Source organism: Bradyrhizobium betae, assembly GCF_008932115.1.
Taxonomy (GTDB): domain Bacteria; phylum Pseudomonadota; class Alphaproteobacteria; order Rhizobiales; family Xanthobacteraceae; genus Bradyrhizobium; species Bradyrhizobium betae.
The window spans coordinates 4,457,385-4,905,317 of sequence record NZ_CP044543.1; the positions used below are offsets into that span (position 1 = coordinate 4,457,385).

A 447,933-nucleotide genomic window follows, 5' to 3' on the forward strand; every position below is an offset into this window, starting at 1 on the left:
AGCCGCGGGTGTAAGCGCGAATGCTTCTTTCTTCGCCTCTCCCCGCAAGCGGGGCGAGGCCGGAATTCGCGCGAAGCGCGGATTCCGGGTGAGGGGGAGTCTCCGCGAGTCCAAACTCTCACCGCCTCCGCGGAGACTCCCCCTCACCCCGCAAGCGGGGCGAGGGAGAAGCCCCCCAACAACGCGAAAAGCGCGACGGCCGTTCGGCCATCGCGCTTTCAGCGTACATCGGGGCTTAGCGAAAAAGCTTACGCCGCGTCGGCGTCGGTCTCCGCGGCCACCGGCTCGGGCTTGCGGTGGCGCTCCAGCGGGAACGCTTCGCTCTCATACAGCGAACGGATGCCGTTCTGGTCGAAGCGCGCTTCCTCGACCTGCAGATAGGCGCCGTTCAGCGAATCCGTCGGCAACTGCTCCATCGCGAACTGCACGGCTTCGGCCGCGGTGCCGAACCGACGATAGGTGAAGCCTGCACGCTTCTTCTTGCGGATCGCAGCGGGGAAGAGTTCGGCGGAAGTGTTGAAGTTGAACGGACGCAATGGACGCATGGTCAAAGACCTCGTGATCTCTCTGGGGCTTTAAGCGCGTGGGGTTTGGGGCGGCAGGATGGGCTCGCCGCACATGTCATTTTCGCCCTCTAATATAGGCCGTTTTGACAGAAATGCGACCCCTGCGATGGGAGATGATGAATCCACGCATGGCAGGTCCGCAGGCGCTGTAAATCCAATTAATTCAATGGGTTGGATGGTTTACAGCTTTCCGAGGAGCAGCAGCACGACCAGCACCACCAGCACGACGCCGCCGATCCCCATGCCGGAATGGCCCATGCCGTAGCCATAGCCGCCGATCCGGCCGGACAGGCCGCCGACGAGATAGATGATCACCAGGATGATCAGGATGGTCCCAAGCGTCATGGCATCCTCCCTGGCGGTCGCCGGACTGCGCTCATCGGCCGCACCGCCAAGGTAGAAAAGCACATCGGGCCGCCGGGTTCCATGTCGGAACCCGGCGGCCCGCAATATTATTTCGGCTCGAGCTTCAGCGCCGCCGAGTTGATGCAGTAGCGCAGGCCGGTCGGCCCCGGACCGTCGGGGAAGACGTGGCCGAGATGGCCGCTGCACTTGGCGCAGAGCACCTCGGTGCGGATCATGCCGTGGCTCGCATCGTGCTCCTCGTCGACATGGCTCTCGACGGCGGGCTGGGTGAAGCTCGGCCAGCCGCAGCCGGAATCGAACTTGGCGTCGGACTCGAACAGCTCATTGCCGCAGCCGGCGCAGACATAGGTGCCGGCGCGGTGGTCGTGCTCGTATTCGCCGGAGAAGGGACGCTCGGTCGCCTTCTCGCGCAGCACCGCGTACTGCATCGGCGACAATTCGCTGCGCCACTGCTCTTCGCTCTTGATGACCTTGTCGTCGGTGGTCTTCGTCTTGGTGTCGGGCATGGGTCTCCCGTTGGCTTGGTGATGTCAGTTGGTGGCCTTGCTGGCACTGACCAGCGTCGGTTTCTCGATGTAGTTATCCGCGAACAGCTTTTTGAGGTTCTCGACCTTCGGGATGTCGTTATAGGCGATGTAGGGCTGGTTCGGGTGCAGGGTCAGATAGTCCTGGTGGTAGGCCTCCGCCGGATAGAACGCCTCCAGCGCGCCGACCTTGGTCACGATCGGCTTGCCGAACACCTTGGCGCCGTTGAGCTGGGCGATATAGGCCTCGGCCACCTTCTTCTGCTCGTCCGAGGTGGTGAAGATCGCCGAGCGATATTGCGTGCCTGAGTCCGGGCCCTGGCGGTTGAGCTGGGTCGGGTCGTGCGCCACCGAGAAGTAGATCTGGAGGATCTTTCCATAGGAGATCTTCTTCGGGTCGTACTTGATCTCGACCGCCTCGGCATGGCCGGTCCGTCCGCTCGAGACGGTCTGGTAGTCGGCGGTCGCCTTGGTGCCGCCGGCATAGCCGGAGACGGCGTTGACGACGCCCGCGGTGTGCTGGAACACGCCCTGCACGCCCCAGAAGCAGCCGCCGGCGATCACGGCGGTCTGGATCCCGGTTGCGGGGGCTGCATCCATGGCGGGCGCGGGGATCACGACCGCGTCCTCCGCGGCCCGGGACGGCATGGCGAAGGCCAGCGTCACGGCAGCGGTGGCGGCGAGCAGGGTCAAGAGGGCAGGTCGGCGCATGGCGGATCCTCGTTCGATGGTTGACAGTGTAGGGCGGCCGGGGCCGGGCGAACAGCCTGCCCGGCCGCGTTTTCGCGTCATCCGAGATACGGGCGCGGGCCGCGATCGTTACGCCGGGACGGACACGAGTCCGTGAAAATGAGCCGCGGACGAGGCGGCTTGGCGAGATGAGGAACTCCGCGCTAGATGAACGCCCTTGATGAACCCATGCGATCGACGATCGACCTATGTGGTGACTGGAGCTGACCTGACAACATGCTGCGCGTCATTCCCCTGAGCCTGGTCGTTCTGATGTCAGCCGCCGCGCTCGCCGCGGCCGAGGCGCAGCCCGCCGACGATCTCGCCACCTGCCGCGACCGCCAGGCCGACCTTCAGGTGCGCGCGCCGGCCTGCGAGAACCTGCTCAATGCCGACCGTGTCACCGGCAAGGACAAGTCCATCGCGCTCTCGGTGCGCGGCAACATGCTGATCAACAAGCGCGACCTTGTCCACGCGATCGAAACCCTGTCCATGGCCGTCGACCTCGATCCCGACAATGTCGTGGCGCTCAACCTGCGGGGCCTTGCCTATGAGCGCTCGGGCAAGGACGACCTCGCGATGGCCGACTACAACCTCGCACTCCAGAAGCGCCCGACCTACGGCGTTCCCTACAACAATCGCGGCGTGATCCAGGTGCGCCAGGGGGCGCTGCAAAGCGCGCTCGAGGATTTCAGCCTGTCGATCAAATTGACGCCGAAATTCATCCTCGGCTGGACCAACCGGGCCCGCCTGCGCACGCTGCTGAAGGACTATGACGGCGCGCTCGCCGATTTCGCCGAGGCCGAGAAGATCGATCCGGCCGCGCCGCAGATCGCCGCCAACCGCTGCATCACCTACGGCCTGATGGGCAAGTTCGATCAGGCTCTTGCCGACTGCAACGGCCTGATCGAGAAACAGCCGAGGAATGTCTACGCGATCAACAATCGCGCCGACGTCTACGTCATGAAGGGCGACTTCGACGCCGCGCTGAAGGGCTACAACGCGGCCATCCAGATCAACCCGAACAACATTCGTGCCCATTCCGCCCGCGGCCAGATCTACGAGCGCAAGAAAGATCTCGCCCAGGCGCGCGCCGATTATCGCGCGGCGGCCTATTCGCTGACGAAATTCGACGAGCCCGACGTCGCGCGCGCCCGCGCCATCGCGCAGGAGCGGCTCGCCGCGCTGACGCCGCAAACGCCGGGCGGCGCGCCCACCGGGCGCCGCGTCGCGCTGGTGATCGGCAACGGTGCCTACAAGAACGTCCACGCCTTGCCCAATCCGCCGCGCGACTCGAAATTGATCGCAGGCGCGCTGCGCGACGTCGGTTTCCAGACGGTGATCTCGGCGAGCGACCTGACCCGCGACAAGTTCTTCGAGGCGCTGCAGACGTTCGCCGCCGAAGCGGAAAAGGCCGACTGGGCCGTGGTCTATTACGCCGGCCACGGCTTCGAGATCGGCGGGGTGAATTACCTCGTCCCGGTGGATGCCAAGCTGGCCGCCGACAGGGACGCCGAGACCCAGGCGGTGGCGCTTGAGCAGGTCATCGCCGCGGTAGGTGCCGCGCGAAAAGTGCGCCTGGTGATTCTGGATGCCTGCCGCGACAACCCGTTCGCGCCGACCATGCAGCGCACCCTGTCGCTGAAGCTGGTCGACAAGGGCTTTTCCAACATCGAGCCCGGTGCCGGCTTCATGGTGGTCTATGCCGCAAAGCACGGCGAGACCGCGATAGACGGCAACAACGGCGCCGACAGCCCGTTCTCCACCGCGCTCGCCCGCGAGATCAAGGAGCCGAAGGTCGAGATCAGGAAACTGTTCGACATCATCCGCGACGACGTCTGGTCGGCGACGAAGCACGAGCAACAGCCGTTTACGTACGGCTCGCCGCCGGGACGCGAGGATTTTTATTTCGTCGCGGGGAAGTGAGGGCTGTGTGGGGCGCAATGGCGTCCCCTCATCATCGGTGTCGTCCCCGCGAAGGCGGGGACCCATAACTACAGGGAAAAGTGCAAGGCAAAACTCCCACTCCGAGTCTTCGCCAAATTTCCGCCTGTGGGTATGGATCCCGGATCTGCGCTTCGCTTGTCCGGGACGACAGCGGAGGTTGAAGCCGCAGCCTCGCCAAGCCGTCGACGCTACACCACGATGCTCAGCCGCTTCGCCGCCCGCGTGATGCCTGTGTACAGCCACCTTGCGCGGCTCTCCCCGAACGCAAAGCTCTCGTCGAACAGCACGACGTCGTCCCATTGCGAGCCCTGCGACTTGTGCACGGTCAGCACGTAGCCATAGTCGAACTCGTCATAGGGCTTGCGCTGCTCCCAGGCGATCGCCTCGACGCCGCCCTCGAAGCAGTCGGCGCGCACCGAGACCTTCGTCACCTTGTGGCCGAAATCCTCGTCGGGCGACAGCCGCATGCTGAGGATGCGCGATTTCGAACGCGAGGTGTTGCGCGATTTCACGCGCCACAGGCCGCCGTTGAACAGGCCCTTCTTGCGGTTGTTGCGCAGGCACACCAGCTTGTCGCCGGCGACCGGAAAGACGTCCTCGATGTTCTGGCGCTGGCGCACCCGCATGTTGTAGGCGCGCCGCGTGTTGTTGCGGCCGACCAGGACCTGGTCGGCGGCCATGACGCGATCAGGATCGAGCTCCTTGCGCGACACCACCTCGCTCTCGCCGTAACGGCCGATGTCGAGCTCGCGGCCTTCGCGGACGTCCATCGACATCCGCACGATCGGGTCGTCCTGCGCCTGGCGGTGCACCTCGGTCAGCATCGCGTCGGGCTCGGTGTTGGTGAAGAAGCCGCCACCCTGGATCGGCGGCAGCTGCGCGGGATCTCCGAGCACCAGCAGCGGGCAGTCGAACGACATCAGGTCGCGGCCCAATTCAGCGTCGACCATCGAGCATTCGTCGATCACGATCAGTTTTGCTTTTGACGCCGGCGCATCGTCCCAGAGTTCAAAACTCGGCTGCTCCTCGCCGGATTCACGGGCGCGGTAGATCAGCGAGTGGATGGTGGAGGCCTCGTCGCAGCCCTTGTTGCGCATCACCAGGGCCGCCTTGCCGGTGAAGGCGGCAAACTTCACCTCGCCGTCGACGCCGTCGGCGATGTGTCGCGCCAACGTGGTCTTGCCGGTGCCGGCAAAGCCGAACAGCCGGAACACCGGCGGGGTGCCGCCCCGACCGGGTTTTGCCTTGAGCCAGTCGCCGACGGCTTTGAGCGCGGCATCCTGATGCGGAGTGAATGTGGCCATGTCTGCTTTGAGGGAGGGCGAAACGAGGCGATTCGCCACCCCTCAAACTAACCATTCGCCCCGCCGGTTCAAGCCGCGCGGATCGTCCCTATTGCCAGCCGGGAACGCCGCGCATGTCGGGCAGGTGGTGGGCGATGCCCTTGTGGCAGTCGATACAGGTCTTTTCCTTGGTGAACAGGAAGCGCTGGTGCGCCACCGAGGCCCGCGGCGACTGCTTGGTGATGTCCATGGAATCGGCGCTGTGGCAGTTGCGGCATTCCAGCGAATCATTGGCCTTGAACCGCGCCCATTCATGCGCGGCGAGCTCGAGGCGCTTGTCCTGGAATTTCTCGCGGGTGTCGATCGTGCCGAACAGCTTGCCCCAGACCTCCTTGGAGGCCTGCATCTTGCGCGCGATCTTGTCGGTCCAGTTGTGCGGCACGTGGCAGTCCGGGCAGGTCGCGCGCACGCCGGAGCGGTTGGTGAAGTGGATGGTCGACTTCAGCTCGGCAAAGACGTTGTCCTTCATCTCGTGGCAGCCGGTGCAGAACTTCTCGGTGTTGGTCAGCTCCAGCGCGGTGTTGAAGCCGCCCCAGAAGATCACGCCGGCGGCAAAGCCCGCCAGCACCAGCACGCCGAGCCCGAACACCGAGCTCGGCCGGATCAGCACCTGCCACAGCTCGCGTGCGAAATCCCAGCAGCGCAGGATGAAGCCGCGCTTGATGTTGGGTTCGTCGGCGGTCGTCATCGGCGGCCACCGGGGCTCGAGCGCGACAGCAGCGTGTCGATGTCGGTGAAGTCGTTGCTGACGGGCGGGTTGGCGGTGTTCTGCGGCACGTGGCATTCCGTGCAGAAGAAGCGGCGCGGCGAGATCGAGGCCAGGAACTGGCCGTCGCGGTCCATGAAATGCGTGATCGACACCATCGGCGCCTGCGATTCAGCGGTGCGGGCGCGCGCGTGGCACGACAGGCATTTGTTGCCGTTGAGGTCGATCTGGTACCCGTCGATCGTGTGCGGGATCACCGGCGGCTGCTCCGGATAGTTGCGCACCTCCCGCTCGGAGGTGTTGCGGTTCGGCAGCATCGGCGGCGCCGGACCCTCGTCATTGAGCGGGGTCGGTCCGCGCAGGCCCGATGTCACCGTCTGCGCGGTCAGCGAACTCGCGCCCGCGGCGATCGCGACCGCGAGCAGAGCGATTCCAAATCGTTTCATCATGACAGGTTCACCCGCTCGATGCGCACGGCGCATTTCTTGTAATCGGTCTGCAGCGAGATCGGATCGGTGGCGTCCAGCGTCACCTTGTTGATCAGCTTGGATTCGTCGAACCAGGGCACGAAGACGAGGCCACGCGGCGGCCGGTCGCGGCCACGCGTCTCGACGCGGGCGCGGATGAAGCCGCGGCGGGACACCACTTTCACCTCGTCGCCGCGCCGGATCTTGGCTTCCTGCGCGTCGTCCGGATGCATGAAGACCACCGCCTCCGGGAACGCCTTGTAGAGCTCGGGCACGCGGCGCGTCATGGTGCCGGAATGCCAGTGCTCCAGCACGCGGCCGGTCGAGAGCCAGAACGGATATTCCCCGTCGGGCGATTCCGCCGGCGGCTCGTAGGGCAGGGCGAAGATGCGCGCCTTGCCGTCCGGATAGCCGTAGAACTGCACGCCCGCGCCCTGCTTGACGTAGGGATCGCTGCCTTCGCGGAAACGCCATCTGGTTTCCTGGCCGTTGACGACGGGCCAGCGCAGGCCGCGCTCCTTGTGATAGGTGTCGAACGGCGCGAGGTCGTGGCCATGGCCGCGGCCGAAGCTGGCGTATTCCTCGAACAGGCCCTTGTGGACGTAGAAGCCGAACGCCTTGGACTCGTCGTTGAGATAGCCCTGCTCGATGTCGGTAACCGGGAACTTGTCGACCTGGCCGTTCTTGTAGAGCACGTCGAACAGCGTCTTGCCGCGAACCTCCGGCTTCTTGGCGATCAGCTCTTCCGGCCAGACTTCCTCGATCTTGAAGCGCTTGGAGAATTCCATCAACTGCCACAGGTCCGACTTCGCCTCGCCGGGCGCTGCGACGAGCTGGTGCCAGAACTGCGTGCGCCGCTCGGCATTGCCATAGGCACCTTCCTTCTCGACCCACATCGCGGTCGGCAGGATCAGATCGGCGGCCAGCGCCGTCACCGAGGGATAGGCGTCGGAGACCACGATGAAATTGTCGGGGTTGCGGAAGCCCGGATAGGTCTCCTCGTTGGCGTTCGGACCGGCCTGGAGGTTGTTGTTGACCTGCACCCAATAGGCGTTGATCAGGCCGTCCTTCAGCATCCGGCTTTGCAGCACGGCGTGCGCGCCGGGCTTGTCGGGAATGGTGCCTTCGGGCAGCAGCCAGAGGTGCTCGGCCTTGGTGCGGTGCTCCTTGTTGGTGACGACCATGTCGGCGGGGAGGCGGTGCGAGAAGGTGCCGACCTCGCGCGCGGTGCCGCAGGCCGAGGGCTGACCGGTCAGCGAGAACGGGCTGTTGCCGGGCTCGGAGATCTTTCCGGTCAGAAGGTGGATGTTGTAGACGAGGTTGTTGCACCAGACGCCGCGGGTGTGCTGGTTGAATCCCATGGTCCAGAACGAGACCACTTTTGTCTTCGGATTTGCATAGAGCTCGGCCAGCGCCTCGAGGCGATTGAGCGGCACGCCGGACATCTCGGCGGCCTTCTCCAGCGTATAATCGGACACGAACTTGACGTACTCGTCGTAGCTCATGTCGGTGGAGTCGTTGGCCTTCGCCGCCCCCGTCGCCTTCTTCTGCAGCGGATGCTCGGGCCGCAGCCCATAGCCGATATCGGTTTGCCCGCGCCGGAAGATGGTGTGCGCGGCGACGAAGTCCTTGTGGACCCGTCCGGTCTTGATGATGTGGTTGGCGATGGCGTTGAGGATGTAGAGGTCGGTCTGCGGCTTGAAGATCATGCCGATGTCGGCGAGGTCGAACGAGCGGTGCTCGAAGGTCGAGAGCACGGCGACGCGGACATGCGGCGCGGACAGCCGGCGGTCGGCCACACGCGTCCACAGAATCGGATGCATCTCCGCCATGTTGGAGCCCCACAGCACGAAGGCGTCGGTGGCCTCGATGTCGTCATAGCAGCCGGGCGGCTCGTCGATGCCGAAGGTGCGCATCATGCCGGCGACGGCGGAGGCCATGCAGTGGCGCGCATTGGGGTCGATGTTGTTGGTGCGGAAGCCGGCCTTGAACAGCTTCGAGGCCGCATAGCCCTCCCAGACCGTCCACTGGCCGGAGCCGAACATGGCGACGCCGTTCGGCCCGCGCTTCTTGATCGCCTCCTTCCACTTCACCTCCATGATGTCGAAGGCTTCGGTCCAGCTGACCGGCGTGAACTCGCCGTTCTTGTCGTACTTGCCGTTCGTCTTGCGCAGCATCGGCTGCGTCAGGCGGTCGTGGCCGTACATGATCTTGGAGAGGAAGTAGCCCTTGACGCAGTTGAGGCCGCGATTGACCTCGGCCTTGGTGTCGCCGTGGGTGGCGACGACGCGATTGTCCTTGGTCGCGACCATCACCGAGCAGCCGGTGCCGCAGAAGCGGCAGGCGGCCTTGTCCCATTTCAGTTCGGCGACCTCGCGTTCGGCGGTGAGATTGGCGGCGAGCGCCGGCACAGGCATGCCGGCGGCGGCAGCCGCGATCGCGGCGGCCTCGAGCTTCAGCATCTGGCGGCGGTCGAGCTTTGGCGTTGTCATGATGGCTCTTCCTGGCTCAGGCGGTTTCGATGGCGTGGAAAACCAGCGCCGCGGAATAGACGTCGGGCAGCGACTGGATGGTGTTGAGCAGGGTGCCGAGGCTGCCGGAATCAGGCGCCTCGGTCACGACGATGAGTTTTCCCCGCGGATCGCGTCCGTGAATCTCGCACCCGGCAAGGGCGTTGATCGCGGCTTCCAGTTCGGCGAGGCGTTCGGGGCGAGCCTGCACGATGATGCTGGCGATCTCGCAGCCCGGCGGCGGGACGACGCGGTCGGCGCCGAGCATCCGGCCGGTGATCAATGCGCGGCGGTTGAGTGTGGCTTCAGCCATGATGCCTGTCTTTCGCTGTTCGAATGATCAATGCGGGGAGGGCGGAGGGCCGGGAGGTCCGGCAAACATCTGGTAGACCCAGACGCCGAGACCGTATGAGCCGACCGTTCCGACCGCGAGGACGGGCATCACGACCGCGGTCAGGAACAGAAAAGCGAAAATCTCCATGCGCTTACGGCGCACGCGCGTAGACGCGTCGTCAGGGGCCGACATATTCGGTCTCTTTGAATGGTATGGGAATCGGGACGGCATCCGGGCCGTTGCCTTGCCGAACTCTAGATTCGTTCGAGCTAACAAGGCGTTGATTTGGATCAATCGGCCGGGTCGCCGGAATGTCGCAGCGCGGCTATGGGGCCGTGCCGGACTGCCACGTATGCGCGAGGAATCGATCTTCCGCGCGACGGAATAGTGATTCCGTAGACAGCGCCGCCTCACGCATTAAGATGTGATTAACAACAATAAGCGGCAAGAAAACTGGGAGAGGCGTCATGAAGTTCGGCATCTTCTATGAGCTGCAATTGCCACGGCCCTGGGGTGCCGGCGACGAGCTCGCCCTTTACCAGAACGCGCTCTCGCAGATGGAGCTCGCCGACAGGCTCAATTACGACCACGCCTGGGTCGTCGAGCATCACTTCCTCGAGGAATATTCGCACTCGCCTTCGCCGGAATCCTTCCTGGCCGCCGCGAGCCAGCGCACCAAGAACATCCGGCTCGGCCACGGCATCCTGCAGCTCACCACCAACCATCCGGCGCGCGTCGCCGAGCGCGTCGCGGTGCTCGACCTGCTCTCCAACGGCCGCTGCGAATTCGGCATGGGCGAGAGCGCCTCGATCACCGAGCTGACGCCATTCGGCCGCGACATGGAGACCAAGAAGGAAGTGTTCGAGGAGGCCGTGGCCGCGATCTTCCCGATGTTCAAGGATGCGGGCTCCGAGCACCACGGCAAGTATTTCGACATCCCCTTGCGCAACGTGGTGCCCAAGCCCGTGCAGAAGCCGCATCCGCCGCTGTGGATGGCGTGCTCGCAGCTGCCGACCATCGAGCGTGCCGGCCGCCACGGCTTTGGCGCGCTCGGTTTCCAGTTCGTCAGCGCCGATGCCGCGCATGCCTGGGTGCACGCCTATTACAACGCCATGACCAAGCGGCTCCAAAAACTCGCCGACTACGAGATCAACCCGAACATGGCGCTGGTCTCGTTCTTCATGTGCGCCAAGACCGACGAGGAAGCACGCGCGCGCGCCGACGGCGCCACCTTCTTCCAGTTCGCGCTGCGCTTCTACGGCGCCTCGCAGAACCGCCAGCGTCCGGCGCCCTACACCGTCAACATGTGGGACGAGTACAACAAGTGGAAGCGCGACAATCCCGAGGCGCAGGAGGCCGCCCTGCGCGGCGGCCTGATCGGCTCGCCCGAGACGATTCGCAAGAAGCTCAAGCGCTTCCAGTCGTCGCACATCGACCAGGTCATCCTGCTCAATCAGGCCGGCAAGAACAGCCACGAGCACATCTGCGAATCGCTCGAGCTGTTCGGTCGCGAGGTAATGCCGGAGTTCCAGAACGATCCGGCGCAGGCGGCCTGGAAGCAGGGCGTGATGAGCGGCGAGATCAAGCTGGAGGAGATCGACACTCAGGCGTTCTCCGACCGCTACGGCAAGCTCGCGATCAACGTTCCTCCGGCCAAGGCGGCGGCGGGGTAGGGGGACCACTCATCGTGGCAAAGCACCGGATCTATACGATGAGCTTCGCAAGCGTGTACCCGCTCTACGTTGCGAAGGCCGAGAAGAAGGGACGGACGAAAGCAGAGGTCGATCAGGTCATTTCCTGGCTGACGGGCTACGGTCAGAAGGAGCTGGAAGCTCAACTGAAGAAGCAGACGGACCTCGAAACCTTCTTCGCGAAGGCTCCTCGCATCAATCCTCTGCGAGCCCTGATCAAAGGCGTCGTTTGTGGCGTCCGGGTCGAGGACATCGAAGAACCGACGATGCGGGAAATCCGCTACCTGGACAAGCTGATCGACGAGCTCGCCAAGGGCAAGGCGATGGACAAGATTTTGCGGAAAGCGGAGTCGTGAGCCGAAGCCCCCCGCGCCCTGAACTAAGGGGCGGTCCGCGGGCACGCGCTCGTCCTTCGGGATCGGCGCCCATTGACCCGAAGCGGACATGATCAAACGATCGATCATGTTCGAGATAAATAATTAAACCCGCCTAAGTAGAGCCCCCGTATATGTTCGGAGACTGCTAACTTGGTCGGAAGAGATGTCGGGCATCAAGTCTCGCGACTCCTCAGTGAGAAGACCTCCACTCATCGATAAAATCGAGTTATGGCTGTCGAAAAGCCGCGTCGTGGACGGCCTTTGGATTGGGTGTTTTCTATCGGATGATCCCGAGCGAGCCCTGGAACGCGTGGAAGACGCGCTGCGGCTGATCGAACGGTCCGCTCCCCTTCACTACCGGCGTGTCAAGACCAGCCTTTCTCGAATCTGGGTGCAGTTGGTTCCGCACGGAGCAGGCTGCTATGAGCATTCATTGAACGCCTGCCTGCTGGACGTGCGTGTCGTCGAATCTAAAGCCACGACGGTCGAATGGATCGCGTCCGCCATCGTGCACGAGGCGACCCATGCAAGGCTTGAGAACCGGGGTATCCGCTATTATGAATCTGTCCGCCCCCGGATCGAACGAATTTGCGCACGACGAGAGTTCGATTTTGCTCGACGTCTGTCAGGCGTAGACGCCTTGAAAGAGGAGATTGCGTGGAGGCTCGATCGGTGCCGTGACGGAAGCCCAAACTATACAGACCAGAATATCCGGCAGAGTCAGGACCAGGGCAGTGTGGAGGCACTTCGTCATCTGGGAACACCCGATTGGGCCATAGCTCTGATGTTCAGGGTGAGGGATCTTCGCGCCGGAATCCGTCGTTTAACACGACTCATAACCGGTGTTTTGGTGCGATGATCGTGGCTCTGACGGTCACTCCAGTTGCCGTACTGCTCGGCGCGGCCGTCTAACCCGAAGGATGCTTCTCTACAGCTGCGGCGATCCGCTCCAGGGCGGCGTTCCTGATCCGTATTTCGACCAGCTCCCGTTCGAAAATCTCGATCATTCTTCGCCCCGACAATCGTCCGCGCGCATGCGCCCTTGTCCGGCAACAGAGCCAGATCACCGCCGCAAGAACGGCAGCGGCAGCGAGCCATGACAGCGCCCGCCGCTGACCGAAGTCCGCGATGTAGCGGCGGAAATCGCCCTTGGACAGGTACGCTGTGGCACGATTGCTGTAGGCATCCTCATCGTTCGGATCGAGCGCGATCATCTGATCGTAATCGGCGATGGCTCGGTCGAAGTCGCCCTTGGCTTGATAAGCATAGCCGCGGTTGAAGTAGGCGTCCCTGTATTTCGGATAGAGCGCGATCGCCTGACTGCAGTCGGCGATGAGTCGATCGATATCCCCCTTCGCCCTGTAGGCGAGGGCGCGGTTGTAGTAGGTGAGCGCATATTGCGGATCGAGTGCGATCACATCGTCGTAGTCGGCGATGGCGCGGTCAAGATCGCCTTTGGCGAAGTAGGCGTTGCCCCGCGCGGTGAGTGTGACGACGTTGTTCGCATCGAGTTGGAGACCGTCAGTATAGTCAGCGATGGCGCGGTCATTGTCACCTTTGGCCTGATAGGCAAAGCCGCGCTCGCCGTATCCGACCCGCTTGCCATAATCCGACAGGCCGCCGTCGAATGCCTGGTTGGTGTCCGCTATCGCCCTGCCGTAGTCGTGCCGTTGGTTGTGGATATGTGCCCGGTTGAGGAGCGAACTGACGGCTTCGGGGTCGATCCGGATCGCCTCGGTGTAGTCCTTGAAGGCGCGGTCGACGCGATCGGCGTAGCTTGTCCGCGACCAGGAATAGCCGCGCGCATGATACAAGCTGGACAGGTCTTGATCCCTGTAATCTCCGCTTTCAATCGCGCGCGTACAGGCGGCGATGGTCGCAGCAGCGGGGTCTTTCGATCCGTTCAGGCACGCTTGTCGATCGTCGGCTATCGTCGCCCCGCTCGCGGCGGCGGTTGCTGCGAATGCCAAGGCCGCCAGCCAGACCTGCGCGGAAATCCCCGAGCGCATACCCTGTTCTCCGCGATGCGCCAGTTCGCTAACCCGGAGACGGCTTTTCCAGAGCGGCCGCGATCCTCTCCAGCAATGCATTCGTGCGCCTGTTTTCGGCGATCTGCTGTTCGTAGAGATCGACCCAGCTCGTGCCGGATGATGAGCGCCGGCTCGCACGCGCGTACCACAGCCAGATGCCGACCAGCACCAGGAACGGCAACCAGGACACGATCAGGCTGAAAATCCAGGGCGGCGAACTACCGCTTGGCGCGTTGATGAACATAAGCCCAACGAAGAGGGCAGCTACGAGAGCGATCCACATGGCGACAAACAGAAGCCGAACGCGAGGCTTGGTCTTTCCAGTCACGGCAGTTCCCTGGGTTGATCTCAGGAGGCATATGCTATCATTGGTTGATTGAGCTTCCTATGGCCTCACGCATGCGGTCGTCGCAACGTGGTTAGCCGTTTCTTTGCGGCGAGTATCCGGCTCGTGACGGCACGCCTGCTGCCGCCTGTCCCTATCGCGAGGGACAGACGCCGCCACCGGAATTCGCTAGTCTGGCCCGAAGGAAACAAGAATCCAGGGGAGCCACGCTTGAGCACCGCGCCGCGTATCGACATAGACCCGGCTGCATTCTGTGCCGATTCCTATCCGACGCTTGCACGAATGCGCAAAGAGACGCCGATCGCCTTCGTGCCGCCGCTCGGCTCGACGTTGCTGGTGAGCCGCGACGACATCTCGATCTCCGAGAAGCAGGTCGACATGTTCTCCTCGCACCAGCCGGCAGGCCTGATGAACCGGCTCATGGGCCACAATATGATGCGCAAGGACGGCGAGGCGCATCAGGTCGAACGGCGCGCGATGTTTCCGCTGGTGTCGCCGAAGACGGTCAGGGCGCGCTGGACCGCGCTGTTCCAGCGCGTGGGATGGGTAGAGCGCCAGCGAAACCCATCGTCCATCGCCGAAGACGAAGATGATGGGTTTCGCAAGGGCTCAACCCATCATACGCGTGCTGCCTCCGGTGGGCGGATCAGCAAGGCGAACCCGGAATTAACCTCCGACGGCGGACAATGGTGTCGATTTGGCTCATTTCAATTAGGCTTTGGTGTCGAGAGACCTATGGTTCATCTTCCTTTTGTGTTCCGCTTCGTCTGGACCGTGCGTCTGCTTGCGGCCGTTGTCGTCGGAATAGCCGCGACAGGTGCGGCGCGTGCGCAAGCGCAAGCGATCTCCCCTCCCGTCTGGACAGTGCCGGAAGTCGGCGCGCTGCCTGATGACGATCGTGGCCGCCTCGTGCGGCGCGGGCGCGACCTGATCACCGCGACTTACGCCCATATCGGGCCGGAGGTGCCGGATACAGCCAAACGTTTTGCCGGCAACAATCTCGCCTGCAGCAACTGTCACCTTGAAGCCGGCACGAAGAAATTCGGCCTTCCGCTGTTCGGGCTGGTCGAGCTGTTTCCGCAGTACAGCGCCCGCCTCGGCGCCGAAATGACGATCGAGGACCGGGTGAACTCGTGCATGTCGCGCAGCATGAACGGCCGCGTACTGCCGTCCGACAGTGCGGAAATGAAAGCCATGGTGGCCTATATCAGATTTCTGTCCTCGGGGGTTCCAGCCGGCAAGGTCTTGTCGGGGCTCGGCGCAGGCGCGATGCCTGAACTCGATCGGGCGGCCGATCCGGTTCGCGGCAAAGCGATCTATGCCAATGCTTGTCTCGCCTGTCACAACGCCGACGGCTCCGGAATCCGCCGCAGCCTGCCGACTGTCGATCTCGGCTACATGGTGCCGCCGCTGTGGGGGGCGGACAGTTTCAACAATGGCGCCGGCATGGCCCGGCTGATTTCCGCGGCGAACTTCGTACACTTCAACATGCCCCACGGGACGGACTATTTGAATCCGCAGCTCACGGTCGAGCAGGCCTGGGACGTCGCCGCCTACATGATCTCTCAGCCGCGACCGACAAAAGCGGGCCTCGACAAGGATTTCCCGGACCTTCGGACCAAGCCCGTCGACGCGCCTTACGGCCCGTACGCCGACGGCTTCGATCAGCAGCAACACATGTACGGACCGTTCGGTCCGATCCGGGCGGAGTTAGCCAAAAAGCAGTGAGGCGCTGCGCCGGGTAGCGTGCCCAGGTAAATCCATGGATGTCCGCTCGTGGCACTTCATCGATGGGGTTCACGACGAGCCATCTCATCATGCATCGAGATGGTAGCGCGGTCTGTCCCTGTCCGCCAGCGACAGACTCCCGCACCGGATTTCGCTAGTCTGCCCTGAAGGAAACAACAACCCCAGGGGAGAGCGCCTTGAGCACCGCGCCGCGCATCGACATCGACCCGGCCGCATTCTGGGCCGATCCCTATCCGACGCTTGCAAGAATGCGCAGGGAGGCGCCGATCGCGTTCGTGCCGCAGCTCGGCTCGACGCTGCTGGTGAGCCGCGACGACATCTCGATCTCCGAGAAGCAGATCGACGTGTTCTCCTCGCACCAGCCGGCCGGCCTGATGAACCGGCTGATGGGCCACAACATGATGCGCAAGGACGGCGAGGCGCATCAGGCCGAGCGCCGCGCGATGTTCCCGACGGTGTCCCCGAAGACGGTGAAGGCGCACTGGACCGCGCTGTTCCAGGCGCATGCCGACCGCATCATCGACGCGATCGAGCCCGGCACCCGGATCGACTTCATGCGCGACTTCGCGCTGCCGTTCTCCGGCGAATGCCTGAAGTCGATCACCGGTCTCACCAACATCCGATATCAGGACATGGATGCGTGGTCGCAAGGCATGATCGAGGGCATCGCCAATTACGGCGGCGATCCCGCCGTCGAGGCGCGCTGCCACGCGGCGACGTCAGGCATCGATGCTGCGATCGACGACATCCTGCCGGTGATGCGTGACAAACCCGACCAGAGCATCCTCGGTGTCCTGCTCGCTGCGGGCATGCCGATGGACAGCGTGCGCGCCAACGTCAAACTCGCGATATCAGGCGGCCAGAACGAGCCGCGCAAGGCGATCGCCGGGACGGTGTGGGCGCTGCTGAGCCATCCCGATCAGCTCGCTCTCGTGTGCAGCGGCGAGGTCTCCTGGCTGCAGGCGTTCGAGGAGTACGCCCGCTGGATCTCGCCGATCGGGATGTCGCCGCGGCGGATCGCAAAGCCATGGTCGATCCGCGACGTCTCGTTCGAAACCGACGAGCGCGTGTTCCTGATGTTCGGTTCGGCCAACCGCGACGAGAAGCATTTTGAGCGCGCCGATCAGTTCGACGTGCGGCGCGACACCTCCAAGAGCGTCGCCTTCGGCGCCGGCCCGCATTTCTGCGCAGGGGCCTTCGCCTCGCGCGCGATGATCGCCGACGTCGCGCTGCCGACATTGTTCGCCCGCGCCCCAAACCTGGAGCTCGCTGACGACGAGCCGGTGCGGATCGGCGGCTGGGCGTTCCGCGGCCTGCAGAATTTGCCGGTGCGGTGGCTGCATTAGCACGCAAGGCTCTGCGCTCTGGATGAAGCGTGCCTGCCACAAAGTCGGTGTCATCGCCCGCGCAGGCGGGCGATCCAGTACGCCGCGGCAGTCGTGTGACGCATTGACGTCTCTTGGATACTGGATTCCCCGCCTGCCGCCTTCGCTAAAGCTTCGGCGCTCCCAGACCTCAACCTCGGCGAAGCCTTGGCGTAGCCGGGTCGCGGGGAATGACAGCGAGGGGGTGGAGGGAGCCTCGCCTTACACCAGCTCCAGTTGCCGACCATGCCATCTTGCCCCTGTTTTGTCCGACGCGTCAACCTGAATTTCGGATAAGTCGTAGGTCATTGATTTCGGGCGCCCGGCTACTGTGCATGGGGTTGTTTTCGCGCTTTTTGGGTCCGGGGCTGAATCCGCGCGGCCTTCACATCCGCGTGCAGAAAAATTCCATCTTCATTCGCAGGGGTGCTTGAAAGATTAATCATGCGCTCCGCCATGGGCGCAGTGCCCGCATCGCTATTTTCCCGCGCGTCTCGACACCTCTGCCGGCCCGCACCATCATTCCCGAACAGGAATGATGACGGCCGCACGCGGCCTGGAGTTTGGAATGCTGCGCCGGAACTTTCTGAAATTGTCCGCTGGATCCGCAGTCGCCGCGGCGTTCGCATCGCGCGCGACCGCGCAGGGCGCCGTGAAGGAAATTCGTATCGGCTACCAGAAGACCGGCGTGCTGGTTATCGCGCGCCAGCAGGCGTCCCTGGAAAAACATTTCACGCCGCTGGGCATCGAGGTGAAATGGGTCGAGTTCTCCTCGGGTCCTCCGATGATGGAGGCGATGAACGTCGGCAGCGTCGACTACGGTTCGGTCGGCGATTCCCCGCCGGTGTTCGCACAGGCCGCGGGTGCCGCGATCGTGTATGCCGCCGGCCAGCCCATCACCAACGGCCAGGGCATCCTGGTGCCGAAGGATTCGCCGATCCGCGCCATCGCTGACCTGAAGGGCAAGCGTATCGGCTTCACCAAGGGCTCCAGCGCCCACAACATCGTGGTGCAGACGCTGGAGAAGGCCGGCCTCACCTATGCCGACATCACCCCGGTCTATCTGACGCCGCCTGATGCGGGCCCCGCCTTCGCCAATGGCAGCATCGAGGCCTGGGCGATCTGGGATCCCTATTTCGCGATCGGCGAGACCAAGCAAAGCGGGCGCATCCTGATCAATTCGCGCGAGGTCACCAAGACCAATTCCTTCTACATCGCCAATCGCGATTTCGCCAAGAACCACGGCGCCATCCTGCAGCAGATCGTCGACGTGACGGCGGCGGCCGGCAAGTGGGCCGAACAGCATCGCGGCGAGGTCGCCAAATCGCTGGCCGCGATCACCGGCGTCCCGCTGGACATCCAGACCGTCGCGGCCGAACGCGCCAACTTCGTCGTCGGCCCTGTCACCGACGACATCGTCACGACCCAGCAGGGCGTCGCCGACCGCTTCCACAAGCTCGGCCTGATCCCGAAGCCGGTCGTCATCCGCGACATCGTCTGGCGCAACCCGGCAGCCTGATCGTGCCCACCAGCCTTCCCACGCACAAGGGTTTGAACATGAGGCGTATCATTCAGCGCGTGATCGCAGCCATCGTGCTGTCGATCGGCATCGTCGCCGCCGCGATCGGCACTTCGTACGGCCAGGACAAGCAGGACAAGGTGGTCCGCATCGGCTACCAGAAATACGGCAAGCTGGTGCTGCTCAAGAGCAAGGGCACGCTGGAGCCGAAGCTCGCCGCCGACGGCTACAAGGTGGTGTGGACCGAATTCCCCTCCGGTCCGCCGCTGCTCGAAGCGCTCAATGTCGGCGCGATCGATTTCGGCACCACCGGCGAGGCCCCGCCGATCTTCGCGCAGGCCGCCGGCGCGCCGATCCAGTATGTCGCCTATGAGCCGCCGGCGCCGAAGGGCGAGGCGATCCTGGTGCCGAAGGACAGCCCGCTGAGATCGGTCGCCGAGCTCAAGGGCAAGAAGGTCGCGCTGAACAAGGGCTCCAACGTCCATTATCTCCTGGTCAAGGCGCTGGAGAAGGCGGGCGTCAAATACTCCGAGATCGAGCCGGTGTTCCTCGCGCCCGCCGATGCGCGCGCAGCCTCCGAGCGTGGCGCAGTCGATGCCTGGGTGATCTGGGATCCGTTCCAGGCCGCGGCGGAAGCGGCCACCGGTGCGCGCACGCTCGCGGACGGCACCGGGATCGTCGCCAACTACCAGTTCTATTTCTTCTCGAAGAAATTCCTCGAAGCCAACCCGAAGATCGTCGATGCCGTTCTGTCGGAGCTCAGCGCGGTCGACGATTGGGCCAAGGGCGACATCCATGCCGTCGCCGAGCAACTGGCGCCGGCGATCGGTCTTCCCGTCCCGGTGGTCGAGGTGGCGCTGAAGCGGCAGTCCTACGGCATCAAGCCGATCACCGACGCTGTCATCGCCGACCAGCAGCAGGTTGCGGACGCGTTCTTCGCGCTGAGCCTCATTCCCAAATCCATCAGGATTTCCGACGTGGCTTGGAAACCCGGTTCGTGAGCAAGATTATGAGTAAGCCAAGCAACGCCAACATCCTCTGGTTCCTGCCGACCCACGGCGACGGTCGCTATCTCGGCACCGGCATCGGCGGCCGCGAGGTCAACTTCAACTATCTGCGCCAGGTCGCGCAGGCGGCCGACCAGCTCGGCTATTTCGGTGTGCTGCTGCCGACCGGGCGGTCGTGCGAGGATTCCTGGATCGTCGCCTCCTCGGTCGCGCCGTTCACCGAGGGGCTGCGCTATCTCGTCGCCGTTCGCCCCGGCCTGCAATCGCCGAGCGTCGCCGCGCGCATGACGTCGACGCTCGATCGCATTACGAACGGCCGGCTGCTCGTCAACGTCGTCACCGGCGGCGATCCCGTCGAGAACAAGGGCGACGGCATCTTCCTCAATCACGACGAGCGTTACGAGGTCACCCGCGAGTTCCTCAACGTCTATAGCGACCTCCTCGCCGGCAAGGCCGTCAATGTCGAGGGCAAGCACATCCACGTCGAGGGCGGCAAGCTGCTGTTTCACCCGGTGCAGTCGCCGCGTCCGCCGCTCTATTTCGGCGGCTCGTCGGATGCCGGCATCGACGTCGCGGTCGACACCGTCGACAAATATCTCACCTGGGGCGAGCCGCCGGCTCTGGTGGCCGAGAAGATCGCCAAGGTGAAGGCGGTCGCCAGCGCGCGCGGCCGCAAGCTCTCCTTCGGCATCCGCCTGCATGTGATCGTCCGCGAGACCAATGACGCGGCCTGGCGGGCCGCGAACGAGCTGATCAAGCATGTCAGCGACGACACCATCGCGCTGGCGCAGAAGAACTTTGCCCGCATGGATTCGGTCGGCCAGCAGCGCATGGCGCAGCTTCATGGCGGCAAGCGCGACAAGCTCGAGATCGCGCCGAACCTGTGGGCCGGTGTCGGCCTCGTGCGCGGCGGCGCCGGCACGGCGCTGGTCGGCGACGCCGAAACCGTCGCGGCCCGCATCAAGGAGTATCAGGATCTCGGTATCGATACCTTCATCATGTCGGGCTACCCGCATCTGGAGGAAGCCTATCGCTTTGCCGAGCTGGTGTTCCCGCTGCTCTCGCTGGAGCATTCAAGCAACGTGACCAAGCTGCACTTCAATGGCGGTCCCTTTGGTGAAACGGTCGGCCGCGATTTCCGTCCGCAGCAGCGGGTGTCCGAGTCATGAGCCTGATCGACAGCGTTTCGCTTCCGCGCAGCTTCCGTTTGCCGCGTGTCGACGGCCTGATCCAGTGGATCCTGCCGCTCGCCATCATCGCGATCTGGCAGGTCGCCAGCGTCACCGGATTCGTGCCGACACGGGTGCTGCCGGCGCCGAGCGACGTCGTGCTCGCGGGCTGGAAGCTGCTGCTCTCCGGCGAGCTCGTCCGCAACATCTGGGTCTCGTTCTGGCGCGCCTCGATCGGCTTCCTGATCGGCGGCGGCATCGGCTTCGCCTTCGGTCTGGCGAATGGCCTGTCGCAGCTTTCGGCCAAGCTCACCGATACCACGCTGCAGATGGTGCGCAACGTGCCGCATCTGGCGCTGATCCCGCTGGTCATCCTGTGGTTCGGCATCGACGAAAGCGCCAAGCTGTTCCTGGTCGCGCTCGGCGTCTTCTTCCCGATCTACCTCAACACGCTGCACGGCATCCGCACCGTCGATCCGCAGCTGATCGAGATGGGCCGGATCTACGGCATGACCGACGCCGAGCTGTTCCGCCGCGTGATCTTCCCGGGCGCGCTGCCGTCGATCTTCGTCGGAATCCGCTTCGCGCTCGGCATCATGTGGCTGACCCTGATCGTCGCCGAGACCATCGCGGCGTCCTCGGGCCTCGGCTACATGGCGATGCAGGCGCGCGAGTTCATGCTGATCGACGTCGTCGTGCTCTCGATCCTGATCTACGCCCTGCTCGGCAAGCTCGCCGACAGCGCCTCCCGCGTGCTGGAGCGGGCGACGCTCTCCTGGCACCCCGCCTTCCAGAAACGCTGAGCAGAAATACCGGGAATCACATGCAGACAGCTCTCCGTACCTCCCTCCCTGAGACCGAGCTCGCAAGCCGCGCCAGTTTCGCACCAGCGGCCCGTGTCGTGCGCGAGGAGCGCCAGGAACGACAAGTGCAGACTAGCGGCCTGCCGCTCAGCATCCGCGGCTTGCGCAAATCCTACGGCGACAACGAGGTGCTGCGCGGCATCGACCTGCACATTCCCGCCGGCCAGTTCGTCGCGATCGTGGGCAAGAGCGGTTGCGGCAAGAGCACGCTGCTGCGCCTGATCGCGGGCCTGGAAAAGATCGACGCCGGCAGCATCAGTTTCGGTGATGCGGCGGTCAAACCCGAGGATATCCGCGTGATGTTCCAGGAGCCGCGGCTGCTGCCCTGGGCGCCGGTGCTCTCCAATGTCGAGGTCGGTCTCGGCCGCGATCGCTCGTCCAGCGATGCGGACGCCCGCGCCGAGAAGGCGCTTGCCGAGGTCGGGCTGACCGACAAGCGCGACCAGTGGCCCTCGGTGCTGTCGGGTGGCCAGAAACAGCGCGTCGCGCTTGCCCGCGCGCTGGTGTCCAATCCGCGCGTGCTGGCCTTCGACGAGCCGCTCGGCGCGCTGGACGCGCTGACCCGGATCTCGATGCAGCGCCTGCTGGAGCGGGTCTGGCGCGACCAGGGCTTTACCGCGATCCTGGTGACCCACGACGTCGCCGAGGCGGTGGCGCTGGCGGACCGGGTGCTGGTGATCGACGAGGGCCGGATCGCCCACGATGTTACGGTTAATTTGGCCCGGCCGCGGGAGCGCGGCTCGGCCGAGCTCGCCGGTCTCGAAGGCTCGATCCTGAGCCACCTTTTGTCGGCGGACGATCGTACCTAAATAGAAGGAACCCCGTTTCGGGGACCATGCCATGAATGTAGTGCCTCGCGATCTCATGACCGAAATTCCCGTCTCGTCCGCCGATTTTCGCGGCGCCATGCGCCATCTCACCGGCGGGGTCAGCGTCATCACCGCCGGACGGGGCAAGGACATCACCGGCATGACGGTGACCTCGGTGACCTCGCTTTCGGTCGATCCGCCGACGCTGTTGGTCGGCATCAACCGTGACGCCTCGTCCTTCCCGCTGATCCGGCGTTGCGGCGCCTTCGGCGTCAACATTCTCGCGGCCGACCAGCTCGAAATCGCCGAACGCTTTGCCGGCAAGGGCGGCCTGAAGGGCGCCGATCGCTTTGCAGGCAGCCAGTGGGTGACGTCGGTCTCGGGCGTTCCGCTGCTGGTCGGCGCCTTGTCCGCCGTCGATTGCGAGGTCGAGGAGATCGTCGAGCGCCATTCGCACGGCATCGTCATCGGCCGCGTCAGGGACGTCAAAAATTCCACCCGCCACGCCGCGCTGGCCTATTGGCATGGTCAGTACGTGGCGGTCGACCAGGATGAGGACGCCGCCAGGCTTGCGGACGTCAGCGTTCCCGCGAGCGTACGACGCGGCGTTTGATCGCCGCCGCGCAGGCTGGCCTTTTCGGTCTCATCGCTCTAGAAGCGCCCTGAGCCGTCCCACCGGGATGCGCAATGGAGCGGAACGATGAAGCGCGTCGCGACATGGGCCTTCTACGCCGTCAGCGCGCTGGCGATCGCCTACCTCGCGCTCTACGCCTATGCGATGTTCAGCGGCCAGCCGATCGTGCCGGGCGACCCCATCCACATCTTCCGCAAGCCCGACGCACCGAGTTATTCGTGACGGCTATCTCAAGTCGTCATGGCCGGGCTTGACGGAGTGCGCTGCATTCACCCCCGCAAGATCGCCAGCGCCAGCGCCTGAGCGCGCGGCACGATGCTGTCGATCTCCAGATATTCCTCCGGCGTGTGCGCGAGCCCGCCGACCGGGCCGAGGCCGCAGATCGTCGGCGTGCCGACCGCTGCGGTGAAACCGGAATCGGCGCAGCCGCCGGAGAATTCGCCCTGCAGCGTGGTGAGGCCGACCTGCTTTGCGGCGGCCTGATAGCCCTCGAACAGCGTCTTCGAGGCCTCGCTTTGCACCACTGGCACGAACTCGCCCTTGATCGTCAGCGTCGCGCTGGTGCCCGGCACGTAAGGCGTCGCGATGATCTTTTCGATCGCGGCCATGATCCGAGCGCGATCCGACGGATCGACATAGCGCAGGTCGATCTGCCCTTCCGCGTAAGGCGCCGTGGTGTTGACGGACTGACCGCCCGAGACGAGGCCGACATTGAGCGTGATGCCCTTGTCGAGATCGGTCAGCGCATGGATCTGGACGATCTTGTGCGCGAGCTCGCCGATCGCGCTGACGCCCGCGGCGAAATTGGCGCCGGAATGCGCGGCTTTGCCGGTGATGGCAAAATGCATGAAGATGCCGCCCTTGCGGCCGGTGACGATGTTGCCTGTGGGGCGGCCCGGTTCCGAATTGAACACGGCGCGGGCGGCGCGCCCCTCGCGCTCGATCACCGGGCGGGAGGAGGGCGAGCCGATTTCCTCGTCGGAGGTGATCAGCAGCTTGATCGGATGCGGGCTGCCGCCGAACTTGTGGAAGGCCGTTGCCACGAACACGTTCATGACGAGGCCGGACTTCATGTCGGCGACGCCGGGTCCGTAGGCACGACCGTCCTTGATCGTGAACGGGCGCCGCCCGGCCTCGCCCTTGCCGAACACGGTGTCGCGATGTCCCATCAGCAAGACCGGCTTCTCGTTGCTGCCGGGCTTTGCCACGTCGGCATGGATCGCATCGCCGAAATTGGCATCGCTCTCGCGCCGGAACGGAATGCCGTGCTCGGCAAAATGCCGCTCGAACCGCGCACCGACCGCATCGACGCCCTCCTTGTCATAAGACCCGGAATCGATGTTCACGACGTCGCGCAGCAGGTCGATCATCGCCTGTCGCTGTGACGCCAGCCAGTCCGTGATTTGAGCTTGAGACATGTGGTTCCTCGCGTGGTTTTCACGCGGGGTTATAGGGCGTCGGGCAGTCGCGACCTAGTCGAAGAACGCGGTGCGGCCCTGCGCTCAGTACGTCGTTCACCGTCACCCTGAGGTGGCCGCTTCTTCAGCGGCCCTCGAAGGGCGACGGTCCGGCCGCACCGGTGGCCGTTCATCCTTCGAGGCTCCGCACGCGATGCGTTCGCATCGCATACGTCGCGCCTCAGGATGACGGGTAGGCATGGGCGTAGTCGCCCGCCAAGAAAGATGCCCGGGCTAGGCCCGGGCATCTACATTCTCTAACCGTCGGAGTGCCGCCTACGCCCCCACCATCGGCATCCGCGGATATTCGCCGGGCGTGCCGGCGGGCGTGATCGGGATGCCGCCGTCGGAATATTCGTTGAGCTTGTTGCGCAGCGTGCGGATCGAGATGCCGAGGATGTTGGCGGCGTGGGTGCGGTTGCCGAGGCAGTGCTTCAGCGTCTCCAGGATCAGGTCGCGTTCGACGTCGGCGACGGTGCGCCCCACCAGCGCCCGCGTCACCTGCTCGGCGGCCATCGTGGCATGCGCCACGGCCGGCACGGTCTTGGCGAGGTCCAGGCGGTCGCCGTCCGGCGTCAGGATGGCATCGGGTCCGATCTCGTCGCCCTGCGCCATCAGCACCGCGCGGTGCATGGTGTTCTCGAGCTCGCGGACGTTGCCCTGCCAGCGGTTGCTGGAGAGCACGCGCCGCGCTTCCGCCGAGATCGGGCGCAACGGCACGCCGTTGGCCTCGGCGTATTTCTTCACGAAATGCTGGGCGAGCTCGAGGATGTCGAGGGGACGCTCGCGCAGCGGCGGGATCTTCAAATTCACGACGTTGAGGCGGAACAGCAGATCCTCGCGGAACGTGCCTTCGCGCACGGCGTCCACCAGATTGCGGTTCGAGGTCGCGATGATGCGGATGTCGACCGGGACCGGCTTGGTGCCGCCGACGCGATCGATCACGCGCTCCTGGATGGCGCGGAGCAGTTTCGATTGCAGGCGAACGTCCATCTCCGAGATTTCGTCGAGCAGCAGCGTGCCGCCGGTCGCTTCCTCGAACTTGCCGATGCGGCGGGCGATCGCGCCGGTGAAGGCGCCCTTCTCGTGGCCGAACAGCTCGGATTCGAGCAGATGCTCGGGGATCGCGGCGCAGTTGATCGAGATGAACGGGCGCTTGGCGCGCGCCGAGCGGGTGTGGACGTAGCGGGCCAGCACTTCCTTGCCGGTGCCGGACTCGCCGGTGATCATCACCGAGGCGTCGGAGCCTGCGATCTGCTGGGCGAGCTTCACGACCTTCGCCATCGCCTCGTCGCGATAGACCAGCTCGCGGGAATCGTTGGCGACGGCGGCCAGCACCGCGGCGATCAGCTCCGGATCCGGCGGCAGCGGGATGTATTCCTTGGCGCCGGCGTGGATCGCGGCGACCGCGGCGCGGGCGTCGTTGGTGATGCCGCAGGCGACGATCGGGGCGTGGATGTGCTCGGCCTCGAGCCGCATCACGAGGTCGCGGATGTCGAGGGCAACGTCGACCAGCAGCAGGTCGGCGCCCTTGCCGCCGCGCAGCACCCGCATCGCCTGCTCGAGATCCTCGGCGTGGGTCACGGTGGCGCCGTTCTCCATCGCGATCTTGGTGGCGGTTGTGAGCTGGCCCTTCAATGTGCCAACGATGAGAAGCCGCATGTCAGTCTCCTGTCCGTCTGGTCGCGCTGCCGCGCGTCATTCCTTGCAGTCGCAAGTGCTAGCTGCGTTCGGTCTTGATGATTTCGGTCATGGTCACGCCGAGCTTGTCTTCCACCAGGACGACTTCGCCGCGGGCGACCAGCTTGTTGTTGACGTAGATGTCGATGGCTTCGCCGACGCGCCGGTCGAGCTCGAGCACGGTGCCGGGCCCGAGCTTCAAGAGCTCGCCGACGTCCATCTTGGAGCGGCCGAGCACGGCCGAGACCTGCACGGGAACGTCGAACACGGCCTCGAGGTCGGCGGCGGCGCGCGCCGCATATTCGTCCTCGGTGTAGCCGACATCGGTGCCGGTGGGCGGCAGCGGGCCGTTGAGATCGGGCAGCGGGACCTGTCCGTCGGTGTCGCTCATGGCTTAGTTCCCCCTGCGGGACGCGACATAGCGTCCGACCATTTCGTCGATCTTGGCCGCGATGGCGCCGCGCTCCAGCACGACGCCGCCATCGGCCCATTCGATCCGGCAGTCGCCGGTGGCAATTTCAGGTTCGGCCAGGATCACCAGCCGGCTCTCGAAGCCGCTCTGCTTGGCGAGCCGCTCGATCTTCTCCCGCGCGCTGTCGTAGAGCGCGTCGTTGATGCGGACGACCAGATGCGGCGTCGCGACCAGATGCGAGAAGCAGTCCTTGACCAGCGCCATGACCTCGCCGAGCGGCTCGGCGGCGACCAGATCGGCGCACAGCTTGCGCGCCACGGCCACCGCGACGTCGACCGCCTCGGTCTCCATCTTGGACTCGATATTGCCGATGCCCGAGGCGATGCCCCTGATGCCGATGTTGATTTCTTCCAAGGCGAGCGCAACGCGGCGATCGCTCTCGGCCTTGGCCTCGCGCTGGCCGGCGGCAAAGCCGTCCTGGTAGGCGCGCGCCTCGGCTTCCGCGACCTTCTGGGCGATCTCGGCCGCGGTCGCCGCCTTCTCATGCGGCGAGCGCTCGGGCGCCGCGAAGTCGGTATCGAACAGGAATTTTGCCGGAGCGGCCATCAATACACCAGCTCGTCGTCGGCGCGGTTCTTGGTCAGCATGATCTCGCCCTTGGCGGCGAGATCCTTGGCGAGGTTGACCAGCAGCGCCTGGGCTTCGTCGACGTCGCGCAGGCGGACCGGGCCCAGCGCCGCCATGTCGTCCTGCAGCATCTTGGCCGCGCGCGAGGACATGTTGCCGAAGAAGAAGTTGCGGACGTCCTCGTTGGCGCTCTTGAGCGCGACGCCGAGCTTGTCCTTGTCGACGTTGCGCATCAGGGTCTGGGCCGAACCGGAATCGAGCTTCACCAGGTCGTCGAAGGTGAACATCAGCGCCTTGATGCGCTCGGCTGATTCGCGATTGTCCTCTTCCAGCGAGGTGATGAAGCGGGTTTCGGTCTGGCGGTCGAAATTGTTGAAGATTTCCGCCATCACCTCGTGGGCGTCCCGGCGGCGGGTCTGCGACAAATTGGACATGAATTCGGTGCGCAGCGTCTTCTCCACGCTCTCGATCACCTCCTTCTGCACCGCTTCCATCTTCAGCATGCGGTTGATGACGTCGAGCGCGAGCTCCTCGGGCAGGATGCCGAGCACGCGGGCGGCGTGCTCCGACTTCAGCTTCGACAGCACCACCGCGATGGTCTGCGGGTATTCGTTCTTGAGATAGTTGGCGAGGACCTCTTCCTGCACGTTGGAGAGCTTCTCCCACATGTTGCGGCCGGCCGGGCCGCGGATCTCGTCCATGATGCCGTTGACGCGCTCCGGCGGCAGGTACTGCTGCAGCAGCCGCTCGGTGGCGTCGAAATTGCCCATCAGCGCGCCCGAGGCCGACATGCGCGAGACGAATTCGAGCAGCATGTCCTCGACGGTATCGACCTCGACGGTGCCGAGCGTCGACATTTCCAGCGAGAGCTGGCGGACTTCTTCGTCGTCGAGCAGGCCCCAGATCTTGCCGCCATATTGCTCGCCCAGCGCCAGCATCAGGATTGCGGCGCGCCGCGGTCCGGACAATGGCTCGGTTCCCTTGCCGTTCTTGGCGCGGTCGCCGGCGCGCTGACCCAGCGTGGAGATCACGCTGGTGATGTCGTTGGAGTTGGCGTTCTGCGCGTTGGCGGCCATGTCAGATCACTTCTTGATTCACTTGGCAGGTTACTTGGCGAGTTACTTGGCGGACTATTTGGCTGGTTCGGCCAGCCATTGGCGGATGATGGCGACGGTTTCGTTGGGGTTGCGCTCGGCGAGCTCGCCGACGCGATGAACGGACTGGGCGTGGACCTGGCCCTGGACGGTGGCGACGTCGATCGCGGCTGACGCGCCGTTCGGCAGCAGCTGCTGGCCGCTGCCGGCCGGCGCGGCCTCGTCGCTCGCGGAGGGGCCGGTCAGAACGCCGGAGATGGCGGCGGCGACCTCGTCGGACGCCAGGATGCGCTTGACCAGCGGCCGGATCACCAGGAACAGCACGACCAGGCCGAGCAGCATCATCACGCCGAGCTCGACGAAGTACATGACGTCGTCCTTGGTGAACTGCAGCATGCCGAGGAAGCCGGCGGGCTCGGTGATCGGAGCGGTGGAGGGGGCGTCGGCAAAGCGCAAATTCACGACCTCGACCTGGTCGCCGCGCTTCTGGTCGAAGCCGATCGCCGAGCGTACCAGCGTGGCGATGCGGTCGAGCTGTTCCTTGGTGCGGTCGGTGTAGGCGAGCTCGCCCTTGTCGTTCTTGGTGTAGATGCCGTCGACCAGCACCGCGACCGAGATGCGGTTGACCCGGCCGGCCTCGGTCACCTCGGTCTTGGTGGTGCGGGAGATCTCGTAATTGTTGGTCTCTTCGGTCTTCTTGCTCTGGTCCTTCGCCGCCGCGCCGCCGTTCTGCTGGTTGCCGGGCAGCTCGTTGTTGACGGTGACCTGGCCGTTGCTGTCGGCGGTCTGGCTCTGTTCTTCGCGGGTCTGGCTCGAGCGCAGCACACGGCCCTCGGGATCGAACTTGTCCGAGGTCTGGGTGACCTTGTTGAAGTCGAAATCGGCCGAGAGCTGCACGCGGGCGCGGCCCGTGCCGACCACGGAGGAGACGATGTCCTCGACCTGCTTGCGGATCCGCTTCTCGAAGGCGACGCGGCGCTCTTCTCCGATCGCCTGCTCCGGATCGGTCTGGGCGCCGTCGGCGAGCAGCTGGCCGGCCTCGTCGACGATCGAGACCCGCTGCGGCTTCAGCCCGTTGACGGCGGAGGCGACCAGATGGCGGATGGCGCGGATCTGCTGGGCTTCCAGCGCGCCGCGGACCCGGACCACGATCGAGGCCGACGGCTCCGGCGCCTCGCGCGAGAACAGCGGACGCTCGGGCAGCACCAGATGGACGCGGGCGGCCTGGATCCGGTCGATGGCGCGGATGGTGCGGGCGAGTTCGCCTTCCAGCGCGCGCAAGTGATTGATATTCTGGACGAAAGAGGTGGTGCCGAGGGCGTCCGACTTGTCGAACACTTCATAGCCGACGCCGCCGCCCTTGGGCAGGCCGCCCTCGGCGAGCTTCATCCGCAGCCGCGTGACCTTGTCCTTGGGCACCATGATGATGCTGCCTTCATTGCGCAGCTCGAACTGGATGCCCTGGCGTTCCAGGTCCTTGATGATGCCCGAGGAATCCTCGACGCTGAGGTCGGTGAACAGCGTCGTCATCTGCGGCGTGGTCACCCGCATGATGACGAACGCGAAAAAGCCGATGAGCGCGGCGGTGACCGCGATCATCGCCCCGAACCGGGCGGCGCCGATACCCTTCAGAAAGTCCGCAAGACCTTGCAAGCAACCGCCCCAACAGATTCGGCCGCTTTCACTGGAAGGGGCCGACTGGGCAATTATTGCCTAGGTGATGGTTTCGATATGGTTAACGAAGGTTAAGAGGTCGGACAAAAGTCGCCCGAAAAGCAAACATGAAAAAAATCGGCCTCGCGGGGCGAGGCCGATTTTCGTCAAAAGCCGCAGATTTCCGGATCGCTTACTGGCGATATTGCTGGATGCGGGTGGTGCGAAGACCCGCCAGACCGTGCTGGTCGATGGAAAACTGCCAGGAAAGGAATTCGTCGACCGTCAGGGTGTAACGGCTGCAGGCCTCCTCGAGGGAGAGAAGCCCGCCACGCACAGCGGCGACGACTTCGGCCTTGCGGCGGATCACCCAGCGTTTGGTGCCGGGTGCGGGCAAGTCTGCAATCGTCAGCGGACTGCCGTCCGGCCCGATGACGTATTTTACCCTCGGGCGATGGGGTTCTGTCATGGCGTACTCACAAACTCTCAACCACTGAACTCACGCCGTAACCCTACGCGTGCGGGCTTAAAAATCCGCTAAGCCTAAGGCATCAATACAATTCTCCTTGAAAATGGCTGGAACACAGCCGTCCCGGCCGGCGGAACGGTTGTGTCCAGGCCGGTCGAGGGGGTCTTCCTAAATACTTTACTAAAGAACAGAGGCCTGCGAGGGGGCACGCTAGGCGCTCGACTGTCGTCCCGGCGAACGCCGGGACCCATACCGCGAAATTTATCGATGAGACCCAGGCAGCAGTACCGGGAATGAGTTCCTAACCACGAATTTTCGCCAAATGTCTTCCTGTGGTTATGGATCCCCGCGTTCGCGGGGATGACACTTCATATGCGGCGCTGCGCGAGCCTCAATTGCCGGTGCTGGTGGCGATGATGCTCTTCACCTGGTTCAGCGTGTAGCTGTTGCCGTCGATCGTGAGCAGCGGCGGCGACTGGGTCAGGTCGACCGACGACACCGTGCCCTGCACCTGCGCCGCGACGCCGACCGCATTGCCCGAAGCGTCCTTGCCGGTCGCCGAGATCGTGTACTTGCCATCCGGCCATTGCGAGCCGTCATTGCCCTGGCCGTTCCAGGTGAAGGGAATGTCGGGGCCGGCGCCGGCGGTATATTTGCCGGTAAACACGGTCTGGCCGCTGGCATTGGCCACGGTGATGTCAACGGTCGCATCGCTCGGCACGTTGAGATGCCAGGTCGCCGACGACTTCGTCATGGTCGCGGTCGAGCCGTCGACCAGCGCGGTCTTGCCGACGAAGTCCAGCGCCTGCGTCGCCTGCGTGGTCTTCTGCAGGGTGACGAGCTGGGTCAGCGCATCGTTGGTCTTGAGCTGCTGCTCGACGCCCGCGAATTGCACCAGCTGCTGGGTGAACTGGTTGGTGTCGAGCGGGGAGAGCGGGTTCTGGTTCTGCAGCTGCGTCGTCAGCAGCGTCAGGAAGGTCTGGAAATTGCCCGCGAGCGTTGCGCCGGTGGACGAGCCCAGCGAGCTCGACGAGGACGACGACGATGACGTCGGGGTCGTCCCGGAGACGGGTGTCGGCGCAGTGGCGGCATTCGTGGTGGTCATGGTCGCTTACTCCTCACACTCTGATGTCGACGCCGCTGCTCGATCCGAGCATGCGGCCGTAGCCGCGCCCGACGGGCGCAGCGGCAACATTGTCGTCCTCGCTGATGATCAGTCGGCGGGAATTGCCGCCATTGTCGTTGTTCTGCCCGGAATTCTGGCCCGACGAATTCTGGTCGCGCAGGCTAAAGGACAGCCCGTTGCTGCCGGTCTTGAAGCCGGCGTCGTCGAGCGCGCGCTGCAATTGCGGCGCGTCCTGCCGCAGCATCTGCAGCGTCTCCGGCTTCTCGACCGTGAGATGCGAGGTGACCTGGCCGTTGCGGTCGACATTGATGCGCACGTCGATGCGGCCGAGGTCGATCGGATCGAGGCTGATGTCGAAGCGCGTCTTGCCGGCGCGTGCGGCGGCCGCGATCTCGATCGGCACGCCGCTGATCGGCACGGCCGTCGCGTTGGCCGCGGTCGCGGTCAGCGTCGCGGTCGATGCGGTCGCGGCCGATGTCGTGTTGGTCACCGGCGCCTGGATGGCGGAGGCGGCCTGCGCGCTGGTGTCGGTCGCGGCGACATTGGCCTGCGCGGCCGCATGCGCATGCGTGCCGTTGGTCGCACTGGTCGCATCGGTGGTGCCGGCCTTGGCATCGGCCTTCGTATCAGCCTTGGCGTCGGTCGGGCCGGCCTCGGCCTGCGGTTTTGCGGTTTGCGCCTGCGCGGCGGTGGCGGCCGTCGCATTGGCCGGCGCTTGCGCGGCGTTCGCGTTGCCCGCGCCCTGGCCGATATTGGAAGCGTCGGCCTGTCCTTGCGCGGTGGCGACGGCCTTGAACGAGGTCTTCGGCGTGCCCTGGTCGACTGCGGCGATCAGGCCGCCATTGGTCTTGGCATCGGTCGCGGCGCCGTCGGTGATGGCGGTGGCGGTATCCCCGAGCGGCGCCGTGGTGTTGGCATCGACCTTGGCGCCGGCGGTCTTGGCGCTCTTGTCGCTTGCCGTCGCAGTGTCGGTCTTGCCGGCGATCTGCGCCGTGGTGGAGGCGCTGGCGGCGATGCCGGCGGCCGCGATCGTCAGCGGCGAGGCGGCGGCATCGCTGGCCTGGCTTGCCGCGGCCGCGGCCGCGTTCGGATCGACCGGCACCACGGGCACGGCCACCACGATTGCGTTCGGATCTGTGACCGCGACCTGCGTCGTATCGACTTGCGCAGCGGCTGCGGCATCGGCCGCAGTCAACCCGTCGGTGGTGCTGGTCTTGTCACCCTTGCCGTCGCCCGACTTGTCCGCCGATTTGGCGTCGGAGGACCCGGACTTGTCCTTCTTGGCGGACTTGCCCGCATCCTTGGCAGAATCTTTGGCCGGACCCGCCGCCGTGTCGTTCCTGGCGGGGGGCGAATTGTCTTGAGCGTCGCTCGCTTTGCTCTGCGAGGACGGGTCGCTCGCGGAGCTGTCGCGCGAATTCCGCTCGGACGCGGACGACGAGGAGGAGGAGGAATCAGTCCGGCGCGGCGCGCTGTCCTGCGCGGTGGCGGCCGCGTTGTTGTTGACCGCCTGGGTGTTGCTGTCGACCAGCGAGCCGAAGGAGCTGTTGCTGTCCTTCGTGCTCTGCGACCGGGCAGTCTTTGGCTGCGCGCTGGGAACTGGCACGCTGGCAGCTACATCTGACGTCCGACCGACCACAGGCGACCCCTTGAAAACATCTTCGCCATAAGGGGTAGCAAGGAGTGGGCCAGCCCCGCGATGAGGCGATTTATCATGTAAAATCAATGCCTTGATAAATCGAGCGCGCCGCCGCGACACCCTCGCGAACCCCGGCATTTCTGCCGCCCCGGCAAGAATTGCCCTAAGCTGGCCGCACGCGTGATTGCTTCACCGGAATGCCGCCTATATTAAAGAGGCGCTCTCAGCCGCTTTCGACCGGGCAGACCGTGCCTTTCGGGAACTTGAGTTCCCTTGGGATTGCCGATGTCCGGGCCAGAAGCACATCGCGGATCGCCGAACGCCGCCGTCACACCTTAAAAGCCATGCTCAATAGTCTGGATCTCGAAGGCCGTCCTGAGGATACCAGGGTCGTCGTTGCCATGTCGGGCGGCGTCGATTCCTCGACCACGGCTGCGCTGCTGAAGGCGCAAGGCTATGACGTCGTCGGCATCACGCTGCAGCTCTACGACCATGGCGCGGCGACGCATCGCAAGGGCGCCTGCTGCGCTGGCCAGGACATCCACGACGCCCGCGACGTCGCCGCCAAGCTCGGCATTCCCCATTACGTGCTCGACTACGAGGATCGCTTTCGCGAGTCCGTCATCGACAACTTCGCCGACAGCTACGCGCTCGGCGAGACGCCGGTGCCGTGCATCGAGTGCAACCGCAGCGTCAAGTTCCGCGACCTCCTGAAGACCGCGCGCGAGCTCGGCGCGCAGGCGCTCGCCACCGGCCATTACGTCGCCTCGCGCCGCCAGGGCGACGGTTCGCGCGCGCTGGTCTGCGCCGCCGACAGCGACCGCGACCAGAGCTATTTCCTGTTCGCGACCACGCAGTCACAGCTCGACTTCCTGCGCTTCCCGCTCGGCGACATGACCAAGCCCGAGACGCGCGAGCTGGCGCGCCGCTTCGGGCTCAGCGTTGCCGACAAGCACGACAGCCAGGACATCTGCTTCGTGCCGACCGGGCGCTATACCGACATCATCACCCGCCTGCGTCCGAACGCGATGGACCCCGGCGATATCGTCGATCTCGACGGCCGCGTGCTCGGCCGCCACAACGGCATCGCCAATTTCACCATCGGCCAGCGCCGCGGCCTCGGCATCGCCGCCCATGCGCCGCTGTTCGTGGTGCGGCTGGATGCCGCCAACCGCCGCGTCGTCGTCGGCCCGCGCGATGCGCTGAGGATGCACCGCATCAGCCTGCGCGACGTCAACTGGATCGGTGGCGGCGACATCGACCGCGCCATCGGCGATGGCCTCGAAATGTTCGTGCGCGTGCGCTCGACCCGCGCGCCGCAGCCGGCGTGGCTGCGCGGCGGCAATGGCCATTACGAGGTCGAGCTCGTCGCCGGTGAGGAGGGCGTCTCGCCCGGCCAGGCCTGCGTGTTCTACGACGCGCCCAGCGGCCAGGCCCGCGTGCTCGGCGGCGGCTTCATCCAGAGCGCCGCGGCGAAGATCGCGAGCAACCCAGCGCGGCCGCTCGCCGAAGCCGTGCGCGGCTAAAAAAAATCAGAGCAGGGCAGGGGGCATGGCAGCAGACATCTCGCGGGTCGGGGTCGAGAAGGCCTATGGCCGCTGGGCGCCGGTGTACGATCTCGTGTTCGGCAAGGTGTTCGATGCCGGCCGGCAGTCGACCATCGCCGAGGCCGACCGCATCGGCGGCCGCATTCTCGACGTCGGCGTCGGCACCGGGCTTTCGCTGTCCGATTATTCGCGCACCACCAAGATCTGCGGCGTCGACATTTCCGAGCCCATGCTGCGCAAGGCGCAGGCGCGCGTGCGCGCGATGCGGCTGAGCAATGTCGAAGTGCTCTCGGTGATGGACGCCAAGAACCTCGCCTTCCCGGAAAACGTCTTCGACGCGGTGGTGGCGCAATACGTCATCACCGCCGTGCCCGATCCCGAAGGCACGCTCGACGAGTTCGTGCGCGTGCTCAAGCCCGGCGGCGAACTGATCCTCGTCAACCACATCGGCGCCGAGAGCGGCCCCCGAAAGCTGTTCGAGCTCGCCTTCGCCCCTATCGCCCGCCGCCTCGGCTGGCGCCCGGAATTCCCGTGGCAGCGCCTGGTCGATTGGGCCGCAAAGCACGGCGGCGTCACGCTGACCGAGCGGAGGCCCATGCCGCCGATGGGCCATTTCTCGCTGATCCGCTACCACAAGGCGTGATAGAGCACCGCCCGCGATATCTCGCGAGTGACTCCGTCATTGCGAGCGGAGCGAAGCAATCCAGAATCCCACCGCGGAAAGACTCTGGATTGCTTCGCTGCGCTCGCAATGACGAGGGAACACCGGGGATCAATCCCCCCGATCACATCGCGTTTCCCTGGGAACATCGCCGCCGCCCCGCGCGTTCCCCTCCCATGCGCACCCCATCAAACATCATCCTGGCCAGCCTGCTGATCGCCGCCTCGGGCGCCGCGATCGCGCAGGCCCCGCCGGCTCCTGCGACGCCGCCGCAACAGACCGCGCCGCCATCCCCGCAGCGCGCGGCCGGCTGCGCGCCCTCGGACCGCATGACCACCGCCCCCGACGGCACCGCCACCACGGGCCAGTCCCGGGAACCGCTCGGCGACAAGCTCGCCAAGACCGACGGCGTGCTCTGCCCGCCCAGCGGCGTCGACCCCGACATGCACGCCCCGGCCCCCTCGACCGGCGCCACCACCCCAGTGATCCCGCCCCCGGCAGCCCCGGCGGCGACCCCACCATCCGCCCGAAATAAGCCGGTCCTTCCTTCGCCTCTACCCGCCTGCGGGGAGAGGCCGAAATACGCGCCAAAGCGCGGATTTCGGGTGAGGGGGACTCTCCGCGAGTCTGGTGCTGAAAGAGACACGAGTTCAGGGAGCTAAACGGCGCGATTCCGGCATCGAAATCCCACCGCCAATCGCCCCTACCTTGCTTGACAGCCCGCCGCCCCCTTCCTTATATGCCGCGCGTTCGCGAGATCGGCCGTAACAGCCGTTCGCGACCCTGTGGCGGGGTAGCTCAGCTGGTTAGAGCACGGGAATCATAATCCTGGGGTCGGGGGTTCGAGTCCCTCCCCCGCTACCAAGATTCCATCGTATAATCAATGTCTTGCCCGTTTCGTCAGCGAAGTCTTTGCTGGCTCCACGCCGCCCGTACAAATTCCGTACAAACCTGGGCGCGATTTCAGGCCCGAGAGTCCTTGGTAGGCGATCCTTATCAGGCACATTCGTCGGCAGATGTACCTGATAGAGAACATCGCCGAGTCGTTGCTTCCTGACGCGCGATCGCTCACGTTATGAGTATGAGAGCCAAAGACAACGAGAAGGTGGACGACGCGGTGACCGCGCGGCTGCGCCAGATCGCCGACGCCAATCCGGAGATCCCGGTCGAAATCGGCGGCGGTCTGTCGGCTTGCCTTCTCGATATCGAGGCGCTGGCGATGCCGCCTTGCCCGGTCTTCGACGCCGCTGCACGCGCGGCCGCAAACTCGGCTGGCCTGTCACACGACGAGATCGACGACATGCTCGGACCCGACGAGGCGACGCGAGCCGAGCAGCCCACCGACGCGGACGAGGGCGGCTTTGTTGCCGATCGCGAGCCGGGCGAGAGCGACGACGATTATCGCGCCCGCGTCGCGCACGTCAGGCGCCTTTTCCCGGACGATCCGTAGCCCGCGCGTCCGTACGTGCCGTCGCGCAGTCGAGGGGGTGAGCGATTTTACGCCTGATGCCCTCTGAAATACGGATTTCTACACCTCGATACGGATTTCTACACCTGAGCGCGCCGGATCCCAGGGCGCTGATCGGGTGATGCTCGCGTTATACTATTTTCGCGAAAATGGTATAACTGATGGCGCCGACTGAAGCCGCGCCTTTTGGATACCCAAGTTGCGTTAGCTTCCCGTTCGCCTACGAGAGCCACCAGAAGTTGTCCACGCACAGCGCCCATTCCAGGTGCTCGTCGATCCAGAGGACGACATCCGTCCGGATCACGCCGTACCGACTCTCGGGGCGTCCGATCAGCACGGCATCCGGCCGCGAGAAAGACGGCGCGAAGGACCAGTCGAACAGCGTCCGCTGTCTTATCCGCATATCGATCTCGTCTCGGCGCGGGCGCCATCCCGTCTGCATGCGCTCCAGCAGGCGCTCCATCTCAGGCGTCATTCGTCCTCCTCGGAGCCTTTCTCCAGCAGCGACCTCATCACGTTCCGAACGATCACCTTCCCCGCGAGCGATTGCGCGCGCGCATCGTCACCGAGCACGTACCGCTCGGCCTCGTCGGCCGTCATCAGCTTGCCCGTCCACTCGTCCTTGATCGTGCCTCCGACCTCCGCAACTGCGGCGATGAGATCGCACAGCGCCTCCTTCTGCGCTGGGCTGTCGTCCTGCAGCGCCGCGCTCATCGAGCGGGGGCCGGCCGCGTGGTAGCGTTCCAGCGCCAGCCGCACCGGCTCGCTCGGATAGTGGACCTCTTTGATCGTGCCCCATTTCAGGGCCAGATAGTCGTCGCTCATCGGTCACTCTCCTGGACGGCGCCGCACATCTTGGCGAGAAGCTCGACCGTGGCGAACAGGCCGAGCTTCTCCCAGTCCGGGACTGGGTTCGCCTTGAATTCGATCTCGCCGCCTTCGCCGACGACCTGCCAGGCGCGGACGGTGCCGTCCGGCGCCAGCCGGATGTTCGCGAGGATCAGGTCGTCAGGTCCCGGATCGAATGCGACGATGATCTCGATGCCGGGCTTCGGAGGCAGCTCAGCGGCCAAGCGCGCGACGTACTCATCGTCGGACTCGTCTGGATTTCGCGGGCTCATTGCCATGTCGTCAGTCCTCCTTTCGCCATCCGACGGCCTTAACTAGGCGCCAGACCCGATCTTCGCCGACCTGGACCATGCGCCAGACCAGCATATGCGCGCCCGGGTATCCCGTGCCCAGCAGCAGCGAGGGCGGTGGCCATCCGTCGTAGTCGTGATGGAATAGCGCCCACGACGATGCCGTCGTCACGACGCTCGACGTCGAGCAGCGCCATCCGGCCTTCGAGTGACATCGTCTCGACGTCATCGCCGTCCACGCGCAGGACCAGCTCGACTCTGTGCTCGCTCATCATGCGTCCACTCCGTCGATCGGGACCTCCTCGCCGGCGGGCTCGCCGAGCTTCCAGAGCCTGTTCTGCGATCGGGCCCACCGTCCTTTGCGGTCGAGCCACAGGATCGGCGACGTGGTCGCGTCCTTGCCGTCCAACAGGTACGGGTGACCGGTCGCACGTCCGATCAGCGTCATCTCATATTCGCCGCTCGGGCCGCGCGTGATGGTCGCCACCCATCCAGAGAGCCGCGGCGCGGCCGTCAGCTGCTCCGCCGGCGGCTGCTCGCCGCGCATGTAGGCCGCCATGTCGTTCTGCAGCGCCTTCTCTTCCAGTGACATATCAGTGCCTCCGTGCGCAGTTGTCGCGTGCTTCCAGCGTCGCCGAAACGAGACGCTGCAGCTTGCGCATCGAAAACCTCTCGCTGGCCCAGGCGCGGCCGATGATCTCCAGCTCGTCTGGCGCGAGCGGATGGTCGTGGGCGCGGGCCTCGTCCTCGGCGGCGAGGTCGCGCATCACCAGCGCCGCCAGCTTCGGCAAGTGCGCCAGGGTGGGAGCAGGGATCCTGATCACCCTGAACCGGTCGCGCAGCTGCGACGGCAACTTCTCGACGGAGTTGGCGGTTGCACAGTGCAACACGTGGCTGAGGTCTAGTACCGCATCGATCCCGCTCTCGGGATATTGACGTGAAGTTTCAACCTCAAGGTGAGGCGTAATCGCGCTCCATAGGTTGCCGTTGTGGTGGGACTCGCCGGCCTTGTCGATTTCGTCCGTCATGCAGATGGGGTTGGCGGTTTTCGACATCAGGATCGCGCGCGCCGGCACGCTCGCTTGCGCCGACGACCAACCCTTCGGAGTTCCAGAATACATGCCGTCGAATGAGCTCGCGGCATCGAACCGCGAAATGAACATCTGCGGCGAAATCAGCTCTGCTAAGCGTCTGACGATCCGCGACTTGCCGGTGCCGGGCTGGCTCAGCAACAGGGTCGGCTTCATCCGGGCCGGCTCCCCGCTTCGCAGGTCCTGCGTCAGCATCGCGACCTCGCGGAACGCATGCGGATACTCGGCCTGCAGGCGCTCGCGCACCTCGGCGGCGTCTCGGCACACCACGAGCGGCAGCGGCTCGTCACGCAGATCGCGCCACGCCTGCGGCAGGCCCTTCTCCTCCGCGCGGTCCTTGCGCATCACGATGACCGTGGGCTGCACGGGCGTCGTCGGCTGCTCATCCTGCCCGTCGAAATCCTCGCACGAAAAATCTTCGGGGTAGGCGATCTTCGACGTCTCCCTTTCGGCGATCCGAAAAATCGACACCGGCGCCGTTGAGTCGGTCCATTCGCCGCGCGCCGCCATCCACCAGACGTGCAGGCGGTCCCGCAGCAGCCGCAGACGGTTGGCATCGATGGCAGCGCGGCTGTTCAGCAGCCACGAGAGCTGCGGCAGTACAGCGTTGAACGACTCCGGACGCTCCGGATCGCAGATCAACATCTGCCACCCGATGGCCAGGTCGCCGCACTCGCCCATGCGCTGATCGAACAGCTCTTCGACGAGCCACGCGATCCGGACCCGCTGCTTCTTGCGGTCGAGGTCCCGGGCCGGCGGTGTGATGCCGAGCGAGCCGGCCATGCGCACGGTCGTCTTGCACAGGTGGTCGAATGCTTCGTCCCAGCGGTCCTGCTCGAGCAGTTGCACGCAGACAGGCGCGTCGGCGGGTGCCTTTTCCTTGGCCCATTCGATATCAGCCATCCGGAAAAACTCCGTCAGTCCGCCCTCGATGAACTGCGCGGCCTTCCAAGTCTCCAGCCGGGTCATCGCCTCGGACATGTCGGCGTCAGCGTGCTTGAGGAGTCCTTGGGCGCCGGCGACGATCTCCCATCGCTTCACCGTGCTGGTGGCCGGCTGCAGCGCCAGCAGCTTCCACGCGCAGGCCAGCACGGCGTCGGACTCGAGGGCGTCCGCGATCCGCGTCAGAAATTCGGAGCTGGCGTCGCGCAGCGAACCGTCGCGAAGCAGGTTGAGCTCGAGGTCCGGGCGCGTCGCCCGAGTGCGCGCGATGATGTACCGGGCCGCCTCAGCCCAGGTCGACGAGCAGACGACTCTAGCGAGCCATCCGAGACGGCGCTTGATGCCAGCTTCTGCGGTCATCGGCGTCCTCCTTTGGTTGCTGGGACGGGGCGCTCTCGGCGCGATCCTCGTCGATCAAGCGGACCAGCTCCGCCACATCCGAGGCCGGCGGGGTAGACGAATCCTTGGGATCTGAGTATGCCATCGTGTGCCAAGATGCCATCATTGGACTGTATCGTCGCCAATTGTTCGACGAAAATCAAGGAGATAGCAGATCGATGGTTAAGGATTCGAAAAAGAAGGCCGCGAAAACGGGTCCGAATGCCCGCGAGGAAAGAATCGCGCTGCGGGCGCACGCGGACCTGATCGAGATCCTCGACCGGAGGGCCGAGGAGAAGGGCCAGACCCGCTCCGCCTACATCGAGAGCCTACTGATCGCCTGGGTGAAAGCCGATCCGAGGAACCCGCGCATCGACAACCGTGGAAAACTCGTCCCGGACGCCCCTACGCCGGCAGAGCTACAGAGGGCGAATCCGCAGCGCTACACGGACCGATGGGTACAATTCAACCGCGCGTTCAACGCCCTGTTCGGGACCGACGTGCCCCGTGAGTGGCGGGAGGAATGGCAGGAACACTGGCAAACCGAGAGCGAATGACAATCCGGGTCTAGGATCGTGGTCCTGAATAGGTCAGTGATTTCAAGGACGATTTTTGGGCTGCCACAATTTGATTGCCACCATATCAGCCATCATTGACGTTCCGGAATTCGGACCATGAGGATCCGAGTCGAGGATGGTCCCAGGGAAGAGCAGTCCTTGGAACCAGATGGCGTCGTAGCCAGGACGACAGTCGTTCGACGATCGTTATTTACAGTTGCACACGTGCAGTCTATCCTACACCCAGGGTCGACCGCATGCATCACCAGACCACCAGCACCCGCGAATCCTTGTCCGCGCCCATCGGCGACGGCGAGCTGGCGCGTCTGGGTGGAATTGCGGGCATCCTAAGCCGCTCCGCCGACCCAGAGCGCATCGACTTCATGCGCGTGATCCCGGGTTGGGTGCTCCATGAGCGCTCTGAGCAGCCGGCGTGCGACGTTCCGGACGCGCAGCCGAGGAAGGTCTATGGCATCCTCTCGCGGAAGGCGGATACGGAGTCCCGCGAAGAGCCGGCGAAACTGCCGACCAGGCACAAGGCGCCGATGCCCGGCCTGCGCGGCCCCGGGTCAAAGTCGCTCAAGCGATCGACGTCCGAGTTCTCCGAAGGATTCGGACAGGTGGCCGAGACGCGCCGCTGCGACAGGATCAGGCGCGCCGCCCGGCGGGCGGAACACGAGCTCGAACTCGAGGCCGCGGCGCAGGCCTGCGGCATGACGCTGCGCGAGGCGCGGGCGAAGGAGCTGGCCGGAGCGCAGCGCGCCTGCGAGATCGAGTATGCAGGTGGACCGAAGGCGTCGGAGTACGATCACAAGCTCTGCGAGAACGTCGAGAGGGCGCAGCATTTCGCGAAGATGCGCGCCGACGAGGCGACTCGTGACGATGGTAGCGTGTTCCGCTGGCCGGGCGGCATCGTCGTCGACGGCTGTTGGCGCGCCGCGTTCGAGAAGCGTGGACTCAAGAGCAGCGAGCATCCGCATTTCGAGCGCGTGGCCGCCTCCGCCGGCCGCCCGAACAAGAAGAACCTGCTCGCTGGCGACTCCAAAGGCGGCTGCTGGCGGCACGTCAAGAAGCTTTACGCTCTCGATCGCCTCTATCTCTACACCTGCGTCGTCTGCAAGGACATGTGGCGATTGGATATCGACCGCGACTTCGAATCATTCCAGCACCTCTGCGCCTGGATCGAGTACATCGTCGAGGAGTACGACCTTCCTTGCCGGCCGCACTTCTACAGCGCGATCCCGGACGAACGCCGGCCCGGCATGATCCTCCATCCGCACTTGTGGTTCCTGCTGCCGGAGGGCTGCGCGGTATGGCCGAATTCGCCGCCGCGCCAGCACGCCATGCTGAAGGCCGTCATCGAAGCGCTGGCGAAGGCCTTCGGCGCCGACAAGGGCGGCTGCACGCTGCCGCACATGGGCAAGAACCCGCTGTCGCCGCTCTGCGAAGCGCACGTCATCGAACCAGAGCGCATGCCGACTTTGGGCGAGTGGTTCGAGGCTCTCGACTGCGAGTTCGTCCCGGACTCCTCGCCGGCGTTGGCGCTGACCATCCAGACCGTTCTCGACGGCGCGTCCTGCCTCGGCGAGGAGTCGACTGGATGGTTCAAGGTCACGCAGGCCGTCGGTGGCCAGTACGGCCGTGAGATGTACAAGTCGGGCAAGGTCGACATTTCGAACGTGACCAGGTTCGCCAAGGCGATCCAGAAGGCCATCTCCGGTCCGTTGACGCAGGCGCTGCGTCCGACGGCAGGCAAGCAGGCCGCGACGCTGGCGAAGATGATCGAATCCGTCTCTGCCTACGTCGCCCGCACCTTCGACCCGGCGAAGTTCGACAAGAAGCGCCGCAACAAGGGAGCAGCCGCCCATCTGATACATCCAGGCATGACAAAGGAGGAGCGGGAGCAGGTCGGCGGCCGCTACGCGACGACCGTTCGCATGGACAAGTCCATCGAGGCACTCGCCGAGGCGATCAGGTTGGATCTGCTCTGCGGCAGGTCGCCCACCATCGCGAGCGTCGCCGCCAAGGGCATCCGCTGCCTGAACACGGTGGCGCGCCACTTCGATTCCGCCTATGCCATTGCAAAGTCTCGGATTCCGGAGATCCAGGTCTCCATGTCATTCAGGGGTCTGTTTTGGGGTAGGCCTGCTCTTCCTGCCCTCAAGGCCTTCCCCGGCCCGGCCGCCGCCGTCGTCGCCTCGTCGGCTTCGCCCCTGAATTCGTACCCGCCGGAGGCGGGCGACCCGGCAAATCCGGCCAACCCCCTCATCTTCGAACCTGTCGACTACACCGGGACGGATCCGGCCGACCTCGACGATCCAGACGACTTCATCGCCGATGCGCTTCGCCGGGTCGAGCATGCCCGGATCCATGCCCCAGCATCGGTGAACTCGCTGCGCGGAGCTCGTCGCCGGCAAATCCGGACCAACGCTTCGCCTGTCCCTGTCGGCGCCGCCTTCGCAGCGTTCAGGGCTGCCGGCATTCGGTCCGTCTATCCTACGAAGCGCGCGGCCTGATCGCCGCAGGCCACCGCGTCCCGGGGCGAAAGCCGACAAGCCGGCAACCGCCGGCCACTCTCAGAATCCTTCTCTTCGCTGTCCTCAACCGCCGCCGCAGGCCCTCAGTCATCGGTCACGAAGCATCGTGGGCTCGGACGCGCAGCCTGTGGCGCCGTCGTCAGGGAGCCGGGCCGCATCGCTCTCCTTGGGAGTTGCCGGCCCAGCCCGTAGAATCCCAGGTCAGATGGCCGGTCACCCCGGCGATGACGTGAGAGGCAACGATGACGACCAAGCTGACGAGACCGCCGACCCGGGAGGAGCAGAGTCGAATCGATCACATCGACTCCGTGACGCGGAGCTTTTTTGGCCGGGATCCGGACAGCACCCCAAAAGGCGGATTCCTGTCGAAGAAGCGTGGCCGCGTGCATCCCGCCGTCGTCCGCGCGCAAACGAGGCTGCGGACGGCGCGCTGGCGCATGGAGCGTGAACGTCGCAAGCGGCCGACGGCGACGCAGGTGGGCCTGGCCCTGGTCGAGTCACTGGTGACCGCCGACCTCGAAGCCATGTTGGACCGCGCAAATCCCGACTTCATGCTCGTGCAACGCACGTTACTCGCTCTCGAGGCGCGTGGATTCGATCTCGCGGAAACGAAGGCAATGCTGCGCAAGCTGCGCAACCGCTACGTTGATCCGGCCGACCGTCAGGGCGAAGCGACGGAATCCACCGGCACGCCGATCTGGCCGAAGTCGTGGGGGCCGGCGCCGATCTTCTGAGGTCTGGCCCTGATCGTACGGGAGTTGGCACTTGGAGTTGGTGCCCAAGTTCCGCCGACAATTGGGGGGGAAACTGGCCGCTCAGCCTTTTGGAGCGCTTGCCGCGGCTCGCAACCAATGCGACGATTCAGGCAGTCGCACAACGCACGGGCAGGGTCAGAGTCAGGGTAATGGCGGATCGGAAAGCGGCCACCAGGGGCAGAAAGCCTCCGGCGGGCGAGAGGCGTCAGTTTTTGACGAGCATAAATCGGGAGGTCGTTCGCCGGATCAAGTCCGCGGCCGCGCTGCGTGACATTACCGCTTCACTGCTCACGGGACAGATTTCCAGAGGGTGGCTCGACCGGCACCAGGACGGGAAGAAGGCATGAACGTCTTCGATCTCAGCCGCAATCTGGTGGAGGAGTACGCGCGGTTCTCACGTTCGTTCACCAAGATCAAAGCCGCGGACATCAAGAGCCAGCTCGACGCTCAATATGATTCCGGTCAGTTCTGGCCGGAGCCGATCGTACAGATCAACCCGAAGTTCCGGATCGAGGGCAGCATCCATGCCTTCGTCGAGCAAAAACTGCTGCATCCGGGTTGCGATGTCGTCTTCAAGGATTGGGCGTTGCGGAAGCACCAGGCCGAATCCATCGTGATGGATCACGACGGCAAGAGCTTCGTCGTCACGACGGGCACCGGCTCCGGCAAGTCCCTGTGCTACTTCATTCCGATCATCAACGCCGCCCTCAAGGCCCGCGCGACCGACGAGCGCCCCCGCACGCGGGCGATCGTCGTGTACCCGATGAACGCGCTCGCCAACAGCCAGCTGGGCGAACTCGACAAGTATTTCAAGGATGTCGCTGCCGATCATCGGGTGACCTATGCCCGCTATACCGGTCAGGAGACCGACGCCGAGCGCCAGGCGGTGGCCGACAATCCACCGGACATCATCCTTACCAACTTCATGATGCTGGAGCTCCTGCTCACCCGGCAGGACGAGCTGGACCGGAAGGTCGTCGGCAACTGCGAGGGGCTGGACTATCTCGTCCTCGACGAGATCCACACCTATCGCGGCAGGCAGGGCGCCGACGTCGCGATGCTGGTCCGACGCGCCAAGGATCGCCTCGCCGGCGGCAAGAGGCTGACCTGCATCGGCACGTCCGCGACCATGACGAGCGACGCCGGCGAGCAGGGCAACGAGACCGTCGCGAGAGTGGCCAGCGAACTCTTCGCGACTCCGATCACCAAGGACTGCGTGATCAACGAGACGCTCAAGAGGGTCACGAAGGTCGACGAGACCTGGGAGTCCGTAAAGCCCGCCCTCGCGAAAGCCGTCAACGCCGGCGTTCCAGGCAACGCCTCGAACGCGGTTCTGGCGGCCCATCCGCTTTCGATCTGGGCCGAAACCCGGCTCGGCATCGTGCCGGAAACTCCGGGCGGCCGCTGGGTCCGGGCCCGTCCCCTTTCTCTGAGCGATGCGGCGGTCGAGCTGTCGAAGGACGCCGGCACTTCGCCCCAGGCATGCCGCAGCGCGCTCGAGCAGCTTTTCCTCGTCGCCAGTAAGTCCGAGAAGGCGCGCACGGGCCGGGGATCGGACGATCCGTTCTTCGGCGTCCGCCTTCATCAATTCATCTCGGGCGCCGGCCGCGCCTATGCGACCGTCGAGCCGCCGGGGCAGCGCAAGGTGGTGTTCGACGGACAACGGTACCTGCCGGGCTCCGCAGGCGAGAAGGCGCTGTTCGCGCTCCACTTCTGTCACAACTGCGGTCAGGAGCATCATCCGGTCTGGCTCAAGAGCGAGAACGATTCCAAGACGCTGGAGCAGCGAGACATCGAGGACCGGCCCCCGGCCGGCAACCGGACCGACGCGCAGGGACGCGTCTACGGGTTCTTCATGCCGACTCCGCCGACCGGCATCGATTTCAAGGGCGACCCCGACGATTATCCGGACAACTGGGTGGAGCAGGCGAGGGACGGCACGCCACGCCTCATTGCCCGATATCGCCCATTTCAACTGGAAAGCCTCTCTGTTCGTCCGGACGGAAGCACCGCGAGCGGCGTGCAGGGGTGGTTTCAGCCGGAGCGCTTCCGCTTCTGCGCGGCCTGTGGCGAGACGACGGGCGGGCGGGGGTCCGACACGTACCGCCTCGCCGGCCTGACGGCGGAAGGCCGAAGCTCCGCGACGACGATCATCATCGCTTCGATCCTGAAGTGGATGCACGATCAGAACAACTCGATTGACGAGCTGAAGCGCAAGATACTCGGGTTCACCGACAACCGGCAGGATGGCGCGCTGCAGGCGGGCCACTTCAACGACTTCGTGTTCGTGTCGCTGCTTCGCGCCGCCATGATCTCGGCGCTCCGCAAGGCCGGCGACGACGGCCTCGAAGACGACCTCATGGGGCGTTCGCTGCAGCGCGCCCTCGGGTTCGACCAGAACAATCCCGACACCTACGCGGAGTGGCTGGCCAATCCAAGCAGCGAGGGATCGACGCTCAACGACGCCGAACGCGCGGTTCGCGACGTGCTGGCTCACCGCATCTGGGTCGACCAGGCGAGGACGTGGCGCGTCACGAACCCCAATCTCGAGCGGCTCGGCCTGATGCGCGTCGAGTACAAGGGACTCGACGCGCTCTGCCGCAACGAGGAGAAGTTCAAGGATTCGCACCCGATCCTGCGGAACGCCACGCCGGACCGCCGCAGGCGCGCGTTCACGGTGCTGCTCGATCACATGCGGAAGTCGCTCGCCGTCGCGACCGACAGCCTCGATCAGTCTTCCATCGAAGCCCTGCAGCGCCGCTCCGGACTTCTGAAGGCGCCCTGGACGCTTTCGGACGAGCGGCCCCGGATCGGCGCGGCCTTGATGCTGGGGCGGTCCCAACGTGCGCAGATCCCGGCGGACGAGGAGATCCTGCGCGTCCGCGGCGGACCGACCAGCGCGCTCGGACGATTGCTCTCCGACTTCGCGATCTGGGGCACGCGCCTCACCGCTGCCGACTATAGGACGGTCGTGTTCGACATGCTGCGCGCCGCCGAGAACCAGATCGTCCGCAAACGTCCGATGTTCATGGGCGAGCGCATCGACAATTGGGACATCTACGGCAACGCGGTGGTCTTCAAGCTCGGCGACGGCGTTCCTCCGGACGAGCGAGAGCCCAACCCGTTCTTTCTGGAGTTCTACCAGGCGTTGGCTGCCATGATCGACGGCAGAAACCGCGCCGTGTTCTCCTTCGAGGCGCGCGAACACACCGCGCAAGTCGACAACAAGACGCGCCAGCTCCGCGAGGCGCGCTTCCGATGGCGAGACCCGGACAAGAAGCGCCTGAAGGAAGCGGAATTCCAGGAGAAGTTCCAAGAGGTCGCCGACACCGAAAGCTTCCTCCCTGTGCTCGTCTGTTCGCCGACCATGGAGCTCGGCGTCGACATCGCCGATCTCGACGCCGTCTACTTGCGCAACGTTCCGCCGACCCCGGCGAACTACGCGCAGCGCAGCGGCCGTGCCGGCCGCGGCGGTCAACCCGCGCTCATCGTCACCTACTGCGCCGCCCAGAGTCCCCACGACCAGTATTTCTTCCGGGATCCGGCGGCCGTGGTGAAGGGTCACGTCAGGCCGCCGACGATCGACCTCACCAACCAAGATCTGGTCGAAAGCCACCTGCAGGCGATCTGGCTGACCGAAACGCGGGCCATCCTGAACGCGCAGATCGCGCAGGTCGTGGACCTCGGGACCGAGGACAGGAAACTCGCGGGCGAGATCGCCGCGAAGATCGGCGATGCGGAGGCCGGAGAACGCGCACTCGGCCGCATCACAGGGATCCTGAAGGGCCTTTTCGAAGGCACGAAGCGCAATCCCGCTTGGCTCGGCGATCTGCCGACCTACGCCCAGAGCATCGTCGGTCGCTCACCCGGGCGCTTTGACGAAGCCTTCGGCCGCTGGCGGAATCTGCTCGCATCCGCGGAGAAGCAGTACCGGGAAGCCAACGAGACGTTCACGCGGCACGGTGCCACGCGCGAGGAGCACCGGATGGCGGAGCGGCTGCGCGACCTCGCCGGAGCGCAGATCAAGCTGCTGCGCGACGGCTCGGAGTCGTATCAGTCGGACTACTACACGTACCGATACCTCGCGACGGAAGGGTTCCTGCCCGGTTACAACTTCCCCCGGCTGCCTCTCACGGCCTACGTCACCTCCGGATCGAACCGCCGAAACCAGTCGGTGATCCAGAGACCGCGCTTCCTCGCCATCAGCGAATTCGGCCCGAGAAGTCTCGTCTACCACGAGGGCCGCACGCACCGCGTCGTCCGCGTGCTGCTCAACGCCGGCATGAACACCGGTAGCGGCGACCTGACCACGCAGCGGTTCTTCGTCTGCGGCGCGTGCGGAGCATCCCATCAGGCCCCCAAGCCCGAGTTCTGCCACGTCTGCAACGCGGCTCTGGCCGGCTGCGAGGAAATCCCCCACTGCTACAAGATCGAGAACGTCCAGACCGCGCCGGCCGCCCGCGTCACTGCAAACGACGAGGAGCGCCAGCGGCAAGGATTCGAGATCCGGACCGGATTCCAGTGGCCGCAGCGGCACAACGGCAGGCTGGACGTCAAGAACGCCGTGCTCGAGGACGACGAGGGCGTCATCGCCTCGCTCACCTTCGCGCCGGCTACACCCATCAAGCGCTTCAACGTCGGACTTCGCCGGCGCGATCCGCAGGCGGGCCTCGGCTTCAACATCAACCCGCGGAACGGCTACTGGGAGCGCGCCCCCGACGACGACGACGCGGACGCTCCGGCGGATCCGACCCGCGTCGTCCCGCAGCCGATCGTCCCGTACGTCGAGGACCGCAAGAACGCGCTCCTGCTGCGGTTCGGCGGCGAGACGCGCGACGCGACCGAGATGGCCGACCTCCAGTACGCGATCCTCCGCGGGCTCGAGATGACGTTCCAACTGGAGGAGGGCGAACTGCTCGGTGAGGCGCTTCCCTCGCGGGGGGACCGTCGCGCCATTCTCATCTACGAAGCCGCCGAGGGAGGGGCCGGCGTCCTCGGGCGCATCGTGGAGGACGCGCGCGCGTTCGCTCAGGTCATCGCGGAGGCTATCAGGATCTGTCATTTCGATCAGCGGCGCTTCGCCTGCACGCCGGCGGAAAAGGACCTGCACGACGTGGAGGGCGCCGCCTGCGTCGCCGGCTGCTATCGCTGCCTCCTGTCCTACTACAATCAGATCGATCACGAAGCGATCGACCGGCGAAATCCGGAGTTCAAGAGAACGCTGGCCAGGCTCGCACGCTGCAGGATGAGGATCGAGGATCCGGCAGCGCCGTCGGAGGCCAGGCCCGAGTTCGTGGACCGGTTTCACGCGGCCATCGTCGCGCACGGGATCCAGCCGTTCGACGCCAAGCCGTTGACGGTCGACGGCGCGACCCTGCCTTTCATCTGGCGCTCCGGACGCGTCGTCGCGGTCTACGACGACGAGCTTCCGACGCTTGCCGACGCCTTGCAGGATCTGTCTCTGGCCGTGGTGCCCTTGCCGAGGGGCAGGGAGCCTGCTCGAACTTGCTCCGGAGATCGACGACCGCGCGACCAAGTTCTACTTCGCCAACGGCGTCGGCGACACCCGCGAGAGCGAAACGGCGACTAACAGCGGACATTCGCGGAAGACGACCAGCAGCTACTACACGAAGGACTCCCTCGTCGAATTCCTGCTCGATTCCGCTCTTGATCCCGTGATCGAAAAGACGGTGGCGGAAAACCCGGGCAATCCAGACGCGCTCCTACGGCTGACGGCGATCGACCCGGCGTGCGGATCCGGACACTTCATCCTCGGCGCCGCGCGCCGCATCGCGCAGCGGCTTGCCGACCTGAGAAATCCAGGAGCGGCGTCGATCGCGGAATACCGACACGCGCTCCGCGAGGTCGTTTCTCATTGCATCTACGGCGTGGACCAGAACGAATTGGCCGTGGAGCTCTGCCGCGTGGCGCTTTGGATCGAAGCGGTCGAGCCGGGCATGCCGCTGTCGTTTCTCGACGCCAAGATCCGCCACGGCAACAGCCTCGTCGGGATTTCCGACTTCTCGATGTTGTCCAAGGGCATTCCGGACGACGCATACGCCGCTCTGGATGGCGACGACAAGGACGCCTGCAAATTCTACAGGTCCCTCAACAGGGCGCAACGCGAAGGATCCAAGAAGTCCGGTCGACAGAACCAGTTCTCGTTCGCGGCCGCCCCGCCCGAATTGGCCGACGCGGTGCTGGTCCTCGACAGCATGCCCGAGAACACAGTCGAAGACGTTCGAGCGAAACAGCAGGCTCTCGAAGCCATCAAGGATGGGCCGTTGTGGCAGCGATTGAGTGTCGCTTGCGATCTGTTCGTCGCCGCATTCTTTGCGAAAAAGGACGGTCCCGTATGGTCGAGGCGTTCGACTATCGCGCGAAGGAATACGTCTCCGGACGCCGCCGCTCCGCGGTCTGGCGCGAACTTGTCTTCGGTTCGGAGGAGAAGCGCCTTGCCCCGCAGTGGCGCATCAACGAAGAGGATATTCCATCTCGCACCGGCGACCAATGGAGACGTTTCCGATTGGGCTTCTGTGACGTAGGCGGCGTCACCAACCAGCGCTACCTGATGGCGTCGTTCATTCCGCCCGACGTCATCTGTGGCCACTCCGTTCCGACGATCGCCTTTGATCCCGTGGATGTCCGGTTGATGGCGTTGTGGCTGGGCGTTGCGAACTCCTTTGCCGCCGACTATCTCGCCCGACGAAAGGGAGCCCTGCATCTCACGTTCACGATCATGGACAGTTTGCCGCTGCCGGTCTTGTACGATGAGAACTCTCCGGTTAATCGGGCGATCGCATTGCGCGCGCTTCGGCTTGGCGCCGTCGGCAACGAGATGGACTCGCTTTGGGAGGAGGGCCGTCGCCTGCTCGAGATCGGCGAGACCGAAACGCGGGCGGACGATCCGCAGGCCCGCGCTCGGGCTCCAGGTCGTGATCGAAGATTATGTTCACTCGCGGATCAAACTTCCCGCGCTGATCGGGATGCGCCTGGGCTGCCTTGCGCTGGTGGTGGCAGGACTCGTGGCGACGCTGAAGGTCGCCTTTGGGACTTGAGATGAGCCGGATCGCGCATTTTAGACAGATATCGGCGGACACTTTGACAGGAATGCGGATCAACCACGTTAAAGTCCACCATAGGAGCATCAGTCTTCAATGATTGTCGAAGCCATGCTGCCTGCCGCACGCGAACGGCTTATTCTCCTCGGCGACGAGGCTCCGCTCATCGACGCCGCAAGGCTCTTGCGCGATCTCGATGCAGACCTCGTGGTCGTGCGCAGTTCCGATGGACTTCTGGCCGGCGTCATCACCAAGACGGACGTTGTCCGCCAAATCAGCCAGTGCCAGGGGGCTTCCTGCATGGCGGCGGCTTCGGCCATTATGACCAAGCCGGTCGTGTATTGCCGCCCCACCGACTTGTTGAGCGACATCTGGTCGGTAATGAAAGAGCGGCACCTGAAGAACATCCCGATCCTGGATCCCGCGTCCCGCCCGATCGGCGTGCTCAACGCCCGGGATGCGCTCGAAGCGCTCCTCGAGGAGCTGGAATATCAGGAGGTCCTGTTGCGGGACTACGTGATGTGCGTTGGCTATCACTGACGGCGAGTGATGTTGCCCCGGCCGCAAGGGACGACCGGCTCCGTTTTCGCCGAGAACAGGGAGTTGTGAAATGACCGACACGCTGTATCCACCCTCGTCACGCGAACTTGCCGAAAAGCGTCGACACCTCGCGCCGGAGACCGAAAAAGCGTTCCAGGCCTTCAGCCGCCAAGTGTTTGCCGACGGCGCGCTGCCGGCGAAGACCAAGCAGCTGATTGCAGTTGCAGTGGCCCACGTGACGCAGTGCCCCTACTGCATCAAGGGCCACACTAAAGCCGCGCTCCGCCAGGGCGCCACGCGCCAGGAGCTGATGGAAGCAATTTGGGTCGCAGCCGAGATGCGGGCGGGTGGTGCCTATGCCCATAGCGCCCTCGCATTGACGGCGATGGACGAGGTGGAAAGTCAGACTAAGGCCTGAAGACCGGCGCGCGCCGAAGGGGCCGGTGGCGACTACCACCAGGACTGTCGCGCCCTGCTTCCCATCGGTCCCCCCGCGCGATGCTATGGGTCCTTTTGCGCGACCATGTAGATAGCGCTCAGGTTTGCGCGATAGTGCTCGAATACCCATCGCATGGCCATGACGCGGCGTCGCGCCGCGTTGTCATGCAGAAGATTTTTTGCCAGTCTCAAAGCTCCAAAAACGCCTTCGTCCTCGATCAGCCGAAGCGGCCGTAGCAGGTGCATCGGCGCATGGCCGAGGGCAACAACGCGAAATCCGACGCTCTGCAAGAGGGCTTTCCATTCCTGGCTGCGCAGCGGCCGGGCGCCGACATGGATGACCGAGGAAAGCGCCCGATTGATCTCGCCCTGGCGATCGGGATGCATGTCGTCCGGAACGATAGCGAGCTCGTGAATGCCGTATCGGCCGCCGGGGCGCAGCAGCCGGAACGCCTCGGCCACAATCCGACGCTTGTGCTCCTCGGTCTGCATACTCAACATCGCCTCACCAACAACGAGCGAGGCGCACCCGGCGGGTAGCTGCGTCTGGTCGGCCCGCCCAACGAGGACCGAAATATGAGGAGCGGACGGCAGTTGCCGGGCGGTCCATTGCACCGCCTGGGCGTCACGCTCGATTGCCGTATAGCGCTGTGGTTCGCGTTGCAGAATCATGCGGGCGGTGACGCCGAGACCGGGCGCGAACTCCACGACCTCGTCCGCCGGGCTGATGGCCAGATCGTCGAGCAGCGCCCGCGTCAGTCTAAGGCCTCCTGGACGCAAGACACGCTTGCCGAGCCGGGCAAGCAGCCAATGCCCCGGCATCTTTGCGATTTCGAGGTCGCCGCCAGGTAGGTCCACACCGTGGACGGAATGAATATCAGTCATCTCTCGTCTCCTGTTCCCGGTAACAACGTCATGCCCTTCAACCGGTCGCCCGGTGCAGGGCGTCCGGCATTGGGCGGTCACCGAAATCGATCGCCGATCTCCGGAGGAGCCGGCCCGTCGAGTCCGTGATCAGGCGCGCGCGGCGGCTACGGTAGAAGAACGTGAGGCGAAACTCCCCTTCATCCTGCCCGGTTCCGCGCTCACAGACGCTGGTGATCCTTCCTTCGCGCATCAGGATCGGCACACTGGTTGCCGGCACGTGCAGAAGTTCGCCAATGAGTGCGGCGTCCACGACAAACGTGTTGTCGCTGAACTCTATGACGCGATCGGACGGCGCTTGGGAAAGGGCATCCTGGAGGCTCTCGATCATCGAAAGTTTCTCCTTGTCGAGGCAGGCTAAAAGATATATTGTTAATATATCTTTTAGAACGAGAGTGTCAAGCGATGTCAATATCTGCCCAGTTTGAAGCCCGAGCATTGGCGCGGACGGTCCGTGGTACCAAACTCCGGGCCAGATCCGGGCCGCGGACCGCAAACGTGTCCAACAGCAATCTTCGCCCGAAGCTCTCGACGGCCGAGCTCGCGTTTCGCATCTACGCGGCATTTCGCGCCCATCCGCATATATGCAACGTGCTGACGCACATTTCGCGCGCCAAGTGGAGCGAGGTAGAACGTTCCATCAGCTCTATTATCGATCCGGCGACGACGAGCGATGAGCTTTCTCCGCTCGGCAGAAACATCGTCGACCTGATGGTCGCCGAGCGGGGGATCACTGGAAAGATCCTGAAGCCCCATTTCCACGCGGTCCTGCACAGGTTTCTCGATCCGCCCCAGTCGGAGCGGCTGATCCGCCATGTCGAAGCTCTATTTCGCGACGTCGACTGGAAGGCTCAACATCCCGCGCAACTGCCTGCGCCGAGCATAGCTCCCGAGGAGTCCGATCGTGCCAGAGCTGAATTGCAGTGAACGCGTAATCAACGTTTCGGATATCGATCCGAAATATCGTCATGCCATCCTCTTCCGCCTATTCGAGCACTTGGCTCCGGACGACTCGCTGCAGATCGTGGTCGATCACGATCCGAGGCGGCTGCGCCTGCAACTCGAAGCACGCCATGGCTCACGATGCGGCTGGTCGTATCTGGAGGCGGGACCCGACGTCTGGCGCGTTCGTCTGCGCCTGCTCGGCCGCGAGGCCGAAGATCATGACTGATCCGTCAATCCCGAGCTTGCGATGTTCCAGTCAGCGACTTGCGGCGGCTGGCAAGTCGCAGCGCGAGGCCGACGACGACCCCGCTCCCGGGCGGAGAGGTTGGAAGTCATCTTCTGCGTTTCTGCGACCGGAGCGAGCGAATGCTCCGCATGGAGTATCCCCATGCGTGAGCGCAGCCACTTGAATGAGGACTCAACGAGGAGAAATGGAAATGTTGAGCAATTCCCATCATCATGTAGATCCGGCGAACGACGCGAAACGGACCTATCTCGAGTCGCTCATCCGGGAAGATTTTGAGCGATGCCACCCGGGCGAAACGCTGGATGATGTCAAGCGCCGGGCGCCGTTTTCGAAAGAGGACAAGGGACTTCTGCGCGATTGGATGGCGGTGGCGGCGACGCGGGCTGCCGCAGAGCAAGCAGCATTGCCAGCCAGGCTTGCGGCCTGATACGCGCGTTGGAACGGTTACTGGTCATGCTGCGGGTCGGATACCGAAGTCCTTGGGCCTGAGCATGAGGTCGGCGAGCGTGTATTTGTCAAGCACCGCGTTGAACGCATCGAGTCCCTCGTGGAAGATGCCGCGCAGGCGACAACTGCGTGTGATGATGCATTGATTGCGCGTGGCAAAGCATTCGACCAGTGCGAAGTCCGGCTCGGTGGCGCGGACCACGTCGCCCAAGCCTATCTTGCGCGGCGGCTTTGCGAGCGTCAGTCCGCCGGAGCGTCCCCGCACAGCCTTCAGGAAACCTGCCCGCGTCAGGGTGTTCGTGATCTTCATGAGGTGTGCGCGAGAGATCTTGTAGACTTCGGATACTTCCTCGATGGTGATCAGCCGGTCATCATGGGCCGCCGCGTACATCAGCAGCCTGAGGGCGTAGTCGCTAAAATTCGTCAGTCGCATGCGGATCCCAAATTTGACTAATCGGCGGCGCGGAGAGCGCTAAAGGTATACATGGTCTCGAGTTTTGCAAATTGCAGCGCTTCCATTTCCGGTTCTATCCTGCCCGCGATCCGGCCATCTCTACGAGATCGATCACAGCTTGCGCACGAGGCGGTGCAGCAAGGCGTTGAAGCGCCTCTCGTCCTTTGGCGCGCCTCGGCGGAGGATGGCGCAGGCCTTTCCAGCAATGCGGCAGGCTGCGTCAACCTCGCCGGCGTCGGCAAGCTTCTGCAGCGCATCGAGCAAGAGCAAATTGATCTGCTCGTGCGGTGAGATGAGCGGGGTCAGCGCAGCGTAATCGAGACCGGGACGGACGGAGGCCTGCGTCATCGGCCGACTCCGAGATAGTCCTTCGCCGCCTGGCTCATCATGTCCGGGGCCCATGGTGGATCATAGGTGAGCTGGACATCGGCCCATTGAACGCCGACGACGGACTGCGCTGCTTCGCCGGCACCGCCCCTGAGATAGCCGGTCGCGGGGCAGCCCCTCGTCGTCGTGGTCATGGAGATCCGAGCTACACCGTCCTCCGCGACGGCGATATCGTAAACGAGCCCGAGATCGACGATATTGAAGCCGATCTCCGGATCGATCACCTCGCGAAGCGCCGTGCGCACCCGTTCCACCAGCTCGCCGGCGCCGGTCATTGGGCCGCCTCCGGTTGGGCGCCCTTGCGTATCAGGAGCTTGTACGTGGTCCGATCCGCCTCGAACGCGCCCAGCCATTCGAATCCCCGCTTGCCAAGCTCTGGCAGTAGGAATACCGGCTCGCGGCACAGAAGAGCGCACAACACCTCACCCGGCTGCAACTCTTCGACGGCTGCGAGCGTGCGCACCATCGGCTCCGGTGGATCGAGATCGCGGTTGTCAAGCTGACGCACGGGCTCGGGCCATCCTGAAGCCGCAACGCCGTTCGGTGCCGGCTGAGCGCTTGCAGCTTGAGCTTGCGGTGTGAACAGCACTTCCCAATCGCCGTCACCGATCTCTCGTGCGGCATGGTCGAATCCCTTCTTGCCCAGAACCGTGTAGAGCGGCACCGGCTCGAACGTCGCCAGCAACCTGAGCGCCTGTCCGGCGCCCAGGCCGTTGACGGCCTGCATAATGGCAGAGAAGGGCTCGCCGCCAGAGCGCAGAATCGGCCGTACGTCGAGTTCGCGGGAAGCTTGCGTCATTTGTCATTCCTCCATCTTGCGGGCGTTACAGAATTGGCAGATGCAGCCGCGGCCAGGCGCGATGGCCGCCAGGCAACATCGCCCTCGGCACCGCGGCCAGATTGCGGGTCAGAACGAGTTCGAACGATATTCTCGCCGTGGCGATAAGCATGGCGAACGCCGCGCCCCGGAACACCAGAGGCGCGCCCAAGAACATCGCCAGCGATGCAGCACCGACACCTGTGAAATAGAGCCAGAACCAGGGCATGGCGCGCGGTTCGTCGACGAGGTCCTGCACCCGCGGCGTCGGACGTTTGCCCAACAGCATACCGTAGCATTCGAGCCAGGTCAGAAAGGCCACGATTTTGTAGAGCTTCGCGAGGCCGAGCGCAGTGAGCCAACCGAATGCGAAGAGAAACACCACGCCTCCGATTTGGCGATCGGTCGGCCCGAGTGCCGCCACGGCGACCAACAGCAAAACGGCGAGTCCGAGACTGCCCAGCGCCCAGGCGAATACCCGAGCATTGAGCTCGATCTTAGGCCGCTTGCGGGTACGATAGAGCCGCATGATGTCCTGCCCGTAGAGAGCAAGGCTGACGAGCGCGCCCGCGAGCGCTGCGAGCAGTGGGGGGATCACCCCCTGACCGAAGATCAGGAGACAGACAGGACCGCCGATCAGTATCACCAGGATGGCCATGGTGCCGGTCAGGAACGCGATGCGGCTGCTGCGGTGTTCGGCTTCGGGAGCGAGCATGAACATTGCGAGCAGCCGATAGCTCACGCCCATGGCGGTGAAGGTGAGCCAGCCGCCGAGCCCCAGCGCGGCGTGAAACGGAATACCCTCCGATGTAAGGCGCAGGAAGGCAGCATTGGTTGTCCACCCACCGAGCGTCAGCGAGAAGATCATTCCCAGCATGACGACGCCCACGAGGCTCAAGAGACCCGCCGCGACGAAGCGGGCCGGCAAACCGACCGGGCGCGCCGACCAGAGGGTGCGGCCTAGGTTCCATAGGTTGAGTGCGAAGCCGCCTGCGAGACCGATGGCGCCGAGCGGCAACCAGGGCATCGAGCCCACTGAAAAGCCGGCCATACCAAGAAATCCGAGAAGCAGACTGCCGAGTCCGGTCAGCAGAAGCGCGAGCGCAACAACGGGCAGTTCGGGGTGGGCCAGCGGCTTGGCTACGAGGACCGGGACGAACTGAATGAGCGCTCCTGACATCAGGAGGCTGAGCCAACCGATCGCAACGAGATGAACGAGAACGAGGGTCAGTGGCGCAACTAGCGGCTGGCTCGGAAAGCCGACGCCAGCAGCCATCAGTGCCTCGGCGCAGAGCAGCGCGCAGAGTGCGGCCGTAAAATAGCTCATCGTCCATCTGGACAGCGATGCGCCGAACATGACTTTCCTTCGAAATTGCGCGGGGCGAGGCGATATGGCCTCGCTCCCGTGCGCCCGGCGCCGTTCAGGCCGCCTTGGCGAGCTTTCCGATCTCGACGCGCCAAACGGCGGGACCGCTCTCGACATAGGTCCAGGAGAATTGCTTGGGATATTCGGCTTCCAATTGGTAGTAGAGCGGCTTCGGGTCATGATCGTTCACGAGAGTGAACGATCGGCCCACAGCGAGTTCGTTGACGAGCTGGAAGATCTTCTGGTGACGCTGCGCCGGCGGAAGCTCGCGTACATCGATGATCGAAGCGTTTGCGTTTGCACTGGACATTCCTAATCTTCTCCTTTGGTCGCACGAACGTCTGATTGATCACCGCCGGCGACCTCGGCGACAGATCGAAGCTCAAGCCGCTCATCCGGCTTCGGGCTAAAATGGTCGGCAAACTTGTTGGGAACGCCATTCCAGGCGTCGGCATCAGGTGGCGGTTCGCCCTTCTTGATGACGTTGGGCCAAAGCCCCGCATATTTGCGGTTGAGACCAAGCCAATGTGAGTTGCGCGGAACATCGCTGTCCGGAAAAATCGCTTCGGCCGGGCACTCCGGCACGCAGACGCCGCAGTCGATGCACTCATCGGGGTGAATGACGAGCATGTTCTCGCCGACATAGAAGCAGTCGACGGGGCAGACCTCGACGCAGTCCATATACTTGCACTTGATGCAGTTGTCGGTGACGACATGCGTCATTCGTCCTGCCTCCTGTCGCAGCCCTCACGCCGCACGACGTCGATGAAGCAAGACGTTAGGCGCCTCACGGCTAAAAAGCAATATATAAAATATATCTTTATCGCGCGCTGGTTCTTGGAGTCGAAACGCAGCGAGGCATTCAATGCAAGGTACGCATCTCCGTCTGAAATGTCGCTCCATCGCGTGAGCGAGCGCAAGTATCTCGTCCAGTGAGTGGAAGGTGAAGGTACCCGCGGGTCGGACTTCAAATGGTGACGCGCGCAAGAGTGGCACGGTGAGACCTGCCGCCTAGCTTGATGTGATGCTACATCAGAAAGAATTCGTCGGAGTCGTTCCATCGTAAGGCGATATTTTTTGAAGGTTGACAGTGTCGGAACTCGGTAGCAACCTCCGAAAACGGTCAACGGCGACGTTCACGAATAATCCAAATTGACGCGCGACCCCGTCGGTCGCCCGTACCGCTTTTGGGACTCATGGATCAGCCGCCACTTCCCGTTTCTGACTCGGCAAAGCGCTTGGCAAAGGCCGTCGTAGGGCGCATGCAGACGGTGCTGCCGATCGTAGACCGTGCGGTCTCCGCCTCAAGGGCTACGGCTTCCATGCGACTCATGGACAGTTCAGCCATCTGTTCGAGCCCCGTACAGCCGATGTGCCAATCGGTATCGCACCGCCACCACCTCTTAGCCCGAAGCGCAACCGCCGCGAACGCGTTCTCGTCAGCATTTAGCTTGATGGAAAGCCCGATCCGTTTCCTACTGCATCGACAGCACAGATAAGCCGATCAGGCTCATCGCATGAGCGAGTTTCGAAACTGAAACAAGGAGACTTCCATGAAGCGAACTGCACTTGTAGCCCTGTTTCTCGCGGCCGCACTCGGGCAGGCCAGCGCCCAGGACGCCGCTGCTGGCGAAAAGGTCTTCGCCGTCTGTAAGGCATGCCACCAGGTCGGCGACACCGCCAAGAACGCCGTCGGGCCCGTGCTCAACGGACTGATCGGCCGAAAGGCGGGATCCGTTGAGGGCTACAACTACTCGGAGGCCAACAAGAAATCGGGCATCACCTGGACCGAGGAAGAATTCACCAAGTATATCCAGGACCCGAAGGGCGTCGTGCCCGGCACCAAGATGGCATTTGCCGGGATCAAGGACCCGCAGAAAATCAAGGACCTGATCGCTTACTTGCACACGTTCGACAAGGCACCGGTCAAGCTCACGCAGCAGTGAGCGCGCCTCGTGTGAGAGTGGGCGGTACCAAAGGAAAGGAGACGGAACATGAGCGACAATTGGCTACCTTCGCTGAAGACGGACACCCCTCAAGCCGGTTTCGAATTGGCCGTGAAGCTCTCGCGAATGGCCGTGAAGATCACGCAGCCTTCGGATGACGTCCGCTCCCATCTGCGGGCGGCATACGAGCAGGATTCGGCGCAACTCATCGCGACATCCCACGTAGTGGCGGTCCACTTCCAGACGGTTGCCGCGGCCAACAATTGGTGGCGCTGATCCCTTGAGATACGGCGTACGCCCGCTTGGGGGCCCGCGCCGTACTCCGGTCGCCTGCTCCCTACGCAGTACACCCATTCCAGACACGAACAGGTGCAAGCATGAGAAGTCTCAGTACCGGTCAAATCGTCCTGCTGGTGGTCCTGAGCGCCATATTAGTCCTCACGGGCGTCTGGGCGGTCTCCGTTTGGGGCGCGAGCAGCGGCGTCGAGATGGGCAAGCATGGCTGGATCGCGCTGGGGCTCGGGACCTTCTTCTCGCTCCTCATCGGCTGCGGACTCATGGCGCTGATGTTCTTCAGTAGCCGCTCGGGTCATGATGAGGCCGCCGATCCGTTCCGCCATCGCGAGCGGCGCGGTCCCTAGTATGGGCGTCGCGAAGAGCAACCTCTCTTTTCCGCGGTTGTCGGGCACATCATCCCGCCAGTCTCAGAAACCAGTTTCTCGTTTCCGATCTCGTCAAGGCCCTCGCTGGTAAGGCGGGACAAGCAAAAGAAGCGCGGGAGGACAATCCGATGTGGGACACAGCCGCCGAGATGCTGCGCCGCTGGTCGATCCTCCTGATCGGGCTGGTTCTGATCGTCGGCGGCTTCTGGCTCGGCCAACTGCTCTACTCCGCGGATCGCACCAACCCGCAGAACCAGACGGCATCCGCCGAGCGACCGCCGGCCGACACCAGTCATCAGATGGCGCACAACATGTCGTCCGGTCAGTCGGCTCCAGGAACGAATGCGGAGCCGCAGCGCGCTCCAGCCTCGCCTTCGACGGCCACGCAGACAGCTCAGACCTCCTCGAAGGAGGTTGCAGAGACCGCGGAGCCGAAACAGGTTCAAATGCCCCATAACCCGCGAATGACGCCTGCGTTGGCACCGACGACGAGCGGCCAGGCCGCTCCAGTTTCCAAGTCCCCGACGTCTGCCGCCACCGCGCCGGCACAAGGTGGCGGCGATGCCGGAGCGGGACGACTGGTCTTCCGTAAATGCCAAGCCTGCCACTCGTTGGAGGCCGGCAAGAACATGCTGGGTCCGTCGCTCGCCGGAGTCGTCGGCCGCAAGTCAGGGAGTGAGCCCGGCTACAACTACTCGCCCGCGATGAAGCAGGCCAGCCTCATCTGGGATGCTCAGACGCTCAATCGGTATCTCGACGATCCGGCAAAGGTCGTACCCGGCAACAAAATGCCGTTCCCGGGTTTGAAGACGGATCACGACCGAGCCGATGTCATCGCCTTTCTTGCGGCCTCGGGCGGCAGGGGCTCCAGCCCCGCAGGTACGCCGACCACCCAGGCGCAGCCGGCGCCGGCAACATCTGCGACAGCGGCGCCGCCTCCGAGCCGACCGCAGAGCGCGACCGGCGCCGACATCGGCTACGTCACAGATGCGCGGTATACGCTGCGATCCGGCATCGCCGAAGGACGCATGGTCTACATCGGCGTCGGCGGTGCGATCGAGGGCAAGGTCAATCCCGTGTTGAGCGCTTCCGAAGGTCAGGTGGTCCAACTCACGCTGATCAACGGTGAGGGTGCCGAGCACGATATCGTCTTTCCCGACCAGGACACCAAGTCGCCGCGCGTCACCGGCAAGGGCGCAAGCACGACGATCGCATTCAGAGCCTCGAAGTCCGGCGACTTCACCTACTACTGCAGCGTTCCCGGACATCGCCTGGCGGGCATGGAAGGGCAGTTCACCGTGACGCCGCGACCGTCGCCGCAGACGGTGGTCGAGGCCGACATCTCCCGCGAACCTGGCGATCTGCCGCCCCCGATCGGCAAGCGCGATCCGCAGACCGTTCGCGTCGATCTCTTGAGTGTCGAGGTCGAGGGCAGGCTCGCCGAAGGCACCACGTTCGGCTACTGGACCTTCAACGGCAAGGTGCCGGGCCCGTTCATCCGCGTCCGCGTCGGCGACACCGTCGACATCCACCTGAAGAATTCTGCGGACAGCGCCATGATCCATTCCGTCGACTTCCATGCGGCGACCGGGCCGGGCGGCGGCGCCGCCGCGTTGCAGGTCGATCCGGGCGGCGAGAAGTCGATGACGTGGAAGGCGCTGGTGCCGGGTCTCTTCGTCTATCACTGCGCGACGCCGATGGTCGCCGAGCATATCGCCAACGGCATGTACGGCCTCATTCTCGCCGAGCCGGAAGGCGGGCTTCCGCCCGTCGATCACGAGTTCTACGTGATGCAGGGCGAGATTTATTCCGACATCGCCTTCGGCCAGCACGGCAGCGCCGAATTCAGCGTCGACAAGCTCCTCAACGAGCGGCCCGAATACTTCGTGTTCAACGGCTCGGTCGGAGCGCTCACCAAGCTGCATCCCCTCGAGGCCAAGGTCGGCGATTCTGTAAGGATCTTCTTCGGTGTCGGCGGCCCGAACTACACCTCATCCTTCCACGTCATCGGCGAGATCTTCGACAAGGTCTACAATCTCGGGGGCGCGACCACGGCTCCGCTCGAAGGCATCCAGACGGTATCGGTGCCACCGGGCGGCGCGGTCATCACCGAATTCAAGCTCGACGTGCCCGGCAACTACACGCTCGTCGATCACGCGCTCGCCCGCATGGAGCGGGGTCTGCTTGGGGTACTTCACGTGGAAGGCCCCAAGAACCCGGACATCTACAACGGCGAGGTCATGCCGGGGATGGGGCATTGAGACCGAACCGGGCTGACGCCATTCGTTTCGGGCTTTTCGCTCCGCGCTCCCCCGTCAGGTCCCGAGAAGGATCGTTAGAAGGAGGGAGGAATCCTCGATGCCCTTCAACGAATGGGTCTCGCCGCCCGCCAGGTAGACCCATTCGCCGGCGCTCAATGTGATTGAAGAGTCCGAAAGGCCGAGCGATATGCGCCCTTCCAGGCAATGGAGCATGATGTTGCCGGGCACCTTGTGCGGCGAAATCTCCGCTCCGGCGAGGACGATCAGCCGAACCGCCTCGAAGTGTTCAGATTTGATGATCGCCGCCGTTTTCGCGTCCTTCAACTTGCTTCCAAGCGGTCGCAAATCGACAATCTCTCCTGGTTTCGCGTGCTGCAGCGCCACGATGTACTCCCTCACTTCGTCACCAGATGCGGTGCTCCGAGAACTGATCAGGGACGGCAATCGTTCCGGGCCAACATGGCTCTGGGCGCCAGTTCACGCTCCGACGCCTATTCCGTCTGGCATGCCTATTGTTTGACGAAACCGCGCCAGAGCTTGTGCGTGTAGGGGCCGATGAAACTCCCTGTCTTCATGCAGGCATTCCCGGCGGCGGTGCACTTTGCGTCCGCATCCGGATGCCTGGAGCCATCCTGTTTGCAGTGCGCGATGGCTTCGGAGCACGTCTCGGCGGACGCCGGCGAGGCCGACAAGCAAACGCCGAACGAAAAGGCGATAACCAGCAATGTTCGCATGGGAGGAAATCCTGGATCGACGAGGCAATGACCGACCATACCAGAACGTCGGGTTTGCGAAACGTCCCTACTTCGCCGGAGGCCGCAAGGGGCTGTCCGCCCACTTCCGGGCGGCCGGATCGCGCAGCGGATCGTCTTCGCAGGCAAGGCAGACGTAGCCCGGCCGGCCGGGCGCGACGTCGTCGGGCACGGCTGTCATCGGCTTGCCGCACCTTGGGCACAGCTTCCGCGTCGGCGAGAGCGCAGTCATCGGGTTTCCCTGCCGCGGGCAGCTTAGTTCCCGTGCGCCGCGAGCACAAGCTGATCGCCGAAAGTTGTACGCATGCGCAAGCCGCTTGACGCGAAGCGGGGCCCGCACTGAAATCCGGCTTTCGGTGATGTTGCGGGGTGGCGTCGTGGAAGAGTTCTACAAAGGCTTCGCGCAGCGGGCGCGCGATCTGGCCCAGAACGCGGATCCGTTCACCAGGCGGCGGCTGCTCGACCTGGCCCAGCGATACGATCTCAAGAGCAGACCGGGATCAGGAAGCGCGCGGCCCAATCCGCCGCCGCGGGCGACGCCTCCCAACGTGCTGTTCTCTGGCTCTGGCGAGACCTAAACCCGGCCCTATTCTCGCGCCCGCCGCAAGGTGGCCTGCAGCTTCTCGCGCTGTCTTTCCCAGCGCGCATCCTCGGCCTGAGCGCGCTCATCGAGCGAGGTCCGCTCAGCTTCGATCTCGGCTACCTTCGCCTCGTGCTCCCGCTTCGCCTTCTCGAGATGGGCCTGCGCTTTGGCTACCGCCTTCTCGCGCCTAGCGCGCTCCTTCTCGCGGGCGGTCTCCTCCTTCCGGTGCTCGGCGGCGCGCCGGCGCTGCTCCTTCTCGAAATCCTGCGCTGCTTTGCGGGCCGCCTCGTCGTCGACCTTGGCCGGTCGCTTCGCAGGCTTAGCCTGACGGCGCTTGCGGCGGGTGACGCCTTCATCTTCGGCCAGATCGGTCGGCAGCTCGGCGTGCTCGGCGAAACGCCTGTTCGAGCCAACCGGACGCCGCAGCACGACGCCCGGCTTCGCCATCGTGGCGGCGACGATGTCCGGTTCGTCCGTCTCGCGCGCAGCGCCCTGATGGAAGAGGTTGCTGCTCGCCCCCCAGGCCTCCAGCGCTGCTTTTCATCGACGGGGCCGCGACCGCCTGATCGTAGAAGCCCAGAGAGGTGAGATAGGTTTTCAATTTTCTCGCCATCGCGCCGCTCGCAGGCCCACCTTATGATGCTACTTAGGAGGGGCCGGGCTAGGCTCCGACGCCGCTCACGAGACGACGCCCGAGCTCCGATCGACCCAAGAGCCGTTGAGTAATGATAGGACTCCTGCAATACGGTCGAAATCAAATCTACACTCTCGAAAACACCGTGAATCGCTTGGATGTCGGGTACCTCCTGGCGTTGGATTGTGCCACAAACCGTGGATAGTGATGGCGGTAACGTTCGAGACCTGATGCCACAAGACCCGATGGATTTCGCGGCGATGGCCGAGGCCTTGAGCCGGTCGACCGATTACCGCGTACTGCGGCGCCTGCTGGGGCTGCAGCATGAGCGAGATCGACTGGCGCAAACACGGCTTCGCGGGAGCGCAACTCGGCTATCTGCTGAACGGTGCCGGTTTCTTCCACCAGGCGCACCGGGCCGTCGACGACTGTCACGCTCTGCTGGAGGTGCTGGCATCAGAGCTTTCGACCACCGGTTCGACGGCGCTGGCGCTGTTGCTGGAGACCGCCCGCAAGCCGACGATGCGGGTCTGGGCGGAGCAGACCGCATTCGAACTCAAGGACTCGTTGAAGCGGCGCGGCTATCGTTGGAACGACGGTAGCGACGGGCGCCCCAAGTCCTGGTTCAGAGACGTCGACGAGACCGCGCTCGACGATGAGATCGCGTTCCTCCGGACCGAGATCTACATGCAGGACGTCGAGCCAACCGTGCAGAGGCTGACCGCGTTCACCCGGTTCTCCAGCCGCATCTAACTACCGTTACGGCTGACGGAGAGCTCAGTCCGCAGGCGGCTTCAACGGGCTATCCACCCACTTGCGAGCGGCAGGGTCGTGCAAAGGATCGTCGTCGCAAACGGGACAGACATAGCGCACCTTGCCGGGGCCCGCGTCGCTCTTGACGAGTTTCATGGGCCTTCCGCAGGCCGGACACGCCTTCCGGATAGGGTGCAGCACCGTCATGTCGAATTTTCCTGCCGCCGGCAGCTTAGGCCCGCCTGAGGCGTCGGTACAAGGCACGTTGGAAAGTTTTCAAACTCCCGCGGCAGCGCCGCTTGACTCCCCGAGTGCAGGCCATCCAAATTTGAGGAGTGATGTCGTGGGTGGGGTACGCCATGGAGCAGGAATTCTATTTGGGGCTTGCAAGCCGGGTCCGGACCATTTCCGAAAGGGCCGACCCATTTACCCGCCGACGCCTCCTCGACCTGGCGAAACGGTATGATGCGAAGGGCGAGCAGGCGTCGCGATTCACCTCGCCCGAGCGCCCGCTTCCCCTGCCGCGCACGACGCCCTCCGGGCCCGGAGAGGCCGGATCCGAGACGACTTAGCGGCCGAGACGCTTTTCGACCCGCTTGCGGCTGTTGCCGACCTTCTTGACTGCCTTCTTCACGGCCGAAGCCGAGCGGCCGGTCTTCTTCGCTTCGTAGCGGACTTCGTAGTCCTGTCCCTTGGCGACGCGTGCCCGGTCCTGCTTGCGTCCACGCGCGGTCTTCTTCTTCGCTGCCGCCATCGGCTCCTCCTATTGCGAACTGATGACGATGCAACGCCGCAAGGATTCGCGAGTTCCGGAAACGAATTCTGCCGTCCCGGCTTGAGTCCGCGAGTTGTTGCGTTGGAGTTCGTTGCGTGGCGTTTCAGCGACGTAAACCGGCTGCGATCGGCGTGAAGGCGCCGTTTCCCGGCTTCGTAGAGCCGGCCCTGGCATCATCGATCGAGAAGGTGCCGTCCGGAGCGCGATGGATTCACGAAATCAAGTTCGACGGTTACCGTGTCCAGGTCCATCTGGCGAACGAAGCCGTGAAGGTCTTCACCCGCCGCGGTCACGACTGGACCAACCGCTTCAAGAAGGTCGCCGACGACGCCTGGCACATCAAGGCCGCGTCGGCGATCGTGGACGGCGAAATCGTGGTCCCCGCCGCGGACGGCACGACGGACTTCTCCGTCCTTCAGAACGAATTGAAGGGCAGATCGACCAGCATCGTACTGGTCGCGTTCGATCTCCTGTACCTGAACGGCCGCGACCTCCGGAAGGTGCCGCTCTTCCAGCGCAAGACCCAACTCAAGAAGATCATCGATGGCACCGAGATACAGTTCAGCGAAAGCTTCGAGCTCGAAGGCGCCGACATGTTCGCGCACGCCTGCAAGGTGGGCCTGGAGGGAGTGGTCTCGAAGGTCCGCGATAGCATCTACGCCAGCGGTCGCGGCAATAACTGGGTGAAGAAGACCTGCGCGCAGCGGGAGACCCTGGCGATCGCCGGCTTCGCGCTCGATGAAGGAAAGTGGGACGGCGTCTATCTCGGTCGACGCAAGGGGAACGACCTGGTCTATGCTGGCAAGGTCGACCATGGCTTCGACAAGGCCTCCGCCGCCAACCTCCAGAAGCGGTTGAAGCCCTTGATCCGGAAGACGCAGCCGTACGCGAAGCGGATCGCCCACAAGGGCATCTGGGTCGAGCCGAAGCTGCTCGCCGAGGTCGAATACCGGGCCAAGTCGGCGGAAGGAAAGGTGAGGCACCCGTTTTTCAAGGGGCTGCGCGAAGACCTGTGACGAACATGGCGGAGTGCGCCGGTCGAATCCTTCGATTTGCGGCCTCTGGCGGACCACGTTCGTCGGTTGCTAGGATGTCGAGCGCAACGACCGGAGAGACCGCGCATGAGCTCCGACCGCCAGTATGCCGTGGCATCACTGCTCTTCGACTACGTGAAAAGCCTATCTTTGCGGCATCTGCGCGATCCTCACAGCGTGCACAAGATTGCGCGGGACATCGTGAACGCGGTCGATCGAGCGGGCTCGATCTGGAGCAAGTGGGAGGCAGAACGGGAGGAGGTCGCAAGGGCCGCGGCTCCGTGTTGGATTCCGACGGAAGACTTGCTCGCCACGCTTAACAACTTGCCTGGTCCGTTGCTGACCAAGACAGACGTGGAGCAGCGGCTACGCGCGATCTGGGAGGAGCCCTACACGAGCTATCCCAACGAAGACCTCAAGGAGGGCTGCCTCGCGCTGTATGTCGCCGAGAAGGCGCAGGGTACTGAGATGCGGGCCATCATCGGCATGCTGCAGGAGCATCTCGAACGGGAGGACGAGAGGCTCCGGCGGGAGCAGGAGGAGCGATATCGCAAGCTGAAAGAAGAGGAACGCGCAAAGCTCGAACAGCGTTTCCTCTCCGGAGCCGACTGTGGTTGGACCTCGATCGATGGCTCCGCAGGCCGAATGACAACGTCGCGGCGCGCCTCTGACCCTCGGGCCGGGCCGGGCAAGCGCCGAATTGTCCACCCTGGACGTGCAGGCCGTTTCCGACTTCGTCGTATCCTCAATCGGTCGCCTTCACCACCTCGGGCGGCTGCGACGCGTAGTACGCCGCCGCCTCGTCGATCTCCTGCGGCGTCATGGCGCGGGCGACATTGCGCATCTGCTGGCTGATGTCGTTGGTCCGCTGGCTCGCGGCGAACGCCTGAAGCTGCGCCTTCATGTAGGCCTCGGACTGGCCCTCGAGCCACGGACTTCCGGTCTTGTTGTCGAGGCTGCCGTGGCAGGATCCGCAGGGTGCGATACCCCGCATCGGCGCGCCATAGATCACGATGCGCGGCTTCGGGAGCTGCGGCGTCGGGTGGTACGCCGGCAGCCGCGGCAAGTAGGCATAGTACGCGGTAAGATCGGCGATCTCCTGATCCGTCAGGTTGACCGCGAAGGGCGACATCACCGCGTTCGTGCGGGCGCCCGAACGGAAGTCGACGAGCTCCTTGTAGATGACCGCGGCGTACTGGCCTGCGAGATTGGGCGAGTCCGCCCTGCTGATGCCGGTGGGCCCGTGGCAGATCGCGCAGCGCTGCGCGAGCGTCGCTCCGCGGCCGATCGACTCCTGGCTCGGTCGCGCCAGAATCGTCGGAGTCAAAATCGCCTCCGAGAGGCGGGGCCCGACCTTGGCCGTCGGCACCGAGGCCGATCGTTGCGGCAGACCGGCGGCGCTGCAGATCGCGTCCCAGAGACTTGCGAACTGCAAATCCTTCTGGGCATAGGGCAGGATGATGAAACCGCCGAGCGCCGTCAGCAGGAACAATCCGGCGGCGATGCCCACGCCCGCGGAGAAGTAGGGATTCCTGACGGTGAAGAGCTCGCGTGCGCCCATCACTGCGCTCCGACGTAGACGGCGGGAACGGACGTGTCGGAACGCGCGGCCAGCGACAGGATCGGATAGCCGTAGTTCGTGACCGTGAGCCCGATCATCAGCGCCACCCAGATCGCGAAGCTGTTGAGGGCCATAGGCACCGAACGGACCTGATGGATGGGCACGCTGAAGCGATACGCGCCGGCATCGGTCGCGGGTCGACGCTGGGCCGCCGCCAGGATGTAGAGGAACAGCAACCCCGAGATCAGCAGGATGATCGCGCCGATCGCCGACAGAACGACCGAGAATGCCTGCGGAGCGATCGCGGGGTCGGCGTAGTCGTAGTAGGCCATCCGCCGCGGCATGCCGAGGATCCCGACCCAATGCCACGGGAAGGTTGTCACGATCATGCCGACGAACCAAAGCCATAGCTGGGTTCGAACCAGGCTCAGGCTGGGCAGCGAGCGGCCGGTCAGGTGCGGCCACAGGTCGAAGGCGATGGCGAAGTACATGATCACGATGGCCCCGCCGAAGATCAGGTGGAAGTGGCCGGTGATCCACTGCGTGTTGTGGATGGTGGTATCGAGCTGGTAGCTCATGTTGATGAGCCCGCCGGCGCCGCCGAAACCGAGCAGCACGAAGGAGAACGCCACCGCCAGCATGACGGGATTGTCCCACGGCAACGCCCCGACCCAGCCGAACGGCCCCCTGCCGCCGCGGAGGCGAGCGGCGATCTCGACCGACGCGCAGATCGTGAACACGGTCAGCAGCGTCGGCAGCGCGACGAGGGCGGTGAAGGCGGAGTGGATGAACTTGAATCCGGCGCCGACCTGCGGATCCGCGAAGGTGTGGTGGATGCCGATCGGCATCGCCACGACCAGGAACAGAATGAAGGCGATGCGCCCCATCGTGTCGCTGTAGAGGCGGCCGCCGATCGCGCGCGGCACGATGGTGTAGTAGGCGATGTAGGTCGGCATCAGCCAGAAATAGACGATGGCGTGGAGCGTCCAGGAGAAGAACACGCGGGCAAGTCCCGCGTCGATGGTGGTCCGCCAGCCGAGCGCCACCGGAATGATCTGCAGCAGCAGTTCGAGCGCGGCGCCGACCGCGGTCCAGGCCCAGAGGTAGGATCCGGCGACGTTGGCGAACATCGCGAGCGGCACGGGTTCGTCCGGATGGGTCCGCCGCCAGACGCGGAGGTTGACCGACATCAGCGCGACCCAGATCCAGGAGCCGACCACGACGAGAACGACGCCGATGTAGTAGAAGACATTGCCGATCAGGGGCGGATAGAAGGTGTAGAGCACCGAGGCGCGGCCGAGCGCGACCGGCACCATGGCCATGATCGCGCCCGCGACGATGAGCCAGAATCCCGCCCAGGCCCAGCGCACGCCGACCAGGGGCTGCTTCAGCGCGGACTCCGAGATGGCATAGCCGAAGCCCATCGCCACAAGCGTGGGGAAGACGTAGCCCATCACCGTGCCGTGCGCGGTCAGCGAACGGTAGTACCACTCCGGATTGCTGATCCAGGCCAGAAGCGGGCTGCGGACGAACATCTGCCAGGCGCCGAGAAAGAGAGCCAGCCCGAACACGACGAAGGCCAGCCGGAAATGGGCGAGGATGAGCTTCCTATTCACCAACACAGCTCAATCTCCCGCCGTTCTTCGCGCGCGATGCGAACTCCGCCTTGTCGATCACCTTGACCTTGCCCCACATCCCTTCGTGGCCGAAGCTGCAGAACTCCTGGCAGGGCATCAGGTGGTCGCCGGTCTTCTCGAAGCGCATGAGCTGCTCGGAGACATAGCCCGGCACCAGCATGGTGTTGACGTTCGTACCCTGAATCAGAATCCCGTGGACCACGTCGGCGCTGGTCGCCCGGAGCGTGATCGGGGTCTGCGCCGGCACCAGGAGGCACGCCGGCGTGAAGGAATATTGCTGGCCGATGGCCCGCACGGTCACCGCCCCGTTCGACTCCAATATGCTGCCCAGGTTGGATTCGACGAACTCGCCGGAGAGGTGCAGCCGGGTCGGATCGATCGTCTCCACGCGCGCCTGCGGCATGGTCGCCCGATGGATTCCGGCGAACGCCGCCAGCGCGGCCAGGATGACGATGACGGTCACGGACATCGTCGCCCAACGTTTCTCGACCCGCTCGGCGACTTCGGCGCCGTGATGGCCGTCCTGCGCCGTCATTGCAGGGCTCCGCGCGGCAGGAAGACGAACAGGTAGAAGGCGAACCACATCGCAACGACCAGAGCGGTGGCTAACCCGGCGACCATGAGAGCGCCGCCGGGACCGGCCGCCACGATTCGGTTGACGCGGTCGTCCGCCGTGTTCTCGACCTGCTCCGGAAGCTCCGAGTTGATCATCAGGTATGCCTCAGTTCAGGGGGGCCGAGCGCAGTTCGTTCGCCTCGCGCGCGCTCACGGGCGCTCCGCGATTGCCCCAGGCCGTGCGGATGTAGGTGACGACGGCGGCCACCTCGTTGTCGGAGAGAAGGCCGGCGAACGGAGGCATGCCGTAGGGGCGGGGATTTCCCTCGGTGCTCGGTGGGTAGCCGCCGTTCAACACCATCCGGATCGCGTTGACGGCCGATTCCATCTCGATCGACTGGTTGTTGGCGAGCGGCGGCCAGTGCGGCGGCTTGCCTTCGCCTTGCGCGCCGTGGCAGCTCGCGCAGCGGGCATCGTAGACCGTCTTGCCGAGGCTGATCAGGAGGCTGCTCTCGCTGGTCGGCAGAACGGCGGAATTCGCCTGCGGGCGAGAGGTCGGCTCCGCGATGCTTTTCAGATAGACCGCCATCGCCTGCGTGTCCTCGTCGGTCAGGTATTGCAGGCTGTTGTGGACGACCTCGGCCATCGGTCCGTAGACCACACCCCGCGCCGAGACCCCGGTCTTGAGAAGATCGGTGATGTCCTTGAGGCTCCAGTCGCCGAGGCCGGCCTCGCGGTTGGAGGTCAGCGAGGGCGCGTACCAGTTCTGCATCGGGATCAGCCCGCCCTTGAAGGCGTCGGCCTGGGACGTGCCGCCGAGTGCGTTGATCGGCGAATGGCACATGCCGCAATGACCCAATCCTTCGACCAGATAGGCGCCGCGATTCCATTCGGCCGACTTGTTCGGGTCCGGCTTGTACTCGCCTTCGGAGAAGTAGAGCGTGCGCCAGCCGAGGATCAGCTGCCGATTGCTGTAGGGGAAGCGGAGTTCGTGATCCCGATTGCGTTGGCTGACCGGCGCAATGGACTTCAGATAGGCGAAGATCGCCGCGCTGTCGGCTTGGGTCACCTTGGTGTAGGAGGCGAATGGCATCGCCGGATACATCAGCCCACCGTCGGGAAAGCGGCCGGTATGCATGGCCTTGTAGAAATCCTCGGCGGTCCACTTGCCGATTCCCGTCTCGCGGTCCGGCGTGATGTTGGACGAAAAGAGAGTGCCGAACGGGGTCGGCATGGCACGCCCGCCTGAGAACGTGCGGCCCTCCGGCGCGGTATGGCAGGCGATGCAGTCGCCGGCGCGGGCGAGATACTCGCCGCGCTTGACGATATCGCTCCGGGGGAGCGCCGATTTCTGTTCCTGGGCCTGCACCACACCGCCCACCGCGACCGAAAGCAAGACCAGACCAAGGAATCGTGTGCGTGAGCGCATCGCCGCCTCCTCAATCCGGTTGGCTGCCGCAGGCGAACGGCAGCACGTAGGCGCCCTTGGGCGCAGGCGCGATGGCGATCGGGGCCGGGCGACTTGCGAGGTAGGCCGCGACGGCAGTGACGTCGGCTTCGGTGAGGCGCGCCGCGACCTGCTGCATGCAGTCCGGGGACCTGGCGGTCCTCGTGCCGTACCGCCAAGCGCCGAGCTGCGCGCTGATGTAGTTCGGACGAAGCCCGAGAAGTCCGGGAATGCCTGGCTCCATGCCGGTGAGACCCGGACCGTGGCAGCTACCGCAGGCCGGGATCTGCCGGGCCGGATCGCCGCGAGTGACGAGAGACTGGCCCTGCTGCAGGACCTGCAGGCTGACGTCGCTCGCAGCGGGCGCGGGCAGCGGCGGATGCTGGTCGGCGAAGTAGTCGGCCATGTCCTGCAGGTACGGATCCCCTAGATACTCGAGCAGATAATTCATCGGCGGGTACTTCCGCCGGCCGTTCTTGAAGGCGAGAAGCTGGTTGTAGAGATAGCCGGCTGGTTTGCCAGCCAAGCGCGGGAAATAGACGTCGCTGGTGCCCTCGCCCTGTTTGCCGTGACACGGCGTGCACGCTTCCACACGTGCGGCCATGGTGTCCGGTGGTTGACCGGGATTTTGGGCTGAAGCGGGAAAAGCCTGGATGAAGAACCCCCACGCCAACCCGACGACGATCATTCGCGTTCGCACGCCGCACCCCAATGCTGCGCAATGAGGAGGCTTAACCAGACTAGCTTGGATTTGTTCCTAATTCTGGAACTAACATGTCGAGATACGACGGTGAGGGAGTGATGAACTTCGTCAAAGAGAGGATTCCGCCGCTCTAGGTCTGCCCTAAGTTGGAGAGCGCGAAGGCGACGAGGAGGCCGACGACGAGCAGACCGGTCAGCTTCTGTTGGCCTTCGACGGCTTCGGGCACCATGGTGTTCACCGCCATCGTCAGGAGAGCGCCCGCAGCGACGGCGCTTGCGGCAGCCACGACTTGAGTAGAAGCGCCGCCCACGAAAGCTGCCCCCGCGACATGATCCCCGCGGTGACGTACCGAGGCAATCTGAGGACGAATGCGACGGCTGCGCCGAGGAGCAGCGATGAGGCACCAAGCAGCCCCCAAAGACCGGCGGTCAACCAGATAGGCATCGGAGCCCCTGGCGGGTGATCTCGCGCGCCTGAGGAGCGGGAGCGAGTAGAAACGGCTCGGCCCTGTCGCCCCGTCGATAAGCACCGCGCCGCAATGCCGGGTTACCGATCGCGACGCTCACGCTGCCGGAAGGGATCCGCAACATCGTCGTGGCCGGAGCGGCTACTAAAGAACATCAGTGCCATGAGTCCGCATCCGATGAGGAGCGAGAAGAAGGTGCCAAGCCCGAGAGCGATCCACCCGTGCTTGCCCATCTCGACGCCGCTGCTGGCGCTCCAAACGGAGATTCCCCAGACGCCCGTTAGAATCAACACGGAGCCCAAAACCACCAGCAGAATGATTTGGCCTGCACTGAGGCTTCGCATGGTTGCGTCCTTTATCGTCCCCTGGGCCAGGTTCAACCGCCGAACGGGGAAGGGGGTCCCGCCGCGGTGCCGTGAAAAGCCGTAGGCGTAGGGAACCGTAGGGTCGAACATTTGGGCCGGAACCCGGGTGTGCTGTCGCAGTCTTTGGAAAACCCGCATATGTCGTGTCCCGATAGATTCTTGAACCTTTATCGCGCCGCGGAATCTCGGTTTCTTTGCGACACCGCAAAGTTCTCGACGGCAGCTCCGGTACCCTTCCGATCATCGATCCAGACCAGTCCGGCACCACGCCCATCCAGATTTGCGTGATCGCGACCTTTTCTATTCTGCGCCGGAAGGGAATGAGGAAACGAAACGATCATGATCGGCGGCAGCATTTCCCGATGGACGATGACCTACTTCGCAGCGGCGCTGATCTGGTTGTTGGCCGCGCTCGCGCTGATGGTCACGGGCATCGGACACCCCGCAGCAGATCTGGCTGCTCCCGATACGCTCGTTCTGGTGCATGTGGTCTGCATCGGCTGGCAGAGCCTCGCGATGTGCGGAGCGCTGTTCCAGTTCGTGCCGGTCCTCGTCGCGACGCCGCTGTTCCGTGAAGAATGGGCATTGCCCGCGCTGGGCTTTTTGACGGCGGGGCTGCTCTGCCTGCTCGCCGGTTTCATGGTCCTGGGCGGCCGACTGCCGTCCGCGCCGTGGCTGCTGCCGCTCGGGGCGGTGCTGCTGCTCGTCGGCTTCGGCCTCGTCGCGGTCGATCTCGCTTTGACGGCTTGGCGGCGACCGACAGGGCCGGCGCGGTTCGTCCTGGTCGGCCTGATCTCGCTTTGCACGACCGTTGCGTTCGGCGCGGTTTTCGCGTTCGCGCTGGCAGGATGGGCCGGCCGGTTCGGCGAGGCTGTCCTGGCGCGGGGCATCCCGTTGCACGCCATCGCGGGGCTCGGCGGCTGGCTGACGTTGACGGCCATGGGCGTCAGCTACCGATTGCTTTCCATGTTCATGTTGGCGCCCGATGTCGAGGACCGCAAGAGCCGCCTCACGCTCGCCGCCGGCGCGCTCGCGGTCGCCACGACCGTCGACGGCGGAGCCGCGGCGATCGGCTTCCAACTGGGGCTGAATACCCTGCTCTCGATCGCCGCGCTTTTCGGCCTGGTTTGCGTCGGCCTCTACGGACGGGATCTTGCGGGCATCTTCCGCAGCCGCAAGCGGCGACATCTCGAACTCAACATGCGGATGGCGATGCTATCATTCGCAAGTCTGGCAGGAACCGGAATACTGGGAATAGCGCTCGTTGCGACGCGAACGCTGCCGCTGCATCTCGGCGCCTTCGCCTTCCTGGCGGCCTTCGGCTGGCTGTCGGGGCTGGTCCTGGCCAAGCTCTACAAGATCGTCGCGTTTCTCACGTGGCTCGAGACCTATGGGCCCGTGATGGGACGCGCGCCGACCCCTCGCGTCCAGGACCTGGTCGCGGAAAGCAGGGCGACCAAGTGGTTCGCGATCTACTACGTCTCCGTCTGGACGGGGACGCTCGCTCTGCTCGCGGCGGAGCCGGGCGCGTTCCGGATGGCCGCGGCCGCGATGACGGTCGGAGTGGTCGGGATCGTCCACGAAATCATTCGAATCCGGCGTCTGGACGACGTCGCCTCGACGCTGCGCCTGCCGGCCGGCGCCGTCGCGCCGCACCTGCTGTTCGCCAAAACCTGAGGAGACCGCAATGACCGAGTATCTGGATGTCGATGCCCGTCCGATCCTGCGTGCCGGAGGCGAGCCGTTCTCCGTCATCATGGCCGCGGTCGGTCGTTTGCAGCAGGGGCAGGGTCTCCGCCTCTACGCGCCGTTCAAGCCGGTGCCTTTGTTCGGCGTCATGGCGGACAAGGGCTTCGCTCATTCGGCGAGCGAACTCGAAGGGGGCGAATGGGAGGTGCTGTTCACGCCTGTCGGAGCCAAGCCGGACATCACATCGACTGCCGCCGGCGGCTCGCCCTTCGCGGCCTGGCCCGAGCCTGTCGTGGAGCTCGATAATCGCGACCTCGAGCCGCCCGAGCCCATGGTCCGGATCCTCGCCGCGGCGGAAAAGCTCGATCCCGGCGAAACTCTGACCTCGCTTTTGAGCCGGGAGCCGGTGTTTCTGTTTCCTCAGCTCGAGAAGCGGGGCTTTCGCTGGCTCGGTGGATTTCGCCCCGACGGTGCCACCTACGAACTGACTGTGAGAGCGCCGTCATGAGGGACCGATTGGACGAAGCCGTCCGCGACGCGCTGCGCGTCGTGATCGATCCCGAACTGGGCGAGAACATCGTCGATCTCGGTTTCGTCTATGAGATCGCGGTCACCGATGGGGCGGTCCGCATCACGATGACGGCGACGACGCCGGGCTGTCCCGCGACGTCCTTCCTGAGGGAAGGAGCGCAGGCGGCGGCGTCGACCGTCCCAGGGGTGGTTTCCGTCGACGTGGCGATGACCTTCGAGCCGCCTTGGACTCCCGACATGATGGCACCGGCGGTCCGGGCCTCGCTCGGCTTCGCCGCGGTGAACTGACGCTCGCCATGGCCATCACCATCGAGATCGATCATGCGAAGACGCGGGCCAAGGCCGCGGCGGCAGCCGGCCTGCCCGTCGTGCCCCAAGCCGTCAAAGGTCCGATCCGCAGGCTCAAATGGGCCATTCTGCTGCTGACACTGTCGATCTACTACGTCACCCCGTTCCTTCGCTGGGATCGCGGACCTAACGCGCCCGACCAGGCGGTGCTGCTCGACTTCGCAAACGGGCGCCTCTACGCCTTCTTCGTCGAGATATGGCCTCAGGATCTCTATCTGGTGACGGGCCTCCTGGTGCTGGCCTCGACCATCCTGATCCTCACGAACGCGCTCGCGGGGCGTCTGTGGTGCGGGTTCGCGTGTCCACAGACGGTGTGGACCGATCTGTTCCTGCTCGTCGAGCGTCTGATCGAAGGCGACAGGCGCCAGCGCCTCAAGAACATCGGAACGCCCCTCACGCCGAAGCGAGTCGTCCGGACCGCGGCGAAGCACGCGGCCTGGCTTCTGATCTCGTTGGCGACGGGCGGCACGCTGATTTTCTACTTCACCGACGCGCCGGATCTGCTGCGCGGCTTCGCTGCTGGCAACTTTTCCGTCGACGCCCTGACGTGGATCGCGGTGTTCACGGGTACGACCTACGGCCTTGCGGGTTTCGCGCGCGAGCAGGTCTGTACCTTCATGTGTCCCTGGCCGCGCCTGCAGGGTGCGATCTGGGATCCGGAGGCCTACACCGTCAATTATCGCGACTACCGGGGCGAGCGGCGGACCTCCGCGAAGAAGGCCACCGAGTTGCGGCTGCGGGGCGAGACGGCAGGCGATTGCGTGGACTGCGGCCAGTGCGTCGCGGTCTGTCCGATCGGAATCGACATCCGCGAGGGCCCGAACTTCGCGTGCATCAATTGCGGCCTGTGCGTCGATGCATGCGATGGCGTGATGGCGAAGCTCGGACGCCCGCGAGGCCTGATCGATTACGAAAGCTGGGCGAACATCGAACGGGGGCGCAACAAGGAGGCTCCTCGCAACCGTTTGCTGCGGCCGAAGACCGTCGGCTTGACGGCGGCATGCCTTGCGCTGGCCGGAACGATCGGGGTGGCATTCGCGACGAGGACCACCGCGTCGTTGTCGGTCCAGCACGACCGCGATCCCGTCGCCGTCCGGCTATCGGACGGGTCGTTGCGCAATGCCTACACGGTGAAGCTCCTGAACAAGTCGTCGAGCCCGCATCGTTACACGCTGTCCGTCAGCGGCATCGACGCAAGACTCTCCATCGTGGGCAGCGATGGTCTCGCTCCCATCGAGGTCGCCCCGGACGCCTCGGAGTCGTTGCGCGTCACCTTGACGGCGGCGGATGCCGAGCAAAAGGACGTCGTGTTCACGGCCCGGGACGAGGCCGGGAATACGCTCTCCGCCAAGGACCGGTTCGTCGAGCGGTAACGTTCAGGAAGGCACCCGAGCTGCCGCTTGCTGCTATTTCGACTGGAAGTGGATGGTGAGCAGCAGGGAGGCGTCTTTGATTCCCGTGACCGAGTGCGCTGCCCCTCCATCGAGGTAGAGCCATTCGCCCGCGGAGAGCTCCATTTCCGTGTCGGAAAGACCGAGGCGCACGCAACCTTCGATGCAGAACAGGGTGATCTCCCCGTCCACCCGGTGGGACGCGATTTCGCGCCCCGCCGGGACGATCAGGCGTACTGCCTCGAACGTGTCGGTCTTCACGATCGCGGTCGTGCGTGCGTCGTGAAGCTTGGCTCCAAGCGGCCGAAGGTCGACGACTTCTCCCGAACCCGCATGATGCACGGCCATTCCGCTTCCTTTCCTGCCTTCGTGAACGCACGACTTGTCAGGGAGCTCCGTTTGGCCACGGAGCTCGCTGGAGACGCGCGAAGCTCGTGTGCTCCGCGCCCCGTTAGCGCCACCAATTGTTCGCGGCGGCGACCGTCTGGAAATGGACGGCGACGACATGGGATGTGGCGATCAATTGCTCCGCGTCCTGCTCGTACGCCGTCCGGAGGCGGGTCCGGACTTCGTCCGACGGTTGCGTCATCTTCACCGCCATCCGCGATAGCTTGACCGCAAGTTCGAAGCCGGCCTGAGGGGTGTCTGTCTTCAAGGAGGGTAACCAATTCTCGCTCATGTGCATCCTCACTAGCTCTGCGGGAAAGGGGCGCGACGTTACTGGGTGAGCTTCACCGGCGCCTTGTCGAACGTGTGCAGATAGGCGATCAGGTCCTTGATCTTCTGCTCGTCCTTGATGCCGGCGAAGGCCATCTTTGTGCCCGGAATCTTGGCCTTCGGATCCTTGATGTACTCGCTGAAGGTGGCCTCGTCCCAGGTGATGCCGGATTTCTTGTTGGCGTCGGTGTAGTTGTAGCCCTCGACCGATCCGGCCTTGCGTCCGATCAGCCCGTTCAGCACGGGGCCGACGACGTTTTTGGCGCTGTCGCCGACCTGGTGGCAGGCCTTGCAGACGGCGAAGACCTTTTCGCCCGCGGCGGCGTCCTGGGCGCTGGCCTGGCCGAGGCCCGCGACGAGAAACAGGGCGACGAGTGCTGTCCGGTTCATCTAGTTCTCCTTCGGTGGTTGAGTTGCTTGGTCACGCGGTGATCTCCGAGGGCTTGCCGGAGGCATCGACGAGGTGCACGCGCTCGACATCCACGTGCGGCAGCAGCGAACGGATCCGTTCCTCCGGCATCAGGCTGAACGCGGTCGACAGCGCGTCCGCCGCGGTCGCGCCGCGGGACACGGTGGTCACGCTACGATACCTGGCGGCGCAGCCACCCGTCCGAGGATCGAAGAGGTGGTTGAAGCGGCCTTCCGGGTCGAACCGGAAGCCGTACGCCCCCGACGTCGACAACGCGCGGTCGACCACCGAAAGCACCGTTTCCGTGCGGCCTGCGACTTCCGGATCGGCGACCCCGACGTCCCAGGGGCGCCCGTCAGGACGTGGTCCGATGGCGCGGGCCTCGCCCATGTCGACAAGGCTGTGGGCTATGCCGTGAGCCTGCAGCAGCTCCACGATCTTGTCGGTCACGTAACCCTGCGCGATCCCGTTCAGCGTGACGGCCATGCCGCGCGGCATCGCGATCCGGTCGCGGCCGACCGACAGCCGGCCACAACCCACGCACGCAAGCGCGGCCTGGATCGCCGCGGACGGGGGGCCGGCGGGGTCCGCACCCTCCCGGGCGAAGTGGCTGGCGTAGAGGTCCCATAGCGGCTGCACGGTGACATCGAACGATCTGTCCGTCAGCTTCGAGTAATGCTGCGCGGTCGTGAGCAGATCGACCATCTCGGCTGCCGGATCGACCAGGATGCCGGTCCGGTTCAGCTCGACGAGGGCGGAATCCTTGAGGTAGAGGCTGAACAGCCGCTCGAGCCGGTGCGCCTCCGCGCTTGCCAGCGAGATCAGCCGCTCCGCCTCCCGTCGGTCTCCGTGGTGAATCTCCATCGTGGCGACCGCGCCGAGCACGGTGCCCCGCCATGTGACGGGCGCCGCGTCGGCGCGCGCGGCAAGCTCTGAGGGCAATAGGCCGAGACCGGCCGCTGCGGCACTGATCCGGACGAAGCGTCGGCGCGAGATGCGGCGCATCACCATGTCTCCTTAGTCGTTCGGCCGGCGCGAGCCAGCCTCCTCGTCGGCGGAAGCGGCCCCTTGGCGGTCAACCGAGGCCAGGACGTAGTCCCAGGGCACCTGGCCGAATTCGACGATCCGGCCCCCGTTATCTCCGACGAATTTCTCCGCCGCGGCCCGGTCGGAAAACGGCACGGCCTCGTCGCCGCCCATCCCGCTCTTGACCCGGCTCTCGATCACGAACAGCGCCTTGCGCGCCTCGATCCAATTGTCGGCGCCGGGCTTGTCCCAGTCGGGGGTCTTGCCCATGTCGGACACGTAGATCGCCAGGATGTCCTTGGGCTCGTCGGGCAGCATGGTGAAGGCGATGGTGTCCCGCACCGACGAGAACCACACCGGCTCGATCAGGCTCGCGGCAAAGATATGCCCCTTCGGTCCCGGGTGCTCAAGCACGTTCATGCCGCAGTAATGGCCGACGTCCTCCGCGGTCATCCGATGCGGCGGCGGGACCTTGGCGGCCTGCTTGTCGTTGCAGCCTGCGAGCGCCAGCGGCACGAGCAAGGCGAGCAGGATCGTTCGGCGCCTCATAGCTCCCTCCGCGAGAAGGCGAGCGCCGCCAGCGCCAGCGGCACCGAGGTCCAGCCGAGCAGGGCGGTCAGCAGCACCGGTATCGTCAGGGACGTCGTCTGGGCAAGGCCGGCCATGCCGGCGAAGGTGCTGACATTGGCAAATCCGGTGAGGTTGATCAGGCGGTAGGCGTCGGTCGGGTTCGCCAGCAGCATGGTGTTGAGCACGGCGGCCGAGATGCTGCGGCCCTGGTCGAGCGCGAGCACGCCCAGCAGCGCCATGTCGTAGATCAGCACCAGCAGCAGCCATAGTCCGATACAGATGCCGGCTGCCGTTCCGCGGTCGCGCACGAGCGCGCTGACCAGATATCCGACCGCGACGAAGACGGCGCCAAGCAGCACCGAGGAGGCCACCATGGCGCCGAAGGCCAGCAGACTATCGCCGTCGATCTGGCTGCCCGTCGCCGCCAGCGCGCCGACCGCCGCGCCGTAGCCGAGGCAGGTCGCAAAGGCGAGGACGGCGAGGTGACCCAGGAACTTGCCGAGCAGCACCTGCCATCGCGCCACCGGATAGCTCAGCAGCAACAGCATCGTTCCGCGTTCCATCTCGCCGACGATGGCGTCATGTGAGATCAGAAGCGCGATCAGCGGAACGAGAAAGATCGTCAGGCTCGACAGGCTGACGACGACCACGTCCAGCGTGCGAACGCCGACATTCCCGGTTGGCGCGCTGCCGAGGAAGGTCAGCGACAGGGCAAGCCCGGCGAGCAGGAGCGTTGCGGCAAGCACCCAGCGATTGCGGATGGCCTGGTGGATCTCCTTGGCTGCGATGATCATGACGTTCATGGCGCCTGCTCCGATTGCCGGAGGAAATGAGCATAGAGCTCGTCGAGAGTCGGCGGAACCACGTCGACATCCTCGACCGAATTGCCGGCGGCCGTGGCGCGATGCAGCAGCTCGATCTTCCGCTCCGGCGCGGCGTCGATCTCGACGATGTGGCCGTTGAGGCGGCGGCAAGCCGCGTCTTGCGGCGCCCAGCCCGGCATCTCGCTGGGAGCGAGGCCGGCCACCCTGAGACGGATCCTGGTCGGCAGCCGCGCGAGACGACGCAGCTCGTCGATCGAGCCATCCGCGACCTTGATGCCGCGGTTCATGATGATGACCCGGCCGGCGCGCTCCTCGAGCTCGGTCAGCGCGTGCGACGACAGCAGCACGGTCGCGCCACTGGCTGCGAGCCGCGCGATGATGTCGTAGAAGGTCTGGCGCAGTTCGGGATCGAGACCCGTGGTCGGCTCGTCCAGCAGCAGCACGCGGGGCTGGCCAAGCAGCGCCTGTGCGAGCCCGAGCCGCTGGCGCATGCCTTTCGAGTAGGTGCTGACCCGGCGGCGGCTCGCTGCGCCGAGCCCCACGGCATCGAGCAGCTCGAGCGCCTTGGCAACCGGCTCCCGCTTTAGCCTGGCGTAGAAGGCCTGCGTCTCGCGGCCGGTGAGGGCAGGGTCGAAGGAGACATTTTCGGGGAGGTAGCCGAGCTGGCGCCGGCCCGCGAATTCGCCCGCGGCGGGATTGTCGCCGAGAACCTCGATGGCGCCGCTGGTCGGCCGGATCAGACCCAGCATGAGCTTCATCAGCGTGGTCTTGCCGGCACCGTTGTGGCCGATCAAGGCCACCAGCTCGCCCTGGCCGAGCGTGAACGAGGCGCCGCGCACAGCCTTGACTTGGCCGTACGATTTGGTGACGTCGCTGACGCGTACTATGCTGGTCATCGCGTCTCCTTCGGCGCAACGCCCCGCGGCGGCGACACCAGCGGATGGCTGTCGACCACGCCGCCCGGCAGCAGCGCCGGAAACTGCGCCTGCGCCCAGCGGATCACCTGGACGGCCGGGCTGTTGATCAGGACCTTCGCGGCGGGTGCCGTCCACAGCACACGGTCGATGAGGTCGTTCGGCCGGTATGCCGTATCGGCGATGCCGTCCCCATTCAGGTCGAATGCCGGATTATCGCTCCAGTAATTGCCGCGCCCGCCGGTCGACCAGTCGAGGTGCCGGGTGCCGACATATTTCACCTGGTTGGCGTTGCCGACGAAGGCGTTGCCGGTGATTTCGTTGCCTTCGGAGCCGGCCGTGAAGTGCACGCCGATGGCGCAGCGCTCGAACCAGTTGCTGCGGAACTTGTTGTGATTGGTGTTGTAGATGAAAACGCATTTCTCCGGGCCGCTCTTCAGCGAGCTCTCGCGTTTCGCCTGCGGAAGCATGCCGCGCTCGTCGTCGGGACCGTCTTGCGTGCTCTGCATCGCCGCGTTCAGCGGGCCGCCGGTCACCCGGTTGTCCTCGATCTGGGCGTAGTTCGCGTAGTTGAACAGCATCCCGTAGTCGCGATCGCGATCGGAGGAGTTGCCGCGGATCACGAGGCGGTTCGAATACATGATGGCGTAACCGACATGGTTGCCGATCGAAACGTTGCCGCTGATCTCGCTGTCGTTGGTGTACATGTAATGGACGGCAAATCGAACCTGCTCGAAGCGATTGTCGACGAAGCGATCCTTGCTGCTGGAGATCGAGAAGATGCCGTCGCGGCCATAGCGGAAAATGTTGTTGGCGATGGTGACGTCGGGCGCGTTCCACAGCGAGACGCCGTTGCCGGCCTCGCTGAGCCTTCCGCCGCGCAGTCCCTCGATCTCGTTGCGGACGACCCGGGAGCCCCTGGCGCCATGCACATAGACGCCGAACAGGTTTCCAACCAGCCGGTTGTCCTCGATCGTCGCGCGCTCGGCCGTCTTCTGCAGGAAGATGCCTGAATTCATCGCCTGCAGATCGCGGCCCGATGCCCGGATGGTCACGCCGCGAATGGTGACGTTGGGTGCGCTGACGGTGATGACGTTACCGGAGCCGTCGCCGTCGAGCACGGCCTCGCGGCTCCCGACCAGCTGCAGGGAGCGGTCGATCCGGATCGAACCGTGATATGCGCCGGGCGCAATCGTAACGACGTCGCCGGCGCGCGCGCCATCCAGCACTGCTTGCAGCGGCTGCCCGGGCACGGCCGTCAACGTCTCCGCTTCGGCGAAGCCGGACAATCCGGCGGCGACCAGCGCCGCCGGAAACATGCGTAAGGGAAGACCCACGAGGTCGCTCCGATCAGACCGACGCTAGACCGACTTGGGCTCGACGAACATCCGCCCTTTCATCTCCATGTGCATGGCGTGGCAGAACCAGGAGCAGTAGTACCAATAGACACCCGCCTTGTCGGCCGTAAAGGTCACGGACGAGGTGGCCATCGGGCCGATTTCCATGTTGATGCCGTAGTTCACGATGCAGAAGCCGTGCGTCAGATCCTCCACGGCGTCGATGTTGGTGACAAACACGGTGACCTCGTCGCCCTGCTTGACCTGGAATTGCTCGAGCCCATAGGCCGGAGCCGTGGACGTCATGTAGACGCGCACCTTGTTGCCGTCGCGAATGACCTTCGAATCCGCCTCCAGATTGATGCCGTCCGCCTTGGCCTGCTTGACCGCATCGGCGAACATCGGATCCGCGCGATCGTAGATCGAGATCGGGTTGATCTTGGAGCGGTGGACGATGGTCGCGTCATGCGGCTCGGCGAAGCTTGGGCCGTCATGCACCAGCTTCATCTGATCGCCCGAAATGTCGATCAGCTGGTCGTTCTCGGGCTTCAGCGGCCCGACGTTCAGGAAGCGGTCCTTCGAGAACTTGTTCAGCGAGATGAGCCACTTTCCATCGGCCTCCTTGGTCTGGCCCATCGAGGAATGGTTGTGCCCCGGCTGATAGTGCACGTCGAGCTTCTGAAGGATGGGATTGACCTTCTCACCCTTGAAGGCCCGCTTGGCGAGGTCGATGTTCCACTTGCAGACCTGGCTGTCGAGGAACAGCGTGGTGTAGGCGTTGCCCTTGCCGTCATAGGCCGTATGCAACGGTCCAAGTCCGAGCTCGGGCTCCGCGACGACGACGTCGCGCGGCTTGATCTTGTCGTCGAACAGGTCGTCGAATTTGCGCACGTCCATCACGGTCACGGTTGGCGAGAGCTTTCCGGCCGCCACGATGTGGATGCCGTCGGGCGCGGTGTTCATGCCGTGCGGATTGTTCGAGACCGGAACGTAGCGGGTGTAGGCCGAGCCCTTGCGGCCGTCGATCACGGGCACGCCGTTCATTTCCTTGAAGTCGCCCTTCTTCACGGCCTCTTCGATCCGCTTGATGTTGAAGATGACGACCCAGTCCTGCTCTGCGGACGTCATCTCCGCGAGCGTGACGCCTTCCTCGCCGTTGTAGCAGGTCGAGAAAGCATATTTGCCCTGGTAGTCGGCATCGACGTTGTCGAGGTTGCCGCTGACGATGATCTGCCAAGCCACCTTCATCGTGTCGCCGTCGATTGCGCTGAGCATCGAACGATACTGTTTGGGATCGTCGAGCACCTTGCCGTCGTTGGGCAGGGGAACTCCGTCCTCGCCGTTGGCGAACACGTAGCCCGTGCGCGGATATTTCTGCACGCGCAGACCGTGAACCGTGTGCTGGTTCGGCAGTTCGATGATCTTGTCGCACTTCATGATGTCGAGCCGCACCCGCGCCACGCGGCTGTTGGCCTTGTCGTTCATGAAGGCGTAACGGCCGTCATAGGTGCCGTCCGTGAACGAAATGTGCGGGTGGTGAAGGTCGCCATTCATGTACGTGGCGCCGCGGCTCTTGAGGAATTCGCGGGTCGCGGGCTGCAGCCCTTCGGTCAGGATCTTGATGCTTTCATTGGTCTGGCCCCAACCAGTCGCACTGCAGCGGTTGAACACGGGGACGCGCATCAGCTCGCGCATCGAGGGCAGGCCGATGATCCGCATCTCGCCGGACTGGCCGCTGGAGAAGAACACGTAATATTCGTCGAGCTCACCGGGCGCGACTTCGGTCTTCTGCACGGCCGGCCGGGCCGCCGGTGCCTTCGGCGCAGCATTCTTGGTCTGCGCGTCGGCAGAGGAGACGAAGCCGCTGTCGGTCAGCGCCACGCCGCCTGCAAGGCCCACGCCTGCGGCCGCCGCCGTCGTTCCAAGCACGGTTCGTCGGCTGACGCCCTTTGCCTGTTCGTTCTCGCTCATGATTGCCTCCTCGGCTTCCGGTTCAGTTTGGTGGTGAGATGGTGGGTGAAGCGCCGACAGGTTTGCCGCCGGCGGTGATGACGGTCGCAGGACCCTTGCCGCCCGAGCGCATCGAGGGCGAGGACATGGCCGCGAACTTCTCGCGCTTGAGCCGCACTTGAATCATGTGCGGGCAGCGGTGATCGTCGTAATAGAGTTCCTGGCAGTGCATGCAGTAGATGCACTCATTGACGTTGATGTGCCCCTCGGGATGGATCGACTGCACCGGGCATTCCTTGGCGCAGCGCTGACAGGGCGAGCCGCATTCCTGCCAACGGCGCAGCCATTCGAACGTCCTCATGCGGCCGGGAATGGCGAGCGCCGCGCCGAGCGGACACAGATAGCGGCAGAAGAAGCGTTCGATGAAGAGGCCTATGACGAGCAGGGCGACTGCATAGGCCACGAACGGCCAGCTCCGCGAAAACTTCAGGATGATCGCGGTCTTGAACGGTTCGACCTCGGCAAACCGCTCGGCCATGTCGACGGAGTAGAGCGACAGGCCGAACAGGCCGAGGAAGATGATGTACTTGACCGGCCATAGCCGTTCGTGCAGGCCCCACGGCACGGTGATCTGCGGGACCTTGAGCCACTTCGCGCCGGTGTTCGTGAGCTCCTGCAGCGCGCCGAACGGGCAGAGCCATCCGCAGAAGGGGCCGCGGCCCCAGAACAGCAGCGCCGAGGCGGTCGCCGCCCAAAGGATGAAGATCAGGGGCGCGGCGAGGAAGAACTCCCACTTGAAGCCGGTCACAAGCGAATTGGTGAAGGTGAGGACGTTGACCACGGAGAGCTGGGCGTTCGCATACCAGCCGAGCCAGACCAGGACGAAGGCGAGAAAAGCCCTTCGCACCCAATTGTAGAACACCGGTCGGCGCACCAGCACGTTCTGGAAGAAGAAGATCAGGGTAAGCGCCCCGAGCATCGCGGCGGTGATCGCGATCGAGACCGTACTTGACCGCCAGATGCGCATCCAGAGCGGCTCTTCGCCGTCGGCGGCGAGCGACGGCTGCGTGGTCGCGGCGGAAGGCTGCGAGATTGGGGCGGGAGCGGTCTCCGCCACCGTGACGGCCTGCTGCTCGCGCCGCATGTAGCTGTCCGGCAGGACATAGTTGAGATCGAACGTGAGGAAGGCCTTGTCGCGGCCACCGAGACTCCGCTGCACCAGCAGCTGAAGCTGCCATGGTTGCGTAGGATCGAGCGTGAACTCCGGCGGCGTGACGAAGAGGCCGATCTCCTTGAACTCGGGCGCCCCTTCGGCGGAGAAGGACCCCAAACGCGTGTGGTTCTTGTCCCGGAAACGTGTGCTGCTGCCTTCCTGCAGAATCTCCACGCGATCGAAGATGCCGCCGCGGACGTAGGCGGACCCTTTGAACGAGTAGGTGCCGTTTCCGGCGATCACGATGGCTTGCTGTCCCGGCTTGAGGCCGTCCTTGAGACGCTTGTAGCCGTCCTCACCGAGCAGGCTGCGGCCGATGGTGGGGGCGCTGACGAGCGCGGTGTACAGATCGATGAAGGTGTCGCTCGGCTCGCCGGGTTCAGGGTACTGGCTCGCGGCCGCGTTACCGGATTTGGCGAAGGATTCGTTGACGTCGCCGACCGTCAGATTCAGCCGGCGCACCGAGCCGTCGCCGACGAGGCTTTCCCAATCCTTGATTTCGCTCTGTTCGAGATCGAGAGTCTTGGTGACCGGTGGGAGCGCGGCCGATGCGGCCGCCCCATCTCCGCCTCCCACTCGGCCCGAACGGATCAGCTTTGAGGCCGAGCGAACGATGCTGTCGCTCATCACCAGCACGGTGACGGTGGCGCCGCTCACGATGTCGACCTGGGGTGGCTTCTCGGCACCGCTTGCGACCGGCTTCATGTCCTTGCCGATCAGGGAGTTCATGGCGGCGACGATGCGCGCTTCAGGAATGCCGACCAGAACGATCGGCTCCTTGTGGTCGACGAGCTTGACGCCGGTGATGACGCCTTTCAGGTCGATGCCGGCGAGCAGGTGGATCGGCTTGCCCGAATAGCCGACCGAGTTAGCGAAGTCGGAGTTCAGGAACACGAAACCCTGGAGCTGGTCGCCGCGGTAAACGGGCACGATGGGCGGATCGCCTTGGGGCCGCCCGAAGCCGTCCGCGCCCGGAAAAAACTCCGCCGGCGCGATCTTCGGCAGATAAATCGGCAAATCGCCGGCGGCCCATGCAGGCGAAACACATGCGGACGAAATATAAGTCAGACACACCAGCAGTAAGCCTGCCAGCGCGAGCGCCGCACGCATTGCGAATGCGGTAACGTCATCCGGTCGCTTCAACATATCGATTCAACTATAATCTGCGCGACCACCCTGGAGGCGCGCGTCCTTGAGATCTTCGTCGATGATTTGTCGTCGCTGACGTGCAAAGCTCATCTTGTGCGACTGAATCTGTCAACCCCGCTGGCAAGATTTGTGTTCGTGCGGAACCGGCTAAGAAAATCTGCATTTGGAGTTCTCGTATGCCATTCCTACGCACGTCGTTGCTGAGCGCCGAGCCCGCGGGTGTATTGGAATCCCTCGAGGAGCTCGTTGCGCTGGCGCATGCAATGGAGCAGGAAGCGGCAAATAAATACGACTCTCTCGCTGACGGGATGCGCTGGCAGGGCAAAGATGATCTGGCGGAGGTGTTCACGCGACTCGCGGCCGCCGAGCGCGATCATGTGGACAGTGTCACGCAGTGGTCGCAATCGCGCAGCGGCAAAATGCCCGATCCGGCCATGGTGCGCTGGGAGGCACCGGAGACCCTGGATGAGGAGGCCGCGGCCGAGGTGAAGACGTCTCGACTGATGACGCCTTACCGCGCGCTCGCGATGGCGGCGCGCAATGAGGAGCGCGCCTTCGCCTTCTGGTCATATTTGGCCGCCTATTCCGCTGATCCGGAGATCAAGAAGGCCTCCGAAGCGATGGCTAAGGAGGAGCTGGGCCACGTTGCCACGCTCAGGAAGGAGAGGCGCCGTGCCTATCACCGGGAGCACGGCCGCAAGCCGGACCAGGTGCCTGCGCAGTTGGATCGGGTCGCTGCGCGACGGCTGGAACTCTGCCTGGGGACCCATCTTGCGGCTCTGGAGCGTCGCCTGGAAGGGCCGGCGGCGGTGCGCACGCGCGAACTCCGCGAAGACACGATGCGGATGGCGGAAGACGCCCGCGATTTCGGGAGCTTTCCCGGCGCGCTCGAGCTGCGGGACGCGCAGATGATCGCGGAGGCTTTGGTCGACGGCTACCTGGAAGGCGCCGAGCGCTCGGACGAAGCCGAGCGCGTGGAGATCCTGCAGAAGTTGGCGGAAAAAGCGATCTCAAGACTGGCCTGGCTGCGCTCGCTCGCCGCCGAGTGAGGTGACTCCGTATTCGGGTTAGAGGCGGCGATCGGGATGGGGCACGTCGGCGATGGTCCGATCCTGCGGGCTGACCAGGAGCAGGTTCTGGTCTTCGAGGAACACGTATTCGTAGTTGCGGATCGGGTCGGCGACCTGATCCAGCGTCGACGGGATCTGTGCCGACTTGAGCTGGTCCGGCAGCTTCGCACCGGGTTTTGGTAGGAATCCTTGCGGCGAAGCCTGTTTCTCGGCAATCGCGGCGATGCTCCAGGCTATCATCTGCCTCTGGGTCGAAGTCAATCCGATCGGGTCTCTTTCGTCCGGTTTGCTCGTGCCGGTGGTCGCCTGATCCGTCGCTCCACGGCACGAGCCCTGTTGGGCCATCGCGGGAAAGGAGGCAAGCGCTACGGCGATCAGAGCGGACGGAAGTTCATCGGCGATCTCGCGGTCTCCTTCTACCAGCATTCGGGATCTCGGCGAAGACGCTCGACGGCATCCATCGTAAGTTGAAGGCGAGACTGCCCGCCAAGGAAATCGCGGACTGGCCTCTGCACGGGCCTGTCGTCGGCGGAAGCAGGGCAAGGAGCGGAATTCGTGATCTGGGTAGCAGTAGCTCCCGCGTCGCTGTCCGAATGGGCATTTTCGTCGACGAAGCTTGCCTTTGAGCCATGTCAACGAACGCCGGCCTCCCAGATCTAATATCCAAACATGGAGCGGATCCAGAAGCAGCACCGCGGACGGGAGGCCGAGGCAGCGGAAGTGGCGCGCGCCGAGGAGATGCGACGGGTCGTCGAGGACTATGCGAACGACCTGCGAGAGATCGTTCGCCGGCTCCAGCGGAGGCTGCTCAACTGAGCGGCAGCGAGGGCGCTGCGCGTCACTCGGTCTTTGGAAACCCATGAGATCGACGGCGTCGTGGCGATCTCGCGCGACATGACCGAGCAAAAGGACCTGCAGGAAAAGCTCGCCGCGCTCGCCACGTCCGACGGCCTGACCGGCATCGCCAACCGCCGCCACTTCGACGAACGCCTTGCCGAGGAATGGGCGCGGGCCAAGCGCGACGGCACTCCGCTCTCGCTGCTGCTGGCGGACGTCGATCACTTCAAGAAGTTCAACGACCAATACGGCCATCAAGCCGGCGATGCCTGCTTGCGCGCGCTGGCGCGAATCCTCTCCGCGCAGGTGCGTAGGCCAGCCGATGTCGCCGCGCGCTACGGCGGCGAGGAATTCGCGCTGCTGCTGCCGAACACCGACGCGGAGGGCTGCGAGCTCGTCGGGGAGAACGTCCGCCGGGCGCTGCGCGACCTCGGCATGCTGCACGCGCTGAACCTGCCGTCCAAGATCGTCACGGTGAGCCTCGGCGGCGCGACCAACTTGCCCTCCGAGGGCGCGATGGACTGCGGCTCCCTGGTGGCGGCGGCCGATCGCGCCCTCTACGCCGCCAAGGATAACGGCCGCGACCGGCTCGTCATGTCGGGACAGGTGGTCGCTTGGCCCGGCGCGAGAAGCGCCTGAGGCTGCCAACTCAACGCGCACTCAGATGTCCTCCCGGCTAAACGACACGCGCGACTAAAGGAGCGCGCGGGCACTCTCGCGCGGGCGCGCCGTTCCGCCTGCCGTAGGACAGCATGTTCGGCGGCGCGTCCCGCCCGCTACGGGCGCCCGGCGAAAGCGACGATCTCAATCCCTAGATCGGCTCGTGCGTCATTTGACTTGCGTACCGGTTCCGTGCCTCACCCAGTCGCGGCGTTCGTGCTTTGAGCGCCGGGAAATTTCCCAGGTTTCTGCAACTGTTCTCCGTAGAATCCACGAGGGCGGCCGTATTGCAGGAGAGGCCGCTCCGCAAACGCGTGGCGACGTCAGGAAGCGTTTGCCCGAGCTCGTTCGCGCGCCTCCCGCCGACGCTCGCGGCGTTCGCGCCGCCGCTTCGCCCGATCCGCCGGTTGCGGGAGGGCAGGCACTGGCGCAGCGACGGTCTCGACCGAAGGCGCATCGGGCAACTGGTGGGTCCCAGGACGAGCCTCGAGGAATTCCAGCACCGCGCGCCCCTTCTCGGTGATCTTCCAACCGCCGCTTTCGCGCTCGACCAAGCCTTGGGAGAAGATGTCGAGGTCCGGCATGCGCGAGGCGAGCCGCTTCGTGCGCTCGGCCCAGTTGCGGCCGCTGGTCGCCAGGATCGCCATGTCGCGTTTGAGGTCGGCCATCACGGCGAAGCCGCCCGGATAACTGACCAGAATCTTCAGCACCGTGACCTGGAAGTTCACCGCGGCCCCTCGCTGGTCAGCGCCACATCGTGGGCGCGCGGGAGAGTGCTTCGCGACCGACCTGTCGGAGAGTTTCGGGCGAGATTTCGCCCTTGGTGGCGGCCTCCAGGATCTTCGAGGCGACGTGCGTGCGCGCCCCGATCTCGCGGTGCGGAACGCTCTCGCAGACTTCATCGAGGACCGCGCGCAAAAGCGCGGTGGTGGCGGTATCGAACATGAGTTGCCCCCAGACGGGAAAACCCGAAGCATAGCGGTCTTTTCGGGTCTTGGGAGTCAGATATGTTAAGGTGCCGCCAGCCGCGCTTGCCCGGGCCGCTGCCGCGGGACAGGTCGGCCTCGTCCAAGTTGAACTCCCGATGCATGACATCGTGCATCGTACAGGGCGATCTCTCGGGAAGCTCTCCAGAGGCAACTCGGTCTCGCCGGACGCGCGGTCGCGACCGTATTCGCAGCCTTCCGTCGCGGAAGACATCATCACAGAGTTATCGGTCCATCCCGACCTGTTCGTTGTTGCGCGCAACTCGTCCTTCGCGTTTCGCGGCAAGGCGCGCGCCCGGGTCTATGGAGACGCGAGGACATCCAGCCCCACCAATGATGTCCTCGGCATGGACGGGCCAATCTTCGCTCTACGGCGGCGTTTTGAGTAAAGATGTCGCCGTTTCGTTCACCGGAAATATTCGACCGGCGTGCCAGTAAGAGCGCGGAGAACTCCGCATGTTAATGGCCTACCTCTCCCGACTCGCTCGGATTGCTTTCGTCGCCGTCTCGATGGTTGCGCTCGTCGCGCCGTCCGCAAAAGCCGGCGCGCTTGCCCGTACGCTCGAACGGACTTGGGTGGCTGCCGGAGCGGTAGCCATCGGCGGTTACCTCGCGTCCCGAGCGGTTCAATGCTCCCAGGATTCGGCAAAATGCCCGGGCGAGCAGCGGCTTCGCGACCGCATCGTCAACGGCCTGGCCAAGGCCATAGACGCAAATCCCGGGTATCGAATCTGAACATTTACCGACTATATGGAAGATACCTCGGCTTCAATGGGCTACGAGCCGCCACCCCGAGGGAGTCTTCCTGGCTTTCCCGGGTCCATCAAAGTGCCCGGCAAATCGAGAGGAGCAGGCGGAAAGATCCGGCCACGCTGGGACTTCCCGGACGGGACCTTCGGCGAATGGGATTGGCAACACGGCGAAGTTGAGGTCTACGACAAGCGCGGCCGTCACAGGGAGCCTACGATCCCAATACCGGCGAGCAGAAGAAGCCGGCGGTGCCCGGAAGGAAAGCAGAAATATGACGCTCGAATTCGTCGTCCGCGTATGGGACGTCCCCAACAAAAAGCTGCTGTTCGAGGGCGCAAGCGAAAGGATTCCGCAGGAGCAGGTCATTGCCATCCTCGGCCTGCCCGCCGACGATCCAGAAATCTGGGGCGCGGAGTACGAAGCTACGCCAGAGCAAGGTGCCGAACTGCTGCACCTCATGGACTTGGATTACTCGGGCCCAGGGACATTCCGTGTCTCCAGAGAGCGATCCTAATCCTCGCGTTCGACGGCGTTCCATCCGGGAAAGGCCGACGGCGGCGCCGTGCAGGTGAGTTCAACGTCGCTTGACACGCGCCCGCTTCGGCCCACGCTCTTTCCTTGATCTGCCAGGCGGACCAACATCCTTTTCGGCCCAATTCGGATTCGGCAGGGCTTCGGACGCCAGGGAACACCGCTGCCGATCTGAACACATCCGCCACCGCTGAACTGAGACCAAGCGGAGGAGGAGGCTCGCGCGCTGCACGGCACGGATATCGTCTGGCGCGCACCCACGACTTCGGCGTTCCCGTCGTCGGCGTGCCGTTCGACGACGAGGGCGGCACCTACGTCACAGACGGCCAAGGTGTCGCGGTGACGACCCGGAGCTGCCTGTTCTCGCGCAATCCGAATCTCGACGAGGCCGCCATCACGCGGGCTTTCGGCCGCATCGGAATGCACACGGTCATCTGGCTCGACGGCGACCGCCGCGAGCCGATCACGACCTGGCATCCGTACGGCTACGTGGCTTTCTTGCCGGACCGCAGCCTCCTCGTCGAAGCCGTCGACCACGGGTCGGACGACGGACGCGCGCCTGCGACCTCGCAGCCTGCGCCAGGCCGTCGAGGACGGCCGCCTCCCGGCCGTGAGGCCATTCGAGCGCCCGCGCGAAAGCTGTTTCGAATTCGCATCGGCGCAGTTCGCCGGCCCGAATCCTTCCGAGATGCCTCGAATTCGGCCGAGTTTGACGGCCGAATCGGCCGACGAGGTGGTACACAGCGGTGGTCACAAACTGCGGCGGGGCTTTCCGGGAATCCTTGTTTTTCAGCGGTTTTCGCGCAATCGGGGCATAAGGGAAGGGAGTCCCACTCTCTCCGCCAACATGCAGCGGCCCCGACAGCAGCGGCGCTGACCTAGCAGCCTGCTCGGCGGCGGGCCTAGTGGCCAAGTTGCCATCATTGGATGTGAGCCGGCTAACACGGTTTCTGCCGGCGGGCTCGCCTAATCCGTTTTCTGCGGCCATAATCCGATTTCTGCCGGCGACGAATCGTGGGCGCTGTGCGCCACCATGGAACGCGGCTTGCTTCCCATTCGATGCATTGGTTTCGGATCGATTTCGGCGTGTCGGTCTGGGCGATCGCACAGTGAGTTACCGTGAGATAATGTTCGATCACTTTTCAGGCATCAGGCTGCGTCACGCGTGATGCCGTCACGCTTGATGGATTGCACCTCGACGCCCCCCGTTACTCACCTGGAAACGTCACTACTGATTTCAGGGTTTGTCAGATTTGGCCGCAATTGCGTTCGCGGCCAACCAGGCGATCCCGGCGTTGGACGCATGCCAATCGAATCTGTCGACAGGCTCTACGAGCCCGAGCCGTATTAATAGGCGCGGAGCTCGCGCGTGGACGCGCTCGTAGGAGTCGAACTCGTCTCCCGGGCTTGGCGGCCGGATCAGGCAGAACGGCGCAGTGACGTCGTAGCGGCGGAGCACCGCGCCCCGGGCTATGGCGACGAGAAGGTGCAGCGGCGCCGGCGAGAGGCGGAGCAAGGCGTCAGGCCTGTGCGGCGCCACCGTCGACGATCTCATACTTGTTCTCGCCGAGCTTGCGCACGTAGACGATGCGGCGTGCCGCCTGAAGGCGGCGGATCTCGGCCCAGTTTTCGGCATCAAACCGGTCGCTGTCGAGATATGGGAGTGGCAGAAATCCACTCTTGAACGGGTCGACACCGCTCATGATCAGCTCCTCCGCTTGGGCGGCGTCGGCACCGTCGGCCGGCGCGGTGTCACTCCGGACATCAGGAGGCCGGCCGGCCGGGGCAATTGCGGGACCGCCCGTGCCTCGATCTCTGGCGTAAGCGTCACCGCCGCCGGGCGTGGGCCCGGCTGCACTGGTGTCCGGATAATGAGGCGCCCATCCTCGTCGTGCGTCTCCTCCTCGTCGACGTATCCGACAGTATCCTGCGCGGGCTGCGGAGCGGCCGGAGGCTGAGGCCCGGCAGTGCCGCGCATCGCCGCCATGCGCTCTAGCGCGGCCTGATACTCGGGACTGCCCGGCAGAGGCGGAGGCGCCGGACGCGTCGGCGGGGGCCGCTTCGCTGCGCAGCGAGCTGCCTCTGCTTCAACACGCTCTTTCCGCGCGACCTCCCATGCGGCGCGCTGCTCGGGAGTCGGCATCGGCGGAGCCTTCGGACGCAGCGCAGTAGGCGTCGGGGCGGCCGCTGCGACCTGCGCCGGCATCGGCTCGGCCTTCTTCGGCTGCGGGCGGCGCGGGAATCCTTTGATCAGCATCCGGCGACCCTCTGCTTGAGGCGCTCGCACCGGCGGCGGTCGTCCGCCTGGAGCGCCAGCAGCTGCTCCATGTCGATGAGGGCCGGATCGCGGCGGCGCCAGAATGCGACCTCGACCTTTTTCGCGCGCTCGATCCCGGCGATCCAGGCGTCGCGGTGCCCCTTGGCCTGCTTGCGCATGGCTGCGACCAGCTTGTTCTCGATTAACATGCGAATGCTCGGCGGATGGTCGGGGTTGTCGATGTGAGCCCGCAGCTGCCCGCGCTTCAGGTCGAACAACCGTTGACCCTCGCGGCGCCAGGACGAGCCGTGCATTTCGCGCAGCACGGCGACACTTTCCGTCCAGAGCTGAGTGTTCGGCCACGGCTCTCTGCGCTTACTCATCTGATATGTCCTCCGGCGGTCGCTTCGTCCAGCTCGCTGCCGCATCCTTCGGTCCGATAGTGCGGCCGCCGATCCACGCCACGATGAGATCGGCGATCAACTCGTCCGAAAATCCGAGTAGACGCACGAACATCATTGTGTCGCTCGCGTCGCGGACCAGGAGAGGAGATCGAGCTGCGCCGCGGCCATTGCTACTTCGCCTTCTCGATTATTCCGACAACGCGGTTGCGCAGCTGCGCCAGCTCCATCGAGCGGACGGCGCACTGGTCCCGCTCGCTCTCGATCAGTGCGACCAGATCGCCCGGGATATCGCGCTTGGTGGTCTTGGGACTCCCGCGGCGGTGCTCGAACAATTGACTGCGGCTCATGCCGAGACCGCGCGCCAGGAGCGTCGTCCAATAGCGGGAATAGAGCTTCTTGCCCACGAACGGCAGCAGTTCGGACGTGGTTCGTGGCGCTTTCACCGGGCCTCCATCTGCGTTAGTCAGGCATTGCGTCGAACAACATGCGTCTGACCGAAGACGATTGTCAAGCGGCTTTCGGATCCTTGCCGATTTTCATCTTGCCGGAGCGTCGAGTATCCGTTGCTCGGAATCCCACGGAGGTGACCATGCTGAAATCGATCTGCTCTGCAATCGGCGCCGCGTTCCGCGCTGCGATCTCGTGCCTACGTGTCGTGCTCTCGATCCCAGGAAGGCTGCTCGGCAGCGTGTTCGGTGGCCCGCTGGTTGGCCCGCCCCCCGGCGACTCTCCGCTCGTCGAGGACCTGGCCGCGCGCGTCGCCGCCGAGGACGCGGCGGTCGCGAATAACAGTCGCAAGGTGGCCGAGGCATTCTGGCACTGGTTGATGGACTCGCTGATCGCCGACGGCCCGGTCGCGGTGCCGAGCTGGTTTCCCCGGGCCATCAAAGAGTGGGCGCCGGGCCTGACCGCGGCGGAAGCTGAAAAGCTCGTTTCCGTCGAAAAAACCGATCTGCAATCGCATCTGCGCGGACTGTTCGCTGTCCCCGGCGTGCGCAAGGTGCAGCCGCTGCCGTCGGTCACTGCGTGGCCCCCGGAGCCGGCGTATGTTGAGCCGGCTCAGGGGTGGGCTGCGCAGTTCGCTACGCCGGCGCCAGGTCGCGCCGGCGCTTGAGGGCGAGCATCTTGATCTTGCGCAGCTCGGCCTCGGCGGCCTCGGCGCGCTCGATCGCGCGCTCGCGCAGGGCCTCGGACAGGTTCAGGGCCTTCTCGAGCTGGTCCCGATTCCAGTTCGCCCAGGCGTTGGCGTTGCGCTGGGCCGCTGCCTGCATGCCGGCCGTCAACGCGGCGGCGAGCGTGCAGGCGCCGGCGAACGCGCAAGATCCGAAGTTGGCGGGGTAGGCGGTGTGACTGTCTCCGGGCATTTTCGGATCCTTTCCTGTGGGTAGATTCTATTGAACGTCGATCGTTCGACGATATTTGACTTTAGTTCGACAGACGTTTACCATTCTTGAGGTCGTTCCCGATAATTTTAGCGATCGGGTCGATTTTTGAGTCCTTCGACGGGAGAGGCACCCATGACTGACGCAGAGACCATCGCCGCCGGCGCGAACGGCGCCGTCGATCTGTCGGCAGCGGATCCGCTGCCCGCTGAACATCGCAGCATCATCACCGAACTCGTCGCCGACCTCGGCGAGCTGTCGAGCAAGATCGCCGGCGCCGAGGCGGTGACCGAGGCTTCGGTTCACCTCCAGAGCGCAAGGTCGGCGCTCGTCAGCGCGACGCAGTATGTCCTCGCTCATTTTGAGACGCTCGAAGCCCCGGCGAAGGCCGAGGTCGCCGAGATCGAGGCGAAGATCGGCCAGCCGCCGTCGTCGACCGACGCCGCTGCGGCCTCCGCCATCGCTTCCTCCAGCATCTAACGAGGGGTACCGGCGCCGCTTTGCCTGGGAGGCGGGCGCCGACGGGGCTTCAACAGCATCGTTTGGGTCGCGCATGCACTATTACGTCATCGAGGACAGATGTCTTAGCCCGAGCTGGTTCTACGGCTCGAAGGTCGCTGAGATCGACCATCTCGGCCGTTTTCTCGGCAACGACTTCATGCCCGGCCAGGACGTGCCGCCATCCGGCACGAAAATGGTCGGTATGTGGCGCAAGCTGCCGGGCGAAGCGAGTCCCAGCGCCTGCGCCGTCACTCTCGAAGATTTCGAGGCGAACGAACGCCGCGAGCGCGCCTCCCAGGAGGCTGCTGCGGCGGCGGAACGTGAGCGCGAAGCTAAGAAGGAATCCGAAAGCAACGAGCGCGCGGGGGCCTTCAATGGGACCCTGCCGATTCCGGTACGCTGGGATCCGGCCTTCAAGGTGTCCGTGAACGCCTGCGGCCGCAGCTACGGCTCTGGCGCCCGCAGCAAGGCCGTCGACCACGTCCTGCTGCGCGAGGACCTTACGGTCGGCCGCATCAAGCGCAAGGCCGGCGATCTGCTGTGCGAACCGTCCCCGGAGTGGGTCAACGACTACGACCGGAAGAAGGTCTACCCGGTCACCTGCCGGCGCTGCAAGCAGATGGCTGAGCGCCTCAGGAAGGGTTGAGAGAGCAGGATGATCCGCATCAATCCCGTTTCAGACCTGCATCTCGACATCGCCAGCAACGAGCTCGACGGCATGCCGCAGGTCGACGCCGACGTGACCGTCGTTGCCGGCGACGCGGCGGCGCCGGGCACGCTGGCGCTGCGGCGCGTCCGCGAGCTGTATCCGGACCGCGACCGGCCCCTGATCTACGTCGCCGGAAATCACGACCATTACAGCCACCACGACAAGCACCGTCCGGAGCTCAAGACGACCTGGGAAAAGCAGCTGCGGATGATGCCGGAGGTCGCGCACGAACTGGGTATCACGCTGCTCTCGGATTCGAGCGCGGAGATCGGCGACGTGTTGTTCATCGGCGCCACGCTCTGGACGGATTTCATGGTCCGGCCGCCCTTCCTGATGTTCGGCGACGCGGTGCGCGATGCGACGCGGCGGATGAACGACTACCGCATGATCAAGACCGGCGCGGGCCGCTCGCGCGACATGCTCCGCCCGGGCCAGACGATCGACGCGCACAAGGCGTCGGTCGCCTACCTCGAAAAGGCGCTGGCGGAGCGCCCCGCCGGCCAAGCTGCGGTCGTGGTCACGCATCACGCACCGTCGCCGCGCAGCCTGCTGCGGTGGCCGGCGGCCGCAGATCTCGATCAGTGCTACGCCTCCGATCTCGAGGCGCGCCTCATGACGGGCGAGACCGCCGCTGAATTGTGGCTGCATGGCCACGTCCACGCCAATCGCGACTACGTCGCCGGCGACACACGCGTCGTCGCCAATCCGCGCGGCTATCCCGACCCGCGCGGTCCCGGCGGCCGCGAGAATCCAGCATTCGATCCGTGCCTCGTCGTCGATGTCGAGCCCCGGCCGGCGCCGGGATGGCGCACGTGATGAGGTATCTCGTCGATCCGACTCTGGAACGCAGCCGCGTCGAGACGCTGCCGATCGTCGGCTACGTGCTCACGGTCGGCGACGAGCTGCGCGCGAATCCGTCCACGATGCCGGATGTCCGCGCCTGGGTGCGCCGAGACGCCAAGCGGAGGGCCGCGCGATGAGCCTGCATGCGAATTCCGAGATCGCGCCGGGCCACGTCGTCGTCCTTCAGAAGGGCGACAAGGTCCTGGTCTGCAGGCTCGAGGACCTGATCTACGAGCCCGACGACGAGGACACCGACATGATCGTCAACCCGGTCGACGTCGCCGCCGCGAGCTCGATGTGGTTCGAGCCAAAAGGACAATTGCAGTGAAGCACGCCACCTGGCTTTTCGCCGACCCGCACTTCGGCCACGAATCCATCATCCGCATGTGCGGCCGCCCGTTCGCGAACGTCGCTGAGATGAACCAGACGATGGCGGATGCTTGGCGCAAGGTCGTCAAGCCCGGCGACGACATCATCGTCGTTGGCGATTTCGCTCACCGCATGCCCGTAGACCAGCTGCGCAAGCTGTTCGATAGCCTGCCGGGGAACAAGCACATCGTGCTCGGAAATCACGACGGCGAGGAGACGCGCGAGCTTCCGTGGGCCAGCCAGCGGGATATCGCGTTTGTCTCCATTGACGGCACCCGCTGCGTGTTGTGCCACTACGCTCTGCGCACATGGCCCTGCATCCGCAAGGGCGCCTTGATGTTGTATGGCCACTCGCACGGTCGCCTGCCCGGCAACAGCCAGAGCATGGATATCGGCGTCGACGTTTTCGGATGGGCGCCGCTGCGTCTCAATCAGATCAAGGCGCACCTTGCGACCCTGCCGCCGTTGGTGGATCCCGAGGCGGGCGATGACTTCGAGAACAACGAGAGCGTGAAGCCGTGAAGCCGATAGTGCTGCTCGCGCCGAGTGGGCTGCCGTCCCCCGACAGGCGACATCGGCTGCAGCGCCTCTGCCATCGCGGTAGATGGCGCGATGATTGGGTCGCTGCGCCAGTGGTGGATGAGTTCGACGAGAGTCACGAACCGGCAACGTCCTTCCGCCGCTGACCTCACGCGGAATCACTGAACGTTTAAGACCAACATCAGCCCACCCCCGCCGCCCTGCTCGACGTTGTTGTTGGCCGTGTGATGAGGGATATGGCAGTGGACCAACCACTTCCCAGGCCGGCGAGCGGTCCAAACAACGTCGTACCGTTGGCCCGGACCAACGTTCACGGTGTCCGCCTGATAACGGGCGCTTTCGGCGAGCGTGACGCCATCCACCGCCACGATCTCGAAAGGGCCGCCGTGCACATGCATGGGGTGGACGAAGTTGTTGTTGGTGCCGATGAAACGCAACTTTATTGTCTGGCCAACTCTCATCTGCACGGTGTCGGTCGCAGGAAAGGCCTTTCCATTGATGGTGAAGTAGTTGGGGAGAGCGCCCTCCATCAGCATCGCGGGATAGGTGAGCCACTCGCGCTTCAGCCACTCCTGAAGTTGTATCGTGTATTCAAGGTCCGCTTTGACCTCGGACGAGGGGTCCGCCGGCTGGATAATGAGCGCACCGTAGAGACCGAGTGCCTGCTGACGGTCGGGATGATCGTGGCTGTGATAGAAGTATGTGCCGTGCTGTCCGACGGTGTATTCGTAGCTGTATGAACCGCCGGGCGGGACGGGCGGCTGGGTGATCTTTGCCGGGCCGTCCATCTCATTTGGTACGATTAGTCCGTGCCAATGCACCGTCGTGCTCTCGGGCAGCGCGTTGTGGAAGTTGATCCGGACGTGATCGCCTTCCGTCAATTCCAGCCGAGGCCCCGGAATTTGATGGTTATACGCGTAAGCCTGAACCGCAACGTCCGGTAAGATATTCCAGCGGATCGCGGAAGCCTCGATATCGAACACCTTGACGCCGTTCTCCAGCCTTGGCTGAAGCACCTGGTCGCCGCGCGCCGTCGGCGGCGCTTCGTAGTCGACCTGTCGCGGCTTCACCGCTGCCATATCCCGCATGGCAGCGGCCGGCAGGTCGAACGTGTTGATCATTCCGGGCGGCATGATCGCGCCGTCCACATCGTGCGCGCTCAGGGTGAGGTTCACGTAGAAGCCCGGCCATACCATTCCGGTGACAAGCAGCAATCCTGTCACCCCCGCCAAAGCGGCCAGTTGCGGAACGGTGGCCTGGCTCCTCATCCCGGCGCGCCCATGATCATCGTGCCGATCGTGATGTCCGCCGTGTGCATCGGACCGTTCGGTCATGAGCCCATGCTTGATGCCGGCATGCACCATCCAAACGTTGAACGGATAGGCCGTCGCGAATCCGACGATCACGCCAAGGGACATCACGCCCCAGAACGTCAGTTCGAGGGGATCCATGGCGCGCATATCGCGCCCCATCATCAGGAAGCTCATCGTCGGCGCCATTCCCGCCATCATCGCATTCATGCTGATGAATTCCGGCATGAAGCTCTTTTTCACGTTCTGCCAGTATGAACCACCCATCATCCGCTTCATGAACAGCGACTGGAAGATGAATAGCCCGAACGAAAATCCCGCCAGATATTCCACGATCAGATCGATCCACATCGGCAATCCGAGGAAGGCCGTCGTCGCTGCGGCAAGGATGATTCCGGTCGCGTCTCCGGCGACGCAATGGATGGTGCTGCCGACCCCTTGCTTCCACAGCGGGGAAGTGAATCGTTCGTGTTCTCCTGGCCGCGGCTCTTTGTCGGCGAGTACGTAGAGGAGCAGGCCGAACGGCCCCATGTAGAGCGTGATGAGGACGAACGCCCATTTCATCACGGCAGGCTCGGGATTTCCGGCGAACTGGTCGTACGCGACGTAGGCGGTCGAGATGACTGCTATAACGAACCAGCCGAGCAGAAAATAATCGTAGGGAAGCGCGATCACGGCTGCTCCAATGCGTTGTTCGTGACGAAACAGTCGCATAGGGTCTTCGTTCCTTTCTGACTCGAAGCGAGAAAATGTTTAGTTTTGCTGTAATATTTTTGACCCGTGAACGTCGTGGGCGCTCGGATATGCGCGATGTGGATCGACAAGCATGATTGAAACGATGCCGTATCCGGGTTCGACGGACCTATTGCGCGTGTTGATCGAGCGATGGCGACAGGACCCTGGGTCGACCTATCGCACGTGGTTCTTGTGGGATGAGCGCCTGAAGAACTTCAGGTCGATTCGACGCGGCATCGCTCAGGTGGTCGAGGAGATCGGGGGCGGAACGTTCGGCAACGTGTACAGGGGCTCCTCCCTCGAAACGATCGTGGGGTCGATCGCGGAGCAGAGGCAGATCTTCAAAGGAGCCGATCACGCCTTCCTGTGGAAACCGAAGCTTCGGATCCCGGACATCTATGAGGATGCCGGAAATCAGCGGGCTTTCGGTCAACTCCTGCATCACTGTTCTTGCTGCAGCACCGAGCAGGAGCTCGTCGAAGGAATCGACACGATCGATCGACTGAAGATCAAGGGTCTCGGGCCCGCTGTCGCCAATCTCCTGTACTTCCTGCACCCGACGCTGATGCCGCCATTCAACACCGCGATCGTGAACGGCTTCAATGCGATCACGGGCGCCAAGGTGAAGCTCGGGCGATGGGATCAATATCTTGGGATGCGACGCGGCATCCTGGAGCTGAACCGAGCTTATCGGGATCTTCTCTCCAACGATCTCGGCGCAATCGCGGGATTTCTGTTCGATGTCGGTACCGGACGCTTCAGCGCTCCTCCCGTCGGCAATGGCGAGACAGCAAGAGACGCTTGGCTATCCGAGCTCTCGAAGGCGCGCGAGACCGCAAAACGGCTCGAAGCTCCCATTGCGGCGGCGCGCGAGAACGATCTTACCCATACGCAAGTCCAAGCCTGGCTCCGCGACCTGGGCCTGGCGCTCGGTTATCGGATATGGATCGCTTCGAACGATCGCGGACGCTCATACAATGGCGCCATGTTGGCATCCGGTTGCATCGACCGTCTGCCCTCATCAATCGAAGATGCCGCCGGCGCAGAATCGATCCGGCTCATCGATGTGCTCTGGTTGGATGCCGCGAGCGATCGCGTGGTCGCTGCTTTCGAGGTCGAACACACGACCTCGATTTATTCCGGGATCGTACGCATGCTCGATCTGGCGCTAAGCGGCGACCTGCATACCGCGGGCGGACTGTTTCTGGTCGCTCCGGACGGCAGGGAGGACGAGGTGCGTAATCAGCTTCGTCGGCCGGCGTTCAGTCGCGTCGCTGACTTGCAGGTACGCTACCTGCCGTATGGCGAGCTGGAGCGGAACAAGGACGCGATCGCCCGCTTCGGGACAGGCATGAAAGGCATTCAGGCGATCGCGCGACTTCTTTGACCCGTCAGACCCGCGTCGTCCGCAGTCGCAGCGCGTTGCCGACCACGCTGACGGAGGACAGCGCCATCGCGGCCGCAGCGACGATCGGCGACAGCAGCAGTCCCAGCGTCGGATACAGGACTCCGGCCGCTATAGGGATACCTGCGGCATTGTAGGCGAATGCAAAGAAGAGGTTCTGCCTGATGTTCCTCATGGTGGCGCGTGACAACCGCCGCGCACGGACGATGCCGTTGAGATCTCCCTTGAGAAGAGTGACGCCCGCGCTCTCCATCGCCACGTCCGTTCCCGTGCCCATGGCGATGCCCACTTCGGCCGCCGCCAAAGCCGGCGCGTCGTTGACGCCGTCGCCCGCCATGGCGACGCTTCGACCGTCCTTCTGTAGCTTTGCGACGACCGCACTCTTCTGATCGGGCAGTACCTCGGCTTCCACATCCGCAATGCCGAGTCTCCGGGCGACCGCCTCGGCCGTGGTCCGGTTGTCGCCCGTCAGCATGATGACCCTCACGCCCTCGGCGGCCAGTTCGCGCAGCGCCTCGGGCGTCGACTGTTTCACCGGATCGGCAATGGCCAGAATGCCCGCGAGCCTGCCGTCGGTGGCCATGTTGATGACGGTTGCACCTTCACCGCGCTGACGCTCGGCTTCGCTTTCGAGGGCAGATGTATCGACACCCTCCGAACGCAGGAAAGTCGCGTTGCCGAGGAGGATTTTCTTGCCCTCTACCGTGCCGAGGGCGCCTCTGCCGACCGGCGAGTCGAAGTCCTTGACGTCGGCCGTCTGAATTCCGCGATCCTTGGCCGCATTGACGATGGCATCCGCCAGCGGATGTTCGCTGGCGCGTTCGACGCTGGCGGCGAGCCGCAGCACGTCCGCCTCCGAATATCCACTGACCGGTACGATCGCGACGACCTTCGGTTTGCCTTCCGTCAGCGTGCCGGTCTTGTCGACGACGAGCGTGTCTATCTTCTCCATGTGCTCCAGCGCCTCGGCGTTCTTGATGAGCACGCCCGCTTGTGCGCCGCGCCCGACGCCCACCATGATGGACATCGGGGTCGCCAGTCCCAGAGCGCACGGGCAAGCAATGATGAGAACGCTGACCGCCGCGACGAGACCGAAGGCGAGGCGGGGCTCTGGACCGTAGACGGCCCAAGCGGCGAAAGCCGCGACAGCGATCACGATGACCGCCGGAACGAACCAACCCGCGACCTGATCCGCCAAACGCTGGATGGGCGCGCGCGAGCGCTGCGCCTGCGCCACCATCTGCACGATCTGAGACAACATCGTATCGCTGCCGACCTTTTCGGCCCGCATGACGAATCCGCCGGAGCGGTTGAGCGTGCCGGCGATCACCTTGCCGCCGACCTCCTTGCTGACCGGCATGGATTCGCCAGTCACCATCGACTCGTCGAGCGAAGATCGGCCCTCGACGATCTCGCCGTCGACTGGCACCTTTTCCCCCGGGCGGACGCGCAAACGATCGCCCGGCCGGAGCTCCGAGATCTGGACTTCCTCGTCAGAGCCGTTCTCCCGGATGCGGCGTGCCGTTTTCGGCGCGAGGTCCAATAGCGCCTTGATCGCTCCGGAAGTGGCTTCTCGCGCGCGCAACTCGAGCACCTGCCCGAGAAGCACCAGTACCGTGATGACCGCGGCCGCTTCGAAATACACGGCCACTGCGCCGTCATGACCCCGGAACGTCGAAGGAAACGCAGCGGGAAGAACCGTCGCCACCACGCTGTAGACCCAGGCGACTCCCGTACCCATCGCGATCAGCGTGAACATGTTCAGATTGCGCGTCACGACCGACTGCCAGCCGCGAACGAAGAACGGCCACCCTGCCCATAGGACGACCGGCGTCGCGAGAACGAACTGGATCCAATTGGAAAGCGACTGGTCGATCCAACCGTGAGCACCGACGAGGTGAGCGCCCATCTCGAGGACCACGACCGGAACGGAGAGGGCGAGACCCACCCAAAACCGACGGGTCATATCGACCAGCTCGGGATTGGGCCCCGCGTCCGCGGTGGCGAGCTCGGGTTCGAGCGCCATGCCGCAGATGGGGCAATTGCCTGGTCCAACCTGGCGGACCTGCGGATGCATCGGGCAGGTGTAGATCGTGCCTTCGGGCACGTCAGCCTGCGTCTTCTTCATCTCTCCGCGTATGTATTTCGCCGGATCTTCCACGAACTTCGTCCTGCAACGGTCCGAACAGAAGTAGAAGCTCTGACCTCCGTGCTCGGCCTTGTGACGAGCCGTGTCCGGGTCCACCTCCATTCCGCAAACGGGATCCACCGTGGCCCCCTGCGCGCCACCATGATGATGGTGGTGAGCATGGTGCTCGGAAGCCGATGCGGTGGACTGGCAGTGTCCGCAGCAGTTCTTGTCGGTCTTCTCGGAATTCGGCGTGTTTGGCCGAGCCATCGTCAGCTCCATCTTGCGGAATGTACCCTAGGGGGTATATACGTGGCATGAGAAACGACATCAAGGCTACGTGCCAGAAACGTTTGAACCGCATCGAAGGTCAGGTTCGCGGCTTGGCGAAGATGGTCGGAGAGGATCGGTATTGCATCGACATCGTCACCCAGATCTCGGCGGTCAGGGCGGCGCTTCGCCGCGTCGAGGAAGAGATACTGCGGGATCACGTGTCCCATTGCGTGGAACATGCGATCCGCAGCGGCGACAAGGCGGATCAAAGGCGAAAGATCGCCGAACTGATGGACGTCGTGGGCCGAGCGAACAGGTAACGTTAATGGGATCACCAATGATTGAGCTAGATCAAAGATCCTGCATGTCTCTGGGTTATGGTATCGTCCGGGCCGATAGGTGTTGTCCGGCTAAGGAAGTGATGGCGAGCAAATAACAACGATGCGGTTCGTCCGAACAATTCTGGCATTCGCGATTGCCGCCTCCTTGGCGCTGGCGCCGCTCGGCGCGTCGGCGACGGTCGTGGCCATGACCGCGTCGGACAGCGCTTCCACGATGCAGATGGAAGCGTCGGCCGACATGTCGATGGATTGCTGCCCGGACGACACGACAGGCACTCCCATTCACAGCGAACACCACAAGTGCGGTACGGGCTTCTGCTGCGCAGGCAGCCTGACCGCGCTTGGAGACGTGCGAAGCATCGCGTTCCGTTTCGACCCTGCCGCGGAACGTAAAGCAGCCATCCCGGCGGACCAGATCGTAACGGTCCAGGCAGGTAATCCTCCTTTTCGGCCTCCTCGAATCTGATCTCGCAAAGCCCGACGTCGCGCAGGAGCCTGCGACGACTGACGTGCGCGCTTCTAGCGCCACGGCCGAGATCACATCATGAGGACAGGACAATGCTTTCCAAGTTCAGCACCGCGGCTTTGGCCGCCACGATTTCGTTCGCCGCTTCGGCCGCCATGGCGGGCGCCGGCGACTACGCCTTCGAACCCGTCAATCCGGAGATGAAGAAGGGCGACGATGTCACGCTCGCCGTTCGCTTGACCAACAAGCAGACCGGCAAGCCGGTATCGGACGCCGTGATCTTCAGGACACGGGTCGACATGGCTCCGGACGGGATGGCCGAAATGGAATCGCCGGTCGAGCCGCTGCCGCCAAAAGAGCCCGGCGTCTACGCTTTCAAGACCGATCTGCCGATGGCCGGCCGTTACCAGGTCACGCTGTCGGCGAAGGTTCAGGGTGAAGCGGAGACCGTCACCGGCAAGCTGATCGTCAAGGCGATCAAGTAGCACCCATCGGGCGCCGCTCGCCGGTGCCCGACATCCCGTTTTTCAGTCGTTCGGATGCGCGCTGCTGCGCGCGAGGACAACACGCCATGAATACCTTTCGTTTTCTGACTACTCTCGCGGTGGGCGGCGGCTTGACCTTGGGAGCTTACTGGTACCTGAACGATGGGCGCTGGCCCGTCCGTACCGACATGGCTGCGGTCGCCGCAGCGGCAGGCCGAACGCCGCTCTTCTATCGTGATCCGGGCGGACAGCCGTTTTGGTCTGCGGGACCGAAAAAGGACGACCACGGACGGGATTATCTGCCCGTCTACGACGACGGCCAGACGGTCGACGAGCCGGCAAAGCCAAGGCCGCAGGCGGAGTCTTCCCGCAAGGTCCTCTACTACCGCAATCCAATGGGTCTCCCGGACACCTCGGCCGTGCCGAAGAAGGATCCGATGGGAATGGACTACGTCCCCGTGTACGAAGGCGACGACGCCGACGACGGCTCAGTGAAGCTGTCGCCCGGCAAGATTCAGCGTACTGGCGTCAAGTCGGAGCCGGTCGAGCGGCGCCCGATCCGCATCTCGGTCAGGGCTCCCGGTACGATCCAGCTGGACGAGCGTCGCGTATCCGTGATCGCCATGCGAGCCGAAAGCTTCCTCCAGAAGGTCGCGGACGTGACCACCGGAACGCGCGTCCGGGCGGGCCAACCGCTGATGCAGATCTACAGTTCGGCGGTGGCTTCCGCGGCGGCGGAATACTTTGCGACGGTCACTTCCAAGACAGTAGGGGGCATCGAAGTGTATGGCCGCGGGTCGCGCCAGCGACTTACGAATCTTGATGTGCCCGACCAGTTCATCGCCGAGATAGAGAAATCTCACGTCGCGCCCGTCAACGTGCAGTGGTTGGCTCCGCGGGACGGTATCGTGCTCGAGCGCAACGCCATCGAGGGCATGCGGGCCAACCCAGGCGACGTGCTGTTCCGGATCGCCGACATCTCGGTGGTCTGGGCCCTGGTCGACGTGGCCGAACGCGATCTCGGCAACATCGCGGTCGGTCAGCCGGTCGAGGTTCGGGCCCGGAGTTTTCCGGGTCGGACCTTCTCGGGGAAGACCTCGGTCATCTACCCTCAGGTGAACCGGGACACGCGGACCGCCCGCGTCCGGATCGAACTCGCCAATCCGGACTTCGCACTACTTCCCGACATGTACGTCGATGCCGCAATCGCTACCGGCGACTCGGCGCCGGTCCTGTCCGTACCGGACAGCTCGGTGCTCGATACCGGCAACCGGCAGGCCGTACTCGTCGACAAGGGGGAAGGGCGCTTCGAGCCGCGGGAAGTGAAGCTCGGCCGGCGAGGAGGCGGCTACATCGAAGTGCGCGACGGCCTCTCGGGAGCCGAGGCGGTGGTCACCTCGGCAAACTTCCTGATCGACGCGGAAAGCAATCTGAAAGCAGCGCTGAAGGGCTTTGCCGAGGCCACGCCCCAAGCCATCGAACCTGGCCACGCGACGGGAGAGCACAAATGATCGCCCGTATCATCGCCTGGTCGGCTCGCAATCTGCTGCTGGTACTGTTCGGCACCGGCTTCGCGGCGGCCGCCGGGCTCTACGCGCTTGTTCATCTTCCGCTGGACGCCATCCCGGACCTCTCCGACACGCAGGTGATCGTCTACACGGAGTATCCCGGCCAGGCGCCGCAGGTGATCGAGGACCAGGTCACCTACCCACTGACGACGGCCATGCTGACGGTGCCGAAATCGAAGGTCGTGCGCGGCTTCTCGTTCTTCGGGGTGTCGTTCGTCTACGTGATCTTCGAGGACGGGACGGACATCTATTGGGCGCGTTCGCGTGTCATGGAATTCCTGAACAGCGCAACGTCGAGGCTGCCCGCGGGCGTTACGCCGACGATCGGCCCCGATGCCACCGGCGTCGGCTGGGTCTACCAGTACGCCGTCATATCCAAGAAATTGAACCTCGCGGACACCCGCACGATCCAGGATTGGAACCTCAAGTTCGCACTGGCCAAGGCCGAAGGCGTCGCCGAGGTCGCCAGCATCGGCGGGTTCGTCAAACAGTACAACGTCGTGCTCGATCCGCAGCGGATGCGGGACCGTGGCATCAGCATGCAAAAGGTCCGAGAGGCCATCCGCGCCAGTAACGCCGACGTCGGAGGCCGTACGGTCGAACTGTCCGAGTTCGAATACGTCATCCGCGGCAAGGGCTACGTCAAGAACATCAACGATCTCGGCAACATCGTGCTGAAGACCTCCGGAGGCACTCCGGTGCTGCTCCGGGACGTCGCCAACGTCGAGCTCGGGCCGGACGAGCGGCGTGGTATCGCCGAGCTGAACGGCGAGGGAGAGGTCGCGAGCGGCATCGTGCTGCAGAGATTCGGTGTCAACGCCCTCGACGTCATCGAGAATGTGAAGAAGCGCTTCAAGGAGATCGCGAGCAGCCTGCCGAAGTCGGTCGAAATCGTCCCGGTCTACGACCGGTCGAGCCTGATCTATGCGGCCATCGACACGCTCAAACACACGTTGCTCGAGGAGAGCATCGTCGTAGCGTTGGTCTGCGTCGTATTCCTGCTGCACGTCCGTAGCGCGCTCGTCGCCATCCTGATGCTGCCGGTCGGCGTACTCATGGCGTTCGGCGCCATGAAGCTGCTGGGGCTGGGCTCCAACATCATGAGTCTCGGGGGCATCGCGATCGCGATCGGCGCCATGGTCGACGCTGCGATCGTCATGATCGAAAACGCCCACAAGCACCTCGAACGCGCGAAGCCCGATCAGTCGCGAGTCCAGATACTGATCGACGCGGCCTCCGAGGTCGGGCCGGCCTTGTTCTTCAGCCTACTGATCATCACAGTGTCCTTCATGCCCATCTTCACGCTGGAATCGCAGGAGGGCCGGCTGTTCAGTCCGTTGGCATTCACCAAGACCTTCTCGATGGCCGCAGCGGCTCTGCTATCCGTTACCCTGGTGCCGGCTCTCATGGTGATCTTCGTGCGCGGCCGGATCGTCCCCGAGAGCAGAAATGTCATCAACCGCTTCCTGATTTGGATCTACCGGCCGGTAATCAAGGGCGTCCTGCGGGCCAAGACGCTGGTCATCCTCGCTTCGGTGGGAGTCCTTGCAGCTTCGGTCTGGCCCGCGCGACAGCTCGGTACCGAGTTCATGCCGTCGCTCAACGAGGGGACCCTTCTTTACATGCCTACCACGCTGCCGGGAATCTCGGTCACGAAGGCCGCCGAACTGATGCAGATGCAGGATCGGATCATAAAGTCGTTCCCGGAAGTCGCGTCCGTCTACGGCAAGGCGGGAAGGGCGGCCACAGCGACGGACCCGGCGCCGACCGAGATGTTCGAAACGGTCGTGAATCTCAAACCAAAGGAACAGTGGCGGCCCGGGATGACCGTCGACGGCCTGATTGCGGAAATGGACAAGGCATTGCAATTCCCGGGCGTCTCCAACGCCTGGACCATGCCGATCAAGGCGCGCATCGACATGCTGTCGACAGGCATCCGCACTCCGATCGGAGTCAAGGTGATGGGCACCGACCTGGTCGAGATCGATCGGCTCGCCAAACAGATCGAACGCGTGATCAAAGCCGTCCCCGGCACTTCGTCGGCGTACGCCGAGCGGGGCATCGGCGGTTACTATCTGGAGATCGTTCCGGATCGCGAGGCGCTGGCTCGCTACGGGATCCTGATCCAAGACTTGCAGGACACCATCGCGGCCGCGTTGGGAGGTCAGACCGTCACCACCACGGTGGAGGGCAGGCAGCGCTTCACGGTGAACATGCGCTACCCGCGCGATCTCCGCGACAATCCGAAGGCCATTGCCAATGACATCCTGGTTCCGATGCCGGCGGGCGGCGCCGTGCCGCTGGGCGAAGTCGCCAAAGTCGAACCGGCCCGCGGGCCGACGTCGATCCGGACGGAGAACGGGCAGCTTGCGACCTACATCTACGTGGACATTCGGGATCGCGACATCGGAAGCTACGTGGCGGACGCGCAGCGCGCCGTCACCGACAGTATTCAATTCCCAGCCGGCTATTATGTGGTCTGGAGCGGTCAATACGAATACATGCAGCGCGCGGCTGCCCGTTTAAGGATCGTGGTTCCGGTGACGCTCACGATCATCTTCCTGCTGCTATATTTGAACTTCAAGGCATTGACTGAAACCCTGATCGTGATGCTCTCGCTGCCGTTCGCGCTGGTGGGCGGAATCTGGATGATGTGGTGGCTCGGCTTCAATCTCTCCGTCGCCGTCGCCGTCGGGTTCATCGCACTGGCGGGAGTCGCCGCAGAGACGGGCGTGGTGATGCTGATCTATCTGGATCATGCACTGGCCGAGATGAAGGCCAGGCGCAGCGCGGAGGGCCGAGCCCTCAGCCGACGTGATGTCCATGCTGCCATCATGGAGGGGGCGGTCGAGCGCGTCCGCCCCAAGATGATGACCGTAGTGGCAATCATGGCGGGACTACTGCCCATCATGTGGAGCACGGGAACAGGATCGGAGATCATGCAGCGCATTGCCGTGCCGATGATCGGCGGGATGACGTCCTCCACGTTGCTGACGTTGATCGTGATTCCGGCGATCTTCGGCCTGGTGAAGGGACGCGGGCTTCCGGAGGGCGACGCAGCGACCGGACTTACCGCCAAAGATGCTCAGGATGTGCCCAAGGCGGCGTGACAGGGGATCGGACAGGATGCATCAGGAAAGCAGGTGGGTTCGCAAGCCGCGGCTCTGGCTGCAGCTTCAGCTCAGGCGAGGCTGCCGGCATCCCAAGTCGGTCAGCCAGTGAGGAAAGGTAGGGGAAACATGACGAAACGCATCCATCCGCTGACGCGACGCTCGCTTGTCAAATTGTTGGCCATAGCGGTGCTGGCGAAGCCTGCCGCGGCGATCGCAGAAGGGGCCGCCATCACCGTACATAAGGACCCGAACTGCGGGTGCTGTACCGGTTGGGCGCGGCATATGCGAGACGCGGGTTTCACCGTACGGGTCGAGGACGCTGCGGATATTGCATCGGTCCGGATTCGTCTCGGCATTCCGGCAGAATTGGCCGGATGTCACACGGCAGAGGTCGGCGGCTATCTGGTCGAGGGGCATGTACCGGCGGCCGCTGTGCGGCGCCTCCTCTCGGAGAGACCCGATGCAAAGGGCATCGCCGTGCCGGGCATGCCCGTCGGCTCACCGGGCATGGAGAGTGGACGAGCGTCACAACCCTATACGGTCGTATTGTTCGGGGCCAATGGCCAAACGCCTTTCATGCGTTTTGTTGGCCAGCAGATCATCGGTGGATCGTGACGCGGCGGCGCTCACCAAGGCATTTCGACGGCTCGGCCGGCCTTACATGGCTAGGATGGCCGTTCTGCCTGAGGCGGCATCCCGGTCGCGCTTTCGCATGAAGCTTCTGCAGGGCCCGTTTGGTCCGACGACAGCCCGGTCGACGCTTCGGGGGCTCGCTGGGGAAGCCGGACCGACGCGGTCAATCCCCGACGGGGCAGAGGGCTGTCACTGCAAAACGACCCATCTGGTTAACGGCCGCGGCCGCTCTCTGTTGCAACTTAAGAATTTCGGATTGAGTAACAGGGACCTGATAGGCGAATTCCATCTTCGATCGCATGGTCATTCAGTAGCTCGGACGCCGGCAAAAGGCGAAGAGCTGGCCAAGTCAGAAATTACGGCATTTGCGCCTCGGACCGCGATCACAGACGTACTATGCTTCCGAACGCGGCTGCTGGAAACTGGCTGCCATCGACGAGGAGGCGCTCGGTGGGGTGGGTGAGGATTTCGCGCCGCCGAGGCCCTGAGCCCGGTATGTCTGCCCGCGCGCCGCGGGAAGACAGCGAATTTCTGATGAGGCCGGCCGAGCTCGTCGTGCCTATCAAGACGCTCTTCGGGATGGCGAAAGCTGATGCTTCCGCTCGCGAGATGATGCCCGCGTTTTCGGCCATCAAGGCGGCGTTCGGCGCCACGATCGAAACGAGGATGATGTCGCGCCGGCGCGACATTGGAGAGCCTCTGGAGGTTCACGATCGGATCCTGCGTCGCGTCGATATGCGACCGGACCGAAGCGCGGCCTCCGCGACGACGATGCGATCGCGACCCTGGGCAAGCCGTGATGACCGAACCCCACCGAGGTGCGAGACGGGCTACACTTTCCGGATAAATCAACTTGCCCTGACGGGCGATTTCGATCGCCATCGGCCCTTTCAGGGTGGAGGGCGACGGCACGGAGCATTCCGTAATTTTTGAAATCCCTTTCCGACAGGAATCGCCAGGTGAGGGCTCCCCGTCAAGGGCGCACATGTGCTCGCGTGCTGAGCAGCCGTTGCCGATGTGACGGCGGCTTGCATCATGGTTAAGATGGACCAGTCAGAGGTGATGGCGTGGCAAAAAGGGCGACGAAGGTCAGGAGCGGCCCACGCGCGCCCGCGGGCAAGGCGCCTTTGCAGATACTTGTCGACGAAGCGACGATCGAGGAAGCCAAGGTCAGGGCGATTCGGCGTAAGACGAACGTGTCCAGGGTGGTCGAGGGATTGCTCTAGGGGTGGCTGAACGACAAATACAAGCTGAAAGAGTAACGATCGTCGGCAGGGGCTGCTCGGCGCTCTTTCGCGTTACCGTCCGGCTGCTTATATTTCTAAGCGGAATTCCCGAGGCGGGTGGACCGCCTCCAACGGAATATCGCGGAAAAGGCCGGTTCGATGAGACCATCGACTTCGATTGCCGAGCACGGCGACCAGGCTCGCGAGATCCTGGAACGCGCAGGCATGCGCAATGCGAAGCTGTTCGGCTCGGCCGCGCGCGGCGAGGACACCGAGGACAGCGATCTGGACGTCCTGGTGGAGGCGCCGCCAGGCACCACTCTTTACGACATGGCGCGGGTCGAGATTGAGCTCGAAGAGCTGCTTGGCTGCAAGGTCGAGGTGCTGACCGAAGGCTTCCTTTCGGTCGACGTCGCGACGAATGTCAAAGCCGATTTGGCGTCCATTCCGGAGGCTGCCGAGCGCAACGCAGACACTCGATCTGTGGTTTCGTCTGTTCGGGGGCTTTGATCATGTGGGACGCTCTCAACAACTTCGACAGAGACCGGTTTTCCGGATCGAATTTTTTGTCGTTCGATCCTCCTCTGTCGGATGCCGCGATAGACTGGTGGCGGGATCATATCTACGCACCGCACGGCCTGTATCCCGACGATCTTGGAGAACTCCTTTCCGCCAGCGCGACCGGCGACAAGACCATAACGATCGCGGATCTTGATCCGAGGGCGGGATCGTTCGTCGTTCGCGTCAAGGGATTCCCGAGCGATAGCGGCGAAGCCTGGTGGACCCAACGCAAACTGGATCTCAGCGGCCCTCTGTTCGAAGCGCAGCGGATGCTCATCCCGAGCGTGGACAGACAAAAGGGCAAGGGGCGCATGCTCATGGCCGATCTGATTGATACCGCCGGTAGAATGGGCATAAACACGATCACAATCGAAGCACAGGATATCGGACGATATGCCTGGGCGAGATTTGGGTTCGTGCCCGATCGTACTGCCTGGATGAGGAATGTTAGAACCGAAGCGGGCCGACGCCTAAAAATGGCAGCCGCAGAGATTTCCCCGGCCTCCATGCGGTCGTATCGCGAAGTCCTCGACGGGGAGCAGCCCAAACTTATCCGCGAAGTCGCGAGTTGGCGCGACCCGGTCAATAGCATCGTGAATTTCAACAAGGATACCGGTCTTCCGGAAAAGGTGCCGCTGGGCCAGGCGCTGCTACTCGAAACACAAGAGCAGTGGTACGGCACGTTCGAGCTGGATGACCCGGAGACGATGGAGATCTTCAGAAAATACGTGGGGAGAGAACAATGAATTCAGTGAAATACGGGTCCGAAGCCGAATCCAAAGAACGGGAAGACTTCATCAAGCTCATCCCCGTCCCGGACGAGGTTTTTATAGCCGCCGCAAAACGGGCCGTCGTAATTGCCGGATTATCCGACGAAACGATCGAAGCGCTGCACCCCGAGAAAGAATCTGAACCTTCGCTGCGGTGAAGCCCGTCATGCATAAGGGACGGATGACCCGTGTCTTTGCGAAGCCGATCATGGATGACATGGACTCGTCGACGATAACCGAAATCTACAAGGTTGAAATTGAGACCCCTGAAAGTGGTCTCATCTCGGTCGCGGTTACGGACATGACGACTGATAAGAAGTTGACTGGTTCGACGATGGCGAGCCCCTCAATGATGGTAGGTATTCTCGTCCAAGACCATCAAGAGCGAAGGGAGGCCGATCCGGTCGACCAGTCTTTGGCGGAGCAAAAACGTCGGCGTCGAGAAGAGATCGTTGCCGAATCCAAGGATGTGTTTGGAGACGCCATCTTGGCCAACGCCTGGCTTTCTCATCCCAACGAGGCATTCGATGGCCGACGTCCGCTGGCAGTCGCGGCTCGCGACGAGGATGGCTTGGCCGCCGTTAGAGAAGTGCTCTGCGCCTTGGATGCCAATCGAAATGTTTTTCCAGTCCGCACGGCGCGCTCGCTGCACGTGGAGGCGCTTGACGTCCTTTTGAAGGGGAAGATGGCCGATGCCGCGGTGGCTCGGGACTGGGACCTGCTTGCGGAGGTGGCTCGGCTTGTCTCTAGCGACGCTCCAACCGAACTTGCCGTTACCGATTCCTCGTTGTTCAAGGCGTGGCGGGAAGCAGTGACCAAATTTCATTTGAAGGGGTGGACGAACATGACACCGCAACGCGTCGAGGAGGTAAGAGAGCGAGCGGCGCAACGGGCGACTGAGCGGGCATCAGGAGTGGTACCTGGATGACCATGATCGGATGTTCTCAAGACAAAAAGCTAGGATGAGCGACGCGTCGAAGGAGAGCTCTTCCCGCGACCTTCGGATAGGCCTCCTCGCACGGCAGCCGCGACCACTCCTCGATCCGGAACGGCAGGTCCGGGTCCCGGCAGCCGGGATGCAGAAGGTCGAGGAAATGGCGGCCTCTCTCGGAGATCGACCAGAGCGACCGGTATCTATCGCCTTCGCTATCGAGCAGGCCGAAGTCCCTGAGTCGCGTGGCTGGGCTTCTCGGCCACGAGGGCGGTGGTCATGGGTCCGGACTCCTTCATGAAGGACGGTGAGTCGATGCGCGGCTTGGCCGCGGACTGAACAGAACGCTACTTGCCGCCGCACTAAGCCCTGATCGACGCCACCCAAAGTTCGGCCAAACCTCGTCCAAGCGGGAACTCCACACTCAAATCCGAATAGCCGGAAATTCGAAGGACGGCTCTAGGCCTTCTTTCTGCCGGTGACGACGGCCAAACCGTCGTCCGAGGGTGCACCAGGCCGATCTAGCGCGCCTAGGCGCTGGCAGCTCGGCCAATTGTCCAGCGGCCTGTGGGACAATTGGAACCTGCCCTCACGGCGATCGCGGACGTACTATACTTCCGGGAGGGGACGTAGATTCGCCTCCAGCGGACGTTCTATGGGTCGGTTGGCAGTCACCCGGCTGAACTGCGAGTTCTGGCAAGAGAGGCCCGGAATGCCGAGACCGCACGCAAGCAGTTTCGCCCAGATATCCTCTGCGGTCTCCGCGAACCGAAAAAGGTCGCAGTCTGATCTGTCGATCGTGCCGCTTTCGATCAGCGCCTCGAAGTTGATGGCAGACCGCCAGTAGTGCTCGTCGAATAGCACGATGGGAATGGCGGGCGACTTCTCCGTCTGCCTCAGCGTAAGGATCTCGAACAGCTCGTCGAGGGTGCCGAAACCGCCGGGGAATGCGACGAGCGCATTGGCGCGCATGGCGAGGTGCATCTTTCGCATCGCGAAGTAGTGAAATCGGAGCGTCAGGGCGGGCGTGGAGTAGGGGTTGGGTTGCTGCTCATTGGGAAGAGTGATGTTGAACCCGATGGAAGGTGCTCCCGCATCCGATGCACCACGGTTTGCAGCTTCCATGATACCGGGACCGCCGCCGGTCGCGATGACGTTGTCCCGGATGCCGCCGTTCGAGGTCAAGGCGCCGCCACGCTCTGAAGCCAGGCGCGCGAAGGCGCGAGCTTCCCGATACCATCGCGAGTGCGGTTCGGGTCCGTCCTTTCGCACCCGCGCAGAACCAAAGACGACGATGGTGGAGCGCACCCCCCAAGACCTCAAGTACTCCTCAGCCTTGGCGTACTCCAGCATGAAACGCATGCCGCGCATGGAATCGCGCAGCAGAAAATCCTGATCGAGCGCAGCCAGCGAATAGGCCGGCGAACGGATCTGCTCCGCGTTGGAAGTCGACGAGTTCTCAGTCGACCTTGTCGGCTTGTCTTCCATTGCTGCACCTATGCCACTGCTCGTTGCCTTCTATTCTGTCCTCCAATCGCAATTCTTGAGTTACGTCAACGAACTCGCGGAATCCGTTCGTATATTCCCGCAAACGCGGTCGTAGGTGTTCGAGCCGCCAAGGCACGAACGAAACTGCGGTCGAGCCCGCGAATGGGCCAAGGGCAAGGAAACGAAGGGGGGACCGAATGACTCTAAGATTGTCTTTCTTGGGTGGGGCAGGGACCGTTACAGGCTCCAAGTATCTTCTGGACTCCGGATCGCATCGCATTCTTGTCGATTGCGGCCTCTTTCAAGGAAAGCGGGCTCTCCGAGAAATGAATTGGACAAGCTTCCCCGTCCACCCAGAGAGCATTTCGGCCGTCGTCCTTACTCATGCCCACCTGGATCATTCGGGCGCACTGCCGCTGCTGGTGAAGCAGGGCTTCGCGGGTCCGATCGTCTGTTCGGAGGCGACCGCCGGACTCTGCGAGGTACTGCTGCGCGATTCGGGCCACATCCAGGAGCAGGACGCACTGTTTGCCAACAAGCATGGGTTCTCGAGACACAAGCCGGCCCTTCCTCTCTACGGCGTGAAGGATGCCGAAGCTGCGCTGCGGCTACTGAGGCCGATCTCGTTTCGCCGCGAACATTCCCTGCCTGGCGGAGGACGCACAATGCTCCGACACGCGGGGCACATCCTAGGTGCAGCATCGGTCGAGCTGGAGTGGAATCGAACGTCGATCGTCTTCTCGGGGGATCTGGGGCGGCAAGACGATCCTATCATGTTGCGGCCGGAAGCCCCTACGCGGTCCGACTACCTTATCGTCGAATCGACATACGGAGACCGCTCTCATCCGACCATCGATCCTCAGCGCGAACTTGAGGAAATCGTCGCAACGACGACCAAAAGAGGCGGCACGGTGGTCATTCCGGCCTTCGCGGTCGGTCGGGTCCAGGTGCTCCTCCACTACTTCGAACGCATCAAATCGGCCGGAGGGCTTACCAACGTGCCGATCTTCCTGGACAGTCCGATGGCGGTCGACGCCAGCGATATCTTCTGCAGGTTCAAATCGGATCACAAGCTCACGCATGAGGAATGCCGCAGGACATGCGCCGTCGCGACCTATATCCGCTCGGTCGAGGATTCGAAGCGCCTTGGCAGCAGCCCGATTCCCAAGGTCATCATTTCCGCGAGCGGAATGGCTACCGGCGGCCGGGTGCTTCATCACTTGAAGCGTTTCGCGCCGTATCAGAAAAATACGATCCTGTTCGCAGGCTATCAGGCCGAGGGCACTCGAGGGGCCGCGATGACGTCGGGAGCGAAGTCAGTCCGTATCCACGGAGAGGATGTGCCTGTCGCTGCGGAGGTCCGTAACATAGAAGCTCTGTCTGCGCACGCCGACGCGAACGAGATCCTGACGTGGCTGAAGAGCATCGGAGGCGCTCCAAAGGCGACGTACATCACTCACGGTGAGCTGCAAGCCTCGAAGGCGCTACAGGCGCGAGTTTCGGCCGAACTCGGTTGGACCAGTCTCGTTCCGGAGCAGGGTCAGGAAGCTCTGTTGGCTTGAACCAATCCCGACCGACGGCAGTGATCCGACGTCTTCGGACCGAAGGATCACTGCCCTCCGATCACTGATCCTTCTTGGGGCCCATGTGATGCGGCACATCCGTCTTGGGACCTCCGCCGTAGTGATGGCTGCCGCCGGATTTGCTCTTCGACCCTGTGCTTGGCTTCTTGCCCATGTGATGCGATTCCGTCTTCGGTCCGCCCGAATAGTGGTGACCACCATCGTTCGATGGAGTCGTTTGTGCCATGGCGGGGACGATGGCGAAGGACAAAACGGTGGTGGCCACGAGCAACTTGCGCGCGTTCATATGATTCTCCTGTTCGGTCTTGATGATGATCGCAAGCGATCAAACCAGATGTCTGAAGCGGAGACAATGCAGCGCGAACATCGGTCGGAGTAGTTGAGCGAGATCAACAATCGTCGTGTGGATGATCTAGTCGATGCACAAATTGAAGGCGCGGAGACGTGACGCAAGAGGCGATGTATTCTTACAGAGTTCGTTCAAATTCTTTCTCGCAAAGACTTCAGCTCAGCATCGTTTGCGACGAACGACGTGTCGATTCATTACGCCGATCGGAGCAAAAAGTTTTTCTTGGCGATCGGCTGCGCATCTGAGAGTGGTCAAGTCCGTTCACAAGCGGTCTGTCGGCATTGCGATCGGCCATCGATATTTCGAGGATAGGAAAGGCGCAATGGCCGCAACGCCGAATTGGATCATCGTACGCCCGCAGCGTAACGACGATCCGGACCGCTGCACTCGCTCGCCCGGCAGCTCAAGATAAGCCCCGGACTGTCGGGCATACTCTGTCGTCGCAGCGGGGATAACACTCGCGCGACGACAGAGTTCGAGCATTAAGATGGTGCATAATGTGGCTAGTCGAAAATTGATCCTTATTGGGCGCTGCCGAATCAACATCAACATCGTCGATTCGCGTTGCCATCTCACGTTCCGGCAGCCGAGACATCCTGAATCCGTATGAGCCTAACATCGACCATCTACTCCTGCGCCGATACCACGCGCCGTATAGCGGAGGCGAGGGCGGGAATCGCTTCCAAACGTCCTGAGCGAATCCGCTTCGCAAAGGTTCGCTCACCGGAGGGAAGATGATCGTTCACGCGACGACGCATAAGGTTGTCGCTATGGTGCTCGCCCGAGCCGAGCGCAGGTCGTTCGTTCCGTTGGTCGGGCTGACGGCATTTATCTCCGCGTTGTCGATGAGCGTGCCCGTGGAGTGGCTGGTCGTCGCTGCTTCATTGGCCAATCAACGCAGATGGATGTTGATCGCTTCGATCGCCGCGGTGGGAAGCGCGATCGCTTCGCTCGGTCTTTATCTCGCATTTCATCACTTCGGCTGGAATCTCTTGCTCGCCCGTTTTCCGGACCTCGCAGGCTCGCAAGCCTGGCTGCAAGCTACCGATTGGCTATCGAGATACGGTCTAATGGCGATATTCGGGCTGATGGCTTTGCCGTTGCCTTTCCCCAAGTTGCCCATGCTTGCGGTAGCGGGAATCTATCGGCTGCCAATCGCGGACGTCTTCGTCGCCATCCTTGTCGGCAAGATTATCAAGTATTTGGCCTACGCGTATTTGGCCACGCGGTTCCCATTGGCTCTGCGCTTTTTCACCGAACACGGCTGGATCGCTGCCAGCCTGACGGCGAGCCGCGAAGGGAGAACGCCGATCGTCTCTCCGTCGGTGCGCGGGGCCGGCAGCGAAAGAAGTGAGGAAGCTAGGATTGGCTGACGAAAAGACTGGAGGCTGGACGCTACAGATTGCCATCTTCATACAGGAGCGCTTCCGGGAGGCGACGACCCTAAGGTTCGGGCTGCCGAAACCGCAGAGAGATCTCCGACTGGACCTGTTTCGGGGTCTCGCGAATTGGCTGATCTTCCTGGGCCACATTCCCGATTCGATCCTGGCGTGGTTTACGACGCGAAACTACGGCTTCAGCGACGGCGCCGATTTGTTCGTGCTGATCTCCGGCTACACCGCGACGTTCGTGTTCGGCAGGATCATGATGGAGCACGGCTTCGTGATAGGCGCGACCAGGCTCCTTCGTCGGGTGTGGCAGCTCTACGTCGCTCATCTCCTATTGTTCTTCGCATATCTGACATCGGTGCACTATTTCGCGCACAAGTTCGATACGCCGCACTTGATGGACCAGTTCAATGTCAAGCTGCTGATGGACTTCCCGGTCGAAACCCTCACGCAAGGCTTCCTGCTGAAGTTCAAGCCGCTCAACCTGGACGTCTTGCCACTCTATATCGTGCTGATGGCGGCATTCCCGATTGTGCTGTGGTTCATGCTCAGATGGCGCAACGCCGTTATGATCGGTTCGATCGCGCTGTACCTCGCTGCGCGTCACTACGACTGGAATTTTGCGTCTTATCCCTCGGGGGTCTGGTACTTCAACCCGCTCACATGGCAGTTGCTTTTCGTCGCCGGTGCGTGGCTTGCTCTTGGAGGAGCCGCCGCGTGCAGTGCCCTACTTCGGTCGCCCATCATCCTGGCTCTGAGCGTCGCGTTTCTTCTGTTTGCCCTGATGGTCTCGCTGGCAGAGCGAATCCCGGAACTGCAACGTTACATTCCCGAGGTCGCCGCCGGAATGTTCATTCCAAACGACAAGACCAATCTTGCTCCCTACCGAGTCGCGCATTTGGCCAGCCTGGTATTCATCGGCATATCGCTGATTCCCGTCGATTGGCCCGGCCTTCAATGGCCCATCCTTAAGCCGCTGATCAGGTGCGGGCAGCAATCTCTGCCCGTGTTCTGCGTAGGGCTGTTCCTGTCCTTCATCGCCCATTTCGTTCTGGACTTCGGTTCGGAAGGCTTGTTGGCCCAGCTCCTGGTCGGAGGCGTGGGCCTGTGGATCCTGACGATGATTGCGTACTATCGAACCTGGTCAAAGCAGGTCGACAAGAGCTTGTCGTCCGGCCAAAGATCGAATTCATCGGGCGGCAATGTCGAATCGTGACGTTCGGTTTGCTTTGAGGTCGGCATGATAACTTCCGAGCGAATCTTCGCCGACCAGACGCAGGGCGCGATCCTGCACGGCCTTCATGGGACCGCATCCGCAATCGAACTGCTTGGAGTGCTGGTAATCGTGGGCGGCGTCGTGACTGCGACGGCGTTTGCGCTTCGCGAAATGCGGCAGGGAGCATTTGTCGATGCATTTCGGTCGTACCGGGCGAACCTTGGTCGAGGCATTTTGCTCGGGTTGGAGTTCCTGATCGCCGCAGATATCATCGGAATGGTCGCGATCGTACCGTCGTTCGATCGACTCGGAATTCTCGCGGTAATCATCGTGATCCGTACGTTCTTAAGCTTCTCCCTTCAGATCGAGATCGAAGGTCGGCTGCCTTGGCAGCGGCGCAAGCCGGCCGCCGATGAGGCGGATGGGGCGGAGCTCTAGGGCGACGATCCGGTGTCGCGGGAGGTTGGTATCCCATACAGGACCTGGAACATGCGCTCCAAAGAGGCGTCCCGATTCGATCGGGCCGTCTGGATCAGCGTGGTGACGAGACCGAAGAGGGTGCGCTCGCTCTTGAGGTAGGGATTGTCGTCTGAAAGGGGCGAGCGGTCGTCACGGATCGCCTTCGCAAGGCTTGGCAGGCCGTAAAGCCAAGGCGAAAAGGACGCCGAAAAGACATATCGACTCATCCGCATCGGGTGAAGCCATTTGGCGGTTTCCGCCAAGAAGGGATTGGAGCTCGCCCGAACGAGAGGGCTGAAGAAGGCGCCGTAGATGCTTTCACTCATTGCAGAGAAGTCTGCGATGCGCGCGAAGGCGGGATCCGGACGAGGAAACTTGAGATCTTCGACCTTCCGGGATTCAAACCGCACTGCAAAGGGTAGATTCGACGGGCTGTCCGAGGGGTCGCGATCCTCGATTTTCATTTCATACAGACCGGGCGCTAGGCCTTCGATTTCCGGCAGGCTGGCGAGAATGGCGCGATGTTCGCGTTGGGCGACTTTGCCGGAGACGAAGATCCCAAGATGACCCACGTGCGGGTTCGTCAAATAGACGATACGTTGGCCGGCCTCGATCAAATCTCCGGTCGTCGGATACACGATGGGAATCCAGCCGAGCGCCTGATGCGGCGGCGTGATGTTGTCGCCGTAGGACGCGAACACGACCAGCGGGTTCCGTATACGGCGCAGATCGGCAACGCAATGCTCGCAAATGCGGAAGCGGCCACCCTCAAGCTGGTTGCCTATGAAGAGGTTTTCGACGATCGCCAGAATTTCTTCCCTGCTCAGGAAGAAGAAGCTACCCCACCAGCGTTCGAATTCGAGAAAGCGTTCGCGTTCTCGATCGATATGCGTGAACAGTTGGACGTATTTCTCCCACTGCGCCTCGGGCTTCAGGCTCTCGAAGTTCTGGGCAAGCCACGCGCCGTCGAACCTTCCATCGCTGAGATCGGCAACGAGGTGTGCGAGCCAGGCTCCGCCGTTGAATCCCGCTGCGAGCCGAATCGGATTCACGCCGGCTTCGCCCGACCAATATGAGAGCGGGGAGCCGTTGAGTACCGCGGGGCCGACGAGACCGCTGCAGTCCGCGGAAAGCAGGGTCACCGCCCAACCGGCCTGGCAATTTCCGTACAGTATTGGTGGTTGCCCCGGATGCCGGGTGCTCACCGCCTCGACGAAGCGCCGAAGTGCGTGCAAGACGTCGGCGAGAGTCTGGCCGCGACACGGCTGAGGGAAGAAGGATACGAAATAGACCGGATGGCCCTCCGCCAGCGCGATGCCGACCTCGGAGTCCTGTTTGAATCCGCCGATGCCGGGTCCATGTCCTGCCCTCGGATCCAAGACCACCACAGGCGGTTTCGCCTCCGATCCGGTGTCCACATTTTCATCGAGGATGCGAAGCAGCACGTAGTTGACGGGGCGTACGAACTGGCGAGCGTCAACGATCGTCTCGAAGCGGAAGTCGAGCAGGGGCGGAGATCCTTGCCGTTCGTGTTCGATCAGGTTGTCCGCTCGTTGCCGAAGCGTGTCCCAGAACAGGATCGAGCGCTCTAGCAGATCTCGAGCGTATGCTTGCAGCGCATCGCCGCCTTCCGGCGAGCGGGCTGGGCGCGTTGGATCGTCGCCGAGCAAGTCTTTGGGTGTTGCGAGCTGCGAGTTGGTGGCGGCGTGCATCGACTGTTCCTGAAATCAGATCGCTTCGAAGGTTCGATGCTAATAGCGAAGTCGCTGTCGCGAGACGAGTGTAATTTTTTGACGGGTCGCGCGTCTATATCAGACAGTGCAGCGTAACACGCGAAGCTATCAACCGCGTTGTTGATCTACCTCAAGATTAGTCGCACTCGAGTTGGTTAGGGAGGCGGTCGACATTTGTCTGACTGAAAGTTGGAGGAGATTATGGTGACTGCGAAAAGGTTCATGGGGACTGCGGCGACGATCATCGTCATGAGTCTTGTTTCGGTTGGGCTGGCGTCGGCCGAAGTCGCTGCGAATGGACGTGAGCGGCTCGCGATGATGGACGACATGAAGATGAAGTCCGATTCGTCGAACCCTTCGAGCATGGGAAACATGGCCCAGCCCGGCGCTGCGAGCGGCGGGTCGGCAGACGACAAGATGAAGATGCAGGGGCCAGGTCAGATGCCGGGCCAGCAGCAGGACTCCGGCATGATGCAGATGATGCAGATGATGGAGCGAATGCACAATCGGATGTTACCGTCCGGCAGCGGCATGGGAGCGGGTGTCTCGGCGAGCGGTCCCATGGACGTCACCGAGCGGTTGGAAGGTCGTATCGCTTTCCTCAAAACCGAGTTGCAGATCAACGACAAGCAATTGACCGACTGGAATCTCTTGGCCGATGCGTTGCGTTCGAGTCGGCAACACCTATTGGAGGCGCGAAAGCAGCTTGTCATGGACGACAACATGACGGGGCCCAACCGCATCGTTCGGTATGAGCAGCACCTGAACGAGCGTTTGGAGGCGATCAAATCGGCTCGCACCGCCTTCAGTCGGCTCTACGGATCGCTCAGTGACGGGCAAAAGCAGACGGCGGACTCCATCCTGCTGCCTTTGATCGCGACGTTCTGACGAAGGCATGCTTGAAAACGACGATCGTATCGATGCCCAAATTCGCCTCCCGACGTAGCGCTGCTTTGCGAGCGGTGATCCTTTGCGCTTCGCTTCTTGCGACGGCCGGGCTGGCGGCGTCGCCCTCATCCCTCGGGTTGACCCCGGGGGATGCACGCCGACTTGGCGAGCCTGCCGAGACACGTTCGGCATGGCGCTTGGCGGAGGGCGGGGATAGTCACTCCGCGCACCACCCGAATAGCTCCGATGCGGGAAGCGCCGGTGCGCCGATGGCAAGCCCACCGTCGGGAGGCTCGGCGCCCGCAGCAGCGCCGAGCGAGTCGAATTCCGGCATGATGGGTATGATGGGCGAGATGATGGGGCGCCCGCGTAAGGAATTCTATCCGTCGCTGATGGAAATGCCCGCTCTGTCCGCCGAGCGTCGACGCGAGCTCGAATCTCAGGCACGCGCGCGCATCGGCGCCGAAATCGATGGCATGGCCAACGCGGAAATGGCGCTGCGGCACGCCCTCGCGTCAGGGAGGGTCATCGAAGCGGACCTTGCTTCGCGCCAAATTCGGGAGGCCCTCAACCAGGTGCAGAGCGGCGTGGTCGTGTTGCGCTCGCTCGAGGAAGGAAAGTCTCCGCAGCAGATCGCGCAGAACTGGTTCAAGAGCCAGATGAATCTTTCGCAATCGGAGGATCCTCCCTCCGACGGAGTGCTGGGCGTTTCGTGGTTCCACGTCATCACGATGGGCCTGCTCGCGATCGTCTCGTTCGGCATGCTGGCCGTCTATGCCGTGCGCATGCGTCGGGCCAACGCGCTCGTCGATCGATTGACCAGGGTGCCGGTGCCTGCGTCCGGTTTGATACCTGGACCCGCAGTCCAGATGCCGGATACGCCGAAAGGGAAGGCCGCTGTCGCTGCGGGCCCTGCAGCGGGCGGCGGCTCCCGGACCGAGGAAATCATCGTGCCGGCCGCGGCGACGCCTTCCGCGCCCAAGCGGAGAGGAGTTTGGAAAGGCAAATTGAAGGTCTCCGCAATCTTCAACGAAACGCCGAGTTCTAGGACCTTTCGGCTCCAGAATCCGCAAGGCGGCGCCATTCCCTTCGAATTCCTGCCGGGCCAGTTTCTGACCTACTCCGCACAGATCGACGCGAAGACCGTCAGACGATCCTACACGATCGCGTCCTCTGCGGCTCAGACGGCCTACGTGGAGACGACAATCAAGCGCGAAGATGGAGGCGTGTTCTCCGAGTACATGCACGACGAAATCAAGGAAGGCGATCTGTTGGACGTGATGGCGCCTTCCGGGGCCTTCACTTTCACCGGCAAGGAGGCAGACAGCGTCGTGCTTATCGGTGGAGGGGTCGGTATTACCCCATTGATGGCAGCGATTAGATATCTCTTCGATATTTCCTGGCCCGGGGAGGTCTATCTGGTCTACGGCGCGCAGACGACCGAGCAGTTCATCTTTCGTGACGAACTGGAGTATCTGCAACGCAGGATGAACAACCTCCACGTTGCCGCCACCATGGCGCGCGCGGCAGGTACGGCCTGGATGGGGAGCGAGGGCCAGATCACGGCCGAGTTTCTTGCGCGCTCGGTCCCCGATCTGTCCAAGCGGCGCGTCCATCTATGCGGCCCTCCTGGAATGATGCAGGCACTCAAGAAGACGCTCGTCGAACTTGGCGTACCGCCGGAGCAAATCAAGTCGGAGGCGTTCGGACCCGCACTCGGCGCCGTACCGCCTCCGGGACGGACGGTTATCAAAAGTGGGGAGTCCGAGATCAAGGGCGGGACGCCTTCGATCGGCCCGGCGACGGCCTCCATCCGATTTGCCAAGTCCGGCAAGGCAGCTCCGTTGCCTCCGGACAAGAGCGTACTTGAAGTCGCAGAGTCCATCGGCGTCTCGATCGACTATTCCTGCCGTGCGGGCACCTGCGGTATCTGCAAGACCCACCTCATCGAAGGCAGCGTCACGATGGAAGTCCAGGACGCCCTTACCGAGGAGGACAAGGCGGAGGGGATGATACTGGCCTGCCAGGCGAAGTCGGTCGGGAATCTGGTCGTCGAGGCTTGAGATGGGCGGCAGGGAGCGATCGATCGTCGATATCGTCTTCGCGAGCCTCTTGCTGCTGGCTCCGGCGTTTCTTCTCCACTCCGATCCGAGATTTGCGGGAAGCCTGGCCGGCTTCGCTTTGGGAGCATCAGCAGCCGGCTTGATGGTGCTCCTTCTCATCTACCCCCTTGCGAAGTACGTGCGCGGCTTCAAGCCTCTTCTCGGCCGTATCGTCTCCATGCGCACGCTGTTGGAATTTCACGTCTACGCCGGGATAGTCGCGGCCTTCCTCGGGCTCCTCCATACGGGACACAAGTTTCAAAGCCCGCTGGGAATAGCGCTCATCGTCAGCATGCTCGTCGTGGTCGTGACCGGCTTCGTGGGGCGGTACTACCTGCCGCAGACTGCCGCCGAGATCCGCGAACAACAATCCCGCCTCGCTACGCTACGGGCCGCCTACGATCGGACCGCGCTTGCCCTTGCGGAGAGTGAGATCGGTGATCCCGGCGTTGCGCCTCCGGCAAGCGCATCGGCTGTGCAGGAGGTTCCGATACTGCAGGTCGTCGAGGGCATTTCGGACATCGAATATTCGATCGGATCCCAGGAGGCCATCAAGAAGGTCTTCATGCAGTGGATCGGTGTTCACGTAGTCGCTGCGATCGCGATGTACGCGATGCTGGCGCTGCATATTGCCGGAGAGGTCTACTACGGACTTCGGTGGCTCACGTGAGCTTCAGAGCCATCGTCTACAGCGTGTGCATCACGCTCGCCGTCGCCGGCGTGGCAGCGGTATCCGCCGCGCTGTACAAAGGCGGCTCGTCGTCTGTTGTGGGGTGGAGGGATGCAGTAGTTCCCGGACCTCTCTCGGAAAAGCACGCGTTCCTGGCGGACAAGTGCGAAAGCTGCCACACGCCGGTGAGGGGCGTCGAGACTTCCACCTGCATCGCCTGCCATACGACGGCCGCCGCGGACCTGGGAAAGCAGGCGACGGCGTTCCACGCGACGAGCAAAGAGTGCCGAGGATGTCATCTCGAACATGCGGGTGGCGCCCGTCCGACCAAGATGGATCACGCAATGCTCCTGCGGATCGGCGGCTTTTCCCGAGAGCGCGACGTTTCGGCGAACGCGATCACCGGTCAGATGATCTCGGATCTGAAGGATTTCCTGAAAGTCCCGAAGTCTGACGAAGCGGAAAAGACCGATCTCGAATGTGCGAGTTGCCATAGCAATCGAGACCCACACCGAGGATTGCTTGGGCCCGAATGCGGCGGCTGCCACGCGCTGGCTTCGTGGAGTATTCCGCAGTTTCTCCATCCGTCTCCCACCTCCAAGGAATGCGCGCAATGCCATCAGGCTCCGCCAAGCCATTACATGCATCACTTCGTCATGATGGACCGATCGATCACGGGACAGGAACATGCCAGCGTCGAGCAATGCTTCCTTTGCCACCGCACCGACTCGTTCAACGACATCAAAGGTGTTGGATGGTTCAAGCACCATTGATTCAAGTTGCCCGACGCCTTTCAAGCCGATTCTTGATCTGGATCAACTTTGTGCGGCGTATGTGCCGCTATCATAAAGTTGAAATCATGGCTCCGAGCGCCAGTGTGCCCGACGCCAATGAAGCGATGCCGATTGGGCAGGGGCGACTTTGGTGTCTTTCGTTGCTGCTGATCGTGTCCATGGCTGCGGTCGATGCTCACGCCGGTGTGACCATCTCGGACCGACGCTACTGGCCCAGCGAGGCGCGGACCAGCCCGGGACGATTGATCGACATTCTTCCTCAGCCCTATGTCTACCCTGAAGCCGGTGTCGCAGCGGGGTCCCGGATCACGCCCCGTAAGAAACCGAGGAGGAACCGGTGACTGCGGAACATCCCGCTTGGCCGATCGCCGGCAATGACGTTCCGCTATTGGCGCGGTGCGTAATAGGAGCTATATTTCGCGCGTTCGACCGACGGAAATGGGATGATTAGACTAACGAGGCCAGCGCGCAGGTGGTGGGGTGGTTTGTCGCCATCACGTATCTGCTTGGCTCGCTGACCCCCTCTCTGGCGGTCCCGCTTCCCGCCGATCTCGCCCAACTGTTGGTTCAGCGATCTCAGGTCGCCGATCACGCGCACGATCATCAGCATGGCCATAGCCACCAGCACGGTCACGATCACCAGCATGCCCTCAGCGACCATGAGCATGGTGCGTCCGGACAGCAGCACAGCCATGGTGGTGATAAGGTAGCGAGCCATTCACACCAGGAGGTTGCGCCGGCGTCCGATCCCGTCGATCGCGATTCTGACGACCAGCATGGCAATTGCTGCGGCTCCGTATTGTGTCTTAGCGCGGTCTCTCCTAAATCGCCTTCACTCCTCCAGTTCGCGCCTCTGCAATCCCGGTGCGAACTCAAGCCGGACTCCGTTTGCGCCGGCGAAGCGCTCGGTCCGCTTTATCGGCCGCCAATAGCCTGAAAGCACGCAATTGATGGGCAGTCGCGCTCCTTTTCGGGGCGCGAGTAGTCGTACGTCCGTGCTTATCAGGGGAAATCTATGTTGGCGCAAATGGTGGCGAATGACGCCGCCGCATCGAATGCATTCTCGCGAATGAAATCTAGGCGCGCGATCGCAAAGCGCGCGATTCTGATCGGTCTGCTCTGCCCGCTTCTCGCCGGCTGTGCAGTCACGACGCCCGTCAAAAATCCGGATCCAGCAGACCCGACGGCCAAGGTGGCCCGCGTCGGATATGCACCCACGACCAGGCCCTACGTCAGTCTCCGGCCAGCGGCGCCGGTCGGATGGCGGGAGCAGAACCAGCGCGTGGCACCTGCGCCGAAGAACGAAAAGTAGGGGGAAGGCATGCAGCTTGCCACTTCAAACCGTACCTCGCTCATTTCCACATCGAGGCCAGGAATCGTTGCGCTGTCGTTCGCGCTGCTGCTTTCGGGCTGCGCCGCATTCTCTCCGGATGCGGGCATGTCCGGCGTCGCCGACGTCGTGTCCAATACGATCAGGAAGGATGTGATCGCCGTTCGATCCGTCGAAGACGGCGAACGAGCCGATGCCCTGGTGACGCAGCTCCTACGCCGGACCTTGTCGGTGGAGTCCGCGGTCCAGATCGCGTTGCTAAACAATCGGGGCCTCCAGGCCGCCTACAACGAGCTCGCCCTGGCCGAAGCCGACGCGATCGAGCAAAGCCTGCCGCCTAATCCCACCTTTTCCCTTTCCCGCATATCGGGGGACGGCGGATTCGAGTTCGAGCGTCAAGTCGTCGGGGACATCCTCGCGTTGGCGACGCTGCCGTTCCGCTCGGAAATCGCCCGACGACGATTCCATGAAGCGCAACTGCGTGCAGCGTTGGAGACACTGCGTCTGGCTGCCGACGTGAGACGGGCATACTACCAGGCAGTCGGATCCAGCGAGCTGGCAGCTCTCCTGTCCGACACGAAGACGACGGCCGAGACCATCGCCCAGCTCGCGGAGAAGCTCGGGCAAACCGGTGGTCTGAACAAGTTGGATCAGGCGCGCGAACAGGTCTTCTACGCGGAAATCACCGCCGATCTCGCTACCGCCCGGCAACAAGCCACGTCCGCACGGGAACGGCTGGCAAGACTGCTCGGCGTCTGGGGCGGGCAGGTCGATTTCAAGCTCCCCAAGGCTTTGCCTGCACTACCCCGCAGTCCAAAGTCGCTCCCGAACATCGAAGTGGAGGCTGTAGGTCGTCGCGTCGACCTTCAGATGGCTCGCATCGAACTCGATCTTCTGGCCAAGGCGCTCAATCTGACGGAGGCGACGCGCTTCGTCACGTTGCTCGATCTCGCCGGCATTAGCCGGAAGACCAAGGAGCCCGAAGGAACGCCGTTCCGACAACGCGGCTTCGATCTTCAGCTGCAGATCCCGATCTTCGATGGTGGCGAGGTGCGCGTCCGCCAGTCCGCCGAAAGTTACAACATCGCCCTCAATCGGCTGACCGAGAAAGCGGTGAACGTGCGTTCCGAAGCGCGAGACGCATATCGGGTCTACCGCTCCACCTACGATATCGCCGGCCACTACCAGCGAGAGGTGGTGCCGTTGCGGAACATCATCTCGGATGAAGCGCAACTCCGTTACGGCAGCATGCAGATCGACGTCTTTGCGTTGCTGGCGGAGGCGAAGCTGCGGATCGCCGCGCAGCGCGCTTCGATCGATGCCCGGCGCGACTTCTGGCTGGCGCACTCAGACCTGCGGAGCGCGGTCGATGGCGGAGGCCGTTCCGAAAATCAACCAGAGAGCCGTCCATCGACCAATTCGTTGGCGAGCGGAGGATGAGGAGATGAGCATGATATCGAGACGAAACTTTCTCGGCACCGCAACGGCGCTTGCGAGCGCGAGCATGGTCTCCGGACGCGTGCAGGCGGCGAGCATTCCCGAGGCGCCGACGACAGACAAGGTGACGAGCCAACCACCGCTCTATCCGACGAGCGGACGAGAGTATCGCCCCGTCGTGACCCTCAACGGCTGGTCGCTGCCTTGGCGGATGAACGGGGATTGGAAGGAATTCCACCTGGTCGCCGAACCCGTCGTCCGTGAATTCGCACCCGGCATGAAGGCTCACCTCTGGGGCTACAACGGCCAGACGCCGGGGCCGACGATCGAGGCCGTCGAAGGCGACAAGGTCCGCATCTTCGTCACGAACAAGCTGCCGGAATACACGACAGTGCATTGGCACGGCATGATCCTGCCGTGCGGCATGGACGGCGTCGGCGGCCTGACCCAGCCCCACATCAATCCGGGCAAGACGTTCGTCTACGAGTTCGAGCTCAAGCACAGCGGCACCTTCATGTACCACCCGCACGCGGACGAAATGGTCCAGATGGCGATGGGCATGATGGGAATGTTCGTGGTCCACCCCAAGGACCCACGCTTCCGGCCGGTCGACCGCGACTTCGTCTTCGTCATGAGCAGCTACGACATGGACCCGGGGACCTATGTGCCGAAGGTCACCGAGATGACGAATTTCAACATGTGGTCGTGGAATGCGCGCGTCTTCCCCGGAATCGATCCCTTGCCCGTAAGGCTCGGCGATCGCGTGCGCGTCCGGATCGGCAATCTCACGATGACCAACCATCCGATCCACCTTCACGGCCACAGCTTTTCGGTAAGCGGCACGGACGGGGGCTGGGTTTCGGAGAACGCACAGTGGCCGGAGACCACGATCGATGTCCCGGTGGGATCGATCCGGGCTTTCGAAGTTCTGGCCGACAACCCCGGCGACTGGGCGTTCCACTGTCACAAGTCGCATCACACGATGAATGCGATGGGGCACGATCTCAGAACTCTCATCGGCGTCTCGAAGAAAGATATCGCGAAAGCGGTGAAGAGGCTCGCCCCGGATTCGATGGCGATGGGGTCGACCGGCATGGCCATGGGCGAAATGGAGATGCCGCTTCCCGACAATACGCTGCCCATGATGACGGGGTCCGGACAGTTCGGCCCGATCGAAATGGGCGGCATGTTCACGGTCGTAAAGATCCGTGAAGGCATGGCGCGCGACGACTACAGCGATCCGGGTCCGTACAAGTTTCCTCAAGGAACGGTTGCCTACGAAATCGAGACGCCGGCTACGGCGCCATCGCGGCAAGACGGCCGACCGGACGGCGGCCATCGGATGCCGATGAAGGGAATGAAGGGATGAGACGCCTGAAGACACCGAGCATGAAACCCCAGCAAGGAAGACAAGCGATGAAGAACTACACCAATGTGATCGCCGCAGTCGCGATGACGATGTCCCTTTCGACCGCAACGTTGGCCGGCCCCGGTCATCACGATGGGCACCAACACGATGAACAATCGTATTCCGCAGGCGAACCTGGCGACCCCAAAAAGCCGGCCCGTATCGTGCCGATCACGATGGGCGAGCCCGGCGGCAAGATGGCCTTCGTGCCGGACAGGGTCGAGGTGAAGAAGGGCGAACAAGTGAAGTTCATGCTGCGGAACAGCGGAGAACTCGACCACGAATTTGTACTCGCGACCCCGGCGGAGAATCTCAAGCACGCCGAAGCGATGAGGAAAAATCCGGACATGGAGCATGACGACCCGAACGCGAAGCGGCTCGCGCCGAAGGCGACGGGCGAGCTGGTCTGGAAATTCAGCAAGGACGGCGAGTTCGAATTCGCCTGTCTCATTCCGGGTCACCGCGAGGGCAACATGATCGGAAAGATCGTCGTGAAGTAAGTCGGCCATAGCAAGAAGAAGAGGAAGAGTAGGATGTTGAAGTTATCCGTGAGATCCGCACTGTTTGCCGTCGCCATCTCGGTCGCTCCCGTCGCCGCGTTCGCGCAAGCGAACCTCGTCACCGGAGAAGTGAAGAAGGTCGACGAGGGCGCCGGCAAGATCACCCTGAAGCATGGCCCGATAAAGAGCCTGAATATGGACGACGAGGAGATGACCATGGTCTTCCGGGTCTCCGATCCGTCGATGCTCAAGCAGGTCAAGGCCGGCGATAAGGTCCAGTTCGAGGTCGAACGACAGACCGGTGGCATCACGATCACCAAGCTTCAAAAGGCGAAATGACCGCGGCCGTCGGGGCGATCGGTGAATCGGCCCCGACGGCAACCGCGGTGTGATCAAGCCTGGAGATATCGGCCGGGGACCTGCAACGAAGTCTTCCCCGATGGTGTGGACCATGGGACAGCATGAATTCAGAATTGGGACGGAACGCTCCGAAGGCGAACTTGTGCCACGCGTGCCAACGACGCTTGACTGTTGGGCACCCGAAATCGGTCTCGGCCAGACCGAGGAGTTATCATCCGCGGGACGTCTCGCGTCGCGAGGCCTAGCTTCCGTCGTCTTCGACTTTTCGGCTGCAGCCGCCGTGATCGGGATTCCGCTCGCGCTATCTCTTGCGCAAGAGGTGTCTCGTCCATGCGTCGATCACGACGCGCTCGCAGGTGTCACACCCGGGCGATCGAGATGAAATTGGCGCGCGATAACTTATTGGTCGCTGCGAACCCGCATGGGTTACGGACGCCGGCAACCGCGCGCACTGCCGTTCGGACGGCGATCGTGGACAGCTACGATCGTCTGCGGAATTATCTTCAGAGGCGCTTCAACTCGGTCGCGGATGCGGAGGAGGTGCTGCAGGTGTTCGTCTTGAAGGCGCTCGAGCGGTCTGCCGACGTCAGAGATGCGGAGTCGGTGCGCGGTTGGCTCAGCAAGGTCTTGGCGACAACCATCGCCGATTTTCACCGGCAGACATCGCGACACAAGATCAGAGAGACACCACTCTCCACCGAACTAAGCGATCGACTTGCGGCAGTTACCGAAGTCGAATTGGCGTGCGAATGCCTCTACGCGCACTTGCTATCGCTGAAGTCGGAACATGCCGAGGTCATCCGACGAGTGGATCTTGGCGGCGAGTCGAGGGAGGCGGTGGCGGCCGATCTCGGAATAACGGTGAACAATCTTACGGTGCGCCTTTATCGTGCTCGTCAGGCGTTGAAGGAGCGCCTCGAAAGCAGATGCGTGATCTGCCGTGAAGAAAGCTTTTGGGCGTGTCGCTGCGACCGGCCATAGGTCCCGTGCTGAATCCCGCTCCGCGCCGACCGCAGGACCGCGCTTCGCGCTTGACGTCCATTGAGCGGCGTCCATCGGGAGTTGCTTGCAGGTCGCCCGCGGTGACACGCGGCAGCCCATCACGCTCCTGTCGGAGAGAACGGTGGCATGAGTGCTTCCAAAGGTCTATCGCAAGTGCGGAGCCGTGGTTGCCCCGATTCAGGGCCTCCAGCCGCGTTTGCGCCGACGTGAGCCATCCCGCGACGACTGCATGCGTAGAAAGTGAAGGTTACAGCACCCGCTGCGCGCCGGGGAGAGCTCGCAAGACTGTCGTCGTGGCCAGGCTGAGCAAAACGGTCAGCACGAACGTGATGAGCGCTTTGGCAATTGCGTCAAGGTCCACGTCGAACAGACCGTACTGAATCCAGAGCACGATCGGGTAGTGCACCAGGAACATGCCATATGCATATGGTCGGATCGAATCCAGCAGAGGCAAGGCGGATCGGTTCAGTCTGAGAAAGTGACCGAGTAAGGCGAACATGATCGCTGCGCTAAAGACGACAAACAGAAAGCCGTAACTCACCTCATACCAGGCGGGCAGCCACGCGGGATTGCCGAGGTGCTCCCGCTTCACGTAAATCAGGACCCACAGCAGGCAATATGTAACGATGGCGGCGAGCGCCCAACTCAAGCGAGATCTCTGGAGCTGCCCATTCGTGCCGAGCAGGCCGCGGTCCAAATTGGCCGCGCCGACGGCGGCACCGAGGAAGAAGTAGCTCGGATAGAGCAAGACGCGACTCGCCTGTACGGAAAGCGGGCCGAACTCAAACCAATGACCGGCGCCGAAGTAGACACGCAACGGGGTATAGGCCGCTCCAGTGACAACCAACAGGATTGCAAAGAACTCATGCGGCCGATCGTAACTGCGTACCGATAGCAGGTTCACCGGGTCCAACAAACGGGGCGCGACTCGGCTGAGGGCGCACGCCACGACGTCGCACGCCAATAGCACCCAGAGGAACCAGACCGGCCCGCTTGGCCACGGCCCAACCGTGATCGTCTTCAGCCAGAATTCGACAAAGCTGATATCCGGAGTCCGCCGCAGTTCGAGAGCATAGTAGGCGAGGGGAATGATGGTGAAGACTGCGATCACGAAGGGTAGCCCGAGCCTGACCAAGCGTTGAGACAGAAACTCCGGAGCTGCCTTGTGAGCCAGGCCCGGCCACACGAACAGCCCCGAAAGGAAGAAGAACATAGCCATGAAGAAACTGTCGTTGGCCAGCACGATCGTATCGAAGCCGATCCACTTCTCAGCGTCGGTTCCGCCGAAGTAGGTGTAGGGAATGACGGCGTGATGCAGGAGCACCAGTAGCATCAATAACGCACGGACGCGATCGATCGCAGCGTTGTGCACTGTGACCTGCCGAATGGCACGATTGTTCTCGGGTTCGGCGTGCGACCGCGGGGCTCGGAATAGCAGGGCGATATCCATCGTGAGGGACGGGCGACGATGACGTGCGTCGACCGGAAACAAATGAGCGCGATAGATAGACGCCGTGCGAGGAAATTTCTTACAGCATTCGACTTCCGTGCGGCCAGTTACTCCGCGGTCGTTGTGCGGATGAGCCGCAGCGCGGCCGAATTCAGGAAACGAGCTTCCTGAGAGCCTTGTCGTTCAGGACTTGGATCCGGCGTCGGCTCAGCGACTTGATCAGGCCTGCGCTTTCCAATTGTCTCATCGTTCGTGAGACCGTCTCGATCGTGAGCCCCAGGTGCTCGGCGACGTCCTTGCGTGGCATCGGCAGCGTGATGAATTTCTGTGTCTCGCTGCGGGCCGTCATTCGAACGAGAAACCAGGCGATGCGTTCTTCAGCCGTCTTGTTGAGCAGAAGGGTCTGATCCTGAAGACGGACGAGTTCGTCGTCCTTCACCTGAAGGAGCTGGTGCGTGACGTCCTTTCGACGGCCAGTCAATTTGGCGATCGTGTGTACATTGATGACCCTTATTTGCGTATCGCCGATCGCGTAGGCGGACAGCGAGTGCGCGCTTCCCATCTCAAGGCCGAAATAATCACCTGGCAGGTAGAAGTCTCGAATTTGCCGTCGGCCGCCGTTGGATATCCATACGGTCCTGACGGCGCCCGTCAGCACGCGATAAAGGTAGAGAGCGGGCTGGCCCTGGCCGAATATCTCGGCCCCCCGCTTGTACTGAACGATCTTCCCCATATGCGCGATCGGTTCGTCGCCGGCCGATTTTCTGCTCTTCGAGGAGGAGGGAAGAGAGCAGTCGTCGAAGCAGTTGACGGAACACCGCTCGTCGGCAATCAGGGCAGGCATGGACGTTCTCGCTGAAGATAGTTTACGGGACCTGCAGGGTCGCGGCGACGCAGGCGCAGCCCGCTGAAGTGAGTCTTGATCACCACATCGAATAGCCGACATCGACGTTAGCAGGGTGCGCCCGCCGAGCGATGGCCGACTGGCCCGAACGATCGAAAGAGCGAGTGCCTTTCGGGCCAGTGGATGCGGTAGCGAACCTGAGTCGCTGAGCTAGTTTTTCTTCGGTCCGATGTGATGCGGCGTCGGAGAGTTAGGACCACCGGTGTAGTGGTGGCTTCCTCCGTCGGAAGCGGCCTTCGGGCCCGTGTCCTCTTTCGCCCCCATGTGATGCGGCACCTCGGTCTTGGGTCCGCCGGAGTAGTGGTGGCCGTTCTTTTCGTCCGGTGTCGTTGTTTGTGCGACCGCGGGCAGCGTGGCGAAGCCAAGGGCGATGGTGGCGACGAGTAGTTGACGACGGATCATGAGTCCTTCTCCCGTGTACTTTCAAGTGAAGTGAGATGAAGCTCTTAGACCGCAGATCTCGCGTGAGAACCTTGATTCACATCAACAAACAGGATCGATTGTTTGCCTTCGCGCGACGCAAATTTGAGCGTGTCCTCAAGTCTCTCGGCGCGGTGAGGCACTCAGGAAAACGCGCGCGGATATGTCGCGACAACGCCCATCGGCGAGACCACGACGTGAAAGTTGATGTGGGTCAAGAAGCACAAAACACATCTGGTGTATGTTCTCAGATTGTCAGGGGAACACGCAGATGCTTTCGAGAGACTACGCCGGACATGAGGAGCGCACGCGAGAAGGCATGTCGGTCAAGGCGCGAGCCGGCATAGTGCTGTTCGGATTCCTGATCGTCGCCGGAGCCCTTCTGTTCACCGAGCACCGGGCTCACGTGCTCGGCGTGTTGATCTGGCTGCCACTTCTTGCTTGCCCGTTGATGCATTTTTTCATGCATGGCGGTCATCACCACGATCGACACGGCGGCAATGATGGACCGAGGTCGTCATGAGCGAAGCGACGCCGGCCTACGGCCTATGGAGCCTGGTGATCGTCAACTCGGCGATCTTCATCCTGTTCGCATACACCTTCTTCAAACCACAGACGCCGCAGGACTGGAGCTCGTTCGGTGCCTTCAGCGCGTTCTTGATCGCGCTGTTCGTGGAGATGTACGGCTTTCCGCTTACCATATACTTCCTGTCGGGAGGGCTGCAGTCTCGCTTCCCCGACGTGAATTGGTTCTCGCACGACGCCGGCCATCTTCTCGAGATGATGTTCGGCTGGAAAGCCCACCCGCATGCAGGACCATTCCATATCCTGAGCTTTCTCCTGATCGGCGCCGGCTTCCTGCTGATCTCCTCTGCCTGGAAAGTGCTCTACGAAGCGCAGCGGGTCCGTGGCATGGCCACGGCCGGCCCCTATGGCTTCGTAAGGCACCCGCAATACGTCGGGTTCATTCTTGTGATGCTCGGCTTTCTCGTCCAGTGGCCCACCATTCTCACGCTTGCGATGTTTCCGGTGCTGGCCGCCATGTACGTGAAACTGGCCCGCAGCGAGGAGCGTGCGGTTAGGGCGCAGTTCGGGGAAGGCTACGACAAGTACGCGGCCGAGGTGCCCGGATTCATCCCGCGTATAGGTCGTGTCATCGGGCGGAACTCTTCTGACGGCTACCGACACGGGGGAGTTTGATGGACGCACTGAAGGAAGGGCGCATTCTTGCGCTCGAATGCATCATACGCAGCCAGCTCGTCGATCGCGCGTTGGAAAACAGCAGTCCCGTGACTTGGCTCCACAGGGTCCGGGATTCCATGCGGGGGCCACTTCAAGCCGCGCAAAGCGACCGTATCCCCTCGAACCAAGCGGTAGCGGAAGGAGGCAAGGCGCTGGACGAACTCTTCCGGCAGGCCGAGATAGAGGTAAACGCAAGCCTCGAGAGAACTCCCCGCGAATTTCCCTGCGATTGAAACCCTCCGGCAGAGAGGGGTGACCAGATCCAACGCCGGAACCTGTCGCGGGCGGGGCATAGCGGGGTTTTAAGCGATCGGCGTTTGCGGTCACCTCGGGGCGACGCCGTACAGGTGGGCGACGACACCACCGACACCACCATGATGATGCTCGCCCTTCGTTGCCGCAGCGGCGCGCGGAGGACGCGTCGGGGCTTCTCAACAAAAGGTGATCTGCAAGCAGATTAGAGCAACTCCAATTGAGCGGCCGGTACCCGGACGGTACCAACTTATCCTCATTGATTCAGTAGGCATCGTTGTGAAAGCCGGACCGTTGCGTTTCGCATTCTTCGCCGTGGTCGCTTTCGTGCTCTTGGGTGCGGCCAGGGCCGAAACCGGCGACGTCGAGACGACCTGGCGTCTGCTCGACTACATCGCGGTTGACTATGCAGGCGCGGTGGCGCACGGACAGGTGTCCAGCCCTTCGGAATATGCGGAGCAGAAAGAGTTTGCCGCTACAGTTGCCGAAAAGCTGCAGGCGCTCCCGCCGAAGCCCGAGAAGGAGACGCTCCTCGGCGAAGCCGATAGACTGAAGCGCGCGATCGCCGAAAAGGCCGAGCCCGAACAGGTTGCCGAGATCGCGCACCGCTTGGCGGCCGCGCTCCTTGCGGCCTATCCCGTGCCGCTTGCGCCGGCAAAAGCTCCTGATCTCGCGCGCGCTGCGACGCTGTACGTCCAGAATTGTGCAGCCTGCCACGGAGAGGCCGGCGACGGTCACGGCCCGGAGGCCGCCAAGCTGGATACCCCTCCCGTCGACTTCACGGATGCCGACCGTGCCCGTCAGCGCAGCGTGTTCGGACTCTATCAGGTCATTACGCAAGGGCTGGACGGAACGGCGATGGCGAGCTTCGAAGGACTGCCGGTCGATGAGCGCTGGGCGCTGGCGTTCTACGTCGGCCAGTTTGCCTTTCCGGACGCCCCCGCGGTGGAAGGCGAACGCCTCTGGAAGAGGGATGCGTCACTTCATCGGCTTCTTCCTGACCTGAAGACGCTGATCGGAACGATGCCCGCGGCGCTCGCCGCCAAGATCGGGCAGGACAAAGCCGACGCCCTCATCGCGTACCTGCGCCGCCATCCGGCGGCCGTCGCGCAGCAGGATGGGGCGCTATCGCTTGTCCGGACACGCTTGACGGAGAGCGTCGAGGCTGTCCGGGCGGGGGATCGCAAACGCGCTGGCGAGCTCGCATTATCCGCCTATCTGGACGGCTTCGAGCCGATCGAGCCGGCGCTGACCGCAAGCGACCGCACGCTGATGGAGCGGATCGAAGGACTGATGGGGGAGTATCGCGCGGCCGTGCAGAGTGAGACCGCAGACCTGCTCTCGGATCGCGTTCGGGTTCTGGACGGTCTCCTCGACGACGCGCAGGCGGCGTTGTCTCCGGATGCGACGAGCTCGTTGTCGACCTTCCTCGGGGCCGCGACGATCCTGCTGCGCGAGGGTCTCGAAGCGCTCCTCATCGTGGTCGCCATGATCGCCTTTCTCCGCAAAGCCGAACGGATGGAAGTCATGCCGTACGTGCACGCGGGCTGGATCGGCGCGCTCGTCGCAGGCTTCCTCACCTGGGTCGTCGCGACCTGGGTGATCGGGATCAGCGGCACGAGCCGCGAATTGACCGAAGGGTTCGGGTCGATCTTCGCGGCGGTGGTGCTGCTGTCGATCGGCATCTGGATGCACGGCAAGGCGCAGGCGGATCAGTGGCAGCGGTATATGCGCGAAAAGATGTCGAAGGCGCTGTCCGGCGGCTCGGCCTGGTTTCTGTTAGTCCTCGCGTTCGTCGTCGTCTATCGGGAGGTGTTCGAGACCATCCTGTTCTACGCCGCACTCTGGCATCAGGGGAACGGCGGTGCGATCCTCGCCGGCGCGCTCAGCGCCTGCATTGCGCTGATGGTCATCGCATGCGCGATGCTGCGCTACAGCAGTCGGCTCCCGATCAGCAAGTTCTTCACCTACAGCTCCTGGCTCATGGCGGTTCTCACGGTCGTGCTCGCCGGCAAGGGCGTATCCGCGCTGCAGGAGGCCGGCATCGTCGGCATCGCGCCGCTGCGCGCAGTACCCCGTCTGTCGATGGTAGGTCTTTTTCCCACCGCGCAGACCGTTGCGGCCCAGATCGCGATGATAGCCGCCCTAGCTGCCGGCTTCGCGCTCAACCGCCGCAGGACCTAGGTTGGCTCGAAAATGGGAGATGCCGCTCTGCCGGTGCACCCGTCTGCCACAGCGGACTTCTAGCGATTTGTGGCCGGAGATACCCGAGGCACTGCCCGATGCCCCTGTCGTCGGCGGAAACGGGGGTCATAGGGTCGGCGGCCATGGGATGGGCCTCTCGGGTTACCGCCTGACCTATTGGCCTGCTCACGACCGGAAACCGCGACGCGTCTTTGAAGAGCTCCTGGGGAACGCAAGACGTCCAGCGTCTTCGTCGATATGCCGAACCGCTGGTAGGAGACCGCGAGATCGCCCTTGAATACGCGCCCGCCGCGCAGCGCCGCGTACAGCTTGCGCTCCACGCGGGACTCGAGATCCGCCCTGGCGGTCAGGACCGGCAGAGTTCCTAATAAAGAAAAGTAGCTTTCTTTTATTTAGTGCTAGAAGCTAGTTAAGATTGCTTTATTAGGGCCTTAGCGATGGCCTTAAAGTAGCAGATCCGCCGCTACTCCCCGGACTAATTAGAGAACTCCAAGGATAGGATTCAGAAAACTGGATCCGATCGAAATTAGGTATTTTAATACCCCTTCTTTCCAGACGGCGCTGACTCCGGATGCGACGAGCTCGTTGTAGACCTTCCTCGGGGCAGCCGCGACGATCCTGCTGCGCGAGAGCCGGGGGGCGGATGCCGCCCTGCCGGTCCACCCGTCTGCCCAAGCGGGCTTATAGCGATTTGTGGCTGGAGATACCGAGGCGCTGCCCGATGCCCCTGTCGTCGGCGGAAACGGGGGTCCCAGGGGCGGCAGCCATGGGATGGGCCTCTCGGGTCAACCCCCTGACCTATTGGCCTGCTCACGACCGGACATCCGCGACGCGTCTTTGAAGAGCCCATGGGGAACGCAAGACGGCTTAGCTTCACATAGCTCCGGAAGGGCCGACCGGATGTCAAATCCAGCCGACGCGAGTGTTGCGTCCGTCGGCGTTGCGTCGAGTCCTGGTCTTGCCGCCGCTTGCCAAGGACATCGCCGACTTCCAGTTCGACGGCACCCCGATCAATCAGACCCTCGTCAATGATCTAGCTGGCGGCGGCTTCATTGCCCAACAACGCAACGTCGTGCTGGTTGGCGGCACCGGCACAGGCAAGACCCACCTGGCCATTGCCATCGCCAGAAGCTGCATCCGATCCGGTGCCCGCGGCCGCTTCTTCAACGTAGTCGACCTCGTCAATCGCCTCGAGACCGAGACCCGCAATGGACGGCAAGGTCGGCTCGCCGAGCATCTGACCAGGATGGACTTCATCGTTTTGGATGAACTCGGCTATTTGCCCTTCGCCCAGTCCGGTGGCCAGCTTCTCTTCCACCTCGTCAGCAGGCTCTATGAGCGCGCCTCCGTCATCGTGACCACCAATCTCGCCTTCGGCGAATGGCCGAGCGTGTTCGGCGACGCCAAAATGACTACCGCGCTGCTCGACCGATTGACCCATCACTGCGACATTGTCGAGACCGGCAACGATAGCTGGCGATTCAAGAGCCGAGACGACGATCACGCCACCCGCGCTCGTCTCGCCTCCGCTATCCCGGCCAGCTCCGACGAGACGAGCGCTACCGCCAAAGCTCGCCGCGCGAAGGGGTCAAAATTGGACGCCGATGAGGGGTCAAATTTGAACGCCGATTGACACCGAGGAGCGCAGGAAAGCGCAAGACGCGGGCAAGAAGCCGCCGGAGCCGACGAGATTCATCTTCCCATCGGTCGACGGCGGGGAGATGGTGAGCAGATGGGACATACATCGGGCACCGCCCGACATTCTGGTCACCAACGCTTCGATGTTGGGCACGATGCTGTCGCGCGAAGTGGAGGACAAGGTCTTCGAAGCGACTCGTCAGTGGCTCGCCAGCGATCCGGACTCATATTTCTTTCTCATCATCGACGAACTGCATTTGGTCCGCGGTTCGGCCGGGACCGAGGTGTCTTTCCTCATCAAGTCGCTGCTGCAGCGCCTGGGGCTCGACGACCCGGGCGAGCTTCATAAGCTGCGCATTTTGGCTTCGAGCGCATCTCTTCCGCTCGACGAGGAGAACGAACGCCACAGTCTCAGATACCTGATACAGGCCTGACACGCGCTGCTCGTTGATTGCAGATTCGCCGCGCAGCTTGGTCAGCGCGGCGAGCGCATTTGCTCCAATGGTGGTGTAGGCAGGATCGCCAGCTCCTTGGCGTCCCAGCTCCAGTGCCTTTTTGATCACCGACCGCAGCTCAAGGCCTCGAAGCCGCTTGAACATCTCGTAGAATTCGTGGGGAGTAACCTTCGACAAAAGGGCAATGTCCTCCTCGTTCCAGCCGTGGTCCTTGGCGATCTTGAAAAGCACCTCCGCAGGATCTCGGGTGTCCGAATAAGAGTTGTACCGGTTGATTATAGCCGTCTGCAGGTCGGGGTCCTGCACCGAGAAACCCCCGCTCCGAATATCGTAGAACCCGCGAGGTTGGTCCTTATTGGCCTCCAGCCAGTCGTCGAGCACCTGCTGGGCATCTGCAGGTTTGCCCATACGCTTGAGGAACATGATCGCGCCATCCACGTAGTTGACCGGCGTATGGTCGGGGTACGTCTTCACCGCGTGGATAAGGCCTTTGCAAACCTCGTCCATGTTATCGTCGAACGAATCGCGGTAGGCGTCCCAAGGTCCTTGGACGGCGTGGCGCAGGCCTTCATTCTTGTAGTTGTCGTCAAGCTTCCTAGCTTCTTCGATGAGCTCGTCACGATCGATGAAACCTTTCTGGATGCCATCCAGCAGAACGCGGTCGAGGGCATCCACTAGTCCGAAAGGATAGGCCTCAAGTAGGTCGTCCAGCTTCTTCTGGTCCTCGGTGAGCTTTCGGTCGTTTAGCGCATAGCGAGACTTGTAGCGTTCGTTGAGCGTGTAGCGCAGCAGTTCGTCCTGCTTGGCGTAGACGCACCAACCGAAGAGAACCAAACTTGAGATCGCTTGCGCCAAAACACGCGGGTCAAAACCGGTGAGGTGAGGGCGCACATCGTTTACCAGCCGCTCGATTTTCTTAAGGATGCGGATGTTAGCGATCTCAAGCTTCTGGCAATTCTCCCGCATCAATTCGTCGGAGGTGTCGGTACCCTTGAAGGCGATCTGGCACGCCTCCGCCGATGTGGGTTCAAAGAGCAGGGAGGTGTCTATGACCTTCTCGCTGTATTTATCGAAGGCTTCGCGATCACCGGTCTTGTCCAGCTCATCTTCATTCAGGATGAGGACGATTTTGCATTTGCGCCGTTCCTTTAGGAGGGAAGCGAGCCCGAGGATGTCGATTACCCGAAGCTTCTCGCCCTTCCGCTCAATATCATCGATGCAGATGATGTAATTGCGCACGGATAGGAATGCGGCCTGCTCGGCGATGGTGGTAAGACCTGGCTTGACGACCCCGAGAGCCTTCGCGCCGAACGATTTGAGGTTTTCGCCCAACGTCTCCATCGTCGGGCCCGTAGCGATGCTCGTTATCGGAATGGCATTCTCGAAAGTCGAGAGTTTGAAGCGGTCGAGGGTATCGAGGCCGAACAAGGAGACGTAAGAGTACGACTGGAGCGCAACATCCTTGCCCACCTCTTTGAGTAGGCTCTCCCACGTGTAGGTTTTCCCTACACCCCACTTACCTCGGATGCAAAGCACCTCCGGCGTGGGGTCCTTGAGAAAGCGGATGATTTCCTTGCGGAGCAAGACGAGGGCTGTCGGCTTTTCTTTTCTAGCCATGGACTACCTAAAGGGCGGTAATGCGGGTAAGGGCCATTCGGCCGTCATGGAAGAAGCGCTCGAGTTTCATCAGCTCCACCATGTCCCGACCGGATAACGTGTTCCGTATCGATCGCCTGGAAGCGCCTACGATTGCATTCTTGATCTGCTGCCCGGGATTGACCGGTAGGGCCGGATTGGAGCCGATGGCCTTTGCGCCGTCAGGCCCAACCAGAAACAGCTTGAGGCCGCGCTTCTCGACGGCATTGAATATCACCCGGTTGATATGTGCATCGGCAAAGCTGTAGCCAATCACCATGAGGCGGGCCATCGGCATGTTGAGCCACCACTCGAATTGTGCGTGGTAGGCTTCAAGAAGCGGGTGTTTGCCGATGTCGGCTTCCTTATCCCCGCCCAAGATCAGCATCATGTCCCGACCGTCCTTGATGTCGATCGAGCCGTGCAGCTTGTAATAGGGCTGTAGATTACGCGTGGGCGAAAAGTCGTCGCCGGCCTTGAACAACGGAATTCGAGAAGCGAGGGAGCCAAACGTCAGGGTGTCCATGGCCGGCACCAGCCCAGGACGGTGGGCGCCGACGTTCCGTGGACCCTGATAGGTGTTCTTCGCAAAATCAGTATCGGTCACAACCGGCAGGTAGTGAGTCTCGAGCAAAGTATCTTGGTTAAGCGTGAAAATCGCGTCGAATCGGGTGAGAAAGCGAATGACGCCAAGCCGCGGGTCTTCAAACGCCTCGTCGAACTTCGATTGGCTAAAGGCCAGCCACATGTCGCCAAACATGCGCCGGACGGCGGTGGTCAAGTTGCGCAGGTCCTGCTCCCCCTGTGGGGTATAGTTCTCCTCGAACTCCTTCCTCAACCGAGCAAGGGTCGCTTCGAAGCCTAGGTGCTGGTCGGCCCACAGGATCTTGCGAAGATCCTCGTCGTCCTCGGTAACGCCCAACAGGTATTCGAACGCCTCGCTCGCGAGGTATCCGCCCCAGTTGTACGAAAAGCCGGCGCCGGTCAGCAAAATGTGAGGGATCATCATTTCTTTCGCTGGGCGGGATCAAGATGGGCGGGAAGGGGCGGCAAGGCAGGAATCCGCGAAATCGCGAACATGCCTTCCTCGAGGGCCGCGTGATGGATGTTGGTTGCGATGTAGTTCGACAGCTTGTGGCCGAAGTCGAAGTATTCGTTCAGATCGTCGGCAACCTGCCTGATCTCCTCAAGAGAGGATTGGATGACGCTGGTGTTGCCCTGACGAGAAATCGAATAAATGGCCGTCCTGTTCTGCCAAGCCTCGACCATATTCGAGTGGACCAGCAAATTGCGATTGGTCGTCAAAATACCCATGGCCTTCAGGTAATGGTTCGTCGCCGCGGCCGCATCTTCCGGCCAATCAACCTGGCTCATAAACGTTTCGATGAGGCGGACGCGGTCGCTCGGGTTCGTCCGGGCTGAAATGACCGCGGCCTGGCGCTCCTTGAGGTTTGCGACCGCTGCAAGCATCCAAACGTGGGTCAATTCAAACCGCGCATAGTTGATACTCACGACCCCCAGCGCATGCACGCTTTCTGCCGGAGCGACTTGATATCAGGGCCAGCTCATCAATCCTCAACCTTCAAAAGCTGCTTTATAGGGCAGGTTGAGATGGCGAAAAACAGCCGGGTACCAGGGCCGGAGTGGAGAGGGTCGCCACCGCCGTGAGCGGTTCAACACCGAATTCGGCAGGTTCTGGAGAAGATGGCGCCTCCGCCTTGAATCTGGGATGCTGGGCTGCCTGACCGCCAATCAAGGTCCGACGCGGACTCAGAACTCGAAGGTCGCGGGAGCATTCCGTTCGCAGCCGTCAGCGCCGCCAGAGGACCAAGGGTCCGAGCCTTGCCGCTATCGCACGGTAGCTGACCGCGCGATAGCGACCAACAAGGCCGAGCGCCGTCGGCGACGCACGGCTTCAGAGGCGTCTCTGCTAGTCCCGAGGGATCGGTTAGACAGCCCCAGCCGCGTGCCAAATTTCAGTCTCGTTTTGAGATAGTGTCCAGGCCAACAGGGAAGACAGCGAATCCCAAAAGCTCTGTCTAATCAATCGAACCCCGTGCCAAACTCGAAACACGGCCGTGCCAAAATCACGTGTGTACGACAGCAATCGAACGAACCGTCTCGCCAGCGTCAGCCCGGGCCAAGGCCCGTTCGCGAATGTCTTCCGAATAGGGGCGCGTCATCCATGCTGGCCTCCGCTTCCCAGCATGCAGCTTGAATCAGAAATCTTCCCCGCTGGGAATCCCGATTCCGGGAAAAAGCAACATGCTCTAGGTCATTCAGCGTATGCGTTGAAACGGGCCGTGGTCGTTGCTAGGGCGCGAGGCGCAGGGCGTCAGCGCGCTCCCTGTCGGGGATCGCTACCAGAACCGCTCGTCCGACCACTTCTGCCACCGAAGAAAAATCGGCCGCGGAACGTAGTAATCGCATTTCCAGGGGCCCGTTTTCTTCCGCCGCGGTGCTGTCCGCAATTAGGGGAAGAGAACACTACTCGCCAAATTGCTCGCTGGCCCACGTGCACCACTGATAATGGACCGGCAGCGGCACGAAATACCCCGCGATTCTGCACGGAGGAAGGCCGTCACGAAAGTGCATCAACCGGTCCTCGCGCGCGATGAGGCCGCGTTCGAGCAGCCTCTGAAGGGTTACCTTGGAGCAGTGCGGCTGATGATTGACAGCGATCGCTTCGAACGCGTTCGTCGCGGCTTTGCCCAGACCCTTGCACGGGTGATCCGTCAATCGAGTACTCCTTACTTGGTGGTGGACACGCGCTTGCGTGACACATGGTACCAATATCAGCTGCGACGACCGCCAATTCAAACGAAATGAGTTTTGGTCAAATTGACGATTGTGGAAAACCAGAAAACGTCGACGGATCAGGGCTGCCAGTTTCGAGTTGCCAACATTTCCTTTGTTTAGGCAATTCTGAACATCCATTCATTAGTCGCAGACTGGTTCTCGTCGACCTTCGAAGGACGACGCGGAAAGGCACTTGCTCTGGTCGATAATTGCTCGAAAATAACTCGAAGATCAGGTCTCGACCCGATGCCTTAGCCGTCTGCGTTGCCGCTTCGTGACGTCATCGTGTTCAGCTCAGCAAGCAGACTACCTTCGAACATCGAGTAAGGGTAATTCGCGCACGCTTCAATCCAGGATCGTCACTTCATTTTATGAAGTAAGCATCGTCCGGATCGAATTTCATCCGATCACAAAACAAGCTGTGCAATTGACTGCATCGCAGCCACCAACCTGACAATTGTCAGGTCTGCCTGCCAAGAGCGATCGTCTAAGGCGCAGAGCGTGTTCTCGACCACGCTGTTGAAATCGTGGAGAGCGATAGTGTCCTCTGTCCGCGGCATCTTGCTGAAGCTGCCGCTTTGATTGATTTCGCAGGCAGATTTGCGTCGGTGGGAAGCTAAGCTCTCAAGACGTCAACAAACGATAGGATTGACCTCGGGCCGCTTTTGCCAACCATTTCTGCTCACGACGGAGCGCAATGTGCGCTGCTGTCCCGAAGGAGAGTAGGTCTAATGCGTGACTGGATTGTGATGACCGCGAGCGGTCAGATGCCAAGCCGGTGCAAGGGCAGGTACCGCCGCGTCGCGGTCGTTGAGATTGAGGAGGCCGGCATTGTGCCGAAAATGATCTCGGAGCGCGCGAAGGGGGTCCGTCGTATTGTGCGCGACTATGGGCCGAAGAGCGTCGGCAAGACCGAGGCCTGTGCCTACCAGCGTACGCTCGTCGTTGCCAATGCATTCGCCGAGCGGCTCCGCGGCCAGCACGCCGCGGCGATCGCCCGCGTCGCCGACGCCCTGAATGGCGGCATGGCGCTCTCGGCAACTGAAATGGCTATGCTCGACTAATCACGCGTCCAGCTGCGCGGCCCACCGGGCTCGAAGCCGTGAGGGGCCGGCGTCGCGGCGGCGAGCGGAGGAAAGAATGCTACTACCCTGCTACGTCAAGATGAAGAACGGCAAAGAGCCCGACGCGACCTTCGGCTTCGCCAAGTGCTACGACGGTTTCGACGCCGCCTGGGACGCCGTGGATATGGCGCTGCGCCGACGCCTCGACCTTCCGGACGGAGCCTTTAAGGTGGTCTGCGACTGGGGACTGACGTACTGGCTATCCGAAGACGGATTGCAGCACAATTTGACGTGCTCTTTCATGCTCCGCCTGGCGGTCAATCTCCGCTACGGCGACGAAGCCGAGATCGTGACCTGCATGGACGATGAGAGCGGCGGCCTCGGCGCCATCCACATCCCGAATCCCGATACTGGACAGCGCAAGGTGGTCGCCGACCTGTTCGGGATCATGCCGTCGATCCTCGCCGACGACGCGAGCGGCAAGCTCAAACACGACTTTTACGCCTGGCTCGACGCACAGGTCGGCGGACGACCTGCACTAGCTGCCGCATCGGCCTGTCCACGGGCGCCGGCGATGACCGAGATCAAGGACGGCATCGCTGTCGCGCAAAAGGGGAGGGGGACGCCCCGAAAGATCTTAGAGGGGCCCGGACCGATTGAAGTGGTTCGCCCGAGTGGCGCGCAATTCATCGTCAACAACACGGGCAAAGAGCCGCGCGGCCGCATCATGTTCAAGAAGGATGGTAGGGAGGTGTTGACCCTCGCCATCGGGGCGTCGGAGATCACGCGGCCGGTGCTGTCGCTGATCGAGTTGGCTTTTAATGCTGGTCACCGTCGGGGCATGTCCGAGGCATACGACATCGTTCGCTCGAAGAAAGCATTGGCGGCGATGGCAGTAGCGGGTAACGCCTAGTCGCTCAGCGTCTGATGAAGGCGGCCGCGAAAATCGAAACGATAGCGCAGCGGATGCGCGCCGAGCTGGACGAATAGACAATGGATCTCTCCGCAATCAAACCTCACCTCACTCCGGGGTCTTCTTCGTTTTGAGTTTGGTAGCGCGTCTTTGCACGGACGGTGCTGGCATCGTGCCGCCGGCATTCAGGAACGCCTCGATCAAAGCATCGGACCACGCTTTCATGGCGACCGTCTTCTCCTCCATGAGCTGATCCACCGAGTAAAACTCCCGGGTGACGTCCGACATGCCGGACTGCTCTTTGTCGTCGAGCGCGTGGGCCAGCGTCACCGACGCCGCCCTCGGCGATACGGCCTTCTCTAGGAACGCAGTCATCGCGGCGCGGGCGAGGTGAAGCGAATAGTATTTGACGTCCTGCAGCACGCCCGCCGCGCGGAGCTTGCCGATGTGCTCGTTGAGAGCGCTCGGGTATGTAGATACGTCCTCGTTACCGGGGTCGCGACCGGTGCGGCGCGTCGACGCGAAGACCCACTTCGAATCGAGGTCGCCGTGTTCGTTCTTCACGAGCTGCTTCCAATCGGTCATGGCGAACGTCGCGATGTCACGGACCACAGGCGGCAAGGGAAGCCAAAACACCTCCTTGGCCTTCATCTGGTCCTCCTCCCACATGGCGCGGCCCCAGCCTGGCGCATTGTGCGGGTCCTGTTCTTTGAAATTATTCCGCTCAAGTTTCACGGTTGTGTAGCGCCTGTTTGCCGTGAAATTCGTCCACCACACGCCGAACCTGACGCCTGGCCCGACCATGTCGCGCCCGGTGCGCCCGGCGCAGTATTGCTCGTGTGCCGCCAGCACCTTCCCGATCTCAGCCACGGTGAGCTCCGATTTTCGCAGAAGCCGCAGTTTACGGCGCGCCTTGATTGCCTTTTGCTCGTCGGCGGAGGGATCGGCGACGGTCAGGCGCTCCCACCATCGGTCCCTCCCATCTTTCAGGCCGCTCTGGAATGGATGCTTCTTCGCCGCCCAGACCATGGCGGCCTTGAACCAGACGATGAATTTACGCTTCGCCCGGTGCACGCCGGCGCCAGCGATCTTAGGCTCGATCGCGTCGCGGACCCTCTCGACGGTCTCGCGGTCGAGGTCGATCAGAAGCATCGGCCCGAGGACCTGCACCGCCTCATGGCTGAAGGCCTGCCGGATGTCATTCACCGTCGACGGAGACGCGGGCCTGGTGCGTTCGTTGAGCCATCGGCCGCCGGACATGTACGCCGTGTAGCCGAGGCACAGCTGCGACACGCTCCACGACAACGGCGGCGGCGGTAGCGCTGGCGTCGGCGGCTCCTCGGTCTTGGCCTCGCCCAGTTCGACGTAGACCCGCTGGGCCTTCTGCCTGGCGGCCGCGAGAGTCAGGTAGCTCGGATCGACGTGGATCCCGACCGGCGTGCCGATAACCTTTGTCTTCTTGAAGGCCCGGACAAGCCAAGAGACCTTCTTCCCCCGGCGGCGCAGCGTCAGGTAGGGCAGCTCGGTATCGTTAAGATCATGGATCGCGTCGTCGCCGGGGACGGCGGTCTTGGCGGCGGCGGCGGCCTCCTTCACGTCGTCGGGGCCGATCCGGCCGCGCCGCTGTCCACCCTTTGGCCTGTCCACTCTTGCATCCACGCCGGTAACTCCGTACAAACTGCTGTACAAACGCTACACGGTCGATCTGGTCGGCAGAAGCGTTCCGTGGAGTGTGGAGGACCTGTTTCCCCGGGAAAATCCTTTGAAAATTAACCAGTCGGCGCGCGAGAGCCCTCAGGCCTTGTATCATAATCCTGGGGTCGGGGGTTCGAGTCCCTCTCCCGCTACCAAGAAATTCCACACATAAACAATAACTTGGCTTATTATGCGACTCTCGGATTTCCTTTTCAAAAATCCGAACGATCTTCTCTGTACCCACTTTTGTACCCAAGAAGCCGAATCCTTCGTGATGTTACAAAGTCGGGGCACAAACGTGGAGGTGCCCCGAGTTCGTATCGTCTGCGAACGGATTTCTACACCGGCGCCGCTGCGAATGCGGATTTCTACACCTCGATGCGGATTTTTACACCTCGGCGCCGAGTACAGCTTTTTCCGCAGGCGCATCCGTGCACAGAGCCTGTTCCCCTGGCTATTGCGCGGCGTGGACTTCGACAACGATAGCGCCTTCATGAACGATATCGTCGTGCCATGGTGTCGCGAACAGAAGCTCGAAGTAACTCGCTCGCGCGCCTACAAGAAGAACGATCAGGCGTTCGTCGAGCAGAAGAATGGTGCGGTCGTCCGCCGCCTCATGGGCTATGGCCGCTTCGGCACCGACCCAATCCTCGGCGAGAAGTTGTCCAGTAACATTCTCAGTGAGGCAATGCGGGGGGCAATATTGCAGGCCGAATGACACCAGTCCGCGAATGCTCCAACGCCCAACAAGCCTTCAGGATATGAGTGGGAGAGTGAGACGCCGTTCTTTTGCGCGAAGGTGTAGCCCGACTCGAGAACAGCACGTCCAAGACCCACGGTCGTACTTGCTTCCGGAAAATGGGGGCGATCGGGATCGATGCGGTCATCATCCGCCGCTTCGAGAGTGGTGGCGGAGTTTCCAGGCAGGGATTGAAGGAGCGTTTTCGGCCCGGTTGTCCGCGCGCTTTCAGCACGAACAATGCCTATGCCAGCGACCCAGACTAGCGGCGCGGAACATACCCGGATCATATCGCCTTTCCCCTCGTCCCTGACATGTAACCGAAGACCTGAGACAAGGCGACCGGATCGAAGTAGCCCATTGTTGCAGAATGGTCACAGGCGCATGAGAGAAGATTTCGGACGGTCGTCCTTTGCTTGAACACCAACATCGGTTGGGGCTCTTGAACGCGATGAAGCGGATCTGTCTCACAATGGCCTGTCTTGTCCTCGGCGCACCGGCGGCAGCGGTTGAGGCGTATCAGGCCAAGTCCTCAAAACCGAAAATTGTGGATTGGACGGGTCTCTACTTCGGCGGACACTTCGCCTACGCGGACGGCCGGTCGAGTTGGACGGCCAGCGACGCCGTCTCGACCGTCAGCGGATCGACCAGCCTGTTCAACTCATACGACGCCTTCAAAGGCACTGGCAGCTATCTGTTCGGCCTGCAGGCAGGTTACAATGTCATGCTGCCCTCGCGCTTCGTGCTGGGTTTCGAGACGGATGTCTCCGCACCCAACACCCTTGCAGGAGAGCGGACGACAACATCTGTCTCAGGCGGCACCGCCAGCTATCGCGACACGGTTCTCGGGTCGGGAACGGCCCGCGGTAGGCTCGGCTATGCCTTCGATCACTGGCTGCTTTATGCGACCGCCGGCTTTGCCTGGTCCTACGACAGGCTCGAGCGTACGAAGCTTGGCGGGACGCCGCTGGTTGGCAACGCCTCCGCCGGGACCGTTGATACAGCCTTGACGTGGCGACTTGGCTGGGCGGCCGGAATCGGAGCCGAAGTGCCGATCGCGCCGCACTGGACCGCAAAGGCGGAATTCCTGGCCTCGGAGCTTGGCGATCATAGCAAGGGTCTTGCCGCATCGGCGGAATCGTTGAACTCCAACCTCGCGGTGCAGCGGATCCAGGTCGGGGTGAACTATCAGCTTGGTCCCGATCTTGCGCACACCGACATTGCCGCCAAAGGCATCTCCCCCGCCGAGATGGACGATTTCGCAGTGCATGGCCAGACGACGGTCGTCACGCAATACGCGCTGCCATTTCGTGCTCCCTATAGCGGACAGAACAGCCTCTCGCCGAATCAGGTGCGAGAGACCTTCGATGCCGACCTCTATGTGGGATTCCGGCCTTGGGATGGAGCCGAAATTTGGATCAACCCGGAAATCGACCAGGGCTTCGGTCTCAACGGCACGTTCGGCGTCGCGGGCTTCCCCAGCGCGGAGGCCTACAAGGTAGGGTCCACGTATCCCTATGCGAGGATCCCGCGCGCGTTTCTGCGGCAGACGATCGACCTCGGTGGCGAGGTGCAGAAGGTCGATTCCGGGTTGACGCAATTCGCTGGCTCGCAGACGAGCGATCGCCTTGTGCTCACAGTCGGCAAGTTCAGCGTCGTGGACATCTTCGATTCCAACAAATATGCCCACGATCCGCGCGGCGACTTCTTGAACTGGACGTTGGTCAACACCGGCGCGTTCGACTACGCCGCCGACGCATGGGCCTTCACTTATGGCGCCGCCGCTGAGTGGTATACTGGTCCGTGGACATTCCGCGCCGGTGTGTTCGACGGTCCGGTCGTGCCTAACAGCACGGATCTCGATCCGCACTTCGGCCAGTTTCAGATTGTCGGTGAGGTCGAGCGCCGCTATGAGCTCGCAGGTCAACCGGGCAAGGTTGCTGTAACTGGCTATTTAACCCGTGCGCACATCGGAAATTTCCAGGACGCGGTCAATCTGGCCAACCTCACCGGCCAGCCTGCCGACCTTTCCCTCGTTCGCAGCTACACGAGCAAGCTCGGAATAGCCGGCAATATCGAGCATCAGGTCGTCCCCGGCGTCGGCCTGTTCGCGCGAGCCGGCTATACGCCCGGCAGGTCAGAGGCCTACGCCTTTACCGATGCCGACGCGACACTCGCGGGTGGCGCTTCGATCTCCGGAAAATTCTGGAATAGGCCGAACGATACGCTCGGGATCGCAGGCATTCGCAACATGATTTCCGCGGTGCACCAGGCCTATTTCGCAGCAGGCGGATACAGTGCCTTGATTGGCGATGGGCAGCTTCCGCATCCAGGCGCCGAAAAGATCATGGAAATATACTACACGCTTCCGATCGCGAGGTGGACGCTTGGCTTCGACTATCAGTTCATCACCAATCCCGCCTACAATCGCGACCGTGGACCGGTCTCCATCGTTGCTACTCGTTTGCATACGCAGTTCTGATTCCTCTGCTTTCGGTGTCAGGAATCTCTGGTAGGCTTTCGTCATCAAGTCGATGGCCCTGCGGTGCTGCCATGTGCAACCGAAAACTGCCCCAGCTTTCACTGCTCGCAATCGGCCTCTTGCTGCAACTGACGTGCTTCCACGGGACAGCGGTGGCTCTCGGAAGTGCCAGTTCGCACGACGGCCCCTGGAATCCTCATCACATCGATCAGCTGCCGCCGGACGTTCGTAATGCCGTGCTCCGCAGGTGTGGCGGTCGCGCTCAAGCTCTCCACTACTTTGTCACTTATCTCAACCGATCAACGACCGTCAGACTCCATTTCGAGAACCTTCGATGCGATGGCGATAAGACATTCCGGCGAGGCGAGAGTTGCCTGCACCAGGAGTTTGTTGCGTACGGAAAGCATTATCGTCTTGCGAAACACTACTACGCTCCGTGCAATGACTAGCTGAGCACCCTCGCTTTGACCTTTGTATGGCTGTTAGCACTACTTGACCACTTCGAAGGGGGATAAAGGCAAGGTCTTTATCGCCACGCCTTGATGACAATGATCGCCTACGTCCTCCTGCAACATCGGGGCTTCGCATACGCGGAGCAAAAAAAAGAATCAACGGGTCCCCCTCAACCAAACGTGCTCGCCGTTCGTCACGCCATCGTCGATCTCATCCTGCGGCCGCCCGCTCCGCAGTGTCCGTACTGCCGAAAGCAAATCCTTGAAACACAGTGGCGCAAACACATTGCGCCAAAGTAGTGCTAATTCGCCTTCTGTGCGCCAACCCGTCTCGGAGGAAGGCTCCGATTTCCTGATCCAGGAAGTGGACATCGGAGGCGACGCTGCCGGCGGCAGCAGCATGCCCGGTTACGGTCCCGGGACTGATCGTCACCATTTTGACCCGCGGAATGTTCTTGCCCATCGCGATCGGCTCGAACTCGGGATTGAGCAGATCCTTGGTGCCCGTGAGAATGAGTGTTCTCGCCTTGATCGAGCTGAGCGCCTTTGCGGTATCTCCGACGAAGCCGGCCGTCGTCCCGACATCGTGGCGCTCATAGGCCCAAGTCTGGTAGATCCAGTCGTTGGCGTCGATGCCTTCATGGCGGCATTTTCCTGCTGCTCCATCCATGGAAGCACATCAATGCCGTTCTTGAACTGGCCCTGGTACATGTCAGGGGTTCGGGCAGCGAGCAGGTTGAGGATGTCGCGCCAGAGGCGGAAGGCAAACGCGCAGGCGCCTACAGATCAGAAATGATCGCTCGCGCGCCAGAGTCGGGCGCGTCTTCGGAAGGTATCTTCGTTCCGCTCGCGCTGAGTTCGCGGCGGGCGGTTCCCACCTGGAGCCGGCAATGGCAAGGTCACTGGTTCTGCTTATTGCTATCTGTTCGTGACTGCGCTGTTGTGGAGGTGCGCCTGTAAAGGGTGACAAGGGAGACAAAGGCGACCGGTGCTGCGGGGGCGTCTTTGCGGAGATAGCGCGTAATTTCCGGCAACGTCATCGCGTCAGTACCCGTCATTGATGTGTCCAATCGATGAGGCTTTGCCGATCTAGGTGGGCTCGCATGTATATTGGCGCCTTGCTTGCCACCTTTGGGTGCCCGACGATCACCCTAATCCTCATTACTTGACTTGCGGAGGTTGTACCTGAAAGGTCGTTTAACTAGGCCTGGCAGGGGCTGACGGTCATCTTGTGCCTGGTAGAGTCTGCTTTCGGATAAACAGCCTCTTGGGAGCTTCGCGAGCTTTGATCTGCCGCAACGCCTCAAGCCTACTTTCGACGATGGTTGAGCCGCGTGTCAAAAACCGGCGATACCGCACATGAACTTCTGGTCGAAAACGCACATGGAAACCGGCCACATTGGCGCTGAGGCGGCCGTGCATGACGGCTGGCTTGCGGCCATCAGCCGGCTTCAGCCTGAGGAGGCCTGCGCGAAGCTGGGATCCGCTCTGGAAGGCCTGTCTGAGCCCGAGGCCGCCACCCGCGCCAAGAAATTCGGTCCAAATCTAGTCGCGCGCGAACGCAAGGCCACGATACCGGAGGAGCTTTGGTCCCGAGCACGCAACCCGTTGAATGCACTGCTGCTGACGTTAGCGACTGTCTCCTATTTTCTGGGAGACGTACGTGCAGCCGTGGTGATTGCCACTATGGTGGTACTCGCGATTACCACCGCCTTCGTCCAGGAGCACAGGTCGAATGAAGCGGCAGCCCGGCTGCGCGCCATGGTGCACACGACCGCAAGTGTCAGGCGCCTCCCAAGCCGATCGGATGACGTATTCTGCGAAATCCCGATCGATCAGCTGGTTCCCGGCGACGTGGTGAGGCTTTCTGCCGGAGACATGATACCCGCCGATCTGCGCCTGCTGGAAGCCAAGGACCTCTTCGTCAACCAGTCCGCGCTGACGGGCGAATCCATGCCTTCGGAGAAGCACGCGCAGCCGACTTCTGCCGACTGTCAGGACGCCTTCGACCTGCCGAACATCTGCTTCATGGGCGCGAACGTCGTTTCCGGCTACGCCACTGGCGTGATTGTGCAGACCGGCTCGAAGACCTTCTTCGGCCAGCTCGCCCACGAAATCGCAGGCCAGCGCGTGCCGACAGCCTTTGACCTCGGTATCAACAAGTTCACGTGGCTGATGATCCGCTTTATCCTCGTCATGGTGCCGGCCGTCTTCCTGATCAATGGCCTGACCAAGCACGATTGGCTGGAAGCTTTGCTGTTTGCCGTCGCGGTCGCGGTCGGTCTCACGCCAGAAATGCTGCCGATGATCGTGACGGTCAATCTCGCCAAGGGTGCGATCGCGATGTCGCATAAGAAAGTGATCGTCAAACGCCTCAACGCCATCCAGAATTTCGGCGCGATGGACGTATTGTGTACGGACAAGACCGGCACCCTGACGCAGGACCGGATCATCTTGAAGCGGCACATCGACATTCAGGGGCACGATTCGGACGAGGTGCTGGAATACGCCTTTCTCAACAGTCATTTCCAGTCGGGACTGCGGAACCTGTTGGACAAGGCTGTGCTGTCGCATGCCGAACTCGATCAAGTGGTACATGGCGGCGGCTATTCGAAGGTCGACGAAATTCCCTTCGATTTCACGCGTCGTCGCCTGTCGGTGGTCGTCGCGCGCGCAGATGGCACGCATGTCCTGATCTGCAAGGGTGCGGTCGAGGAGATCTTCGCCGTCTGTTCGAATTATTGCCTCGATGGCAGGGTCGGACAGCTCGACGACAGCCGTTTCGAGGCAGCCAGGGAGCAGACCAACGAACTGAATTCCGATGGCTTTCGCGTCGTTGCGGTGGCGTACAAAGAGATGAATTCGTCACGGACCACCTATTCGGTCCAGGATGAGGCCGACCTGACGTTGCTTGGCTACATCGCCTTCCTCGACCCCCCGAAAGAGAGCGCGCGCGAGGCGATCGCGGCGTTGGCGCGCAAAGGCGTTCAGGTAAAGGTCCTCACCGGAGACAACGAAGTCATCACACGCAAGATCTGCCATGAGGTTCAGCTGGACCCAGGCGACATCCTGCTCGGGGCGAGAATCGCCCAGATGAGCGACCTAGAGCTGGCAGAGGCGGCTGATCAAACCACGGTTTTCGCAAAGCTGAACCCTGCGCAGAAGGAACGGGTTGTACGGGCCCTTCACACCAAGGGGCATGTGGTGGGATTTCTTGGCGACGGCATCAACGACAGCCCGGCTTTGAAAGCAGCCGATGTCGGGATCTCGGTGGATACGGCGGTCGATATCGCCAAGGAGTCCGCTGACATCATCCTGCTCGAAAAGAGCCTGCTCGTCCTGCAGGAGGGCGTCACCGAAGGCCGCAAGATTTTTGCGAACATCACCAAATACATCAAAATGGGCGCCAGCTCGAATTTCGGAAACATGTTCAGCGTGCTTGGAGCAAGCATATTTCTGCCTTTCCTGCCGATGGCGCCGATACAGGTGCTGACCAACAATCTTCTCTACGATTTTTCGCAGACGACAATTCCGACGGATAATGTTGACGAGGACTACCTGACATCGCCGCGGAAATGGGATATCGGCAACATCTTCAAATTCATGGTGTTCATCGGGCCGATCAGCTCGATATTCGACTACGCGACCTACGGCATGATGCTCTATGTCTTCCACGCCTGGGACAATCCGCCGTTGTTCCAGACCGGATGGTTCGTCGAATCCCTGCTGACCCAGACCCTGATCATTCACATCATCAGGACTGCAAAAATTCCGTTCATCGAGAGTCACGCAAGCCCGGCGCTGATTGCGACGACGGTGATCATTTGCGCGATAGGAATGTCGTTGCCCTTCACCTGGGCCGGTTCGGCGTTGGGTTTCGTGCCGCTTCCTTGGCTCTACTGGCCACTGGTTGCTGCCATGATGGTGACTTACGCAACGCTCACGCACCTTGTGAAGGTCTGGTTCGTTCGCAGGTGGGGACTTTGACAAGGCCTGTTCGTAGGGAATTCTAGCGCTCCGAGGGGCTATGCTTGCCAAAGGCCATCAGTCCGCCGCTACATTGGCTCGGTTGGCCTTCCGATTGACAATCGTGCTGATCCTTTCTGTGCTTTGGTCCGGGGACACGTCAGTACAAGCGGTGGGCGCCCTCTGCCTCTTGTTTGCTGCAGTAGTATTGTGGACGGCGTACACGAAGCGTGAAAGGCTACTCGGCCCCGGCCTCAATCGCTGGCACGAAGGTGCGTTTCTCGCGGTCGTAGGCTTGGCGTTCTTCTCATGGTTTGGACCGCGATAGCTCTGCCGAGCGACCAGATTGTGCGAAAGTTGCTGGCCGTTGGCGTCCAACCCGATATGAGTTCGGAGTTTTGTTCTTGATGGCGCGTGGCCTGATCCCCGCCATTTCCTCTAAAAACGGGTAGATTCTATCACCTCGGAACGGCTCGGCCAGATAGTCGTGGGCGCCGCTGCGCAGGGCCGTTGACGCGCTCCTGCAAACTGCCCCGCGCGGTCAGCGCCGGTAGCGGCTCCATCTGACGGCGCAATTCGCGCAGCACCGACAGTCGTCGCCGTGGGCCGGCCGAATTCAAGATCATCGCGGCACGGCTGATATTAAGCACCGCCTCGCGCCGACGATCTCGCTCTCATAGCCCGCCGCCGGCCAGTACGCTGGCAACGAGCTGCGACAGCTCGGCATTGTCCTCGACGATCAGAAGGCGCATTTCTGGAGAATTCCGACAAATCCAGTTGGGCAGGCACTGTTACCCGTATTGCCACTCCCATTCGATGCGAATGGGAGCGCCGATTTGCCGAGGCACCGTAAGGCCGGCGTCAGATGATCTTGTTAACATAATCTGGATCGCCGCCGATACCATCAGCGGAGTTGCCGGCGCACAAGCACCTGCCCCGACCGGCCTTCACAGATCCGGAGTTGAACCACGTCGCTTCGATCCAGTCCCACGAACCGTAGGGCCGCACGCTGGATTGCCTTCGTTGCGGCTTTCATCGCTGGTATACTCGCACTAGATCTCGCCATGTCCCTCGGACTGTTCGCCTGGAATGGCGGTTCCTATGCCGCCCCGGACCTTGGGACCCAATCCCGGCAGGCCGCCGTTGCAGCTGTGGCCGCGATCGTTTCGGTCATCGCCCAGATCATCGAAAGGGCCTCGCACTCGAAAGAGGATCGTTAGCGCCGCGCGATCGACGACATCAAAGACGCACGACTTCAGCGCGGGTTCGTCTAGGGCTTCTCTTGCTGCGATTAACCCTGTGGGGGCGAAATCCGAAGTGCAGGTGCGCGTAGATCAATTCGAATTGATTACGGCGCAGGCAAAGCCGCTATGCAATCCACCGGCTTTTTGATCAATCGAACGCCGGCGCGCATCCGGCGCTATCATTTGTGTATTTATATCGACCGGTCACCTCATCGAAAAACAGATAAATAGGCCGCTAGTACTGACCCGTTGCAATACTGGCGTCACAACGCAGTAAGGTTGACGTCAGTTGGGCTTGTTAACAAGATTTCGTCCGTCCCAATCGCCTCACGCAGCGCAGCCTGCGCAGTGATCCGACAGATCCGGACGACGCACATCTGAAGCGGGTAGAACGGGGCTCTGTGATGGCATTTCGCATCAAGCATGCCGGATTGACGGCCGGCATTGCTGCCGTGGCCGTCATCGCCGGCGGCGCTTGGCTCCTGACGCACACCGGCGGGTTGCGCTCCGCCAAGGCAGCGGCACCAGCGGCGGCCCCGAGCGACGTCGATGTCGCGCAGCAGACCGTCGATATCAGCGAGAAGCAGGCCGGCGGGTTGAAGATTCAGGCAGCGGAGGAACGCAGTTTCCGCGTCGTCAAGAACGCGGTCGGCTCGATCGACTTCAACCAGAACATGCTGGTTCAGGCGTTCACGACCAACGCGGGGAGAATCGTCGACGCGACCTTGAACGTCGGTGACTCCGTGACGAAGGGACAGACCCTGTTCACGATCGACAGTCCCGACCTTCTCCAGTCCGAATCCTCCCTGTTGGCGGCGGCCGGCGTGCTTGAGCTGCAAACTCGCACGCTCAATCGCGTGAAGCAGCTCTTGAAGACGGGCGGCGGCGCGCAAAAGGACGTCGATCAGGCGACCTCCGATCAGCAGACCGCGGAAGGCAACTACAAGGCGGCCCGCGATGCCGTGCGTATTTTCGGCAAGACCGAGGAAGAGGTCGACCGCATCCTCGCCGATCGCAAGGTCGATTCGATCCTGCGCGTGCCTAGCCCCATCTCGGGCCAGATCGTGGCCCGCAGCGCAGCTCCCGGCCTCTATGTCCAGCCGGCGAACGCACCGGCACCTTACACGCTCGCCGATCTCTCCACCATGTGGATGATCGCCAACGTCATCGAAACCGACGCTCCCGCCTACCGGCTCGGCCAGCCGGTGGCCGTCACGGTGCCGGCCTATCCGGACGAGGTGTTTCGCGGCACTGTGACGACGCTCGGGGTCAACATCGACCCCGGCACGCACCGCCAGCTCGTTCGTTCTGTGATCGAAGATCCAAGTCACAAGCTTCGCGCCGGCATGCTGGCCACCTTCTCCATCGAGATCGACGGGCCGAAAGCGGCAGTTGCGGTCCCCTCCGACGCGGTCGTCCGCGAAGGTGACGGTTCCATGACAGTCTGGGTCACCACCGACCGGCACCGCTTTCAGAGGCGTGCGGTGAAGGTGGGGCTGGAGCAGAATGGCTGGCGCCAGATCCTCGAAGGCCTGAACGCCGGAGACTTGGTCGCCTCGTCAGGCGCGATCTTCCTCAGCAATAAGTTCGCCATCGCGGCCACAGGCTGATCCTGTCGTAAATTCCCCTCAACTGCCGCTCAGTGCAAGTGTGCGATCTTGATCAAGAGTCTTCTCCAGTTTGGTCTGACCCGTAGTGCGATCGTCGTGCTCGGCCTCATCGTGTTCTGCGCCGCAGGCCTTGCCGCCTTCAGCAAGCTGAATATCGAAGCCTACCCCAATCCGGCGCCTGTCATCCTGGAGATCACCGCGCAGGCCCCGGGACTCTCCGCCGAGGAGATGGAGAAATACTACACGATCCCGATGGAGGTCGGCCTCTATCCGACACCTGGCGTCGTCAACATCCGCTCGACCTCGTTCTATGGTCTGTCCTTCGTCCGCGTCACCTTCCGCTACGGCGTCGATTACTATTTCGCGCTGACGCAGGCCGCCAACAGCATCCAGCAGAACATCCAGCTGCCCGGCAATCTTGTGCCGACCATCCAGCAATCGAGCCTGGTCGGCGAAATCTACCGCTACCGGCTGGTCGGGCCGCCGAATTTCGGCCTGACGAACCTGCGCACCTTGCAGGATTACGTCGTCACGCGGCGGCTGATGACCATTCCCGGCGTGGTGCAAATCAATGCCTGGGGCGGCACCACCAAGCAGTTCAACGTCGATGCCGACCTGTCGAAGCTCGAATCCTACAACATCACGGTACCCCAGCTTGTCTCCGCGCTCGGCAACTCCAACGCCAATGTCGGCGGCCGCGAGATCGCGATCGGGCAGCAGTCGGTCAACATTCGCGGCATCGGCCTGATCGATTCCGGCGGCGCCGACGACGTCACCAAGGGCTACCGGGTGCAGGACATCGAGAACATCGTCCTGACCCAGCAGAATGGGCTGCCGATCCAGATCAAGAACGTCGCCAGGGTGACGATCGGCTACGTCCCGCGACTAGGCATCGCCGGCAAGGACAAGGATGACGACATCGCCGCCGCCATTGTCGTGATGGGACGGACCCAGCATACCAACGACATCATTCCGAAGGTCGAGGAAGAGGTCGCCAAGATCAACAGCGACGGAACCCTGCCGCCGGGCGTCAGGATCGTCCCCTATTACGACCGCAGCGCCCTGGTCGGCGTCACCACGCATACGGTGCTGCATAACCTCGTCTTCGGCTGCCTGCTGGTGTTCGTGATCCAGTGGGTGTTCCTGGGCAATCTGCGCAGCGCGCTGATCGTTGCCGCCAACATCCCGTTCGCGCTGTTCTTCGCCATCATCATCCTGGTGCTTCAAGGCGAGGATGCGAACCTGCTGTCGCTCGGTGCGGTGGATTTCGGCATCATCGTCGATTCCGCCGTCATCATCATGGAGAACATTTTCCGCAATTTCCAGTCAAGCCCCGAGGCCCGTGCCCGCGTGCTGCAGAACCTGTCCGAAGGCTACTACGGAACGGATCCGACCGCGCCGACCCACGGCCAGCCGTCGGCCGCGCGCTGGACCGAGCGGCTCAGGATGATCTTCGTCAGCGCGTTGCAGGTCGACAAGGCCGTGTTCTTCACCGCCGCGATCACGGTGACCGCCTTCGTGCCGCTGTTCACGATGCAGGGCGTCGAAGGCCAGATCTTCGGCCCGATGGCGCGCACCTATGGTTATGCGCTCGCCGGCGCGCTTCTGGCGACCTTCACCATTACTCCGGTGCTCGCTTCGCTGCTGCTGCCCGAGCACATCGAGGAGACCGAGACCGTGATCGTGCGGGCCTTGCGTAGGGCCTACACGCCGGTCCTGCACTGGGCGCTCGGTCGTGTCAGGCTCGCGGTGACCGCGGGTGTCGTCTTCCTCGCCCTCTCCGGGCTTGCGGCAAGCCGGCTCGGCAGCGAGTTCCTGCCCGCGCTCGAGGAAGGCAATTTCTGGATCCGCGCAGCGATGCCGCCGACGATCTCGCTCGACGCCGGCACGGAGGCGACCCGGAAGATGCGCGAAATCCTGCTGCGTCATCCTGAAATCGTCACCGTGGTCTCGCAGCACGGCCGGCCCGACAACGGCAGCGACGCCTCGCCCTTCTCCAACGTCGAACTGTTCGCGCCGATCAAGGCATTCGACGAATGGCCGCCCGGCCTGACCAAGGAGAAGCTGACCGAGGAGTTGCAGAAGGAGTTCGACGACGAGCTGCCCGGGATCACCGTCAACTTCTCCCAGTACATCCAGGACAACGTTGAGGAGGCGCTGTCAGGCGTGAAGGGCGCCAACTCGGTCAAGGTCATCGGCCCCAATCTCGACGTGCTGGAGCAGACCGCGACGAAGGTGATGGAAGTGATGCGCAACGTCAACGGCGTTGCCGATCTCGGCATCTTCCATCTTGTCGGCCAGCCCAATCTCAACATCAAGGTCAACAGGGAGAAGGCCGCCCGTTACGGGTTGAACACCGGCGATGTCACCACGGTGGTTCAGGCCGCGCTCGGCGGCTCGGTTGCCACCAACGTGCTGGAGGGCGATCGCACCTTCGGCGTTGCCGTACGCCTCGATCCCAGATTCCGTCAGAACATCGACGAGATCAAAAGCCTGAAAGTCGCCTATGCGACACCGTCGGGCACCAACGCCTACATTCCCCTAAGCGAGCTTGCCAACATCTCGCTCGATACCGGCGCGCTCTTCATCTATCGCGAGAGGAGCCAGCGCTACATCCCGATCAAGTTCAGCGTGCGCGGTCGCGATCTCGGCTCCACAGTTGCGGAGGCGCAGCAGCGCGTCGCGGATGCCGTGCAGCTTCCGACCGGCTACCGCATCATCTGGTCCGGCGAGTTCGACAATCTCGAGGCGGCAAAGGCGCGCCTCATGATCGTGGTGCCGATAACGCTGCTGCTGATCTTCGTGCTACTCTACAGCCTGTTCAACTCGGTGCGCGACAGCTTGCTGGCGCTTGCCGGCATTCCCTTCGCCGTCGGCGGCGGCCTGATTGCTCTTTTTCTGGCTGGCCTCGATTTCAGCATCTCGGCCGCGATCGGCTTCATCTCGCTGTTTGGCGTCGCGGTGATGGACGGCATCCTCAACATCACTTATTTCCGCGAGCTGAGGGCGACCGGCATGAGCATCACCGATGCTGTCTTCAATGGCGCGGAACAGCGCATGCGGCCGATGCTGATGACCGCGCTGTCGGCCGGCGTCGGCCTATTCCCGGCGGCGCTGTCGCACGGTATCGGCAGCCAGGTGCAGCGGCCATTGGCGACCGTCGTGGTCGGCGGCATGTTCATCGGTCCGCTGCTTCTGCTCGTCGTCGCACCGGCCCTGCGCAAGATCTACCTGTCGCGTGAGCGGGCGCCGTCGGAGGAGGACCATCCGGCGGCATCGCCGCCGCCCGAAGCGGCGCCTCAGGAGGGCGGCTGAATGCGTCGCGTGACAGCCATCCTTACCCGCGGCCTCGTCACCGGCGGCGCGAGCCTCTGGCTTGCGAGCTGCGCGGTAGGCCCGAACTTCAGCCCGCCGCCTGCTCCCGATGTCACCCGCTACACGCCGGAGCCGACCGCCTCACCGCGCAGCTACGCTGGCGGACCGGGCGTGCCGCGGCAACGCTTCGTCGATGGTGCCGATATCCCGACACGCTGGTGGGCAGCCTTCCGGTCCACGCCGCTCAACGAGCTGATCCGCCTGTCGGTGGAGCATAATCCCTCACTGCAGGCGGCCGAGGCCTCGATCAGGGTGGCCAATTTCAACGCGCTGGCGCAGCGCGGCCTGTTCTTCCCGCAAGTGGGGGCGAACTTCACGCCCTCCGACCAGCTGGTCTCGAACGACGTCTCGGGCCCCGGCAACACGCCGCAGTCGCGCTACACATTGTACACCGCCCAGCTCAACATCAGCTTCGTGCCTGATGTCTGGGGTCAGAACGTCCGCAACGTCGAGAGCCTGGATGCACTCACCGAGCAGACCAAATTCCAGCTCGAGGCGGCTTATCTGACGCTCACCGCCAACGTGGTGACGGCCGCGATCCAGGAAGCCTCGTTGCGCGGCCAGATCGCCGCCATCGAGCGCATCATCAAGATCGAGCGCGACATTCTCGCCATCCTCAAGAACCAGTTCAATGCCGGCCAGGCAGCCCAGGTCGACGTGCTGGCGCAGGAAGCTACGCTCGCGCAGTCCGAGCAGACCCTGCCGCCGCTGCAGAAGCAGCTCGCCGTACAGCGCGATCTCCTCACCGCATTGGCCGGGCAGTTCTCCGCAGACGAGATCCTGCAAAAGTTCAACCTGCAAAATCTCACTTTGCCGGCCAATCTGCCGGTGAGCCTGCCGAGCACGATGGTGGCGCAGCGCCCCGACGTGCGGGCGGCGGAAGCGAACATGCATTCGGCCAGCGCCCTGGTCGGTGTCGCGATCGCCGCGCGGCTACCGAACTTCACCATCACAGCCAATCCCGGCAGCACCGCGTTCGCGCTGGCCGATCTTTTCACGCCGGGGACGTTGTTCTATTCGGTCGTCGGTAGCGCGACGCAGACCTTGTTCGATGGCTTCACGCTGTACCACAAGCAGAAAGCCGCCGAGGCCGCGCTCGAGCAGGCCAACGCGCAATACCGCCAGACGGTAGTCACCGCGTTCCAGAACGTCGCCGATGCCGTGCGCAGCCTGCAGGCGGACGCGCGCTCCGTCCAGGCGGCGATCAAGGCGGAGAACGCCGCCAAGGCCAGCCTCGATATCATCCAGAAGCAGCTCGTGCTCGGCCAGGTCAATCAGGTCATCGTGCTGAACGCGCAGCAAGTCTACCTGAATGCCGCGATCGCACGCGTGCAGGCGGTGGCGACGCGCCTGTCGGACACGGCGGCCCTGTTCCTGGCACTCGGCGGCGGCTGGCCGGCCCATTGCACCACGACGGATTGGCGCGCTTGCGTCTTGGCGGACCCTCCCGCCGCGCCTATCCGGGTGAGCGAGACGAGATGATGCAGCCACCTCGCCTAGGGATCGCCTACCAGATCACCAGCGCGCACAGCAGCGCGAGCGGCACCAGCGCCAGTCCGATCGGAACCCATTTGCCCATCTCGGCCGGATTCTTCGGATACAGGAATATCTGGAAGCCGATGAATCCGCAGACCATCACGCCTAGTATGAATCGGAACATGTCGGACGGGGTGTCGTAGGCCGTCCAGAAGCTCTCGTTCTGGGGAGTAGCAACACGAAAGGTGACGACAATCACCACCAGAAGGAAGAGCGTCCGCAGAACAAGACCGAGCAACCGCATTGATGTCATCCAGCGCCGGATAGAATCTTACCACAAGCTGACCAGCCCGTCATGCCCCAGTGCCTAAACGTCCCGCTTCCTTCAGCAGAAAGCTCGCAATGAACTATGGAAGTGTCCGGACAGCCGCCCTTGCGTTCACATTGCTGTCGACGGTGAGCGCCGGCGCTGCGACGTCATCGCGCTGCCATATGGAGGTTCTCTCTTCCGAAGAGCTGCCCTATGCGCTGGTCGGCGACTGGTTGCTGAAAGCCACTGTGCGCATCACCTATCCGCACGGCCCATCTGCCATCTCGACTTTCGTGAAGAGCGCGCCCTGGCAGACCACCCTTCGCCGGGGCGATAACTTCTCGTTCGACTGTGAGCGCCTTAAGGATCTCTGGACAACTTCACTAACGCCAACCCGATAGACTAGCGCCTCCGGAGCCCGACATGGTCAATCTGTTCCTCGGTGCCGTTCACCTCGCGTTGCTCGCGGCCAGCGGCCCAATCGTCAATCAGGCCGATCTGCCCCCGATCGTCGAAGTGCGGATGGTGTGCGACCAGAACTGCAACTGCTGGCCAACGCGCTACCGCGAACACCGGCCGCCACTGCTGGCCGATCGCCCCCACCTCGGCTGTCCGTCACCGGCAGTCGGCCGCCCCGCTCTTGGGTATTACAATGGTCACTACCGCGCTGGCCCCGCAACAGGCGTCGGATTTGACAGTCTCGGAGCCCGCGAATTGCCGTTCCCATTCTGAGGCTGCCTGCAAATCGACCCGCAATTTTAGACGCGGATCCCCAGTTAAGGCAGGGCTATCGCATGTGGCTGAGGAGTTGGGCGAGGAGGCATCTTCCCACCCGGCGAGCTAGACCTCTTACCACACTACCCGGAGATCAGCGCTACCTAGCTTCGGTCAACGGAAGTCAGGCGAGCGTCAGTTGAATATGATACATTGCTCCCGGTCACTGTTCCCGCCCAGGGGATTAGGTGGCTGCGAGGCCCGATTTAGATTCGCCTCCGTTTCCGGGCCTCGCTAAGAAGGGGCGCCTCACTGTCGCTGCCGATTTTCGGTAGCGTTCCCCGGGATGCCCAGCCACACGGAGTCCAGCGCAAGCGCCTCGCGAGCAAGCACTCGATTGGCAAAAATGCTTGCCCGGATCATGCGGAATAAGTGGCTGGTTGTCAGCTTGGTTGACAGCTCCCTATCATCTCCGTTAAGCCGGTTTGATCGTAGAGAGGGCTGGGTAAACCTTTGGAAGATTTAGCAAATCTAGTCGCATGGTACGGAGAGAGGTCAGCCTACGTAGGCATGGAAGTGCTCTCGCTGCCGACGCCGGAGTTTGCTACGTCTTCCGGGCCTCTCGTTTCTTTTAGCACCAACAACTATTTAGGTATCGCTGCGTGTGCTCGCATCAAGGCTGCCGCAAAGGATGCGATTGATCGATATGGCGTCGGAAACTGCGAGTCGCGCCTCCTCTCCGGAAACCTCAGCATATACTCTGACCTCGAAGACCGACTGGCGATTTCAAAGGGACTGCCGAAGGCTCTGCTGTTTGCTACAGGTTATCTAGCAAATCTGGGAGCGCTATCGACGTTACCCCGGGCGACTCTCTACGCGAGAGCACTCGGCTACGATCCTTCATCTGTTGCCAGCTATGCCTATTTTAGCGATCAGTTTAATCACGTGAGCATTAAAGAGGGGATTCGGGCTTCTGGAGCCTCTCGCTTCAGTTATCGCCACCTAGACCTTGATCACCTTGAGCGGAGCCTCCGAAAGAGTACGGCAACGAACAAGATCATCGTAACTGATGGAGTGTTCAGTCAGGACGGCGACATAGCGCCGATCCCTGAGCTTCTCAGTCTCGCAGACCGGTACGATGCGTTTCTTTACGTAGATGACGCGCATGGGACAGGCGTGCTTGGTCGCTCCGGACAAGGAGTGCTCGAGCATTTCGGAATCGTTAGCGATCGGATCATCTATATGGGAACGCTGAGCAAAGCTTACGGCGCCATAGGGGGCTTTGTAGCTGCTAGTCCTCACATTATCGAAGTCCTTCGCCTTGTTTCTCCGGCTCACGGATTCACCTCAGCGATGCCACCAGACCAAATTGCGGCCGTTGAGACTGCGATGGATATAGTCGCCGATGAGCCGGAGCGGCGTGTTCGTTTGTGGGCCAATCAGCGTTATCTGCTTTCGAAGCTCGATGAATTATGTTGTGCGGTTGTGTCGAGATCCACGCCGATCGTGCCTCTTCTCGTTCGCGACGAGATGGCGGCCGTTCGACTTTCATCCATTTTGCGCAAAATGGGCATCCACGTTGATGCCATCAAATTCCCCGCTGTTCCTCTCGGTTCAGCGCGCATCCGCATTCAACTAAATGCCTGTCATACGAAAATGCAGATCGACAATCTGATTGCCGCGCTGGAACAGAATAAATGCCTTTTGCGAGATGGAGGCAAGCGGCTGCTTCATGCAGAGATAGGAGTGTAGGAGTCTAGCGTCGGTGATCGAGGAAGCGCACGGCATCGTAACGCCTCGGCAACTGGTGCATCTGGCGACGCCAAACGGTGCGCCCACGCAACGAATTTCAGCAAACCTGGTGCTATTCAGCACGCTCTCCGAAGCCGTCCGACGTACGGCCGCCGCGGCCATCGAGGATCTTTGCGATAGATTGATTCATCGGTACGGCGAGAACTTGGGCGAGGCCGGTTACAACGCTTGGGCCTCCCTTCTGAGAGAGTCGGGGAACGTATCTCCTGACCTCCAGCTTCGTGCTTCGTTACCCACGCTTCCGTTCGCGATGGGAAAGCGCGACTTGCCGATCAGTGCCCTTATCCGCGGAATCCGGCTCGCTTTCGCGTGACGATTTCGGACAACGCCATGCGCAATGCGGTGAAGCGCGTGCTGGCAGCCTTCGGTCGCACTCAGATGCCGACCGAAGGCGCGACTGAGAAATCCGCCGCCTGACCGTGGACATCGACCTCACGCCCGGCGGCCAGCGATGTCTACCGGCCTGAGGCGTCAGAAGAGCCATCTAGGCTCACCTCGAAGGCGAGGACCATCTTAAGTTTGTCATTCTCAGGTAGTGCTGCCTCGGCGTAGCTAATTGCGGCCTCCAAGACGCGGAGATCCGCGGTGTCGTTATATTTTTTGATAAGCAACTTGCAGTCTTTGATCGAAGCTCGTGTTGCGCGCTCGAGATCGAACATCTCGTCTTTCCTAAAAGGTTGCTCTGCACCGTGCATCGACGCGACCACTCGCGATCAATTGTCCAGTCTCCGATCTAAAAATTCATAACTTACCCGATCGCCCAAATGGATAGCGCGTAGGATGGGTAGAGCGCTTGCGAAACCCATCAGACTTGTTATGAGGCGGGACTTCGATGGGTTTCGCTTCGCTCTGCCCATCCTACGTACTAATCAAAATAAGTGATCGTCTTCTTCACCACCATCGGCTTCCCCTGGTCGAAGAGAAATCTCAAATCTCCGTCGCGTGATCTCAGCAACCACAGCGCTTTGCTCAGCGACACCACATAGCTATCCGGAGTGACGACTCTTTGCTGCAAGCAGACAAGCAGCGAGTCGTTTGCTGTAAGCCGAAAAATATTCGGGAATACGATTCCTTGTTCTCCGAGTGGTTTGCTCAGGAGGCCAAAAGCATATTTGAGACCGCGAAGGTCTATGATTTCACCGGGCTTGATTGTGATTGATGAAAAATCAAACCGTGGATAGATCTTCGTGTCCGGTTCGCCTTCGTCGCAGCTGTCGTCCGTCGGAGTCCTGGTGTCGTTGTATTTGAGCGCAACCAGGCCAAGATTGCTAATGCGAGCCTGCCGATTTCCTGAATTGATGTAGGTCAGATCAATCGGCTGCGTAAACCCAATGCGGTCGCTCTCAGTTGTGATGAGCGGCGTAGAGGAGGTGATGAGGACTCGCAGATCGTCAGTCTGTCGGAGATTTGCCCAAAATCCAAATGCCGAGATGCCGAAGCCAAACACCGTAATCAGAAACGTTACGATGCTGGCCAGCACGGCCGCTGACCATTGGTTTCCGTGAGGCCCCGGTGGTTGCGATCGATGACCTCTTAACAAGGCCCGCATCTGCTTGCGATGCATCTTGGCATCTCCAGCCCGTTCTCGATCCAAACGCTTCGCGAAAGTCGGGTCAGTTCTTGCTTGTCGTCCCGGCATCCCGCGCCAGGCGCTCCGCCCTGAGACGCTTGTGGTTTTCCTGAAACTCCGGATCGGCCTGACTGTCCGCTATCGTTTGCCGCGCGCCGTTTGGATTTTGTGCCTTTCGCTCCGCTTCATCCGCGACCTGTTGCTCGGCGGAGCGTTTCCGTTTGGTCATTGCTCGATCCCTGCACCTGCGACTTGTTCCAGAAGCATCCAGATGATTCCCGGGAACCATCATAGCCGCTCGTTGCGCGGGCGGCGACCTCCAAAGCAAAGGGTGTCCAGCCCCACGGGCAAGCGCCCCGACGAGTCCGGGCGGGAGGGGCAATGGTTACATTGCGTCACGGCATGCTCTGCGCTAGAGCAGCCGGAGATGACTTGAGAGGTAAGCCCATGTCATATGCCTACAAGCTGAATGAAGACGTTCGCCACCAGCCCCAGGGTCCACAAGGACGTGCGGCAATTGATCCAGCCACGATTTACACCATCGTTCAATGTATGCCCATCGAGGCAGACGGACGTCTTCGATATCGCATCAAGAGCAAGTCGGGGAACGTCGAGCGAGTCGTGACGGAAGAGCAGTTGTCGTACTTTCAGTGATCTCGCGCGCTTGCTGGCAGAGGGAGTTTCGTCGTGCTGAATGACCGGGAAAATATCCTGAATGCGCTTCGAGAGAAGCCGCTCAAAGTCTACGAGATCATGAGGCGCGCCAATGTCGCGAACGAGGAAGCTTGCCAGTCTCTTCTGTTGAAAATGCGAGACGAAGGCTCGGTCAAGTTCGATATCCACAAGGGGCGATGGCTGGTCGGATGATCCTGCGAATTGTGGCGACGGTCAGTCCCGTGGACAAATCCCCGTCCTGTTTCCCTGCCTCGTCAACCCCTCTCCGCAGAAATATTCCACTTTACCGAAATTCGGAAATGACGTACATCTCGCCCATCCCGGCTCATCCTTGAGGGGCGATCTCGTGTCGTCACTGTCGCGAGCCGGGCTTGCGGTGGACGCGGCAGCGTCGGCATGAGAGGTGCGGGCAGGGCGGGTAGTCCCTGTGAGCTCGCGGCCGCCTGCGGACGAGCGGCGCTGTCAGGTTCGTCTCGTCTGTAAGTTTCCGGCTTCGTCGACGGGGCCGGGAAAACTGCGGCGACATGGCGGGCCGTGCGTACGGCAAAACCGTGTGGTCCTGGCCGTCGTTGCTACGGTCAAGCTCTTGCGGAGGTGTTTGCGAGCCCAACCGGGCGGACGGCATCGTCAATTCGCGAGGGCGAGGGAGGCCAGAAGGAAAGTTCGGCTCCCGGGAGAGCACGGCATAAGCCGTCAACCCACTGCGCAGGGAAGGCCGAGTGATTGGCACCACCTGTATGCTGCTGTGCGGTCTCCTTTGCGCTTTATTCGCGCAGCGGACCGCGGGTGCGAGGTCAGCACCCGGCCTTCCCTGCGCCCTCTTGGATTGGAGGGTGGAGTGACCAGGCAAGGCTCGGGCGAAATGCGCCGCGAGAATGCGAAGGTGTGTCCGCAAGCTTGATATGCGAGTTGGAGAATGGCGACTGTGCACCTTGCTCCGTCATTGCGAGCGACACACGCCACTCCCGTGCCCCGGACGCAGCGCAGCGCTTCTTCAGCGGTGCGCTGCAGATCCGCGACACGTGACTGCCTTCGTCGCGATCCCGCGCGCGCCCTCAGCTCCGATACCAGCTCCCCAGATTCCACGTCGTCACGTCCCAGCCCGAGAGGTCGGCCATGAGGTTGTTGAGGCAGCCGCCGACATTGGTGCGCGAGAGCAGCGGCACGAGGATGTTGGCCTCGCAGAAGATCTCGTTGACCTTGATCAGCAGCGCGGCGCGCTTGACCGGATCGAGCTCCTTCTGCGCGGCCTTGTAGGCCTTGTCGGCCTCCGGATCGGACCAGCGCGAGACGTTGCGGCCGAGCCATTTGTTGTCCTTGGTCGCGATCTCCCAGGAGACGCACTGGTTCAGGAAACGCTCGGGGTCGGGCTGCGGCTGCGTCGTGGCGTACATCTCCATGTCGCAGTAGAATTTCGTGTAGGTGTCGGGGTTGCCGACGTCCGAGGAGAAGAACACCGATGCGGTGACCGATTTGAGCTCGAGCTCGATGCCGGCCTTCTGGCAGGCCTGCTTGATGATGGCCTGCGTCTTCTGGCGCGGCGCGTTGGTCGAGGTCTGGAAGACGTATTTGAGCTTCTTGCCGTCCTTCTCGCGGATGCCGTCCGCGCCCATCTTCCAGCCGGCCTCGTCCAGAATCTTGTTCGCCTTGTCGACGTTGAACTCGTAGGCGAGCTTGCCCGATTTGAAGCGCTTGGGCTCGTTGACGAAGCTCGCGGTGGCGGTGCCGCCGCGGCCGTAGATGTATTTCTGGATCGAGTCGCGATCGATCAACAGGTTGATCGCCTTGCGGACGGCCGGATCGGACAGCGAGGGATGCTTGCTCTTGGCGCTGGACCGCTCGCCGTCGATTTCGGTCCAGGGGTCCGTGGTGTTGAGGATCATGAACTCGACGTTGCCGGAGGGCTGGACGTCGATCCGGCCCTTGCCGCTGGTCTCCATGCGCTTGAGGACCTCGTCCTCCACCAGCAGGTTCCAGGCAAAGTCGTATTCGCCGGTCTGCAGCACCGCGCGCGCCGCGGAGACGGCGTCGCCGCCGCCCTTGACCTCGAGTGTGTCGAAATGCGGCTGGTTCTTGACGTGGTAGTCGGGGTTGCGCTCGGCCTTGATCAGGTCGCCGGGCTTGAACTCGACGAACCTGTAGGGACCGGTGCCGACCGGCTTCAGATTGCCCGGCGCATCGCGCGACTTGGCGCCGGCATAGTCGCCGAACAGATGCTTCGGCAGGATCTGCCCGACCGAGCCGACGAACGGGTCGGCCCAGAACGGGGTCGGGTCCTTGAAGATCACCTTCACGGTGTGGTCGTCGATCTTCTCGACCGTGATGTCCTTGTAGGAGCCCGTGGAGTAGGCGGCGGTGGCGAGATCCGAAGCGTAGGTCCAGGTGAAGACGACGTCGTCGGCGGTGAACGGCTTGCCGTCATGCCATCTCACGCCCTGCTTCAGCTTCCAGGTCACGCTGGTGCCGTCAGCCGCAAGGCCGCCATTCGCCTTGGTCGGAACCTCGGCGGCGAGGCAGGGGAAGAGGTTGCCCTCCCTGTCCCAGCCGGCAAGCGGCTCGAAGAAGATGCGGGAGGCGACCTGATCCTTGGTGCCGACGGCGAAATGCGGATTGAGCAGCGTGGGCGCCTGCCAGATCAGGATCTTGAGCGGGCCGCCGCCGCCGGCCTTGGTCGGCTTGTAGTCGAGCGTGGCGTCCGCCATCGCGACGTCGTTCCAGAGCAGGATCTGGCTCGCGATCGGCGCCGTGATCCCCACCGCAGCCAGTGTCCGGATGAACGAGCGTCGCGACAGCGTCCCCTGCTTCACTCCCGCGACCAGGCCGCGAATGTCGTTCTCGTCCATCGGATGACCTCCACCTTCTCAAAGAAAAGTCGTCACCAGCATGCAAGTACCGTGCACACTCATCCAGGACGTTCGATGGCGTGGAGTCAAAGACAGGATTGCCGAGTTTGAACGGAGTTCTTGCGGTGAAACGCCGCAGGGGCGCGCAGCTCCATCACCGTCATCCTGAGGTGCGCGCGCTGCGGCGCAGCCGCAGGGCAAGCCTCGGAGGTCGCCGGCCCGGCTGCATCCCGGCCGTTCATCCTTCGAGGCTCGCATCGCAATGCATCTGCATTGCGCCACTCGCGCCTCAGGATGACGGAACCAGCGTCGTGCAGCGCGGTGAGTGCTGGATCGCCGCCTGAAACGTTCAGGCGGCGATCCAGTGCGAACTCGGTGAACTTGGGGAAGTTCTAAGGCCGCGACAGGACGCTAACCCGCCACGCGCAGAGGCTTCAAGTTTCGCGATGTTGCTCCGGCCGGAGTTTGATTGCAGCAGCCGGGAAATTGCCACAGATGAGCCGCGCGAGATCGAGTGCATCACCGGATGCTGGCAACGCCGACCGCCAGCATCGACAGCAGCAGCAAGTTGGTCAGCAATTGCAGCGCCGTCTTCGGCTGCGCCAGCCAGCGCGAAACCTTCTCGGCGAAGGACAGCGCCGGATCGGCGAACAGCGGCTCATGGCTGTGCCTGAAGAAGTGCGGAAACTTTGGCCCGAGCCACGGATTCACCAGGGCATGGAGGGTCGATGTCATCGCAATGAAAATGGCTGCGCCATAGCGCTGGTCGGCGAATTCCGATGCGTCGATCAGCATTATCATCAGCGCGACGCCGGAATAGAACGGAACGCCCTGGAGCAGCGCGTAGAGCGCAAGACATTCGAGGCGGTTGCGGTTTGCGAGCCTGGAGGCTGCGAGGGCGATCATGGCTGAACTCCGTGCTGGACCTGCCGCCAGTCTCGCGCGCCGGAAGCCGTCTTGCCGTGACGCGGCTCACGCTTGCGGAAGGCGGCTTGCCCGCCGTGAATTCGTTTCACGTTTGGCGCCGAATGGAGAAGGTGTCGCTCGCCTCGCGCGGCCAATATGGATTTCCATTTCATTGATTTCACCCTGCGGAGAAGCGAATACGGTTCCAATCATTGCCGCAGATTCATGGAGACCAAGATGTCGTTGCGCCCCGCTCTGATCCTCGCATCCGTGCTCGCCGCCTGGTCGGCCGCAGCCGCAGCCGAGACCATCAAGATCGGCGTGACGCCGGGGCCGCATGCCCAGATCTTCGAGGCCGTGAAGCCGATCGCGGCCAGGCAGGGCCTCGACATCCAGCTCATCGAGTTCTCCGACTACGTCGTGCCGAACGCCGCGCTCGATGCCGGCGAGATCCAGGCCAATTCGTTCCAGAACCAGCCTTATCTCGACAACCAGAAAGCCGACCGCGGCTACAAGATCGAGGCCGTCGGCCTGACCGTGAACTTCCCGATCGGCGTCTATTCGAAGAAGCACAAGGCCTTCGCTGACATCCCCGAGGGCGGCAAGGTCTCGATCCCGAACGATCCGACCAATGGCGGCCGCGTGCTGCTGCTGCTGCGTGACAAGGGCGTGATCAAGCTGAAGGACGGTGTCGGCTTCAAGCCGACGGTGCTCGACGTCACCGAAAATCCCAGGAAGCTGAAATTCGTCGAAGTCGACGCGGCGCAGGCACCGCGCGCGCTCGACGATGTCGACGCCGCCGCGATCAACACCAATTATGCAACCCAGGCGGGGCTCGACCTGGTCAAGGATCCGATCCTACGCGAGGACCCGAAGGGCCCCTACGTCAACCTCATCGCCATTCGCACGGCCGACAAGGACAAGCCCTGGGTCAGGATCCTCGTCGACAGCTATCACACCCCGGAGGTCAAGGAGTTCGTCCTGACCAAGTTCAAGGGCGCGGTGTTGCCGAGCTGGTAGGCAATCTGCCCAGCCAAGGCCCAGCACAGGGCGGTCCCAACGGGCAGCCTTGCGTACTGGCCCTGCGTAGTAGCCTTGCGCAATGTCCGCTTGTGTGGAGCCGCGGCAACCGACATCATCGGGGGCCCGGCAATCCTCGCCCGACAGGGATCGTATGAAACGCTTCGCAAATCTGAAACGACTGGGGTTCTTCACACGGCTACTCGACGACGCGCCGCCCGCCGAGCGATATCGCTTTGCGGCCGAGCAGATCATGCGCGCCGAGAAGGCGGGCCTCGATTCCGCGTGGATCGCGCAACACCATTTCCATGAGCGCGAGGGCGGATTGCCGTCGCCCTTCACCTTCCTCGGCTACGTCGCAGCCCGAACCTCGCGCATTCGCCTCGGCACCGGCATCGTCGTCTTGCCGCTGGAGAGCGCGGTGAGGGTGGCGGAGGACGCCGCGGTGCTCGATCTGCTCTGCAACGGCCGCTTCGAGCTCGGCGTCGGCACCGGCGGCAACCCGTCGGCCTTCGCCGCCTTCGGCCTCGACGGCGCCCAGCGCAACGAGATCTTTGCCCGCAATCTGGACGTGGTCCGCACCGCGCTGGTCGGCAAGCCGCTTACCGGCGGCGATATGCTCTATCCGCAGCGGCCCCAATTGGACAAGCGGATCTGGCAGGCGACCTTCTCGGTCGCCGGCGGCGCGCGTGCCGGCAAGGCCGGCGACGGCCTCTTGCTGTCGCGCACCCAGCCTCGCACGAAGGAGGCGCCAAAGGCCACGCTCGCCGAGATCCAGAATCCGGTGATCGACGCCTATCTCGCCGCGCTGCCGCCGGGATGCGAACCGCGCATCATGGCCTCGCGCAGCGTGTTCGTCGCCGACGACCATGCCGAGGCGATGCGGCTCGCGGATATCGGGCTGCGGCGCGCGCTGCCGCAGTTCATGAAGGGCGGTCACCTGCCCCCGGGCGAGACGCTGGAGGAGATGATCACCGCGTTCGACACCCATGTCGGCGACGCCGACCACGTCATCGCTTCGCTCCGCGCCGACGCAACACTGGAGCGCGTGACCGATCTGGTCTTCCAGGTGCATTCGGTCGATGCGCCGCACCCCTACGTCCTGCGCTCGATCGAGCTGGTCGCGGAGAAGGTCGCGCCGGCGCTGGGCTGGACCCGGGCGGCTGCCGCCGACGTCGCCCTGGCGGGCTAGTCGAAATGAATGTGATCGTGTTGCACGAGGCTCAAGGATGAGTACGAAAGATATCATCGACACGCTGGCCGGGATCGAGCCGGGCTCGGCTCTGGATGCCATCCGCGCGAAGCGCGTACAGGCTCGCGACAACGCGCAGAAGAGCTATCTGTCGCTGTTCGAGCCGATCGACGCCGGCGATTTTTCGCTTGTCGAGCGTGCCGCCGTCGCAGCCTTCGTGATCGGCCTCCATGGCGAGTCTCCCGTGGCGGCCTTCTATCGCGATAAGCTCGCGGCGACTGCGGATGGAGCGGCGCTGCTCGAGGCGATCAAGGCCGAGATCGCGCGCGGCAAGACATCGGGCCCGTACGGCGCCTATCCGGCCGGCCCGTTGTCGGCCGAGGACAAGACCGGCTTGATCTACCGCGTCAGCGCGGATCGGAAGCCGGTGCTTGGCGCGCGACTCGTCGCGGCGCTGGAACATGCGCACCTCCTGGTGTTCCGCCCGCGCGATGCGGCGGCCGCCGACATGAAGGCGCTGCTGGCCGCCGGCTGGTCGGAAACGGGCATCGTCACGTTCTCTCAACTCGTTGCGTTCCTGTCGTTCCAGGTGCGCGTCGTCACAGGTCTGCGCGTGCTCGGTGCCTCGCTTGGGCGTACCGCGAACGCTGTGGCCGGCGCGTAAGGAGACCGCATCATGAGCGCTGCAAACACCGTCAATCCGCCCGTCGCTTTCACCCAGGACGAGCTCGGCTGGGTGTCGTGGATCGACCCGCTGCCGGAGGCCGAGCTGACCGAGCGGCATTTCGCCGGTCTGGTCGATCGCTCCCGCGCCAAGTCCGAATATTTCCGCCTGCTGGTGCGCGATCCCGAGGTGCTGGAAGCCCGCACCAAGACCGACAAGGACATCTTCTACAACGTCGCCGACGGCTTGCCGCGCGCCGAGCGTGAGCTGGCGGCCGCCGCGACCTCGCGCTACAACGGCTGCATCTACTGTGCTTCCGTGCATGCGCGCTTCGCCAGCACCTACTCCAAGCGCCGCGACGACGTGCAGCGCCTGCTCGACGAGGGCGTCGGCGTCGATCTCGGCGAGCGCTGGAACGCCGTCGTCAAGGCGTCGGTGGCGCTGGCCGCAACGCCGATCGCGTTCGGCCCCGACAATATCGAGGAGCTGCGCCGCGCCGGCCTCGACGATGCCGAGATTGTCGATGTCATCAACGGCGCGTCGTTCTTCAACTGGGCGAACCGGCTGATGCTGTCGCTCGGCGAGCCCTCGAAATAGGCAAACCTTGGCGGCATGGAAATTGCTGCTCTTTTCAAAACTGCTTGTTTCAACATGGAATGGATGGAGCCGAGCATGAGCAACATCGATCGTCGTACCCTGGTCAAGGGCTCGCTTGCCGCCATGATGGCGGGAGCCGCCTTCTCGCGCGGCGCCCTCGCTGATACCTCCGAGCCGATCCTGCTCGGCGTCAGCGGTCCCTTGACCGGGCCGAACGCGCAATATGGCACGCAATGGAAGCAGGGCTTTGATCTCGCGCTCGACGAGATCCTCGCCGCGGGCGGCATCAACGGCCGCAAGCTCGCCTATAATTTCGAGGACAGCCAGAGCGACCCGCGCCAGTCGGTGGCGATCGCCCAGAAGTTCGTCTCCGATCCCCGCATCGTCATGGAGCTCGGCGACTTCTCCAGCCCGGCTTCGATGGCGGCATCCCCGATCTATCAGCGGGCGGGGCTGGTGCAGTTCGGCTTCACCAATTCGCACCCTGATTTCACCAAGGGCGGCGACTTCATGTGGAGCACATCCGTGAGTCAGGCCGACGAGCAGCCGCTGCTGGCGGCCTATGCCGTGAAGCGCCTCGGTCTGAAGAAGCTGGCGGTGCTGCACCTCAACACCGATTGGGGCCGCACCAGCCGCGACTATTTCGTCAAGGCGGCGAAGGAGTACGGTGCCGAGATCGCTGTTACCGAAGGCTACATCGCCGAAGAGCGAGACTTCCGTTCCACCTTGGTGCGCGTCCGCGACTCCAGTCCGGATGGACTGATCCTGATCTCCTATTATTCCGACGGTGCGCTGATCGCGCGCCAGGCCCGCCAGGTCGGCCTGAAGCAGGTGATCTGCGCCGCAAGCTCGGTCTATTCGCCGAAATTCCTGGAGCTCGGCGGTGACGCCGTCGAGGACGTCCATGTCGGCACGCGCTACTTCCCGGAAGACCCGCGGCCCGAGGTGCAGAAATTCATCGCGGGCTTCAAGAAGAAATACAACGGGATCGAGCCCGATGCTTTCAATGCCTATGCTTACGATGCCATGAACATGGCGGCGGCCGTGGTGAAGATCGGCGGCACCGATCGCCGCGCCGTCCGCGACGCCTTCACGAAAGTGAAGGATGTCTCGAGCGTGATCTTCGGGACGGCGACGTTCGACGTCGAGAGCCGCCGCGTCAAGGGCGCCATGAACGCCGAACTCGTCGTGCGCAAGGGCCAGTTCGCGCTCTGGGACGGCAAGCCGACCTGACATGATGGCCGGATGCATGATCCGGAAAAGTGTGAAGTGGTTTTCCGAAAAGATCATGCACAAGACAAAATGAAGCGCGACAATCTCATCGCGCTTCGTCACTCCGGCCGCTATTCTTTTCACGCGGGGACCATCGCTTGTCTTCCTGGCTCGACTACACGATCAACGGGCTGATCGTTGGTAACGTCTACGCCCTCGTTGCGGTCGGGCTTGCGCTGATCTTCGGCGTCAGCCGGCTGATCAACTTTGCGCAAGGATCGATCTATCTCGTCGGCGCCTATATCGGCTGGGTCGCGGTGGTGCAGCTGCATATGCCGCTGCCGCTCACCATCATCGTGGTCGCGGTGGCCGCCGCCATCGTCGGGCTGATCATCGAGCGGTTCGGCCTGCGTCCGCTGCAGAACTCCGTTCGCATTGCGCCGCTGCTCGCGACCATCGGCATCAGCTTCGTGCTCGATCAGCTGGTGATGCTGACCTTCTCGCCCAATCCGCGCGCGCTGCCTAGCCAGTTGCCCGATGTGCGCTTCCAGGTCGGCGGCGGCACGATCGGCCCGCTTGATCTGCTCATCGCCGGTGTCGGCCTCACCAGCGCGATTCTGCTGTTTGTGTTCCTGCGCTACAGCAAGCTCGGCTGGGCCATCCGTGCCACGGCGCAGGATCGCGACGCCGCCATGCAGATGGGTGTCGACGTCAACCGCGTCAATCAGGCCGTGTTCGGCATTGCGGCGGCACTCGGCGGCGTCTCCGGCCTGCTGGTCGGAATGTACTACAACCAGATCGACACCGCGATGAGCCTGCAGGCGACGCTCAAGGGTGTCGTCGCCGAAGTGGTCGGCGGTGCCGGCAACGTGCCCGGCGCGGTCATCGGCAGCCTGCTGCTGGGGCTGGTGGAGAGCTATGGCGTCGCCGTGTTCGGCACCAGCTATCGCAACCTGTTCGCGTTCCTGCTGCTTGTCCTGGTGCTGGTGCTTCGCCCGAACGGATTGTTCGCCAGCGCACGGCAGGCGCCGCCCGAGCCGATGACCGGCACCTTTATCGCGCCGAGCCGCCCGGTGCGGATTCCGCGCTGGGCGCTGCTGGCCGCTGCTGCGGCCTTTGCGATCCTGCCGTTGCTCCCGGTGTCCTTCTACGTGCTCCAGACCCTGATCAACGCCTGGCTGCTCGGCATGCTCGCGCTCAGCCTGACGCTGGTGGCGGGCACGATCGGGCAAGTTTCGCTCGGGCACGCCGCGCTGCTCGCGATCGGCGCCTATACGTCCGCGCTGCTGTCGCTGTCCTTTGCCGTCCCGGTCGGCCTCGCCGTCATCGGCGGCGGCTTGATGAGCGCCGCGCTCGGCACGCTGTTGATTTCGCCGTCGTTCCGCCTGCGCGGCCATTACGTGTCGATCGCGACGCTCGCCATCGGCGAGATCGTGTCGCTGGTGATCCTGAACTGGGAGAGCGTCACGCGTGGCCCGATCGGCATATCCGGCATCCCGCCGCTGTCGCTGTTCGGCTATGAGCTGATCGGCCCGAGCTCGATCTACTGGTTCAGTTTCGGGGTGATGGTCGTGCTGGCGCTTCTCCAGGGGCGTCTGCTTGGCTCGCATCTCGGCCGCAGCTTTCGCGCCATTCGCGACGACGACATCGCCGCGCGCGCCTACGGCCTCAGCCTGAACCGCTACAAGTCGCTGGCCTTCATCTTCGGCGGCTTCGCAGCCGGCGTCAGCGGCGGCATCGCCGCGCATCTTTATTCCTACATCAATCACGAGACCTTCAACACGCAGCAATCGATCCTGGCGCTGACGGTCGTGATCCTCGGCGGTCTCGGCAATGTCGTCGGGGCCATCGTTGGATCGGTCGCGCTGGTCGGCATTCCGGAGATGTTCCGGATCGCGGCGGAGTACCGCATCCTGATCTACGGAATCGTGCTCCTGCTGCTGGTGCGCTTCAGGCCGCAGGGCCTGTTGGGGACGATGTGATGGCGGAGCAGCACGCGACCATGCTGTCTTTGCGCGGGCTGACGCGCCGCTTCGGCGGCCTCACCGCCGTCAATGCGATCGATCTCGACCTCGCCAAGGGCGAGCTCGTCAGCATCATCGGCCCGAACGGCGCCGGCAAGACCACGCTGTTCAATCTCGTCACCGGGCTCGACCGGCCAGACGCCGGCGAGGTCCGCTTCGAAGGGCAGGACATCACGGGTCTGTCGCCGGAACGGCTTGCGGCCGGAGGGATCGCGCGCACGTTCCAGCTCGGTCGCGTCTTCGGCAATCTCAGTGTGATGGACAACGTCCTGATCGGCGCCCATACGCGGCTGCGCGCGGTGAAGCCGGCGGTGCCGCTGATCGGCCCGCTGCTCGAGCTCGGTTTGGCGCTGCTGCGCCCCGCCAGTGTCAGGGCCGAGGAAGAGCGGCTGCATGAGGAGGTGAAGGTCATTCTCGCGCGCTTCGGCGACCGGCTGCTGCCGCGGATCGACCAGCCCGCCTACAGCCTCTCCTACGCCAACCGCCGCCGCGTCGAAATCGCGCGCGCGCTCGCGCTGCAGCCGCGCCTGTTGCTGCTCGACGAGCCGACCGCCGGCATGAATCCGACGGAGACGACGGAGATGCAGGGCCTCGTCGCCGAATTGAAAGCGGAAGGGCTGACCATCCTCCTGATCGAACACAAGCTGGAGATGGTGATGCGTCTCTCTGATCGCGTCATCGTCATGGACGAGGGCAAGAAGATCGCGGAAGGCCCGGGCGAGGTGGTGCGTGTCGATCCCAAGGTGATCGAGGCCTATCTCGGCCATGGCCTGTCGGGGTCCGCGGAGCAGGAGAGTGCGGCATGACGACGAGCACATCCGAGCCGCTGCTGGCGCTGTCCAAGGTCAATACGTTCTACGGCCAGGCGCAGGTGCATTTCGACCTGTCGATCACGGTCGGCCGCGGCCATATCGTCTGCCTGCTCGGCGGCAACGCCAGCGGTAAATCGACCACGATGAAGATCATCCTCGGTCTGGTGAAGCCGCGCTCGGGCGATGTGACGTTCGATGGCGCCTCGCTGCTGGGGCTGACCACGCCGCAGATCGTCCGTCGCGGCATTGCCTCGGTGCCGGAGGCGCGGCGCCTCTTCGCCGACATGAGCGTGCGGGAAAACATCCTGATGGGCGCCTTCGTGCGCAACGACCGCGACGCGATCGCGCAGGATCTCGACAAGATGCTGACGCTGTTCCCCAAGCTCGGCCAGCGGCTGTCGCAGCGCGCCGGTTCGCTCTCCGGCGGCGAGCAGCAGATGGTGGCGATGGCGCGCGCGCTGATGAGCCGCCCCCGGATGATCGTGATGGACGAGCCGACCATGGGCCTGTCGCCGCTCTATGTCGATCGCGTGCTGGAGCTGATCCGTACCATCAACCAGGAGGGTGTCTCGGTCTTCATGGTCGAGCAGAACGCCAGCCTCGCGCTGGAGATCGCGCACGAGGCTTATGTGCTCCAGACCGGCAAGATCGTGCTCTCCGGCCCGGCGCGCGCGTTGAAAGACGACCCCCGCATCCGCGACGCCTATCTCGGTGGTTCTGAGGCGGCGTAAGGCGGTGCGCTGACGTCTCCACATCGTCATGGCCCGGACAAGCCCGGGCATGACGACACCCGGGACTAGCCAGTGTGATCATTCTATGAAAATATCATACCGCTGGCGCGATGCAGCGTGCAGCGGACGGAATGATATTCGTGTCGAAATTGTCTTTGCGGGCGGTCGAGCCTGGTTTGGTGCTGCTGTTCGGCGGGCTCATCGCCGCCAACATCGCCGCGTGGATCTGGGCCTTCGCAACGTTCGGCGACCGGCCGACGGTGATGGCGACCGCGCTGCTCGCCTGGGTGTTCGGCCTGCGCCACGCCGTCGATGCCGACCACATCGCCGCCATCGACAATGTCGTGCGCAAGCTGATGCAGGCGGGGGGCGCGCCGCGCAGCGTCGGTCTCTATTTCGCGCTCGGGCATTCCACCGTGGTTGTGGTCGCGACCCTGCTGCTGGCGCTGGGCGTGGTGAGCCTCGGCGGCGACAGCCTGCTCAGGGAAATCGGCGGCTTCATCGGCACCTCGGTGTCGGCGCTGTTCCTGCTGGTGATCGCAGCCATCAATCTCGCCATCTTTGTCAGCCTGTGGCGGACATTTCGCATCGCACGCGAGCAGGGCGTTCACGACGCTGAAGGCCTCGAGGCGCTGCTCGAGAGCCGCGGTGTGCTCGCACGGCTGTTCGGCCCCATGTTTCGCCTGGTGACGAAGCCGCGGCACATGTATCCGCTCGGATTTCTGTTCGGGCTCGGTTTCGATACCGCGACCGAGATCGGCCTGCTCAGCATTTCCGCCGGTGAAGCTGCGCGCGGCGCTTCGTTCGCCGATATCCTGGTCTTTCCCGCGCTGTTCGCTGCCGGCATGGCGCTGGTCGACACCGCCGACTCCACGCTGATGGTGAGTGCCTATCGCTGGGCCTTCGTCGATCCCTTGCGCAAGCTCTGGTACAACCTCACCATCACCGGCGCCTCCGTCGCGGTGGCGCTGTTGATCGGCGGCATCGAGGCGCTTGGCCTGATCGCGGATCGCCTCGGCCTGTCCGGTGGCGTGTGGACGCTGGTCGATCATCTGAACGAGTCGCTTGCGAATGTCGGCTTCGCCGTGATTGCGCTGTTCATGGTCGCCTGGCTGGTCTCGGTCATGCTCTATCGCCGTATGTTTGCAGGCGATCGGCACCGCGCCGCGCCAAGGGGCGTGGAATGCACCGATGCGACTGAGGCGGCCTGATCTCGGTCGTCGCTGCGGCGCGCTGACGGCACTCCCGGCCTTCGTTCTTCTCGCGGATTGCAGCAAGGCTTTCGCGCAGAGCGGCAGTGCCTCGCGCGAGCTGCCGCCGATTCAGGTCACCGGCGGCGAGACGCAGCATCACAAGAAGCCGCCTGTGCCGCGACGCGCCGGCAAGCCGGCGGCGGCGAGCCGCAGCGTCGCTCGGCCGGCGCCAACGGATGTCGCCGGTGTCGCCTCCGGCGTGAAAGGCGCGCCAGGCATGGCGAGCGAGCTCACCGTCTCCGGCGAGGCAGTCAACGCGCGTCCCTTCACGCGGCCGGGCGAGGCGCTCGAAGCCGTGCCGGGGCTGATCGTGACCCAGCATTCCGGCGAGGGCAAAGCCAACCAGTATTTTCTACGCGGCTATAATCTCGACCACGGCACCGATCTCGCGATCACCGTCGACGGCGTCCCCGTCAACATGCGCACGCACGCGCACGGCCAGGGCTATGCGGACCTGAACTGGCTGATCCCGGAAACCATCGCCGCGATCGACGTGCGCAAGGGACCTTACTTTCCCGACGAAGGCGATTTCGCCTCGGTCGGAAGCGTGCATATCGGCCTGATCGACCGCACCAGGGGCCTCGCGCAAGTGACCGCGGGCAGCTTCGGTTATCGCCGCCTGCTCGGCATGGACTCCGCGAAAGTCGGCGACGGCGCGTTGCTCGTTGCCGGCGAGATCGGCAGCTATGACGGCCCCTGGGACAATCCGGACAAGGTGCGCAAGCTCAACGGCCTCCTGCGCTACAGCCAGGGCACCGCGACGGACGGGGTGTCCGTCACCGGCATGGCCTACGCGAACAGATGGAATTCGACCGATCAGGTGCCGCAGCGCGCGATCACCGGTGGATTTTTGAATCGCTTCGGCTCGGAGGATCCGAGCGACGGCGGCAACACCAACCGCTTCGCGCTCTCGGGCCGCGTCGCGCAGAGCGACGATCTCGGCTCGTGGAAGGCCAATGCCTATGTCGTGAAGAGCCAGCTCGATCTCTTCAACAATTTCACCTACTATCTCAGCGATCCCATGCTCGGCGACCAGTTCCACCAGCACGACGACCGCCTGATGGCGGGCGCGAACATCTCGCGCACGTTGAACGGCTCGTTCGCGGGCCTGCCGATGCAGACCACGATCGGCCTGCAATCGCGCTATGACGCGATCGATCTCGCGCTCACCAACACATTCCAGCGCGGCTTTCTCGCCAGCATCCGCAGCGACGAGGTCGCCGAGGGCAGCGTCGGCCTCTATGCCGAGAACACCGTGCGCTGGACCGACTGGCTCAGGACCACGATCGGCTTGCGCGGTGATTATTACGCCGCTGACGTGACCTCGCTGTTCAACGCCGCCAATTCCGGCCGCGCCGATGCTGCGCTCGGCAGCCCGAAATTCCGGATGGTGCTTGGCCCGTTCAACCAGACCGAATTCTTCTTCGGTGCCGGCACCGGCATGCATTCCAACGACGCGCGCGGCGCGACCACGACGGAAGACCCGAGTGATCCCTCCACACGGCTGACACCGGCGCCGCTGCTGGTGCGCACGCGTGGCGCGGAGGTCGGCGTCCGCAGCAAGATCGTTCCCGGCCTCGACAGCTCGCTCAGCCTTTTCATCCTCGACCAGGATTCCGAGATCCTGTTCTCCGGCGATGCCGGCGACACCTCGGCGACCCGCGCCAGCCGCCGCTACGGTTTCGAATGGACCAGCCATTATCGCCCGCGATCGTGGATCGACATCGACGCCGATCTCGCCATGACGCATGCGCGCTTTCGCGGCACCGACAGCGCGCAGGGAGAGGTCTACGCCTCGCTGGCCGGCTATCCGGAAGCGCAGATCGGCAATGCACCCGGCAATTACATTCCGAACGCGCCGGCGATGGTGGCCTCGGCCGGCGTCACGCTCGGCGAGACGACCGGCTGGTACGGCTCCTTGCGCTGGCGCTATCTGGCGTCGAGCCCGCTGACGGAAGACAATGCATTCCGCTCGTCAGCGACCAGCATCTTCAACGGCCGCCTCGGCTATCGCACCGACAATGGCTGGCGCATCCAGCTCGACGTGCTCAATCTCTTCAACACGCAGGCGAACCAGATCACCTATGCCTACGGTTCGCTGCTCAAGACCGACACGCTGTACACTCTCTGCACCGGCGGCGTCGCGCCGGCGTCGGTCTGCCGGAACGGCGTGATGGATTACGTGCTGCACCCGGTCGAGCCGCTGACGTTCCGTCTGACGGTGGCCGGGGTGTTCTAGGCCGGCGCGGTGCTCTGCGCCGGCTCCGCCGGCAGATCGTCGCCATTGGGATCGCCCGGCGCCGTGGCCCAGGCCAGTTCCACCAGCGTCACGAACCTGCGGCCTGCGCCGTCGAGCTGGCAGACGATCAAGCCCTGCTCCTCCATGTAGCCGAGCAAACGCTGCGCCCGGCGCAGCGAATGCGAGCCGTAGGCGCGGGCGATCGCGGCGTCGCCGGGGCAGGGCCAGCCTTCCTTCGCCGCGCGCGCGATCATCATGAACACGCCCTGCATATCGTCGGGCAGGATCGAGGCGCGCAGCGAGACGTCCTGCCAGGCGTCGTCCTCGGCATGCTCGGCGCCGAGCCCGGCGCGCGCGCGAGTCAGCATGCGGCGGAATTCGGTGAGGTGAGGCACCGCGGAGCCGAGCCCTTCGATGCGGCAGCGAACCACGAACTCCTGGTAGAGCACGCCGACGGCGCGGAAGCCGGCATCGGGTTCGGCGAGCACCGCGCGAAGCGTCCGATCCACGCGCTCGCGCCGTTCCGCGAGCTCTTCCGCACTGACCGGCACCTCGACCATTTCGGGCCCGATGTCCGGCGCGGCTGCCTTCGCGGCGCGGAGCTGTTCGAGCAGATCCGGTGCGGGCCGGCGCTGCGGCCGGCTGGCATCGGGCGGCGGCGCGGCCAGGATCACGGCGCGCATGTCCGCGAGCGCCTCCGGCAGCGGCATCAGCCGCGGCGTCGAGTTGCGCGCATGGGTGTCGGTCGGTCCGATATTCAAGCGCAGCGGACGGCGCGACAGCGCAGGTCCCAGCGCCATGAACTGTCCGCGCTCGAGATCGCGAAAGGCTTCCGCCTGCCGCCGCTCCATGCCGAGCAGGTCGGCGGCGCGCGCCATGTCGATGTCGAGGAAGGTGCGGCCCATCAGGAAGTTGGAGGCTTCCGCCGCGACGTTCTTGGCGAGCTTGGCGAGGCGCTGGGTCGCGATGATGCCGGCGAGCCCGCGCTTGCGGCCGCGGCACATCAGATTGGTCATCGCGCCGAGCGACAGTTTGCGCGCTTCGTCCGAGACTTCGCCCGCGACTGCGGGTGCGAACAGCTGCGCCTCGTCCACCACCACCAGCATCGGATACCAGTGGTCGCGGTCGACGTCGAACAGGCCGCCGAGGAACGCCGCCGCCCGCCGCATCTGGTTCTCGGCGTCGAGACCTTCGAGATTGAGCACGGTGGAGACGCGATGCAGCCGGGCGCGCTCGCCGGCGATCTGAAGGCCGCGCTCGGTGTGATCCTCGGCCTCGATCACCAGATGGCCGAAACGCTCGGCCAGCGTGACGAAATCGCCTTCGGGGTCGATGATGGCCTGCTGCACCCAGGGCGCGCTCTGCTCCAGCAGCCGGCGCAGCAGATGCGACTTGCCGGAGCCTGAATTGCCCTGCACCAGAAGGCGGGTCGCCAGCAGTTCCTCGAGGTCCATGGCCGCCACGGCGCCCGCCGTGGTCTGCCCCATCTCGATCGCAACCGTCATGTCCCGACTCAAGGCCCCATCATTCGCGGACAGGGGCTTATCAACCCGGCCGGGGCGCGTCGAGCACAACAGCGCGAATCAGGACGCGTTGCCCACGGTGGCGTTCAGGCGTGACCGGACAGCCGCAGAAGCGCGGGCCGGTAGGGGGCTTGCGGATCGTCGTCCTCGTTCCCGGGGATGACGCAGGACCCGAACTCCTGCCCGATCCGCTCGATCTCGGCGATGCGCTCGTGCAGCCGCTGCAGATGGTCCTGCGACGTCGCCTTCCAGAACCGGAACGTGTCGGCCGTGAGCGGCAGGAACGCGGTGCCGAACAGCGTCGGCTCTGGAACGACGGTGCGTCCGAGCAGCAGGAATCTGTTGGCGCCTGAGACGATGAGGGTCGCGTAGCCGCGGTTGCCGATTCGCCTGATGCCGTTGAGCGACCATTCGGCGAGCTTGCTGAAATACGGCTCCTCGCGCCAGCGATCGGGGCAATGATCGTCAACGGTGACGTTGACCGCGTCCTGGCTGAAATGCACGATGATGCCCGATGTCGCCGGAAACCATTCGTCGTCGAGATGGCCTTGCAGCCAGGCGCAGACGAACGACCGGCACATCTGCGGACGGCGGTCGTAGATGGTGCAGCCGGTGCCCGTCTGCCAATGCCGGCAAAGCTGGTTCACCGGCTTGTCGACGGCCGCCACCTCCAGCACATCGCAGCAGGCGTTGCACGATCCGCATTGCCTCGTATTGGGCGCCGTCTTCGGCAGGCCGGTCGCGCGAAAACCCTGGCCGTCGCGGACCAGCAGCTTCTGCTTCTCCAGCGCGCTCAGCGCACGCTCGATCTTGAGACGAGACAGTCCGGTGGCGTCGATCACGCCCTTCATCGTCGTCGCGCCTGCCTCTACCGCGCGGACGACGCTCCGCATCGCCTGGTCCATTCTTGTTGTTCTTGTTTGTTGGTCTTGGGCTTCTGTGTTTTGGCTGACTGTCGAGCTCCGGTTCTGGAACTCATTCGCCGCGGAACGGCATCCAGATCACGTTGCGTCGAGGGATAATTCGGCAGGCGCATGTTGCTCGCGTGTTTCCGCGAGACAAGACAACGAGCCTGCCACGCACGCATGCGGCGCTTGCGCAAATGCAGGATCACGCGCGAGGCGTGAGACTTGATTCCCTCGCGCGACGACGCTCGGTCATGCGCGCATCGCTTCATTTCGGGCGTAAACACGCCGGTTTCGCGTTGTCTCGCGTCGAGATATGACGAGCAACATGCATTCGTCTCACGCAGTCGTGATATTTGCGATGGAGCGCAGCAGTCGCGCGCGCACGACACGTTCGCGTGATCGAAGCGCGGGCGAAGACTATCGCGTCGCGCGTTGCTTGCGCGTCACACCGGGAACTGTCTGCGGCCTCGTCGCATGACACAGATCAAAGGCGGCCGGCCGCGAGCCTGCTATCTGACTGTATGAGTTTTCTGACCTTCTTCGCGGCGACCTATTTCCTGCTGGCAGTGCCTGGGCCGACCAACACCTTGCTCGCGACATCGGGCGCAGGGATCGGCATCGCGCGCTCGCTTCACCTGCTTGCCGCGGAGCTGTGTGGCTATCTGCTGTCGATTGTGCTGCTGCGGACGGCGCTCGGTCCGATCGTCAGCGATATTCCGCTTGCGGCTGTCGTGCTCCGCGTCGCGGTGACGATCTACATCCTGTGCCTCGCCGTCATGCTCTGGCGCGTCAATACACGCGAGCTGCGTGACGGTGCTGCGGTGACGTTCGGCCAGGTGCTGCTGACGACCCTGCTGAACCCGAAGGCGCTGGTCTTCGCCTTCCTGCTTCTGCCGCTCCAAATCGGGCCGCTCGAACTGCTGCCGTGGCTCGGGATGATCGCGCTTCAGATCCTCACGGCCGGGGCGGCATGGATCGCATTGGGCGCAACACTCGGCCGCGGCGCGCGCCGGCTTGGGCACCCCGAGATCGTGACGCGGATCGGCGCGGTTACGCTGGTCGCGGTCACCGGCCTGATCTGGATCCAGTCATTTCTCAGCGCGTGAGCGCCAAAGCTGTTCGACGGGAGCAGGAGCTGCGCGCTACTGCGCGCCCGATCCGCCTTGCACGATCTTCTCGTTCAGCTTCAGGTCCACGGTCTCGACCGTGCGGTCGATCTCGGCATTCGGCACGCCGAGCTGATGCGAGATCAACTTCACCAGCAGGTCGACGCGCTCGATGAAGGGCGCGCCGCTCGCGACCGCGCGCGCGGCCGATGACGGCTTGAGCAGGCTTTCGGCGGCCTTGGCGTATTTGGCGAACGGCACCTGGTCCTGCGGATCGGCGCCGAGCCGCCGGGCGATCGCGTCGACGTGCTCGTAGATCGTCTGCGAGCGCTTGAGATCGCCGTGCACGGCGTCGCGGATCGATTGCGGTTCATGCGGCGTGATGCAGCGGTAATTGCCGGTGAGGAGCATCGACCATTTCGCCAGCGGCACGAACAGCGAGTCGAAAACTTTCAGCTTCACCGGCACGTCGTGGCCGTCGAGCGTCACCGCGTCGATGTCGGCCTCGAGCTCGCGCAGCATCGTGTTGTGTTTCTCGTCGGCGAATACCGATGCCTTGAAATTGGTGGGCAGGCCGACATGGAGCACGTTCGCGGCTTCCTCCGGCGGACGGAAGGCCTGCGGGTCGGGCGAGCACAGCGTCACCAGCCCCGGCTCGAAACGCTCCCACACTTGCGCATTGGTGTAGGCCTCTTCGAGGTCCATGCCTGCGAGCGCCGGGATTCGCTTCAGATAGGGCAACGGCGGCATGTTCATGATCGACAGGCACGGCAGCTTGGCCGCGGCGATCTTGATCATGAGAACGCGGACCGTGTGGTTGGTGTACTGCGGCTCCTGCATCGCAAGGCCGACCATGTCGTAGCGGGACAGGTCGACATCGGCCGGCGTCACGGCGTCGAGCTTGCCGGGCAGGTCGCGTGAGAAGATGGCGCGGTGCACGGCTTCGTCGCGCAACTTGATGCGCACCTCGGTACCATCGCGATTGATCAGCTCCGCGGTCCTGGCGCGGCAAACCAGGGTCACGTTGTGCCCCGCCATCAGGAGCTTCGTGCCCAGCAGCGAGCCGTAGGAAGCCCCGAGAATCAGGATGTTGCGCGCCATGTTTCGTCCCTTTGAGAAATTGTGCTGATTTTTTTGAGCCCCGGCCGTCGTCCAGGGGCGAATTGCCGGCATCTAAAGCGAACTGCCCCTGGATGGCAACTGGGATAATGCATACAAGAAGACGCCCGGAATATTCCGTGACCCGGATGCAACGTGGCGGTCCGGGAAGGTCGATCAGGGTGGCGAAAGCCCCATTCGTCCAGCAGGCCACGGCCCTTGCGAAGAGCCACTTCCGATTGGCAGAAATTCGGATTTACGTTATTTTAGCGCATTGAGAGGTGTCATCATACGTCGTCATGTCTCGCGTGCGGTTGAGTGACGCTGACGATTCCCGTCATGAGTTTGTTCCGCCAGATCGACATTACGCATCGATGAAGCGGCAATCGGCCGCATTTATTTCCGTATCGTGCATTCACAATGACGGCCTACACAGGGATGCCTCATCCGTCGGCAAATGAAGTATTTTTTAGTCGTCAACCGCAACAAAAAACTACAAAGCCGGCGGCGCAAAAGTGGCAGAGTGGGCGCATGAATGACTGTGGATCAGCAACGGAACTGGGACGTGACGAATGAGTTGAGTCGGCCTGGAGCTTCAATCGAAGCCGGCTCGTTTGGAATGCAGACCGTTTCGCGCAATGCCTTCGCCGAGCAAGGCGAAGATGGAGCGATCATCGGGCCTGATTTCGTTGCGCCAGAAGGTGGATCGAACGCGGGGTCTGCGACCTCGCCGTTCGGCGACTGAAATGGAAGGTGATCATTGGCCTCACGGCTCCTGCGACGGCGCCGGTCGCAGCCTTTCAGATTTGCGGAAACGCGCATCCGAATTTTTCGAAGGCCTGTCCGTTGCAGAGCTCGTGCGCGAGTCGCACAGGAATCTGTGGGTTTCGGACTGGTCGAGGATCGCGGACGAGTACCGGGCGTTCGCCGAATCAGCGCGCCGAGACGGGTCCATTCATGTGGCACGGGAAGAGTGGCTGTGCTCGCTGACGGCTCTTGAAGTCGCGAGAAACGTGTCCTGTTCCGGAGACCCCGCGAGTACCGACCTCGCAGACAAGGTCGGAATCAACCTGAAAGGCCTCGAGGAGGACGCCGGTCCGGCGATCGAACGCGTGAAGATCGATGGGTTCGATCAAGGCTCGCTTGCCGGCTACTTTGTGCCGGCGTTTCGTGACGGGCCTTCCGCGCCCGTGGTGATTTGCGTCAGTGACGAGGACGTCACCCTCGGCTCGATGATGAGCAGACTGTTGCCGGCCTCACGCCGCCGGAACATGTCGCTCCTGCTCGTCGATGCCGGCCATTCGTCCGTTCGTCGCCCCGTCAAACCGGAGCATGTTCTTCAATGCTGGCTGGACTATCTGGAGGCTCGCCCGGACGTCGATTCGCAGCGGATCGCGGTCTATGGCGAAGGGGCGGCCGCCAGTCATGCGTCCGGCCTTGCCTTGCTGGATCGCAGGATGGCTGCCGCCGTGTGCGACGGCGGTATCATGGCGCCGATCATGCGCCGCGCATCGCTGCGCTGGACGATCGGCGCCGAGCCGACCGGCGGTGACGGGACCCCGGCGGGCTCGTTGCAGCCGTCGCGTCGAATCCCTTGCCCGCTGCTCGTGGTCGCCGGGACTCGCTCGATGGTCTCGGAGGAGGATGCTCTCGAGCTGCAAGCCATCTATCGGCAGGCCGGAGCCGATTGCTCGACCGTCGTGCCAAACTGCATCCCGCACCCGCTGGGCGAGGTCGAAAACTTCGTCGCCGTAGACGATTTCATTTTCGAATGGCTCGCCAGCAAGCTTGGAACCGTCCGCCAGCTTGATCCCGTGACCTATCTGTAAGGCGCGATGAGGCCGGGCTGACGCCGGCGGCTGCTCTGCGCCCCGGCGTCAGCGGATCACGAGACGTCGATGGCCAGCAAACGCGCGGCCAGCCGGGCATTCTTTGCAATCGTTGCGAGCGCAACGTTCAGATCGGCCAGGGTCTTCTCGTCGAGCTCGTTGAACATGGTCGAGTTCAAGGCGAGCTTTCGCTTGGACAGTTTCTCGATCTCCGCCGTCGCCTTTGCCGTCAGCGACATCAGGACGAAGCGCGCGTCGTCTGCGCCCGGCCGCCGCGACAGGAAGCCGGCCTTCTCGAGGGCCTTGGTCTGGTTGGTGACGAAGGCCGGGTGGACCCGCAGCTTGTTTGCGACGTCGATTCCGGCGACGCCTCCGCCCTGGTCCAGCTCGGTGATGGCCATCAGGATCAGCCACTGCGGCTCGGTGATGCCCAGCAGCCCGGCCCAGCTGGTGTGGATGTCCTCCAGCTGAGAGTGAATCTCGACGACATTCCAGATGAAGTCCGTAATCGCCCTGTCGAGTTTTTTCTCGATCATGTGGCTCCCCCCGTTTCCCCTAGATCATTCTTTTAATGGGATATTTGGGAGGCGTCTCGGATCTCGCGCACCGACAATAGTAAAGAGTACCGCGCGGGGGAAACGACCCGATTGTTTAGTGCTTGCAAAAATCAATTAATTAAATTACGTCTTCTCTCACTCAATCTTTGCTGCTCTTGACCGTCTCAATGGGCCAGCACTGTGAGACCTCCAAGAAAGCCCTCGGGATGCCCCCTGAGGGCTTTTTACTTTTTAGCCATAGGCTTAGCTGGCGTTGCGGCTCTCCTTGTTGCCCTCAAGCCACATCTCCCCCGGAACTTACGCTTCATTAAATCAATGAATTGAGGCGATTGTTTTTATAAACTATATGTGAAGCCACGACGGAGGGGGGGCACCTCACTGTCGTTTCAGTCCGGACTTTCAGTGCGGGCCTGAATTGAACGGAAATTGAAGTGGGTAAAGCGGCCTCCGACGAGGAGCCGAGCCCCCTGAACCGACCTGGAGGTTTACTAATGAAGTTTACGAAGACTCTTCTTCTCGGCTCGGCAGCCGGCCTGATGGCCGCCTCCGGTGCGTTCGCAGCCGATCTCCCCGTGAAGGCCAAAGCGGTCGAATACGTGAAGATCTGCTCGCTGTACGGCGCCGGCTTCTACTACATCCCGGGCACCGACACCTGCATCAAGCTGGGCGGTTACCTGCGCGCCGAAGTCGCGCTGGGCACCAACAGCGTCTACGGCGCTGCCAACGGTTCGCCGGCCGGTGCGCACAACCGCCTGAGCAACTACTACACGATGCGCGCTCGTGAAGACCTCAACATCGACACGCGCACCGCGACCGAATACGGCGTCGTTCGTACCTTCTTCGACGGCGTGTTCTCCTGGACGACCGGCGGTTATCAGGGTTCGGGCTCGGCCACCGGCGGCACCGTCTACACCGGCTCGCTCGGCCTCAACACCTCGGGTGCGACCCCGGCGCTGGTTGGTTCTTCGGTCAACGGCACCGACGGCAACACCTCGGCCGGTTCGCTCGGCGTGTACTACGCCTTCATCCAGTTCGCTGGCTTCACCATGGGTAAGGCCGTGTCGCAGTTCGACGCGCCCTGGACCAACTATCCGGGCAACAACTTCGACGGTCTCGTCGGCGGCAGCGGCACGGTCACTGGTGTCACCCAGTTCACCTACACCGCTGACTTCGGCCAGGGCGTGACGGCGGCGTTCTCGGCTGAAGACGCAACGGCCTACTACCAGGCCGGCAACCAGAACCTCACTGGCGCGACCGCCGGTGGCATGATCGGTGGCTCCTACGGCACCAACTCGATCGGTGGCTCGCGTTCGCCGAACCTCGTTGGTATGGTTCGTGTCGACCAGGCCTGGGGTCTCTTCCAGGCGTCGGTTGCCGCGAAGGACAACCACGTTGCCTACTACGGCGCGACCGAAACGACTGGCCACCCCGACGACAAGTGGGGTTGGGCGGTTCAGCTCGCTCTGTCGATCAAGAACATCCCGACCGGTGCGGGTGACGTGATCAACATCCAGGGCGTCTACACCGACGGCGCGACCCGCTACAACTTCCAGAACCTGGCGGGCAGCTCCTACTCGATGTTCGGCAGCTCGGGCGTTGCCTACCAGAGCGTCGGCTTCGCCAATGCTCCGGACACCGTGTACATCACCGGTTCGTCGCAGGAGACTGTGAAGACCTGGGGCTTCCGCGGCGCCTACACCCACAACTGGGATCCCTACTGGAACACCGCGCTGTACGGTGCCTACGCTCAGGCTCAGTACGGCTCGCTCGCCAAGACCGCGCTTTGCGGCGCTGGCGGTGCTGGCGGCGTCTTCGGTGGCCTGGCCGGCGTCACGGGTTGCAACCCGGACTTCGCCGTCGGCCAGATCGGCCTGATCACCCGCTGGACCCCCGTCAAGAACCTGACGTTCTCGGGCGACCTGAACTGGACGCACCTCGACCAGAAGTACTCCGGCACTGTCGGCTACGCTGGCGCCGGTACGACCGCGAAGCCGGCTGCTTTGTACGAGCTGAAGGATCAGGACAGCATCACCCTGCTCCTCCGCGCTCAGCGCAACTGGTAACACCTGTCGCAAGACTGGAATCGAACACCCGGCGGGAAACCGCCGGGTGTTTTTTTGTTTGTCGAGATGCTAGCCCGGATGGAGCGCAGCGCAATCCGGGAAGGTTTTGCCGCGGTGTGAGAGCCCCGCATTCCGCTCTGCTCCATGCGGGCTACCAGGGCTTGCGTTGCCCGACGGGCAAAACACCCAAACACTCGGTCAATCCGGTCCGGCGAAAATATTCCACTTTGCCGAAATTCGGAAATGACGTATGTAGCGTCCATCCCGGCTCATCCTTGAGGGGCGATCGTACGTCGTCACGAGTTGCGAGCCGGGCCTGCGGTGGACGCGGCAGCGTCGTGCGCGAGAGGTGCGGGCAGGGCGGGTAGTCCCTGTGAGCCCGTGGCCACGTGCGGACGAGCGGCGCCAAAGTCCGGCGAAGCCTTTTGGCGAAGCCGGATGAGCTGCGTACGGCAAAACCGTGTGGTCCTGGCCGTCGTTGCTACGGTCAAGCCATCTGCGGAGATGCGCGCGAGCCCAACCGGGCGGACGGCATCGTCAATTCGCGGGGCGAGGGAGGCCAGAAGGAAAGTTCGGCTCCCGGGAGAGCACGGCATAAGCCGTCCGACCATCGCGCAGGGAAGGCCGAGTGATCGGCGACACCTGTATGCTGCTGTGCGGTTCTTCTGCGTGTGCTTTTCGCGCAGCAGACCGCGGGTGCCCGCCGGCACCCGGTCTTCCCTGCGCCCTCTTGGATTGGAGGGGCGAGAGAAGAAGCAAAACTCGGGCGAAACGCGCCGCGAGAATGCGAAGGCGTGTCTGTGTCCACACACTCGCTGTCATCGCCCGCCTTGTGCGCACTTGCGCACTGGGGCGGGCGATCCAGTACTCCGAGACAGCAGTGATTGAACCGAGAACCCGCAGCGTACTGGATTCCCCGCTTTCGCGGGGAATGACTGTGGCATTTGGAGACGCAGCCATTGCCTCATACTCCGTCATTGCGAGCGCAGCGAAGCAATCCAGAAGCCCTCCGCGGAAAGACTCTGGATTGCTTCGCTACGCTCGCAATTGTGATGTTGAGGCAGCGAGCGCCACAACTCGTTCTCGTGCCCCGGACGCAGCGCAGCGCCCTTGCGGTGCGCTGCAGAGCCGGGGCCCATCTCTGCGCATTGCATGTGTCGCATTGCGCTCGCAACGACGATGAGGAAGCAAACGCTCACGCGCGTTTCAAAGAACGAGGTCGTCGTGAAATTTTACGAAAGCTCTGGCGCCAGCATCCACGCGGAAGTTGCGTGGCCCGTTACGACACGGATATTCGTCCTAGCCTTCGCTTGCCACGCGCGCGCGGTCGACATGCCCCTCGATCTTCGGGCGGTCGCGGGTGCGCTCGAAGCTCGTGCAAAGCAGTTCGGTCTCCTCGAGCGAAATCGGCGCGCGATACAGCCGGCACATGAATTCCGCGGTGGAGCGTCCCTTGCCGGTGGCGGGACTGCGTTCAGCGAGAAACATGCAATCGCGGCAGATGCTGGCATCGAGACGCTGGTGCGCCGCGTCGAGGTGGTTGAGGATCTCGCGGAGCGAATCGCGGAGCCTGATGCATTCGTCGGTCCCGAGCGACGTTACGGCATTCATGACATGGTTGATCGGGTCATGCTGTCTCAGGCATTTCTCACCCTGCGCGGTGACGTGCAGCACGACGGACCGCTTGTCCTCGTGCGATGGTTTTCGCACCAGGAAGGACTTGCTCTCCAGCGTCTTCACGATCTGCGACGCCGTCGCCCTGGTCGCGCCGATGAAGCCGGCGAGTGCGGACGGGGTGCGCGAGAATCTGTTAGCGCGGCCGAGAAAACGCAACGCCATCCATTCCCGGTCGCGCAGTCCGTTCTGATTGCCTTCGAAATACCAGGCTCTCGCCGCTTGAACCAGCAGCTCGACAGCTTCGCGTGCCAACGGCATGAATTCCTACCTCGCCCCGGGAATCACGTCTGCGGCGCCCCGAAGTCGCCTTCCGCCGTTGTGTACGAATCCTTCGCGAGAAACCGCACCACCCACAATGTCCGACGCGTACGTCGTGCCCGATTGTCGCGCGAATGCACGGACTGCTCGGCATCCGACCTGGACTGATGGGCACTGCGAGGTACGGGGCGAAAAGCGATGTCGCCGTTGGCATGCCAGTCGTCGTGTCGTCGAACGAAAGCCCGAGTTTCCGTCACGATCGGACGATGGATCGGAGTTGTTCAACCGAAGCCCCTGAGTTCAAGTCACACGCAGACGTTTCTTATGTAGCCTCGAAACGATGAATGAGCTTCTCAACAAAATCAAGTAGAGACGCTCCCCGAGACTGGATGTCGCTGCAGACGAATGTAACGTTCAAGACAATCGCGCTGTTCGGGACACATGATGGTGATCGTAATACGCAGCGCAACAAGCTACTTGCACGCAATTGTGCGACGGTTTGATTGCACGTTGATTGCACGCACGTTGCTGTCCGACGTTGATGCAAATTGATGGAAGCTTGTGCATGACGATGGCGCCCATCGGCGCGTCATCCACAACTTCTGCGATCTTTCAGGGAATCGCCAAGGGAACTCGTTAGGATTGCACGTCACGGTTGTCATCGCAACGGCATCGGGATGGGCCGGTTCGGCCGCATGCGACCCGGCCGCGCGATCCTCCACCGAACGGTTGATGCCTGCGGTGGAGAACGGCCGGCGGCGATGTGTGCGCAGGCGCAGGACGTGTGGCGGCGCGCGTGGTCGACTGTCGCGATCATGGGCAGGGCTGCGATGACGGGCGGGGGCCGCGCCGTCGCCTCGTCCACCTATTCGCCCTTGAGCATGTCCCTGAGCTCGCGGAATGGATCGGCGCTTGGCGGCGCGGAGGCGTCCTGCCGCATCGCGCTGTAGATTCGCGGGACCAGATCGACGGCCTGGTCGAGCCCCGAATCACGCCCCGCCTGATATCCGCCCATCAGGCGAAGGTCGCGCGTGTCCTCGTATTTGGACATCATGGTGCGCAGCTTGCTCACCAATTCGCGCTCCTCGGGGTCCCAGACGTTGTGGGCGAGGCGGGAGACCGAGGCGAGGACGTCCACGGCCGGATAGCGCGCCTGGTCGGCGATGTGCCGGGAGAGCACGATGTGGCCGTCGAGGGTGCTGCGGATGGTGTCCGCGATCGGCTCGTTGTGGTCGTCGCCGTCGACCAGCACGGAGAAAATGCCGGTGATCGTCCCGGATCCCTCCTCGCCGGGCCCGGCGCGCTCCAGAAGGCGCGGCAGGTCGGTGAAGACCGTTGGCGCATAGCCGCGCGCGACCGCGGGCTCGCCGGCGGCGAGGGCGACCTCGCGGGCGGCGTGGGCGAAACGGGTGATCGAATCGACCACGAGCAGGACCGATTCGCCCCGGTCGCGGAAATATTCGGCGACCGCCATGGCGGTCTTCGGCGCCAGCCGCCGCATCATCGGGCTTTCATCTCCCGTCGATACGATGGTGACGGCGCGGCTGCGGTTGGCCCCGAGCACGTCCTCGATGAATTCCCGGACCTCGCGGCCGCGCTCGCCGACGAGCGCCAGCACGACGGTGTCGAAGCCCTGGCTGCGCGCCAGCATCGCCAGCAGCGTCGATTTGCCGACGCCCGAGCCGGCAAAGATGCCGACGCGCTGGCCGGCGCAGATCGGGGCGAACAGGTCGATGACGCGTACGCCGGTCCGCAGCGGCTTGTGGACGCGTGCGCGCTTCATCGCCGACGGCGCCTCGGCCTCCGCCGACACCGGCCGCGACCCCGGCGTGAGGGGGCCCTGTCCGTCCAGCGGCGCGCCGAGCGCGTTGATGACGCGGCCCTTCCAGCTCGGATCTGGCGCGAAGGACAGGGGCGGCATCCGGTAGGCGACCGAGCCGAGGCCGCCGGCGAATTGCCGGTCGAACGGCTTGGCGACGATGCCCTCGCTGTCGATTCTGATCACTTCGCCGATCTGGGGCTTGCCGCCGGAGCTGCCCCCGGAGTTGACGCCGATCAGTTCACCAAGCCTGACGAAGCGCGACAGGCCGGAAACGCGGAAATGCGTCGGCGCGATCTCGGAGATCGCGCCGCTGACGCTTGCCAGGGGAGTGCTCTGCTGAAGCTCCAGCAGCGCCCACTCGAGTTGCCGAAGAGCGTTCAAGGAAACCGTCCACCCTCATTGCGCACGAGACGCATCTTACTTGCCCGGCTCGCCCAGCGTCCGGATTGCATTCTGGAGCGAGCTCTCGGTGCCCTCGATCATCGAATTGGTGCCGTCGAAGGCGCGCGAGGCTGCGATCAACTTCGTCAATTCCATCATCGGATTGGCGCCGGAGCCCTCGACATAGCCCTGCTTGAAGCCGTCGCGGGAGAAGTCGGCGATGGCGGTCGCGGGCCGATCCGGCGTGACGCCGGAATTGCCGTAACGATCGAGATTGGCGTCGGCGGGAATGTTGAACAGCCCGATGGAGCCGATCTCGTTGTTGTCCTGGGTGATCGCGCCGCTGCGCGCGATCGCGATCGGTCCGCCGTTCGGGTCGAGCGTGATCTGCGCGCCGCCGGCATCGATGACGGGGAAGCCGGATACCGTCTGAAGATCGCCGTTGGGGGCGATCTGGAGGCGGCCGTCGCGCGTATAGACGGTGCCGTTCGGGCCGGCGAAGGCGATCCAGCCCTGTCCGACCACGGCGACGTCGAGCGGGTTGCCGCTCTCGGTAATGCTGCCGACTTCGCGCGAAATGATGTTGTCGCCGGGCGAGGAGAAGGCGACCGGGTTCGCGCCCGCCTTGGACAGCACGGTCTCGAACTTCACCACGTCGGTGCGGAACGCCGACGTGTTGACGTTGGCGACGTTGTTGGCGATCGTCTGGAGGCGCTTTTCGAGGGCGACCTGCGCAGACAATCCCACATAGAGAGCCGATTGCATGAGTTACTTTCCGAGCCGGATGGACTGAAGCTTCGTGAGCATGTCGGTGTCCAGGCTGGCCGACGTCGACGACGCGCCGGCAATCAGGACCAGCGCGGGGTTGGTCGAGGTGTCGCTCTGGGCTTGGGTCGCATCCCACATCGCCGCAAAGCGCTGCACGAACTTGTCGACCTTGGCCGGGTCCTGGAAATCGGTGAGATCGATCTTGTTCGTGATCATCTTGGCCTGGGCATCGATGTCGGACGAGCTGATCGTCGACGACCAGCCCATTGCGGTCTGGACCACCTGGGTCAGCGCCTTGTCGGCGAGGATCTGATAAGCGGTGGTGATGGTGGAGGCCTTGCGGGTGAAATAGAGCGCCAGCCGCAGACCCTCGTTCTGGTCGCCGGCCTTCTCCTCCATCGTCTGGGTGACGTATTGGGTCGCCGTGCCGGTCGTCGCCGCGGTCGCCTGGGTCGCCTGGTCGCCGAGGGCGGCGAAATTGAAGGCGGCGGCGAATTGCCGGTAGCGGGTGTCGGACAGCTTGTTGGCGAAGGCATCCTTGTCCGAGACGCCCTCGGTCAGAACCTTGCGCATGAACGCCTTGGCATAGGCCATATCGCTGAGGCCATAGGCCTTCATCGCGTAGGAATAGAGGCGATAGTCCTTCAGGAAATCGTCGACGGTCTTCACGTTGCCGATATGGCTCAGGAAGTAATCCGTCTCGCGGCTGACATCCGGCTCCGTCGCGACCTGCGTCAGCGACTTGCCCATGTCCTTGGTCAGTCTGGTGTAGTCCGCGATGGTGGATAGCATGACCCGCGCCTCTCTGGCCGCACTTGCGACGCCATCCCAAGCTGCCGTGAATTGCTTGCGCGGAGCTGACGAGCGGCAAACCAGCCTCGCGCAAGCGTCGCCGAATAGGTATTCCCGATGGGATCGGCGATGGAGCGGCGCGTTGGGCAGTTTCGTGGGGGTTGTCATCACGGTAGCGGCGCTGCTTGGCGGATTTGCCGCCATGGGCGGGCATCTTGGCGTGCTGATGCAGCCGTGGGAATTCGTGATCATCATGGGGACCGCGGCCGGCACCTTCATCATGGCCAATCCATGGAAGACGGTCGTTGATACCGGGCTTGCCTGCGTCCAGGCCGTCACCGGTGCCGTGCCGGGCGAGCGCTATTATCTCGACCTGCTGGGAGCCCTCCACGCCCTGATGCGCGAGCTGCGGGGCAAGGGCCGTAACGAGGTCGAGGCGCATATCGACGATCCCGCGTCCTCCGAGATCTTCAAGGCGTTCCCGAGCGTGCTTGGCGACCCCTCGCTGCTCCAGTTCATCTGCGACTACGTCCGCCTCATCATCATGGGCAACGCGCGCACGCACGAAATCGAAGCGCTGATGGACGAGGAAATCCACACCATCGTGAAGAGCAAGCTGGCGCCCTACCATTCGCTGGTAACGGTGTCCGAAGCGCTGCCGGCGCTCGGCATCGTCGCCGCGGTGCTCGGTGTCATCAAGGCGATGGGCGCGCTCGACCAGTCGCCGAAGTTGCTCGGCGGATTCATCGGTGCGGCCCTGGTCGGCACCTTCGCCGGCATCTTCCTGTCCTACGGCATCATTTCGCCCTTCGCGATCAAGATCAAGATGACGCGCGAGAAGCGCTGCCGGCCCTACATCATCGTCAAGCAGACGCTGCTGGCCTTCATGAACGGCGCCATGCCGCAGATCGCGGTCGAGCACGGCCGCAAGATGATCTCGAGCAACGAGCGTCCCTCGATCGACGTCGTCGAGAACGAGACGATCGCGGGTCCCAAGGCCGTCGTGACCGATGCTGAACCGAAGGCTGCCCGCGCATGATGATGGAAAACGTCGACGTCGATCAGCGCAAGCAGCTGCCGAACTACCTGCTGGATGCGGCCGGCATCTCGATCGAGCGCATGCCGATGCTCAATGTGATCTTCGATCGCATGGCGGCATCCTGTACCGACAGTCTCCAGCCGATCGCCGGAACGCCCTGCTACTTCTCGGTCAACGGTATCACCAATGATCGCGTCGGTGATATCATCAAGGACTACGAGGCCAACGCGGTCGCCGCCGTGCTCTATGCCGAGCAGTGGGACTCCCGCATCATCATCATGCTCGACCGCGATTTTGTGTTCACGATGGTCGAGGCGATGTTCGGATCCGACGGCGCCGAGCCGCCGCTCGATGTCGAGCGCACGTTCTCGAACATCGAGATCCGCCTGGTCCAGGCGCTGTTCGAGAGGTTCGCCAAGGCGCTGCAATCCGCCTTCGCCGGCACGTCCAACGTCACCTTCCGCGTCGAGCGGGTCGAGACCGCCATGGCGTCGCTCGCGATCGGCCGCAGCGGCAACATGTCGATCTGCGCGAACATCATGCTGCAGGCGCTCTACCGCGGCGGCCAGATGTTCCTCATCATCCCGCACTCCGCGCTCAATCCGCTCAGGCAGAAGCTCGCACACGTCGTCGTCAGCGACGGCCGTGCGGCGGATCCGCGCTGGCGCGAGCAGATGGAGAGCGAGGTTCACCGGACCGAGGTCACGCTGAGCGCGGTGCTCGACGAGAAGATGATATCCCTCGACGACGTCGTGAAGTTCCATGTCGGACAGGTGATCGAGCTCGAAGCCACGCCGCGCACGCTGGCGCGGCTCGAGAGCAACAACCAGGTGCTGTTCTGGTGTCAGATCGGCCAGCTTGATGGCTATTACGCCATGCAGGTGGCGGATCCCGTCGACCAGAAGCGGGAGTTCGTCGATGATATCCTATCTCGTTGATGCCGTGCTGCTGATTGCGCTGGCCTTCACCAGCATGCGGGTGACGAAGATGCACCGCGAATTGGCACGGCTGCGCAGTTACCAGGGCGAGTTCTCGACCATCGTCCACGAGACGGCGGGCGCCTTCGATACGGTCATCACCGCGGCGCACGATTCGACTGCAAATCTGGGCCGGCTCGCCAACGTGCTGAGCACGAAGATCGATCAGGCCCACGAGGCGATCGCCGCGCTCGATGCGCGGAACGGGCTCCAATCCGCCGCGACCGTGAGCGGTCCTGAAGCGAACAAGCATTGAAACCGAGACAGATCGAACACGCACGACCGGGGCGCTGAGACGCACCGGGACCGGAAATACCAAGAGGCGAGACCAAATGGCGCAATCCTTCGACTATGAAGCTGCATCTGCAACGGGAGATGCCGAAACGTCTCCGCTGGAGCGGTTGGCGGAAATTGCCGCGCGCACCGCGGAGGAGACCGGCAAGTTCGCCAATGTCGATGCGATCCTGCGCATTCCCGTCACCATGCAGGTGGTGCTCGGGTCGGCCACCATTCCGGTGGCGAACCTGATGAAGCTGGGCCGCGGCGCCGTGGTGCCGCTGGATCACCGCGTCGGAGAGCCCGTCGACGTCGTGGTCAACGGCCGCGTGGTTGCCCGCGGTGAGGTGGTCGTGGTCGAAGAGGACAATTCCCGCTTCGGCGTTTCGCTCACCGAGATCGTCGGGCCGCTGGGGCAGGGTGATACCTGACCATGGCGGCACAGGTCGGCATCGCTCCCATCAAGCAGCGAGGCGTTGCCACGTTGCGCGGAACGGACAAGGTCGCGGCGCTCCTGCTGGCCATGGGCCGTCAGGCGGCTGCGAGCGTGCTTCAGCAGTTCGAGCCGCAGGATATCCGCATCGTCACCAAGGCCGCAGCCGAGCTGCGGCCGATCACGGCACAGGAGCTGGAGGGGATCGTCGAGGAGTTCGCCCAGCAGTTCTCGATGGGCGCCAACATCCTCGGTACGATCGGCGGGCTCGAGGCCGTGCTCGGCGACGTGCTTCCGGCCGACCAGGTCTCGGCGATCATGTCGGACCTGCTCGGCAATTCGAGCCGGTCGGTGTGGGATCGCGTCTCGTCGGTGTCGGAAAATTCGCTGGCGACCTACCTCTCCAAGGAGCATCCGCAGACCGCGGCGCTCATCCTGTCCAAGGTCAAGCCGGCCTGCGCGGCCAAGGTGATGAGCCAGCTGCCGTCGAGCCTGCGCAACGAGCTGATGCGGCGCGTGCTCAGCCTCAAGCCGATCGTCGACGACGCGATGAAGGTGCTCGAGAAGACGCTGCACGAAGACCTGACGCTGAACTTCGCCCGCAACCTCGGCGCGGACACCTATGCCCGCGTCGCCGACATCATCAACAAGATGGAGCGCGGCCACATCGAAGACATGCTGAAGAGCCTCTCGGAGAAGCGGCCGAAATCGGCCGAAGTTCTCAAGGAACTGCTGTTCACCTTCGACGACGTCATCCACTTGACGCCGAAGGCGCGCACCATGATCTTCGACCAGGTGCCGACCGATCGCATCGTCGTCGCGCTGAAGGGGACCGACAAGCACTTCCGCGAACTGATCCTGTCCTCGGTCGCCTCGCGCGTCCGTCGCGTCGTGGAGCACGAACTCGCCATCGGCGAACCGTCGAACCAGCGCGACGTGCTGGAGGCGCGGCGCGTCATCACCGACCTCGCGCTCGACCTGGCGGAAAAGGGCGAAATCGAGCTCAACCCCGAGCAGGAGGATGAGCTGGTCTTCCGCTGACCGCTGAACCGGCATGGCAGAATCCGACCAGGAGAGCAAAACAGAAGAGCCGACCGAGAAGAAAGTCCGCGATGCGCTCGACGAGGGCAAAATCCCGGTCTCTCGGGAGGCGTCCATCTTCGCGTCGATGGCGGCGCTGATGGTGATTCAGATGTTCCTGATCAGCAATGGTGTGCAACAACTGACGCCGACGCTGAGGAACCTTCTCGACGATCCTGACGGCTTCCCCCTCAACAACGGGGCAGACGCGCAGAACCTCCTCACGGTGGTAGGGCTCGAGGCGTTTCGATTCCTGATTCCCCTCGTCGTCGTCCTGGTCGCATTCGGGCTGGCAGCGTCGCTGCTGCAGAACGCGCCCAGCCTGGTGCTCCAGCGCATCATGCCGGATCCTTCGCGAATCTCTCCGGTCAGCGGCTGGAACCGGCTGTTCGGAACGCAGGGATGGGTCGAATTCGGGAAGTCGCTGTTCAAGCTCGCTTCGGTGACCGTCGTCGTCGCGTTCGTGCTCCGCTCGTCCGAAGCAAAGGCATTCGAGGCGATGTATACCGACCCGGTCGCGCTTCCGGAAATGATTCTCAACATCGCGATGCGGATCGTCTCGGCGATCTGCATCGCGACGATCGTCCTTGTCGCGATCGATCTTGCCTGGGCGCGCTTCCACTGGCGGCGCGAGCTGCGCATGACCAAGCAGGAGATCAAGGACGAGCACAAGCAGGCGGAAGGCGATCCGATGGTCAAGGCGCGCCTGCGTTCGCTGGCGCGCGATCGTTCCCGCCAGCGGATGATCGCCTCCGCCTCGCGCGCGACGCTGGTGATCGCGAACCCGACGCACTTTGCGATCGCGCTGCGCTACAAGCGCGAGGAAAACGCAGCGCCCGTCGTCGTCGCCAAGGGTATGGACGTGGTCGCGCTGAAGATCCGCGAAGTCGCCGAGAAAAACCGGATCCCGGTGATCGAGAACAAGGCGCTCGCGCGCGCTCTCTATGAAGCGGTGCAGGTCGACCAGGTGATTCCCGCGGAATTCTTCCGGCCCGTCGCCGAGCTCATCTACTTCCTTCAGTCCAAGCAGGCGCCGCGGCCCGAGAACGTTCAGTAGATTTCCGAGGACTGCGTCCGCTCCATCAGCCTGACGAAAGCTTGCGCCCCTAAGCTTCTCTACCAATGGACCAGAATGGGGCTGTCGTGGGACCGCTGTATCTCTTCGAACTCGCATCGTCGCAGGCGCGGTATCTCGAACTCCGCCAGTCGACTATTGCCACCAACGTTGCCAACGCCAATACGCCGGGCTTCAAGGCGCGCGACGTCGAACCCTTCAACAAGGTGCTCGACAGCACGCCGGTCAGGCTCGCGACGACGTCGCCCTCGCACATGCAATTGTCTGCGGCCGAGACCGACACGCGGAAGACCGCGAAGAAGGACAGCTGGGAAGTGGTGCACTCCGGCAACTCGGTCAGTCTCGAGCAGGAGATGATCAAGGGCAGCGACGTCAGTCGCGACTACTCGATGAACTCGGCGGTCGTGCGGTCGTTTCACCGCATGCTGCTGTCGAGCGCGAAGAGCTGAGGTGAATTGAAATGCTGGACTCACTGCAAGCGTCATTGACGGTCGCGAGCTCAGGGCTCGAATCGCAGTCGACGCGCATGCGCATCGTCTCGGAAAACCTCGCCAACGCGACGTCGACGGGGCGCACCGCCGGTGCCGATCCGTATCAACGCAAGACCATCACGTTCGACGCCGCGCTGGATCGCGCGTCGGGCGCGCAGCTCGCGAAGGTCAAGGAGATCGGGGTCGACACCACGCCGTACCGCGTCGAGTACGATCCGGGGCATCCCGCCGCCGACAAGGCCGGTTACGTCAAGCTGCCGAACGTCAACATGATGATCGAGATGGCCGACATGCGGGAAGTCAACCGGTCCTATGAAGCCAATCTACAGGTCGTGAAACAGGTGAGGTCGATGCTGGGCATGACCATCGACCTGCTGAGGAGCTGACAATGCTTGAGGCAATTTCATCCACGGCGATCTCCGCAGGCCAGGCGGCGTCCCGCGCAACCGAGGCGCAGGCCATCTCGCCCGCGTCCCCGACCGCGATCCAGTCCACCGACGACGTCGGATTCGAATCGGTGATGAAGCAGGTGACGACGGATGCGATCGGGACGCTGAAGGCGGGTGAAGCGGCCTCGATCTCGGCGATGCAGGGCAAGGAATCGACGCGTCGCGTCGTGGAGGCGCTGATGTCGGCCGAGCAGGCCTTGCAGACGGCGGTCGCGGTTCGCGACAAGGTCGTGCAGGCCTACCAAGAAGTCGTTCGTATGTCGATTTGACCTGAAGGAATGACACTGTGAAATCGCTCGCCATTGCGGCCACGGGCATGAATGCCCAGCAGACCAACATCGAAGTCATTGCGAACAACATCGCCAACATCAACTCGACGTCCTACAAGCGGGCTCGCGCGGAGTTCACCGATCTGTTCTACCAGATGGATCGCATGCAGGGCGTCACGAACGTCAACGGCTCGTCGCCGATTCCGGAAGGCGCCAATCTCGGACTTGGCGTCAAGTCGGCGGCCATCCGCAAGCTTCACATCCAGGGCGCGCTGACGCAGACCGGCAACCCTTACGACATGGCGATCAACGGTCGGGGCTGGTTTCAGGTGCTCGGCCCGAACAACGAAGTGCAATACACCCGCGCAGGTTCGTTCAACACCAACGCCAACGGCCAACTCGTCACGATCGACGGCTATCTGCTGGATCCCGCCATCACGGTGCCGCAGGGAACCGTCGAGGTCACGGTCAACCAGACCGGACAGGTGTTCGCCAAGCTGGACACCGAAATCAATGCGCGGCAGATCGGCCAGCTCAACCTCGCCAATTTCGCCAACGAGGCGGGCCTCGAGCCGCTGGGCAGCAATCTCTATCGCGAGACCACGGCGTCTGGCACGCCGGTCGTCGGACTCCCGGGCGATTCCGGTTACGGCAAGATCAACCAGAAATATCTCGAAGCCTCGAACGTCGATCCGGTCAAGGAAATTACCGAGTTGATCTCCGCCCAGCGTGCCTACGAAATGAACGCCAAGGTCATCCAGGCCTCGGATGAAATGGCCCAGACGGTCTCGAAGGGCATGCGCTAGTTCCGGTGTCTCGATGTTGAACAGGGTGGGCTTGATGGTGCGCGGGTTGGCCGCCGTGCTGCTGGTTCTGGTCTCGGCGCGTCTCGCTGCGGCCGAGGAGAAGCGGCTTCCCGTGCCGGCCGTGTCGATCCGCGCCGGCGAGCTGATCCGGGACGACATGATCACGGAACGCGCCTTCGCGCCGAACGTGCTCGGCGTTGCCATGTTCATCGAAGGACGCCAGGTCCTGGTCGGACGGATGGCACGGCGCACGCTGCTGCCGGGTCAGCCGATCCCGAGCAATTCGGTGGAGGACCCCTGGACTGTCGCGCGCGGCGCCATGGTGAAGGTCGTGGTCGAGGATAGCGGCCTGTCGATCGTGACCTACGGCTCGGCGATGCAGTCGGGCGCGCCCGGCGCGCTCATTCCGATACGAAACACAGACACCGGCGTGATCATCAGGGGCGTCGTCCAGCCGGACGGCACCGTCAAGGTCGTGGACGGATCATGACCAGAGTCCTGCTTGCGCTCGTCCTCCTCGTTTTCGCCGCCAGCGCCCAGGCCGCGGTCCGCATCAAGGACATTGCGGACATCAAGGGACTGCGTGAAAACCAGATCGTGGGCTACGGCCTCGTCATCGGCCTGAACGGCACCGGCGACACGCTCCGCAACGCTCCGTTCACGGAGCAGTCCCTGCAGTCGATGCTCGAGAACATGGGCATCAACGTCAGGAACGAGACCACGAGCACCAACAATCCCCCGCGTCCGACCACGCTGCGTACGCGCAACGTCGCGGCCGTGATGGTGACCGCGGACCTGCAGCCCTCGATCGGAGCGGGTGAGCGCATGGACGTGACCGTGTCGTCGCTTGGCGATGCGACCTCGCTGCTCGGCGGCACGCTGGTGATGACCTCGCTGCGCGCGGCCGACGGTGCGGTCTATGCGGTCGCGCAGGGCGCGGTCACGGTTGCCGGCTACAGCGTCGGCGGCCAGGCCCAGAATGTCAGCCAGGGCACGCCGACCGCAGGGCGCATCCCGAACGGCGCGCTGGTCGAGCGCGAAGTGAAGGGAAGCCTCCACGAGATGGAATTTCTGGTGCTGGAGCTCAAGAACCCCGATTTCGTCACCGCGACGCGTATCCTCGATGCCATCAACCGCTTCGCCGGCGGCCGCTATCGCGCGCAGATCGCCTTCGAACGCGACTACCGCACCATCGTGCTGTCGAAGCCGCGCCATATCGGGCCGGTTCGCTTCCTGGCCGAAATCGGCGAGCTGACGGTCGAGCCTGACACGCCGGCGCGGGTGGTGATCAACGAACGCACCGGCACGGTGGTGATCGGGCGTGACGTGCGCATATCGACCGTTGCCGTGACGCACGGCAATCTGACGGTTCGTGTTACCGAGCTTCCCGTGGTGTCGCAGCCGGCGCCGTTCTCGCAGGGCCAGACCGTGGTCGTTCCCCAGACCATCGTCGAAGCCAACGAGGCCGGATCGCAGGTGGCTATCCTGAGCGGCGTCGATCTCCAGCGCCTGGTGCGTGGACTGAACCAGATCGGCCTGAAGCCGTCCGGCATTATCGCGATCCTCCAGGCGATCAAGACGGCCGGCGCGCTCCAGGCCGACGTCATCGTGCAATGATGCACAAGCGTCGAGCAAGCTTGGTCGCTCAATGCTCTGGTCTCGACCGAGAATCGCACGCGACCCGATGCTGAAGCTGGATCACAAAGCCAAACTCCTCCTCCTGATCGCGGTGTCCGCGCTCGCGAGCGCTTCGCCCGTGCTCGCGCTGGACGAGGCCAAGCCGTCCAGGCCGCTCAACCTGCTGTCCTTCGCGCGTGCCCGCGCGGCAGGACCGCAAAGGCCGTCCTCGCCGGTCATGCCGGTACCAGGTGACAACGCGTCGATCCGGGCGACGGCGTGGGCGGCTGAAGACTCCGGACCTGCGATCACCGGCGCGGTGCCGGCGTCCGAAACGCGTGCACAGGCCCCAGTGCCCGCGCCCGCAGCCGCGCCCGTGCGCCCGGCCAAGCCCGGCAGCGTCACGGTCCCGCCGAAGCCCGCGCCGGCGCAGGCGGCTGCGCCTGCGGACAGCGACGTTGCCCTGTTCTGCAGCAACGTCGCCGACCCAGCCGTCGATGCGAGACTGGCCTGGCAGCTCAAGGAGCTGGAAAAGGCCGAGACCCTGCTTCGCGAACGGATCGCCGAGGTCGAGGCCAAACGCGTCGAATACGAGAAGTGGATGGCGCTGCGCGACGATTTCCTGAAGAAGGCCGAGGCGCAGGTCGTGGAGATCTATTCGCGCATGAAGCCGGACGCCGCGGCGACCCAGATCGCCGGCATGGCGGACGAGACCGCTGCGGCCGTGCTCGCCAAGCTCAGCCCGAGGAATTCGAGCGCGATCTTCAACGAGATGGATACGGCACGCGCGGCGCACCTTGCCGATCTGCTCGGCGGAATGCGTCGCGTGGATGACGGAAAGACCAAGTAGATGAAAAATCTAATCCTCATCCTGCCGCTCCTGATGCTTGCCGGATGCGTCGGCGATCCCGCGGAGGTCCTGACCGGTCCGCGCCTGTCGCCCGTCGGCAGCGGGCTGAGGACACAGGCCGATCCGATCCCGGTGACGCCACGGTTGCGCTCGCCCGTCAGCTATCGCTCGACCTGGGACGACGGCACCGACCTCTACCGCGACCCCCGCGCCCGGCGCACCGGCGACGTCGTGACGGTGATCATCTCGATGCAGGACAAGGCCAAGCTGGACAACAAGACCGGCCGCTCGCGCGATTCGCAGGTCAAGTTCGGCCTCGACTGGCTGATGGACGTCGCCGGATGGCAGGACAAGGGCTCGACCAGCGCCAATCTCAGCACCAATACCCAGATCAAGGGGAACGGCCAGATCGATCGCACCGAGGACATCAAGCTGTCGATCGCCGCAATCGTCACCGACGTGTTGCCGAACGGCAATATGATGATCAGCGGGTCGCAGGAATTCAAGGTCAACACGGAGATGCGCGTGCTCAATGTCGGCGGCATCGTGCGTCCGCGCGATATCTCGCGCACCAACACGATCTCCTACGAGAAGATTGCCGAAGCGCGCGTCTCCTACGGTGGTCACGGAAATCTGTCTGACGTGCAGCAGCCTGGATGGGGACATCGGATCTATGACGCCGTGGCACCATTCTGAGATGCGCAGCCGTCGGGCCGCTTTGCGAGGGCATGGGACGTGATGCGCCTGATTGCGGCCATTCTGGTGCTCACCCTCGTCGCGATCGGCGCGGGTGCGCTTGCCGGCCTGCATCTGTTTGCGGCTGCCGAGCGCGTCGCGGACGCGAAGAAAACCGCGACGCCGCCGCCCCTTGCCTCGAGCTACGCCGGCAGCGCGCGGTTGAGGAAGCTGTCCCCGATCGTGACCAATCTCGCCGCGCCGGCCAACAACTGGGCCCGTGTCGAGGCTTCCATGGTGACCGACAGCATGAGCGACGAGGACGCGGGCATCCTGGCTGCCCACATCAGCGAGGACATCGTGACCTATCTGCGCTCGGCGACGGTTGGCCAATTCGAGGGATCGCGCGGGCTGCAGCATCTGCGCGACGACCTCGCCGAACGCGCCAACATCCGCTCCTCGGGCAAGGTCCGCGAATTGATCATTGAGACGTTGGTGATTCAGTGAGAGTGAAAGTCCTGCTGCTCGCGTTGGTTCTGGTCGTCCTGCCCGAAGTGGCGCTCGCCCAGATACCGGACCTCAACTCGTTGCTGCCGCCCGGAAACGGCTCGACCAGTGGCCGTATCATCCAGCTGATGGCGCTGATCACGGTGCTGTCGGTGGCGCCGGGTCTGCTCATCATGGTGACGAGCTTCACGCGATTTGCGGTTGCGCTGTCGTTCCTGCGCTCCGGTCTCGGCCTGCAGACCACGCCGGCCAATCTCGTGCTGATCAGCCTCGCGCTGTTCATGACCTTCTACGTGATGGCCCCGACCTTCGATCGCGCCTGGGAAACCGGCGTCCAGCCTCTGATGAAGAACGAGATCTCGGAGGAAGAGGCTTACGTGAAGATCACCGATCCGTTCCGCGAGTTCATGCTGGCTCACGTTCGCGACAAGGATCTGCAGACCTTCGAGTCGCTCGCCGCGGAGAGCTTTCGGAAGAAGTTCGACGACAAGCGCATCGATCTGCGCGTCATCATTCCGGCCTTCATGATCTCCGAGCTCAGGCGCTCGTTCGAGATCGGCTTCCTGATCATGCTGCCGTTCCTCGTCATCGACATGATCGTGGCGACGCTGACGATGTCGATGGGCATGATGATGATGCCGCCGACCATCCTCGCGCTGCCGTTCAAGATGCTGTTCTTCGTGCTGATCGACGGCTGGAATTTGCTCGCCTCAGGCCTCGTGCGGTCGTTCTCGTAAGGTCTGCTGTCGGCCGGCCTGCCGGTCATGGTTAGCGAGAAGTAGCGCGATATGGTTAGCGGAGGGTTCCGGTAACCATATGATATTACAGCGAAATTCAGGCGGATCTTAATCCGTGCGCAAGATTCACCGTGCTAGCAATGCGGCACGGCGGGTTGGACCCCACCCACATCAGTCCAAAGGCATGATGCCGCCCCTCCGTACCGGTGAAAGCCCGGTATGTCCCCTCGTGAAAATGTAACGCGTACATCAAAGGGACATACGCAATGTCAAGCCTGCTTACGAACTCGACCGCCATGACCGCGCTCCAGACCCTGCGGTCTGTCAGCTCGCAGCTCTCCACCACGCAGAACCGCATCTCCACCGGCCAGCGTGTTTCGACCGCTTCCGACAACGCCGCCTACTGGTCGATCGCCACGTCGATGCGCGCCGACAACGCCGCGCTCTCCGCCGTCTCCGACTCGCTCGGTCTGTCGGCCGCGACCGTCGACACCGAATATACCGGTCTGACCACGGTTGTCGGTGACAGCAGCTCCGGCCTCACGAAGCTCCAGTCCCTGCTGGTGCAGGCCAAGACCGCCGGTATCGACCGCACCAAGATCCAGGCGGACGTCACCCAGATCCAGCAGCAGATGAAAGCGACCGCCAGCGCGGCGACGTTCAACGGCGTGAACTGGCTGAGCGCGACGGCGACCACGCCGGCGACTGTGAACCTGGTGTCGTCGTTCTCCCGCGTCGGCAGCACGCCGACCACCGGCTCGATCAGCCTGACCACCGCGACCTACTCGCTCTATACCAGCACCCAGACCGGTATCCTGGACAAGGTGAGCGGCACCGCTTCGGTCGACACGATCAACATCGGCGCGCTGACCGACTCGGCGGCCGACCAGACCACGCTCGATGGCTACATCGCGCAGGTCACGACTGCGATCAACTCGGTCGCCGCGGCCGCCGCCGACCTCGGCGCCGTCAAGAACCGTATCTCGACCAACACGGGCTTCGTGAAGTCGCTGATGGACTCGGTTGACCGCGGTATCGGCCAGCTCGTCGACGCCGACATGAACCAGGAGTCCACCCGCCTGGCGGCTCTCCAGGTCCAGCAGCAGCTCGGCGTGCAGGCGCTCTCGATCGCCAACAACAGCAGCCAGAGCATCCTGTCGCTGTTCCGCTAAGCCTGAAAACGAACTGAGGAGGGCCGCGCTTCTCGCGAAGCGCGGCCCTTTCGTTTGGCGTGGCGCCGAGCGTCCGCCACAATTTCGGCTGCCCTGTTGCGGCCAAGCCACAGAGCCACAAGCCCCGCACAAGCTTCGTCCGCTAGCCTAGTCGCTACGACGGGTTGGGCCTAACCGCATTTGCGCAGCCCAAAGGCATGACGCCGCCCTGTCGTACCGGTGCAAGTCCGGTATGTCCCCAAATTCAATCTGCTTTCAAAGGGACATCAAAATGGGTTCTAGCCTTCTCACCAACTCGTCTGCAATGACCGCGCTGCAGACCCTCCGCAACGTCAGCTCGCAGCTTGCGACCACGCAGAACCGGATCTCCACCGGTATGCGCGTCTCGACGGCTTCGGACAACGCTGCCTACTGGTCGATCGCGACCTCGATGCGCGCCGACAACGCCGCGCTCTCCGCCGTCTCCGACTCGCTCGGTCTGTCGGCCGCGACCGTCGACACCGAATATACCGCTCTGACCGCCGTCGTCGGCGACAAGACCGGCGGCCTGACCAAGCTCCAGGCGCTGCTGGTCGAAGCCAAGACCGCCGGTATCGACCGCACCAAGATCCAGGCCGACATCACCCAGATCCAGCAGCAGATGAAGGGCACCGCCAATGCGGCGACATTCAACGGCGTCAACTGGCTGAGCGCGACCGCGGCCACCCCGGCGACCTTCAACCTGGTGTCGTCGTTCTCGCGCGTCGGCGGCACGCCGACGATCGGTTCGATCTCGCTGACGATCGCCAACTACTCGCTCTACACCTCGACCCAGACCGGCATCCTGGACAAGGTCAGCGGCACGGCCTCGATCGACACGATCAACATCGGCGCGCTGACCGACTCGACCGCCGACATGACCACGCTCGATGGCTACATCGCGCAGGTCACGGCTGGGATCAACTCGGTGGCTTCGGCCGCCGCCGATCTCGGTGCCGTCAAGAACCGCATCTCGACCAACACCGACTTCGTCAAGACCCTGATGGACTCGGTTGATCGCGGTGTCGGTCAGCTCGTCGACGCCGACATGAACGCGGAATCCACCCGCCTGCAGGCTCTGCAGACCCAGCAGCAGCTCGGCGTTCAGGCGCTCTCGATCGCCAACCAGAACAGCCAGAGCATCCTCTCGCTGTTCCGCTAAGCCTTCACTCATCTTGGAAGGGCCGCGCTTCTCGCGAAGCGCGGCCCTTCCTATTTAATTCGGCGCGCGCCGGTCGAGCCGTGACCGCGACCTGGCTCAGTCTGTTGCGGTCAAGTCACAGAGCCGCAAGCCTCGCGCAGCCTTCGCGCGTTATTGTCGCCGTACGACAAGTTGGGCCTGCTTTTTCCGCCGCCCAAAGGCATGAGGCCGCCCTGTCGTATCGGTGCAAGCCCGGTATGTCCCAAAAATCAATTCAATCCGTTTCAAGGGGACGTCAATAATGAGCTCCAGTCTGCTCACCAACTCTTCCGCGATGACCGCGCTGCAGACCCTCCGCAACGTCAGCTCGCAACTCGCGACCACGCAGAACCGGATCTCGACCGGCCAGCGCGTCTCGACGGCATCGGACAACGCGGCCTACTGGTCGATCGCGACCTCGATGCGCGCCGACAACGCCGCGCTCTCCGCCGTCTCCGACTCGCTCGGTCTGTCGGCTGCGACCGTCGACACCGAATATACCGCTCTGACCGCGGTTGTCGGCGACAAGACCGGCGGCCTGACCAAGCTCCAGGCGCTGCTGGTCGAAGCCAAGACCGCCGGTATCGATCGCACCAAGATCCAGGCCGACATCACCCAGATCCAGCAGCAGATGAAGGGCACCGCGGACGCGGCGACCTTCAACGGCGTCAACTGGCTGAGCGCGACCGCGGCCACCCCGGCCACCTTCAACCTGGTGTCGTCGTTCTCGCGCGTCGGCGGCACGCCGACGATCGGTTCGATCTCGCTGACGATCGCCAACTACTCGCTCTACACCTCGACCCAGACCGGCATCCTGGACAAGGTCAGCGGCCCTGCGTCGGTCAATACGATCAACATCTCCGCGCTGACCGACTCGACGGCTGACCAGACCACGCTCGATGGCTACATCACGCAGGTCACCGCCGCCATCAATTCGGTGGCTTCGGCCGCCGCCGATCTCGGTGCCGTCAAGAACCGCATTTCGACCAATGCGGACTTCGTCAAGACCCTGATAGATTCGGTGGATCGCGGTGTCGGTCAGCTCGTCGACGCCGACATGAACGCGGAATCCACTCGCCTTCAGGCTCTGCAGACCCAGCAGCAGCTCGGCGTGCAGGCGCTCTCGATCGCCAACCAGAACAGCCAGAGCATCCTCTCGCTGTTCAAGTAAGCATCGGCCTTGAAAACGACCGTGCTCCCTCGGGAGCACGGGCCCGCCGTGAACGGCGGATGTGACGGCACATGACGTGCCCGTATTCGATCTCCTGACGCCAGCCCTCATCCGACACGCCGCAGCCGATCGCGCTGCCTTGCGTCCGCGCGCCCGCGTGTCGCTGCCGACTGCGTCACCCGGCCTCTTGTAAAATTGCAACGCCTCGCCTGCGAACCGACACATTCGCGTTTGCGCGCAACCTTCAGACAAGGTTGGCAGCGGAGTGTCGCATACGTTCGCATTGGTACGAGGTCATATGCTCAGTCGCGCGCAGGTACAGCAACTGCTCAACAATCTGCTGGAGCTTGGGCCGCGACGCCTGATGGCCTTGGGACTGATCGGCTTTACCGTTCTCGTCACCGTCGTCGGCGGCGCCTATTACCTGAGCCGGCCCGAGTTCGAGACGCTCTACACGGGCCTCAGCCGCGAAGACGTGACGCGCATGGGCGCGGCGTTGCGCGAGCAGAACATCACCTTCGACGTCAATACAGCCGGCGACGCTCTCTCGGTGCGCCCGAGCCAGACCATGCAGGCGCGGATGCTGCTGGCCGAGAAGGGGCTGCCGACCAGCGCCAATTCCGGCTACGAGCTGTTCGACAAGATCGGCTCGCTGGGCCTGACCTCGTTCATGCAGGAGGTCACCAAGCTCCGGGCGCTCGAAGGCGAGATCGCGCGCACGGTGCAGCTGATGAAGGGCGTGAAGGCCGCGCGAGTCCATATCGTGCTGCCGGTGCGCGGCTCGTTCCGGGCGACGCAGCAGCCGCCTTCGGCGTCGGTCGTGCTGCGCACTGACGGTGCGATCGAGGCGCGCACGGCACAGTCGATCCGTCACCTCGTTGCCGCGGCCATTCCGGGCATGAGCAAAGACAAGGTGACGGTGTTGGACGCAGACGGTTCGATGCTGCTCGCCGAGGAGGACGAGGCCACTGCAGCTCCGACCAAGATGGCAAGCCTTCAGAAGACGGTCGGCGGCATGGTGCAGGAGAACATCCGCAAGGCGCTGACGCCGTATCTGGGCCTCGACAATTTCGAGGTGAGCGTCGCATCGCAGCTCTCGACCGACAAGCGGCAGACGAACGAGACCGTCTACGACCCGGAGAGCCGTGCCGAGCGTTCCGTCCGGAACGTGCGCGAGAAGGAGTCCTCGCAGAACGCGGACCGTTCGACTCCGACTACGGTGCAGCAGAATCTTCCGGATCAGCAGGTGAACTCCGGCGGCACCAAGAATTCCAACGAAGACAAGACCCGCCGCGAAGACGTCACCAATTTCGAGGTGTCGTCCAAGACCACGACGACGGTGAGCGACGGCTATTCGGTCAAGAAACTCTTCATCGCCGTCCTGGTCAATCGCGCGCGGCTCGTCGCCGACCTCGGCGACAAGAGCAATCAGGCCGTCGTCGACAGCAAGCTCGCCGAGATCAGCCAGCTCGCGGCGACCGCCGGTGGGCTGGACAAGACGCGCGGCGACCAGATCCAGGTGACGGCCGTCGACTTCATCGAAGGCTCGCGCGAACTGGCTCCGGTGCCGCCGATCAGCTTCGTCGAGATGATCAACAAGCAGCTCGGCAGCGTCATCAACGCGGTGACGATCCTGGCGGTTGCGTCGATGCTGGTCTGGTTCGGCCTGCGACCCGCGGTCAATGGCATCCTCACCCACCGTGCCCAGCAGGAGCAGACCGAGGCGGCCGAGGCCGCTGAGCTCGAAGCTGCCGCAGCCCTTGCCTTGGGTGACAGTCAGGATCCCGAGCTCAACCTCGTGGAAGACCTCGAAGGCAAGATGCAACGAACACCGCAGAAACGGCTCGAGCAGATTGTCCGGCTCGATCAGGCGCAGGCGGCAGCGATCCTTAAAGACTGGATGCGACGCGAGGAGGCGGCATGAACGCGGCTATCGGAAAACTTCTGACGCAGTTCGATGCCAACGGCCGGGCCAAGGCGCCACCGCCTCCGCCGCCGAAGGTCCAGGACGTGCTGACACGGCCGAAAGAGGTCCGGCGCGAGCCGCAGCCCCAGCCTCAGGCCCAGCCGCAGCGTCACGCTCAAGCGCAGCCTCCTGCGCCAGAGGTGGAAGCTCCGTCAGCCAACCTTCTCGAAGATGCTTATCGTCGCGGCCATGCCGCCGGCGTCGCGGAAGGCGATTCCAGGGTTGCCGAGGAGCGCGTCCGCAGCGCGATCCGGCTCGGCGAGGAGCGTTCAAAATGGTCTGACCAGCAGGCGGTCGCGATCGTCAACGGGTTCGAGACGGCCTGCCGCGAGATCGAGACCAACATCGCGAGCTCCGTCGCGCGGATCTTGCTGCCCTTCCTCGCCGATGCGGTCCGCGACAAGGCGATCGAATCGCTGGTCGAACAGATTGCGGCTCTGACCGGCAATTCGCCGGCGCCGGTGTTCAAGGTCACCGGTCCGGGCGAATTGCTCGATCTCGTACGGACGCAACTCGAGGCCAGCAGGCGAACGGGCATCCAGTACGAGGCCGCCGAGACGTTCGAGGTTCGCGTCGTGGCCGACCAGACCGTGATCGAGACGCAGATCTCGGCCTGGAGCGAGCGCCTGAACGAGGCGCGCCGGTAGCCCGCCATGAATGAGGTCAAGCAAGAGCTGGTGATCATCCGCCGGCGCAGCGCCTTCGCCGAGGAGCCGCATCACGGCGGCGTCTGGAAGATCGCCTACGCGGACTTCATGACCGCGATGATGGCGTTCTTCCTGGTCATGTGGCTGCTGAATGCGCTCAACCAGGACCAGAAGCAGGTGGTCGCGAGCTATTTCAACCCGATCAAGCTCGCGGAGAACGCGCCCGCGCCGAAGGGCCTCAAGGATCTCACCAAGAAGGAGCCGTCCACGACCGAAGGCCAGGATGGCAAGCGCCAGCCGGCCGGGCCGAACGAAGAACGTCGCGGCGATTCCCCGACGGCCGAGAAGCCGGCGTCCTACGAAGAGAAGATCCTGTTTCGCGATCCCTATGCGACCCTCGCGGAGATCGCGAACAGCGCCAACCAGGCCTCGGGCCAGCGTCGCGCCGGCGCGCTGACCTCTGTCGAAGAGGAAGGCCTCAAGGGAGGCGATGCCTATCGCGATCCGTTCGATCCCGGCTATTGGAAGCTGGCGCCGCAGACGTCCAAGGATGCGGATCGTTTCGTCGACAGCGAGCCGAAGCCGAATGCGTCCGCGCGCGACAACGCGTCCGGAACGGGGCAGGGCGAGCCGCAGGCTCGCCGCGCCAGGCAGGACGAGGCCGGCGGAAGCGTGGCCCAGAACGCGGATGCGTCGTCAGCAACCCTGTCGCCCCTGCTGCCGCCAGGACCTGCGCCGTCACAGGCTCAACGCGATGGCAGTGCCCAGGCGAATGTGCAGCCGGGCGCTCAAGCCAGTGCCCAGGCCAATGCCGCCGCGCAGTCACGTCCCGGCGATGCGGCGAAGGAGTCCGAACAGCGCGACGCGGCGCAGACCCAGCAGCCGACCGTCAAGCAGCTTCAGTCCGCGATCGCGGATGCGCTGTCGGACATCAAGGCCGGCGCGGGACCAGTGGCTGAGGTACGTCAGGTCGAGGAAGGCCTTCTGATCAGCCTGACCGACGACGCAAGCTTCGGCATGTTCGCGGTCGGCTCGGCCGAACCGCGGCCCGAGCTGATCCGTGTGATCGACAAGATCGGGCCGCTGCTGACGAAGCGTCCCGGCATGATCATCGTCCGCGGTCACACCGATAATCGGCCGTACAAGTCGGAGAACTACGACAATTGGCGGCTGTCGACCGCCCGCGCGCAGATGGCCTATTACATGCTGGTCCGCTCCGGCGTCGATGCACAGCGGATCGAGCATGTCGAAGGTTACGCCGATCGGCGACCGAAACTGCAGAACGATCCGGCCGCCGCGCAGAACCGCCGGATCGAAATCCTGATCCGGGAGAAGCGCCCTTGATCAGGCTGCTCCGCCGCGCCGCACTGCTGTTGCTGCTGCCGCTCACGGCGGTCCGTGCACTGGCCGATCCAGCCCCGGCTCCGGCGCCGGGCGCGGGCGAGCCATATGAACTCGTGCGCACATTGCAGGCGGTGCAGGACGGCATCGCCAATGGCGATATGGCGGCACATAGCGGCCACGTCGCGCTGATCCGCCAGATCGGCGAGAAATTTCTGGCGGCCGACGCCAGCGTGTGGAGCAATGCGCAGAACGGCCAGGCCGTTGTCATTTATCTGCTCAGCGGCGGCGGACCACAGCTGGTCCGCAAGCTGCCCAAGCCGAACGTCGACGAGCGGCTCTTCAACGGTGCGCTCGCCTATGTCGAGGGTCGCCAGGACGAAGCGCGCGAGCTGCTCAAGGACGTCAAGCCGCGCACGCTTCCGTCGGGACTGGGCGGACAGGTCGCGCTGGTCCAGGGCGCGCTGTTCGCACGCTCGGAGGCAACGCTGGCGATCGAACGCCTGGACGATGCGCGCCTGCTGTTGCCGGGTACGCTGGTGGAGGAGGCGGCACTGCGGCGCGAGATCCTGCTGGTCGGGCAGGCCGAGGATTTCGACAAGTTCGAGTTCCTGACGCTGGCCTATATCCGCCACTACCGCAACTCGGTCTATGCCGGGGACTTCTGGCAGCGCTTCTCCTCGGGCCTGACGCAATCGAGCCTCGCGCTCGACGAGCGTCGCTTCGCGCGGATCGTCACCCTGCTTGAGCAGATCGACCGCGCCAGCCGCCTCAAGCTCTATTTCGTGATCGCGCGCAGCGCGATGGTGCGTGGACGGCTGGCCGTGACCGAGCTTGCCGGCGAGCGCGCGCTGGCGCTCAGCGCCGATGCTTCCGCGGATCGCGAGCGTGCGCATTTCTTCCGCGGCGTCTCGCGGGCGCTCACCGACGAGTACGACGGTGGCCTCGCCGAGCTGAAGGCGCTCGACCGGTCGAAGCTGCCCGAGCGCGATATTCCTCTGCTGAATGCAACGGTCCAGCTCGCGCTCGACGTGCGCAAGCCGTTCGCGGGCGGTTCCGCTGCCACAGCCGACAAGCCTCCGGTCACGCCGGCGCGTCTCGATCTCGCGTCGTCGACCGCGACACTCGCCCGCGCGCAGAAGCAGCTGGCAGAGCTCGAACGCCTCACCAAGGATCGCCGTCCATGACGAAGCTCAGTGGAACCTCGGGACAGGTGTTTTCGGGGCTGGCCGAAAGCCTCAATATTCGCGGCACGTCGCGATCCGGCAAGAGCGCCGGGACGAAATCGTCGGCGGACTCATCGTTCAACGATCTGCTCCACACCGTCTCGAACCTCGCGAAGAAGGCCCTGAAAGACGACGGCAGTGACACGAGCGTGAAGGCCGCATCCTTGCGGACGCGTCTGGCGCACCCGACCGGGAAGGACAAGACGAACGACGAGACGGTGAACGAGCGCACCGAGACTGCCGACGAGCCCAAGTCCGGTCACAAATCGTCCGACCAGAAGCTGGATGAAGCGCCGCAGAATCCGGGTCCGGTCGACTCCGCCCCGAAGGCGGACGTTTCGAACAGGTCGAGCATTCCCGCGATCGTCGGGCAGGAGTTGGCTGCCGTACCGGTGGCAAAGCCGCAGACGCAATCGGCGGGCGCCGACAAGAAAGATGCGGCGGCGCGCGACGCACGCTCGTCGACGGCGCCGCGTGAAGTTCAGGCGACGGGCACTGCGAAGGTCGGCACCGCCGATTCCGCGCCAAGCACGCGCACATCGACTGCAACTTCGCAGGCCTTGGCAACCGCGCAGCAAGGCAACGAGGCATCGTCAAAGCCAATGCCCGCGACGCAAGGCTTCGAAGCCGTTACCGCCAATGTCGAACGCGCCGTCAAAGCCTCGGCACGGGAGACCTTGCCCGAGACGACCAAGGTCACCGTCGTTCAGCAGGAAACTCATCTGCCGCCGGCGCAGTTCGGCCCCACGCAGCAGGTCGCCAACGCGGTCGTCACCGAGCTCAGGGAATCGTCGGCGCCGACGGCGTCGGCCGCTGCAGATCTCGCCACGTCGCAGACCAACGCGCCTGAGCCGCTCAAGATCCTGACCATCAATCTCGAGCCGCCGTCGCTCGGAAATGTCACCGTGCGCCTTCGCCTGGTGGGTTCGGAGGTCTCCGTCCATCTCGCGGCCGAGCGCAAGGACACCAGTCTGATGTTGGACCAGCAGCGCGACTCGATCCGCGATCTCATGCAGTCCGCGGGCTATGTCGCCGACGTGGCGCCGGTCCAGCACGGTTCGCTGGACGGATTCCAGAGCGGTTCCGGGCAGTCGCAGCCGCAGTTCGCGGGCCAGCAGCAGCAACCGTCGTCGCAGTCGCAAGGCTCGTTCGACGGCGCGAGCAGTTCGTCCGGCCAATCGGACGGCGGTGCGGGCCAGGCTCGGCAGGAGCGCCAGTCCAACCAGGAGACGCGTCATGATCAGGACGTGGGCCCGCAGATTCGTCGCGGCCCTGTTTATCTGTAACGCGGGCGCTGCGGCAGCGGCGACCGACAACGCGCGCCCCTGCGAGCGCGAGATGGCGCGTGCGTCCCAGCAGCACGGGATTCCGCTCGGCATTCTCTATGCCGTCGGCCTCACCGAGACCGGGCGGCGCGGTGCGCTCTATCCTTATGCGCTCGGCGCCGACGGCCAGACTGTGTTCGCCAAGGACATGAACGACGCCATTGCGAATTTCGAGGCGATGCGGAGCAAGGGGATCAAGCTGATCGATCTCGGCTGCATGCAGATCAACCACTACTATCACGGCGACAAATTCGCGTCGGTGCGGGCGATGTTCGATCCCGCCAGGAATGTGGAATATGCCGCGCGCTTCCTCAAAGAGCTCAAGCAGCGCGAGGGAAGCTGGACCATGGCTGTGGCCCGCTACAACGCTGGCCCGAACAATCAGCCGGCACAGAAGCGCTACGTCTGCCACATCGTTGCGCATCTCGTCTCGAGCGGCTTTGGCGCCTGGACCGACAAAGCGCGCTCGTTCTGTCAGCCGAAAACGACGTGACCACATGAAGTTGTGCATGGTTCCAAACCATCAGCTCCGCGCAAGCAAGAACCCTCATTGTAACTACAACCTTTCAAAGGAGCCCTCTCGATGAGCCTCTACGGCATTATGCGCACCGGCGTTTCCGGGATGGCCGCGCAGTCCAACAAGCTGTCGACGGTCTCGGACAATATCGCGAACGTCAACACCACCGGTTACAAGCGGGCTTCCACCGAATTCTCCTCGCTCATCCTGAAGAGTGGCTCGGGCAACTACGATTCCGGAGCTGTCGAGACGACCGTCCGTTACGCCATCAGCGATGCCGGGCATACGCAGTTCACCACGTCGAGTACGGACCTCTCCGTTCAGGGTAACGGCTTCTTCGTGGTATCGAACGCAACCAACACACAGCAGTACCTGACGCGCGCCGGCTCGTTCGTGCCTGACAGTCAGGGCAATCTGGTCAATGCTGCCGGCTACTACCTGCTCGGTCAGCCTGGGAAGGTGACCAATTTCTCGCAGAACAGCCTCGCGGGAATGCAGATTGTGAACATCGCCCAGGTCTCGCAGGTGCCCGTGCCGTCGACGGCGGGGACGCTCACGACCGGCAACCTGGACCCGAAAGCGGCCGTTATTGCCGGTCCGCCCGGCCCAGGCGCATATTCATCAAAAAGCTCGATCGTGGCCTACAACAATATCGGCCAGGCCGTTACGCTCGACGTCTACATGTCCCACACCGCGACGGCGGCAGGCCTGGATACGTGGCAGGTCCAGGTTTATGATTCCGCGTCGGGTACGTCGCTCGCGCCCGCCACCACTTTCACTTTCGACACCACGGCGGCCGGAAAGGGCGCGCTGGCTGCGGCGAGCCCGACGGGCCTCACCGTGACCGTCCCCGGCGGCGCGGCGCTGACCATGGACCTGTCGAACATGACGCAGGTCGGCACCGACTTCTCCTTCAAGGCGACCGTCAATGGCAGCACGCCTTCCGCCATCGACAAGGTCGATGTCGACAATGCGGGCCACGTGACTGCCGTGCTCAAGAACGGTCAGCAGCTGACGCTGTACACGCTCATGCTCGCCGACGTCGCGAGCCCCGACAATCTGACGCCCGAGCCGGGTAACGTCTATTCGACCAACCAGAACTCGGGCAATGCGCAGGCCGGAAATGCCGGCACCGGTGGGCTCGGCACGATCCAGTCCGGCTCGCTGGAAGATTCCAACGTGGACCTCGCGGACGAACTCACCGGGATGATCGAGGCGCAGCGCGGCTTCACCGCCAACTCGAAATCGTTCCAGACCGGCGCCGACCTGCTCGACGTCGTCGTCAACCTGAAGCGCTGAATTCTTCAACGTTCATCCCGCGCAAGAGTAGATCATGTCCCTTACTGCTGCTCTCGACTCCGCTCGCGCGTCGCTCATGGCGTCAGGCATCCAGTCGTCGACCATCTCGCGCAACATCGCCGGCGCCAGCGCCGCCGGCTATTCGCGCAAGATCGCGGTGCTGGACAATCTCCCTGGGGCAGGCGTCTATGTCGCGGCGATCCAGCGCGCCGCGAGCTCCGGTCTCTACGATAACGTCTTGATCGCGACGTCTGCGTCCGCCAAGCAGAATGCGATCCTGAGCGGTCTTCAGACGATATCCGCCTCGACCGTGGACGATCCCGAAGCCGGGCAGTCGCCGACTGCCCAGCTCAACAAGCTGAAGCAGGCGCTCCAGCAATATGCCAACGCCCCGGACAACACCACGCTGGCACAGGCGGCGGTCACCTCCGCCAAGGACATGGCGACGGCGCTCAACCAGGCCACCAAGACCGTGCAGACGGTGCGCGAGGGCGCGGACGCCGATATGGCGACCTCGGTCGCGAATATCAACCAGCTGCTCACCCAGTTCGACAAGGTCAACACCGCGATCGTGAAGGGAACGATCACCGGTGACGACGTCACCGACTATCTCGACCAGCGCGACACCATCGTCTCGAAGCTGTCGCAGGAGGTTGGCGTCTCGATGACGCTCCGCGCCAACGGCGACGCGGCGCTCTACACCGACAGCGGCGTCGTGCTATTCGACAAGCAGGCGCGCTCGGTCAGCTTCGCCGCGACCAACATCTACTCGCCCGGGACCACCGGCAACGCCGTCTATATCGACGGTGTCCCGGTCACCGGCGCCAATTCCGTGATGCCGATCAAGACCGGCAAGCTCGCGGGTCTCTCCCAGCTGCGCGACAACGCCACGGTGACGTATCAGAGCCAGCTCGACGAAATCGCGCGCGGCCTGGTCGAAACCTTCAAGGAAGTCGACCAGACCGCAGCGGCGCTGCCGGACGTGCCAGGTCTTTTCACCTATCCGGGTGCGCCGACGATGCCCGCGAGCGCCACCGTTTCGGTCGGCCTTGCCGGCCTGATCGGTGTCGCCGCCTCGGTCGATCCGGCGCAGGGCGGCAACCCCAATCTGCTGCGCGATGGCGCGATCAGCGGCAACGTCGCATACCAATACAACACCGCCGGCAGCGGCGGTTTCTCGGCCCGGCTGCAGCAGCTCATCGGCGGCATGGACGCGTCGCAGCCGTTCGACGCAACCACGCAAGGCAAGCCGAACGGCAACCTGATCGACTACGCGGCATCGTCGACCAGCTGGATCGAGAACCAGCGCAAGGCCGCGGACGATAGCGCCACCTACCAGAACACGCTGCTCGACCGCAGCAACGCGGCGCTGTCGAACGTCAGCGGCGTCAACATTGACGACGAGATGTCCTTGATGCTCCAGGTCGAACGTACCTACTCGGCGTCGTCGAAGATCATCTCGACCGTCGACCAAATGTTGAAGAGCCTGCTGGCCGCCGTGGGGAATTAAGTCATGATGAGCGCCAACTACATCTCGACCTTGATGTTGTCTTCGTCGTTGAGGTCCTCGATCACGAACAATCAGGCCGCGTTGAGCAAGGCCTCGAAGGAGGCCACCACCGGCCGCTTCGCCGATGTCGGCCTCCAGCTTGGTGCCACGACGGGAAGCGACGTCACCCTGCGGGCAGACCTGAGCTTCGCCGATCAGCTCGTCGATACCAACGGGCTCGTCTCCGGACGCCTGGACATCACGCAGAGCCGGATCACCCAACTCGGCTCGACCGCAACGGAGTTTCTCAAGGACCTGATCGCGGCCCGCAGTACCGACGGTGGCGGGCGGATCATCCTGCCGCCTGCGTCCTCCAACCTCCAGGATCTGATCGGCGCGCTGAACGTCTCCTATAACGGCTCGTATCTTTTTTCGGGCATCAACACGCAGAATACGCCGATCACGGCTTACACCGCGGGCTCGGCCAGCAAGAATCAGGTCGATGCGGATTTCCTCGCGGCTTTCGGCTTTTCGCAGTCCTCGCCGTCCGTGAACACCATCACGCCGGCCCAGATGCAGACCTTCCTCAACACCACGTTTGATGCCGAGTTCGCGAGCCCGGCCTGGAACACCAATTGGTCAACGGCCACCGACCAGGTCATGCAAAGCCGTATCTCCACGACGGAGATCGCCGATACTTCCGTGAGCGCCAACCAGACCGGCTTCCGCAAGCTCGCCGAAGCCTACACCATGATGGCCGATCTCGGGAACGTGAACCTGGACCAGGCGACGTTCCAGGTCGTCGTGGACAAGGCCATCGGCCTCGTCGGTAACGCCATCACCGACCTCGCTACGCTCGGCGGCAGCGTCGGTACGGTCCAGCAGCGGGTCACCGGCGCCACCGAAAAGCTCAAGATTCAGCAGGACATTCTGAACAATCAGATCGTCAAGATGGAGGCCGTCGACCCGACCGAGGCCTCGGTCCGGGTCAACACCCTGCAGACCCAGATCAAGACGGCGCTCGCGCTCACCTCGCAGCTCCAGCAGATCAGCCTCGTCAACTATCTCTGAGCCTCGCCTCCATGCGTAAGGCTCGTAACCTTTGTCGTGTTGTTCAGTCTCCTGCGCAGAGTGGTTCTGATGACGTTTGAAGCCTATGGATCGGTCGTCGACGATAGCGGCTATGAGGCGCGGGGCCGCGAGCGGCAGGCGCTCAGCCTCGGCATCGACCGGCTCGAGCGGCTCCAGAAGGGACGCTTCAGCTTCGAGGACCTGGTCGAGAGCCTGCTCTACGTGCGGCGGCTGTGGACGATCTTCATCGAAGATCTCGCGCATCCGGAGAACGGACTTCCCGAGAAGCTGCGTGCCGACATCATCTCGATTGGCCTGTGGGTGGTCAAGGAAGCCGATCGGCTTCGCGAGGAGAGGTCGAACGACGTGATGCAGCTGATCGAAATCAACCGCCTGATCCGAGACGCGCTTTAATGAAGATATCCCTGCGGGCCGGCGAACGCATCTACATCAACGGAGCGGTACTGCGCGTGGACCGCAAGGTCTCCGTCGAGCTCGTCAACGACGTGATGTTCCTGCTCGAAGGGCAGGTCATGCAGGCCTCGGACGCCACCACGGCGCTGCGGCAGCTCTATTTCATCGTCCAGCTCATGCTGATGAATCCGACGGACGTCGTCGCCGCGGCTGCGCTCTATGGCGAGCATCACGCGGCGCTGCTCGCGGTTTGCGAGAGCCGCGAGATGCTCGACGGGCTCGCCGCGATCGACGAACTGGTCAAGACGACACGTTATTTCGAGGCGCTCAAGCGGATCCGGGCGCTGTTTCCGGTGGAGCAGGCAATCCTGGCTGACCTGGCCCGCGCCACCGCCGAAATCCCATTCGAGGCTGCCTGACAGCGGAGAGGCAATATGAACGTCACCAGCGCGACCGATACCAACAGCAAGTCCAGTTCGACCAGCTCCACCACGAACACGGCGAGCAACACCGTCGATTACAATACGTTTCTTCGGCTCCTCGTCGCCGAGATGAAGAATCAGGATCCGACCAATCCGATGGATACGTCGCAATATATGAGCCAGTTCGCCCAGCTCTCGACGGTCGAGCAGGCCATGCAGACAAATACCAAGCTGGATGCGCTGCTGTCCTCGCAATCGTTGTCGCAGGCCGACGGGCTGATCGGAAAAACGGTCAGCTTCACCGACTCGACCGGGGCGACCTTCAGCGGCAAGGTCAAGTCGATCTCCATCAACAGCGACGGCTCCGTCGCGACCCTTGAGAACGGTACGAAGGTGGCGGTCGGGCCCGGGCTCACGATCAGCCAGTCATGAACGAGAGGGACGCCCTCGACATCGTCCAGGCTGCGATCTGGACCATCATCGTGGCCTCCGGCCCCGCGGTCGGCGCCGCGATGCTGGTCGGCACCCTTATTGCGCTGATCCAGGCCCTGACCCAGATCCAGGAAGTGACGCTGACCTTCGTCCCGAAGATCATCGTCATTCTCGTGGTCGTCGCCATCTCCGGCTCCTTCATCGGTGCGCATCTCTCCACCTTCACGGAGATGGTCTATTCGCATATCGAGCGCGGCTTCTGATCCCAGGGGTCATCGGCCACCACCCTCGCGTAAGCTTTGCACGGCAGATTGCGGGTCGGACCCTCTGCCGGTGAACCATGGCCGATACGTTAGCTGCTAGCCTGCCAAGCCCGCGCCGCTTCGGGGCGGATGCCTTTTTCGCCGGCGGGATCGTGGCCATGCTCACGATCCTGTTCCTGCCGATACCGCCGATCCTGATCGATCTCGGTCTCGCATTCTCGATCGCGCTTTCGGCGCTGATCCTGATGGTCGCGTTGTGGATTCAGCGGCCGCTCGATTTCTCCGCCTTCCCGACCGTACTGCTGATCGCAACGATCCTGCGTCTGGCGCTCAATGTCGCGACGACACGCCTGATCCTGTCGCGAGGCGGGGAGGGGGAAACCGCCGCGGGCCATGTCGTCGCCGGCTTCTCGAAGTTCGTCATGGGCGGCGACTTCGTCATTGGCCTGATCATCTTCGCGATCCTGGTCACGGTGAACTTCGTCGTGATCACCAAGGGTGCGACGCGTATCGCCGAAGTCGGCGCCCGCTTCACCCTGGATGCGATTCCCGGCAAGCAGATGGCGATCGACGCGGACCTGTCCGCGGGCCTGATCGACGACAAGGAAGCCCAGCGCCGGCGCCGGGAGCTCGAAGAGGAAAGCTCCTTTTTCGGCGCGATGGACGGTGCCTCGAAATTCGTCCGCGGCGATGCCATCGCTGGCCTGATCATCACCGCGATCAACATCTTCGGCGGCATCATCATTGGCGTCACGCATCACGGTCTGACGCTGTCGCGCGCCGCCGACGTCTACACCAAACTCTCCGTCGGCGACGGCCTCGTAACGCAGATGCCGGCCCTGATCGTGTCGCTGTCGGCGGGCCTTCTGGTCTCCAAGGGCGGCACCAGGGGGTCGGCGGAGCAGGCCGTGCTGCGGCAGCTCGGCGGCTATCCGCGCGCGGTGTCGGCGGCGTCGTTGATGATGTTCGTGCTCGCCTTGATGCCGGGGCTGCCGATGGCGCCGTTCGTGCTGCTGGGCGGCGTCATGGCCTTCGTCGGCTACTCGCTGCCGAGGCGGCAGGCGGCGCGGGAGAAGAAGGAGCACGCGCGCAAGGCCGACGAGCGCGCCCAGGCCGATGCCAAGGAATCGGTCAAGGAATCGCTCAAGACCGCGGAGATCGAGCTGGCGCTCGGCGGTCACCTTTCCGTCCATCTGCTCGGCTCGCGCAACGAGCTTGCGCATCGGGTCAGCAAGATTCGCAAGAAGTTCGCCAAGCAGTATGGCTTTGTCATTCCCGAGATCAAGCTGACCGACAATCTGTCGATGGATCCCAAGGGATATCAGATCCGGATCCACGACACGCGTATCGCCCATGGCGAACTGCGGCTGGGCGAGGTGCTGGTGCTTGTCGACAAGGACGGCAAGCCCGACGTGCCCGGCGAAGAGGTGGTCGAGCCCGCCTTCGGCATGAAGGCGCTTTGGGTCGCGGAGGCCTTCACCGACGAAGTCAAGCGTCAGGGCTGTAAGCCGGTCGACAATCTGTCTGTGCTGCTCACGCATCTCAGCGAAGTGATCAGGGCAAACCTCTCGCAGCTGCTGTCCTACAAGGACATGCGCGGGCTGCTCGACCGGCTCGATCCCGAATACAAGCGCCTGATCGAGGATCTCTGCCCCTCGCAGATCTCCTATTCGGGTCTGCTGGCGATCCTGAAGATCCTGCTCGCCGAGCGCGTGTCGATCCGCAACCTTCATCTGATCCTCGAGGCCATTGCCGAGATCGCGCCCCATGTGCGGCGCTCCGAGCAGGTCGCAGAGCACGTGCGGACGCGTCTTGCGCAGCAGATCTGCGGTGATCTCTCCGACAACGGTGTGCTGAACGTCATCCGTCTCGGCAACCGCTGGGACCTGGCGTTCCACCAGAGCCTGAAGCGCGACGCCAAAGGCGACGTCGTCGAATTCGACGCCGATCCGCGCCTGATCGAACAGTTCGCGACCGAGGCCAGTGCGGCGATCCGCAAGTTCACCGAGAACGGCACCAGTGTGGTTCTGGCGGTGACGCCCGAAGCCCGTCCCTATGTCCGGATGATCCTGGAGCGGGTATTCCCGACCTTGCCGATCCTGTCGCATGTCGAGGTCGCGCGCAGCGCCGAGATCAGAGCTCTCGGAGCGATATCGTGATCAGCGGCCTTGCCGACAGCGTGCTGGTGACGTTCATCGTGTTCTGTCGCATCGGCGCCTGCCTGATGCTCGTGCCAGGCTATTCCAGCGTCAACGTTCCCGCCCAGATCCGCCTGTTCGTCGCGCTCGTCACGACGTTCGCGCTGACGCCGATCCTGATCGCAATCCTGAAACCTCTCACGGACAACGCCGCGCCGCTGACGCTCGCGCTCCTGATCTGCTCCGAAATCGTGGTCGGTAGCGTCATCGGGCTCGGAGGGCGCGTGTTCTTCCTCGCGCTCCAGACCATGGCGACCGTGATGGCGAGCGCGATCGGGCTCAGCAACATCCCGGGGACGCCGGTCGGTGACACCGATCCGGCGCCGGCCCTGGTGCCGCTGATCATGGCGTCCGTCACCACCCTGTTCTTCATCACCGACCAGCACTGGCAGGTCCTGCGGGGGCTGATGAACTCTTACGATGTCTGGCATCCCGGCAGCAGGCTCGGCGGAAGCATGGCGCTCGACCTGCTCGTCAGTCGCCTGTCGGAGGCGTTCGTTCTGACGCTGCGCATCACCAGCCCCTTCATCGTCTACTCGGTCATCGTCAACCTCGCGGTCGGCCTGATCAACAAGCTGACACCGGCGATACCGGTCTATTTCATTTCGGTACCCTTCGTTCTGTTCGGCGGCTTCCTGCTGCTCTACCTCACCAGCGACGAACTATTGACGCAATTCATGCTCGGCGTCTCGTCGTGGCTGGCGGAGTGACGGCCATGACGTCGCGCGCGGACAAGCTCGGCCGGATGGTCTCGCTCGTGAAGCTCCAGCTCCGGCTGTCCGAGTGGCAGCTGGCGCATTTGCGGCAGCAGGAGCGCAGCTTGCAGGACGAGCAGGAATGGCTGGTCGGTACGCTGAACGAGGGAAATCCGCCGGCGGGTTCGTCGAGCGAATCGATCGCACGCCGCCTGAACAGGACGAGCGTTGGTGCGCGCGCGGTTCAGGAGCAGGCATCGCAGCAGCTCGACCAGGTTCGCTCGCAGAGCCGCCGTGTGAAGCAACTCGAGCAGGTCGCGAATGCGGCGCTCGCCGACAAGCGTCGCGACGCGGAGAAGCTTTCGCTCGAGGAGATGACGGGAATAAGCCCTGCCGTGCGCGAGTGGACGCAGCGGCCAGCCAACCGGAACAAGACATGATCGTGACAGCGACGCCCGACCTCGTCCTCGACGTCCTCGATGCCGCCGATCCCGTGGCGCAGCGCGCAGCGACTGCGAAGCTCGATGCGCTGAAATCATCCGACGCCGATTTCGCCGCGACGATGGATGCCGAGGTCGGTAAAGCCAAGGCAGCGACCGGCGATCAAGCCGCGGCGAAGGTTGCCGAAGCGCAGTCGGGTGTGGTGAACGGGCCGCCGGTGCAGGTGATCAAGGCGCCGGCGTCCGGAGAGGTGTACCGGAAGTTCGAGGCATTCATTCTGCAGACCTTCGTCGAGACGATGCTGCCGAAGGAATCGGAGGAGGTCTTCGGCAAGGGCACGGCCGGCGGCGTCTGGAAGTCGATGCTGGCGGAACAGCTTGGTGCTCAGCTCGCGAAGGGCAAGGGCATCGGCATTGCCAAGCAGCTCGCCGCTGCGCATCCGGCGGGGCCGGACGTTACGGGCAAGGTCGGATCATGATCCGGGAATGGGCGACAGAAGTTGAGGGGTGAATTTCCAATGCAGGCACAAGAAGGCGCGGCGGCCGTGGTGATGGAGCAGCCGGGCGAGGATACCGAGGCGATGACGATGGAGGCCGCATCGGGCGATGCGCTGTTGCCCGTGCTGCTGCCGAATGTCGGCAACGAGGCGGAGATCGATGGCGCCGACGGGGCGAGAGCCGACGAGATGCGCGGCCTGCTGGCGGCGATCCGCCGGCTCGAGAGCATCGTCGAGGAGGAGACGGCCGCGCTCGCGACGGGCAAGAAGGTCGATTTCGACGACTTCAGCGCGCGGAAGAGCCGCAGCATGCTCGAATTCGTCCGCCTGATGCGGGCGCGGATGCATCTCGGCAGCGAGGTCGAGATCACCGAGGAGATACAGCGGTTGCGCCAGAAGCTCGAGCGGAATCGTTCCATCCTCGAAATGCACTACGATGCGGTGCGCGAGGTCGCGACCATCATCGTCAAGGCGATCAAGGATGCCGAATCCGACGGCACCTATACGGGTCGCACAATGCAGGACGGAAAATGATCAGACTCGTGCTGGCCGGGCTCTGGGTATGCATCCTCACCGCGGGCACGAGCTATGGCGTGGCCTATTGGAAGGAGAACGGCACCCTGCTGCCGGCAAAGGACGAATTTCTCGACGGGCTTCAGTATCAGAAAACACGCGCGCTGAGCGTGCCCATGGTCGAGGGCGGCGGTGTGCAGGGCTATATCGTCGCGCGCTTCGTCTACACCGTCGAGGCGCGGACCATGCACCAGCTCAGCGTTCCGCCGGAGCCGTTCGTCGTCGACGAGGCTTTCCGCAGGATCTATGCTGACGATCGCCTCGATTTCAGGAAGCTCGCCCGCTACGACCTCTCCATCCTCACGACCGCCATCAAGCAGCGCGTCAACGAGCGGATGCAGGCCGACGTCGTCCAGGACGTTCTGATCGAGGACTTCAACTACGTTTCGAAGGAAGAATTCCAGCAGAAGCCCTGAAGCGTTTTCGAGCGAGGCGGATACCGGTTCGCTTCAAGACGCGTCAGGACGAGACTCTGGAGCCATGGCGGCTGCCGCGAGAGAGCGGTAGCCATATTCTGCCGTGTCTGCCGCTGAACGTGCAACGGCCTCTGCGAAGGGTACTTCGCAGGGGCCGTTGTCGTCAGTGCGTGTCGGTGCCCTGCCGCGTCAGTTTCCGGCCGGGTACGCCGCCGGAGCGGCATGCGCCCTGTTCAGGAGGATGCCGACTTCGTCGAGGTCCTGCATCGGCACGTCGATGGTCTCGCCAGCCGGGATGTTGATGCGGTATCCGACGTAGCGCCGGGCCACGATCGCGTCGAAGCCGAGGCGGTCGCGGAGTTTCTTGCGCAGCTTGCTGACGTGGCTCTCGATCACGCTCTCGTCGAAGGTCGACTCGAAGATGCCATAGACCGCGTTGAAGATCTGCGTCTTGGTGATCCACTTGCCGTGGTTGCTGACCATATATTCGAGAATGCGCAGTTCGCGGCGGGGCAGGGTGAGGGCGTGGCCCGCGATCTCGGGGTCACGTCCGTTGAAGAAGACCTGGATCCTGGTCTCGCACGGCCTCGGTAGCTCTCCCACCCGGCGGCGCGCGATCGCGGCCGTTCGGGCGAGGATCTCGCGCAGGTGAATCGGCACGTGCACGACGTCGTCGACGCCCGATTCGAACAGCTCAAGCGTGTTCTTGAGCATTTTCTGGCTGCTCATGGCGATGATGGGAGCCGAAGAGCGCTTGCGCATCGCCCGCGGCAAGCTTCCGCGGGAATCGCAATCCCCGAGGAGGAACGCGTCGACCGCTGCCAGATCCGATTCACTCGCAGATTGCAGCCATTCCCAGAATTCTCCGGAGGAGAATCCGATCGACGATACGCCTTCGCGAACAAGCCCTGCAACGTAGCTGTTCGTGACGCTCTCGCGATCATCAACGATAATATACATCAGTCTTCGCCCCTGTTTCGCACTTGTTGCGGCCGGCTGGTTGTTGTGATGACCCGGCTCGGCAACGATGCTGTTTGACGACATTCCTTTCCCGCGTACCGTTATTATGGCTTCGATGTTCGCGGGCAGCCCTACGCATTCAGTGCCTGCGTGCGCAGGCCTGCTACTTCGACTCGATACTGAACGCTTACTGTGAGGCCCGGCGGGTGTCTTACGGATCACCTCGCGGAGCGGATTGAGACAGCGACCTAGAACAGTTGCGCCAAGTTGCTTATTCGAACGCTACTGAACTCTGTCGATCCCCTCGCCAACTGGCGAGAATCACTTGAGTAGGACCGTAACAATTGCCGATTTCCGATCAAGCGCGCGCAACAAAGCGATTGCTATGTGTGTTTGATGCTGTTGATTCGTTTCGGGTTGTTTCTTTGTATATCCAATCGCATCAGTTGATTTTAAATCCGAACTAGTTTTGCACCGCGGCGGGCCTAAAGTTCCGCATCCCCGTATAATCACAGCTATTTTGCGTTGTGTCGCGAGTGACGTGCATGGAGGGGTTTTCAACCCCGAATTGACTCTCGAGCCCGTTTATCCACATGCGACAATTCGACTCATGTACGGAACGGCGACTCCAGCTTGGCGAAATCTTGGCGAGTGTGTGTCTTTCGAGTCGCACTATCGCCACGTGCATGACGCGTTGGACTCATGTCGCGTCGCGTTGCGCGTGATGAAAGGTTTTCGCTGCGCACGTTTCAGGCAAGCTTCGGCAACTAACTTCACCGTTCAATAGACCGAACCGAACGGAGCATTTTCACATGTTGTCCGATGGACAAGCTCGTCCCGGCGAGACCGCTGATGTTTCCGCGGCAGCGAAGCCGGCTCCGGAAGCGCGCGATAACAAGGACAATGCGGCGCGAGCGACCACCAAGCCTGCTGCGAGCTCGAGGCGAGCATCGGCAGCGGCGAGCGATGAAACCCTGGCGAAGGAAGCGCTCGAGGGGCTGAAGCGCATTCGTGCAAAGGCGCGCCTCGACAAGATGGCGATACCCAAGCCTGCGCCAGTCGTGATGAAGCCCGCGACGATCGTGGCCAAGCCGCCGCCGCCCCGTCCGACCTGGGTGGCGCCGCTCGCGACATTGGCGGTGGCCGCTATTCTCGTTGTCTGCGCCTGCACCGGCGTGATCGCCTATCTCACCACGCAGCCAGCCCAGAGCAACGTCGCGGCCAATATGGAGATCAGGAATCTGCGCGAGACCGTCGCGCAGCTGCGCAAGCAAGTGTCGGGCGTGTCCGAAAATCTCGACGGCCTGCGAACCGCGGTCGATCAATCGAGCAAGGCGACCAACGACCGCTTTGGCCGTTTCGCCGAGAACCTGGATCGTATCGAACGGGTCAGCTCGTCCTCGACGGTGAAGCTCGACAAGCTCGCGCAGGCACAGGTCCAGGCTCCGGCGCCCGTGGCCTCACAACCGCAGCAGCCGATGCCGGTGATGGCCTCGGTCACCGCGCCCGAGATCACGGGTTCGGTGGCTCCATCCGAGCGCATGACGGCGCCGCGCAAGGTGATCAAGGGCTGGTCAGTTCGCCAGGCCTATGAGGGGATTGCGATCCTGCAAAGTCCGAACGGCGTCATAGAGGCCGTGTTGGGACAGCAGGTGCCCGGCCTTGGCCGCATCGAGGACATCAGGAACGAGAACGGCCGTCTGGTGGTGGAAGCCAGCGGCGGCGTCATCTACTCGTCACGCAAGGCAGCGCCCTGACGAGGGGAGCCTTCTACTGGCGGTGATGCTCGAAGCTGGTGCATAGCAGGTCGATTTCCGGCTCCGCGATCGGTGCGCGGAACAGGCGGCAGCTGAACTCGACCGTCGCCTTGCCGTCGGCAGCGGCACGATCTTCGCGCAGGAAGATGCAGCGCTTGCAAACGTCGGTATGGTGCCGCTGCTCCGCCGCGTCCGACTGATCCAGCACGTGCCGGAGCGTGTCGCGAAAGCGGATCTTGCCGTCGTCGTCGAGAACGGCGATCGCCTCGACGAGCACGTTGACGGGGTCGCGCACCAGGAACTTCTTGCCCTGCTGCGTGACGCTGAGCAATACCGAGCGCTTGTCCGTGGCGGAGCGCTTGCGCTCGATATAACCGAGCCGTTCGAGTTCGCCGATGATGAAAGAGGCGGTGCCGCGCGTGGTGCCGACATAGCTCGCGAGCGCCGAGGGCGTCCGCGAGAAACGGTTGGCGCGGGAGAGAAAGCGCAGGGCCATCCATTCGCGGTCGCGCAGGCCGTGCTTGGTGCCTTCGAACCACAGGATGCGGGCCATCTGCCCCAATAATTCAATCGCTTCGCGAGCTAAAATCATCTCAAGTCCGGATCGGAAAAAGCCATATTCAATTGGGTCTTTGGTCGTGCAATCCGGGCGGGCGAGAATGAAGCTGTCGAGCGATGCTTCACTCGAAACGGGACGACTGGCCGCGCTTGGAAGACGCTTCTCCGTTCTGGAGATCGAAGGTTCGGATGTGGAACTAGAGCGTCACAAAGAAAGTTCGAGTAAATAGTACGGCTCAACTCTTCTGAAAATTTCAGTCAAATGACCGGGGTACGTGTGCAAGATTCCGATAGCGCGCGGTATCAGAGCAACATGATGTGTCGTAGCAGCCACTGCGGAGCCCATTTGTTGCCGCATGCTGTTTCAAATCGCGCGGACGTGTGAGGCGCCTGCAACTCGGGTCACGCGAATGACGACGGGAGAACCACCATTTTCGGTTAATGGATGTTGCGCTGCGATGTACCTAGACGGTTAAATCCAAAATACGATCGGTCCAGGCATCGAGGACCGACATGCGTCGCCGATCCCGGGTATCGCATCGCCCGTCGACAACGGCTTCAGATCGTCGTTCGCCGATCGGCTCTGGCGCGCTCGATCGTCAGGGCATGGCGCTCGCAGGCTGGTGATTTGCGTTTCGCCTGCAATTATTGGCGAATGCGTCGCCTGAAGGAACAGGGCCAGGCATCAGGAAGGACAGACCGATGAGCATTGATACCACCATGACATCCGACGTCGTCGGGCTGACGAAAGTCGCCCCGGTCTCGCGCCGCGGATTCATGAGCGCCACCGCGGCCGTCGCCGCCGGCTACACGCTTGCGGCCGGTCCGGTCCGCGCCGAGGTGGTCACCACCGATACCAGCGGCCTCCAGGCCGGCGAGGCCAAGGTCAAGGTCGGCTCGGAAGAGATGCCCGTCTACTTCGCCCGCCCGGCCGGCAACACCAAGGCGCCCGTGATCATCGTGGCGATGGAGATCTTTGGCCTGCACGAATACATCAAGGACGTGACGCGGCGCCTGGCCAAGCTCGGTGCATTCGCGATCGCGCCCGATTATTACTTCCGCAAGGGCGTCGATCTCACCAAAGTCAGTGAGATCAAGGATCTGCTGCCGGTCGTCAATGCCAAGCCGGATGCCGAGCTGCTGTCCGACCTCGATGCGACCGTGGCGTGGGCGGGATCGCAGGGCGGCGACACCGCCAGGCTCGGCATCATCGGCTTCTGCCGCGGCGGTCGCACCGTCTGGGAATATGCCGCCCATAGCGGCGCGCTCAAGGCGGGCGTCGCCTTCTACGGCACGGTGGTCGACCCGGCGAATCCGCTGTGGCCGAAGAGCCCGATGCAACTGGCGCCCGAGATGAAAGCACCGGTGCTCGGCCTCTATGGCGGCGCCGACACCGGCATTCCCGTCGCCCAGGTCGAGCAGATGAAGGCGGCGCTCGCGGAGAACAAGAAGACGGCCGAGTTCAAGATCTATCCGGAGGCGCCGCACGGCTTCCATGCCGACTACCGCGGCAGCTACCGAAAGGATGCGGCGGAAGATGCCTGGAAGCAGGCCGAGGCCTGGTTCAAGAAGTATGGCGTCCTGAGCTGACGACGAATTTCGGAAGGGCGGCCCGAGTGGCCGCCCGCTTCATTTCAGGGCGCGAGTCTCACTTCACCATCGCGCCGTAGACGATGTCCTGGACCTGCTCGCGGTAATATTTGCGCAGCTCACCCGGCGCCGCGGTTCCCACCACTACGACGAGACGTTCCTTCGGATCGCAGAAGAACTGCGTTCCGAACGCACCGTTCCAGCTGAACTCGCCGGGATTGCCGGGAACTGATGACAGGCCTTCGCTGGTGCGGACCGCGACCGACAGTCCAAAGCCGAAGCCGGCGCGATGCGGCTCGATGGTCGCCACGTTGTTCTTGATTTCAGGGCCAAGGTGGTTGGTCGTCATGTGATGCACGGTCTTCGGAGAGAGGATGCGCTGGCCGTCGAGCTCGCCGCCGTTGAGCAGCATCTGCCCGAAGCGGATGTAGTCGCCGACCGTCGCAAACGAGCAGGCGCCGCCGCAATCGAACTTGGTCGCCGTGTCGAGCAGCTTGATGGCTTGCGGCTTGCCGGTCAGCGGATCGTTGGCAAACGGGCGGGCGAGCCGTGGGCGCTGTGCGTCGGTGGGATGGAAGGTCGCGTCCTTCATGCCGAGTGGCTGCCACACATTGCCGGCGAGATACTCGCCGAGCTTCTGCTCGCTCACCTTCTCGACGACAGCACCAAGGACGTCGATCGAAAAACCGTACTCGAATTCCGTCGAGGGCTGATGCGCCAGCGGCAGTTTCGTGATGCGGTCGATAAAGGCCTGGGTGTCGCCTTCCACCGCGGGCGCGACGCCGTCAGGATATTGCCGCGCGACCGGGCTGGAGCTGTCCGGGCGACCGCCATACATCAATCCGGACGTATGCCGGTACAGATCGTGGATGAAGATAGGCGAGGCCTGTGGCTCGAGCTTGAGCGAACCGTCGGCCTGGGTCACGCCGACCTTCATGTCGGCGAAGCCCGGATAGTAGTCTGATAGCTTGGCCTGAAGCGGCAGCCGGCCTTTCTCCATCAAGGTGAGGCCGGCAACTGCCGCCATCGGCTTGGTCATCGAGGCCAGCGCGAAGATCGCGTCGACGGGCATCGGCGTGCCCTTGTCCGGATCGAGCATGCCGTAGGCCTTGTAGTGGACGAGCTTGCCGTCGCGCGCCACCGCGACGACCGCGCCCGGAACGCGCTTGGCGGCGGCCTCGCGGGCGAAGAAATCGTCGAGCCGGGTGAGACCCTGCTTTGAGAAACCGGTGTCGTCGGGACTTGCTTCGGGCAGCGGCGCGGCGCGCGCTGTCCCGAACGTGATGACGGCAGCCGCCGCCGCGATCATGACGATCGTCTTGTTCATTGCATCCTCCCAAGGCGAGCTCGTTATGCGAGTGGCTCGCGCGATGCCTAGATCACGTCCGCGCCAGAGCGAAGTCAAGCGCGGGCAGGGCATGTCTGGGACGCGCCGGAGATGCCGGACCCTATCGTCCTTCTCCGGCGCGCCACAGCGCGTCGAGACCGTGCCGATAGGTCGGGTAGTCGAGCGTGACGCCGAGCTCGCGCTTCAATTTCGCGTTGGAGACGCGGGCGCTGCTGGAATAGAAGCTGCGCGCCATGGCCGACATCTCCGCCGTCGCGAACGCTTCCTCTTTCGGCGGAGCGATGCCGATGAGTTCCGCGGCGTAGGTGATCACGTCCTGGGGCGGCGCAGGCTCATCGTCGCAGACGTTCCACGTGCCGCCGCTCTGATGGCGTATCGCGGCCATGATCGCGCTTGCGATGTCGTCGACATGGATGCGGTTGAAGACCTGCCCCGGCTTGATGATGCGCCGGGCCGTGCCGGCCCGCAGCGTCACCAGCGCGTTGCGGCCGGGCCCGTAGATGCCCGCAAGCCGCAAGATCGCGGCATCGCCATGTGTCGCGTCGGTCCAGGCCTGCTCCGCCGCGAGCCGCATCCGCGTGCGGTCGAGAATGGCCTGTGGCGGCGTGCTCTCGTCGACCCATCCGCCGGCGTGATCGCCATAGACGCCGATGGTCGAGAGATAGACGATCTTGCGGCGGCCAGCCGCCAGTGCGTCGCCGAACGCCGCGATGGCGGGATCGCCGGCGCTGCCGGGTGGGATCGACACGACAAGGACGTCGGCGTCGCGGACATGTTCGAGCGTCTCGCGCGTGGGGTCGCCGGAAAAGGCGTGCAGCTCGATGCCGGAAAGCTCGTCCCGCCTGGCGGGATCGCGCACCGTGCCGGAGATGTGCGAGAAGGTGCCGCCGAACTTGCGGACGAAGTGCCGGGCACTGTAGCCGAGGCCGAGGATGAAGAGCCGCATGCGTCTCCCGTGCAGGTTCCAGCTCGCGCGAGCTGCGCGCCCTCCGCTCATAAGAGATTTTTGGGTCCGACAAAAGATATTGCAATTTTACTCGCCCGCCGCCCCGGGCGATTGTCGGGCGTCATTGGGGCATCGGTCATGCAGGCAGAGGGCGCAGCAGAGCTGATCCGGCGCGCGGCTGCGCTGATCTTCGATGTCGACGGCACGCTGGCCGAGACCGAGGAGCTGCATCGGCAGGCCTTCAACCATGCCTTCGTCCGCTGTGGTCTTGGTTGGCATTGGGACCGTGCCGTCTACAGGGACCTGCTGCGGGTCACTGGCGGCAAGGAGCGTATGCGCGCTTATCACGCAAGGCTTGGGACCGCCCTGCCATTGCCGGATCAGGACGTCGCCGCGCTCCACCGCGTCAAGACCGCGCATTATGCCGAGCTGATCGAGACCGGCTGCTGCCCGTTGCGGCCGGGCGTGACGGATCTCCTCATGGCCGCGAAGGCGCGCGGCCAGCGGCTTGCGATTGCGACGACGACGTCGCACGGCAATATCGATGCGCTGCTGTCGCGGGCGCTGGGGCGCCGCTGGGCCGCGGATTTTGACGCGATCGTTGCCGGCGATGACGTCCGCCACAAGAAGCCGGCGCCCGACGTCTATCTCGAAGTCCTGGCGCGGCTGAAGCTGGATGCATCGGACTGCATCGCGATCGAGGATTCCGCCAATGGCCTGATCGCGGCCTCACGCGCGAACATTCCGGTTCTCATCACCCGCAGCATGTTCTTCCGGGATGATGATTTCAGCGAGGCGCGGGTGGTGCTGAATGATCTGTCGGAACTCGGGGTCCAAACAAAAAGCGAAAAACAACCCCATGCACAGTAGAACGTGCCGCCGGGCCCGGCGCGGTCAATGGACGCGGTGACTCGTTCTATCGTCCTCTGCCTGCTCGACAATCTGCGCAATCGGGCTCGACTGATGGTGAACCAGGCGCCAGCCGTCGCCGACGCGGCGAAAATGGTTCGCGGCGGCCAAAGCGGTGCCGTCGACGATCTCGATGCAGAGCACACGGGCGCTGTCGCCGTCGACGATGGCCTGCGGTTCGGCACAAACGATCTGCGGTCGCTCCGGATTTTGCAGGATATCGCGCCAGCTTCCGATCACGGTGGCGCGGCCGATGATCGCCGGCCAGCCGGGATGGATACAGGAGATGGCGTCGTCATCCGCCCACATCTGCTCCATGCCGTCGAAGTCGCCCCTCGAAAAGGCGGCGTAGAAGGCCGCATTCGCGGCGATGACCTTGCTGTCCTTTGCCATGGCTCTCGGGTGGGGCAATGACCGGCAAAAATCAAGCGCGACTTCCGTTCGATTTTGCGTTCGTTTTTGACCGCAGTGCAACATGGTTGCCTGCTTTGTAGTCACGCCGAGATGAGGGTCTCAACAGCCTGCCGCGCACTCTTTGTATAGAGTTGGCCGAGCGCCGCGGTGACGGCCTCGCGCAGGCGCGGCTCGGCGCCCAGCGGTCCGAATACTTTTTCGACGCCGAGCAGCGCCGGCGCCAGCCGTTCGGCGACGGGACCTGCTTCGCGCGCCAGCGCCGCAAATTCGCCGGCGAGCGGATCGCGCACGTCGATGGCGCGGCCCTGCTCGTCGAGCGCGGTGACGTAGCGCATCCAGCCGGCCACCGCGAGCGCATGCGTCGCGATCGGCAGGTTTTTGGCGAGGCGATCCTGCATCGCGCCGAGCAGGCGCTGCGGCAGCTTTTGCGAGCCGTCCATCGCGATCTGCCAGGTGCGGTGATGCAGCGCCGGATTGGCGAAGCGCTTCAGCAGCGAGGCGCGGTAGGCGGAAAGATCAGTGCCTGATGGCATCGTCAGCGTCACCGCGGCCTCTTCCATCACCTGCGCGGCGAGGCGGGCGAAATGCGGATCGACCATGGTGTCGGCGATGGTCTCGTATCCGGCGAGATAGCCGAGATAGGCCAGCGCGGAATGGCTGGCGTTGAGCAGCCGCAGCTTCATCAGCTCGAACGGCTTGACGTCGGTGACGAGCTCAACGCCCGCGGCGGCGAGGTCGGGCCGGCCCGCCGCAAAACGGTCCTCGACCACCCATTGCGTGAACGGCTCGGTCATCACGGGCCAGGCGTCGCGCATGCCGAGCGCGGATGACACCGCATCGCGGTCGGCATCCGTTGTTTCCGGCACGATGCGGTCGACCATGGTCGAGGGGAAGGCGATGTTGTCCGCGATCCACTTGCCGAGGTCCCTGGAGCGCAGCGCCGCGAATTGCGTCACGATCTGCTGCACGGTGTGGCCGTTGGCGGCGAGGTTGTCGCAGCACAGTACGGTGAACGGCGCCAGCCCCTGCGCCCGCCGGCGTGCCAGCGCCGCCACGATGAATCCGGGCGCCGAGCGCGGCGCGTCGAGATCGTTGAGATCGTGCACGACGTCAGGATGCCGTTCGTCGAGATCGCCGGTCTGCGGCGTGTGGCAATAGCCCTTCTCGGTGACAGTCAGCGAGACGATGCGAATGGCGGGATCCGCCATCCGCTCGACCAGCGCGACCGGCTTCTCGCGCGCGACGACGCTGTCGAGCAGCGCGCCGACGACGCGGTGCTCGGTGCCCTCGGCGGCACGTATCGCGACCGTATAAAGATGATCCTGCGGGGCGAGGGCGTCGCGGGTATCCGGACTGCGCAGGCTCGCGCCGATGATGCCCCAGGACAGGCTGCCTGCCGCAAGGCAATCGTCGATGACGACGGCCTGGTGGGCGCGGTGAAACGCGCCGAGACCAAGATGCACGATGCCGGGCGTCACACGCGAACGGTCAAAGGCCGGGCGGCGGATGGTTGGCGGCAGCCGGTCGAGATTGGCGCGGCCAAGGCGTGTTGAACTAAGCCGCATGGTCGTCTCTCCCTGTGTTTGGCCGCTGCTTGACATGGCGCCCGACCTCGGTCAATGCTCCGGTCAATTGGTAAGACCAATTTTCCAAAAATTGGCGGACGCGGGTCACGACGACCCCGCGGGACCTTTTCGGGAGGACCAGCGTGCCGCTGGAAGCTGTGGAGGCGAGACGGCTCTATCGCCAGGTCGCCGATCAATTGCGAAGCCTGATCGACAGCGGCGAGTACGCGGTCGGCAGCCGCTTGCCGACCGAGCGCGAACTCGCCGAGCAGCTCAAGGTGTCGCGGCCGACGGTGCGCGAAGCCCTGATCGCGCTCGAAGTCGAGGGCCGCGTCCGTATCCGCGTCGGTTCGGGCATCTACGTGATCGAGCCCGCGGCCCCGGCGATGGCCGTACCAGCCGCCGCCGTCATCGAAGGCCCCTTTGAGCTGCTGCGGGCCCGCGAATTTCTCGAAAGCGCCATTGCCGAGCAGGCCGCGCGCGTGGCGACGACGGACGATGTCGCCCGCATCGACGCTGCCCTCGTCGCGATGGAGAATGTCGCGCATCCCGGCGAAGCCTCGATGGTCCATGACCGCGCATTTCACGTCGCGATCGCCGGTAGCCTCGGCAATGCGGTTCTGGTGCGCGTGGTCGGCGAGTTGTTCGACCAGCGTCTCAATCCCTATTTCGCGCAGCTTGCGCATTATTTCGAGAGCCCGGGCACCTGGCGCACCGCGCTCGACGAGCATCGCGCCGTGCGCGACGCCATTGCGGCACATGATCCCAATGCCGCGCGCGATGTCATGCGCGCTCATCTGGTGTGTTCACAGGAGCGTTTTGCGCAGAATTTCGGCGCCGAGAGCACCGCAGGATTGCCGGCGGAGCGCGTCGGGACGGCGGAAGATCAGGCAAAGCCGGCAAAACCGGAGAGAGCGCCGAAGACGCAGACCAAAGGCGGCAGAGCGCGACGACGATGAGATTGGGCGGCCTGTTTCCGTTTCGGGGCGGGCGAACAAGAAGCAGACTTCAGTCAGTGGAGGATAAGTCAGTGTTGAAGAAGATGACGATGGTGCTGGCGACTTCGGTCGCGGCAATGTGCGCGGTGGCCCATCCCGCGATGGCGCAGACCAAGCTCAAATGGGCCCATGTCTACGAGACCTCGGAGCCGTTCCACAGCGCGTCGGTCTGGGCCGCGCAGGAGATCGGCAAGCGCACCAACGGGCGCTACACGGTCGACGTCTATCCGGCCTCGCAGCTCGGCAAGGAAGCCGACATCAACCAGGGCCTCTCGCTCGGCTCGGTCGACATCATCATCTCCGGCTCGAGCTTCGCGGCCAAGAGCTTTCCGCCGATCGGCGTGACCTACTATCCCTACACCTTCCGCGACTCGGACCATCTGCTCGCCTACACCAAGAGCGACATCTTCAAGGAACTCGCCAAGGGCTACGAGGACAAGAGCGGCCACCACATCGTCGCGGTGACCTATTACGGCGTGCGCCAGACCTCGTCGAACAAGCCGATCAAGACCTGCGCCGACCTCAAGGGCCTGAAGATGCGCGTGCCCGACGTTCCGGCCTATCTGGCGATGCCGCGCGCCTGCGGCGCCAACACCGCGCCGATCGCCTTCGCCGAAGTCTATCTCGCGCTCCAAAACGGCACCGTCGAGGCGCAGGAGAACCCGCTGACCACGATCGAGGCCAAGAAGTTCTACGAGGTGCAGAAGCACATCGTGTTGACCGGCCACATCGTCGACCACCTCAACACGGTGGTTGCCGGCGCGCTCTGGAAGAAGCTGAGCGACGAGGACAAGAAGATCTTCACAGACGTCGCACAGGAAGCCGCCGCCAAGGCGACCGCGGAGATCAAGCAGAACGAGGCCAAGCTGGTCGCCTTCTTCAAGGAGAAGGGCCTCACCGTGACCGAGGTCGACAAGACCGAGTTCCGCGACATCGTGCTGAAGAACGTTCCGTTCGAGACCTTCGGCTATCGCAAGGCCGACTGGGAACGCATCCAGGCGGTGAAATAACCAGGCGCCCGTCGTTCCGGGGCTCGCGAAGCGAGAACCCGGAACCTCGAGATTCCGGGTTCGGCTCTCCGGGCCGCGCCTTGCGCGGTCCCGTCGAGCCGCCCCGGAATGACGATCGAGACACTCAAGGAGTACCCCCATGTCCACCGCCGAAACGCACCGGCAGATCACCGCGGACGAGATTGCCCATACCTTCGAGGAGGAGTCCGCGCCGAAGGTCGATCTTTCCGTCTACGCCTTCGAGGACTGGGTGGCGCTGGCGATCTTCTGGGTGATGGCGCTCGCCGTCTTCCTGCAGTTCTTCACCCGCTACGTGCTCAACGACAGCTACGCCTGGACCGAGGAGATCGCGACCTACTGCCTGATCGGCGTGGTCTTCATAGGCTCCTCGATGTGCGTGCGGCTGTCGCGGCACATCCAGGTCGATTTGATCTATCGCTATCTGCCGCACCCGGCGGCGAGGGCGCTTTCGACCGCGATCGACCTGATCCGGATCGTCTTCTTCGGCTACGCCATCAAGCTGGTCTGGGTCTACATCCAGATCATCGGCGACGAGTCGATGACGACGATCAACCTGCCCAAGGACTACGTCTACTACGCCGTGCTGGCGGGCTTCGTGCTGATGTTCGCGCGCTCGGTGCAGGTGGCGATACAACATTTGCGACAGGGCTACTCGATCCTCGAACGTCCCGGCGCCTACGACGGTTTTGAAGGGTAAAGTCATGCTGCTGTTGCTTGGAGGTTTCCTCGTCCTGATGCTGCTCGGCGTTCCCGTGGCAATTGCCATGGCCGCGTCGTCGCTGCTCTACATCCTGGTCAGCGGCGTGACGCCCGACGTCACGCTGGCGCAGCGCATGATCGCCGGCGTCGAGAGCTTCCCGCTGCTCGCCGTGCCGTTCTTCATCCTGGCCGGTAATCTCATGAACATCGCCGGCGTCACCGGGCGCATCTACAAATTCGCGGTCGCGCTGGTCGGCTGGATGCGCGGCGGGCTCGGCCACGTCAACATCATCGGCTCGGTCATCTTCTCCGGCATGTCCGGCACCGCGATCGCGGATGCCGCCGGGCTCGGAACCATCGAGATCAAGGCGATGAAGGACCACGGCTACTCCACCGAGTTCTCGGTCGGCGTCACCGCGGCCTCCGCCACGCTCGGGCCCATCATCCCGCCGTCGCTGCCCTTCGTGATCTACGGCATGATGGCGAACGTCTCGATCGGCGCGCTGTTCCTGGCTGGCGTCATTCCCGGCATCGTCATGACGCTGCTGATGATGGCGACCGTCACCTATTTCGCGTACAAGAACAAATGGGGCAGCGATACGCCGTTCTCCTGGCCGCAGCTCGGCTCGGCCGGTCTCGAGATCGCCATCGTGCTGGCGTTCCCGATGGCGATCTGGCTGATGGTGGTTGCCGGCATGTCGGTCAACATGGCGGTGGTCATCGGCCTCGGCACGCTGCTCCTGATCGACTGGTATTTCGACTTCTCGGCGGTGATGGCGCTGATGGCGCCGGTGATCCTGATCGGCGGCATGACGCTCGGCTGGTTCACGCCGACGGAGGCCGCCGTTGCCGCCGTGATCTGGTCGCTGTTCCTCGGCCTCGTCCGCTACCGCACCATGACGCTGAAGACGGTGGCGAAGGCGACGTTCGACACCATCGAGACCACGGCCTCGGTGCTGTTCATCGTCACGGCCGCTTCGATCTTCGCCTGGCTGCTGACGGTGTCGCAGGCCGCGCAAATGCTGTCCGACTGGATGCTCAGCATCACCCACAACAAATGGGTGTTCCTGGCGCTCGCCAACGTTCTGATCCTGTTCGTCGGCTGCTTCATCGACACCACGGCGGCGATCACCATCCTGGTGCCGATCCTGCTGCCGATCGTGCTCAAGCTCGGCATCGATCCGATTCATTTCGGACTGATCATGACGCTCAACCTGATGATCGGCCTGTTGCATCCGCCGCTCGGCATGGTGCTGTTCGTGCTCGCCCGCGTCGCAAAACTCTCGGTCGAGCGAACGACGGTCGCGATCCTGCCCTGGCTGGTGCCGCTGATGATCGCGCTGATCGCAATCACCTACATCCCCGAACTCACCCTCTGGCTGCCGAAATACATGGGACTCTCCAAATGACCTCGACTGCTCTCGCCGCAACCCTGTTCGGCCCCGAAGATCTGCGCATGGTCGAGCATCCGCTCGCCAACCTCGCCGACGGCATGGTGCGTATCCGCTTCGGTGCCGGCGGCATCTGCGGTTCGGACATGCACTATTTCCGTCATGCCCGGACCGGCGATTTCGTAGTGAAGTCGCCGCTGGTGCTCGGCCACGAGATCTCCGGCGAAGTCGTGGAGATCTCCGGCGCCGCGGCAAATCTGAAAATCGGTGACCGCGTCGCCGTCAACCCGTCGCGCTGGTGCGGCCATTGCGTCGCCTGCCGCGAGGGGCGGCCGAACCTCTGCGAGAACATCTACTTCATGGGCTCGGCCTCGAAGACGCCGCACATGCAGGGCGGCTTCGCCAATTACTTCGACGCCATCCCGGCGCAATGCGTGAAGATCCCCGGTCACGTCTCCTATCAGGCCGCAGCGCTCGCCGAGCCGCTCGCGGTCTGCCTGCACGCGGTCGCGCGCGCCGGCAACATCGAGGGCAAGCGGGGCATCATCTTCGGCGCCGGCCCGATCGGGCTTCTGACCATGCTCGCCGCGCACCGCGCCGGCATGGCCGACATCACGGTGGCCGACATCGCGCCGGCGCCTCTGGCATTTGCGACCAAGCTTGGTGCATCGCATGTCGAGAACGTCTCAGCTGGCGAGGAAGGTCTGAAGGCGCAGGCCGCATCGCGTCCTTACGATGTCGCGTTCGAAGTTTCGGGCACGGCGGCGGGCCTTGCGAGTGCGATCGGGATCGTCAGGCGCGGCGGCATTGTGGTGCAGATCGGCAATCTGCCGGGCGGCCAGATTTCGGTGCCGGCCAATGCGGTGATGGCCAAGGAGATCGACCTGCGCGGCTCGTTCCGCTTCGGGCTCGAATTCATGACAGCGGTCGAGTTGATCGGCGCCGGCAGCGTCGACGTGCTGTCGCTGGTCACCGCCGAACGGCCGCTGTCCACGGCACCCGACGCGCTGCGGCTGGCGCTCGACCGCTCGCAGAGCGTCAAGGTCGTGCTGACCGCAAACTGATCGGAGGAAACGTACATGATGCTCGAGGGATGGCGCTGGTACGGGCCCGATGATCCGGTGTCCTTGGATGACGTCAGGCAGGCCGGGGCGAGCGATATCGTCTCGGCTCTGCATCAGGTGCCGATCGGCGAGGCCTGGACGCGCAAGGCGGTCGAGGAACGCAAGAACTTCATCGAGAACGGCCAGCCCGGCCGTTCGCAATTGACATGGTCGGTGGTGGAATCGATTCCGATCCCCGACGACGTCAAGCGTCTTGGGGCTAAGGCGACGCAGTCGATCGAGGCGTGGATCGCGAGCCTGGAGGCGGTGGCCGCCTCGGGCATCAAGATCATCTGCTACAATTTCATGCCCGTGGTCGACTGGTGCCGCACTGATCTCGAATGGGAGCTGCCGAACGGCGCCCGTGCCATGCGCTTCGACCAGGACCGCTTTGCCGCGTTCGAGCTGCATATCCTCAAGCGTCCGGCCGCCGCACAGGACTATTCGCCGGAGCAGCAGGCGCGCGCAAAGATGCTGTTCGACAAGATGAGCCAGGCAGACATCGACTACCTCATCATGACGATCGCCAGCGCGCTGCCGGGTTCGACCACCGAGCCGATGACGATCCCGCAATTCCGCGACCGGCTGGAGACCTATCGCGACATCACGCCGAAGATTTTGCGGCAGCACCTCGCCGAGTTCCTGGCGCGCGTGACGCCGGTGGCCGAGCAGCTCGGCGTGTCGCTGACGCTGCATCCGGACGATCCGCCGCGCCCGTTGTTCGGTCTGCCGCGCATCGCCTCCAGCGCCGACGACTATCAGGCGCTGTTCGACGCGGTGCCGTCTAAGGCCAACGGCATCTGCCTGTGCACGGGCTCGCTCGGTGTGCGCGCGGAGAACAATCTGCCCGAGATGGCCGAACGCTTCGGTCCGCGCATCGCCTTTGCGCATCTACGCGCGACCAAGCGTGATGCTGACGGCCTGTCGTTCCACGAATCCGACCATCTCGATGGCGACGTCGACATGGTGGCGGTGCTCAGGGCGCTGTTGAAGGAGAATGCGCGGCGCGCACCCGACAAGCAGATCGTGTTCCGCCCCGATCACGGCCACCGCATGCTCGACGATCTTGCCGCAACCAAGCGCACCAATCCCGGCTACACCGCGATCGGCCGCCTGCGCGGCCTTGCCGAGCTGCGCGGTGCGATCCGGGCGATCGAGCATCGGTGACGGTTTTCCTCGGATAAGAGTCGTTGGATCGGCCAGGCGAATGGTTTCGCCGAGCCAGCCCGTGTCTGCGTCGCAAACCTCGCAAGTTGCCCGCACCGAGCTGCTCTTTTCTTCCGCAAGCTCAGACTCTTGTCCGGGAGTCCATTCCTTGACGCGTTGAGGGGCGGGTGCATCGCGCCTGTTCGCCGCGCATCGTCCCAATGAGGATAGGCGCAAAGTTTTCCGCGCCGCTTTCGCTTCGTGGTCCGGATTGCCTTGCGGAGGCCGGCGAGCTGTGAGCAGATATCCGAATTACAGCCTAAAGTTTTATTTCGTAAGAACGCACATATTCATAGGAGTTTGCACATGCACCCATTGCGTGCTGTTGCCGTTGCTTGCCTTTCGTGCGCCTTTGGTCTGGCAGGACCGGAGCACATGACAAATGTGTTGACCGGGGCAACCCATGTTCTCGGCGACACGGCGCTGGCGATCGAGGCGCAAGTCGATAGCGCGGAGCCGGACGTCATCGTTCCGGAACCGCAAAGATATGAGGCCATTACCAAATTCACCAAGGAGGGCGTTCTTCTTGGGGCCGGCTACAACACCTACACCAAAGAGATTCTCGGCGACTGCGTCGGCAAATGGTACATCCCGCCGGCTGGATTTGTCTCCACTTCGACCTATGAGATGAAGCTGCTGAGGTCTCTTGACGAGTTCAAGCAGGAGACTGCGGTCGAAGCGCGGCTGGACACGTCGTTCGGCGCGTTCCAGGCGAGCCTGTCATCGAAGTACAGCGAATCCTCGTCGAGTTCCTCGTCGCGGACTTACCTGATGGTGCGCAAGAAGGTGATCCTGTCGCCAGGGCTCGTCCTGGCGGCAAAAGAAAAGTCGCTCCTTCAGCCGCTGACCGACCAATCACCTCAATCCATGAGCGATTTCTTCGCGCAGTGCGGCAATGCCTACATTTCGGAGGTCATCCGGGGCGGCGAGTTCGTCGCGTTGCTCACCGCGCAGGAGAGCTCGAATCAACTTGCCACCGAGCTCCAGATCCAGGCCGACGCCTCCTATGCCACCACGAGCGCGCAGGCGAAGTTCGAGTCCACGATGCAGCGTATGCGCCAGGAGGCGTCGCTCGAGGTGAGCATGTATCGGATGGGCGGCAAGACCGAGGTGCCGGCGTTCCAGACCGGCGCGCAAGGCGTGGACATTCTCTTGAAGTATGCGGCGGGCTTCGCCAGCGAAGTCGTGGACGGCAACGCCGTGCCGATCGGCCTCAAGACATCGGGTTATCCGCAACTGGTTCGCGGTTTTCACATCAACGATTACGCCGCGGGCCACTATAGTTTGATAGCCCGGAAGCTCGATGACGTGAACCGTGTGCTGACAAGGCTCGATCTCGACATCAAGGCCTACGACACATTCAGGATTCCGAACACGTCCGCGAGCGGGCGTGACAAGGAGGCGCGGCGCCAGGTCGCGGCCCAGATCGAGCCGCTCGTGGGGTGGATGGACCGATGCGGCGCATCGTTCTGGGACGAGGCCGCCTGCAAGGACGGCGCGCGACTGGCGGCGATGACCGTGATGACTCCGAAGCCGGTCGTCTTGCTGCAACTCAATCCGCGCGAGCCGCAGCCCGCCATGTTTTCGCCGAGTGAACGCATGCAAATGGTCGTTCGCGGCCGATATTGCTGGGAGGGCGACGGCCGATGCTCGGCCGGCTTCGACGGTGTTACACCCGGGGACCAGGGTCTTGCCTACATCAACGTGCGAACCAAGAGCGAACAAGGCGCGATCGACGTCCGCTACGTCGGCGACCCGCTTGTTGTCGGTCCCGGCATGACCGTCGCCGTGGTCTGCAAAGACACCGACTACAGCGACAATTTCTATCCACCGGACGGGCTGTACGCGATCTTCTACACGCCCTGACAGGTCGCGCCTGCAGGATTCCGGTGCTGACCGCAATCGTCGTCGATGCGATCAGCGCCTTCAAAAACATGCTTTCATTCAATGGAGATTGCGATGCGTTTCACCACGCGCAGGAATGTCGTCTCCGGATTAGGCTTGTCAGGCGTACTGGGTCTCGCGGGAATCCGGCCCGCTGCCGCGGATGTCGTCACGATCGATCAGTTCAAGGAGTTGATCGACGGAATCCTGGCCACGAAAGGATCCTTGATCGCAGCAGGCGCGACCGTCGAGAACGGTTGGGAGAAGTGGCTGCAGAAGGCGATCATTGATACTCTGGCAGAGAAGCACATCACCTACGATCTCGCTCCGGAGCAGCACGTCTATGACAATCGGGATGCCACTGCGGATTTCGTCGGCAATGGACCCACCAAAGACAATCCGAACGTCGCTGTTACGGACAAGACGTTCGTGGTCGAACTCAAATGCCAGGGGCGGAATGCCAGTCTGTTCAAGGCAGGCCTGGAGATCGATTGCAACAAGCTGCGCAAGAGGGAGATGAACGCTGCCTATCAATCGGCACGACGTTACGTTTTCGGTGTGGTCGTCGCCTGGGAGCCGTCCAAGGGAACGGTCGAGTCTCAGTTGCTGCCGAAAGGGCACGGCTTCCAGAAATATGTGCCGATGAAGAGTCGCTTCCAGGACCAGAAGCAGGCCGCCAACGACAAGAGTACGGATCGAGGAGGCGATCTCTACTGGGTAGAGGTCACGCAATGATCGTGCGGCGACCGGGACCAGTCGCTCCCTTCGGCCCAAGCCATTGCCTCGTGCCGGCCCCCGCTCAATAACACGCCGCCATCGCGCCGAGCTTCGGGTAGAGCCGGTCGATCGCGGCGATCTCGCCTTGCATCTGCGCGATGATCCAGTCGCGGATCTCGGCGGCGATGGGGCGCATCACGCGGTTGCGCGGAGGCAGGAATTCGCAGATGCGGCGCGTGGTGGTGAGCGTCTCTGACGCCGGCACCAGTGCGCCGGTCAGCAGCCAGTGCGAGGTCACGGTCAGCCAGCCGAGCGCGATGCCCTGGCCGAGCAGCGCGGCCTGCACCACGACGGCATAATCGGTGAAGCTCAACGCCTTGGCCGCGCCGCGGCGCCCGGTGAGCAGCGAGGCGTAATCCGTGGCCCAATCGCCCGGGGTCTCGGCGAGACGAATGATGGTGTTGCCCTCGGCAGGATCGGTCTCGCCGAGATAGCCGGGGCTGCACATCGGCAACGTGACTTCCTTCATCACCAGCGTGCCACCCGACGACGGCTCGTCGCGATCGCGAAAACGCATGCCGAGGTCGACATTCTCCACCGGGCCGCGTAGCGCGCCCGAGATGAGCTGAAAGCGCAGATCCACTTGCGGAAACTGCCGCTGCAGCTTGTCGATGCGCGGCATCAGCCAGTGCGTGGTGAAGGCGGAGGAGACCGACAGCGTCACCGTCTCGGTGCCCTTGCGCCGCCGCTCGATCTCGACGAGGCCACTCTCGATGCTGCGAAAGCCTTCGAGCACGCGGCGATAGAGCAGCTCGCCTTCCTCGGTGAGCACCGCGCGCCCCGCCTTGCGATCGAACAGGCGCACGCCGAGATGCTCCTCGAATTGTCCGAGCATCCGGCTCACCGCCGGCTGCGTGACGTTCAGTTCGGCGGCGGCCGCGGTGAAGCTGCCGTTGCGCGCCGCTGCGTCGAACACGAACAGGGCGTTACTGGAGGGCAGCATCCGGCGGAGCTCAGGCATAACGCCATGTTATGAGGCCCGTAATAATTTGGCAATTGCCGGATTCTGCCAAGTCTGTTGTCATTGGCATCACAGCCTAAAGACAGGGTGTTCGTGAGAATATTTGGTGCGGCGCACGCTTCGCCGCTGAATGCTCCAAAACGCTGTCTATAAAGCAGGCTTATGGCGCGCAGTGAGGCACGCCATTGCAGGGGCACAGGCGAGGTCGATCGTTGGACAAGCGAGCGGAAAGCGTCGAGATCAGGTCGGCCAGCAAGGCCTACGGCGCCGTTCGCGCCCTCGACGACGTTTCCCTCAATGTCGGTGCAGGCGAGTTCGTTTCGCTGCTCGGCCCTCCGGCTCCGGCAAGACCACGCTGCTCGGCATTCTGGGCGGCTTCATCCTGCCGTCGAGCGGAACGATCCTGTTCGGCGGCCGCGACGTCACCTGGATGCCGCCGCACAAGCGCGACATCGGCGTCGTCTTCCAGAACTACGCGCTGTTCCCGCATATGAGTGTCGGCGAGAACGTCGCCTTTCCCTTGCGCGCACGGCGCCTGCCGAAGGCGAGTTGGCCTGACAAGGTGCGCGCCGCGCTCGGCATGGTGGGACTTGCCGGCTATGAAGAGCGCGGCATTGCGCAGCTCTCCGGCGGCCAGCGCCAGCGCGTGGCACTGGCGCGCGCCATGATCTTCGAGCCGCGCCTGATCCTGATGGACGAGCCGCTCTCCGCGCTCGACAAGCAGCTGCGCGAATCCATGCAGATCGAGCTGCGCGCGCTGCACCGGCGCATCGGCGCCACCATCATCTACGTCACCCACGACCAGCGCGAGGCGCTGACCATGAGCGACCGCGTCGCGGTGATGAAGGACGGCCGGCTGATCCAGATCGACGAGCCCGAACGGCTGCACGATCATCCCGCCGATTCCTTCGTGGCGAGCTTCATCGGTGAGGCGACGATGCTGCCGGTTCGGCGTGTCGATGCCTGCAGCGTTGCGCTCGGCAATGCCCTGCTGCGCAGCGCCCGCGCCATTCCCGATGGTGATGCCCTGATGCTGGCCGTGCACAGCGAAAAGCTGCTGATCGACGACGGCGCACAGGAGGCCGGCTGCAACCGCCTGACCGGTACGGTCACCGACATTGTCTATCAGGGCGAGAGCCTGCGCATCTTCCTGGTGCTCGAAGGCGGCGTCGCGCTCAGTCTGCGCCAGCCGGCCTATCACCAGGCCTACAGCCGTATCCCGCCGCTCGGCGGCAGCCTCACCGTCACCCTTCACCCCGAGGACACCATCGTGGTGCCGAGAGTGGACTGAAGAGAGTGGACTGAACTCAAGCCTTGTTTAACCTGAGAGAAGAAACCAACATGTCGACCCAAGCCGCGTTCAGCAATTTCAAGGTTCTCACCTTCGACGTCGTCGGCACCTTGATCGATTTCGAGGCCGGCGTGCTCTCCGCGGTGCGCAGGATCTCGGGCAAGACGCCGGCCGAGCTCAGCGACGAGCAGATCTTCGAGCCCTACAAGCGCGGCCGTGACGCGCACTACGAGCGCTCCAGCGAGGCGATGTTCCACGTCTATCGCCATCTCGCCAAGGAGCTCGGATTGCCGTCCGACGACGCGTCCTGCGACACCTTCCAGCTCTCGGTGCTGCGCTGGGGTCCGTTCGCCGATTCGGCCGAGGCGCTGAAGCGGCTGCGCACGAAGTTCCGCCTGGTGGCGATGACCAATGCCGATCGCGTTGCGCTGTCGGCTTACGCGCACGCGCTCGGCAATCCCTTCGACGACACCGTCTGCGCCGACGACACCGGCGTTGCAAAACCAAATCCGGAGTTCTTCGCCTACAACAAGGGCCGCCAGTCCGCGTTCGGCTACAAGCAGTCCGATATCCTGCACGTCGCGCAGAGCCAGTACCACGACATCGGAATCGCGCGAAAGCTCGGCTACAAGGTGTGCTGGATCGAGCGGCGCCAGGGTGTCGCCGGCTTCGGCGGCACGCCCGCCGTTGAGGCGCTGACCAAGCCGGACTTCCACTTCCCGACGCTGAAGGCGCTCGCGGACGCCGCCGTCGGCCCGGCGGCGTAACGCATGAGCGCGGGCATGACACGGGACTGGAGCGCGATGCCGTCGGTCAACTCGCTGTGGGAAGCCACGGCGGAGCCGGCGCGCGACTTTCCCGTGCTGTCGGGCGAGCATCAGGCGGATGTGGTGATCATCGGCGCGGGCTATACCGGCCTGTCCGCCGCGCACCACGTCGCGAAGGACGGCCTCGCGCCAATCGTGCTGGAGGCCAATCGTCCCGGCTGGGGCGCCAGCGGCCGCAATGGCGGGGTGATCACCGCAAAATTCCGTCTCTCGTTCCGCGAGATCGACGCCGCCCATGGCCGCGCCATGGCGAAGCGCATGTACGAGATCGCGCATGAATCGACCGATATCGTCGAGGAGCTGGTCTCCGAATTCGGCATCACCAGCGCGAACCTGACGCGCACCGGCCAGGTCAAGGCCGCGCACAACGAGACCACGCTGAAGGCCGCGATCGACGAAGCCAACTGGATGACGCGCGAGATGGGCTCCGCCGAGGTCCGCATCCTCGACAAACAAGGCGTGCGCGACGAGACCGGCTCCGACATCTTCGTCGGCGGCGTGCTCAATCCCGGCTCCGGCGGAATTCATCCGCTGAACTATCTGCGCGGCCTCGCCGATGGCGTCGCGCGCCGCGGCGTGCCGGTTTTCCAGCAATCGCCGGTGATCAGGCTCCGGCGCGAGAAGGACGGCATCGTCGCCGAGACGCCGCAAGGCATGGTGCGCGCCAAGCAGGCGATCATCGCCACCAACAGTTATTCCGATCTCACCGGTGAGACCTCGCATCTGCAGCGCACGCTGATCCCGTTCCGCAGCGCCATGGTCGCGACCGAGCAGCTACCGCGCAATCTCGCTGGAAAGCTGATGCCGACCGGGCGGACCTACACCGAGACCAAGCGCATGATGCGCTGGTTCCGCATGGTCGACAATCGCGTGATCTTCGGCGGCCGCGGCGCCTTCGGCAAGCAGGATTCGGAAGCCGCCTTCGACGCCCTGCGCAAGGCGATGGTCGGCATCTTCCCGGATCTGGCCGACGTCCCGCTCGCCTACAGATGGTCGGGCCTCGTCGCGATGACGCTGGACTCGGTGCCGCATATCGGCCGGCTCGACGACCGCACGCTGTTCTCGGTGGGCTACAACGGTGCGGGCGTCGCAATGTCGAGCCTGATGGGCCGCTATCTGGCCGCTTTCGTGCGCGGCGAGATGCCCGAGGTCGGGCTACTCGATGCGAAGCGCATGAAGACGATCCCGTTCTATCCGTTGCGCGAGCCCGCCGTGCGCATGGTCGCCGGCTGGTACCAGTTTCTCGATGCGATCGGTCAGTGAGATTTTTGTGGCGACAGAGGAGGCGAGGATGACCACGAAGCGAAATCTTGGATATGGTTATGCGGTGTTGGGCGCCATTGCGCTCAGCGGCACCGCCGCGAGCGCCGCCGAGCAGATCACCTTCGTCTCGCAGGGCGGCGCCTATCAGCAGGCGCAGACGGTGGCGATCCTCGATCCCTCCGCCAAGAAGCTCGGCATCACCATCAACCAGGATTCCATTCCGGACGCCTGGCCCGCGATCAAGACCCAGGTCGGCAGCGGCAAGCCGATCTGGGACGTCGTCGATACCCCGACCGGCTATTGCCTGCGCGGCGGCGAGCAGGGGTTGATCGAAAAACTCGACTTCTCGAAGATCCCGAACGCCGCGGCGATGCCGGAGGCGTATCGCAGCCCCTATTCGATCTCCTACGAGTTCTATTCCAGCGTGCTGGCCTACAGCCAGAAGACCTTCCCGAAGGACGCGCCGAACAGCTGGATCGATTTCTGGGACGTGAAGAAGTTTCCCGGCCGCCGCGCGCTGCGCAACCATCCGATCGCCACACTCGAGGCGGCGCTGATGGCCGACGGCGTCGCGCCCGACAAGCTGTATCCGCTCGACGTCGATCGCGCCTTCAAGAAGCTGGAAGAGATCAAGCCGAACATCACGGTGTGGTGGACCTCGGGCGCGCAATCGGCGCAGCTGCTCAATGACGGCGAGGTCGATATGGAGATGGCCTGGAACGGTCGCGTCAGCGCCGTCGCCAAGGAGGGCGCTAAAGTCTCCTTCACGTACAACCAAGGTATCCTGCAGAGCACCTCGCTGTGCATTCTCAAGGGTGCGCCAAATCTGGAGACGGCCGTAAAATTCCTCAACGAAGCCGTCGATCCCGTGCACCAGGCCAACCTGCCGCTCCACATCGATTACGGCCCGGGCAACCCCAAGGCATTCGAGACCAACGTCATCAAGCCCGAGCGCGCGACACAATTGCCGAGCGAGCCGGCCAATGCGGCCAAGCAGGCCCTGATGTCCTACGCCTGGTGGTCCTCGCCCGCAGGCGAAGCCGCCGAGAAGCGCTGGGCGTCGTTCATGCAGAAGTAAGCGAAGCGAGGCAGCGTTGACGACATCCGTGCCCGATTCATCGCAAAAGCATCAGCGCCGCGAGCATGCGCTGATGCTGGCATTGGTGTCGCCGGCGCTGCTGGTGATCCTGGCTCTGATCGTGCTGCCGGTCGGCTGGCTCGCCTGGCAGTCGATCTATCATGACGGCTTCACGCTGGAGAACTATCGCCGCGTCTTCACCGAGGACATCTACTGGCGCAGCTTTGCGCTCACTTTCGAGATCAGCCTCGCGGTGACGGTCGTCGCGCTGCTGCTCGGCTATCCCGTGGCCTATCTCGCCAACTCCGTGCCGAAAGGGTGGAGCATCCTCATCCTGTCGCTGGTCGTGCTGCCGTTCTGGACCAGCGTGCTGGTGCGCGCCTATGCCTGGCTGGCGCTGCTCCAGCGCACCGGGGTGATCAACCAGTTCTTGCGCTATCTCGATGTGATCTCCGAGCCGCTCGCGCTGGTCCACAACACCTTCGGGACGGTGGTGGCAACCGTGCACATCCTCTTGCCGTTCATGGTGCTGCCGCTCTATGCCACCATGCAGAAGATCCCCGGCGATTTGATGCAGGCCGGCGCCAGCCTGGGAGCGAGCCCGTCGCTGACTTTCGTTCGCGTCTTCCTGCCGCTGTCGCTGCCGGGCGTGCTCGCCGGCTGCACCATGGTGTTCGTGCTCTGCCTCGGCTTCTACATCACGCCGGAACTGCTCGGCGGCGGCCGCACGGTGATGGTGTCGATGCTGGTGAGCCGCAATGTCGAGCTCTACAACCAGTTCGGCGCCGCGAGCGCGGTCGCCGTCGTGCTGCTCCTGAGCGTGCTTCTGATCTTCTTCGCCGTCAGCCGCTTCATTTCGCTCGATCGCATCCTGGGGCAGAAATGACGCGCCTCTCGCCCGCACGGATTGCCCTCTACGTGATCAGCGCGCTGGTGCTGCTCTATCTGATCCTGCCGGTGCTGATCATCGCGCCGATCTCGTTCTCCAGCGCGCGCTTTCTGACCTTCCCGCCGCCGTCGTTCTCGACGCGCTGGTATCAGCAATATTTCGCCAATCCAGCCTGGATGCAGGCGACGCGGGTGACGCTGACGATCGCGCTGCTGACCGTCGTGATTGCGACGCCGTGTGGAGTCGCGGCAGCCTATGCCATCAGCCAGTCCAGGCTGCGGATCATGCGCGTGATCCACATGGCGCTGCTGCTGCCGCTGGTGGTGCCGATCATCATCACGGCCGTCGGCATCTTTTTCGTCTATGCCAAGGTCGGCCTGGTCGCGACCCTGCCCGGCCTTGTGCTGGCGAACGTGATGCTGGGATTGCCTTATGTCGTCATCTCGGTGCTCGCAGGCCTGCAGAGCTTCGATCCCGCGCAGGAGATGGTGGCGCGCAGCCTCGGCATGAACCGCCTGCGCAGCTTCTTCGCGGTGACGCTGCCGCAGGTCAAGTCGAGCGTGGTCGCCGGCGGCATCTTCGCCTTCATCTCGGCGATGGACGAGACCATCGTCGCGCTGTTCATCTCCGGCGGCCAGTATCAGCCCCTCACCAAACGCATGTTCACCGCGCTTCGCGACGAGATCGACCCGACCATTGCCGCGATCTCGACGCTGATGACGGCGGCGTCGTTCATGCTGGTGCTCGCGGCGGGCGCGCGGCAGAAGAAGAGCGGGTGAGGGCGACATTCTCGGTGTCATCGCCCGCGAAAGCGGGCGATCCAGTACTCCGAGACTGCCGTGATTGAATCGATGGGCCGCGGCGTACTGGATTCCCCGCCTTCGCGGGGAATGACAGCGCGTGTGTGGCGGCTGTTAAGCCTTTGCCCCCAGCCACGCCAAAATCATCTCTACGATCTGGCTCCTGCTCCTCGCCAGCACCTTGGGCTCGCTGAGATCGCGGTCGAACAGCGCGCCGAAGGTGTGGCGGTTGGCGACGCGGAAGAAGCAGTAGGAGCTGATGGCGAGATGCAGATCGATGGCGTCGACGTCGTCGCGGAAGGCGCCTTCGGTGCGGCCGCGCTTGAGGATGCCGTCGAGCGTGGCGATCACGCTGGCGTTGAGCTGGCGCAGTTGAAGGTTCTGCTTCAGGTGCTTGCCGTGGTGGATGTTCTCGATGCTGACGAGGCGGATGAAGTTCGGGTTGCGCTCGTCATGGTCGAAGGTCGCCTCGATCAGCCGGCGCAGTCCCTCGCGCGCGTCGCAGCTTGCAATGTCGAGCTGGTCCTCCAGCGCGCGGATGCTGCGATAGGCCTCTTCCAGCACCGCGAGGTAAAGCTGCTCCTTGCCGCCGAAATAGTAATAGATCATGCGCTTCGAGGTGCGCGTGCGTGCCGCGATCGCATCGACGCGCGCGCCGGAATAGCCTTCCGAGGCGAATTCGGCCATCGCCACTTCGAGGATGTCGCGCTTGGTGCGCTCGGGGTCGTTGGTGCGCTTCGATGGGGGCGGCATGCGCTCGAGCATCACTGTTTCTCCCGCCAGTTTCCACGGATCACCTTGAAGGTGAAAGCAAATTTCACCCGCTGGGGCGGTGATCCAATGCGTATTGCATAAACGTACCAGTTCGTACATTATTGTGTCAAACCAAGGTTGCGGCAACCACAACAACAATACTCGCGCGCGGCGGACTGCCTGACGCGAGCAGCAACCGGACACATGGGGAGGAGATTCAGATGACGTTGACGTCAGTCGCACCGCTGCATGCATCGCCCAGTGCCGATGCCACGCCGAACAGGCTGCCCAAGCGCGCCGCGCTGGTCAGCTTCGTCGGCAGCATGCTCGAATACTACGACTTCTTCATCTACGGCACCGCCGCCGCGCTGATCTTTCCAAAAGTGTTCTTTGCCAATGTCGACCCGGCGACCGGGACGCTGCTCGCACTGCTGTCGTTCGGCATCGGCTACGTCGCGCGTCCCGTCGGCGCCGTCATCCTCGGTCATTTCGGCGACCGTATCGGCCGCAAGACGGTGTTGCTGTTCACGCTGGTGCTGATGGGCGGCTCGACGCTTGCGATCGGCCTGCTGCCCGACGCCAAGTCGATCGGCAACGCCGCGCCCGTCATCCTGACGCTGCTGCGCCTGTTGCAGGGCCTGTCGGCGGCCGGCGAGCAGAGCGGGGCGAACTCGTTGACGCTGGAGCATTCGGCCAATTCCAACCGCGCCTTCTTCACGAGCTGGACGCTGAGCGGCACCCAGGCCGGCGCAATCCTTGCAACGCTGGTGTTCATTCCGGTGTCGAGCCTGCCGGAAGATCAATTGCTGAGCTGGGGGTGGCGCATTCCGTTCCTGTTGTCGTTCTTCGTGCTCGTCGTTGCCTATCTGGTACGGCGGACCATGCCGGAGACGCCCGTGTTCGAAGACATCAAGGACAAGGCGCAGGTGGCGCGCTTTCCCGTCGTCGCGCTGCTCCGCGACTATTGGCCGGACGTGCTGCGGGTGATCACCTGCGCGCTGATCGCCACCGTGAGCACGATGACCGCCGTGTTCGCGCTGGGCTACGCCACCAGCAAGTTCGGCGTCGCGCGCCCGACCATGCTGTGGGCCGGCGTGCTCGGCAATGTCACGGCGCTGATCACCCAGCCGTTCTGGGCCCTGCTCGCCGACAAGATCGGCCGCAAGCCGGTGTTCATCGGCGGCGTGCTCGGCTGCGCGGTGCTGGTGTTTCCCTATTTCATGCTGGTGACGTCGGGGAATACGATCGCGATCTTTGCCGCCGCGATGATCCTCTCCGGCATCATCTACGCCGCGCCGAATGCGATCTGGCCGTCGTTCTATGCCGAGATGTTCGAAGCCCGCGTGCGCTATTCCGGCACCGCGATCGGCACGCAGCTCGGCTTCCTCGCCGCCGGCTTCACGCCGCTGGTGAGCGCGAGCCTGGTCGGCGAGGGGCCGAACGGCTGGATTCCCGTGGCGATCTTCGTCGCCTGCTGCTGCGTGATCTCGGCAGCATCGGCGGCGACGGCACGCGAGACCCACAAGGTCGATATCGCCGATCTCGGCAAGCGGCGCGCTTGAGCAAGGACAGAGTGACGATCGCATGTTGACCAACGCAGTTTTCACTACGAGCGGTCCGGTCGTCGGTACTGAAACGAACGGCGTACGCGCCTTCAAGGGCGTGCCCTTTGCGATCGCGCCGCGTTTCGTCAGGGCGACACCGCTGCTCGCGTGGCCGGAGCCGCGGCAATGCACGGACTACGGCGCTTACGCGCCGCAGCCCGGGCATCTCGATCATGCTGACGAGAACACCTGCCTCAGCCTGAACATCTTTGCGCCGGCCGGGGCCGATCGTCCGCTGCCGGTGTTGTTCTTCGTCCATGGCGGCGCCTTCATCACCGGTGGCGGCGCCGATTATGACGGCTCGTTCCTTGCCGCGCACGGACCGGCCGTGATCGTCACCATCAACTACCGGCTCGGCCCGCTCGGCTTCCTGCAGCTGCATCGCCACGGCCTCGATGAGGCCAACAACCTTGCGATTTCGGATGCGCTCGCCGCGCTCAACTGGGTGCGCGCCAACATCGCGAATTTCGGTGGCGATCCGGATGCGATCACACTGTCCGGCCAGTCCGCAGGTGCCTCCATGGTGATCGCGCTTGCCACCTTGCCGGCGACCAAAGGCAAGTTCATCCGCGCCCTTGCGCTGAGCGCGCCCGGACGAAACATCATGAGCGCCGATCATGCCGACGAGGTCGCGCGCCGCGTGCTTGACGAGCTCGGGCTGGCGCACGATGTGGGTTCGATCACGTCCGTGCCGCTACCAAGCCTCTTCGCGGCGGTCGAGCGCGTCGGCCGCATGATCGCGGACGAGACCGAGCAGGGCACCGTGTTCGGCCCGGTCCTCGACGGCGCGGTGATTCCGCGCGAGCCGCGTGATGTCTTCGCCGCCGGCAGCTTGCGCGACATTCCGCTCTGGCTCGGCTCCTGCCGCGACGAGATGGCGATGTTCCTGAAGAGCACGCCGCCCGCCGCGATGATCCGCACCACCGAGCGTCAGGTACGCGACGCCTTCGGCGATGCCGGATGGTGTCGCCTGTTGTCCTACTACCGCGCCACCGCGCGGCTCGACGAGGATCCGTATGAGGCCCTGTTGTCGGATGCGTTCTGGCATCGTCCGATGGCCGATCTTGCCCGACTCCATGCTGCGGCCGGCGGCGCGGTGTGGCTGAGCCGGTTCGACCATCGTCCCGCACTCGAGCCGTTCCTGTCGCAGGGGCCGACCCATGGCGCCGACAATGCGTGCCTGTGGGCGCATTTGCCTGATTTCGTCGATCGCCCGATCCTCAAGCGCAAGGGCGGGCCGATGACGCCCGCCGACATCGACGTGGCGGCGCGGTTTCAGGCGGGCGTGCTGCGCTTCGTCACGACAGGCGCGCCCGACGTCGCGGAAGCCTGGCCGCGGTTCGAGCCTGCCAGGGAATCTCTCGCGATCTTCGCCCAGCCGTTTCACATCGTGCCGCTCAACGATGGTGCGCGCAGCCGCGTCTGGGCCGAGCTGCTCGCGCCATCGCGACCGGTCACTGCATCATCGTAGCCGCGATCTTTTCCGCCGACATCAGCACCGGAAAATTGGTGTTGGCGCACGGCACCACCGGGAAGATCGAGGCATCGACGACGCGCAGGCCCTGGATGCCCTTGACGCGGCCCTGGTTGTCGACCACCGCCATCGGATCGTCGGCCCGGCCCATGCGGCATGAGCACGAGGCATGCCACACGCCGATGGTTGCCTTGCGTACGAAGGCCTCCAGCGCCTCGTCGTCGTTGATGACATCGTCGAAAGTAAAGCCCTCGACCACGAAATTGTCGATCATGTAGTGACGCAGCGCCGCCGGTCCGTCCATCAGGGTCGCGGCGATCTTGGTCAGGATCCTGTTGGTGTTGTTGACCACGCCGATCTTGCGCACGCGGTCGGTGTAGGACGCCGGGAACGGCTTGTCCGTCACCGCCTTGACCACGTCGCTCATCTGCACCGCCGCCATCTTGCGGAAGCCGCTCATCAGGCGATCGAGGTCGCGCCGGTCGGACAGCAGATTGAACTCGACGATCGGCTCGGCTGCGGGATCACGCGAGGCGAGCTTGACCTGTCCGGTCTCGGAATAGGTCTTGTTGACGAAGGTGAGCAGCGAGCCGATCTGCTCTCCCACCGCGTGCCAGGCCGACTTGCTGAGCAGGACGACGAACATGTCGCCTTTGGGCACGTCCGGCAACCCGGACGAATAGCGCAGGCCGAGCTGCATGTGGCGCCTGGTGTGCTCGTTCATGCGCGCGCCGCGGCGGACAAAGGACGACAGCGAGATCGAGGGATGATCCATCAGGCGCTGGCCGACGCCCGGCAAGCCCATCAGGACGGGAATGCCCATATCCTTGAGGTGACCGACCGGACCGATGCCGGCACGCAAGAGATGCGCCGGCGAATGGATCGCGCCGCTGGAGAGGATGATCTCGCGTCCGCGGAATTCCTGCTCGCGACCGTCAACGATGGCCTTCACGCCGACGCATTGCGTGCCTTCGAACAGCAGTTCTCGAACTTGCGTGTTGGTGGAGATCGTGAGGTTGGCGCGCTTGCGCGTATCGCGGTCGAGATAGCCCATCGCGGCGGAGACGCGCTGCTCGGCCTGGTTGGAGTGCGTCACCGGGAAATAGCCGTCGACGAACTCGCCGTTCTGGTCCGGCAGGAACTGATGGCCGGCCTGCTGGAAGGCCTCGGCGAAGGCCTGCGAATGCCGTGTCCAGTGCTCTCGCGGAATTCTGCGTACCGGAATTCTGCCGTCCTTGCCGTGGTAGGGCCCATCGAAATCGAGGTCGCGCTCGACCTTCTTGAAGAAGGGCAGCACGTCGTTCCAGGTCCAGCCCTCGGCACCACGCGCGTTCCATTCGTCGTAGTCGGTCGGTGCGCCGCGATTGGCCATCTGGCCGTTGATCGACGAGCCGCCACCCAGTACGCGCGCCTGCTCGTATTTGCGCAACGGCGGCCGACTTTCGTTCGGATTGTTGTGGCTGACGACCTGGGTCGTGACCTTGAGCTCGGTCCAGTGGAAGCGCGGGTCGAAATAGGCGGTGCCCGGATAGCTGTCCCTGATCTCGGCCGGCTCGTTGCCCGGCGGCGTGTCCTGTCCGGCCTCGCACAGCAGGACCTTGTTGGCGCTCTTCGCGGAGAGCCGGTGGGCCAGCACGGACCCCGCCGAGCCGCCGCCCACGATGATGTAGTCGTACACGATTGGCGTTTCCTCTTGTTCTTGTCCGGGAAGCGTAGCGCGTTATTTTCCCGAGGTCACGCCGGCATTGCCGTGACAGTTCGTACTCGCGTCGCTTGATCGGCCAACTCGATTGTGTATTCTTTGCGCCAGCGCCGATTTGATCCTCAGCTTGCGGGCGCTTTACCAAATGCAGCTAAAGAGACCTGACTGAAAAGACTCTACCAAAGAGACCTGTCAGTCCTGCATTCTCCCGCATAGCGAAACCGATCGGCCATTCCGAATGGGGAGGGCCATATGAGATTTGCTGCCATCGCGGACATTCACGGAAATCGTCCGGCACTTGAAGCCGTTCTTGCGGACATAGCCGCGCTCGGAATCACTGATATCGTGAACCTGGGTGACCATGTCAGCGGCCCGCTCGAAGCGGCCCGGACCGCCGATCTGCTGATGGAGCGAGGCTTTCCGTCAATCAGGGGCGATCAGGATCGAATCCTTGTGGAGCTCTGGCAGGCCGGCGGCTCGACACGCAGCGATTTTCGCGAGCTCGGGCGCAGGCACTTCGACTGGATGGCAAGCATGCCGTCCACGCTTACATATCGAGAGCGGGTGTTCCTGTGCCACGGATCGCCAGGCGATGATGCCGCGTTCTGGCTCGACCACATCGCCGACGACGGCTGCGCGCATCCGAGCAGGATCGATTTCATCGAGGCTGGGGCGGAGGGGATCGACGCCGAGATCATCCTGTGCGCCCACACGCACATTCCGCGCGTGGTGCGGCTGAGGGATGGCCGGCTGGTCGTCAATCCCGGCAGTGTCGGATTGCCCGGCTACGACGGGAAGCTGCCTGTGCCCTACGTGGTCGAGGTCGGCACGCCGCATGCGTGCTACGCCATCCTGGAGGGCGGCAGAGCAGGTTGGTCCGCGACGCTCCGTTACGTGCCGTATGACACCACGGCCATGGCCGCACTGGCGCGCACCAAGGGTATGCTGACCTGGGCGAGCGCAATTGCGACGGGGTGGGTGCGGCAGAAAAGTTAGTCGTCGTCGGCGAACGTCCCTAATGCGTCTCGTGAAACCGGGCCAGGAACGCCTTCAGCCGTTCGCTGCGCGGCTGGCGGATGGTCTCTTCCGGCGTTCCGATCTCGGCCATGATGCCGTCGTTCATGAAACCGACGCGGGTGGAGACGTCGGCCGCGAAGGCCATCTCGTGCGTGACCAGCACCATGGTCATGCCTTCGGCGGCAAGGCTGCGGATGACGGAGAGGACTTCGCCGACCAGCTCGGGGTCGAGCGCCGAGGTCGGCTCGTCGAACAGCATCACCTCGGGCTTCATCGCCAGTGCGCGGGCGATCGCGACGCGCTGCTTCTGGCCGCCCGACAGGCGGCTCGGAAAGGCGTCGGCCTTGTCGGCGAGGCCGACTTTTGCCAGTAGATCGCGGCCGAGATCCTTGGCTTCGTTCTGTCCCATGCCCTTCACCTGCACCGGCCCTTCGGTGACATTGGCGAGCACGGACATGTGCGGGAACAGATTGAAGTGCTGGAACACCATGCCGACATGTTCGCGCAGCTGCGCCAGTTGCGCGTCCTTTGGCGCGCGAGGGCCTTTGCCGAACGCAAACCGATGCGATCCGATCGCAAGCTCGCCCTGCTGCGGCATTTCCAGCAGGTTCAGGCAGCGCAGGAAGGTGGACTTGCCGGAGCCGGAGGCGCCGATCAGGGTGACGACCTCGCCGCGCGCGACCGAGAGCGAGACGCCCTTGAGCACCTCATGATCGCCGAATGCCTTGTGGATGTTGTCCGCGATCAGGGCGCTCATCGGTGCGCTCCCATCCTGAGCTCGATCCGGTCGGCGACCAGCGTCAGCGGGAACAGCACGACGAAATAAAGGATGGCAATCGTGGTGTAGACCTCGAGCGGCTTGTAGCTCGATGCGGTGATGACAGTGCCCTGGTAGAGCAGGTCGCCGACCGCGACCACCGACACCAGCGAGGTATTCTTCAACTGCATGATGGTCTGGTTGATGAAGGAGGGGATCATCACCTGCGTTGCCTGCGGCAGCACGATGCGGCGGAAGATCTTGCCCCGTCGCATGCCGATGGCACGTCCGGCCTCCCACTGGCCGACATCGACCGCCTCGATGCCGCCACGAAAAATCTCGGCGTAGAACGAGCCGGCATAGAGCGACAGCGCGAGGAAGCAGGCCATCGCCGGCGACATGTCGACGCCGATCAGGACGGGCAGGGCGTAATACATCCAGATCAGCTGCACGAGCAGCGGCGTACAGCGGAAGATTTCGATGTAGAGACGCAGCGGCACCGAGACCCAGCGCGGTGCCGTCGTGCGCAGGATGCCGACGACCAGTCCGATCGAGAGGCCCGCGACCACCGTGGTCACCGTGTAGAACAAGGTGACCAGGAGCCCTTGCCAGATCAGGCCCCAATACGGCTTGAGCGCCGCGAACTCCCAGACATACATCGTCGCGTTGCCGTCAGAACTGCACTTCGCCCGGAAGGTCGTCGGCGCTGAGGCCGACCGCCTCGAAGCCCTTCAGCATCCATTCGCGGGTCTGGCCCATCGCGCGGTTGTAGTCGGCCCAGGCGCTGAGGAAATCCTTGTAGCGGCGGTCGCTCTCGGCGCGGATGCCCATGTTGGTGGGAAGCGTCAGCAGCGGGCGCGGGATCGCGAGATCGCCGAGGTTCGGATTCTTCTTCAGGGTCGAGACCGAGAGCACCGCCAGCGAGACGTTGCAGTCGGCACGGCCGGTCGCGACCGCAAGGATGGCCTCGTCGCGGTTCTTGAAGCCGAGGATGGTCGCCTTCGGGCAGTAGCGGCGCGCGATGGTCTCATGCGTCGAGCCGATGTCGACGGCGATCTTGACCTCGGGCTTGTTGAGCTCGCCCCAGGTCTGCGGCTTGGCGAAGCCCTTCTTGGTGATGACGGTGAAGGAGTGCACCAGGATCGGCGTCGAGAAGTCGATGACGAGGGCGCGCTCCGGGGTCGGGTTCACGGCGAAGGCGAGATCGACCTTGTCGGCCTGCAGGTCGAGGATCTGGTTGCCCCAGGTCGATTCCAGCGTCTCGACCTTGGCCCCGAGCTTGCTGGCGATGTCGTTGGCCATGTCGATGCAGGCGCCGGACCACGTGCCGGTGGCGAGATCCTTATGGAAATAGGGTTCCTGACCCACGATGACGGCAACGCGCAACACGCCATTCTTCTTGATGCGGTCGAGCGTGGAGGTCGATGCGGTGTCGGCTCTGGCTGCGCTGCTCGCGGCGGCAATCGCGGCGCCCGCCAGCGCGACAGTGGTGAGTGCATCCCTGCGATTCATGGCTTGTTGCCTCCTGGAATTTGGGTCGGATCGTCTCCGGCCTCTGGACTATTTCTGTATTCAGGATAAAATGCAATACGGTATTTCGATTTGCTGACCATTTGTGCGGCAAGGCAGAGATGAGCCCAATATCCTGGCAGGATTGCGCAAAATTCCCTGAGGCGAGGGGTTGTCAATCGCATTCAAGTCTGAATACAAGACTGAACGCAATATAGAAGTGAGCTGAAGGAGAGGCCTGTGCGCGCCCTATTCGTCGATGCGAACGAGACCCTGGCGGCGGTGACCGACAAGCTGCTGGCTTCGCAGAAGCTGCCGGTCAGCATCAACCGCAACCCCGCGATCAAGCCCGACGATCTGCCCGGCCTGCTCGGCGATGCCGAGATCATGATCGTCGATCACACCGCCGTGCCGACCGCGATTGCAGAGAAATGCGCGAAGCTGAAGCACGTCGTCTTCCTCGGCACAGGCCCGCGCAGCTACATGAATCCGGACGAGCTCGCTGAGCGCGGCATCGCCGTCCACATCATCAAAGGCTACGGCGACACAGCGGTGGCCGAATGCGCGATCGCGCTGATGTGGGCCTCCGCGCGAAACTTCGGCGAGATGGATCGCGGCATGCGCGAGGGCAACTGGCTGCGCCGTGACGCGATGCAGCTCACCGGCAAGACGCTCGGCCTGATCGGCTTCGGCGGCATCGCGATGGAAGCAGCCCGCATGGCCGCGGGCTGCGGCATGAAGGTGATCGCCTGGAACAGGACGCCGAAGACGCATCCCGGAGTCGAATTCGTTCCTCTGGAGAAGCTGCTGGCCGACAGCCACGTCGTCTCGCTGCATCTGCTGCTCACCGACGAGACCAAGGGCTTTTTGTCGCGCGAGCGCATCGCGCAGATGCGCAAGGGCAGCATCCTGATCAACACCGCGCGGGGCGCGGTCGTCGACGAGGATGCGATGCTCGACGCGCTGCGCTCGGGTCATATCGGCCACGCCGGCCTCGATGTCTTTACCGTCGAGCCGCTGCCGGCGGGGCATCCCGTGACCAAGCTGCCGAACGTGACGCTGTCGGCACATTCGGCGTTCCGCACGCCGGAGGCTAGCGACAATCTCATCGGCGCGGCGCTCGATCATTGCCGCCGCATCATCGTCACCGGCAAGTAAAGAATAAGGACATCCCATGTCGGACATCACCCGCATCGACCAGAACGCCCGTCGCAGTCGCGCCTCCGTGTTCGGCGACCTCGTCTTCCTCGCCGGACAGGTCGCGGACACCAAGACGGCCGACATCACCCAGCAGACCAAGGAGGCGCTGGCGAAGGTCGACGACATGCTGGCGCGCGCCGGCACCGACAAGTCGCGCCTGCTCAGCGTGCAGGTCTGGCTCAAGACGATGGACGATTTCGACGCCATGAACGCGGTCTATGATGCCTGGGTCGTGCCGGGCGATACGCCGACCCGGGCCTGCGGCAAGGTCGAGCTCGCCGATCCCGCCTTCCTCATCGAGGTGATCGCGATCGCCGCTCGCAAGTAAGGCTCGGCCGTGACTGTCCAGGCTTCCGCATCGACCTTCCGCCCCGCCCAGCGCATCGGCGCGATCGGCGTCTCCGAGATCCTCAAGATCGGCGCGGTCGCGCAGCGGCTCAAGCGCGAGGGGCGGCCGGTGATCGTGCTCGGCGCCGGCGAGCCCGATTTCGATACGCCCGACCACGTCAAGGACGCCGCGATCCGCGCCATTCGCGCCGGCCAGACCAAATACACCAGTCTGGACGGCACGCCGGAACTGAAGGCCGCTATCGCGCAGAAATTCCGGCGCGAGAACGATCTCGTCTACGCCGCCGACGAGATCACCGCCGGTGCCGGCGCCAAACAGGTGATCCACAACGCCTTCATGGCGAGCTTAAGCCCTGGCGACGAGGTCATCCTCGCAGCGCCCTATTGGACCAGCTATGCCGACATGGTGCGCATCGCCGACGGCACGCCGGTCGACGTGCTCTGCCGCGCGGACAACGGCTTTCGCCTCGATGCCGGCGATCTCGAGCGCGCGATCACGCCGAAGACGCGCTGGCTGCTGCTGAACTCGCCGTCCAATCCAACCGGTGCGGCCTACTCCGCGGCGCAGCTTCGCCCGATCCTGGATGTGCTCAAGCGCCATCCGCATGTCTGGCTGATCGCCGACGACATCTACGAGCACCTCATTTACGACGGCATGCCGTTCGTCACCGCGGCGGCGCTCGAGCCGAGCCTGAAATCGCGCACGCTGACGGTGAATGGTGTTTCCAAGGCCTATGCCATGACCGGCTGGCGCGTCGGCTATGGCGGCGGTCCGCGCGAATTGATCGCGGCGATGGCGGTGGTGCAGAGCCAGAGCACGACCAACCCCTGCTCGGTGAGCCAGGCCGCCGCGATTGCCGCGCTGACCGGGCCGCAGGATCTTCTGGTCGAACGCCGCGCCGCATTCCAGCGCCGCCGCGACATCGTGGTCGACGCGCTCAACGCGATCGACGGCGTCATCTGCCGCCGGCCGGAAGGCGCGTTCTACATCTATGCGAGCTGCGCCGGCCTGATCGGCCGCCACACGCCGGATGGCGTTACGATCGACAGCGATGCCGCCTTCTGCCGTTTCCTGCTGGAGAGGCATGACGTGGCCGTGGTGCCGGGCAGCTGTTTCGGCCTTGCACCTTATTTCCGCCTGTCCTACGCCACCTCGGAACAAAACTTGCGCGAAGCCGTGATGCGCATCGCCAAAGCCTGCAGGGAGCTGTCATGACCATTCGTAACACCCGCACCGGGGGCCAGATCCTGATCGATCAGCTGGTCGCCCAGGGCGTCGACCGCGTCACCTGCGTGCCGGGCGAAAGCTATCTGGCGGCGCTCGATGCGCTGCATGACAGCCCGATCGACGTCGTGATCTGCCGCGCCGAAGGCGGCGCTGCGATGATGGCGGAAGCCTATGGCAAGCTCACCGGACGCCCGGGCGTCTGCTTCGTCACCCGCGGCCCCGGCGCCACCAATGCCAGCCACGGCGTCCACATCGCGATGCAGGATTCGACTCCGATGATCCTGTTCGTCGGCCAGGTCGACACCGGCATGCGCGAGCGCGAGGCGTTCCAGGAGCTCGACTACAAGGCGGTGTTCGGCACCATGGCGAAATGGGCGGTCGAGATCGATCGCCCGGATCGCATTCCGGAGCTGGTCGCGCGCGCCTTCCGCGTCGCGATGCAGGGCCGTCCCGGTCCGGTCGTGATCGCGCTGCCGGAGAACATGCTGACCGAGACCGCCGCCGTTGCGGATGCCATGCGCATCGAGCCCGCGGTGAGCTGGCCGGCGCCTGCCGATGTCGAGCGCGTTGGTGCGATGCTGGCGAGCGCCAAGGCGCCGCTCGTCATTCTCGGCGGCTCGCGCTGGACCGATGAGGCGACCAAAAGCATCGCGCGCTTCGCCGAGCGCTTCGACCTGCCGGTCGCGACCTCGTTCCGCCGGGCGTCGCTGATCGACGCCGACCATTCGCACTATGCCGGTGACCTCGGCATCGGGCCGAGCCCCGGCCTGAAGGCGCGCATCGACAATGCCGATGTCATTCTTCTCATCGGCGGCCGTATGTCGGAGATGCCGTCCTCGTCCTACACGCTGTTCGACATTCCGACGCCGAAGCAGAAGCTGATCCACGTGCATCCGGGCTCGGAAGAGCTCGGCCGCGTCTATCAGCCGGAGCTGGCGATCCAGGCGACGCCCGCCGCGTTCGCCGCCGCCGTCGAGGCGTTGAAGCCTTCAGGCGCGGTTGCCTGGAAGGGCGAGGCCGCCAAGGCGCATGCCGATTATCTCGCCTGGACCGACAAGGCGCGCGAATTGCCGGGCACGTTCCAGTATGGCCAGGTCATGACATGGCTGCGCGATCGCCTGCCGAAGGACGCGATCGTCTGCAACGGCGCCGGCAACTACGCCGGCTGGATCCATCGCCATCACCGCTTCCACAGCTTTGCCTCGCAGCTTGCGCCGACCTCGGGCTCGATGGGCTATGGCGTGCCGGCGGCGGTGCTCGCGAAACGGCAATTTCCGGATCGCACCGTCATCGCGTTTGCCGGCGACGGCTGCTTCCTGATGAACGGCCAGGAGTTCGCGACCGCTGTGCAATACGACGTGCCGCTGGTCGTCATCGTCGTCGACAATTCGCAATACGGCACCATCCGCATGCACCAGGAGCGCGACTATCCCGGCCGCGTCGTCGGCACCCAGCTCAAGAACCCTGATTTTGCGATGTACGCCAAGGCGTTCGGCGGCCATGGCGAGCGCGTCGAGCGCACCGAAGAGTTCGCGCCGGCCTTCGAGCGCGCGCTGGCTTCCGGCAAGCCGTCGATCCTCCATTGCATCATCGATTCCAGGGCGATCTCGGTCGGCAAGGATTTCACGCCGGCGGTGAAAGCGTAAGCGATGCCGGAGGGCCGCCACGTCGCCATCATCGGAGCCGGCGCGGTCGGCGTGGTCAGCGCCATCGAGGCGCTGCGCGAGGGTCATCGCGTCACGCTGATCGATCCGGGTGAGCCCGGTGGCGAACAGGCGGCAAGCTATGGCAATGCCGGCTGGCTGTCATCGCATTCGGTGATCCCGCCGGCCGAGCCGGGCATCTGGAAGAAGGTGCCGGGCTATCTGATGGACCCGCTCGGGCCGCTGGCGATCCGCTGGTCTTACTTGCCGAAGGCGCTGCCCTGGCTGGTCAAGTACCTGCTCTCCGGCTGGACCGAGGCGCGGGTCGAGAAGACGGCTTTCGCGCTGCGCGATCTGTTGAAGGACGCGCCGCTGCTGCACCGGAAGCTTGCGGAAGAGGCCGGCGTGCCCGAACTGGTCGAGCGCAACGGCGTGATGCATGTGTTCCCGTCGCGCGGCAATTTCGACAACGACCTCGGCTGGCGCCTGCGCAAGAAGGTCGGCGTCGAATGGCTGGAGCTCAACGCCGACGAGATGCGTCAGCGTGAGCCCGATCTGCATCCGCGCTACACGTTTGGCGTCGTGGTGGAGGAAGCCGGACGCTGCCGCGATCCCGGCGCTTACGTCGCGGCGCTCGCCAATCATGCGCTGGCGAGCGGTGTGAAACTCGTGCGCGCCAAGGCGACCGGTCTCAAGCTGAACGGCAACAAGCTCGTCGCCGTCATCACCGAGACCGGCGAGATTTCCTGCGATGCCGCCGTCGTTGCCGCCGGCGCGCATTCAAGGCGGCTCACCGCGTCGGTCGGCGATCCGCTGCCGCTCGAGACCGAGCGCGGCTATCACGTGATGATCGAGAACCCGGAGTCCGGGCCACGCAGCTCGATGATGGCGTCGGATGCGAAGATGGTGGTGAACTGGACCGACAAGGGTCTGCGCGCCGCCGGCACGGTCGAGATCGCCGGCCTCGAGGCTGCGCCGAACTGGAAGCGCGCCGAGATCCTGCGCAATCATCTCCTCAGCATGTTTCCGAAGCTGCCGAAGGACATTCCGGCTTCGCGCATCAAGACCTGGTTCGGACATCGTCCGAGCATGCCTGATGGCCTTCCCTGCATCGGCCATGCGCGCGCCTCGCGCGACATCGTCTATGCCTTCGGTCACGGCCATATCGGCCTGGTCGGCTCGGCCCGCACCGGCCGCCTCGTCGCGCAGCTCCTGAGCGGCAAGTCGCCGGAAATTCCGCTCGCGCCGTTCGCGCCCACTCGCTTCTTCTGAGATCGCACCATGACTTATTCTGCCAGCTCATCCTCCCGCATCGCCCGCGGCGGCAAGGCCATCTATGGCGCGCCGCTCGGCATCCTGATGCTGGAAGCGCGCTTTCCCCGCATTCCCGGCGACATGGGCAACGGCACCACCTGGCCATTTCCCGTGCTGTATCGCGTGGTGAGCGGGGCATCGCCGGAGAAGGTGGTGCTGAAGGGCGCCGCCGGCCTGCTGCCTGATTTCATCGATGCAGCGAAGGATCTGGTGCGGCTCGGGGCTGAGGCCATCACCACCAATTGCGGCTTCCTCTCGCTATTCCAGAAGGAGATCGCGGCCGCTGTCGGCGTTCCCGTCGCGACCTCGTCGCTGATGCAGGTGCCGTGGGTGCAGGCGACCTTGCCGCCCGGCAAGCGCGTCGGCCTCGTTACGGTGTCGGGCTCGACCCTGACGCCGGCCCATCTCGAAGGTGCCGGTGTGCCGCTCGATACGCCGCTGGTCGGCACCGAGCACGGCAAGGAATTCTTCCGCGTCCTGATCAAGGCGGAGAAGGACGACATGGACGTCGCCCAGGCCGAGCGCGATGTGGTCGAGGCCGGCAAGCAGCTTGTCGCCAAAAACCCTGACGTTGGCGCCATCGTCCTCGAATGCACCAACATGCCGCCTTATGCGGCAGCCCTGCAGGCCGAAGTCGGATTGCCCGTCTACGATATCTATTCCATGATCACCTGGTTTCATGCTGGACTGCGCCCGCGCGCCTTTGCCTGAAGTCCGGCAGTCGCAAAGCTCTGAACAAACGCGGCTCAGCTGTCGTTTGCATTGCAATCGCCTCGATAGCCCCGGTATATTGAACTGTGTTCGGACATGAATGCAGCGTATGAAGAGCAACGTGGAACTGGCCTCCGATAGTATCGTCGATCGCGTCTATGAACAGCTCAAGGCGATGGCCGTGAGCTATGAGTTCAAGCCGGGCGAACGGCTCAATGAAGGCGAGCTGGCAAAACGCCTCGGCGTCAGCCGAACGCCGCTGCGCGAAGCGCTCAATCGTCTCAACACCGAAGGCTTCCTGCGCTTCACGCCGGGCAAGGGCTTCTTCTGCCGCGAGCTCGATGCCCACGAGATCTTCGATCTCTACGAGCTGCGCAAGTCGATCGAGGTCGCCTCGATCCGCCTCGCCATCAAGCGCGCCAAGGACGAGGACATCGACGCGCTGCTGAAATTCCTCGAAGCCACCGGCCCCGATCCCGGCGAACGCTCTTCGGTGGAGTTGGTCGAGCTCGACGAGACCTTTCACGAGCGGCTGATGGGAATGTCGAACAATGCCGAGATGCTGCGCGTGCTGCGCAACGTCAACGCCCGCATCCGCTTCGTGCGCTGGATCGACATGGACAGCATCAACCGCTCCAACACGCAAGCCGAGCACCGTGCGGTCGTCGAAGGCCTGAAGGCGCGGAACGAAGAGGCCTGCGTCTCGGTGCTGGAGAAGCACATCGATCGCCGCCTCGATCGCATTACGTCCGCGATCAAGGAAGGCTACGCGCAGATCTACATGCCCGCTGCCGCGAGGTCGGCGGCGAATTGAGCTCCTCTTCCCTTCTCCCCTTGCGGGAGAAGGTGGCGCGAAGCGCCGGATGAGGGGTATCTCTCCGCGAATATGGAGGCGCACGAGTGCGCGGAGGCAACCCCTCACCCGAGTGAGTGTATGTCAACCCGCGGTGATGCCCTCTCCCGCAAGAGGAGAGGGCGCAGCAATGCGCACCGCGCTGTCGGTCCGCAACCGACAGCGAAAAGCCAGCTATACAATTCCTCGATATCTGATCGTCCCAGACAGTCAGAGCTTTCGCGCCCGAACATCGCTAGCGTGCCGCTCGAAATTCACGGAGACACGCGGTGCATAGCCCCAAGCCCAACCCCGAAATCGACTGGCCGAGCGAGCTCTATCGCATCCTCAAAGCCGCCGACGTCCGGCAGATGTCCTATGTCCCCGATGCCGGCCACAGCCAGCTCATCCGGATGTTCTCCGCCGACAAAGACGTCACCACCAACGTGCTGACGACGGAGGAAGAAGGCATCGCCATTGCCGCGGGTGCCTGGCTCGGCGGCCAGCGCAGCGTGCTGCTGATGCAGTCGAGCGGGGTCGGCAATTGCATCAACATGCTGTCGCTGTCGGCGATCGGCCGCTTTCCGCTGCTGATGCTGGTGACGATGCGCGGCGAATGGGCCGAGTTCAATCCCTGGCAGATGCCGATGAGCCGGGCGACGCAGCCTTCGCTGGAGGCGATCGGCTTGAAAGTGATGCGCGCGGAGACGGCGGAGGATCTGGTCGAGACGGTCGAAGCGGCCGCGGCGCTCGCCTACGACTCCGACCAGCAGATCGCGGTCCTGATCGGGCAGCGCCTGATCGGCAAGAAAAAGTGGTGATGTCGATGTCGAATGCCTCTCAACTGGATCGCCGTGCCGCCGTTGCGGCTCTCCTCAGGGATCGCAAGGATACGCTGGTCGTCTCCGGCCTCGGCTCGCCCACCTATGACCTTCATTCGGTCGGCGACCACGACGGCAATTTCTATCTCTGGGGCGCCATGGGTGGCGCCGCGCTGATCGGCCTCGGCCTTGCTCAGGCGCAGCCGGGTAAGCGCGTGCTCGCCTTGACCGGCGACGGCGAGCAATTGATGGGGCTCGGCGGCCTTGCCACCATTGGCGTCGCACGTCCGCGCAACCTCGACATTGTCGTGATCGACAACCAGCACTTTGGCGAGACCGGGATGCAGGCGAGCCATACCGGGCGTGGCGTCGATCTCACGGCGATCGCGGTTGCTTGCGGCTTTGCCGCAACCGCGACGGTGCGGACGCTCGAGGAGGTGCAGCGCCTCGCCGTGCAGATCGCGGCGCCAGCCGATGGCCCACGGCTCTTTGTCATCAAGGTTCTGGCCGAAAATCCGCCGCGTTCGCTGCCCTCGCGCGATGCCGTCTTTATCAAGAACCGGTTCCGTGCTCATCTCGGCTTTGCGGCGGCCTGAACCGGAGTCTCGTCCGGGATAGCCGCTGCCCAAGCAGCACTTCTGGAGTGAGACCCATGAAACTATCCGGCAAGGTCGCCGCCATCACCGGCGCGGCGCGTGGCATCGGCAAGGCCTGTGCAAAGCGATTTCTCGATGACGGCGTCAAGGTCGTCATCTCGGATGTCGATGCCGATGGTCTGGCTGCAACGGCCGCCGAGCTGGGGCATCCGGACGCCTTGCGTACCGTGGTCGGCAATGTCGCCAGGCGCGCCGACGTGGATCAGCTCGTCGCCACCGCCGTGAAGGAATTCGGCCGGATCGACATCATGGTCAACAATGCCGGCGTTGCCCGCAACCGGGACATCCTTGAGATTTCGGAAGAAGAATTCGACGAAATCATCGGCATCAATTTGAAGGGCGCGTTCTTCGGCGTCCAGGCCGCGGCCAGGCAGATGATCGCGCAGGGCGGCGGCGGCGTCATCGTCAACATGTCCTCGGTCAACGCGCTGCTGGCGATCCCGGCGCTGGCGACCTACGCGATGTCCAAGGGCGGCATGAAGCAGCTCACCTCGGTGGCCGCCGTTGCACTGGCCCCGCACAACATCCGCGTCGTCGCGGTTGGGCCGGGTACGATCCTGACCGATATGGTGGCATCCTCGATCTACACCTCGGAAGACGCCCGCAAAACCGTGATGTCACGCACGCCGGCCGGCCGCGGCGGCGAGCCGAGCGAGGTCGCCTCCGTCGTCGCGTTCCTCGCCAGCGACGATGCGTCCTACATCACCGGGCAGACGATCTATCCCGATGGCGGCCGATTGATCCTGAACTACACGGTGCCGGTGAAGGAGAAGTAGGGCAGCTCCATTCTCACTGTCATCGCCCGGCTTGACCGGGCGATCCAGTACGCCGTGACAGCAGTAATAGAGCCGATGAGCCGCGGCGTACTGGATGCCCCGCCTGCGCGGAGCATGACAGACGTTGGGTGGCGAACAGTTTGCCTTTCACTCCGCCGCCAGTGTCATCCCGTAGCCGAGCCGTTTCGAGATGCCGCCCGCGCAGTCGCGCAGGGCATGGGCGATCGGGCTGTCCCAGCGGGCGTCGAATGTGCCTTCCGGTCCCATCGCGGTGATCACCAGCGCGACATGGCCGGCATGGTCGAACACCGGCGCGGAGAACGCGTTGACGCCGGGCAGGGGATCGCCGAGCGCACGGGCGAGGCCGTGCTTGCGGACCTCGGTCAGCATCTCGGCGACTTTCGCGCCTTTCACCGCGCGCTTCGGATTGTAGCCGACGCCGTGGCGATCGAGGCCGCTTTCGAGTGCGGCGTTGATCGTCTTCTCCGGCAGGAAGGCGGCAAAGGCGCGGCCGGTCGCCGTCTCCAGCAGCGCCATCACCGATCCCGCGCGCATCACGATGTGCATCGGTTGGCCGGGCTCCTCCAGCTGCACCACGGTCGGGCCATGCGTGCCCCAGACCGCCAGCGAGACCGCATGTCCGATCTGGCTCGCGAGCGCGGCGATCTTCGGCTGCGCGATGCGCACGCCGGAGAGGCGGCGCAGGCTGATCAGGCCGAGCTCCAGCGCCAGCACGCCGATCTCGTAGCGGCCGGTGGTCTCGTCCTGCTCGATCAGCCCGATCCGGGAGAAACTGGCCAGATAAGGATGTGCCTTGGCCGGCGTCATGCCGGCCTCGCGGGCGAGATCGCGCAGCATCATCGGCTCGCCGCTTCGGGCGAGCGCGCGGAGCAATTCTCCGCCGACCTCGATCGACTGGATGCCGCGACTCTCTCTCTTCATGCGCCTCCGGTACGCCTCGCTTACGCCGCGTCGCGCTTGGCGGCGCTGTCGGCGAGATGACGGCCGGCAATGTAGCCGAAGGTCAGCGCCGGCCCAAGCGTGATGCCGGCGCCGGGATAATTGCCGCCCATGATGCTCGCCATGTCGTTGCCGGCGGCATAGAGCCCGGGAATCACCCGCCCCTCGGCGTCGAGCGCCCGCGCATTCTCGTCGGTGACGATGCCGGCATAGGTGGCCTTCGCGCGACACGATCGCGCCGGTGACAGTGCCGTTCTCGACCGTCAGCTCGCGCACCGGCGAGGACAGCCACATCGGAATCTTCAAATCCTGGGCGGATTTCGCAAGGCGCCCGGCCAGCGCATTGCCGTTGGTCAAGGTCATGCCGCGGCCATAGCGCAGCACGTCCATCAAATGTCGCGACAGCCGCTTGGCGACATAGACCGCCGAATTCAGCGACTTCGTCACCCGCATGAAGTGGATGATCTCCTTGCCGCTTCCCAGCATCATGCCGAACACCGTGAGTTCGGGCAGCGGCATGCCCAGCGTCTTGATCTGGTCGCCAAGCTCGCGGCCGTCGAACGGCCGCGTCACCATCGAGCGGCCGCCTTGCGTGCCGCCGGGGGCTTCGGCGTGATAGTCCGGAAACACCAGCGGCATGTCGAAGCGCAGCGCCGTCTTGCTGGTGAAGAAATCCACCGCTTCGGGACCGGCGCTGAGGAACGCATCCACCCGCGCCGCATCGAAATTGTTGCCGGCTTCGTGGCGCAGATAGGTGCGGGCCTGCTCCGGCGTCTCCGCGATGCCATATGCTTTGGCGAGCGACGTGCGCTGGTGACGCCGACGGTCGCGGTGACCGCATTCGAGGCCGGCCGGATCGGCGTGGACACGATCGACGGCAACAAGGTCGATCCGCACCTCGGCTGGTCGCCCTTCACCTGGCCGATCAACCTCGCCGGCCTTCCGGCGGCAACGCTGCCCTGTGGCTTCGATCGCGACGGCCTTCCGATCGGTCTCCAGATCATCGCGCCGTGGCTCGACGAGCCCACCATCTTCCGCATCGCTGCAGCGTTCGAGCAGGCCCAGCCCTGGTCGAAGTTCTGGCCGCAGGTGGCGTTGCGCTAGTTGGAGGGGAGAGCGCCGGCGCGCGAAAAAGCCCTTTGCAATCAAGGGCCGTTCTACTGTGCATGGGGTTGTTTTCGATCTTGCGGGCCTAGCCGAGTTCGATCGGCGCGCCGCGGCCGCTGAGTTCTTCGTCGAGACGGAGGTAGTGCGCGAGATAATCGTGCAGCGCGGTGGCGGCCTTCGAGGTGGCGCCGCTGGATTTGTAGAGCAGCAGCTCGACCTTCGGCAGCGGCGGCAGGCCCTCGTTGGGGCCGACCTCGCGCATCGCCGGCACCAGCGCGCTGCGGCCAAGGACCGTCACCGCCATGCCGGCGAAGGCCGCGGCCTGCAGCCCGCCGACGCTCTCGCTGACGCAGGCAATACGCCAGCGCAGGTTCGCGCGCTCCAGCGTGTCGATCGCGTAGTCGCGATAGATGTTGCCGGGTGGCAATAGCGCGAGCGGGATCGGGCGTTCCTGGTGCGCGGCGGATTGCTCGCCGGTCATCCAGACCAGCTGCTCGCGGCGCACCACCTGGCCGCCGGTGAAATCGTTCATGCGCGTGACCAGCGCGATGTCGACGTCGCCGCGCTTGACCAGACCGACCAGCGGCGTCGACAGCGCGCAGTTGAGCTCGACCTGGATGCGCGGGAAGGACTTTCGGAACACGCTGAGGATCGACGGCAGCATGAAGGCCGCATAGAGGTCGGGCGTGCCGAGCACGACCTGGCCCTCGATCTCCTGCGACGCCAATTGCGAAATCAGCTCGTCATGCAACCGCAGGATGGATTTGGCGTAGGTGAGAACGGTGGTGCCGTCCTCGGTCAGCATCAGCCTTCGGCCGGCATGCTCGAACAATTGTTTGCCGGCGAGCTCCTCCAGCCGCTGCAATTGCAACGTGATCGCCGGTTGGGTGCGGCCCAGCCGTCGCGCGGTCTCGGTGATGCTGCCGGTCTCGACCACCGAGATCAGCGACCGGAGCATGCGGATATCGAGGCTGATGAGATTCATGCGGCGTCCATGTCGCCCAGAATTTATGCAAGTTCCATGCTAGGGGTGATCGTCGTGAGTTTGGCGAAAGAATTGCCACCGTTGAGCGACTTTTAGAGGTTTTCGGTGCTTTGCGTTCCCGAGAAAATAACTGAGAACGAAGGCGTGCCCGCGGACACGCGAGACCTGACCGCACCGGTGCAGGGTGGTGCAGGGCCGGGAGGCTGATCGCGCGGATCGGCAATCTTGAGCAGCTTGACGATACCGGACAGATGAGGCCATTGCTGATGGTGTGATGATGCAATCAACAATAAGACCAACATCAAGGAAGTGCCCATGCGCGGGGTTATGCGACGCACCATGCTGGCCGCCTGCGCGGCCGTTCTGTTTTCCGGCGCAGCTTTAGCGCAGGATTACCCCTCCCGCCCCGTGAAGATCATCGTGCCGTTCCCGGCCGGCGGGTCCAACGACATCATCGCCCGGATCGTCGCGCAGAAGCTGACCGAACGGAACGGCCAGACCTTCCTCGTGGAAAACCGCGGCGGCGCCGGCGGCAATATCGGCGCCGAGACGGTCGCGAGCGCCGAGGCCGATGGCTACACCTTGCTGCTGACTGCGCCGCCGCCGCTGACGATCAACGGCTCCCTCTACAAGAAGCTGCCGTTCGATCCGGCCAAGGCCTTTGCGCCGGTGGCGCTGATTGCCTCGGTGCCGATCGTGCTGGTGGTCAATCCGTCGGTGCCGGCCAAGAACGTCGGTGAGTTGATCGCGCTCGCCAAGGCCAAGCCGGGCACGCTGAATTTCGGCTCGTCCGGCATCGGTTCGACCAATCATCTTGGCGGCGAGTTGCTCAAGAGCATGGCTGGCGTGGATATCGTCCACGTGCCCTATCGCGGCGCGGCGCCGGCGATGAACGATCTGCTCGCGGGGCAGATTCCGTTCATGTTCGACAACATGCCCGCGGTGCTGCCGCAGGTTCAGGGCAAGGCCATAAACGCGATCGCGGTCGCCGGCGCCAAGCGCGCCGACGCCTTACCCGACGTGCCGACGGTCGCGGAAACCATCCCCGGCTTCGAGGCTTCGTCCTGGTTCGGACTGGTGGCGCCGGCGAAAACGCCTGAGCCCGCGCTCGCCAAGTTGAGCGGCGAACTCGAGACAATATTGAAGATGCCTGACGTCAAGAAGCGGCTTGCCGAGCTCGGCGCCGAGCCCGGCACGGTGTTCGGTCCGGCGTTCGGGCAATTCATGGCGGACGAAACCACGAAGTGGGGCAAGCTCGTCAAGGCCTCCGGCGCCACCGTGGATTAGGACCGCAGCATGGATCTCAATCTGGGCGGCAAGGTTGCCGTCGTCACCGGCGGCAGCATCGGCATCGGCCGTGCCATTGCCGCCGAGCTTGCGCGCGAGCAGGCGCATGTCGTCATCGTTGCGCGCGACGCCGAGCGGCTCGCCGCGGCAGCCGCGGAGATGTCGCGGGACACCGGCCGGCGTGTGATCGCCTGTGCCGGCGACATGACCAGGCCCGACGACATCGACCGCGCCATGGCGACCGCGCGCGAGGCCTTCGGCCGCATCGACATCCTCGTCAACAATGCCGGGGCCTCGCCGATGGGCCGGATCGCGGAGACGCCGGATGCGATTTGGGCCAAATCGATCGAGCTGAAGCTGCTCGGCTACATGCGCTGTGCGCGCAACGTGCTGCCGGAGATGCGCGACCGGCGCTGGGGCCGCGTGATCAACATCATTGGCCGCAGCGGGCATCAGCCGCGCGCGGCCTATATGGCGGGTGGTGCTGTGAATGCGGCGCTGCTGAACTTCACGCTGGCGCTGGCCGAGGAGTGCGCGCCGGACAACGTGCTGGTCACCGGCGTCAATCCCGGTCCGGTGCAGACCGACCGCTGGGACAGCCTGATCTCGCAGGGCGCGGCGATCGCGGGGCAGGATCAGGGCGCGACCAATGCCGCCGCCATCGCCTCGGTTCCGCTCGGCCGCGTCGGGCAGCCGCACGAGGTCTCCGGCATCGTCGCGTTCCTCTGTTCAGACCGCGCGTCCTTCATTACTGGTACCTGCATCAATGTCGATGGCGGTGGAACGAGGTGTATCTGATGGCTAGCGAACTGCGGAAGATCGGTGTCAGCGACGATTGCGAGCTTGCGGTTCGCATCGACGATTATCTGCTGCCCTGGGACACCAAGCCGCCGGTCGTGATGCTGCACGGCCTCGCCGAAAGCGGCGAGGCGTTCCGGCGCTGGGTGCCGTACTTCGCCACGCATCATCTGGTGGTGCGCCCCGATTTGCGCGGCTATGGCGATTCGACGCCGATGCAGGGCGACTACGTCTATCGTTTTGCTGGTCTCGGCGATGACATCATCCGCATGCTGGATGCACTGAAGCTCGACCGGGTCTTCCTGGTCGGTGGCAAGATCGGCGGCACGCTGGCGATGCATCTCACCGCTAAGCATCCGGATCGCGTGATCGCGGCTGCGGCGGTTGGCGCGCCGGCTTCGCTGACCTCGTTCAACGAACGGGCGCCGACCTGGCGCAAGCAGATCCGCGAACAGGGCGTCGAGCCCTGGGTGCGCGAGACCACGGCCGGCCGGCTCGGCTCGTCGCTGCCGCCGGCGGCGCTGGACTGGTGGATCAAGCTGATGTCGAAGACCAAGGCCTCGACGCTGGAAGCGTTTCTGCAAATGGTGCCGACGGTCGATGTCACCGGCGAGCTTCCGTCGATCAAGCGTCCGGCGCTGGTGATCACCACCACCGGCTCGGGGCTCGGCGACGTCGCCTCCGTGAAGGCATGGCAGGAGACGATTCCGGGCTCGAAGCTGGAAGTTCTGCCCGGGGATTCCTATCACGTCGCCGCGACGGATCCGGATGTCTGTGCGCAGAAGGTTCGCGCGTTCTTCGACCGCATCGCGACTTAAGACGTACAGAGCGGGCCATTGGCCCGCCCGTCGTTTGGCTTTATGACTGGCGCTTCGACAAGAAACGGAAAACATCAGGGAGTGAAGCCATGACAACGACCACGCGACGCAGCGTGCTCGCGGCCGCAGCCGCCATGACCACGGCGGGCCTCAATGAGGTGACGCCGGCTGCGGCGCAGGTCGCACCGAGGCCGATCTTCCCGGTGCCGATGGTTTCGATCCCGATCGTCGGCGAGACCCAGGTGTTTCAGGTCCGCCGCATCTACTGCATCGGGCGCAACTACGCCGCGCACGCGATCGAGCGGGGTTCGGATCCGAACCGCGAGCCGCCGTTCTTCTTCCAGAAGCCAACGGATGCGATCCAGAACGTCGCGGTCGGCGAGGTCGCCGATCATTCCTATCCGTCGCTCACCAAGAACTATCACCACGAGGTCGAGCTGGTGGCAGCGCTCAAATCCGGCGGCACCAATATCCCGGCCGACAAGGCGCTCGACCACGTCTACGGCTACGCGCTCGGCCTCGACATGACCCGGCGCGACCTCCAGAACGGCATGGCCGCGGAGAAGAAACCGTGGGAGATCGGCAAGAGCTTTGACCATGCCGCGGTGATCGGTCCGATCCACCCGGCGAGCAAGACCGGCCATTTCGAGAAGGGCGCCATTTCGCTCGCGATCAACGGCGCCGTGAAGCAGAGCTCGGATCTCGGCAAGATGATCTGGAGCGTCGCCGAGCAGATCGCAAAGCTGTCGGAAGCGTTCGAGCTGAAGACCGGCGACATCATCTATTCCGGCACGCCGGAAAATGTCGGCCCGGTGGTGAAGGGCGATGTGCTGCTGTGCAAGCTCGAGGGCCTGCCTGACATGTCGATCAAGATCGTTTAATCTACGCTGCCGCCTTCGGCCGCAATCGGTCGACCGTGCGCGTGATCAGCGCGGCCACCTCAGCCACCTTCGGCCCGATCCGGAATTCCGGCCCTGCGACGACGACCGAGAGTCGGCGATCGCCGATCGGCAGCGGGATCGCGGCACCGGCGAGATCGCGGCTGTAATCGGCGAAGCTCTGGCAGTAGCCGCGTTCGATCGAATTGCGCAGCTCGGTCTCGACCGCCTCGATGCTGATCGGCGTCGAGGGGCCGTACTGCTTGAACTCGATCTTGCGATAGACGGAGTCGCGTTCTTCCGGCGAATATTGCAGCAGCAGCGCGCGGCCGCTCGCGGTGGCGTGGATCGGCACGCGGTGGCCGATGGTGGCGAAATAGCGGATCGCGGCCTGGGACTCGACGACGTCGATGAACACCGCCATCACGCCCGCGGGCGCCACGATCGACGCGGTCTCGCCGGTTTCCGCCGAGAGGTCGGCCACCAGCGTGTGCGTCCATGGCGGCAGCGGTTCGACCTCGGAGATCATCCGCGCCATCGCCAGCCAGCGCGGCGTCGGATAGAATCCGGCGCGCGGCCGCGGCTCGTAGAGATAGCCCTTCTCCGACAGCGTCGCGAGCAGGTTGAAGGTCGACGAGCGCGGCCAGCCGAAATGCTCGGCGATCTCGGCAAGCGTCGCCGGCTTCCTCGTTTGCGCGAAGAATTCCATGATCTCCAGGACGTTGGCGGCTTGGCGAACGATCATGGTGGGGCGGTTCTCGATCTAGTTCTGGCCGAGAATCTTCTTCGCGGCGCGAAGATGCGGCTTGTCGATCATCTGGCCGTCGAGCCGCAGCGTGCCGGAGTTCGGATTGCTCGCGAACGCCGCGATCACCTTTTCTGCCCAGATGCGTTCGGCGTCCGTCGGCGCGAACGCCGCGTTGACGACGTCGACATGTTTGGGATGGATCAGCGCCTTCGCCGAAAATCCGTCGCGCCGCGCCGCGCGCGTCTCCTGTTCGAGGCCCGTGAGGTTGTCGATGTCGGTATAGACGGTGTCGATCGGTGCAACTTCCGCCGCGGCCGCCGCCATCAGGCAGAGATCGCGCGCGAGGCGATAGGGACTGTGGAAGACGCCGCCCGAGGCTTTCTCGGTGGCGCCGAGCGAGGCGGAGAGATCCTCCGCGCCCCACATCAGGCCGGCGAGGCGAGGGGAGCAGCCCTTGTAGCTGCCGAGACCGAAGATGGAACTCGCCGTCTCCGTCGCGACGCAGACGATGCGCGTCGTGCCGACCGTGATGCCGGCCGCCGCTTCCAAAGCCTCGAGCCAGGTTGCGATCTGCCGCACATCGTCGCCGCCTTGCGATTTCGGCAGCACGATGCCGTCAGGCCTGCCCGGCATCACCGCGGCAAGATCGGCGAGCGTCATGCCGGTGTCGAGCGCGTTGACGCGGACATAGAGCTGGTGCGAGCCAGGGCGGCTCTTCAGCATCGTCAGCGTCAGACCGCGCGCCTCCGGCTTCTTCTCGGTGACGACGGAGTCCTCGAGGTCGATGATCAGCGCGTCGGCATTGCCTTCGCTCGCCTTCTCGAATTTGCGCGGGGAATCCCCCGGCACGAACAGCATCGAACGCATCAGACCGGCCTCTTGTGCATCATCGCCATGCGGCGGCATTTGCCGACGATCTCGTCGTTCTGGTTCAAGGCGTGGTGCTCGAACTCGACGATGCCCGCTTTCGGGCGCGATTTGGATTCCCTCAACGAAAGCACCTTCGTCGTCGCCCGCAAGGTGTCGCCATGGAAGACCGGTTTCGGAAAAGTCACGTCGGTCATGCCGAGATTGGCGACGGTGGTTCCCATGGTGGTATCATAGACCGTCATGCCGATCATGATGCCGAGGGTGTAAAGGCTGTTGAAAATGCGCTGGCCGAATTCGGTCTTTTCGGCGAAATGCGCGTCGATATGCAGCGGCTGCGGGTTGAGCGTCAGCAGGCTGAACATGGTGTTGTCCATCTCCGTGACGGTGCGGGTCAGCGGATGCCTGAACTCCTGGCCCACGGAAAAGTCCTCGAAATAAAGTCCGGCCATCGCGGTTTCCTCCCTGTGTTCTGCGATTTTGGCCCGCGCTGCCGTTAGGGCGGTGCGGCCAGGTGAACTGCCTTTTGCTCTGCGAGATGCTCGATCTCGTCCGGCGAGAAGCCGGCCTCGCGCAAAATGTCGCGGCCGTGCTGGCCGAGCGTCGGCGCTGGGCCGGCGGCTTCCGGCTGGGTCACGCTCCAGGTCGAGGGAACGCGCATCTGGCGGATGCGGCCCTCCACGGGGTGATCCACCGTCCTGAAGAAGTCGATCGCCTTGAGATGCGGGTCCTCGAGGATCGTCTCCAGCGTGTGCATCGGCATCACCGGAATGTCGGCGCGCTCCAGCAGTTCGCGCCATTCCGCGGTGGTGCGCGTCGCGAAGATCTGGCCGATCTCCTCGTAGATCTCGTCGATGTGTTTGGTACGCGCCGCGTGGTTGGCGAAGCGCGGCTGCTGCAGGAACTCCAAGCGTCCGATCGCCTCGAAGAAGCTGCGCCAGTGCTTGTCGTTGTAGATGAGGACGCAGAGATAGCCGTCGCTTGTCTTGTAGGGTTTTCGATAGCGCGAGAGCAGGCGGGCATAGCCGCCATGGTCGAGCGGCGGATCGTAAGTCAGCCCGCCGAGATGATCGACCAGCACGAACTCTGTCATCGACTCGAACATCGGCACGTCGATGCGCTGCCCGATGCCCGTGCGCTGCTGGTGCATCAGCCCGCCCATGATCGCGTTGACCATCATCAGGCCGACGATGCGATCGGCAATGGTGACGGGCACGTAGCGCGGCGTACCGTCGCCGGCGGCCGCGAGCAGTGTGGGGATGGTGGCCGCGCCCTGGATCAGATCGTCGTAAGCGGGCTTTGCGGCATAGGGACCGGACTGGCCGTAGCCGAAAGCACCGACATAGACGAGCGCGGGATTGACCGAGCGAAGCGTCTCGTAGTCGAGGCCGAGCCGCGCCATCGCCTGCGGGCGCACATTGTAGACGAGCGCGTTGGCGCGCTTGGCCAGCCGCAGCAGCGCGTCACGTCCCTCCGGCTTCTTCAGATCGAGCACGATGCTGCGCTTGCCGCGGTTGGCATTGTGGAACATCCCGCCCATGCTGGGCGTGCGACCGGGACCGATCTGGCGAACGATGTCGCCCTCGGGACTCTCCACCTTGACGACGTCGGCGCCCATGTCCGCCAGCACCTGGGTGCCGTAGGGGCCCATCAGCACCGAGGTCAGGTCGAGAATGGTGAAGCCGGCGAGCGGTCCCATGGGGCCTCGTTGAATGAATTCATATACGTGGAGTTAGAGTTCATAAAATGACGATGTCAATTCAGAGAACCGTTGCATACGCGCATAGCGCTATGCATAGTTCATATACTTGACAGATAAATTCACATATATGTACATTTTCCTCAAGCAAGAAGTGGAGCGAGGGTCGGACGGCGTTGCAGCAATTGGCTGCCGCCTTCGGCGTGGGGACGCGTCAAGGAGAACGAAATGAAGAAGAACCTGATCTGGGCCGCCGCGGTGCTCGCTCTTTCGCTGCCGGTCTCGACGCTTCCGGTGCAGGCGCTGGAGCTGAAGGTCGCCGACAGCTTCCCCGCCGGCCACTATCTCGTCCGCTTGATGCTCAAGCCCTGGATCGACGACGTCACCAAGCGCACCAATGGTGCGGTGACCTTCACCTATTATCCGAACCAGCAGATCGGCAAGGCAGCGGACATGCTGCGGCTGACGCAGTCCGGCGTGGTCGATATCGGCTACATCGGGCCGTCCTATGTCTCCGACAAGATGCCGCTGTCGGAAGTCGCGCAATTGCCGGGCGCGTTCGCGACCAGCTGCCAGGGCACGCTCGCTTATTGGAAGACCGCGCGTGAAGGCATTCTCGCCAAGCAGGAATACGCGCCGAACAAGATCAAGCTGCTGCTGGCCGTGGTGCTGCCGCCCTACCAGGTGTGGACCGTCAAGTCGAAGGTGGAAACCATCAAGGACATGCAGGGCCTGAAGCTGCGCACCACGGGCGGCGCGCAGGACCTGACGCTGCGTGCGCTCAACGCCGTGCCGGTGCGCATGGCCGCGCCCGACGCCTATGAATCGTTGTCGCGCGGCACGATGGATGGCCTGCTGTTCCCGCTCGACAGCGTCGTGTCCTACGGCCTCGACAAGCTGGTCAAGCACGCCACCGAAGGCGTCAGCTTCGGCAGCTTCATCGTCGCCTATTCCATCAACCAGTCGGTCTGGGACAAGCTGCCCGACGACGTGAAGAAGGCGATGAACGAGGCCTCGGAGGCGATCACGCCGAAGGCTTGCGCCGACGTCGACAAGGAAGGCGAAGTCACCAAGAAGCAGATGCAAGGCGAAGGCGTCAGCTTCGATCCGCTGCCGGAGGCGACACGCACCGAGATCAAGGAGAAGCTCAAGGGTGTCGGCAAGGAGTGGGCGAGCGGACTCGACAGCCGCGGCAAGCAGGCCTCCGCCGCGCTGAAGGAATTCGAAGACTTGCTTGCCGCCGGCGGCGCCAAGTAATCAGACAACCATTGGGGAGGCGTGAGAGGTGATCAAACGGGCAGGAGATGTGCTCGGCGCGCTGGAACGCGCGCTGACGGTGATCGCGGTGATGTTCATGTTCGTGATCATGATACTTGTCGTGACCGACGTATTCATGCGTTACGCGCTGAACAGCCCGTTCTCCTTCACCTATGACCTGATCGGGCTCTATCTCCTCGCCGGCGTGTTCTTCTTCACGCTGTCGGACGCCCTGCGCGAGCATGTCCATGTCGGCGTCGACATCCTGTTGTCGCGCTTCTCTCTGACCGGGCGGCGGTTGTCCGAGATCGTCACCGCGCTCGTTGGCCTGTTCGTGTTCATCCTGATTTGCAAGGTCGGGTTCGAGCGCGCGCTGGAGAACTACGAGCAGCACGACGTGCTGTCGGGCGCGATCCCCTGGCCGACCTGGATTTCGGCGGCGCTGGTGCCGTTCGGCTGCGGCGTGCTGGTGCTGCGGCTCGCGCTCCAGCTCGTCGGCAACGTGCTGAGCCTCGTCAGCGGGCGCGACCTCTATCCGCTGCCGCCGGTGACCGGCGTCGGCGAAGCCAGAAGCTTCGAGTAACGGGCGATATCCATGACACCCTTCATCGTTCTCGCCCTGCTGTTCGGCCTGCTCGCGCTCGGCACGCCCGTCGGTTTCGCCATGGCCTTCTCAGGCTCGGTCGGCCTCGTGATGGTCGGCGGATGGTCCACGCTGTTCGGCATCCTGCAAACCGCGCCGCTCTCGACCGTCTCGTCCTACGAGCTGATCACCATCCCGATGTTCCTGCTGATGGCGGATCTGGTGCTGCTCTCGGGCGTCGCGGACGATCTGTTCAAGACGGCATCTGCCTGGGTCGGCCGCATTCCCGGCGGTCTCGGCATGGCGACCGCGCTTGCGGGCGCCGGCTTTGGCGCGATCTGCGGCACCTCGACGGCCTCCGCCGCGACGCTGTCCTCGACCAGCCTGCCGGCGATGATCCGCCAGGGCTACGAGCCGAAGATGGCCGCGGGCGTCGTCGCCATCTCGGGTACGCTGTCGATGCTGCTGCCGACCAGCGTCGCGCTCGTCATCTTCGGCCTGCTGGCCGAAGTGAACATCGGCAAGCTGCTGATCAGCGGCATCATCCCGGCGATCCTGGTGACGTTCACCATCATGGCGACGATCTATTTCCTGGTCTGGCAGGATCCCTCGCGCGCACCGGCCGCGAAGTCGGTGCCGTGGCGGGAAAAATTCGCGCTGCTGTGGCAGGTCTCGCCAATGGTGGTGCTGTTCTCGCTCGTGACGGGCACGATCTATCTCGGCGTCGCAACGCCGACGGAGGCGTCCGCCTTCGGCGCGTTCGGCGCCTTCCTGCTCGCGATCGTCAAGGGCAAGATCACGCCTAGCTCACTCTACCACACGCTGCTGCGCGCCTGCCACGGCACCTGCATGATCATCATGATCCTGGTCGGCGCATCGATCTTCGGCTATTTCTTCACGCTAACCCATGTGACGCAGGACCTCGTCGCCTGGATCGGTAGCTTGCCGGCCTCGCGCTGGGTCATCATCACGCTGATCCTGTGCGGCTATATCGTGCTCGGCTCGTTCATGGACCAGATCGCGATCCTGGTGCTGACCGTGCCGATCGTGCTGCCGCTGATCAAGACGCTGGGCTTCGACCCGATCTGGTTCGGCGTCATCAAGATCGTCACCGCCGAGGTCGGCATGATCACGCCGCCGGTCGGGCTGAACTGCTTCATCGTCGCCCGCTATGCCAAGCGGCCGGTGGCGGAGGTGTTCCACGGCACCTTCCCGCACTTCATCGCGCACCTGATCGCGATCGCGATCCTGGTGGCGTTTCCCTCGATCATTCTCTGGCTGCCCTCGCAGATGGGGCGCTAGGATCGGAGCTCTCGCGGCTCCCAATAGGAGATCAACACCATGGATTTCGCGCTCACCGACCAGCAGGAAGCCATTCGCGACGCCATCGCAAAAGTTTGCGAAGACTTTCCCGACGCCTATTGGCTGAAGAAGGACCATGACGGCGGCTTTCCGCACGACTTCCACAAGGCGATGGCCGATGCCGGCTGGCTCGGCATCTGCGTTCCGGAGGAATATGGCGGCTCCGGCCTCGGTATCACCGAGGCCGCGATCATGATGCGCACCATCGCGGAATCCGGTGCCGGCATGTCCGGCGCCTCCGCGGTGCACATCAACGTGTTCGGACTCAATCCCGTCGTGGTGTTCGGCACCGAAGAGCAGCGCAAGCGCATGCTGCCGCCGATGGTCGAGGGCCGCGAGAAGGCCTGCTTCGCCGTCACCGAACCCAACACCGGCCTCAACACCACGCAGCTCAAGACCCGTGCGGTGGCCAAGAACGACCGCTACATCGTCAACGGCCAGAAGGTGTGGATCTCCACGGCACAGGTCGCGCACAAAATCCTGCTGCTGGCGCGCACCACGCCGCTGGAGGAGGTGCGCTCGCCGACCCACGGCCTCAGCCTGTTCTATACGGATTTCGACCGCAAGAAGATCAAGGTCCACGAGATCGAGAAGATGGGCCGCAAGATCGTCGATTCCAACGAGCTGTTCTTCGAGGATTTCGAGATCCCGATGGAGGATCGCATCGGCGAAGAGGGCAAGGGTTTTCAGTACATCCTCGAAGGCATGAACCCCGAGCGCATCCTGATCGCGGCGGAAGCGGTGGGTCTCGGCAAGGTCGCGCTGTCGCGCGCAAGCGAATATGCCAAGACGCGCGTCGTGTTCAACCGTCCGATCGGCAAGAACCAGGGCATCCAGCATCCGCTGGCGGTGAACTGGGTCGAGCTGGAAGCCGCCTGGCTGATGGTGATGTCGGCGGCCTGGCAGTATGACAAGGGCATGCCGTGCGGGGCCGCAGCCAACGCTGCAAAATATCTCGCGGGCGAAGCCGGCTACCAGGCTTGCGAGCAGTCGGTGATGACTCATGGCGGCTTCGGCTATGCCAAGGAGTTTCACGTCGAACGTTATTTGCGTGAAAGTCTGATCCCGCGCATCGCACCGGTCAGCCCGCAGCTCGCGCTCAGCTTCATCGCGGAAAAGGTGCTGGGACTGGCGAAGTCGTACTAGGCGGAGGGCTCGGGAAGGATCGCCATGAACCTCGCTCACCATCTCCTGCGCGCCGCCAAAGCGGATGCGTCCGCGCCGGCGCTGTTCAAGGGGGGACGCTGGTTGCCGATTACGGCCGGCTCGCCGCGACGGTGGCCTCGCTGGCCGCGTCGTTGCAGCAGCGCTTTGGTTTGATCAAAGGCGACCGCGTCGCCTTGCTGATGAAGAACGTGCCTGACTATGTCGCCTGCCTCTATGCCTGCTGGCACGCCGGGCTGGTGGCCGTTCCCATCAACGCGAAGCTGCATCCACGCGAGGTCGCGTTCATTCTCGACAATTCGGGTGCGGCAGTCGTCTTCGTGACCGAGGACATGGCGAGCGTCGCGTCAGAAGCGTTGTCGATCGCGGCAGTCAAGCCGCGCATTGTCGAGATTGGTTCGGCCGAGCATCGCGCCTTGGAGATGGCCGACGGCATCGCCATCGCCGATGTCGCGATCGCCGATCCCGCCTGGATCTTCTACACCAGCGGTACCACCGGCCGGCCCAAGGGGGCAGTGCTGAGCCATCGCAACCTGCTTGCGATGTCGTTGACCTATCTCGCCGAGATCAATCCGGTCGTCCCCGGGGAGGCGCTGCTCCACGCCGCGCCGATGTCGCACGGCTCCGGCCTCTACATGGTGCCGCATGTGATCGGCATGGGCGCGCAGATCATTCCCGAGAGCGGTCGCTTCGAGCCGAACGAGATCCTGGAGCTGACGGCGAAGCGAAACGGCATTTCCTTCTTCGCCGCGCCCACCATGGTGCGGCGCTTGACGGTCGCCGCGGAAGCAGCGGGCGCGACCGCGCCAGGACTGAAGACCATCATCTATGGCGGCGGCCCGATGTATGTCGCCGATTGCAGGGCGGCGCTCGCCGTGTTCGGACCAAAGCTTGTACAGATCTACGGTCAGGGCGAAACGCCGATGACCATCACGTACCTGTCGAGATCCATGCACGCCGATGCCGGGCATCGGCGCCACGAGGAGCGTTTGGCCTCGGTCGGCATCGCGCAAGGCGTCGTGCAAGTGCGCACCGTGGACGAAGCGGGGCAGGACGTTGCACCTGGTGAGATCGGCGAGATCATCGTGCGCGGCGATACCGTGATGTCCGGTTATTGGCAGAACCCGGATGCGACCGCGAGCACGCTGCGCGGCGGCTGGCTCTACACCGGCGACATGGGCGCGTTCGATACCGATGGGTTCCTGACGCTGAAGGATCGCTCCAAGGACGTCATCATCTCCGGCGGCACCAACATCTATCCGCGCGAGGTCGAGGAGGTGCTGCTGCGGCACGAGGCTGTTGCCGAGGTGTCCGTGATCGGCCGGCCGCATCCGGATTGGGGTGAGGAGGTCGTGGCGATCGTCGTTCCCGTTGCGGGCAGGGCGGTCACGCGGGATGAGCTCGACCAGATGTGCAACGCCTGGATCGCCCGCTTCAAGCGGCCGAAGCACTACTACCTCGCCGGCGAACTGCCGAAGAACAGCTATGGCAAGATCGTGAAGACGGAGCTGCGCACGCTGCTCGGCGAATCTTCCGCGCGCCTCGCGCTGCTGGACTGAGGCGGCGATGTCGGAGGAGACGCCGATCGACTTCTCCGGCCTGATCCGCGACGGCGATCTCGTTGTGTGCGGGCAGGCGACGGCGGAGCCCGTCACCCTGACCGAAGCGCTGATGGCGCAGGCGGCACAGCTTCCACCCTTCCGCATGATGGTCGGGCCGGTGTTCTCGGAGACGTTTTCGGCGGCGAGCGCGGCGAACGTGTCGTTTCTCAGCTACGGCGTGATCGGCAATGCGCGGCGGCTTGCGAAAGCGGGTCGGCTCGAAATGATCCCGAGCAACTACAGCGCCTTCTGCGCCGACTTCGCCGCACGCCGCCACAGTGCGGATTTCGTCCTCGTGCAGCTTGCGGAGGCCCGGGGACGGCTCAGCGCCAGCCTTTCCAACGACTATGTCATCGATGCCGCGCGTCGCGCGCGCCTCGTCGTCGCCGAGATCAATCCGGATGCGCCCTTTACGTTCGGTGCGGAATGGCCCGAGGACGTGCCGATCCATGTGCGCGTGCTGGCCCGCCGTCCGCCGGTCGAATTGGCATCGCCGCCGCCGGATGACGTCTCGCGTCGCATCGCGGCTCATGCGGCAGGCCTGGTCGTCGACGGCAGCACGCTCCAGTTCGGCGTGGGGCGCATTCCTGACGCGATCCTCTCCTCGCTGTCCCATGTGCGCAATCTCGGCATCCATTCCGGCCTGATCAACGATGCCGTCGTCGAGCTGATCGAGTGCGGCGCGGTGACGAATGCGGAGAAGGGGGTCGATGCTGGCATCACCGTCACCAACCAGGTGATCGGCACGAATCGGCTTTACCGCTTCGTGCACGAGAACAAGGCTGTCGCGGTGCGGCCGACGTCCTACACGCACGGCCAGGGCGTGTTGGCGCGGCTCAACCGGTTGGTCGCGATCAACTCGGCTCTTCAGGTCGGGCTCGACGGCAGCGTGAATTCCGAGACGCTGAATGGCGTGACCATCGGGGCGATCGGAGGCCAGCTCGATTTCGTACGCGGGGCCAATGCATCACGCGGAGGCCGGGCGATCATCGCGCTGCCGGCAACGGCGTCCGATGGCGCGAGCCGGATCGTCACGCATGTCGAGACCGTGACGACGCCGCGTGCCGATGTCGATGCCATCGTGACCGAATGGGGCATCGCCGAGTTGCGCGGCTGCGGTCTTGCCGAGCGTGCGCGCCGCATGATCGCGATCGCCGGGCCCGAGCATCGCGATGCCCTGTCGGCGCAGCTCGGAAGTTCTGCGCGATAACTCAGTTCAACATCGCGAGCGTCGGCCGCTGGCTCTCGCTGGCCCCGATGATCCCCGGGAGATCGGTCGCCTCGCCGGCGATCATGCCCGACAGCTGCCAGAACAGATGCGCGAGGCGGGAGAACACCAGCCGCTCACGTTCGGCGGGCACGGTGCCGTCGGGGATCGTCACGGTTTCCAGGCCGACCACTTTCTTGAAGTCGGGCCAGATCGTCATCGACTGCGCGATCACGGAATAGCAGTGCGGATCCTCATCGCTCTCGTCGGGTGCCGGCGGCAAACCCGGATATTGCGTCGGCGCGGCGTAGAACTTGTAGGCGCCATAGCCGAGCCGGAGCAGAAACTTTTCAGGGACGGCGACATCGGCAGCAAAGGACACCAGCCGCGCTTGGGTCAGCAGCTCCGGCGCGATGGCGCCGAGGTCCTGGGCACGCAGTGCCGAACAGAAGGCGAGGTGGCGATTGTGCTCGCGGAGCAGATTGGCCAGCGGCTGCTGCTGTTGCACGGTGTCGGTGAGCAGGATGATGGTCTTGAACATCTTGTGATGTCCGTCAGGGAAAGAGATGGCGGGCGGTCATGACTGCGTCGTCGGCCGCCTGGTGAGCGAAGAAATCGTTGGCGATGCGTTGTCCCGGCGCGATCTCCAGGATGCGGTAAGCCAACAGCCAAGCCGCAAGGACGAACGTCGCGAGCGGCGACATCAGGATCAAGTCGCTGATCACGCTGATCGATACGCTGACCGCGCTGGTCGCCGAGGAGAATGCCGAGCTTGCCAGGGGTCTGCCGGCCTCGCGCCTGAAGCAGGTCGATGAAAAGAACAAGCTGGCGGAGATTTTCGAACGGACCGTGGCCGAGTGCGCGGCGGGGACGACCGGCCTGACAGTCAGGGACCGCATGCTGCGCGAGCAGCTCCTGGAGCGCATTCTGAAGCTGCGTGCAGCGATGGACGAGAATCTGGTGCGCCTGCGCGCGGCGATCGAGGCCAGCAATCGCCGGATCGAGGCTGTCATGCAGGCGATCCGGGAGCAGATCGCGGCCGTGTCGCCCTATGGCGCGTCCGGCCGTGTGACTGCCGCCCGCGCTGTTTCCAGCGGCACCAGCTGCAGCGCCTGACGAAGCGAGGGAAGCCGTGTCGCTCGATATCGCACGATCGATCGCCTTCAGCGGATTGTCGGCGACGTCCGTGCAGATCAGCGTGACGTCGTCGAACATCTCGAACGCAGACACGACCGGCTACACCAAGAAGTCCGCGACCCAGTCGAGCAGCGTCACCAACGGTGTCGGCACCGGCGTTACGGTGACGGGCATCACCTCGACGGTCGACAAGCTGCTGTTGAAGTCGCTGGTCAGCGCGGATTCCGATCTCGGCGCGGCCGACACCGCCAACACCTATCTGACGTCGCTCCAGAAGCTCTACGGTTCGATCAGCAGCAGCGGCGATTCGTCGTCCGGGACCTCGCTCGCCAACAGCATCGCCTCGCTGGAATCGGCGCTGTCGTCGCTGGCGAGCACGCCGAGCAGCGCCTCGCTGCAATCCAACGTCATCAGCGCGCTCGACGACGTCGCGAGCCAGTTGCGGGAGACATCGAGCGGGGTCCAGAAGCTTCGATCGGATGCCGACCAGGACATCGCGTCCTCGATCGACGACGTCAATGCGGACCTGAAGCAGATCGCCGACCTCAACGCCGAGATCAAGCAGACGGCTGCGACCGGCCAGTCGACCGCGGACCTGGAGGACCAGCGTAATACCGCGCTGCAGGACCTCGCTTCCAAGATGAACGTCAGCTATTTCACGACGACGAACGGCGACCTCCAGATCTACACCACGTCCGGGCAGGCGCTGGTCGACAGTTCCGCGCATGCAATCAGCTATACCGCCGCGGCCAACGTGACTGCGGCGACGACCTATACGGCCAGCTCCTCATCCAGTGGCTTCAGCGCGATCTCGGTAAACGGGGTCGACATCACCTCACAGATCACGGGCGGTGACATCGGCGCGCTGATCACGCTCCGCGATGACACGCTGCCCGACGCGCAGTCCCAGCTCGACCAGCTCGCACAGCAGCTGGCGTCCGTGATGAACAGCGTCTCGAACGGTGCCTCTTCGGAGCCGGCACCGACCAGCCTGACCGGGACGACATCAGTGACCAGCAGCTCGGCGTTGTCCGGCTCCGGGACGGTGCGCCTGGCCGTCACCGACCAGAGCGGCAATCTGGTCTCCTATGGTGATCTCGACCTGTCGTCCTATGCCACGGTCGGCGATCTCGTCACCGCGATCAACGGCATCTCGGAATTGTCCGCCTCGGTCGATTCGGACGGCCATCTCTCGATCACGGCGACCGGCTCCGGCAACGGCGTCGCCATCAACGAGATGACGAGCTCGGTGGGAAGCTCCAGCGAGGGGTTCTCCGAGTATTTCGGCCTCAACGATCTCGTGACCGGAACGAGTGCCTCTGACATCGCGGTCAACAGCAAGATCCCGTCCGGAACGAGCGAGCTCCAGCTCGCGACGCTGGATTCGTCGTCGAGCCTGACGGTCGGCAGCTCGGTGCTGTCGTCGGGCTCGGCCACGGTGATCAATGCCTTCTACGATGCGTTGACGGGCTCGCGGACATTCGCGTCTACCGGGGGGCTTGCCGCCAACACCGGTTCGCTGGCCGACTACGTCTCGGCCGTCGTGTCGGACGTGTCGAGCAAGGCCTCGCAGGCGTCAACCAACTACACCGCCAAGGAAACCGCGCAGTCGACCTGTGCGAACTCGCTAGCGTCACAGTCCGGCGTCAACCTCGACGAGGAATCCGCCAATCTGAGCACGCTTCAGAACAAATATTCGGCGGCATCGGCCCTGATCCAGGCCATCAACGCCATGTACTCGGCGCTGCTGACCGCCGTACAATCGACGTAAGGGGCGCGCTGATGGTCGCGATGCGGGTTGCCACCTTCGCCCAGTCGAACCGGATGATCGCCGATGCCATGCGCGTGGAATCGGTCATGGCCAACATGCAGATCCAGGAATCCTCGGGCGTCGTCTCGACCGATTTCGGCGGCTACGGCTCGGACGCGCAGCATGTCGTCAATCTCCAGGTCTCGGTGACGCGTGCGCAATCCTACATCGATGCCGCCACGCTCGCCGACAGCAAGGTTCAGGTGATGTATTCGGCTGTCGGCTCGGTGACCGACATCCTCACCCAGCTGCGCTCCCAGCTCAGCGCCGCTTCGACGGGGAGTTCGACCGAGGTGAATTCCGTGATCAGCTCCGCCCAGCAGATGCTGGAGCAGATGGGCTCGCTGATGAATACGCAATATGACGGCCAGTATGTCTTCGCCGGCGGCAAGACGGACACGGCGCCGGTCGATCTCACCAGCTTTTCGTCCGGCACAGGCTCCGCCACGACGGCGGACACCAGCTACTATAACGGCGACAACGAGATCGCCTCGGTGCGGGTCGCGGCCGATGAAACCGTGTCCTACGGCGTCACCGCTAACAATTCGGCATTCGAGGAGGTGATGCGCGTGTTGAAATTCGTCGCCAACAGCACCTCGCTGTCGTCCGCGGACATCACCAGTGCGCTCGACCTTGCCAGCACGGCGCTCGACGATACTGCGGCCGCGCAGGCGAAGCTCTCCAGCGCCGCGTCCTCGATCGAAACCGCGAGCGCCCGCCAGACCGACTACAAGAGCTATGCCGAGACGCTGTCGAACGACCTCACCAGCGTCGATGTCGCCGCCGTCACGGCGCAGCTTTCGACCTACCAGGCGCAGCTCACGGCATCCTATTCGGCGCTGGGCAAGATCCTGAGTCTGAATCTGTCGAGCTACCTGAAATAGGCCGGGCTCATTCGGCGGCGATGCGCTCCATCGCCATGGCGCGAAGCCGGGCGCGCTGGATCTTGACGCCGTTGGCGCTGTCGGTGACCGGGAAGGCGTCCACGACATAGATCCGCGCCGGAACCTTGTAGCCGGCGAGCCGTTCGCGCAGGCGGGCAATCAGTGTCTCCTGCTGCGGGGGCTCCCTTGCCGGGATCACGAAGGCGACGCAGCGCGCCTGGTCCTTCAGATCGATCGCGACGACCTGGGCGTCGGCGACGCCGGTGCAGGATTTGAGCTCGTCCTCGATCTCGCCCGGCGCAACCAGGAAGCCGCCGAGTCGCATCGCATCGCCCGCCCGGGTCTCGTAGACGAAGGCGCCGTCGCCGCGCAGCCGGCCGATGTCGCCGGTGCGGAAGAAGCCGTCGGCAGTGATCGCATCGTGCGTGGCTTCAGGGTTGTTGAAGTAGCCGAGGAAGCGCGACGGCGCGCTGATCTCGATCTCACCAGAGACACCTTGGGCCGCAAGCTCGCCGGTCTCCATGTCGCGCACGCGCACTTTTGCATCGGCTGACATCGGCCAGCCGCCGCCCTCGATGCGGTCGGCGAAGGCGTCACCGGGGCGTGCGATCGAGAACAGCGCCTGCACCTCGCTCGAACCGTAGAGGCCATAGAGCGGCATGCCGCGTACCTCGGCCTCCGCGGCCAGTTCGCGCCAGCCGGGCTGAAACGCGGCGTAGCCGCAGATTTCGAGATGCGGGAAGGGGCGCGGCGCGTCGGTGAGCGCAAGGATGCGGCGGAACATCTCGTCCGAGCCGAACGAATGCGTGATCTTGTGCTTGCTGAGGATTTGGAACGCCGGCGCAGCTTCGAAGGCATCGAGCACATGCACGGTCGCGCCCGCGGCGATGAAGCCGAGCAGGCTGGTCATGCCGAACGTGCCGCAGAACGGCAGTATCGCTAGCAGCGAATGGCGCTGCGGATCGAGCTTGAGTGCTTCGGCGACGGAGGCGGCGTGCGTGGCCAGCGTTCGCTGCGAATGCGCGACGAGTTTTGGTCCCTTGGTCGTGCCCGACGTGGTGTAGAGCAGCACCGGCAGGTCGATATCGTTCTGCGCATGCGGGGCAGGCGGATAAGTCTCGTCGAAGGCGTCGAAGCGGATGCACGGCCATTGCGCGGGGATCGCATCCGCGCCGACCACCGCAAGCTCTTGCAGCGCCGGCACGTCGTCCCTGGCGATATCGGCGAGAATGGCGGCAAAATCGATCGAGCGGAACGCGGCCTCGACCACCATCAGCCTGGCGCCGGAGACCTTGAGCAGATGCGCGACCTCCGCGCTGCGGTAGCGCGTGTTGACGGCGGCGACGACTGCGGCGAGGCGCGCGGCCGCGAACAGCAGCGCGATCCATTCGACCCGGTTGACCAGCCAGACCGCGACGACGTCGCCCTGGCCGATGCCCTGGGCCGCAAGCCAGGCGGCGGTCCACTCGACCTTGGCAGAGAACTCCGCGCGCGAGACGGGCGTGCCGTCGAAGACAAAGGCGGGATCGGCGGCGGTCCCGGTGGCGATCAGCGATTGCAGCGAAAATTCATTGGCACTCATGCCAACCGGAGTAACCCGATCGCGCAAACCTGTCTACTTGGTGCCGAACATCCGGTCGCCGGCATCGCCGAGGCCCGGCACGATGTAGCCGTGGTCGTTGAGCCGCTCGTCGATCGCTGCGGTCCAGATCGGCACGTCGGGATGCTCGCTCTGGAACTGCGCGATGCCTTCGGGCGCGGCCAGCAAGCAGACGAAGCGGATGTCGCGGGCGCCGCGCGCCTTGAGCAGGGAGGCACCCGCGCAGGCCGAGTTGCCGGTCGCCAGCATCGGGTCCATCAGGATCACGGTGCGGTCGGACAGGTCCTGCGGCGCCTTGAAGTAATATTCCACGGCCTGCAATGTCTCGGGGTCGCGGTAGAGCCCGATATGGGCGATGCGCGCCGAGGGCATCAGCGCCAGCATGCCGTCGAGGAAGCCGACGCCGGCGCGCAGGATCGGCGCCAGCGTAAGTTTTTTGCCGGCGATCTTCGGGGCCTGCATCGGCGCGATCGGCGTCTCGATCTCGACCAGCTCCAGCGGCAGGTCGCGCGTCACCTCGTAGCCGAGCAGCATCCCGATCTCGTTCAGGATCTCGCGAAAGCTCTTGGTCGAGCGGTCCTTCTCCCGCATCAGGGAAAGCTTGTGCTGGACCAGGGGGTGGGCGACGACGTTGACGCTGCTGATGCTCATGAAACCGATCTACACGGTTCCGTTAAATTGCGCCAGATCGGCCGGATTGTTTCGAGGGAGACAAGCGGTCTGAAGCAGGCACCGCGCCCGGTTGTTCGGCTCATAGGCAGCCATGATCAGTCTGTGGTCGGCCGCCGTACGGAGACCTAAACCCCGAGCCCGCGTGCGAGCAGCGTAATCACGAGCGTCAGGACCGCGCCCCAGATCAGGCTCAGCGTCATGACCAGGATCGTCGTGGTGACAGCCTGCTCCGGATTTCCCTTGAGGAGCTGCATGCTACTTGTCCGAGGCCGGGGTCGCGGTGATGCGCATGCCGAGCAGCAATGCGGTCATCAATGCAACCAGGATGGCGATCTTGAGCTCGATCATGGCCGCCGCCTTGTGGTCATGCGTGCAAGGAGCCGCCTCGTTCGCTCTGCCAGCACGATCAGCGGATTGCCGCGGTTCTCGATGTCGAGCTCGAACGTCTCGGTGGGAAACACTAGGGCGCATCGCTCCGGCTTGCTCTGGCGGTTGGCGAAATCGATCGCGGAGCTCTTGAACAGGAACAGGCCGCCGATGCTGCCATTGGCTTCGCGCGCGACCCAGAGGCCGGCGGCGTTGCGGCCAATGAAAAAGGCGGGAATGGCCGCGCTGACGACATCCGGGTCGATCGGCCCTAGCGGCGTCCCAAGCGTCGCCGCCTGCTTGGCCTCAGGCCCGCCACGGGCAGCCTGCAGGGCGATCGCGGTCATGGCGGCGTCTTCACACATCAGCAAGGTCATGATGGTCTCCCATGCCCTCAGGCGTGGAGGTGCCACACATAAATGGCGGTCTTCAGCGCGATCAGCGCGGTGAGCACGCTGCCCATCGAGAGCAGGGCCAGCGCCTGAAGCCCGATGCGCTTGAGGCTGGTCTTGCGCGCCGCCGAAAGCCGCGCCGGGCGTTCCGCCGCGCCGAAAGGGCGGTCATAGCCATGAGTCAGGATCGACATTTTGGTATTCCCTCATCAGCGCGGCGACCGCGGTCGTCGCTATCTGCCTCGTAGGATGGGCGGCGCCGCATAGGATTGCGAGATGAGCGGCGATGCGGCGATATAGGAACGTCATAAGTGAGGGCCTACGCCCCGACACTATCGATCAGCTCCTCGTCGGCGATCGCGGCAAAGGCCCGCACCACCTCCCGTTGCGCGTCGGCGCCCAGCGGGACGATCGGCAGCCGCGTGGCCGGCGACATCAGGCCGAGCACGCTCAAGGCGTGTTTGAGCGCCGCCGGGCTCTCCTTGGCGAGGCACGCGATCAGCGGAATGAGGCGCTTGTGCAGGTAGCGCGCCGATTGCAGCCGACCTTGCCTGACCTGCGAGAAGATCGTACGGCACAGATCCGGGGCGATGTTGGTGATCTCCGAGATCGCCCCGTCGCCGCCGCTGGCGATGAAGCCGAACGCGGTGGTGTCGTCGCCGGATAGGAAGCGAAAGCCGGCCGGCAGGTGCCGACTCATACGCATCGGACGGGTGACGTCACAGCTGCCATCGCGCAGGCCCACGAACTGGCGGGACTCGACGAGGCGCAGCAGCGTCTCGTCGGCGAGCGGGCGCAGCGTGCGGGAGGGAGCGTCGTGCAGGATCACGGGCAGCTCGGTCGAACCGGCGATGGCCCGGAAATGCGCCAGCATCCCCTCCTGCATCGGTTTGTTGTAGGCCGGCACCACCGACATGACGGCATCGGCGCCCGCCGCTTCCGCGCGCCGCGCGAGCTCGATGGCGTGGCTGGTTGCGTTCGTCACCGCGCCGGCGATGACCCGCACGCGGCCGCGAGCGACAGCGACCGCGGTGCGGATGATCAGCTCCTGCTCGGCCGGCGAGAGCGTCGGCGCTTCGCCGGCCGTTTCGCAGACAACGAGCGCGGGAACGCCGGCTGCGACCTGGCGCTCGCAGAGGGCGGCGAACGCCTTGAGATCGATTGCGTCCGCCGCATCGAACGGCGTCGGCAGATCCGGGATGAAGCCGGTGAACCAGGCAGAGGGAGGGATGAACATGGCTTTTCGCCTGTATGCGCCGGCTCAGGCGGCGCTGCGTGCACTATTGCTGCTGGGGCTCTTGCCCATGTCGAGCTCGATCTCGCGCGGCAGCTCGACGATCGTTTCAGGGTGCTGCCCGTTTTCGAACAGCGCATATTTGACGGCCTGGGCGCGGCTGACGAACAGGCCGCCATAGAGGCCATTCTGTTCCTGGGCGACCCATTGGCTCCTGTGGTTGCGGCCGATGAAGACGATGGTCGAGGGCGAGCTGCACGAGGAAGGTTCGACGAGTTTCACGGATGTATTCCTTCCGATTGACAGAGGTGGCGGGCGCATGTCCCGCAGTGCACCGAACGCGGCGCATTCGTCCCAATGGTTGAGAGTGGCACCGAAAGGCGCCTCGCGCCTGAGAAGGGCGACAGCCGCACACAGGATGATCGACATCCAGAGCAGCGCTTTGAGGCTTCGCCCGAAGCCGATGCTGCCGAACGCGGCAAAGGCGCCGAGGAGGACGACGCGGACGGCGAAGCGTGCGATCACCCGTGACGGGCTCAGGGCCGGCGACATGTCCGAGGATTGCGGCAAGGCACGAACCCGTCCGGAATTAGCGGAAGTTCTCGCAGCCGACGGGCTCGTAGAACGGGGCCGGGGCAGGACGCACCGTGGGAACGCTCGGCCGCGATGCCTCCAAGGCCAAGGCCTGAACTTCAACGAAGGCCGACAGCAAGGCAATTGCGAGGTCGACGTGGTGTGCTTCGACCGCGGCGTCCAGCCAGTCCGGCAATTCGCGTTCGCGCGAGAGCGCGCAATGCCACTCACCCTCGTCATAGGCGATGCGGCGGACCTGCCACATCGGCAGCTCGAGCTCGATCAGCGCCAGCGCGGCATCGGCCCAGGCCTCGGCATCGACCAGGCGCACGACGCGGGCGGTCCGTTCGTTCTGCCCGAGCGAAGGGAAGCGCCGGCAGGCGTTGTCGATGATGTCGAGCATCAATGGCCTGGTCATCGTCGGTGCGGCACGAAGCTGCTGGCTGAGAGAAGGCGGGGAAAGGCGTCGGAGAGCGGCGGTCATATCAGGCCTCCTGGATTTGGCGTCGGTCAGTCGGCCGGCCTCTCCAAGATGGCTGAACGGGCATTTGAAAACGAGATGAAGGAGGGGCCGGAGATATAGGGATCTCATAAGTGGCGCGGTGGGTGGGTGAGGGGCGCAGTCGCCTCATCCCCCGCTGTCATCCCCGCGCACGCGGGGATCCATAACCACAGGCAGGATTTGCTGCGCAATTCAGGCAACTCCGAGTCTCCGCCACACCACTCCCTGTGGCTATGGATCCCGGATCTGCGCTTCGCTTGTGCGGGATGACAGTGGAGGTTGCCTCGCGAGCGTCGCGCTCACCCCGGCCTTTATGAGATTCCTATATCTTCGCCATAGCCCTCGTCTCGAAAACCTATGCCCGGGGTGGCACTTCAGCACGGTCAAAAGTCCTGCTGTCGCCCGCGGAAATGCATCTTTGCTTTGCCCCCGAGCGTCACCAGGTCCCCGAGAAAAAGTTGCGCCGGACACATGCGCGCAACGAGGAGCAATCCCATGATGGACATTCTGATGCTGGCGCTGGGCTTCGGCTTCTTCGCGCTCGCGGTCGGCTACACCTATGCCTGCGAACGGCTGTGAGGAGCGCGCCATGTTCTTTGATTATGCGCTTGCCGGCGCCGTCTCGCTCGCTCTCCTGTTCTACCTCACCTACGCGCTGCTGCGGCCCGAGCGGTTCTGATCGTGCTGCTGCTTCTCGAATTGCTGCTGGCGGACGCCGTGCTCGTCGTCTGCCTGCTGACGGTGCTCCTGCCGCTGCTGCGCCGGGCACCAAGCCTGAAGGGTTAATTCCATGACTATGATCGGTTGGCTCCAGATCATTCTCTTCTGCGTCATCATCGTCGCGCTCACAAAGCCGCTCGGCTGGTACATGACGCGCGTGTTCAACGGCGAGCGGACGTTCCTCTCGCCGGTGCTGCGCCCGATCGAGGCCGGCATCTACTGGTTCTCCGGCGTCGACGAGAAGCGCGAGCAGCACTGGGTGACCTACACGGTCGCCATGCTGCTGTTCCATGTCGGTGGCTTCCTTATCATCTACGGTGTGATGCGGCTGCAGGCGGTGCTGCCGTTCAATCCGGCCGGGCAGGGCGCGGTCGCGGAAGACCTCTCCTTCAACACAGCGATCTCCTTCATCACCAACACCAACTGGCAGAACTACGGCGGCGAGAGCACGGTCTCCTATCTCGTGCAGATGGTCGGCCTGACGCACCAGAATTTTCTATCGGCTGCCACTGGTATTGCGTTGGCGGTCGCTCTGATTCGCGGCTTCTCGCGCGCCTCGATGCGCACGGTCGGAAATTTCTGGGTCGACGTCACCCGCACCACGCTTTACGTGCTGCTGCCGATCTGCGTCGTCTACACGCTGTTCCTGATCTCGCAGGGCATGCCGCAGACGCTCGGAGACTATGTGGAGGCGACGACGCTGGAAGGCGCCAAGCAGACCATCGCGGTCGGCCCGGTCGCCTCGCAGGTCGCGATCAAGATGCTCGGCACCAATGGCGGCGGCTTCTTCAACGCCAACGCCGCGCATCCCTTCGAGAATCCGACGGCGCTGTCGAATTTCGTGCAGATGCTGTCGATCTTCCTGATCGGCGCGGCCATGACCAACGTGTTCGGCCGCATGGTCGGCAATCAGCGCCAGGGCTGGGCGATCCTTGCCGTGATGGGCGTGCTGTTCGTCGCCGGCGTCGCCGTCACCTATTGGGCCGAGGCCAACGGCACCTCGACGCTGCAGGCGCTCGGCCTGACCGGCGGCAACATGGAGGGCAAGGAGGTCCGCTTCGGCATCGTCGCGTCCTCGCTGTTCGCCGTGGTCACGACGGCCGCCTCCTGCGGCGCGGTCAACGCGATGCATGACAGCTTCACCGCGCTCGGCGGCATGATTCCGCTGATCAACATGCAGCTCGGCGAAATCGTCATCGGCGGCGTCGGCGCCGGCCTCTATGGCATGCTGCTGTTCGTCGTGCTCGCGATCTTCGTCGCGGGCCTGATGGTCGGCCGCACGCCGGAATATGTCGGCAAGAAGATCGAGGCGCGCGAGGTCAAGATGGCGATGCTCGCGATCCTGGTGCTGCCGCTGATGTATCTCGGCTGGACCGCTGTCGGCGTAGTCTATCCGGCGGCAGTGGCCTCGATGGCGAATGCCGGGCCGCATGGCTTCACCGAAGTGCTCTACGCCTTCACCTCGGCGACCGGCAACAACGGCTCGGCCTTCGCGGGCCTCACCGGCAACACGTTCTTCTACAACCTCACGCTGGCAAGCGCGATGTTCGTCGGTCGCTTCTTCATGATCATCCCGGCGATGGCGATCGCTGGCTCGCTGGCGGCCAAGAAATCGATCCCGCCGTCGGCGGGCACGTTCCCGACCACCGGCGGGCTGTTCGTCGGCCTCGTCGTCGGCGTGATCCTGATCATCGGCGGTCTCACCTTCTTCCCGGCGCTCGCGCTCGGCCCCATCGTCGAGCACCTCGCGATGAACGCCGGCAACGTCTTCTGATCGAGCTCTTTCGGAGTTACGTCCATGGAATCTGTCCTTAAGACCAACAAGCGCACGGCGGTTTCGGCGATGCTGGATCCGAAGATCGTGGTCCCCGCGATCGGCGCGTCCTTCACCAAGCTCGATCCGCGGCTGATGATCAAGAACCCGGTGATGTTCGTGGTCGAGATCGTGGCTGCGCTCACCACCGTGATCTTCCTGCGCGATCTCGTCACCGGTGGTGAGAATCTCGGCTTTACCTTCCAGATCATCCTCTGGCTGTGGTTTACCGTCCTGTTCGCCAATTTCGCCGAAGCGGTCGCCGAAGGCCGCGGCAAGGCGCAGGCGGAATCGCTGCGCAAGACCCGCACCGAGAGTCAGGCCAAGCTGCTGACAGGTGCGGGCCAGCCCTTCAAGCTGGTGCCGGGCACAAGCCTGAAGGTCGGCGACATCGTGCTGGTCGAGGCCGGCGATACCATCCCCTCCGATGGCGAAGTGATCGAGGGCGTGGCTTCGGTCAACGAGGCCGCCATTACCGGCGAATCCGCTCCCGTCATTCGCGAGTCCGGAGGCGACCGTTCGGCCGTGACCGGCGGCACCCAGGTGCTGTCTGACTGGATCCGCGTTCGTATCACGGCGGCGCAGGGCTCGACCTTCATCGACCGCATGATCAAGCTGGTCGAGGGCGCCGAGCGTGCGAAGACGCCGAACGAGATCGCGCTCAACATCCTGCTGGCCGGCCTCACCATCATCTTCGTGTTCGCCACCGTCACGATTCCGAGCTATGCCGCCTATGCCGGAGGTTCGATCTCGGTGATCGTGCTGGTCGCGCTGTTCGTGACTCTGATCCCGACCACAATCGGCGCGCTGCTCTCTGCCATCGGCATCGCCGGCATGGACCGCCTGGTGCGCTTCAACGTGCTGGCGATGTCCGGCCGCGCGGTCGAAGCCGCCGGCGACGTCGACACGCTGCTGCTGGACAAGACCGGCACCATCACCCTCGGCAACCGGCAAGCAACCGCGTTCCGTCCCGTGCGCGGTGTCACCGAGCAGGAGCTGGCGGATGCAGCCCAGCTTGCCTCGCTGGCCGACGAGACGCCGGAAGGGCGCTCCATCGTCGTGCTGGCGAAGGAGAAGTATGGCATCCGCGGCCGCGACATGGCCGAGCTTGGCGCCACCTTCATCCCGTTCACGGCGCAAACCCGCATGAGCGGCGTCGATGCCGGCGGCTCGTCGGTGCGCAAGGGCGCGGTCGATGCCATGCTCGGCTATATCGGTGGCGGTGCGACGCTGGCGGTTGCCTCCGGCAACACTGCCCGTGCCCTCCAGTCCACGGCGCTGTCCGACGTCGGCCGTGAGATCCAGACCATCGCCGACGAGATCGCCAAGGCCGGCGGAACGCCGCTTGCGGTTGCGAAGGACGGCAAGCTGCTCGGCGTCATCCAGCTCAAGGACATCGTCAAGGGCGGGATTCGCGAGCGCTTCGCCGAGCTGCGGCGCATGGGCATCCGCACCGTCATGATCACCGGCGACAACCCGATGACGGCAGCCGCGATCGCGGCGGAGGCCGGCGTCGACGACTTCCTGGCGCAGGCAACGCCCGAGGACAAGCTCAGGCTGATCCGCGACGAGCAGGCCAAGGGCAAGCTTGTGGCGATGTGCGGCGACGGCACCAACGATGCGCCGGCGCTTGCGCAGGCCGACGTCGGTGTCGCCATGAACACCGGTACCCAGGCCGCTCGCGAGGCCGGCAACATGGTCGACCTTGATTCCAACCCGACCAAGCTGATCGAGGTGGTCGAGATCGGCAAGCAGCTCCTGATGACGCGCGGCGCGCTGACGACGTTCTCGATCGCCAACGATGTCGCAAAATACTTTGCGATCATCCCCGCAATGTTCCTGGCGTTCTACCCCCAGCTCAACGTGCTCAACGTCATGAACCTGTCGAGCCCGCAGAGCGCCATCCTGTCGGCGATCATCTTCAACGCGCTGATCATCATCGGGCTGATCCCGTTGGCGCTGAAGGGCGTTGCTTACCGAGCTGTCGGTGCCGGTGCATTGCTGCGCCGTAACCTGCTGATCTACGGCCTCGGCGGCATCGTCATTCCCTTCGTCGGCATCAAGGCGATCGACCTCGTCGTCGTCGCTCTGCACCTGGCCTAAAGGAGGCCTAACATGCTTAGAGAAATCCGCCCCGCCATCGTTCTGTTGCTGGTGCTCACCGCCATCACGGGACTGGCCTATCCACTCGCAATGACCGGGATCGCCAGCGCGATCTTCCCCGCACAGGCGAACGGAAGCCTGATCGAGAAAGACGGCAAGGTGATCGGCTCCGCCCTGATCGGGCAGGAGTTCAAGGACGACAAATATTTCCATGGCCGCCTCTCGGCGACGCTGGCGCCGGACCCGAATGATTCGACCAAGACGGTGCCCGCGCCCTACAACGCCGCCAATTCGGGTGGCTCCAACCTCGGCCCGACCAGCAAGGCGCTGGCCGACCGGCTGAAGGAGGACGTGGACAAGCTGAAGGCGGAGAACCCGAACGCGGCCGTCCCGGTCGACCTCGTCACGACCTCGGCGAGCGGCCTCGATCCGGACATCTCGCCGGCCGCCGCCCAATTCCAGGTGCCCCGCATCGCCAAGGCCCGGAACATGCCGGAAGATGCAGTGAAGCAGCTTGTGGCCTCCAACGTCCAGGGCCGTTTCCTCGGCTTGCTGGGCGAGCCCAGGGTTAACGTGTTGGCGCTGAATCTCGCGCTCGACCGTACCGCCGCGAAGTAGCGGTCTAGGCTCGCGGCGTCCGGATGATTATATTCGCCTGATGGTCCAGGAGCGCCGCGATCCCGAACAACGTCCGTCTCCCGAGGCGCTGCTGGAAGCCGCGCGCCGGGAGGAGAGTGCGAGCGGCAAGCTGAAGATCTTCGTCGGCGCCGCCCCCGGTGTCGGCAAGACCTACGAGATGCTGCAAAGCGCCCATGCCAAGCGCAAGGCGGGCATCGATGTCGTGATCGGCTTCGTCGAAACCCACGGCCGGGCCGAGACCGAGGCGCTGGTGCGCGGGCTGGAAGCGATCCCGCGCCAGAGGCTCGAGTACCGCGGCCAGATCGTCGAGGAGATGGACCTCGACGCCGTCATCGCGCGGCGGCCGAAAATCGCGCTGGTCGACGAGCTCGCCCACACCAACGCGGCCGGCAGCCGCCATCCGAAGCGCTATCTCGACGTCGAGGAACTGCTCTCCCACGGCATCGACGTCTACACCGCCGTCAACATCCAGCACATCGAGAGCCTGAACGACGTCGTCGCCCAGATCACCCATGTGCGGGTGCGCGAAACCGTGCCGGATTCGGTGTTCGACCGTGCGGACGCGATCGAGCTGATCGACCTCACGCCGGACGATCTGATCCAGCGGTTGAAGGAGGGCAAGGTCTATGTGTCCCGGCAAGCCGAGCGGGCGCTGGAGCACTATTTCTCGCCGGGCAACCTCACGGCGCTGCGCGAGCTGGCGTTGCGGCGAACGGCCGAGCGGGTCGATGAGCAATTGCTCACCCACATGCAGGCGAACGCCATCGCCGGTCCCTGGGCCGCGGGCGAACGCATTCTCGTCTGCGTCAGCGAGGATCCGCGCGCGGCCAGCCTCGTGCGTTACACCAAGCGGCTCGCCGATCGGCTGCATGCGCCGTTCACCGCGATCTCGATCGAGACGCGGCGCTCGCTTCAGCTTTCAGACGAGCAGCGCGACCGTCTCGCCGATACGCTGCGGCTCGCCGAAGCGCTCGGCGGCGAGGCGCTGACCATTCCCGCCGTCGGTCGCCGCATCGCCGACGACGTCATCAGTTTCGCACAAGGCAACAACGTCACCCAGATCGTGATCGGGAAGTCGACGCGTTCGCGCTGGTTCGAACTGACGCGCGGTTCGGTCGTGCATGATCTCGTCCGTCGGGCCGGCAATATCAGCATTCACGTCATCCCGGGCGACGAGCTCGCCGAGCAGTCGCCGTCGAAGCCGACGGTGCAGACCGCCGCGCGGTCGGAGCCGTTCGATGCGCTGCCCTATCTCAAGGCGCTCGGCATCACTGTGCTCGGTCTTGCGGCGGCGGTCGTCATCAAGCCGCGGTTCGGCGTCGAGAATGTTGATCTGGTTTTCCTGACCGCGGTGGTGACGGTCGCGGTGCGCTATGGGCTGTGGCCGTCGCTGCTTGCAAGCCTGGTGTCGTCGCTGGCCTATAATTTCTTCTTCCTGCCGCCGGTCTACACTTTCACCATCACCGATCCGACCAATGTCGCCGCCTTCTTCTTCTTCATGCTGATCGCGATGCTGGTGTCGAATCTTGCGGGGCGGGTGCGGATCCAGGCCGACACTGCGATCGGCCGCATCCGCACCACCGAGCAGCTCTATGCGTTCAGCCGCAAGCTTGCGGGCACCGCCACGCTCGACGATGTGCTGTGGGCGACCGCCTATCAGGCCGCGCTGATGTTGAAGGTTCGCGTGGTGCTGCTGCTGCCCGAGGACGGCCTGCTCACGGTCAAATCCGGCTATCCGCCGGAGGATGAGCTCGACCAGGCCGATCTTGCCGCCGCAAACTGGGCCTGGAGCAACGATCGTCCCGCGGGCCGGGGCTCGGACACGTTGCCGGGGGCCAAACGGCTGTTCCTGCCGATGCGCACCGGGCGCGGCCCGATCGGCGTCATCGGCATTGACAACGACCGCACGGGTCCGCTGCTGACGCCGGACCAGCGTCGGCTGCTCGATGCGCTGGTCGACCAGGGCGCGCTCGCGATCGAGCGGGTGTTGCTGGTCGAGGACATGGACCGCGTCAAGCGCACCGTCGAATCCGAGCGGCTTCGCTCGGCGCTGCTGACGTCGATCTCGCATGATCTGAAGACGCCGCTCGCCTCCGTGTTGGGCGCCGCCTCGACCATGCGCGATCTCGCCGGTGCGCTGTCCGACACCGAGAAGCGCGACCTGCTTGCCACCGTGATCGACGAATCCGAGCGGCTCAACCGCTTCATCGCCAATCTGCTCGACATGACCAAGCTCGAATCCGGCGCCGTCGTGCCCAACACGGCGCTGCACGATCTCGGCGAAATCGTCGGCAGCGCGCTGCGGCGGGCAACCAAGATCCTCACCGGCCACAAGGTCGAGCTGGTGCTCGCCGCCGACCTGCCGATGCTCCAGCTCGATGCCGTTCTGTTCGAGCAGGTGCTGTTCAATCTGCTCGACAATGCCGCGAAATATTCGCCAGTTGACACCACGATCGCGATCCGCAGCTGGCGCGAGCGGGATCAGGTGGTGCTTCAGGTGGCCGACGAGGGCGGCGGCATTCCACCCGACGAGCTCGAGAGCGTGTTCGACAAGTTCTATCGCGCGCAGAAGGGCGACCATGTTCGGCCCGGCACCGGGCTCGGGCTCGCCATTTCCCGCGGCTTCGTCGAGGCGATGCACGGCACGATCTCGGCCGCCAACCGCAGCGACCGCAGCGGCGCCGTTCTCACCATCCGTCTGCCCATCCCGGCACAGACCCGCGCATTGGATACCGCCGCATGAGTGCCGCCCCGATCAAGGTTCTGGTCATCGACGACGAGCCGCCGATCCGCAAGCTGCTGCGGATGAGCCTGACGACGCAGGGCTACGAGATCCTGGAGGCATCGAGCGGGAAGATTGCGCTGGAAAAGCTCGCCGAGGACCCCGCACTGATCATCCTCGATCTTGGCCTGCCCGACGTCCAGGGCCATGAGCTGCTGCGCACGATACGCGCGCGCAACGAAGCCGTGCCGATCGTTGTGCTGTCGAGCCGCGGCGACGAGGCCGGCAAGGTCCAGGCCCTCGATCTCGGCGCCGACGATTATCTGACAAAACCGTTCGGCATGGACGAGCTGCTGGCTCGCCTGCGCGCCGCGCTGCGGCACCAGCTTCAGGTGCAGGGCGAACGCCCGGTATTCCGCACCGGCGATCTCTCGGTCGATCTCGTCCGCCGCATCGTCAAGGTCGGCGAGCGCGACATCAAGCTGTCGCCGAAGGAATACGACCTCCTGCGCGTGCTGGTCCAGCACGCCGGCAAGGTTCTGACCCACCGCTTCCTGCTCAAGGAGCTCTGGGACGAGCTGACAGACGCGCAATATCTGCGCGTCTATGTCCGCCAGCTCCGCCAGAAGATCGAAGCCGATCCGGAACGGCCGCAATATGTGCTGACCGAAACGGGGATCGGGTATCGGCTGAAGGCGGGCGATTGATTTACGCAGATCCGTAGGATGGGTAGAGCGCAGCGAAACCCATCAACCCTCTACACGCGCGGGTAAGCGATGGGTTTCGCTGCGCTCTACCCATCCTACGACTTCCCGGAATGACGGGCTACCCCGCCTTCCTCTGCCGAGCCGTCGACCGCTGCGTCTTCTTCGCCGCTCGCCGCCCGCCGGTGGCACGGCGCCCATGCGACTTCGCCGCGGTCTTCTTCCCCCCGCCCCCCTTCAGGCTCTGCTTCAGCGCATCCATCAGGCTGACGACGTTGCTCGGCTTCTCGCCGCGCTCCGGCAGCTCGATGGTCTTGCCGCTCGCCTTGCGCTTCACCAGCGCCTTCAGCGCGGTCTCGTACTCGTCCTTGAATTTGCCGGGGTCGAAATGCGCGGCTTTGGTCTGCAGGATGTGACCGGCAAGCTCGACCATGTCCTTGGTGATCTTCGGCGTCTTGATGTCGTCGAAAAACTCGCCTTCGTCGCGCAGCTCATAGGGAAAGCGCAGCGTGGTGCCGAGCAGGCCCTTGCCGAGCGGCTCGATCGCCATGACATGCTCGCGGTTGGTGAGCACGATCTTGGCGAGCGCCACGCGGCCCTGATCCTTCATGGCATCGCGGATCACGGCAAAGGCATCGATCGCGGCCTTGCCCTCCGGCGCGATGTAATAGGGGTTGTCGAGATAGCGCTGGTCGATCTCCTCGCTCGGCACGAAGCTTTCGATGTCGATGGTGTGGTTGCTCTCGATCTGCACCGCCTCGAGCTCTTCCGGCTCGATCTCGACATATTTGCCCTTGCGCAGCTCGTAGCCGCGGCCCTTCTGGTCGCTCTCGACCACATCGCCGGTCTCGGAGTCCACCATCTGCTGCTTCAGCCGGTTGCCGGTCTCGCGATTGATCATGTGAAACCGCGTCTTCTCCGCCGCCGTGGTCGCGGGATAGAGCACGACCGGGCAGCTTACCAGCGACAGCTTCAGCGTTCCCTTCCAATAGGCGCGGGGAGCCATTCCATTCTCCAGTGATTTCAAGGCTTTTCAGGAACTCCAACCGGGCTCCGGGGTTTTGGTTCCGGCGCGGACGTCTGCCGTGATAGGCTCGAACGCCGAAGGACATGCGGGACCGGTCGTGCTGCGAAAACTCTCCACCTATCGACTGAAGCGGGATTTCGAGAAGACGCCGGAGCCCTCCGGCAAGATCGCCGTGGCGCCGTCGAAGCAGCGGCGTTTCGTGATCCAGAAGCACGATGCGACGCGGCTGCACTACGATCTGCGGCTGGAATTCGACGGCGTCTTCAAATCATGGGCGGTGACGAAGGGGCCCTCGCTCGATCCGCGCGACAAGCGGCTGGCGGTGGAGGTCGAGGACCATCCGCTCGACTATGGCGATTTTGAAGGCACGATTCCCGAAGACCAGTACGGCGGCGGCACCGTGATGCTGTGGGATCGCGGCACCTGGGACTGCGATGATCCGGAGGCCGGCTTCAAGAAGGGTGATTTGAAGTTCACGCTGCACGGCGAGAAGCTGCATGGAAGCTGGGTGCTGGTGCGGATGCGCAATGACCGCACCGGTGGCAAGCGTACCAACTGGCTGCTGATCAAGCACCGCGACGAATATGCCAGTGAGAGCGAGGACATTCTCAGCGCGGACAAGTCGGTCGCCTCTGGCCGTGCGATGGCACAGATCGCCGGCGGCAAGGGCCGCGCGCCGAAGCCCTTCATGCTGGCGAAGGGCGCCAAGAGCAGGGCTGATGCGGTCTGGCAGTCCAACCGCGCGGGGGAGACGGAGGGGCGCACGGTCAAGCCGGCGCCTCGCGCGGCACTGAAGATCTCCAAGGCGGCCAAGAAAAAGGCCACGGTTGCGACAACTGCCAAGGAAGTCCCGGAGATGCCGGACTTCGTCGCGCCGCAGCTCTGCACATTGGTCGAGCGCCCGCCGTCGGGAGATGGCTGGTGCCACGAGATCAAGTTCGACGGGTACCGGGTGCAGCTTCGGATCGAGGATGGCAAGGCTACACTGAGGACGCGCAAGGGCCTCGACTGGACCAGCAAATTCGCGGCGATCGCGAAGGAGGCAGGTTCGTTGCCGGACGCGATGATCGACGGCGAGATCGTCGCGCTGGACCACAACGGCGCGCCGAATTTCTCTTCGCTCCAGGCGGCGCTGTCGGATGGCAAGACCAACGAGCTGATCTTCTTCGCCTTCGACCTGCTGTTCGCCGAAGGCCTCGATTGCCGCCGCCTGCCGCTCGGCGAACGCAAGGAGCGTCTCAAGGCATTGCTGGAGGCCCGCAAGAAGAAAGCGAGCCAGATCCGTTATGTCGAGCATTTCGAGAGCGGCGGTGAAGCTGTGCTGCAATCTGCCTGCAAGCTCGAGCTCGAAGGCATCGTGTCGAAGAAGGTGGATGCGCCGTATCGCTCCGGCCGAACCGAGAGCTGGACCAAGGCGAAATGCCGCGCGGGCCACGAGGTCGTGATCGGAGGCTGGAAGACGACGGCCGGAAAATTCCGCTCGCTGATGGCTGGCGTTTATCGCGGCGATCACCTCGCCTTTGTCGGCATCGTCGGCACCGGCTTTGGCGCCGACAAGGTCAAGCGCATCATGCCGCTGCTGAAGGAGGCGGCGTCGAGCGAGAGCCCGTTCGGCGGCAAGAACGCGCCGAAGAAGACCCGCGACGTGCACTGGGTGAAGCCCGAGCTTGTCGCTGAGATCGAGTTCGCCGGCTTCACCGCCGATGGCAACATCCGCCAAGCCGCTTTCAAGGGCCTGCGGCAGGACAAGCCGGCCGAGGAGGTTGAGGCGGAAACGCCTGCCGATATCGCGCTTGCCCGGCCCTCGGCGCGAAAGCGTGTTTCGGCGAAGTCCGGAAAAAGCAGGGACGCCGGCGTCGCCGAGGTGATGGGTGTCGTGATTTCCAAGCCGGACAAGGAGCTGTGGCCGGATGGCGGCGACGGGGAGGGCGTGACGAAGCTCGATCTCGCCCGCTATTTCGAAGCGGTTGGCGACTGGATGATCGAACACCTGAAAGGCCGCCCCTGTTCGATCCTGCGCGCGCCCGACGGCATCGGCGGCGAGAAATTCTTCCAGCGCCATGCCATGCAGGGCAGCTCGAACCTGCTCGAACTCGCCAAGGTCTCCGGCGACCGCAAGCCTTATTTGCAGATCGATCGCGTCGAAGGCCTCGCCGCGGTTGCACAGATCGGCGGCCTCGAGCTGCATCCCTGGAATTGCGCGCCGAATGCTTACGACACGCCCGGCCGGCTGGTGTTCGATCTCGATCCAGCGCCGGACGTCGAGTTTTCCGACGTTGTCGACGCGGCCAAGCAGATGCGGCAGCGGCTGACTGATCTCGGCATGGACAGCTTTTGCAAGACCACTGGCGGCAAGGGGCTGCACGTCGTGGTGCCGTTGCTCCACGGGGCTCGCGACAGGGTGAGCTGGAAGGAAGCCAAGGCCTTTGCGCAAGGGGTCTGCCAGTGGATGGCGGATGACGATCCCGAGCGCTATCTGCTCAACATGTCCAAGAAGCTGCGGAGCGGGAAGATCTTCCTCGACTATCTGCGTAACGATCGGCTGTCGACTGCGGTGGCGCCGCTGTCTCCGCGCGCCCGCGATGGCGCGACGGTCTCGATGCCGGTAACCTGGGCGCAGGTGAAGAGCGATCTTGATCCGAAGCGATATACGGTGCGGACGGTGCCGGGCGTGCTGGCGCGCTCGAAGGCGTGGGATGGCTATGACGACGCGGCTACGTCGATCAAGGCTGCGATGAAGAAGCTCGCAGCGAAGAAGACGTAGGGTGGGTTAGCCGAAGGCGTAACCCACCACTGTCTGTATCCGCGGAAGCTAAAGAGGTGGGTTACACCCTGCAGATGCGCTTCGCGCGTCTGCAGGTCTAACCCACCCTACGATCAGCAGTTAGATCCGTCCGAGCAACAGCAGGATCAGCAGGATGACGATGACGAGCCCGAGGCCGCCGCCGCCATAATAGCCGGTGCCGTAGAACGGGCCGCCGCCGATGCCGCTGAAGCCGCCGAGCAGGGCGATGACCAGAATAATCAGAATGATTGTACCGATAGACATGCGAATCTCCTCCAGCCCCTTTCTCCTGAAAGGGGCACATCTGTCCGTTGTGCCGAGGGCAACTTGCCGCAGGTTTGAAAGTTCCGTTTATGAAACACGACCGCAGGCGCTTGGCGCATGGAACCTTTGCCTTTGCGGCCGACATAATTAGGTGAGTGTTCAATCAATACGGGCAGGGATCATGTCAGCACCGCTAGTCGTCTCCATTCCGCATCGCCTTGGCCGCGAAGAGGCGGTGCGCCGGCTCAAGACCGGGCTCGGCCGCGCTGCCGCGAGCATTCCCGTGATGCAGGTTGAAGAGGAGCGCTGGGCTGGCGACACCATGAATTTTCGCATCCGCGCGATGGGCCAGATCGCGTCCGGTCAGGTCGATGTCGCTGACGATCATGTCAAAGTGCAGGTGGTGCTGCCCTGGCTGCTGCAGCGCTTTGCCGAGATGGCGCAGGTCACCATCCGCAAGCGCGGTCAGCTGCTGCTGACCAAGGATGACGGAAAGTAAGCGTCAGGCGCGCTGGCGCTGCCGTGCAGGCCTGACGGCGCTCGCTGCGCGGGCCTCGATGACAACGGCAGGAAATTCGCGGAAGGCCTGCGCCAGCGGCAGTTCGTTGCCCGCAAGCCCCCGCGCGGTGTAACCGGTGACGTCGACGGTTGCGTCGAAAACGTCCGGCGCCGGCCATTCGCGGCCCGCTTGCGTGAATGGCGCGAACTGGCGTCCAACCACGACGATCGCCGCAGTCCGGCCATGGCGGCGGGCAAAGGCAATGACATGGTCGGCGTGCGCGCCGCGCACTTCCAGAGGCTGGTAGTCGCCCTCGGCGAAGACATCAGCGAGCTCATTGCGCAGCTTGAGCAGGTGTCGCGTCCAGGCCAGCTTGAGTCGGCCGTCCGGCCAATGCTGGATCAAGCCGTGCCAATCCGGGGCGTCCTGCGGCAGCGCTGCGTGCCGCGCGGCAAAGTCCACGGGGCGGCGGTTGTCCGGGTCGACCAGCGACAGGTCCCAGAATTCGGTGCCCTGATAGAAGTCGGGAACGCCCGGCAATGTCGCCTTGAGGGTGAGCTGGCTCAGCGAATTCAACGCGCCGAGCAGCGCGACGCGGCGGGCCAGCGTCTGCAGCGATTCCAGGAATTCGCCCGACAACGTGGGATCGAGGATCTTCCCGATGAAGCTCTTGATGCCGTCCTCATAGGCTTCATGCGGATTGAGCCAGCTCGTCTCTTCCTTGCCCTCGCGCGCGGCCTTGAGCGCATAGGCCTGGATGCGCTCGACGAAACCGGCATCGGCCGGCTCCACCAGCGGCCACGCGCCAAGCAGGGTCTGGTAGAGCATGTATTCGAACGTCGCCGACGGCGCGCGTAGCTTGCCGTCGAGCGCGAGGTGCGGCGCATTCAGCATCTTCCAGCGTGAGACCGCGCTGGTCCATTCGCCGGGAATCTCGCTGAGCGCCGCGATCCGCGCGCGGGCGTCCTCGCCGCGCTTGGTGTCGTGGGTCGCGGTCGCCGTCATGCCTTGCGGCCACTCTTTGGCGCGGGCCTGCATGGCCTGATGGAAGGCGGGAAAGGCGAGGCCGTTGCTCGCGGGATTGCCGCCGACTTCGTTCAGGGCGAGCAGGCGGTGGAACTGGTAGAACGCGGTGTCCTCCAGCGACTTCGCCATCATCGGCCCGGTGAACTGCTGCACCTTCAGCGCGAAGCGGCGCACGCGCGGGGCGCTGTGCGGGGGGCGGCCGGGCTTGAGCAGGTCCATGGTCAGGGCGTCGCGCAGGAAATCGAAAATGCCGTCGTCTGCCGCGAACCATTCCGCACGGGCGCGCGCGATGGTGTCGTCGATCAGCTTGCGATCGAGGACGGTCGGGTCGCTGTGCGTCAGGTAGGTGCGGTAGACCGGAAAATGCAGCACATAGAGCTCGAGCGCCTGCCGCAGGCTGTCGGCGGAGAAATCTCGGGTCGAATAGTGCCCGTTGGCGATGCGTGCGAGCAGGCGCGTCAGCACGGTGAATTCGCTGGTGAGCAGCGTCTCCAGCACGCGGCGCTTGGCGTCCTTCACATAGGGCGCGAGCCGCGGCGGCCGGTTGCTGATCTGCCGCCAGGTCTCGTCCAGCGCCTCCAGCCCCTTGGGGTCGACCAGGACCTGCGTGATGACGTTCATCCACTCATAGCCGGTCGTGCCCTGAACGCCGGCGAAGTGCGGCAGGCGCTCGTGCTCGCACAGGATCTTTTCGATCACCGTATAGAACGGTTTTGCGTTGCCCTGCGCGTCGCGCACCAGCCGGCGCAGCCGCTGGCAATATTGCGCGGGATCGCGCAGGCCGTCGATGTGGTCGAGGCGAATGCCCTGCAGCTTGCCATCAGTGACGAGCTGCTTCACCAGCCGGTGCGTCGCGGCGAAGGTGCTTGCGTCCTCGACACGCAGGCCGGCGAGGCCGTTGACGTCGAAGAAGCGGCGATAGTTGATGTCGCTGGAGGCCAGCCGCCAGTGCCCGAGCTTGTAGTGCTGGCGTTCCAGCAGATGATGCAGCGCCAGGGTCTCTGCCGGCCGATCCTTGGCCGCGCGATAGGCGCCAAGGCCTTGCGCGATGATGTCGGCGCTGCCTGCGATCTCCTTCAACTCGGTCTTGAGGCCGGGTGCCTCCTTGCGGTTGGGCCGGTGCAGTCCGGTATAGCGCGTGGCAAGTGCGATCATCCGTCTGCCGGCTTCCGTCTCCGCGGCATCCGCCTCCTTCACGACCACCCGTAGCAATTCGCCATAGCGCTCCGGCGCGATCGGCAGGCGATGCTCGAAATACCAGGCGGAAAAGCTGCCTTCGCCGGCATCGTAGCGCAGCTCAATGTCGCCGCGCTCCAGTGCCTCGCCATAGGACGCGCCGAGGATCGGCAGCAGCACGCCGCCGCGGGCGCGGTAGGCCAATTGATCCCAGTCGATGTCGAACGAGCCCGCGTGCGGCGAGGCCTGGCCCCATTCCAGCACGTCGAGCCACCAGGGATTGTCGGCAAAGTGCACGCCGACATGGTTCGGTACGAAATCGATGATGAGGCCGAGATCGTGCTCGGCCAGCGCCTCGCTCAGCCGCGCAAAGCCGGCCTCGCCGCCGAGCTCGGGGTTGAACTGGCTGTGATCGACAGTGTCGTAGCCGTGGGTCGAGCCCTTGCGGGCCTTCATCACCGGCGAGGTGTAGAGATGCGTGATCCCGAGCGCCTTGAGATACGGCACCACCGCGGCCGCCTTGTCGAAGTCGAAATCCGCGGTGAGCTGAAGCCGGTAGGTCGCAAGAGGAATGGCCGGAGGCATGCTAGCCCCCGAGACGCCAGAGCACCGACCACGGCGGAAGCCGGTCGCCGCTCGCGTCGCCCCAGATCAGTGTGCCTGCGTTCTTGCTCGCATGCGCAATCTCGCTGCCCGACAGATTGGCGGCGAGGCGCAGCGTTGCGCCGTCCCCCATGCGCCAATGCGCGGTCACCAAGCCGCTGTCCGCAGCGGCTGCGTCGCCGAATGTTGCGCCCCTCAGCCTCGGCGCGATCTCCTTGCGGCGAAGGGCCAGCAAATCGCGCACCAGCGCGAGACGCGCATCCTGCTCCGGTGTACGGCCCGTCCAGTCGAGTACGGCCGATTGCAGCGCCGCGGGATCGAGCGGGTCGGGCACCTCGTCACCGTATTTCTCGTAAGCCCAGTCGTATTCCTGCTTGCGTCCCTTGCGCACGGCATCGGCAAGGCCGCCCTGGAAATCGCAGAAGAACGGGAACGGCGCTTTGGAGCCCCACTCCTCGCCCTGAAACAGCATCGGCACCATCGGCGAAAGCAGCGTCACCGCGAGCGCGGCCTCGATCTGCCGCGGCGATGCCAGGCTTTCGAGCCGGTCGCCCAGCGGCCGGTTGCCGATCTGGTCGTGGTTTTGCAGGAAGTTGACGAAGGTTGCCGGCGGCAACTCTCCGCTCGCCTCGCCGCGCGGCTTCTTGCCCCAGAATTCCGAGATCTCGCCCTGATAGACGAAGCCCGAAGCGAGCGCGCGGGCAAGGTCCATGCGCGGCGTCTGATAGTCGGCGTAATAGCCGGCAAGCTCGCCGGTCATCATCACATGCCAGGCGTGATGGTAGTCGTCGTTCCACTGCGCGCGGTATTTTCCGTTCGGCGGATCCTGTGCGGCATCGAGCAGGGCGGCGCGATTGTCGCCATTCTCCAGCACGAGATGGATGTGGCGTCCGGTTGCCTTGGCAAGCTCGCCGGCGGCGACGCTGAGGTCGTGCAGCATCGACTGCTCGCCGGGAAGCGCCAGGATGTGGTTGGCGGCATCCAGCCTCAGTCCGTCGAAGCGGTAGTCGGTCAGCCACGACAGCGCGTTCTCGACCGCGAAGGCGCGGACCTGTGGCACGCGATAGTCGATCGCGCTGCCCCAGGGCGTGTGGGCGTCGGTGAAGAAGGTCGGCGCATAGCGGCCGAGATAATTTCCTTCGGGCCCGAAGTGATTATAGACGACGTCGAGAAACACCATCAGCCCGCGCAGATGCGCCTCGTCGATCAGCGTCTTGAGGTCTTCAGGGCGGCCATAGGCGCTGTCGGGTGCGTACCACAACACGCCGTCATAGCCCCAGCCGCGGCGACCGGCGAAATCGGCCAGCGGCATCAATTCCAGCGCGGTGATGCCGGTTGCGACGAGATGATCGAGCTTGTCGATCATGGCACGATAGGTGCCTTGCGCCGTGAAGGTACCGACATGGGCTTCGATCAGTACCGTCTCTTCCCAGGGCCGGCCGCGCCAATCCCCAGCGCGCCACGAGAAAGCATCATGATCGATCACCTCGCTCGGGCCGAACACGTCGTCGGGTTGGAACGCCGATGCGGGATCGGGCACGTCGATCTCGTCGTCGATCCTGAATTTGTAGGCACTGTTGACCGGCAGGCCCGCAATGTCGGCTACATACCAGCCGTCCTGCCGGCGCTGCATCGCGTGTCGTCCGTCGAGCAGCAGATCGACGCGCCGGGCGTCGGGCGCCCACAGGCGGAACGACACGCCGTCCTTCGTCGACCTTGCGCCGAAGGATGGCCTCATAGCGCCCCCGCGAAAGCGAGCACGGAACGCGGCGGCGCCTTGCTGTCGCTTCCGGGCAGGAAATCAACACTGTTCAGCTTGGCATCGGTCGTGTTCAGGATCTGCTGCCAGCTTTTGTATTCGGTCAGTTTCGGCAATTTGAATGCGATCTCTTCAGGGGCGGCGTTCAGTACGATAAAGATCGCGGCGCTGCCCGGTTCCATCGGCCCCATCACATAGGAGAGGAACCGCCCTTCCGGAAATTTCCAGTCGTTCTCGGTCATCTCGTTGCCTTCAGGCGTCAGCCACAGCGCACCGTAGGAGATGCCATCCTTGGGGCGGCCGTCGAGCCAGCGATGGCTGCGAAGCTGCGAGAAGCGGCGGCGGATGTCGGCGAGACCGGTGACGAAATCGACCATGTCGTCGCCATCCTTGCCGAGATTGTCCCAGCCGACCCAGCCGACCTCGTTGTCCTGGCAGTAAGCGTTGTTGTTGCCGGATTGCGAATTGCCGACCTCGTCGCCGGCGAGGATCAGCGGAATGCCTTGCGCCAGCATCAGGCAGGCCAGCACGTTCTTGCGAAGCTGCCGGCGTAGTCCGATGATCTGGGGATCGTCGGTCGGGCCTTCGACGCCGCAATTATTGCTGTGGTTGTCGCTGGAGCCGTCGCGATTGTCCTCGCCATTGGCTTCGTTGTGCTTCTCGTTGTAGCTGAAGAGGTCGGCGAGCGTGAAACCGTCGTGCACCGTGATGTGGTTGATGCTGGCGCGCGGCCGCCGTCCGTCATGGTTGAACAAATCGGACGATGCCGTCATGCGGCTGGAGATATCGCCGATCAGGCTGCCTTCGCCGCTCCAGTAGCGCCGCATGGCGCTGCGATAGCGGTCGTTCCACTCCGACCATTGCGAGGGAAACGCGCCGACCTGGTAGCCGCCGAGGCCGAGATCCCAGGGCTCGGCAACGAGCTTGACGGTCGCCAGCACAGGATCCTGCCGGATCGCGGTCAGGAACGAGATGCCGCGATCATAGCCGTTCACCCCGCGCGCTAGCGTGGTGGCGAGGTCGAAGCGGAAGCCGTCGACATGGCAGACCTCGACCCAGTAGCGCAGCGAATCCATCACCATCTGCAGCACGCGTGGATGCGTGAGGTTCACCGACGAACCGCAGCCGGTGAAGTCGTCGTAATAGCGCGGGTTGTCGCGGTTGAGCCAGTAATAGGAGGCGTTGTCGATGCCGCGATAGCACAGCGTCGGGCCGAGGTGATTGCCCTCTGCGGTGTGGTTGTAGACGACGTCGAGCATCACCTCGATGCCGGCGTCGTGCAGGCGCGCCACCGTGGTGCGGAAGGAGTCGAGCGCGTTGTCCTGGGCGTAGCGTGCCTCGGGCGCGAAGAAGGATAGCGTGTTGTAGCCCCAGTAATTGGCGAGCTTCTTCTCGACCAATATGCGATCGTCGACGAAGGCGTGGATGGGCAGGAGCTCGACCGTGGTGACGCCGAGCTTCTTCAGATGCTCGATCATCGCCGGTGACGACAGCCCGCCATAGGTGCCGCGCAGATTCGGCGGCACGTCGTCGCGCTTCTGCGTCAGGCCCTTGACGTGGGCCTCGTAGATGATGGTGTCTTCCCAGGGGATGTTGGGCCGGATCTCGCGGCGGCCCCAGTTGAAGGTCTCGTCGACGACCACGCCCTTCGGCATGCCGCGCGCGTTGTCGCGCCGGTCGAACGACAAATCCTCGCGCGGGCTTCCGGTGCGGTAGGCGAAATGCGCGTCGCTCCACACCAGCCGGCCCGCAAGCCGCTTGGCATAGGGGTCGAGCAGCAGCTTGTTGGCGTTGAAGCGGTGGCCGTGCTCGGGCTCGTAGGGGCCGTGCACGCGATAGCCGTAGAGCTGGCCCGGCGAGACGTCGTTGAGATAGCCGTGCCAGACGTCCTCGGTGCGTTCGGGCAGCTCGATGCGCTCGAGCTCGCGCCGGCCCTGGCCGTCGAACAGGCATAGCTCGACCTTCTGCGCATTCGCGGAGAACAGCGCGAAGTTGGTGCCGCGTCCGTCCCAGCTTGCACCGAGGCGTGCGGGCGATCCGGCAGTCAGGCGCATCGGTCAGCTTTCCGGAACGAGGAAGATCGCGGCGAGAGGCGGAATGGTGAGGCGAAGCTCGGGCGGCTTGCCGTCAACGGCATGCACCTCGCCGATGTTCCCGACATTGGTGCCGCCATAATGGGCGGAGTCCGAATTGAACACCTCTTTCCACTTGCCGGCAAACGGCACAGGGATGCGATAGTTACGATAGACGTTGGGCGAGAAGTTGACGATGACGAGGCACCGCGCGTGCGCGTCGATCCCCTTGCGCAGCCAGGCGAACACATTGCGGTTGGCATCGTCCGTGACCAGCCATTCGAAGCCGGCCGGGTCGCAATCCATCTGATGCAGCGCCGGCACGGCGCGATAGACCCGGTTGAGATCGCGGATCAGAGACTGAATGCCGGAGTGGTTCTTGTAGTCCAGCAGGTGCCAGTCGAGCGACTGGTCGTGATTCCATTCGCGGCTCTGCGCGATCTCGTTGCCCATGAACAGCAGCTTCTTGCCAGGATGGCCGAACATGAAGCTGTAATAGGCGCGCAAATTCGCGAAGCGCTGCCATTCGTCGCCGGGCATGCGGCCGAGAATCGAGCGTTTGCCGTGCACGACCTCGTCATGCGACAGCGGCAGGATGAAGTTTTCGGAGAAGGCGTAGTGCAGGCCGAACAGGATGTCGCCGTGATGATGCTTGCGGTGGATGGGATCCTTGCTGATGTAGTTCAGCGTGTCGTGCATCCAGCCCATGTTCCACTTGTAGCCGAAGCCGAGCCCGCCGAATTCGACCGGGCGCGAGACCTGCGGCCACGCAGTGGATTCCTCCGCCGCTGTCGTCGCCTGCGGGAAGCGCGCAAACAGCTCGGTGTTGACGCGGCGCAGGAACGCGATCGCCTCGATGTTTTCCCGGCCGCCATACTGGTTGGGAATCCAGGCTCCCGGTGGGCGGCTGTAGTCGAGATAGAGCATGGATGCCACGGCGTCGACGCGCAGGCCGTCGATGGCGTAGCGCTCCAGCCAGAACAGCGCATTCGACACCAGGAAGTTCGTCACTTCGGTGCGGCCGTAATTGTAGATCAGCGTGCCCCAATCGAGGTGGCGGCCCTGCAGCGGGTTGGCATGCTCGTAGAGCGCGGTACCGTCGAAGCTGCCGAGCCCGTGCGGATCGTCGGGGAAGTGGCCGGGCACCCAATCGAGCAGCACGGCAATGCCCTCTCGATGGCAGGCATCGACCAGCGCGGCGAAATCCCCCGGCGTGCCGAAGCGGCTGGTCGGCGCGTAGAGACCGGTCGGCTGGTAGCCCCAGGAGCCGTCGAAGGGATGCTCGCTGACGGGCAGGAATTCCAGATGGGTGAAGCCCATGTCGCGGGCATAGGCCGGCAATTGCTCGGCGAGCTCGCGATAGGTCAGCCACTCGTTGCCGTTCTTGCGCCGCCAGGACCCGAGATGGACCTCGTAGATCGACATCGGCGCAGACAGCGCGTTGATGCCGTCGGGCGCCGGACGCGGACGCGGCAGATGTGCCTCGTCGAACACGATCGAGGCGGTCTTCGGCCGCACCTCGCTCGCGAACGCCATCGGATCGGATTTCTGCGGAAGCTGATGGCCGTGCGGTCCGATCATGTCGAACTTGTAGTGGTCGCCGGCCTTGGCGTGCGGGACGAACAATTCCCAATAGCCGTTGCCGCGCACCCGCATGGGATGGCGCCGGGCGTCCCAGAAATTGAAGTCGCCGACCACGGACACGCGCCGCGCATTCGGTGCCAGCACCACGAAGCCGATGCCGTCGATGCCTTCGAGCCGCATCGGATGCGCGCCGAGCTTGTCGTAGAGGCGCTGGTGCGTGCCTTCGCCGAGCAGATAGAGATCGAAGTCGGTCAGGATCGGCGGAAAACGATAGGCGTCCTCGAATTCGACGACGTTACCGCCGAACTTGGCGCGGAGCTGATAGTGCCTGGACCCGTTGGGGAGAACGCCGATGAACAGGCCGGCATCGTGGACCCGATCGAGCCGGGCGACCTCGCCATGCTCGCCGACCGCCTCGACGTTCGAGGCCTCCGGCAGGAAGGCGCGCACCACGCTCGTGCCGTCCTCGGGATGCAGCCCGAGATAATGGAAGGGATCGGAGTGGCGGCCCTCGATGATCGCGTAGGCCTCGGCGGGCAGTTTAGGCATGGGCTTCGCTCTCGGCACTGGACAGGATGCGAAGCAGGCTGGTCAGCGGCGCATGAAGCCCCTCCGGCCGGTGGGACAGCTCGTACTCTACTTCGTCGAAGGCTTGATCAAGCAGGAAAAACCTTAACAGGCCGTCCGCGGATTGCCGGTCTTGCGGCCACAGCCGCCGGTCGGTCATGGCCTCGCGATAGGCCGACAGGAAGGTCGCGGTGGCGCGTTCGCGCCATTCGCCGAGCGCCGCCGCGAGCCGGCCCTGCTCGTCGCCGCCGCCCGACAGCGCGCGGTTAAGCGCCGCGTTAACCGAAAGATCAATCGAGCGGATCAGGCCGGCGACGTCGCGTGCGGCTGGCAGCTTGCGCCGCTTGTCGGCCAAAGGCAGACGCGGATCGCCGTCGAAGTCGATGATGAAGATATCGTCCTTCACGATCAGAGTCTGCCCGAGACGGAAGTCGCCATGATGACGAATGTTCAACCCACCGATGTCCGATGGCAAGAGCGCATTCAGCTGGTCGGGCAGCGTCGCGCGCATTGCGGCGAGCCGGTCGATCAGCGGCCGCTCGCCCTCGTGCCCGGCGGTGCGGCTGTCGGCGAGCCGCTCGAAAACCCGCTCGGCCCGGGCCTTGAGGTCCGCGGTCCAGCGCTTGACGTGATTGGGGCCGGTCGGCTCCGGCGCGAGATCGTCGGGCCTTGCGGCGGCCAGAGCGACATGCAGTTCGGCCAGCCGCCGGCCGATCTGCGCCATGAAGTGCAGATAGGGCGCCTGCTCCTGGGTTTCACGCGGCATCTCGCCCGGCGGCAGCACCCGCTGCTCGTCGATATAGCGGTCGAGATAGCCGGCGGTGACGGCCCAGCCGTCGCCCTGGTTCTCGACATAGGCATGCAGCACGCCGAGCGCGCTGCGGCTGTCGTCGTCGACCAGCTCGACGCTGCCGAGCAGCGCGGGCGTGTTGGCAAAGCGGGCGACCTCGGTGAGGTAACGGCCGATCTCGATCTCGGGACTGATGCCGCTGTCGAGCTTCCGATAGATCTTGGCGACGTACTGGTTGTCGACCAGCGCCGTGCTGTTCGACTGCTCGATCGCGCGGATGCGCTCGGGCTCCTTAATGGTGTAATCGGCGAACCGGCTGGTGGCCTTGAAGTCGAGCCGCAGATTGTTCTCCTCCACCACCAGGTTCTGCGACAGATTGCGCAGGAACAGGCCGATGAAGATCTGGTCGGTCGCGACGTCGAGCAGCGTGCCCTCGCGCGCGCCCTGGCGTACGGCGGCGAGCGCCTTCGGATTGAAGCGCTCGCGGTCGAAGCGCACCCATTCGATCTGCATCGGCAGCACGTAACGCGTCGTGACGTCGTGCTGCGCCGTCTCGAAGAACGCGATCCAGGGCCTGTTGTCGCCGATGTCGCAGAACGGCACTGCCGAGAGCAGCGTCGGCTTGATGTGCTTGGGGTTGTGCTCGGGATACCAGCGCGTCCGCGACAGGAATCCCGGCAGCACCTCGTGCTCGAATACGCCGCGTTCGCGTGCCAGCGACACCCAGGTCGAATTGACCGGCACCACCAGCGTCTCGAACTCCGGCACCGCGTGTGGCGTCACCGGTTCGGACTTGTCGCGCTCGTTGAGCTGGAACCAGTAGAAGCCGTAGGGCCCCAGCGTGATCATGTAGGGCAATTCGCCGATCGGCGGGAAGCGCGTACGGCCGAGCATCTCCTGCGGGATGCGGTCCTTCCACGGCGACAAGTCGAGCTCGGTCGCCTGCGCGGCGCGCGACAAATTGGCGACGCAGAGGATCACCTCGTCGCGATATTGCCTGACATAGGCCAGCACGGAGCGGTTGGCCGGGCGGATGAAGGTCATGGTGCCGCGGCCGAAGGCGAGCGTCGACTTGCGCACCGAGATCAGCCGCTTGGTGGCGCTGAGCAGCGAGGACAGGCTGCGCGACTGTGCCTCCACGTTGACCGATTCGTATCCGTAGACGGGATCCATGATCAGCGGCGCATAGAGGCGGGCCGGGTCGCAGCGGGAGAAGCCGCCGTTGCGGTCCGGGCTCCATTGCATCGGCGTGCGCACGCCGTTGCGGTCGCCGAGATAGATGTTGTCGCCCATGCCGATCTCGTCGCCGTAATAGATGATCGGCGTGCCCGGGAAAGACAGCAGCAGCGAGTTCATCAGCTCGATCTTGCGCCGGTCATTGTCCATCAGCGGCGCGAGGCGGCGGCGGATGCCGACGTTGATGCGGGCGCGCGGGTCGTTGGCGTAGGTGGTCCAGAGATAGTCGCGCTCGACGTCGGTCACCATCTCCAGCGTCAGCTCGTCATGGTTGCGCAGGAACAGCGCCCATTGGCAGCTCGCCGGAATGTCCGGCGTCTGGCGCAAAATGTCGGTGATCGGGAAACGGTCCTCCTGCGCGATCGCCATGTAGATGCGCGGCATCAGCGGGAAATGATAGGCCATGTGGCATTCGTCGCCACGGCCGAAATATTCCTGCACGTCCTCCGGCCATTGATTGGCCTCGGCCAGCAGCAGCTTGCCCTTGGAGTAGGAGTCCAGCTCCTGGCGCAGCCGCTTGATGATCGCATGCGTCTCGGGGAGGTTCTCGTTCGAGGTGCCCTCGCGCTCGCACAGATAGGGAATGGCGTCGAGCCGGAAGCCGTCGACGCCGGCGTCGAGCCAGCGCTTCATCACCTGGATCAGCGCGCTGACGACGCGCGGATTGTCGAAATTGAGGTCCGGCTGGTGCGAGAAGAAGCGGTGCCAGTAGAACGCGCCGGCCTCGTGATCCCAGGTCCAGTTCGACTTCTCCGTGTCGGTGAAGATGATGCGCGTGCCCTGGTATTTCTGGTCGGTGTCGCTCCAGACATACCAGTTGCGGGCGCTCGAGCCCGGATGGCTGCGGCGCGCGCGCTTGAACCATTTGTGCTGGTCGGAGGTGTGGTTGACGACGAGCTCGGTGATGACGCGCAGGCCGCGCTTCTGCGCTTCCTGGATGAAGCGCTTGAAGTCCTTCATGGTCCCGAAATCGGGATTGACCGAGCCGTAGTCGCCGATGTCGTAGCCGTCGTCGCGGCCGGGCGAGGGGTAGAACGGCAGCAGCCACAGCGCGGTGACGCCGAGCTCCTGGAGATAAGGCAGCTTCTCGGTCAGTCCGGCGAAGTCGCCGATGCCGTCATTGTTGCTGTCGGCAAAAGCCTTGACGTGGAGCTGGTAGATGATGGCGTCCTTGTACCACAGCTCATCCACGATTTCGGCAGCCTCGGACGTCTTGGTGTCGACGGAAGACAATACATTCATGGCGTGATCCTTACGCCAGGCAGCGGAACAAGAGCGCAGGATCACGGTCGGGATCGATACGCAATTTGATCCCGCCCCATTCGATGCGGGACTGTTCGCCTGTCAGGAGATTTTCGAGTGCGCTGACGGGGCGGCGCTCGCCGCCGGCGTCGATGGTGAGGTCGCCGAGCGGCAGCCAGAATTCGCGCTCATGGCGCGAGAGGGCGATGACCGCGACGACGGTATTGGCCGGATCGGCTGCCTCCTTGGCGAAGGCGATCGTTTCGCCGTCTTCGACGGCAAGGAAGCGCAGGTTCGCAGTCTGCTGAAGCGCGGCGTTGTCGTTGCGGATGCGGTTCATCTCCGTGATGTAGGCTTTGATATTGTCCGGCCTGTCCCAGTCGCGCTGCTTGATCTCGTACTTCTCGGAATTGAGATATTCTTCGCTGCCGGGGATCGCCTCGTGCTCCAGCAGCTCGAAGCCGCTGTAGACGCCGTAATTGCCCGATAGCGTCGCCGCCAGCGCAACGCGCGACTTGAACGCCCAGGCTTCGCCGCTCTGGAGATGATAGGGCAGCAGGTCAGGCGTGTTGACGAACAGGTTCGGGCGATAGAAATCCCGCTCGGGGTAGCGCGTCAGCTCGCCGAGATATTGCTCCAGCTCCCACTTCGCCGTGCGCCAGGGGAAATAGCTGAAGGACTGCGCGAAGCCGAGCTTGGCGAGGCCCTTCATCAGCTTCGGCCGCGCGAACGTCTTGGAGAACAGGACCACCTCGGGATGCCGGCGGCGGATGTCACCGATCAGCCACTCCCAGAACGGCAACGGCGCGGTGTCGTGATTGTCGATGGCGAAGATGGTCACGCCATGGTCGATCCAGAACAGCATGGCATCGCGAAACGCATTCCACAGCCCGGCTCGATCGACGGATGTGAAATCGGGGAGGACGATGTCCGAATAGGGGCCATCCGCCGTCCGCACCGAGCGGTCTGGCCGCCACTTGAACCATTCCGGATGCTGCGTCAGCCAGGGGTGATCCGGCGAGCACTGCACGGCGAAGTCGAGTGCGAGTTCGAGGCCGTATTCGAGACAGGTCGCGACCAGCGCGCGGAAATCCTCGATGGTGCCGAGCTCCGGATGCAGCGCATCGTGCCCGCCTTCGGCCGAGCCGATCGCATAGGGCGACCCCGGATCGCCTTCGCTCGCCACCGGCGCATTGTTGCGGCCCTTGCGACGAGTCTTGCCGATCGGGTGGATCGGCGTGAAGTAGAGCACGTCAAAGCCCATCGCGGCGATATCGGGCACGCGCGCGATGCAGTCGCGCAGCGTGCCGTGCTGGCCCGGCACAGTGCTCTGGCTGCGCGGCATCATCTGATACCAGGCGCCAAAGCGCGCTCTGTCGCGGTCGACGATCAGCGGGAAGTTTTGCGAGCGGGTCAGGTCGGGGCGCGGCTGGCTCTCGGCCATGGCTGCGCCGAGCTCGGTTTCGAGCAGCGGCGCGACTTCGCCAGTCTGAAGAAAATCCTCGCATTGCCTGACGATCACGGCCGCGGCGTCCTGCCGCGCGCCATGTGCCTTGGTCAAGAGGCCGGCGCCCTCGATCGCATCGAGGCTGACATCCACACCGGTATGCTGCTTGCGCGCAACGGCGTGCGACCAGGTGGCGAACTCGTCGGTCCAGGCTTCGATGGCGTAGACATATCGGCCGGGCTCAACGGGGGTGAACGCGCCGGACCAGCGGTCATTGCCGTGAGGGATCATCGGCTCGCTCCGCCATTCACGCTCCTGCTCTCCTCGCCAGATCAGCGCCGCGCCGATCACGGCGTCGCCGTCTCGGTAGATGTCGGCCCAGACCTCGACCGGTTCGGCAGCGATCCGCTTCACGGCAAAGCGGCCGCCGTCGATCGACGGATAGATATCTTCGATGAGGAAAGCACTGCCGGCTGCGGCGCTCTCGACAGTTTGAATTGTCTTGTTCACGGTGATGCCATTGACAAGAAAGCAGGAGCCCGTTTCCCTTGCCGGGAACCTACGCTTGATACCTATATAGAAAGCCGCTTGTGTGTCATTGGTTCCCCTGGGAACGGCAGGCGCGGTTTGCGAGTTGACCCTGACTAACCTCTTCCGCGCCCTCGTTAAAATCGATGCCCCCGGCCAGAGAATGGCCTGCAAGCTGCGTGCCGAATGGATCTTTTAGCTCAAGCCCAGATCAAGGGCGTTCAGTCCGAATTCGTCGATGCCCTCGGAAAGCTGCGGGTCACCGATCCCGTGGCCCTCAAATCCATCCTCGATGCCCTGCCGGAGAAGCGGGTTTATCACTTCGTCCAGGGGCCGGTGGTGGTGCGTGCCCTGAGGCATGCGCGCACCGAGCTGGCGGCCACCGGCGCGCCCCCGCTCAAATGGACCATCACCGGCGACACAAAGGTGATCGCGCAAGGCGAGGCGCGCGAGCCCGTGATTGCCTGGCCCGCCGACCTGCCGCTCGGCTATCACCGGCTGACCCTGACCGATGCCGAAGGCGTGACCGAGGAGGTGCCGATGATCGTGGCACCCGAGCGCGCTTTTGGCGGCGATTTCGACCGCGGCTGGCTGCTCGCCGTTCAGCTCTACAGCATCCGTTCGGATCGCAATTGGGGCATCGGCGATTTCACCGATCTGGCCGGTCTGGTCCGGCTCGCCAAGCAGCTCGGCGCCGACGGCGTCGGGCTCAATCCGCTGCATGTCCTGTTCGACAATCATCCGGCCGATTGCAGTCCCTATTCGCCGAACAGCCGGCTGTTCCTCAATCCGCTCTATATCGACGTCGAGGCCATCCCTGAATTCTCGGCAGACCTCGTGCCTGATGCCGCAGCCACCGCCGCGCGGCTGCGCCAGGGCGATCGTGTCCCCTATGCCGACATGGCGGCGCTGAAATGGCGGGCCTTGCGCGCCGCCTTTGACGCTTTCGTGACAAAGGCGAGCGGAATCCGCCGCAATCAGTTCGACGCCTTCCGCGCCGACCGCGCGCCGCTATTGTCCCGCTTTGCCTGCTTCGAGGTGCTGCGGCATCGTTTCGTGGCGCCGTGGTGGGAATGGCCGGTGGAATGGCAGCAGCCGGACGACGGCAAATGCGCGGAGCTGCGCGGTGGCCCCGACAAGCGCGAGGTCGAGTTCGTCGAATTCGTGCAGTGGACGGCCGACAGCCAATTGCAGGCGGCCAGGGAGCTTGCGAGCCAACTCGGTATGCGGGTCGGACTGTATCTCGACGTTGCCGTCGGCGTGCAATCCAACGGCTTCGATGCCTGGAACGAGCAGATCGCGATCTCGCGCCATCTGGCGGTCGGCGCGCCGCCCGACGTGCTCAATACCGCCGGTCAGGATTGGGGGCTCGCCGGCTTCAATGCCGGCGGCCTGGAGGCCCAGTCCTTCGTGCCGTTTGCCGATATGCTGGCGGCCTCGATGCGCCATGCCGGCGCCATCCGGATTGACCACGTATTGGGGCTGAAGCGGCTTTACCTGGTGCCGCGCGGCTTCAAGCCCGACAACGGCGCCTATGTGCAGATGCCGTTCGAGGCGCTGCTGGCGGCCATCGCGCGCGAGAGCGTAGCGCACAAGTGCATCGTGATCGGCGAGGACCTTGGCACCGTGCCGGAAGGTTTCCGCGAGACCATGCAGGATTTCGGCATCTGGTCCTATCTCGTCATGATGTTCGAGCGCGACGAAGCCGGACATTTCCGCAACTCCGACTTCTACCGGCCCAACGCGCTGGTGACGCTGAACACGCACGACCTCTGCACCTATGCGGGCTGGCGCTCCTTCAGCGATCTCAAGGTCAAGCTCTCGCTCGGGCTCGATCCCGGCGAGAACGAGCAGGCGCGCTGGGATGCGCTCGGCATGCTCGACGAGATCCTGCGCCAGAACGGCATCACCGCCAACGACCTCTATTCGGTGCTCGCCTTCCTGTCGCGCACGCCGTCGCGGCTGCTCGCGGTATCGCTGGAGGATCTGCTCGGCGTGCTCGACCAGCCCAACATTCCCGGCACGATCGACGAGCATCCGAACTGGCGCCAGCGCCTGCCCATCGCGCTCGACAAGATCGCCGCGAAGGTTGATCTCGCGGCTTTGAAGGCCGCGACGCGGGAACGTTCCCTCATCGGCGGGAGTTGATCTGCCGGGATTTTTCAGGCTCGCAAGACATTGTCTCAAAAGATCGAAGACTATGCACTGATCGGCGACTGCGAGACTGCGGCGCTGGTCGGTCGCAACGGCTCGATCGACTGGCTGTGCTGGCCTGCGTTCGATTCCGACGCCTGCTTTGCCGCGATCCTCGGCACGCAGGACAACGGCCGCTGGCTGATCGCGCCAGGCGAAGACATCACAGCGATTTCACGCCGCTATCTCGGCAACACCCTGATCCTCGAGACGCGCTTTGAAACGAAGAGCGGCACCGTCGCGCTGATCGACTTCATGCCGCCGCGCGGCAAGGCCTCCGATATCGTCCGGCTGGTGCGCGGCGTCAGCGGCACGGTGAAGATGCGGATGGAGTTCGTCATTCGTTTCGGCTTCGGCGTCGACATTCCCTGGGTGCGGCGGATCGATCACTCGCTGCTGGCCATCTGCGGCCAGGACATGGCGGTGCTGCGCACGCCGGTCGAAATCCGCGGCGAGGACCTGACCACGGTCGCCGACTTCGAGGTGAAGGCGGGCGAGACCGTGCCGTTCGTGCTGACCTACGGCCCCTCGCATCTCGATCCGCCCCAGGCGATCGACCCCGAGATCGCGCTCCAGGAGACCGAGAAATTCTGGCAGAAATGGTGCAGCCGCTGCACGCGCGACGGCGAATATCACGATCTCATCCTGCGCTCGCTGATCACGCTGAAAGCCCTGACCTTTGCGCCGACCGGCGGCATCGTCGCCGCGCCGACCACCTCCCTGCCGGAAAAGCTCGGCGGGATGCGGAACTGGGATTACCGCTTCTGCTGGCTGCGCGATGCCACCTTCACGCTGCTGGCGCTGATGAACTCGGGTTATACCGAGGAGGCCCTGGCCTGGCACAATTGGCTGCTGCGCGCGGCGGCCGGTGCGCCGGCGAACATGCAGATCATGTACGGCATCTGGGGCCAGCGGCGACTGCTGGAATGGGAGGCGAGCTGGCTCGACGGCTATGAGGGCGCGCAGCCGGTGCGCGTCGGCAATGCCGCGCATGCGCAGCTTCAGCTCGACGTTTATGGCGAGCTGATCGACGCCTTCCACCAGTCACGCATGGCCAAGCTCAAGCTCGACGAAACGACCTGGGCGCTGGAATGCGCTGTGCTCGATCATCTCGCCGAAGTCTGGGATCAGCCCGACCATGGCATCTGGGAGCGGCGCGGCCAGCCGCGGCACTATGTCTTCTCCAAGGTCATGACCTGGGTCGCGTTCGATCGCGGCATCAAAAGCGCCGAAACCTTTGGCTTCAAGGCGCCGCTGCTGCACTGGCGCGCGCTGCGCGAGGCCATTCACCGCGACGTCTGCAACAAGGGATTTGACGCGGAGGAGAATGCGTTCGTCGAAGCCTACGGCTGCAAGCTGCTCGACGCCAGCGTGCTGCTGCTGCCGGCCGTGGGCTTCCTGCCGGCGCAGGACCCGCGCATCCGCGGCACCATTGCCGCCGTCGAAAAGCACCTGATGCGCGACGGCTTTGTCTTGCGCCACGATCCGCGCGAAGTCTCCGAAGAGCAGCAGCCGATCGAGGGCGCGTTCCTCGCCTGCAGCCTGTGGCTCGCCGATGCCCACGTGCTGGCCGGCAATCTCGACAAGGCGCAAGTGTTGCTCGATCGCGTGGTCGGGATTGCAAACGATGTCGGGCTTTTGGCTGAGGAATATGATTCAGGCGCCCGGCGCCAGACCGGAAATTTCCCGCAGGCCCTGACCCATATCGCGCTGATCAACACCTCGCATAATCTGTCGGCGGCAAGGCAGGAGTGCGATAAGCCGGCCGTGCAGCGGTCGAAGTAGTGACTCAACCAGCCCCATTCCGCTTCAAGATCATCTCCATCGCCTCGGCAAAACCATCCTGCTCATTGCTCGCCGTGACATGCGTCGCCTGGTCCTTGACGCTGTCGGTGGCGTTGCCCATGGCGATCGAGGTGCCGCTGACGCGGAACATCGCGAGGTCGTTCTGCATGTCGCCGATGGTGGCGACCGCATCGGTCGCAATCCCCAGGCGCCTGGCCATCGCCTCGACGAAGGTGCCCTTGTCGAAGCCGGGCGGGGTGATGTCGAGATAATAGGTCTGCGAGCGCACTGCGGTGGCCCCGCTGCCGAGCGCCTCCTGCATCGTCTTTTCGCACGCCTCGAGCCCGGCGGCATCGGCGCTGGCGCCGACGATCTTGCAGGCGCTGGCGAGGTACGGCGAGAAATCCGTTACGGTGGTCGGCTCGGACCGGATCGTGTGCTGCTCATGGGGGACGTATTTGCCGCTGGCGTTGTCGATCAGCCATTTGTCGGTGGTGAAGAGCCAGATGTCGGCGCCGAATTCGCGCAGGATCTGCAGGGACCGCTCGGCCGCGCCGGCGGGAATCAGATGCTGCTCGACCGGCTTCATCTCGGGATCGACGATCGAGGAGCCGTTGAACGGGCCGACCGGCAGCCACAGCGCCAGCGGCTCGATCAGGAAGCGCATGCCGATGGCGGGGCGGCTGGAGGTGATGGTGAAGCCGATGCCGGCCTGATGCAGCCGCTGCACCGCGCCCTTCGCGCGGTCGGTCAGAATCTTGTCCTTGGTCAGCAGCGTGCCGTCGACATCGGAGACGACCAGCGAGATTTTCGTCATGGCAGGACCTTCCGGGTTTCTCGGTCTCAGCGTTTCGCCCCGCTCAGATTCAATTGCCGGACCACGCCGTCCACGATCGCCTCGACGGATTCGTCGATCGAGACGGTGATGACGTGCTCGCTCGCTTCCGGCGGCTCCAACGTGTCGAACTGGCTGGTCAGCAGCCCGGTCGGCATGAAATGGCCCTTGCGGTGCGCAAGCCGTTCGGCAATCAGCTCCTTGGTGCCCTTCAGGAAGACGAAGCGGACGTCGTCGCGTCCGCGCAGCAGCACGTCACGATAGGTGTGTTTCAGTGCCGAGCAGGCGATGATGATTTGCTCGCCTCTGTCGCAGACCCGTGCGATCTCGTCGGCGATGGCGTTGAGCCACGGCCAGCGGTCCTCGTCGGTCAGCGGATGGCCGGCCCGCATCTTCTCGACATTGCTGGCGGGGTGAAAGCTGTCGCCGTCCTCGAACCGCCAGCCGAGGCGTTTGCCGAGCAATTCCGCCACCGTGCTCTTGCCCGAACCCGACACGCCCATCACGATCAATGCACAAGGTGCTTTAACGCCCGCCACGAATTCCCTCCGGTAGCGCGGCCTGGTCGACCAGCCAGACGGTCTCGCCATTCGAGCGCGCGCGTAAGGCCGGCAACCTCTCGCCATTGAGCAGGCGCGTCAAGATCGGCTGCTTGTCGTGCCCGGCAATCTCGAACAGCATTTCACGGCAGGACGCCAAGGCGGGCAGGGTGAGCGAGACCCGCGGCACGAACGGCGCGACATTGGCCTTGGGGACGCCGACGACCCAGCGTTCGGTCTCCTCGATTTCGGGGAAGCCGGGAAACAGCGAGGCGGTGTGGCCGTCCGGGCCGGCACCCATCAAAACCAGGTCGAACAGCGGGCGTGCCGGATCGAGGCTGTCAGCGCCATAGAAGGCTTGCAGCTCGCGCGCATAGGCTTGCGCGCTTTGATCCGGATTTTCAGCCGTGGTTGGAATCGGGTGGATATGGCCGGGCGGCGCGCTGCGATCGAGAAAGATCGCGCGGGCGACCGCCATGTTGTTGAGGGGATCGCTCGAAGGCACGAAGCGCTCGTCGCCGATGAACCAGTGTACGCGCTCCCAAGGAATCCTGTCGCGCCAAGCGTCGCTGCCGAGCATCTGATAGAGCTTCTTCGGGCTGGAGCCGCCGGTGAGGCAGATCGCGATGCGTCCGGGATTGGCCGATATCCGCGCCATCACCCGTTCGGCCGCGGCCTGCGCCAGCGCCTCGGCGTCGGCCGCGACGGTCAGCATCGGCTGGCCGGCCGATGCCATCACGAAAATTTCCGCCAGCTTCGCCCGTCGCGCCGCAGCAACTCGTCGGCGCATTTCGGGCCGTCGCTGCCGGCTTCATAGGTCTCGATGCCGTTGGTTCCTTCGCTCTTCCAGGCGTCCAGGAACGGCTGCACCGCCTGCCATCCGGCCTCGACGCCGTCGGCGCGCTGGAACAGGATGTTGTCGCCGATCATGCAGTCGTAGATCAGCGTCTCGTAGCCGGTCGAGGGATCTGCCCGGAAGTAATCGCCGTAGCGGAATTTCATCTCGACGCCGTCGATGGTGATGCTCGGTCCCGGAATCTTGGCGTTGAATTGCAACTCGATGGTCTCGGTCGGCGCGATGCCGATAGTCAGGAAGTTCTGCGACAGGTGGTCGATGTCCGTCCCTGAGAACATCGACAGCGGCGCCTGCTTGAACTTGATTGCGACTTCAGTGCGCTTGTGGCCGAGCGCCTTGCCGGTGCGCAAGTAAAACGGCACGCCGGCCCAGCGCCAATTATCGATCATCAGCTTCAGCGCGACAAAGGTCTCGGTGGTGCTACCGGGCTTGACCTCCTCGGTCTTGCGATAGTCCGGGATGTCGTCGTCGCCGATCTGGCCGGCGAGATATTGCGCGCGCACGGAATTTCTCAGCGCTTCTTCCCGGCTGGGCTGCTGGATCGCCGAGAGCACATCGGCCTTTTCGGAACGGACGGAGTGCGCGTCGAAACGGGTCGGCGGCTCCATCGCGACCAGCGACATCAGCTGGAACAGATGGTTCGGCACCATGTCGCGCAGCGCGCCGGTGGCGTCGTAGAAGCCGCCGCGATGGCCGACGCCAAGCTTCTCCTCGACGGTGATCTGGATGTGGTCGATATGGTTGCGATTCCAGATCGGCTCGAACATGCCGTTGGCAAAGCGCAGCACCAGGATGTTCTGCACCGTCTCCTTGCCGAGATAGTGATCGATCCGGTAGATCTGGTGCTCGGTCATGATGTTCAGAAGCTCGGCGTTCAGCGCCCGCGCCGAGGCGAGGTCGGTGCCGAACGGCTTCTCGATCACCAGCCGCCGCCAGGCTCCGTTCTCCTTCATCAGGCCGGTGCGGCCGAGCTCGCGCGCGGTCGGCGCGAACGCGGCCGGCGGCGTTGCGAGATAATACAGCCGGTTGCCCCCCGTACCCTGCGAGCATTCCAGCGTATCGAGATGCTCGCGCAGGCGGTCGAAGGACGGCGGGTCCTTCGGGTCGGCCTCGACGAAGGTCACGCATTGCAGCAGCTGCTTGGCGACGACATCGTCAACCGGCCTCGTTGCGAACTCGCGCAGGCCCTTCATCAGGCTGTCGCGCAACTCGTCGTCCGACTGGCCCTTGCGGGCCACGCCGACGACGCAGAATCTTTCCGGCAGCAGGTCTTCTGCGGCGAGGTTGTACAACGAAGGCATCACGAGGCGGTGAGTGAGATCACCGGTGACACCGAAAATGACGAAGGCGCAATTTTCCGGCTTGGGCTTGGGCTGCGGGTCTTTTGTCACGAACGATTGGCCTTCGCTTTGTTACGCTTATTTGGGTTTCGAAGCGCCCGGCGGCTTCGGCTCCTTGTGGCCGCCGAAGCCCGCACGCATCGCGGAGAGAATCTTTTCGGCGAAGGTGTGTTCCCGGCGGGAACGGAAACGTGTGTAGAGCGCCGCGGTCAGCACTTCCGCCGGCACGGCCTCGTCGATCGCCGCATTCACGGTCCAGCGTCCCTCGCCGGAATCCTCGACGAAGCCGGAATATTCCGAAAGCTGTGGGCTGTCGGCAAGCGCGTTCGAGGTGAGGTCGAGCAGCCATGACGGGATCACGCTGCCGCGCCGCCACACCTCGGCGATATCGGCAAGGTCGAAATCATAGCGATGATCCGCCGGCAAGGCCTCGATGTTGGCGTTCTTGAGGATGTCGAAGCCTTCGGCATAGGCCTGCATCAGGCCGTATTCGATGCCGTTGTGGATCATCTTGACGAAGTGGCCGGCGCCCACCGGGCCGGCGTGGATGTAGCCCTGCTCGATGCGGGGATCGCGTCCATCGCGTCCCTCGGTGCGCGGAATGTCGCCGGCGCCGGGCGCGAGCGCGGCGAAGATCGGATCGAGCCGGTCCACCACCTGCTTCTCGCCGCCGATCATCATGCAATAGCCGCGGTCGAGACCCCAGACGCCGCCTGACGTGCCGACGTCGACATAGTGGATGCCGCGCGCCTTCAGTGCCTTGCCGCGGCGGACGTCGTCCTGCCAGAAGGTGTTGCCGCCGTCGATGATGACGTCGCCGTCCTGCATCACGCCTGCGATCGTGTCGATCGTGGTCTCGGTGATGTGGCCCGCAGGCAGCATCACCCAGGCCGTGCGCGGCCGCTCCAGCTTTGAAATGAACTCTTCCAGAGTCGCCGAGCCCACCGCGCCGTCCGCGGCAAGGCCGGCGACGGCCTTGGCGTCCTTGTCGTAGACCACGGTCGAATGGCCGTGGCGCATCAGCCGGCGAACGATGTTGCCGCCCATCCGGCCGAGGCCGATCATGCCGAGTTGCATTTGAGAGATTCCCTTAGTTCAGCGCGTCGTTCAGCGCCGCATTGAGCGCCGCGAGACCCTTCTTGAGCCCGCCCTTGAGGTGCACCCGAAGCGCCCGCCGGCCGCGCTCGGTGAGCACGTCGAAATCGCCGCGCGCCTGCGCTGCCTTGATCACGCCGAAGCTGGCCTTCTGGCCCGGCACGGCAAGATCCCTGGCATCGTCGGCGGTGATCTGCAGGAACACGCCGCTGTCAGGCCCGCCCTTGTAGGCCTGGCCGGTGGAGTGCAGGAAGCGCGGGCCGAACTCGGCGCAGGTCGCGACGTGGCGCTTCTCGCGCACTTCCAGCCGCATGGCCTGGAGCGCGTCGATCGTCGCCTTGTCGCGGGCGATGTAGCCGAGCAGGGCGACATAGTCGCCATGGTTGGAGCGGGAGAGATGCGCCTTCAGCCAGGAGGTGAGGTCGCCGTTGGCGCCGGCAGCGCGGAGCGCCTTTGCGTTGGCCTCGTCGGTGTAGAGATCGGCTTCATCCGTGCTGACCACCGGCTGCTCCGCCGGCAGCGCGCCGGACTTCTCGTACGCCGTGGTCAACTCGCGAGTCTTGATCTTGGCAGCTTCCACGTCCGGCTGGTCGAACGGATTGATGCCGAGGATGCTGCCGGCCACCGCCGTCGCCATCTCGAAGCGGAAGAATTCCTGGCCGAGATGATCGATCGACTTCATCACGATGCGCACGACGGGATGGCCGGCCGCTTCGATCGCGGCAAGCTGAGAGTCGTGTGCGGCGTCCGCTTCGCCCTCGGTGCGGATGTCGATGAAGAAGCGGTCGTTGCTGTAGACCGAAGGCTCGCCCAGCGGCTCGCCGGCGATCGGGATCAGGCCCTTGCCTTCCTTGCCGGTCGATTCCGCGATCAGCTGTTCGGCCCAGGCGCCGAAATCGGCGATCTTCTTCGACGACAGGATCGTCACCTTGTCGCGGCCTTCGAGGCCGGCAAGGCCCATGGCAAGGCCGAGCTGCACGCCGGGGTTCTCACTGGGTGGTACGTCCGGTCCGCAGGAACGTGCCATCGCCAGCGCATGCTTGACGAGGGTCTTGACGTCGATGCCCGCGGTGGCCGCCGGCACCAGGCCGAACGGCGACAGCACCGAATAGCGCCCGCCGATCGACGGTTCGCCATGGAAGATGCGGGCGTAGTTCAGCGTCTTGGCCGCCTTCTCCAGCGACGAGCCGGGGTCGGTCACCGCGATGAAGCGATGGCCCGCCTTCACCTTGGGGCCGACCGCCTGCGCGACGCGCTCGTGGAAATAGTCCTTCATCGCGTTCGGCTCGGTGGTGCCGCCCGACTTGCTGGACACGATGAACAATGTGTTGGCGATGTCGATCCTGGCTTCCATCGCCCGCACCTGCGCAGGGTCGGTGGAGTCGAGCACGTGCAGCTTCGGGAAGCCGGACTTCTTCGCGAACGTTTCGGCCAGCACCTCGGGCCCGAGGCTCGATCCACCCATGCCGAGCACGACGGCATCGGAGAACTTCTGGCCCTTCACGCGGTTCGCGTAATCCTCGTAGTCGGCGACATCGGCCTTGGCGGCGCTGTCGAGCCAGCCAAGCCATTTGTCCTCGTCGGTGCCGGTCCAGACCGATTTGTCGCGCTGCCACAGCCGGCGGATTTTCGCCGATGCGCGCCATTCCTCGGTGCTCTTGGCCACGGCCTTGCCGAGCCCGTCGCCGAGCGAGAGAAGCTGGCGGTCGATCGCGGGACCAAGCACGGCGGCGCGCTTGTGCGCGACCGCGCCGTAGAGCTTGTCGGCGGCATCCGCAAACTGCTTCACGCCGTCCTTGACGAGTTCCTCGGTGATGGCGTCGAGCGAAACGCCTGAGCGCTCCAGCTCTTCCAGCACGCGATAGGCATCCTCGACATTCTCCTCCAGGCTGTCGCGCGGCTTGCCGTGGTCGCGGAACGCATCCAGCGTTGCCGGCGGCACGGTGTTGATGGTGTCGGGGCCGATCAGCTCCTCGACATAGAGCACGTCGCTATAATCCTTGTTCTTGGTGCCGGTGGAGGCCCACAGCATCCGCTGCGGCCTGGCGCCCTTGGCGGCGAGCTTGTCCCAGCGCGGACCTGCGAACAGGCGCTTGTAGTCCTGGTAGGCAACCTTGGCGTTGGCGATCGCGACCTTGCCTTTCAGCGCGGCGAGCCGCTCCTTCTCGGATGGATCGTTGGCGCGCGCGATCTTCTCGTCGAGCTGCTTGTCGACGACGCTGTCGATGCGGCTGACGAAGAAGCTCGCCACGCTCGCGACATGCGAGGGGTCGCCGCCACCGGCGACGTATTTCTCGAGACCGGCGAGATAGGCTTCGGCGACCTCAAGATAGACCGCCTTCGAGAACAACAGCGTGATGTTGATGCTGATGCCGTCACCGATCAGTGTTTCGATCGCCGGCAGACCTTCCGGCGTCGCCGGCACCTTCACCATCAGGTTCTTGCGATTCACGTCTTTCCAGAGCCGCCGCGCCTCGGCGACCGTGCCGGCGGTGTCCATCGCGAGGTAAGGCGAGACCTCCAGGCTGACATAGCCGTCGCCGCCCTTGAGACGATCGTAGACCGGGCGGAGCACGTCGGCGGCATTCTGGATGTCCTCGACCGCGACGGCCTCGAACAGATCGGCCACGGTCCGGTCGCCGCGCTTGAGCGCCTTGCCGATCGGGGCGTCGTATTCGTCCGAGCTGCCGATCGCCTTCTCGAAGATCGAGGGGTTGGAGGTGACGCCCTTGACGCCGTCGGTATCGATCAGCCGCTTCAAATCGCCCTTGGCGATGAAACCACGGGCCAGGAAGTCCAGCCAGACGGCTTGTCCGTGCTTTTCCAGTTCTTTTACGGGATTCATGATGCTTATTTTTCTCCAAGCCTGCGGGCAAAGGGTTCCCGCGCCGGTCCTGACGCGCTATCCTCTAGCGTACATGCTCCCGGGAGGGAACCAATCAAGGGTATCAGCGTCATACTCCCAGTGTAACTCTGCCGCGATCATGGCGATCCATGTGGCGAACGGTGTGTTGCGTAAAAAATCATTGGCCGGGGAGGACCGGCCAAGATCTTGTTGCGTAACGCCGGCCGCCTGGTCTCGTTGGCTTTTGCCACTTGGGCTCGTGGCTGTGCGGAGTATCATCGGCGGATTCCGGTCCGCCTGGTACATCGTGACTTGGTCGCGAATGGCCATGCTGGGGGAAAGCATGCACGCACATCATGACGGTCTGGCGCTCTCCGTCACCGACAGAACGCAAGCGGTCGCGTCGGCCATTTGCATTGACGCGTCCCACGATCTCGAAATCAGTCCATGTACGACCCAGCTGCGGCTGCTGGTCGCTGCGGGTTTCGCGATGACCCTGCTCAGCGCGACTCTTGCCTTTGACTGGTGGGACGGCCTCGGCGACTACGGCACGACGGTCGGCTATGCCGGCGTCGCGGTGTTCGGCCTGATGACCTGCCGGCTGATCTGGATGCTGCCCGCCGAACGGGGGGCGGTGGTGATCGTCACCCCCTACGGCATCCGCGATCTCCGCATCGGCAATGAATTTCTGCTGTGGGACTCGATCGCGGAGATTTCGGCTGACGAATGCCGCGGACACAAGATGATCGTGCTGACGCCGACGCCAGCCTTGCAGCGCCAGCTCGGCGCGATCCGCAGCTCCGCTCGCCGCGCGCAGAACGATCGGATCGTCATCCGTCTGGATGGGTTGGCGACCGATTTTGACACATTGCTGAGGGCTTGCCGCGACTGTCATGCTGCGAGCGACCCACGCACCGCATTGCAGCAGGAAGATGAACGCGGCGCACATGACGGCATTCGCGGCTTCGCCGTACCAGCGACATAAGATTGCCGCGCGCGGACTGCTCCATGTTGCGGTGCCGGATGGACTCGTCCCCCCGGTAAGACCCGGATGTTGCGAGCGAGTGACATTTTCTGGAAATGAGCGATGATAGACGCAGATTCGCACAAATAACAGGCATGTGCCTGTTCGTAACTCAACGAGTGCCTACGTTGTGCGTTGCGTGGAGTTGGCACCCGGGTGTCCAATGATCGTCATGTGCTCACGCTGATTCGAGAGTGGCGCTACGGAACGGTCCAGTCGTCGCTGCTTTAGTTCAGTTGTGTAGCGGAACTCACGCGGAGAGGGATCATGTACAACGATTCTTTGTTCAACGCTTTCGCTCGGTCGTTCGAGGCGAGAAGCCAGCACGACATGTCGATGGCGGAATATCTGGAATCGTGTCGAAGCGATCCCATGAAATACGCCAACGCGGCCGAACGATTACTAGCGGCGATCGGTGAGCCCCAAACGATTGACACGGCCAAGGACCCACGCCTTGGCCGTATTTTTTTGAACCGCACGATCCGCACCTATCCGGCCTTCGCCGGCTTCTACGGCATGGAAGAAACCATCGAGCGCATCGTCGGGTTCTTCCGTCACGCGGCGCAAGGCCTCGAAGAGCGCAAGCAGATTCTCTATCTGCTCGGTCCGGTCGGCGGCGGCAAATCCTCGCTCGCCGAGCGGCTGAAGTCGCTGATGGAAGTGCATCCGATCTACGTGCTCAAGGCCGGTGACGAACTCTCGCCCGTGTTCGAGAGCCCGCTCAGCCTGTTCGATCCCGATCAGCTCGGCCCGATGCTGGAAGAGAAATACGGCATTCCGCGCCGGCGCCTCACCGGCCTGATGAGCCCGTGGTGCTACAAGCGGCTGGAGGCCTTCGGCGGCGACATTTCCCAGTTCAGAGTCGCAAAGATCCAGCCGTCGCGGCTGCGCCAGATCGGCATCGCCAAGACCGAGCCCGGTGACGAGAACAACCAGGACATCTCCTCGCTGGTCGGCAAGGTCGACATCCGCAAGCTCGAGACCTACGCCCAGAACGATCCCGACGCCTACAGCTATTCCGGCGGCCTGAACCGCGCCAACCAGGGCGTGCTCGAGTTCGTCGAGATGTTCAAGGCGCCGATCAAGATGCTGCATCCGCTGCTCACGGCGACGCAGGAAGGCAACTACATCGGCACCGAGAATATCGGTGCGATCCCGTTCACCGGCGTCATCCTCGCGCATTCGAACGAGGCCGAGTGGGCGAGCTTCAAGTCGAACAAGAACAACGAGGCCTTCATCGACCGCATCTGCGTGATCAAGGTGCCTTACTGCCTGCGGATCACGGAAGAGCAGAAGATCTACGAGAAGCTGATCCAGGGCTCCGAGCTCGCGGCCGCGCCATGCGCGCCCTCGACGCTGGAGACGCTGGCGCGGTTCTCGGTGATGTCGCGGCTGCGCAAGCACGAGAACTCCACGATCTATGCCAAGATGCGGGTCTACGACGGCGAGAGCCTGAAGGAATCCGATCCGAAGGCGCGCAGCGTCCAGGAATACCGCGATGCGGCCGGCGTCGACGAGGGCATGGACGGCGTCTCCACCCGCTTTGCCTTCAAGATCCTGGCTGCGACCTTCAACCACGATCCGCAGGAAGTCGCCGCCGACGCCGTGCATCTGATGTACGCGCTGGAGCAGTCGATCAAGCGCGAGCAGCTGCCCGAGGAAGTCGAGAAGCGCTACCTCGAATTCATCAAGGCGGATCTGGCGCCGCGTTATGCCGAGTTCATCGGTCACGAGATCCAGAAGGCCTATCTCGAATCCTACTCGGATTACGGCCAGAACCTGTTCGATCGCTACGTCGACTACGCCGATGCCTGGATCGAGGACCAGGACTTCAAGGATCCCGACACCGGCCAGCTGCTCGATCGCGAACTCTTGAACCAGGAACTGACGAAAATCGAGAAGCCGGCGGGCATCGCCAACCCCAAGGACTTCCGCAACGAGGTGGTCAAATTCTCGTTACGGTCGCGGGCCCAGAACGGCGGCAAGAATCCGACCTGGACCTCCTACGAGAAGATTCGCGATGTGATCGAAAAGCGGATATTCTCTCAGGTCGAGGACCTGCTTCCGGTGATCTCGTTCGGGTCGAAGAAGGACGGCGAGACGGAGAAGAAGCACGGCGAGTTCGTGGCACGCATGGTGGAGCGCGGCTACACCGAGCGTCAGGTTCGCCGGCTGGTCGAATGGTACATGCGCGTGAAGCAAGCCGGTTGAGGCGGATGGGAATCAGTGGCCATTCACATCATTGACAGGCGCCTGAATCCAGGCGGCAAGAGTCTTGAGAACCGTCAGCGGTTCTTGCGTCGGGCCAAATCCCTGGTGCAGGGCGCCGTCAAGAAGACCTCGCAGGAACGCGATATCAAGGACGTCCTGGAGGGTGGTGAGGTCACGATCCCGCTCGACGGCATGCACGAGCCGCGGTTCCGCCGTGAGGGCGGAACGCGCGACATGGTGCTGCCGGGCAACAAGAAGTTCGTCGAGGGCGACTATCTCCAGCGCTCCGGCCAGGGCAGCGCCAAGGATTCCGGTCCCGGTGAAGGCGACAGCGAGGACGCCTTCCGCTTCGTGCTCAGCCGCGACGAGTTCGTCGATCTCTTCCTCGACGATCTCGAACTGCCGGATCTGGCCAAACGCAAGATTGCGCAGACCGAGAGCGAGGGTATCCAGCGCGCCGGCTACACCACGTCGGGCTCGCCCTCCAACATCTCGGTGAGCCGGACGGTGCGCCGCGCGATGGCGCGTCGTATCGCGCTCAAACGTCCCAGCAAGGACGAGATCGAGGAGCTGGAAGCGGCAATCGCCGCTTGCACGGACGAGGACGAGCGCTCGCTGATGCTCGCCCAGCTCGAAAAGCTGAAGGCGAAGTCGAAGCGGATTCCGTTCATCGATCCGATCGACATCCGCTATCGGCGCTTCGAGACGGTGCCCAAGCCGGTCGCGCAGGCCGTGATGTTCTGCCTGATGGATGTCTCGGGCTCGATGTCCGAGCACATGAAGGATCTCGCCAAGCGATTCTACATGCTGCTCTACGTGTTCCTGAAACGGCGCTACAAGCACGTCGAGATCGTCTTCATCCGCCACACCGACCGCGCCGAGGAGGTGGACGAGCAGACCTTCTTCTACGGCCCGGCCTCGGGCGGCACGCTGGTCTCCAGCGCGCTGCAGGCGATGCATGAGATCGTGCGCGAGCGCTTCAGCCCGGCGGACTGGAACATCTACGCCGCGCAGGCCTCCGACGGCGACAACTCCTATTCCGACGGCGAGCTCACGGGCATGCTGCTGACCGACAAGATCCTGCCGGTCTGCCAGTTCTTTGCCTATCTCGAGGTCGGGGAATCAGGCGGCAGCGCCTTCGATCTCTCCGACTCCTCGCTCTGGACTCTCTACGAGCGCCTGCGCAACGGCGGCGCACCGCTTTCGATGCGCAAGGTCAGCGAGCGCAGCGAGATCTTCCCGGTGTTCCACGATCTGTTCCAGCGCCGCGAAACGGCCCAGGAGAAAGCTGCTCCATGACGGAAAGATTGTTCGAAGGCGCGGATTGGGACTTTCACACCTTGCAGCGCATTACCGATGCCTGCGAGGAGGTGGCGAAGAACGATCTCGGTCTCGACGTCTATCCGAACCAGATCGAGGTCATCACCGCCGAGCAGATGCTGGATGCCTACTCTTCGGTCGGCATGCCGCTGTTCTACAAGCACTGGTCCTTCGGCAAGCAGTTCGCCTATCACGAGGCCTCCTACCGCAAGGGCCTGATGGGCCTCGCCTATGAGATCGTGATCAACTCTTCGCCCTGCATCTCCTATCTGATGGAGGAGAACACGGCGACGATGCAGACGCTGGTGATCGCGCACGCCGCCTTCGGCCACAACCATTTCTTCAAGAACAACTATCTGTTCAAGCAATGGACCGACGCCGACGGCATCCTGGACTATCTCGATTTCGCCAAGACCTACGTCATGCAATGCGAGGAGCGCTACGGCCGCACCGAGGTCGAGCGCACGCTGGACGCCGCGCATGCGCTGATGTCGCACGGCATCGACCGCTATCCCGGCAAGAAGAAGCTCGACCTGCGCGCCGAGGAGAAGCGGGCAGGGCGCCGCCGCCAGCACGAGGAGGAGGTCTTCAACGATCTCTGGCGCACGGTCCCCAAGGGTGCCGCCAAGAGCAAGTCCACGCTCAGCCTCGAGCGCCGCCGCAAGCTGCTCGGCCTGCCGCAGGAAAACCTGCTCTATTTCCTGGAGAAGAGCGCGCCGCGGTTGGCTCCCTGGCAGCGCGAGCTGCTGCGCATCGTCCGCCACATCGCGCAATATTTCTATCCGCAGAGCCAGACCAAGGTGATGAACGAGGGCACCGCGACCTACGTCCATTACCGCATCATGACCAAGCTGCACCAGACGGGCCGCATCACCGACGGCAATTTCCTCGAATTCCTGCAATCGCACACCAACGTGGTGTTTCAGCCCGAATTCGACGATCGGCGCTTCTCCGGCTTCAATCCCTATGCGATCGGCTTCGCCATGATGCAGGACATCGAGCGCATCGTCACCAGGCCGGAGGACGAGGACCGGGAATGGTTCCCCGATATCGCCGGCAAGAACGACGTAATGGGCGTGCTGCGCGACGTCTGGGCCAACTACCGCGACGAAAGCTTCATCGCCCAGTTCCTGAGTCCGAAGCTGATGCGGCAGCTCCGCATGTTCCATCTGCACGATGATCCCGAGGAGCGTGCCGGCATCCGGGTCGATGCGATTCACGACGAGCGCGGCTTCCGCCGCGTGCGGCGCGAGCTCGCGCGGCAGCACGATGTCGGCTACATCGACGCCAACATCGAGGTGGTCGACGTCGATCTCTCCGGCGACCGCCGGCTGATCCTGCACCACCACGTCATCAAGGGCGCGCAGCTCAACGAGACCGACGCCAAGCGGGTGCTCCAGCACCTCGCCGATCTCTGGACCTACGACGTCTCGCTGATCGAGGTCGACGCCAACGACAAGGTCCTGCGCGAATACGTCGTGAGCCCGCGCCCGATCACCGCGGCGGCCTGAGGGGCTGGTTACGCGGACCAGTATGGCGGGATGCGCGTTGATGCGCCCTCGCCCCTTGTGGGAGAGGGCCGCGACCGCGGCAGACACAAGCTCACTTGGGTGAGGGGTGTCTCTCCACAGTTTCCCGTGCCGATAGAGACCCCTCATCCGGCGCTTCGCGCCACCTTCTCCCACAAGTGGAGAAGGAAGGCATTCGTGGCGCAACGGCTGTGCTATGCGGAGCGCTTCGCCGGCTTCTTCTTCGACGCGTTCAGCTCCACCGCTGCACGGATCAGCGCCTTCAACGCCTTCTCGTTGATCTTTTCGCCCTCGCGAATATCGATCGCACGCCGCACATTGCCGTCGAGGCTGGAATTGAACAGGCCGGACGGGTCATCCAGCGCCGCGCCCTTGGCGAACGTCATCTTCACCACGGCCTTGTAGGTCTCGCCGGTGCAGATGATCCCGTCGTGCTCCCAGACGGGAACGCCGCGCCACTTCCATTCCTCGGTGACATCAGGGTCGGCCTCCTTGATCAGGGCACGGATTCGCCCGAGCATCTCGCCGCGCCAGTCGCCGAGCTCCTTGATCCTGCCGTCGATCATCTTGGACGGCGAAGCACTGTCAGCTTTCGTCGCGCTGCTTGTCTTTGCCGTGACAGCTTTTTTCATGGTCGCCTCGTTCACGCGTTGCTGCGTCGGCTGAGATGGGTCAGCGCGAACAGATATAGCCCGGTAATCAGCAGCGGGATCAGCGGCACAAGCGCGAGGAAGCCGATCCATGCGGCCTGGATCTGCTGAATCATGGCGACGATGTTGGCGATGACGGCGATCGTGAACGCGATCGACAGCCAGCGATGGATCTGCCGAATCCGCATGTTCGAGTTCATTGGGACCTCCCTTGAGAATTGATCTGTGCTGGTGGCGTGGTTCACTCCACCCGCGCCAGCACCTCGTCCAGCTTGGCGAGAAACTGCTTCCAGCCGGCATGCGCGCCGCCATAGGCCTGCTTCTGTGTCGGGCTGAAGCCCGCCTGCTCGACGCGCAGGTGAGTGCCCGCGTCCGTCGGTGTGAGCGTGAAGGTCACCACGCTCTTCAGGTCGAACGCCGCATCCTCATGCGAGAAATTCCAGGTGTAGGCGAGCATGCGCTGCGGCTCGATGGCGAGCACCTCGCAGTCCAGCACGCCGCCCCATTCGCCGCGAAGGTTGAAGCGGTGACCGACTGACGGCTTGAAGTCGTTCTTCATCAGCCATTCCTCGATCAGATGCGGCTGTGTCAGCGCGCGCCAGATCCGCTCCACTGGGGCGGCGAATTCGCGCTCGATCACCACGGAGCGCATCTCGGCTGCGGCTTCTGTCATTGGTCCATCCTCTTGAGGAGATCGTCGAGCGCATCGAGCCGGTTCTGCCAGAACCCGGCCATCTGGCTGGTCCAGTCGATCAGCGGATTGAGCGCGCCGGGCTGCGCGCTGTAATGGGTTTGCCGTCCCGCGTGGCGGTCGCGGACGAGGCCGGCCTGCTTCAGCGCGCCGAGATGCTTCGACACCGCCGGCTGGGAAACGCCCGATCGCGCCGTCAGCGCCCCGACCGTCTGCTCCCCTTCGCGGCACAGCCGCTCGAAGATCGCCCGCCGGGTCGGGTCGGCGAGCGTTCGGAACAAAAGGTCGGGGGCGGCGGACATGTGGAATCCATAACCAGTAAGTTATGGATCAATTCATAACCGTGTGGTTATGAGTAAGTCAAGCGCGATATCTCTACCGTCATTGCTTCGCTGCGCTCGCAATGACGGAGAATGTGGCGCCGCCTTCGCGGCAAACCCTACGGCCGCAGATACAGATAGCCCTGCGACTGCAGCTCGGCCAAACGGACCACGCCGCCTTTCTCCGCGCTGACGAAGCCGGGCAGCAGATCCGTCAGCGTGACGTTCTGCGCCTTCATCGTGTTGCCGCAGGCGGCGAGCTCGACACCGTCCCTGGAGAAATCGCCGACGCGCTTGCTGATATCGGGGTTGGCCTGTGCCCAGTGAAACGCCTTCAGCGCCGGCCCATGGATCACCAGCGCGATCGTCACATGCTCGGGCCCGCCGACGCCGTCGATATGGTTCTGGATGTTGCCGAGCACGAAATTGACCTTCTCGGCGTCGCTGAGATGATAGACTACCCTGAGCTTGTTGCCAGCACCGGCCTCCGTTGCGGCCTGGGCGCGCGAGACGCCGAACGCCGCGCCGAAGGCAGACACGGCGCTCCACAGGATGTTTCGGCGGTTCATGGCGATCTCCTCGACTAAGCCTGACTTCGCCGGAGACATATCATTTGTGGCGGAGCGCGGCGAGTTCCTCGCAGTCAGTCACCAGCGAGGCGCACTCGCTGATTCCGGTGCGGTCGAGGCGGTTCGTCGCAAGCCGGGCGCCGCGCGTTCACGTGCGAATGCTTCGCACTCCCGTGGGGAGCCTCGCGCAAGGTTCCAGCCTTAACACCTTAGAAGGAGGGGCGTTCCTAAACCCCAGGTTGTTGCAAAAGACTGGTCGCGGTCGAACATGTCCGTAAGTCAGAACTTGCCCAACGTCACGATTGGCTTTTCCCGGGGGCGGCTGCTGATGATTTTCGGCGCCTGCCTGCTGCTGACGCTGCTTTGTGCCGGGCTCGCCTTCACCTGGCAGGAAGGCAAGGGCGTCACCACGTTCGAGCTCGCCGCCTGCTATATCGGCGCGGTGTTCTTCGGCCTTGCCACCTGCAGGATGCTCTGGAGGTTGGCCACCGCCAGGGCGCCGGTGGTCTTCATCAGCCGTGTCGGCATTCGCGACACCAGGCTCGCCGACGAGACCATCGCCTGGAGCGCCGTGCGGAAGATACAGATCTGGGACCACCGCGCGCAGAAGTGCGTCGTGCTCAAAGTCGATCCCCTTGTCGCCAAACGATTCGCCGGGGGATTTCTGACGCGCGCCCTGATGAGCAAGGCGCTCGGCACCGACGGCGTGGTCGTCAATGCCGGCGGCCTGACCATGGACGTCGGAACATTGCTCGAGATCTGCAAGCAATATTGGGGGGCCGGACGGCCGGCCCATTTTGACGACGCCGTGCCGGAGCCTGAGGCCGAGCCCGAGCCCGAGCCTGTCAGCTAGAGTAGGACACGCCAGCCGCCATCTCAGCGCAGGCTGGCGTTGAACTTGTCCAGCGCCGCCGAGCCCGGGCACAGCCTATCCGCTTCCAGCGTGTTGAGCGGCGTCTCGACCGTGTTGAGATGGGTGTGCAGATCGTCCGCATCGGGATCGACGTAGAGCAGGCCGGTGACGATCTGGCCCTTCGCGGCGTGCCTTGCGAGGAAGGTCTGGGCCCCCAGCCGGTCGTGCGGATCGTAGTCCGCGTCGATCTTGCGCAGCGCGATCTTGCTGCCGTCATGCTGCTCGACCACCTGCACCGTGCCCGGCGCATAGTCGACCGCGATCGGATCGCGGCCGACCAGCACGTCGAGCCGGTTCACGGCATCGTTGTGCTCGCGGACGTAATCGAAACTCTTGGTCGAGCCGGCGTGGTTGTTGAAGGCGATGCAGGGGCTGATGACGTCGATGAAGGACGCGCCCTTGTGGCCGATCGCGGCCGCGATCAACGGCACCAGCTGGGTCTTGTCGCCGGAGAACGAGCGCGCGACGAAGGTGGCGCCCAGCTGCAGCGCGATCGCGACGAGGTCGATGGCGTTGTCGGTGTTGGTGACGCCCTTCTTGGACTTGGAGCCGCGGTCGGCGGTCGCCGAAAACTGGCCCTTGGTCAGTCCGTAGACGCCGTTGTTCTCGACGATATAGGTCATGTTGACGCCGCGCCGAATCGAATGCGCGAACTGGCCGAAGCCGATCGAGGCGGAATCGCCGTCGCCGGAAACGCCGAGATAGATCAAGTCGCGGTTGGCGAGGTTGGCGCCGGTCAACACGCTGGGCATGCGGCCGTGTACGGTGTTGAAGCCGTGCGAGTTGCCGAGGAAGTAGTCCGGCGTCTTCGACGAGCAGCCGATGCCGGAAATCTTCGCCACCCGGTGCGGCTCGATCGAGAGCTCGTAGCATGCCTCGATGATCGAGGCCGTGATCGAATCGTGGCCGCAGCCGGCGCACAGCGTCGAGATCTTGCCCTCGTAGTCGCGGTGGGTGTAGCCGAGCTCGTTCTTCTTGAGGCCCGGATGATGGAATTTCGGCTTTGCAATGTAGGTCATGACACGGCCTTGCGGAGCGGGGTCACCTTGAGGTGATCCTGGTGGTCGCCAATGGCTTTTGCGATGTAGCGGGCGGTGATCGGGGTGCCGTCGTAATGCACGATCGGCACGAGGCGGACGGGATCGATGCCGTTCTCGTTGACGATCAGCTGCCGCAACTGGCTGTCGCGATTCTGCTCGACCACATAGACGAAGTCGTGCTCGGCGAGGAAGCTCGCCACGCTCGAATGGAACGGGAAGGCGCGGATGCGCAGGCGGTCGAGCTGATGTCCGCGCGCTTCCAGCAGTCCGATCGCCTCGTCCATCGCCGGCGAGGTCGAGCCGAAATAGATCACGCCATATCTGGTCGGCCGTTCCGCGTTGGCTTGCAGCGGCCGTGGCACGAGATCCTGCGCGGTCTCGAACTTGCGGACGAGACGTTGCATGTTGTCGGCATAGACCGAGCCTTCCTCGGAGTAGCGCGCATAGCGATCACGCGAGGTGCCGCGGGTGAAATAGGAGCCCTTGGTCGGATGCGTGCCGGGATAGGTGCGGTAGGGGATGCCGTCGCCGTCGACGTCGAGATAGCGGCCGAAGTCGCGGCCTTGCTCCAGCATCTCCGCGGTCATCACCTTGCCGCGGTCATACTGCTTGGAATCGTCCCATTTCAGCGGACGGCAGAGCCGGTGGTTCATGCCGATGTCGAGGTCGAGCATCAGGAAGATCGTGGTCTGCAGCCGTTCGGCGAGATCGAAGGCGGCCGCCGCGAACTCGAAGGCTTCAGCCGGATCTTCCGGAAACAGCAGCACATGCTTGGTGTCGCCGTGCGAGGCATAGGCGCAGGCGATGATGTCGCATTGCTGGGTGCGGGTCGGCATGCCCGTGGAGGGGCCGGCGCGCTGGATGTTCATGATCACCGCGGGGATCTCGGCGAAGTACGACAGGCCGATGAACTCGGTCATCAGCGAGATGCCCGGGCCGGAGGTCGCGGTGAAGGCGCGGGCGCCGTTCCAGGAGGCGCCAATGACGATACCGATGGAAGCCAGCTCGTCCTCGCCCTGCACGATCGCGTATTTCGCCTTGCCGGTCTCGGGATCGTGCCGGTACTTCTTGCAATGGGCGGTGAAGGCCTCCGCCACTGACGAGGACGGCGTGATCGGATACCAGGCGCACACCGTGGCGCCGCCATAGACGGCGCCGAGCGCAGCCGCGCTGTTGCCCTCGATGAAGATGCGGTCGCCGACCTTGTCGGACTTCTTGATGCGCAAGCCCAGCGGGCATTTCAAATTCTGCAGCGCCCAGTCGCGGCCGAGATGCAGCGCGTGGACGTTGGAGGAGAGCAGCTTCTCCTTGCCCTTGTACTGCTCGCCGATCAGCTGCTCGATCAGCTTCGGGTCCATGTCGAGCAGCGCACTGAGCGCGCCTAAATAGATGATGTTCTTGAACAGCTGGCGCTGGCGCGGATCGGTGTAGGTCGAGTTGGTGATCGCGGTGAGGGGCACGCCGATCACGGTGATGTCGTCGCGGAATTTGGTCGACGGCATCGGCTTGGTGGAATCGTAGAACAGATAGCCGCCGGGCTCGATGCCGGCGACGTCCTTGTCCCAGGTCTGCGGATTCATCGCCACCATCATGTCGACGCCGCCGCGGGCGCCGAGATGGCCGTCCTCCGTCACCCGGACCTCGTACCAGGTCGGCAGGCCCTGGATGTTGGAGGGGAAGATGTTGCGGGGGGAGACCGGCACACCATGGCGCAGGATCGCGCGCGCGAACATTTCGTTGGCGCTGGCCGAGCCCGAGCCGTTGACGTTGGCGAAACGGACGACGAAGTCGTTTACGCTGCTGAGCGGCTTTTTGTCGGACATGTCGAACCTGCGTGAGTCATCTCGATGAAATATTTCTGCATGTCCCAGGCACCGGTGGGACAACGCTCGGCGCACAGCCCGCAATGCAGGCAGACGTCCTCGTCCTTGACCATGACGCGCCCGGTCTTGAGGTCGCTGGACACGTAGAGGTCCTGGTCCGGATGCGGCGACGGCGCCTTCAGGCGATGGCGCAGATCGTCTTCTTCGCCGTTGCCGGTGAAGGTGATGCAGTCCATCGGGCAGATGTCGGCGCAGGCATCGCACTCGATGCAGAGCGAAGTCGAGAACACGGTCTGGACGTCGCAGTTCAGGCAGCGCTCGGCCTCGCCGAGCGCGAGCTTGACGTCGTAGCCGAGCTCGACCTCGGTGCGGATGTCCTTCAGCGCGATCACCTTGTCGCGATGCGGCACCTTGAAGCGCTTGTCGTTGGAGATGTCGTTGTCATAGCTCCATTCGTGGATGCCCATCTTCTGCGAGGAGATTTGCACCTCCGGCAGCGGCCGCTCGGTGATGTCCTCGCCCGAGAGCAGTTTGTGGATCGACAGCGCGGCGTCATGGCCCTGCGCCACCGCCCAGATGATGTTCTTCGGCCCGAACGCGGCGTCGCCGCCGAAGAACACCTTTGGATTGGTCGAGACGAAGGTCTTCGGGTCGACCTTGGGCATGTGCCATTTGTCGAACTCGATGCCGCAATCCTGCTCGATCCAGGGGAAGGCATTCTCCTGGCCGACCGCGACCAGCACGTCGTCGCATGCGATGGTCTGGTCGGGCTCGCCCGAGGGAACGAGATTGCGGCGGCCCTTGGCATCGTATTCGGCCTTCACCTTCTGGAAGGTGATGCCGGTGAGCTTGCCATTGTCGTGCACGAAGGCGACGGGAACGAGGAAGTTGAGGATCGGAATGTCCTCGTGGAGTGCGTCTTCTTTCTCCCACGGCGAGGCCTTCATCTCTTCGAAGCCGGAGCGCACGATCACCTTGACGTCTTCGCCGCCGAGCCTGCGCGCGGTGCGGCAGCAATCCATCGCGGTGTTGCCGCCGCCGAGCACGATGACGCGCTTGCCGATCTTGTCGGTGTGGCCGAACGACACCGACGACAGCCAGTCGATGCCGATATGGATATTGGTAGCCGCTTCCTTGCGGCCCGGAATGTCGAGCTCGCGTCCACGCGGCGCGCCGGAGCCGACGAAGATCGCGTCATACTTCTCCGCGAGCAGCGCCTTCATGCTCTCGATGCGGTGACCTCCCTTGAAGTCGACGCCGAGACCCAGGATGTAGCCGGTCTCCTCGTCGATGACGGAGTTAGGCAGACGGAATTTCGGGATCTGCGTCCGCATCATGCCGCCAGCTTCGGGGTCGCCGTCGAACACCGTGCAGTGATAGCCGAGCGGCGCGAGATCGCGCGCCACCGTCAGCGAGGCCGGGCCACCTCCGACGAAGGCGACGCGCTTGCCGTTTTTCGCGGAAGGGCGCGGCAGGCGCTGCGTGATGTCGTCCTTGAAATCAGCGGCGACGCGCTTGAGGCGACAGATCGCGACCGGCGTCTCCTCGACGCGTCCGCGGCGGCACGCCGGCTCGCACGGACGATCGCAGGTGCGTCCCAGAATTCCGGGAAACACATTCGACTTCCAGTTGATCATGTAGGCGTCGCTGTAGCGGCCTTGCGCGATCAGTCGGATGTATTCGGGAACGGGAGTGTGCGCTGGACAGGCCCATTGGCAATCGACCACTTTGTGAAAGTAGTCGGGGGCCGCGATATCGGTCGGTTTCATTCCTACCCTGTCCGCGCAGGCTCAAGGACCCCGCGGCCTTTTCTTGAGCTTGGCGAACGCTAATGCGCGTCGATCTGGTTTCTGAATGGCGTCATTGGGTTAGCTTATTAGAACGGTTCCGAAGTACAACGGCAAATTTTCGCGATTGACCGCTTTCATGGGAGCTGCGCGTGCACAGCATTAACGTGCCGCGCGCGGTGATGCGGCGATGCAATATATTGCGCTGCGCACGTCGAAGGTCCCGTGCCCCGGACGGGACACGAGAGCAACGCGCGTCAGCTCCGCGCGATGTCGCTCTTCGCCAGATCCCACATCAGGCTGTAAGTGCCGACGGAGACGGGAAGCGGGAAGGGCGCCGCAGCAGGGCCGGTGAAGCGCTCGGCGATGACGGCGGAGACCGCGCCGACATGCGTGCCGTCGATCAGCACGAACCAGTCGCGTGCGCCCTCGTTGCGCGTCGCCGGAATATCCGCCGTTGCGCCTGACAATTCCGGCTCGCTCTCGAGCAGGTGCATCGAGATGATGCCCTCACGCGTCTCGATCGCCAGCTTTTCTTGCAGTGCATCACGCCATGCGCCTGCGTTGTCTGCTGTCGGCCGCAGCCGCACCAGGCCGAGCGCGGCGCCGCGGCCGGTGCCCTTGCTGATGGTGATGCGCGCGACCACGCGCAGCATGTCCTTGAAATGCGCCATGGTCCGCCGCGACCATTCGGTCTGGTTGGCGAGCCGCGCCCGATAGGCGGGGCTGTCGAGCACGTCGAGCGTCGCGGTCGAATACAGCGAGAGATATTTGGGATTGGCCGCATACGCGACATAGCGCCGCGCCTCCAGGAATCCCTCGATCGCGACGCGCTCTTCCAGATGCTCGCGATCGTACCAGCGGTTGAAATCGGGCTCATTGGCTTCGTCGATGTTCATCGACGTCAGCAGCATGCCTTTCCCGGCGAGCGGCATTCTTTTTGTTATCCTTTTTTTGGGCGTTAACGCGCGGCCTTCGATGCGAGATCCGCGATCGACTTCATGACCGCGTCCCGCACGCCGGCATCATAGAGCGAATGTCCGGCTTCTTCCACGATCCTGACCTCGGAACCCGGCCAAACTTTCGCGAGCGCCTGCGATGTCGCGGGCGGGCACAACAGATCGTAGCGGCCCTGCACGATGATGCCGGGAATGCCGTTGAGCTTGCCGGCGTTCCGCAACAGCTGGTTCTCGCTCATGAAGCTGTCGTGGACGAAATAATGCGCCTCCATGAACGGCGTCGCCGGCAGCGTGCGCCAGACGTTCAACGAGGCGAGATCGATCCGCGTCTTGGCCGGCTTGTGCTCGGACAAGGCGCGTTCGGTATCGTGCCAGGCGCGCGACGCCGGGCCGTGCACGGACGGATCGGCATCGAGGATGCGACGATAGTAGGCTTCCACCGGCTGCTCGCGCTCTTCCGGCGGCAGCACGCTGAGGAAATCCTCGTAGAGCGCGGGATAGAATTGCGACAGGCGCGAGGTGAAGGCCGTCTCGACTTCCGCCCGTGTGCCCAGGAATGTCGCGCGCAGCGCGATGCCGGAGACGCGCTCGGGATGCGCCTCTGCATAAGCCAGCGCCAGCGTCGCGCCCCAGGAGCCGCCGACCACCATCCAGCGCGAGATGCCGAATTTCTCGCGGATTGTCTCCATGTCCGCGATCAGATGCGCCGTGGTGTTGTGCGCACGCGATCCCTTGGGACGGCTGCGGCCGCAGCCGCGCTGGTCGAACAGCACCGCATGCATGCGCTCGGGATCGAACAGCCGGCGGTGGTCGGGCTGGCAGCCGCTGCCCGGGCCGCCATGCAGATAAATGGCCGGGATGCCATCGGCGCGCCCAACGCTCTCGACATAGAGCTCATGGCCGTCGCCGACATCGAGCATCTCGGAGGTCAGTGGCGCAAAGGGATCGGCGCGTTTGGCGGATGCGGCCGCGTCGGCGTCAGGCATCATTGCCGGATTCCGGAGTGCCGCCGGCGAAATTGCGATAGAGGAAGCGGTTGGTCTCGCCCTCGGCCTCGCGCTCGGCCTGCTTGAAGATGGTCTCGTGCAGCGGCGACAGCGCGCAGGCGGGATCGGTGTTGGCGGCATCGCCTGTCAGCGCAAAGGCCTGGCAGCGGCAGCCGCCGAAATCGATCTCGCGGAATTCGCAGCTCTTGCACGGCTCCTTCATCCAGCCGGTGCCACGATAGCGGTTGAAGGCCTCCGAGTTCTGCCAGATCCACGCGATCGAATGGTTCGAGCGCACCGACTCGAAGTCGAGTCCGGTGATGCTCTCGGCGGCATGGCACGGCAGCACCTTGCCGGCGGGCGAGATGTTGAAGAACTGCCGGCCCCAGCCGCCCATGCACTTCTTCGGCCGCAGCGCGTAGTAATCCGGCACGACGTAGTCGATGGCGAGCGTGCCCTTGAGCCGCTCCCGCGCCTCCTCGACGATATCAGTGCATGCGTCGAGCTGCGCCACCGTCGGCATCAGCGCGGCGCGGTTCTTCAGCGCCCAGCCGTAATATTGCACGTTGGCGACCTCGAGCCGGTCGGCGTCGAGATCGACAGACATCTGGATGATGTCGGGAAGCTGGTGCAAATTCTGCCGGTGCATCACCGCGTTCACGGTGAGCGGCAGATCGAGCTCGCGCGTCCATTTTGCCACCTCTAACTTCTTGTGGTGGCCGCCTTTGTAGCCGGCGACGCGATCGGCGAGACCTTCCTCGACGCCTTGGAAAGAGATCTGCACATGGCAGAGCCCGGCATCGGCAAGCTCGCTCAGCCGCTCGCGCGTCAGCAGCACGGCCGAGGTGATCAGGTTGGTGTAGAGCCCGACGTCGGTTGCATGCTTGACCAGCTCGACGAGGTCTTTCCGCGCCGTCGGCTCGCCGCCGGAGAAATGCACCTGCAGCACGCCGATCTCGGCGAGCTCGCTCAGCACCTTCTTCCACTCGTCCGTGGTCAGCTCCTTGCCCGAGCGATCGAGCTCGACCGGGTTGGAGCAATAGGGGCACTGCAGCGGGCAGCGGTGGGTGATCTCGAGCAGCACGGCGAGCGGAATGCCGAACGTCTCCGCCGTCGAGCGGCCCTTCTCCAGCACCGCGAGGCTGTCGCTGGCATCGGGCGGGATAATTGGGAGCACGTCGCTCATGGCGTCTTCTCCCGGGCCTCGGTCAAAAAGCCCTTGTCGGCGAGATCCTGCAGCATGACGATGACGTCGGCGAGGATCGCCTCGCGCGGCGCGGCGTATTTCGCCGCCAGCTGGTCGGAGACGTCGCCGACGCTGCGCTCGCCGTTGCAGAGCTGCAAGACCTCGACCGCGATCTCGTCCGGCGCCAGCACGCGTTCCGGCGCCAGGATCACCCAGACCTTGCGCGTCTCGTCGTATTTCAGCTTGGCGTGCCGCGGCAGCACGGGGCGGCTTGCCTCGCTGACGCTGATATGACGCGGCCCGGCCATTTCCGTTCCTCTTCAACCCGCTTTGGGCACGAACGCGCCCGGCGGAATGTTGCCCTCGACATAGGCGTAATAGAGCGCGTCGAGCTGCACCCACAGCACGTTGGTCTTGAAGATCAGCGCGTTGCAGACCGATGCGCGTTGCTCCGGCGTCGTCGCATGCGTCCTGACATAGTCGAGCGCGAAATTGGCGTCGCGCGGCGCCTGGGTCAGGCGGCGCTTGAAGTAGCTCATGGTGTCCGGGTTGACGAAGTCATAGTGCTGCAGCATGCCGGCAATGCGCTCCTCGTGGATGCTGGGCGCGAACAATTCGGTCAGCGACGAGGCGATCGCCTCCAGCGGTGACTTCTCGCGGCAATAATGGACATAGGCTTCGACCGCGAAGCGTGTCGCCGGCAGAATGCCCTCGGTGGATTCCACGTAAGCCGTGTCGAGGCCGAGGCCGTCGGTCAGCTTCAGCCAGCGCTCGATGCCGCCCTCGCTGCCGACATCGCCGTCATGGTCCTCGATGCGGTGCCGCCATTCCAGGCGCGTGGCGCGGTCGCGGAAGCGCGAGATCACCACCGCGTCCTTGATCGGGATCGTGCTCTGGTAATAGTAGCGGTTCAGCGCCCAGGCCTGCACCTGGCCCTTGTTCAGCTTGCCGCCGTGCAGCAGCTTATGAAACGGGTGCAGGCTGTGATAGCGGGTCGCGCCGATGTGGCGCAGCGCCGCCTCCAGCTCCTCGGCCGAATTGAGCCTGATGTCCTTGCCGATCGAGAGTGCAGTCATTCCAGTCAGTGACGCGGCATTCACAACACGATCTCCGTTCCGTCGGCGGGTATCTGCCAGCCCGCCGCCTCGGTGGCTTTGCGCTCGGGTGACGCGGGCAGCAGCGCCGGGTTCGAGTTATTGATATGCAGAAACATCTTCCTGTCGAGCGTGAGATCGGCCAGCCGGGCGATCGCGCCGTCGTCGCCGGACATTGCGACGTGGCCCATGCTCTTGCCGGTCTTGTGGCCGAGCCCGGCCTGGATCATCTCGTCGTCCCGCCAGACCGTGCCGTCGAAGAACACCAGCGCGGCGCCGTCGATCTCGGCCTTGAGCGCGTCGGTCACCTCGGCGCAGGCGGCGATGAAGTAGAAGAACTTGCCGCTGGTCTTGTCGGTGATCTTCAGCCCCAGCGTATCGCCGTCGCCGCTCTCGCCGCCGGGATGCGCCTTGCCTTCGAGATACCAGGCCGATTTGCCAGGCACCGCGAAGGCCAGCACCTCCAGCCCCGAGCGCGCGCCGTTCGGCAATCGTGGCTCGAACGGCTCGCGGATATCGATCGGCTGCCGTTTGACGTTCTTCTCGTTCAGCACGTTGAAGATGCTGTTGCTCGCCAGGATCGCCAGCACCTTGTCATGCGCATAGATCGTGAAGGGCGAGCCCTCGCGCATCGACAGCAGGCCCGCCACCGCATCCACTTCGCTGTTGGTCAGGATCACGCCTGCAACAGGCGTGTGGCGCAGGGCGCCCGCCTTGGGGTGCAGCTGCGGCGTGGCGTTCAATTGCTGGCGAAGGTCGGGCGAGGCGTTGATCAGGAACCAATGTTCGCCGTCGCCGCTGAAGGCGACCGAGGCCTGGGTTCGCAAGAGCTCATGGCCGTTGGCTCGGGCCGTCCGGCAACCCTCGCAGCCGCAATTCCATTGCGGCACTCCGCCGCCGGCCCCGGCGCCCAGGACGACGACGCGAAGCATGTTACGTCTCCTGGAGGCAATGTCGCGAGGTGGATCTCACGCCGACACAAATCCTGTCGTCCGGACATGCATCGTGACTGAAAGATCCACCTGCGCAGAACGCGAACTCACCAGCCGCTTACTTGCGGGTGGCGCTCACATACATGTTGATTTCCATGCCGCAGGGCACTTCGACGATCTTCGGGGCTTTCCAGGCCATATCAGCTCTCCATTTCGCGAACTCGGACGTATCCGCCCATGGGTTAAAGTAATGCGGGCACGAAAGTTCGCCAGTGAAATTTTCCCGAGGAAGCCATGTTGCGCCGCGAAAAATGATGGTGGAACATCAGTTCTGGTGACGCTGCCTTGCGCGTGGCGCATTCGGTCGTGAACGCTGTCCTGATAAAGCAGTTGTGAGTGCAGTGCAGCTTTCAATCCGGTACAGGCGACTTTAGCTGGATCTCGGTGATGCCCAAATATTTCTTCAACACCCGCATTGGCGACGAGTTGATCGTGGATCCCGAAGGCGAGGACCTGCGCAACCCCGATCGTGCCTGGGAGGTCGCCCGCCAGATGATCCTGGAGGTGCTGAAATCCGAGGGGACCCAGCCGGCGCTCATGGAGGCCGTGATCGAGGTGACCGACGTCGAGGGCGAAATCGTGCTGGAATTCCCCTTCACCGAGGCCCTGCTGGACATGCCCGACCAGTCCGCGACGAGGCATTAGCCGCAAGGGCCAGCCACGAGAGCGGTGCCACCTCTCCCCAGCGGGGAGAGGTCGGATTGCGAAGCAATCCGGGTGAGGGGCGGCAGTGTACAGTGAAATCCCAACCCCTCACCCGGATCGCATCTTCGATGCGCTCCAACCTCTCCCTACGGGAGAGGTGCCCCCCCTTCGCCCCTGCGAAATCCGCATGGCTTTGCCGCGTTCCCGGCGCTAAAAGACGCCGGTTAAACGGAGCAAGCCATGCAAGATCTCTGGCGCCTGTCGGCCGCCGACCTCGCCACCCTCGTCAAAGCCAAAAAAGTGTCCGCCCGGGAGGCGGCCAAGGCCGGTCTCGCCCGGCTCGATGCGGTCAATCCCCAGCTCAATGCGGTGATCGACCACCGGCCCGAGGACGTGCTCAAGCAGGCCGACGCCGTCGATGCCGCGATCGCGCGGGGCGAGGACCCCGGCGTGCTCGCCGGCGTCCCCGTTACCATCAAGGCCAATGTCGACCAGGAGGGCTTTGCCACCACCAACGGCCTGAAACTCCAGCGCGACCTGATCGCGCGCGAGGACAATCCGGTGGTCGCCAATTTCCGGAAAGCAGGCGCGGTTCTGCTGGGCCGCACCAATTGCCCGGCCTTCTCCTACCGCTGGTTCACCACCAACCTCGTCCATGGCGACACCAAGAACCCCCGCGATGCCTCGCTGACGCCGGGCGGCTCGTCCGGCGGCGCCGGTTCGGCGGTCGCGGCCGGCATCGGCCATATCGCCCATGGCACCGACATCGCCGGCTCGATCCGCTATCCCGCCTATGCCTGCGGCGTGCATGGCCTGCGTCCGACGCTCGGCCGTATCCCGGCCTTCAACCCGGCGCTGCCGGAGCGCCCGATCGGGCCGCAGATCATGGCGGTCTCGGGACCCTTGGCGCGCACCGTCAACGACATCAGGATTTCGCTCGCCGCGATGTCGGCCCGCGATATCCGCGACCCCTGGTATGTGCCGGCGCCGCTGGAAGGCCCCGCGCGACCGAAGCGTGCCGCGCTCTGCCTCAATCCAGACGGGCTCGCCACCACGCCGGAGGTGAAGGCGGCGGTGGTCGATGCCGGCAAGCGGCTGGAGCGCGCCGGCTGGACCGTCGAGACGATCGAAAACACGCCGCCGATGCGCGAAGCCGTCCAGTGGCAGATCAAACTCTGGCTCGGCGACGGCTTTGAGGCGCAGCTGGAGATGGCCGAGCGCGAAGGCGATCCCGGTGCGCTGGCCTGCCTGCGCGGCAACCGCGCCAAGGTCACGCCGATGGACCAGGCCAATTACGCGCAGGCGCTGACCCGCCGCGCCACGCTGACCCGCGACTGGATGCTGTTCTTCGAAAAATATGCCGTCGTGCTGACGCCGGTCTCCGGCGAGCTGCCGTTCCCCGATCATCTCGACCGCAAGGACGAGGAGTCCTTCAAGCGCGTCTGGGAAGCGCAGATGCCGCAGATCGCGACCCCGTTCATGGGGCTGCCGGGCCTCGTGGTCTCCACCGGCCTCGTCGGCAAGGCGCCGGTCGGCGTGCACATCGTCTCCGGCCGCTATCGCGAGGACCTGTGTCTGCTCGCGGGCGAAGCGATCGAGGCGGGCGGCGTGCCGCCGTCGCCGATCGATCCCGTGGGTTAGCGATGTCCGCCATCTACGACTTCAAGGCCAACTCGCTTGCCGGCGAGGAAGTGCCGATGAAACGTTTCGAAGGCCAGGTGCTGCTGATCGTCAACACCGCGAGCAAATGCGGCTTCACGCCGCAATATCGCGGGCTCGAGGATCTCCATCGCGACCTGTCGCCGCGCGGCTTCTCCGTGCTCGGCTTTCCCTGCAACCAGTTCGGCGCGCAGGAGCCAGGGCAGGCCACCGAGATCCAGACGTTCTGCTCGACCAGTTACGACGTCACCTTTCCCCTGTTCGAGAAAATCGACGTCAACGGCGCCCATGCGCATCCCCTGTATGAGTACCTGAAACGTCAGCAATCCGGCCTGCTCGGTGCCTCCATCAAATGGAATTTCACCAAATTCCTGGTGGACCGTGCCGGCAAGGTGATCGCGCGCTATGCGCCGACCGCCCGGCCGGAAGGATTGCGGCAGCAAATCGAGACCCTGTTATGAGCGAGACAATCATGAGCGACGAATTTCCCGACCGCCTCTCGGTCGATCCGAACAGCCCCTATTACAACGCGGATATTCTCTCCCGCGACGTCGGCATCCGCTTCAAGGGCGTCGAGAAAACCAATGTCGAGGAATACTGCATCAGCGAAGGCTGGGTCCGCGTCACCGCCGGCAACGCCAAGGACCGCCACGGCAACCCGCTGACCATCAAGGTGCACGGCCCGGTCGAGCCGTATTTCAGGGATAAGAAGTAGTTCGAGGCACGCTCTCTCTCTCGACTCATTGCGAGGAGAGAATACGAAATCGCCTGTCTCTCCGCTGTCATGCCCCGGCTTGACCGGGGCATCCAGTACGCCGCGGCCTCTCGGCTCAATCACAATCGTCTCTGGAATACTGGATCGCCCGCTCAAAGCCGGGCGATGACACCGAGGTTGTAGCTACGACAACCGCATATCCAGCAGCCGTCGCCCTTCGCCCTTCAGCAGCTTCTTCACCGCGCTCGACGCCACGACCTCGCCGTCATTCGCATACGCCTCGTGGTTCTTCTCGATGTCGTCGAGGCGGTAGAGATAGTTGACCATCACGCCGGCGGACTCGCGCAGGCCCTTCGGCGAGAGGTCGCCGAGCCAGTTGATGCGCTCGAGCCTCGCGCCGTTGCCGAGATGGAAACGCGCGACGGAATCGATCAGCCGGCCCTTCGGCGTGCGCGCCTTCAGCAAGTAATGCGCGGCGAGCGGCTCGATCACGGCGCGCAGCAGCGTGGTCGTCTCGGGATTCTCGAACCATTTGGGATCGTCGAGGCGCTTCAGCACCTCGCGGTCCTCGTCCGTCAGCGGCAAATCCTTGTCCTGCTTCACCCATTGCATGAAGCCCGGCACCGGTGACAGCGTCACGAAGGTGTCGAGCTTCGGCAATTCGCGGCGCAGCTCCTCGACCACCTGCTTGATCAGGAAGCTGCCGAACGAGATGCCCCCGAGGCCGCGCTGGGTGTTGGAGATCGAATAGAACACCGCGGTGCGGGCGCGCGCGATCGGCAGGTGCTGGCGGTCGACCGCGAGCAGGGGTTGGATCGCGCCCGGAATCGTTTCGGTCAGCGCCACCTCGACGAAGATCAGCGGCTCGTCGACCATGGCGGGATGGAAGAAGGCGTAGCAGCGGCGATCGACCGGATCGAGGCGGCGGCGCAAATCGTCCCAGTCGCTGATCTCGTGCACGGCTTCGTAGCGGATGATCTTTTCGAGGATGTTGGCCGGGGTCGACCAGTCAATCCGGCGCAGCACGAGAAACCCCCTGTTGAACCACGAAGACAGCAGATGCGAGACGTCGCGATCGAGCGCGGCGAGATCGGTGTGGCCTTTCATCATGCCGAGCAGATCGGCCCGCATGTTGACGAGATCGCCGGTGCCGCCGGGCGCGCGGTTGAGGCGGCGGATCAGTTCCTGCCGGCGCGGCTCCGAGGCGAAATGCAGTGCGCTTGCGTCTTCGTCGCTGGGCTTGGCGCGCCACGTCTCGATGGCTTTTGACAGGCGTTCCCGGTCCGGCCCGAAATCACGCACGAGGCCATCGAAAAAGGCGCGGCGTCCCGCCGCATCCAGCTCCTGGTAGATATCCAGCACCTCACGCGCAAGCGCGGTGCCGGAGGCTTCGCCCCGGCCCGACAGCAGCGCGCCGCAGAGCTCGATCAGCCCGTCGGCGTCCTGTTTGGTGTCCGCGCCATCGCCGCGCCGAAGCAGCGTGCGGCCGCGCTCGGAGATGGTGGCGAGCAGATCGGAGAAGAAGGCGTTCGCCATCGGGGCCTTTCGAAACCGGGTTGTGCGGTGCGGGAAGTTTACACGTGATTTGGGCGGAAGCCGATCACAATCATGCAGGGGAATTCGGCAAGTCGAGCTGGGGCGTGCGTTTGGCGAATGCTGTCATGCCCCGCGAAAGCGGGATGCAGCGTGGCCATGCCTACCCCGAAACGCGCTGTCATGCCCCGCGCAGGCGGGGCATCCAGTACGCCGCAGCCCATCGGCTCAATTACTGCCGTCTCGGAATACTGGATCGCCCGGTCAAGCCGGGCGATGACACCGAGTGTGTGGCAAACTCCGTCGGCGTCCGACCCGTCACCTGCCGGAACGCGGCCGAGAACGCCGGCACGCTGGCATAGCCGAGCTGGGTGGCGAGCTGCTTGACCGATACGCCGGCATCGGTGGACAGCCGCTGGATCGCGGCCGCAATCCTGGCGCGCTGGCACCAGCTCTTGAAGCTCAGCTGCGTCTGCGTCGAGAACAATCGCGACAGCGTGCGCGCGGAGGTTCCGACCTCGCGCGCCAGCGTGTCGATGTCGTGCAGGCCGGTGGGATCGTCGAGCACGATCATCGCCGCGCGCCGGCAGCGCGGCTCGCGCGGCAGCGGCACGAACGTGGCGGAATCCTCGGCCTGGTGCAGTTCCAGCATCACCAGCCGCACCAGCAGCTCGGTACGCTCTTGCGTGTTGCGGGCGTCGAACAGCGCGAGGATCGCCTGGTGCAGCAGCGGCGACACCCGCACCACGAATTCCTTGGCGAGGCCCTCGTTGCGCTGCTCGCGCGTCAGCCAGGGCAGGTCGAAATACAGCGTGCGCATCTCGATGTCGGCGAGCACGTCGATGGCATGCTCGAGCCCCGCGGGCACCCAGACCGCGCGGTCCGGCGGCACCAGCCAGCGCCCTCCGGGCGTGGTCACCTGCATGGTGCCCTTCGCTGCGTAGACCAGCTGGGCCTCGCGGTGCATGTGCGGGTCGAGCCGCAGGCCCCTCGGGTAGTCCCGCGCGACCAGATGCACGCCCGCGGTCGAGCGATGGTTGCCCCGGACCTCCCGGAGGATTGGCGTTTCCAAAATTGGCGTTTCCAAAGTTGGCGTCTTCAAGACAGTCATTGGCCGCATCCCGTCATGGGTCAGACATATAACTCATTTTCGAGCAGGAGAGGATTCGTATGAACAGCCCCAGCCGGGTCATCAGTTTCGTCAACGCAGGCCATTTCATCGACCATTATGCGATGCTGATCTTTGCCGCCGCCGTGATCATCATGGGGCCGGCGCTCGGCATGGCCTATTCGGAACTGCTGCCTTACGCGACGCCGGGCTTCATCGCCTTCGGCGCGGGCTCGCTGCTCACCGGCTGGCTCGGGGATCGCTGGAGCCGCCGCCACATGATGCTGATCTTCTTCGTCGGCATCGGCCTGTCCATGATCTCGGTCGGCTTTGTGCGGACGCCGGCTGAACTCGGCGCCGCGCTGTTCGCGATCGGCATCTTCGCCTCGATCTACCATCCCGTCGGCACCGCGATGATCGTGTCCTATGCCGATCGGCTCGGCCGCGAGATGGGGATTAACGGCGTCTGGGGCAATCTCGGCGTTGCGTCTTCGGCGCTCGTCACCGGCGTGATCGGCCAGTATCTCGGCTGGCGCTTTGCCTTCATCGTTCCGGGCGTGGTCACGATCCTGATCGGCATCGCGTTTGCGATGATGGTCGTGCACGAGGACCGCAAGGGTTCGAAGCAGGCGGCGGCTCAGGCGCGCGTCGCCAAGCAGGACATGTGGCGCGTGATCCTCGCGCTCCTGATCGTCGTGATCGCGATCTCCACCACGTTCAACGCCGTCACCGTGGCGCTGCCGAAGCTGTTTGCCGAGCGGCTCGCCGACCTCACCAAGAGCCCGGCGCTGCTCGGAATCATCGCGGCCTGCGTCTACGTCTTCGGCGCGATGACGCAGTACACGATCGGCCGGCTGCTCGACCGCTATTCGCTGAAGACGGTGGCGCTGCCGCTGTCCTTCATGCTGGCGCCGTTCCTCTATCTCGCCGCGAGCCTGTCCAATCTGCCGCTGATTTTGGTTTCGATCGGCATCGTCATGGGCGCGTTCGGGCAGGTCACGGTGAACGACGCCATGGTCGGCAAATACACCAGCGAGGAATGGCGCTCGCGCGCCTATGCGGTGCGCTATTTCATCGGCTTCACCGCGGCCGGCGCTTCGGTTGGCCTGGTCGCGTGGCTCTATGAACGAGGCGGCTTCGTCACCATGCTGCACGCCTTCGCCGCGCTCTGCCTGCTCGCGATCGCCGCCGCGATCATCCTGCCGCGCGAGATCCGGACACCGCAAGCGGTGTGAGGCTCTCGTGTCCCGGACGCGCCGCAGCGTGCAACGCTGCTGCGCAGAGCCGGGGCACGGGTGATTGTCGTGAGGCGCGCAACTGTCTCCCCATGGTCATTCCGGGCTCGTCGCTCCGCGACGCCCCGGAATGACGAGAGACGGCGTGGCTTTTTCCACGCGTCATTGCGAGCGCAGCGAAGCAATCCAGAATCTGTCCGCGGAGGACTCTGGATTGCTTCGCTGTGCGCTCGGAATGACGGATGAGACGGCAAGGACGGGGGACGGGGAGGCACCCTGCGCATGCCGCCGATGATGCCATTCTGCCCCTGTTTTGCCCGACGGCGCAAGTCATTTCGGTGAGACCGAAATTTTCCAAGCCTTTTCAACCCCTCCCTACTGTGCATGGGGTTGTTCTAGCATCTTCGTCACCGCGGCGAAAAACCTACGGCTTCACCTCCGCCACCGGCTGCGCCTTCGGCGACTTCCTCGACGCGCGCCAGTTCTCGAACCGCTGCACCACCACGAAGAAGGCCGGCACGAACAGCACCGCGAGGCAGGTCGAGGCCAGCATGCCCGAGAACACCGTGATGCCGATCGACTTGCGGGCGCTGGCGCCGGCGCCGGTGGCGAGCACCAGCGGCGCCACGCCGAGGATGAAGGCGAACGACGTCATCAGGATCGGGCGGAAGCGGGCGCGTGCCGCCTCGATCGCGGATTCGAGCACAGGCTTGCCGTCGCGGCCGTGCAGCTCGAGCCCGACCTCGACGATCAGGATGGCGTTCTTGGCCGACAGCGCGATCAGCAGGATCAGGCCGATCTGGCAGTAGAGGTTGTTGTCGATCTTCAAGCCGTTGAGGATCAGCGTCGGCCCGATCAGCGACAGCGGCACCGCCAGGATCACCGAGATCGGCGCGTACCAGCTTTCATACTGGCCGGCGAGCACGAGATAGACCAGCAGCATGGCGAGGCCGAACACCCAGTAGATCTGGCCCGAGACCGCCTTCTCCTGATATGACATCGCGGTCCATTCGTAGCCGGTGCCCGGCGGCAGCGTCTTGTCCGCGATCTCCTCCATCAGCTTCAGCGACTGGCCGGACGAATAGCCCTGCGCCGGCAGGCCGATCACCGTCGAGGACGGATAGAGATTGTAGAGGCTGATCAGCGACGGGCCGGTGGCCGGCGTAATCGTGGCGACGGTGCCGATCGGGATCATGTCGCCGTTCGAGTTGCGCACCATCATGTTGGCGATGTCGCGCTCGGTGATGCGGAAGGCCGGATCGGCCTGGGTGTAGACCTGGAAGACGCGGCCGAACTTGTTGAACTGGTTGACGTAGGACGAGCCGAGATAGGTCGACAGCGCCGAGAATACCTGGTCGGTGGTCACGTGCAGCGTCTGGGTCTTGATGCGGTCGATCTCGACGTCGAACTGCGGCACCGAGGAGCGGAACGAGGACTGCACGCGCTGCAGCGCGCTCTGGCTCTGGCCGTTGCTGACCACCGCGCCGGTGATCGCCTGCAGCTTGGCGAAATCGCTGTTGCCGTCGCGCAGTTCGACCTGCATCGAGAAGCCGGCGGCGTTGCCGATGCCCTGGATCGGCGGCGGCGGCAGCACGATGGTGCGGGCCTCCATGATGACGGCGAGCTTGTCGTTCAGTCCATACACCAGCGAGCGCAGATCCTCGCCGGGGCCCTTGCGCGCGTCCCAGTCCTTCAGGATGATGTAGGCGACGCCGGCATTGGCGAGGCTGGCGCTGCTGTCGAGCGCGGAGATGCCGGCGATGGTGATGACCTGCTGGACGCCCGGTGTCTCCTTGATGATCCCGCTGGCACGGTCGAGCACCTTCTGGGTTCGCTCCAGCGAGGCGCCGTCGGGCAGCTGAATGGCCGCGATCAGATAGCCCTGGTCTTCGATCGGCAGGAAGCCGGTCGGCACCCGCGACAGGCCGTAGCCGCCGGCGACGATCAGCACCAGTGCGAACGCGACCGACACCGTGGCATGTCCGCACAGGAAGGTGATCAGCCGCGTGTAGCCGCGCTCGACCCGGTTATAGACGTTGTTGAAGCCGCGATAGAAGAAGTTGCGCTGCTCCGGCGGCACGGTCGGCCGCAGCCACAGCGCGCATTGCGTCGGCTTCAGGGTCGCCGCGTTGATGGCGGACAGAAGCGCGGTCGCCGCGATCACCAGCGCGAATTGCGAGTAGATGCGGCCCGTCAGGCCGGCGAGGAACGAGGCCGGCAAGAACACCGAGATCAGCACCAGCGTGATGCCGACGATCGGCGCGAACAGCTGGTCCATCGCCCGGATCGCGGCGTCGTGGCCGTTCATGCCCTGCTCGATGTTGTGGGCGGCGCCTTCGACCACGACGATGGCGTCGTCGACCACGATGCCGATTGCGAGCACGATCGCAAACAGCGTCGACATGTTGATGGTGAAGCCGAGCGCCGCCATCGCGGCGAAGGCGCCGATGATGGTGACGGGCACCGTCGTTGCCGGCACCAGCATCGCGCGCCAGTCCTGCAGGAACACCAGGATCACGACCAGCACCAGGAGGCCGGCCTCGATCAGCGTCATGTAGACCTCGTGCACCGAGGCCTCGACGAATTTGGTGGTGTCGAACGGCGTGTCGTATTTGATGCCTTCGGGGAATCGCTTGGCGAGCTCCACCATCTTCTTCTCGACGGCCTGCTCGACCTGGAGCGCGTTGGCGCCGGGCGACTGGAAGACGCCGATGCCGACGGCGGGCTGCTTGTTCAGCGAGAAGATCTGGCTGTAGGTCTGCGCGCCCAATTCGACCCAGCCGACGTCGCGCACGCGCGTGACGTCGCCGGCGGTACCCGATTTGACGATGATGTTCTCGAACTGGCTGGTGTCGTCGAGCCGGCCGTTGACGTTGAGCGTGTACTGGAACGCCTGGCCCGGCGGCGTCGGCGGCGCGCCGATCTGGCCGGCGGAGACCTGCTGGCTCTGCTGCTGGATAGCCTGGATGACGTCCTGCGGCATCAATCCGCGCACCTGCAGCTTGTTCGGGTCGAGCCACACCCGCATCGAATACTGGCCGGCGCCGAACACCGTGACGTTGCCGACGCCGGGCAGGCGTGACAGCTCGTCGCGGATGTTGATGGTGGCGTAGTTGCTCAGGTACAGGCTGTCGAACCTTGAGTCCGGCGAGGTCAGCGTCACGAACAGCAGGATCGAGGTCGATTTCTTCTGGACGGTGACGCCCTGGTTCTGCACCGATTGCGGCAATTGCGACAGCGCGCTGGAGACGCGGTTCTGCACCAGCACCTGCGCGAAGTTCAGGTCGGTGCCGATCTTGAAGGTCACGGTCAGCGTATAGGTGCCGTCGGAGGCGCTGTAGGACTGCATGTAGAGCATGTCCTCGACGCCGTTGACCTGTTGCTCGATCGGCAAGGCAACTGTGTCGATCACGGTCTTGGCGCTGGCGCCGGGATAGCGCGTTGTGACCTGCACCGTCGGCGGCACCACGTCGGGATATTGCGCGATAGCCAGATTGAACAGCGCGACGCCGCCGATCAGGATCATCAGGAGCGCGATGACGTTCGAGAGGACCGGCCGCTCGATGAAGAATTTTGAGATCATGACCGGCCGCTCCTACTTGGCAGACGCTTGCGGCTGGCTGATCTTCGTTGCTTGCGGGTCGATCTTCTGGCCCGGGATCACCCGCAGCAGACCCGCGATCACCACGCGGTCGTCCGGCTTCAGGCCGCTCTCGATCACGCGCAGCCCGTTGTCGACGGGACCGATCTGCACCTTGCGCTGCTCGACCACGTTGTCGCCGTTGACGACCAGCAGATAGCGGCCGCCCTGGTCGCTGCCGAGCGCGGTGTCGGGGACGAGGAGGGAGTCCTTCTCCTGGCTGAAGGGCACGCGGACGCGGACGAAATAGCCGGGCAGGAGCACCCGCTTGTCGTTGGGCACGAGGCCGCGCACCGCCAGCGTGCCGGTCGACTGGTTGATGGTCGGCGAGACATAGTCGAGGTGGCCTTCGTGCGGATAACCGCTCTCGGTCTGGAGGCCGACCTGAATGGGAAATTGCTTGAGGTCCGCGGTGGTGAGCCCGCGTCGGACCGCCTCGGCGCGGATGCGCAACACGTCCTGCTCGTTGATGGTGAAGTTCACATAGATCGGGTCCATCGCGACGATGGTCGCGAGCTGGGTCGGCGAGGCGACGCCGACGAGCTCGCCGATCGAGACCATGTGCGCGCTGACGACGCCGTCGAACGGCGCGCTCACTTTGGTGTAGCCGTAATTGACCTCCGCGAGCTTCGTGTTGGCCTGGGCCTGCTGGAGGTTGGCCTGGGCGTTGTCGCGGGTCGACGTCGAGCTGTCGAGGGTGGCCTGCGACACCGCCTGGCGCTGTACCAGATCGCTCTGTCGCTTGAAGTCGGCTTCCGCCTGCCGGAGCGAGGCCTGCGCGCCGGCTTCCGCCGCCTGCGCCTGCTCGAGCTTCAGCTTGTAGGTCTCGGGCTCGATCGTGAACAGCTGGGTGCCCTGCTTGACGAAGGTGCCGTCCTGGTAGTCGATCGACTGCAGGAAGCCCTGCACGCGCGCCACCAGGTCGACATTCTGGATCGGCGCGGTGTTGCCAGTGGCCTCGACATAGCGCGTCACAGCGCGCTGCACCGGCGTCGCGACGTCGACCTTGGGCGGGGGCGGCGCCACGAAGGTGTTCTTGTCTTCGCAGCCGGCGAGCAGGGCCATTGCCGCCAGGACGGTCAGCGCCCGCCCGATCTGTCTCCACTCTCCATTGCAATGTGCGAGAGATGCGGGATTCGCGCGCGTCATTCAGTGGCCCCCGATTGCGGTCTGTCGGTATGGCAGGCTACCAACAAATACGGGGCCGTGGAACACCATAGCCATGGCAGTCACAGACCTTGCACTGCAAACGGCGCTATGTCCTTTGACGGGTTTGTCATGACAAACCGCTTTTCATCGCGCGCACGATCGACCAGTATTGCGTCAAAGGCCGCAAGATAAGAAGCAAGAAGAAAAGGTGAGGAGAACATGACATGTCCAAGTCCTTCCAATCCACGCCCCTCCAATCGGCCCTTGCCGGCCTCGTTCTCGCAGCGGCGGTCGCCATGCCTGCGCTAGCCGATGGCCTGAAGGACGAGATCGCGCCGACCGGCAAGCTGCGGGTCGCGATCGCGATCAGCCCGGCGGGCGGGGCGTTCTGGTCGACCAAGACCGAAGCCGGCTATGCCGGCGTTCCCGTCGATCTCGGCAAGGAGATGGCCGCGCAGCTCGGCGTATCAGTCGAATATGTCGTGCACCAGAATTCCGGGCAGATCACCGACGCGGCCGGCAAGGGGGCTCTTGAAAAAGGTGCTTGGGACGTCACCTGGCTGCCCAGGGATCCCGAGCGCGAGACCAAAATGCTGTTCGGCCCGATCTACGAGGTCGCCGACGCCACCTATATCGTCAAGCCGGGCTCCAACGTCACCAATTTCGCCTCGCTCGACCAGCCCGGCATCAAGGTCGCCGCCGTCAACGCCACGACGACCATGCGCGGCGCGATCGCGCATCTGAAGAATGCGACAGTCACGGGTTATCAGACCTATGACGAAATCTTCGGTCTCCTGAAAACGGCGAGGTCGATGCCTTCGCATTGTCACGCGACCAGCTGAACAAGATGGCGCAGAAGATTCCGGGCACCAAGGTGCTGGACGAGACCTTCAAGAAGACCGTGACGGCCATCGCCGTCCCGCTCGGCCACAACCAGTCGCTGGCCTTCGCCACGAAGTTCATGACGGACGCGACGACGAACGGCACCTTGCGCAAGGCCTATGACAATAACGGGCTGAAGGACACGCCGATCCGCACCGAGTAGGGCGGCCGTCAGCGCGGCTTGATCTCCGCATATGTCGCCATCGCCCGCTCGAACTTGCGGTTGAACAGCCACATCGCGGCGAGGATATCGCGGAAGCTGGCCGAGCTGCGCGCCCGGTCGGCCTGTCCGAACGCGAAGATGCTGTTGTTGCGCAGGTGCTTCATGATCGTGGGGCTGGATACGCGGTAGTTCAGCAGGTCGCCCGATCTGAGCGCGGACCGCGTCGGGGTGGGCACGATCTGGATCAGCTCGAACAGCTTCATCTGGTCGATCGGATCGGGCAGCGTCTTCACGATTCCCGGGATCTCCCGGAAGATCTCCGCATGTGCGTTCATCAGACCGTCGCGCACATTGGTCCAGTGGTTGAAGCGGTGGTCGGTGCCGCGGGCGCGCGCCTCTTCCTTGTCGTCGCGCGCGCTCAGTGCGGGATTGGCCGCTGCGATCACTGGTTTGATCGCCTCCCACTTCCTGCGGCCGTTGCGGTCTTCGGAGGGGCCGGTCTGGAAGCTGCCCATATAGGTGTTCGAGCGGCCGTTGTGGACATTCTGCTTGCCGTTGGTTTCCGCGAAGAACAGCCCGAGACTGATGCGGCCCGCAGCTTCGGCGTGGTCAGGTGTAAGCCCCTTGGCACGCGCGATCGCGACCGCGAGATCGACGACGTCCTTGAACGGCGTCGCCGAGTTCTGCGCATCGGCCGGCGGCGCCTCCATGATATCGAACAGCTTGCCGTACTCGTCGATCAGCGGCTCGATGTCGGCATCGAAATAGGCCGGCGGGATCTCGAACTTGTTGGGCCTGCCGATCCGCGACGGCATCGCGTCGGTGAGGTCCTTGTAGCTGCTGATCACGGCGACGCGGGCGAGATAGATCGCCTGGCCCGGCAGGTTCGGCAGCTTCTGCCTGGCCTCGATCTGCTTGCGCCGCTCGGCGAGGATGGATTTGAAATCGCCGAGCGCACGCTCGTAGGCCGCAAGCGCTTCCGATTGCTTTGCCGTGGGCGTTTGCGCCTGGCTCACGGCGAACGAGAGTATCAGTCCAAGCGCCGCGACAGCTGCGATGGCATGACGGCGTGCACGCATGGCCGGTTCTCCCCGAACGATTCGTTCGTCGGGAGATCGTAGCCTAGTCGTTGGCCTCCGGCGGCAGGAAGTCGACCTCGTGCAGCGCCGAGATGCGCACGACCTCGGCGGGGTCGGTCAGATTGTCGAGCTGGGTGAACAGCGCTTCCAGCTTCTGCATCGGCGAGACCCAGAACAGCGCGCGGGCCGGCTTGTCGGACTTGTTGAAATAGCCGTGCGGGATGCCGCGCGGCAGGCGCACGAGGTCGCCGGCATGGGCCTTGACCCACACGCCGTCGAGCTTGAGGTCGAGCGTGCCTTCCTGCACCAGGATGAATTCGTCCTGGGTCGGATGGACGTGCACCGGCACGAACTGGCCGGGCTCGCTGTTGGTCTCGAACGCGAAGGTGGAGTCGGTGACGGCCTTGGGGAAATAGACCTGGCCGAGGATGTTCCAGCTCTTGCCGCCATAGCCCGTGCCGTTCGCGGTGATGCCCTTTTCGAGTGCAGTCATGGCTTGCCTCCATTGGAATTTTGCTGGCGCGGAGTTTTGCCCAGCGGAGCTGCGGAGTCCATCCGTCAGACGCGCGTCAACGCCCGTCGAGATCGGAGGAGTGCTTGTGCAAGAAGTCTTCGACGTCGGCCTGCACCGAATAGGGCGTCGGGATCGGATCGCCGGCGGCATCGACGGCGGTGTCGAGAGAGCGGCGCAGCATGCGCGCGAGCTCGGCCTTGCGGTAGGGCTTTGGCAGCAGCGGCGCGCCCATGGTGACGTGTCCCGGCCCGTGCGGGGCGTCGTGGGCATAGCCCGAGGTGAACAGGACACGCAAAGAGGGGCGCATGGCCACCATCTCGTCGGCGAGCTCGCGTCCATTCAGGGCGCCGGCCATCACGATGTCGGTGAAGAGCAGGTCGAACGGCGTGCCTGCGCCCGCGATGGCAAGTGCTTCGGCCGCGTTGGCGGCGGGGATGACCTTGTAGCCGAGGCTTTGGAGCTGGACCGTGACGAACTGACGGACGTCGCGGTCGTCCTCGACGCAAAGGATGGTTTCCGTCCCGCCCACGACCTTGCGCTCGTCATAACCAGCCGGGCGAAGCGTACTGGTCTCGGCCTTCGGCAAATAGATCGTGAATGTCGTGCCGCGGCCTTCGGTGGAGTTGACCTTGATGCCGCCGCCGGACTGCTTGACGAAACCGAACACCATGCTGAGGCCGAGGCCGGTGCCCTTGCCGACGTCCTTGGTCGAGAAGAACGGGTCGAAGATCCGCTCGAGGATCGCCTGGGGAATCCCTGTGCCGGTGTCGGCGATCTCGATCTCGACATAGTCGCCGGCATAGCCGGCACCGACCGCGACGGCCTCGCGCACGCCGAACACGACGTTGCGCGTCGCCAGCGTCAGCCTGCCGCCGTCCAGCATCGCGTCGCGGGCGTTGATCGCAAGGTTGAGCAGGGCCGAGCTCAACTGGCCGCGGTCGGCGAAGGCCAGCCAGATCTTGCCGTCGAGCCTGGTCACGATCTCGATGTTCTTGTCGAAGGTCGCCAGCAGCAGCTTCGCCAGCTCTTCCAGCAGGTCGTTGACGTCGATCTCGGCCGGCTGCAGCGCCTGCTTGCGCGCAAAGGAGAGCAGGCTCGACGTCAGCGCGGCGCCGCGGTCGGCGGCCTCGCTGATCAGCTTGGTGATGGTCGCAAGCGGCGGGTTGTCCTTCACGGCGTCGGCGAGGATCTCGATCGTACCCGTGATCACGGTGAGCATGTTGTTGAATTCGTGCGCGATGCCGCCGGTGAGCTGGCCGACCGCCTCCATCTTCTGCGCCTGGATCAACTGCTCCTCGGCGGCGCGCTTCTGGGTGACGTCCTTGACGAAACTGTTGATGACGGTGCGCCCGCCAATCTGAAGCGCGGTGCTCGATGCCTCGATCAGGATTTCGTCGCCCTCCCGGTGCAGCAGGGTCGCTTCGAAGCGGATGCCGATCGGCGTGTTCGACAGCTCCGGCAGCAGCCGCATCATGCGTTGCCGAAAGCCGTCACGGAGCGGCTCGGCGACGAGCAGGTCGACGGCGTCGGTGCCGAGTGCCTCCTGCCGCGTCCATCCGGTCAGGGCCTCGGCCTGAAAGCTCCACTCCAGGACGATACCGTTCGCGTCGGTCTGAACGAAGGCATCGAGCGCGGTCTTGATCACGGCTTGCGTCATTTGGGCGCTGGCCTGCGCCTGCTCGGCAAGTTGCGCCGCGGCTTGTTTTTGCTGTGACGTCTCGATCCTGCGCGCGCAGAACCGCGCGAGCAGCACCGCGACGGCGCCGCTTGCGATCAGGGCGATGATCTCTGGCATGCCGAAGCCGGCGCCGGTCACGGCATAGGAAGCGAGGAGAGCCACAGCGGTCACGATGACCTGCGCGGCCATCGCGAGTGTCAGAAGCCTCCTGAGTTTCATGGTCTCACACCAAAGACGGCAGCCGCGGCCGCCCTGTCGAAGAGTCCGGCATCATGTGAGCTACAGACTCGTCGCGGCTGCGTCGAGGGTCAATTTGCGGTACTCTAGGAAGGCGGCGGCTAGCCCGTCGGCGAATCGGTCTGGCGCAACGTCGTCACCCAGATCACGCGCGATGGCTGCTGGGTCGGGTTGTCGAACATGTGGGGCACGATGCTCGGAAAACGAAAGCTGTCGCCGGCTTCGAGCAGATGGGCCTGGTTGTCGAGCCACAGCCGCAGGCTGCCGGACAGGATGTAGCCGGCCTTCTCGCCGGTGTGCTGCAAAAAATCCGTGCCGGAGGAGGCGCCGGGATTGAGCGTGAGTTCGTACAGTTCGAGCTGGCCTTCGCCTTCCGGCGTCAGCGCCTCCTTGACGACGCCGCTAGCGGTGAGCCGCAGCAGGCGCCGGCTGTTCTTGCGCACGATGTAGCGCTGGACGTCGCTGGGATCGCTGGTCTCGAAGAAATAGGATATCGGCACCTCGAGCGCGATGCTGAGCAGGCGCAGCGTGCGGATCGATGGCATGGCGCGTGCACGTTCGAGCTGGCTGATCATGCCGTTGGAGAGGCCGGTCTTGGTGGCGACGTCCTGGATCGAAAGGCCGGCGCGCTGGCGCAGCAGCCGCACGGTTTCGCCGAGGCGCTGGTCGACCGCATCGTCGGCCTCGATCACCGGGGCGTCCTTCGGACGGTTGGTATCGCCGCGACCATCCATGTCGCTCTCCCATGCATTGCCACAGCCCCGGACCGTGTCGGTCCGCAGCGTCAGTCGGAGTGAAAACGTCGCGCATCCTAGCAATGTGATTGACAGCTGTATTTAGTCATGATGAACTTTTGACGGAAAAATTTAGAAGCACTAAAGCCCACTCCTGTCCCTTTGCCGGGGTTTCGGGGGCGCGGGAGACGGTGCCGCGTGCGAAAACGGAGAGTGGTCATGGCAGACGACACCGGCAGGTTCGGCGTTGGAGCACTGCATCTCGGCATTCCGAATCGCCGACAATTCTTCCAGCTCGGCGCCGGCGCCGCGGCAGGATGGAGACTTTCAGGCAACGCGTTCGCGCAGACCGAGCGTCCCTCAAATCCGCCGGACAAGCCGCGCGGGCAGGTGATTGCCGCGCTGTCGCAGGAGCCGACCGTCTTTCATCCCTTGATGCCCGGCATCGAGGTCGACCAGGGCATCTGGTGGCAGGTGTTCTCGCCGCTCTGGTTCATCGAGCCCGACGGCAAGTTCGTTCCAGATCTGGCGCGCGAGGTCCCGACGGTCGAGAATGGCGGCCTGTCGGCGGACGGCCTGACCTGGAAGATCAAGCTTCGCAGCGACGTGAAGTGGCACGACGGCACGCCGTTCACGGCCGAGGACGTCAAGTTCTCGCTCGAGCTGATCAACAATCCCGATTTCCGCGTCCGCAACCGTGTCGGCCACAACCTCGTCAAGGACATCAAGGTCGTCGCGGCGGACGAGATCCACTGGCGGATGGAAGCGCCCTATTCGCCCTACATGTCGATCCTGTCGCTCACCTTCATTGTGCCCAAGCACATCCTGGAGAAGCTGTCGGATCCCAACGCCTCGCCGTTCCACAACGCGCCGGTCGGTACCGGACCGTTCCGTTGGGGCGAGCGCGTGCCCGGCGACCACATTCAGTTGAACGCCCATGCCGGCTACCACGGCAAGGGACCCTACGTTGAACGCGTGGTCTTCAAATACATTCCGGATCTCACCGTTCTCTATACCCAGTTCCGCACCGGGCAGGTCGACTACACCGGCCTGCAGGGCATCCTGCCGAACTTCGTGCAGGAAGCGAAGACGCTGAAGGGCCGCAAGATCTTCGTCTCTGCGACGTCATCGGTCGAACACATCGCGCCCAACCTCGAGTTCGGCCCCTTCGCCGACCGCACTGTGCGCGAGGCGCTGTACCTCGCCATCAACAAGCAGGCGATCATCGACGCGCTGAATTACGGACTGCCGACGCAGACCGAGAGCTTCGTGCCGCAGCAGGCGTGGTCGTTCCAGCAGGGGCTGCCGCAGCACAAATACGATCCGGCCAAGGCCAACGCGCTGCTCGATGCGGCCGGATGGACGCGTGGCTCCGGCGGCGTTCGCGAGAAGGGCGGCGTCAAGCTCGAATTCACCAACTCGACCACGTCAGGCAATGCCGTTCGCGAGCAGACCCAGCAGCTCCTGATGCAGGACTGGCGCGCGATCGGCGCCGCGATGCGCGTCAACAACATGCCCGCCGCCGTGATCTGGGGCGACTTCTGGCAGCAGTCGAAGTTCAACTCGGTGCTGGTGAACGTGAACTTCATGCTCGGCAGCGACCCCGATGTGACGCCGCGCTTCGGCTCGGGCGCTATTCCCGCCAAGGGCGGCCGCGGCTACAACACCTATCAGTACAAGAGCCCCGAGGCCGATCGTCTGCTGGCCGAAGGTGCCAGGCAGTTCGACATCGCGCAGCGCAAGACGACCTACGGCGATCTGCAGAAGCTGATCCGCAACGACCTTGCGATCCTGCCGCTGTTCCAGGGCTTCATCGCCGAAGGCGTGAAGGAAGGGCTGCAGGGCTTCCGTCCCAACATCAACACCTCCATCAACTGCTGGAATATCCGCGAATGGTACTGGGCCTGATGTCTCGGGCACGCTGGATCGCCTGAGATGGCCCGTTACGTCGCCAATCGCCTGGCGCAGGCGATCATGCTGCTCGTGATCGTCTCCGCGATCGGCTTCGCCATCCTGCATCTGGCACCGGGCGGCCCGCTGTCGCAATTCGCGGCCTCGGCGCAGATGACGCAGGAGGATCTCGACCGCGTCACGAAGCAGCTTGGCCTCGATCGCCCGCTGCCGATCCAGTATCTCGACTGGTTCGGTCGCATGCTGAAGGGCGACTGGGGCAAGTCGTACCGCGACGGCGAGCCGGTGCTGGCGGTGATCTCGTCGCATCTTGGTGCCACGCTGGAGCTGATGGCGACGACGACCATCATCGCGGTGCTGCTCGGTTGCTGGATCGGCATCCTCGGTGCACTGCGCCGTTATTCGCTGTTCGACACGCTCGCCACCATCGGCGCCATGGTTGCGCTCTCGATCCCGACCTTCTGGTTCGGCCTCGTCACCATCTACGTCTTCTCGGTGAAGCTGGGCTGGCTGCCGGCGGGCAACCGCGAGACCGTCGGCGACGGCTCCTTTCTCGACCTCCTGCATCATCTGATCGCGCCGTCGCTGGTGCTGGCGCTGGTCGAGACCGCGATGTGGGGCCGCTTCATGCGCTCCTCGATGCTCGAGGTCATCAACCAGGATTACATCCGCACCGCGCGCGCCAAGGGCATGCCGGAATGGCGCATCCTCACCGTGCACGCGCTGCGCAACGCGCTGCTGCCGATGATCACGGTGGCCGGCCTGCAGTTTCCGACGCTGCTCGGCGGCGCGCTGGTTGCCGAAACCGTGTTCACCTGGCCCGGCATGGGCCGCCTGTTCCTCGATTCCATCGGGTATCGCGACTATCCCGTGGTGATGGGCATCCTGATGTTTTCGGCGACCATGGTGCTGATCGGCTCGCTGCTTGCCGACATCCTCTATGCCGTCGTCGATCCGCGCATCCGGGTGGGCTAGGCGATGACGACTGCGACCCTCTCCACCGTTCCGCTCGCGCCCGGCCAGGCCGCCTGGCGGCGATTCCGCCGGCATCGGCTCGCGCTCGCCGGCGCGGTGATCATTCTGGTGCTCATCCTCGGCTCGGCGCTTGGCCCCTATCTGCTGCCGTTCGACGACACCTATATCGACATCATGAAGCGGTTCGCGCCGCCGCTGTCGGGCGCGCATATCCTCGGCACGGACGAGCTTGGCCGCGACGTGCTGGCGCGGCTGATGATGGGCGGGCGCGTTTCGCTCTCGATCGGCATCGTCGCGATGGTGATCGCGATGGCGGTGGGCATCGCCGTCGGCGCCTTCGCCGGCTTCTATGGCGGCGTGGTCGGCGCGGTCCTGATGCGCCTGGTCGATGCCGTATTGTGTTTCCCGACGATCTTTCTGCTGCTCGCGCTGGCGGCGCTCACCGAGCCCGGCCTCGTCACCACGACCGTGCTGATCGCGGCCACCGCGTGGATGGCCGTGGCGCGCGTCGTCGAAGCCCAGGTTCGCTCGCTGCGCGAGCGCGAATTCGCGGTCGCCGCGCTTGCCTTCGGCTCGTCGAACCTGCGCATCATGTTCCGCGAGCTGGTGCCCAATGCGATGGCGCCGATTGTGGTTGCGGCGACGCTGAACGTGGCGAAAGCGATCCTGCTCGAATCCTATGTCAGCTATCTCGGTTACGGCATCCAGCCGCCGGCCGCGAGCTGGGGCAACATGCTCAACAACGCCCAGATCTATCTCACCAGCGCGCCCTGGCTCGCGATCGCCCCGGGCCTCGCCATCACGCTGGCGGTGACCAGCTTCAACTTCCTCGGCGACGGCCTGCGCGACGCGCTCGATCCGCGCATGAACATCCCATGATCTGCAAACTCATGACGAGCAAGGTCTCGGTCGAACTGAAGTTTAGGAGTGCCTCATGTCCCCGCCGCTCAACCGTATAAACAGCGATGAACGCCTGCCGGCGCAGGTGGATGTCGTCGTCATCGGCGGCGGCGTGATCGGTGTCTCCGCGGCCTATCATCTGGCGAAGAAGGGCCAGTCCGTCGCGCTGATCGAGAAGGGCCATGTCGGCGGCGAGCAGTCCAGCCGCAACTGGGGCTGGTGCCGCCAGCAGGGGCGCGCGCGCGAGGAAATTCCGCTGGCGCGCGAGGCGCTGCGGCTGTGGGAGGACATGCAGAACGACGCCGGTGTCGATGCCGGCTTCCGCCGCACCGGCGTGCTGTTCCTGACCAAGAGCAAGGACGAGCTCGCGAGCTGGGAGCGCTGGGCGGCAATGGCGCGCGAGGAGCAGGTTCATTCCACCGTGCTGACGCCGGCCGAGGTCGCCGAGCGCATGCCCGGCAATACCGACGAATGGGCCGGCGGCCTGCATACGCCGAGCGACGGACGCGCCGAGCCGTCGATGGCTGTGCCCGCGCTCGCGACCGCCGCGCGCAAGCACGGCGTCACCATCCACCAGGGCTGCGCCGCGCGCGGGCTGGAGACGTCAGGCGGGCGCGTCAGCGCCGTCGTCACCGAGAAGGGCACCATTCGTACCCAGTCCGTGCTGCTGTCGGGTGGCGCGTGGTCGTCGTTGTTCTGCCGGCGCCATGGCATCGAGCTGCCGATCGGACTCGTCAATGCCACCGCGTGCCGGACCACGCCGGGACCGGAGATCACCTCGGGCGCGCTCGGCACCGATTTCTACTGCATCCGCCGCCGTCTCGACGGCGGCTTCACGCTGGCGCTGCGCAACCGCGGCACGGTCGAGCTGTCGCCCGATCTGTTTCGCTATGCGCGGACGTTCTGGCCGACCTATCTGCATCGCCGCAACGGATTGAAGATGTCGTTCGGCAAGTCCTTCTTCGACCAGCTCGTTCGCGGCACCAGCTGGAGCCTCGACAAGCCGTCGCCGTTCGAGACCGAGCGCGTGCGCGATCCCGCGCCCGACATGTCGCTGGTCAATTCGGCGCTGGCCGCGCTGATCAAGGCGAATCCCGAATTGAAGGACATCGAGATCGCGGAAGCGTGGGGCGGCACCATCGACTGCACGCCCGACACCATTCCGGTGATCTCGCCGGTCGACGCCTTGCCCGGCTTCTTCCTCGCGACCGGCTTTTCCGGCCATGGTTTCGGCATCGGTCCTGCCGCCGGCAAGCTCGCCGCCGACATCGTCACCGGCTCGACGCCGCTGGTCGATCCCGAGCCTTACAGCCACAAGCGCATGATTGACGGCCGGCGGCTCGCGCCGGTCAGCCCGTTCTGAGGGCGGCATGAGCGTTCTCTACAAGGCCAACATGGTTCGCGGCGCGGAATGGGCGACCTTCTTCGCCGAGCGCGCGCCCGAGCTGCCGTTCCGGCTCTGGCCCGACATCGGCGATCCCGCCGACATCCGTTATCTCGTGGCGTGGGTGCCGCCTGATGACATCGCGACGACCTTTCCCAATCTCGAGCTGGTGTTCTCGGTCGGCGCCGGCGTCGATCAGTTCGATGCCACGAAGGTTCCGACGCACATTCCGCTCGTGCGCATGCTGGAGCCGGGTATTGCCGAGACCATGGTGGAATACGTCACCATGTCCGTGCTCGCCCTGCATCGCGATCTCTTGCACTTCATGGCCCAGCAGAAGGAGCAGGTCTGGCGCGAGATCCGGATCACGCCGGCGAAGCGGCGGCGCGTGGGTGTGATGGGGCTCGGCCAGCTCGGCCAGGCCGCGCTCGAACGCCTCAAGGCGTTCGGCTTTCCGCTTGCCGGCTGGAATCGCTCGCCGCGCGAGATCGAGGGCGTCACCTGTTACGCGGGCGCGGACGCCTTGCCGGAATTCCTCGCGCAGGCGGACATCCTGGTCTGCCTGCTGCCGCTGACCGACGAAACCCGCGGCATCCTCAACGCCAATCTGTTCGCGCGCCTGCCGCGCGGCGCTTCGCTGGTCAATGTCGGGCGTGGCCCGCATCTGGTCGAAGCCGATTTCCTCGCGGCCCTCGATAGCGGCGCGCTGTCCGGTGCCATTCTCGACGTCACCGATCCCGAGCCGCTGCCCGCCGGTCATCCGTTCTGGAGCCATCCGCGCATCCTGCTGACGCCGCACAACGCCAGCATGACCACGCCGGACACCGCCGTCGATTACGTGCTCGACGTCATCGCACGCTACCGCCGCGGCGAAGCGCTGCCCGGGCGCGTCGATCGGACGCGGGGCTACTAGGGATTCGCATGAGCACCGCCGCAAGAGGACCTGATCAAGCCGCTGCCGCAAACCAGGGGCCCGTGCTGTCGGTCGCCGGCCTCGTCACCTCCTTCATGATCGAGCGGCGATGGATTCCGGTCGTCCGCAACGTGTCGTTCGACGTCGCGGCCGGGGAGACGGTGGCCATCGTCGGCGAATCGGGCTCCGGTAAGAGCGTCACGGCGCTCTCGATCATGCGGCTCATTCCGAAGGACATCGGCCGCGTCGAGGGCCGCGTCACGCTCGCCGGCCGCGACCTGCTGTCGCTGCCCGAAGCTGATATGACGGACATTCGCGGCAACGACGTCGCCATGATCTTTCAGGAGCCGATGACGAGCCTCAATCCGGTGCTCACCATCGGCTTCCAGATCGCCGAAGCGCTGATCCAGCATCGCGGCCTGTCGCGGGCGGCGGCGGAGGCGGAGACCATCCGCCTGCTCGATCGCGTCCGCATCCCCGCGGCGAAGTCGCGCTTTCACGAGCATCCGCATCGTTTCTCCGGCGGCATGCGCCAGCGCGTGATGATCGCGATGGCGCTGGCCTGCAAGCCGAAGCTCCTGATCGCGGACGAGCCGACCACGGCACTCGACGTCACCATCCAGGCCCAGATCCTGGAACTGCTGAAGGAGCTTCAGCAGGAGGAGGGGATGTCGATCCTCTTCATCACCCACGACATGGGCGTGGTCGCCGAGATCGCCGATCGAACCGTGGTGATGTATGGCGGGCAGGCGGTGGAGACCGACGCGACCTCGCGCATCTTCGCGGCGCCCTCGCATCCCTACACGCGTTCGCTGCTCGCGGCCGTGCCGCGGCTCGGCTCGATGGGCGGACATTCGCGGCCGATGCGGTTTCCGATCGTCGACAAGGTGACGGGGACCTCGGACGAGCCGACCGAGACACCGGATACGGTCTCGATCGCCGAACGGCCGCTGCTCGAAGTTGCCAATCTCACCACGCGCTTTCCGATCCGCTCGGGATTGTTCGGAAAAGTCTCGGGCCGGGTGCACGCGGTCGAGAACATCTCCTTCACCTTGCGCGCCGGCGAGACACTGGCGCTTGTCGGAGAATCCGGCTGCGGCAAGTCGACCACGGGCCGCTCCATCCTCAAGCTGATCGAACCTGACAGCGGGACGGTTCTGATCGACGGCCAGGATGTGCTCGCCATGAGCGGTCGCACCCTGCGCGATTGTCGCAAGCAGATGCAGATCGTGTTCCAGGATCCGTTCGCGAGCCTCAATCCGCGCATGTCGGTGGGAACGGCGATCGCAGCGCCCCTGCTCGCCAACGGGCTCGCCTCGGCGTCGCAGGCGCGCGACAAGGTCTCCGACCTGCTCGTGCGTGTCGGCCTGACCGCCGACATGGCGGCGCGCTTCCCGCACGAGTTCTCCGGCGGCCAGCGCCAGCGCATCTGCATCGCGCGCGCGCTCGCGCTCGGACCCAAGCTGATCGTCGCGGACGAAGCGGTCTCTGCGCTCGACGTCTCGGTCAAGGCGCAGGTCGTCAATCTGATGCTGGACCTTCAGGCCAGCATGGGCCTCGCCTATCTCTTCATTTCCCACGACATCGCGGTGGTCGAGCGCATGAGCCATCGCGTCGCGGTGATGTATCTCGGCGAGATCGTCGAGACCGGCCCGCGCGCGGCCGTGTTCGGCAATCCGCAGCATCCCTACACCAAGAAGCTGATGGCCGCGGTGCCGGTGCCTGATCCGTCACGCCGCGCCACCAAGCGCGGGGTCGCGAACGACGAGATCAGAAGCCCGGTGCGCGCGCCCGATTATCAGCCGCCGGTGCGGCAATATCGCGAAGTCTCGCCCGGCCACGTCGTCCAGGTCTGGGGCGAGGAATGGTCGGGCTGAGGAGGACGCGCGGCGCCCTCACGAATTCACGTGCACGAAATCCCGCAGCAGCGGGTAGATCTCGTTGTTCCAGCGCTTGCCGGAGAACACGCCGTAATGGCCGACGCCGGCCTGCATGTGGTGGACGCGGCGATAGGCGCGCACGCCGGTGCAGAGGTCCTGTGCCGCGAGCGTCTGGCCGATCGAGCAGATGTCGTCCTTTTCGCCCTCCACCGTCATCAGGCCCATCCGACCGACAGCCTTGGTGTCGACGGGACGTCCGCGGTGCATCAGCTTGCCCTGCGGCAGCAGGTGCTCCTGGAACACGTCGCGCACGGTCTCGATGTAGAATTCCGCGGGCAGATCCATCACCGCGAAATACTCGTCGTAGAAGGTCTTGATGGTCGCGGCCTTCTCCTTCTCGCCCTTGGCGATGTGGTTGGCGAGATCCATGTGCTGCTTGATGTGGCGCTCGAGGTTCATCGAGACGAACGCGGTGAGCTGCACGAAGCCGGGATAGACCTTCCGGAACGCGCCGCGGCACTGCATCGGCACGTAGTTGATGAGGTTCTGCTCGAACCAGTCGATCGGCCTGCTCTTGGCGAACTCGTTGACCCTGGTCGGCTGGATTCGCGTGTCGATCGGCCCCGCCATCAGCGTCAGCGTCGCCGGCCGCGAGGGATGATTGCCCTCGCACATGATCGCGGCGGCGGCGAGCGCCGAGACCGATGGCTGGCAGATCGCGACCATGTGCGGGCGCGGGCCGAGCTGGCCGAGGAAGTCGATCAGATGCTCGGTGTAGTCTTCGAGCCCGAAGCGGCCCTCGCTGCGCGGAATGTCGCGCGGATTGTGCCAGTCGGTGATGTAGACGTCGTGATCCTGCAGCAGCGTTTTCGTGGTGCCGCGCAGCAACGTTGCGAAGTGGCCGGACATCGGCGCCACCAGCAGCATGCGCGGCTGCTCGCCCACGCCTTCCTTCTTGAAATGCAACAGCGAACCGAACGGGGTGGCGTAAGCGATCTCTTCGGTGACCGCGACTTCGCGGTTACCCACCATGACGCTGTCGATGCCATAGGCCGGGCGGTGATAGGTGAGGGTGGAGCGCGAGATCATCTCCAGCGCGGCCGAGAGCCGGCCAAACACCTGATCCGACGTCCCCTGCGGCACCAGATGAAGGAATTTAAGCGCGGACGAGGCTCCCACACGAAACGGCGCCGTCAAATCCATGTGGTTCTGAAACGCCTGATAATTCATCGACATCATTCTGATGCGCCCGTTTGTCCCGTGCTGCTATGCAATATCGAAGCTAAACAAGAGTCAAACCGCCCGGAAAACTGGCACGTCGCTTGCTGCTATTTTCGCGGGAAGCACAGAGCATGGGCACGCCGCGAGCCGGGCAGGGTGCCAGTATCAGGCGTGAGGGAAGGGCCACATGGCGAAGGCGACACTGACCATCAGCAGCAAGAACTACTCGTCCTGGTCGCTGCGTGGCTGGCTGCTGACGAAATTTTCCGGGCTCGATTTCGAGGAGACCGTGACCGCGCCGGACGACGCGTCGGCGCGCGCCGAGATCCTGCTGCTGTCCTCGTCGATCCTGGTGCCGTGCCTGCGGCACGACGGCGCCACGGTCTGGGACACGCTGGCGATCGGCGAATATCTCAACGAGGCGATGCCGGATGCCGGGCTATTGCCGGCCGATCGCGTCCAGCGCGCCCATTGCCGCTCGATCTGCGGCGAAATCCATTCCGGCTTCACCACCCTGCGCGCCTCGCTGCCGGTCAATCTGAAGGGGCACTTCCCCGGCTTCAAGATCTGGTCGCGCGCGCAGGCGGACATCGACCGCGTCTGGTTCATCTGGCGCGATTGCCTGGAGAAGTCCGGCGGCCCGTTCCTGTTCGGCGCCAAGCGCACCATGGCGGATGCGATGTACGCGCCCGTGGTAACGCGCTTCGTCACCTATGACGTCAAGCTCGAGCCAAAACTGAAGGCCTATGCCGACACCATCATGGCGATGCCCGAGATGCAGGAATGGATCGCAGCGGCGAAGGACGAACCGGCCGAGATCGAGGAGCTCGAGGTCGAATATTAGGCAGGGCGGGCGCCGCCCTGCCTGTTTCCGTGGCGGAGCCTGAGCCGCCGCACTGGGCGGCCATATCGATGAAGTCGTTAACGTTTGGCGCCGGTCGCCGGGGCCAGCCTGCCTCTACACCGCGCAGATGTTGTATCCGTGCACGGGCTCATTGCGACATCTAGCCGTGAACAGCCGGGAACAGGGCGATTCGGCTGATTCGGACGTGATTCGTTCGGGCCGCGTTCCGAAGGTTAAGGCGGCGCGCGGCCCCGTTGCATTTTGGAACAGAACCGGCGGTCAGGCGACGCCCGAATGCTTCACGCGCGGCACGCGCCAGCCGATGACGGTAGCCTCCACGGGCACGCCGGCGGCGTGGTTCTGCCAGCGGCCCTCGACATAGCGGCAGGCGAACGGCAGTTGATACGTTCCGCTGTGATCCTCGCACAGCACCTCGACCGGCAGGCCAGGTGGCGGTTCTCCGGCGCCATCGAATTCCGCCAGACGTCTATCGCGCGTAGCCATCGCAAAAATCTCCCCTAATCAAAGCCGCGGAAGGAGCGCCCACTTCCTCCGCGTACGGTTCACTGCGCCCCGTCCCAAGAATCCCGTCCCAAGGATCATTCGAGGGAACACACCAAGCTCAACGCGAGAATGCGGTGCGAGTGTGGTAGCCTCGCCGCGCGGCGCGCAAAAAGCGCAATTTGCCGTGATCGATTGGACGAGGAACCTGCATGCTGCTTCGAAACGCCGGCGTTTGTATCGCGATGTTGCTGTTCGCCACGCAGGCCGCCGCGCCGGCCCGCGCGCAGGACGTGCCCGGCATCGAGATCTGCACCGTCGAGAAGACGATGGAGCGGCGCACGAGCTGCCTGCAGAGCAACGTCGATTTTCTCCAGAAGACGATCACCAAATTGACGCTCGATCACCAGCAGAAGATCGATGCTGCCAATCGCCAGATCGACGCGTTGAAGACCGGCGTCGCCGCGCTGCAGAAGACCGTGAGCGACCTCCAGGCCGCTCAAGTGAAGATCGCGGAGGACGTCAAGAAGAAGCAGGACGCGCCGCCGCCCAAGGATGCGGCGAAATAGGCGCGGCGATCACGCGACGCGATAGCGCTCCATCACGCCGCGATCCGGTTCGTAGCCGAGCCCTGGTCCTGTCGGCACCGCGACATGGCCGGTGGAATCGACATCGGCCCGGCCGCCCCAGAGACAGGCTTCGCGCTTGAGATAGAACATCTCGACGAGCCCGTCGTCCCGCCCCGCCAGCAGATGAAGCGTCGCGAGCAGGCCGGGGCCGAAATACGGGGAATGCGGGACGATTTTTACTCCGAGCTGATCGGCAAGCGATGCAACCTTCAGAAACTCCGTGATGCCGCCGACCTTGATCACCGATGGCTGGGCGTGGCTCACCGCCCCCGCGTTCATCATCTGGCGGAATTGATATTCCGTGCATGCGTTCTCGCCTGCGGCGATGTCGAGCCCGCCCTTGCTGCGGACCTCGGCGAGCGCAGTAAAATCTTCTGGCGGCCAGACCGGCTCCTCTAAAAACATCGGCTGCGCGTCCTTGCACGCTTTTGCGAACGCGATCGCCTGCTCGCCGGTCAGCGGACAATTCATGTCGACCATCAGCGGAATATTGGGGCCGATCGCCTCGCGTGCGGCAAATATCGCGGGTGTCGTGGTCTCATGCAGCTTGATCGCGCCATAGCCGAGCGCCATGGCCTTTCTGCATTCGCCGGCGATGTTCTCCGGCGATCCGATCCGCAGCAGGCTCGCATAAGCGGGAATATTCGAACGTCGGGTCTCGCCAAGCAGGCGATGCAGCGGCACGCCCTCGATCTTCGCTGCGAGGTCCCACAGCGCGATGTCGAGGCCGGAGATCGCGAACATGGTGATGCCGTAGCGGCCGAACAGGTGCAGATTGCGCTGGATCTGCTCCATGGTCGCGGGAATGCCGGCGGCGTCAGGCACCTTCAGCCCGCGGGCTTGCGGCGCGATCATTTCCTCGACGGCGCTGCGCGTGGTGCGGGGGCAGACGTAGGCGAAGGCATCCCCCAGCCTGTCAGCCCGGCATCGGTCGTGACTTCGACCAGCACCATGTCGAGCGCGGAGATCGCGGACGCGCCCTGGCGAAAGCTCGCGACACCGGCGTCGTAGGGAATGCGGATATGGTGCGCCCGCACATCGGTGATTTCCATGACGCGGTTCCTCTTTCTGGTGAGCGGTTTCGCCGAGTGTAGCCGCGAATGCGAGGGCGTTGCCAGTAGGGGGGGCGGCGCAACGCTGGCATACCTGCCCGCTTGCTTGGCAAGGCGGACCTGTTTTGTCATAACCGCAGGCAAATCTTGCGTGCGGGCCCGTGCCGGACATCCCGCGCAAGCCATAACAAGCAGCCGGGAGGGTCTTCATGTCCAACGTTCGTGTTCTCGCCACCGACCTCGAATTTCCAGAAGGCCCCGTGGTGATGCCGGACGGCTCGGTGGTGCTGGTGGAAATCCGCGGCCAGCGTCTGACCCGCATCTATCCTGACGGCCGCAAGGAGATCGTCGCCAAGGTGCCGGGCGGCCCGAACGGCGCAGCCCTCGGCCCCGACGGCAAGATCTACCTCTGCAACAATGGCGGCTTCTCCTGGATTCCGACCCGCAACATGATCATGCCGGGCCCGCAGCCCGACGATTATCTCGGCGGCTCGATCCAGCGCGTCGATCTGCAATCCGGCAAGGTCGAGACCGTCGTGACCAAATGCGGCGAGCACGATCTGCGCGGGCCGAACGACCTGGTGTTCGACAAGCACGGCGGCCTCTGGTTCTCCGATCTCGGCAAGCGTCGCGCCCGCGAGATGGACGTCGGCGGCATGTATTACCTCAAGCCCGGCATGACGGAGATCGTCGAGGTCGTGCACGGCATCTTGCCGGCGAACGGTATCGGGCTCTCGCCGGACGAGAGCATTGTCTACATCGCGGAGACGCCGACGGGCCGGCTCTGGGCCTATGAGCTTTCCGCGCCCGGTACGCTCAAGCCGCGCGACGTGATCTATCGCGGCGAGCGCGGCAAGCCGATCTGCGGCCTCGGCGGCTACCAGATGTTCGACTCGCTCGCGGTGGAAGCAAACGGCAATGTCTGCGTCGCCACCCTCGTCTCCGGCTGCATCTCGGTGATCGCGCCCGACGGGACGCTGGTCGAGCAGGTCCCGACCGGCGACCGCGTCACCACCAACATCGCCTTCGGCGGCCCCGAACTGAAGACCGCCTACATCACGCTGTCGGGCAAGGGCGAGCTGATCGCCATGGACTGGCCGCGCGGCGGTTTGCCGTTGAATTTTCTGAACAAGTGAATGTAACTGGACGAGCCGTGCCAATACATCCGTCGTCATTCCGGGATGCGTGCGCCAGCACGCAGGCCCGGAATCCATAACCCCAGGCGGTGGTTGTGGATTCCGGGCTCGCCGCTTCGCGTCGCCCCGGAATGACAGCAGTCATTATGGAGTGGGAAATGCCCTGGCCTGATCCTATCACCCTGCGTGGACAGCACGCCCGTCTCGAGCCGCTGTCGAAAGCGCATCACGAGGGGCTGGTGGAAGCCGTGAAGGATGGCGAGATCTACAAGATCTGGTACACCCTGATCCCAACGCCGGAGAACGTCGCCAAGGAGATCGACCGACGCCTCGGCCTGCAGGCCGCGGGCTCGATGCTGCCGTTCACCGTGTTCGACGCCGGCGGCAAGATCGTCGGACAGACCACCTACATGAACATCGATGCCGCCAACCGCCGGGTCGAGATCGGCTCTACCTGGTACGGCAAGAGCGCGCAGCGCGGCCCGCTCAACACCCAGTGCAAGCTGCTGCTGCTTACGCATGCCTTCGAGACGCTGAACTGTATCGCGGTGGAATTCCGCACCCACTTCTTCAATCACCAGAGCCGCAATGCCATCGAGCGCCTCGGCGCCAAGCAGGACGGCATCCTGCGCAGCCACCAGGTCGCGCCGAACGGCACGCTGCGCGACACCGTTGTCTACAGCATCACCGCCGCCGAATGGCCGACGGTGCGAACGCATTTGAATTATCAACTCAACGAAAAGCCGCGCTGAGCGGCGGCCGAGGCACCATGGACAGATTTGATTATGTGATCGTCGGCGCGGGTTCGGCCGGTTGCGTGCTCACCAGCCGGCTGAGCGAAGATCCGGGCACCAGCGTCTGCGTGCTGGAGGCGGGACCGAGCGACTGGCATCCCTACATCCATCTGCCGGCGGGCTTCATCAAGACTTTCCACATGAAGAGCATCAACTGGGCCTACCAGCAGGAGGTCGGGCCCTGGACCGGCGGGCGCAGCATCTATGCGCCGCGCGGCAAGACGCTCGGCGGTTCGTCCTCGATCAACGGCCACATCTACAATCGCGGCCAGCGGATGGATTTCGACACCTGGGCGCAGATGGGTAATCGTGGCTGGGGCTATGCCGACGTGCTGCCTTACTTCAAGCGTTTGGAGAAGCGGGTCGGCGAGGGCGACAACACGTTCCGCGGCCGCGACGGCAATCTCACCGTCACGACGATGGAGTGGCGCGATCCGCTCTGCGAGGCCTTCATGGAAGGTGCGGTCTCGCTCGGCATCCCGCGCAACCCCGACTACAACGGCGCCAAGCAGGAAGGCGTCTCCTACTGCCAGCGTACCATCGACAAGGGCCTGCGCGTGTCCGGCTCGACCGCGTTCCTCAAGCCCGCGATGAAGCGGCCCAACGTGCATGTGCACACCCATGCGCACGCCACCGAGATCATCTTCGAGGGCAAGCGCGCCGTCGGCGTGCGCTACATGAAGGGCGGTCGCGGCGGCACCCCGGTGGAAGTGCGCGCCAACAAGGAAGTCATCCTCTCCGGCGGCACCTATAATTCGCCGCAGCTGCTGCAGCTCTCCGGCATCGGCTCGCCCGATCTGCTCGGCGCCCACGGCATCGCCGTGCGCCATGCGCTGCCGGTCGGCGAAGGCCTGCAGGATCACTACGCCCCCCGCACGGTGGCGCGCGTCAAGGACATCAAGACCATCAACGAGCTTCGTCGTGGCTTCTCGCTGTGGATCGAGGCGCTGAAATGGGCGACCGCGCGCAAAGGCCTGCTCTCGCTGTCGCCGACCATGGTCTATTGCTTCTGGCATTCCGGCGAGAGCGCCGATAGCTCCGACCTGCAACTCACCTTCACGCCGGCGAGCTACAAGGAAGGCGTGCAGGGCCAGCTCGAGGACGAGCCCGGCATGACGGTGGCCTCCTGGCAGCAGCGCCCCGAAAGCCGCGGCTATGTCCGCATCCGCTCGAAGGATCCGTTCGCGCCGCCGATCATCCAGACCAACTACCTCGACGCCGAGCTCGATCGCCGCGTCATCGTCGGCGGCATGAAGCTCGCGCGGCGATTGCTGAAGAGCGTGCCGCTGTCGCCCTATTACGCCTACGAGGATTTCCCCGGCCCCAACATCAACACCGACGACGAATTCCTCGCCGCCGCCACCGAACGCGGCACCACCACCTTCCACCCCGGCTGCACCTGCCGCATGGGCCCGGCGGATTCGAACTGGGCCGTGGTCGACGACCAGCTCCGCGTCCACGGGCTGGAGGGCCTGCGCGTCATCGACGCCTCGGTGATGCCACGCATGATCTCGGCGAACCTCAACGCCTCGACCATGATGATCGCCGACCGCGCCTCCGACCTCATCCGCGGCAAGGCGCCGATGGAAGCCGCGCGCATCCCGGACGCCGCGGTGGCGTGAGGCACGGCTGCGTAGGGTGGGCCCTGGAATTGAGTTGACGTGTCCCGTCGGGCAAAACACCCCGCATCCCGTCAACCCCTCCGCGCAAAAATATTCCACTTTACCGAAATTCGGAATTGCGGCATACATCCAGGCAGCCCGGCCCACGAAGAGGGGCGGTTCGCGAGTCGTTCGAAACGCGGGCCGGGTTGCGGTGGACGCGGCAGCGTCGTGCGCGAGAGGCGTGGGCAGGGCGGGTAGTCCCTGTGAGCCCGAGGCTTCGTGCGGACGAGCGGCGCTGAAGTCCGGCGAAGCCTCCTGGCGAAGCCGGATGAGCTGCGTACGGCAAAACCGTGTGGTCCTGGCCGTCGTTGCTACGGTCAAGCCTTTGCGGAGATGTGCGCGAGCCCAACCGGGCAGACGGCATCGTCAATTCGCGAGGCGAGGGAGGCCAGAAGGAAAGTTCGGCTCCCGGGAGAGCACGGCATAAGCCGTCCGACCATCGCGCAGGGAAGGCCGGGCGTTCGGCCGCACCTGTATGCCGCTGTGCAATTCCTTTTGCGCTACACGCGCACAGCGGACCGTGGGTGCCAAGCCGGCACCCGGCCTTCCCTGCGCCCTCTTTCTTTTGGGGCGTGAAGGAGAGAGCAAAGCTCGGGCGACATGCGCCGCGAGGCTGCGAAGGCGTGTCTGCAACTACGCACTCGCTGTCATCGTCCGGCTTGACCGGACGATCCAGTATTCCAGAGGCGGTTGTGATTGAGTCGATACGGCGCGGCGTACTGGATTCCCCGCTTTCGCGGGGAATGACGGCGGTGGTTGGGGAGGCAGCCGAGCGCTACCTTAAACGAACTTGCGCCTACACTTCCCGTCGGCTCAAGAACGCCAACCGCTCGAACAGATGCACGTCCTGCTCGTTCTTGAGCAGCGCGCCATGCAGCGGCGGGATCAGCTTGCGCGGGTCACGCTCGCGCAACTGCTCGACGCTCATGTCTTCGTTGAGCAGCAGCTTCAGCCAGTCGAGCAGTTCGGACGTCGACGGCTTCTTCTTCAGGCCGGGCACCTCGCGCACCTCGAAGAAGATGCGCAGAGCCTCTTCCACCAGGCGCTTCTTGATGCCGGGGAAGTGGACGTCGACGATGCGGCCCATCGTGTCGGCATCCGGGAACTTGATGTAGTGGAAGAAGCAGCGGCGCAGGAACGCGTCCGGCAGCTCCTTCTCGTTGTTGGAGGTGATCATCATGATCGGGCGCTGCTTCGCCTTGATCGTCTCGCCGGTCTCGTAGACATGGAATTCCATGCGGTCGAGCTCGAGCAGAAGGTCGTTCGGGAATTCGATGTCGGCCTTGTCGATCTCGTCGATCAGCAGCACCGGGCGCTGCTCGGCGGCGAAGGCCTCCCACAGCTTGCCGCGCTTGATGTAGTTCTTGATGTCCGAGACCCTGGCATCGCCGAGCTGGCTGTCGCGCAGGCGCGACACCGCGTCGTATTCGTAGAGGCCCTGCTGCGCCTTGGTGGTGGACTTGATGTGCCAGGTCAGCAGCGGCGCGTTCAGCGCCTTCGCCACTTCTTCCGCCAGCACCGTCTTGCCGGTGCCGGGCTCGCCCTTGATGAGCAGCGGGCGCTCCAGCACGATCGAGGCATTGACGGCGACCTTGAGATCGTCGGTCGCAACATAGTCCTTGGTGCCGGTAAATTTCATCGCGCGTCCTTGTTGGTCGTCGTCCCGGGTTTGGCCCTGGTCGCGACATGGGAACGGCCGCGCATGGCGGCCGTTCCTGGTTCGGTCAGGCTTTCAGACCCGTTTTATCAGCGAAAGGATCACAAGCACAATCACGGCGCCGATCGTGGCGTCGACGATGGCGCCCACCGTGCCGGTGGCGAGCCCGATGTGCAGCTGAGGCAGCACATAGCTCGCAACGAGGGCACCGATGATGCCGACGACGATGTTGCCGACCAGCCCAAATCCCGCCCCATGGACAATCTTGCCGGCAAGCCAGCCTGCGATCGCGCCGATGATGAGCGCTGCGAGAATTCCCATTGCAAACGTCCCCAAAACAACCCCGTGAAGCCGCCAATTCTAGCGCAAAAAGCCTCCCGGTCCAGCGCCCGGCGGCGGCTTCCGCCCCTTGACGTCGGCCCCCCGACGGGCAATCTGTCACCCATGTTCCTGCAATTCTTTACGTCTCTGCGCGATGCGCAGGTCCCCGTGACGCTGCGCGAATACCTCACGCTGATGGAGGCGCTCGACGCTGACCTCGTGGACTACTCGGTCGAGAATTTCTACTATCTGTCCCGCACCTCGCTGGTGAAGGACGAGCGCAACCTCGACAAGTTCGACCGCGTCTTCGGCACGGTGTTCAAGGGGCTTGAAAGCCTGCTCGACGCCATGGAGAAGGCCGAGATCCCGAGGAGTGGCTGAAGAAGCTCGCCGAGAAGTACCTGTCCGAGGAAGAGAAGAAGCAGATCGAGGCCATGGGCTGGGACAAGCTCATGGAGACGCTGAAGAAGCGCCTCGAGGAGCAGAAGGGCCGTCACCAGGGCGGCTCGAAGTGGATCGGCACGGCCGGCACCTCGCCGTTCGGCGCCCACGGCTACAATCCCGAAGGCGTCCGCATCGGCCAGGACAAGAACCGCAACAACCGCGCCGTGAAGGTGTGGGACAAGCGCGAGTTCAAGGATTTGGACGGCAATGTCGAGCTCGGCATCCGCAACATCAAGGTGGCGCTGCGCCGCCTGCGCAAGTTCGCGCGCACCGGCGCGCCGGATGAGCTCGATCTGGACACCACCATCCGCGAGACCGCCAATCACGGCTATCTCGACGTGCACATGCGGCCCGAGCGGCGCAATGCGGTGAAGCTGCTGGTGTTCTTCGACATCGGCGGCTCGATGGACGCGCATATCGAGCAGGTCGAGGAGCTGTTCTCGGCGGCGAAGAGCGAGTTCAAGCACATGGAATATTTCTACTTCCACAACTGCCTCTATGAAGGCGTATGGAAGCAGAACAAGCGCCGCTTCACGGACCGCACCCCGACCTGGGACGTGCTGCACAAATATCCGCACGACTACAAGATCGTGTTCGTCGGCGACGCCTCGATGAGCCCTTACGAGATCATGGTGCCCGGCGGCTCGGTCGAGCATGTCAACGAGGAGCCCGGCTCGGTCTGGCTCGACCGCATCATCCGCACCTATCCGCATGCGGTGTGGCTCAATCCGGTCGCCCAGAAGCACTGGGACTATTCGGAATCGACCACGATCATCAAACGCATCTTCGCCAATCGCATGTTCCCGATCACGATCGAAGGTCTCGAAGGCGCGATGAAGGAATTGACGCACTGACTCTCGCCGTCATTCCGGGGCTCGTGAAGCGAGAGCCCGGAATCCATCGGGCCGCAGCGCGTGCAGATAAATGGATTCCGGGTTCGATGCTGCGCATCGCCCCGGAATGACGAAAGAGAAGGGAGAACCACATGCCCCAAAACATCACCCGCGGCATCAAGGCGCTGATCGACGAGGCCAATGCCGAGATCGAGACGCTCACCGCCAAGGACGCCATCGAGATCTCCAAGAACGGCGACGTCGTCATCGTCGACATTCGCGATCCCCGCGAGATCGAGCGCGACGGCCGCATCCCCGGCGCGTTTGCCTGCACCCGCGGCATGCTCGAATTCTGGATCGATCCGCAGAGCCCGTACGCGAAGCCGATCTTCCAGGAAGACAAGAAGTTCGTGTTCCACTGCGCCGGCGGTCTGCGCTCCGCGCTCGCGGCAAAGACGGCCAAGGACATGGGCCTGAAGCCCGTCGCCCACATCGCCGGCGGCTACGCCGCCTGGCGCGATGCCAGCGGTCCGACGGAAGCGTGGGAGCCGAAGAAGAAGGGGTGAGCAGTGCTGCTGTCACTCCAGTCTCAGCTGTCATTCCCCGCGAAGGCGGGGAATCCAGTACGCCGCGGCCCATCCGCTCAATCACAACTGTCTCTGGAATACTGGATCGCCCAGTCGAGCCGGGCGATGACAGCAGAGGTCGACGCGCGCTGCTTCGATCTCACTCGCGCTGTGCGCGGCCCGGAATGACTGTAAGGAAACACCCATGACCACCGACCCCCTCGTCTCCACCGAATGGCTCGCCGCCCACATCAACGATTCCAACGTCAAGGTGCTCGACGCCAGCTTCAAGCTGCCGGGCGTGCTGCCGCTGCCGAAGGACGATTACCTCGCCGCGCATCTGCCGGGTGCGGCGTTCTTCGACGTCGATGCGGTGTCGGATCATTCCAACCCGCTGCCGCACATGTATCCGAGCGCCGAGCAGTTCGGCCGTGACGTCGGCAATCTCGGCATCGGAAATGGCGATACCGTCGTGCTCTACGATGCCGGCGGCTGGGTCGCCGCGCCTCGCGCGTGGTGGATGTTCCTGGCCTTCGGCCATAGCAACGTGCGCATCCTCAATGGCGGCCTGAAGAAGTGGCGTGCCGAGGGACGTGCCGTCGAGAGCGGCGAGGTGAAGCCGAAGCCCGCGAGCTTCAAGGCGAGCTTCGATGCCAAGCGCGTGCGCAGCATGCAGCAACTCGTCGCCAACGTCGAAAGCCGCAATGAGCAGGTGATCGACGCACGCGCCGCCGACCGTTTCGAGGGCCGTGCGCCCGAGCCGCGCGCGGGCATCCGCTCCGGCCACATCCCCGGCGCTCGCAACGTGCCCTACAATCAGCTGTTCGATGCTGCGACCGGCACGATGAAACCGCTCGAGGATCTGCGTGCCGTCTTCACGGGCGCCGGCGTCAAGCTCGATGCGCCGATCGTGACCAGCTGCGGCTCCGGCGTCTCCGCCGGCGTGCTGACGCTCGCGCTCTATCGCCTCGGCATCACCGACACCGCGCTCTACGACGGCTCGTGGTCGGAATGGGGCCAGGAAAAAGGCCCGCCGATCGCGACCGGGCCGGCGTAATCCTACCGGCGCGTGGGCGTGGGCGTCGTCGCGAAGGTCTGCGGCTGTCCGAACGGATCGAGCTGCTGCTGCAGCTGCTGAGGCGGCGGCCGCCGGACGATGCGATGGCGCTTCTTGGCCTTCGCCTTGCGCTTGGTCGCCTTGGCGTCCGGAGTGCTGATGTCGGCCTTGGCCTTCGCGGGCGGATCCTTCCAGGCCGTGGTCGCAGGGTCGTTCAGCGCGGCGAATTTGGCCGGGGACGTATCGGGCGCGGACGATGCCGCGGCGGCCGTCATCTCGGTCGAGGCGGGCCTCGCCTCGGGAATGGAGGCCGTGGTGTCGGCCGGCGTGAGCGTGTCGGCGGGCGCCGGCGCTGCGGCGTCCGTCGTGCTGTCGGACTTGGCCGGCTCGGCGGTCGGAGAGGGGGCCTCGGCCACCTGTGGCTGCGCAGCGGTCTCGGTCGTTGCTGCGGCGACAGGTTCGGGATCACTCGCCGGCAGCCCGATGGTCGGGACCAGGTCGCGCACCGACGGCGCGGGCTCGGCGACATCAGGCTCGGCGCGAAGGGCCGCGAGCACCGGCAGGGCCGGCTCGGGGGCCTGCGCAAACACCTGCTCCTGCGGGCCGTTCCGCCAGGAAGGGTTGCTGACATATTGCTCGTGGCTCGCCCGCAGCAGCGCGGCGGCCCCTAGGCCGAACACCAGGATGGAGGTTGACAGCAGGATCGCGGCAAACAGGAAGCGAAAGCCGGGAAGCATCGAAGGGTTACGAATTTCCGCCCCGGCGGGTGGCGGCCGGGACCCATGAGCCATATGAACGCGGTGACGGTACTGAGTGCCGCGTTCGCCATGCGGAATCGGAGCTCAAAACGACGGCGAATCAGGCTGATTCGAACATACCGCAACGATTCCGGGCCGCTCCGTAAAAAGCGGGGCCGCAGACTCCGGCGATCTACGGCAAGAGCCGATTTCCGCCCCGTGATGCAACGGAGCAACGGTGATCACGGGATCACAAATCGGAAAATCGGGCGCAAATCGGCCTGTCATGTCTTGAATGTGCCGCTATCTTCGGTCATCTGGCCATTAACGGTCCGGATGGGCCCGGGGACTATACAAGAGCGATGATGATCAAACATTTTCTGACGATATGCGCTGCCGCAACAGTCGCTGCGGCGGGAACCTCGCTCGCACTGGCCCAGAGCTATCCGGTCCAGCAGGCGCCGAGCTATGGCGCCCCGGCCGAATATCGCCCCGGCGACCGCACCCCGAATTTCGACGCACTGGAAGACGAAGACGACGCGATGCCGCAGGCGTCGCTGCCGCCGCCCGGCCCGGTCGACGATCCTCGCTACGGCCGTCCGGCCGGCGCTCCCCCGGTCTATTCGGCCGCCCCGCCGCAGGGCCCGGTGATGTCGCCGGATGATCCGCGTTATGGCCGTCCGGCTGGCGCTCCGCCGGTCTATTCCGCCAATCCGTCGCAGGGTCCGGTGATGTCGCCCGACGATCCCCGTTACGGGCGGCCTGCCGGTCCGCCCCCGGTGATCTATGGCGATCGTTCGGGCCAGCCGCCCGCCAATGACGGCATGCGTCCGCCGGAAGCCGTTGGTGGCCCGGCCGCGACCGGCGCGGTCCCGCAGCAGGGACCCGGTGGTCGACCGATGTCGGTCGCCTCGCTGCCGCCCGAGGAGCAGCCTGAGCAGGCTCCGGCGCAGCTCGCGCCGAACTTGCGCCGCCAGGAGGTCGCGTTCCAGACCAAGGAGCCGGCCGGCACCATCGTGGTCGATACTCCGAACACCTATCTCTATTACGTCCTCGGCAACGGCCGCGCGATCCGCTACGGCGTCCGCGTCGGTCGCGACGGCTTCACCTGGACCGGCGTGCAGAAGATCACCCGCAAGGCCGAGTGGCCGGATTGGCATCCGCCGACGGAGATGATCGAGCGTCAGCCCTATCTGCCGCGCTTCATGGCCGGCGGCGAAGGCAATCCGCTCGGCGCCCGCGCCATGTATCTCGGCTCGACCGTGTATCGCATCCACGGCACCAACCAGCCCTCGACGATCGGCAAGTTCGTCTCCTCCGGCTGCATCGGCATGCTGAACGAAGACGTCTCGGATCTGTTCGACCGCACCAAGGTCGGCACCCGCGTGGTGGTGATGCCGGGTGGCCCGCCGCCGGGAACGGCGACGGCGTCCGCGGCCCCCGTGCCCGGTGCCGCCGGTCCGGCTCCGATGGCCGCCCAGGCCGGCCCCGTCCCGGGCACCCAGCCAACCGTGGTGCCGCCGCTGCCCGCGCCGGTCACCGTGCGCTAAGGGCTTCGAAATTCAAATTAAGAAGGGCGTGCCATTGGCGCGCCCTTCTTCGTTTCAGGCCAGCTTGCGCGGCAGCTCGTCGCCCTTTGTGAAGGCGTCGATCGCCTCGACCATCTGGCCGTAATGGATGCGCAAGCCGTCCTCGGTGGCGTAGCCGAGATGCGGCGTCAGCACGAGGTTGTCGAGCTTGCGGAAGGGGTGGTCGACCGGCAGCGGCTCGACCGAGAACACGTCGATGCCGGCGCCCGCGATCTTCCGCTGCTGCAAGGCCTCGAGCAGCGCCTGCTCGTCCACGATCGGCCCGCGCGCGGTATTGACGAGGAACGCCGTCGGCTTCATCCGCGCGAGATCTTCGCGGCCGACCAGTCCGCGCGAGCGCTCGCTCAGCACCACGTGGATGGTGACGATGTCGGCCTTGGCGAACAGCTCCTGCTTGGTGGCGTAGCCGACGCCGGCCGCCGCGCACTTCTCCGGCGTCAGGTTCGGGCTCCAGGCGATCACGTTCATGCCGAAGGCCTTGGCGATGCCTGCCATCTTGCTGCCGAGCTTACCGAGCCCGATGACGCCGAGCGTCAGGCCCTCGATCTCGACGCCGGCAAAGGTCTGCCAGGGCTCGCCCGCATGCATGCGCGCATTCTCGCGGCCGATGCCGCGAGTCAGTTCGAGGATCAGGCCCATGGTGAGCGGGGCGGTCGGATCGCGGGTGTATTGCGTGCCGCCGACGGCGACGCTGCGTGCCTTCGCGGCCTCCATGTCGATCGCGGCGTTGCGCATGCCTGACGTCAGCAGCAGCTTCAGCTTGGGCAGCTTGTCGAACAGGCTCTTCGGGAATGCCGTGCGCTCGCGCATCGCGCAGATGATGTCGAAATCGGCCAGGGCGCTGGCCGCGGCCTGCTCCGAGGCGAAGGGATGGCTGAACACGGTGACATCGACGCGGTCGGACAGTTTCGGCCAGTCGGCGACGTTGAGGGCGAGGTCGAAATAGTCGTCGAGAATTGCACAGCGCAGCCGCGTCATCAGCGTCCATCCATGGCGAGAGCTGACGGCGCCAGGCGGGGGCGCCATCGTCGGAACCGGGCCATGGTTGCGCGCAATCACACCTGCGCGCAAGCTGCTCGCGTCTTCAAAAATTCGACAGGAGAGAAGGGCTCAGAGGTCGCGACGCTTCAGCCGGACCGGCGCATCCATGCCGTGCTTGGCGCGCCAGGCGGGGCCGGGGCCGCGCATGTAGTGCAACTCGGGCCGGTAGGGATTGAAGGCGGTGGCGAAGAAGCGCTTCCAGAAGCCCTTGATCTCCGTGACGAGAACGGAGGTGCCGCCGGCGTCTGCCGGAACGGGAAGTGAGTGGGTTTCGATCAGAGCCATGACGGGCCTCGCTATGCTCCCGTTCGTTCTGAGCGGGCGGCGCTGTTTCCGCGCGAAATCGAGCTTTGGCCTGATTTATTAAAAGAAGGTTTCAATTGTCCCGATCGGGGTCCGGATGGTGTCCGTCCAGTATTCATCCGTGGTGAACGGAGGGAAAACATTGCCCTTTGGGGGCGGGATCGCTACATCGCTGGCTAAGCAAATCTCCTCAAATTGAAGGTTTCACGGGACCGATGGCGCGCCAGTTCATCTATTTCATGCAGGGCCTGACCAAGAGCTACCCGACCCGGAAGGTGCTCGATAACATCCATTTGTCGTTTTACCCCGACGCCAAGATCGGCGTGCTCGGCGTCAACGGCTCGGGCAAGTCGACGCTGCTCAAGATCATGGCCGGCCTCGACAAGGAGTATAACGGCGAGGCCTGGGTCGCCCAGGGCGCCCGTGTCGGCTATCTCGAGCAGGAACCGCAGCTCGACGCCAAGCTTTCCGTGCGCGAGAACGTCATGCTCGGCGTCGCCAAGCAGAAGGCCATCCTCGATCGCTACAATGAGCTGGCGATGAACTATTCCGAGGAGACCGCCGACGAGATGACCAAGCTGCAGGACGAGATCGAGGCCCAGGGCCTCTGGGATCTCGACAGCAAGGTCGACCAGGCCATGGACGCGCTGCGCTGCCCGCCCGACGATGCCGATGTCACGAAACTCTCCGGCGGCGAGCGCCGCCGCGTCGCGCTGTGCAAGCTGCTGCTCGACCAGCCCGAGCTTTTGCTGCTCGACGAACCGACCAACCATCTCGACGCCGAGTCGGTGTCGTGGCTGGAAGGCCACTTACGCAACTATCCCGGCGCGATCCTGATCGTCACCCACGATCGCTACTTCCTCGACAACGTCACGAGCTGGATTCTCGAGCTCGATCGCGGCAAGGGCATTCCCTACGAGGGCAACTATTCGTCCTGGCTGGTGCAGAAGCAGAAGCGGCTCGAGCAGGAGGGCCGCGAGGACGCCGCGCACCTGAAGACGCTGGCGCGCGAGCAGGAATGGGTGGCCTCGTCACCGAAGGCACGCCAGGCCAAGTCCAAGGCGCGCTACCAGCGCTACGAGGATCTGCTCAAGCAGGCGAGCGAGAAGCAGACCCAGACCGCGCAGATCATCATCCCCGTGGCCGAGCGGCTTGGTGCCAACGTCGTCGACTTCGATGGCCTCAGCAAAGGCTTTGGCGACCGCCTCCTGATCGACAATCTCACCTTCAAGCTGCCGCCCGGCGGCATCGTCGGCGTGATCGGCCCGAACGGCGCCGGCAAGACCACGCTGTTCAAGATGATCACCAAGCAGGAGCAGCCGGACAAAGGCACCATCACGGTCGGCGAGACCGTGCATCTCGGCTATGTCGACCAGTCTCGCGATGCGCTCGACGGCAACAAGAACGTGTGGGAGGAGATCTCCGGCGGCAACGAGCTGATCCTGCTCGGCAAGAAGGAAGTCAACTCGCGCGGCTATTGCTCGGCGTTCAACTTCAAGGGTGCCGACCAGCAGAAGAAGGTCGGCGCGCTCTCCGGCGGTGAACGCAACCGCGTGCACCTTGCCAAGATGCTGAAGTCCGGCTCGAACGTGCTGCTGCTCGACGAACCGACCAACGATCTCGACGTCGACACGCTACGCGCGCTCGAAGAGGCGCTGGAGGACTTCGCCGGCTGCGCCGTCATCATCAGCCATGACCGCTGGTTCCTCGACCGCATCGCGACCCACATCCTGGCCTTCGAGGGCGACAGCCATGTCGAATGGTTCGAGGGCAACTTCCAGGACTACGAGAAGGACAAGATGCGGCGGCTCGGCCAGGACAGCATCATTCCGCATCGCGTCAAGTACAAGAAGCTGACGCGGTGATGCCGGCATGATGCGGCGGGCGCTCATCGCTGCGGTGATTGTCGTCACCTGCGGCTGGTCGTCCGCCCGCGCCGCCGATGCCGCCTTCACCCAGTTCATTGCCTCGCTCTGGCCCGAAGCGCAGGCCGCTGGCGTCTCTCGTGTAACATTCGATCAACAGACGCGCGGGCTCGAGCCGGACTACAAGCTGCCCGATCTGATCCTGCCCGGACGGCCCGCGACCGGCGCGCCGTCGCAGGCCGAGTTCGTGCAGGTGCCTGCCGACTACGTCAAGGAAGCCTCGATCGCGCGGCTTGCCGGCGAGGGGCAGCGGCTGCTGCAGAAATATCGCACCTCGCTGACCGAGATCGAGAAGAGCTCCGGCGTGCCGGCGACCGTCCTGCTCGCGATCTGGGGCCGCGAGACCGACTATGGTCGCTACACGCTGCCTTATGATCTCGTGAGGGTGCTGGCGACGCAGGCCTATGTCGGCCGGCGCAAGGACACCTATCGCAACGAGTTCATCCTCGCGCTGAAGATTCTTGGCGAAGGCGTGGTGACGCGCAAGGACATGCGCTCGTCCTGGGCCGGCGCGACCGGGCTCACGCAGTTCCTGCCGTCCGAATATTACAAGCACGGCGTCGACTTCGATCGCGATGGCCGCATCGACATCTGGCATTCGGTGCCGGATGCGCTGGCGTCCGCCGCGCAGCAGCTCGTCAACAAGGGCTGGCAGAGCGGCGTGCGCTGGGCCTACGAGGTGCAGGCGCCGGCGAAGGTCGATTGCACCGCCGGCGTGCCTGAGGTGACCAAGCCGATCAGCCAGTGGCTGCGCGAGGGCTTCGTGCCGGTGCGCGGACAAAAGCTCAGTGCCGCCGAGCAGGCGCAGCCGGCCTCGCTGCTTCAGCCTGAAGGCATCTACGGTCCGGCGTTCCTGACCACGAAGAACTACTTCGTCATCAAGGAATACAATTTCTCCGACCTCTACGTGCTGTTCGTCGGCCATCTCAGCGACCGCATGACCACTCCGTTGCCGTTCGCCACATCGTGGGCGGCCTCGGAGCAGTTGCGCACCAGGGATGTCGAGACCATGCAGCGCGGGCTCACCCGCGTCGGGCTCTACAAGGACAAGATCGACGGCAAGGCCGGGATGCAGACGCGCGCCGCGCTCGGCGCCTATCAGAAGTCGGCAGGCCTCAAGGTCGATTGCTGGCCGAGCGAAGAGGTGCTGCGTTCGATCCAGGCGGCGCGATAGCGGGCGACCAAAAGAAAAAGCCCGGCCGATGGTCTCGGCCGGGCTTCGATCGCGGCGCTCATGAGCGCCGAGCGATCAGATCAGTAGCAAACGCGAACCGGGCGGATCACCCAGCCGTAGCCATCCCAATAACGCTGGCGCTGCCAATAGCAGGGCGGGGGCGGCGGGCCGGGCTCGGCCACATAGACGGGGCCGCCATAGGCGGGACGGCTCGACGCGATGGCGCCGCCGACGATGGCGCCGCCGATCAGGCCGGCCGCAATGCCGACGCCGACGCCGTCATGGGCCTGGGCGGACGGAGTGGCAGTCACCAGCGAACCGGCGACCATCGCAACCGTGAGGGCGGCAACTAAAGTCTTCTTCATGCTCTTGGCTCTCCTGAGAGATGGACGCTCCTTGTTAGGAGCGTCCGGGGTTCAAAGGTTCACGCAGACTCTGATGGAATTGGCCTTGCAGCTAGGAAGCGCGCAAATGGTCAATCCGCAGTAAACGCACGCAGAACTGTGACGAGAAAAAGCGGTCTTTTTCGGGCCCGGAGATGAACAGCGCATCCGTCGTGAGCCGGCTCAAATGAATCAGTCGGAGTGAACCGGTTCGCGGCGCCTCAGCCACAAACGCGGACGCGGCGGATGCGCCAGGCATAGCCATCCCAGAAGCGCTGCCTCTGCCAGACACAGCCGTCACCGTAATAGTCGTCGGCGACATAACCCGGACCCGGCGCGTAGTAGCGGGGCGGGTAGTAACCGGGGCCGTAGCCCGGACCATAGGCGTAGCCGGGGCCGGGCCCGTAATAATACGGAGAGGCCAACGCGCCGCCGACAATGGCGCCGCCGATGATCCCGGCGGCTACGCCGGCAGCGACACCGCGCTGGGCATGGGCCGGTGTTCCGGCCGTAAGGGCCAAGGCGGCGACAGCGGCGATTGCCAGGAGCGATCTCTTCATTGGCTTGACCTTTCTCACACGGGAACTGTTTGGGGACCAGAGTTCCATACTTCGTTTGAATGATCAATGAACGGTCCCTTGGCCGGGGGCGACCAATCGTTCTGGATCGAGACCCGCCAGGGAGGCGATGATGGGTGACGCGATGACGAATACTCTGATTGTTGCCGGGATCATCTTTGCGATCGGCTGCGGCTGGTTCACCCATATCCAGAACCGTGGCCGGCGCTCGCGCGCTGCGACCGGAGGCGACGGGGGAGGCGGCGACAGCTATTCGGGCACCAGCGACGGCTTCTCCCCGGGGAGCTGGTTTTCCAGCGACAGCTCGGGGAGCTCGAACGACAGTGGCAGCTGTTCCACGGGCGACGGCGGCAGCAGTGGCGGGGATTGCGGAGGCGGCGGCGATGGCGGTGGAAGTGGAGGCGACTAGGTCCGCCGCAATCTTGATCCAGCGCAACTCCCTATTTTAGAGCCGTTCTAGGCCGCTTTCCGGCCAGTTTGGAATAGCTTCAAATACCGGTTTTTCCTTTTGCATCCGGACGGCCCCTTAAATATCGATGATGGCGCATCACCGAAGGGCCTGCCGCTTCCATGATTGTTTGTTCCTGTAACGTGCTGAGCGATGACGACATCCGCGCCGCCGTCGCCGAGTCCGACGACGCTGTGCGGCATGCCAAGCAGGTTTATGGATGCCTCGGCTGCAGCGCCGAATGCGGCCGCTGCGCGCGGACGATCAAGACCATCATCGACGAAACGCTCGGCCCCTGTGCCAAGTCCTGCTGTTCGGGCTGCCCGCACAACCACACCGTGGCCGCCAATGACGAGATTGCCGAGCCCGCCCATTTCGCCCTCGCGGCCTGCTGAAATCTTCCGCATCCGAGCTTTTCCCCGGCTGCGTCCTCGTAGCCGGTTGCTCCGACCCTTAAACTGACTTAGAAGCGTTCTAAATACGGCTCCGGCCGATTTGGACGCTAGACTTGGAGTGCATCATGCAGGGCGACGCAAAAGTCATCGACTACCTCAACAAGGCGCTGCGTCACGAACTGACTGCGATCAACCAGTACTGGCTGCACTACCGCTTCCTCGACAATTGGGGCCTGCTGGACATGGCCAAGGTCTGGCGCAAGGAGTCCATCGAGGAGATGGAGCACGCCGACAAGCTCACAGCGCGCATCCTGTTCTTCGACGGCTTCCCGAACATGCAGGTGCTTGATCCCCTGCGCATCGGGCAGAACGTCAAGGAGATCATCGAGTGCGATCTCGCCGCCGAGATGAGCGCGCGCGCGCTCTATCAGGAGGCGGCGACCTACTGCCACGGCGTCAAGGACTACGTCACGCGTGACCTGTTCGAGAAGCTGATGAGCGACGAAGAGCACCACATCGACTTCCTCGAAACCCAGCTCGACCTGATCGGCCGCATCGGCCTCGAACTCTACACCCAGAAGCACGTCGGCGGGCTCGAGGGCGAGGGGCACTAAGCACTGACGTCAGCCGCAAACTCGGTGTCGTCCCCGCGAACGCGGGGATCCATAGCCATCGGGAGTAATTGCGGCGCGAGCTCGCAGTCTTCGCCAAACCACGTCCTGTGACTATGGGGCCCGGATCTGCGCCTCGCTTGTCCGGGACGACACCGTAATTGCTGCGCCCGCCTACAGCTGCGTCTTGTATAGCGCCTCAACGACGTCCTGGCTCTGCGGCTCACCAAGACCGGTTTGCTCGTGGATCACCTCGGTGATGCTCGGCATCACCGAGCGCTGGACCTTCTCAGGCGCCCACAGTTTCGAGCGCATCAGCGCCTTGCCGCAGTGGAAATAGACTTCACTGACGGCGACGCTCAGCACCGCGCGCGGCGGCTTGCCGAATTCCACCATCGAGGCGAGCAGATCCGGATCGGCCGACAGCGTGCCACGTCCGCCGACGCGCAGCGTTTCGTCGATGCCGGGCACGAAGAACAACAGATGCACGAAGCCGGAGCCTTCGACGACGTTGCGAAAACTGTCGATCCGGTTGTTGCCGGCGCGGTCGGGCATCAGCAGCTGGTTGGGGCCGGCGACATGGACGAAGCCGATACCGCCGCCGCGCGGCGAGGCATCGACGCTGCCGTCGGTGCCCGATGTCGCGAGCACGCAGAACGGCGACATCTCGATGAATTTCTTCGCATGCGTATCGATCGCGGGACGCGCCTTTGCGATCACGCGCGGGGTTGGCTTCGCATAGATGGTGGCGAGGTCTTCGGCGCAAAGATCAGTCACGAAGGTCTCCCTGATTGAAGGCTTGAGGATATCAGTCCCCGGCCGGACCGCCAGCCCCTTGCTTGCGCCGCCACGGCCAGTCGATCACGCCGGCGCAGTACAGCGCCCACCAGATCAGGACCGGTTGAAGCGCCAGCCGCGGCCCATGATAGAGCCAGCTGTTCGGGAGCGGCGGAAGGTCGATGCTCTCGAGGGCGTGCTTGATGTTCGCCGGCCACACGCAAAGCGCATAGAGCGCGAATGCGACGCCAGCCCACCAGCGCAGCGGCCTGGTCACCAGCGCGATGGCGCCTGCGATCTCGCAGGCCCCAGTGACGAGGATGACCTGCGTTGCGAACGGGACCCAGGACGGCGTGATTGCGATCAGCTTCTCCGGAACCCAGAGATGCGCGATGCCCGCCGTCAGGTAGAATGCAGCCAGCACAAAGCGCATCACCGCGCGTGTCAGATCGCTTGCAGGAGCTGAGGCCATCAGCCGAACTAGCACGCGCGGCACCGAGGCGCCATCGCAAGCGAGTTCACACGGCGTCCGCCGGCACGAAGCAGCTGATGATGATGGCGCCGCGGTGGTGGACGTACCACACCACGGCCTGACCGACCGGATTACCGCGGTCGCGGATGACGGCGCGCTCGGGCACCTCCATCCATTGTCCTTCGATCGGCACCCAATAGGTGCCGCCCCGCACATCGTATTCGGTGCGATGGCCGTCGGACACGTCGCAGCAGGGGACGCCGTTCGGCGCGATCACGCTCTTGAACCAGGCGCGGATGTCGGGCGGAAGGTGGTCGTATTGACCATTGTCGAACGCGAACGCGGCGCTCGTCAGCGCCATCATTGCGGCCAGCCAAACGCACAGCGCAAGCTGTGCATGCGATCCTCCGTCGCGCGCCGATTCGTATCGTTGACGCGATTAAGCCCGATCCGTCGGTTCAATGCATGCTCGAATAATATGCGGCGCGGAGGCGCCGCATATGATGCGCTGCGATATGAGGGACCAGCGGCGTGCTTCCTCACATGGTCCGTTGCGGCGCGGTTTGCAGCAACTGCCTGACATGCTCGCTGTAGAATTTCGCACTACCGGTGGTGCCGTGGCCGCGCGTCTCGGTGCTTGCTGGGATGAGATACAGCTTGCCGTTCCTGACGCGCTTCATCGCGGCCTCCGTGAGGCCGGTCTCGGGCGGATTGCGTTCGTCATCGGCGGAATTGATCAGCAGCAGCGACGCTTCGATCTTCTCAAGATTCTCGGCGGCATTGTAGTCGTGCGAGGACTCCCACTGATAGACGAAGTCATTCGCATCCGCTGTCATCGGCGTCGACAGCCGCTCGTCGACGATCTTGTCGGCCCGGGCCGCCGTGGGTGCCTGCGACTGGTAGGCCAGCGTGCCGCCGATGCTGGCGATGCCGTAGGCGGTGATCGCGTATTTCATCATGCGCGGCTGGATGGTGTAGTTGCCACCATTGTAGTCGGGGTCGTTGCGGATGGTGTCGAGCATGATCCGCCGCATCATCCAGTTGCGCGACGCCATCTCGGTCGGCTGCGACGCCATCGGCACCAGCGCGTCCATCTCCTGCGGATATTTCTCGCCCCACAGCCAGGTCTGCATGCCGCCCATCGAATTGCCGATCACGAGCCGCAGATGCTTGACGCCGAGGCCTTCCGTCACGAGGCGATGCTGCGCCTCGACCATGTCGTCGTAATTGTATTTCGGGAAGCTCGTCTTCATGCCATCCGACGGCTTTGACGATTTGCCGTGGCCGATCGCATCGGGGATGATGATGTAATATTTGGACGCATCGAGCGGCTGGCCGGCGCCGAACAGTTCGCCTGCGAAGGCGGGCGACAGCATGCTCGCGCCGGAACCGCCGGTGCCGTGCAGCACCAGCACCGGCTGGCCACTGGGCTCGCCGACGGTGGTGTAGTGCAGTTTCAATTCCGGCATGGTCTCACCGGTGTGGAACTTGAATTCTTTGGCGACCCAGTCGCCCTGTTTCGGCGCCGGATAGTCGGCGGCCACGGCGGGCATCGCGATGGACAGCAGGATGGCGGACAGCGCCACGCAAGAGGCTCTCATGTTTCTCTCCCCGAGCGGCTCATAGGGGCGGCCGCGTTGCGGGAACCTTAGCAGAACCGTCCGGAGCGATGTAGTATTTTGGCTCCGCCGATCGTCCTGCAGGGAAACATCGGGAGAGGCTGCATGTGCCGCAACATCAAGACGCTGTTCAATTTCGAACCGCCGGCGACGGAAGACGAGATCCACGCGAGCGCGTTGCAGTTCGTGCGCAAACTGTCCGGCTTCAACAAGCCGTCGCAGGCCAATGAGGAGGCTTTCGATCGCGCAGTCGCCGAGGTCTCGGAGGCCGCGCGAAAGCTCCTGACCTCGCTGCACACCCATGCGCCGGCACGGGATCGTGAGGTCGAGGCGGACAAGGCGAGGGAGCGTTCGCGGCTGCGGTTCGGTTAGTCCGGTCTCAACCGACCGTTCCGTGATCTGGCTCACGGTATAGGGCGTCTCGACTTGCGATGATGTCCACCGGGGTTTTGACAGCCCGGAGCACGACCATGAGCCGCCCCCTTATTCCCCTCAAAGCAGGTGCCGTTATTTTCACGCTGCTGTGGACCGCATGGATGATGTGGTGGAGCGGCTCGTTCAGCAGCGCGAACGTCATGATCCTGGCGTTGTGCGGCGCAGCGGTCGGCTATCTCTGGTACCGCGCCATGCGCTGGCAGTTCGAGCGCATGGGCATGTTGCCCCGACGGGAGGATCAGGCGAAGGAGACGTGATCGCTAGTCCTTGTGGCCGTGCTTCTTCTTTTTCTTCTTTTTCCGGTGCTCGTCGACTTCGCCTTCGCCGACGCCGCTCTCGTCATCGACGGGCGTCTCGTCGGTTTCCAGCACGGCGGCCTCGAGCGCCTCGCGGTCGGCGGCCTCACGCGCGCGCTGGCGGCGGCGTTCATCCCAGGCGTCGAAGAGCTGTTCCAGCCAAGGCAGCACCTGCTCGATCGACGGCAGCTGGCCGGGCGGTCCGGCTTCGCCGCGCGGTCCCTGCGGCCCCGCCGGCCCTTGCGGTCCGACCGGTCCTCGCGCACCGGCTTCGCCGGCCTTACCCGGCAGGCCGGGCTTGCCTTGTGCGCCGGCCTTTCCAGCCGGTCCGGGCTTGCCTTGCGGCCCCGGCTTGCCACGCACGCCGTCCGGCCCCCGCTTGCCCGGATGACCCTGCGGTCCCGGTCGTCCCGGCTCGCCCTGCCGCCCGCGCGGTCCCTGAGATCCCTGCCTTTTCTGTTCGTCTGCCACGCCACTGCTCCCTTGACCGGAAGCAAGCTACTTAGCGGCGTTTGACGACAGCAGCAATTCCGCCCGCGCGTCGCGGCGCGCTTGATCAACATCAATCGGCCGCAGGAAGCGCCGTGTCACTGAATGATACGCGACCGCAAATTTGCAGGGAGAGACCGATGCACGCAGCGTGGAAACTCTTCTGCCTGTCGGCAGTCATCCTTGCGGCGGCGCTCGGCCTTGCTCATCTGCTCGTGCCCGATGTCGTCCCGGTCGCATTTGCCGAGGAGCCGCAGGCGGCATGGGCGGTTCTGACGGCTTTCATGCTCCGCGCCATCGAGATGATCGCGGCCGCGGTCGCGATCGTCTCGCTTGCAGCTCTCGCCGGCAGACCGATCTACCTTGCCTGGTCGCGCGTCAGTCGTGATACGCGGGCACGTCGATGCCGGAAGCCGCATAGATCCTGATCTTGTTGCGCAGCGTGCGTACCGACAGGCCGAGCACGCGCGATGCACGGGTGCGGTTGCCGTCGCAGCGCGCCAGCGTCTGGAGCACGAGTTCGCGCTCGACCTCGTCGACGGTGGCGCCGATCAGCAACGGAACGATCTGGTTGGGGCTAAGGAATTGCGCGCCCGGCCCGGACGCAGCGACATGAACAGTGGTCATCATCATACTCCCCGATCAACGCCCGCTTCCATCTTTGGAAGCGGATCGAGAACAAACGACCCCCAAGCCGTAGATCTACGGTGGGCGGGTTTGGTTAACGAAAGGTTAATTGCGGGCCATCGCACAAGATGACCCCGGGATTGCCGCGAAGGCGCCGCGATTGGCACGAGATGCATGGCGATGCGGGCCGATCTCGTCCCGCAAATTCGCCGGCGCGCGTCACACCGTCCGGTAGCCGCCATCGACCATCAGGATCGTGCCCGTGACATAGGCCGACTGGTCCGAGGCCAGGAAGATCGCGGGGCCGACGATGTCCTCGGGCTTGCCGGTGCGCGCCAGCGGGGTGTGATCGACGAAGGCTTGCACCAGCGCGGGATTGGTCGCGCGCACATTGGCGTTGATGTTCGTCTCGATGAAGCCGGGCCCGATCGCGTTGACGCGTACGCCGTCCTTGCCGAGCTCGGCCGCGAGCGCCTTGGTGAAGCCGAGCACGCCGTGCTTCGAGGTCGTATACGCCGCCGAGCTCGGCGTGCGCAGATGCACGAAGGACTGGATCGAGCCGATATTGACGATGCGGCCCTTGGCTGCGCGCAAGGGGGCAAGGAATGCCTGCGTCACGTTGAAGACGCCGTTGAGGTTGAGCGAGATGATGTCGTTCCAGTCCTTTGCCACCGTCTCGGTCTCGGCGGTGAAGGCGTTGCGGCGGGTGATGCCGGCATTGTTGACGAGGATCGAGACCTGCCCGACCTTGTCGGCGACCTGCTTGGCCAGTCCGAAGCAATCCTCGCGCCTGGTCACGTCGAGTGCAAAGCTCTCGGCCTTGCCGCCGGCCTGGCGGATCTCTTGCGCTGCCTGCGCAACCGTGTCGGCGTTGACGTCGAGCAGGACCACCTTCGCGCCCTCGCGGGCGTAACCGGCAGCGATCGCCCGGCCGATGCCGGAACCGGCGCCCGTGATGACGGCGATATGGTTTTGGAGGAGAGGCATTGCGTTTCCCTGTCTATTTGTTTTTGAATGTTGCCGACGAGACTAGTTGAAAACCGAAGCGACGAAAACGTCGCGCGGCGCTCGCGCCTCATGCAATCGCGGCGGGCGACGACGGGTGCATGTGGCAAAGATGCCACGACGCGGCAGGAAAGTTGCCGGTTCGTGCCTGTCCGATTCGCCGTCGCATATGTCCAAGAAGTCCGGAGCCGTTGGCCTCACATCTTGTCCCAGACACATGGGCCGCGGCGATTCCGCGCGCCGACCGGGACATCGGGCGCATGAAGAAAGTGACATGCGGAAGTGCGGCGCTGATCGCGTTCGCGGTGACGGCGCCTGCCCTGGCGGCGGATATCGGGCTGCGCCCGCCACCAAGGCCCCGTTGACGGCCGCATCCCCCTGGAGTGGGTTCTATGCAGGTCTGGGGCTTGGCTCCCGCGCCACGCGCACAGATGCCGTGACCAGCTCGGAGACGATTGGCGGCATCCCGCAAAATTTGGCGGACGGACGGCCGACCGGCGCGTCGTTCGACGGGCTGGGCTTTCGTGCCAGCTCGTTTGTCGGATTCAACTGGCAGTTTGCCCCGCAGTGGGTCGCAGGCCTCGAAGGCGATATCGGCTTTGTCGATCAATCCACCAAGCGCCAATCGCAGGCCTTCTCGCCGGGCTTTACCGCGTTTCCGTTGCCACGCGACAGCCTGACCGTGAAGACCGATTGGGACGCCAGCTTGCGTGGACGCCTCGGCTTCCTGCTCACACCCGCCACGCTGGCCTACGCGACCGGCGGCATCGCCTGGCAGCGGAGCGGGATCAATTCCGTCTGCGTCGACAACGGCTGTCAGAGCGTTGGTTATTCGCCCGCCGTGATCTCGGTTTCCCGGACCCGGGCCGGATGGACCATCGGCGGCGGCATCGAGACCTCTCTTGGGGGCAACTGGTTCGCGCGCGCCGAATATCGCTATGCCGATTTTGGCGCCGCCCCGTTCACCATTTCCCGGACGGCCCTTATCAACCCGGCGTTCAGTCCGACCACGGACAATTTCGATCTCAGGATGCAGACGCATACTGCCTCGTTCGGCGTGGGCTACAAGTTTGGCGATCCGGTCGTGGCCGGAGCGGCGGCGGCGGCGGTGGTCAAGGCAGTTCCGATCGCGATGTCGTGGACCGGCCCGTATCTCGGTCTTGGCCTCGGCGCCCGGGCGCTGCAGGCGAGTGTGGCGGCGAAATCGGAAATATTTGGCGGGGCCCCGTTACGTATTGCCGAGCAGGCCCAGCCGTTCAACGGCACTGCATTCCGCGCCAACCCCTATGCCGGCATCAACTGGCAATTCGCTCCCAAATGGGTCGCCGGTATCGAGGGCGATGTCGGCTTTGCTGACCGGACCGCTACGCTTGATGGATATCCGGTGTCGCCCGCCTTCGGCACTTTCCAGACGACTACCGATTCTCTCGTGCTGAAGACGACGTGGGACGCGGGCCTTCGCGCACGTCTCGGTTTCCTGGTTACACCGGCGACACTTCTGTTCTTAAGTGGCGGCGCTGCGTGGCAGCATGACGAGGTGATTTCGACCTGCGGGAGCGAACCCTGCCGGAGAAGGTTCAGCCCCTCGCCGCCGGTGATCGCGAACGCCGCGACGAAGCCCGGCTGCACCATCGGCGGCGGCCTGGAGACGGCGCTCGGCCATCACTGGCTGGCTCGCGCCGAATACCGCTTCGCCGATTTCGGCACGTCGACCCTTAGTATCAGCCGAACGGGGACCTTCGCAACGAGCAACACTATCGACACGTTCGACGTCACGCTGCGCACCCACGTCGCGACTTTCGGCCTCGCGTATCTGTTCAACTGACCGGTGTCGGATCGGGCCGCCTGTCCGGCCGGTGCGCGGCGACGGCGATGTGGCTTGCGAGCAATTTCCTCCCGGATTCGTTTCTAAGTTTCATGAAAGGCTAACTCGAAATTAAGGGGTCGGAAACGGCCGCCTTGGCATACTGATCCTGGTTGCTAAACGTTGCGCGCATGATGGAACGGCTTGAATCCTGGAAACTGGCGCTCGAGCGGCTGCGGTCGGCGCAATCGGTCGATTGGGCCGAGGCGGGCCGGCTCGTGGCCGAGATCGTGCGGATGAGTCCGGATGCCACGCTGCGGCAGGCGGCCGAGCAGGCGCTTCCGGTGCTGCGCCAGGCCGTCGACAATGACGATCACAGCGTCACGATGGCGGCCCAGCGCCGCGTCGGCGTGGTGCTCGAGGTCGTCCATGGTCTCACCGCGCCGCGTTTCGGCCGCCGCAACGCCACGCCGAAGAAACTGTCCAGCGAGGATCGCGCCCGCAGGATGCTCGGCCTGCCGCTCGCCGTGCAGCTCACCTGCGAGGACATCAACCAGGCCTATCGGCGCGCCGCCAAGAGCACGCATCCCGACCATGGCGGCGACGCGCAGGCCTTCATCGACCTCGCCGCCGCACGGGATATTCTCATCCACCCGGGCGCCTACAAGGAGGCGTGAGCGCACTCAGCTCTTGCTGACGCAGCTCGGATAGGGTGCGGCTTCTCCCGTCACGATCGGGCAGAGATCAATCGGGCTGAGCTCACGCAGGCGCATCTGCCAGTGTTCGTCATTGACGGGCGGCTCGTCAGTCTCGGGACCGCGTTCCGCCCACTGGATGGTGTAGTAGTCGGTCGCGCCCTTCAGCGTGATCAGCAGCGCGGTCTCGCTGTGCCGGGTCGGGCCGCTGTCGACGCGGCCGCAGCCGATCACGGCGCCAAAGCCCGCGAAGCGGCCGAACTTCAGGACACCGAAAGGCCTTGCCGCAAAGCTGTCGGGGCAGGCCGATTTGAAGCCGCCGGCAATCGAGGCTGCGAATGTCTCGGGCGATGCGCCCGGCGTCAGCGTCATGCCCTTCTCGCCGATGACCGTGATCATCTGGGTCCAGCGCTCGGGCGTCTCGCCCTTCAGCACGGCCTCGCGGATGTAGTGACCGCCTTTGGTGTTCTCGAACACCGCGACGAAGTCTGACGGCATCGAAAAGCTGACGAGCTGGCCGAAGATCGGCGAGATCACGCGGAACGACTCCGGGGCCTGCGCTTGCGCCGTGAAGACGAGGGCGAGCGATACACCGAGGATAGAAGCCGTCGTGGTGAGCTTGCGCATCGATTGATCCCGCGGGAAGTGGATGGAAACGCAACCGGGCGAGGATGCTAGCGGCGCAGCCTTGTCCGGCCCTTGTCGCGCGCCGCTTCCAGGCCGCGTGCTCCGGACAAGATGTGAGTAGTTCCGCAATCCGGGCAGGTTCAAACGGCGTGCGAACAACCAGCGCTACGTCCACAAAAGAAAAGGGCGGCCCGCTCGCGCCGGCCGCCCTCGAAACCCGATCCGTCGTGTGACGCTTAGAGCGTGCAGCGGCGCTCCGCGCGCAGTTTGATCTGGAGGTCGGACGCGGCCGTGAAGGTCGGCAGCGGCTTGCTGACGATCTTGTAGGTCGATGCGCCCCACTGGAACGGCTTGTACTTCAGGTCCTCGTTCCAGACCTGGCAGATGCCGGTGTTGTCCCAGCGGATCACGTAATAGCCGACCTTGGCGGAGGCGGGCACGGCAAACACGGTGGTGGCGATGCCGGCAACGGCACAAAGGGCGAGAACGCGACGCATGAAATATCTCCTGATGGGAACGTGACCGCAAACTGGTGCGGCAAAATGGTGCCTCTGGCAAGCCGGGCGACGGTCGATCACGGATATGTCAGACGACGTCCTCCTTGCGGATCATGCCTTGGCGAGCGAGGCGACTGCCTCGATCTCGATCAGCATCTTCGGATCTGGCAGCGCGTGCACCACGCAGGTGGTGCGTGCGGGGTAGGGCGGCGGGCCGAAGGCGCCGGCATAGAGCGCGTTCATGGCGGCGACGTCGGAGGCGCGGGTGAGCAGCACGTTGACCTTGGCGAGATCGCGCATTGTCGCGCCGGCCTCGTCCAGCACCCGCCGGATGTTGACGGCAACATTGGCGAACTGCGCCTCGAAGCCGTCGGGCAGCGCGCCATTGGCGTCGAAGCCGGGAATGCCGGAGACGAACAGGAGATCGCCGACGCGCGTGGCAAAGGACAGCGGCGGCGCCTTGACGTGCGGCGGGGGCGCGAAATGCTGGATCGGCATGGGGTCACCTCGGACGGGATTGAGTGTCATAGCGTAGCGACAGGCCGGGCCTGCTCCAACAGGAAACGCGAAAACAACCCCATGCACAGTAGGGACCGGACCGGAATCATTGAGCTATTTCAAAATTCGGGAAGGGCGAATTTTTTGCTTGCTCCGTCGGGCAAAACAGGAGCAGGATGGCATGGTGGGGATGCGTGTCGTGTCGCGCCAAACTCCGCTGTCATGCCACGGCTAGACCGGGGCATCCAGTACGCCGCAGCCTCCCCGCATCGCACTGCCGTCTCGGAGTACTGGATCACCCGGTTGAACCGGGCGATGACAGTTGGGGGTGTTGAGACAGGCCACGCCTCACGCACATCCCATCATGTTGCCGCCGCGATCCATCGGATAAATTCGCTGCGTCTGATTCGATCCCTCCTTGAAAAATAGCCCCCGGAGACTGCCATGAAGATCGCTTCCTCCTTACGCGCCGCGCTGGTCGCCATTGCCGCGCTTGCCGGCCTCACGACGTCGGCGCTGGCCGACGGCGGCACCGTGGTGCTGACGATCTACAAGGCGGGCTGGATCATCGGCGGGTCCGGCGGCTCCGGCGTGCTGAACTTCCGCGGCCGCTCCTATGCGCTGTCGACCGGCGGGCTCGATTACGGCCTCGTCTTCGGCGGTTCCAAAACGGTGCTGCGCGGCCGCGTCTCCAACATCAACCGTCCCTCCGACGTTGCCGGCGTCTACGGCGCCGCCGGTGCGGGCCTTGCGATCGGCCGCGGCGCCCGCGCCATCGTGCTGACCAACCAGAAGGGCGCGGTGCTGGAGCTCACCGGCACGCAGGTCGGCCTGATGGCGAATGCCGATCTGAGCGGACTTGCGATCACGATGCGATAGGGCACGGCGTGATGCGTAGGGTGAGCAAAGGCGCGTGAGCGCCGTGCCCACCACCGCGCCAGAGTTTGCAATGCGCCGCTCGCGGCCATCCTTCGAGACGCGCGCAAGAGCGCGCTCCTCAGGATGAGGTCCTGTCATTGCGGTGACAGAAATGGTGGGCACGCTCCGCTTTGCCCACCCTACAATCTCTACAATCTCTCCATCGGCGTGCCGCCGCGTGACGGGCTTGCAACACTCCCGCGCATTCGGCGCAACGTCGTTCGATCGAAGGACGCCAGACGTCACCCAATTGGACTACGGCTTCGGGCAGAAGTTTTGCACCGGGGCCCGACATGCGACGTTCATCGACCTGCCGACACATGCCGGGATTGCTTTGCGGCAGTGCGCTGCTGGCCGGGCTGGCGCTCGCCGCACCGGCACAGGCCGCGGACCTCGTGCCGAAGTCCTTCGTGAAGGCGCCGCCGCTGGTGGCGTCGTCGTGGACGGGATTCTATGCCGGCCTCGGCCTCGGCTTTCGATCGACCAGCGCCGACCTCACCACCACGTCGGTGCTGGAAGACGGCGTGCCCCGTGACCTGACCGGAGGCGTGTTGACCCAGCCGTTCGACGGCACGGGCTTCCGCGTCAATCCCTATGCCGGTTACAACTGGCAGGTCGCACCCCACTGGGTCGTCGGCATTGAAGGCGATGTCGGCTTCGGTGACCAGACCACGGTACTGCCGGGATTTCGCGCCTCGCCGCGGGCCGGCTCGTCCACGTTCGCGGTCGACAGCCTTTCGGTCAAGACGACATGGGATGCCAGCCTGCGGGGCCGCGCCGGCTATCTGCTGACGCCGGCGACGCTGGTCTATGCGACCGGTGGCCTTGCCTGGCAGCATTTCGACGTCACCTCGGTCTGCGTCGGCGCAACCTGCAACGATGCCACGCCGACCACGGTCTCGAACTCGGTGACGAAGACCGGCTGGACGCTGGGGGCCGGCCTCGAGACCGCGCTGTGGGGCAACTGGCTGCTGCGCGGCGAATATCGCTACGCCGATTTCGGCAGCGCGCCGATGGCGATCGCGCGCACGCAGAGCGGCGCAGGGCCCGCGCTCACGGTCGACAATTTCGACACCAGGCTGCGGACCCACACCGCCAGCGTCGGACTCGCTTACAAATTCGGCGAGCCTGTCATCGGCGGCCGCTCGCATCCGTTGCAGGCACAGGCCGCGATGCTGCCGTCCTGGATGGGCGCCTATGTCGGCCTTGGTCTCGGTGCGCGCGCCACGCGCACCGATCTCACCGCAACATCGGAATCGGTTGGAGGCTTCACGGACGATGTCCTCGATCGCCGCGCCAACAACCGCCCGATGGATAACGTCGCGTTCCGCGCCAGCCCCTATGCCGGCTATCTCTGGCAGCTCGCCTCGCAATGGACAGCGGGCGTCGAGGGCGATTTTGGCTTCGCCGATCGCACCACCACGCGCGAAGGCTTCACCACCATCTTTCTCGCGGACTCCCAGTCGCCCGGCGAAAGCCTCTCGATCCGCAACCGGTGGGACGCCAGCCTGCGCCTGCGCGGCGGCTATCTCGTCAATCCGCAGACCATGCTCTACGCCACCGGCGGCGTGGCCTGGCAGAACTTCGAACTGACCTCGACCTGCACCAGCGGCCCCTGCACCGGCTTCGTCGCGCTGTCGCCGGCGATCATCAGCCAGTCCACCACGAAGACCGGGTGGACGCTCGGTGGCGGCCTCGAGACCGTGCTGTGGGGCAACTGGCTGGCGCGCGCCGAATTTCGCTATGCGGACTACGGCAAGGCCGGCTTTACAGTGGCGCGGTCGAGCGGAAGGGCTGACCACGATCCATCCGCGAACACGTATGACGTCGCAATGCGCGCGCATCTGGCGACGTTCGGGGTGACGTACCGGTTCCAGTGAGTGCGGCGGGGACGGTGCGTAGGGTTGGTTAGCCGTAAGGCGTAACCCACCACTGTCTCTATCCGAGGACGCGAAAGAAGTAGGTTACGCCGAGCGGACTGCGCCTCGCGCAGCCGCGGGGCTAACCCACCCCACAATCCGTTACGGCAGCACGGCGGTGCGACGCCGGTCCAGCGCATTCGCATGGGCCATCCACTCCGGCAAAGGCTCACCGTCGCGATGCCGGCCGCCGGCACACGCTGCCGCCCAGGCCGAGATGGCGCCGAGCAGAATGGCTGTGGCCACCGAGAACGCCAGGATGATCGTGCTTCGCCGCGACCGCGCGATCGCCGTCTTGGCGTTGGCGATGACGGTGTCGACGCGGCGCTCGGCGTCAGCCGGCGCGAGGCCGGTGGTGCCGACGACCTGCTGGATCAAATAGGTGCGGTCGTCCGCGCTGAGGCCGTCATGGCTCGACGTCGTGAGAAGGATGCGGCCGGCTTCAGCGCGTTCCGCACTGAGATCGACCGTGGGCGCGCGGCGCCCGGCCCGGTAGAGACGGTCGAGCTCGTAGCTGAGCAGCGGCTCGGCGGCGCTCGTGCGCGCCGACGTGGCGCCCGTTGGCGTGCGCGACAAGGTCGCCGCGCCCAGCAGCGTGGCGAGCACAGCGCCCATCACCACCGCGAGCGCCCAGACCGCCAGTCCGTGCAGGCCGTCCGCCTGCTCGGTGTGCTCGACCGGACCGCCCGGCGCGGCCGGTGTGCGCACCCAGCCGGCGATGTAGCCGCCCAGCCCGAAGCTGAGGATCGCCTGCAGGATGAGATAGATGCCGGACAGGATCCATAACGCCACGGAGGCGTCGCGCCAGGTCGGCGCAGCGGAGGTGACCCCGAGCCCGACGCTTGCGCCGAACGTCACCATGACGAACGACAGCGCTGTGGCCGCGAACGCCCCGAGCAGGATCGGCGACCATTGCAGATAGCGCGAACCGCGATCGGCGCGGGTCGCCTCGACATCGGCGCGCGGCGCCGGGGGAAGGCCTTCCATCGACATTTCCATCATCCTTGCTCAGCGCAAGCCGAAGAAGGACAGCACAGCCAGGATCACCACCACCAGGCCAACCAGATAAATCAAACCGTTCATTGTCGCCTCCGTTCCGTTGTCGGCGTCAATTGTGCCTGCCCGTTAAAGTTCCTATGCCGGGACAATGTTGCAAAGCAGAACATCAGGCGCTTTGCCCGCGATGTGTGTGAGATCGTGCCGCCCTTCGCTATCGGCCACCCGCAACCTCATACTTAAGTTCACTTTTGACGGCGAGCCAAGGTGAACAGCCGTGCAGCAGGGGCAAGTGCTACCGACGATCCTGGTTGTCGAGGACGATCCCCTCATTCGCGGGCTCGTTGAAGAAGCGCTGGCCGACGGCGGATTTGGCACCGTGATCGTGAGTTCCGGCGAGGAAGCCATCGCCTTGCTCAAGGGCGAAACCAACGATTACCGCGCCCTCGTCACCCACATCAACCTGAGCGGCCCCATCGACGGCTGGGACATTGCCCGCGTCGGCCGCGAAATCGATGCTATATTTCCGATCGTCTACATGACCGGCGCCGCAGGCGACGAGTGGCCCTCGAAGGGCGTGCCCGGCAGCATCCTGCTGGCCAAGCCATTCGCCCCCGCGCAACTCGTGACGGCGCTATCCCAGCTTCTCAACGCGGGCACGCCGACAGGCTGATGCGTCCTGGCGCGGTCAGTCCGCTGAAGGGCTGTTGATCCACATCGCAAGCTCGCGCCACGGCTCCAGCGTCCAATGCCCGGATGCAGCGCCCGACGGCGAGGGCAGTACGAAGATCTCCGGCAGACTTGCGTCGCGCCGCTGCCGCCCCAGCGCAATCGCGCTCGACGGCCGGCCATAGAACAGGCTTGCCGCCTTCTTGCTCGTGAACGCGATCGTCCGCGGCCGATACGTCTCCATCTTCGCCCTGAACCCCGCGACGTCGATCGACGCGGTCGCGATCTGATGATCCATCCCGGCGCCCGACTTGGAGAGATCGGTGAAGCCGATCCCGAGGCCGAGGAGATCAGCGAACTCGTCCGGCTGATAGCGCCGCGGCGTGATGCCGGCCTCATGGATCGCGCGCCAGAAGCGGTTGCCGGGATGGGCATAGTAGTGCCCGAGCTCGGCCGAGCGCGTCGAGGCGGCGGTGCCGACGAAGACGAGGCGGAGGTTGGGGCGGAGCTGGTCGGGGAGGCGGTGGGGCGAATCGTCGAGCATTTAGATTGGACGGAAGAAAACTGAGTTCACCTCAAACCATCGCCTAACAATCTTTGGTGGAAAATCGCGTGGCGTAGTTATGCTGGTAGTGATAGCCTAAGATATTAGGGAGCAACAACATCATGACGCAAGCCCAAGGCATTGTGAATAACGAGTTTGATGCTGCAAAGATTATCGCAGAAACTTTAGCTGGATTGGATCGGCCGCAACAGGAAAGAGCGTTGCGTTTTGCTAGCGAAGCTCTCGGGTTGAAGGCGCCGGAAGCTTCAGCGCCGGCCGGGCGACAAGCTGAACATTTAGCTTCAGTCGAGAACGTTCGCGAACCAGCGAGGGCGCTAGACATAAAGCAATTTACAGAAGCCAAAGCGCCACAAAGTGATCAGCAATTTGCTGCTGTGACTGCATACTATTATCAGTTCGAAGCGCCCGCTCACGCGCGTCGCGAAAGTATCGATGCTGAACTCCTAAGTGAGGCAGCGCGGCTTGCGACCAGAAAACGCCCAAGCCGATATGCCCTTAACAACGCAAAGAACGCGGGATATCTAGATTCGGCTGGGCATGGCGAGTTTCGATTGAATACTGTTGGCGAAAATCTAGTGGCAATCACGCTACCTGGAAAGGCAGCTACGGCCGGTCAAAAAGCTGGCCGTCAGAGGAGGCAGCCAGCCGGCCGCAAGGCATCATCGAGGAAAAAGACCAAGGCGTAGTCCGCATCGGGAGTATCTTAATATGACCGCGGCCCTTGATGCGATCGATGCAGCTCTTCAAGAAGTTACGACAGCGAGAATTCTAGTAGCCAGGATTCGGTCCAAGCAGGTCCGCGGAGCCGACCAACTCGCTGGCTTAAAGTCGCTTGCTTATGCATGGTTTAACACGCATCGCAAGTCGCTGGAGAACCGTTCTGACATTGACATAAATTCGATCAACGACGCCTTTCAAACTATTCTGAATTCTGCGGATAGGAGCGCCGCCAGAACCACCTACCTTGGAGCTCTCACGCGAGCAAAAACTTCGCTCATGGCGGTGCGAACTGAAGTCTTGCGGAACGGGACGATGAATAGTCCTCAGCATTCCGACGATGTTCCGCCGGATTTTTCACCGTTAGCTGGCAGCCCGCAGATGAACGCCATCCTAGCTAACCGGTGGTTAGAATGCTGCAAGTGTGTGTCAGCTCAAGCGCATCTTGCGGCAATAGTCATGATGGGGGGATTGCTTGAGGCGCTTTTTGTCGCGCGCGCGAACAAGATGACCGACAAATCGAGCCTGATCAAAGCAAAAGCTGCTCCGATCGATAAGAAATCGGGCAAGACTGCGGACTATCAGGAATGGATGCTCGATTCGTATATTCGCGTTGGGCACGAACTGGGCTGGATTACCGAGTCTGCTAAGCAGATAGCCGATGTTATAAAAGAGTTCCGAAATTACGTTCATCCAGCGAAGGAGCTTCGACACGGAGTGGCGCTCGCGCACAATGATTCTGCCATGTTCTGGAACGTTACCAAAGCACTCGTAAGGCAGTTGTTGCTTAGCGCAAGGTAAGTAATGGCAGCGAATTGCTCGGCCAAATTTCTCATTTCGATTTCAAAAGTGCTGCGCGTATGGGGATGATTTCTTTATACTAGGTCGGCGAGTAATCGCCGGCCTAGTAGGATTTGACCGTGCACGGCGACCTCACAACACCCGATTGCTCTCCTTCACCTTCTCCGCATCCAGATAAACGCTGCTCCCCATCTCCTTGAACTTCGCGCTCATCTGCTTCATGCCGTCCTCGGCAGTGCCGGCCATCGACATGCCGATGCTGTTCGGATCGTTCAGCGTAGCCGCATAATCCCGCACGTCCTGGGTGATCTTCATCGAGCAGAACTTCGGACCGCACATCGAGCAGAAATGGGCGACCTTGTGGGCTTCCTTCGGCAGGGTCTCGTCGTGGAAGTTCTTGGCGGTCTCGGGGTCGAGGCCGAGGTTGAACTGGTCGTTCCAGCGGAAGTCGAAGCGGGCGCGGGAGAGGGCGTCGTCGCGCAGTTGCGCGGCGGGGTGGCCCTTGGCGAGATCGCTGGCGTGGGCGGCGATCTTGTAGGTGATGACGCCGACCTTGACGTCGTTACGATCGGGCAGGCCGAGATGCTCCTTCGGCGTGACGTAGCAGAGCATGGCGCAGCCGAACCAGCCGATCATGGCGGCGCCGATCCCTGAGGTGATGTGGTCGTAGCCCGGCGCGATGTCGGTGGTCAGCGGTCCAAGCGTGTAGAACGGCGCCTCGCCGCATTCCTTGAGCTGCTTGTCCATGTTGATCTTGATCTTGTGCATCGGCACGTGGCCGGGGCCTTCGATCATGACCTGGCAGCCCTTGTCCCACGCGATCTTCGTCAGTTCGCCGAGCGTTTCGAGTTCGGCGAATTGCGCGCGGTCGTTGGCGTCCGCGATCGAGCCCGGGCGCAGGCCGTCGCCGAGCGAGAACGAGACGTCATACTTGCGCATGAGGTCGCAGATCTCGTCGAAATGGGTATAGAGGAAGCTCTCCTTGTGATGCGCCAGGCACCACTTCGCCATGATCGAGCCGCCGCGGCTGACGATGCCGGTGACGCGGCTGGCGGTGAGGTGGATGTAGGACAGGCGCACGCCGGCATGAATGGTGAAATAGTCGACGCCCTGCTCGCACTGCTCGATCAGCGTGTCCTTGTAGAGCTCCCAGGTCAGCTTGACCGGATCGCCGTCGCACTTCTCCAGCGCCTGATAGATCGGAACGGTGCCGATCGGCACCGGCGAGTTGCGCAAGATCCATTCGCGGGTGGTGTGGATGTTGCGGCCGGTGGAGAGGTCCATCACGGTGTCGGCGCCCCAGCGGATCGCCCACACCATCTTCTCGACCTCCTCCTCGACCGACGACGTCACCGCGGAGTTGCCGATATTGGCGTTGATCTTGGTCAGGAAGTTGCGGCCGATGATCATCGGCTCAAGTTCTGAGTGGTTGATGTTGCAGGGAATGATGGCGCGGCCGCGCGCGATCTCAGCTCGGACGAATTCCGGGGTGATGAAGGCGGGGACCGAAGCGCCAAAGCTCTCGCCATCGGCAAGGGCTGCTTCCGCGCGCTCGAGCTGCTCTTTGCGGCCGAGGTTTTCGCGCGCGGCGATGTAGATCATTTCCTTGGTGACGATGCCGGCGCGGGCGAATTCGAGCTGGGTGATCTTGTGGCCGTCGAGGCCGCGCAGCGGCTGGTGATAGGCGCTGAACGCGCGCGCGGCCTTGTCGGCGGAGACGCTGCCATTGTCCTCCGGCTTGATCTGCCGGCCCTGATACTCCTCGACGCCGCCGCGCTCCAGCACCCACTGTTTGCGGCCGCGCGCAAGGCCAGCGTTGACGTCGATGGTCACGGACGGATCGGTGTAGGGGCCGGAGGTGTCGTACACCGGCAGGTTCGGCTCGCCGGCGCCCTCGGAGAGGATGATCTCGCGCAGGGGCACGCGCAGCTCGGGCGCGGCGTCGGGCGAGGCGAAGATCTTTCGCGAGGAGGGGAGGGGGCCGGTGGTGACGGCGGGGACGGTTTTTTCGGGATTGGAGCGGATGTTCATGGGATCCTCCGGTTTAATTCGTTGAGGTCGCTGTGCGTGCGTCGATAAAAGGTGTCATCCCCGCCTAGTGCGCAATTGCGCACGGGGGGCGGGGATCCAGTATTCCAGAGGCCACAGTGGGATACGGAGAGGCCGCGGCGTACTGGATCGCCCGGTCAAGCCGGGCGATGACAGTGGAGTGTGGGGCGAGAGAGTGTGGATCACGCCGCCTCCTTCGACTCGCCGAGCCATTGCCGCACCCGGGCATCGGGGTCGGCGTTTTGCGTCACGTCGGACACCACTGCGATGGAATCCGCGCCGGCGGCAAAAATCTCCGCGGCGTGCTCGAACTTGATGCCGCCGATCGCGACCAGCGGGATGCTGCCGATGCGCTTCTTCCATTCCGTGATCTTCGGAATGCCCTGCGGTTCGAAGCGCATCGACTTCAAGGTGGTGAAGAAGATCGGGCCGAGCGCGACGTAGTCGGGCTTTGCCGCGAGCGCGGTTTCAAGCTCGGCGTCGTCATGGGTGGAGATGCCGAGCGAGAGGCCGGCTTCGCGGATGGCCGCGAGGTCGGCCTCGGCGAGATCCTCCTGGCCGAGATGCAGGTACTTCGCGCCGGCCACGATCGCCGCGCGCCAGTAGTCGTTCACGACCAGCTTGGCCTGCGTGCCCTCGGTGATCGCCAGCGCATCGGTGACGACCTGCAGGGCCTGCGAGTCGTTGAGGTCCTTGGCGCGCAGCTGGATAGTGCCGACGCCGAGCTTGGTCAGGCGCTCGACCCACGCGAGGCTGTCGACGACGGGATAGAAGCGATCAGGATACGGCATGCCAGAACGGTGTCCCAACGACAGGGGTGGAAGGGGAGGCGAAGTCGCGGGCGTTCATCAGCCCGGCTTCATAAGCGGTGCGGCCGGCCTCGCAGCCGAGGCGGAAGGCGTTCGCCATCGCGACGGGATCGGCGGCTTTGGCGATCGCGGTGTTGAGCAGCACGGCGTCGTAGCCGAGCTCCAGCGCCTGGGCTGCGTGGGAGGGCGCGCCAAGGCCGGCATCGACCACCAGCGTGATGTCGGGCAGCCGCTCGCGCAGCAGCTTGAGCGCGTCGGGGTTGATGATGCCCTTGGCGCTGCCGATCGGCGCGGCCCACGGCATCACCACCTTGCAGCCGGCATCGACCAGACGATTGGCGACGGAGAGATCCTCGGTGCAATAGGGGAATACTTCAAAACCGTCCTTGATCAGGATGCTTGCGGCTTCGACGAGGCCGACGACGTCGGGCTGCAGCGTGTCGTTGTCGGCGATCACCTCGAGCTTGATCCAGCTGGTGCCGAACAATTCGCGCGCGAGCTTGGCCGTGGTGACGGCTTCGCGCACGGTGCGGCAGCCGGCGGTGTTCGGCAGCACGGTGACATCGAGCTCGCGGATCAGATTCCAGAACGCGTCGCCGGTCTTGCCGCCGGCGGATTCGCGCCGCAGCGACACCGTGACGATGTTCGAGCCGGAGGCGCGGATCGCGGCCTGCATGATCGCGGGTGACGGATAGAGCGCGCTGCCGATCAGCAGGCGGGAGGGGAAGGTTTTGCCGTAGAAGGTCACCATGTGAGAGGTGTCTCCTGAGTTGACGCTGTCATCCCCGCGAAGGCGGGGATCCAGTACGCCGCGGCCGCGCGGCAGGAACCGAGACGCTGCGGCGTACTGGATCGCCCGGTCAAGCCGGGCGATGACAGCGGAGAGTGTGGAGAGAGCACCATCCTCACCCTCCCTGCCGCGGCGTGATGATCTCGATCTCGTCGCCCGCCTTGAGATGGGTTTCGGCCCAGCGGCTCTTCGGCACGACGTCGTAATTCAGCGCGATCGCGAAATGGGTGCCCTCGTAGTCGAGCTCCGACAGCAGCGCGTCGACGCTGGCGGAACTCACCTCGCGCTGCTCGCCGTTGACGATCACCCGCATTGCATCACCTCATTGTCGATCTGGCCGCGCTGGACGTATTGCAGCGTCAGCTCGGCGAGCGCCGGTGCGATCAGGAAGCCGTGGCGGTAGAGCCCGTTGACGCTGATCCTGCCGCCGCGAATGCCGATGCGCGGGAGATTGTCGGGGAAAGCGGGGCGCAGGCCGGAGCCGAACTCGACGATGCGGGCCTCGCCGAAGGCGGGATGCACGGTATAGGCCGCGCCGAGCAATTCGAGCGCCGAGCGGACGCTGACGCCGGTGTCCTCGGCCTCGATCGAGGTCGCGCCCAGCATGAACAGATTGTCCTCGCGCGGGATCACGTAGAGCGGCCAGCGCGGATGGATCAGCCGCACCGGGCGGGCCAATTGCACCTCGTTCGTTTCGATCAGGACCATCTCGCCCTTGACGCCGCGCAGCTCCTTCTGCTCGTCGCGCGCGCCGAGGCCGCGGCAGTCGATCACGATGCCTTTAGGATCGAGTTCTGCCAGGTCACCAGCGGACACGTCGCTGCCGAACTTGATGGTGCCGCCGGCCGCGATGATGCGCTCGTGCAGCTTCGGCAGCACCCGGCGCGGCTCGACATGGCCTTCGTTGGGGAAGAACAGCGCGTCGCGGAAGCGGCCCTCCAGCGACGGCTCGAGCTCGGCGAGGCTGGCTGCATCGAGCCGGCGATGGTCCTCGGTCATCCGGGCAAAGCGCTCGAAATCATTGCGCTCGCGCGGATGGGCAACGACGAGCGAGCCGTTGAAGGGTGTGTCGGGCAGTTCGCGGCGCCAGATGTCGAGCGAGCGCTGGCCGAGCCGGGAGATGATGGGTTCGGCGACCTCCGCCTCGCAATAGGGCGCGAGCATGCCGCCGGCCCAATGGCTGGTGGAAGCGGCCATGGTGGCGTCGCCGCGCTCGTGGAGCGTGACGGGGTGGCCGGCCTGTGCGAACAACAGGGCCTGCCAGGCGCCCGCAATGCCTGCGCCGATGATGGATACCGGGGAATCCGGTCGTTTGGTCGTCTGCAACATCCCTGTCCCTTCGCCGGCATGACCCGGATCAGGTTCAAAGGGTCACCGCGGTCCTGGGCCTGCCTGCTGAAGTGCAGGCTTGCCCATTTAGCGGTATCTCAGCTCCTCCTCGGAGCACCCCTCGGAACGGCTCTAATGTAGGCTTGTGACGGCTGGTGTCAACGCATTAGGCCCGGAACCTGCGCCCGGGCGTTGCGGACGCGCTGGGCGAGCTTCCGGTGCGGCGGGGTGCCGAACATCGGCTGCGGATTGCCGTTCGGCTCCAGCCAGACCTGGGAATTCGTCTCGGTGCTGGCCTGCTGCACCATCTCCTGCCGCTGCCGCTTGGCGGCGTAGTAATAGCCGCCCGCGAAATAACGCACGGCCTGGGCGTGGTCGCCATTGGCGGCGCGATAGGCGCCGGCGAGGTATTTGACCGCGTAGGTGAGGTTGGTGTTGGGGTCGCGCAGGCCCGCGGCATCGCCGGTGTAGCCGAGCCCCCGGGCGGTCGCGAGCTTGATCTGCATCAGGCCGATGGTGCCGCCGTGGCCGACCAGGCCGGACTGGTAGCGGCTCTCGCGCATGATGACACGGTGCACCAGCGCTTCCGGCACGCCGTTGGCGCGCGCATGGGTCGCGACCATCTCGGCATATTCGGCTTCGCCCGCGAATGCGGCCTGCGGCAAGGTCAGTCCGGCCGCGAGCAGCGCGGCGACGCGTAAAATTTTCATCAGATGTCCCGGGTCCCTGACTGGCGATGTCGCGAAGTGACCTGCGCCGGCTGCCGTTAGGCCTCCCGATCGCGGCGATGATGTGGCCGAACGCCGCCTCCAGCGAATGGCGTCGGGCCCTGACTACGACTCAGAGCTGGCGCCGGGGTTCCCTCGGCCAAGGGAGAGAGGGCAAGGGAGGCGAGCGCCTCAGGCCGCCAGCCGCGGCTGCTGCCAGACCGGCAATTGCATGCGCACGATCAGCCCGTGCGGCGCGCGGTCGTGCAGCGACAGCTCGCCGCCATGGGCGAGCGCGATCGCGTGCGCGATCGACAGGCCGAGGCCGAAACCGGTGGAATCGTCCATGGTGCGCGCATCGTCGCCGCGCACGAACGGCTCCAGCATCTCCTGCTTGCGCGCGTCCGAAATGCCGGGGCCGTCGTCCTCGACGTCGATGACGAGTTTCGTGCCGTCGATGTCGAGACGGATCGTCACCTCGGCGCCGAAGCGCACCGCGTTCTCGACCAGGTTGGTGACGCCGCGATGCAGATCGTCGGGACGCGCGGCGGCGGTCGCGGACGCCGGCCCGTCGTAGTGCACGACGTGGCCCATGTCGCCGAACTGGTCGGCGATGAGCTGCAGCGTGCTGGCGATGTCGACCAGCGTCACCGCCTCGATCTTGCGGTCGTTGCGCAGCAGCGACAGCACGGATTCCAGCATCGAGCGCATCTGGTCGAGATCGATCAGCATGCGCCTGCGATTGCCCTCGTCCTCGATGAATTCGGCGCGGAGGCGCAGCCGCGTGATCGGCGTGCGCAGATCATGGCTGATCGCGGCCAGCATGCGGGTGCGATCGGACATCAGCCGCGCGATCCGCTCGTGCATGCGGTTGAGCGCGCGCGCGACCGAGCGGATCTCTTCCGGGCCGCGCTCGGGCAGCGGATCGGCGGCCTCGCCGTCCAGGCTGAAATTCTCCGCCGCCCTGGCGAAGGAGGACAGCGGCGCGGCCAGCGCATAGGCCGCCCACAGGCCGAGCATGGTGACGCTGATCAGCGCGAACAGCAGCGTGATCATCCACGGGCCGCCCCAGAACCGCGGCGGATAGGGCGATTGCTCGACGCGGCCCGCGATCATGGTGCCGTCGGGCAATCCAACCGCGATCCGGTGCGCGCCGCCCTGCGGCGCCAGCGCGAGAACCTTGTACTGGTGGCCGAGGTGGCGGCGGACATTGCGCAGATGCGGGCTGTCGCCGTCATCGGTGGCCGGAGTGGTCCCCGGTGCGAGCAGCTCGATGCCGGCCCTGGGAAACGCGCGTGCGATATCGGCGAGAATGCGCGGCCGCTCGCTGGCATCGGCGCCGCTCAGCAGCAGGGCGGCATCGGCGAGCTGATGCGCGCTGTCGGGCGGCGGATCGGCACGGTCCGGCCGGCTGATCAGGAAGCTGGCGGTCAGGATCAGATGCAGCGCGACGATCGACGCCACCACCAGCGCGGCGATCTGTCCGCCGATACTCTTGAGGTGGAAGAAGCGGAACGGCGTCATGGCGGCCGCCCCACTAATTGCCCAGGGGCGCCGCGACCGCTTCGTGGCTGGCTACTTCAGCCCCAGCCACTTCAGTTCTGGGCGTGAACAGATAGCCGCCGGAGCGCACCGTCTTGATGATGCTGGGATCGGCCGGATTGGGCTCGATCTTGCGGCGGATGCGGCTGACGAGCACGTCGATGGAGCGTTCGAACGAGCCGGTGTTGCGCCCCTGCGTGAGGTCGAGCAGGCTGTCGCGCGACAGCACGCGGCCGGGCCGCTCGCAGAACGTCCTGAGCAGGTCGAACTCGGCGCTGGTCACCGCGACGCGCGCGCCCTCCGGGTTGCGCAGCTCGCGCAGCCGCAGATCGATGCGCCAGCCCTCGAAGGCGAGCGTGCTCGCGCCTTCGATCGAGCTCGCCGCTTGCGCAGCGGCCTGGCGGCGCAGCACCGCGTTGATGCGCGCGAGCAGCTCGCGCGGGTTGAAGGGTTTTGGCAGATAGTCGTCCGCGCCCATCTCGAGGCCGACGATGCGATCGACGTCCTCGCCGCGCGCGGTCAGCATGATGATCGGCGTCTGCGTCTCCGAGCGCACCTTGCGGCACAGGCTCAAGCCGTCTTCGCCGGGCAGCATGACGTCGAGGATGATGAGGTCGACGCGATGATCGGCCATGGCGCGCGACATCTCGCGGCCGTCGCTCACGGCGGTGACGTTGCAGGCGTTGTTGCGCAGGTACTTCGCAATCAACGTCCGGGTTTCGCGGTCGTCTTCGACAACCAGGATGTTGGGAGAGGGATTGGCCATGCGCTTTGTTTGTCCAAGATTCGGGCCAAAAGGCGAAGATTTTTGTTTCGGTATGTTTCCGGGTGCCCGGTTGCAACACCCGGCAACAGCTCGGCAGTGGTGCGGCAAGGTCTCGTTAAGGCCGTTAACCATACCGTGATGGCGCCACACAAGAAACCCCGCAAAAACCACGGAGCCATCATGACCTCGATTTCGGCGGCCTCCGCCGGTAACTACCAGTCGCCGTTGCAGCGGCTGCAGCAGGAATTGCAATCGGAAGTCTCCGCCGGCACGATCTCGTCGTCGGACCAGTCGGCGCTCTCCACCGCGCTGACCGACATCGACACCGCGCTCCAGCAGAGCCGGTCAAGCGACCAGTCGAGCGGCACGCGTCCCTCCAAGGACGACATGAAGTCGAAGATCGACGACCTCATCTCCAACGAGGTGTCGAACGGTACGCTGACTTCGGACCAGGCGGACGCGTTGAAGAACGTGTTTCAGTCCGCCTTCGCGAACGGACCCGGCGGCGCCGGCGGCGCCGGCGGACCACCGCCCGGTCCGCCGCCGTCGGACGGCAGCTCTTCGGATTCGTCTTCGACGACTGACTCGACCAGCAGCACGTCGACCGCTTCCACCACGGCGGAGATCCTCCAGCAATTCCTTCAGGCGCTGCAGCAGTCGCAATCATCGAGCTCGTCCTATGGCGCCAACGGCAGCTCGTCCGGCAGTTCGGACCTCTCCGCACTTCTGATCGACTGCAAGAGCTGACCTGCGCGACGCGGGTCGGCGCGGTCCTCGTCGCGATGATGCTTCTTCCCAGGGCGCATCATCGCCGGCGGGGAACCGTGCATCCGGAACGTTCCTCTGTCACTCAGGAACCTTCGTCGCGATGCAGCGCCATGGTCGCGCGACGAAATTGCCGCAACTCAGGAACTGTGGCTGCTCATCGCTGTTCTCTCCGCACAAGTTTTCTACTGAAGGAGAGGACAATCATGTTGATGAAATCGATCGCCGCCGGTCTTGCCGGCACCGCGTTGCTCTCGACCGTTGCGTTTGCGCAGTCGCCGACCGTCACCACCGACAAGGCCGCGCCTGCTGCCACCGCGACAGTCACGACCACGACGGCCTCCGGCCAGTGGCGCACGTCCAAGATGGACGGCCTGAAGGTCTACAACGAAGCCAACGAGAACATCGGCTCGATCAACGATCTGCTGATGGACAAGAACGGTGACATCAAGATCGCCGTGATCGGCGTCGGCGGCTTCCTCGGCATGGGCGAGCATCTGGTTGCCGTGCCTTACGAGAAGCTGAAGTTCGTCAACGAGGCCGTCGCCTACACCGGCACCAAGCCCGCGGCGACCACCACCACGGGCGCTGCGACCGGCACCGAGAAGACCACCACGACGACCGCGACCACCGCATCGTCCACGTCGAAGTGGTATCCGGACCACGCCGTGTTCAACGCGAGCAAGGACGAGCTGAAGAACATGCCCGAGTTCAAGTACTCGGAGTAATGCACTTCCAGACTTCTAAACGAAGCGCGCCCGGTTTTCGCCGGGCGCGCTGTCGTGTCCGTGTTCTATCATCATTGCGAAATGTTGACCCTCACCCTGAGGAGCGCGCCTCTTGCGCGCGTCTCGAAGGGCGAGGCCACCGGCCTGGCCTTCATCCTCCGAGACGCTTGCTGCATCCTCCGAGACGCTTGCTGCGCAAGCTCCTCAGGATGAGGAATTGGCAGTGCAAGCGGGACGAGGGAGAAGGCCTCTACTTCACCAGCGGGCAGCCACCCTTGTCGAGTGGACGGAAGGCTTCGTCGCCGGGTACGGTGGCGATCAGCTTGTAGAGGTCCCACTCGCCCTTGGACTCCTCGGGCTTCTTGACCTCGAACAGATACATGTCGTGGACCATGCGGCCGTCGATGCGGATCTTGCCGTTCTTGGCGAAGAAATCGTTCACCGGCGTGGCGCGCATCTGCTGCATCACCTTCGGTGCTTCGTCGGTCTTGATGGCCTCGATCGCCTTGAGATAGTGCGTGGTCGCTGAATAGAGCCCGGCCTGGATCATGGTCGGCATGTGCCCGACCTTGTCGTTGAAGCGCTTCGAGAAGGCGCGCGTTTCCTCGTTCATGTCCCAGTAGAACGCGTCGGTGACGATCAGGCCCTGCGTCGCCTTGATGCCGAGCGAATGGGTATCGGTGATCTCCTGGAGCAGCGCGATCATCTTCTGGCCGCCCTGCGTCAGGCCGAACTCGGACGCTTGCTTCAGCGCATTGGTGGTGTCGCCGCCGGCATTGGCTAGCGCGACCACCTTGGCCTTGGAGGCCTGGGCCTGCAGCAGGAACGAGGAGAAGTCCGATGAATTGAGCGGATGGCGGACCTCGCCGAGCACCTTGCCGCCGCTCTCCTTGACGACGTTGGCGGCGTCGCGCTGCAGCGCCATGCCGAAGGCGTAGTCGGCGGTGACGAAGAACCAGGTGTCCTCGCCGCGCTTGACCATCGCCTTGCCGGCGACGTTCGACAGCGCATAGGTGTCGTAGGTCCAGTGCACCGTGTTTGGCGAGCATTGCGCGCCGGTGATGTCGGACGAGCCGCCGCCGGAATTGATGTTGATCTTGTTCTTCTCGCGGGTCAGCGCAGAGACCGGCAGCGCGACCGAGGACGTGGGAACATCGAAGATCGCATCGACCTTGTCGTTGTCGTACCAGTTGCGGGCGATGTTGACGCCGACATCAGGCTTGTTCTGGTGATCGGCGGCGACCACCTGCACGGGCTTGCCGGCGACCTTGCCGCCGTAATCGGCGACCGCCATCTCGACGGCGGCGAGGGAACCCTTGCCGGTCGCATCCGCATAAAGGCTGGACATGTCCGTGAGCACGCCGATCTTGACGATTTCGTCGGAGATCTGCGCCTGCGCGGCGCCACAGGTCGCGGCAATGGCGAAGCTGGCCGCGACGGCGGCGATGAGTTTTTGCATGTTATTTTTCTCCCTTTTGGATTGTTCTTTGAGCTTCGTCGCAGGGACGTTCTAGCCGCAATCGATGCCGCCGGCAAAGCCGGACCATGTACTCACGAAACCGGTTTGACGCCGGTCGCCGCTCTTGCACAATCTAAAGATGAATAAAGACGTGAGTGCCAAACGGTGGCTGCATCTTTGATGCCCTCTTGGGCTACTTGCCGAAGCTGAGGTACGAAGCCAGTGCCTCGATTTCACGCGGGCCCAAAGAGCGGGCAACCACCGGCATCGGCGTTGCCATTCCTGAGTGGTAACCTTGGCCCCACTGCTCTAGCCGCGTCTTGAGGTAGAAGTAGGCCAGCCCTCCGAGGCGGGGAATGTCGCGTACGCCCTCGGCGTTCGGACCATGGCAGGCATAGCAGGACGCGATATTCGCCTCAGGAATCCCTTCGAGGTAGATCGTTCGGCCCCTTGCGGCGATGCTGCTATCGCCGTCATTGGCGGGTTTCGGCGGGATGGACGCGAAATAGACCGCAAGGTCACGCGCGTCTTGAGGGGCAAGCGCTGCGACGGCTCCCCACATGAACTGCTTCGAAAATGGATTGTCGCGTGTATGCTCGCGAAAGCTCCTGATCTGGCTCTCGAGATAGTCCCGACGCTGACCGGCCAGCCGCGGCGCGACCCTGTATCCCTGCCCCCCGGCGCCATGGCACCACGTGCAATTGCGGACTTGGGCACCGCCTCCGTCCCACGCCATTGCCGGCGCGATCGAGCCGACGATGGCCAGAACCACGATTCTCCACTCGATGCGCTTCATGAGCCCACGCTTTCGCGCCTTGCGTTTGCGGTCGCCGGGAATTGGAGCGGCGTTGCTCTCATTGCAAGTAACCTACGTAAGCGGCGACCGCTTCGACCTGGGATCGCGAAAGGTTGTGCGCCGTCGGCGCCATGATCGCCGAAGTATCGATCGCCGAGCCCTGACCGCGCACTCTCGCCCAGCCCGAGAGCTGGCCGATCGTGTAGTCATAAAGCTGGCCCGCAAGACGCGGAATTTCGTTCTGGCCCTTGCCGTCCGTGCCATGGCAGGCCGCGCACGCCGGCACATTTGCCTCCGGAATCCCATCCTCGTAGATGCGCTTGCCGACTGCGAGCGAGCCGCGCGGCGCGCCTCCAAACGGTTTCGGATCGAGATTCTTGAAATGGACGGCCAAGGCAGACACCATGGCCGGGCTCAGCACGTGGGCGACATTGGCCATGATTGGATTGGTACGCCTGCGCTCGATGAAAGCGCGCAATTGATTCTCGAGATATTGCGGCTGCTGCCCAGCCAAACGCGGCATCGGAAAATATCCGCGATAACCCTGGCCCGACAGCCCATGGCAGGTCTTGCAATAGTCGAGCTTGGCTTCGAGACCTCCCCTTGCCGCTTCTCCACGCTCTTCCGCGTGGACCGTGACGGCGAAAGCGGCAGTCAGCATGACTGCGTGCAATGCCGCGCAAAGGCCGACGACCCGGCGAGATCGCGTTCGCTTCACTGCGAGGAGCTCAGCCATCACCAACCGTTTGCTCCGATATGAAAGTTCAACCCGACCTTGACGACCTGAATGTTCTGCCTAACATCGACGCTGCCGAGCAGGACATTGGTCGGATCGGTCATCGTCACCGTACGGTGTCCGAACTGGTAATAGTCGTATTCGAAGTTGGCCGACCAATGCTGCGTAAACGCCCATTCCAGGCCGCCGCCGGCGGTCCAGCCGAAGCGGTTTTCAAGTCCCGTAAAGCCGAACGGCGTGCCGGCGAATGAGCCGGTGACGTCGTATCGGTCTGCCGCCATGGCGGCGCCGCCCCTGGCATAGAGCAGCAGATTGTCGAACGCGTAGCCGATCCGCGCGGTCACGCTGGTGAGGAAATCGGTCTTGGCCTGCACCAGTGCCGTATCGGGATTGCCGAGTGGAAGCGCTACGTTGGTGGAGCCCTTCATCGTCGAGCCGGACGCAGCCCCCTCGATGCCGACCACCCAGGACGGAGCGAACTGGTAGTCGCAGCCGATCTGCCCGCCGATCAAGACGCCGTGTGGCGTCGTATTCACGGTGGTGACCCCGACCGTATTGCCGGCCCCCAGGAAGGAATCCTGCACCAATTGTGCTGGATCGGTGATGTCCTTGTGCGCGAAAGCGCCACCGAGACTGCCGCCGAGATAGCAGCCCGTCCAGCTGAACCGGGCCACGAACGGGACTTCCGCCTTGAGCGGCAGGTCTGCGGCCATCGCGGGCCCGGCAAGCATCATCGCAAACGCCGCGAGATTGGCTAGGAGCAATTTTTCCATCGAACAATCTCCGTCTGCGGGTGAACCTGCCTACATGGCAAACCAGGCGTGGAGGAACAGCGTGTTGTTGTCATGCGCACCGACCGTGGTGCCGTTGAATTTGTTGTAATAGGTGTATTGCAGGCCGATGCGGGCATTGAACCAGGGCCAGCCGAATGACTTGCTCGCACTGAACGGGATGTAGGCGATCTCAGCCATCCAGCCATTGCTGTTCGGCGTCATGGCCAACCCCGTCGTCGGATCAGTGCCGAACAACCCGGCGTCGGCGGTGCCCCAGATGTTGAAATATTGGCCGGTCAGAACGACTCTGTTGTCGCTGCCGTAGGCAAATGAAGCCTGAAGCTTCATGCTGTTGAGCAGATTGGTGGGATTGGCCGAGGCGAAATTGGCGAAGCTGGCGTCCAGCCGCTGAAACTCACGAATGTAGCTGCCGCGCAACGTCAGCCAGTAGTTGTCGCCCTGGTACTGGTATTGGGTGTCGAATCCGACATCGGTGAATTTGTCCGACTGCGGCAAGGTTGCCGTCGTTCCCGTGACGAAGCTGGTATCGAGCCATGGATGGACGTCGAAATACATGCCGAACGTGCCGACCATGAACGTATGCCGGCCCCAATGCGGCTCGAGCGCGACGCGCCAGTACGGCGCCACGCTGCCGAACAGGCCGGGCCCGTCGAACGGATTCATGCCGAGTGAGTTCTGCTGACCGAAGCCGAGCGTCTTGTACGCGGTGAACTCCAGATAAAGCAGATCGTTGATCGAGGTGTAGGCGCCGACGCCGCCAACACGCGCGGCAAACGCTCCCTCGATCATCGTGCTGGCAGCGGGCGTTCCTGCAAGCGACGATACCGCGTAGGGAAACGACCACGCCGGCGTCGTATTCCACAGATCCTGAACGGTCGGATTGTTGTTTGCGGTGATGCCGTAGACGAAATCAATCGGGCCGAAACTCCCGGTGCCCGCAAAGCGGACGTCGGCATTGTCCCATGACCAGGTGTGCTTGAACTGATCTGCCGGCGTTCCTGACAAGGCGGACAACGGATCCGGCGCGCTGTAGGTGACCTGGACAAAGGCGCCGACATTGTCGGTGATTGCTCCGCCCCAAAAACCACTGAACGGCGACAGCACGACGTTGTCGTTCGCCTTGTAGGGATCAGTCGGCGGCGCGACCGTCGCTGCCTGCGTGTGGGTGTAGCCCACGATCGCCATCATCGAGACGGGCGGGACATATACCTTGCTGTCGTCTGCAGCGGGTGGATTGATCGCCTTGGCGTAGCCACGAAGTTTATCGAGCTCGGCGCGCGCGTTGACGCCCGTGCTGGATGAGAACGGCGTCGTGCGGAATTGGCCACCGCCGGCGGTATAGCCGAGCAGCTTGAAGCGGCGCCCGTAGGGCGTGAGCGCGGGGAAGTCGGTATGGCAGGTGCCGCAAGGCTGCCCGGTCTGGCGCGCGAAGCTCGGCAACGCCTGAGCAGGTGGCGCGGAGCCGATCGTCAGGTAGAGCGCCGAGCACAGGGTTGCTGCAACTGCGGCCAGCCTCCAGCTGCCATGGGAACGAAAAAAACGACCGCAACCGGCTCGCATCGCGCCATCCCATCTGCTCACAGCATGCCGTCAATGCGGTCATGACCGTCGAGACAGTGCGGAGCTAAAACTGCGCCGGCAAAAACCAGTGTTCAAAAAAGAACAGCGAATTTGATTTCGACTGCGTGAGGCGTTTTGGCAACAGGGATTGGGCGTACACAGAGGGGCGTGAGGGACGTTGTCCCGAACTATTCGCGAGTCGTGCAGCTCCTATCACCGGAGGGCGATCATGAAGGTCAATGCACTGGCGTCGGCGCTGTTGACAGCAATTCTGATTGCTGGCTTCTCGGCGCCGAGCCTCGCAGAGGACAAGAGCGCCTCCGTCTCTGCGCAGGAGCTCAAGGCCAAGACGGATTACTGCAAGACTTGTCACGGACTATCGGGACAAGGCTTTCGCGGATCCTTGCCGATGCCGCGGCTTGCGGGGCAACAACCCGAGTACGTGAGTAATCAATTGCAGGCCTTCATCGACCGCAGGCGAACCAACCCCGTGATGTTCAACGTGTCGCATGTGCTCACCCCGGCGATGCTCACGGCCTTGTCGACCTATTTCAAGGATCTCAACCCAAAGCCACTGGGGGGAGCGCCCCGGGATTCCCTGGCGGTCGGAAAGAAAATCTATGAAGAGGGCATTCCTGCTGCGGAGGTCCCGCCATGCGCGTCCTGCCATGGACCGGACGCCAAGGGCGCCGATGCGTTTCCACGTCTGGCGGGCCAACTCCACGACTACATGACCAGGAAACTGACGAACTGGGACAAGGAGCGTGGCCAGGACAAGGCCAATCCCGACAACTCGGCGATCATGCAACCGATCGCTCACAACCTGACGGAAGCGCAGGTCAAGGCGGTCGCGGCCTATCTCAGCTATCTCGAATGATATTTGGCTGTCACGCAGGACTTCGTCGGGACCGATGATCCGGCCTCCCGCTAGCCTGCCAATACGGAGATCAGCAGCGCGCTGTAGACTTGAATTCTTCGACCATGGCTGTCGTAGCTGATGAATCCCCGCTCGCGGAACCTGTTCATGAAGGTGCTGATCCTCGATCGCGTCGTCCCGACCATTTCCGCGAGCGCTTCCTGACTGAGGTTGATTTCGCTTGATCTGCCGGTCTCCTGATCCGTGTCTGCAAGAACCAGCAAGAGCCGTGCAAGTCGCTTTTCGCTCAGGTTCAACAATTGGTCGCCCAAGTCCTCTTCGAGCCGCGTATTCCGCGACAGAAGATGCGCCACGAAAAACGTTGAGAACTCCGGCTCCGAGCGAAGCGTCGAGAGCATCACGTCCTTCGCAATCGAGGTGATCAGGCAGTCCTCCAGGGCTACGACGGTCGCACTCCGCACGTTCGCGCCACCCAGGCAGGTTTCAGCGAAGAACTGGCCCTTCTGAATGATGCCAACGATGGCTTCCTTGCCACGCTTGGACAGCGTCGTGACCTTGACTCGTCCCTTGCGGACGTAGCCAACGGTATCGGCGGGTTCACCCTGGGCATGAATCTGCTGATTGGCTTGAAATCGTTCCAGCGTGACGCCGGCGGTGGGCTTGGCGAGGAACGTCCCGGGGTCAAACCGCGCTTTTGGAGACCTATCGAGCGGTGCATCGGACATGGCATGCACTTACCAATTAGAGCGCTGGATCTTGGACGTATTCATTGGTCGATGGTTCACGCGCGCGTGTGTTGCGACAGATCAAAGCTCTGCAACTTGCACTTGCCAATCAATCGCAATCGAGGGGCGCGCGCCCGGTGCCCCTCGAGCTGCCACGAGCTCGGATGGATGGATGTCGGGCCACTTATCCCCGACAGCTTCGTTACATTGGCGTTCAGGGTGCCGCCGGCTTCCGCGATGACGCGCAACGTCTTGCTATCGAAGGCGATGTCGGCGAGCGTCACGCTGCTGATATTGGTCTCGATCAGCCGCCGCTGCCCTTGAGCCGTTCGTTGCGCCGGCGCAGGCCTTCCAGGGTGGCGAGGAGGATGACGGAGACAGTCGTCAAGATCACCGCCGCTGCCGTGATGGTCGGGCTGATGTTCTCGCGGATGCCGCTGAACATCTCGCGCGGCAGGGTGCGCTGCTCGGGACCTGCCATGAACAGCACGATCACCACCTCGTCGAAGCTGGTCGCGAAGGCGAACAGCGCACCCGACGCGAGGCCGGGCAGGATCAGCGGCAAGATCACGCGGCGGAACGCCTGAAGCGGCGAGGCGCCGAGCGAGGCGGCGGCGCGTGCCAGATTGGTGTCGAAGCTTTGCAAGGTCGCGCCGACCGTAATCACCACGAAGGGCGTCGCCAGCGCGGTGTGGGCCAGGATCAGGCCGAGATAACTGCCGGTCAGTCCGATCGGCGCGAAGAAGAAATAGAGGCCGACCGCGGTGATGACGCCGGGGACGACGACCGGCGACAGCACGAAAGCCAGCACGAGCGGCTTGAACCGGCTCTTCCACTGCGCCAGCCCCAGCGCTGCCAGCGTGCCAAGCAGCATCGAGAGCAGGGTCGCGGCGACGCCGATGATCATGCTGTTCTTCAGTGAATTCATCCAGCGCGGCGAATTGATGAAGTCGTCGTACCAGCGCAAGGAGAGGCCGGGCAGCGGATAGGTGAGGAACGAGCCCGAGCTGAAGGACAGCGGCATGATCGCGAGAATCGGCGCGATCAGGAAGATGAATACCAGCGTGGAGATGACGATGGTCGCGGACCACGCGATGCGCTGGCTGGGCGTACGGAGGGAAGAATGATCGCTCAATTCTTCATGCCTCCCGTGACCTGCTGTCCCTGCACCAGCTTGCCGTAGACGAGAGCAAGCAGAAGGGTGGCGAGCAGCAACACCGCGCCCAGCGCCGAGGCGAGTCCCCAGTTGGCCGTCTCCGTCGTGTAGAGCGCGATGAAATAGCTGATCATCTGGTCGGCGGCGCCGCCGACGAGCGCGGGCGTGATGTAGTAGCCGAGCGCCAGGATGAAGACGAGCAGGCTTCCAGCGCCGATGCCGGGCAGGGTTTGCGGCAGGTAGATGCGCAGAAAGGCGGTGACCGGCGGCGCACCGAGCGAGGCGGCGGCACGCATGTAGGCAGGCGAGATCGCCTTCATGCTGCTGTACAGCGGCAGGATCATGAACGGCAGGAGAACGTGGGTCATGGCCACGCAGACACCGAAGCGGTTGTAGATCAGCCGCAGCGGCTGTTCGATGATGCCGAGCCAGTGCAGGCTGTCGTTGACGATGCCGTTGCTCTGCAACAGCACGATCCAGGCGCAGGTGCGGACCAGAAGCGAGGTCCAGAACGGCAGCAGGACGAAGATCATCAACAGATTCGACCGGCCGGGCGGCAGCGTCGCCAGCAGGTACGCGACCGGGAAGCCGAGGATCAGGCAGAGTGCCGTTACGCTGAGGCTGATGAGGAAGGTACGGGCAAAGACGTCGCGGTAGATGGCCTGATCCGGCGAGGCCGAGACGACCGCGCCGTCCACGTTCCGCGTCAGGTCGAGCGCTGCCAGCAGGTAGAAGCCGGTCACCGGGCCGCTGGCGTCCCTGATCGTGGTCCAGGTGGTGCGCTCGCGCCAGGCCGGGTTGATCTTGCCGAGCGTCTCCCTGGCCGTACCGGGCTCCGGCATCGCCTTCAGATTACGTGCCGTGCCGGTGAGGATCGTGCGGAAGCCGTTCAGGGCGTAGTTGAGCCGCTTGGCTGCGATGGCGATGGTGCCGGCGGCACGCGCCGCCATGATGTCGCTGGCCAGCGCCGCGTAGGCCTTTTCGTCCGGCAGGTCCTTGCCGTTCCAGTCGGCGAGAGCAGCGACCGTTTGCGGCAGAACCTGACGCACCTCGCGGTCGTCGACCGCGCGCCACAGCATGCCGGCGATCGGGCCCGCGAAGGTGAAGAGCAGGAACAGCAGCAGCGGCCCGACGAGCGCGAACGCCTTGAGCTGGCGCGCGCGTTCGGCCTGCTTCAGGCGCCGCTTGAGCGACACCTCGGGCTTGGCATCGGCGCCGGTGAGGGACGCTGCTGTCATGAGATGCGTCTCATTGACTCGTCCCCATTGCGAGTGGGGCAATCGCAAATGGCCTTGTGGAGGGGCCTGAGCAAGCGCCTCGTCCTTCGAGACGACCGCTTTGCGGTCTCCTCAGGATGAGGCTCATTGACATTGGTGCCTGTAGAGTCGCTGCCACAGACTCAGACCTCATCCCGAGGAGTCCGCCGAAGGCGGGCGTCTCGAAGGATGGCCGCAACGAAGCTGCCTTCAATGCGCACCGCAGGCCAGTTCGATCGCGCGTTATTTCGCGGCCCATTTGTTGAAGCGCTCGGTCAGCCGATCGATGTTCTCGAGCCAGAAGGCCACGTTGATCTCGACCGCGTTCTTGATGTTGTCAGGGGCGGTCGGCAGGTCTTTCAGAACGGCTGGCGGCAGCTTGCCTGCTGCATCCTTGTTCGAGGTGCCGTAGGCGATGTTTTCCGACAGTTTCGACTGGTTCTCCGCCTTGCCCGCGAAGTCGAGGAACTTGTAGGCCGCGTCCTTGTTCGGACTTCCCTTCAGGATGACCCAGCTGTCGAGCGTGAACAGCGCGCCGTCCCACACCATGCCGAAGTTCTTCTTGTCGTTCTTGTTCGCGGTGTCGATGCGGCCATTGTAGACCGACGTCATCACCACCTCGCCGGAGGCGAGCAATTGCGGCGGCTGGGCACCGGCCTTCCACCAGACGATGTCGCCCTTGATGGTGTCCAGTTTCTTGAAGGCGCGCTCGACGCCTTCGTCGGTCGCCAGCACCTTGTAGACGTCCTTCGGTGCGACGCCGTCGGCCATCAGGGCGATCTCCAGCGTGGTCTTCGGGCCTTGACGCAGGGCGCGCTTGCCCGGAATCTTCTTGGTGTCGAAGAAGTCGGCCCAGCCGCCCGGGGCCTGCTTCAGCTTGTCCTTGTCGTAGCCGAGCACGAAATCATAGAGGATGGCGCCGACGCCGCAGGGGTTGACCGACGGCGGGATATAGACGGCCTCGCCGCCGATCCTGGAATAATCCAGCTTCTCGTACAGGCCCTCTTCACAGCCGACCGCGAGTTCGTCGCTCTCGACCTGAACGACGTCCCAGGTGGCGGCGCCACCCTGCACCTTGGCGCGCAAAACGCCGACACCGCCGTCCCAGGACTCGTCGTTCATCGCAACACCGGCGGCCTTCTTGAACGGCTCGAAATAGACCTTCTTCTGGGCATCCTGATACGCGCCGCCCCATGACACGACGGTCAGGTCACGCGCCTGCGCGACATTGGCCAGCGCAGCGCTGGCGCTGAACGCCGCTGCGAACCCCAAAGCAATCCTGCCAGTCTTGCGCTTCAGCATGGTCTTGGTTCCTTCTTCATATGCGTTGCGTTGCGTTGAGCTTGATCGATGCCGGTGCGGATCAGACGGGATCGAGGGCCAGGCAGTCCTCGGGACGAAAGCTGATGAACACGCTGTCCCCATGCCTCAATTCGCCATGCGCCCCCGGCTGAAGCTTGACCATGAACTCCCCGTTGCCGGCGACATCGAGCACGGCAAGCGCGTGGTCGCCGAGATAGATGGTGTTTCGCACCCTGGCCGGTAGCCGGTTCGGTCCGTCGCTGGAGTTGCCCTCCGGAATGATGGCGATCCGCTCCGGCCGCACCGACAGCGAGGTCGATGCGCCCGCGGCTGATACATTGACCACCCGTGCGGTCACGGTGCCGCCCCCGGCTAACACGACCCGACAATATTGCTTGTCGATCGTCTCGACCGTTCCGGTCAGCACGTTGTTCTCGCCGATGAAATGGGCCACGAAGCTGTTCACCGGATTCTCGTACAGCGTGTCCGGCCTGTCGATCTGCTGCACGATGCCGTCGTTGAACACGGCGATGCGGTCCGACATGGTGAGCGCTTCACTCTGATCGTGGGTGACATAGACGATCGTGATGCCCATCGTCTCGTGCAGTTGCTTGATCTCCAGCTGCATCTGTTCCCGCAGGCGCTTGTCCAGGGCGCCGAGCGGCTCGTCCATCAGCACCAGTTGCGGATTGAAAACCAGCGCGCGGGCCAGCGCCACGCGCTGCTGCTGACCGCCCGAGAGCTGCCCGGGCCGCCGGTGCGCCAGGGTTTCCATCTTGATCATCCGCAACGCCGCGCTGACGCGCTCCTGCGCTTCGGCCTTGTTGGTCCCGCGAACGGACAGCGGGAAGGCGATGTTCTCCGCGATCGTCAGGTGCGGGAACAAGGCATAGTTCTGGAACACCATGCCGATGTCGCGCTTGTGCGGCGGCACGTTCCTGATCGGCCGTTCCGCGAGGTAGATCTCGCCCTGGGTCGGAACCTCGAAGCCGGCCAGCATCATCAGCGTGGTCGTCTTGCCCGAGCCCGACGGGCCGAGCAGCGTGATGAACTCGCCCTTCCTGATGTCGAGATCGAGGTTCTTCACCACGAGGTGCTCGCCATCATAGGTCTTCTGAATGCCGGAAAACCGTACCAGTGCCGGCGAAGGCGTGACCAAGCCGGCGTCCATGTTGTCCTCGCGTGATCAGCTTCAGTGCCGTCCGGACCTCGTCCGAGGTTGCGAAAGACAGCTTAGCATCCTCGGGCGAGAATGCCAGCGGTGCAAGCGACGCGCGCCGGCCCGGCGCGTGAGGGCGCGCTACATCCCCGACAGCTTCGTCACAAACACATTCAGCGTGCCGCCGGCTTCGGCGACGACGCGCAGCGTCCTGGAGTCGAAGGCGATGTCGGCGAGCGTCAGGCTGCTGATGTTGGCATCGACCTTGATGCCGTCTTCGCTCTTCTGGTAGTCGGCGATCGCGGCTGTGATCTTCTCGCGCGCATTGGCGGCGATCGGCTTGAGGTCGAGCGTCGCCTTCTGCACCAGC

The 447,933-nt window shown here is 63.9% G+C and carries 441 protein-coding genes, 1 tRNA gene, 16 pseudogenes and 1 riboswitch (2 of these 459 running past the window's edge); of the genes and pseudogenes, 253 read left to right on the plus strand and 205 right to left on the minus strand.

Annotation, left to right across the window (positions count from 1 at the left end; genetic code table 11):
* Positions 1-14 carry the 3' end of a DUF4112 domain-containing protein gene (locus F8237_RS21205; RefSeq protein ID WP_151647601.1) on the plus strand. Its footprint begins 556 nt before the window's first position, so only the last 14 of its 570 coding nucleotides appear in the window; its start codon lies off the left edge, out of view; it ends in the stop codon at positions 12-14.
* Between the two features lie 234 nt (positions 15-248).
* Here the strand turns inward: F8237_RS21205 and F8237_RS21210 are convergent, their stop codons facing one another.
* From F8237_RS21210 to msrA, 4 genes are all read right to left on the minus strand, one after another.
* Entirely contained in the window at positions 249-545 is a 297-nt protein-coding gene (locus tag F8237_RS21210; RefSeq protein ID WP_014439893.1) for a hypothetical protein, read from the minus strand.
* A gap of 201 nt (positions 546-746) precedes the next feature.
* Positions 747-911: a DUF3309 family protein gene (locus F8237_RS21215; protein WP_070099426.1), complete on the minus strand. Its 165-nt coding sequence runs from the start codon at positions 909-911 to the stop codon at positions 747-749.
* 107 nt (positions 912-1,018) lie between these two features.
* Positions 1,019-1,438 (minus strand): peptide-methionine (R)-S-oxide reductase MsrB, encoded by a 420-nt coding sequence (gene msrB / locus F8237_RS21220; RefSeq protein WP_151647605.1) that lies wholly within the window; start codon positions 1,436-1,438, stop codon positions 1,019-1,021.
* A gap of 24 nt (positions 1,439-1,462) precedes the next feature.
* The gene (gene msrA, locus F8237_RS21225) at positions 1,463-2,167 is read right to left on the minus strand and encodes a peptide-methionine (S)-S-oxide reductase MsrA (protein ID WP_151647607.1); all 705 of its coding nucleotides are present in this window, start codon (positions 2,165-2,167) and stop codon (positions 1,463-1,465) included.
* A gap of 255 nt (positions 2,168-2,422) precedes the next feature.
* Between msrA and F8237_RS21230 the strand changes: the two genes are divergently transcribed.
* Entirely contained in the window at positions 2,423-4,111 is a 1,689-nt protein-coding gene (locus tag F8237_RS21230) for a caspase family protein (RefSeq protein WP_151647609.1), read from the plus strand.
* Positions 4,112-4,320: 209 nt separating this feature from the next.
* On the opposite strand, the gene F8237_RS21235 is transcribed toward F8237_RS21230, so the two are convergent.
* From F8237_RS21235 to napE, 6 genes are all read right to left on the minus strand, one after another.
* Positions 4,321-5,436, minus strand: coding sequence for an ATP-dependent DNA helicase (locus F8237_RS21235; protein WP_151647611.1), 1,116 nt, complete (start codon positions 5,434-5,436; stop codon positions 4,321-4,323).
* Positions 5,437-5,524: 88 nt separating this feature from the next.
* Positions 5,525-6,163: a NapC/NirT family cytochrome c gene (locus F8237_RS21240; RefSeq protein ID WP_151647613.1), complete on the minus strand. Its 639-nt coding sequence runs from the start codon at positions 6,161-6,163 to the stop codon at positions 5,525-5,527.
* A complete protein-coding gene (locus tag F8237_RS21245) occupies positions 6,160-6,630 on the minus strand; it encodes a nitrate reductase cytochrome c-type subunit (RefSeq protein ID WP_162006156.1) in 471 nt (156 codons plus the stop codon). Before F8237_RS21245 ends, F8237_RS21240 begins: the two co-directional genes overlap by 4 nt.
* Positions 6,627-9,140, minus strand: a complete 2,514-nt coding sequence (gene napA / locus F8237_RS21250) for a nitrate reductase catalytic subunit NapA (protein WP_151647616.1) — start codon at positions 9,138-9,140, stop codon at positions 6,627-6,629. The genes F8237_RS21245 and napA overlap by 4 nt, the downstream gene beginning before the upstream one ends.
* Before the next feature lie 16 nt (positions 9,141-9,156).
* A complete protein-coding gene (locus tag F8237_RS21255; RefSeq protein WP_151647618.1) occupies positions 9,157-9,471 on the minus strand; it encodes a chaperone NapD in 315 nt (104 codons plus the stop codon).
* Positions 9,472-9,498: 27 nt separating this feature from the next.
* Positions 9,499-9,684, minus strand: a complete 186-nt coding sequence (gene napE / locus F8237_RS21260) for a periplasmic nitrate reductase, NapE protein (protein WP_151647619.1) — start codon at positions 9,682-9,684, stop codon at positions 9,499-9,501.
* A 275-nt stretch (positions 9,685-9,959) separates the two neighbouring features.
* On the opposite strand from napE, the gene F8237_RS21265 reads away from it, so the two are divergent.
* The 3 genes from F8237_RS21265 (at position 9,960) to F8237_RS21275 (ending at position 12,419) form a co-directional block, all read left to right on the plus strand.
* Positions 9,960-11,165: an LLM class flavin-dependent oxidoreductase gene (locus F8237_RS21265; RefSeq protein ID WP_151647621.1), complete on the plus strand. Its 1,206-nt coding sequence runs from the start codon at positions 9,960-9,962 to the stop codon at positions 11,163-11,165.
* A gap of 14 nt (positions 11,166-11,179) precedes the next feature.
* Positions 11,180-11,539: a DUF2200 domain-containing protein gene (locus F8237_RS21270; protein WP_151647623.1), complete on the plus strand. Its 360-nt coding sequence runs from the start codon at positions 11,180-11,182 to the stop codon at positions 11,537-11,539.
* Between the two features lie 184 nt (positions 11,540-11,723).
* Positions 11,724-12,419 carry a hypothetical protein gene (locus tag F8237_RS21275; RefSeq protein WP_151647625.1) on the plus strand — a complete coding sequence of 232 codons (696 nt, stop codon included), beginning with the start codon at positions 11,724-11,726 and terminating at the stop codon, positions 12,417-12,419.
* A gap of 49 nt (positions 12,420-12,468) precedes the next feature.
* Here the strand turns inward: F8237_RS21275 and F8237_RS21280 are convergent, their stop codons facing one another.
* Positions 12,469-13,569, minus strand: coding sequence for a tetratricopeptide repeat protein (locus F8237_RS21280; RefSeq protein ID WP_162006157.1), 1,101 nt, complete (start codon positions 13,567-13,569; stop codon positions 12,469-12,471).
* Between the two features lie 28 nt (positions 13,570-13,597).
* Positions 13,598-13,918: a hypothetical protein gene (locus F8237_RS21285; RefSeq protein WP_244625941.1), complete on the minus strand. Its 321-nt coding sequence runs from the start codon at positions 13,916-13,918 to the stop codon at positions 13,598-13,600.
* Between the two features lie 228 nt (positions 13,919-14,146).
* Between F8237_RS21285 and F8237_RS36410 the strand changes: the two are divergent.
* The 10 genes and pseudogenes from F8237_RS36410 to F8237_RS36415 form a co-directional block, all read left to right on the plus strand.
* Positions 14,147-14,470: pseudogene (locus tag F8237_RS36410) on the plus strand (cytochrome P450); the annotation flags it as partial.
* Positions 14,471-14,671: 201 nt separating this feature from the next.
* On the plus strand, positions 14,672-15,664 hold the full coding sequence (locus F8237_RS21290; protein ID WP_151650622.1) for a c-type cytochrome: 993 nt from the start codon (positions 14,672-14,674) through the stop codon (positions 15,662-15,664).
* A 197-nt stretch (positions 15,665-15,861) separates the two neighbouring features.
* Entirely contained in the window at positions 15,862-17,031 is a 1,170-nt protein-coding gene (locus F8237_RS21295; protein ID WP_151647629.1) for a cytochrome P450, read from the plus strand.
* 586 nt (positions 17,032-17,617) lie between these two features.
* The gene (locus F8237_RS21300; protein WP_151647631.1) at positions 17,618-18,568 is read left to right on the plus strand and encodes a sulfonate ABC transporter substrate-binding protein; all 951 of its coding nucleotides are present in this window, start codon (positions 17,618-17,620) and stop codon (positions 18,566-18,568) included.
* Between the two features lie 38 nt (positions 18,569-18,606).
* The gene (locus tag F8237_RS21305) at positions 18,607-19,569 is read left to right on the plus strand and encodes a sulfonate ABC transporter substrate-binding protein (protein WP_151647633.1); all 963 of its coding nucleotides are present in this window, start codon (positions 18,607-18,609) and stop codon (positions 19,567-19,569) included.
* Positions 19,570-19,577: 8 nt separating this feature from the next.
* The gene (gene ssuD / locus F8237_RS21310) at positions 19,578-20,744 is read left to right on the plus strand and encodes an FMNH2-dependent alkanesulfonate monooxygenase (RefSeq protein WP_151647635.1); all 1,167 of its coding nucleotides are present in this window, start codon (positions 19,578-19,580) and stop codon (positions 20,742-20,744) included.
* Complete coding sequence (gene ssuC / locus F8237_RS21315) at positions 20,741-21,547, plus strand: aliphatic sulfonate ABC transporter permease SsuC (protein ID WP_151647637.1); 807 nt, start codon at positions 20,741-20,743, stop codon at positions 21,545-21,547. Before ssuD ends, ssuC begins: the two co-directional genes overlap by 4 nt.
* Positions 21,548-21,567: 20 nt before the next feature.
* Positions 21,568-22,416, plus strand: a complete 849-nt coding sequence (locus F8237_RS21320) for an ATP-binding cassette domain-containing protein (protein WP_151647639.1) — start codon at positions 21,568-21,570, stop codon at positions 22,414-22,416.
* 31 nt (positions 22,417-22,447) lie between these two features.
* Positions 22,448-23,029: a flavin reductase family protein gene (locus F8237_RS21325; RefSeq protein ID WP_151647640.1), complete on the plus strand. Its 582-nt coding sequence runs from the start codon at positions 22,448-22,450 to the stop codon at positions 23,027-23,029.
* Positions 23,030-23,116: 87 nt separating this feature from the next.
* Positions 23,117-23,272 (plus strand): hypothetical protein, encoded by a 156-nt coding sequence (locus F8237_RS36415; RefSeq protein ID WP_167527484.1) that lies wholly within the window; start codon positions 23,117-23,119, stop codon positions 23,270-23,272.
* A gap of 47 nt (positions 23,273-23,319) precedes the next feature.
* Here F8237_RS36415 and F8237_RS21330 read toward each other — a convergent pair whose 3' ends face one another.
* From F8237_RS21330 to F8237_RS21370, 9 genes are all read right to left on the minus strand, one after another.
* Positions 23,320-24,468, minus strand: a complete 1,149-nt coding sequence (locus tag F8237_RS21330; protein WP_151647642.1) for a M20 family metallopeptidase — start codon at positions 24,466-24,468, stop codon at positions 23,320-23,322.
* 315 nt (positions 24,469-24,783) lie between these two features.
* Positions 24,784-26,169 carry a sigma-54-dependent transcriptional regulator FlbD gene (gene flbD, locus F8237_RS21335; protein WP_151647644.1) on the minus strand — a complete coding sequence of 462 codons (1,386 nt, stop codon included), beginning with the start codon at positions 26,167-26,169 and terminating at the stop codon, positions 24,784-24,786.
* Positions 26,170-26,227: 58 nt separating this feature from the next.
* Positions 26,228-26,578, minus strand: coding sequence for a flagellar motor switch protein FliN (gene fliN, locus F8237_RS21340; protein WP_014439921.1), 351 nt, complete (start codon positions 26,576-26,578; stop codon positions 26,228-26,230).
* 3 nt (positions 26,579-26,581) lie between these two features.
* Entirely contained in the window at positions 26,582-27,205 is a 624-nt protein-coding gene (locus F8237_RS21345) for a FliH/SctL family protein (protein WP_151647646.1), read from the minus strand.
* On the minus strand, positions 27,205-28,302 hold the full coding sequence (fliG, locus tag F8237_RS21350; RefSeq protein WP_151647648.1) for a flagellar motor switch protein FliG: 1,098 nt from the start codon (positions 28,300-28,302) through the stop codon (positions 27,205-27,207). The genes F8237_RS21345 and fliG overlap by 1 nt, the downstream gene beginning before the upstream one ends.
* Before the next feature lie 54 nt (positions 28,303-28,356).
* A complete protein-coding gene (gene fliF / locus F8237_RS21355) occupies positions 28,357-29,973 on the minus strand; it encodes a flagellar basal-body MS-ring/collar protein FliF (protein ID WP_151647650.1) in 1,617 nt (538 codons plus the stop codon).
* Positions 29,974-30,166: 193 nt separating this feature from the next.
* Positions 30,167-30,442, minus strand: a complete 276-nt coding sequence (sciP, locus tag F8237_RS21360; protein ID WP_002714638.1) for a CtrA inhibitor SciP — start codon at positions 30,440-30,442, stop codon at positions 30,167-30,169.
* A 391-nt stretch (positions 30,443-30,833) separates the two neighbouring features.
* On the minus strand, positions 30,834-31,547 hold the full coding sequence (locus F8237_RS21365) for a flagellar hook assembly protein FlgD (RefSeq protein WP_151647652.1): 714 nt from the start codon (positions 31,545-31,547) through the stop codon (positions 30,834-30,836).
* Between the two features lie 13 nt (positions 31,548-31,560).
* The gene (locus F8237_RS21370; RefSeq protein WP_151647654.1) at positions 31,561-33,207 is read right to left on the minus strand and encodes a flagellar hook-length control protein FliK; all 1,647 of its coding nucleotides are present in this window, start codon (positions 33,205-33,207) and stop codon (positions 31,561-31,563) included.
* A 344-nt stretch (positions 33,208-33,551) separates the two neighbouring features.
* Between F8237_RS21370 and mnmA the strand changes: the two genes are divergently transcribed.
* The 5 genes and pseudogenes from mnmA to F8237_RS21400 all read left to right on the plus strand — a co-directional run bounded on the left by mnmA (position 33,552) and on the right by F8237_RS21400 (position 36,865).
* A complete protein-coding gene (mnmA, locus tag F8237_RS21375) occupies positions 33,552-34,733 on the plus strand; it encodes a tRNA 2-thiouridine(34) synthase MnmA (protein WP_151647656.1) in 1,182 nt (393 codons plus the stop codon).
* A 25-nt stretch (positions 34,734-34,758) separates the two neighbouring features.
* Positions 34,759-35,397, plus strand: a complete 639-nt coding sequence (locus F8237_RS21380) for a class I SAM-dependent methyltransferase (protein WP_151647658.1) — start codon at positions 34,759-34,761, stop codon at positions 35,395-35,397.
* Positions 35,398-35,591: 194 nt separating this feature from the next.
* Positions 35,592-35,950, plus strand: a pseudogene (locus F8237_RS36940) (hypothetical protein).
* Between the two features lie 252 nt (positions 35,951-36,202).
* Positions 36,203-36,279: transfer RNA gene (locus F8237_RS21395), tRNA-Met, on the plus strand.
* Positions 36,280-36,496: 217 nt separating this feature from the next.
* Positions 36,497-36,865, plus strand: coding sequence for a hypothetical protein (locus F8237_RS21400; RefSeq protein WP_151647661.1), 369 nt, complete (start codon positions 36,497-36,499; stop codon positions 36,863-36,865).
* A 238-nt stretch (positions 36,866-37,103) separates the two neighbouring features.
* On the opposite strand, the gene F8237_RS21405 is transcribed toward F8237_RS21400, so the two are convergent.
* The 5 genes from F8237_RS21405 to F8237_RS21425 form a co-directional block, all read right to left on the minus strand.
* A complete protein-coding gene (locus tag F8237_RS21405) occupies positions 37,104-37,358 on the minus strand; it encodes a hypothetical protein (protein ID WP_151647663.1) in 255 nt (84 codons plus the stop codon).
* Complete coding sequence (locus F8237_RS21410; protein ID WP_151647665.1) at positions 37,355-37,708, minus strand: hypothetical protein; 354 nt, start codon at positions 37,706-37,708, stop codon at positions 37,355-37,357. The genes F8237_RS21405 and F8237_RS21410 overlap by 4 nt, the downstream gene beginning before the upstream one ends.
* Positions 37,705-38,010, minus strand: a complete 306-nt coding sequence (locus F8237_RS21415) for a hypothetical protein (protein ID WP_151647667.1) — start codon at positions 38,008-38,010, stop codon at positions 37,705-37,707. Before F8237_RS21415 ends, F8237_RS21410 begins: the two co-directional genes overlap by 4 nt.
* A gap of 283 nt (positions 38,011-38,293) precedes the next feature.
* Positions 38,294-38,614 (minus strand): DUF6634 family protein, encoded by a 321-nt coding sequence (locus F8237_RS21420; protein WP_151647669.1) that lies wholly within the window; start codon positions 38,612-38,614, stop codon positions 38,294-38,296.
* A 1-nt stretch (position 38,615) separates the two neighbouring features.
* Positions 38,616-40,415 carry an AAA family ATPase gene (locus F8237_RS21425; protein WP_151647671.1) on the minus strand — a complete coding sequence of 600 codons (1,800 nt, stop codon included), beginning with the start codon at positions 40,413-40,415 and terminating at the stop codon, positions 38,616-38,618.
* A gap of 197 nt (positions 40,416-40,612) precedes the next feature.
* Here F8237_RS21425 and F8237_RS21430 point away from each other — a divergent pair, with 197 nt between their 5' ends.
* From F8237_RS21430 to F8237_RS21470, 8 genes are all read left to right on the plus strand, one after another.
* Positions 40,613-40,990 carry a hypothetical protein gene (locus tag F8237_RS21430; RefSeq protein WP_151647673.1) on the plus strand — a complete coding sequence of 126 codons (378 nt, stop codon included), beginning with the start codon at positions 40,613-40,615 and terminating at the stop codon, positions 40,988-40,990.
* Between the two features lie 257 nt (positions 40,991-41,247).
* The gene (locus F8237_RS21435; protein ID WP_151647675.1) at positions 41,248-43,506 is read left to right on the plus strand and encodes a hypothetical protein; all 2,259 of its coding nucleotides are present in this window, start codon (positions 41,248-41,250) and stop codon (positions 43,504-43,506) included.
* A 263-nt stretch (positions 43,507-43,769) separates the two neighbouring features.
* On the plus strand, positions 43,770-44,261 hold the full coding sequence (locus F8237_RS21440) for a hypothetical protein (protein WP_151647677.1): 492 nt from the start codon (positions 43,770-43,772) through the stop codon (positions 44,259-44,261).
* Between the two features lie 364 nt (positions 44,262-44,625).
* Positions 44,626-49,872, plus strand: a complete 5,247-nt coding sequence (locus F8237_RS21450) for a DEAD/DEAH box helicase (RefSeq protein ID WP_151647681.1) — start codon at positions 44,626-44,628, stop codon at positions 49,870-49,872.
* A gap of 85 nt (positions 49,873-49,957) precedes the next feature.
* Positions 49,958-50,827 (plus strand): hypothetical protein, encoded by an 870-nt coding sequence (locus tag F8237_RS21455; RefSeq protein WP_151647683.1) that lies wholly within the window; start codon positions 49,958-49,960, stop codon positions 50,825-50,827.
* Complete coding sequence (locus tag F8237_RS21460) at positions 50,809-51,345, plus strand: hypothetical protein (RefSeq protein WP_151647685.1); 537 nt, start codon at positions 50,809-50,811, stop codon at positions 51,343-51,345. The genes F8237_RS21455 and F8237_RS21460 overlap by 19 nt, the downstream gene beginning before the upstream one ends.
* Before the next feature lie 94 nt (positions 51,346-51,439).
* Positions 51,440-51,883 carry a CBS domain-containing protein gene (locus tag F8237_RS21465; protein ID WP_151647687.1) on the plus strand — a complete coding sequence of 148 codons (444 nt, stop codon included), beginning with the start codon at positions 51,440-51,442 and terminating at the stop codon, positions 51,881-51,883.
* Positions 51,884-51,953: 70 nt separating this feature from the next.
* Positions 51,954-52,301 (plus strand): carboxymuconolactone decarboxylase family protein, encoded by a 348-nt coding sequence (locus tag F8237_RS21470; protein WP_151647689.1) that lies wholly within the window; start codon positions 51,954-51,956, stop codon positions 52,299-52,301.
* Between the two features lie 83 nt (positions 52,302-52,384).
* Here the strand turns inward: F8237_RS21470 and F8237_RS21475 are convergent, their stop codons facing one another.
* Positions 52,385-53,206, minus strand: a complete 822-nt coding sequence (locus tag F8237_RS21475; protein WP_151647691.1) for a class I SAM-dependent methyltransferase — start codon at positions 53,204-53,206, stop codon at positions 52,385-52,387.
* Between the two features lie 37 nt (positions 53,207-53,243).
* A complete protein-coding gene (locus tag F8237_RS21480) occupies positions 53,244-53,576 on the minus strand; it encodes a DUF6522 family protein (RefSeq protein ID WP_151647692.1) in 333 nt (110 codons plus the stop codon).
* A gap of 167 nt (positions 53,577-53,743) precedes the next feature.
* Here F8237_RS21480 and F8237_RS21485 point away from each other — a divergent pair, with 167 nt between their 5' ends.
* The 3 genes from F8237_RS21485 to F8237_RS21495 all read left to right on the plus strand — a co-directional run bounded on the left by F8237_RS21485 (position 53,744) and on the right by F8237_RS21495 (position 54,864).
* Positions 53,744-54,172, plus strand: coding sequence for a hypothetical protein (locus F8237_RS21485; protein ID WP_151647694.1), 429 nt, complete (start codon positions 53,744-53,746; stop codon positions 54,170-54,172).
* On the plus strand, positions 54,150-54,416 hold the full coding sequence (locus F8237_RS21490; RefSeq protein ID WP_151647696.1) for a DUF2249 domain-containing protein: 267 nt from the start codon (positions 54,150-54,152) through the stop codon (positions 54,414-54,416). Before F8237_RS21485 ends, F8237_RS21490 begins: the two co-directional genes overlap by 23 nt.
* 211 nt (positions 54,417-54,627) lie before the next feature.
* Positions 54,628-54,864 (plus strand): hypothetical protein, encoded by a 237-nt coding sequence (locus tag F8237_RS21495; RefSeq protein ID WP_151647698.1) that lies wholly within the window; start codon positions 54,628-54,630, stop codon positions 54,862-54,864.
* A gap of 24 nt (positions 54,865-54,888) precedes the next feature.
* On the opposite strand, the gene F8237_RS21500 is transcribed toward F8237_RS21495, so the two are convergent.
* The 7 genes and pseudogenes from F8237_RS21500 to fdxA form a co-directional block, all read right to left on the minus strand.
* Positions 54,889-55,317, minus strand: a complete 429-nt coding sequence (locus F8237_RS21500) for an RrF2 family transcriptional regulator (RefSeq protein ID WP_151647700.1) — start codon at positions 55,315-55,317, stop codon at positions 54,889-54,891.
* A gap of 132 nt (positions 55,318-55,449) precedes the next feature.
* Positions 55,450-55,686 (minus strand): hypothetical protein, encoded by a 237-nt coding sequence (locus F8237_RS21505; RefSeq protein ID WP_151647702.1) that lies wholly within the window; start codon positions 55,684-55,686, stop codon positions 55,450-55,452.
* A complete protein-coding gene (locus F8237_RS21510) occupies positions 55,683-56,000 on the minus strand; it encodes a metal-sulfur cluster assembly factor (RefSeq protein WP_151647704.1) in 318 nt (105 codons plus the stop codon). The genes F8237_RS21505 and F8237_RS21510 overlap by 4 nt, the downstream gene beginning before the upstream one ends.
* Positions 55,997-56,524 carry a DUF2249 domain-containing protein gene (locus F8237_RS21515; protein ID WP_151647706.1) on the minus strand — a complete coding sequence of 176 codons (528 nt, stop codon included), beginning with the start codon at positions 56,522-56,524 and terminating at the stop codon, positions 55,997-55,999. The genes F8237_RS21510 and F8237_RS21515 overlap by 4 nt, the downstream gene beginning before the upstream one ends.
* A gap of 25 nt (positions 56,525-56,549) precedes the next feature.
* A complete protein-coding gene (locus F8237_RS21520) occupies positions 56,550-57,899 on the minus strand; it encodes a hypothetical protein (RefSeq protein WP_151647708.1) in 1,350 nt (449 codons plus the stop codon).
* A 64-nt stretch (positions 57,900-57,963) separates the two neighbouring features.
* Positions 57,964-58,218 carry a DUF2249 domain-containing protein gene (locus F8237_RS21525; protein ID WP_151647710.1) on the minus strand — a complete coding sequence of 85 codons (255 nt, stop codon included), beginning with the start codon at positions 58,216-58,218 and terminating at the stop codon, positions 57,964-57,966.
* An 80-nt stretch (positions 58,219-58,298) separates the two neighbouring features.
* Positions 58,299-58,631 (minus strand): annotated as a pseudogene (fdxA, locus tag F8237_RS21530) (ferredoxin FdxA); the annotation flags it as partial.
* Positions 58,632-59,461: 830 nt separating this feature from the next.
* Here fdxA and F8237_RS21535 point away from each other — a divergent pair.
* The 4 genes from F8237_RS21535 to nirK all read left to right on the plus strand — a co-directional run bounded on the left by F8237_RS21535 (position 59,462) and on the right by nirK (position 62,777).
* Positions 59,462-59,854 carry a c-type cytochrome gene (locus F8237_RS21535; RefSeq protein WP_151647713.1) on the plus strand — a complete coding sequence of 131 codons (393 nt, stop codon included), beginning with the start codon at positions 59,462-59,464 and terminating at the stop codon, positions 59,852-59,854.
* A 48-nt stretch (positions 59,855-59,902) separates the two neighbouring features.
* Positions 59,903-60,130: a hexameric tyrosine-coordinated heme protein gene (locus tag F8237_RS21540; protein WP_151647715.1), complete on the plus strand. Its 228-nt coding sequence runs from the start codon at positions 59,903-59,905 to the stop codon at positions 60,128-60,130.
* A 101-nt stretch (positions 60,131-60,231) separates the two neighbouring features.
* A complete protein-coding gene (locus F8237_RS21545) occupies positions 60,232-60,495 on the plus strand; it encodes a hypothetical protein (protein ID WP_151647717.1) in 264 nt (87 codons plus the stop codon).
* Between the two features lie 149 nt (positions 60,496-60,644).
* The gene (gene nirK / locus F8237_RS21550; protein WP_151647719.1) at positions 60,645-62,777 is read left to right on the plus strand and encodes a copper-containing nitrite reductase; all 2,133 of its coding nucleotides are present in this window, start codon (positions 60,645-60,647) and stop codon (positions 62,775-62,777) included.
* 54 nt (positions 62,778-62,831) lie between these two features.
* Here the strand turns inward: nirK and F8237_RS21555 are convergent, their stop codons facing one another.
* The 3 genes from F8237_RS21555 to F8237_RS21565 all read right to left on the minus strand — a co-directional run bounded on the left by F8237_RS21555 (position 62,832) and on the right by F8237_RS21565 (position 63,761).
* A complete protein-coding gene (locus F8237_RS21555; RefSeq protein ID WP_151647721.1) occupies positions 62,832-63,161 on the minus strand; it encodes a cupin domain-containing protein in 330 nt (109 codons plus the stop codon).
* Positions 63,162-63,286: 125 nt separating this feature from the next.
* Complete coding sequence (locus F8237_RS21560) at positions 63,287-63,511, minus strand: hypothetical protein (RefSeq protein ID WP_151647723.1); 225 nt, start codon at positions 63,509-63,511, stop codon at positions 63,287-63,289.
* A 67-nt stretch (positions 63,512-63,578) separates the two neighbouring features.
* Positions 63,579-63,761 carry a hypothetical protein gene (locus tag F8237_RS21565; RefSeq protein ID WP_151647725.1) on the minus strand — a complete coding sequence of 61 codons (183 nt, stop codon included), beginning with the start codon at positions 63,759-63,761 and terminating at the stop codon, positions 63,579-63,581.
* Positions 63,762-63,906: 145 nt separating this feature from the next.
* On the opposite strand from F8237_RS21565, the gene F8237_RS21570 reads away from it, so the two are divergent.
* Positions 63,907-64,107, plus strand: a complete 201-nt coding sequence (locus F8237_RS21570) for a hypothetical protein (protein ID WP_151647727.1) — start codon at positions 63,907-63,909, stop codon at positions 64,105-64,107.
* 8 nt (positions 64,108-64,115) lie between these two features.
* On the opposite strand, the pseudogene F8237_RS21575 reads toward F8237_RS21570, so the two are convergent.
* Positions 64,116-64,725: pseudogene (locus tag F8237_RS21575) on the minus strand (cell envelope biogenesis protein TolA).
* Between the two features lie 315 nt (positions 64,726-65,040).
* Between F8237_RS21575 and F8237_RS21580 the strand changes: the two are divergent.
* Positions 65,041-65,499, plus strand: a pseudogene (locus tag F8237_RS21580) (3'-5' exonuclease); the annotation flags it as partial.
* A 24-nt stretch (positions 65,500-65,523) separates the two neighbouring features.
* Here the strand turns inward: F8237_RS21580 and F8237_RS37240 are convergent.
* Positions 65,524-65,655, minus strand: a complete 132-nt coding sequence (locus tag F8237_RS37240) for a hypothetical protein (RefSeq protein ID WP_259172569.1) — start codon at positions 65,653-65,655, stop codon at positions 65,524-65,526.
* Positions 65,656-65,858: 203 nt separating this feature from the next.
* Between F8237_RS37240 and F8237_RS36945 the strand changes: the two genes are divergently transcribed.
* The gene (locus F8237_RS36945) at positions 65,859-66,071 is read left to right on the plus strand and encodes a hypothetical protein (RefSeq protein ID WP_151647729.1); all 213 of its coding nucleotides are present in this window, start codon (positions 65,859-65,861) and stop codon (positions 66,069-66,071) included.
* On the opposite strand, the gene F8237_RS21595 is transcribed toward F8237_RS36945, so the two are convergent.
* The gene (locus F8237_RS21595; protein WP_028133503.1) at positions 66,068-66,253 is read right to left on the minus strand and encodes a DUF3606 domain-containing protein; all 186 of its coding nucleotides are present in this window, start codon (positions 66,251-66,253) and stop codon (positions 66,068-66,070) included. The genes F8237_RS36945 and F8237_RS21595 overlap by 4 nt on opposite strands.
* Positions 66,254-66,369: 116 nt before the next feature.
* Here F8237_RS21595 and ligD (F8237_RS21600) point away from each other — a divergent pair, with 116 nt between their 5' ends.
* The gene (gene ligD / locus F8237_RS21600) at positions 66,370-67,290 is read left to right on the plus strand and encodes a non-homologous end-joining DNA ligase (protein WP_028133502.1); all 921 of its coding nucleotides are present in this window, start codon (positions 66,370-66,372) and stop codon (positions 67,288-67,290) included.
* Positions 67,291-67,395: 105 nt separating this feature from the next.
* Positions 67,396-68,163: a hypothetical protein gene (locus F8237_RS21605; protein WP_244625942.1), complete on the plus strand. Its 768-nt coding sequence runs from the start codon at positions 67,396-67,398 to the stop codon at positions 68,161-68,163.
* Here the strand turns inward: F8237_RS21605 and F8237_RS21610 are convergent.
* The 8 genes from F8237_RS21610 to F8237_RS21645 all read right to left on the minus strand — a co-directional run bounded on the left by F8237_RS21610 (position 68,054) and on the right by F8237_RS21645 (position 74,021).
* Positions 68,054-68,869: a c-type cytochrome gene (locus F8237_RS21610; protein ID WP_162006159.1), complete on the minus strand. Its 816-nt coding sequence runs from the start codon at positions 68,867-68,869 to the stop codon at positions 68,054-68,056. The genes F8237_RS21605 and F8237_RS21610 overlap by 110 nt on opposite strands.
* Positions 68,869-70,491, minus strand: coding sequence for a b(o/a)3-type cytochrome-c oxidase subunit 1 (locus F8237_RS21615; RefSeq protein ID WP_151647733.1), 1,623 nt, complete (start codon positions 70,489-70,491; stop codon positions 68,869-68,871). The genes F8237_RS21610 and F8237_RS21615 overlap by 1 nt, the downstream gene beginning before the upstream one ends.
* Positions 70,478-71,041, minus strand: a complete 564-nt coding sequence (locus F8237_RS21620; RefSeq protein WP_028137480.1) for a cupredoxin domain-containing protein — start codon at positions 71,039-71,041, stop codon at positions 70,478-70,480. The genes F8237_RS21615 and F8237_RS21620 overlap by 14 nt, the downstream gene beginning before the upstream one ends.
* Complete coding sequence (locus tag F8237_RS21625; RefSeq protein ID WP_028133498.1) at positions 71,038-71,217, minus strand: hypothetical protein; 180 nt, start codon at positions 71,215-71,217, stop codon at positions 71,038-71,040. The genes F8237_RS21620 and F8237_RS21625 overlap by 4 nt, the downstream gene beginning before the upstream one ends.
* A 10-nt stretch (positions 71,218-71,227) precedes the next feature.
* On the minus strand, positions 71,228-72,490 hold the full coding sequence (locus F8237_RS21630) for a c-type cytochrome (protein ID WP_028133497.1): 1,263 nt from the start codon (positions 72,488-72,490) through the stop codon (positions 71,228-71,230).
* A 10-nt stretch (positions 72,491-72,500) separates the two neighbouring features.
* Complete coding sequence (locus tag F8237_RS21635; RefSeq protein ID WP_151650623.1) at positions 72,501-73,196, minus strand: c-type cytochrome; 696 nt, start codon at positions 73,194-73,196, stop codon at positions 72,501-72,503.
* Between the two features lie 145 nt (positions 73,197-73,341).
* The gene (locus F8237_RS36950; protein WP_244625943.1) at positions 73,342-73,497 is read right to left on the minus strand and encodes a hypothetical protein; all 156 of its coding nucleotides are present in this window, start codon (positions 73,495-73,497) and stop codon (positions 73,342-73,344) included.
* Positions 73,498-73,757: 260 nt separating this feature from the next.
* Positions 73,758-74,021, minus strand: a complete 264-nt coding sequence (locus tag F8237_RS21645) for a hypothetical protein (RefSeq protein ID WP_151647735.1) — start codon at positions 74,019-74,021, stop codon at positions 73,758-73,760.
* A gap of 360 nt (positions 74,022-74,381) precedes the next feature.
* On the opposite strand from F8237_RS21645, the gene F8237_RS21650 reads away from it, so the two are divergent.
* Genes F8237_RS21650 through ccoG form a run of 4 tightly spaced genes read left to right on the plus strand, consistent with a single transcriptional unit; the run spans position 74,382 to position 77,983 of the window.
* On the plus strand, positions 74,382-75,719 hold the full coding sequence (locus F8237_RS21650; RefSeq protein WP_151647737.1) for a hypothetical protein: 1,338 nt from the start codon (positions 74,382-74,384) through the stop codon (positions 75,717-75,719).
* 10 nt (positions 75,720-75,729) lie between these two features.
* The gene (locus tag F8237_RS21655; protein WP_028133492.1) at positions 75,730-76,239 is read left to right on the plus strand and encodes a DUF2249 domain-containing protein; all 510 of its coding nucleotides are present in this window, start codon (positions 75,730-75,732) and stop codon (positions 76,237-76,239) included.
* Positions 76,236-76,550 carry a metal-sulfur cluster assembly factor gene (locus tag F8237_RS21660; RefSeq protein WP_028133491.1) on the plus strand — a complete coding sequence of 105 codons (315 nt, stop codon included), beginning with the start codon at positions 76,236-76,238 and terminating at the stop codon, positions 76,548-76,550. Before F8237_RS21655 ends, F8237_RS21660 begins: the two co-directional genes overlap by 4 nt.
* An 8-nt stretch (positions 76,551-76,558) precedes the next feature.
* Positions 76,559-77,983, plus strand: coding sequence for a cytochrome c oxidase accessory protein CcoG (ccoG, locus tag F8237_RS21665; RefSeq protein ID WP_151647739.1), 1,425 nt, complete (start codon positions 76,559-76,561; stop codon positions 77,981-77,983).
* Between the two features lie 33 nt (positions 77,984-78,016).
* Here ccoG and F8237_RS21670 read toward each other — a convergent pair whose 3' ends face one another.
* The 10 genes from F8237_RS21670 to F8237_RS21715 form a co-directional block, all read right to left on the minus strand.
* Positions 78,017-78,349, minus strand: a complete 333-nt coding sequence (locus F8237_RS21670; RefSeq protein ID WP_028133489.1) for a cupin domain-containing protein — start codon at positions 78,347-78,349, stop codon at positions 78,017-78,019.
* 103 nt (positions 78,350-78,452) lie between these two features.
* On the minus strand, positions 78,453-78,680 hold the full coding sequence (locus F8237_RS21675) for a hexameric tyrosine-coordinated heme protein (protein WP_028133488.1): 228 nt from the start codon (positions 78,678-78,680) through the stop codon (positions 78,453-78,455).
* Between the two features lie 38 nt (positions 78,681-78,718).
* Positions 78,719-79,108, minus strand: a complete 390-nt coding sequence (locus tag F8237_RS21680) for a c-type cytochrome (RefSeq protein WP_028133487.1) — start codon at positions 79,106-79,108, stop codon at positions 78,719-78,721.
* Positions 79,109-79,139: 31 nt separating this feature from the next.
* Complete coding sequence (locus tag F8237_RS21685; protein WP_028133486.1) at positions 79,140-80,135, minus strand: FAD:protein FMN transferase; 996 nt, start codon at positions 80,133-80,135, stop codon at positions 79,140-79,142.
* A 9-nt stretch (positions 80,136-80,144) separates the two neighbouring features.
* Complete coding sequence (locus tag F8237_RS21690) at positions 80,145-80,702, minus strand: nitrous oxide reductase accessory protein NosL (protein WP_151647741.1); 558 nt, start codon at positions 80,700-80,702, stop codon at positions 80,145-80,147.
* Positions 80,699-81,526 carry an ABC transporter permease gene (locus tag F8237_RS21695; RefSeq protein ID WP_028133484.1) on the minus strand — a complete coding sequence of 276 codons (828 nt, stop codon included), beginning with the start codon at positions 81,524-81,526 and terminating at the stop codon, positions 80,699-80,701. The genes F8237_RS21690 and F8237_RS21695 overlap by 4 nt, the downstream gene beginning before the upstream one ends.
* Positions 81,523-82,443, minus strand: a complete 921-nt coding sequence (locus F8237_RS21700; protein WP_028133483.1) for an ABC transporter ATP-binding protein — start codon at positions 82,441-82,443, stop codon at positions 81,523-81,525. Before F8237_RS21700 ends, F8237_RS21695 begins: the two co-directional genes overlap by 4 nt.
* Positions 82,440-83,780: a nitrous oxide reductase family maturation protein NosD gene (locus F8237_RS21705; RefSeq protein ID WP_162006390.1), complete on the minus strand. Its 1,341-nt coding sequence runs from the start codon at positions 83,778-83,780 to the stop codon at positions 82,440-82,442. The genes F8237_RS21700 and F8237_RS21705 overlap by 4 nt, the downstream gene beginning before the upstream one ends.
* 42 nt (positions 83,781-83,822) lie before the next feature.
* Positions 83,823-85,769 (minus strand): TAT-dependent nitrous-oxide reductase, encoded by a 1,947-nt coding sequence (gene nosZ / locus F8237_RS21710; RefSeq protein WP_151647745.1) that lies wholly within the window; start codon positions 85,767-85,769, stop codon positions 83,823-83,825.
* 22 nt (positions 85,770-85,791) lie between these two features.
* On the minus strand, positions 85,792-88,071 hold the full coding sequence (locus tag F8237_RS21715; RefSeq protein ID WP_151650624.1) for a NosR/NirI family protein: 2,280 nt from the start codon (positions 88,069-88,071) through the stop codon (positions 85,792-85,794).
* Between the two features lie 215 nt (positions 88,072-88,286).
* Here F8237_RS21715 and F8237_RS21720 point away from each other — a divergent pair, with 215 nt between their 5' ends.
* Complete coding sequence (locus F8237_RS21720) at positions 88,287-89,159, plus strand: ferritin-like domain-containing protein (protein ID WP_151647747.1); 873 nt, start codon at positions 88,287-88,289, stop codon at positions 89,157-89,159.
* A gap of 18 nt (positions 89,160-89,177) precedes the next feature.
* On the opposite strand, the gene F8237_RS21725 is transcribed toward F8237_RS21720, so the two are convergent.
* Positions 89,178-89,606: a hypothetical protein gene (locus F8237_RS21725; protein ID WP_028133478.1), complete on the minus strand. Its 429-nt coding sequence runs from the start codon at positions 89,604-89,606 to the stop codon at positions 89,178-89,180.
* A 243-nt stretch (positions 89,607-89,849) separates the two neighbouring features.
* On the opposite strand from F8237_RS21725, the gene F8237_RS36420 reads away from it, so the two are divergent.
* Positions 89,850-89,996, plus strand: coding sequence for a hypothetical protein (locus tag F8237_RS36420; RefSeq protein WP_167527485.1), 147 nt, complete (start codon positions 89,850-89,852; stop codon positions 89,994-89,996).
* A 3-nt stretch (positions 89,997-89,999) separates the two neighbouring features.
* Positions 90,000-90,656: pseudogene (locus F8237_RS21730) on the plus strand (GGDEF domain-containing protein); the annotation flags it as partial.
* Positions 90,657-91,000: 344 nt separating this feature from the next.
* On the opposite strand, the gene F8237_RS21735 reads toward F8237_RS21730, so the two are convergent.
* Both F8237_RS21735 and F8237_RS21740 read right to left on the minus strand, forming a co-directional pair.
* A complete protein-coding gene (locus F8237_RS21735; protein ID WP_151647749.1) occupies positions 91,001-91,405 on the minus strand; it encodes a hypothetical protein in 405 nt (134 codons plus the stop codon).
* Positions 91,406-91,421: 16 nt separating this feature from the next.
* Positions 91,422-91,622: a hypothetical protein gene (locus F8237_RS21740; RefSeq protein ID WP_151647750.1), complete on the minus strand. Its 201-nt coding sequence runs from the start codon at positions 91,620-91,622 to the stop codon at positions 91,422-91,424.
* A 139-nt stretch (positions 91,623-91,761) separates the two neighbouring features.
* Between F8237_RS21740 and F8237_RS36745 the strand changes: the two genes are divergently transcribed.
* The 5 genes and pseudogenes from F8237_RS36745 to F8237_RS21760 all read left to right on the plus strand — a co-directional run bounded on the left by F8237_RS36745 (position 91,762) and on the right by F8237_RS21760 (position 93,826).
* Positions 91,762-92,052 carry a hypothetical protein gene (locus tag F8237_RS36745; protein WP_151647751.1) on the plus strand — a complete coding sequence of 97 codons (291 nt, stop codon included), beginning with the start codon at positions 91,762-91,764 and terminating at the stop codon, positions 92,050-92,052.
* Between the two features lie 67 nt (positions 92,053-92,119).
* The gene (locus tag F8237_RS21750; protein WP_151647752.1) at positions 92,120-92,398 is read left to right on the plus strand and encodes a hypothetical protein; all 279 of its coding nucleotides are present in this window, start codon (positions 92,120-92,122) and stop codon (positions 92,396-92,398) included.
* Between the two features lie 36 nt (positions 92,399-92,434).
* Positions 92,435-92,608, plus strand: a pseudogene (locus F8237_RS37470) (colicin E3/pyocin S6 family cytotoxin); the annotation flags it as partial.
* Positions 92,609-92,684: 76 nt separating this feature from the next.
* A complete protein-coding gene (locus F8237_RS36955) occupies positions 92,685-92,927 on the plus strand; it encodes a hypothetical protein (protein WP_028133472.1) in 243 nt (80 codons plus the stop codon).
* Positions 92,928-93,031: 104 nt separating this feature from the next.
* Positions 93,032-93,826, plus strand: a complete 795-nt coding sequence (locus F8237_RS21760) for an agmatine deiminase family protein (protein WP_151647756.1) — start codon at positions 93,032-93,034, stop codon at positions 93,824-93,826.
* A gap of 638 nt (positions 93,827-94,464) precedes the next feature.
* Here F8237_RS21760 and F8237_RS21765 read toward each other — a convergent pair.
* From F8237_RS21765 to F8237_RS21775, 4 genes are all read right to left on the minus strand, one after another.
* Entirely contained in the window at positions 94,465-94,647 is a 183-nt protein-coding gene (locus tag F8237_RS21765; protein WP_151647758.1) for a hypothetical protein, read from the minus strand.
* A 547-nt stretch (positions 94,648-95,194) separates the two neighbouring features.
* Entirely contained in the window at positions 95,195-95,527 is a 333-nt protein-coding gene (locus F8237_RS21770) for a hypothetical protein (RefSeq protein ID WP_151647760.1), read from the minus strand.
* A 49-nt stretch (positions 95,528-95,576) separates the two neighbouring features.
* A complete protein-coding gene (locus F8237_RS35950) occupies positions 95,577-95,720 on the minus strand; it encodes a hypothetical protein (RefSeq protein WP_154696367.1) in 144 nt (47 codons plus the stop codon).
* Between the two features lie 55 nt (positions 95,721-95,775).
* On the minus strand, positions 95,776-96,048 hold the full coding sequence (locus F8237_RS21775; protein WP_151647762.1) for a hypothetical protein: 273 nt from the start codon (positions 96,046-96,048) through the stop codon (positions 95,776-95,778).
* A 146-nt stretch (positions 96,049-96,194) separates the two neighbouring features.
* On the opposite strand from F8237_RS21775, the gene F8237_RS21780 reads away from it, so the two are divergent.
* The gene (locus tag F8237_RS21780) at positions 96,195-96,719 is read left to right on the plus strand and encodes a hypothetical protein (protein WP_151647764.1); all 525 of its coding nucleotides are present in this window, start codon (positions 96,195-96,197) and stop codon (positions 96,717-96,719) included.
* Here F8237_RS21780 and F8237_RS21785 read toward each other — a convergent pair.
* Positions 96,688-96,969 carry a hypothetical protein gene (locus F8237_RS21785; RefSeq protein ID WP_151647766.1) on the minus strand — a complete coding sequence of 94 codons (282 nt, stop codon included), beginning with the start codon at positions 96,967-96,969 and terminating at the stop codon, positions 96,688-96,690. The genes F8237_RS21780 and F8237_RS21785 overlap by 32 nt on opposite strands.
* A gap of 153 nt (positions 96,970-97,122) precedes the next feature.
* On the opposite strand from F8237_RS21785, the gene F8237_RS21790 reads away from it, so the two are divergent.
* From F8237_RS21790 to F8237_RS21805, 6 genes are all read left to right on the plus strand, one after another.
* Positions 97,123-97,467, plus strand: coding sequence for a hypothetical protein (locus F8237_RS21790; protein WP_151647768.1), 345 nt, complete (start codon positions 97,123-97,125; stop codon positions 97,465-97,467).
* 73 nt (positions 97,468-97,540) lie between these two features.
* Positions 97,541-98,134 carry a hypothetical protein gene (locus F8237_RS21795; protein WP_151647770.1) on the plus strand — a complete coding sequence of 198 codons (594 nt, stop codon included), beginning with the start codon at positions 97,541-97,543 and terminating at the stop codon, positions 98,132-98,134.
* A gap of 9 nt (positions 98,135-98,143) precedes the next feature.
* Positions 98,144-99,013: a metallophosphoesterase gene (locus F8237_RS21800; RefSeq protein WP_151647772.1), complete on the plus strand. Its 870-nt coding sequence runs from the start codon at positions 98,144-98,146 to the stop codon at positions 99,011-99,013.
* Positions 99,010-99,177, plus strand: coding sequence for a hypothetical protein (locus tag F8237_RS35955; protein WP_154696368.1), 168 nt, complete (start codon positions 99,010-99,012; stop codon positions 99,175-99,177). The genes F8237_RS21800 and F8237_RS35955 overlap by 4 nt, the downstream gene beginning before the upstream one ends.
* Complete coding sequence (locus F8237_RS36105) at positions 99,174-99,368, plus strand: hypothetical protein (protein ID WP_162006161.1); 195 nt, start codon at positions 99,174-99,176, stop codon at positions 99,366-99,368. The genes F8237_RS35955 and F8237_RS36105 overlap by 4 nt, the downstream gene beginning before the upstream one ends.
* The gene (locus tag F8237_RS21805) at positions 99,365-99,931 is read left to right on the plus strand and encodes a metallophosphoesterase (protein ID WP_162006162.1); all 567 of its coding nucleotides are present in this window, start codon (positions 99,365-99,367) and stop codon (positions 99,929-99,931) included. Before F8237_RS36105 ends, F8237_RS21805 begins: the two co-directional genes overlap by 4 nt.
* Positions 99,932-100,107: 176 nt before the next feature.
* Here the strand turns inward: F8237_RS21805 and F8237_RS21810 are convergent, their stop codons facing one another.
* Positions 100,108-101,934 (minus strand): multicopper oxidase domain-containing protein, encoded by a 1,827-nt coding sequence (locus F8237_RS21810; protein WP_151647776.1) that lies wholly within the window; start codon positions 101,932-101,934, stop codon positions 100,108-100,110.
* Positions 101,935-102,085: 151 nt separating this feature from the next.
* On the opposite strand from F8237_RS21810, the gene F8237_RS21815 reads away from it, so the two are divergent.
* Positions 102,086-103,381, plus strand: coding sequence for a type II restriction endonuclease (locus F8237_RS21815; protein WP_244625944.1), 1,296 nt, complete (start codon positions 102,086-102,088; stop codon positions 103,379-103,381).
* Between the two features lie 4 nt (positions 103,382-103,385).
* On the opposite strand, the gene F8237_RS21820 is transcribed toward F8237_RS21815, so the two are convergent.
* Entirely contained in the window at positions 103,386-105,809 is a 2,424-nt protein-coding gene (locus F8237_RS21820; protein WP_151647778.1) for a heavy metal translocating P-type ATPase, read from the minus strand.
* A gap of 35 nt (positions 105,810-105,844) precedes the next feature.
* On the opposite strand from F8237_RS21820, the gene F8237_RS21825 reads away from it, so the two are divergent.
* From F8237_RS21825 to F8237_RS21850, 6 genes are all read left to right on the plus strand, one after another.
* Positions 105,845-106,120 (plus strand): metal-sensitive transcriptional regulator, encoded by a 276-nt coding sequence (locus F8237_RS21825; protein WP_028133007.1) that lies wholly within the window; start codon positions 105,845-105,847, stop codon positions 106,118-106,120.
* A 121-nt stretch (positions 106,121-106,241) separates the two neighbouring features.
* The gene (locus F8237_RS21830) at positions 106,242-106,607 is read left to right on the plus strand and encodes a hypothetical protein (RefSeq protein ID WP_151647780.1); all 366 of its coding nucleotides are present in this window, start codon (positions 106,242-106,244) and stop codon (positions 106,605-106,607) included.
* A 92-nt stretch (positions 106,608-106,699) separates the two neighbouring features.
* On the plus strand, positions 106,700-107,092 hold the full coding sequence (locus tag F8237_RS21835; RefSeq protein WP_151647782.1) for a FixH family protein: 393 nt from the start codon (positions 106,700-106,702) through the stop codon (positions 107,090-107,092).
* Positions 107,093-107,178: 86 nt separating this feature from the next.
* Positions 107,179-108,603 (plus strand): efflux RND transporter periplasmic adaptor subunit, encoded by a 1,425-nt coding sequence (locus F8237_RS21840; RefSeq protein ID WP_151647784.1) that lies wholly within the window; start codon positions 107,179-107,181, stop codon positions 108,601-108,603.
* Positions 108,600-111,770 carry an efflux RND transporter permease subunit gene (locus F8237_RS21845; RefSeq protein WP_151647786.1) on the plus strand — a complete coding sequence of 1,057 codons (3,171 nt, stop codon included), beginning with the start codon at positions 108,600-108,602 and terminating at the stop codon, positions 111,768-111,770. Before F8237_RS21840 ends, F8237_RS21845 begins: the two co-directional genes overlap by 4 nt.
* A gap of 129 nt (positions 111,771-111,899) precedes the next feature.
* On the plus strand, positions 111,900-112,388 hold the full coding sequence (locus tag F8237_RS21850; RefSeq protein WP_151647788.1) for a DUF411 domain-containing protein: 489 nt from the start codon (positions 111,900-111,902) through the stop codon (positions 112,386-112,388).
* 401 nt (positions 112,389-112,789) lie between these two features.
* Here the strand turns inward: F8237_RS21850 and F8237_RS21855 are convergent, their stop codons facing one another.
* A complete protein-coding gene (locus tag F8237_RS21855; RefSeq protein WP_151647790.1) occupies positions 112,790-113,095 on the minus strand; it encodes a hypothetical protein in 306 nt (101 codons plus the stop codon).
* Positions 113,096-113,791: 696 nt separating this feature from the next.
* Here F8237_RS21855 and F8237_RS21860 point away from each other — a divergent pair.
* Genes F8237_RS21860 through F8237_RS21875 form a run of 4 tightly spaced genes read left to right on the plus strand, consistent with a single transcriptional unit; the run spans position 113,792 to position 115,891 of the window.
* Positions 113,792-114,142: a nucleotidyltransferase family protein gene (locus F8237_RS21860; RefSeq protein ID WP_151647792.1), complete on the plus strand. Its 351-nt coding sequence runs from the start codon at positions 113,792-113,794 to the stop codon at positions 114,140-114,142.
* 2 nt (positions 114,143-114,144) lie between these two features.
* Positions 114,145-114,939 (plus strand): GNAT family N-acetyltransferase, encoded by a 795-nt coding sequence (locus tag F8237_RS21865; protein WP_151647794.1) that lies wholly within the window; start codon positions 114,145-114,147, stop codon positions 114,937-114,939.
* Positions 114,936-115,121 (plus strand): hypothetical protein, encoded by a 186-nt coding sequence (locus tag F8237_RS21870; RefSeq protein ID WP_151647796.1) that lies wholly within the window; start codon positions 114,936-114,938, stop codon positions 115,119-115,121. Before F8237_RS21865 ends, F8237_RS21870 begins: the two co-directional genes overlap by 4 nt.
* A 50-nt stretch (positions 115,122-115,171) precedes the next feature.
* Complete coding sequence (locus F8237_RS21875; protein WP_201280139.1) at positions 115,172-115,891, plus strand: MbcA/ParS/Xre antitoxin family protein; 720 nt, start codon at positions 115,172-115,174, stop codon at positions 115,889-115,891.
* A gap of 612 nt (positions 115,892-116,503) precedes the next feature.
* Here the strand turns inward: F8237_RS21875 and F8237_RS21880 are convergent.
* Positions 116,504-117,382, minus strand: a complete 879-nt coding sequence (locus F8237_RS21880) for an LOG family protein (protein ID WP_151647798.1) — start codon at positions 117,380-117,382, stop codon at positions 116,504-116,506.
* A gap of 197 nt (positions 117,383-117,579) precedes the next feature.
* Here F8237_RS21880 and F8237_RS21885 point away from each other — a divergent pair, with 197 nt between their 5' ends.
* Positions 117,580-118,944 (plus strand): MBL fold metallo-hydrolase, encoded by a 1,365-nt coding sequence (locus tag F8237_RS21885; protein WP_151647800.1) that lies wholly within the window; start codon positions 117,580-117,582, stop codon positions 118,942-118,944.
* A 61-nt stretch (positions 118,945-119,005) separates the two neighbouring features.
* Here F8237_RS21885 and F8237_RS21890 read toward each other — a convergent pair whose 3' ends face one another.
* Positions 119,006-119,251, minus strand: coding sequence for a hypothetical protein (locus F8237_RS21890; protein ID WP_151647802.1), 246 nt, complete (start codon positions 119,249-119,251; stop codon positions 119,006-119,008).
* Positions 119,252-120,048: 797 nt separating this feature from the next.
* On the opposite strand from F8237_RS21890, the gene F8237_RS21895 reads away from it, so the two are divergent.
* Genes F8237_RS21895 through F8237_RS21905 form a run of 3 tightly spaced genes read left to right on the plus strand, consistent with a single transcriptional unit; the run spans position 120,049 to position 122,356 of the window.
* Positions 120,049-120,687, plus strand: a complete 639-nt coding sequence (locus F8237_RS21895; RefSeq protein WP_151647804.1) for a YqaA family protein — start codon at positions 120,049-120,051, stop codon at positions 120,685-120,687.
* Positions 120,680-121,918, plus strand: coding sequence for an OpgC domain-containing protein (locus F8237_RS21900; protein ID WP_151647806.1), 1,239 nt, complete (start codon positions 120,680-120,682; stop codon positions 121,916-121,918). Before F8237_RS21895 ends, F8237_RS21900 begins: the two co-directional genes overlap by 8 nt.
* A 24-nt stretch (positions 121,919-121,942) precedes the next feature.
* Positions 121,943-122,356: a DUF1622 domain-containing protein gene (locus F8237_RS21905; protein WP_151647808.1), complete on the plus strand. Its 414-nt coding sequence runs from the start codon at positions 121,943-121,945 to the stop codon at positions 122,354-122,356.
* On the opposite strand, the gene F8237_RS21910 is transcribed toward F8237_RS21905, so the two are convergent.
* On the minus strand, positions 122,353-124,089 hold the full coding sequence (locus tag F8237_RS21910) for a DUF3141 domain-containing protein (RefSeq protein ID WP_201280140.1): 1,737 nt from the start codon (positions 124,087-124,089) through the stop codon (positions 122,353-122,355). The genes F8237_RS21905 and F8237_RS21910 overlap by 4 nt on opposite strands.
* A 222-nt stretch (positions 124,090-124,311) precedes the next feature.
* Here F8237_RS21910 and F8237_RS21915 point away from each other — a divergent pair, with 222 nt between their 5' ends.
* The 5 genes from F8237_RS21915 (at position 124,312) to F8237_RS21935 (ending at position 128,905) form a co-directional block, all read left to right on the plus strand.
* Entirely contained in the window at positions 124,312-124,998 is a 687-nt protein-coding gene (locus tag F8237_RS21915) for a Spy/CpxP family protein refolding chaperone (RefSeq protein ID WP_151647810.1), read from the plus strand.
* A gap of 332 nt (positions 124,999-125,330) precedes the next feature.
* The gene (locus F8237_RS21920) at positions 125,331-127,061 is read left to right on the plus strand and encodes a 2Fe-2S iron-sulfur cluster-binding protein (protein WP_244625946.1); all 1,731 of its coding nucleotides are present in this window, start codon (positions 125,331-125,333) and stop codon (positions 127,059-127,061) included.
* A 1-nt stretch (position 127,062) separates the two neighbouring features.
* Positions 127,063-127,770, plus strand: coding sequence for an iron reductase (locus tag F8237_RS21925; RefSeq protein WP_151647813.1), 708 nt, complete (start codon positions 127,063-127,065; stop codon positions 127,768-127,770).
* Entirely contained in the window at positions 127,767-128,543 is a 777-nt protein-coding gene (locus F8237_RS21930; protein WP_151647815.1) for a cytochrome c3 family protein, read from the plus strand. Before F8237_RS21925 ends, F8237_RS21930 begins: the two co-directional genes overlap by 4 nt.
* 32 nt (positions 128,544-128,575) lie before the next feature.
* Positions 128,576-128,905: a hypothetical protein gene (locus F8237_RS21935; protein WP_028132993.1), complete on the plus strand. Its 330-nt coding sequence runs from the start codon at positions 128,576-128,578 to the stop codon at positions 128,903-128,905.
* Between the two features lie 44 nt (positions 128,906-128,949).
* On the opposite strand, the gene F8237_RS21940 is transcribed toward F8237_RS21935, so the two are convergent.
* Complete coding sequence (locus F8237_RS21940) at positions 128,950-129,282, minus strand: hypothetical protein (protein ID WP_151647817.1); 333 nt, start codon at positions 129,280-129,282, stop codon at positions 128,950-128,952.
* Between the two features lie 603 nt (positions 129,283-129,885).
* On the opposite strand from F8237_RS21940, the gene F8237_RS21950 reads away from it, so the two are divergent.
* The 5 genes from F8237_RS21950 (at position 129,886) to F8237_RS21970 (ending at position 134,580) form a co-directional block, all read left to right on the plus strand.
* Entirely contained in the window at positions 129,886-131,334 is a 1,449-nt protein-coding gene (locus tag F8237_RS21950; RefSeq protein WP_151647819.1) for a TolC family protein, read from the plus strand.
* A 10-nt stretch (positions 131,335-131,344) separates the two neighbouring features.
* Positions 131,345-132,700, plus strand: a complete 1,356-nt coding sequence (locus tag F8237_RS21955) for a multicopper oxidase family protein (RefSeq protein WP_028132989.1) — start codon at positions 131,345-131,347, stop codon at positions 132,698-132,700.
* Positions 132,701-132,747: 47 nt separating this feature from the next.
* Positions 132,748-133,239 (plus strand): cupredoxin domain-containing protein, encoded by a 492-nt coding sequence (locus F8237_RS21960; protein ID WP_151647821.1) that lies wholly within the window; start codon positions 132,748-132,750, stop codon positions 133,237-133,239.
* A gap of 33 nt (positions 133,240-133,272) precedes the next feature.
* Positions 133,273-133,578, plus strand: a complete 306-nt coding sequence (locus tag F8237_RS21965) for a copper-binding protein (RefSeq protein ID WP_151647823.1) — start codon at positions 133,273-133,275, stop codon at positions 133,576-133,578.
* A gap of 399 nt (positions 133,579-133,977) precedes the next feature.
* Entirely contained in the window at positions 133,978-134,580 is a 603-nt protein-coding gene (locus F8237_RS21970; protein ID WP_151647825.1) for an RNA polymerase sigma factor, read from the plus strand.
* A 268-nt stretch (positions 134,581-134,848) separates the two neighbouring features.
* On the opposite strand, the gene F8237_RS21975 is transcribed toward F8237_RS21970, so the two are convergent.
* The 3 genes from F8237_RS21975 to F8237_RS21985 all read right to left on the minus strand — a co-directional run bounded on the left by F8237_RS21975 (position 134,849) and on the right by F8237_RS21985 (position 137,357).
* The gene (locus F8237_RS21975; protein WP_151647827.1) at positions 134,849-136,051 is read right to left on the minus strand and encodes an acyltransferase family protein; all 1,203 of its coding nucleotides are present in this window, start codon (positions 136,049-136,051) and stop codon (positions 134,849-134,851) included.
* Positions 136,052-136,202: 151 nt separating this feature from the next.
* Positions 136,203-136,895, minus strand: a complete 693-nt coding sequence (locus tag F8237_RS21980) for a helix-turn-helix domain-containing protein (RefSeq protein ID WP_151647829.1) — start codon at positions 136,893-136,895, stop codon at positions 136,203-136,205.
* Positions 136,896-137,105: 210 nt separating this feature from the next.
* Positions 137,106-137,357, minus strand: a complete 252-nt coding sequence (locus tag F8237_RS21985; protein WP_151647831.1) for a hypothetical protein — start codon at positions 137,355-137,357, stop codon at positions 137,106-137,108.
* Between the two features lie 289 nt (positions 137,358-137,646).
* On the opposite strand from F8237_RS21985, the gene F8237_RS21990 reads away from it, so the two are divergent.
* From F8237_RS21990 to istB, 5 genes are all read left to right on the plus strand, one after another.
* Positions 137,647-137,898: a DUF2933 domain-containing protein gene (locus tag F8237_RS21990; RefSeq protein ID WP_151647833.1), complete on the plus strand. Its 252-nt coding sequence runs from the start codon at positions 137,647-137,649 to the stop codon at positions 137,896-137,898.
* A complete protein-coding gene (locus F8237_RS21995; RefSeq protein ID WP_151647835.1) occupies positions 137,895-138,575 on the plus strand; it encodes a methyltransferase family protein in 681 nt (226 codons plus the stop codon). The genes F8237_RS21990 and F8237_RS21995 overlap by 4 nt, the downstream gene beginning before the upstream one ends.
* Positions 138,575-138,850: a hypothetical protein gene (locus tag F8237_RS22000; protein WP_028132981.1), complete on the plus strand. Its 276-nt coding sequence runs from the start codon at positions 138,575-138,577 to the stop codon at positions 138,848-138,850. The genes F8237_RS21995 and F8237_RS22000 overlap by 1 nt, the downstream gene beginning before the upstream one ends.
* A 298-nt stretch (positions 138,851-139,148) precedes the next feature.
* Complete coding sequence (locus F8237_RS22005; protein WP_201280141.1) at positions 139,149-141,053, plus strand: cytochrome c/FTR1 family iron permease; 1,905 nt, start codon at positions 139,149-139,151, stop codon at positions 141,051-141,053.
* Positions 141,054-141,981: 928 nt separating this feature from the next.
* A complete protein-coding gene (istB, locus tag F8237_RS22010; RefSeq protein WP_476727241.1) occupies positions 141,982-142,707 on the plus strand; it encodes an IS21-like element helper ATPase IstB in 726 nt (241 codons plus the stop codon).
* A 229-nt stretch (positions 142,708-142,936) separates the two neighbouring features.
* On the opposite strand, the gene F8237_RS36675 is transcribed toward istB, so the two are convergent.
* The 4 genes from F8237_RS36675 to F8237_RS22030 all read right to left on the minus strand — a co-directional run bounded on the left by F8237_RS36675 (position 142,937) and on the right by F8237_RS22030 (position 147,541).
* Positions 142,937-144,784: a P-loop NTPase family protein gene (locus tag F8237_RS36675; RefSeq protein WP_154696369.1), complete on the minus strand. Its 1,848-nt coding sequence runs from the start codon at positions 144,782-144,784 to the stop codon at positions 142,937-142,939.
* A 7-nt stretch (positions 144,785-144,791) separates the two neighbouring features.
* Positions 144,792-145,811 (minus strand): SIR2 family protein, encoded by a 1,020-nt coding sequence (locus tag F8237_RS22020; protein WP_151647836.1) that lies wholly within the window; start codon positions 145,809-145,811, stop codon positions 144,792-144,794.
* Complete coding sequence (locus tag F8237_RS22025) at positions 145,808-146,314, minus strand: hypothetical protein (protein WP_151647838.1); 507 nt, start codon at positions 146,312-146,314, stop codon at positions 145,808-145,810. The genes F8237_RS22020 and F8237_RS22025 overlap by 4 nt, the downstream gene beginning before the upstream one ends.
* A 975-nt stretch (positions 146,315-147,289) precedes the next feature.
* On the minus strand, positions 147,290-147,541 hold the full coding sequence (locus tag F8237_RS22030; RefSeq protein WP_151647840.1) for a hypothetical protein: 252 nt from the start codon (positions 147,539-147,541) through the stop codon (positions 147,290-147,292).
* A gap of 791 nt (positions 147,542-148,332) precedes the next feature.
* On the opposite strand from F8237_RS22030, the gene F8237_RS22035 reads away from it, so the two are divergent.
* On the plus strand, positions 148,333-148,665 hold the full coding sequence (locus tag F8237_RS22035) for a hypothetical protein (protein WP_151647842.1): 333 nt from the start codon (positions 148,333-148,335) through the stop codon (positions 148,663-148,665).
* Between the two features lie 76 nt (positions 148,666-148,741).
* Positions 148,742-149,578, plus strand: coding sequence for a hypothetical protein (locus F8237_RS22040; RefSeq protein ID WP_151647844.1), 837 nt, complete (start codon positions 148,742-148,744; stop codon positions 149,576-149,578).
* 108 nt (positions 149,579-149,686) lie between these two features.
* Here F8237_RS22040 and F8237_RS22045 read toward each other — a convergent pair whose 3' ends face one another.
* Positions 149,687-151,225: a site-specific integrase gene (locus F8237_RS22045; protein WP_151647846.1), complete on the minus strand. Its 1,539-nt coding sequence runs from the start codon at positions 151,223-151,225 to the stop codon at positions 149,687-149,689.
* Between the two features lie 406 nt (positions 151,226-151,631).
* Here F8237_RS22045 and F8237_RS36960 point away from each other — a divergent pair, with 406 nt between their 5' ends.
* From F8237_RS36960 to F8237_RS36965, 3 genes and pseudogenes are all read left to right on the plus strand, one after another.
* The gene (locus tag F8237_RS36960; RefSeq protein WP_244625947.1) at positions 151,632-151,991 is read left to right on the plus strand and encodes a hypothetical protein; all 360 of its coding nucleotides are present in this window, start codon (positions 151,632-151,634) and stop codon (positions 151,989-151,991) included.
* A 472-nt stretch (positions 151,992-152,463) separates the two neighbouring features.
* Entirely contained in the window at positions 152,464-154,494 is a 2,031-nt protein-coding gene (locus F8237_RS22055) for a carbohydrate porin (protein WP_151650630.1), read from the plus strand.
* 491 nt (positions 154,495-154,985) lie between these two features.
* Positions 154,986-155,212 (plus strand): annotated as a pseudogene (locus tag F8237_RS36965) (IS701 family transposase); the annotation flags it as partial.
* Here F8237_RS36965 and F8237_RS22065 read toward each other — a convergent pair.
* Positions 155,158-155,616 carry an alpha/beta hydrolase family protein gene (locus F8237_RS22065; protein ID WP_244625948.1) on the minus strand — a complete coding sequence of 153 codons (459 nt, stop codon included), beginning with the start codon at positions 155,614-155,616 and terminating at the stop codon, positions 155,158-155,160. The pseudogene F8237_RS36965 and the gene F8237_RS22065 overlap by 55 nt on opposite strands.
* A gap of 689 nt (positions 155,617-156,305) precedes the next feature.
* Between F8237_RS22065 and mgtA the strand changes: the two genes are divergently transcribed.
* The 5 genes from mgtA to F8237_RS22095 all read left to right on the plus strand — a co-directional run bounded on the left by mgtA (position 156,306) and on the right by F8237_RS22095 (position 166,623).
* The gene (mgtA, locus tag F8237_RS22070) at positions 156,306-158,933 is read left to right on the plus strand and encodes a magnesium-translocating P-type ATPase (RefSeq protein ID WP_151647850.1); all 2,628 of its coding nucleotides are present in this window, start codon (positions 156,306-156,308) and stop codon (positions 158,931-158,933) included.
* 992 nt (positions 158,934-159,925) lie between these two features.
* Positions 159,926-160,132, plus strand: a complete 207-nt coding sequence (psaM, locus tag F8237_RS37475) for a photosystem I reaction center subunit XII (protein WP_151650631.1) — start codon at positions 159,926-159,928, stop codon at positions 160,130-160,132.
* 428 nt (positions 160,133-160,560) lie between these two features.
* Positions 160,561-161,766, plus strand: coding sequence for an efflux RND transporter periplasmic adaptor subunit (locus tag F8237_RS22085; protein WP_151647853.1), 1,206 nt, complete (start codon positions 160,561-160,563; stop codon positions 161,764-161,766).
* A gap of 48 nt (positions 161,767-161,814) precedes the next feature.
* Positions 161,815-165,081, plus strand: a complete 3,267-nt coding sequence (locus F8237_RS22090) for an efflux RND transporter permease subunit (protein WP_151647855.1) — start codon at positions 161,815-161,817, stop codon at positions 165,079-165,081.
* Positions 165,082-166,623, plus strand: a complete 1,542-nt coding sequence (locus F8237_RS22095; RefSeq protein WP_151647857.1) for an efflux transporter outer membrane subunit — start codon at positions 165,082-165,084, stop codon at positions 166,621-166,623.
* A gap of 25 nt (positions 166,624-166,648) precedes the next feature.
* Here F8237_RS22095 and F8237_RS22100 read toward each other — a convergent pair whose 3' ends face one another.
* Positions 166,649-166,921, minus strand: coding sequence for a hypothetical protein (locus tag F8237_RS22100; RefSeq protein WP_151647858.1), 273 nt, complete (start codon positions 166,919-166,921; stop codon positions 166,649-166,651).
* Positions 166,922-167,019: 98 nt separating this feature from the next.
* Between F8237_RS22100 and F8237_RS22105 the strand changes: the two genes are divergently transcribed.
* The 4 genes from F8237_RS22105 (at position 167,020) to F8237_RS22120 (ending at position 169,766) form a co-directional block, all read left to right on the plus strand.
* Positions 167,020-167,328, plus strand: a complete 309-nt coding sequence (locus F8237_RS22105; protein ID WP_151647859.1) for a hypothetical protein — start codon at positions 167,020-167,022, stop codon at positions 167,326-167,328.
* Between the two features lie 22 nt (positions 167,329-167,350).
* Positions 167,351-167,659 carry a hypothetical protein gene (locus F8237_RS22110; protein WP_151647861.1) on the plus strand — a complete coding sequence of 103 codons (309 nt, stop codon included), beginning with the start codon at positions 167,351-167,353 and terminating at the stop codon, positions 167,657-167,659.
* Between the two features lie 552 nt (positions 167,660-168,211).
* Positions 168,212-169,393, plus strand: coding sequence for an aminotransferase class I/II-fold pyridoxal phosphate-dependent enzyme (locus tag F8237_RS22115; protein ID WP_151647863.1), 1,182 nt, complete (start codon positions 168,212-168,214; stop codon positions 169,391-169,393).
* Between the two features lie 13 nt (positions 169,394-169,406).
* Positions 169,407-169,766 (plus strand): hypothetical protein, encoded by a 360-nt coding sequence (locus tag F8237_RS22120; RefSeq protein ID WP_151647865.1) that lies wholly within the window; start codon positions 169,407-169,409, stop codon positions 169,764-169,766.
* A gap of 142 nt (positions 169,767-169,908) precedes the next feature.
* On the opposite strand, the gene F8237_RS22125 is transcribed toward F8237_RS22120, so the two are convergent.
* The 3 genes from F8237_RS22125 to F8237_RS22135 all read right to left on the minus strand — a co-directional run bounded on the left by F8237_RS22125 (position 169,909) and on the right by F8237_RS22135 (position 171,252).
* On the minus strand, positions 169,909-170,112 hold the full coding sequence (locus F8237_RS22125) for a hypothetical protein (protein ID WP_151647867.1): 204 nt from the start codon (positions 170,110-170,112) through the stop codon (positions 169,909-169,911).
* 206 nt (positions 170,113-170,318) lie between these two features.
* Positions 170,319-171,017, minus strand: coding sequence for a hypothetical protein (locus F8237_RS22130; RefSeq protein WP_151647868.1), 699 nt, complete (start codon positions 171,015-171,017; stop codon positions 170,319-170,321).
* A gap of 49 nt (positions 171,018-171,066) precedes the next feature.
* The gene (locus F8237_RS22135) at positions 171,067-171,252 is read right to left on the minus strand and encodes a hypothetical protein (protein WP_151647870.1); all 186 of its coding nucleotides are present in this window, start codon (positions 171,250-171,252) and stop codon (positions 171,067-171,069) included.
* Between the two features lie 458 nt (positions 171,253-171,710).
* Between F8237_RS22135 and F8237_RS36430 the strand changes: the two genes are divergently transcribed.
* On the plus strand, positions 171,711-171,890 hold the full coding sequence (locus tag F8237_RS36430; protein ID WP_151647874.1) for a hypothetical protein: 180 nt from the start codon (positions 171,711-171,713) through the stop codon (positions 171,888-171,890).
* 863 nt (positions 171,891-172,753) lie between these two features.
* Here F8237_RS36430 and F8237_RS22155 read toward each other — a convergent pair.
* Both F8237_RS22155 and F8237_RS22160 read right to left on the minus strand, forming a co-directional pair.
* The gene (locus F8237_RS22155; protein ID WP_151647876.1) at positions 172,754-174,541 is read right to left on the minus strand and encodes a peptide ABC transporter substrate-binding protein; all 1,788 of its coding nucleotides are present in this window, start codon (positions 174,539-174,541) and stop codon (positions 172,754-172,756) included.
* A gap of 519 nt (positions 174,542-175,060) precedes the next feature.
* A complete protein-coding gene (locus F8237_RS22160; protein WP_151647878.1) occupies positions 175,061-175,447 on the minus strand; it encodes a hypothetical protein in 387 nt (128 codons plus the stop codon).
* A gap of 225 nt (positions 175,448-175,672) precedes the next feature.
* On the opposite strand from F8237_RS22160, the gene F8237_RS22165 reads away from it, so the two are divergent.
* From F8237_RS22165 to F8237_RS22210, 10 genes are all read left to right on the plus strand, one after another.
* Positions 175,673-176,467 carry a MetQ/NlpA family ABC transporter substrate-binding protein gene (locus F8237_RS22165; protein WP_151647880.1) on the plus strand — a complete coding sequence of 265 codons (795 nt, stop codon included), beginning with the start codon at positions 175,673-175,675 and terminating at the stop codon, positions 176,465-176,467.
* A gap of 154 nt (positions 176,468-176,621) precedes the next feature.
* The gene (locus tag F8237_RS22170; RefSeq protein ID WP_151647882.1) at positions 176,622-177,659 is read left to right on the plus strand and encodes a putative FMN-dependent luciferase-like monooxygenase; all 1,038 of its coding nucleotides are present in this window, start codon (positions 176,622-176,624) and stop codon (positions 177,657-177,659) included.
* A 37-nt stretch (positions 177,660-177,696) separates the two neighbouring features.
* Complete coding sequence (locus F8237_RS22175) at positions 177,697-178,323, plus strand: CMD domain protein (RefSeq protein ID WP_151647884.1); 627 nt, start codon at positions 177,697-177,699, stop codon at positions 178,321-178,323.
* 12 nt (positions 178,324-178,335) lie between these two features.
* Positions 178,336-178,920, plus strand: a complete 585-nt coding sequence (locus tag F8237_RS22180; protein WP_151647886.1) for an alkylhydroperoxidase domain protein — start codon at positions 178,336-178,338, stop codon at positions 178,918-178,920.
* 75 nt (positions 178,921-178,995) lie between these two features.
* Positions 178,996-180,153 (plus strand): ABC transporter substrate-binding protein, encoded by a 1,158-nt coding sequence (locus tag F8237_RS22185; protein WP_151647889.1) that lies wholly within the window; start codon positions 178,996-178,998, stop codon positions 180,151-180,153.
* 137 nt (positions 180,154-180,290) lie between these two features.
* Positions 180,291-182,114, plus strand: coding sequence for an ABC transporter permease (locus tag F8237_RS22190; protein WP_151647891.1), 1,824 nt, complete (start codon positions 180,291-180,293; stop codon positions 182,112-182,114).
* Positions 182,114-182,962 (plus strand): ABC transporter ATP-binding protein, encoded by an 849-nt coding sequence (locus F8237_RS22195; RefSeq protein WP_162006163.1) that lies wholly within the window; start codon positions 182,114-182,116, stop codon positions 182,960-182,962. Before F8237_RS22190 ends, F8237_RS22195 begins: the two co-directional genes overlap by 1 nt.
* A complete protein-coding gene (locus F8237_RS22200; RefSeq protein ID WP_151647895.1) occupies positions 182,959-183,699 on the plus strand; it encodes an ABC transporter ATP-binding protein in 741 nt (246 codons plus the stop codon). The genes F8237_RS22195 and F8237_RS22200 overlap by 4 nt, the downstream gene beginning before the upstream one ends.
* 131 nt (positions 183,700-183,830) lie before the next feature.
* Entirely contained in the window at positions 183,831-184,910 is a 1,080-nt protein-coding gene (locus F8237_RS22205) for a HoxN/HupN/NixA family nickel/cobalt transporter (protein WP_162006164.1), read from the plus strand.
* Positions 184,891-187,191 carry a TonB-dependent receptor gene (locus F8237_RS22210; RefSeq protein WP_151647898.1) on the plus strand — a complete coding sequence of 767 codons (2,301 nt, stop codon included), beginning with the start codon at positions 184,891-184,893 and terminating at the stop codon, positions 187,189-187,191. The genes F8237_RS22205 and F8237_RS22210 overlap by 20 nt, the downstream gene beginning before the upstream one ends.
* On the opposite strand, the gene F8237_RS22215 is transcribed toward F8237_RS22210, so the two are convergent.
* Together F8237_RS22215 and F8237_RS22220 are read right to left on the minus strand one after the other, a co-directional pair.
* On the minus strand, positions 187,188-188,696 hold the full coding sequence (locus F8237_RS22215) for a helicase HerA domain-containing protein (RefSeq protein WP_151647900.1): 1,509 nt from the start codon (positions 188,694-188,696) through the stop codon (positions 187,188-187,190). The two genes, F8237_RS22210 and F8237_RS22215, sit on opposite strands and share 4 nt — an antisense overlap.
* 104 nt (positions 188,697-188,800) lie before the next feature.
* Entirely contained in the window at positions 188,801-189,607 is an 807-nt protein-coding gene (locus F8237_RS22220; protein WP_374761598.1) for a YkgJ family cysteine cluster protein, read from the minus strand.
* 536 nt (positions 189,608-190,143) lie between these two features.
* Here F8237_RS22220 and F8237_RS22225 point away from each other — a divergent pair.
* Positions 190,144-190,728: a LysE family translocator gene (locus F8237_RS22225; RefSeq protein WP_151647904.1), complete on the plus strand. Its 585-nt coding sequence runs from the start codon at positions 190,144-190,146 to the stop codon at positions 190,726-190,728.
* 36 nt (positions 190,729-190,764) lie between these two features.
* Here F8237_RS22225 and F8237_RS22230 read toward each other — a convergent pair whose 3' ends face one another.
* Positions 190,765-191,829: a ketopantoate reductase family protein gene (locus F8237_RS22230; protein ID WP_151647906.1), complete on the minus strand. Its 1,065-nt coding sequence runs from the start codon at positions 191,827-191,829 to the stop codon at positions 190,765-190,767.
* A 532-nt stretch (positions 191,830-192,361) separates the two neighbouring features.
* Between F8237_RS22230 and F8237_RS22235 the strand changes: the two genes are divergently transcribed.
* A complete protein-coding gene (locus tag F8237_RS22235; protein ID WP_151647908.1) occupies positions 192,362-192,571 on the plus strand; it encodes a hypothetical protein in 210 nt (69 codons plus the stop codon).
* A 1-nt stretch (position 192,572) separates the two neighbouring features.
* On the plus strand, positions 192,573-193,655 hold the full coding sequence (locus F8237_RS22240) for an alpha/beta hydrolase family protein (protein WP_151647910.1): 1,083 nt from the start codon (positions 192,573-192,575) through the stop codon (positions 193,653-193,655).
* 56 nt (positions 193,656-193,711) lie between these two features.
* Here F8237_RS22240 and F8237_RS22245 read toward each other — a convergent pair whose 3' ends face one another.
* Positions 193,712-194,191 carry a MarR family winged helix-turn-helix transcriptional regulator gene (locus F8237_RS22245; RefSeq protein WP_151647912.1) on the minus strand — a complete coding sequence of 160 codons (480 nt, stop codon included), beginning with the start codon at positions 194,189-194,191 and terminating at the stop codon, positions 193,712-193,714.
* A gap of 512 nt (positions 194,192-194,703) precedes the next feature.
* Between F8237_RS22245 and F8237_RS22250 the strand changes: the two genes are divergently transcribed.
* Positions 194,704-196,275, plus strand: coding sequence for a porin (locus F8237_RS22250; RefSeq protein ID WP_151647914.1), 1,572 nt, complete (start codon positions 194,704-194,706; stop codon positions 196,273-196,275).
* 1,299 nt (positions 196,276-197,574) lie between these two features.
* On the opposite strand, the gene F8237_RS22265 is transcribed toward F8237_RS22250, so the two are convergent.
* The 4 genes from F8237_RS22265 to F8237_RS22280 all read right to left on the minus strand — a co-directional run bounded on the left by F8237_RS22265 (position 197,575) and on the right by F8237_RS22280 (position 201,973).
* Complete coding sequence (locus F8237_RS22265) at positions 197,575-198,210, minus strand: MarR family winged helix-turn-helix transcriptional regulator (protein WP_151647916.1); 636 nt, start codon at positions 198,208-198,210, stop codon at positions 197,575-197,577.
* 865 nt (positions 198,211-199,075) lie between these two features.
* Positions 199,076-200,413, minus strand: a complete 1,338-nt coding sequence (gene fliI / locus F8237_RS22270; RefSeq protein ID WP_151647918.1) for a flagellar protein export ATPase FliI — start codon at positions 200,411-200,413, stop codon at positions 199,076-199,078.
* 36 nt (positions 200,414-200,449) lie between these two features.
* Positions 200,450-201,178 carry a flagellar basal-body rod protein FlgF gene (gene flgF, locus F8237_RS22275; protein WP_151647921.1) on the minus strand — a complete coding sequence of 243 codons (729 nt, stop codon included), beginning with the start codon at positions 201,176-201,178 and terminating at the stop codon, positions 200,450-200,452.
* Positions 201,179-201,181: 3 nt separating this feature from the next.
* The gene (locus F8237_RS22280; protein WP_151647923.1) at positions 201,182-201,973 is read right to left on the minus strand and encodes a DUF1217 domain-containing protein; all 792 of its coding nucleotides are present in this window, start codon (positions 201,971-201,973) and stop codon (positions 201,182-201,184) included.
* A 142-nt stretch (positions 201,974-202,115) separates the two neighbouring features.
* On the opposite strand from F8237_RS22280, the gene motA reads away from it, so the two are divergent.
* The 38 genes from motA to F8237_RS22470 all read left to right on the plus strand — a co-directional run bounded on the left by motA (position 202,116) and on the right by F8237_RS22470 (position 234,026).
* On the plus strand, positions 202,116-203,012 hold the full coding sequence (motA, locus tag F8237_RS22285) for a flagellar motor stator protein MotA (RefSeq protein WP_162006165.1): 897 nt from the start codon (positions 202,116-202,118) through the stop codon (positions 203,010-203,012).
* Positions 203,009-203,950: a flagellar motor switch protein FliM gene (locus F8237_RS22290; RefSeq protein ID WP_151647925.1), complete on the plus strand. Its 942-nt coding sequence runs from the start codon at positions 203,009-203,011 to the stop codon at positions 203,948-203,950. The genes motA and F8237_RS22290 overlap by 4 nt, the downstream gene beginning before the upstream one ends.
* Complete coding sequence (locus F8237_RS22295) at positions 203,931-204,245, plus strand: hypothetical protein (protein ID WP_151647927.1); 315 nt, start codon at positions 203,931-203,933, stop codon at positions 204,243-204,245. The genes F8237_RS22290 and F8237_RS22295 overlap by 20 nt, the downstream gene beginning before the upstream one ends.
* A gap of 76 nt (positions 204,246-204,321) precedes the next feature.
* Entirely contained in the window at positions 204,322-204,696 is a 375-nt protein-coding gene (fliN, locus tag F8237_RS22300) for a flagellar motor switch protein FliN (RefSeq protein ID WP_014440009.1), read from the plus strand.
* Between the two features lie 2 nt (positions 204,697-204,698).
* A complete protein-coding gene (locus tag F8237_RS22305; RefSeq protein WP_014440010.1) occupies positions 204,699-205,739 on the plus strand; it encodes a flagellar motor switch protein FliG in 1,041 nt (346 codons plus the stop codon).
* A 13-nt stretch (positions 205,740-205,752) separates the two neighbouring features.
* On the plus strand, positions 205,753-206,835 hold the full coding sequence (gene flhB / locus F8237_RS22310) for a flagellar biosynthesis protein FlhB (protein ID WP_151647929.1): 1,083 nt from the start codon (positions 205,753-205,755) through the stop codon (positions 206,833-206,835).
* 65 nt (positions 206,836-206,900) lie between these two features.
* Positions 206,901-207,302: a flagellar basal body rod protein FlgB gene (gene flgB, locus F8237_RS22315; RefSeq protein ID WP_151647931.1), complete on the plus strand. Its 402-nt coding sequence runs from the start codon at positions 206,901-206,903 to the stop codon at positions 207,300-207,302.
* Positions 207,303-207,313: 11 nt separating this feature from the next.
* Entirely contained in the window at positions 207,314-207,730 is a 417-nt protein-coding gene (gene flgC / locus F8237_RS22320) for a flagellar basal body rod protein FlgC (protein WP_143841560.1), read from the plus strand.
* Positions 207,731-207,732: 2 nt separating this feature from the next.
* The gene (fliE, locus tag F8237_RS22325; RefSeq protein ID WP_151647933.1) at positions 207,733-208,062 is read left to right on the plus strand and encodes a flagellar hook-basal body complex protein FliE; all 330 of its coding nucleotides are present in this window, start codon (positions 207,733-207,735) and stop codon (positions 208,060-208,062) included.
* 17 nt (positions 208,063-208,079) lie between these two features.
* The gene (flgG, locus tag F8237_RS22330; RefSeq protein ID WP_014440015.1) at positions 208,080-208,868 is read left to right on the plus strand and encodes a flagellar basal-body rod protein FlgG; all 789 of its coding nucleotides are present in this window, start codon (positions 208,080-208,082) and stop codon (positions 208,866-208,868) included.
* A gap of 34 nt (positions 208,869-208,902) precedes the next feature.
* Positions 208,903-209,358 carry a flagellar basal body P-ring formation chaperone FlgA gene (gene flgA, locus F8237_RS22335; protein ID WP_014440016.1) on the plus strand — a complete coding sequence of 152 codons (456 nt, stop codon included), beginning with the start codon at positions 208,903-208,905 and terminating at the stop codon, positions 209,356-209,358.
* Positions 209,355-210,485 carry a flagellar basal body P-ring protein FlgI gene (gene flgI, locus F8237_RS22340; RefSeq protein WP_151647935.1) on the plus strand — a complete coding sequence of 377 codons (1,131 nt, stop codon included), beginning with the start codon at positions 209,355-209,357 and terminating at the stop codon, positions 210,483-210,485. The genes flgA and flgI overlap by 4 nt, the downstream gene beginning before the upstream one ends.
* A 67-nt stretch (positions 210,486-210,552) precedes the next feature.
* Entirely contained in the window at positions 210,553-211,335 is a 783-nt protein-coding gene (locus F8237_RS22345; RefSeq protein WP_162006166.1) for a MotE family protein, read from the plus strand.
* Positions 211,336-212,031, plus strand: coding sequence for a flagellar basal body L-ring protein FlgH (gene flgH / locus F8237_RS22350; protein ID WP_151647939.1), 696 nt, complete (start codon positions 211,336-211,338; stop codon positions 212,029-212,031). It abuts the gene before it with no gap.
* Positions 212,032-212,073: 42 nt separating this feature from the next.
* A complete protein-coding gene (locus F8237_RS22355; RefSeq protein WP_162006392.1) occupies positions 212,074-212,517 on the plus strand; it encodes a flagellar basal body-associated FliL family protein in 444 nt (147 codons plus the stop codon).
* On the plus strand, positions 212,514-213,254 hold the full coding sequence (fliP, locus tag F8237_RS22360; RefSeq protein ID WP_151647943.1) for a flagellar type III secretion system pore protein FliP: 741 nt from the start codon (positions 212,514-212,516) through the stop codon (positions 213,252-213,254). The genes F8237_RS22355 and fliP overlap by 4 nt, the downstream gene beginning before the upstream one ends.
* Before the next feature lie 266 nt (positions 213,255-213,520).
* Positions 213,521-214,426, plus strand: coding sequence for a flagellin N-terminal helical domain-containing protein (locus F8237_RS22365; RefSeq protein WP_151647945.1), 906 nt, complete (start codon positions 213,521-213,523; stop codon positions 214,424-214,426).
* 271 nt (positions 214,427-214,697) lie between these two features.
* On the plus strand, positions 214,698-215,606 hold the full coding sequence (locus F8237_RS22370) for a flagellin N-terminal helical domain-containing protein (RefSeq protein WP_151647947.1): 909 nt from the start codon (positions 214,698-214,700) through the stop codon (positions 215,604-215,606).
* Positions 215,607-215,886: 280 nt separating this feature from the next.
* Positions 215,887-216,795, plus strand: a complete 909-nt coding sequence (locus F8237_RS22375) for a flagellin N-terminal helical domain-containing protein (RefSeq protein ID WP_151647949.1) — start codon at positions 215,887-215,889, stop codon at positions 216,793-216,795.
* A 298-nt stretch (positions 216,796-217,093) separates the two neighbouring features.
* Positions 217,094-218,719, plus strand: a complete 1,626-nt coding sequence (gene fliF, locus F8237_RS22380) for a flagellar basal-body MS-ring/collar protein FliF (RefSeq protein WP_162006167.1) — start codon at positions 217,094-217,096, stop codon at positions 218,717-218,719.
* Complete coding sequence (locus F8237_RS22385; RefSeq protein WP_151647953.1) at positions 218,716-219,408, plus strand: hypothetical protein; 693 nt, start codon at positions 218,716-218,718, stop codon at positions 219,406-219,408. The genes fliF (F8237_RS22380) and F8237_RS22385 overlap by 4 nt, the downstream gene beginning before the upstream one ends.
* 6 nt (positions 219,409-219,414) lie before the next feature.
* On the plus strand, positions 219,415-220,752 hold the full coding sequence (locus tag F8237_RS22390; protein WP_151647955.1) for a MotB family protein: 1,338 nt from the start codon (positions 219,415-219,417) through the stop codon (positions 220,750-220,752).
* On the plus strand, positions 220,749-221,936 hold the full coding sequence (locus tag F8237_RS22395; protein WP_151647957.1) for a chemotaxis protein: 1,188 nt from the start codon (positions 220,749-220,751) through the stop codon (positions 221,934-221,936). The genes F8237_RS22390 and F8237_RS22395 overlap by 4 nt, the downstream gene beginning before the upstream one ends.
* The gene (gene fliK / locus F8237_RS22400; protein WP_151647959.1) at positions 221,933-223,261 is read left to right on the plus strand and encodes a flagellar hook-length control protein FliK; all 1,329 of its coding nucleotides are present in this window, start codon (positions 221,933-221,935) and stop codon (positions 223,259-223,261) included. Before F8237_RS22395 ends, fliK begins: the two co-directional genes overlap by 4 nt.
* The gene (locus F8237_RS22405) at positions 223,212-223,793 is read left to right on the plus strand and encodes a transglycosylase SLT domain-containing protein (RefSeq protein ID WP_151647961.1); all 582 of its coding nucleotides are present in this window, start codon (positions 223,212-223,214) and stop codon (positions 223,791-223,793) included. Before fliK ends, F8237_RS22405 begins: the two co-directional genes overlap by 50 nt.
* 90 nt (positions 223,794-223,883) lie before the next feature.
* The gene (locus F8237_RS22410; RefSeq protein WP_151647963.1) at positions 223,884-225,116 is read left to right on the plus strand and encodes a flagellar hook protein FlgE; all 1,233 of its coding nucleotides are present in this window, start codon (positions 223,884-223,886) and stop codon (positions 225,114-225,116) included.
* A gap of 34 nt (positions 225,117-225,150) precedes the next feature.
* Positions 225,151-226,626 (plus strand): flagellar hook-associated protein FlgK, encoded by a 1,476-nt coding sequence (gene flgK / locus F8237_RS22415; protein ID WP_151647965.1) that lies wholly within the window; start codon positions 225,151-225,153, stop codon positions 226,624-226,626.
* A gap of 3 nt (positions 226,627-226,629) precedes the next feature.
* On the plus strand, positions 226,630-227,676 hold the full coding sequence (locus F8237_RS22420; RefSeq protein ID WP_151647967.1) for a flagellar hook-associated family protein: 1,047 nt from the start codon (positions 226,630-226,632) through the stop codon (positions 227,674-227,676).
* Between the two features lie 69 nt (positions 227,677-227,745).
* Positions 227,746-228,090 (plus strand): flagellar biosynthesis regulator FlaF, encoded by a 345-nt coding sequence (flaF, locus tag F8237_RS22425; RefSeq protein WP_014440034.1) that lies wholly within the window; start codon positions 227,746-227,748, stop codon positions 228,088-228,090.
* Positions 228,090-228,509: a flagellar biosynthesis repressor FlbT gene (gene flbT, locus F8237_RS22430; protein ID WP_151647969.1), complete on the plus strand. Its 420-nt coding sequence runs from the start codon at positions 228,090-228,092 to the stop codon at positions 228,507-228,509. The genes flaF and flbT overlap by 1 nt, the downstream gene beginning before the upstream one ends.
* A 15-nt stretch (positions 228,510-228,524) precedes the next feature.
* Positions 228,525-228,944, plus strand: a complete 420-nt coding sequence (flgD, locus tag F8237_RS22435) for a flagellar hook assembly protein FlgD (RefSeq protein WP_151647971.1) — start codon at positions 228,525-228,527, stop codon at positions 228,942-228,944.
* Positions 228,941-229,207, plus strand: coding sequence for a flagellar biosynthesis protein FliQ (gene fliQ, locus F8237_RS22440; RefSeq protein WP_014440037.1), 267 nt, complete (start codon positions 228,941-228,943; stop codon positions 229,205-229,207). The genes flgD and fliQ overlap by 4 nt, the downstream gene beginning before the upstream one ends.
* Before the next feature lie 77 nt (positions 229,208-229,284).
* Positions 229,285-231,366 (plus strand): flagellar biosynthesis protein FlhA, encoded by a 2,082-nt coding sequence (flhA, locus tag F8237_RS22445; protein WP_151647973.1) that lies wholly within the window; start codon positions 229,285-229,287, stop codon positions 231,364-231,366.
* Positions 231,363-232,115, plus strand: coding sequence for a flagellar biosynthesis protein FliR (gene fliR, locus F8237_RS22450; RefSeq protein WP_151647975.1), 753 nt, complete (start codon positions 231,363-231,365; stop codon positions 232,113-232,115). Before flhA ends, fliR begins: the two co-directional genes overlap by 4 nt.
* 5 nt (positions 232,116-232,120) lie before the next feature.
* Entirely contained in the window at positions 232,121-232,540 is a 420-nt protein-coding gene (locus F8237_RS22455) for a hypothetical protein (RefSeq protein WP_151647977.1), read from the plus strand.
* Positions 232,537-233,019, plus strand: coding sequence for a rod-binding protein (locus F8237_RS22460; RefSeq protein ID WP_162006168.1), 483 nt, complete (start codon positions 232,537-232,539; stop codon positions 233,017-233,019). Before F8237_RS22455 ends, F8237_RS22460 begins: the two co-directional genes overlap by 4 nt.
* 39 nt (positions 233,020-233,058) lie before the next feature.
* Complete coding sequence (locus F8237_RS22465) at positions 233,059-233,571, plus strand: flagellar biosynthesis protein FlgN (RefSeq protein WP_151647981.1); 513 nt, start codon at positions 233,059-233,061, stop codon at positions 233,569-233,571.
* Positions 233,568-234,026 carry a hypothetical protein gene (locus F8237_RS22470; protein ID WP_014440043.1) on the plus strand — a complete coding sequence of 153 codons (459 nt, stop codon included), beginning with the start codon at positions 233,568-233,570 and terminating at the stop codon, positions 234,024-234,026. The genes F8237_RS22465 and F8237_RS22470 overlap by 4 nt, the downstream gene beginning before the upstream one ends.
* A 189-nt stretch (positions 234,027-234,215) precedes the next feature.
* On the opposite strand, the gene F8237_RS22475 is transcribed toward F8237_RS22470, so the two are convergent.
* Complete coding sequence (locus tag F8237_RS22475) at positions 234,216-234,986, minus strand: response regulator transcription factor (RefSeq protein ID WP_151647983.1); 771 nt, start codon at positions 234,984-234,986, stop codon at positions 234,216-234,218.
* Positions 234,987-235,798: 812 nt separating this feature from the next.
* On the opposite strand from F8237_RS22475, the gene F8237_RS22485 reads away from it, so the two are divergent.
* Positions 235,799-236,743, plus strand: a complete 945-nt coding sequence (locus F8237_RS22485) for a hypothetical protein (protein WP_151647985.1) — start codon at positions 235,799-235,801, stop codon at positions 236,741-236,743.
* Between the two features lie 13 nt (positions 236,744-236,756).
* On the opposite strand, the gene F8237_RS22490 is transcribed toward F8237_RS22485, so the two are convergent.
* Complete coding sequence (locus F8237_RS22490) at positions 236,757-237,335, minus strand: MarR family winged helix-turn-helix transcriptional regulator (protein ID WP_151647987.1); 579 nt, start codon at positions 237,333-237,335, stop codon at positions 236,757-236,759.
* Positions 237,336-238,003: 668 nt separating this feature from the next.
* Here F8237_RS22490 and F8237_RS22495 point away from each other — a divergent pair.
* Complete coding sequence (locus tag F8237_RS22495; RefSeq protein WP_151647988.1) at positions 238,004-238,891, plus strand: dienelactone hydrolase family protein; 888 nt, start codon at positions 238,004-238,006, stop codon at positions 238,889-238,891.
* 58 nt (positions 238,892-238,949) lie between these two features.
* Here the strand turns inward: F8237_RS22495 and F8237_RS22500 are convergent, their stop codons facing one another.
* Both F8237_RS22500 and F8237_RS22505 read right to left on the minus strand, forming a co-directional pair.
* Positions 238,950-240,218, minus strand: coding sequence for a serine hydrolase domain-containing protein (locus F8237_RS22500; protein ID WP_151647990.1), 1,269 nt, complete (start codon positions 240,216-240,218; stop codon positions 238,950-238,952).
* A 121-nt stretch (positions 240,219-240,339) separates the two neighbouring features.
* A complete protein-coding gene (locus F8237_RS22505; protein ID WP_151647992.1) occupies positions 240,340-241,185 on the minus strand; it encodes an SDR family oxidoreductase in 846 nt (281 codons plus the stop codon).
* 138 nt (positions 241,186-241,323) lie between these two features.
* On the opposite strand from F8237_RS22505, the gene F8237_RS22510 reads away from it, so the two are divergent.
* Complete coding sequence (locus F8237_RS22510; RefSeq protein WP_151647994.1) at positions 241,324-242,055, plus strand: HAD family hydrolase; 732 nt, start codon at positions 241,324-241,326, stop codon at positions 242,053-242,055.
* 24 nt (positions 242,056-242,079) lie between these two features.
* On the opposite strand, the gene F8237_RS22515 is transcribed toward F8237_RS22510, so the two are convergent.
* Positions 242,080-242,487, minus strand: coding sequence for a nuclear transport factor 2 family protein (locus tag F8237_RS22515; protein WP_151650633.1), 408 nt, complete (start codon positions 242,485-242,487; stop codon positions 242,080-242,082).
* A gap of 101 nt (positions 242,488-242,588) precedes the next feature.
* Positions 242,589-244,073 carry a mannitol dehydrogenase family protein gene (locus tag F8237_RS22520; RefSeq protein ID WP_162006169.1) on the minus strand — a complete coding sequence of 495 codons (1,485 nt, stop codon included), beginning with the start codon at positions 244,071-244,073 and terminating at the stop codon, positions 242,589-242,591.
* Positions 244,074-244,216: 143 nt separating this feature from the next.
* Here F8237_RS22520 and F8237_RS22525 point away from each other — a divergent pair, with 143 nt between their 5' ends.
* From F8237_RS22525 to F8237_RS22560, 8 genes are all read left to right on the plus strand, one after another.
* Positions 244,217-245,032: a FadR/GntR family transcriptional regulator gene (locus F8237_RS22525; protein ID WP_151647998.1), complete on the plus strand. Its 816-nt coding sequence runs from the start codon at positions 244,217-244,219 to the stop codon at positions 245,030-245,032.
* Positions 245,033-245,121: 89 nt separating this feature from the next.
* Positions 245,122-246,081: a sialic acid TRAP transporter substrate-binding protein SiaP gene (locus tag F8237_RS22530; RefSeq protein WP_162006394.1), complete on the plus strand. Its 960-nt coding sequence runs from the start codon at positions 245,122-245,124 to the stop codon at positions 246,079-246,081.
* Positions 246,082-246,220: 139 nt separating this feature from the next.
* Positions 246,221-246,799, plus strand: coding sequence for a TRAP transporter small permease (locus F8237_RS22535; RefSeq protein WP_151648002.1), 579 nt, complete (start codon positions 246,221-246,223; stop codon positions 246,797-246,799).
* Positions 246,800-246,803: 4 nt separating this feature from the next.
* Positions 246,804-248,210 carry a TRAP transporter large permease gene (locus tag F8237_RS22540; protein ID WP_151648005.1) on the plus strand — a complete coding sequence of 469 codons (1,407 nt, stop codon included), beginning with the start codon at positions 246,804-246,806 and terminating at the stop codon, positions 248,208-248,210.
* Positions 248,207-249,256, plus strand: coding sequence for an L-idonate 5-dehydrogenase (locus tag F8237_RS22545; protein ID WP_151648006.1), 1,050 nt, complete (start codon positions 248,207-248,209; stop codon positions 249,254-249,256). Before F8237_RS22540 ends, F8237_RS22545 begins: the two co-directional genes overlap by 4 nt.
* 15 nt (positions 249,257-249,271) lie before the next feature.
* On the plus strand, positions 249,272-250,462 hold the full coding sequence (uxuA, locus tag F8237_RS22550; RefSeq protein ID WP_151648008.1) for a mannonate dehydratase: 1,191 nt from the start codon (positions 249,272-249,274) through the stop codon (positions 250,460-250,462).
* Between the two features lie 240 nt (positions 250,463-250,702).
* On the plus strand, positions 250,703-252,367 hold the full coding sequence (locus tag F8237_RS22555; protein ID WP_151648010.1) for a hypothetical protein: 1,665 nt from the start codon (positions 250,703-250,705) through the stop codon (positions 252,365-252,367).
* 93 nt (positions 252,368-252,460) lie between these two features.
* Positions 252,461-253,120, plus strand: a complete 660-nt coding sequence (locus tag F8237_RS22560) for a hypothetical protein (RefSeq protein WP_151648012.1) — start codon at positions 252,461-252,463, stop codon at positions 253,118-253,120.
* A 64-nt stretch (positions 253,121-253,184) separates the two neighbouring features.
* On the opposite strand, the gene F8237_RS22565 is transcribed toward F8237_RS22560, so the two are convergent.
* The gene (locus F8237_RS22565) at positions 253,185-254,123 is read right to left on the minus strand and encodes a LysR family transcriptional regulator (protein ID WP_151648014.1); all 939 of its coding nucleotides are present in this window, start codon (positions 254,121-254,123) and stop codon (positions 253,185-253,187) included.
* A 212-nt stretch (positions 254,124-254,335) separates the two neighbouring features.
* Here F8237_RS22565 and F8237_RS22570 point away from each other — a divergent pair.
* The 6 genes and pseudogenes from F8237_RS22570 (at position 254,336) to F8237_RS22595 (ending at position 260,250) form a co-directional block, all read left to right on the plus strand.
* Positions 254,336-255,414: pseudogene (locus F8237_RS22570) on the plus strand (ABC transporter ATP-binding protein).
* 50 nt (positions 255,415-255,464) lie between these two features.
* Positions 255,465-256,181 (plus strand): HAD family hydrolase, encoded by a 717-nt coding sequence (locus tag F8237_RS22575; protein WP_151648016.1) that lies wholly within the window; start codon positions 255,465-255,467, stop codon positions 256,179-256,181.
* Positions 256,182-256,196: 15 nt separating this feature from the next.
* Positions 256,197-257,504, plus strand: a complete 1,308-nt coding sequence (locus tag F8237_RS22580; protein WP_162006395.1) for an NAD(P)/FAD-dependent oxidoreductase — start codon at positions 256,197-256,199, stop codon at positions 257,502-257,504.
* A gap of 28 nt (positions 257,505-257,532) precedes the next feature.
* The gene (locus tag F8237_RS22585) at positions 257,533-258,582 is read left to right on the plus strand and encodes an ABC transporter substrate-binding protein (RefSeq protein WP_162006170.1); all 1,050 of its coding nucleotides are present in this window, start codon (positions 257,533-257,535) and stop codon (positions 258,580-258,582) included.
* 73 nt (positions 258,583-258,655) lie between these two features.
* Complete coding sequence (locus F8237_RS22590) at positions 258,656-259,468, plus strand: ABC transporter permease (RefSeq protein WP_151650634.1); 813 nt, start codon at positions 258,656-258,658, stop codon at positions 259,466-259,468.
* A complete protein-coding gene (locus F8237_RS22595; protein ID WP_151648022.1) occupies positions 259,465-260,250 on the plus strand; it encodes an ABC transporter permease in 786 nt (261 codons plus the stop codon). Before F8237_RS22590 ends, F8237_RS22595 begins: the two co-directional genes overlap by 4 nt.
* Positions 260,251-260,385: 135 nt before the next feature.
* On the opposite strand, the gene F8237_RS22605 is transcribed toward F8237_RS22595, so the two are convergent.
* On the minus strand, positions 260,386-261,036 hold the full coding sequence (locus F8237_RS22605) for a TetR/AcrR family transcriptional regulator (RefSeq protein ID WP_162006171.1): 651 nt from the start codon (positions 261,034-261,036) through the stop codon (positions 260,386-260,388).
* Between the two features lie 209 nt (positions 261,037-261,245).
* Here F8237_RS22605 and F8237_RS22610 point away from each other — a divergent pair, with 209 nt between their 5' ends.
* A complete protein-coding gene (locus F8237_RS22610) occupies positions 261,246-262,586 on the plus strand; it encodes an MFS transporter (RefSeq protein ID WP_151648026.1) in 1,341 nt (446 codons plus the stop codon).
* 22 nt (positions 262,587-262,608) lie between these two features.
* A complete protein-coding gene (locus F8237_RS22615; protein WP_151648028.1) occupies positions 262,609-264,099 on the plus strand; it encodes a carboxylesterase/lipase family protein in 1,491 nt (496 codons plus the stop codon).
* On the opposite strand, the gene F8237_RS22620 is transcribed toward F8237_RS22615, so the two are convergent.
* Positions 264,083-265,780 (minus strand): GMC family oxidoreductase, encoded by a 1,698-nt coding sequence (locus F8237_RS22620; protein WP_151648030.1) that lies wholly within the window; start codon positions 265,778-265,780, stop codon positions 264,083-264,085. The two genes, F8237_RS22615 and F8237_RS22620, sit on opposite strands and share 17 nt — an antisense overlap.
* A 276-nt stretch (positions 265,781-266,056) precedes the next feature.
* Here F8237_RS22620 and F8237_RS22625 point away from each other — a divergent pair, with 276 nt between their 5' ends.
* Entirely contained in the window at positions 266,057-266,800 is a 744-nt protein-coding gene (locus tag F8237_RS22625) for a metallophosphoesterase family protein (RefSeq protein ID WP_151648032.1), read from the plus strand.
* 19 nt (positions 266,801-266,819) lie between these two features.
* Here the strand turns inward: F8237_RS22625 and F8237_RS22630 are convergent, their stop codons facing one another.
* Genes F8237_RS22630 through F8237_RS22640 form a run of 3 tightly spaced genes read right to left on the minus strand, consistent with a single transcriptional unit; the run spans position 266,820 to position 269,090 of the window.
* Positions 266,820-267,578, minus strand: coding sequence for an amino acid ABC transporter ATP-binding protein (locus F8237_RS22630; protein ID WP_151648034.1), 759 nt, complete (start codon positions 267,576-267,578; stop codon positions 266,820-266,822).
* Entirely contained in the window at positions 267,575-268,237 is a 663-nt protein-coding gene (locus F8237_RS22635; protein WP_151648036.1) for an amino acid ABC transporter permease, read from the minus strand. The genes F8237_RS22630 and F8237_RS22635 overlap by 4 nt, the downstream gene beginning before the upstream one ends.
* Before the next feature lie 13 nt (positions 268,238-268,250).
* Positions 268,251-269,090 (minus strand): transporter substrate-binding domain-containing protein, encoded by an 840-nt coding sequence (locus F8237_RS22640; protein WP_151648038.1) that lies wholly within the window; start codon positions 269,088-269,090, stop codon positions 268,251-268,253.
* Positions 269,091-269,327: 237 nt separating this feature from the next.
* Between F8237_RS22640 and F8237_RS22645 the strand changes: the two genes are divergently transcribed.
* From F8237_RS22645 to F8237_RS22690, 10 genes are all read left to right on the plus strand, one after another.
* The gene (locus F8237_RS22645) at positions 269,328-270,245 is read left to right on the plus strand and encodes an NAD(P)-dependent oxidoreductase (protein WP_151648040.1); all 918 of its coding nucleotides are present in this window, start codon (positions 269,328-269,330) and stop codon (positions 270,243-270,245) included.
* Positions 270,246-270,261: 16 nt separating this feature from the next.
* On the plus strand, positions 270,262-270,615 hold the full coding sequence (locus F8237_RS22650; RefSeq protein WP_151648042.1) for a RidA family protein: 354 nt from the start codon (positions 270,262-270,264) through the stop codon (positions 270,613-270,615).
* A 9-nt stretch (positions 270,616-270,624) separates the two neighbouring features.
* Complete coding sequence (locus tag F8237_RS22655; protein WP_151648044.1) at positions 270,625-271,851, plus strand: pyridoxal phosphate-dependent aminotransferase; 1,227 nt, start codon at positions 270,625-270,627, stop codon at positions 271,849-271,851.
* Positions 271,848-273,509, plus strand: a complete 1,662-nt coding sequence (locus tag F8237_RS22660; RefSeq protein WP_151648046.1) for a thiamine pyrophosphate-binding protein — start codon at positions 271,848-271,850, stop codon at positions 273,507-273,509. The genes F8237_RS22655 and F8237_RS22660 overlap by 4 nt, the downstream gene beginning before the upstream one ends.
* A 3-nt stretch (positions 273,510-273,512) precedes the next feature.
* The gene (locus tag F8237_RS22665; RefSeq protein WP_151648048.1) at positions 273,513-274,778 is read left to right on the plus strand and encodes an NAD(P)/FAD-dependent oxidoreductase; all 1,266 of its coding nucleotides are present in this window, start codon (positions 273,513-273,515) and stop codon (positions 274,776-274,778) included.
* Between the two features lie 9 nt (positions 274,779-274,787).
* Complete coding sequence (locus tag F8237_RS22670) at positions 274,788-275,531, plus strand: aspartate/glutamate racemase family protein (RefSeq protein WP_151648050.1); 744 nt, start codon at positions 274,788-274,790, stop codon at positions 275,529-275,531.
* Positions 275,532-275,640: 109 nt separating this feature from the next.
* The gene (locus F8237_RS22675; protein WP_244625949.1) at positions 275,641-276,345 is read left to right on the plus strand and encodes a GntR family transcriptional regulator; all 705 of its coding nucleotides are present in this window, start codon (positions 275,641-275,643) and stop codon (positions 276,343-276,345) included.
* A 308-nt stretch (positions 276,346-276,653) separates the two neighbouring features.
* Positions 276,654-277,184 carry a thiamine pyrophosphate-binding protein gene (locus F8237_RS22680; protein ID WP_151648054.1) on the plus strand — a complete coding sequence of 177 codons (531 nt, stop codon included), beginning with the start codon at positions 276,654-276,656 and terminating at the stop codon, positions 277,182-277,184.
* A 5-nt stretch (positions 277,185-277,189) separates the two neighbouring features.
* On the plus strand, positions 277,190-277,780 hold the full coding sequence (locus tag F8237_RS22685) for a thiamine pyrophosphate-dependent enzyme (protein ID WP_151648056.1): 591 nt from the start codon (positions 277,190-277,192) through the stop codon (positions 277,778-277,780).
* Between the two features lie 56 nt (positions 277,781-277,836).
* Positions 277,837-278,616, plus strand: coding sequence for an SDR family NAD(P)-dependent oxidoreductase (locus F8237_RS22690; RefSeq protein ID WP_151648058.1), 780 nt, complete (start codon positions 277,837-277,839; stop codon positions 278,614-278,616).
* 147 nt (positions 278,617-278,763) lie between these two features.
* Here the strand turns inward: F8237_RS22690 and F8237_RS22695 are convergent, their stop codons facing one another.
* The gene (locus F8237_RS22695; protein ID WP_151648060.1) at positions 278,764-279,558 is read right to left on the minus strand and encodes an IclR family transcriptional regulator; all 795 of its coding nucleotides are present in this window, start codon (positions 279,556-279,558) and stop codon (positions 278,764-278,766) included.
* A gap of 20 nt (positions 279,559-279,578) precedes the next feature.
* Positions 279,579-280,383, minus strand: a pseudogene (locus tag F8237_RS22700) (FAD-binding protein); the annotation flags it as partial.
* On the opposite strand from F8237_RS22700, the pseudogene F8237_RS22705 reads away from it, so the two are divergent.
* Positions 280,384-280,680 (plus strand): annotated as a pseudogene (locus F8237_RS22705) (amidase family protein); the annotation flags it as partial.
* A gap of 88 nt (positions 280,681-280,768) precedes the next feature.
* Here the strand turns inward: F8237_RS22705 and F8237_RS22710 are convergent.
* Entirely contained in the window at positions 280,769-281,668 is a 900-nt protein-coding gene (locus tag F8237_RS22710) for a LysR substrate-binding domain-containing protein (protein WP_151648062.1), read from the minus strand.
* 315 nt (positions 281,669-281,983) lie between these two features.
* On the opposite strand from F8237_RS22710, the gene F8237_RS22715 reads away from it, so the two are divergent.
* The 4 genes from F8237_RS22715 to F8237_RS22730 all read left to right on the plus strand — a co-directional run bounded on the left by F8237_RS22715 (position 281,984) and on the right by F8237_RS22730 (position 285,452).
* Complete coding sequence (locus tag F8237_RS22715; RefSeq protein ID WP_151648064.1) at positions 281,984-282,955, plus strand: Bug family tripartite tricarboxylate transporter substrate binding protein; 972 nt, start codon at positions 281,984-281,986, stop codon at positions 282,953-282,955.
* 9 nt (positions 282,956-282,964) lie between these two features.
* On the plus strand, positions 282,965-283,753 hold the full coding sequence (locus F8237_RS22720; protein ID WP_151648066.1) for an SDR family NAD(P)-dependent oxidoreductase: 789 nt from the start codon (positions 282,965-282,967) through the stop codon (positions 283,751-283,753).
* Positions 283,753-284,571 (plus strand): alpha/beta fold hydrolase, encoded by an 819-nt coding sequence (locus tag F8237_RS22725; protein ID WP_151648068.1) that lies wholly within the window; start codon positions 283,753-283,755, stop codon positions 284,569-284,571. Before F8237_RS22720 ends, F8237_RS22725 begins: the two co-directional genes overlap by 1 nt.
* Before the next feature lie 89 nt (positions 284,572-284,660).
* The gene (locus tag F8237_RS22730) at positions 284,661-285,452 is read left to right on the plus strand and encodes a fumarylacetoacetate hydrolase family protein (protein ID WP_151648070.1); all 792 of its coding nucleotides are present in this window, start codon (positions 284,661-284,663) and stop codon (positions 285,450-285,452) included.
* 1 nt (position 285,453) lies between these two features.
* Here the strand turns inward: F8237_RS22730 and F8237_RS22735 are convergent, their stop codons facing one another.
* Genes F8237_RS22735 through F8237_RS22750 form a run of 4 tightly spaced genes read right to left on the minus strand, consistent with a single transcriptional unit; the run spans position 285,454 to position 288,763 of the window.
* Positions 285,454-286,194, minus strand: coding sequence for an IclR family transcriptional regulator (locus F8237_RS22735; protein WP_151648072.1), 741 nt, complete (start codon positions 286,192-286,194; stop codon positions 285,454-285,456).
* Between the two features lie 18 nt (positions 286,195-286,212).
* Positions 286,213-287,064 (minus strand): HpcH/HpaI aldolase/citrate lyase family protein, encoded by an 852-nt coding sequence (locus F8237_RS22740; protein ID WP_162006172.1) that lies wholly within the window; start codon positions 287,062-287,064, stop codon positions 286,213-286,215.
* Positions 287,064-287,543 carry a MaoC family dehydratase gene (locus tag F8237_RS22745; protein WP_338025202.1) on the minus strand — a complete coding sequence of 160 codons (480 nt, stop codon included), beginning with the start codon at positions 287,541-287,543 and terminating at the stop codon, positions 287,064-287,066. The genes F8237_RS22740 and F8237_RS22745 overlap by 1 nt, the downstream gene beginning before the upstream one ends.
* Positions 287,544-287,560: 17 nt before the next feature.
* Positions 287,561-288,763 (minus strand): CaiB/BaiF CoA transferase family protein, encoded by a 1,203-nt coding sequence (locus F8237_RS22750; RefSeq protein WP_151648076.1) that lies wholly within the window; start codon positions 288,761-288,763, stop codon positions 287,561-287,563.
* Between the two features lie 228 nt (positions 288,764-288,991).
* Here F8237_RS22750 and F8237_RS22755 point away from each other — a divergent pair, with 228 nt between their 5' ends.
* From F8237_RS22755 to F8237_RS22780, 6 genes and pseudogenes are all read left to right on the plus strand, one after another.
* Complete coding sequence (locus F8237_RS22755; RefSeq protein ID WP_151648078.1) at positions 288,992-290,020, plus strand: TRAP transporter substrate-binding protein; 1,029 nt, start codon at positions 288,992-288,994, stop codon at positions 290,018-290,020.
* A gap of 28 nt (positions 290,021-290,048) precedes the next feature.
* A complete protein-coding gene (locus tag F8237_RS22760) occupies positions 290,049-290,603 on the plus strand; it encodes a TRAP transporter small permease (RefSeq protein WP_151648080.1) in 555 nt (184 codons plus the stop codon).
* Positions 290,604-290,615: 12 nt separating this feature from the next.
* On the plus strand, positions 290,616-291,905 hold the full coding sequence (locus tag F8237_RS22765) for a TRAP transporter large permease (protein WP_151648081.1): 1,290 nt from the start codon (positions 290,616-290,618) through the stop codon (positions 291,903-291,905).
* Positions 291,906-291,944: 39 nt separating this feature from the next.
* Complete coding sequence (locus tag F8237_RS22770; RefSeq protein ID WP_151648083.1) at positions 291,945-293,111, plus strand: acyl-CoA dehydrogenase family protein; 1,167 nt, start codon at positions 291,945-291,947, stop codon at positions 293,109-293,111.
* Positions 293,112-293,135: 24 nt separating this feature from the next.
* Positions 293,136-294,688, plus strand: a pseudogene (locus tag F8237_RS22775) (AMP-binding protein).
* 7 nt (positions 294,689-294,695) lie between these two features.
* On the plus strand, positions 294,696-295,940 hold the full coding sequence (locus F8237_RS22780; RefSeq protein WP_151648085.1) for an acetyl-CoA hydrolase/transferase family protein: 1,245 nt from the start codon (positions 294,696-294,698) through the stop codon (positions 295,938-295,940).
* 1 nt (position 295,941) lies between these two features.
* On the opposite strand, the gene F8237_RS22785 is transcribed toward F8237_RS22780, so the two are convergent.
* Positions 295,942-296,478, minus strand: coding sequence for a hypothetical protein (locus tag F8237_RS22785; RefSeq protein ID WP_151648087.1), 537 nt, complete (start codon positions 296,476-296,478; stop codon positions 295,942-295,944).
* A 161-nt stretch (positions 296,479-296,639) separates the two neighbouring features.
* Between F8237_RS22785 and F8237_RS22790 the strand changes: the two genes are divergently transcribed.
* From F8237_RS22790 to F8237_RS22800, 3 genes are read left to right on the plus strand one after another with little or no spacing between them, the layout of a single operon-like run.
* On the plus strand, positions 296,640-297,053 hold the full coding sequence (locus F8237_RS22790; RefSeq protein ID WP_151648089.1) for a flagellar protein FlgN: 414 nt from the start codon (positions 296,640-296,642) through the stop codon (positions 297,051-297,053).
* A gap of 16 nt (positions 297,054-297,069) precedes the next feature.
* Entirely contained in the window at positions 297,070-298,845 is a 1,776-nt protein-coding gene (gene flgK / locus F8237_RS22795; RefSeq protein WP_151648091.1) for a flagellar hook-associated protein FlgK, read from the plus strand.
* An 11-nt stretch (positions 298,846-298,856) separates the two neighbouring features.
* A complete protein-coding gene (locus F8237_RS22800) occupies positions 298,857-299,768 on the plus strand; it encodes a flagellin (protein ID WP_151648093.1) in 912 nt (303 codons plus the stop codon).
* A gap of 7 nt (positions 299,769-299,775) precedes the next feature.
* Here F8237_RS22800 and F8237_RS22805 read toward each other — a convergent pair whose 3' ends face one another.
* The 9 genes and pseudogenes from F8237_RS22805 to F8237_RS22840 form a co-directional block, all read right to left on the minus strand.
* Complete coding sequence (locus F8237_RS22805) at positions 299,776-301,350, minus strand: AMP-binding protein (protein ID WP_151648095.1); 1,575 nt, start codon at positions 301,348-301,350, stop codon at positions 299,776-299,778.
* A 33-nt stretch (positions 301,351-301,383) separates the two neighbouring features.
* On the minus strand, positions 301,384-302,019 hold the full coding sequence (gene upp / locus F8237_RS22810) for a uracil phosphoribosyltransferase (protein WP_151648097.1): 636 nt from the start codon (positions 302,017-302,019) through the stop codon (positions 301,384-301,386).
* Between the two features lie 146 nt (positions 302,020-302,165).
* Entirely contained in the window at positions 302,166-302,294 is a 129-nt protein-coding gene (locus F8237_RS37245; RefSeq protein WP_259172531.1) for a hypothetical protein, read from the minus strand.
* 90 nt (positions 302,295-302,384) lie between these two features.
* Positions 302,385-302,783: a hypothetical protein gene (locus tag F8237_RS22815; protein WP_151648099.1), complete on the minus strand. Its 399-nt coding sequence runs from the start codon at positions 302,781-302,783 to the stop codon at positions 302,385-302,387.
* Between the two features lie 17 nt (positions 302,784-302,800).
* Complete coding sequence (locus F8237_RS22820) at positions 302,801-302,992, minus strand: hypothetical protein (RefSeq protein WP_151648101.1); 192 nt, start codon at positions 302,990-302,992, stop codon at positions 302,801-302,803.
* Between the two features lie 125 nt (positions 302,993-303,117).
* Positions 303,118-304,035, minus strand: coding sequence for a 4-hydroxy-tetrahydrodipicolinate synthase (dapA, locus tag F8237_RS22825; RefSeq protein WP_151648103.1), 918 nt, complete (start codon positions 304,033-304,035; stop codon positions 303,118-303,120).
* A gap of 24 nt (positions 304,036-304,059) precedes the next feature.
* A complete protein-coding gene (locus F8237_RS22830; protein ID WP_162006397.1) occupies positions 304,060-304,314 on the minus strand; it encodes a hypothetical protein in 255 nt (84 codons plus the stop codon).
* 45 nt (positions 304,315-304,359) lie between these two features.
* Positions 304,360-304,584: pseudogene (locus F8237_RS22835) on the minus strand (hypothetical protein); the annotation flags it as partial.
* Positions 304,585-304,621: 37 nt separating this feature from the next.
* Complete coding sequence (locus F8237_RS22840) at positions 304,622-305,089, minus strand: hypothetical protein (RefSeq protein ID WP_162006173.1); 468 nt, start codon at positions 305,087-305,089, stop codon at positions 304,622-304,624.
* Positions 305,090-305,696: 607 nt separating this feature from the next.
* Here F8237_RS22840 and F8237_RS22845 point away from each other — a divergent pair.
* The 6 genes from F8237_RS22845 (at position 305,697) to F8237_RS22870 (ending at position 313,811) form a co-directional block, all read left to right on the plus strand.
* Entirely contained in the window at positions 305,697-305,786 is a 90-nt protein-coding gene (locus F8237_RS22845) for a K(+)-transporting ATPase subunit F (RefSeq protein ID WP_151648107.1), read from the plus strand.
* Positions 305,787-305,897: 111 nt separating this feature from the next.
* Complete coding sequence (gene kdpA, locus F8237_RS22850) at positions 305,898-307,601, plus strand: potassium-transporting ATPase subunit KdpA (RefSeq protein ID WP_151648109.1); 1,704 nt, start codon at positions 305,898-305,900, stop codon at positions 307,599-307,601.
* Positions 307,602-307,625: 24 nt separating this feature from the next.
* On the plus strand, positions 307,626-309,743 hold the full coding sequence (gene kdpB / locus F8237_RS22855; protein WP_151648111.1) for a potassium-transporting ATPase subunit KdpB: 2,118 nt from the start codon (positions 307,626-307,628) through the stop codon (positions 309,741-309,743).
* A 12-nt stretch (positions 309,744-309,755) separates the two neighbouring features.
* On the plus strand, positions 309,756-310,361 hold the full coding sequence (locus F8237_RS22860; protein WP_151648113.1) for a K(+)-transporting ATPase subunit C: 606 nt from the start codon (positions 309,756-309,758) through the stop codon (positions 310,359-310,361).
* 40 nt (positions 310,362-310,401) lie between these two features.
* Complete coding sequence (locus F8237_RS22865) at positions 310,402-313,125, plus strand: sensor histidine kinase (RefSeq protein WP_151648114.1); 2,724 nt, start codon at positions 310,402-310,404, stop codon at positions 313,123-313,125.
* Entirely contained in the window at positions 313,122-313,811 is a 690-nt protein-coding gene (locus tag F8237_RS22870; protein ID WP_151648116.1) for a response regulator, read from the plus strand. The genes F8237_RS22865 and F8237_RS22870 overlap by 4 nt, the downstream gene beginning before the upstream one ends.
* A gap of 118 nt (positions 313,812-313,929) precedes the next feature.
* Here F8237_RS22870 and ku read toward each other — a convergent pair whose 3' ends face one another.
* Positions 313,930-314,814 carry a non-homologous end joining protein Ku gene (ku, locus tag F8237_RS22875; RefSeq protein ID WP_151648118.1) on the minus strand — a complete coding sequence of 295 codons (885 nt, stop codon included), beginning with the start codon at positions 314,812-314,814 and terminating at the stop codon, positions 313,930-313,932.
* Between the two features lie 118 nt (positions 314,815-314,932).
* On the opposite strand from ku, the gene ligD (F8237_RS22880) reads away from it, so the two are divergent.
* Positions 314,933-317,599 carry a DNA ligase D gene (ligD, locus tag F8237_RS22880; protein WP_151650636.1) on the plus strand — a complete coding sequence of 889 codons (2,667 nt, stop codon included), beginning with the start codon at positions 314,933-314,935 and terminating at the stop codon, positions 317,597-317,599.
* Positions 317,600-317,719: 120 nt separating this feature from the next.
* Here ligD (F8237_RS22880) and F8237_RS22885 read toward each other — a convergent pair whose 3' ends face one another.
* Positions 317,720-317,884 carry a DUF3309 family protein gene (locus F8237_RS22885; RefSeq protein ID WP_007595743.1) on the minus strand — a complete coding sequence of 55 codons (165 nt, stop codon included), beginning with the start codon at positions 317,882-317,884 and terminating at the stop codon, positions 317,720-317,722.
* A 181-nt stretch (positions 317,885-318,065) separates the two neighbouring features.
* Here F8237_RS22885 and F8237_RS22890 point away from each other — a divergent pair, with 181 nt between their 5' ends.
* On the plus strand, positions 318,066-318,383 hold the full coding sequence (locus tag F8237_RS22890) for a polyhydroxyalkanoic acid system family protein (protein ID WP_151648120.1): 318 nt from the start codon (positions 318,066-318,068) through the stop codon (positions 318,381-318,383).
* A 3-nt stretch (positions 318,384-318,386) separates the two neighbouring features.
* On the opposite strand, the gene treY is transcribed toward F8237_RS22890, so the two are convergent.
* From treY to F8237_RS22920, 6 genes are read right to left on the minus strand one after another with little or no spacing between them, the layout of a single operon-like run.
* A complete protein-coding gene (gene treY, locus F8237_RS22895; protein WP_151648122.1) occupies positions 318,387-321,170 on the minus strand; it encodes a malto-oligosyltrehalose synthase in 2,784 nt (927 codons plus the stop codon).
* A gap of 1 nt (position 321,171) precedes the next feature.
* The gene (treZ, locus tag F8237_RS22900; protein WP_151648124.1) at positions 321,172-322,926 is read right to left on the minus strand and encodes a malto-oligosyltrehalose trehalohydrolase; all 1,755 of its coding nucleotides are present in this window, start codon (positions 322,924-322,926) and stop codon (positions 321,172-321,174) included.
* On the minus strand, positions 322,923-325,001 hold the full coding sequence (glgX, locus tag F8237_RS22905; protein WP_151648127.1) for a glycogen debranching protein GlgX: 2,079 nt from the start codon (positions 324,999-325,001) through the stop codon (positions 322,923-322,925). Before glgX ends, treZ begins: the two co-directional genes overlap by 4 nt.
* A gap of 3 nt (positions 325,002-325,004) precedes the next feature.
* On the minus strand, positions 325,005-327,152 hold the full coding sequence (glgB, locus tag F8237_RS22910) for a 1,4-alpha-glucan branching protein GlgB (protein WP_162006174.1): 2,148 nt from the start codon (positions 327,150-327,152) through the stop codon (positions 325,005-325,007).
* Positions 327,145-330,438 (minus strand): maltose alpha-D-glucosyltransferase, encoded by a 3,294-nt coding sequence (treS, locus tag F8237_RS22915; protein ID WP_151648131.1) that lies wholly within the window; start codon positions 330,436-330,438, stop codon positions 327,145-327,147. The genes glgB and treS overlap by 8 nt, the downstream gene beginning before the upstream one ends.
* A gap of 10 nt (positions 330,439-330,448) precedes the next feature.
* Positions 330,449-332,395 (minus strand): maltotransferase domain-containing protein, encoded by a 1,947-nt coding sequence (locus F8237_RS22920; protein ID WP_151650637.1) that lies wholly within the window; start codon positions 332,393-332,395, stop codon positions 330,449-330,451.
* A 204-nt stretch (positions 332,396-332,599) separates the two neighbouring features.
* Between F8237_RS22920 and malQ the strand changes: the two genes are divergently transcribed.
* Positions 332,600-334,561, plus strand: a complete 1,962-nt coding sequence (malQ, locus tag F8237_RS22925; RefSeq protein WP_151648133.1) for a 4-alpha-glucanotransferase — start codon at positions 332,600-332,602, stop codon at positions 334,559-334,561.
* Between the two features lie 30 nt (positions 334,562-334,591).
* A complete protein-coding gene (locus F8237_RS22930) occupies positions 334,592-336,391 on the plus strand; it encodes a glycoside hydrolase family 15 protein (protein ID WP_151648136.1) in 1,800 nt (599 codons plus the stop codon).
* A gap of 4 nt (positions 336,392-336,395) precedes the next feature.
* On the opposite strand, the gene F8237_RS22935 is transcribed toward F8237_RS22930, so the two are convergent.
* From F8237_RS22935 to F8237_RS22960, 6 genes are read right to left on the minus strand one after another with little or no spacing between them, the layout of a single operon-like run.
* Entirely contained in the window at positions 336,396-337,208 is an 813-nt protein-coding gene (locus F8237_RS22935; protein ID WP_151648138.1) for an HAD family hydrolase, read from the minus strand.
* Between the two features lie 26 nt (positions 337,209-337,234).
* On the minus strand, positions 337,235-337,765 hold the full coding sequence (locus F8237_RS22940) for a gluconokinase (protein ID WP_151648140.1): 531 nt from the start codon (positions 337,763-337,765) through the stop codon (positions 337,235-337,237).
* A complete protein-coding gene (gene pgl, locus F8237_RS22945; RefSeq protein ID WP_162006398.1) occupies positions 337,752-338,501 on the minus strand; it encodes a 6-phosphogluconolactonase in 750 nt (249 codons plus the stop codon). The genes F8237_RS22940 and pgl overlap by 14 nt, the downstream gene beginning before the upstream one ends.
* Complete coding sequence (gene zwf / locus F8237_RS22950; protein WP_151648144.1) at positions 338,501-340,012, minus strand: glucose-6-phosphate dehydrogenase; 1,512 nt, start codon at positions 340,010-340,012, stop codon at positions 338,501-338,503. Before zwf ends, pgl begins: the two co-directional genes overlap by 1 nt.
* A 27-nt stretch (positions 340,013-340,039) precedes the next feature.
* The gene (gene gnd / locus F8237_RS22955) at positions 340,040-341,038 is read right to left on the minus strand and encodes a phosphogluconate dehydrogenase (NAD(+)-dependent, decarboxylating) (RefSeq protein ID WP_151648146.1); all 999 of its coding nucleotides are present in this window, start codon (positions 341,036-341,038) and stop codon (positions 340,040-340,042) included.
* A gap of 13 nt (positions 341,039-341,051) precedes the next feature.
* The gene (locus F8237_RS22960; protein ID WP_151648148.1) at positions 341,052-343,901 is read right to left on the minus strand and encodes a bifunctional transaldolase/phosoglucose isomerase; all 2,850 of its coding nucleotides are present in this window, start codon (positions 343,899-343,901) and stop codon (positions 341,052-341,054) included.
* Between the two features lie 322 nt (positions 343,902-344,223).
* Here F8237_RS22960 and F8237_RS22965 point away from each other — a divergent pair, with 322 nt between their 5' ends.
* The 4 genes from F8237_RS22965 (at position 344,224) to F8237_RS22980 (ending at position 349,967) form a co-directional block, all read left to right on the plus strand.
* Positions 344,224-344,886 carry an STM3941 family protein gene (locus F8237_RS22965; protein WP_151648150.1) on the plus strand — a complete coding sequence of 221 codons (663 nt, stop codon included), beginning with the start codon at positions 344,224-344,226 and terminating at the stop codon, positions 344,884-344,886.
* Between the two features lie 306 nt (positions 344,887-345,192).
* Entirely contained in the window at positions 345,193-347,136 is a 1,944-nt protein-coding gene (locus F8237_RS22970) for a PrkA family serine protein kinase (protein WP_041748088.1), read from the plus strand.
* 21 nt (positions 347,137-347,157) lie between these two features.
* Positions 347,158-348,435 (plus strand): YeaH/YhbH family protein, encoded by a 1,278-nt coding sequence (locus tag F8237_RS22975; protein WP_201280223.1) that lies wholly within the window; start codon positions 347,158-347,160, stop codon positions 348,433-348,435.
* Positions 348,432-349,967 carry a SpoVR family protein gene (locus F8237_RS22980; RefSeq protein WP_151648154.1) on the plus strand — a complete coding sequence of 512 codons (1,536 nt, stop codon included), beginning with the start codon at positions 348,432-348,434 and terminating at the stop codon, positions 349,965-349,967. Before F8237_RS22975 ends, F8237_RS22980 begins: the two co-directional genes overlap by 4 nt.
* Positions 349,968-350,179: 212 nt before the next feature.
* On the opposite strand, the gene F8237_RS22985 is transcribed toward F8237_RS22980, so the two are convergent.
* The 5 genes from F8237_RS22985 to F8237_RS23005 all read right to left on the minus strand — a co-directional run bounded on the left by F8237_RS22985 (position 350,180) and on the right by F8237_RS23005 (position 352,215).
* Positions 350,180-350,617 (minus strand): DUF1801 domain-containing protein, encoded by a 438-nt coding sequence (locus F8237_RS22985; protein ID WP_151648156.1) that lies wholly within the window; start codon positions 350,615-350,617, stop codon positions 350,180-350,182.
* 11 nt (positions 350,618-350,628) lie between these two features.
* Complete coding sequence (locus tag F8237_RS22990; protein ID WP_015684111.1) at positions 350,629-350,835, minus strand: hypothetical protein; 207 nt, start codon at positions 350,833-350,835, stop codon at positions 350,629-350,631.
* A 41-nt stretch (positions 350,836-350,876) separates the two neighbouring features.
* Entirely contained in the window at positions 350,877-351,308 is a 432-nt protein-coding gene (locus F8237_RS22995; RefSeq protein WP_151648158.1) for an SRPBCC family protein, read from the minus strand.
* Positions 351,305-351,628: an ArsR/SmtB family transcription factor gene (locus F8237_RS23000; RefSeq protein WP_151648160.1), complete on the minus strand. Its 324-nt coding sequence runs from the start codon at positions 351,626-351,628 to the stop codon at positions 351,305-351,307. Before F8237_RS23000 ends, F8237_RS22995 begins: the two co-directional genes overlap by 4 nt.
* Positions 351,629-351,765: 137 nt before the next feature.
* Complete coding sequence (locus tag F8237_RS23005; RefSeq protein WP_151648162.1) at positions 351,766-352,215, minus strand: DsrE family protein; 450 nt, start codon at positions 352,213-352,215, stop codon at positions 351,766-351,768.
* 268 nt (positions 352,216-352,483) lie between these two features.
* Here F8237_RS23005 and F8237_RS23010 point away from each other — a divergent pair, with 268 nt between their 5' ends.
* On the plus strand, positions 352,484-353,068 hold the full coding sequence (locus tag F8237_RS23010) for an STM3941 family protein (RefSeq protein ID WP_151648164.1): 585 nt from the start codon (positions 352,484-352,486) through the stop codon (positions 353,066-353,068).
* Between the two features lie 23 nt (positions 353,069-353,091).
* On the opposite strand, the gene F8237_RS23015 is transcribed toward F8237_RS23010, so the two are convergent.
* The 10 genes from F8237_RS23015 to pqqA form a co-directional block, all read right to left on the minus strand.
* Entirely contained in the window at positions 353,092-354,147 is a 1,056-nt protein-coding gene (locus F8237_RS23015; protein ID WP_151648166.1) for a 2-oxoacid:ferredoxin oxidoreductase subunit beta, read from the minus strand.
* Positions 354,144-355,991, minus strand: coding sequence for a 2-oxoacid:acceptor oxidoreductase subunit alpha (locus F8237_RS23020; protein ID WP_162006175.1), 1,848 nt, complete (start codon positions 355,989-355,991; stop codon positions 354,144-354,146). The genes F8237_RS23015 and F8237_RS23020 overlap by 4 nt, the downstream gene beginning before the upstream one ends.
* A complete protein-coding gene (locus F8237_RS23025) occupies positions 355,961-357,760 on the minus strand; it encodes an FAD-dependent oxidoreductase (protein WP_151648170.1) in 1,800 nt (599 codons plus the stop codon). The genes F8237_RS23020 and F8237_RS23025 overlap by 31 nt, the downstream gene beginning before the upstream one ends.
* A 275-nt stretch (positions 357,761-358,035) precedes the next feature.
* Complete coding sequence (locus F8237_RS23030) at positions 358,036-358,713, minus strand: DUF4286 family protein (RefSeq protein ID WP_151648172.1); 678 nt, start codon at positions 358,711-358,713, stop codon at positions 358,036-358,038.
* Between the two features lie 26 nt (positions 358,714-358,739).
* Positions 358,740-359,726, minus strand: a complete 987-nt coding sequence (pip, locus tag F8237_RS23035; protein ID WP_151648174.1) for a prolyl aminopeptidase — start codon at positions 359,724-359,726, stop codon at positions 358,740-358,742.
* Entirely contained in the window at positions 359,716-360,909 is a 1,194-nt protein-coding gene (gene pqqE / locus F8237_RS23040; protein WP_151648176.1) for a pyrroloquinoline quinone biosynthesis protein PqqE, read from the minus strand. Before pqqE ends, pip begins: the two co-directional genes overlap by 11 nt.
* Positions 360,906-361,217 carry a pyrroloquinoline quinone biosynthesis peptide chaperone PqqD gene (gene pqqD / locus F8237_RS23045; protein ID WP_151648178.1) on the minus strand — a complete coding sequence of 104 codons (312 nt, stop codon included), beginning with the start codon at positions 361,215-361,217 and terminating at the stop codon, positions 360,906-360,908. Before pqqD ends, pqqE begins: the two co-directional genes overlap by 4 nt.
* A 12-nt stretch (positions 361,218-361,229) precedes the next feature.
* Positions 361,230-361,985: a pyrroloquinoline-quinone synthase PqqC gene (gene pqqC / locus F8237_RS23050; RefSeq protein ID WP_374761597.1), complete on the minus strand. Its 756-nt coding sequence runs from the start codon at positions 361,983-361,985 to the stop codon at positions 361,230-361,232.
* 20 nt (positions 361,986-362,005) lie between these two features.
* Positions 362,006-362,935: a pyrroloquinoline quinone biosynthesis protein PqqB gene (pqqB, locus tag F8237_RS23055; RefSeq protein WP_151648188.1), complete on the minus strand. Its 930-nt coding sequence runs from the start codon at positions 362,933-362,935 to the stop codon at positions 362,006-362,008.
* 118 nt (positions 362,936-363,053) lie between these two features.
* Positions 363,054-363,134 (minus strand): pyrroloquinoline quinone precursor peptide PqqA, encoded by an 81-nt coding sequence (gene pqqA, locus F8237_RS23060; protein WP_007595659.1) that lies wholly within the window; start codon positions 363,132-363,134, stop codon positions 363,054-363,056.
* A gap of 248 nt (positions 363,135-363,382) precedes the next feature.
* Between pqqA and F8237_RS23065 the strand changes: the two genes are divergently transcribed.
* The 4 genes from F8237_RS23065 (at position 363,383) to F8237_RS23080 (ending at position 366,014) form a co-directional block, all read left to right on the plus strand.
* Positions 363,383-363,640 (plus strand): DUF6894 family protein, encoded by a 258-nt coding sequence (locus tag F8237_RS23065; RefSeq protein WP_162006176.1) that lies wholly within the window; start codon positions 363,383-363,385, stop codon positions 363,638-363,640.
* Between the two features lie 240 nt (positions 363,641-363,880).
* Positions 363,881-365,281: an amidase family protein gene (locus F8237_RS23070; protein ID WP_151648192.1), complete on the plus strand. Its 1,401-nt coding sequence runs from the start codon at positions 363,881-363,883 to the stop codon at positions 365,279-365,281.
* A gap of 2 nt (positions 365,282-365,283) precedes the next feature.
* Positions 365,284-365,760 carry a glutathione peroxidase gene (locus tag F8237_RS23075; RefSeq protein WP_151648194.1) on the plus strand — a complete coding sequence of 159 codons (477 nt, stop codon included), beginning with the start codon at positions 365,284-365,286 and terminating at the stop codon, positions 365,758-365,760.
* Positions 365,757-366,014, plus strand: a complete 258-nt coding sequence (locus F8237_RS23080) for a DUF3297 family protein (RefSeq protein ID WP_015684132.1) — start codon at positions 365,757-365,759, stop codon at positions 366,012-366,014. The genes F8237_RS23075 and F8237_RS23080 overlap by 4 nt, the downstream gene beginning before the upstream one ends.
* A 183-nt stretch (positions 366,015-366,197) precedes the next feature.
* Here F8237_RS23080 and F8237_RS23085 read toward each other — a convergent pair whose 3' ends face one another.
* Together F8237_RS23085 and F8237_RS23090 are read right to left on the minus strand one after the other, a co-directional pair.
* Complete coding sequence (locus F8237_RS23085) at positions 366,198-367,550, minus strand: malonyl-CoA decarboxylase (RefSeq protein WP_151648196.1); 1,353 nt, start codon at positions 367,548-367,550, stop codon at positions 366,198-366,200.
* A gap of 229 nt (positions 367,551-367,779) precedes the next feature.
* The gene (locus F8237_RS23090; protein WP_162006177.1) at positions 367,780-368,667 is read right to left on the minus strand and encodes an AraC family transcriptional regulator; all 888 of its coding nucleotides are present in this window, start codon (positions 368,665-368,667) and stop codon (positions 367,780-367,782) included.
* Between the two features lie 50 nt (positions 368,668-368,717).
* Here F8237_RS23090 and F8237_RS23095 point away from each other — a divergent pair, with 50 nt between their 5' ends.
* Entirely contained in the window at positions 368,718-369,890 is a 1,173-nt protein-coding gene (locus tag F8237_RS23095) for an MFS transporter (RefSeq protein WP_151648200.1), read from the plus strand.
* 424 nt (positions 369,891-370,314) lie between these two features.
* Here F8237_RS23095 and F8237_RS23100 read toward each other — a convergent pair whose 3' ends face one another.
* The gene (locus F8237_RS23100) at positions 370,315-373,473 is read right to left on the minus strand and encodes an efflux RND transporter permease subunit (RefSeq protein ID WP_151648202.1); all 3,159 of its coding nucleotides are present in this window, start codon (positions 373,471-373,473) and stop codon (positions 370,315-370,317) included.
* A gap of 12 nt (positions 373,474-373,485) precedes the next feature.
* Positions 373,486-374,679 carry an efflux RND transporter periplasmic adaptor subunit gene (locus tag F8237_RS23105; protein WP_151648204.1) on the minus strand — a complete coding sequence of 398 codons (1,194 nt, stop codon included), beginning with the start codon at positions 374,677-374,679 and terminating at the stop codon, positions 373,486-373,488.
* Positions 374,680-374,975: 296 nt separating this feature from the next.
* On the opposite strand from F8237_RS23105, the pseudogene F8237_RS23110 reads away from it, so the two are divergent.
* Positions 374,976-375,724, plus strand: a pseudogene (locus tag F8237_RS23110) (transporter substrate-binding domain-containing protein).
* A gap of 8 nt (positions 375,725-375,732) precedes the next feature.
* Here F8237_RS23110 and F8237_RS23115 read toward each other — a convergent pair.
* From F8237_RS23115 to F8237_RS23130, 4 genes are all read right to left on the minus strand, one after another.
* Positions 375,733-376,803: a hypothetical protein gene (locus F8237_RS23115; RefSeq protein ID WP_151648206.1), complete on the minus strand. Its 1,071-nt coding sequence runs from the start codon at positions 376,801-376,803 to the stop codon at positions 375,733-375,735.
* Between the two features lie 43 nt (positions 376,804-376,846).
* Positions 376,847-377,296 (minus strand): cupin domain-containing protein, encoded by a 450-nt coding sequence (locus F8237_RS23120; RefSeq protein ID WP_151648208.1) that lies wholly within the window; start codon positions 377,294-377,296, stop codon positions 376,847-376,849.
* Positions 377,297-377,372: 76 nt separating this feature from the next.
* A complete protein-coding gene (locus F8237_RS23125; protein WP_151648210.1) occupies positions 377,373-379,214 on the minus strand; it encodes an ATP-binding protein in 1,842 nt (613 codons plus the stop codon).
* 119 nt (positions 379,215-379,333) lie between these two features.
* Positions 379,334-379,966 (minus strand): cupin domain-containing protein, encoded by a 633-nt coding sequence (locus F8237_RS23130; protein WP_151648212.1) that lies wholly within the window; start codon positions 379,964-379,966, stop codon positions 379,334-379,336.
* Positions 379,967-380,185: 219 nt separating this feature from the next.
* On the opposite strand from F8237_RS23130, the gene F8237_RS23135 reads away from it, so the two are divergent.
* Genes F8237_RS23135 through F8237_RS23160 form a run of 6 tightly spaced genes read left to right on the plus strand, consistent with a single transcriptional unit; the run spans position 380,186 to position 387,926 of the window.
* Entirely contained in the window at positions 380,186-381,874 is a 1,689-nt protein-coding gene (locus F8237_RS23135; RefSeq protein ID WP_151648214.1) for a peptide ABC transporter substrate-binding protein, read from the plus strand.
* A gap of 27 nt (positions 381,875-381,901) precedes the next feature.
* Positions 381,902-382,852, plus strand: a complete 951-nt coding sequence (locus F8237_RS23140; protein ID WP_151648216.1) for an ABC transporter permease — start codon at positions 381,902-381,904, stop codon at positions 382,850-382,852.
* Between the two features lie 3 nt (positions 382,853-382,855).
* Entirely contained in the window at positions 382,856-383,731 is an 876-nt protein-coding gene (locus F8237_RS23145; protein WP_151648218.1) for an ABC transporter permease, read from the plus strand.
* A 55-nt stretch (positions 383,732-383,786) separates the two neighbouring features.
* Positions 383,787-385,115: an NAD(P)/FAD-dependent oxidoreductase gene (locus tag F8237_RS23150; protein WP_151648220.1), complete on the plus strand. Its 1,329-nt coding sequence runs from the start codon at positions 383,787-383,789 to the stop codon at positions 385,113-385,115.
* Between the two features lie 7 nt (positions 385,116-385,122).
* Complete coding sequence (locus F8237_RS23155; protein ID WP_151648222.1) at positions 385,123-386,049, plus strand: 2-hydroxyacid dehydrogenase; 927 nt, start codon at positions 385,123-385,125, stop codon at positions 386,047-386,049.
* 8 nt (positions 386,050-386,057) lie between these two features.
* Positions 386,058-387,926: an ABC transporter ATP-binding protein gene (locus tag F8237_RS23160; RefSeq protein WP_201280143.1), complete on the plus strand. Its 1,869-nt coding sequence runs from the start codon at positions 386,058-386,060 to the stop codon at positions 387,924-387,926.
* An 18-nt stretch (positions 387,927-387,944) separates the two neighbouring features.
* On the opposite strand, the gene F8237_RS23165 is transcribed toward F8237_RS23160, so the two are convergent.
* Positions 387,945-389,168 carry a polyhydroxyalkanoate depolymerase gene (locus F8237_RS23165; protein ID WP_151648223.1) on the minus strand — a complete coding sequence of 408 codons (1,224 nt, stop codon included), beginning with the start codon at positions 389,166-389,168 and terminating at the stop codon, positions 387,945-387,947.
* A gap of 169 nt (positions 389,169-389,337) precedes the next feature.
* Here F8237_RS23165 and F8237_RS23170 point away from each other — a divergent pair, with 169 nt between their 5' ends.
* Positions 389,338-389,994, plus strand: a complete 657-nt coding sequence (locus F8237_RS23170; protein ID WP_151648226.1) for a glutathione S-transferase family protein — start codon at positions 389,338-389,340, stop codon at positions 389,992-389,994.
* Between the two features lie 279 nt (positions 389,995-390,273).
* Here the strand turns inward: F8237_RS23170 and F8237_RS23175 are convergent, their stop codons facing one another.
* Positions 390,274-390,498, minus strand: a complete 225-nt coding sequence (locus tag F8237_RS23175; protein WP_151648228.1) for a hypothetical protein — start codon at positions 390,496-390,498, stop codon at positions 390,274-390,276.
* 209 nt (positions 390,499-390,707) lie between these two features.
* Between F8237_RS23175 and F8237_RS23180 the strand changes: the two genes are divergently transcribed.
* Positions 390,708-391,064: a hypothetical protein gene (locus F8237_RS23180; RefSeq protein WP_151648230.1), complete on the plus strand. Its 357-nt coding sequence runs from the start codon at positions 390,708-390,710 to the stop codon at positions 391,062-391,064.
* 9 nt (positions 391,065-391,073) lie between these two features.
* On the opposite strand, the pseudogene F8237_RS23185 reads toward F8237_RS23180, so the two are convergent.
* Positions 391,074-392,176: pseudogene (locus F8237_RS23185) on the minus strand (mandelate racemase/muconate lactonizing enzyme family protein).
* A gap of 209 nt (positions 392,177-392,385) precedes the next feature.
* Between F8237_RS23185 and F8237_RS23190 the strand changes: the two are divergent.
* The 3 genes from F8237_RS23190 to F8237_RS23200 all read left to right on the plus strand — a co-directional run bounded on the left by F8237_RS23190 (position 392,386) and on the right by F8237_RS23200 (position 395,728).
* On the plus strand, positions 392,386-393,312 hold the full coding sequence (locus F8237_RS23190) for an SMP-30/gluconolactonase/LRE family protein (RefSeq protein ID WP_151648232.1): 927 nt from the start codon (positions 392,386-392,388) through the stop codon (positions 393,310-393,312).
* Positions 393,313-393,470: 158 nt separating this feature from the next.
* Complete coding sequence (locus F8237_RS23195; RefSeq protein WP_151648234.1) at positions 393,471-394,064, plus strand: GNAT family N-acetyltransferase; 594 nt, start codon at positions 393,471-393,473, stop codon at positions 394,062-394,064.
* A 17-nt stretch (positions 394,065-394,081) separates the two neighbouring features.
* On the plus strand, positions 394,082-395,728 hold the full coding sequence (locus tag F8237_RS23200; protein ID WP_151648236.1) for a GMC family oxidoreductase: 1,647 nt from the start codon (positions 394,082-394,084) through the stop codon (positions 395,726-395,728).
* An 838-nt stretch (positions 395,729-396,566) separates the two neighbouring features.
* Here F8237_RS23200 and F8237_RS23215 read toward each other — a convergent pair.
* Positions 396,567-397,409 (minus strand): AAA family ATPase, encoded by an 843-nt coding sequence (locus F8237_RS23215; protein ID WP_106948590.1) that lies wholly within the window; start codon positions 397,407-397,409, stop codon positions 396,567-396,569.
* A 93-nt stretch (positions 397,410-397,502) separates the two neighbouring features.
* A complete protein-coding gene (locus F8237_RS23220) occupies positions 397,503-397,748 on the minus strand; it encodes a GlsB/YeaQ/YmgE family stress response membrane protein (RefSeq protein WP_015684163.1) in 246 nt (81 codons plus the stop codon).
* A 123-nt stretch (positions 397,749-397,871) separates the two neighbouring features.
* Here F8237_RS23220 and F8237_RS23225 point away from each other — a divergent pair.
* The 3 genes and pseudogenes from F8237_RS23225 to sseA all read left to right on the plus strand — a co-directional run bounded on the left by F8237_RS23225 (position 397,872) and on the right by sseA (position 400,648).
* Positions 397,872-399,046 (plus strand): annotated as a pseudogene (locus tag F8237_RS23225) (vWA domain-containing protein).
* A 131-nt stretch (positions 399,047-399,177) separates the two neighbouring features.
* Positions 399,178-399,591 (plus strand): rhodanese-like domain-containing protein, encoded by a 414-nt coding sequence (locus tag F8237_RS23230; protein ID WP_151648238.1) that lies wholly within the window; start codon positions 399,178-399,180, stop codon positions 399,589-399,591.
* Between the two features lie 205 nt (positions 399,592-399,796).
* Positions 399,797-400,648 carry a 3-mercaptopyruvate sulfurtransferase gene (gene sseA, locus F8237_RS23235; RefSeq protein ID WP_151648240.1) on the plus strand — a complete coding sequence of 284 codons (852 nt, stop codon included), beginning with the start codon at positions 399,797-399,799 and terminating at the stop codon, positions 400,646-400,648.
* 2 nt (positions 400,649-400,650) lie between these two features.
* Here sseA and F8237_RS23240 read toward each other — a convergent pair whose 3' ends face one another.
* Positions 400,651-401,385 carry a hypothetical protein gene (locus F8237_RS23240; protein ID WP_151648242.1) on the minus strand — a complete coding sequence of 245 codons (735 nt, stop codon included), beginning with the start codon at positions 401,383-401,385 and terminating at the stop codon, positions 400,651-400,653.
* Positions 401,386-401,750: 365 nt separating this feature from the next.
* Between F8237_RS23240 and F8237_RS23245 the strand changes: the two genes are divergently transcribed.
* Positions 401,751-402,935, plus strand: coding sequence for a L,D-transpeptidase family protein (locus F8237_RS23245; protein WP_162006179.1), 1,185 nt, complete (start codon positions 401,751-401,753; stop codon positions 402,933-402,935).
* A 54-nt stretch (positions 402,936-402,989) separates the two neighbouring features.
* Here F8237_RS23245 and F8237_RS23250 read toward each other — a convergent pair whose 3' ends face one another.
* Both F8237_RS23250 and F8237_RS23255 read right to left on the minus strand, forming a co-directional pair.
* The gene (locus tag F8237_RS23250; protein ID WP_151648246.1) at positions 402,990-403,952 is read right to left on the minus strand and encodes a D-2-hydroxyacid dehydrogenase family protein; all 963 of its coding nucleotides are present in this window, start codon (positions 403,950-403,952) and stop codon (positions 402,990-402,992) included.
* Between the two features lie 132 nt (positions 403,953-404,084).
* Positions 404,085-404,300 carry a hypothetical protein gene (locus tag F8237_RS23255; RefSeq protein ID WP_151648248.1) on the minus strand — a complete coding sequence of 72 codons (216 nt, stop codon included), beginning with the start codon at positions 404,298-404,300 and terminating at the stop codon, positions 404,085-404,087.
* A gap of 233 nt (positions 404,301-404,533) precedes the next feature.
* Between F8237_RS23255 and ettA the strand changes: the two genes are divergently transcribed.
* On the plus strand, positions 404,534-406,183 hold the full coding sequence (gene ettA / locus F8237_RS23260; RefSeq protein WP_151648250.1) for an energy-dependent translational throttle protein EttA: 1,650 nt from the start codon (positions 404,534-404,536) through the stop codon (positions 406,181-406,183).
* 7 nt (positions 406,184-406,190) lie between these two features.
* Complete coding sequence (locus F8237_RS23265) at positions 406,191-407,417, plus strand: lytic murein transglycosylase (protein ID WP_151648252.1); 1,227 nt, start codon at positions 406,191-406,193, stop codon at positions 407,415-407,417.
* A gap of 80 nt (positions 407,418-407,497) precedes the next feature.
* Here the strand turns inward: F8237_RS23265 and F8237_RS23270 are convergent, their stop codons facing one another.
* Positions 407,498-407,782 carry a hypothetical protein gene (locus F8237_RS23270; protein ID WP_151648254.1) on the minus strand — a complete coding sequence of 95 codons (285 nt, stop codon included), beginning with the start codon at positions 407,780-407,782 and terminating at the stop codon, positions 407,498-407,500.
* A 239-nt stretch (positions 407,783-408,021) separates the two neighbouring features.
* Positions 408,022-408,360 (minus strand): hypothetical protein, encoded by a 339-nt coding sequence (locus tag F8237_RS23275; protein ID WP_162006180.1) that lies wholly within the window; start codon positions 408,358-408,360, stop codon positions 408,022-408,024.
* A gap of 130 nt (positions 408,361-408,490) precedes the next feature.
* Here F8237_RS23275 and F8237_RS23280 point away from each other — a divergent pair, with 130 nt between their 5' ends.
* The 3 genes from F8237_RS23280 to bfr all read left to right on the plus strand — a co-directional run bounded on the left by F8237_RS23280 (position 408,491) and on the right by bfr (position 409,835).
* Positions 408,491-408,787 (plus strand): hypothetical protein, encoded by a 297-nt coding sequence (locus tag F8237_RS23280; RefSeq protein ID WP_151650639.1) that lies wholly within the window; start codon positions 408,491-408,493, stop codon positions 408,785-408,787.
* A 161-nt stretch (positions 408,788-408,948) separates the two neighbouring features.
* Complete coding sequence (locus F8237_RS23285; protein WP_151648258.1) at positions 408,949-409,221, plus strand: (2Fe-2S)-binding protein; 273 nt, start codon at positions 408,949-408,951, stop codon at positions 409,219-409,221.
* A gap of 125 nt (positions 409,222-409,346) precedes the next feature.
* Positions 409,347-409,835 (plus strand): bacterioferritin, encoded by a 489-nt coding sequence (gene bfr / locus F8237_RS23290; RefSeq protein ID WP_011089420.1) that lies wholly within the window; start codon positions 409,347-409,349, stop codon positions 409,833-409,835.
* Positions 409,836-410,006: 171 nt separating this feature from the next.
* Here the strand turns inward: bfr and F8237_RS23295 are convergent, their stop codons facing one another.
* The 4 genes from F8237_RS23295 to F8237_RS23310 form a co-directional block, all read right to left on the minus strand.
* A complete protein-coding gene (locus F8237_RS23295; protein WP_151648260.1) occupies positions 410,007-410,609 on the minus strand; it encodes an MSMEG_1061 family FMN-dependent PPOX-type flavoprotein in 603 nt (200 codons plus the stop codon).
* Between the two features lie 31 nt (positions 410,610-410,640).
* The gene (locus F8237_RS23300; RefSeq protein ID WP_151648262.1) at positions 410,641-411,081 is read right to left on the minus strand and encodes a DoxX family protein; all 441 of its coding nucleotides are present in this window, start codon (positions 411,079-411,081) and stop codon (positions 410,641-410,643) included.
* A gap of 46 nt (positions 411,082-411,127) precedes the next feature.
* Complete coding sequence (locus F8237_RS23305; RefSeq protein WP_151648264.1) at positions 411,128-411,445, minus strand: hypothetical protein; 318 nt, start codon at positions 411,443-411,445, stop codon at positions 411,128-411,130.
* Between the two features lie 175 nt (positions 411,446-411,620).
* Positions 411,621-412,682: an alpha/beta fold hydrolase gene (locus F8237_RS23310; RefSeq protein WP_151648266.1), complete on the minus strand. Its 1,062-nt coding sequence runs from the start codon at positions 412,680-412,682 to the stop codon at positions 411,621-411,623.
* Between the two features lie 123 nt (positions 412,683-412,805).
* Between F8237_RS23310 and F8237_RS23315 the strand changes: the two genes are divergently transcribed.
* Both F8237_RS23315 and F8237_RS23320 read left to right on the plus strand, forming a co-directional pair.
* Positions 412,806-413,072: a DUF2277 domain-containing protein gene (locus F8237_RS23315; RefSeq protein WP_015684182.1), complete on the plus strand. Its 267-nt coding sequence runs from the start codon at positions 412,806-412,808 to the stop codon at positions 413,070-413,072.
* Between the two features lie 98 nt (positions 413,073-413,170).
* Positions 413,171-413,392 (plus strand): hypothetical protein, encoded by a 222-nt coding sequence (locus F8237_RS23320; protein WP_151648268.1) that lies wholly within the window; start codon positions 413,171-413,173, stop codon positions 413,390-413,392.
* Positions 413,393-413,395: 3 nt separating this feature from the next.
* Here F8237_RS23320 and F8237_RS23325 read toward each other — a convergent pair whose 3' ends face one another.
* From F8237_RS23325 to F8237_RS23340, 3 genes are all read right to left on the minus strand, one after another.
* A complete protein-coding gene (locus F8237_RS23325) occupies positions 413,396-413,902 on the minus strand; it encodes a collagen-like domain-containing protein (protein WP_151648270.1) in 507 nt (168 codons plus the stop codon).
* A 396-nt stretch (positions 413,903-414,298) separates the two neighbouring features.
* On the minus strand, positions 414,299-414,547 hold the full coding sequence (locus tag F8237_RS23335; RefSeq protein ID WP_151648274.1) for a helix-turn-helix domain-containing protein: 249 nt from the start codon (positions 414,545-414,547) through the stop codon (positions 414,299-414,301).
* A gap of 219 nt (positions 414,548-414,766) precedes the next feature.
* Positions 414,767-415,534: an SDR family NAD(P)-dependent oxidoreductase gene (locus tag F8237_RS23340; RefSeq protein WP_151648276.1), complete on the minus strand. Its 768-nt coding sequence runs from the start codon at positions 415,532-415,534 to the stop codon at positions 414,767-414,769.
* 46 nt (positions 415,535-415,580) lie between these two features.
* Between F8237_RS23340 and F8237_RS23345 the strand changes: the two genes are divergently transcribed.
* On the plus strand, positions 415,581-417,377 hold the full coding sequence (locus F8237_RS23345) for an outer membrane protein (protein WP_151648278.1): 1,797 nt from the start codon (positions 415,581-415,583) through the stop codon (positions 417,375-417,377).
* A gap of 170 nt (positions 417,378-417,547) precedes the next feature.
* On the plus strand, positions 417,548-418,033 hold the full coding sequence (locus F8237_RS23350; protein WP_151648280.1) for a J domain-containing protein: 486 nt from the start codon (positions 417,548-417,550) through the stop codon (positions 418,031-418,033).
* 6 nt (positions 418,034-418,039) lie between these two features.
* Here F8237_RS23350 and F8237_RS23355 read toward each other — a convergent pair whose 3' ends face one another.
* The 3 genes from F8237_RS23355 to F8237_RS23365 form a co-directional block, all read right to left on the minus strand.
* Positions 418,040-418,678, minus strand: a complete 639-nt coding sequence (locus F8237_RS23355; RefSeq protein WP_151648282.1) for a hypothetical protein — start codon at positions 418,676-418,678, stop codon at positions 418,040-418,042.
* A gap of 236 nt (positions 418,679-418,914) precedes the next feature.
* Positions 418,915-419,175 carry a hypothetical protein gene (locus tag F8237_RS36110; RefSeq protein ID WP_162006181.1) on the minus strand — a complete coding sequence of 87 codons (261 nt, stop codon included), beginning with the start codon at positions 419,173-419,175 and terminating at the stop codon, positions 418,915-418,917.
* Positions 419,176-419,286: 111 nt separating this feature from the next.
* A complete protein-coding gene (locus F8237_RS23365; RefSeq protein WP_151648284.1) occupies positions 419,287-419,673 on the minus strand; it encodes a RidA family protein in 387 nt (128 codons plus the stop codon).
* Positions 419,674-420,117: 444 nt separating this feature from the next.
* Here F8237_RS23365 and F8237_RS23370 point away from each other — a divergent pair, with 444 nt between their 5' ends.
* Both F8237_RS23370 and F8237_RS23375 read left to right on the plus strand, forming a co-directional pair.
* Entirely contained in the window at positions 420,118-420,552 is a 435-nt protein-coding gene (locus F8237_RS23370) for a hypothetical protein (protein WP_151648286.1), read from the plus strand.
* 332 nt (positions 420,553-420,884) lie between these two features.
* Positions 420,885-422,471 (plus strand): outer membrane protein, encoded by a 1,587-nt coding sequence (locus tag F8237_RS23375; protein ID WP_244625953.1) that lies wholly within the window; start codon positions 420,885-420,887, stop codon positions 422,469-422,471.
* Positions 422,472-422,612: 141 nt separating this feature from the next.
* Here F8237_RS23375 and F8237_RS23380 read toward each other — a convergent pair whose 3' ends face one another.
* Positions 422,613-423,503: a hypothetical protein gene (locus tag F8237_RS23380; RefSeq protein WP_151648288.1), complete on the minus strand. Its 891-nt coding sequence runs from the start codon at positions 423,501-423,503 to the stop codon at positions 422,613-422,615.
* A 280-nt stretch (positions 423,504-423,783) separates the two neighbouring features.
* Between F8237_RS23380 and F8237_RS23385 the strand changes: the two genes are divergently transcribed.
* On the plus strand, positions 423,784-424,179 hold the full coding sequence (locus F8237_RS23385) for a response regulator (RefSeq protein ID WP_151648290.1): 396 nt from the start codon (positions 423,784-423,786) through the stop codon (positions 424,177-424,179).
* A 15-nt stretch (positions 424,180-424,194) separates the two neighbouring features.
* Here the strand turns inward: F8237_RS23385 and F8237_RS23390 are convergent, their stop codons facing one another.
* Positions 424,195-424,719, minus strand: coding sequence for a mismatch-specific DNA-glycosylase (locus F8237_RS23390; RefSeq protein WP_151648292.1), 525 nt, complete (start codon positions 424,717-424,719; stop codon positions 424,195-424,197).
* A 122-nt stretch (positions 424,720-424,841) separates the two neighbouring features.
* Between F8237_RS23390 and F8237_RS23395 the strand changes: the two genes are divergently transcribed.
* Both F8237_RS23395 and F8237_RS23400 read left to right on the plus strand, forming a co-directional pair.
* A complete protein-coding gene (locus F8237_RS23395; protein ID WP_151648294.1) occupies positions 424,842-425,426 on the plus strand; it encodes a hypothetical protein in 585 nt (194 codons plus the stop codon).
* A gap of 22 nt (positions 425,427-425,448) precedes the next feature.
* Entirely contained in the window at positions 425,449-426,258 is an 810-nt protein-coding gene (locus F8237_RS23400; protein ID WP_151648296.1) for a hypothetical protein, read from the plus strand.
* A 132-nt stretch (positions 426,259-426,390) separates the two neighbouring features.
* Here the strand turns inward: F8237_RS23400 and thiC are convergent, their stop codons facing one another.
* The 8 genes from thiC to F8237_RS23445 all read right to left on the minus strand — a co-directional run bounded on the left by thiC (position 426,391) and on the right by F8237_RS23445 (position 434,250).
* Positions 426,391-428,289 carry a phosphomethylpyrimidine synthase ThiC gene (gene thiC / locus F8237_RS23405; protein WP_151648298.1) on the minus strand — a complete coding sequence of 633 codons (1,899 nt, stop codon included), beginning with the start codon at positions 428,287-428,289 and terminating at the stop codon, positions 426,391-426,393.
* Between the two features lie 200 nt (positions 428,290-428,489).
* The gene (locus F8237_RS23415; RefSeq protein ID WP_151648302.1) at positions 428,490-429,098 is read right to left on the minus strand and encodes a thiamine phosphate synthase; all 609 of its coding nucleotides are present in this window, start codon (positions 429,096-429,098) and stop codon (positions 428,490-428,492) included.
* Positions 429,085-429,867 carry a thiazole synthase gene (locus F8237_RS23420; protein WP_151648303.1) on the minus strand — a complete coding sequence of 261 codons (783 nt, stop codon included), beginning with the start codon at positions 429,865-429,867 and terminating at the stop codon, positions 429,085-429,087. The genes F8237_RS23415 and F8237_RS23420 overlap by 14 nt, the downstream gene beginning before the upstream one ends.
* Positions 429,868-430,021: 154 nt before the next feature.
* A complete protein-coding gene (gene thiS / locus F8237_RS23425) occupies positions 430,022-430,219 on the minus strand; it encodes a sulfur carrier protein ThiS (RefSeq protein WP_151648305.1) in 198 nt (65 codons plus the stop codon).
* The gene (locus F8237_RS23430) at positions 430,210-431,235 is read right to left on the minus strand and encodes an FAD-dependent oxidoreductase (protein WP_151648307.1); all 1,026 of its coding nucleotides are present in this window, start codon (positions 431,233-431,235) and stop codon (positions 430,210-430,212) included. The genes thiS and F8237_RS23430 overlap by 10 nt, the downstream gene beginning before the upstream one ends.
* A riboswitch (TPP riboswitch) is annotated at positions 431,223-431,367 on the minus strand. (Overlaps the previous gene by 13 nt.)
* Positions 431,368-431,393: 26 nt before the next feature.
* Positions 431,394-431,945 (minus strand): lytic transglycosylase domain-containing protein, encoded by a 552-nt coding sequence (locus F8237_RS23435; protein WP_151648310.1) that lies wholly within the window; start codon positions 431,943-431,945, stop codon positions 431,394-431,396.
* 189 nt (positions 431,946-432,134) lie between these two features.
* Positions 432,135-433,466 carry an ATP-binding protein gene (locus F8237_RS23440; protein ID WP_151648312.1) on the minus strand — a complete coding sequence of 444 codons (1,332 nt, stop codon included), beginning with the start codon at positions 433,464-433,466 and terminating at the stop codon, positions 432,135-432,137.
* 13 nt (positions 433,467-433,479) lie between these two features.
* A complete protein-coding gene (locus F8237_RS23445; protein ID WP_151648314.1) occupies positions 433,480-434,250 on the minus strand; it encodes a response regulator in 771 nt (256 codons plus the stop codon).
* Positions 434,251-434,430: 180 nt separating this feature from the next.
* On the opposite strand from F8237_RS23445, the gene F8237_RS23450 reads away from it, so the two are divergent.
* Together F8237_RS23450 and F8237_RS23455 are read left to right on the plus strand one after the other, a co-directional pair.
* On the plus strand, positions 434,431-434,997 hold the full coding sequence (locus F8237_RS23450; RefSeq protein ID WP_162006182.1) for a hypothetical protein: 567 nt from the start codon (positions 434,431-434,433) through the stop codon (positions 434,995-434,997).
* A gap of 224 nt (positions 434,998-435,221) precedes the next feature.
* Positions 435,222-435,743 (plus strand): PRC-barrel domain-containing protein, encoded by a 522-nt coding sequence (locus F8237_RS23455; protein ID WP_151648318.1) that lies wholly within the window; start codon positions 435,222-435,224, stop codon positions 435,741-435,743.
* A 250-nt stretch (positions 435,744-435,993) separates the two neighbouring features.
* Here the strand turns inward: F8237_RS23455 and F8237_RS23460 are convergent, their stop codons facing one another.
* The 5 genes from F8237_RS23460 to F8237_RS23480 form a co-directional block, all read right to left on the minus strand.
* Entirely contained in the window at positions 435,994-437,202 is a 1,209-nt protein-coding gene (locus tag F8237_RS23460; RefSeq protein ID WP_151648320.1) for an ABC transporter substrate-binding protein, read from the minus strand.
* Between the two features lie 193 nt (positions 437,203-437,395).
* Positions 437,396-437,998, minus strand: coding sequence for a c-type cytochrome (locus F8237_RS23465; RefSeq protein ID WP_151648322.1), 603 nt, complete (start codon positions 437,996-437,998; stop codon positions 437,396-437,398).
* Between the two features lie 58 nt (positions 437,999-438,056).
* Positions 438,057-438,659, minus strand: coding sequence for a c-type cytochrome (locus tag F8237_RS23470; RefSeq protein WP_151648324.1), 603 nt, complete (start codon positions 438,657-438,659; stop codon positions 438,057-438,059).
* 74 nt (positions 438,660-438,733) lie between these two features.
* Positions 438,734-439,507 (minus strand): outer membrane protein, encoded by a 774-nt coding sequence (locus tag F8237_RS23475; RefSeq protein ID WP_151648326.1) that lies wholly within the window; start codon positions 439,505-439,507, stop codon positions 438,734-438,736.
* 30 nt (positions 439,508-439,537) lie between these two features.
* Positions 439,538-441,088, minus strand: a complete 1,551-nt coding sequence (locus tag F8237_RS23480) for a cytochrome C (protein ID WP_244625954.1) — start codon at positions 441,086-441,088, stop codon at positions 439,538-439,540.
* Positions 441,089-441,317: 229 nt separating this feature from the next.
* On the opposite strand from F8237_RS23480, the gene F8237_RS23485 reads away from it, so the two are divergent.
* Positions 441,318-441,965 (plus strand): c-type cytochrome, encoded by a 648-nt coding sequence (locus F8237_RS23485; RefSeq protein ID WP_151648328.1) that lies wholly within the window; start codon positions 441,318-441,320, stop codon positions 441,963-441,965.
* 50 nt (positions 441,966-442,015) lie between these two features.
* Here F8237_RS23485 and F8237_RS23490 read toward each other — a convergent pair whose 3' ends face one another.
* From F8237_RS23490 to F8237_RS23515, 7 genes are all read right to left on the minus strand, one after another.
* Positions 442,016-442,690 (minus strand): Crp/Fnr family transcriptional regulator, encoded by a 675-nt coding sequence (locus tag F8237_RS23490; protein ID WP_151648330.1) that lies wholly within the window; start codon positions 442,688-442,690, stop codon positions 442,016-442,018.
* A 56-nt stretch (positions 442,691-442,746) separates the two neighbouring features.
* Entirely contained in the window at positions 442,747-442,974 is a 228-nt protein-coding gene (locus F8237_RS36435; RefSeq protein ID WP_167527449.1) for a hypothetical protein, read from the minus strand.
* Between the two features lie 20 nt (positions 442,975-442,994).
* Positions 442,995-443,825: an ABC transporter permease gene (locus tag F8237_RS23495; RefSeq protein ID WP_162006183.1), complete on the minus strand. Its 831-nt coding sequence runs from the start codon at positions 443,823-443,825 to the stop codon at positions 442,995-442,997.
* Positions 443,822-445,084 carry an ABC transporter permease gene (locus tag F8237_RS23500; RefSeq protein WP_151648332.1) on the minus strand — a complete coding sequence of 421 codons (1,263 nt, stop codon included), beginning with the start codon at positions 445,082-445,084 and terminating at the stop codon, positions 443,822-443,824. Before F8237_RS23500 ends, F8237_RS23495 begins: the two co-directional genes overlap by 4 nt.
* Positions 445,085-445,345: 261 nt before the next feature.
* Positions 445,346-446,404, minus strand: a complete 1,059-nt coding sequence (locus tag F8237_RS23505) for an ABC transporter substrate-binding protein (RefSeq protein WP_151648334.1) — start codon at positions 446,402-446,404, stop codon at positions 445,346-445,348.
* Between the two features lie 61 nt (positions 446,405-446,465).
* The gene (locus F8237_RS23510) at positions 446,466-447,575 is read right to left on the minus strand and encodes an ABC transporter ATP-binding protein (protein ID WP_151648336.1); all 1,110 of its coding nucleotides are present in this window, start codon (positions 447,573-447,575) and stop codon (positions 446,466-446,468) included.
* 129 nt (positions 447,576-447,704) lie between these two features.
* Positions 447,705-447,933, minus strand: the final stretch of a protein-coding gene (locus tag F8237_RS23515; RefSeq protein WP_151648338.1) for a DUF4403 family protein. 1,340 nt of this gene lie beyond the right edge of the window; 229 of the gene's 1,569 nt are visible here — the last part of the coding sequence; its start codon lies beyond the right edge, outside the window; its stop codon occupies positions 447,705-447,707.

Bases quoted from the DNA above. Each gene is read 5' to 3' on its own strand.
- F8237_RS21210 (WP_014439893.1), bottom strand. From the start codon at position 545: ATGCGTCCATTGCGTCCGTTCAACTTCAACACTTCCGCCGAACTCTTC.
- F8237_RS21215 (WP_070099426.1), bottom strand. From the start codon at position 911: ATGACGCTTGGGACCATCCTGATCATCCTGGTGATCATCTATCTCGTC.
- msrB (WP_151647605.1), bottom strand. From the start codon at position 1,438: ATGCCCGACACCAAGACGAAGACCACCGACGACAAGGTCATCAAGAGC.
- msrA (WP_151647607.1), bottom strand. From the start codon at position 2,167: ATGCGCCGACCTGCCCTCTTGACCCTGCTCGCCGCCACCGCTGCCGTG.
- F8237_RS21230 (WP_151647609.1), top strand. From the start codon at position 2,423: ATGCTGCGCGTCATTCCCCTGAGCCTGGTCGTTCTGATGTCAGCCGCC.
- F8237_RS21235 (WP_151647611.1), bottom strand. From the start codon at position 5,436: ATGGCCACATTCACTCCGCATCAGGATGCCGCGCTCAAAGCCGTCGGC.
- F8237_RS21240 (WP_151647613.1), bottom strand. From the start codon at position 6,163: ATGACGACCGCCGACGAACCCAACATCAAGCGCGGCTTCATCCTGCGC.
- F8237_RS21245 (WP_162006156.1), bottom strand. From the start codon at position 6,630: ATGATGAAACGATTTGGAATCGCTCTGCTCGCGGTCGCGATCGCCGCG.
- napA (WP_151647616.1), bottom strand. From the start codon at position 9,140: ATGACAACGCCAAAGCTCGACCGCCGCCAGATGCTGAAGCTCGAGGCC.
- F8237_RS21255 (WP_151647618.1), bottom strand. From the start codon at position 9,471: ATGGCTGAAGCCACACTCAACCGCCGCGCATTGATCACCGGCCGGATG.
- napE (WP_151647619.1), bottom strand. From the start codon at position 9,684: ATGTCGGCCCCTGACGACGCGTCTACGCGCGTGCGCCGTAAGCGCATG.
- F8237_RS21265 (WP_151647621.1), top strand. From the start codon at position 9,960: ATGAAGTTCGGCATCTTCTATGAGCTGCAATTGCCACGGCCCTGGGGT.
- F8237_RS21275 (WP_151647625.1), top strand. From the start codon at position 11,724: ATGTCGGGCATCAAGTCTCGCGACTCCTCAGTGAGAAGACCTCCACTC.
- F8237_RS21280 (WP_162006157.1), bottom strand. From the start codon at position 13,569: ATGCGCTCGGGGATTTCCGCGCAGGTCTGGCTGGCGGCCTTGGCATTC.
- F8237_RS21290 (WP_151650622.1), top strand. From the start codon at position 14,672: ATGGTTCATCTTCCTTTTGTGTTCCGCTTCGTCTGGACCGTGCGTCTG.
- F8237_RS21300 (WP_151647631.1), top strand. From the start codon at position 17,618: ATGCTGCGCCGGAACTTTCTGAAATTGTCCGCTGGATCCGCAGTCGCC.
- F8237_RS21305 (WP_151647633.1), top strand. From the start codon at position 18,607: ATGAGGCGTATCATTCAGCGCGTGATCGCAGCCATCGTGCTGTCGATC.
- ssuD (WP_151647635.1), top strand. From the start codon at position 19,578: ATGAGTAAGCCAAGCAACGCCAACATCCTCTGGTTCCTGCCGACCCAC.
- ssuC (WP_151647637.1), top strand. From the start codon at position 20,741: ATGAGCCTGATCGACAGCGTTTCGCTTCCGCGCAGCTTCCGTTTGCCG.
- F8237_RS21320 (WP_151647639.1), top strand. From the start codon at position 21,568: ATGCAGACAGCTCTCCGTACCTCCCTCCCTGAGACCGAGCTCGCAAGC.
- F8237_RS21325 (WP_151647640.1), top strand. From the start codon at position 22,448: ATGAATGTAGTGCCTCGCGATCTCATGACCGAAATTCCCGTCTCGTCC.
- F8237_RS36415 (WP_167527484.1), top strand. From the start codon at position 23,117: ATGAAGCGCGTCGCGACATGGGCCTTCTACGCCGTCAGCGCGCTGGCG.
- F8237_RS21330 (WP_151647642.1), bottom strand. From the start codon at position 24,468: ATGTCTCAAGCTCAAATCACGGACTGGCTGGCGTCACAGCGACAGGCG.
- flbD (WP_151647644.1), bottom strand. From the start codon at position 26,169: ATGCGGCTTCTCATCGTTGGCACATTGAAGGGCCAGCTCACAACCGCC.
- fliN (WP_014439921.1), bottom strand. From the start codon at position 26,578: ATGAGCGACACCGACGGACAGGTCCCGCTGCCCGATCTCAACGGCCCG.
- F8237_RS21345 (WP_151647646.1), bottom strand. From the start codon at position 27,205: ATGGCCGCTCCGGCAAAATTCCTGTTCGATACCGACTTCGCGGCGCCC.
- fliG (WP_151647648.1), bottom strand. From the start codon at position 28,302: ATGGCCGCCAACGCGCAGAACGCCAACTCCAACGACATCACCAGCGTG.
- sciP (WP_002714638.1), bottom strand. From the start codon at position 30,442: ATGACAGAACCCCATCGCCCGAGGGTAAAATACGTCATCGGGCCGGAC.
- F8237_RS21365 (WP_151647652.1), bottom strand. From the start codon at position 31,547: ATGACCACCACGAATGCCGCCACTGCGCCGACACCCGTCTCCGGGACG.
- mnmA (WP_151647656.1), top strand. From the start codon at position 33,552: ATGCTCAATAGTCTGGATCTCGAAGGCCGTCCTGAGGATACCAGGGTC.
- F8237_RS21380 (WP_151647658.1), top strand. From the start codon at position 34,759: ATGGCAGCAGACATCTCGCGGGTCGGGGTCGAGAAGGCCTATGGCCGC.
- F8237_RS21400 (WP_151647661.1), top strand. From the start codon at position 36,497: ATGAGAGCCAAAGACAACGAGAAGGTGGACGACGCGGTGACCGCGCGG.
- F8237_RS21405 (WP_151647663.1), bottom strand. From the start codon at position 37,358: ATGACGCCTGAGATGGAGCGCCTGCTGGAGCGCATGCAGACGGGATGG.
- F8237_RS21410 (WP_151647665.1), bottom strand. From the start codon at position 37,708: ATGAGCGACGACTATCTGGCCCTGAAATGGGGCACGATCAAAGAGGTC.
- F8237_RS21415 (WP_151647667.1), bottom strand. From the start codon at position 38,010: ATGGCAATGAGCCCGCGAAATCCAGACGAGTCCGACGATGAGTACGTC.
- F8237_RS21420 (WP_151647669.1), bottom strand. From the start codon at position 38,614: ATGTCACTGGAAGAGAAGGCGCTGCAGAACGACATGGCGGCCTACATG.
- F8237_RS21425 (WP_151647671.1), bottom strand. From the start codon at position 40,415: ATGACCGCAGAAGCTGGCATCAAGCGCCGTCTCGGATGGCTCGCTAGA.
- F8237_RS21430 (WP_151647673.1), top strand. From the start codon at position 40,613: ATGGTTAAGGATTCGAAAAAGAAGGCCGCGAAAACGGGTCCGAATGCC.
- F8237_RS21435 (WP_151647675.1), top strand. From the start codon at position 41,248: ATGCATCACCAGACCACCAGCACCCGCGAATCCTTGTCCGCGCCCATC.
- F8237_RS21440 (WP_151647677.1), top strand. From the start codon at position 43,770: ATGACGACCAAGCTGACGAGACCGCCGACCCGGGAGGAGCAGAGTCGA.
- F8237_RS21450 (WP_151647681.1), top strand. From the start codon at position 44,626: ATGAACGTCTTCGATCTCAGCCGCAATCTGGTGGAGGAGTACGCGCGG.
- F8237_RS21465 (WP_151647687.1), top strand. From the start codon at position 51,440: ATGATTGTCGAAGCCATGCTGCCTGCCGCACGCGAACGGCTTATTCTC.
- F8237_RS21470 (WP_151647689.1), top strand. From the start codon at position 51,954: ATGACCGACACGCTGTATCCACCCTCGTCACGCGAACTTGCCGAAAAG.
- F8237_RS21475 (WP_151647691.1), bottom strand. From the start codon at position 53,206: ATGACTGATATTCATTCCGTCCACGGTGTGGACCTACCTGGCGGCGAC.
- F8237_RS21480 (WP_151647692.1), bottom strand. From the start codon at position 53,576: ATGATCGAGAGCCTCCAGGATGCCCTTTCCCAAGCGCCGTCCGATCGC.
- F8237_RS21495 (WP_151647698.1), top strand. From the start codon at position 54,628: ATGTTGAGCAATTCCCATCATCATGTAGATCCGGCGAACGACGCGAAA.
- F8237_RS21500 (WP_151647700.1), bottom strand. From the start codon at position 55,317: ATGCGACTGACGAATTTTAGCGACTACGCCCTCAGGCTGCTGATGTAC.
- F8237_RS21505 (WP_151647702.1), bottom strand. From the start codon at position 55,686: ATGACGCAGGCCTCCGTCCGTCCCGGTCTCGATTACGCTGCGCTGACC.
- F8237_RS21510 (WP_151647704.1), bottom strand. From the start codon at position 56,000: ATGACCGGCGCCGGCGAGCTGGTGGAACGGGTGCGCACGGCGCTTCGC.
- F8237_RS21515 (WP_151647706.1), bottom strand. From the start codon at position 56,524: ATGACGCAAGCTTCCCGCGAACTCGACGTACGGCCGATTCTGCGCTCT.
- F8237_RS21520 (WP_151647708.1), bottom strand. From the start codon at position 57,899: ATGTTCGGCGCATCGCTGTCCAGATGGACGATGAGCTATTTTACGGCC.
- F8237_RS21525 (WP_151647710.1), bottom strand. From the start codon at position 58,218: ATGTCCAGTGCAAACGCAAACGCTTCGATCATCGATGTACGCGAGCTT.
- F8237_RS21535 (WP_151647713.1), top strand. From the start codon at position 59,462: ATGAAGCGAACTGCACTTGTAGCCCTGTTTCTCGCGGCCGCACTCGGG.
- F8237_RS21540 (WP_151647715.1), top strand. From the start codon at position 59,903: ATGAGCGACAATTGGCTACCTTCGCTGAAGACGGACACCCCTCAAGCC.
- F8237_RS21545 (WP_151647717.1), top strand. From the start codon at position 60,232: ATGAGAAGTCTCAGTACCGGTCAAATCGTCCTGCTGGTGGTCCTGAGC.
- nirK (WP_151647719.1), top strand. From the start codon at position 60,645: ATGTGGGACACAGCCGCCGAGATGCTGCGCCGCTGGTCGATCCTCCTG.
- F8237_RS21560 (WP_151647723.1), bottom strand. From the start codon at position 63,511: ATGCGAACATTGCTGGTTATCGCCTTTTCGTTCGGCGTTTGCTTGTCG.
- F8237_RS21565 (WP_151647725.1), bottom strand. From the start codon at position 63,761: ATGACTGCGCTCTCGCCGACGCGGAAGCTGTGCCCAAGGTGCGGCAAG.
- F8237_RS37240 (WP_259172569.1), bottom strand. From the start codon at position 65,655: ATGAAACTCGTCAAGAGCGACGCGGGCCCCGGCAAGGTGCGCTATGTC.
- F8237_RS36945 (WP_151647729.1), top strand. From the start codon at position 65,859: ATGGAGCAGGAATTCTATTTGGGGCTTGCAAGCCGGGTCCGGACCATT.
- F8237_RS21595 (WP_028133503.1), bottom strand. From the start codon at position 66,253: ATGGCGGCAGCGAAGAAGAAGACCGCGCGTGGACGCAAGCAGGACCGG.
- F8237_RS21605 (WP_244625942.1), top strand. From the start codon at position 67,396: ATGAGCTCCGACCGCCAGTATGCCGTGGCATCACTGCTCTTCGACTAC.
- F8237_RS21610 (WP_162006159.1), bottom strand. From the start codon at position 68,869: ATGGGCGCACGCGAGCTCTTCACCGTCAGGAATCCCTACTTCTCCGCG.
- F8237_RS21620 (WP_028137480.1), bottom strand. From the start codon at position 71,041: ATGACGGCGCAGGACGGCCATCACGGCGCCGAAGTCGCCGAGCGGGTC.
- F8237_RS21625 (WP_028133498.1), bottom strand. From the start codon at position 71,217: ATGATCAACTCGGAGCTTCCGGAGCAGGTCGAGAACACGGCGGACGAC.
- F8237_RS21630 (WP_028133497.1), bottom strand. From the start codon at position 72,490: ATGCGCTCACGCACACGATTCCTTGGTCTGGTCTTGCTTTCGGTCGCG.
- F8237_RS21635 (WP_151650623.1), bottom strand. From the start codon at position 73,196: ATGATCGTCGTCGGGTTGGCGTGGGGGTTCTTCATCCAGGCTTTTCCC.
- F8237_RS21645 (WP_151647735.1), bottom strand. From the start codon at position 74,021: ATGCGAAGCCTCAGTGCAGGCCAAATCATTCTGCTGGTGGTTTTGGGC.
- F8237_RS21650 (WP_151647737.1), top strand. From the start codon at position 74,382: ATGATCGGCGGCAGCATTTCCCGATGGACGATGACCTACTTCGCAGCG.
- F8237_RS21655 (WP_028133492.1), top strand. From the start codon at position 75,730: ATGACCGAGTATCTGGATGTCGATGCCCGTCCGATCCTGCGTGCCGGA.
- F8237_RS21660 (WP_028133491.1), top strand. From the start codon at position 76,236: ATGAGGGACCGATTGGACGAAGCCGTCCGCGACGCGCTGCGCGTCGTG.
- ccoG (WP_151647739.1), top strand. From the start codon at position 76,559: ATGGCCATCACCATCGAGATCGATCATGCGAAGACGCGGGCCAAGGCC.
- F8237_RS21670 (WP_028133489.1), bottom strand. From the start codon at position 78,349: ATGGCCGTGCATCATGCGGGTTCGGGAGAAGTCGTCGACCTTCGGCCG.
- F8237_RS21675 (WP_028133488.1), bottom strand. From the start codon at position 78,680: ATGAGCGAGAATTGGTTACCCTCCTTGAAGACAGACACCCCTCAGGCC.
- F8237_RS21680 (WP_028133487.1), bottom strand. From the start codon at position 79,108: ATGAACCGGACAGCACTCGTCGCCCTGTTTCTCGTCGCGGGCCTCGGC.
- F8237_RS21690 (WP_151647741.1), bottom strand. From the start codon at position 80,702: ATGAGGCGCCGAACGATCCTGCTCGCCTTGCTCGTGCCGCTGGCGCTC.
- F8237_RS21695 (WP_028133484.1), bottom strand. From the start codon at position 81,526: ATGAACGTCATGATCATCGCAGCCAAGGAGATCCACCAGGCCATCCGC.
- F8237_RS21700 (WP_028133483.1), bottom strand. From the start codon at position 82,443: ATGACCAGCATAGTACGCGTCAGCGACGTCACCAAATCGTACGGCCAA.
- F8237_RS21705 (WP_162006390.1), bottom strand. From the start codon at position 83,780: ATGTTTCCGGCGGCGCTGGTCGCCGCCGGATTGTCCGGCTTCGCCGAA.
- nosZ (WP_151647745.1), bottom strand. From the start codon at position 85,769: ATGAGCGAGAACGAACAGGCAAAGGGCGTCAGCCGACGAACCGTGCTT.
- F8237_RS21715 (WP_151650624.1), bottom strand. From the start codon at position 88,071: ATGCGTGCGGCGCTCGCGCTGGCAGGCTTACTGCTGGTGTGTCTGACT.
- F8237_RS21720 (WP_151647747.1), top strand. From the start codon at position 88,287: ATGCCATTCCTACGCACGTCGTTGCTGAGCGCCGAGCCCGCGGGTGTA.
- F8237_RS21725 (WP_028133478.1), bottom strand. From the start codon at position 89,606: ATGCTGGTAGAAGGAGACCGCGAGATCGCCGATGAACTTCCGTCCGCT.
- F8237_RS36420 (WP_167527485.1), top strand. From the start codon at position 89,850: ATGGAGCGGATCCAGAAGCAGCACCGCGGACGGGAGGCCGAGGCAGCG.
- F8237_RS21740 (WP_151647750.1), bottom strand. From the start codon at position 91,622: ATGTTCGATACCGCCACCACCGCGCTTTTGCGCGCGGTCCTCGATGAA.
- F8237_RS36745 (WP_151647751.1), top strand. From the start codon at position 91,762: ATGCATGACATCGTGCATCGTACAGGGCGATCTCTCGGGAAGCTCTCC.
- F8237_RS21750 (WP_151647752.1), top strand. From the start codon at position 92,120: ATGTTAATGGCCTACCTCTCCCGACTCGCTCGGATTGCTTTCGTCGCC.
- F8237_RS36955 (WP_028133472.1), top strand. From the start codon at position 92,685: ATGACGCTCGAATTCGTCGTCCGCGTATGGGACGTCCCCAACAAAAAG.
- F8237_RS21765 (WP_151647758.1), bottom strand. From the start codon at position 94,647: ATGAGCGGTGTCGACCCGTTCAAGAGTGGATTTCTGCCACTCCCATAT.
- F8237_RS35950 (WP_154696367.1), bottom strand. From the start codon at position 95,720: ATGATGTTCGTGCGTCTACTCGGATTTTCGGACGAGTTGATCGCCGAT.
- F8237_RS21780 (WP_151647764.1), top strand. From the start codon at position 96,195: ATGCTGAAATCGATCTGCTCTGCAATCGGCGCCGCGTTCCGCGCTGCG.
- F8237_RS21785 (WP_151647766.1), bottom strand. From the start codon at position 96,969: ATGCCCGGAGACAGTCACACCGCCTACCCCGCCAACTTCGGATCTTGC.
- F8237_RS21790 (WP_151647768.1), top strand. From the start codon at position 97,123: ATGACTGACGCAGAGACCATCGCCGCCGGCGCGAACGGCGCCGTCGAT.
- F8237_RS21795 (WP_151647770.1), top strand. From the start codon at position 97,541: ATGCACTATTACGTCATCGAGGACAGATGTCTTAGCCCGAGCTGGTTC.
- F8237_RS21800 (WP_151647772.1), top strand. From the start codon at position 98,144: ATGATCCGCATCAATCCCGTTTCAGACCTGCATCTCGACATCGCCAGC.
- F8237_RS36105 (WP_162006161.1), top strand. From the start codon at position 99,174: ATGAGCCTGCATGCGAATTCCGAGATCGCGCCGGGCCACGTCGTCGTC.
- F8237_RS21815 (WP_244625944.1), top strand. From the start codon at position 102,086: ATGATTGAAACGATGCCGTATCCGGGTTCGACGGACCTATTGCGCGTG.
- F8237_RS21820 (WP_151647778.1), bottom strand. From the start codon at position 105,809: ATGGAGCTGACGATGGCTCGGCCAAACACGCCGAATTCCGAGAAGACC.
- F8237_RS21825 (WP_028133007.1), top strand. From the start codon at position 105,845: ATGAGAAACGACATCAAGGCTACGTGCCAGAAACGTTTGAACCGCATC.
- F8237_RS21830 (WP_151647780.1), top strand. From the start codon at position 106,242: ATGCGGTTCGTCCGAACAATTCTGGCATTCGCGATTGCCGCCTCCTTG.
- F8237_RS21835 (WP_151647782.1), top strand. From the start codon at position 106,700: ATGCTTTCCAAGTTCAGCACCGCGGCTTTGGCCGCCACGATTTCGTTC.
- F8237_RS21840 (WP_151647784.1), top strand. From the start codon at position 107,179: ATGAATACCTTTCGTTTTCTGACTACTCTCGCGGTGGGCGGCGGCTTG.
- F8237_RS21845 (WP_151647786.1), top strand. From the start codon at position 108,600: ATGATCGCCCGTATCATCGCCTGGTCGGCTCGCAATCTGCTGCTGGTA.
- F8237_RS21850 (WP_151647788.1), top strand. From the start codon at position 111,900: ATGACGAAACGCATCCATCCGCTGACGCGACGCTCGCTTGTCAAATTG.
- F8237_RS21855 (WP_151647790.1), bottom strand. From the start codon at position 113,095: ATGTCGCGCCGGCGCGACATCATCCTCGTTTCGATCGTGGCGCCGAAC.
- F8237_RS21860 (WP_151647792.1), top strand. From the start codon at position 113,792: ATGAGACCATCGACTTCGATTGCCGAGCACGGCGACCAGGCTCGCGAG.
- F8237_RS21865 (WP_151647794.1), top strand. From the start codon at position 114,145: ATGTGGGACGCTCTCAACAACTTCGACAGAGACCGGTTTTCCGGATCG.
- F8237_RS21870 (WP_151647796.1), top strand. From the start codon at position 114,936: ATGAATTCAGTGAAATACGGGTCCGAAGCCGAATCCAAAGAACGGGAA.
- F8237_RS21875 (WP_201280139.1), top strand. From the start codon at position 115,172: ATGGATGACATGGACTCGTCGACGATAACCGAAATCTACAAGGTTGAA.
- F8237_RS21880 (WP_151647798.1), bottom strand. From the start codon at position 117,382: ATGGAAGACAAGCCGACAAGGTCGACTGAGAACTCGTCGACTTCCAAC.
- F8237_RS21885 (WP_151647800.1), top strand. From the start codon at position 117,580: ATGACTCTAAGATTGTCTTTCTTGGGTGGGGCAGGGACCGTTACAGGC.
- F8237_RS21890 (WP_151647802.1), bottom strand. From the start codon at position 119,251: ATGAACGCGCGCAAGTTGCTCGTGGCCACCACCGTTTTGTCCTTCGCC.
- F8237_RS21895 (WP_151647804.1), top strand. From the start codon at position 120,049: ATGATCGTTCACGCGACGACGCATAAGGTTGTCGCTATGGTGCTCGCC.
- F8237_RS21905 (WP_151647808.1), top strand. From the start codon at position 121,943: ATGATAACTTCCGAGCGAATCTTCGCCGACCAGACGCAGGGCGCGATC.
- F8237_RS21910 (WP_201280140.1), bottom strand. From the start codon at position 124,089: ATGCACGCCGCCACCAACTCGCAGCTCGCAACACCCAAAGACTTGCTC.
- F8237_RS21915 (WP_151647810.1), top strand. From the start codon at position 124,312: ATGGTGACTGCGAAAAGGTTCATGGGGACTGCGGCGACGATCATCGTC.
- F8237_RS21920 (WP_244625946.1), top strand. From the start codon at position 125,331: ATGATGGGTATGATGGGCGAGATGATGGGGCGCCCGCGTAAGGAATTC.
- F8237_RS21925 (WP_151647813.1), top strand. From the start codon at position 127,063: ATGGGCGGCAGGGAGCGATCGATCGTCGATATCGTCTTCGCGAGCCTC.
- F8237_RS21940 (WP_151647817.1), bottom strand. From the start codon at position 129,282: ATGGCTCGCTACCTTATCACCACCATGGCTGTGCTGCTGTCCGGACGC.
- F8237_RS21950 (WP_151647819.1), top strand. From the start codon at position 129,886: ATGCAGCTTGCCACTTCAAACCGTACCTCGCTCATTTCCACATCGAGG.
- F8237_RS21955 (WP_028132989.1), top strand. From the start codon at position 131,345: ATGATATCGAGACGAAACTTTCTCGGCACCGCAACGGCGCTTGCGAGC.
- F8237_RS21960 (WP_151647821.1), top strand. From the start codon at position 132,748: ATGAAGAACTACACCAATGTGATCGCCGCAGTCGCGATGACGATGTCC.
- F8237_RS21965 (WP_151647823.1), top strand. From the start codon at position 133,273: ATGTTGAAGTTATCCGTGAGATCCGCACTGTTTGCCGTCGCCATCTCG.
- F8237_RS21970 (WP_151647825.1), top strand. From the start codon at position 133,978: ATGAAATTGGCGCGCGATAACTTATTGGTCGCTGCGAACCCGCATGGG.
- F8237_RS21975 (WP_151647827.1), bottom strand. From the start codon at position 136,051: ATGGATATCGCCCTGCTATTCCGAGCCCCGCGGTCGCACGCCGAACCC.
- F8237_RS21980 (WP_151647829.1), bottom strand. From the start codon at position 136,895: ATGCCTGCCCTGATTGCCGACGAGCGGTGTTCCGTCAACTGCTTCGAC.
- F8237_RS21985 (WP_151647831.1), bottom strand. From the start codon at position 137,357: ATGATCCGTCGTCAACTACTCGTCGCCACCATCGCCCTTGGCTTCGCC.
- F8237_RS21990 (WP_151647833.1), top strand. From the start codon at position 137,647: ATGCTTTCGAGAGACTACGCCGGACATGAGGAGCGCACGCGAGAAGGC.
- F8237_RS21995 (WP_151647835.1), top strand. From the start codon at position 137,895: ATGAGCGAAGCGACGCCGGCCTACGGCCTATGGAGCCTGGTGATCGTC.
- F8237_RS22000 (WP_028132981.1), top strand. From the start codon at position 138,575: ATGGACGCACTGAAGGAAGGGCGCATTCTTGCGCTCGAATGCATCATA.
- F8237_RS36675 (WP_154696369.1), bottom strand. From the start codon at position 144,784: ATGGCTAGAAAAGAAAAGCCGACAGCCCTCGTCTTGCTCCGCAAGGAA.
- F8237_RS22020 (WP_151647836.1), bottom strand. From the start codon at position 145,811: ATGATGATCCCTCACATTTTGCTGACCGGCGCCGGCTTTTCGTACAAC.
- F8237_RS22035 (WP_151647842.1), top strand. From the start codon at position 148,333: ATGCGTGACTGGATTGTGATGACCGCGAGCGGTCAGATGCCAAGCCGG.
- F8237_RS22040 (WP_151647844.1), top strand. From the start codon at position 148,742: ATGCTACTACCCTGCTACGTCAAGATGAAGAACGGCAAAGAGCCCGAC.
- F8237_RS36960 (WP_244625947.1), top strand. From the start codon at position 151,632: ATGCGGATTTCTACACCTCGATGCGGATTTTTACACCTCGGCGCCGAG.
- F8237_RS22055 (WP_151650630.1), top strand. From the start codon at position 152,464: ATGAAGCGGATCTGTCTCACAATGGCCTGTCTTGTCCTCGGCGCACCG.
- F8237_RS22065 (WP_244625948.1), bottom strand. From the start codon at position 155,616: ATGGATGGAGCAGCAGGAAAATGCCGCCATGAAGGCATCGACGCCAAC.
- mgtA (WP_151647850.1), top strand. From the start codon at position 156,306: ATGAACTTCTGGTCGAAAACGCACATGGAAACCGGCCACATTGGCGCT.
- F8237_RS22085 (WP_151647853.1), top strand. From the start codon at position 160,561: ATGGCATTTCGCATCAAGCATGCCGGATTGACGGCCGGCATTGCTGCC.
- F8237_RS22095 (WP_151647857.1), top strand. From the start codon at position 165,082: ATGCGTCGCGTGACAGCCATCCTTACCCGCGGCCTCGTCACCGGCGGC.
- F8237_RS22100 (WP_151647858.1), bottom strand. From the start codon at position 166,921: ATGCGGTTGCTCGGTCTTGTTCTGCGGACGCTCTTCCTTCTGGTGGTG.
- F8237_RS22105 (WP_151647859.1), top strand. From the start codon at position 167,020: ATGAACTATGGAAGTGTCCGGACAGCCGCCCTTGCGTTCACATTGCTG.
- F8237_RS22110 (WP_151647861.1), top strand. From the start codon at position 167,351: ATGGTCAATCTGTTCCTCGGTGCCGTTCACCTCGCGTTGCTCGCGGCC.
- F8237_RS22115 (WP_151647863.1), top strand. From the start codon at position 168,212: ATGGAAGTGCTCTCGCTGCCGACGCCGGAGTTTGCTACGTCTTCCGGG.
- F8237_RS22125 (WP_151647867.1), bottom strand. From the start codon at position 170,112: ATGTTCGATCTCGAGCGCGCAACACGAGCTTCGATCAAAGACTGCAAG.
- F8237_RS22130 (WP_151647868.1), bottom strand. From the start codon at position 171,017: ATGCATCGCAAGCAGATGCGGGCCTTGTTAAGAGGTCATCGATCGCAA.
- F8237_RS22135 (WP_151647870.1), bottom strand. From the start codon at position 171,252: ATGACCAAACGGAAACGCTCCGCCGAGCAACAGGTCGCGGATGAAGCG.
- F8237_RS22155 (WP_151647876.1), bottom strand. From the start codon at position 174,541: ATGGACGAGAACGACATTCGCGGCCTGGTCGCGGGAGTGAAGCAGGGG.
- F8237_RS22160 (WP_151647878.1), bottom strand. From the start codon at position 175,447: ATGATCGCCCTCGCAGCCTCCAGGCTCGCAAACCGCAACCGCCTCGAA.
- F8237_RS22165 (WP_151647880.1), top strand. From the start codon at position 175,673: ATGGAGACCAAGATGTCGTTGCGCCCCGCTCTGATCCTCGCATCCGTG.
- F8237_RS22170 (WP_151647882.1), top strand. From the start codon at position 176,622: ATGAAACGCTTCGCAAATCTGAAACGACTGGGGTTCTTCACACGGCTA.
- F8237_RS22175 (WP_151647884.1), top strand. From the start codon at position 177,697: ATGAGTACGAAAGATATCATCGACACGCTGGCCGGGATCGAGCCGGGC.
- F8237_RS22180 (WP_151647886.1), top strand. From the start codon at position 178,336: ATGAGCGCTGCAAACACCGTCAATCCGCCCGTCGCTTTCACCCAGGAC.
- F8237_RS22185 (WP_151647889.1), top strand. From the start codon at position 178,996: ATGAGCAACATCGATCGTCGTACCCTGGTCAAGGGCTCGCTTGCCGCC.
- F8237_RS22195 (WP_162006163.1), top strand. From the start codon at position 182,114: ATGGCGGAGCAGCACGCGACCATGCTGTCTTTGCGCGGGCTGACGCGC.
- F8237_RS22200 (WP_151647895.1), top strand. From the start codon at position 182,959: ATGACGACGAGCACATCCGAGCCGCTGCTGGCGCTGTCCAAGGTCAAT.
- F8237_RS22205 (WP_162006164.1), top strand. From the start codon at position 183,831: ATGATATTCGTGTCGAAATTGTCTTTGCGGGCGGTCGAGCCTGGTTTG.
- F8237_RS22210 (WP_151647898.1), top strand. From the start codon at position 184,891: ATGCGACTGAGGCGGCCTGATCTCGGTCGTCGCTGCGGCGCGCTGACG.
- F8237_RS22215 (WP_151647900.1), bottom strand. From the start codon at position 188,696: ATGACGGTTGCGATCGAGATGGGGCAGACCACGGCGGGCGCCGTGGCG.
- F8237_RS22220 (WP_374761598.1), bottom strand. From the start codon at position 189,607: ATGCGGAGCGTCGTCCGCGCGGTAGAGGCAGGCGCGACGACGATGAAG.
- F8237_RS22225 (WP_151647904.1), top strand. From the start codon at position 190,144: ATGAGTTTTCTGACCTTCTTCGCGGCGACCTATTTCCTGCTGGCAGTG.
- F8237_RS22230 (WP_151647906.1), bottom strand. From the start codon at position 191,829: ATGGCGCGCAACATCCTGATTCTCGGGGCTTCCTACGGCTCGCTGCTG.
- F8237_RS22235 (WP_151647908.1), top strand. From the start codon at position 192,362: ATGACTGTGGATCAGCAACGGAACTGGGACGTGACGAATGAGTTGAGT.
- F8237_RS22240 (WP_151647910.1), top strand. From the start codon at position 192,573: ATGGAAGGTGATCATTGGCCTCACGGCTCCTGCGACGGCGCCGGTCGC.
- F8237_RS22245 (WP_151647912.1), bottom strand. From the start codon at position 194,191: ATGATCGAGAAAAAACTCGACAGGGCGATTACGGACTTCATCTGGAAT.
- F8237_RS22250 (WP_151647914.1), top strand. From the start codon at position 194,704: ATGAAGTTTACGAAGACTCTTCTTCTCGGCTCGGCAGCCGGCCTGATG.
- F8237_RS22265 (WP_151647916.1), bottom strand. From the start codon at position 198,210: ATGCCGTTGGCACGCGAAGCTGTCGAGCTGCTGGTTCAAGCGGCGAGA.
- flgF (WP_151647921.1), bottom strand. From the start codon at position 201,178: ATGCAATCGGCTCTCTATGTGGGATTGTCTGCGCAGGTCGCCCTCGAA.
- F8237_RS22280 (WP_151647923.1), bottom strand. From the start codon at position 201,973: ATGCTATCCACCATCGCGGACTACACCAGACTGACCAAGGACATGGGC.
- F8237_RS22290 (WP_151647925.1), top strand. From the start codon at position 203,009: ATGATGATGGAAAACGTCGACGTCGATCAGCGCAAGCAGCTGCCGAAC.
- F8237_RS22295 (WP_151647927.1), top strand. From the start codon at position 203,931: ATGATATCCTATCTCGTTGATGCCGTGCTGCTGATTGCGCTGGCCTTC.
- fliN (WP_014440009.1), top strand. From the start codon at position 204,322: ATGGCGCAATCCTTCGACTATGAAGCTGCATCTGCAACGGGAGATGCC.
- F8237_RS22305 (WP_014440010.1), top strand. From the start codon at position 204,699: ATGGCGGCACAGGTCGGCATCGCTCCCATCAAGCAGCGAGGCGTTGCC.
- flhB (WP_151647929.1), top strand. From the start codon at position 205,753: ATGGCAGAATCCGACCAGGAGAGCAAAACAGAAGAGCCGACCGAGAAG.
- flgB (WP_151647931.1), top strand. From the start codon at position 206,901: ATGGACCAGAATGGGGCTGTCGTGGGACCGCTGTATCTCTTCGAACTC.
- flgC (WP_143841560.1), top strand. From the start codon at position 207,314: ATGCTGGACTCACTGCAAGCGTCATTGACGGTCGCGAGCTCAGGGCTC.
- fliE (WP_151647933.1), top strand. From the start codon at position 207,733: ATGCTTGAGGCAATTTCATCCACGGCGATCTCCGCAGGCCAGGCGGCG.
- flgA (WP_014440016.1), top strand. From the start codon at position 208,903: ATGGTGCGCGGGTTGGCCGCCGTGCTGCTGGTTCTGGTCTCGGCGCGT.
- flgI (WP_151647935.1), top strand. From the start codon at position 209,355: ATGACCAGAGTCCTGCTTGCGCTCGTCCTCCTCGTTTTCGCCGCCAGC.
- F8237_RS22345 (WP_162006166.1), top strand. From the start codon at position 210,553: ATGCTGAAGCTGGATCACAAAGCCAAACTCCTCCTCCTGATCGCGGTG.
- flgH (WP_151647939.1), top strand. From the start codon at position 211,336: ATGAAAAATCTAATCCTCATCCTGCCGCTCCTGATGCTTGCCGGATGC.
- F8237_RS22355 (WP_162006392.1), top strand. From the start codon at position 212,074: ATGCGCCTGATTGCGGCCATTCTGGTGCTCACCCTCGTCGCGATCGGC.
- F8237_RS22365 (WP_151647945.1), top strand. From the start codon at position 213,521: ATGTCAAGCCTGCTTACGAACTCGACCGCCATGACCGCGCTCCAGACC.
- F8237_RS22370 (WP_151647947.1), top strand. From the start codon at position 214,698: ATGGGTTCTAGCCTTCTCACCAACTCGTCTGCAATGACCGCGCTGCAG.
- F8237_RS22375 (WP_151647949.1), top strand. From the start codon at position 215,887: ATGAGCTCCAGTCTGCTCACCAACTCTTCCGCGATGACCGCGCTGCAG.
- fliF (WP_162006167.1), top strand. From the start codon at position 217,094: ATGCTCAGTCGCGCGCAGGTACAGCAACTGCTCAACAATCTGCTGGAG.
- F8237_RS22385 (WP_151647953.1), top strand. From the start codon at position 218,716: ATGAACGCGGCTATCGGAAAACTTCTGACGCAGTTCGATGCCAACGGC.
- F8237_RS22390 (WP_151647955.1), top strand. From the start codon at position 219,415: ATGAATGAGGTCAAGCAAGAGCTGGTGATCATCCGCCGGCGCAGCGCC.
- fliK (WP_151647959.1), top strand. From the start codon at position 221,933: ATGACGAAGCTCAGTGGAACCTCGGGACAGGTGTTTTCGGGGCTGGCC.
- F8237_RS22405 (WP_151647961.1), top strand. From the start codon at position 223,212: ATGATCAGGACGTGGGCCCGCAGATTCGTCGCGGCCCTGTTTATCTGT.
- F8237_RS22410 (WP_151647963.1), top strand. From the start codon at position 223,884: ATGAGCCTCTACGGCATTATGCGCACCGGCGTTTCCGGGATGGCCGCG.
- flgK (WP_151647965.1), top strand. From the start codon at position 225,151: ATGTCCCTTACTGCTGCTCTCGACTCCGCTCGCGCGTCGCTCATGGCG.
- F8237_RS22420 (WP_151647967.1), top strand. From the start codon at position 226,630: ATGATGAGCGCCAACTACATCTCGACCTTGATGTTGTCTTCGTCGTTG.
- flaF (WP_014440034.1), top strand. From the start codon at position 227,746: ATGACGTTTGAAGCCTATGGATCGGTCGTCGACGATAGCGGCTATGAG.
- flbT (WP_151647969.1), top strand. From the start codon at position 228,090: ATGAAGATATCCCTGCGGGCCGGCGAACGCATCTACATCAACGGAGCG.
- flgD (WP_151647971.1), top strand. From the start codon at position 228,525: ATGAACGTCACCAGCGCGACCGATACCAACAGCAAGTCCAGTTCGACC.
- fliQ (WP_014440037.1), top strand. From the start codon at position 228,941: ATGAACGAGAGGGACGCCCTCGACATCGTCCAGGCTGCGATCTGGACC.
- flhA (WP_151647973.1), top strand. From the start codon at position 229,285: ATGGCCGATACGTTAGCTGCTAGCCTGCCAAGCCCGCGCCGCTTCGGG.
- F8237_RS22455 (WP_151647977.1), top strand. From the start codon at position 232,121: ATGACGTCGCGCGCGGACAAGCTCGGCCGGATGGTCTCGCTCGTGAAG.
- F8237_RS22460 (WP_162006168.1), top strand. From the start codon at position 232,537: ATGATCGTGACAGCGACGCCCGACCTCGTCCTCGACGTCCTCGATGCC.
- F8237_RS22465 (WP_151647981.1), top strand. From the start codon at position 233,059: ATGCAGGCACAAGAAGGCGCGGCGGCCGTGGTGATGGAGCAGCCGGGC.
- F8237_RS22470 (WP_014440043.1), top strand. From the start codon at position 233,568: ATGATCAGACTCGTGCTGGCCGGGCTCTGGGTATGCATCCTCACCGCG.
- F8237_RS22475 (WP_151647983.1), bottom strand. From the start codon at position 234,986: ATGTATATTATCGTTGATGATCGCGAGAGCGTCACGAACAGCTACGTT.
- F8237_RS22485 (WP_151647985.1), top strand. From the start codon at position 235,799: ATGTTGTCCGATGGACAAGCTCGTCCCGGCGAGACCGCTGATGTTTCC.
- F8237_RS22490 (WP_151647987.1), bottom strand. From the start codon at position 237,335: ATGATTTTAGCTCGCGAAGCGATTGAATTATTGGGGCAGATGGCCCGC.
- F8237_RS22495 (WP_151647988.1), top strand. From the start codon at position 238,004: ATGAGCATTGATACCACCATGACATCCGACGTCGTCGGGCTGACGAAA.
- F8237_RS22500 (WP_151647990.1), bottom strand. From the start codon at position 240,218: ATGAACAAGACGATCGTCATGATCGCGGCGGCGGCTGCCGTCATCACG.
- F8237_RS22505 (WP_151647992.1), bottom strand. From the start codon at position 241,185: ATGCGGCTCTTCATCCTCGGCCTCGGCTACAGTGCCCGGCACTTCGTC.
- F8237_RS22510 (WP_151647994.1), top strand. From the start codon at position 241,324: ATGCAGGCAGAGGGCGCAGCAGAGCTGATCCGGCGCGCGGCTGCGCTG.
- F8237_RS22515 (WP_151650633.1), bottom strand. From the start codon at position 242,487: ATGGCAAAGGACAGCAAGGTCATCGCCGCGAATGCGGCCTTCTACGCC.
- F8237_RS22520 (WP_162006169.1), bottom strand. From the start codon at position 244,073: ATGCGGCTTAGTTCAACACGCCTTGGCCGCGCCAATCTCGACCGGCTG.
- F8237_RS22530 (WP_162006394.1), top strand. From the start codon at position 245,122: ATGGTGCTGGCGACTTCGGTCGCGGCAATGTGCGCGGTGGCCCATCCC.
- F8237_RS22535 (WP_151648002.1), top strand. From the start codon at position 246,221: ATGTCCACCGCCGAAACGCACCGGCAGATCACCGCGGACGAGATTGCC.
- F8237_RS22540 (WP_151648005.1), top strand. From the start codon at position 246,804: ATGCTGCTGTTGCTTGGAGGTTTCCTCGTCCTGATGCTGCTCGGCGTT.
- F8237_RS22545 (WP_151648006.1), top strand. From the start codon at position 248,207: ATGACCTCGACTGCTCTCGCCGCAACCCTGTTCGGCCCCGAAGATCTG.
- uxuA (WP_151648008.1), top strand. From the start codon at position 249,272: ATGATGCTCGAGGGATGGCGCTGGTACGGGCCCGATGATCCGGTGTCC.
- F8237_RS22560 (WP_151648012.1), top strand. From the start codon at position 252,461: ATGCGTTTCACCACGCGCAGGAATGTCGTCTCCGGATTAGGCTTGTCA.
- F8237_RS22565 (WP_151648014.1), bottom strand. From the start codon at position 254,123: ATGCCTGAGCTCCGCCGGATGCTGCCCTCCAGTAACGCCCTGTTCGTG.
- F8237_RS22575 (WP_151648016.1), top strand. From the start codon at position 255,465: ATGTCGACCCAAGCCGCGTTCAGCAATTTCAAGGTTCTCACCTTCGAC.
- F8237_RS22580 (WP_162006395.1), top strand. From the start codon at position 256,197: ATGACACGGGACTGGAGCGCGATGCCGTCGGTCAACTCGCTGTGGGAA.
- F8237_RS22585 (WP_162006170.1), top strand. From the start codon at position 257,533: ATGACCACGAAGCGAAATCTTGGATATGGTTATGCGGTGTTGGGCGCC.
- F8237_RS22590 (WP_151650634.1), top strand. From the start codon at position 258,656: ATGCTGGCATTGGTGTCGCCGGCGCTGCTGGTGATCCTGGCTCTGATC.
- F8237_RS22595 (WP_151648022.1), top strand. From the start codon at position 259,465: ATGACGCGCCTCTCGCCCGCACGGATTGCCCTCTACGTGATCAGCGCG.
- F8237_RS22605 (WP_162006171.1), bottom strand. From the start codon at position 261,036: ATGCTCGAGCGCATGCCGCCCCCATCGAAGCGCACCAACGACCCCGAG.
- F8237_RS22610 (WP_151648026.1), top strand. From the start codon at position 261,246: ATGACGTTGACGTCAGTCGCACCGCTGCATGCATCGCCCAGTGCCGAT.
- F8237_RS22615 (WP_151648028.1), top strand. From the start codon at position 262,609: ATGTTGACCAACGCAGTTTTCACTACGAGCGGTCCGGTCGTCGGTACT.
- F8237_RS22625 (WP_151648032.1), top strand. From the start codon at position 266,057: ATGAGATTTGCTGCCATCGCGGACATTCACGGAAATCGTCCGGCACTT.
- F8237_RS22630 (WP_151648034.1), bottom strand. From the start codon at position 267,578: ATGAGCGCCCTGATCGCGGACAACATCCACAAGGCATTCGGCGATCAT.
- F8237_RS22635 (WP_151648036.1), bottom strand. From the start codon at position 268,237: ATGTATGTCTGGGAGTTCGCGGCGCTCAAGCCGTATTGGGGCCTGATC.
- F8237_RS22640 (WP_151648038.1), bottom strand. From the start codon at position 269,090: ATGAATCGCAGGGATGCACTCACCACTGTCGCGCTGGCGGGCGCCGCG.
- F8237_RS22650 (WP_151648042.1), top strand. From the start codon at position 270,262: ATGTCGGACATCACCCGCATCGACCAGAACGCCCGTCGCAGTCGCGCC.
- F8237_RS22660 (WP_151648046.1), top strand. From the start codon at position 271,848: ATGACCATTCGTAACACCCGCACCGGGGGCCAGATCCTGATCGATCAG.
- F8237_RS22665 (WP_151648048.1), top strand. From the start codon at position 273,513: ATGCCGGAGGGCCGCCACGTCGCCATCATCGGAGCCGGCGCGGTCGGC.
- F8237_RS22670 (WP_151648050.1), top strand. From the start codon at position 274,788: ATGACTTATTCTGCCAGCTCATCCTCCCGCATCGCCCGCGGCGGCAAG.
- F8237_RS22675 (WP_244625949.1), top strand. From the start codon at position 275,641: ATGAAGAGCAACGTGGAACTGGCCTCCGATAGTATCGTCGATCGCGTC.
- F8237_RS22685 (WP_151648056.1), top strand. From the start codon at position 277,190: ATGTCGAATGCCTCTCAACTGGATCGCCGTGCCGCCGTTGCGGCTCTC.
- F8237_RS22690 (WP_151648058.1), top strand. From the start codon at position 277,837: ATGAAACTATCCGGCAAGGTCGCCGCCATCACCGGCGCGGCGCGTGGC.
- F8237_RS22695 (WP_151648060.1), bottom strand. From the start codon at position 279,558: ATGAAGAGAGAGAGTCGCGGCATCCAGTCGATCGAGGTCGGCGGAGAA.
- F8237_RS22710 (WP_151648062.1), bottom strand. From the start codon at position 281,668: ATGAATCTCATCAGCCTCGATATCCGCATGCTCCGGTCGCTGATCTCG.
- F8237_RS22715 (WP_151648064.1), top strand. From the start codon at position 281,984: ATGCGCGGGGTTATGCGACGCACCATGCTGGCCGCCTGCGCGGCCGTT.
- F8237_RS22720 (WP_151648066.1), top strand. From the start codon at position 282,965: ATGGATCTCAATCTGGGCGGCAAGGTTGCCGTCGTCACCGGCGGCAGC.
- F8237_RS22725 (WP_151648068.1), top strand. From the start codon at position 283,753: ATGGCTAGCGAACTGCGGAAGATCGGTGTCAGCGACGATTGCGAGCTT.
- F8237_RS22730 (WP_151648070.1), top strand. From the start codon at position 284,661: ATGACAACGACCACGCGACGCAGCGTGCTCGCGGCCGCAGCCGCCATG.
- F8237_RS22735 (WP_151648072.1), bottom strand. From the start codon at position 286,194: ATGATCGTTCGCCAAGCCGCCAACGTCCTGGAGATCATGGAATTCTTC.
- F8237_RS22740 (WP_162006172.1), bottom strand. From the start codon at position 287,064: ATGCGTTCGATGCTGTTCGTGCCGGGGGATTCCCCGCGCAAATTCGAG.
- F8237_RS22750 (WP_151648076.1), bottom strand. From the start codon at position 288,763: ATGGGACCGCTCGCCGGCTTCACCATTCTCGACCTGACCTCGGTGCTG.
- F8237_RS22755 (WP_151648078.1), top strand. From the start codon at position 288,992: ATGAAGAAGAACCTGATCTGGGCCGCCGCGGTGCTCGCTCTTTCGCTG.
- F8237_RS22765 (WP_151648081.1), top strand. From the start codon at position 290,616: ATGACACCCTTCATCGTTCTCGCCCTGCTGTTCGGCCTGCTCGCGCTC.
- F8237_RS22770 (WP_151648083.1), top strand. From the start codon at position 291,945: ATGGATTTCGCGCTCACCGACCAGCAGGAAGCCATTCGCGACGCCATC.
- F8237_RS22780 (WP_151648085.1), top strand. From the start codon at position 294,696: ATGTCGGAGGAGACGCCGATCGACTTCTCCGGCCTGATCCGCGACGGC.
- F8237_RS22785 (WP_151648087.1), bottom strand. From the start codon at position 296,478: ATGTTCAAGACCATCATCCTGCTCACCGACACCGTGCAACAGCAGCAG.
- F8237_RS22800 (WP_151648093.1), top strand. From the start codon at position 298,857: ATGGTCGCGATGCGGGTTGCCACCTTCGCCCAGTCGAACCGGATGATC.
- F8237_RS22805 (WP_151648095.1), bottom strand. From the start codon at position 301,350: ATGAGTGCCAATGAATTTTCGCTGCAATCGCTGATCGCCACCGGGACC.
- upp (WP_151648097.1), bottom strand. From the start codon at position 302,019: ATGAGCATCAGCAGCGTCAACGTCGTCGCCCACCCCCTGGTCCAGCAC.
- F8237_RS37245 (WP_259172531.1), bottom strand. From the start codon at position 302,294: ATGCAGCTCCTCAAGGGAAATCCGGAGCAGGCTGTCACCACGACGATC.
- F8237_RS22815 (WP_151648099.1), bottom strand. From the start codon at position 302,783: ATGACCTTGCTGATGTGTGAAGACGCCGCCATGACCGCGATCGCCCTG.
- F8237_RS22820 (WP_151648101.1), bottom strand. From the start codon at position 302,992: ATGTCGATCCTGACTCATGGCTATGACCGCCCTTTCGGCGCGGCGGAA.
- dapA (WP_151648103.1), bottom strand. From the start codon at position 304,035: ATGTTCATCCCTCCCTCTGCCTGGTTCACCGGCTTCATCCCGGATCTG.
- F8237_RS22840 (WP_162006173.1), bottom strand. From the start codon at position 305,089: ATGACCGCCGCTCTCCGACGCCTTTCCCCGCCTTCTCTCAGCCAGCAG.
- F8237_RS22845 (WP_151648107.1), top strand. From the start codon at position 305,697: ATGTTCTTTGATTATGCGCTTGCCGGCGCCGTCTCGCTCGCTCTCCTG.
- kdpA (WP_151648109.1), top strand. From the start codon at position 305,898: ATGACTATGATCGGTTGGCTCCAGATCATTCTCTTCTGCGTCATCATC.
- kdpB (WP_151648111.1), top strand. From the start codon at position 307,626: ATGGAATCTGTCCTTAAGACCAACAAGCGCACGGCGGTTTCGGCGATG.
- F8237_RS22860 (WP_151648113.1), top strand. From the start codon at position 309,756: ATGCTTAGAGAAATCCGCCCCGCCATCGTTCTGTTGCTGGTGCTCACC.
- F8237_RS22865 (WP_151648114.1), top strand. From the start codon at position 310,402: ATGGTCCAGGAGCGCCGCGATCCCGAACAACGTCCGTCTCCCGAGGCG.
- F8237_RS22870 (WP_151648116.1), top strand. From the start codon at position 313,122: ATGAGTGCCGCCCCGATCAAGGTTCTGGTCATCGACGACGAGCCGCCG.
- ku (WP_151648118.1), bottom strand. From the start codon at position 314,814: ATGGCTCCCCGCGCCTATTGGAAGGGAACGCTGAAGCTGTCGCTGGTA.
- F8237_RS22885 (WP_007595743.1), bottom strand. From the start codon at position 317,884: ATGTCTATCGGTACAATCATTCTGATTATTCTGGTCATCGCCCTGCTC.
- F8237_RS22890 (WP_151648120.1), top strand. From the start codon at position 318,066: ATGTCAGCACCGCTAGTCGTCTCCATTCCGCATCGCCTTGGCCGCGAA.
- treY (WP_151648122.1), bottom strand. From the start codon at position 321,170: ATGCCTCCGGCCATTCCTCTTGCGACCTACCGGCTTCAGCTCACCGCG.
- treZ (WP_151648124.1), bottom strand. From the start codon at position 322,926: ATGAGGCCATCCTTCGGCGCAAGGTCGACGAAGGACGGCGTGTCGTTC.
- glgX (WP_151648127.1), bottom strand. From the start codon at position 325,001: ATGCGCCTGACTGCCGGATCGCCCGCACGCCTCGGTGCAAGCTGGGAC.
- glgB (WP_162006174.1), bottom strand. From the start codon at position 327,152: ATGCCTAAACTGCCCGCCGAGGCCTACGCGATCATCGAGGGCCGCCAC.
- treS (WP_151648131.1), bottom strand. From the start codon at position 330,438: ATGAATGTATTGTCTTCCGTCGACACCAAGACGTCCGAGGCTGCCGAA.
- malQ (WP_151648133.1), top strand. From the start codon at position 332,600: ATGGATCTTTTAGCTCAAGCCCAGATCAAGGGCGTTCAGTCCGAATTC.
- F8237_RS22935 (WP_151648138.1), bottom strand. From the start codon at position 337,208: ATGACGAAAATCTCGCTGGTCGTCTCCGATGTCGACGGCACGCTGCTG.
- pgl (WP_162006398.1), bottom strand. From the start codon at position 338,501: ATGGCATCGGCCGGCCAGCCGATGCTGACCGTCGCGGCCGACGCCGAG.
- gnd (WP_151648146.1), bottom strand. From the start codon at position 341,038: ATGCAACTCGGCATGATCGGCCTCGGCCGGATGGGCGGCAACATCGTT.
- F8237_RS22960 (WP_151648148.1), bottom strand. From the start codon at position 343,901: ATGAATCCCGTAAAAGAACTGGAAAAGCACGGACAAGCCGTCTGGCTG.
- F8237_RS22965 (WP_151648150.1), top strand. From the start codon at position 344,224: ATGGCCATGCTGGGGGAAAGCATGCACGCACATCATGACGGTCTGGCG.
- F8237_RS22970 (WP_041748088.1), top strand. From the start codon at position 345,193: ATGTACAACGATTCTTTGTTCAACGCTTTCGCTCGGTCGTTCGAGGCG.
- F8237_RS22980 (WP_151648154.1), top strand. From the start codon at position 348,432: ATGACGGAAAGATTGTTCGAAGGCGCGGATTGGGACTTTCACACCTTG.
- F8237_RS22985 (WP_151648156.1), bottom strand. From the start codon at position 350,617: ATGAAAAAAGCTGTCACGGCAAAGACAAGCAGCGCGACGAAAGCTGAC.
- F8237_RS22990 (WP_015684111.1), bottom strand. From the start codon at position 350,835: ATGAACTCGAACATGCGGATTCGGCAGATCCATCGCTGGCTGTCGATC.
- F8237_RS22995 (WP_151648158.1), bottom strand. From the start codon at position 351,308: ATGACAGAAGCCGCAGCCGAGATGCGCTCCGTGGTGATCGAGCGCGAA.
- F8237_RS23000 (WP_151648160.1), bottom strand. From the start codon at position 351,628: ATGTCCGCCGCCCCCGACCTTTTGTTCCGAACGCTCGCCGACCCGACC.
- F8237_RS23005 (WP_151648162.1), bottom strand. From the start codon at position 352,215: ATGAACCGCCGAAACATCCTGTGGAGCGCCGTGTCTGCCTTCGGCGCG.
- F8237_RS23010 (WP_151648164.1), top strand. From the start codon at position 352,484: ATGTCCGTAAGTCAGAACTTGCCCAACGTCACGATTGGCTTTTCCCGG.
- F8237_RS23015 (WP_151648166.1), bottom strand. From the start codon at position 354,147: ATGACCTACATTGCAAAGCCGAAATTCCATCATCCGGGCCTCAAGAAG.
- F8237_RS23020 (WP_162006175.1), bottom strand. From the start codon at position 355,991: ATGTCCGACAAAAAGCCGCTCAGCAGCGTAAACGACTTCGTCGTCCGT.
- F8237_RS23025 (WP_151648170.1), bottom strand. From the start codon at position 357,760: ATGAAACCGACCGATATCGCGGCCCCCGACTACTTTCACAAAGTGGTC.
- F8237_RS23030 (WP_151648172.1), bottom strand. From the start codon at position 358,713: ATGCCGCTCGCCGGGAAAGGCATGCTGCTGACGTCGATGAACATCGAC.
- pip (WP_151648174.1), bottom strand. From the start codon at position 359,726: ATGATGCCTGACGCCGACGCGGCCGCATCCGCCAAACGCGCCGATCCC.
- pqqE (WP_151648176.1), bottom strand. From the start codon at position 360,909: ATGAGCGACGTGCTCCCAATTATCCCGCCCGATGCCAGCGACAGCCTC.
- pqqD (WP_151648178.1), bottom strand. From the start codon at position 361,217: ATGGCCGGGCCGCGTCATATCAGCGTCAGCGAGGCAAGCCGCCCCGTG.
- pqqC (WP_374761597.1), bottom strand. From the start codon at position 361,985: ATGACTGCACTCTCGATCGGCAAGGACATCAGGCTCAATTCGGCCGAG.
- pqqB (WP_151648188.1), bottom strand. From the start codon at position 362,935: ATGCTTCGCGTCGTCGTCCTGGGCGCCGGGGCCGGCGGCGGAGTGCCG.
- pqqA (WP_007595659.1), bottom strand. From the start codon at position 363,134: ATGGCCTGGAAAGCCCCGAAGATCGTCGAAGTGCCCTGCGGCATGGAA.
- F8237_RS23065 (WP_162006176.1), top strand. From the start codon at position 363,383: ATGCCCAAATATTTCTTCAACACCCGCATTGGCGACGAGTTGATCGTG.
- F8237_RS23070 (WP_151648192.1), top strand. From the start codon at position 363,881: ATGCAAGATCTCTGGCGCCTGTCGGCCGCCGACCTCGCCACCCTCGTC.
- F8237_RS23075 (WP_151648194.1), top strand. From the start codon at position 365,284: ATGTCCGCCATCTACGACTTCAAGGCCAACTCGCTTGCCGGCGAGGAA.
- F8237_RS23080 (WP_015684132.1), top strand. From the start codon at position 365,757: ATGAGCGAGACAATCATGAGCGACGAATTTCCCGACCGCCTCTCGGTC.
- F8237_RS23085 (WP_151648196.1), bottom strand. From the start codon at position 367,550: ATGGCGAACGCCTTCTTCTCCGATCTGCTCGCCACCATCTCCGAGCGC.
- F8237_RS23090 (WP_162006177.1), bottom strand. From the start codon at position 368,667: ATGCGGCCAATGACTGTCTTGAAGACGCCAACTTTGGAAACGCCAATT.
- F8237_RS23095 (WP_151648200.1), top strand. From the start codon at position 368,718: ATGAACAGCCCCAGCCGGGTCATCAGTTTCGTCAACGCAGGCCATTTC.
- F8237_RS23100 (WP_151648202.1), bottom strand. From the start codon at position 373,473: ATGATCTCAAAATTCTTCATCGAGCGGCCGGTCCTCTCGAACGTCATC.
- F8237_RS23105 (WP_151648204.1), bottom strand. From the start codon at position 374,679: ATGACGCGCGCGAATCCCGCATCTCTCGCACATTGCAATGGAGAGTGG.
- F8237_RS23115 (WP_151648206.1), bottom strand. From the start codon at position 376,803: ATGCGTGCACGCCGTCATGCCATCGCAGCTGTCGCGGCGCTTGGACTG.
- F8237_RS23120 (WP_151648208.1), bottom strand. From the start codon at position 377,296: ATGACTGCACTCGAAAAGGGCATCACCGCGAACGGCACGGGCTATGGC.
- F8237_RS23125 (WP_151648210.1), bottom strand. From the start codon at position 379,214: ATGAAACTCAGGAGGCTTCTGACACTCGCGATGGCCGCGCAGGTCATC.
- F8237_RS23130 (WP_151648212.1), bottom strand. From the start codon at position 379,966: ATGGATGGTCGCGGCGATACCAACCGTCCGAAGGACGCCCCGGTGATC.
- F8237_RS23135 (WP_151648214.1), top strand. From the start codon at position 380,186: ATGGCAGACGACACCGGCAGGTTCGGCGTTGGAGCACTGCATCTCGGC.
- F8237_RS23140 (WP_151648216.1), top strand. From the start codon at position 381,902: ATGGCCCGTTACGTCGCCAATCGCCTGGCGCAGGCGATCATGCTGCTC.
- F8237_RS23145 (WP_151648218.1), top strand. From the start codon at position 382,856: ATGACGACTGCGACCCTCTCCACCGTTCCGCTCGCGCCCGGCCAGGCC.
- F8237_RS23150 (WP_151648220.1), top strand. From the start codon at position 383,787: ATGTCCCCGCCGCTCAACCGTATAAACAGCGATGAACGCCTGCCGGCG.
- F8237_RS23155 (WP_151648222.1), top strand. From the start codon at position 385,123: ATGAGCGTTCTCTACAAGGCCAACATGGTTCGCGGCGCGGAATGGGCG.
- F8237_RS23160 (WP_201280143.1), top strand. From the start codon at position 386,058: ATGAGCACCGCCGCAAGAGGACCTGATCAAGCCGCTGCCGCAAACCAG.
- F8237_RS23165 (WP_151648223.1), bottom strand. From the start codon at position 389,168: ATGATGTCGATGAATTATCAGGCGTTTCAGAACCACATGGATTTGACG.
- F8237_RS23170 (WP_151648226.1), top strand. From the start codon at position 389,338: ATGGCGAAGGCGACACTGACCATCAGCAGCAAGAACTACTCGTCCTGG.
- F8237_RS23175 (WP_151648228.1), bottom strand. From the start codon at position 390,498: ATGGCTACGCGCGATAGACGTCTGGCGGAATTCGATGGCGCCGGAGAA.
- F8237_RS23180 (WP_151648230.1), top strand. From the start codon at position 390,708: ATGCTGCTTCGAAACGCCGGCGTTTGTATCGCGATGTTGCTGTTCGCC.
- F8237_RS23190 (WP_151648232.1), top strand. From the start codon at position 392,386: ATGTCCAACGTTCGTGTTCTCGCCACCGACCTCGAATTTCCAGAAGGC.
- F8237_RS23195 (WP_151648234.1), top strand. From the start codon at position 393,471: ATGCCCTGGCCTGATCCTATCACCCTGCGTGGACAGCACGCCCGTCTC.
- F8237_RS23200 (WP_151648236.1), top strand. From the start codon at position 394,082: ATGGACAGATTTGATTATGTGATCGTCGGCGCGGGTTCGGCCGGTTGC.
- F8237_RS23215 (WP_106948590.1), bottom strand. From the start codon at position 397,409: ATGAAATTTACCGGCACCAAGGACTATGTTGCGACCGACGATCTCAAG.
- F8237_RS23220 (WP_015684163.1), bottom strand. From the start codon at position 397,748: ATGGGAATTCTCGCAGCGCTCATCATCGGCGCGATCGCAGGCTGGCTT.
- F8237_RS23230 (WP_151648238.1), top strand. From the start codon at position 399,178: ATGCCCCAAAACATCACCCGCGGCATCAAGGCGCTGATCGACGAGGCC.
- sseA (WP_151648240.1), top strand. From the start codon at position 399,797: ATGACCACCGACCCCCTCGTCTCCACCGAATGGCTCGCCGCCCACATC.
- F8237_RS23240 (WP_151648242.1), bottom strand. From the start codon at position 401,385: ATGCTTCCCGGCTTTCGCTTCCTGTTTGCCGCGATCCTGCTGTCAACC.
- F8237_RS23245 (WP_162006179.1), top strand. From the start codon at position 401,751: ATGATCAAACATTTTCTGACGATATGCGCTGCCGCAACAGTCGCTGCG.
- F8237_RS23250 (WP_151648246.1), bottom strand. From the start codon at position 403,952: ATGACGCGGCTGCGCTGTGCAATTCTCGACGACTATTTCGACCTCGCC.
- F8237_RS23255 (WP_151648248.1), bottom strand. From the start codon at position 404,300: ATGGCTCTGATCGAAACCCACTCACTTCCCGTTCCGGCAGACGCCGGC.
- ettA (WP_151648250.1), top strand. From the start codon at position 404,534: ATGGCGCGCCAGTTCATCTATTTCATGCAGGGCCTGACCAAGAGCTAC.
- F8237_RS23265 (WP_151648252.1), top strand. From the start codon at position 406,191: ATGATGCGGCGGGCGCTCATCGCTGCGGTGATTGTCGTCACCTGCGGC.
- F8237_RS23270 (WP_151648254.1), bottom strand. From the start codon at position 407,782: ATGAAGAAGACTTTAGTTGCCGCCCTCACGGTTGCGATGGTCGCCGGT.
- F8237_RS23275 (WP_162006180.1), bottom strand. From the start codon at position 408,360: ATGAAGAGATCGCTCCTGGCAATCGCCGCTGTCGCCGCCTTGGCCCTT.
- F8237_RS23280 (WP_151650639.1), top strand. From the start codon at position 408,491: ATGGGTGACGCGATGACGAATACTCTGATTGTTGCCGGGATCATCTTT.
- F8237_RS23285 (WP_151648258.1), top strand. From the start codon at position 408,949: ATGATTGTTTGTTCCTGTAACGTGCTGAGCGATGACGACATCCGCGCC.
- bfr (WP_011089420.1), top strand. From the start codon at position 409,347: ATGCAGGGCGACGCAAAAGTCATCGACTACCTCAACAAGGCGCTGCGT.
- F8237_RS23300 (WP_151648262.1), bottom strand. From the start codon at position 411,081: ATGGCCTCAGCTCCTGCAAGCGATCTGACACGCGCGGTGATGCGCTTT.
- F8237_RS23305 (WP_151648264.1), bottom strand. From the start codon at position 411,445: ATGATGGCGCTGACGAGCGCCGCGTTCGCGTTCGACAATGGTCAATAC.
- F8237_RS23310 (WP_151648266.1), bottom strand. From the start codon at position 412,682: ATGAGAGCCTCTTGCGTGGCGCTGTCCGCCATCCTGCTGTCCATCGCG.
- F8237_RS23315 (WP_015684182.1), top strand. From the start codon at position 412,806: ATGTGCCGCAACATCAAGACGCTGTTCAATTTCGAACCGCCGGCGACG.
- F8237_RS23320 (WP_151648268.1), top strand. From the start codon at position 413,171: ATGAGCCGCCCCCTTATTCCCCTCAAAGCAGGTGCCGTTATTTTCACG.
- F8237_RS23335 (WP_151648274.1), bottom strand. From the start codon at position 414,547: ATGACCACTGTTCATGTCGCTGCGTCCGGGCCGGGCGCGCAATTCCTT.
- F8237_RS23340 (WP_151648276.1), bottom strand. From the start codon at position 415,534: ATGCCTCTCCTCCAAAACCATATCGCCGTCATCACGGGCGCCGGTTCC.
- F8237_RS23350 (WP_151648280.1), top strand. From the start codon at position 417,548: ATGATGGAACGGCTTGAATCCTGGAAACTGGCGCTCGAGCGGCTGCGG.
- F8237_RS23355 (WP_151648282.1), bottom strand. From the start codon at position 418,678: ATGCGCAAGCTCACCACGACGGCTTCTATCCTCGGTGTATCGCTCGCC.
- F8237_RS36110 (WP_162006181.1), bottom strand. From the start codon at position 419,175: ATGCGTCGCGTTCTCGCCCTTTGTGCCGTTGCCGGCATCGCCACCACC.
- F8237_RS23365 (WP_151648284.1), bottom strand. From the start codon at position 419,673: ATGCCGATCCAGCATTTCGCGCCCCCGCCGCACGTCAAGGCGCCGCCG.
- F8237_RS23370 (WP_151648286.1), top strand. From the start codon at position 420,118: ATGAAGATCGCTTCCTCCTTACGCGCCGCGCTGGTCGCCATTGCCGCG.
- F8237_RS23375 (WP_244625953.1), top strand. From the start codon at position 420,885: ATGCGACGTTCATCGACCTGCCGACACATGCCGGGATTGCTTTGCGGC.
- F8237_RS23380 (WP_151648288.1), bottom strand. From the start codon at position 423,503: ATGTCGATGGAAGGCCTTCCCCCGGCGCCGCGCGCCGATGTCGAGGCG.
- F8237_RS23390 (WP_151648292.1), bottom strand. From the start codon at position 424,719: ATGCTCGACGATTCGCCCCACCGCCTCCCCGACCAGCTCCGCCCCAAC.
- F8237_RS23395 (WP_151648294.1), top strand. From the start codon at position 424,842: ATGACGCAAGCCCAAGGCATTGTGAATAACGAGTTTGATGCTGCAAAG.
- F8237_RS23400 (WP_151648296.1), top strand. From the start codon at position 425,449: ATGACCGCGGCCCTTGATGCGATCGATGCAGCTCTTCAAGAAGTTACG.
- thiC (WP_151648298.1), bottom strand. From the start codon at position 428,289: ATGAACATCCGCTCCAATCCCGAAAAAACCGTCCCCGCCGTCACCACC.
- F8237_RS23415 (WP_151648302.1), bottom strand. From the start codon at position 429,098: ATGCCGTATCCTGATCGCTTCTATCCCGTCGTCGACAGCCTCGCGTGG.
- F8237_RS23420 (WP_151648303.1), bottom strand. From the start codon at position 429,867: ATGGTGACCTTCTACGGCAAAACCTTCCCCTCCCGCCTGCTGATCGGC.
- thiS (WP_151648305.1), bottom strand. From the start codon at position 430,219: ATGCGGGTGATCGTCAACGGCGAGCAGCGCGAGGTGAGTTCCGCCAGC.
- F8237_RS23430 (WP_151648307.1), bottom strand. From the start codon at position 431,235: ATGTTGCAGACGACCAAACGACCGGATTCCCCGGTATCCATCATCGGC.
- F8237_RS23435 (WP_151648310.1), bottom strand. From the start codon at position 431,945: ATGAAAATTTTACGCGTCGCCGCGCTGCTCGCGGCCGGACTGACCTTG.
- F8237_RS23440 (WP_151648312.1), bottom strand. From the start codon at position 433,466: ATGACGCCGTTCCGCTTCTTCCACCTCAAGAGTATCGGCGGACAGATC.
- F8237_RS23445 (WP_151648314.1), bottom strand. From the start codon at position 434,250: ATGGCCAATCCCTCTCCCAACATCCTGGTTGTCGAAGACGACCGCGAA.
- F8237_RS23450 (WP_162006182.1), top strand. From the start codon at position 434,431: ATGACCTCGATTTCGGCGGCCTCCGCCGGTAACTACCAGTCGCCGTTG.
- F8237_RS23455 (WP_151648318.1), top strand. From the start codon at position 435,222: ATGTTGATGAAATCGATCGCCGCCGGTCTTGCCGGCACCGCGTTGCTC.
- F8237_RS23460 (WP_151648320.1), bottom strand. From the start codon at position 437,202: ATGCAAAAACTCATCGCCGCCGTCGCGGCCAGCTTCGCCATTGCCGCG.
- F8237_RS23465 (WP_151648322.1), bottom strand. From the start codon at position 437,998: ATGAAGCGCATCGAGTGGAGAATCGTGGTTCTGGCCATCGTCGGCTCG.
- F8237_RS23470 (WP_151648324.1), bottom strand. From the start codon at position 438,659: ATGCTGACTGCCGCTTTCGCCGTCACGGTCCACGCGGAAGAGCGTGGA.
- F8237_RS23475 (WP_151648326.1), bottom strand. From the start codon at position 439,507: ATGGAAAAATTGCTCCTAGCCAATCTCGCGGCGTTTGCGATGATGCTT.
- F8237_RS23480 (WP_244625954.1), bottom strand. From the start codon at position 441,088: ATGCGAGCCGGTTGCGGTCGTTTTTTTCGTTCCCATGGCAGCTGGAGG.
- F8237_RS23485 (WP_151648328.1), top strand. From the start codon at position 441,318: ATGAAGGTCAATGCACTGGCGTCGGCGCTGTTGACAGCAATTCTGATT.
- F8237_RS23490 (WP_151648330.1), bottom strand. From the start codon at position 442,690: ATGTCCGATGCACCGCTCGATAGGTCTCCAAAAGCGCGGTTTGACCCC.
- F8237_RS23500 (WP_151648332.1), bottom strand. From the start codon at position 445,084: ATGACAGCAGCGTCCCTCACCGGCGCCGATGCCAAGCCCGAGGTGTCG.
- F8237_RS23505 (WP_151648334.1), bottom strand. From the start codon at position 446,404: ATGCTGAAGCGCAAGACTGGCAGGATTGCTTTGGGGTTCGCAGCGGCG.
- F8237_RS23510 (WP_151648336.1), bottom strand. From the start codon at position 447,575: ATGGACGCCGGCTTGGTCACGCCTTCGCCGGCACTGGTACGGTTTTCC.